Source organism: Shewanella abyssi, assembly GCF_023284025.1.
Lineage (GTDB): Bacteria > Pseudomonadota > Gammaproteobacteria > Enterobacterales > Shewanellaceae > Shewanella > Shewanella abyssi.
In genome coordinates, this window is the sequence record NZ_JAKIKR010000001.1 from 1 (window position 1) to 340,127 (window position 340,127).

286 protein-coding genes, 6 tRNA genes and 2 pseudogenes are annotated in these 340,127 nt (G+C 42.7%); 171 read left to right on the forward strand and 123 right to left on the reverse strand.

Going from position 1 to position 340,127, the window contains the following annotated elements; translation table 11 throughout:
• Window positions 1-142: 142 nt before the first annotated feature.
• From L2755_RS00005 to L2755_RS00120, 24 genes are all read left to right on the forward strand, one after another.
• Window positions 143-364, forward strand: a complete 222-nt coding sequence (locus L2755_RS00005) for a GDCCVxC domain-containing (seleno)protein (protein ID WP_248978699.1) — start codon at window positions 143-145, stop codon at window positions 362-364.
• A 1-nt stretch (window position 365) separates the two neighbouring features.
• The gene (locus tag L2755_RS00010) at window positions 366-761 is read left to right on the forward strand and encodes a hypothetical protein (protein ID WP_248978700.1); all 396 of its coding nucleotides are present in this window, start codon (window positions 366-368) and stop codon (window positions 759-761) included.
• Between the two features lie 14 nt (window positions 762-775).
• Window positions 776-1,078, forward strand: coding sequence for a heavy-metal-associated domain-containing protein (locus tag L2755_RS00015; protein ID WP_248978701.1), 303 nt, complete (start codon window positions 776-778; stop codon window positions 1,076-1,078).
• The gene (locus L2755_RS00020) at window positions 1,059-1,793 is read left to right on the forward strand and encodes a hypothetical protein (protein ID WP_248978702.1); all 735 of its coding nucleotides are present in this window, start codon (window positions 1,059-1,061) and stop codon (window positions 1,791-1,793) included. Before L2755_RS00015 ends, L2755_RS00020 begins: the two co-directional genes overlap by 20 nt.
• A 236-nt stretch (window positions 1,794-2,029) precedes the next feature.
• Window positions 2,030-2,872: a DUF6279 family lipoprotein gene (locus L2755_RS00025; RefSeq protein WP_248978703.1), complete on the forward strand. Its 843-nt coding sequence runs from the start codon at window positions 2,030-2,032 to the stop codon at window positions 2,870-2,872.
• A gap of 100 nt (window positions 2,873-2,972) precedes the next feature.
• On the forward strand, window positions 2,973-3,566 hold the full coding sequence (locus L2755_RS00030; protein WP_248978704.1) for an HvfX family Cu-binding RiPP maturation protein: 594 nt from the start codon (window positions 2,973-2,975) through the stop codon (window positions 3,564-3,566).
• 113 nt (window positions 3,567-3,679) lie between these two features.
• Complete coding sequence (locus L2755_RS00035) at window positions 3,680-4,228, forward strand: NAD(P)H nitroreductase (RefSeq protein WP_248978705.1); 549 nt, start codon at window positions 3,680-3,682, stop codon at window positions 4,226-4,228.
• 365 nt (window positions 4,229-4,593) lie between these two features.
• Window positions 4,594-5,211, forward strand: coding sequence for a GNAT family N-acetyltransferase (locus L2755_RS00040; protein ID WP_248978706.1), 618 nt, complete (start codon window positions 4,594-4,596; stop codon window positions 5,209-5,211).
• A 130-nt stretch (window positions 5,212-5,341) separates the two neighbouring features.
• Window positions 5,342-5,746, forward strand: coding sequence for a hypothetical protein (locus L2755_RS00045; protein WP_248978707.1), 405 nt, complete (start codon window positions 5,342-5,344; stop codon window positions 5,744-5,746).
• Between the two features lie 140 nt (window positions 5,747-5,886).
• Window positions 5,887-6,276 (forward strand): hypothetical protein, encoded by a 390-nt coding sequence (locus tag L2755_RS00050; protein ID WP_248978708.1) that lies wholly within the window; start codon window positions 5,887-5,889, stop codon window positions 6,274-6,276.
• 463 nt (window positions 6,277-6,739) lie between these two features.
• Window positions 6,740-7,426: an ABC transporter ATP-binding protein gene (locus L2755_RS00055; protein ID WP_248978709.1), complete on the forward strand. Its 687-nt coding sequence runs from the start codon at window positions 6,740-6,742 to the stop codon at window positions 7,424-7,426.
• The gene (locus L2755_RS00060; protein WP_248978710.1) at window positions 7,416-8,462 is read left to right on the forward strand and encodes an HlyD family secretion protein; all 1,047 of its coding nucleotides are present in this window, start codon (window positions 7,416-7,418) and stop codon (window positions 8,460-8,462) included. Before L2755_RS00055 ends, L2755_RS00060 begins: the two co-directional genes overlap by 11 nt.
• The gene (locus tag L2755_RS00065) at window positions 8,459-9,625 is read left to right on the forward strand and encodes an efflux RND transporter periplasmic adaptor subunit (protein WP_248978711.1); all 1,167 of its coding nucleotides are present in this window, start codon (window positions 8,459-8,461) and stop codon (window positions 9,623-9,625) included. The genes L2755_RS00060 and L2755_RS00065 overlap by 4 nt, the downstream gene beginning before the upstream one ends.
• 50 nt (window positions 9,626-9,675) lie before the next feature.
• A complete protein-coding gene (locus L2755_RS00070) occupies window positions 9,676-10,863 on the forward strand; it encodes an efflux RND transporter periplasmic adaptor subunit (protein ID WP_248978970.1) in 1,188 nt (395 codons plus the stop codon).
• A 71-nt stretch (window positions 10,864-10,934) separates the two neighbouring features.
• Window positions 10,935-12,173 (forward strand): ABC transporter permease, encoded by a 1,239-nt coding sequence (locus L2755_RS00075; RefSeq protein WP_248978971.1) that lies wholly within the window; start codon window positions 10,935-10,937, stop codon window positions 12,171-12,173.
• A 199-nt stretch (window positions 12,174-12,372) separates the two neighbouring features.
• Window positions 12,373-13,794, forward strand: coding sequence for a serine hydrolase domain-containing protein (locus L2755_RS00080; RefSeq protein WP_248978712.1), 1,422 nt, complete (start codon window positions 12,373-12,375; stop codon window positions 13,792-13,794).
• 533 nt (window positions 13,795-14,327) lie between these two features.
• Entirely contained in the window at window positions 14,328-15,689 is a 1,362-nt protein-coding gene (locus tag L2755_RS00085; protein ID WP_248978713.1) for a Na(+)-translocating NADH-quinone reductase subunit A, read from the forward strand.
• The gene (locus tag L2755_RS00090; protein ID WP_248978714.1) at window positions 15,689-16,903 is read left to right on the forward strand and encodes an NADH:ubiquinone reductase (Na(+)-transporting) subunit B; all 1,215 of its coding nucleotides are present in this window, start codon (window positions 15,689-15,691) and stop codon (window positions 16,901-16,903) included. Before L2755_RS00085 ends, L2755_RS00090 begins: the two co-directional genes overlap by 1 nt.
• The gene (locus tag L2755_RS00095) at window positions 16,893-17,042 is read left to right on the forward strand and encodes a hypothetical protein (protein ID WP_248978715.1); all 150 of its coding nucleotides are present in this window, start codon (window positions 16,893-16,895) and stop codon (window positions 17,040-17,042) included. The genes L2755_RS00090 and L2755_RS00095 overlap by 11 nt, the downstream gene beginning before the upstream one ends.
• Window positions 17,042-17,809, forward strand: coding sequence for a Na(+)-translocating NADH-quinone reductase subunit C (locus L2755_RS00100; protein ID WP_248978716.1), 768 nt, complete (start codon window positions 17,042-17,044; stop codon window positions 17,807-17,809). Before L2755_RS00095 ends, L2755_RS00100 begins: the two co-directional genes overlap by 1 nt.
• A 3-nt stretch (window positions 17,810-17,812) precedes the next feature.
• Window positions 17,813-18,436 carry an NADH:ubiquinone reductase (Na(+)-transporting) subunit D gene (locus L2755_RS00105; RefSeq protein WP_248978717.1) on the forward strand — a complete coding sequence of 208 codons (624 nt, stop codon included), beginning with the start codon at window positions 17,813-17,815 and terminating at the stop codon, window positions 18,434-18,436.
• 8 nt (window positions 18,437-18,444) lie between these two features.
• On the forward strand, window positions 18,445-19,053 hold the full coding sequence (gene nqrE / locus L2755_RS00110; RefSeq protein ID WP_248978718.1) for an NADH:ubiquinone reductase (Na(+)-transporting) subunit E: 609 nt from the start codon (window positions 18,445-18,447) through the stop codon (window positions 19,051-19,053).
• A gap of 55 nt (window positions 19,054-19,108) precedes the next feature.
• Window positions 19,109-20,326, forward strand: coding sequence for an NADH:ubiquinone reductase (Na(+)-transporting) subunit F (gene nqrF / locus L2755_RS00115; protein ID WP_248978719.1), 1,218 nt, complete (start codon window positions 19,109-19,111; stop codon window positions 20,324-20,326).
• A gap of 398 nt (window positions 20,327-20,724) precedes the next feature.
• A complete protein-coding gene (locus L2755_RS00120; RefSeq protein ID WP_248978720.1) occupies window positions 20,725-23,892 on the forward strand; it encodes an NAD(P)-binding protein in 3,168 nt (1,055 codons plus the stop codon).
• An 85-nt stretch (window positions 23,893-23,977) separates the two neighbouring features.
• Here L2755_RS00120 and ggt read toward each other — a convergent pair whose 3' ends face one another.
• Window positions 23,978-25,729 carry a gamma-glutamyltransferase gene (ggt, locus tag L2755_RS00125; RefSeq protein ID WP_248978721.1) on the reverse strand — a complete coding sequence of 584 codons (1,752 nt, stop codon included), beginning with the start codon at window positions 25,727-25,729 and terminating at the stop codon, window positions 23,978-23,980.
• Window positions 25,730-25,939: 210 nt separating this feature from the next.
• Between ggt and L2755_RS00130 the strand changes: the two genes are divergently transcribed.
• Complete coding sequence (locus tag L2755_RS00130; protein ID WP_248978722.1) at window positions 25,940-27,151, forward strand: GNAT family N-acetyltransferase; 1,212 nt, start codon at window positions 25,940-25,942, stop codon at window positions 27,149-27,151.
• Window positions 27,152-27,176: 25 nt separating this feature from the next.
• Here L2755_RS00130 and L2755_RS00135 read toward each other — a convergent pair whose 3' ends face one another.
• The 3 genes from L2755_RS00135 to L2755_RS00145 all read right to left on the reverse strand — a co-directional run bounded on the left by L2755_RS00135 (window position 27,177) and on the right by L2755_RS00145 (window position 30,292).
• Complete coding sequence (locus L2755_RS00135) at window positions 27,177-27,797, reverse strand: LysE family translocator (RefSeq protein WP_248978723.1); 621 nt, start codon at window positions 27,795-27,797, stop codon at window positions 27,177-27,179.
• Between the two features lie 230 nt (window positions 27,798-28,027).
• Complete coding sequence (gene hppD, locus L2755_RS00140) at window positions 28,028-29,068, reverse strand: 4-hydroxyphenylpyruvate dioxygenase (protein WP_248978724.1); 1,041 nt, start codon at window positions 29,066-29,068, stop codon at window positions 28,028-28,030.
• A gap of 63 nt (window positions 29,069-29,131) precedes the next feature.
• Entirely contained in the window at window positions 29,132-30,292 is a 1,161-nt protein-coding gene (locus L2755_RS00145) for a homogentisate 1,2-dioxygenase (protein ID WP_248978725.1), read from the reverse strand.
• Between the two features lie 157 nt (window positions 30,293-30,449).
• Here L2755_RS00145 and L2755_RS00150 point away from each other — a divergent pair, with 157 nt between their 5' ends.
• Window positions 30,450-31,355, forward strand: coding sequence for a LysR family transcriptional regulator (locus L2755_RS00150; RefSeq protein WP_248978726.1), 906 nt, complete (start codon window positions 30,450-30,452; stop codon window positions 31,353-31,355).
• Window positions 31,356-31,389: 34 nt separating this feature from the next.
• Here L2755_RS00150 and L2755_RS00155 read toward each other — a convergent pair whose 3' ends face one another.
• Window positions 31,390-31,743, reverse strand: a complete 354-nt coding sequence (locus L2755_RS00155) for a hypothetical protein (protein ID WP_248978727.1) — start codon at window positions 31,741-31,743, stop codon at window positions 31,390-31,392.
• Between the two features lie 369 nt (window positions 31,744-32,112).
• Between L2755_RS00155 and L2755_RS00160 the strand changes: the two genes are divergently transcribed.
• Window positions 32,113-32,472 carry a DUF6508 domain-containing protein gene (locus L2755_RS00160; protein ID WP_248978728.1) on the forward strand — a complete coding sequence of 120 codons (360 nt, stop codon included), beginning with the start codon at window positions 32,113-32,115 and terminating at the stop codon, window positions 32,470-32,472.
• Window positions 32,473-32,574: 102 nt separating this feature from the next.
• Here the strand turns inward: L2755_RS00160 and L2755_RS00165 are convergent, their stop codons facing one another.
• Both L2755_RS00165 and L2755_RS00170 read right to left on the reverse strand, forming a co-directional pair.
• The gene (locus tag L2755_RS00165) at window positions 32,575-33,567 is read right to left on the reverse strand and encodes a cytochrome-c peroxidase (protein ID WP_248978972.1); all 993 of its coding nucleotides are present in this window, start codon (window positions 33,565-33,567) and stop codon (window positions 32,575-32,577) included.
• Between the two features lie 240 nt (window positions 33,568-33,807).
• Window positions 33,808-34,035 carry a PGPGW domain-containing protein gene (locus L2755_RS00170; protein WP_248978729.1) on the reverse strand — a complete coding sequence of 76 codons (228 nt, stop codon included), beginning with the start codon at window positions 34,033-34,035 and terminating at the stop codon, window positions 33,808-33,810.
• Between the two features lie 373 nt (window positions 34,036-34,408).
• Between L2755_RS00170 and L2755_RS00175 the strand changes: the two genes are divergently transcribed.
• Complete coding sequence (locus tag L2755_RS00175) at window positions 34,409-35,149, forward strand: substrate-binding periplasmic protein (RefSeq protein ID WP_428847765.1); 741 nt, start codon at window positions 34,409-34,411, stop codon at window positions 35,147-35,149.
• Between the two features lie 78 nt (window positions 35,150-35,227).
• Here L2755_RS00175 and L2755_RS00180 read toward each other — a convergent pair whose 3' ends face one another.
• Window positions 35,228-35,635, reverse strand: coding sequence for a YccF domain-containing protein (locus L2755_RS00180; RefSeq protein WP_248978731.1), 408 nt, complete (start codon window positions 35,633-35,635; stop codon window positions 35,228-35,230).
• A 226-nt stretch (window positions 35,636-35,861) separates the two neighbouring features.
• Between L2755_RS00180 and L2755_RS00185 the strand changes: the two genes are divergently transcribed.
• Complete coding sequence (locus L2755_RS00185; protein WP_248978732.1) at window positions 35,862-36,779, forward strand: 1-aminocyclopropane-1-carboxylate deaminase/D-cysteine desulfhydrase; 918 nt, start codon at window positions 35,862-35,864, stop codon at window positions 36,777-36,779.
• Between the two features lie 203 nt (window positions 36,780-36,982).
• On the opposite strand, the gene L2755_RS00190 is transcribed toward L2755_RS00185, so the two are convergent.
• Complete coding sequence (locus L2755_RS00190) at window positions 36,983-37,156, reverse strand: hypothetical protein (RefSeq protein ID WP_020912937.1); 174 nt, start codon at window positions 37,154-37,156, stop codon at window positions 36,983-36,985.
• Between the two features lie 529 nt (window positions 37,157-37,685).
• On the opposite strand from L2755_RS00190, the gene L2755_RS00195 reads away from it, so the two are divergent.
• Window positions 37,686-39,290 (forward strand): mechanosensitive ion channel family protein, encoded by a 1,605-nt coding sequence (locus L2755_RS00195; RefSeq protein ID WP_248978733.1) that lies wholly within the window; start codon window positions 37,686-37,688, stop codon window positions 39,288-39,290.
• A 376-nt stretch (window positions 39,291-39,666) separates the two neighbouring features.
• Window positions 39,667-40,617, forward strand: coding sequence for a chemotaxis protein CheV (locus L2755_RS00200; protein WP_248978734.1), 951 nt, complete (start codon window positions 39,667-39,669; stop codon window positions 40,615-40,617).
• 12 nt (window positions 40,618-40,629) lie between these two features.
• Here the strand turns inward: L2755_RS00200 and L2755_RS00205 are convergent, their stop codons facing one another.
• The gene (locus tag L2755_RS00205) at window positions 40,630-41,274 is read right to left on the reverse strand and encodes a hypothetical protein (protein ID WP_428847762.1); all 645 of its coding nucleotides are present in this window, start codon (window positions 41,272-41,274) and stop codon (window positions 40,630-40,632) included.
• A gap of 111 nt (window positions 41,275-41,385) precedes the next feature.
• Window positions 41,386-41,745, reverse strand: a complete 360-nt coding sequence (locus tag L2755_RS00210) for a DUF2750 domain-containing protein (RefSeq protein ID WP_248978736.1) — start codon at window positions 41,743-41,745, stop codon at window positions 41,386-41,388.
• Between the two features lie 359 nt (window positions 41,746-42,104).
• Here L2755_RS00210 and L2755_RS00215 point away from each other — a divergent pair, with 359 nt between their 5' ends.
• The 4 genes from L2755_RS00215 (at window position 42,105) to L2755_RS00230 (ending at window position 45,137) form a co-directional block, all read left to right on the forward strand.
• Window positions 42,105-43,295: a lytic murein transglycosylase gene (locus L2755_RS00215; protein WP_283102675.1), complete on the forward strand. Its 1,191-nt coding sequence runs from the start codon at window positions 42,105-42,107 to the stop codon at window positions 43,293-43,295.
• Window positions 43,296-43,409: 114 nt separating this feature from the next.
• Window positions 43,410-44,285, forward strand: coding sequence for a WYL domain-containing protein (locus L2755_RS00220; RefSeq protein WP_248978737.1), 876 nt, complete (start codon window positions 43,410-43,412; stop codon window positions 44,283-44,285).
• A gap of 72 nt (window positions 44,286-44,357) precedes the next feature.
• Window positions 44,358-44,840: an FKBP-type peptidyl-prolyl cis-trans isomerase gene (locus L2755_RS00225; protein ID WP_248978738.1), complete on the forward strand. Its 483-nt coding sequence runs from the start codon at window positions 44,358-44,360 to the stop codon at window positions 44,838-44,840.
• 78 nt (window positions 44,841-44,918) lie between these two features.
• Window positions 44,919-45,137, forward strand: coding sequence for a DUF3389 family protein (locus L2755_RS00230; RefSeq protein ID WP_248978739.1), 219 nt, complete (start codon window positions 44,919-44,921; stop codon window positions 45,135-45,137).
• Window positions 45,138-45,182: 45 nt separating this feature from the next.
• On the opposite strand, the gene L2755_RS00235 is transcribed toward L2755_RS00230, so the two are convergent.
• Window positions 45,183-46,190 carry a glutathione S-transferase family protein gene (locus L2755_RS00235; RefSeq protein ID WP_248978974.1) on the reverse strand — a complete coding sequence of 336 codons (1,008 nt, stop codon included), beginning with the start codon at window positions 46,188-46,190 and terminating at the stop codon, window positions 45,183-45,185.
• Between the two features lie 172 nt (window positions 46,191-46,362).
• Here L2755_RS00235 and L2755_RS00240 point away from each other — a divergent pair, with 172 nt between their 5' ends.
• From L2755_RS00240 to L2755_RS00250, 3 genes are all read left to right on the forward strand, one after another.
• Complete coding sequence (locus tag L2755_RS00240; protein ID WP_248978740.1) at window positions 46,363-47,034, forward strand: alpha/beta hydrolase; 672 nt, start codon at window positions 46,363-46,365, stop codon at window positions 47,032-47,034.
• Between the two features lie 385 nt (window positions 47,035-47,419).
• The gene (locus L2755_RS00245; RefSeq protein WP_248978741.1) at window positions 47,420-49,330 is read left to right on the forward strand and encodes a bifunctional metallophosphatase/5'-nucleotidase; all 1,911 of its coding nucleotides are present in this window, start codon (window positions 47,420-47,422) and stop codon (window positions 49,328-49,330) included.
• Between the two features lie 292 nt (window positions 49,331-49,622).
• Entirely contained in the window at window positions 49,623-50,063 is a 441-nt protein-coding gene (locus L2755_RS00250) for an Hsp20 family protein (RefSeq protein WP_248978742.1), read from the forward strand.
• 138 nt (window positions 50,064-50,201) lie between these two features.
• Here L2755_RS00250 and ilvN read toward each other — a convergent pair whose 3' ends face one another.
• The 4 genes from ilvN to L2755_RS00270 all read right to left on the reverse strand — a co-directional run bounded on the left by ilvN (window position 50,202) and on the right by L2755_RS00270 (window position 54,962).
• Window positions 50,202-50,696, reverse strand: a complete 495-nt coding sequence (ilvN, locus tag L2755_RS00255) for an acetolactate synthase small subunit (protein WP_248978743.1) — start codon at window positions 50,694-50,696, stop codon at window positions 50,202-50,204.
• Window positions 50,696-52,417, reverse strand: coding sequence for an acetolactate synthase 3 large subunit (locus tag L2755_RS00260; protein ID WP_248978744.1), 1,722 nt, complete (start codon window positions 52,415-52,417; stop codon window positions 50,696-50,698). Before L2755_RS00260 ends, ilvN begins: the two co-directional genes overlap by 1 nt.
• Window positions 52,418-52,796: 379 nt before the next feature.
• Window positions 52,797-53,942, reverse strand: a complete 1,146-nt coding sequence (locus L2755_RS00265; protein WP_428847766.1) for a multidrug effflux MFS transporter — start codon at window positions 53,940-53,942, stop codon at window positions 52,797-52,799.
• 690 nt (window positions 53,943-54,632) lie between these two features.
• A complete protein-coding gene (locus L2755_RS00270) occupies window positions 54,633-54,962 on the reverse strand; it encodes a hypothetical protein (protein WP_248978746.1) in 330 nt (109 codons plus the stop codon).
• Between the two features lie 292 nt (window positions 54,963-55,254).
• On the opposite strand from L2755_RS00270, the gene L2755_RS00275 reads away from it, so the two are divergent.
• Entirely contained in the window at window positions 55,255-56,007 is a 753-nt protein-coding gene (locus L2755_RS00275; protein ID WP_248978747.1) for a Nif3-like dinuclear metal center hexameric protein, read from the forward strand.
• Between the two features lie 75 nt (window positions 56,008-56,082).
• Here the strand turns inward: L2755_RS00275 and metG are convergent, their stop codons facing one another.
• Entirely contained in the window at window positions 56,083-58,125 is a 2,043-nt protein-coding gene (gene metG / locus L2755_RS00280; protein WP_248978748.1) for a methionine--tRNA ligase, read from the reverse strand.
• Between the two features lie 160 nt (window positions 58,126-58,285).
• Between metG and apbC the strand changes: the two genes are divergently transcribed.
• The 9 genes and pseudogenes from apbC (at window position 58,286) to L2755_RS00325 (ending at window position 64,793) form a co-directional block, all read left to right on the forward strand.
• A complete protein-coding gene (gene apbC / locus L2755_RS00285) occupies window positions 58,286-59,401 on the forward strand; it encodes an iron-sulfur cluster carrier protein ApbC (protein WP_248978749.1) in 1,116 nt (371 codons plus the stop codon).
• A gap of 6 nt (window positions 59,402-59,407) precedes the next feature.
• A complete protein-coding gene (udk, locus tag L2755_RS00290; RefSeq protein ID WP_248978750.1) occupies window positions 59,408-60,046 on the forward strand; it encodes a uridine kinase in 639 nt (212 codons plus the stop codon).
• A gap of 121 nt (window positions 60,047-60,167) precedes the next feature.
• Window positions 60,168-60,248 (forward strand): annotated as a pseudogene (locus L2755_RS00295) (dCTP deaminase); the annotation flags it as partial.
• The gene (pabC, locus tag L2755_RS00300) at window positions 60,248-61,066 is read left to right on the forward strand and encodes an aminodeoxychorismate lyase (protein ID WP_248978751.1); all 819 of its coding nucleotides are present in this window, start codon (window positions 60,248-60,250) and stop codon (window positions 61,064-61,066) included. The pseudogene L2755_RS00295 and the gene pabC, both read left to right, overlap by 1 nt.
• A complete protein-coding gene (gene mltG, locus L2755_RS00305; protein WP_248978752.1) occupies window positions 61,063-62,070 on the forward strand; it encodes an endolytic transglycosylase MltG in 1,008 nt (335 codons plus the stop codon). Before pabC ends, mltG begins: the two co-directional genes overlap by 4 nt.
• Window positions 62,067-62,711, forward strand: a complete 645-nt coding sequence (gene tmk, locus L2755_RS00310; protein ID WP_248978753.1) for a dTMP kinase — start codon at window positions 62,067-62,069, stop codon at window positions 62,709-62,711. The genes mltG and tmk overlap by 4 nt, the downstream gene beginning before the upstream one ends.
• 1 nt (window position 62,712) lies before the next feature.
• Complete coding sequence (gene holB / locus L2755_RS00315; protein WP_248978754.1) at window positions 62,713-63,630, forward strand: DNA polymerase III subunit delta'; 918 nt, start codon at window positions 62,713-62,715, stop codon at window positions 63,628-63,630.
• A 6-nt stretch (window positions 63,631-63,636) separates the two neighbouring features.
• Window positions 63,637-63,963, forward strand: a complete 327-nt coding sequence (locus tag L2755_RS00320) for a PilZ domain-containing protein (protein WP_248978755.1) — start codon at window positions 63,637-63,639, stop codon at window positions 63,961-63,963.
• Window positions 63,964-64,004: 41 nt separating this feature from the next.
• On the forward strand, window positions 64,005-64,793 hold the full coding sequence (locus tag L2755_RS00325) for a TatD family hydrolase (protein ID WP_248978756.1): 789 nt from the start codon (window positions 64,005-64,007) through the stop codon (window positions 64,791-64,793).
• Window positions 64,794-65,043: 250 nt separating this feature from the next.
• Here the strand turns inward: L2755_RS00325 and rsmF are convergent, their stop codons facing one another.
• A complete protein-coding gene (gene rsmF, locus L2755_RS00330) occupies window positions 65,044-66,468 on the reverse strand; it encodes a 16S rRNA (cytosine(1407)-C(5))-methyltransferase RsmF (RefSeq protein WP_248978757.1) in 1,425 nt (474 codons plus the stop codon).
• Between the two features lie 112 nt (window positions 66,469-66,580).
• Here rsmF and L2755_RS00335 point away from each other — a divergent pair, with 112 nt between their 5' ends.
• Window positions 66,581-67,807, forward strand: coding sequence for a nucleoside recognition domain-containing protein (locus L2755_RS00335; protein ID WP_248978758.1), 1,227 nt, complete (start codon window positions 66,581-66,583; stop codon window positions 67,805-67,807).
• Window positions 67,808-67,889: 82 nt separating this feature from the next.
• On the opposite strand, the gene L2755_RS00340 is transcribed toward L2755_RS00335, so the two are convergent.
• From L2755_RS00340 to L2755_RS00350, 3 genes are read right to left on the reverse strand one after another with little or no spacing between them, the layout of a single operon-like run.
• Entirely contained in the window at window positions 67,890-70,514 is a 2,625-nt protein-coding gene (locus L2755_RS00340; RefSeq protein WP_248978759.1) for a PqiB family protein, read from the reverse strand.
• The gene (locus L2755_RS00345) at window positions 70,492-71,136 is read right to left on the reverse strand and encodes a paraquat-inducible protein A (protein WP_428847763.1); all 645 of its coding nucleotides are present in this window, start codon (window positions 71,134-71,136) and stop codon (window positions 70,492-70,494) included. Before L2755_RS00345 ends, L2755_RS00340 begins: the two co-directional genes overlap by 23 nt.
• Window positions 71,126-71,752 carry a paraquat-inducible protein A gene (locus L2755_RS00350; protein WP_248978760.1) on the reverse strand — a complete coding sequence of 209 codons (627 nt, stop codon included), beginning with the start codon at window positions 71,750-71,752 and terminating at the stop codon, window positions 71,126-71,128. The genes L2755_RS00345 and L2755_RS00350 overlap by 11 nt, the downstream gene beginning before the upstream one ends.
• A 196-nt stretch (window positions 71,753-71,948) precedes the next feature.
• Here L2755_RS00350 and L2755_RS00355 point away from each other — a divergent pair, with 196 nt between their 5' ends.
• The 13 genes from L2755_RS00355 (at window position 71,949) to L2755_RS00415 (ending at window position 92,798) form a co-directional block, all read left to right on the forward strand.
• Window positions 71,949-72,230, forward strand: a complete 282-nt coding sequence (locus L2755_RS00355; protein WP_248978761.1) for a YebG family protein — start codon at window positions 71,949-71,951, stop codon at window positions 72,228-72,230.
• 92 nt (window positions 72,231-72,322) lie between these two features.
• Window positions 72,323-72,781: a GAF domain-containing protein gene (locus L2755_RS00360; RefSeq protein WP_248978762.1), complete on the forward strand. Its 459-nt coding sequence runs from the start codon at window positions 72,323-72,325 to the stop codon at window positions 72,779-72,781.
• Window positions 72,782-73,066: 285 nt separating this feature from the next.
• Window positions 73,067-73,705: an RNA chaperone ProQ gene (proQ, locus tag L2755_RS00365; protein ID WP_248978763.1), complete on the forward strand. Its 639-nt coding sequence runs from the start codon at window positions 73,067-73,069 to the stop codon at window positions 73,703-73,705.
• A gap of 33 nt (window positions 73,706-73,738) precedes the next feature.
• A complete protein-coding gene (gene prc, locus L2755_RS00370) occupies window positions 73,739-75,781 on the forward strand; it encodes a carboxy terminal-processing peptidase (RefSeq protein ID WP_248978764.1) in 2,043 nt (680 codons plus the stop codon).
• A 74-nt stretch (window positions 75,782-75,855) separates the two neighbouring features.
• Window positions 75,856-78,417: an aminopeptidase N gene (pepN, locus tag L2755_RS00375; protein ID WP_248978765.1), complete on the forward strand. Its 2,562-nt coding sequence runs from the start codon at window positions 75,856-75,858 to the stop codon at window positions 78,415-78,417.
• Window positions 78,418-78,505: 88 nt separating this feature from the next.
• Complete coding sequence (locus L2755_RS00380; protein WP_248978766.1) at window positions 78,506-78,736, forward strand: DUF2835 domain-containing protein; 231 nt, start codon at window positions 78,506-78,508, stop codon at window positions 78,734-78,736.
• Between the two features lie 318 nt (window positions 78,737-79,054).
• Window positions 79,055-81,136 carry a DUF1302 domain-containing protein gene (locus L2755_RS00385; protein ID WP_248978767.1) on the forward strand — a complete coding sequence of 694 codons (2,082 nt, stop codon included), beginning with the start codon at window positions 79,055-79,057 and terminating at the stop codon, window positions 81,134-81,136.
• 18 nt (window positions 81,137-81,154) lie between these two features.
• Window positions 81,155-82,519, forward strand: a complete 1,365-nt coding sequence (locus tag L2755_RS00390) for a DUF1329 domain-containing protein (protein WP_248978768.1) — start codon at window positions 81,155-81,157, stop codon at window positions 82,517-82,519.
• Between the two features lie 50 nt (window positions 82,520-82,569).
• Window positions 82,570-83,586, forward strand: coding sequence for a WD40/YVTN/BNR-like repeat-containing protein (locus L2755_RS00395; protein WP_248978769.1), 1,017 nt, complete (start codon window positions 82,570-82,572; stop codon window positions 83,584-83,586).
• Between the two features lie 13 nt (window positions 83,587-83,599).
• Window positions 83,600-85,903: an efflux RND transporter permease subunit gene (locus tag L2755_RS00400; RefSeq protein WP_248978770.1), complete on the forward strand. Its 2,304-nt coding sequence runs from the start codon at window positions 83,600-83,602 to the stop codon at window positions 85,901-85,903.
• 261 nt (window positions 85,904-86,164) lie between these two features.
• Window positions 86,165-91,009: an NAD-glutamate dehydrogenase gene (locus L2755_RS00405; RefSeq protein WP_248978771.1), complete on the forward strand. Its 4,845-nt coding sequence runs from the start codon at window positions 86,165-86,167 to the stop codon at window positions 91,007-91,009.
• Between the two features lie 59 nt (window positions 91,010-91,068).
• Entirely contained in the window at window positions 91,069-92,088 is a 1,020-nt protein-coding gene (gene pyrD / locus L2755_RS00410; protein ID WP_248978772.1) for a quinone-dependent dihydroorotate dehydrogenase, read from the forward strand.
• 176 nt (window positions 92,089-92,264) lie between these two features.
• Window positions 92,265-92,798, forward strand: coding sequence for a cell division protein ZapC (locus L2755_RS00415; protein ID WP_248978773.1), 534 nt, complete (start codon window positions 92,265-92,267; stop codon window positions 92,796-92,798).
• 135 nt (window positions 92,799-92,933) lie between these two features.
• Here the strand turns inward: L2755_RS00415 and L2755_RS00420 are convergent, their stop codons facing one another.
• Window positions 92,934-93,530: a peptidylprolyl isomerase gene (locus L2755_RS00420; protein WP_248978774.1), complete on the reverse strand. Its 597-nt coding sequence runs from the start codon at window positions 93,528-93,530 to the stop codon at window positions 92,934-92,936.
• Between the two features lie 436 nt (window positions 93,531-93,966).
• Here L2755_RS00420 and rlmKL point away from each other — a divergent pair, with 436 nt between their 5' ends.
• The 5 genes from rlmKL to rmf all read left to right on the forward strand — a co-directional run bounded on the left by rlmKL (window position 93,967) and on the right by rmf (window position 100,514).
• Window positions 93,967-96,102 (forward strand): bifunctional 23S rRNA (guanine(2069)-N(7))-methyltransferase RlmK/23S rRNA (guanine(2445)-N(2))-methyltransferase RlmL, encoded by a 2,136-nt coding sequence (gene rlmKL / locus L2755_RS00425; protein ID WP_248978775.1) that lies wholly within the window; start codon window positions 93,967-93,969, stop codon window positions 96,100-96,102.
• Complete coding sequence (locus tag L2755_RS00430; protein ID WP_248978776.1) at window positions 96,092-96,331, forward strand: glutaredoxin family protein; 240 nt, start codon at window positions 96,092-96,094, stop codon at window positions 96,329-96,331. Before rlmKL ends, L2755_RS00430 begins: the two co-directional genes overlap by 11 nt.
• 1 nt (window position 96,332) lies before the next feature.
• A complete protein-coding gene (locus L2755_RS00435) occupies window positions 96,333-98,243 on the forward strand; it encodes an ABC transporter ATP-binding protein (protein ID WP_248978777.1) in 1,911 nt (636 codons plus the stop codon).
• 29 nt (window positions 98,244-98,272) lie between these two features.
• Window positions 98,273-100,153: a DUF3466 family protein gene (locus L2755_RS00440; RefSeq protein WP_248978778.1), complete on the forward strand. Its 1,881-nt coding sequence runs from the start codon at window positions 98,273-98,275 to the stop codon at window positions 100,151-100,153.
• A 184-nt stretch (window positions 100,154-100,337) separates the two neighbouring features.
• Entirely contained in the window at window positions 100,338-100,514 is a 177-nt protein-coding gene (gene rmf / locus L2755_RS00445) for a ribosome modulation factor (protein ID WP_248978779.1), read from the forward strand.
• Between the two features lie 73 nt (window positions 100,515-100,587).
• Here the strand turns inward: rmf and fabA are convergent, their stop codons facing one another.
• Window positions 100,588-101,103: a bifunctional 3-hydroxydecanoyl-ACP dehydratase/trans-2-decenoyl-ACP isomerase gene (gene fabA / locus L2755_RS00450; protein ID WP_202289407.1), complete on the reverse strand. Its 516-nt coding sequence runs from the start codon at window positions 101,101-101,103 to the stop codon at window positions 100,588-100,590.
• Window positions 101,104-101,169: 66 nt separating this feature from the next.
• Complete coding sequence (locus L2755_RS00455; RefSeq protein ID WP_248978976.1) at window positions 101,170-102,879, reverse strand: S16 family serine protease; 1,710 nt, start codon at window positions 102,877-102,879, stop codon at window positions 101,170-101,172.
• 228 nt (window positions 102,880-103,107) lie between these two features.
• Between L2755_RS00455 and L2755_RS00460 the strand changes: the two genes are divergently transcribed.
• The 10 genes from L2755_RS00460 (at window position 103,108) to rplY (ending at window position 110,001) form a co-directional block, all read left to right on the forward strand.
• Window positions 103,108-103,198: transfer RNA gene (locus L2755_RS00460), tRNA-Ser, on the forward strand.
• 199 nt (window positions 103,199-103,397) lie between these two features.
• Window positions 103,398-104,042: a UvrY/SirA/GacA family response regulator transcription factor gene (gene uvrY / locus L2755_RS00465; RefSeq protein WP_202289408.1), complete on the forward strand. Its 645-nt coding sequence runs from the start codon at window positions 103,398-103,400 to the stop codon at window positions 104,040-104,042.
• Window positions 104,043-104,069: 27 nt separating this feature from the next.
• On the forward strand, window positions 104,070-105,899 hold the full coding sequence (gene uvrC / locus L2755_RS00470; protein ID WP_248978977.1) for an excinuclease ABC subunit UvrC: 1,830 nt from the start codon (window positions 104,070-104,072) through the stop codon (window positions 105,897-105,899).
• 47 nt (window positions 105,900-105,946) lie between these two features.
• Window positions 105,947-106,495 (forward strand): CDP-diacylglycerol--glycerol-3-phosphate 3-phosphatidyltransferase, encoded by a 549-nt coding sequence (gene pgsA, locus L2755_RS00475; RefSeq protein WP_248978780.1) that lies wholly within the window; start codon window positions 105,947-105,949, stop codon window positions 106,493-106,495.
• Window positions 106,496-106,647: 152 nt separating this feature from the next.
• A tRNA-Gly gene (locus L2755_RS00480) sits at window positions 106,648-106,723 on the forward strand.
• A gap of 10 nt (window positions 106,724-106,733) precedes the next feature.
• A tRNA-Cys gene (locus L2755_RS00485) sits at window positions 106,734-106,807 on the forward strand.
• Between the two features lie 82 nt (window positions 106,808-106,889).
• Window positions 106,890-106,975: transfer RNA gene (locus L2755_RS00490), tRNA-Leu, on the forward strand.
• A gap of 541 nt (window positions 106,976-107,516) precedes the next feature.
• Complete coding sequence (locus tag L2755_RS00495) at window positions 107,517-108,917, forward strand: L,D-transpeptidase family protein (RefSeq protein ID WP_248978781.1); 1,401 nt, start codon at window positions 107,517-107,519, stop codon at window positions 108,915-108,917.
• Between the two features lie 96 nt (window positions 108,918-109,013).
• Window positions 109,014-109,562, forward strand: coding sequence for a peptidoglycan L,D-endopeptidase MepK (gene mepK, locus L2755_RS00500; RefSeq protein ID WP_248978782.1), 549 nt, complete (start codon window positions 109,014-109,016; stop codon window positions 109,560-109,562).
• A 151-nt stretch (window positions 109,563-109,713) separates the two neighbouring features.
• On the forward strand, window positions 109,714-110,001 hold the full coding sequence (gene rplY / locus L2755_RS00505) for a 50S ribosomal protein L25 (RefSeq protein WP_248978783.1): 288 nt from the start codon (window positions 109,714-109,716) through the stop codon (window positions 109,999-110,001).
• A 73-nt stretch (window positions 110,002-110,074) separates the two neighbouring features.
• On the opposite strand, the gene L2755_RS00510 is transcribed toward rplY, so the two are convergent.
• The 5 genes from L2755_RS00510 to nhaB form a co-directional block, all read right to left on the reverse strand.
• Entirely contained in the window at window positions 110,075-111,583 is a 1,509-nt protein-coding gene (locus L2755_RS00510) for a SpoVR family protein (protein WP_248978784.1), read from the reverse strand.
• Between the two features lie 9 nt (window positions 111,584-111,592).
• Entirely contained in the window at window positions 111,593-112,861 is a 1,269-nt protein-coding gene (locus L2755_RS00515; RefSeq protein WP_248978785.1) for a YeaH/YhbH family protein, read from the reverse strand.
• A 52-nt stretch (window positions 112,862-112,913) separates the two neighbouring features.
• A complete protein-coding gene (locus L2755_RS00520) occupies window positions 112,914-114,848 on the reverse strand; it encodes a PrkA family serine protein kinase (protein WP_248978786.1) in 1,935 nt (644 codons plus the stop codon).
• A gap of 435 nt (window positions 114,849-115,283) precedes the next feature.
• Window positions 115,284-115,793, reverse strand: coding sequence for a disulfide bond formation protein DsbB (gene dsbB / locus L2755_RS00525; RefSeq protein ID WP_248978787.1), 510 nt, complete (start codon window positions 115,791-115,793; stop codon window positions 115,284-115,286).
• A gap of 88 nt (window positions 115,794-115,881) precedes the next feature.
• Window positions 115,882-117,468, reverse strand: coding sequence for a sodium/proton antiporter NhaB (nhaB, locus tag L2755_RS00530; RefSeq protein WP_248978788.1), 1,587 nt, complete (start codon window positions 117,466-117,468; stop codon window positions 115,882-115,884).
• Between the two features lie 304 nt (window positions 117,469-117,772).
• Here nhaB and fadR point away from each other — a divergent pair, with 304 nt between their 5' ends.
• Window positions 117,773-118,492, forward strand: coding sequence for a fatty acid metabolism transcriptional regulator FadR (fadR, locus tag L2755_RS00535; RefSeq protein ID WP_248978789.1), 720 nt, complete (start codon window positions 117,773-117,775; stop codon window positions 118,490-118,492).
• Window positions 118,493-118,578: 86 nt separating this feature from the next.
• Here fadR and L2755_RS00540 read toward each other — a convergent pair whose 3' ends face one another.
• The gene (locus L2755_RS00540) at window positions 118,579-122,610 is read right to left on the reverse strand and encodes a translocation/assembly module TamB domain-containing protein (RefSeq protein ID WP_248978790.1); all 4,032 of its coding nucleotides are present in this window, start codon (window positions 122,608-122,610) and stop codon (window positions 118,579-118,581) included.
• Window positions 122,607-124,451: an autotransporter assembly complex protein TamA gene (locus L2755_RS00545; protein WP_428847764.1), complete on the reverse strand. Its 1,845-nt coding sequence runs from the start codon at window positions 124,449-124,451 to the stop codon at window positions 122,607-122,609. The genes L2755_RS00540 and L2755_RS00545 overlap by 4 nt, the downstream gene beginning before the upstream one ends.
• Before the next feature lie 173 nt (window positions 124,452-124,624).
• Here L2755_RS00545 and L2755_RS00550 point away from each other — a divergent pair, with 173 nt between their 5' ends.
• The 9 genes from L2755_RS00550 to L2755_RS00590 all read left to right on the forward strand — a co-directional run bounded on the left by L2755_RS00550 (window position 124,625) and on the right by L2755_RS00590 (window position 135,886).
• The gene (locus tag L2755_RS00550) at window positions 124,625-125,683 is read left to right on the forward strand and encodes an isoaspartyl peptidase/L-asparaginase family protein (RefSeq protein WP_248978791.1); all 1,059 of its coding nucleotides are present in this window, start codon (window positions 124,625-124,627) and stop codon (window positions 125,681-125,683) included.
• Between the two features lie 106 nt (window positions 125,684-125,789).
• Entirely contained in the window at window positions 125,790-126,086 is a 297-nt protein-coding gene (locus L2755_RS00555; RefSeq protein ID WP_248978792.1) for a hypothetical protein, read from the forward strand.
• A gap of 486 nt (window positions 126,087-126,572) precedes the next feature.
• A complete protein-coding gene (locus tag L2755_RS00560; RefSeq protein ID WP_248978793.1) occupies window positions 126,573-126,989 on the forward strand; it encodes a CBS domain-containing protein in 417 nt (138 codons plus the stop codon).
• Window positions 126,990-127,074: 85 nt separating this feature from the next.
• Window positions 127,075-130,956 (forward strand): ATP-dependent RNA helicase HrpA, encoded by a 3,882-nt coding sequence (gene hrpA / locus L2755_RS00565; protein WP_248978794.1) that lies wholly within the window; start codon window positions 127,075-127,077, stop codon window positions 130,954-130,956.
• A 924-nt stretch (window positions 130,957-131,880) separates the two neighbouring features.
• A complete protein-coding gene (locus L2755_RS00570) occupies window positions 131,881-132,186 on the forward strand; it encodes a chaperone NapD (RefSeq protein ID WP_248978795.1) in 306 nt (101 codons plus the stop codon).
• The gene (gene napA / locus L2755_RS00575) at window positions 132,183-134,672 is read left to right on the forward strand and encodes a periplasmic nitrate reductase subunit alpha (protein ID WP_248978796.1); all 2,490 of its coding nucleotides are present in this window, start codon (window positions 132,183-132,185) and stop codon (window positions 134,670-134,672) included. Before L2755_RS00570 ends, napA begins: the two co-directional genes overlap by 4 nt.
• Before the next feature lie 12 nt (window positions 134,673-134,684).
• Window positions 134,685-135,140: a nitrate reductase cytochrome c-type subunit gene (locus tag L2755_RS00580; RefSeq protein WP_248978797.1), complete on the forward strand. Its 456-nt coding sequence runs from the start codon at window positions 134,685-134,687 to the stop codon at window positions 135,138-135,140.
• Window positions 135,141-135,157: 17 nt separating this feature from the next.
• Window positions 135,158-135,748, forward strand: a complete 591-nt coding sequence (locus L2755_RS00585) for a NapC/NirT family cytochrome c (protein WP_248978798.1) — start codon at window positions 135,158-135,160, stop codon at window positions 135,746-135,748.
• A gap of 9 nt (window positions 135,749-135,757) precedes the next feature.
• Window positions 135,758-135,886: a TIGR02808 family protein gene (locus L2755_RS00590; RefSeq protein ID WP_248978799.1), complete on the forward strand. Its 129-nt coding sequence runs from the start codon at window positions 135,758-135,760 to the stop codon at window positions 135,884-135,886.
• A gap of 228 nt (window positions 135,887-136,114) precedes the next feature.
• Here the strand turns inward: L2755_RS00590 and L2755_RS00595 are convergent, their stop codons facing one another.
• The 10 genes from L2755_RS00595 to rmuC form a co-directional block, all read right to left on the reverse strand.
• A complete protein-coding gene (locus L2755_RS00595; RefSeq protein WP_248978800.1) occupies window positions 136,115-137,116 on the reverse strand; it encodes a D-alanine--D-alanine ligase in 1,002 nt (333 codons plus the stop codon).
• 125 nt (window positions 137,117-137,241) lie between these two features.
• Window positions 137,242-139,230 (reverse strand): exodeoxyribonuclease V subunit alpha, encoded by a 1,989-nt coding sequence (recD, locus tag L2755_RS00600; RefSeq protein WP_248978801.1) that lies wholly within the window; start codon window positions 139,228-139,230, stop codon window positions 137,242-137,244.
• The gene (gene recB / locus L2755_RS00605) at window positions 139,227-142,952 is read right to left on the reverse strand and encodes an exodeoxyribonuclease V subunit beta (RefSeq protein ID WP_248978802.1); all 3,726 of its coding nucleotides are present in this window, start codon (window positions 142,950-142,952) and stop codon (window positions 139,227-139,229) included. Before recB ends, recD begins: the two co-directional genes overlap by 4 nt.
• 1 nt (window position 142,953) lies before the next feature.
• The gene (gene recC, locus L2755_RS00610; RefSeq protein WP_248978803.1) at window positions 142,954-146,670 is read right to left on the reverse strand and encodes an exodeoxyribonuclease V subunit gamma; all 3,717 of its coding nucleotides are present in this window, start codon (window positions 146,668-146,670) and stop codon (window positions 142,954-142,956) included.
• 59 nt (window positions 146,671-146,729) lie between these two features.
• Complete coding sequence (locus L2755_RS00615) at window positions 146,730-148,832, reverse strand: transglutaminase TgpA family protein (RefSeq protein ID WP_248978804.1); 2,103 nt, start codon at window positions 148,830-148,832, stop codon at window positions 146,730-146,732.
• Entirely contained in the window at window positions 148,825-149,781 is a 957-nt protein-coding gene (locus L2755_RS00620) for a DUF58 domain-containing protein (RefSeq protein WP_248978805.1), read from the reverse strand. Before L2755_RS00620 ends, L2755_RS00615 begins: the two co-directional genes overlap by 8 nt.
• Window positions 149,782-149,795: 14 nt before the next feature.
• Window positions 149,796-150,701: an AAA family ATPase gene (locus L2755_RS00625; protein WP_248978806.1), complete on the reverse strand. Its 906-nt coding sequence runs from the start codon at window positions 150,699-150,701 to the stop codon at window positions 149,796-149,798.
• Between the two features lie 201 nt (window positions 150,702-150,902).
• Window positions 150,903-151,619 (reverse strand): EAL domain-containing protein, encoded by a 717-nt coding sequence (locus L2755_RS00630; RefSeq protein WP_248978807.1) that lies wholly within the window; start codon window positions 151,617-151,619, stop codon window positions 150,903-150,905.
• A gap of 298 nt (window positions 151,620-151,917) precedes the next feature.
• The gene (locus L2755_RS00635; RefSeq protein ID WP_248978808.1) at window positions 151,918-153,849 is read right to left on the reverse strand and encodes a transglycosylase SLT domain-containing protein; all 1,932 of its coding nucleotides are present in this window, start codon (window positions 153,847-153,849) and stop codon (window positions 151,918-151,920) included.
• A gap of 48 nt (window positions 153,850-153,897) precedes the next feature.
• On the reverse strand, window positions 153,898-155,391 hold the full coding sequence (gene rmuC / locus L2755_RS00640) for a DNA recombination protein RmuC (protein ID WP_248978809.1): 1,494 nt from the start codon (window positions 155,389-155,391) through the stop codon (window positions 153,898-153,900).
• Between the two features lie 213 nt (window positions 155,392-155,604).
• Between rmuC and msrP the strand changes: the two genes are divergently transcribed.
• Window positions 155,605-156,627, forward strand: coding sequence for a protein-methionine-sulfoxide reductase catalytic subunit MsrP (msrP, locus tag L2755_RS00645; RefSeq protein ID WP_248978810.1), 1,023 nt, complete (start codon window positions 155,605-155,607; stop codon window positions 156,625-156,627).
• 11 nt (window positions 156,628-156,638) lie between these two features.
• Complete coding sequence (gene msrQ / locus L2755_RS00650) at window positions 156,639-157,298, forward strand: protein-methionine-sulfoxide reductase heme-binding subunit MsrQ (RefSeq protein ID WP_248978811.1); 660 nt, start codon at window positions 156,639-156,641, stop codon at window positions 157,296-157,298.
• Window positions 157,299-157,616: 318 nt separating this feature from the next.
• On the opposite strand, the gene L2755_RS00655 is transcribed toward msrQ, so the two are convergent.
• Entirely contained in the window at window positions 157,617-157,934 is a 318-nt protein-coding gene (locus L2755_RS00655) for a hypothetical protein (RefSeq protein ID WP_248978812.1), read from the reverse strand.
• A gap of 188 nt (window positions 157,935-158,122) precedes the next feature.
• Here L2755_RS00655 and L2755_RS00660 point away from each other — a divergent pair, with 188 nt between their 5' ends.
• The 6 genes from L2755_RS00660 to L2755_RS00685 all read left to right on the forward strand — a co-directional run bounded on the left by L2755_RS00660 (window position 158,123) and on the right by L2755_RS00685 (window position 165,062).
• Window positions 158,123-158,617 (forward strand): putative 4-hydroxy-4-methyl-2-oxoglutarate aldolase, encoded by a 495-nt coding sequence (locus L2755_RS00660; protein ID WP_248978813.1) that lies wholly within the window; start codon window positions 158,123-158,125, stop codon window positions 158,615-158,617.
• A gap of 36 nt (window positions 158,618-158,653) precedes the next feature.
• On the forward strand, window positions 158,654-160,471 hold the full coding sequence (locus L2755_RS00665) for an AsmA family protein (protein WP_248978814.1): 1,818 nt from the start codon (window positions 158,654-158,656) through the stop codon (window positions 160,469-160,471).
• Window positions 160,471-161,016 (forward strand): BsuPI-related putative proteinase inhibitor, encoded by a 546-nt coding sequence (locus tag L2755_RS00670; protein ID WP_248978815.1) that lies wholly within the window; start codon window positions 160,471-160,473, stop codon window positions 161,014-161,016. Before L2755_RS00665 ends, L2755_RS00670 begins: the two co-directional genes overlap by 1 nt.
• Before the next feature lie 711 nt (window positions 161,017-161,727).
• A complete protein-coding gene (locus L2755_RS00675) occupies window positions 161,728-163,314 on the forward strand; it encodes an ATP-dependent nuclease (protein WP_248978816.1) in 1,587 nt (528 codons plus the stop codon).
• Window positions 163,299-164,330: a DEAD/DEAH box helicase gene (locus tag L2755_RS00680; RefSeq protein ID WP_248978817.1), complete on the forward strand. Its 1,032-nt coding sequence runs from the start codon at window positions 163,299-163,301 to the stop codon at window positions 164,328-164,330. The genes L2755_RS00675 and L2755_RS00680 overlap by 16 nt, the downstream gene beginning before the upstream one ends.
• 156 nt (window positions 164,331-164,486) lie before the next feature.
• Window positions 164,487-165,062, forward strand: coding sequence for a GIY-YIG nuclease family protein (locus L2755_RS00685; RefSeq protein ID WP_248978818.1), 576 nt, complete (start codon window positions 164,487-164,489; stop codon window positions 165,060-165,062).
• Window positions 165,063-165,769: 707 nt separating this feature from the next.
• On the opposite strand, the gene sodB is transcribed toward L2755_RS00685, so the two are convergent.
• Window positions 165,770-166,354 (reverse strand): superoxide dismutase [Fe], encoded by a 585-nt coding sequence (gene sodB / locus L2755_RS00690; RefSeq protein ID WP_248978819.1) that lies wholly within the window; start codon window positions 166,352-166,354, stop codon window positions 165,770-165,772.
• A 234-nt stretch (window positions 166,355-166,588) separates the two neighbouring features.
• Here sodB and grxD point away from each other — a divergent pair, with 234 nt between their 5' ends.
• Entirely contained in the window at window positions 166,589-166,936 is a 348-nt protein-coding gene (gene grxD / locus L2755_RS00695) for a Grx4 family monothiol glutaredoxin (protein WP_283102682.1), read from the forward strand.
• Between the two features lie 93 nt (window positions 166,937-167,029).
• Here grxD and L2755_RS00700 read toward each other — a convergent pair whose 3' ends face one another.
• Window positions 167,030-168,283, reverse strand: coding sequence for a uracil-xanthine permease family protein (locus L2755_RS00700; RefSeq protein ID WP_248978821.1), 1,254 nt, complete (start codon window positions 168,281-168,283; stop codon window positions 167,030-167,032).
• Window positions 168,284-168,457: 174 nt separating this feature from the next.
• Here L2755_RS00700 and L2755_RS00705 point away from each other — a divergent pair, with 174 nt between their 5' ends.
• Entirely contained in the window at window positions 168,458-169,570 is a 1,113-nt protein-coding gene (locus L2755_RS00705) for a DUF2066 domain-containing protein (protein ID WP_248978822.1), read from the forward strand.
• 72 nt (window positions 169,571-169,642) lie between these two features.
• On the forward strand, window positions 169,643-170,353 hold the full coding sequence (gene hda / locus L2755_RS00710) for a DnaA inactivator Hda (RefSeq protein WP_248978823.1): 711 nt from the start codon (window positions 169,643-169,645) through the stop codon (window positions 170,351-170,353).
• A gap of 81 nt (window positions 170,354-170,434) precedes the next feature.
• Here the strand turns inward: hda and L2755_RS00715 are convergent, their stop codons facing one another.
• The 4 genes from L2755_RS00715 to bepA form a co-directional block, all read right to left on the reverse strand.
• Window positions 170,435-172,336 carry a hypothetical protein gene (locus L2755_RS00715; RefSeq protein ID WP_248978824.1) on the reverse strand — a complete coding sequence of 634 codons (1,902 nt, stop codon included), beginning with the start codon at window positions 172,334-172,336 and terminating at the stop codon, window positions 170,435-170,437.
• Window positions 172,337-172,593: 257 nt separating this feature from the next.
• Window positions 172,594-172,962 carry a DUF2069 domain-containing protein gene (locus L2755_RS00720; RefSeq protein WP_248978825.1) on the reverse strand — a complete coding sequence of 123 codons (369 nt, stop codon included), beginning with the start codon at window positions 172,960-172,962 and terminating at the stop codon, window positions 172,594-172,596.
• 12 nt (window positions 172,963-172,974) lie between these two features.
• Window positions 172,975-173,325, reverse strand: coding sequence for an arsenate reductase (glutaredoxin) (gene arsC, locus L2755_RS00725; RefSeq protein WP_248978979.1), 351 nt, complete (start codon window positions 173,323-173,325; stop codon window positions 172,975-172,977).
• 74 nt (window positions 173,326-173,399) lie between these two features.
• Entirely contained in the window at window positions 173,400-174,860 is a 1,461-nt protein-coding gene (gene bepA, locus L2755_RS00730; RefSeq protein ID WP_248978826.1) for a beta-barrel assembly-enhancing protease, read from the reverse strand.
• Window positions 174,861-174,971: 111 nt separating this feature from the next.
• Between bepA and L2755_RS00735 the strand changes: the two genes are divergently transcribed.
• Together L2755_RS00735 and L2755_RS00740 are read left to right on the forward strand one after the other, a co-directional pair.
• A complete protein-coding gene (locus L2755_RS00735) occupies window positions 174,972-175,187 on the forward strand; it encodes a sulfurtransferase TusA family protein (RefSeq protein ID WP_248978827.1) in 216 nt (71 codons plus the stop codon).
• A gap of 96 nt (window positions 175,188-175,283) precedes the next feature.
• Window positions 175,284-176,378 (forward strand): AI-2E family transporter, encoded by a 1,095-nt coding sequence (locus tag L2755_RS00740; protein WP_248978828.1) that lies wholly within the window; start codon window positions 175,284-175,286, stop codon window positions 176,376-176,378.
• A gap of 49 nt (window positions 176,379-176,427) precedes the next feature.
• Here L2755_RS00740 and L2755_RS00745 read toward each other — a convergent pair whose 3' ends face one another.
• Window positions 176,428-177,327, reverse strand: coding sequence for a LysR family transcriptional regulator ArgP (locus L2755_RS00745; protein ID WP_248978829.1), 900 nt, complete (start codon window positions 177,325-177,327; stop codon window positions 176,428-176,430).
• Between the two features lie 121 nt (window positions 177,328-177,448).
• Between L2755_RS00745 and L2755_RS00750 the strand changes: the two genes are divergently transcribed.
• Window positions 177,449-178,075, forward strand: a complete 627-nt coding sequence (locus L2755_RS00750; RefSeq protein WP_248978830.1) for a LysE/ArgO family amino acid transporter — start codon at window positions 177,449-177,451, stop codon at window positions 178,073-178,075.
• A 59-nt stretch (window positions 178,076-178,134) separates the two neighbouring features.
• On the opposite strand, the gene bcp is transcribed toward L2755_RS00750, so the two are convergent.
• Together bcp and L2755_RS00760 are read right to left on the reverse strand one after the other, a co-directional pair.
• A complete protein-coding gene (gene bcp / locus L2755_RS00755) occupies window positions 178,135-178,602 on the reverse strand; it encodes a thioredoxin-dependent thiol peroxidase (RefSeq protein ID WP_248978831.1) in 468 nt (155 codons plus the stop codon).
• A 29-nt stretch (window positions 178,603-178,631) separates the two neighbouring features.
• Window positions 178,632-179,168, reverse strand: coding sequence for a glycine cleavage system transcriptional repressor (locus L2755_RS00760; protein ID WP_248978832.1), 537 nt, complete (start codon window positions 179,166-179,168; stop codon window positions 178,632-178,634).
• 239 nt (window positions 179,169-179,407) lie between these two features.
• Here L2755_RS00760 and dapA point away from each other — a divergent pair, with 239 nt between their 5' ends.
• The 4 genes from dapA to L2755_RS00780 all read left to right on the forward strand — a co-directional run bounded on the left by dapA (window position 179,408) and on the right by L2755_RS00780 (window position 185,898).
• Window positions 179,408-180,289: a 4-hydroxy-tetrahydrodipicolinate synthase gene (dapA, locus tag L2755_RS00765; RefSeq protein ID WP_248978833.1), complete on the forward strand. Its 882-nt coding sequence runs from the start codon at window positions 179,408-179,410 to the stop codon at window positions 180,287-180,289.
• Between the two features lie 6 nt (window positions 180,290-180,295).
• Window positions 180,296-181,396, forward strand: coding sequence for an NlpB/DapX family lipoprotein (bamC, locus tag L2755_RS00770; protein ID WP_248978834.1), 1,101 nt, complete (start codon window positions 180,296-180,298; stop codon window positions 181,394-181,396).
• A 327-nt stretch (window positions 181,397-181,723) separates the two neighbouring features.
• A complete protein-coding gene (locus L2755_RS00775; RefSeq protein ID WP_248978835.1) occupies window positions 181,724-182,809 on the forward strand; it encodes an efflux RND transporter periplasmic adaptor subunit in 1,086 nt (361 codons plus the stop codon).
• The gene (locus L2755_RS00780) at window positions 182,806-185,898 is read left to right on the forward strand and encodes an efflux RND transporter permease subunit (RefSeq protein WP_248978836.1); all 3,093 of its coding nucleotides are present in this window, start codon (window positions 182,806-182,808) and stop codon (window positions 185,896-185,898) included. Before L2755_RS00775 ends, L2755_RS00780 begins: the two co-directional genes overlap by 4 nt.
• A 106-nt stretch (window positions 185,899-186,004) precedes the next feature.
• On the opposite strand, the gene L2755_RS00785 is transcribed toward L2755_RS00780, so the two are convergent.
• The 14 genes from L2755_RS00785 to L2755_RS00850 form a co-directional block, all read right to left on the reverse strand.
• Window positions 186,005-186,226: a DUF2897 family protein gene (locus tag L2755_RS00785; protein WP_248978837.1), complete on the reverse strand. Its 222-nt coding sequence runs from the start codon at window positions 186,224-186,226 to the stop codon at window positions 186,005-186,007.
• Window positions 186,227-186,241: 15 nt separating this feature from the next.
• A complete protein-coding gene (gene kdsB, locus L2755_RS00790) occupies window positions 186,242-186,979 on the reverse strand; it encodes an 8-amino-3,8-dideoxy-manno-octulosonate cytidylyltransferase KdsB (protein WP_248978838.1) in 738 nt (245 codons plus the stop codon).
• Between the two features lie 66 nt (window positions 186,980-187,045).
• On the reverse strand, window positions 187,046-188,116 hold the full coding sequence (kdnB, locus tag L2755_RS00795) for a 3-deoxy-alpha-D-manno-octulosonate 8-oxidase KdnB (RefSeq protein WP_248978839.1): 1,071 nt from the start codon (window positions 188,114-188,116) through the stop codon (window positions 187,046-187,048).
• A gap of 78 nt (window positions 188,117-188,194) precedes the next feature.
• Window positions 188,195-189,379 carry an 8-amino-3,8-dideoxy-alpha-D-manno-octulosonate transaminase KdnA gene (kdnA, locus tag L2755_RS00800; protein WP_248978840.1) on the reverse strand — a complete coding sequence of 395 codons (1,185 nt, stop codon included), beginning with the start codon at window positions 189,377-189,379 and terminating at the stop codon, window positions 188,195-188,197.
• Window positions 189,380-189,710: 331 nt separating this feature from the next.
• Window positions 189,711-190,325: a carbonate dehydratase gene (gene can / locus L2755_RS00805; protein WP_248978841.1), complete on the reverse strand. Its 615-nt coding sequence runs from the start codon at window positions 190,323-190,325 to the stop codon at window positions 189,711-189,713.
• 194 nt (window positions 190,326-190,519) lie between these two features.
• The gene (locus L2755_RS00810) at window positions 190,520-191,350 is read right to left on the reverse strand and encodes an alpha/beta fold hydrolase (protein ID WP_248978842.1); all 831 of its coding nucleotides are present in this window, start codon (window positions 191,348-191,350) and stop codon (window positions 190,520-190,522) included.
• A gap of 52 nt (window positions 191,351-191,402) precedes the next feature.
• A complete protein-coding gene (locus tag L2755_RS00815; RefSeq protein ID WP_248978843.1) occupies window positions 191,403-192,080 on the reverse strand; it encodes a M15 family metallopeptidase in 678 nt (225 codons plus the stop codon).
• Window positions 192,074-193,216, reverse strand: coding sequence for a succinyl-diaminopimelate desuccinylase (gene dapE, locus L2755_RS00820; protein WP_248978844.1), 1,143 nt, complete (start codon window positions 193,214-193,216; stop codon window positions 192,074-192,076). Before dapE ends, L2755_RS00815 begins: the two co-directional genes overlap by 7 nt.
• Window positions 193,213-193,557 carry an arsenate reductase gene (locus L2755_RS00825; protein WP_248978845.1) on the reverse strand — a complete coding sequence of 115 codons (345 nt, stop codon included), beginning with the start codon at window positions 193,555-193,557 and terminating at the stop codon, window positions 193,213-193,215. The genes dapE and L2755_RS00825 overlap by 4 nt, the downstream gene beginning before the upstream one ends.
• 260 nt (window positions 193,558-193,817) lie before the next feature.
• A complete protein-coding gene (gene crr, locus L2755_RS00830; RefSeq protein WP_248978846.1) occupies window positions 193,818-194,327 on the reverse strand; it encodes a PTS glucose transporter subunit IIA in 510 nt (169 codons plus the stop codon).
• 56 nt (window positions 194,328-194,383) lie between these two features.
• On the reverse strand, window positions 194,384-196,090 hold the full coding sequence (gene ptsP, locus L2755_RS00835; protein ID WP_248978847.1) for a phosphoenolpyruvate--protein phosphotransferase: 1,707 nt from the start codon (window positions 196,088-196,090) through the stop codon (window positions 194,384-194,386).
• Window positions 196,091-196,101: 11 nt separating this feature from the next.
• Window positions 196,102-196,359 carry an HPr family phosphocarrier protein gene (locus L2755_RS00840; RefSeq protein ID WP_248978848.1) on the reverse strand — a complete coding sequence of 86 codons (258 nt, stop codon included), beginning with the start codon at window positions 196,357-196,359 and terminating at the stop codon, window positions 196,102-196,104.
• 61 nt (window positions 196,360-196,420) lie between these two features.
• Window positions 196,421-196,813, reverse strand: a complete 393-nt coding sequence (locus L2755_RS00845; protein ID WP_248978849.1) for an ACT domain-containing protein — start codon at window positions 196,811-196,813, stop codon at window positions 196,421-196,423.
• Window positions 196,814-197,135: 322 nt separating this feature from the next.
• Window positions 197,136-198,776: a methyl-accepting chemotaxis protein gene (locus L2755_RS00850; RefSeq protein ID WP_248978850.1), complete on the reverse strand. Its 1,641-nt coding sequence runs from the start codon at window positions 198,774-198,776 to the stop codon at window positions 197,136-197,138.
• A gap of 335 nt (window positions 198,777-199,111) precedes the next feature.
• Between L2755_RS00850 and L2755_RS00855 the strand changes: the two genes are divergently transcribed.
• Entirely contained in the window at window positions 199,112-199,807 is a 696-nt protein-coding gene (locus tag L2755_RS00855; RefSeq protein ID WP_248978851.1) for a DUF3334 family protein, read from the forward strand.
• 192 nt (window positions 199,808-199,999) lie between these two features.
• On the opposite strand, the gene L2755_RS00860 is transcribed toward L2755_RS00855, so the two are convergent.
• Complete coding sequence (locus tag L2755_RS00860) at window positions 200,000-200,668, reverse strand: 3'-5' exonuclease (RefSeq protein ID WP_248978852.1); 669 nt, start codon at window positions 200,666-200,668, stop codon at window positions 200,000-200,002.
• 194 nt (window positions 200,669-200,862) lie between these two features.
• Here L2755_RS00860 and L2755_RS00865 point away from each other — a divergent pair, with 194 nt between their 5' ends.
• The gene (locus tag L2755_RS00865) at window positions 200,863-202,008 is read left to right on the forward strand and encodes a ribosomal protein uL16 3-hydroxylase (protein WP_248978853.1); all 1,146 of its coding nucleotides are present in this window, start codon (window positions 200,863-200,865) and stop codon (window positions 202,006-202,008) included.
• Between the two features lie 130 nt (window positions 202,009-202,138).
• Here the strand turns inward: L2755_RS00865 and L2755_RS00870 are convergent, their stop codons facing one another.
• Window positions 202,139-203,068, reverse strand: coding sequence for a transporter (locus tag L2755_RS00870; RefSeq protein WP_248978854.1), 930 nt, complete (start codon window positions 203,066-203,068; stop codon window positions 202,139-202,141).
• A gap of 196 nt (window positions 203,069-203,264) precedes the next feature.
• On the opposite strand from L2755_RS00870, the gene L2755_RS00875 reads away from it, so the two are divergent.
• The 4 genes from L2755_RS00875 (at window position 203,265) to L2755_RS00890 (ending at window position 205,708) form a co-directional block, all read left to right on the forward strand.
• The gene (locus L2755_RS00875; RefSeq protein WP_248978855.1) at window positions 203,265-203,789 is read left to right on the forward strand and encodes a GreA/GreB family elongation factor; all 525 of its coding nucleotides are present in this window, start codon (window positions 203,265-203,267) and stop codon (window positions 203,787-203,789) included.
• A gap of 78 nt (window positions 203,790-203,867) precedes the next feature.
• Window positions 203,868-204,380, forward strand: coding sequence for a GNAT family N-acetyltransferase (locus L2755_RS00880; RefSeq protein WP_248978856.1), 513 nt, complete (start codon window positions 203,868-203,870; stop codon window positions 204,378-204,380).
• Between the two features lie 22 nt (window positions 204,381-204,402).
• Window positions 204,403-204,936 (forward strand): GNAT family N-acetyltransferase, encoded by a 534-nt coding sequence (locus L2755_RS00885; RefSeq protein ID WP_248978857.1) that lies wholly within the window; start codon window positions 204,403-204,405, stop codon window positions 204,934-204,936.
• 409 nt (window positions 204,937-205,345) lie between these two features.
• Window positions 205,346-205,708: a hypothetical protein gene (locus tag L2755_RS00890; RefSeq protein ID WP_248978858.1), complete on the forward strand. Its 363-nt coding sequence runs from the start codon at window positions 205,346-205,348 to the stop codon at window positions 205,706-205,708.
• A gap of 5 nt (window positions 205,709-205,713) precedes the next feature.
• Here the strand turns inward: L2755_RS00890 and L2755_RS00895 are convergent, their stop codons facing one another.
• Window positions 205,714-207,249, reverse strand: coding sequence for a DUF3612 domain-containing protein (locus L2755_RS00895; protein ID WP_248978859.1), 1,536 nt, complete (start codon window positions 207,247-207,249; stop codon window positions 205,714-205,716).
• Window positions 207,250-207,406: 157 nt separating this feature from the next.
• Here L2755_RS00895 and L2755_RS00900 point away from each other — a divergent pair, with 157 nt between their 5' ends.
• Together L2755_RS00900 and L2755_RS00910 are read left to right on the forward strand one after the other, a co-directional pair.
• Window positions 207,407-207,919: an aldolase/citrate lyase/malate synthase family protein gene (locus L2755_RS00900; RefSeq protein ID WP_248978860.1), complete on the forward strand. Its 513-nt coding sequence runs from the start codon at window positions 207,407-207,409 to the stop codon at window positions 207,917-207,919.
• Between the two features lie 289 nt (window positions 207,920-208,208).
• Window positions 208,209-209,426 carry an RsmB/NOP family class I SAM-dependent RNA methyltransferase gene (locus tag L2755_RS00910; protein WP_248978861.1) on the forward strand — a complete coding sequence of 406 codons (1,218 nt, stop codon included), beginning with the start codon at window positions 208,209-208,211 and terminating at the stop codon, window positions 209,424-209,426.
• 342 nt (window positions 209,427-209,768) lie between these two features.
• Here L2755_RS00910 and L2755_RS00915 read toward each other — a convergent pair whose 3' ends face one another.
• From L2755_RS00915 to L2755_RS00925, 3 genes are read right to left on the reverse strand one after another with little or no spacing between them, the layout of a single operon-like run.
• Window positions 209,769-211,082, reverse strand: coding sequence for an O-antigen ligase family protein (locus tag L2755_RS00915; RefSeq protein ID WP_248978862.1), 1,314 nt, complete (start codon window positions 211,080-211,082; stop codon window positions 209,769-209,771).
• On the reverse strand, window positions 211,075-213,096 hold the full coding sequence (locus L2755_RS00920) for a sulfatase-like hydrolase/transferase (protein WP_248978863.1): 2,022 nt from the start codon (window positions 213,094-213,096) through the stop codon (window positions 211,075-211,077). Before L2755_RS00920 ends, L2755_RS00915 begins: the two co-directional genes overlap by 8 nt.
• Window positions 213,096-213,356, reverse strand: coding sequence for a hypothetical protein (locus L2755_RS00925; RefSeq protein ID WP_248978864.1), 261 nt, complete (start codon window positions 213,354-213,356; stop codon window positions 213,096-213,098). Before L2755_RS00925 ends, L2755_RS00920 begins: the two co-directional genes overlap by 1 nt.
• A 345-nt stretch (window positions 213,357-213,701) precedes the next feature.
• On the opposite strand from L2755_RS00925, the gene L2755_RS00930 reads away from it, so the two are divergent.
• The 16 genes from L2755_RS00930 to L2755_RS01005 all read left to right on the forward strand — a co-directional run bounded on the left by L2755_RS00930 (window position 213,702) and on the right by L2755_RS01005 (window position 229,093).
• Window positions 213,702-215,075, forward strand: a complete 1,374-nt coding sequence (locus tag L2755_RS00930) for a L,D-transpeptidase family protein (protein WP_248978865.1) — start codon at window positions 213,702-213,704, stop codon at window positions 215,073-215,075.
• On the forward strand, window positions 215,075-215,500 hold the full coding sequence (locus L2755_RS00935) for a helix-turn-helix domain-containing protein (RefSeq protein WP_248978866.1): 426 nt from the start codon (window positions 215,075-215,077) through the stop codon (window positions 215,498-215,500). Before L2755_RS00930 ends, L2755_RS00935 begins: the two co-directional genes overlap by 1 nt.
• Window positions 215,501-216,343: 843 nt before the next feature.
• Window positions 216,344-216,535: a Flp family type IVb pilin gene (locus L2755_RS00940; protein ID WP_248978867.1), complete on the forward strand. Its 192-nt coding sequence runs from the start codon at window positions 216,344-216,346 to the stop codon at window positions 216,533-216,535.
• An 83-nt stretch (window positions 216,536-216,618) separates the two neighbouring features.
• Window positions 216,619-217,182 (forward strand): A24 family peptidase, encoded by a 564-nt coding sequence (locus L2755_RS00945; RefSeq protein WP_248978868.1) that lies wholly within the window; start codon window positions 216,619-216,621, stop codon window positions 217,180-217,182.
• Window positions 217,183-217,191: 9 nt separating this feature from the next.
• Window positions 217,192-218,514: an ATP-binding protein gene (locus L2755_RS00950; RefSeq protein ID WP_248978869.1), complete on the forward strand. Its 1,323-nt coding sequence runs from the start codon at window positions 217,192-217,194 to the stop codon at window positions 218,512-218,514.
• A gap of 28 nt (window positions 218,515-218,542) precedes the next feature.
• Complete coding sequence (gene cpaB / locus L2755_RS00955; protein WP_248978870.1) at window positions 218,543-219,346, forward strand: Flp pilus assembly protein CpaB; 804 nt, start codon at window positions 218,543-218,545, stop codon at window positions 219,344-219,346.
• Between the two features lie 46 nt (window positions 219,347-219,392).
• Window positions 219,393-220,832 (forward strand): type II and III secretion system protein family protein, encoded by a 1,440-nt coding sequence (locus L2755_RS00960; protein ID WP_248978871.1) that lies wholly within the window; start codon window positions 219,393-219,395, stop codon window positions 220,830-220,832.
• 17 nt (window positions 220,833-220,849) lie between these two features.
• The gene (locus L2755_RS00965) at window positions 220,850-221,146 is read left to right on the forward strand and encodes a hypothetical protein (RefSeq protein WP_248978872.1); all 297 of its coding nucleotides are present in this window, start codon (window positions 220,850-220,852) and stop codon (window positions 221,144-221,146) included.
• Window positions 221,147-221,160: 14 nt separating this feature from the next.
• Window positions 221,161-222,492: a pilus assembly protein TadG-related protein gene (locus tag L2755_RS00970; RefSeq protein ID WP_248978873.1), complete on the forward strand. Its 1,332-nt coding sequence runs from the start codon at window positions 221,161-221,163 to the stop codon at window positions 222,490-222,492.
• Between the two features lie 9 nt (window positions 222,493-222,501).
• Window positions 222,502-222,981: a TadE/TadG family type IV pilus assembly protein gene (locus L2755_RS00975; protein WP_248978874.1), complete on the forward strand. Its 480-nt coding sequence runs from the start codon at window positions 222,502-222,504 to the stop codon at window positions 222,979-222,981.
• Complete coding sequence (locus tag L2755_RS00980) at window positions 222,978-223,424, forward strand: TadE/TadG family type IV pilus assembly protein (RefSeq protein WP_248978875.1); 447 nt, start codon at window positions 222,978-222,980, stop codon at window positions 223,422-223,424. Before L2755_RS00975 ends, L2755_RS00980 begins: the two co-directional genes overlap by 4 nt.
• A gap of 83 nt (window positions 223,425-223,507) precedes the next feature.
• On the forward strand, window positions 223,508-224,740 hold the full coding sequence (locus tag L2755_RS00985) for a CpaE/TadZ family protein (protein ID WP_248978876.1): 1,233 nt from the start codon (window positions 223,508-223,510) through the stop codon (window positions 224,738-224,740).
• Between the two features lies 1 nt (window position 224,741).
• Window positions 224,742-226,073 carry a TadA family conjugal transfer-associated ATPase gene (locus tag L2755_RS00990; RefSeq protein ID WP_248978877.1) on the forward strand — a complete coding sequence of 444 codons (1,332 nt, stop codon included), beginning with the start codon at window positions 224,742-224,744 and terminating at the stop codon, window positions 226,071-226,073.
• Between the two features lie 10 nt (window positions 226,074-226,083).
• Window positions 226,084-227,061, forward strand: a complete 978-nt coding sequence (locus L2755_RS00995; protein ID WP_248978878.1) for a type II secretion system F family protein — start codon at window positions 226,084-226,086, stop codon at window positions 227,059-227,061.
• 1 nt (window position 227,062) lies between these two features.
• Window positions 227,063-228,028: a type II secretion system F family protein gene (locus L2755_RS01000; RefSeq protein ID WP_248978879.1), complete on the forward strand. Its 966-nt coding sequence runs from the start codon at window positions 227,063-227,065 to the stop codon at window positions 228,026-228,028.
• 45 nt (window positions 228,029-228,073) lie between these two features.
• A complete protein-coding gene (locus tag L2755_RS01005; RefSeq protein ID WP_248978880.1) occupies window positions 228,074-229,093 on the forward strand; it encodes a tetratricopeptide repeat protein in 1,020 nt (339 codons plus the stop codon).
• A gap of 75 nt (window positions 229,094-229,168) precedes the next feature.
• Here L2755_RS01005 and L2755_RS01010 read toward each other — a convergent pair whose 3' ends face one another.
• From L2755_RS01010 to hyaA, 11 genes are all read right to left on the reverse strand, one after another.
• Window positions 229,169-229,516 carry a hydrogenase maturation nickel metallochaperone HypA/HybF gene (locus tag L2755_RS01010; RefSeq protein WP_248978881.1) on the reverse strand — a complete coding sequence of 116 codons (348 nt, stop codon included), beginning with the start codon at window positions 229,514-229,516 and terminating at the stop codon, window positions 229,169-229,171.
• On the reverse strand, window positions 229,516-230,532 hold the full coding sequence (hypE, locus tag L2755_RS01015) for a hydrogenase expression/formation protein HypE (RefSeq protein WP_248978882.1): 1,017 nt from the start codon (window positions 230,530-230,532) through the stop codon (window positions 229,516-229,518). Before hypE ends, L2755_RS01010 begins: the two co-directional genes overlap by 1 nt.
• Complete coding sequence (gene hypD, locus L2755_RS01020; RefSeq protein ID WP_248978883.1) at window positions 230,529-231,650, reverse strand: hydrogenase formation protein HypD; 1,122 nt, start codon at window positions 231,648-231,650, stop codon at window positions 230,529-230,531. Before hypD ends, hypE begins: the two co-directional genes overlap by 4 nt.
• Window positions 231,650-231,898 (reverse strand): HypC/HybG/HupF family hydrogenase formation chaperone, encoded by a 249-nt coding sequence (locus L2755_RS01025; RefSeq protein WP_248978884.1) that lies wholly within the window; start codon window positions 231,896-231,898, stop codon window positions 231,650-231,652. The genes hypD and L2755_RS01025 overlap by 1 nt, the downstream gene beginning before the upstream one ends.
• Entirely contained in the window at window positions 231,898-232,659 is a 762-nt protein-coding gene (hypB, locus tag L2755_RS01030; RefSeq protein ID WP_248978885.1) for a hydrogenase nickel incorporation protein HypB, read from the reverse strand. The genes L2755_RS01025 and hypB overlap by 1 nt, the downstream gene beginning before the upstream one ends.
• A 105-nt stretch (window positions 232,660-232,764) precedes the next feature.
• Window positions 232,765-235,143 carry a carbamoyltransferase HypF gene (gene hypF / locus L2755_RS01035; RefSeq protein ID WP_248978886.1) on the reverse strand — a complete coding sequence of 793 codons (2,379 nt, stop codon included), beginning with the start codon at window positions 235,141-235,143 and terminating at the stop codon, window positions 232,765-232,767.
• Entirely contained in the window at window positions 235,143-236,915 is a 1,773-nt protein-coding gene (locus L2755_RS01040) for a Kae1-like domain-containing protein (protein WP_248978887.1), read from the reverse strand. The genes hypF and L2755_RS01040 overlap by 1 nt, the downstream gene beginning before the upstream one ends.
• The gene (locus L2755_RS01045; RefSeq protein ID WP_248978888.1) at window positions 236,902-237,459 is read right to left on the reverse strand and encodes a HyaD/HybD family hydrogenase maturation endopeptidase; all 558 of its coding nucleotides are present in this window, start codon (window positions 237,457-237,459) and stop codon (window positions 236,902-236,904) included. The genes L2755_RS01040 and L2755_RS01045 overlap by 14 nt, the downstream gene beginning before the upstream one ends.
• Before the next feature lie 9 nt (window positions 237,460-237,468).
• On the reverse strand, window positions 237,469-238,137 hold the full coding sequence (cybH, locus tag L2755_RS01050) for a Ni/Fe-hydrogenase, b-type cytochrome subunit (protein WP_248978889.1): 669 nt from the start codon (window positions 238,135-238,137) through the stop codon (window positions 237,469-237,471).
• Between the two features lie 14 nt (window positions 238,138-238,151).
• Window positions 238,152-239,855, reverse strand: coding sequence for a nickel-dependent hydrogenase large subunit (gene hyaB / locus L2755_RS01055; RefSeq protein ID WP_248978890.1), 1,704 nt, complete (start codon window positions 239,853-239,855; stop codon window positions 238,152-238,154).
• A 2-nt stretch (window positions 239,856-239,857) separates the two neighbouring features.
• The gene (hyaA, locus tag L2755_RS01060) at window positions 239,858-240,994 is read right to left on the reverse strand and encodes a nickel-dependent hydrogenase small subunit (RefSeq protein ID WP_248978891.1); all 1,137 of its coding nucleotides are present in this window, start codon (window positions 240,992-240,994) and stop codon (window positions 239,858-239,860) included.
• Window positions 240,995-241,353: 359 nt separating this feature from the next.
• Here hyaA and L2755_RS01065 point away from each other — a divergent pair, with 359 nt between their 5' ends.
• Window positions 241,354-241,653, forward strand: coding sequence for a hypothetical protein (locus tag L2755_RS01065; protein WP_248978892.1), 300 nt, complete (start codon window positions 241,354-241,356; stop codon window positions 241,651-241,653).
• 162 nt (window positions 241,654-241,815) lie between these two features.
• On the opposite strand, the gene asnS is transcribed toward L2755_RS01065, so the two are convergent.
• On the reverse strand, window positions 241,816-243,216 hold the full coding sequence (gene asnS / locus L2755_RS01070) for an asparagine--tRNA ligase (protein WP_248978893.1): 1,401 nt from the start codon (window positions 243,214-243,216) through the stop codon (window positions 241,816-241,818).
• 149 nt (window positions 243,217-243,365) lie between these two features.
• Between asnS and L2755_RS01075 the strand changes: the two genes are divergently transcribed.
• The gene (locus L2755_RS01075) at window positions 243,366-243,701 is read left to right on the forward strand and encodes a hypothetical protein (RefSeq protein ID WP_248978894.1); all 336 of its coding nucleotides are present in this window, start codon (window positions 243,366-243,368) and stop codon (window positions 243,699-243,701) included.
• A gap of 11 nt (window positions 243,702-243,712) precedes the next feature.
• Here the strand turns inward: L2755_RS01075 and L2755_RS01080 are convergent, their stop codons facing one another.
• Together L2755_RS01080 and pabB are read right to left on the reverse strand one after the other, a co-directional pair.
• The gene (locus L2755_RS01080; protein WP_248978895.1) at window positions 243,713-244,309 is read right to left on the reverse strand and encodes a CoA pyrophosphatase; all 597 of its coding nucleotides are present in this window, start codon (window positions 244,307-244,309) and stop codon (window positions 243,713-243,715) included.
• 4 nt (window positions 244,310-244,313) lie between these two features.
• A complete protein-coding gene (gene pabB, locus L2755_RS01085) occupies window positions 244,314-245,855 on the reverse strand; it encodes an aminodeoxychorismate synthase component I (protein WP_248978896.1) in 1,542 nt (513 codons plus the stop codon).
• Between the two features lie 178 nt (window positions 245,856-246,033).
• On the opposite strand from pabB, the gene L2755_RS01090 reads away from it, so the two are divergent.
• The 3 genes from L2755_RS01090 to L2755_RS01100 all read left to right on the forward strand — a co-directional run bounded on the left by L2755_RS01090 (window position 246,034) and on the right by L2755_RS01100 (window position 250,340).
• Complete coding sequence (locus L2755_RS01090) at window positions 246,034-247,551, forward strand: fumarate hydratase (protein WP_248978897.1); 1,518 nt, start codon at window positions 246,034-246,036, stop codon at window positions 247,549-247,551.
• Between the two features lie 215 nt (window positions 247,552-247,766).
• A complete protein-coding gene (locus L2755_RS01095; RefSeq protein ID WP_248978898.1) occupies window positions 247,767-249,818 on the forward strand; it encodes a dipeptidyl-peptidase 5 in 2,052 nt (683 codons plus the stop codon).
• A gap of 204 nt (window positions 249,819-250,022) precedes the next feature.
• Window positions 250,023-250,340, forward strand: a complete 318-nt coding sequence (locus L2755_RS01100; protein ID WP_248978899.1) for an antibiotic biosynthesis monooxygenase family protein — start codon at window positions 250,023-250,025, stop codon at window positions 250,338-250,340.
• A gap of 395 nt (window positions 250,341-250,735) precedes the next feature.
• On the opposite strand, the gene L2755_RS01105 is transcribed toward L2755_RS01100, so the two are convergent.
• Window positions 250,736-252,316, reverse strand: coding sequence for an isocitrate lyase (locus tag L2755_RS01105; RefSeq protein WP_248978900.1), 1,581 nt, complete (start codon window positions 252,314-252,316; stop codon window positions 250,736-250,738).
• Window positions 252,317-252,426: 110 nt separating this feature from the next.
• On the opposite strand from L2755_RS01105, the gene L2755_RS01110 reads away from it, so the two are divergent.
• Complete coding sequence (locus tag L2755_RS01110) at window positions 252,427-253,377, forward strand: LysR family transcriptional regulator (protein ID WP_248978901.1); 951 nt, start codon at window positions 252,427-252,429, stop codon at window positions 253,375-253,377.
• Between the two features lie 229 nt (window positions 253,378-253,606).
• On the forward strand, window positions 253,607-255,778 hold the full coding sequence (locus L2755_RS01115; protein WP_248978902.1) for a malate synthase G: 2,172 nt from the start codon (window positions 253,607-253,609) through the stop codon (window positions 255,776-255,778).
• A 105-nt stretch (window positions 255,779-255,883) separates the two neighbouring features.
• Here L2755_RS01115 and adhE read toward each other — a convergent pair whose 3' ends face one another.
• Window positions 255,884-258,499, reverse strand: a complete 2,616-nt coding sequence (gene adhE / locus L2755_RS01120) for a bifunctional acetaldehyde-CoA/alcohol dehydrogenase (RefSeq protein WP_248978903.1) — start codon at window positions 258,497-258,499, stop codon at window positions 255,884-255,886.
• Window positions 258,500-258,829: 330 nt separating this feature from the next.
• On the opposite strand from adhE, the gene L2755_RS01125 reads away from it, so the two are divergent.
• A complete protein-coding gene (locus tag L2755_RS01125) occupies window positions 258,830-259,462 on the forward strand; it encodes a YchE family NAAT transporter (protein ID WP_248978904.1) in 633 nt (210 codons plus the stop codon).
• A gap of 159 nt (window positions 259,463-259,621) precedes the next feature.
• Entirely contained in the window at window positions 259,622-260,671 is a 1,050-nt protein-coding gene (locus L2755_RS01130) for an MBL fold metallo-hydrolase (RefSeq protein WP_248978905.1), read from the forward strand.
• 293 nt (window positions 260,672-260,964) lie between these two features.
• Here the strand turns inward: L2755_RS01130 and L2755_RS01135 are convergent, their stop codons facing one another.
• From L2755_RS01135 to L2755_RS01175, 9 genes are all read right to left on the reverse strand, one after another.
• Window positions 260,965-262,299: an anti-phage deoxyguanosine triphosphatase gene (locus L2755_RS01135; RefSeq protein ID WP_248978906.1), complete on the reverse strand. Its 1,335-nt coding sequence runs from the start codon at window positions 262,297-262,299 to the stop codon at window positions 260,965-260,967.
• A gap of 20 nt (window positions 262,300-262,319) precedes the next feature.
• The gene (gene yfbR / locus L2755_RS01140; RefSeq protein ID WP_248978907.1) at window positions 262,320-262,907 is read right to left on the reverse strand and encodes a 5'-deoxynucleotidase; all 588 of its coding nucleotides are present in this window, start codon (window positions 262,905-262,907) and stop codon (window positions 262,320-262,322) included.
• 172 nt (window positions 262,908-263,079) lie between these two features.
• A complete protein-coding gene (locus L2755_RS01145) occupies window positions 263,080-264,294 on the reverse strand; it encodes a pyridoxal phosphate-dependent aminotransferase (RefSeq protein WP_248978908.1) in 1,215 nt (404 codons plus the stop codon).
• 392 nt (window positions 264,295-264,686) lie between these two features.
• Window positions 264,687-265,247 (reverse strand): elongation factor P, encoded by a 561-nt coding sequence (gene efp, locus L2755_RS01150; protein WP_248978909.1) that lies wholly within the window; start codon window positions 265,245-265,247, stop codon window positions 264,687-264,689.
• Between the two features lie 44 nt (window positions 265,248-265,291).
• Window positions 265,292-266,500 carry an elongation factor P maturation arginine rhamnosyltransferase EarP gene (gene earP, locus L2755_RS01155; protein ID WP_248978910.1) on the reverse strand — a complete coding sequence of 403 codons (1,209 nt, stop codon included), beginning with the start codon at window positions 266,498-266,500 and terminating at the stop codon, window positions 265,292-265,294.
• 105 nt (window positions 266,501-266,605) lie between these two features.
• Window positions 266,606-267,133: a flavodoxin FldA gene (gene fldA, locus L2755_RS01160; protein WP_248978911.1), complete on the reverse strand. Its 528-nt coding sequence runs from the start codon at window positions 267,131-267,133 to the stop codon at window positions 266,606-266,608.
• A gap of 53 nt (window positions 267,134-267,186) precedes the next feature.
• Window positions 267,187-267,459: a LexA regulated protein gene (ybfE, locus tag L2755_RS01165; protein ID WP_248978912.1), complete on the reverse strand. Its 273-nt coding sequence runs from the start codon at window positions 267,457-267,459 to the stop codon at window positions 267,187-267,189.
• Between the two features lie 10 nt (window positions 267,460-267,469).
• Window positions 267,470-267,685: a DUF2788 domain-containing protein gene (locus tag L2755_RS01170; protein WP_248978913.1), complete on the reverse strand. Its 216-nt coding sequence runs from the start codon at window positions 267,683-267,685 to the stop codon at window positions 267,470-267,472.
• A 95-nt stretch (window positions 267,686-267,780) separates the two neighbouring features.
• On the reverse strand, window positions 267,781-268,539 hold the full coding sequence (locus L2755_RS01175) for an alpha/beta fold hydrolase (protein ID WP_248978914.1): 759 nt from the start codon (window positions 268,537-268,539) through the stop codon (window positions 267,781-267,783).
• Between the two features lie 246 nt (window positions 268,540-268,785).
• On the opposite strand from L2755_RS01175, the gene seqA reads away from it, so the two are divergent.
• Both seqA and pgm read left to right on the forward strand, forming a co-directional pair.
• Window positions 268,786-269,343: a replication initiation negative regulator SeqA gene (seqA, locus tag L2755_RS01180; RefSeq protein WP_248978915.1), complete on the forward strand. Its 558-nt coding sequence runs from the start codon at window positions 268,786-268,788 to the stop codon at window positions 269,341-269,343.
• 35 nt (window positions 269,344-269,378) lie between these two features.
• Window positions 269,379-271,025, forward strand: a complete 1,647-nt coding sequence (pgm, locus tag L2755_RS01185; RefSeq protein ID WP_248978916.1) for a phosphoglucomutase (alpha-D-glucose-1,6-bisphosphate-dependent) — start codon at window positions 269,379-269,381, stop codon at window positions 271,023-271,025.
• A 69-nt stretch (window positions 271,026-271,094) separates the two neighbouring features.
• Here pgm and msrA read toward each other — a convergent pair whose 3' ends face one another.
• The gene (gene msrA / locus L2755_RS01190) at window positions 271,095-271,574 is read right to left on the reverse strand and encodes a peptide-methionine (S)-S-oxide reductase MsrA (RefSeq protein WP_248978917.1); all 480 of its coding nucleotides are present in this window, start codon (window positions 271,572-271,574) and stop codon (window positions 271,095-271,097) included.
• A gap of 244 nt (window positions 271,575-271,818) precedes the next feature.
• Between msrA and astE the strand changes: the two genes are divergently transcribed.
• From astE to L2755_RS01225, 7 genes are all read left to right on the forward strand, one after another.
• Window positions 271,819-272,856, forward strand: a complete 1,038-nt coding sequence (gene astE, locus L2755_RS01195) for a succinylglutamate desuccinylase (RefSeq protein WP_248978918.1) — start codon at window positions 271,819-271,821, stop codon at window positions 272,854-272,856.
• A 182-nt stretch (window positions 272,857-273,038) separates the two neighbouring features.
• Window positions 273,039-274,217, forward strand: a complete 1,179-nt coding sequence (locus L2755_RS01200) for a thiamine pyrophosphate-dependent dehydrogenase E1 component subunit alpha (RefSeq protein WP_248978919.1) — start codon at window positions 273,039-273,041, stop codon at window positions 274,215-274,217.
• 3 nt (window positions 274,218-274,220) lie between these two features.
• Entirely contained in the window at window positions 274,221-275,198 is a 978-nt protein-coding gene (locus tag L2755_RS01205) for an alpha-ketoacid dehydrogenase subunit beta (RefSeq protein ID WP_248978920.1), read from the forward strand.
• Between the two features lie 9 nt (window positions 275,199-275,207).
• On the forward strand, window positions 275,208-276,782 hold the full coding sequence (locus L2755_RS01210; protein WP_248978921.1) for a dihydrolipoyllysine-residue acetyltransferase: 1,575 nt from the start codon (window positions 275,208-275,210) through the stop codon (window positions 276,780-276,782).
• A gap of 138 nt (window positions 276,783-276,920) precedes the next feature.
• Window positions 276,921-277,988 (forward strand): quinolinate synthase NadA, encoded by a 1,068-nt coding sequence (gene nadA, locus L2755_RS01215; RefSeq protein ID WP_248978922.1) that lies wholly within the window; start codon window positions 276,921-276,923, stop codon window positions 277,986-277,988.
• A 186-nt stretch (window positions 277,989-278,174) separates the two neighbouring features.
• Window positions 278,175-280,169 (forward strand): methyl-accepting chemotaxis protein, encoded by a 1,995-nt coding sequence (locus L2755_RS01220; protein WP_248978923.1) that lies wholly within the window; start codon window positions 278,175-278,177, stop codon window positions 280,167-280,169.
• A 170-nt stretch (window positions 280,170-280,339) separates the two neighbouring features.
• Window positions 280,340-280,429, forward strand: a tRNA-Ser gene (locus L2755_RS01225).
• Window positions 280,430-280,491: 62 nt separating this feature from the next.
• Here L2755_RS01225 and L2755_RS01230 read toward each other — a convergent pair.
• Entirely contained in the window at window positions 280,492-281,124 is a 633-nt protein-coding gene (locus tag L2755_RS01230) for a sulfotransferase (protein ID WP_248978924.1), read from the reverse strand.
• Window positions 281,125-281,175: 51 nt separating this feature from the next.
• Entirely contained in the window at window positions 281,176-282,633 is a 1,458-nt protein-coding gene (gene cls, locus L2755_RS01235) for a cardiolipin synthase (protein ID WP_248978925.1), read from the reverse strand.
• Between the two features lie 164 nt (window positions 282,634-282,797).
• Between cls and L2755_RS01240 the strand changes: the two genes are divergently transcribed.
• The 4 genes from L2755_RS01240 (at window position 282,798) to L2755_RS01255 (ending at window position 288,418) form a co-directional block, all read left to right on the forward strand.
• Window positions 282,798-283,655, forward strand: coding sequence for an endonuclease/exonuclease/phosphatase family protein (locus L2755_RS01240; RefSeq protein WP_248978926.1), 858 nt, complete (start codon window positions 282,798-282,800; stop codon window positions 283,653-283,655).
• Window positions 283,656-283,692: 37 nt separating this feature from the next.
• Window positions 283,693-285,621, forward strand: coding sequence for a RecQ family ATP-dependent DNA helicase (locus tag L2755_RS01245; protein WP_248978927.1), 1,929 nt, complete (start codon window positions 283,693-283,695; stop codon window positions 285,619-285,621).
• A gap of 171 nt (window positions 285,622-285,792) precedes the next feature.
• Window positions 285,793-287,565: a DUF885 domain-containing protein gene (locus L2755_RS01250; RefSeq protein WP_248978928.1), complete on the forward strand. Its 1,773-nt coding sequence runs from the start codon at window positions 285,793-285,795 to the stop codon at window positions 287,563-287,565.
• Between the two features lie 172 nt (window positions 287,566-287,737).
• A complete protein-coding gene (locus L2755_RS01255) occupies window positions 287,738-288,418 on the forward strand; it encodes a response regulator transcription factor (protein ID WP_248978929.1) in 681 nt (226 codons plus the stop codon).
• 73 nt (window positions 288,419-288,491) lie between these two features.
• Here the strand turns inward: L2755_RS01255 and ald are convergent, their stop codons facing one another.
• The gene (ald, locus tag L2755_RS01260) at window positions 288,492-289,607 is read right to left on the reverse strand and encodes an alanine dehydrogenase (protein WP_248978930.1); all 1,116 of its coding nucleotides are present in this window, start codon (window positions 289,605-289,607) and stop codon (window positions 288,492-288,494) included.
• 180 nt (window positions 289,608-289,787) lie between these two features.
• On the opposite strand from ald, the gene lrp reads away from it, so the two are divergent.
• The 7 genes from lrp (at window position 289,788) to L2755_RS01295 (ending at window position 298,184) form a co-directional block, all read left to right on the forward strand.
• Window positions 289,788-290,291, forward strand: coding sequence for a leucine-responsive transcriptional regulator Lrp (gene lrp, locus L2755_RS01265; protein ID WP_248978931.1), 504 nt, complete (start codon window positions 289,788-289,790; stop codon window positions 290,289-290,291).
• A 194-nt stretch (window positions 290,292-290,485) separates the two neighbouring features.
• The gene (locus L2755_RS01270) at window positions 290,486-293,002 is read left to right on the forward strand and encodes a DNA translocase FtsK (protein ID WP_248978932.1); all 2,517 of its coding nucleotides are present in this window, start codon (window positions 290,486-290,488) and stop codon (window positions 293,000-293,002) included.
• An 89-nt stretch (window positions 293,003-293,091) separates the two neighbouring features.
• A complete protein-coding gene (gene lolA / locus L2755_RS01275; RefSeq protein WP_248978933.1) occupies window positions 293,092-293,718 on the forward strand; it encodes an outer membrane lipoprotein periplasmic chaperone LolA in 627 nt (208 codons plus the stop codon).
• Window positions 293,719-293,727: 9 nt separating this feature from the next.
• Window positions 293,728-295,059 (forward strand): replication-associated recombination protein A, encoded by a 1,332-nt coding sequence (locus L2755_RS01280; protein WP_248978934.1) that lies wholly within the window; start codon window positions 293,728-293,730, stop codon window positions 295,057-295,059.
• Window positions 295,052-295,426 (forward strand): fluoride efflux transporter CrcB, encoded by a 375-nt coding sequence (gene crcB / locus L2755_RS01285; RefSeq protein ID WP_248978935.1) that lies wholly within the window; start codon window positions 295,052-295,054, stop codon window positions 295,424-295,426. Before L2755_RS01280 ends, crcB begins: the two co-directional genes overlap by 8 nt.
• Window positions 295,427-295,444: 18 nt before the next feature.
• Window positions 295,445-296,731 (forward strand): serine--tRNA ligase, encoded by a 1,287-nt coding sequence (gene serS, locus L2755_RS01290; RefSeq protein ID WP_248978936.1) that lies wholly within the window; start codon window positions 295,445-295,447, stop codon window positions 296,729-296,731.
• 259 nt (window positions 296,732-296,990) lie between these two features.
• Complete coding sequence (locus L2755_RS01295) at window positions 296,991-298,184, forward strand: amino acid aminotransferase (protein ID WP_248978937.1); 1,194 nt, start codon at window positions 296,991-296,993, stop codon at window positions 298,182-298,184.
• A gap of 54 nt (window positions 298,185-298,238) precedes the next feature.
• On the opposite strand, the gene yvcK is transcribed toward L2755_RS01295, so the two are convergent.
• Window positions 298,239-299,144 (reverse strand): uridine diphosphate-N-acetylglucosamine-binding protein YvcK, encoded by a 906-nt coding sequence (gene yvcK / locus L2755_RS01300; RefSeq protein WP_248978938.1) that lies wholly within the window; start codon window positions 299,142-299,144, stop codon window positions 298,239-298,241.
• A gap of 156 nt (window positions 299,145-299,300) precedes the next feature.
• Here yvcK and L2755_RS01305 point away from each other — a divergent pair, with 156 nt between their 5' ends.
• On the forward strand, window positions 299,301-300,128 hold the full coding sequence (locus L2755_RS01305) for a glucosaminidase domain-containing protein (RefSeq protein ID WP_248978939.1): 828 nt from the start codon (window positions 299,301-299,303) through the stop codon (window positions 300,126-300,128).
• Entirely contained in the window at window positions 300,106-300,726 is a 621-nt protein-coding gene (locus tag L2755_RS01310; protein ID WP_248978940.1) for a DUF2987 domain-containing protein, read from the forward strand. The genes L2755_RS01305 and L2755_RS01310 overlap by 23 nt, the downstream gene beginning before the upstream one ends.
• 62 nt (window positions 300,727-300,788) lie before the next feature.
• On the opposite strand, the gene ttcA is transcribed toward L2755_RS01310, so the two are convergent.
• From ttcA to ccoN, 11 genes are all read right to left on the reverse strand, one after another.
• Entirely contained in the window at window positions 300,789-301,727 is a 939-nt protein-coding gene (ttcA, locus tag L2755_RS01315; RefSeq protein WP_248978941.1) for a tRNA 2-thiocytidine(32) synthetase TtcA, read from the reverse strand.
• A 79-nt stretch (window positions 301,728-301,806) separates the two neighbouring features.
• Complete coding sequence (uspE, locus tag L2755_RS01320; protein ID WP_248978942.1) at window positions 301,807-302,739, reverse strand: universal stress protein UspE; 933 nt, start codon at window positions 302,737-302,739, stop codon at window positions 301,807-301,809.
• 89 nt (window positions 302,740-302,828) lie between these two features.
• Entirely contained in the window at window positions 302,829-303,581 is a 753-nt protein-coding gene (etrA, locus tag L2755_RS01325) for an electron transport transcriptional regulator EtrA (RefSeq protein WP_248978943.1), read from the reverse strand.
• Between the two features lie 55 nt (window positions 303,582-303,636).
• Window positions 303,637-304,329, reverse strand: a complete 693-nt coding sequence (locus L2755_RS01330; RefSeq protein ID WP_248978944.1) for a sulfite exporter TauE/SafE family protein — start codon at window positions 304,327-304,329, stop codon at window positions 303,637-303,639.
• Between the two features lies 1 nt (window position 304,330).
• Entirely contained in the window at window positions 304,331-304,558 is a 228-nt protein-coding gene (gene ccoS, locus L2755_RS01335) for a cbb3-type cytochrome oxidase assembly protein CcoS (RefSeq protein WP_248978945.1), read from the reverse strand.
• Window positions 304,555-306,951, reverse strand: coding sequence for a heavy metal translocating P-type ATPase (locus L2755_RS01340; RefSeq protein ID WP_248978946.1), 2,397 nt, complete (start codon window positions 306,949-306,951; stop codon window positions 304,555-304,557). The genes ccoS and L2755_RS01340 overlap by 4 nt, the downstream gene beginning before the upstream one ends.
• A gap of 45 nt (window positions 306,952-306,996) precedes the next feature.
• Window positions 306,997-307,476 (reverse strand): FixH family protein, encoded by a 480-nt coding sequence (locus L2755_RS01345; protein WP_248978947.1) that lies wholly within the window; start codon window positions 307,474-307,476, stop codon window positions 306,997-306,999.
• Between the two features lie 139 nt (window positions 307,477-307,615).
• Window positions 307,616-308,572: a cytochrome-c oxidase, cbb3-type subunit III gene (gene ccoP / locus L2755_RS01350; RefSeq protein WP_248978948.1), complete on the reverse strand. Its 957-nt coding sequence runs from the start codon at window positions 308,570-308,572 to the stop codon at window positions 307,616-307,618.
• Window positions 308,572-308,748, reverse strand: a complete 177-nt coding sequence (locus L2755_RS01355) for a cbb3-type cytochrome oxidase subunit 3 (protein ID WP_202289598.1) — start codon at window positions 308,746-308,748, stop codon at window positions 308,572-308,574. The genes ccoP and L2755_RS01355 overlap by 1 nt, the downstream gene beginning before the upstream one ends.
• A gap of 11 nt (window positions 308,749-308,759) precedes the next feature.
• Window positions 308,760-309,374 carry a cytochrome-c oxidase, cbb3-type subunit II gene (gene ccoO / locus L2755_RS01360; RefSeq protein WP_248978949.1) on the reverse strand — a complete coding sequence of 205 codons (615 nt, stop codon included), beginning with the start codon at window positions 309,372-309,374 and terminating at the stop codon, window positions 308,760-308,762.
• Between the two features lie 12 nt (window positions 309,375-309,386).
• Window positions 309,387-310,823, reverse strand: coding sequence for a cytochrome-c oxidase, cbb3-type subunit I (ccoN, locus tag L2755_RS01365; RefSeq protein ID WP_248978950.1), 1,437 nt, complete (start codon window positions 310,821-310,823; stop codon window positions 309,387-309,389).
• A 359-nt stretch (window positions 310,824-311,182) separates the two neighbouring features.
• Here ccoN and L2755_RS01370 point away from each other — a divergent pair, with 359 nt between their 5' ends.
• From L2755_RS01370 to L2755_RS01380, 3 genes are all read left to right on the forward strand, one after another.
• Window positions 311,183-311,557 (forward strand): hypothetical protein, encoded by a 375-nt coding sequence (locus L2755_RS01370; protein WP_248978951.1) that lies wholly within the window; start codon window positions 311,183-311,185, stop codon window positions 311,555-311,557.
• Between the two features lie 169 nt (window positions 311,558-311,726).
• Window positions 311,727-311,960, forward strand: coding sequence for a hypothetical protein (locus L2755_RS01375; RefSeq protein WP_283102679.1), 234 nt, complete (start codon window positions 311,727-311,729; stop codon window positions 311,958-311,960).
• Between the two features lie 97 nt (window positions 311,961-312,057).
• Window positions 312,058-313,350: a tyrosine-type recombinase/integrase gene (locus L2755_RS01380; protein WP_248978952.1), complete on the forward strand. Its 1,293-nt coding sequence runs from the start codon at window positions 312,058-312,060 to the stop codon at window positions 313,348-313,350.
• Between the two features lie 1,588 nt (window positions 313,351-314,938).
• On the opposite strand, the gene L2755_RS01385 is transcribed toward L2755_RS01380, so the two are convergent.
• The 3 genes from L2755_RS01385 to L2755_RS01395 all read right to left on the reverse strand — a co-directional run bounded on the left by L2755_RS01385 (window position 314,939) and on the right by L2755_RS01395 (window position 317,727).
• Window positions 314,939-315,208, reverse strand: a complete 270-nt coding sequence (locus L2755_RS01385) for a hypothetical protein (RefSeq protein ID WP_248978953.1) — start codon at window positions 315,206-315,208, stop codon at window positions 314,939-314,941.
• A gap of 310 nt (window positions 315,209-315,518) precedes the next feature.
• Window positions 315,519-316,754, reverse strand: coding sequence for a patatin-like phospholipase family protein (locus L2755_RS01390; protein WP_248978954.1), 1,236 nt, complete (start codon window positions 316,752-316,754; stop codon window positions 315,519-315,521).
• Window positions 316,755-316,776: 22 nt separating this feature from the next.
• Complete coding sequence (locus L2755_RS01395; protein WP_248978955.1) at window positions 316,777-317,727, reverse strand: SphA family protein; 951 nt, start codon at window positions 317,725-317,727, stop codon at window positions 316,777-316,779.
• A gap of 81 nt (window positions 317,728-317,808) precedes the next feature.
• Here L2755_RS01395 and L2755_RS22345 point away from each other — a divergent pair.
• Window positions 317,809-317,921 (forward strand): annotated as a pseudogene (locus L2755_RS22345) (IS6 family transposase); the annotation flags it as partial.
• Window positions 317,922-317,993: 72 nt separating this feature from the next.
• On the opposite strand, the gene L2755_RS01400 reads toward L2755_RS22345, so the two are convergent.
• The gene (locus tag L2755_RS01400) at window positions 317,994-319,019 is read right to left on the reverse strand and encodes a sensor domain-containing diguanylate cyclase (protein WP_248978956.1); all 1,026 of its coding nucleotides are present in this window, start codon (window positions 319,017-319,019) and stop codon (window positions 317,994-317,996) included.
• A 401-nt stretch (window positions 319,020-319,420) separates the two neighbouring features.
• Between L2755_RS01400 and L2755_RS01405 the strand changes: the two genes are divergently transcribed.
• Both L2755_RS01405 and L2755_RS01410 read left to right on the forward strand, forming a co-directional pair.
• A complete protein-coding gene (locus tag L2755_RS01405; RefSeq protein ID WP_248978957.1) occupies window positions 319,421-320,242 on the forward strand; it encodes a GNAT family N-acetyltransferase in 822 nt (273 codons plus the stop codon).
• 148 nt (window positions 320,243-320,390) lie between these two features.
• Window positions 320,391-321,233: a helix-turn-helix domain-containing protein gene (locus L2755_RS01410; RefSeq protein ID WP_248978958.1), complete on the forward strand. Its 843-nt coding sequence runs from the start codon at window positions 320,391-320,393 to the stop codon at window positions 321,231-321,233.
• A 31-nt stretch (window positions 321,234-321,264) separates the two neighbouring features.
• Here L2755_RS01410 and L2755_RS01415 read toward each other — a convergent pair whose 3' ends face one another.
• Window positions 321,265-321,735 carry a GNAT family N-acetyltransferase gene (locus tag L2755_RS01415; protein ID WP_248978959.1) on the reverse strand — a complete coding sequence of 157 codons (471 nt, stop codon included), beginning with the start codon at window positions 321,733-321,735 and terminating at the stop codon, window positions 321,265-321,267.
• Between the two features lie 83 nt (window positions 321,736-321,818).
• Window positions 321,819-322,454, reverse strand: a complete 636-nt coding sequence (locus tag L2755_RS01420) for a protein-disulfide isomerase (protein WP_248978960.1) — start codon at window positions 322,452-322,454, stop codon at window positions 321,819-321,821.
• Window positions 322,455-322,830: 376 nt separating this feature from the next.
• Here L2755_RS01420 and L2755_RS01425 point away from each other — a divergent pair, with 376 nt between their 5' ends.
• Entirely contained in the window at window positions 322,831-325,143 is a 2,313-nt protein-coding gene (locus L2755_RS01425; protein WP_248978961.1) for a peptidase U32 family protein, read from the forward strand.
• Between the two features lie 278 nt (window positions 325,144-325,421).
• A complete protein-coding gene (locus L2755_RS01430) occupies window positions 325,422-327,812 on the forward strand; it encodes a Lon protease family protein (protein ID WP_248978962.1) in 2,391 nt (796 codons plus the stop codon).
• Window positions 327,813-327,871: 59 nt separating this feature from the next.
• Here L2755_RS01430 and L2755_RS01435 read toward each other — a convergent pair whose 3' ends face one another.
• A complete protein-coding gene (locus L2755_RS01435) occupies window positions 327,872-328,792 on the reverse strand; it encodes a manganese-dependent inorganic pyrophosphatase (protein ID WP_248978963.1) in 921 nt (306 codons plus the stop codon).
• 327 nt (window positions 328,793-329,119) lie between these two features.
• Between L2755_RS01435 and L2755_RS01440 the strand changes: the two genes are divergently transcribed.
• The 3 genes from L2755_RS01440 to L2755_RS01450 all read left to right on the forward strand — a co-directional run bounded on the left by L2755_RS01440 (window position 329,120) and on the right by L2755_RS01450 (window position 334,338).
• A complete protein-coding gene (locus L2755_RS01440; protein ID WP_248978964.1) occupies window positions 329,120-329,455 on the forward strand; it encodes a PBPRA1643 family SWIM/SEC-C metal-binding motif protein in 336 nt (111 codons plus the stop codon).
• 498 nt (window positions 329,456-329,953) lie between these two features.
• Window positions 329,954-331,144, forward strand: a complete 1,191-nt coding sequence (locus L2755_RS01445; RefSeq protein WP_248978965.1) for an efflux RND transporter periplasmic adaptor subunit — start codon at window positions 329,954-329,956, stop codon at window positions 331,142-331,144.
• A gap of 2 nt (window positions 331,145-331,146) precedes the next feature.
• Window positions 331,147-334,338, forward strand: a complete 3,192-nt coding sequence (locus tag L2755_RS01450) for an efflux RND transporter permease subunit (protein WP_248978966.1) — start codon at window positions 331,147-331,149, stop codon at window positions 334,336-334,338.
• A gap of 207 nt (window positions 334,339-334,545) precedes the next feature.
• Here the strand turns inward: L2755_RS01450 and L2755_RS01455 are convergent, their stop codons facing one another.
• The 4 genes from L2755_RS01455 to punC form a co-directional block, all read right to left on the reverse strand.
• Window positions 334,546-335,883 (reverse strand): glycosyltransferase, encoded by a 1,338-nt coding sequence (locus tag L2755_RS01455; protein WP_248978967.1) that lies wholly within the window; start codon window positions 335,881-335,883, stop codon window positions 334,546-334,548.
• Window positions 335,884-336,267: 384 nt separating this feature from the next.
• Window positions 336,268-337,905, reverse strand: a complete 1,638-nt coding sequence (locus L2755_RS01460; protein WP_248978968.1) for a BCCT family transporter — start codon at window positions 337,903-337,905, stop codon at window positions 336,268-336,270.
• Window positions 337,906-338,638: 733 nt separating this feature from the next.
• Window positions 338,639-338,729 (reverse strand) — tRNA-Ser (locus tag L2755_RS01465).
• A gap of 89 nt (window positions 338,730-338,818) precedes the next feature.
• The gene (gene punC, locus L2755_RS01470) at window positions 338,819-340,063 is read right to left on the reverse strand and encodes a purine nucleoside transporter PunC (protein ID WP_248978969.1); all 1,245 of its coding nucleotides are present in this window, start codon (window positions 340,061-340,063) and stop codon (window positions 338,819-338,821) included.
• Between the last annotated feature and the right edge of the window lie 64 nt (window positions 340,064-340,127).

Below are 340,127 nucleotides of genomic sequence, written 5' to 3' on the forward strand. Positions count from 1 at the left end.
TTTTTTATGCTTACATTCAGGACATATTAGTTCTGAGTCAGTGATAATTTTAGTCATATTCGATCCCTAGTTTCTTTATGTTAGTATAGAACCTGTAGTTACTATAGGTTCTATACTAACATAAAGAAACTAGGGATCGAATATGACTAAAATTATCACTGACTCAGAACTAATATGTCCTGAATGTAAGCATAAAAAAGTACTTGAAATGCCAACAGATGCTTGCCTGTGGTTTTATGAATGTACTGCTTGCAAAACTCTGCTTAAACCCCTTAAAGGTGATTGTTGCGTCTTTTGCTCCTATGGTTCAGTTCCATGCCCACCAATACAAGAGAGTGGTTCATGTTCAGGATGTGGGGGTTAGAATGTCAGACAATAAGCTTATTGAGAAACCTTACCTAAAATGGATAACACTTTTCATCGCTAGTGGAACTTTACTCTGCTGTGCCTTGCCTATTTTGCTCGTTACATTAGGTTTTGGAGCTGTAGTTGCTAGTTTAAACTACAACATTCCAGGACTTATTTTTCTTGCCGAAAATAAAATTTGGACGCTTACTATAGCCGCTTTACTACTAATGGCTCTGGCGTGGGTTATCTGGCGACCTAATCAGCACTGCCCTTCTGAACCTGCCTTAGCAGCCCTTTGTAAAAAATCAAAACTATGGAATAAGAGAATTTTTTGGATAAGTTCAATGATCTGGTTTATTGGACTTTTTACTAGTTATCTATTATTACCAATTCGAAATATTCTTGACCTATAAATGAGGATTAAACAATGAAGATATTTCTATTATTACCGTTACTTGCAACTTTATTGATTACATTTTCAGTCAATGCAAAAACAATCGAAGTTGAAGTACATGGGATGACCTGCGCTTTATGCGTTGATACATTAAATCGTAAATTCAATAAAATGGATGGTGTATCAAAAGTAGATATAAGCATGAAAATGAAGAAAGTACGATTAGAAACTGATTCAACAGTACCATCTATAGAAATGATCAAACAAGCGATATTAGACGCTGGATTCACTCCAACAAAGGTAACGGTAGTTACTAATGAAAAAGATAAAAAATAGCGTTACAACAGTTGCCAGTATCATACTAATATCATTACTTTATGTGCAAAATGTGAAGAGTATGGGGTTAAGAACATTTGTAGCCTTACCCATTGATAAGCATGGATATGTTGTAAGATTTTCTTATGAACATCTTACAAGTGGTGATAGAGCTGATTTTATTACAAGTATTGCTTACGGCTTCAGTAGTTACCAAGCTTTACTCATTGGGATCCCCTACAAAGTAAAACCCGTAGATAGAGACGGTTTGGGTGATGTTTCAGCCTTATATCGCCACATAATAATACAAAATGACTTTTTTTCAGGGACTTCTAGATTAGCATTATTAGCGGGGGCAATTGTTCCTAGTGACAACGATAGAAATCCAGCTGTACAAACAGGATTGGTTTATACATTTTTTAAAGACAGATACGAGTTTGATATTGATATTCTTTATCAAGCTGGTGTTGATCATCGACTCGATAGTGGTCGATATGATATTTCTTGGCAGTACCGTTTATCACCGTCACTTTACCCTGATTGGGGAATAGAGCCTGAATTAAATGCTGTTACAGAACTTAATGGAAGATGGGAAGAGGGAAATGAAGTAACGCATCAGATCACGATTGGCCTTCAATTGGTGAATCCAACATGGGTTATTGAAGGTGGGTTAGTTAAAAACATAAGTAACAATAATGATCTTAGTGTCATGTTAAGTACACGATTTCATTTTTAATTGAAGATTTTATTTATCATATAAAAGTTATTATCCATTCAATTGCCAGAATCTAATAGGCCAGCCATAATCGTGGGTTGAACGTGGCATTCGGATGGGGCTTTATTTTTGGCTCCTGATTAGGATTTGTGGCGATTTAGCCAGTCTTAAGTAGCCATTTATTAACACTTTGTAACCGTTCATACGATTGCCGATATTCTGTGCTAGGTTGATATTAACCGTTGGGGAGCACATCGATGAAAAAAGTAATCTTGTGGAGTTTGTTATCGATTAGTTTATTAGGATGCTCAACCAAAGTGGGCTACTACTTTTTGGACTGGGCTATCGAATGGGAACTCGAAGAGTACGTTAGCTTAGATGATAAGCAGGACAAACAATTTGAAGTCGCATTAAATGCCTTTCTAGCTTGGCACCGAGCACAAGAGTTACCCCGTTATAAAGATCAATTAGCCCAACTAGCGGCTGAAATTGGCAATGAAAATTTCACTACGCAATCTTGGAATGGCCATGTACGTACAGCCAAATCTCACTGGGTTCGGGTATTTAACTTTATTGAACCATCGCTGACTCCCTTAATTAGCTCCTTCTCGGATGAACAAGTGGAGCAGGTCATTGCTCAACTTAGCGTTGAGGAAAAAGAGCTTAACAAAAAGTACCTTGGTAAGAGTCAGCAGCAATTAATTGAAATGGCTGATGAGCGCATTGAAAAACGAATTAAAAAGTGGATTGGTAAGCTGTTACCGTCTCAAAAAACGGCAATACATAACTACAATGTTGCCCGTGGTGATAGCTTAGATATGTGGCTTGAATACCGTCATGATTGGATCCGTTTATTTTCACAGGCATTAAAAAACAGGCAGAACAAAATTGCACTTTCTCATAGTTTAACCTTGCTAATGACTCAGCCAGAAGCGCTTAAATCAAAGACCTACCAAGCAATATTAGATGACAACACCACCCAGTTTGGTGAGCTTCTGATCCAGTTAAATCGTTTAGCATCGGCAAAACAAAAACAGCGCTTTACCAAAAAGTTGAATACACTCATTAAAGATCTTACTGAAATGAGTGAGGACTTTTAGACGCACATCTATACCGCTTGACAAGTTTAATCGTCCGCACTTGAAAGATTGTGATGCTTGTTAAGGTCTAATGGGATAATAGAATTAAAGAGGGATCGACATGCTACTCGGACAACTATATCAAAAATTCCTAAACATCATTCGATATGCTGAAGGTATTGCACCGTTAGCATTACGACTCTATCTTGCCCCTGTATTGATGCAGGCAGGCTACAATAAGCTTTCCCATTTTAGTGACTCCGCCGCTTGGTTCGGCAATCCTGATTGGGGGCTCGGTCTGCCATTTCCAGAGTTGATGGTGGTGTTAGCGGCTGGCACTGAGTTTGTTGGCGGTGGTCTACTTATCATTGGTTTAGCGACTCGCCTAATCGCCATCCCACTGTCGTTTACCATGTTAGTTGCCGCCTTTGCCGTTCATTGGGATAATGGCTGGTTAGCCATTGCCGATGCCAGTTCATGGTTAGCCAACGATAAAGTATTGGCCTCAACAGAGAAACTTGAACGCGCGAAAGAGCTGTTACAACAAAACGGTGACTATGAGTGGCTAACCAGTTCGGGTAATTTCGTTGTCCTCAATAACGGTATTGAATTTGCTATTACCTATCTCTTTATGTTGCTGGCACTGGTGTTTATGGGCGGCGGGCGCTATACCAGTCTTGATTATTACATCGCGAAGAAAAACGCTATTGCTTAACCATTGAATCATGGCGACGTTATTAAATCCCACCAAATAGGTGGGATTTTTTTTGGCGGCTTGATACTCTCAACTTAAGTCAGCATTAATTGCAGTTTATTAAGGACAATACGTTGGATGCATTAACACTTTTATTGACCAGACAATCCTCCCCACGCCTGATCGCACCAGGCCCGACAGATGAGCAGCTGAAGAATATTTTAGATGCTGCGGCTCGCGTACCCGACCATGCTGGTTTGACCCCCTGGGAGTTTATTATTGCCACAGGCGATGGGCTTAAGACCCTAGGAAATATTTTTGCCAAAACCGCTAGATTGAATGATGCCGAAGAAGGTTTTATCAGTAAAGCCAGCAATATACCATTGCGAGCACCTATGGTCATCACCGTGGTGGCAAAAGTGAAGCAACATCCCAAAGTCCCGGCTTTTGAACAACAGCTCGCTGCAGGTTGCGCCGCTATGGCAATGCAACAAGCGGTGTTTGCACAGGGACTTGGCGGTATATGGCGTACAGGGGCTTTCGCTTTTGATAGACATGTACATCAATTACTCGACCTTGAAGCAACAGATCAAATCGTTGGATTCCTCTATATAGGAACGTCTGCATTACAGGCCCCGACAAAGTCGTTGAAAGAGGGCATGGGCTTCGCTCGTTATCTATAGTGGTTAGCTAACACTGAACTTGAATAATAGTGAACATGTTAGACATATATTTTGCTTTGCTAACCGTGCTAAGTTATACCAGTTCCATTGAATAGTTGTTCATTCAGCGGGAATTAAAATTACTGTAGGCAAGTAAGTGGGTTGTCGCTAATAGTTATTCTATATCGAAAGCCACCTACGCAGCATAGAGTGATTTTAAACCCGCACAAGGTGAGCCTCTCAGCACTTTCACTGCTATGTTGCATTACCTCAAAAGGGAATAACCATTTCTTCAAAAATGCGCCTAACATTGAAAACGCTGAGAGAGCTCTGAATTGACCATATATTTAACGGAATTGGTATTAGCAATCAAATAGGAGGTTGAGTTGAACGCACAAGAAGTGAAAGACAACACGCTGGTGGGCGAACACGTTGTTCTAGAGCCTTTGACGTTGGCGCATGCTCCAGCATTGAGTATTGCGGTTTGCGATGGTGAACTTTGGCAACTGTGGTTTACCAAAGCCCCGCATCCCGACAATATGAATGACTATGTTAGCCAAGCCCTTTTAGATGAACAAAACGGTGAGGCATTGGCATTTGCCGTTCGAGACCGTCACTCTGGCCAAATCGTAGGCTGCACCCGCATTTGTCACTGGCAGCAACATCATCGCCGTCTAGAGATCGGTCATACCTGGTATGCAAAAAGTGTCCAACGTACTGCGGTTAATACCGAGTGTAAATTACTGTTGTTAAGTTATGCCTTTGAAACTTTGGCGGTCATCGCGGTGGAGTTTCGCACTCACATTCAAAATGAAGTGTCACGGCAGGCGATCTGTCGTTTGGGCGCCAACCAAGATGGCATTTTGCGCAATCATCAAATTTTAGATAATGGCACCATAAGAGACACTGTGGTTTACTCGATTATTGACTCTGAATGGGATGAGGTAAAGATGGGCTTACGTAACAAACTCAATGTTCATCGGCTGCACACACATATTAATTAATGGATGTTTGCTAACGAGTTCTACTTGTTTGTATTAGCTTATTTACCTGTTATTTGACGATACGCTTGATATTCAATGAAAGCTAAAGTAGAAATGGTTAAATCGAACGAATATAAAAGGGATTAATTTGATGTCTGGTACCACTTACGCAAGTACGCTAGTGATAGCCGTTGGTTTATTATCTTTTAATGCTACTGCGGGCGATGCTGAAGACGCATTGACTAAAGAGCTAACTGAATGTGCAGCATATTATCAGATAGCGTCGAGTGCGATAGCAGCAATGAATGCACCGCAGATGCAAGCGGTAGGTGACAGGTTAAAACGCTCTGGCGAACAAGCGGTAGCAATAGCTAATAAATATCAAAGCACAGAGGATGTTAATCAAGCGGTTATCGCAGCAACAGAGCAACATAAAGCCTCTATGCCTAACTCAAAGAGTTTAGGGCCCTTGATGGGGAAATATAAAGAAAAGTGCAAAGTGGTGATTAGTCAGCCCGATAAGCGGCTTGATTATTGGACCATGGCGACGATGTAAACTGAGAGAGCGAAAGCTCTCTTTTTGTAAGAGAAGCATGATATTACAGGTCTGATTAACTGGAGTCATATAATGAGCTATCTTTAACATCGGCTATAATTGCTGTATTTGATAGGTTAGATCGTGTTGGAGCATGAGAAATGAATATCTACTTTTTACTGGCTGGGATCATCGCCGCATTAACATGTGTAGGACATTTCACCTATGGCAGAAAGCATTTTTTGCTGCCCATGCTGCAGGCTGAATTCGATCCTATCGCTAAATCTGTTATGCATTGTGTCTTCCACTATATATCGGTTTTTCTACTACTTTCTACGCTTATTCTATTGGCCTGTGCTTTTGAAGTGCTGTCTCAAATGCACAGTTTTGGTATGCTGGTTTTTATTGCACTTAATTTTGGTATATTCGCGATATGGCAACTCTATATTGGTGTGACCGGTGAACTTGAACAGCCATTTAAACACCTATTCCAGTGGGTCTTTTTTATTGCCATAGCGGTATTTACTTTACTCGGCGCTTTGTCGAGATAGTTGAACTGCCGATTCTTATTAAGTCTGCTTAGTATCGTTCGTTATGCGGGATTTATAACTAACTTGATTGAATTTTTTGCATACTAAAAATTGTATTAATGGTTGTGTTTGCATATGTTTATCAGTAGATTACTTGCAGAGTAAAGTATGTTTCAAATGGATTGAAACAGCGCTATCAGGAAGAGAAATGCAAATAACGTTAAGTCGAATCTTACCCTCCCCACATCATAGCCAGTCCGTAGTCCCCAAAGATTGCAAGCCACTCTACCAGCCTATTATTTGCTAGGTTTCAGGGCTGTTTGTCTATACCCAGCGTCTCTGAAACCAGCATCTTCAAGTAGCAGGGGTATATGTCACGATGATTTACAAAATTCTCCCCAAGGGTTGGCTATATCGTTTTGACTTTAGTTGTATGATAGAGCGATTGTTCGGCTAGTTAGTTTGCTAAAAAAGAGCATTTATTATGATAGAAGTCCATGAATTAAAAAAAGAATACCCCATGGGTGATACATGTGTAAAAGCACTCGATGGAGTGAGTTTTAGTATCGCTAAAAATGAATTTGTTGCGATTATGGGGCCTTCTGGCTCAGGCAAGTCAACCTTGATGAATATTATAGGTTGTTTAGATAAACCAACATCAGGGGGCTACAGCCTGAACCAGCAAGAAGTCGCTCATTTAGATGACGATGCATTATCCGCCGTTAGGAATAAACAAATAGGGTTTGTTTTTCAAAGCTTCCATCTCTTACCGCGTTTATCGGCACTGCAGAATGTATTACTGCCGTTACGGTTTTCAGACAATCCCGATCAAGACAGCAGTTATGCCCATGAGTTGTTAGCGCGAGTAGGGTTAGGGACTCGACATGATCACCGCCCCAATCAGCTTTCTGGTGGTCAAAGACAGCGGGTAGCCATCGCACGTTCTCTAGTGAATCGACCCGCTATCTTACTTGCCGACGAGCCAACGGGTGCGCTTGATAGCAAAACCTCAGCTGAAATTATGGCGTTATTCACTGAATTACATCAGGCGGGGCAAACCATTATTTTGGTGACCCACGAAGAGGAGGTTGCCGCATATGCGCAGCGAATTATTCGTATGAGAGATGGCGATATCGTTGAGATAGAAGAGAGGGCGACTAATGCAGCCTAATGCAACTCTAGGATTAGCGAGCGTGTGTTTAATGTTGGCCTTGGTTCCAAGCTCATCTCAAGCGAATGCATCGCTGTTTAAAGCTACTGCTGAAGTTGCCAGTACTGGGCAACTTTCATCTATCCGACAAGCGTTATCTCCTTTGCTGTTAACCGGCAAAGTATCATCTATAGTCTCACAAGCGATAATGGTACCAAAAGCAGGTGATGCATGGCGTTACCAGATCAAATGGATGCTACCTGAAGGGAGTATTGCCAAGGCTGGCGAAGTCGTGGTTATTTTTGATAAAAGTGCGATTGCGAATCGAATTGAGCAGTTGGAAGCGAGCCTGTTACGAGTGACAGCCCAAGAACAAAGTCAGTCTATAGCGCTCGATGCGCAAATATTGCAGGCCGAATTCGATCTGAAACAAGCGCAGTTGGAGCTGGAAAAAGCACAACTAGATGCTGGGATCCCTGCCGATTATATTCCAGCAAAGGATTATGCGGAGAATCAATTTGATGAGCTCAAAGCGATATCCGAACTGTCTAAAAAATCACAGTCACTCGCAGAGATCATTGATAAGCGAACAACCTCTTTAGCACAGTTGCAGATAGATAAAACTCGGGCTGAAAAAGAGCTCGATAAATCCCTCAAAGGTCTTCAACAGTTAGAGATAAGCTCCAATATAGATGGTCCTATTTTATATGCACGGGATCCTTGGTCGGATAAAAAGTTTGCCGTTGGTGACTCGGTGCAAATTGGCCGCCAAGTCGCCACCATTCCCGCCATGAAACAGCTAGAAGTGATTGCCTGGGTTAATGAGGTTGACGCTGATAGATTAACCATTGGAGAGCCGGTAAACCTTCGATTAGATTCTCAATCAAGCATCTCACTCAATGGCTCAATTCAAGCGATTAGTCGTCAAGCAACCAAACAAACAGCTTGGGGCAATAGTCATTGGTTTAGGGTCGAGATCGCTTTTTCAGGTGATGACCGAGTGAAAATAATTCCGGGCATGAGTGTGTTAGTCGAACCTAAAGGGGATGCATCATGAAAACATCATTATTGCGTGTTGCTCTACTTAGCATTGTATTAGTTGGCTGTTCAGATATCGCAGTGACTCACGTTGAGTCGGGTGTATTGAGTCAACAAATTGAGGTGACGGGCGAACTTGTCTCTTCAAATACCGTCAATTTGAAACCGCCAGCGGTGAGACGAGTTTGGCAGTATCAAATTAAAATGTTAGCACCTGAAGGTAGTAATGTGAGCGAAGGCGATCGAGTCGCTCAACTTGATACTTCAGAACTTGGGCAACGACTCTCTGTAAAGACGGCAAATTTAGAGACCACTTTACAAGATCTGGAAACATCAAAGCTTCGCAATGCAAAGAAGTTACAAGAGTTAAAACTTGAGTTAGCAGAAGCGAAAATGAACCAAGAAAAAAGCCAACTTAAAGTTGAGATCTCTGACGAAACCATTTCAGAGATCGATAAAATGAAATATGAACGTGATGCAATTATTGCAACCGACAGAGTGACCTTGACCAACAAAAAAATAGAACTTGAGATCATGAGTGCAGAGCAGAGGGTAAAAATGCTCGAAGGTGATAAACAAAAATTTGAGCTTGAAGTTGCCGCACTAAAACAAGGTATTGCGTCTCTTACGCTGTTCGCACCACGCAGTGGCATGGTCGTTTACGGTTACGATCAAAAAGGGAATAAAGTCGCAGAAGGACAAAATGTTTTCAATGGTGACACTCTATTAACCATTCCAGATCTTCAACATATGCAAGTTAATATGACGATTCCAGAAGTTGAAGCGGGTAGGGTTAAGGTTGGGCAGAAGCTAAAAATCCGCCTAGATGCCAATCCTGAAAAAAGCTTCAATGGTGAAATTAAGGAGCTTGGGGCCGTATTTAGGGTAAAAAATCAAGATGTTCCATTGGTTATCTTTGATGCCGTGGCGAGCATATCTGAGGTAGATACCGAGTTGATGCGACCGGGAATGACTGCAAAAATCAGCATTGATATTGCCAATGATGTGCCTGAACTGTTGTTGTCATTGGACGCCGTGCATTATGAGCAAGGTAGTGCTTACGTCTATACGCCAGGCTTATTTAGCGACAGTAAACAGTTTGTATCATTAGGACTGTTGGGAAAAGAGCAGGTCGTTATTGCAGCTGGTTTAAATGAAGGCGATGAGGTACTGCTACCATGAATAATGTATTAGTAAATCGCAAAGGCTCTGGGTTTGGTATCGCGGCTAGCATGGTGAGTATGTTGTTTTTGGTTGGTGCCGTTGGTTGTAGTCAACAATCTACTGATGGTGTATTAACGCTTGAAATCGCAGTCGCCGATTTTAAGGTCGATATCCCAGCAATAGGGGAGTTAGAAGCCAGTAATTCGACCACGGTATCCGTGCCATCAGGGCTTAGAGGGCCACAATCTCTGGCGTGGATCATGGATAATTTTAGTAATGTAAAAGCGGGCGATGTCGTTGCAACCATGGACTCAAGCCGTGAAAGTTATCGCTTAGACATGGAAAAACTGGATTTTGACCGCTTAGGTTTGGATAGTCAGATCCAGACTCAGAGAGACAAAACCATAGATAAAACGCTATCAACTGACACTAAATTAACCGGGCAGGAGCTTGAGCTCGCCGATCGCTTCTTTAGTGAAGACGAGCGGGTGTACACCAAGATAGACATCATCGACCAGATGCGTAATCAAGACTATTTGGAAGCAAAAATGATGTTTTATGACTGGGGTATTGGTCAACATGGTTCGCAAGCGCAAGCTGAACAAGAGTTGATAAAGCTGAAGCAGAAGGGCCATAAGGCGAAAATGACTCGCTATTCAAATAACCTAAAACAGATGCAGATTATCGCCCCCCATGATGGTGTCTTTGTAGCGCAACCTGGTTGGAGCGGTGTACCGCCGGTGGTAGGCGATATGATGTGGTCAGGTATGACCATCGGCACTTTACCCGATACCTCAAAGATGCAAGCAAAACTGTATGTGCTTGAGTCTGAAGCGCTGGGTTTGGCTATAGGTAAACCAGTGACACTATATCTTGATGCTTACCCAGACATGCCGATAAAGGGCACCGTGTCTCAGTTAGATGCTTTGTCAAAAGCGAAAGAGAAAGACAGTCCAGTTAATTATTTCGAGATGAGCGTGAGCATTGATAAAACCTTGGTTGAAGTGATGCAACCAGGGAGACAAGTTAATGCCAATGTTCATGCGTTAGATCTTAAAAATGTTATTACCGTGCCAAACCAAGCGTTATTCCAGAAATCAGGGGAGTATTGGGTCTACTTAAAAACCTCTGCTGGTTTTATTAAGCAACAGGTACAGCCAGGTAACCGCAGTTTGAATCGTACGGTCATTACAGACGGTCTCACTCAAGGCGATATTATCGCGCTAACAACACCGCCGAAAAGGAATCGAGTATGACGGGCAATAGACCATCGGCCAATATCCGTGTCGACCACAGAGCTGCTGTAGCAACCCATTATAAGGCGAATATGGCTATTTACTGGGACGGAATTAAACAGGCCTTTGATGAGATGCGTCATCATAAGTTACGTACCTTGTTAACCTTATTAGGGATGATTTTTGGTGTCGGTGCTGTCATCGCCATGCTCAGTGTCGGTGAAGGGGCTGAGCGTGAAGCGTTGAAAATGATTGAATCAATGGGGGTGAATAACTTAGTGGTAAACGCTAGAGTCGCCGAGGGTGAAGCACTAAAGTCGATACGTGAACATAGTATTGGCTTAAGCCTAAGGGATATCGAAAGTGCTACCGATACCTTGCCTTTTGTCGAAAACTGGAGCGCTGAAAAGAACGTTAAAGTATTTAGCTTGTTCAGTTTGAAAGGAAGAAGCGATGCTAGAGTCATGGGCGTGACCCCAAGTTATTTTGATTTAAGCGCACTAGACTTAGGAGAAGGTCGCACTCTTAATGGGGCTGATGAATCACATTTTCAACAAGTGACTGTGCTTGGACCTGAAGCAGCTAGAAGTCTGTTTCCACAGGGTAATGCAGTAGGCAGCTTAGTTAAAGTTAACCATCAGTGGTTTACTGTGGTGGGGGTTTTATCTGAGAAAGAGGGCACTACATCAACGATTCAAGGGGTTAAACTAGGCGGCGAGCGTAATCAAGTCTTTATCCCTCTAAGTACAGCATTGAAGAAAATGCAATTTAAACATTTAGAAGACGAGCTGGACTCATTTAAACTTGCACTTGTTGACGGTATAGACCCGACGCTGGCGTCAAAAAGTTTACAACATTTGCTTAATCGTCGTCATGGTGGCGAAAAGGATTTTGATGTGGTGGTGCCAGCGGATCTTTTAGAGCAACACCAAAAAACCCAACAAATATTCAATATCGTTATGGCTTGCGTGGCAGGGATATCATTACTGGTGGGCGGCATTGGTATTATGAATATTATGTTAGCCACCATTTTGGAAAGAACAGGAGAGATAGGCCTATTAAGAGCCTTGGGCGCCAAGCGTAAAGATATTGCGCGTCAGTTTTTGATTGAGAGTATCGTGATATCCGCAACTGGGGGCATTATCGGCATCGGTGTTGGATTGCTATTGGCTTTGGTTATCTCCTCCGCTGCAGGCTGGCCTGTGGCTTGGTCTCCGTTTGCTATTGTGCTCGCCTTAGGGGTATGCATGACCATTGGCGTTGGCTTCGGTCTTTATCCAGCGAAAAAAGCAGCCAAACTGGATCCTATTGTGGCTTTGCAAAGGGACTAGGTATATTGGTTTGTTAAACCGTTGTAGTAAGCACTAAGAGGAGGGGCTATGGAATTGACCCCTTCGTTTTTATATACAGGGCCATTCTTATGCTTTATCACTGACCTTACCTATTAACAGGGCTTTTAGCGGGTGATATTAAAAGAGTCAATTGTACTGATACAAATGGAGTTGTGACTTGAATCAAAGGGACTTTACCATGGGCTATTTTAGTAACCGAATTTTGATATTTTTAGCATTTATGCTTTTCAGCGGTTATGGACATGCCAACACCCTCGTTGAGGGAATATGGCAAGGCGTGATCGTTGACAATGGAGTTGAACAGCGACTCGTTTTTACTATTAAGCGCAATAAGCACTACCAACAAATCGCATATTTAGATGCACCTGATGATGGCTGGATGCGGATCCCAGCATCAATCAGCTACGACGTAAACAATATTCATATCGACTTGCCCTCAATCAATGCGTCACTGAAAGGTAAGCTGGTTTATGGTGGGAAATTCATTGAAGCAGAGTTTGCTTGGCAGGGTGATCTAATCCCTATTAGGTTGAAACCTGTTGTGGAAGCGCCGCGAGCTGCTGCATCTATTTATAACTCAAAATTACCAAATACCGTGCTAGCTGAAGATTTTAACAACATAGTCGTTAGCCACCCTGCTAAATTTAAAGCGGTTATGAATAAGGCCAAGCAACTTCCCCAACTTAACTCCATTCTTATCTATAGCGGCGGTGAGTTGGTGGTTGAAGAGTATTTTAATCAGTTAGATCAAAATACAACGGCCAATATAAAGTCGGTTAATAAGAGCTTATTATCAATCTTAGTTGGTATAGCGATAGATAAGAAATTTATCGCTAATATCGACGAAAAAATTGCGCAATACTTACCAACTCATAAAGAGTTTCGGGAAGATAAACTGAAAAATCAGATCACCATTCGTGATCTCCTCAATATGAGGGCGGGGCTAGAGTTTAACGAGATGGCTGATTATCGCTTTGGATCCCATCCTATTTGGGACTCTATTGACTGGGTACGCGCTATATCTGAATTGCAGATGAGAGGTAAACCCGGAGAGCAATATAATTATGGAACAGTACAAACTCATCTATTGTCCGCCGTGTTGACGAAAGCGACTAGTATGGACACATTAACGTTTGCCAATTTATACCTCTTTCACCCCTTAAATATTAGGGGTGTTGTTTGGTATAAGTCGCAAAAAGGGATCTACATGGGCGGATCCGATATGTTTTTAACGCCTAGGGAGATGATGCAGATAGGGCTACTTTATCTAAACAAAGGGAAATATCGGCAGCAGCAAATAGTCAGTCAACAATGGATAGAACGCTCCATAATTGGCGACTTTCCGGAAGATAAGATCTCCGAGAATGAGCACTACGGATATTTATGGCAAGGCTTTGAAGTTGCTGGTTATGGTGCCTACAGAGCTGCAGGTTATGGAGGGCAATATATCGTTAATATACCCGAACTAGATACTTCAATCGTAACGACGGCAAACCCTAATTACTTGTCAGAGGGGGCGCGAAATTCAGATGAGGTGATGCAGCTGGTTTCTTCTTTAGTAAATCAAATTGCAAATGATAACAGCGTTAAACAGTTATAGGCATTAATCTATTGTGATGGCAGTTTTCCATTGAGCTTAAGTGGGTTTAATTCTCTCTAAAAGTGACGATTAGATCTTCAGGAAGGCGTAATTTTTGCATTGAGGTCATTATTAGTGCCGTTGATAGTTAAACGCCAAATTGAGGTAACTTTGTTAGAGATATATAAATAGGCTTCACTCTGCTCATTAGTTAAATACACTAGTGTTGACTCTTTTGCCAATCATTCGTTCTAAATTGCACCCTTTAATGTTCGCTGCCATGACAGGTAACGCTGCACCTCAAATTGACGGCTGTTTTTGCTAGTCAGAGCAGCTATTCATCTTTGAAGTCCACCGCCTAATTTTGTTATAAACTTACATAAATAGTCGTTCGAGTTAACCAGATATGAATCATTTAGCTTGTATCGACTTTGCTAAACGCATTTTTGTATGTAAGTTACAAGATCCGCGGCGAAGTGTGATGTCAAACGTGGAATATTAGTTAACAAACAACTACTATTAGTCATCCAATTATTTAACGGTTGATGTTTGTGATGACAGGTTATTCAAACCCAGTTATAGCAGTGAAAAAAGGCCTTAATGTGCCTATTGCAGGAGAACCGAAGCAAGTTGTTAGTACTAGCAAATCTTGCTCCCATGTAGCCCTTCTTGGAGAGGAATATGTCGGCTTAAAACCGACTATGTTGGTAGAAGTGGGTGAACTAGTGCAAAAAGGTCAGGTTCTTTTTGAAGATAAGAAGAATATTGGCGTTAAGTACACAGCTCCTGCTAGCGGTAAAGTCATCGCTATCAACCGTGGTGACCGCAGGCTTTTTCAATCTATTGTCATTGAATGTAACCAAGGTGGCGCGATTAATTTTGGTATTAATGACGACATCGCTGGGCTCGAGCGTAGCCAAGTGCAAGCAAAATTAGTGAGTAGTGGTCTATGGACAGCACTGCGTACACGACCTTTTTCCCGAGTCCCTCATTTAGATACAGCGCCTTCTGGTATTTTCGTTAGCGCAATGGACAGTAATCCATTGGCAGCAGACCCGCGTATTGTTATTGCTGAACAAGCAGAATCATTCGCAGCCGGTATAGCGGTGCTGGGGCGACTTACCGATGGCAAAGTCCATTTGTGTCAGGCGCCCGGCGATGAGCTGCCTGGCAGCGATTTAACCTATGTTAGTAATCATTGCTTTACTGGGGTACACCCTGCTGGACTAGTGGGTACACATATTCACTTTATCTTACCTGCTAGCATCGAGCGACCAGTGTGGCACTTGGGTTATCAAGACGTCATCGCTTACGGCAAGTTATTCTTAACCGGTGAAATTTATACCGACCGCGTCGTGTCTCTGGCTGGACCTGATGTAATAGAACCTAGATTAATTCGCGTTCAAACGGGTACTTGTTTATCTCAAGTGGTTGCTGATGAGTTAACTGAGGGACACTCTCGCGTGGTATCTGGTTCTGTTTTATCGGGTCACACTGCATATGGAGCCCACGATTACCTTGGCCGTTTCCATAATCAAATTAGTGTCCTGCAGGAAGACTCACAACATCAGCTTATGCCTTGGGTCAGAGGCGGCTCAGAGAAGTTTTCAATTACCCGAGCAGTAACCTCTCGGTTGAAAGGCGCTAAAAAGCTATTCAACTTGACCACTCACACCGGTGGTTCAGCTCGCGCCATGATGGCGTTTGGTCAACTCGATAGAGTGATGCCACTGGATGTATTGCCGACGCTGTTGGTTCGCGATCTGGTGGTCAGAGATACAGATGAAGCACAAGCATTAGGCGCGCTCGAACTCGATGAAGAAGATCTAGCGCTTTGCACTTTTGTTTGTCCTGGTAAGTACGATTTTGGTAAAGAATTACGTGCTTGCTTAGAAATTATTGAGAGGGAAGGTTGATGAGTCAGCAAGATAAAAAGCCTGATATCCAAGAGGATTATTATGCACCGGGCAGCTCAGTAAAGGGCTACTTACACTCTTTACTCGTGGCACATGGTCGCAGTACTAAGGGTAAAGTCCATGTACGCGATGCCATTGACGTAAAGAGAACCATGACGATTGTGGGCTTGTGTTTACTGCCAGCAATATTATTCGGTATGTATAACATTGGTTTGCAGGCACAAATTGCTGTGGCATCGGGGCTGGCGACTTCTGACATTTGGCAACTGGTCCCATTTAATGTTGTTTTTGGCGGGATGACTGAGCAAACAGGCCTTATTGGCTTATTCGCATACGGTTTAAGCCTTTATGCGCCTATCTATTTGACCGCACTGGTGGTGAGCCTGTTTTGGGAAATGGTGTTTGCTAGAGTACGTGGCCAAGAGTTACACGAAGGCTTCTTTGTTACTGCACTGCTATTTACATTGATTTTACCCGTCGCAACGCCGCTTTGGTTAGTCGCAATGGGGATTACCTTTGGCGTGATAATGGCTAAAGAGGTGTTTGGTGGCATGGGATATAACTTCCTTAATCCTGCGCTTGCTGGCCTCGCTTTTATCTACTTTGCTTATCCGTCGCAAGTTACCGCAGTGACTCAATTAGTCGCGGTAGATGGTTTCTCTGGCGCAACCACGCTAATGCAAACCGCAGCAGGCAAATTGAGTTTTGCCGATTACGCATGGTATGAAGCATTTACCGACCCTAATTGGTGGAATGCCTTCTTTGGCTTTACCGTTGGCGCGATTGGTGAAACCAGCACGCTTGCATTACTCATTGGTGGCGGCTTTTTAATCCTCACCCGCCTTGCAGATTGGCGCATCGTGGCGGGCGTATTAGCCGGCATGATCGTAACGGCAACCCTGTTCAATATTATCGGTTCTGCTAAGAATGAACTATTTGCTATGCCGTGGACGTGGCATTTAGTGACCGGTGGTTTTGCGATTGCGATGATGTTTATGGCAACCGATCCGGTGACAACATCTTATACCCGCAAAGGTAAGGTGGCCTATGGTCTGCTAATTGGTTTTCTGACTGTGCTTATCCGTGTGGTTAACCCGAAAATGCCTGAAGGCATCATGTTGGCAATTTTATTCGCCAACTTATGGGCGCCTATCTTCGATTATCTTGTGGCTAAAGCCAATATCAAACGGAGACTTAAACGCAATGGCCTTTAAATCGGATCAGAAAGCTGAACTACCCGCAGTGGTAATGCCTGCGATGTTGTTAGCAAAACTTTGGGAAACGATATTTGAGTACTTACTTTATCGTATGCCAACACGTGCAAAGCAGGTCAATACGAGGAATAAAGCGTAATGGCGTTTAAGAAAGATTCATTTGTGGGCACCATGATTTTTACGGTGACCCTATGCCTCTTGTGCTCATTTATGATCACTGGCACAGCAGAGTTACTGAAAGAGCGAAAGCTGGTAAAAAAACGCGATGAGTTAAAGCGTAATGTATTAATTGCGGCTGATGTCGATATCGCAGATAAAGACTTTAGAGCCATCTTTGATAAAAACGTTAAACCGACGTTGGTGACGCTTGATACTGGTGAGGAAGATACTGAAGCTAACGTGCTTGATTTTGATGAGCGTATGGCATCAATCAATCCTGAGACATCGCGTAAGCCAAAGAAAGATACCGCCAAGATTAAAAGCCGTGCCGATCAAGCCCGCGTTTTCAAGGTGTTTGACGACAATGGCAAGTTAGCCAGTGTTGTGGTTCCTATCTACGGTAAAGGCTTGTGGTCGATGATATACGGCTATATCGCGGTGCAACCTGATTTCAATACCATCGAAAATGTGGTGTTTTATGAGCACGGCGAAACCCCGGGTATTGGCGATTTTCTTAACGATCCAGATTGGACCGGCAAATGGCATGGTAAACAGATTTACAATGCTAAGGGCAAGGTCTCTTTTAAGGTTGTTAAAGGGGGCGCTAAAGCCGATGACGTTAATGGCGTTGATGCGGTGAGTGGCGCAACAATGACCGGCCGCGGCGTACAGCGTTCAGTGCAATTTTGGTTTGGCGCTGAAGGATTCGAAATGTTCTTTAATAAGCTAAAAGCGTCGGAGGGGTAATTGATGAGTACTCAAACTGCATCGACTCGTGACATTTTAACCAGTCCCATTTTTAATAATAACCCAGTCGCTATGCAAGTGCTTGGCGTCTGTTCAGCACTGGCTGTCAGTAACTCAATGCAAACCGCATTGGTGATGACACTGGCCGTGACGTTTGTACTGGTGTTTTCAAACCTGATTATCTCCAGCATACGTTCACTTATTCCCAATAGCGTGCGTATTATTGCGCAGATGACCATTATTGCGTCATTGGTGATTATCGTTGACATGGTATTGCAAGATATCGCCTATGAACTTTCACGTCAGCTGTCGGTATTTGTGGGACTGATTATTACCAACTGCATCATTATGGGACGCGCTGAAGCGTTTGCCATGAAGAACCCACCGCATTTAGCGGTAGTGGATGCCGTCGGTAATGCAATGGGCTATGGCGTTATTTTGTTAGGCGTCGCGTTTGTACGTGAACTGCTCGGTAGTGGTACCTTGTTTGGACATGAAATTCTAAAGACCGTTGAAAACGGTGGCTGGTATCTCGCTAATGAAATGTTCAAGTTACCGCCAAGTGCGTTTTTCTTAATTGGCTTAATGATCTGGTCAATAAACGTCATTCAGCGTAAGCGAGGGTAGTAAGCGATATGGAACATTATATAAACCTGTTTATTCAGGCTGCGTTTATCGACAACATGGCGCTCTCGTTCTTCATGGGCATGTGTACATTTTTAGCGGTATCTAAAAAAGTATCAACATCTTTTGGACTCGGTGTGGCTGTTATCGTTGTGATGATGTTAGCAGTGCCGCTTAACCAGTTAATCTATGCCAACATCCTCGCGCCTGGTGCTCTTGCATGGGCAGGATATCCGGCATTGGATTTAAGCTATTTACAGTTAATCACCTTTATTGGTGTTATCGCTGCACTGGTGCAAATCTTAGAGATGTTCTTGGATAAGTACATTCCTGCACTTTATGACTCACTAGGTATTTTCTTACCTTTACTTACTGTGAACTGTGCGATCTTTGCTGGGGTTATTTTCATGGCTAACCGAGATTACACTCTGGGTGAGTCAGTGGTATTTGCAGCCGGTTCTGGATTTGGTTGGGCGATGGCGATTGTCATGCTGGCCGGATTACGAGAGCGGATGAAGTTCCACGCGATACCAGAAGGCCTACAGGGTATCGGTATTGTATTTATTACCACAGGCTTGATGGCGCTAGGCTTCATGGCTTTCTCTGGTATTTCTATTTAAGTCCGTTAGCGATAAAACGACTTAATGAAAACGAATTAAACAAAAGGTAGATTCGATGGAAATGGCAATTGGTATCGGTATGTTCACCGTCGTGGTAAGCATATTGGTTATGGTGATTTTGTTCGCCAAAAGTAAACTGGTATCTACGGGTGATGTCAACATCCGTATTAATGATGACGCAGAAAAAAGCATTTCAACTGCAGCAGGTGATAAGTTACTCAGCGCACTTGCGAGTAAGAATATTTTTATTCCATCAGCTTGTGGTGGCGGCGGAACATGCGGTCAATGCCGCGTGACCGTTAAATCGGGTGGTGGTGATATTTTGCCCACCGAGCGCGATCATATTAGCAAGAAAGAAGCGAAGGAAGGTTGCCGTTTAGCTTGCCAAGTCTCTGTTAAAACCGATATGGAACTCGAGGTTGAAGAGGAGATCTTCGGTGTTAAAAAGTGGCAGTGTGAGGTTATTTCTAATAACAACACGGCGACGTTCATCAAAGAGTTACTGCTTAAATTGCCTGAAGGTGAGGATGTACTCTTCAAAGCGGGTGGCTACATTCAAATTGAAGCGCCAGCACATAAAGTTAACTATGCTGATTTTGATATTCCAGCTGAATACCGTGATGATTGGGTTAAGTACGACCTATTTAAGCTAGTGTCAAAAGTCGATGAAGAAGTACTGCGTGCATACTCTATGGCTAACTATCCAGACGAGAAAGGCACTATCATGTTGAACGTGCGTATTGCCACGCCACCGAATGACAAAGTGGCACCGGGTAAGATGTCTTCGTACATCTTTAACCTCAAAGCGGGTGATATGGTGACTATTTCAGGTCCATTTGGTGAGTTCTTTGTCAAAGAGACTGACGCAGAGATGATTTTTGTCGGTGGTGGTGCGGGAATGGCACCGATGCGTTCGCACATCTTCGACCAGCTCAAGAGTAAAAAGACTCAGCGTAAGATGAGTTTTTGGTATGGTGCTCGCTCAACACGGGAAGTGTTCTATCAAGAGGATTTTGATGCGCTTGCAGCTGAAAATGAAAACTTCGTTTGGCATGTGGCGTTATCTGATCCACTGCCGGAAGATAATTGGACGGGTTACACAGGTTTTATTCATAACGTGCTGTTTGAAAATTACCTGCGCGATCATAAGGCGCCAGAAGATTGTGAGTTCTACATGTGTGGCCCTCCGATTATGAACTCATCGGTGATCAACCTGCTTGAAAGCTTGGGCGTAGAACCTGAAAACATCCTACTTGATGATTTCGGTGATTAAGGCCTAGATCCTCAGAATTAGTCCACTATTTTGAACTAGAAAACGCAGCTTTTGAGCTGCGTTTTTGTTTTTTGTTTTTTGTATTAGGGGCAGTTTTATGTGTGGCCCTACATCAACTAATGAACTCATCGGTGATCAACCTGCTTGAAAGCTTGGGCGTAGAACCTGAAAACATCCTACTTGATGATTTCGGTGATTAAGCAAAGTAAAACATCTTGAACTAGAAAAACGCAGCTTTTTAGCTGCGTTTTTTATTGGCTGAAAACTGTATATTAACGTTATATAAGATCGAAATCTAAAGTGAAAAATCATATCTATACAGCGATTGTTTAATAACATTTTTACTGTTTTAATAACAGCTTAACTACTTTTATTCTGGACTCTACAGGAAACTAGCAATGGACGCTCTACGCCCTGATTTTATCTATCCCCCCGGCTCTATGTTAATGCACTCCCCACTTATTTTAAGCAAAGCTGATATGTACGGCTTTTTCTTAAAAGGCAAGATGGCCAACCTGCAAAAATCTATCGATACCAGCCTTAACCAAGTGGCCGGTAGTGCGATGTATTTCAAAGTGCTATCGCCATACGTATTGACTAGTTTTACTCGCGTCGATAAAGCGTATTCAGCTTACCCAAAAGATAGAGAAAAAGGTTGGATCCAAGAAACGGATATTGTGACTTGGGTGATGGTCGGCCGGCAAAATAGCAGTGATAGCGAAGATATTAGCCATGTGTATTTTCATCCGCTACATATTTTTGTCAATGATGCGATGGCACTGATAAATGGCCGTGAGCTGTTTGGTTATCCTAAGTATATGTGTGAATACGAGATGCCAGAGGTGGGTGCCCCGCTGACCAAACTGAGTTTATCGGCGAAGAGTTTTAAGACTTTTTCCCCTGACAGTGAATTAGCATTTCATCCTTTGTTGAGTGTGGATTGTGAGGCCAGCGATGAGCAGCAATTATCACCTCTTGAAGCGATTGCTAAAACATGGGACTTGTTTAAAGCCCAAACTGATTTTATTCCAGATCTTGATAAGCTTGGTGAGAGCCAGCTGTTTAGCTTGTTGTTTAAACCTGCCATAGACCAAGTTTTCCTTAAGCAGTTACCTGATAGCGCGGGTAATAAGGCGGTTTATCAGGCGATAACAGCGGCCCCCGCAAAGGTCAATAAGGTACATTCAATCTCATTATTGGAAAATGACCTGCTCGCGACCATTTTCGATAATGCCTCCTTTTCTTTTAAAGAGTCATTAGGCGTCGAACTTGGCGAGCAACATGTACTGTTGCCGTATCACGTAAATTTTGATTTTGAGGTTCCTCAAGGCGAGGTTCTGGTGGATAACTCTTTTATCAAAAAAGAGAAAATAGCCATTTTAGGGGGTGGCGTTGCGGCAATGACTGCTGCCGTTTGCTTAACCGAGCAACCCGGTTGGCAAAACCGTTATGAGATCGATGTGTATCAGATGGGTTGGCGTATTGGCGGTAAAGGTGCCAGTGGGCGTAATGCTGATAAAGGCCAACGTATTGAAGAGCATGGTTTGCATATTTGGTTTGGCTTTTATCAAAATGCCTTTAGCTTAATGCGTAAAGCTTATGAAGAGCTCGATAGACCGGCAGGTGCGCCACTCGCTACATTCTTAGATGCCTTTAAACCGCATAACTTTATCGTATTACAAGAAGATGTCGGCGGTGACTCTGACAGTTGGCCGATTCAATTTCCTGAGCGTAGTGGCTTGCCGGGTGACGGTACGGAAGTGCTCACACTGTGGAAGGTAGTCAAGGCAGCATTTAGCTGGATCCGCCATTGGTTAACTGAAATGGACGACCTGCTTGATGAGATGGATGAGCAAGCCAAAGAATCTGCAAGGCCGATACACTGGTTTAGTCGTGAATGGTTCGAACAGCTAAACGATAAGATTGAAGACTCTATTGATGACGCGAAAGAGAGCATGTCATCACTTGCCGATAAGTTGGAATGTCATTTTAATCAAATGATAGGCCGCGATTGTGAAGAACACCATCATGATACCGAAGATGAAGGTGGTTTTGTTGAATCTGCGGTGGATGCCTTTAGAGCACGTTTAGAGGAGCGTTTCGTCGATAGGTTGGAGACTAATGATGAACTACGCAGGTTGTATATTGCCGCTGATCTGGGCTTAACGATCCTGAAAGGTATGTTCGTTGATGACGTATTTAAGCATGGCTTTGATGTTATCAACGATTATGACTATCGTGAATGGCTCACTAAGCACGGTGCTAACCAGACGTTTACTGTCGATTCTGCGCCGGTGCGAGGCTTTTACGATCTGGTGTTTGCTTACGAGAAAGGTAACTTTGACAAGCCCAACTTAGAAGCGGGCACGATTATTCGCTCTATGATGCGTATTGCACTCTGTTACCAAGGTGGGGTGATGTGGGAGATGCAGGCAGGCATGGGCGATACCGTCTTTACCCCTTATTATGAAGTGCTTAAGCGCAGAGGGGTTAATTTCCACTTTTTTAACAAGGTCGAAAACCTTGAGTGCCAAGATGGCAGTATTGAAGCGATAGAGATAACCGAGCAGGTGGCGTTAAAAGAGGGGCTACAATCGTACTCACCACTGGTGGATGTTAAAGGGTTAGACTGCTGGCCAAGTCAGCCAAAGTTTGACGAACTCGATCCGGTGCAAGCGCAGTTAATGCAAGATCATGATATTAATCTGGAGCACTTCTGGAGCAACTGGGAGCAGGTGTACCAGGCGTATTACGATAAACCTTTGCCGAAGAAACGTCTGCTTAAAGGTAAAGATTTCGACAAAGTGATATTTGGCCTTTCAATCGGCTCTGTACCGCATGTTGCCAGTGAAGTCATGGCACAAAGTGAAGCATTAACCCTTAGTGTTGAAAAAGTTAAAACCGTGGCGACACAAGCTTATCAGCTGTGGATGGATCAAGACTTAGCCGGGATCGGTTGGCCCTTAACACCAGATAATGGTGAAGAGCCGGTGCTTTCTGGCTTTACTGAACCTTTTGATACCTGGGCATCATTAACTCATCTTATCGATAAAGAAGACTGGCCAGCTGTACAGCCTAAAAATGCCAGTTATTTTTGCTCGGCTCTCGCTGTCGAAAGTTATCCTCCAGCGAGTGATATTGATTTCCAGCAGCACAAAACGGCGCAGGCAAAAGAGGGGGCCATAGGCCAGCTTAATAGTGAGATCTACAAACTGTGGGGTAACGTGCCAGCGCCGACGGCAGAGGAGAATGGTGAAGTGCAAGCTCAATTCCCATGGCAGTGGTTACATGATGACACTGAAGCTACAGGCGTAGCAAGATTCGACAGTCAATACTGGCGAGCCAATGTTGACCCATCTGAGCGCTATGTGATGTCTGTTAAAGGCAGTACCCAGTATCGTATCGCAACGGATGGAACCGGGATCGATAACCTCTTCGTCACTGGTGATTGGATCAAAACCGGCATTAATGCCAGCTGCGTGGAAGCGGCCACAATGGCTGGAATGCAAACCTCCAAAGCCATTAGCGGTTATCCAGAAGTGATAAAAGGTGAGCAAGACTTTTAAACTTTTTTGTATGAAACTACCTTTCGTTAACAATGAAAAAGGCGCTTTACTGCATGTTAAAGCGCCTTTTTTAACTATCTAATCGTTAATAACCGACGGTTTCGCTGCCTACTCTGCGAGGATCTGATGCACCGAAAATACCCTGCTCGGTAACCATAATAGATTGCGTCGACCCCATCGAATTATTGATCTTAATTTTATGCCCTTTAGCTTCTAACAGCTCTTGAGTATCGCGGTTTAAGGTGTGCTCTACTCGTAGCACATCGGGCAACCACTGGTGGTGAATACGGGCCGCATTGGTGGCTTCAGCAATATTAAAATCGTGGTCGATGACGTTCATTATCACCTGTAAGGTGGTGGTAATGATGCGTGAACCGCCAGGACTGCCGGTGACGATGTAAGGTTTACCGTCTTTCATGACGATAGTCGGACTCATTGAACTTAAAGGACGCTTTCTGCCTTCAACCGCATTGGCTTCACCGCCAATCAAGCCAAAACCGTTAGGCACTCCTGGCTTTGCGGAAAAGTCATCCATCTCGTTGTTGAGTAAAATCCCGGTTCCTTTAGCGACCAGACCCGATCCATAACTGAAATTGAGCGTGTAGGTGTTGGACACCGCATTACCCCATTTATCGACCACAGAATAATGGGTGGTTTGATTACTTTCATAAGGCGCGATGTTACCTGGCTTAATCTCGCTGCTTGGTGTTGCCTTATTGATAGCGATTTTTTTGGCTAATGACTTTGCGTAATCTTTGTCAATTAATGCATCGACAGGCACATCGTTGAAATCGGGGTCGCCCAAATACTCACTGCGATCGGCATAGGCTCTTTTCATTGACTCGGTCATTAAGTGCAAGGTAGCTGCGGTATTGTGTCCTAGCTTATCGATGGGGTATTGCTCGAGTATGTTGAGCATTTCAATAATATGCACGCCACCAGAAGATGGCGGCGGCATAGAGACGACCTGGTAGCCTCGATAACTGCCAGATACCGGTTTTCTCTCAATAGCTTGGTAGTTTTTAAGATCCTCAAGGGTCATTATTCCACCGGCTGCCTTAACGGCAGTCACTATCTTTTCAGCCGTTTCACCTTGATAAAATCCCTTGCTGCCTTGCTTTGCGATAAGCGATAGCGAGTGAGCAAGCTCTGGCTGCTTAAGTGTTTCACCGATTTGATAGTCAGAGTTATCTTGCTTGTAAAAGACTTCAGCAGAGCTCGGCCATTGTGCGATACGTCTTTTTAAGCCTGTTAATGATGACGATAGATCTGGCGTGACCACAATGCCATCTTTAGCCATTGCAATGGCCGCTTTGGTGACTTGTGCCATCGTCATGGTGCCGTACTTTTCTAACGCAAGCTCCATTCCCATGACGGTACCTGGCACACCGATTGCTAGTCCATGTTCACGACTGAGTTTGTTGACGGCATTGCCTTTCTCATCAAGGAAAATGTCTTTGTGAGCGCTTGCTGGCGCCATTTCACGGTAATCAATGGCAATCGTTTTGTTTTGCTCAGCAAGATGCACCAACATAAAACCGCCACCACCGATATTACCCGCTCGAGGTAGAGTCACTGCGAGACTGAAACCTACGGCTACGGCTGCATCTACTGCATTACCTCCTTGTTTAAGAATTTCAACTCCTGCTCTTGTTGCCAATGCTTCTTGGCTCGAGACCATACCGTGCTCAGCCCATACCGGGTGAGCTGTTGCCATGTGGCTGTATATGGATGTTTCAGCAGCATTAACCGATAGCGGGGCGCTGGCGGTTAATGTTAGAGTTGTGAGGGGAATTGCCATGGTGATGGCAAATGCTAAGCTCTTAAACATGCGCATTTTCAATCCTTTGTATTTTTTGTAATGTCTATTGCGGTTGGATCTCATGCTCTGCTCGAGGTGAAGCAGCTCTTGAGTTCAACTGTTAATTCGAGTTTAGCAATGTGACGCTTATCGCTATTAAATGCAATAGTGATCAGGCAATGGCGCGCAATTATGCGCTAACTGACTTATTGATAAGCCGTTTGGCTAAAGGAATTGGAATTTAGTTTGGATAATAAGCAGGACGATGGAGTTCAGTCGCAATCGGTGGGATCAAGTTTAAGCTTAGCGTTTGTCGATGCAATAGACGCTGTGGATGCCAGCACTTGGGATGATTTAATGGATGATGGTAATCCGTTTAATCAACACGCCTATTTAGCGGCATTAGAGGCTAGCGGTTGTGTTAGCCAACAAAGCGGATGGACGCCATTACACCTAGTCGTGCGCCAAGCTACGCGAATCGTTGCTGTTATGCCGCTGTATATTAAAAGCCACTCTTATGGCGAGTATATTTTTGACTGGGCGTGGGCCGAAGCTTACGACAAGCATCAAATTCCTTATTATCCAAAGTTAGTTTCTGCGATCCCATTTACCCCGGTTACCGGAGCACGCATCGGCATCGCCACTGATGTCACTGCGCAGCAGGTGTGGGAGTTGATCATACAGGCGCTTGATGGCAGTTTGATCGAGCATGGTTTTTCCAGTTGGCACTGTTTATTCTTGCCCAAAGAGCAGTTCATCGCCATGTCTCAACCAGCAGAAGATAATCCTGCTTGCTTGAAACGACTAAGCACTCAGTTTCATTGGAAAAACAGAGGTTATCAGAGTTTCGATGGTTTTCTAAACTCGCTTACCTCTCGTAAACGCAAAGACATTAACAAAGAGCGCGCCAAGTTAACGCCCCACGAACTGAGCTTTGAGTTTGTTAATGCAGAGCAGGTAACAACCGCAATGTGGCACACATTTTATGCCTGTTACAGGCAAACATATGCCAAACGATCGGGCCATGCTGGTTACCTGAATTTGGCATTTTTTGAATCGATTGCTAATACTATGCCTGACAACGTGTTGCTGTTATTGGTGCGTAACATTGAGGGGCAAGTGGTCGCATCTGCGCTGTATTTTAAGTCTAAAAGCCATCTTTATGGTCGCTACTGGGGGAGTTTGGTTGATATCGACGGATTGCATTTTGAAGCCTGTTATTACCAAGGCATTGAATACTGCATTGAGCACCAATTGGCTGTGTTTGACGCTGGAGCCCAGGGAGAGCATAAAGTGGCCCGCGGCTTCGAGCCAGTAGCAACATACTCTACTCACGAGGTGCTTCACCCCGAATTTCGCAGAGCCATTGAAAGCTTTACCCTTCAAGAGGCTGATAATATAAAAACCTACATGGAGTTATTAACCAGCAAACTGCCTTATCGACAACAGGCTGATTAAGCTGTCGCTAGTCAGCGGAAGTTGACTAGCCTAACGCTAACCAAAAACCGACCGCTATCATTAGCGAACCTGCGATACGGTTCATCCACTTAATGTTGTCGCCGCGGCTTAAAAAGACCCGTAAACTTTTACCACCCGTTGCGTAAGCCATCATACTGGTAAATTCGGTAAACATGATTATCCCGAGTAAAGCCAGTAACTGCGGCGCGACTTCACGCTCTACATTAATAAACGGCGGCAGCAGTGACACCATAAAAGCCCAACCTTTCGGGTTTGCTATTGCCGTCATAAAGCCTTGTGTCATTAGCTCTACCGAGCCAACGCTCGGTGCTGTTTGGCCTTCGACTAATGCCATTTTACCCTTTGAGCGCCACATGTTGACCCCAATATAGGCGAGATAAAGGCCGCCAACCCATTTAAGCACTGCAAACACTTCGGGGTAGTTGAGCATGATGCTGGCAACTCCCATCACTGCTGCGACAGCGACAAGTGCCACGCCGACGAGTTCGCCAAGCATCATCCACATGGTACGGCGTACGCCAATGCTCATGCCGAGTGTCATGGCCAGAGTCATGCACATACCGGGGGTAATAGAGACAAAAAAGAAGGTGGGCAGAAATACGGCGAGTAGTGCGATATCAGGCATGGCGTTGCAAATCTCGGTAGTTAATAAGCATAGGGGATTTTCTGAAGCGTTATTGTAGAGAAGATAGCGGGCTTTGGATATAAAGCGGGATACAAATTTGAATATTATCGGATATAAAAAACCAGCTTAGCCAATCGATAGGGCATAAGCTGGTTTTTTCAAATCGCAGTGGTGTGTTATGAACGTTTTTTTAAAAGCAGTTTATTAGCTACTCTGTAAAATGTTCTTTATTACAGTACGCCACGTCGTTGTTGATCACGCTCAATGGATTCAAATAGTGCTTTAAAGTTACCTTCACCAAATCCTTCATTATTTTTACGTTGAATGATCTCGATGAAAATAGGACCAAAGAGATTTTTGGTGAAAATCTGCAGCAAATAACCATCGTCATCACCATCGACCAAGATCTGATGATGCTTGATACGATCATGATCTTCAGTCACTTGCGGCAACTTCTCAAAAATAGTCTCGTAATATTCAGGAATGATATCCAGCGTTTGGATAGATGAGCCTTCCATCGCATCCAGAGAGCCGATAATATCGCGGCTTCTGAAGGCTAAATGCTGTACACCTGGGCCGTCATATTCACGTAAATACTCATCAATTTGGTTCTTATCGCTGCCTTTACCTTCGTTAATTGGGATGCAAAAGCTGCCATCTGGCGAACGTAACGCATAAGACACAAGTGCTGTTTGCGAGCCTTTAATATCGAAGTAACGAACCTCGGTAAAGCCAAAAATATCTTTATAGAAGTTTGCCCAATGCTCCATCGTGCCTTTGTAGACGTTATTGGTAAGATGATCGACTTCAATAAAGCCTTTCTCTTGCGTAATAACTTGCTGGTCTAAGTCAGCAAAGTCAGTGGCATAGATATTGTCTGACTCACCAAAGGTATCGATAAAGTAAATAAGGCTGTCACCAATACCATAAATGGCTGGGTATGGCATATCTTTAGCGTCTTCATTGGCAGGCTTTGCACCACGGGCGACAGCCCCCTCAAAGGCAAGGTTAGCATCTTCAACACGCCAGCCCATTGAACAGATTGCTGGACCATGGCTCTTAGCAAATTCAGCAGAGAATCCTTTACGCTCAGTATTAAGCAAAAAGTGGATGTCATTTTGCTTGTAGTACAAGATCTCTTTCGACTTTGATTTTTTCAACAAAGAAAAACCGAAATCAATAAATACCTGATGCATGAAATCTTGATCAGGTGTTGCAAACTCAGTGAATTCGATGCCGAGTAGGCCTAGTGGGTTTTTTTCGCTTGCCATTGTCATATCCTTTATCAATTCAGACTAGCCATTACGTTGACGGCCGGTGTTCTTAGGTCATTGTTAACTTTCAATCCAAGAACGGTTGTAGTCGATGCTCATGCAGTTCTTTACATGTTCAGTTAATTTCAGTGGGGCGAAAGTATCGACCATCACTGCGTATTCGTAAGTTTCTGTTTTGCCGATTGAGGCTTCAGTTCGACCGGGTTGAGGCCCATGGGGTACCCCTTTTTGATGCAATGTCATATAGCCGGCTTCAATACCAGTTCGGCTCATAAAGTCGCCATCGACGTAATAAAGCACTTCATCACTGTCGATATTTGAGTGGTAGTACGGCGCTGGTATCGATTGCGGGTGGAAATCATAGGGACGCGGTACAAAGTTACAGATCACAAAGTTGTGCGCTGTAAAGACAAGATGGTCCGATGGTGGCAGATGGATCTTACCGACTTTTGGCGCATATTCTTCAATATTGAACGCCCACGGGTATACGCAACCGTCCCAACCGACAAGATCAAACGGATGCCACTCCAAAGAGGTCTGTTGATATTTATCGCCAAACTTACACACTAATGAAAAGTTACCCTGTTCGACGACTGCATCTTGTAGCACTGGGGTACGAATATCTCGTTCACAATAGGGTGCTGATTCCAGCATCTGTCCATATTCATTACGAAAATGTTTAGGCACTTCAACCATGGTGGAAGATTCGATAACAAACAGTCTTGCTGCACTGTAGTCATCGAATTTGAGCTGATAAGTAGTGCCTCTCGGGATCACGAGATAATCCCACTTCTTTACGGCGAGTGCGCCATATTCACTATAAAGCGTACCTTCACCTTCGTGGACAAACAGCACTTCATCAGCGTAAGCATTGCGATAAAATTCATCGGTATCTTCTGTGACCCTAGCGGTGTACATGGCGACGTCGTTGTTAAAAAATATTTTATTACGAGCGTTGAAGAAGTTACCTTCACAATCGGCTTGTTTAGTATCAAGTTTATAATTCTGTATTAATGAGTCTTGCCACTCTTTACCATGAGATAGATTGTAAGGCGCAACAGCTAATGCCTTAGTCGGCATATTATGGTGATACTTATTTGAGTAGATATTGGAAAATCCATGGGTCGAAAACAGCTCTTCACGATAAAGCTCCCCATTGTCTTTTTTGAATGTGATATGACGCTTTGTGGGAATACTCCCTTGCTTCACATAAAATGGCATTCTTGCTTTCCTTGTAATGTGCTTTTGCACTTATCTAGTCGATAACGTGATCTAGTTATCAATTTAGTTGCTAACTTCAGCAAAAAAAAGAATAATAATTAACCCGTCTCCATCTAAAAAATAGATGGTATGTTTGTGTTTACGCAAGGAGAGCACAATGCGTATTGATGTTGATGCCTTTAAAGTACTGCAAGTGTTGGTCGAAGAGGGCAGTTTTGCTAAGGCTGCAGAGCGATTGCATAAAGCACAGTCTGCGGTGAGCTATCAAGTCAAAAAGCTCGAGCAACACCTAGGTGTAAACCTTTTTTGTCGCGATCAGTACCGTGCAGAATTAACCCCTGAAGGCGAAGTTATCTTGGCCGAGGGGCAAAGGTTGTTGCAATACCTTGCCAATATTGAGCATTTAGCCAGTAGGTTTAGCGAGGGTTGGGAGCCAAAACTAGAGTTAGTGGTTGATGGTGCACTACCAATGAAGCCGATTATGCGGGCACTGAAAAGAATGGTTGAGCAACAAATACCCACCAAAGTACAGTTGAATATGGAATTTTTGGGTGGCGTGCAGGAACGGTTTGAGCGCGACAGTGCCGATTTAATGCTAGTCAAAGATTATCGAACGGGTCCCAATTATCGGCCGCAAGCGTTGCCACAAATTACCAGTATTTTGGTCGTTGCCGATAGTCACTCTTTGGCCTGTGAGCGAAATATTAGCCTGTTTGAACTGCAACGCCATGTTGAGCTTACCATTGAAGATTCTTCACCGGACAAGCAAAACCGAGATGAGCTGCAGTTTGGGGGTGACAAGGTGTTTTATCTTTCTGGCTTTATGATGAAGAAAAATGCCTTGTTAATGGGGTTGGGTTTTGGATGGATGCCGGACTTTTTAATAACAGAGGAGCTTGCCAGCGGTCAGTTAGTTGAAGTTGATTTCAGTGGGGGTAACCGTTACAGCTTCACGCCGCAATTGGTTTCGACCATGGAGCGGCCACTGGGTAAAGCGGGTCGCTTGTTTACCGATTTGATTATGGAAGAGTTTAAAGCAGAAGAAACGCCAGCGATCGTTTAGTTAGCGATTAAGGCTAGCGCTTCATACTTGGATGCTAGTTGTTGTTCATGAGAATATCGATGATCTCTCTGCTCTTGTTATTAACCTTGATAGGGATGTCATCGATATCGATGACAATGTTGCCATCAGTATCAATCGGTGACGTTATCTTTCTTCTTGAAAATAGTTCATCGCTTAACCTATCTCCAGCTTTAAGTTTCTTCTGCCAGCCCGGAGGCAGAGGCTCTGCTCTTTCTAGCTTTTTCTGTAGCCCGTAGGGGAGTGTTTGTTGCTTACTGTTACCTTTTTGCTTGCCATCTTTATCGTGTTTAGCCAATGCATAAGCAGGAGTCGCGCTGATGATAATGGCAAAAAGTAATAACAGGGCATTGCTGATGGAAAATTTCATAACATGCTCATTTTTGCTCAATTAGGCTCAAGTATAGTGAATGCAAATTGCATTGGCATTATGCGACAGCAGTTGTAATGGCACTCTAGCGAGAAGACAAAATAAGACGTTTATGCAAACTATTATCGCTTTCATCAACCATGGCAGCGCACTATTTAAGTAGCAATTTTAAGGGTGTTAGGCTTATTTATGTTTTACAACAGTGGCTTAACTAGGTAGTCCGTCGTTAAGTTTGTGTTCAGTTAGCTTCAATTAGAATGACCTCATTAAAAGCTGGTATGGCTTATGCACTTTAATGTTTAGACATCCTGCATATTTTGTCCTTTAAACACTGAAGCAAAAAAGACCAGTGCTAAACGGAGGTATAGTATGAATAACTCAACAATACAGAGCCACGCTACGGGTTTATATAATGAGTATGCCAAAGATCTTATGATTGGAAACCATTTTGTATCAGACAAACGCCTACAAGATTTTATTGCTGAGCTAGCGAGTGAAGGTTTGCTCCTTGAAAGCTTTAAATGGGATGAATGGTATAACAATAGTTATATGGTCGACCGTCCTGAGTACATTGCCGATGCGACATTATATGAGTGTCAGCTATTGGTCACCGCCATGGCGAGACTAGACAGCTTCAGTCCAGGTGTATTGAGTAATATGCGCAGGCAAGGGGTGCTTAATGCGATAGCTGAGCGATTTAAAGCATTATCCTACGAGCCCTTTATGTAAGCTTTAAGATTCGAGACTGAGTTGAATAGGTTATAGATTTAAAATAAAAAGCCGCATGTAGCGGCTTTTTTGCTGTGTACACGTAAACAAGTGCTAGATTATTTAGTCTGCAAAAGGCACTGGTTTCGGTGTGTTGGGTGTAGAAGGAGGTAAGATCGGCAACACTATCTGTGGTTGCTCCCCGGTAAGCGAATTCAAAAAAGTGACCATTTGTTTAGTTTCTGTTGCTGTTAATGCTTGTCCTAATTGGATATCAGCCATGGTATTAACCGCTTCAGCCAAGTCCCAAACACTGCCATCATGGAAGTAAGGATAGGTTAGCTCAATATTTCTCAACGTTGGTACCTTAAAGACAAATTTGTCAGCTTCTTTACCGGTAACCCCTTTTCGTCCTTCAGCAGGGTTCTTGGTATGGAATGGCTTTACCAGTCCCATCTTCATATACATGGTGCCGCCAACAGCAGGTCCGTTATGACAACGGACACAACCTTTGTCTTTAAAAAGCTGATAGCCAGCAATCGCGTCGGCATTAATGGCACTCTTATCGCCAGTTAAGTATTTGTCGAATGGAGCATTAGGCGTCACCAGTGTTTTTTCAAACTCTGCAATGGCATCCGTTATTGCATCAATGCTGATGCCATTAGTTTTGTATACGCTAGCAAAGCGAGCTTGATACGCTGGCATAGAACGAATAGTGTCTACGGCGAGATCATGGCTAAAGCCCATCTCTTTTGGGTTGGCTATAGGGCCACCCGCTTGCTCTTTCAAGTCTTTAGCTCGGCCATCCCAAAACTGCGCTAAGCCGTATTCTGCGTTTAACACTGTTGGTGAGTTTATAGGGCCTTGTTGCCAGTTATGACCAATAGAGGTGGGCAGTGCGTCAACGCCGCCAAGAGAGAGGTTGTGGCAAGAGTTGCATGAGATAAAACCAGATTTAGACAGTCTAGGCTCGAAAAAGAGCATTTTACCGAGCTCAACTTTTTCAGGGTTGGTGATCACCGCTGCGGGGATAATTTTAATTGGCTCACTTGCCGCAAACGAACAAGCAGAGCAGATTGCTGCAATAGCGATAGTGAGTGTGGTTAGTTTTATCATGGGGGCCATATAAGCTTACTTTAATTGTGGTTATTTGTTGAGACCATAATAAGCAAATATTTTAATAGGAGATAACGCATTGTTTCGATTGAGACTATCGGTAGTTTGGATTGATTTAATGCGACCTTGGTCGCAGAATATCCACGAAAGAGTTAGTAGGGTAAAGCCATTGTAGCTAGTTGCTCTACACTTTCAACCACCTTCCGATATGTTTGCAACCGCTGAGCAACACTTCGCTTGTTAGCGTTTCATTTTACGAAGTAAGATTTTCCGATCAAGCCAATGCGCTGTTTTCTTCATATGATGTTGACTGATTTTAAGCCAGCGACGTGCCCAAGAATATTCAATACTTAATATTGCTAAGCCTATAGGCAGTAGCAACCAAGCCGGACCTGGCAATATGATAAGCGCTGCGCCGGTTAAGGTGAGTAAACCGCCAACGATGGTGATCAGTGCTTTTTTTAACATCTTTGACTCCATGGGTGAAAGTATTCGCGCTTAACACAGTACACAGTGCCTTGCGCACGTTAAATTTTTAGTCTTAAAGAATTTAGTATATGCGCATTTAAGCTTCAGTTCTTAGCCTAACTGTAACAAATCCTTTTCTACTCATTGCAGTCTCATTACGGGTCGCTTTCAAGTAATAGCAGCCCTGCTTTTAAAATAGGGATTCCATTGCTTTGTGTAGTGAACTTGGTGATATTGTCACTATTGACTAAAATTAGTGGTAATGAACGTGGATCATAACAAAAAAGTTTACCCTGAAACGGCGTACTAAATTAAAGGCTGTGAAATATAGATGTGTTTTTATTTAATGGATTATCGACGTCGAACGATTAATATTGTTCAAACGCGTACACGATTAATACTAATTTTGATCGTGGCGTGCTCATCGCCAATAGTGAGTGCAGACACCCTGTACTTAACGTCATTACACTGGCCACCATACTCCGGCAGTACGCTCAAAAATGAGGGAGCGAGCATTGCTATCACCCGTGCGGCGCTGGCTGCAGTGGGCCATAAAGTAGAGGTCGATTTCTTTCCATGGAGTCGAGCCGTGCGGATGGCGTCGAGAGTAGACTCAAAATATTCTGGATACTTGCCTGAATATGCCTATCCAACAGAAAAATTTGTTTTTTCCACATCGATGGGAAGCAGTCCGTTAGGGCTGGTGGAGCAAAAACGTCACCCTATCAGTTGGTCTGAGCAGAGCGATCTGAACCAGTACAATATTGGTGTGGTGCAAGGTTATGTCAATACTGAACACTTGGATAAAATGATTGCACAGGGGCTTCAGCCCGTTGAAGTGGTTGCGTCTGATATGCACAATATTAAAAAAGTCGTATCAGGGCGAATTGATGCAGCAGTGATCGACGCTCATGTGCTGCGTTACCTATTGGCGCAACCTGATATGGAGTCTGTTGCCAGTCGAGTCCAGTTTAATAAGCGGATCTTGACAGAAAAAGAGCTCTATATTGCGTTTAAAAACAATGAAGAAGGGAGAAAATGGCGAGACTTGTTTAATTTGGGGTTAGCTAAAATTGATGTCGAAAAAATATTAAAAGACAATAGGGTCGATTAGCGTTTGCAACGACGGGTCTGGGACCCGTGTCGACAGTTCAGCTGCGCTAATAGCGCAGCGGGGGAAAGGCCATTTTTATTAAGCTTTTGATACAACGGTTTGTCCAATAGGCGTTAAGCTTAAAATCGCAAGTTTTAAATGTTGTAAGGCAAACGGAATACCAATAATAGTAATAGCACATGCAAATGCGTGAACAATATGACCAATCGCAAGCCAAATACCAAATAGTAAAAACCAAATAATATTACCAAGCATACCAAAGGCACCTGTGCCTAAATCTTCTATCCCTGTTACAGAGCGGCGGCTTATAGAGTCCTGACCGAATGGCCAAAACGTCATCTCACCAATAACGAAACACGCTCGTCCGAACGGGATGCCAATAATGCTAATAAAGCACAGTAGGCCCGCAAACCACCATGCTAACCCCATTACAAAACCGCCCAACACAAACCAAGCTATATTAAATACTAAGCGTAAAACTGCCATTTAAGATCCCTCATTATAAAAGCTACTGCCCTGTGGGCGCTAATGCATTGTTTAACTGCGATTATCATGCCACTTCTTATTATGTTGTTTTATATGTGTTTAATGTTTGTTTAGGTGCTGCTGGATAATGAAATAGACTAAAAGTTAGTGATTTTAGACATCGAAGTCTAAATTACACTAAGTAAAGCGTTACAATAGTAACTCATTATATTGAAGAGAATAGCCCGTGTTTACCCACACTCCAGTTGACCATATCGACTTTAACGGTTGCCGCGTTTTTGTAAAAAGAGATGATCTTTTACATAAAGATTTTTCTGGCAATAAGGCACGTAAATTTGCTTATTTTCTGCATAATGATTTCCCCGGTGTTAGCCGATTAGTGGGTTATGGCTCTCCGGTGGCTAATTCGCTTCATTCAATGTCCGCTTTAGCCATCTTAAAAGGATGGCAACTCGATTTTTATACTGATCATATTGCTGCGCAAGTTTTAGTCTCGTCAAAAGGTAATTATGCGGCGGCTATCGAAAATGGCGCTAATGTTATCGATTTGTCTTTGGTCGCAGATAGAGACGGTAGAAGTTGTAAAGAGTATATTGAGCAAGTTGTTCTGCCAAATGACGCTACTGCTTTGTATGTTCCTGAAGGGGGCCGTTGTCTCTATGCTCGGGATGGGGTGCACCAGTTGGCCAAAGAGATTGTTAGCTGGTTCGAGACTCGTCAGCTTAATGAGCTGACTGTTTTTCTACCATCCGGAACAGGCACGACTGCGGTATTCTTAAATGAATATTTTGTGCTCAATAAAGACAGTATCAAAGTGACAACATGTGCCTGTGTTGGAGATGAAGACTACCTTAAGCAGCAGTTTTCAGAGCTAATCAGTGATACTTCATTTCATCCCAAGATAGTAAGCACAGATAAGAAGTACCATTTCGGCAAGCTATATAAAGCGTTTTATGATATCTGGCGCAAAGTCGGTGAACAGGGGATTGAGTTTGAGTTACTTTATGATCCTAAGGGGTGGATGTGTGTTGAGCAGTACTTATTAGATAACCCAGATACAGAGATCCTCTATATTCATCAAGGGGGTTTATTAGGCAATGCGACGATGTTGCCACGCTATCAACGTAAATATGCGGCAGTATAGTGAGTTTAGAGTGGCTGGGGTGTTTCCACTTGGTTAGGCTAGTTACCTGAGCAGAGGTAAAGCCTAAACCAAATGAAGTTGACCAAATAGCTGAATATGTTTCAGTCCTATTCGTTTGTCTATGAAGACAAACTATCGATACGAGTGAGAGGAGATGTATCGAAAAGTCATTTTTACTTAATTGAAAGTTACTTAATTGAAAATTATTTACTTGAAGACAATAACCAGTTCATAAATTTAAGCGCTTCAGTACGCTTTGAAAAAGTCTGTCTGTTTTTACCTTGACTGTCAGTGAAGGCGATTGACGATTTGTTGACTGAAATTGAATCTACTGGGAAGTTGACTGTAATTTCGTGTCCATTTACTAGGTATGACATATGGTCACACTCCTTTAATTAAAGCTACCAAGTTGGTAGTTGTTTATAACAATAAGATATCCTTAGCATTTTTGCGAAAGACGAATTTAAGTTCAATTCGAGATTACTCATCTTTTCATGCTTATACAAGTGGCTTGCTAGCAGTTTTGTTAATAAATGTGTTGTTAGCATCACAAAAACAAAACTAATCTCAAGCTGTAATGAAGTAAAGCATAAAGATATGACAGTAAGATGACTGTCTATTAAGATGATCGAACCTGTTGTGATAACGCTTATGTGGGGATCAAACGACGAATCGTGGATTTTTACAGAAGGCGGTGAAAGTATATCAAAAAAGGGTATATCTCTAAAAACTGTGTGGATTATATCCAGTTAATAAACCTTGTCAATCAATAAAATTAAAAAGCTTGTGTTGAAGAGAGTGTGTAATTAAGTGTTAACAATACGGTAATCGGTGCTAGGTTGACTAATATGTAAGAATATTTTGCCAATGTTATTCAATGTCGATGTATCAAAATGGAGTCTTTCGATGAAAAGGATTATTTTACTGCTGCTTGTAATGCTAATGAGCCATATCCCCGTAGCATATAGCGTTACAGGGCTAGCGAGTGCTGCCACATCAAGTGAAGAGCCTATAGAAGAAGCGCAGCCTACCAGCGTTAAAGCCAGCACCTATGACTACAAAGACAGCCTATTTAGAGATACACCACGAGGCACTATTGAAGGTTTTTTTGAGGCTACTTTTGAACAAAACTTTGAAAAAGCCGCAAAGTACTTAGATTTACGCTATCTGCCAGACGGCATGTCAAAAGAGCTTGGGCCTGAATACGCTAAGCAATTAGTGGCTATTATCGAGCGTAATATTTGGGTTAATCTCGAAGAGATAAGTGATCTGCCTAGCGGTACTAGCAATGATCAACTGCCAAACTACCGAGATGCTTTTGGCCGAGTTGAAGTGCAAGGTAACGAGATAACACTGTTACTGCAAAAAGTACCGGATAAACAGTTAGGTAAAATATGGAAGATATCCAATGCTACCGTGGCTAAAGTACCCATGCTCTATAGTGAGCTTGGTTATGGGCCTATTGTGGAGTGGTACGTACAAAATATTCCGTCAGGTCACCTCTTTAAACTTAACTTGTGGGAATGGGCGCTACTGATTAGTTATCTAGTCTTGGCATTATTGGTGGTCATTCCGTTAACTTGGTTTGCAAAAAAACTAATACTGCGCAGTGAATATCAATACAAAGAGGATGTTGCACACCTTATCGTTGGGCCATCACGTCTTTTACTTGCACTACTACTTGACCGTGCATGGATGGCCAATACCACGCTTTCTGCCAATGTGATGGAAGTCGTTAATAGCGGCTTTTTACTTGTGATTGCAATAATTTGGTTTATTTGGAACTTAGCCGATGTACTGCAAAACAGTTTACGTTTGCGTTGGATTAATCAGGGTAAGAGTCAAACTGCATCTTTATTGCGGCCTTTAGCAAACTTTCTTCGAGTGATTTTAGTTGCGCTAACAATTTTAATTTGGCTGGAGCATCTTGGTTTTGATGCGTCCACTATCTTAGCAGGTTTAGGTATTGGTGGAGTCGCCATAGCATTAGCTTCTAAGCAATCAATCGAGAATTTTATAGGAACTATTACCTTATACTCGTCAGCACCCATTCGGGTCGGAGATGTCGGTCGTTTTGGTACCATAACAGGGACAGTAGAAGAGATTGGTCTGCGTTGTACTCGGATTCGAACAATTGATAGAACAGTGATAAATGTGCCCAACGCGCGTTTGTCGGAGATGGACATAGAGAACATATCGGAGCGCGAAAAAATACGTTTAAAGACAGATATCCGTTTAGATTATAAAACGACGACAGAGCAGCTACATAGCATCATTGAAGATATACGTGCTTTGCTAATAGCGCATGATAAAGTCGACGAGACGCCGCTAAGGGTAACATTCAGAGGTTTTGGCTTACATGGACTGCAACTTAACGTGTTTGCTTATATTGGCACCACAGACTTTGCTGAGTTTCAGTTGGTCTCTGAAGAACTGCATTTTAGTATTATGAATACCGTTGTAAAGCATGGTACTCGAATTGTGCCTGTGGTACCTATTGCCGCAGAGTAAAATGAACTTTCGGGAAGTGTATGCCTAGTTAATCGCTCTTGCTAACTAAGAGGAGATAGCTGCTTAGTTAACATCTAATTGAGAATGTAGTGTACAAAGGTAAGCGACGGCTTCTTCAGGTAAGGTGGGTATATGAAGATGCTGTTGAGTCATTTGCTGCTGTTATTATTATCCTGCTCATAAGGGACTAGATCACAGATATGGAATTTATTTTTATCGTCTTAAACTGCCTTTATCAAGCAAGGCCGTGGGCCTGCTCAATCTGATTGATTAAGTGCATTCAAGTCTACACTGAAAAGTGGGCTTTTAAGCTAGTGATTTTATACTACATATCGTTATAATCGTTGCTCTTATAGTACTTTAGGTGGGAAGTCGTATGGCGGAATTGCTCGCAAGCGTTGATCAGCGCACTAAGCTTGTTGGTGAAAACCGATTAGAACTTTTGTTGTTCAGAATTAGTGTGACGCAACTATTCGCCATCAACGTATTCAAAGTTAAAGAAGTGGTAAAAGTGCCACCTTTAAGTAGATTACCTGGCAGTCACCCAAGTATTATCGGTGTCGCTAATCTGCGTGGAGTGGCAATTCCAGTGATCGATCTTCGAAAGGCTATTGGTTATAGACCCTCGGCAGTGTATGAGAATAGTAACCTCATTATTACCGAATATAATCGTTCGGTGCAGGGATTTTTAGTAGACAAAGTAGAGCACATTGTTAATCTTACCTGGAGCGATATTTTGCCGCCGCCTAAAACGGTAGGGCCTAATAACTATCTGACGGCGATCACGCGAGTCGAGTATCAAGATAAGCAGGAGCTGGTGTCAATTATTGATGTTGAAAAAGTATTGGCAGAAATTATTCAATACGATATTAAGCTATCGGAGGGTGTATTAGATCTGCAATTGTTGCCATTAATGCAAGGCAGAAGAGTGTTGATTGCAGATGACTCGGCAACCGCAAGACGTCAAGTGAGAGAAACATTAGAACAATTGGGTTTAGAGGTGATTGAAGTTTCTGACGGTTTGATGGCATTAAATCAATTAAAACAATGGTGTGATCAAGGAATAGAGGTATCGGAACATATCGTTATGTTAATCACCGATGCCGAAATGCCAGAAATGGATGGCTATAAGTTGACCCATGAGATCCGTCAGGACAAGCGTATGAGCAACCTTTATATCACCTTAAATACGTCATTAAGTGGCAGTTTTAATAATGCGATGGTCGAAAAGGTAGGCTGTGACCGTTTTATCTCTAAATTCCAGCCCGATCTACTGGTTGAAGTCGTTCAAGATAAATTGCGCCAGTCTGTATCGGTCGAGGTGTAGTAGAGCAGTAAATCAGTCTTGATGTTCCTGTCTTAAGTCATTAATGACCTGTCGCTTTAATTCTGCAGCGGCAGCGATATTGATCTGTGCCACTCGAACAGCAAAACTAAAGCGCTGTTTACCGACAATACTAACAATATCCTCTAGAAAACGTTTATCGAGCACAAATTGTTTAGCGTAAAACTTAATCGCTTGTGTGACAGAACTGTAATTAACACCGTCAAAACTAAAGCCAGCGTCATAACCATAATCATCAATGGTGACACCGTTAAGACTCAGTGGCCAAGCTGGATAATTAACTCTATCCCTGGCGATCTCGTACATCATCCATGCGCTTTTTTTAAACCCGCCAAAGACTTTGTCTTCAAATTCAGACTCTTCAAGCTCTTGTTTGGTCCAGTTGATACCAATGGCAAGATGTTTCTCATAGATCCGCATTAGCTCATCCTTGACCGCCATTTTACAATCCCAAATAGAGGTTAGCTTATGCTGTTTAGCAATTTTAAAACACTCTTTGCAGGTTGGCAGCATGAGTGATGGATGCGGTGTGTAATGCTCTTTAATATAACTCAACTGCATGGAACTTGGCTCGCCACAAAACCAACATTGGTGTCTGCGATTAAAGGGTATGTCGATTGATGGGGCAAGTTCAAACAAAATGGCTCACTTAATAGTTCTGTTAAAGTTTTTATTTTACTTAAAAAGAAAGCGCACAATCACTGATGATCGGCGCTTACTTTTAAGATCTTGTTAGCTATATTGGAAAATTTACTCTGCTTCAATGTTAACCAGTGAAGTGGCTAGCACGATGGGATCGATCTCAAGGCAGTCTTGTTCTGCTACCCAATCAACACCGACAAGTACAGCATCATCATTTAGATCCGTAACCCAAAACTCTAAAAATTCGCCAAGTGTAATAGCAACTGCGCTGTAATCTTGCCACTCTTCAGTACAATGGCTTTTTGCTTGTGCTTCTTCCGACCATAGAGGCATCACATCAGTCGCTTCGAATTCAGATGAATCACATACGACCCAACCTTCACCTGTTTCATCTTGCAGGCCCCAAACCACTTGGTGTTGCTTTACGTTGCTAATAAAGCTTTCTAATGCTGGAGTCATCTCAGTCATGATTAATCTCTTTTGGTTATTGGAAGATATCGATTATATCCACTGACAATAGTCTGCAACTGCCTTGTACTTTTAGCAAGTTATTTAATGATGTTTCTAGCGTGATTAGCGGCACTGTTTATTCCCTAGCGTGCGTAAATTAAGCGGTTAAACTTGTAAGTGAAGATAACTGTAATAAGCACATTGAATTAGTCTATATTAATGCTGCAGGATGTTGTTTAGTTCGTATCTCTATATACCGGGGTAGCTAAGCGGTTTTATGAATTAAAGATCATCATTTAACTAAGCTGATTAAGGTAAGCTTAATCTCTAAACATCAAAGTAATACGTTAGTGTCATTCATTTTTGGGAGTCTTCTATTGTTTAAATCAATCCCCCTGGCAGCAACGCTCATATTATCAAGCTCCAGCGCTATCGCATCGGTGGCTTCCCCAGACTGGGGAACTTGTGTTGCAAATCTTCAGCAAACGGCTAAATCTGAAGGTTTATCGCAGCAAACCATTGATACCACTCTCGCCAATGTAAGGTATGTCGCTAGAGTCATCGAACTGGACAACAAACAGCCAGAGTTTAGCTCTTCGTTTGAAAGCTATTTCACTAAACGAGTCACGGATTGGCGGGTTCAACAGGGGCGAAAGCTGTACATAAAGCACAAAGAGCTACTGCAAAGCCTTGCCAAAGAGTACGGTGTTCCGCCGCAGTATTTATTAGCATTTTGGGGGCTTGAGACTAATTTCGGCTCCTATAAAGGCAAGATGTCAGTGCTCAATTCACTGGCGACATTGGCATGTGATCCTCGTCGAAGTCAGTATTTTACCACAGAGCTAATGCAGGCATTAAAGCTGAAAGAGCAGTATGGTTTTGATGAGAAGAAAATGGTCGGTTCCTGGGCTGGAGCCATGGGGCATACTCAGTTTATGCCGTCTGCTTATGCAAAATATGCGGTAGATGGTGATGGCGATGGTAAGGCAGATCTGTGGAACAGTACCGATGATGCGCTTTCATCAGCCGCACATTTTTTGCAAAACTTGGGCTGGAAAAGAGATGAACGCTGGGGACGGGAAGTGACATTGCCAAAGAATTTTTCATACGCGTACCTTGGCAGAGCTGAAGCGCAGACGCTGACTAAGTGGGCTGAACTCGGTTTAACGCTAACTAACGGTCGAGCGCTTAGCACCCCCGATATGACCGCAGCGCTTTATCTGCCTTCAGGACATACAGGCCCCGCCTTTTTAGGTTATGACAACTTCAATGTGATCATGAAATGGAATCGTTCTACTTTCTACGCCATTGCTGTTGGACACCTTGCTGATAGGATTAATGGAGCAGCAGGGCTCAATGTTAAACCGCCTAAAATGCCGAGTTTAAGCAGAGCGCGAGTGAAAGAGTTACAAAATCAATTAAATACGTTAGGTTTTGATGTGGGTAAACCAGATGGGATTTTGGGTTCCAAATCTTTAAAGGGCTTACAAGCATTTCAGAAAGATAATGGCTTGGTCGCCGACGGTTACCCTAGCGAAGTAACGTTTAAGGCTCTTGGGGTAAAGTAACGAGTCGTGGTTAAAGGACTTTATCGTTCTAAATGATGAAGATGCAATCAAAAAGATTGCATCTTTTTTATTGATGAATTAGATTAAATTTCATCAATAAAATGATCGACTGGAATGCTTATCTCTATGGACAATCTTTCTCACGCACAGCGTCAACGTTTAGCTTTTATCGATTTTAGCTTACAGTATTTTGGCCAAGTATCTCGCCAAGATTTAATCAGTAAGTTTGCCACAGGTCTTGCCGCTGCCACTCGTGATTTTCAAAGTTATAGAACCCTGGCGCCAAATAATATGCGCTTGGTGCATCAAACCAAGTGTTATCACCGTTTACCCGAGTTCAAAGCGCTATTTACCCATGAACCTGAAGCGATATTGCATGGGCTTGCCAAAGGGTTTGGTGACGGCTTGTCTCATCCTATAGAGCCAAGTGGGGTGTGTATCGATGCAATTGGGCTTATCCACCCAGATACCGAGACTATTGCGGCGTTAATGCGAGCCATACAAGGCAAACAGGCGCTTGCTATTGAATACGTGTCGGTGTCATCGGGGAAAAAATCACGAGAGATTGTGCCTCATGCTTTAGTCAATAACGGTCAGCGTTGGCATGTGCGTGCTTTTGATAGGGCCAATCAAGTGTTTACTGATTTTGTTGTTACTCGAATTAAGACCACAGCGATATCTGAGACGAGTGTTAAGTTCGTGGAGACCTGCGCTAATGACAAGTATTGGCAGCAAGAGGTGCAGCTTGAGTTAATCCCTCACCCTTCAATGGCTCACCCCGAAGCGATAGAACTCGACTACCAAATGGTGAATAAACGCCTTACCTTAAATTGCAGAGCATCACTAGCAGGTTACCTGCTGCGTCAATGGAGCGTTGATTGCTCTGCGAAGCATAAAATAGGTTCAGGGGTATGCCAATTGGCATTGGCTAACCGAGATGTGCTGCAACATATAGAGCATTTGACGATAGTACCGGGTGCTAAATCGTAGCCAGAGATAACACTAGTGGCTTTGATAGACTTTTGTTAAGCTCACGCAATAAAATTTGAGTTAAGGAATACCATGAGTATTAAAGATGATTCTGTAGTGCAATTTAACTACACACTACGTGACGAGCAGGGCGAAGTATTAGAGAGCAATGAAGGTCTAGATCCAATTGCTTATCTTCATGGTCACAACAACATGATGCCTGGTGTTGAAAAGGCGCTTGTGGGTAAAGAAGCTGGCGCAACCTTTTCAGTCACGCTGCCCGCCAGCGAAACTTACGGTGAGCGCAATGATGATGCTGAGCAGCGTGTTTCAGTTAAGCATCTGCAAGGCGCAAAAGTATGGAAAGCCGGTATGCGTGCTTTGATCAACACCGATGACGGTCAACGTCAGGTGACTATCATCAAAATGGGCAAGTTTATGGCAACAGTGGATGTTAACCATCCTCTGGCTGGTCGTGAGTTGACGTTTGATCTTGAAGTGGCTGATGTTCGTGATGCAACAGCTGAAGAGGTTGCCCATGGCCACGCTCATGGCAAAGGCGGTCACCACCACTAAGCTGAGTTAATCGGCAACAAAAAGCCCAACCTTGTTTGGGCTTTTTTAATTAATGAGTCAATACTTTAGAGACGAAAGATGATCATAGAATTAAGCAGTGGCAAAATGGTACTGAGTCCATTTGAAGTACAAGTCAGACTCAATAATCAGTGTCAGCTCTATGCAATGGTGGAAGATATTAAATTTCACCAAGATGCGCTAATGATGGTTGCCGATGCTGGCGCCGTTCGTTGGAGCCTTAAATTGGATAGCAATGAACAGCTACAAACCATTAAAACTGAGCTAGGTATTGGCTAACTCTCTTGCAACACACCGAATAAGCCAATAGCTTAACTTGGGCCGTCATGTCATGTTTTGTCGACCGTGAGGCTGACTAAAATCAAGTTCTGGTCCATTGGGAACAACCCTTGTTGGGTTAATCATGTCATGACTGAAATAGTAATGCTGTTTAATATGCTCAAAATTAACCGTCTGCGCCACGCCCTTCATTTGGTAGATCTCTTTTACATAACCTGACAGATTAGGGTAGTCCGATATCCGTTTTTTATTGGTTTTAAAGTGTCCGACATAGACGGCATCAAAACGAATTAAGGTCGTAAACAGACGAATGTCAGCCTCTGTGAAGACGTTACCCGTGAGATAGCGCTGAGTTGAAAGTTGCTGTTCTAGTTTATCGAGCGCAGTAAATAGTTGCTCGTATGCATCATGATAGGCAGTTTGGCTGGTGGCAAAACCTGCTTTATAGACGCCATTATTAATGCTGCTATATATCCATTCATTGAGTTCATCGATTTGAGTCCGCAGTTGTAGCGGATAAAAATCACTGCTGCTATCAATCAGATGATCAAATTCACTGTTAAACATACGAATGATTTCAGCGGATTCATTACTGACAATAGTGTTGGTATGGGTGTCCCATAATACAGGCACTGTTACTCGACCATTATAATTGGCATCTGCTTTTTGATAGATTTGATAGAGAAAATCAGCAGCGTTTAAGGTGTCGTGTTGCCCGCCATCGATATGACGTGCTATTTCGCTTTGGTTGACACCAGAAAACTCCCAGCCATTGGCGAGCATGTGTGGTTCAACGACCGTTACGCCAATAATGTGTTGTAGGTTTTTCAATTGTAGATAGATTAATGTTCGGTGCGCCCATGGACACGCTAACGACACATACAGATGATAGCGATTCTTTTCAGCTTTAAAGCCACATTTACCGGCTTGTTTAGGCTTTCCATCTTGGGTGATCCAATCCCTAAAACTAGATTCTGATCGAGTAAATTCGCCCGCCGTTTCTTCTGTTGGATACCATTTATCGACCCATTGACCGTTATGCAGTAAGCCCATTTTGTTTGGTTCCCATATCATCTGTTTTCAATAGTCACAGCTTAGTTGGAGAGCGGCCAGCTTTAAAGCGCATTTAGTCGCTAAAACCTTTCTATTTAATATGTGTATGACTGCTCCGCTACTGATATTATTGCAGCCAGTTAATCAGCTATTGCTACGAAAAAGGAAAGTCATGTTAGATAAACCGTTAGAGAGAATAACTGTAGAACCACGCACAGAGGCAACAGCCTGTGTTATTTGGCTTCATGGTTTGGGCGATTCTGGTGCGGGTTTTGCCCCGGTTGTGCCAGCTTTAGGACTTCCAAGTGAGCACACTATTCGATTTATCTTTCCCCATGCACCAGAACAAGCTGTCACCATCAATGGCGGCTATATCATGCGTTCATGGTATGACATCAAAAGTATGGACCTGCATGACCGCGCAGATATGCAGGGTGTTTTAGACAGCGAGATTCAAATCAAAGCACTTATTAATGAACAAATAGCCTTGGGGATAGATCCTAGTAATATTGTGCTAGCAGGTTTTAGCCAGGGCGGCGTGATGAGTCTGTTTACCGGTTTAAGGCTGCAGCACAAATTGGCTGGAATAATGGCGTTATCGTGCTATTTGCCCACGGCTGATAAGTTGCCAAATGATCTTGCGAGTGCGAATGTTTCGACCCCAATACTGCAGCAACATGGTGTTCAGGATGAGGTCGTTGCGTTAAGTGCGGGGTTAATGGCATTCGAACTTCTTAAACTGCAGGGTTATGACAATCAGTGGCAAACCTATGACATGGGCCACAGTGTGCTACCAGAACAGCTGCGTGACATCTCAAAATGGCTGCAAAAAGTCCTAAAGTAAGATTAGAATAGTCTAATGGCCTATTTTTTGAACGATTGTGCGTTGTGATTTATTACAACGCTTGTTCTCGTTTAAGGATAATGTGCTATGCACAGTTATAATTCATAAACCCATGAAATGCTTTATTTTAGTTCTTTACCTTTATGTTGCTACAGTTTAGAACTAGCTCGCCTCAATCTTAAACTTACCCCCTTCGTTCTGTTTTTGGTACGTCATTTGGAATAAAACACTTTAAAAATAGGTGCTTAGATCATCTTATGTAATGAATGTGACACAAATAAAGCATAATCTTTGCTAAGATGAATGACGGTTGAAATAGGGTTATTTCTACCGAACTAAATAAAATGTTGTAAAAACATAAAAAATAATCAAGGGGTTGATTGTAATGAAAAAGACTTTAATCAAAGGGCTAGTGGCGACGGCTGTTGTGACTGCTTTAACAGCATGTGGTAGTGACAATGATGATACTTCATCTGTAAATAAATTTGACTTAACAATCGCACATATTAACGATACGCACTCTAGCTTCGATCCAACATCTTTCGATTTTACCGCTCAAATAAATTCAGCTGATTTTGCCGTTCGTACATCTGCCGGCGGCTATCCACGCGTCGCGACAGCGTTAAAAACAGCTCGCGCAGCAGCAGATGATGCTGATAAACCATTTCTAGCTTTACATGGTGGTGATGCTTTTCAAGGGTCTTTATATTTCAACGTATTAAAAGGTGCTGGTAATGCCACTTTATTACGTGAAATGGGACTTGATGCAATGGCGATTGGTAACCATGAATTTGATTTGGGTAATGAACCATTAATCGAATTCGCCAATAAAGTTAACTTCCCTATTTTGGCTGCAAACCTCGACACTTCTGCTGATTCTCAAATGGGCGATGTTACTAATATCATGCCTTACATGGTCAAAGAGTTTAATGGCGAGCAAGTGGGTATTTTCGGCTTAGTGTTAGAAGATATGGAAAGTATTTCATCTCCAGGTGAGGATCTTGTTTTCAATAAGGAGATTGAAACGGCTCAAGCTACCGTTGATACATTGAAAGATCTTGGTGTTGATAAAGTCATTATGGTGAGCCACATTGGTTTAGACCGTGACATTTTAATCGCTTCAAACGTAAACGGTGTTGACGTTATCGTTGGTGGTCACTCTCATACTCTACTAGGTGACTTTACCAATATCGGTAATGGTAACGGTTCAGCGACTGCTGGTTACGCTGAAATGTTTACTAACCCAAATGGCACAACTAAAACGTGTATTGTGCAAGCTGGCGATGTTGCTCAAGCGGTAGGTCAAGTTGATGTTAGTTTCGAAAATGGTGAAATAACAGCTTGTGAAGGTAATAACACCCTGCTTATTGATAACGATTTTAAGCATAAGTATGACGGTGATAATAGAGTAGTACTAACTGAAGCCGATCAAGCATCTACTGAAGCATTTGTGAATGAGCAAAACAATATCGCGTTTACAGAAGAAGATGCTTTGCTGCGTAATATTATCGATATTGATTACAAACCGCTTATTGAAGAATATGAAGGCTTGGTTATTGGTCAAGTATTCGATGCTAATGATCCTACTGATAGCGGCAGCCTAGATAATGTTCGTATACCTGGTTTTGCTCGTAGTGGCGCATCGTTGCCTGTTACTGGTTCAGAGGCAGGTGCTCAAGTTGCAGCATCTATGGTATGGAAGCTAAATAAGTTGGGTTATGGCGTAGATATGGCCATTACCAACACTGGTGGGGTGCGTAATAGCATTGTTGCAGGCCCTGAAGGTTTGACTGCTGGTTATGTCGTTGGTTCATTACTGTACTTCAGTAACGAGTTAGCAATTGTTGAATTGACAGGCGCAGATATTACTCAGTTGCTTGAAGATACGATTAACTACTCAATGAGCACCTCTACAGGTTCGTTCCCTACTTTTGCTAATATTGAATTTACATATAATGGTTTGGCAAGCGTTGGTGAACAAATTGAAAGTTTGAATGTTTGTCCTGATGGTGTCGCTGCAGGTAACTGTGCCGCTATTGAAGACGATACCACCTACAAGATAGCGACTAACGCCTATATTGCTGGTGGTAAAGATGGTTATGAAATTTTTGATACTAAGAAGCAATCTGAGGTTGTTCTTTCTGGTTTTATTGATAACGAATCAATGATTGAATATGTAGAAGCGTTAACTGCAGAAGGAAAGCAATTGGTTGAAATCCCAACGGGCTTGACCTTTATCGCGCCTGCTGATTTGAAAATTGATGATCCAATCATTAAACCTGAAGACAATCAATAATCTTTAGCCGTTAATCAGGTTGATTTATTAACTGCTCTAGAATCAAAAGCAGCCTCTATTTAGAGGCTGTTTTTATTTGTCATGCAAAGTACTATTTTATCTTTATTTCTACTAAAAAATGAAAAGTGGGACTTGAAAACTAATTTGACGTCCTCATATCTATTTGTAGAGTCGCTCAACGAGGTCTCTAAACCATAGCTAGCTTTTACGCCTTCGGGGTAGGTGCTAGTCAACACAGCGCGACATATGTCGGCTACATACTTTATATATTGCTTAATACAAGGATATACCCATGAGAAATTACGACCTAACTCCACTTTATCGCAGCGCCATTGGATTTGACCGTTTAGCACAACTTGCTGAACATGCCGCGTCGAACAAAGGCAATTCTGGTTACCCACCTTATAATATTGAACTCATTAACGAACATCGTTACCGCATCACTATGGCCGTTGCTGGCTTTACGATGGATGAGCTTGAGATAACCAGTGAAGGTGAAAAACTGCTGATTAAGGGGACTAAAGCGGAGCAGAGCGAAGAACGTAAATATCTTTATCAAGGTATTGCTGAACGCGGATTTGAACGCACCTTCCAACTGGCTGATTACGTCACCGTTATCGGCGCCGATCTAGAAAATGGTTTACTCAATGTTGATCTTAAAAGAGAGATCCCAGAGGCGTTAAAGCCGAGAAAAATTGAGATAGGTACTTCAAGAATATTGGATGCTAACTAAAATAAGTAAATAAATAATAGCTTCCCTGGCTGATGTATTTACAAAGTAAGCATGTAAAAAGGGAGTCTTTCGACTCCCTTTTTTAGTTTCTGATATTGGTCGTTTCAGCTAGAAACGATAGCAAAAGTGCCTTAAACTTTATGCACGCATTGATTTTTCACCGCGGGCTAGACCCACCACACCTGAGCGTGAAATCTCAATCACCTTCGTGATATCAGCCAATGCAGAGATACAAGCATCCAACTTTTCACTAGTGCCAATTAGCTGCACCGTGTATAAGCTTTGAGTGACATCAACAATTTGCCCGCGGAAAATATCTGCCAGTCTTTTTACCTCTTCCCTAATCTCACCTTGAGCTTTTACTTTTATCAGTGCCACTTCTCTTTCTACATGGGCTGATTCAGTGATATTAGACACTTTAAGTACATCAATGAGCTTATGCAGTTGCTTCTCTATTTGCTCAAGCACCGCTTCATCGGCTTTAACAGCGATGGTTAAGCGAGATAGGGTTTTATCTTCTGTTGGCGCTACGGTTAAGGTTTCAATGTTATAACCGCGCTGAGAGAATAATCCGACAACACGAGAGAGCGCACCAGGTTGGTTTTCAAGTAATACACATATAATTCGACGCATTAGCTTTTCTCCGTTTTGCTCAACCACATTTCATTCATCGCACCACCACGGATCAACATCGGGTATACATGCTCAGTCTCATCAACGTGAATGTCGACAAATACCAATTTGTCTTTCATGGCAAAGGCTTTCTCTAAACCTGCTTCTAACTGAGCAGGATCACTAATGGTTATGCCTACATGGCCATAAGCTTCTGCGATTTTAGCAAAGTCGGGTACTGAATCCATATAAGACTGCGAATGGCGACCGGCATAGATCATGTCTTGCCACTGCTTAACCATGCCCAGGAAGTGATTATTTAGATTGATAATTTTAACGGGAATATCGTATTGCAGTGCGGTTGATAGCTCTTGAATGTTCATTTGAATCGAACCGTCACCCGTTATGCAAACGACCGTATCATCGGGCTTAGCCAGTTTAACCCCTAAAGCAGCAGGCAAACCAAAGCCCATGGTGCCTAAGCCGCCAGAGTTAATCCAACGACGTGGTTTATTAAACGGATAGTACAGCGCCGCAAACATCTGATGCTGACCCACATCGGAGGTGACATAGGCGTCACCGTTGGTCAGTCTATGCACGACTTCGATCACTTGTTGAGGCTTAATCTTCTCTGCTGACTTTTGGTAAGCTAAACTCTTGCGACCACACCATTTGGCAATATCACTCCACCAATGGTCATTGGCCGTTGGATCGCTAATGCCGTAGTCATTGGCTTCAATTTGCTTGAGCATTTCATCCAATACTTTCTCTGCAGAACCCACAATTGGAATATCGACTTTAATGGTTTTTGAGATTGAAGAGGGGTCTATATCAATATGCAAAATAGTGGCATTGGGACAATATTTTTCAACATTGTTGGTGGTTCTGTCATCAAAGCGTACACCGATCCCGAAGATAAGATCACTGTTATGCATGGTCATGTTTGCTTCATAGCAGCCATGCATGCCGAGCATTCCTACGCTGTTAGGGTGGGTGCCCGGAAATGCGCCGAGTCCCATCAATGTGCTTACTACTGGGATCCCAAGTTTTTCAGATAGTGCGAGGATTTGGCTGTCACAGCCTGATATTACCGCGCCGCCTCCCACATATAAAACAGGTTTTTTAGCGGCTAAGAGCGCTTGTAATCCTCTACGAATTTGGCCTTTATGCCCTGATGTGGTTGGGTTATATGAACGCATTGCAATATCTTCTGGATATTGATAATCATGCAAAATTTCAGGGTTCATACAATCTTTTGGCACATCGACGACCACTGGGCCTGGGCGGCCACTCGCAGCAATGAAAAAGGCTTTCTTGATGATTGCGGGAATGTCACGGGGGTCAGTGACTAAAAAACTATGCTTAACAACGGGTCTTGAAATACCGATCATGTCGCATTCTTGGAATGCATCATTACCGATGAGATGGCTATGAACTTGACCTGAAATAACCACTAAAGGGATAGAGTCCATGTATGCAGTAGCAATACCGGTAATGGTATTGGTAGCACCGGGACCTGAGGTGACGAGGACAACGCCAACATCACCTGTCGCGCGGGCATAACCATCAGCCATGTGCACGGCTGCTTGTTCATGTCGCACTAGAATATGTTCAATATTGGATTTTTCGTGCAGAGCATCGTAAATATCTAAAACTGATCCACCTGGATAGCCAAAAATATGTTTAACGCCTTCATCGATTAGAGAACGGACGACCATACTGGCGCCTGATAGCTTCTCCATAATAATTCCTTTTTTAAGTTACCGCTACGGTATGCAGTATCTCACTACAGCGACGGTAATCGCTCTAATAATTAAGCTTGGATGGTGATCCTTGCTCTCGTTTCGCCGATATATCTCAACAGAGATAGACATGTGATAGTAATACCTGTTCGGCTTAGACTCCAAATGGAGTCAGCTTTATAATATAAAAACCTCAAATGATTACAAGGGATGAAAGCAAAAAAATTGTTCTATATGAAGAATTTTCAATATCTCTGGCAGAAAAACAACCTCGCTCAGGGCTGGGTTACCAGTGACTAAAAAGGGGGCGGGGCTTATAGATTAGGGAACGAGCTAAGCCGGCTAATCTCAACGCCCTTAGCTTTTTGCATTTTCAATATTATTGGCTTAGCTGATGTTTACTAAAGAGCTGGCATAAGCCGACAAGGATGACCGCGGTTAACATTAATGCAGAGAAGGGAACTGCGGTTCCGGTATAGAACAACGCGAGTAGAGGCCCTGCAAGGGCACCAAATCCGAATCTAAGTGTTCCTATTACGGCTGTTGCCGTTCCTGTTTCCTGTTGAAATTTCATCAATACAATTGCATCGGCATTGACTGACATCACACCGAGACAAGCCATTAAGGGCAGTAACATAGCAACGGTAAATATGTAGTGTAAGTCGAACATGTTAACCAGTAATAAGCCACAGGCGGCTATTGTCCCGAAGATGGTCGACACTCGCAGCATTCTCTTAGAACCATAACGACCCACAATCTTACTATTAATCACATTTGCGAGCATAAGTGCGCCGACATTGGTGCTAAACAAAACGGCAAACAGTGATTTATCGAGGCCAAACACCTCCATATAGACAAACGGTGACGCCGTTAAATAACAGAAAAATGCAAAGGAGGTGAGCACACCACAGGCGATGTTTAACTTTACACCTGGTCTCGTTAATACAGTGCCATAGGAACCCAGAAAGGACTTATCACTACGGCTACTCGTATCACTGTCACTCGGCATGTTCAGTTTAAAGCAGACGAGGATAAGTAACGAAAACGCATAAAAAGCGAGAATAAAGAAGATTAAATGCCATTCGCCTAGTTCCAAGATTAAGCTACCAATACTCGGCGCAATAAGCGGAGCTAGCATCATAATAAGGCTCACATAGGACATCCCTTTAGCGGTATTTTGTCCGTAAATCTCTTTAATATAACCAGGAACAACAACCGTCGCGGCGGCGCCGATGAAAGCTTGAAAGAATCTTAATGCCAAAAAGGCTTCGATTGATTGAACAAATGCCAGTGCAAAGCTAGTAAGCATAAAGCCTGATAGACCTATAATGACCATTTTACGGCGACCATATCTATCTGCAAGTGGACCGAAGCTGAGCATTCCCAAAGCGTACCCGGCTAGATATAGACTAAGGGATTGTTGAACTAAGGTAATCCCGGTATCAAAACTGCTGGCTAAAGTGGCCATTGCTGGCAGGTACATATCGATGGCTAATGGCGTAATGGCTACAATCGCGGCAAGCATGGGGATGAGTAACGCTAAGTTGGGGATCCCTGTTTGGTTGGTGTTGCTGGACGTGTTCTTCAATACTGCCTCTTTGAGTGTCGCTTGCTGACTTGCTAGTTCGGTGGTAATGCTTGAATTGTGTTACTAGGGAGCCAATTTAAATTTGGCTAGATTTACTGCCGTTAAGACTGGTTAGTTTAGCTGACTTAATATCGAATTGAGATGGTACTAGCGATATGAAAAGTATTTAGCGGCTCTATAGTATCGTTTTAAAAATAGTTAACCAATCATAATTCTATTGTAACCATTCTAAAAAGTGGCTCTATTTGTAAGTATCTATTTCTTGGAAACCGTTGTTTCTATTGCTTAGTTCATTTACATGTCACAGTCAGTAAAGTGTTGTCTTAAAGTCATCTCGCAACTCTTGTTCACTCAAAAGTAAGCGACTTAATCACTCAAACTGCTGCAACTGTGTTTTGCTAGTTAAAAGGAAAGCAATGAACAAAGATTACACAGATGTACCGCTGCTAATGTTTGTAGGATGACTCTGATTAGCCATTAATCACCCGCCGTTGATCAAAATGATTATAGGTTGCAAGCATTAAAATAAAAAACTCCGCTACTGCTACAGTAACGGAGTTTTTTAATACTCAGACAATTGAACCAAGCTCAATGACGAGCAATGCTCTATTTGGCTAAAGTACTTAGTTAAAAGCCGCGAGGAAGTTGCCCTTTACCTGCTAACTTTTCACGCCAAAGTTCTTTTGGTGTTTTGCCACCATTTTTAGCCGCCTTTTTCGGAGCGACTTTTTTTGCTGCAGGTTTCACTGCTGTTTGTTTCACGGCTTTAGCTTCTACTGGTGCACTTTCGCCACCCATGTTAGCTAGCATTGCTTCTAACTCACTGAAGCGTAATGATTTACCACCATCTATTTTGTACCAGCTACCTTTCTGTTCAATTTTAACAGCTTGGCCTTCTTGCTTAGCAAGTTTGGCTTCTAGTGTGCTGATAACCTCTTCTTTGGTCAGTTTTGGCATAATAATAACCTGTTTGTTTTTGTGTTTACATGAAGGTTTGAGGTGATTTTATCGTTTAATGCACCAAAAAGTCCAATTTCCACCACAAATGGCTTCATTTATATGATGTTTTAGACATTTCATGGTCATTAAGTGAGTTAAATTTGCTTATATTTGGGATATGGCAATTACAATCTCTGTGGGCTTTACCTAGCCAGTATAAAGTGTGCAGCTTAAATGGAACTTGAATTGGCTTGTTTGGGCATAAAAAGCGAGAATAGGGCATGCAAAAGAATATTTTATAGGTGAACTCATGACACGGACAGAATTAAGCCAGTATTTGTCACAATACCTACAGATAGCCAATTTTAAAGATTATGCTCCTAACGGACTGCAGGTTGAAGGCAAGCAAGAGATTAAAACCATTGTCACAGGCGTGACAGCTTGCCAAGCATTGATTGATGAAGCGATAGCGTTGAATGCCGATGCGATTATTGTTCATCATGGTTTCTTTTGGAAAAATGAGCCAGAAGTTATCACCGGGATGAAGCAGAAACGCATCAAAGCCTTATTGGTAAATGATATTAATCTCTTTGGTTATCACTTGCCGTTAGATGCCCATACTGACGTTGGCAACAACGCACAACTAGGCAAGGTGCTAGGCATTGACAATGCGCGGGTGATAGAAGGCCATGCGCAAGGCTTAATATGGCGGGGCGAACTCAGTGTGCCAGTGCAAGCCAAAGAGTTAACCAGCGCGATATCACACACGCTATCACGCCAGTGTTTACATCTTGGCGACGAACAGAGTCTTGTCGAGACTATTGCCTGGTGTACCGGTGGCGCGCAGGACTACATAGATATTGCAGCCTCTCTAGGCATTGATGCATTTATCAGTGGTGAAGTATCAGAGCGAACATTTCACTGTGCAATGGAGCAAGATATTCAGTATTACGGCGCTGGTCACCATGCTACTGAATTATATGGCATTCAAGCGTTAGGTAAGCACTTAGCCGATAAATTTGGCTTAAGTCACCAGTTTGTTGATATCAGTAATCCTGTTTAGTATTAGGTTGTTTACGTAAAACAGATACAAAAAAGCCGCTGATTTTAACAGCGGCTTTTTTATAACAAGAAAGTATTACATCACTCGCATACCCGGTTTAGCCCCTGCATGTGGCTCTAAGATCCAGATATCTTTTCCACCTGGGCCTGCCGCAAGTACCATACCCTCAGATTCACCGAATTTCATTTTGCGCGGTGCTAGGTTAGCCACCATTACCGTGTGCTTGCCGACCAAATCTTCAGGAGCATAAGCTGATTTTATACCAGCGAACACTTGTTTGGTTTCGCCACCTAAATCAAGCTCTAAGCGAAGCAGCTTGTTGGCTTTTTCAATATGTTCAGCTTTAGAAATGAGTGCAATGCGCAGATCAATCTTAGCAAAATCATCAAAACTGATCTCTGCTGCTAACGGTTCTTTCTCAAGTTCCGTTTGGACGTCTTCAACTTTAGGCGCTTTAATTGGCGTGACTTGAAGGTTCTCAGTCGATGCTTCTATGATTGCTTCAATGCTCTTCATCTCAATGCGTTGCATTAACGCTTTGAATTTGGCAATTTCATGACCGGCAAGATCAACATCCAAATTATTCCAAGTGAGCTCCATTTGTAAGAAAGCTTCAACATCTGCCGCAAGCTTTGGTAATACTGGCTTAAGATAGGTCACTAGAATGCGGAACAGGTTCAGCGCGTTGCTGCATACTTGATGCGCTTCTTCTTGCTTAGCTTCATCTTTAATCAACTGCCAAGGTGCAGCATCTGCAACGTAGGCATTAGCAACATCCGCTAGCGCCATGATCTCACGCATCGCTTTACCAAATTCACGGGTTTCATACAAGTTGGCGATAGTTTCTTGCTTAGCGATAAAGCTTTCACTCAGGCTCTTATCAGCAATGTTAGCGAGCTTGCCGTCAAAACGTTTTGAGATAAAGCCGGCAGTGCGAGAGGCCAGATTAACCAGTTTGCCGACAAGATCTGAATTTACACGTTGGGCAAAGTCTTCTAGGTTCAGATCTAAATCATCAATTTTGCTACTGAGTTTAGCAGCATAGTAATAACGTAAATATTCAGGGTCTAGATTATCAAGGTAGGTACGCGCCTTAATGAATGTCCCTTTAGATTTTGACATCTTGGCACCGTTGACGGTGACATAACCGTGGGCGTAGACGCTAGTTGGCTTACGCAGTCCAGCACCTTCAAGCATTGCAGGCCAAAATAGACTGTGGAAGTAAACGATATCTTTACCAATGAAGTGATACACCTCAGCGGTGGAATCTTTGCTCCAAAAATCGTCAAAGTTTAGATCATCGCGTTTATTACATAAGTTCTTAAATGACCCCATATACCCGATTGGCGCGTCTAACCAGACATAGAAAAATTTGCCCGGTGCATCAGGGATCTCAAAACCAAAGTAAGGAGAATCACGTGAGATGTCCCATTGCTGCAGACCTTGCTCAAACCATTCGCTTAACTTGTTAGCCATCTCTTGCTGTAAAGAGCCTGAGTTGATCCACTCTTTTAACATGTCTGAGAATGCTGGCAGGTCGAAAAAGAAATGCTCACTATCTTTCATCACTGGTGTAGCGCCAGATACGGCAGAGTAGGGATTGATTAGGTCGGTAGTGCTATAGGTCGCACCGCAATTGTCACAGTTATCGCCGTATTGGTCTTCGCTCTTACATTTTGGGCAAGTGCCTTTAACAAAACGGTCAGGCAAGAACATTGACTTTTCAGGGTCGTATAACTGTGAAATCGTCTTGGTTTTTATATAACCTGCATCACGTAACTTGAGGTAAATTTCACTGGCCAGTTCACGGTTTTCTTCACTATGAGTGCTGTGGAAATTATCAAATTGGATGTTGAAGTCAGCAAAATCTTTTTCATGCTCCTTTTGAACTTGAGCAATCATCTCTTCTGGTGCAATGCCCATCTGCTGTGCTTTAAGCATAATTGGAGTGCCATGAGCATCGTCCGCACAGATATAATGACATTCATGTCCACGTAATTTTTGAAAACGTGACCAAATATCGGTTTGAATATACTCCAGCATATGGCCTAAATGAATGGGACCATTTGCGTATGGAAGTGCACTAGTCACTAAGATTTTACGTTGTGAATTTGCCATCTTTTCTCGAAATCGCTGGGAACCTAAATACAATGGAATAGATACTAACCGATCCAATGCTGAGTTTCATCAAAACCTAGCGTAACTGTGGTAAATCTAGACTAATGTTTGCTTGGAATTCTGCTACAATTGCGCAAATCATATTTAGGGGGTCTACATTTTGTCTTCATCTCACCCAAATTATCATCTCAGCGATGATCTTCTCGTTCCTGTTTTAGCCATTCTTGATGCGTTCCAAGATCCATATTTAAACAAAAGCTTTTTAAGTGCAGGCATGGTGACTAAACTTGCAATTGAAGGCAAACGCTTGCAACTGGGCCTGTGTTATTCATACCCGTGTCAAACGCAATATCAAGATATCGTCATGGCGGTAACAAAAGAGTTAGCGGTATTGGATGCTATTGATGAAGTAGAGTGCGAAATCGATTTTCAGCCAGATACGGTGTCAGCGATTAGTGCGGTGGAGCCTCTGCCAAATATACGCCAAATTATAGCGGTTGCCTCAGGTAAGGGCGGTGTTGGTAAGTCAACCACAGCCGTTAACCTAGCATTAGCATTAGCAGCTGAAGGTGCCCGAGTGGGTATTCTAGATGCTGACATCTATGGTCCCTCTATTCCGATGATGTTGGGTGTTGCAGATTTTAAACCTGCATCTCCAGACGGAAAGATAATGACAGCGGCAACGGCTCATGGCATCGCTGCGCAATCAATCGGTTTTATGCTCGATGGCGACCAGGCAGCGGTATGGCGCGGCCCTATGGCAGCGGGTGCATTGATTCAACTATTAACCGAGACCGAGTGGCCTGAACTGGATTACATGGTCATTGATATGCCACCTGGAACCGGTGATATTCAGCTAACCTTATCGCAAAAAGTACCGGTAAGTGGCGCAGTCATTGTGACCACACCGCAAGACATTGCCCTGGCAGACGCTAAGAAAGGCGTTAACATGTTCCAAAAGGTGAATATCCCAGTGCTGGGTATTGTAGAAAACATGAGTTTCCATTTATGTCCAGAGTGCGGCCATAAAGATCATCCTTTTGGCGCTGATGGCGGCAAAAAAATGGCAACTCGTTACAATGTACCATTATTGGGACAACTGCCACTGCAGCTAAACATTCGTGAAGATGGCGATAAAGGCATACCAACTGTTGTCGCTGATAGCGAGAGTCAGATTGCTAATATATATCGAGAAATAGCCCGCAAAGTGGGCGCTCAACTTGCGTTATGCCAAGCGCAATCTAAAGTGTCAATAAGCATATCGGACGATGAGTAGGTTTAAATGAATTCAAAACAATGTGTTGTAATTGGAATAGCAGGTGCATCGGCCTCAGGTAAGAGTCTTATTGCTAAAACGATTTATGAAGAGTTATGTCGTGATCTAGGCACAGATCAAATCGGTGTTATTGCAGAAGATGCCTACTATCATGACCAAGGTCATTTGTCGATGGACCAGCGTGTATTGACGAATTATGACCACCCGAAAGCGCTAGATCACGAACTGCTATGTGAACACTTAAAGGCGCTAAAAGAGGGGAATTCAGTTGATGTTCCTGTGTATAGCTATAACGAGCATACGCGTACCGATGAGACAGTAACCTTAACCCCTAAGAAAGTGATTATTCTTGAAGGGATCCTATTGCTGACAGACCCTGCATTACGTGAGCAAATGGATGCGAGTGTCTTTATGGACACACCGCTTGATATTTGTTTCATGCGCAGACTCTCACGTGACGTTGCTGAACGGGGCAGAACAATGGAATCGGTGATGTCGCAGTACACCGAGACTGTACGTCCGATGTTTTTACAATTCATTGAACCTTCTAAACAGTATGCAGATATTATTGTCCCCCGCGGCGGTAAAAACCGTATCGCAACCGATATTTTAAAGGCGCGAATACAGCATCTTTTAGTTAAATAGAAGTAGCCTAAAAAAGTGAGTTTAAGGGACCCTAACGATCATGCGCTTAATAGATATTGAGATTGAAGAGTGTTTAGATAAAGGCATTATCGTTATGGAGCCTCGCCCCTGCGCTGAGACGAGACCTTACAATGACCGTAAGAGTGCCAAATACAAAGATCAGCAAAACGCAGTTGCTAGCAGAATTAGTCAGGATAACTAATGGCGCAAGTTTGGGTAAATGGACAACCTGATGCCATGATTAGTCCTCTTGATAGAGGATTAGCCTACGGTGATGGTTTATTTGCAACGATGCGAGTCAACAAAAGTGAGATTCAATTTATTGAATCTCACTTTTTGCGATTAGCGCAAGGTGCACGGCGTTTAGGCTTTGATTGGCAGCCAACGTCCACACTGCGAGAGCTGTTGTTACAGTGTGCTAAAGATAATCCTCAGTCATGCCTCAAACTACTCTTGTCTCGTGGTATTGGTGGACGCGGCTATACACCGCCAAACTCGAGTCTTTCGATTAATGAAATAGTATCGGTTCATCCGTTCCCCGATGTTTATCAACAATGGCAAAAAGAAGGGGTTAGCTTGCAATCTTCAACAGTGTTGTTGGCAAGGCAACCACGTTTAGCGGGGATCAAGCACTGTAATCGACTAGAACAGGTATTAGTGAAGTCTGTTGCTCTTGCAGTGGGTTATGATGACTGGTTAGTGCTTGATAGTAATGGAAATATTATCGAATCATCCATGGCTAACCTGTTCTTTGAAACGGATGCTGGTATTATCACTCCTAAGCTCGCATATGCGGGGGTTGCAGGTATGATGAGAGAACAAGTCATTTATCAACTGCTAGAGATGAAGTTTTCGGTATCTGTTACTGAAATGAATGTTGATATACTCTCGAAAGTGAAACATATTTTTATGACCAATAGTTTACTCGGGGTTGTTGATGTCACTCAAGTTGACCAACAAGCCTTTAATATGGCGCCTTACACATCTTTATTAAGAGAGCGACTTGATCTGACATTATGAAAAAATTCTTAATCGGCATGCTCGGAACCGGGTTTACCTTGCTAACAGTCGTCGCAGTTGGGGGGTATTGGGGCTACCAAACGTTAATGGTATTTGCTCAGTCACAGCTTAATGTTGAACAGGCACAAGAGTTAGAGATAAAGAGAGGTACATCATTTAGTCAGTTCACCCATTTATTAACCCAGAATAAGTTAATTGAAGATGGTAGGAAACTAAAATGGTTAGTGCGCCTACACCCAGAATTAGCGCATATAAAGTCAGGCTTATATGAGATAGAACCACAAGAGACGGTTAACAGTCTTTTAGACAAACTGATTGCAGGAAACGAAAAATCATTTGCACTGACATTACTTGAAGGGCAAACCATAAAGGAGTGGCAGCTACAGCTAGCAGAGCATCAAAAGCTAACGTTTGATGACGCACTTTTTAGCAGCATTCTAGTGAAGAACGGCGATTATTCCGGTTTAGCTGAAGGTAAGTTTTTCCCTGATACTTACCATTATCGGGCGAATAGTTCTGCCAACACATTATTGCAAGAAAGCTATCGAAAGATGCAAGCAGAGCTGGATAAAGCTTGGCAAGATAGGCAAAAAGGCTTACCGCTTAAGTCGTCATATGAACTACTTATACTGGCCTCTATTATTGAAAAAGAGACGGGTAAAGCCAGTGAAAGACCTTGGATAGCGGCAGTCTTCATTAATCGTTTACGCAAAGGGATGCGCTTGCAAACGGATCCTACGGTTATTTATGGCATGGGCGACCGTTACCAAGGGAATATCACTCGCAAAGATCTGCGAGAGCAGACGGCTTTTAATACCTATAGAATTAACGGGCTACCACCAACGCCTATCGCGGCGCCAAGCCTAGCGGCTTTGCATGCGGCAGCAAATCCTGCCGATGTGAATTACCTTTATTTTGTCTCGCGCAATGACGGTAGCCATGTATTTTCAAAAACACTGTTGGAACATAATCGAGCAGTGAACAAATATCAGAGAAATCGATGAATACAGAATCAACCGTGGCTAATAACGCCAAGTTTGTTGTCATAGAAGGACTTGAAGGCGCTGGAAAATCTAGCGCAATCGCATTAGTACGTGATTTTATAGAAAAGCACACCGGCCAAATCCCTGTATGTACCCGCGAGCCTGGTGGTACACCGTTAGCTGAGCAGATGCGTGATTTGGTTAAAATTGCCAACGAATCAGACCCATTATGCGATGAAGCTGAATGTCTCATTTTTTATGCGGCTAGGGCGCAACTGGTTGCGAATGTGATTAAGCCATCTCTTGCTGAGGGGAAGTGGGTTTTGGGCGATAGACACAACCTTTCATCGCTGGCATATCAAGGGGGAGGTCGCGGCCTAATGCCATTGGTTTCAGCCATTAGTGATGCAACGTTAAAAGGTTTTAAACCAGATTTGACACTCTACTTAGACATTGACCCTAAGCTTGGATTGGCTCGTGCTGCTAACCGTGGTGAGTTGGACAGGATAGAGCAACAAGAGATCGCCTTCTTTAATCGAACTCGGGCAACGTTTTTATCCTACGCTGACAACGATGATTCTATTATGATCATTGATGCGAGTCAGAGCATGGCCGCAGTGCATAAAGATATCATTGCAGTACTGCAAGATCAGGCCTGGTAGTATGCAGCACTTACCGTGGTTGCAGGATGCAAATGATGCGTTTAACACCCAGCTAAACCGTCAACAGGTCGCACATGCTTATCTTATTGGCTTAGATGCAGGTTATGGCGGTGAAACGTTAGCATTGACGCTGGCTAAAGCGTCATTATGCAGCCAAGTAGGTGTTTCTGCTGCCTGTGGTTTTTGTAAAGCATGTCAGCTAGTTGAAGCCAATAGTCATCCTGATTTTTATAAAATTGAAGCTGATGGCGCGCAGATCAAAGTTGATCAGATACGCACGTTATGCCAGAAACTAACGACAACCGCGCAACAAGGTAGACGACGAGTTGCTGTCATTCTTAATTGTGAACGTCTCAACCAATCCTCTGCAAACGCTTTGCTTAAAACGCTAGAGGAGCCGGGTAAAGACACGATTCTTTTTCTGCAAGCCAATACGCCGAGTCGGTTAATGGCGACAATTAGCAGTCGCTGCCAAAGGCTCCAAGTTAAACTACCTTCAAGACTTGATGTAAAAAGCTGGCTTAGGGATGAGCTTAAAGCGTCTGATGATTACAGCTGGTGTTTACCTGTCGTTGGTGGACCATTAGCGATTGTCTCTGCAATTGAAAGTGGCCGCTACCAAAGTCTATTAGACTTCAGAAAAGGTTGGATTCAAAGTTTGTCGTCGGCTCAGCTCTGTGCTAGCTTACAAAATGTGAATGAAAAGCAAGTTTCTGACGCAATTAAGGTTTTATACCTAGTTTTGCATCGAAAGCTTGTGAAAGATCAGGCGATGGATCCTTTAATACGCGCATCAATAGCGGTATTTGCAGCCAAGATCATGCAGCAAGAGATACGCTTATCAGTGATGCCAACGGTAAATACATTGGGGTTGTTTGAAGGCATAATCAGAGAATACACTCAGTTATTGGACCACTAAAACACTATGACGAAACTTGTTGTCAATTTTGATACCGTGCATCAACTTTATAGGGCCTATATGCCTTTCATAAAGCCTGCAGGGTTATTTATTGGCAGTACAGAGAGTTATTTTCTTGGACAATCACTGTCAGTGGCGTATCACCTACCGGGCTCTACTGAAAGAATGCAGTTTGAGGGCGTTGTAGTTTGGATCAACCCCTTAGGCGCATCAGGCGGGCGCCCAGCGGGTATTGGAGTGAAAATAATCTCTGAACCAGACATCCACAAACACCATATTGAAAAGCTACTTTCTGCCCAACTGTCATCTGCAGATTTGACCTGCACTATGTAGCTCGGTAGACTTGCTCTCCTTTTATCTCGTTGGACTCTCCAGTGCTTATCGATTCACATTGTCATCTAGACCGCCTCAAAACTGCCCCCGATCAAGATGCTTTAACCAACATTATTAATGCAGCTAAAGCGCGTGATATTGCATACTTCTTGTGTGTGAATGTTAGGCAGCAGGGTTTTATTGAAATGAAGCAGAAAATGGCTTCGTTTGATGAGGTTTTTCTATCTGCAGGTGTTCATCCACTCGATGTACAAGACGGATTAAATGTCGAAGAGATAGAACGGTTCGCCCGCGATGAAAAAGTGGTAGCGATCGGGGAGACGGGATTAGACTATTTCTATGCTAACGAGACAAAAGCGTTACAACAATCTTGTTTTGAACAACAGATAGATCTTGCCGTTAAGGTTAATAAACCACTGATTATTCATACTCGTGATGCAAGAGAAGATACCATCGATTTTCTCAAGCGCGGCAACGCCGATTCCGTTGGTGGCGTATTGCACTGCTTTACGGAAAATTGGGAGATGGCCAAAGCGGCAATTGATATGGGTTTTTACATTTCGGTGTCAGGTATTGTCACTTTTAAGAATGCCGCTGAACTGCGCAGCGTCATTAGAAAAGTGCCGAAAGATAGATTACTCGTAGAGACCGATTCTCCTTATTTAGCCCCGGTACCCCATCGAGGCCAAGAGAATCAACCTGCTTTTGTGCGTGATGTGGCAGAGTTTGTTGCTGAGTTAAGAGGGGAGAAATATGCTGATATTGCTGATTACACAACAGAAAACTTCTTCAACTTATTTAAAGATGCCGCACGCATCGCCGGCAGATAATCATATTCACCATCCTTTCTAGATGATTTTAAACGACAAATTTTAGACAAAAAGAGACCCAAAACTATTCCAATTGTTCTGGGTCTAGGGGAATGGCTCTCAAGGAGCCGTGCGCTACTGTTGATAACCGTTAGGTTAAAATCTGCTATTTACTCAAACTCAGTAAAAACTAATGTATTAGAGTGTAGTAGAGCATTTGTATTTAGGCCTATTTTTTTGATGACACCCTCAGTCTATATGTAACTAAAAATTACAAAGCAGGGTAGCGTGCAATTTTGTCTTTTACTAAGTCTCTGGGAAGGTTGTTTTTTAGCTTATTGCCAAGGTGTTTAACGACACCTAATGAACATCCTGCATAACTGACAATCGTTTCGCCTTGTGGCGTCGTTTTTTCAGTTAACGGGATATCACGACCCATCAGAAACGTTTGTGCCTCTTCATCTGTTAAGGTAACGCTTACCGGTGTCTTTAATGCTGATATTGCTTCGTGCTTAACTTTAAAACCCTTTTTTAATATATCGGCCAGTTTGATACCGATGCGTTGAAAACGCATTTTGCCGATAAGCGCTTTAAACGGTAGCGGGAAAAGCCATATTTCAGCATCACGCACATAAATATCACCGCCATTAGCCAGAGTCACATTGAACGAGGTCTGAAGGTATTCGGCTAGCGGTGCTAGCTGTTTTGTTGAGGCTTTCTCAAATGGGAAGTTTTTTTGCTTTCTAGGCTCCGGCAATAAACGTTCTACACTGGATATCTTTTTTATCTTAGCGACAAAAAAACCCTCGCTATCGTAAATTTGCGGCCATACATGTAAGAAACCTTCTGCAGTACAAGCTTTTTCTGCACCTGGAAATAGTGATGACAAATTAACAAACTCAACCGCGTCGGGATAACGTTCCTTCAAATAGGCGCATACCTCTTGATTCTCTTTTCGACTTAAAGCACAGGTAGAATAGACTAATTCACCTCCGGTTTTAAGCGATTGAAATGCGGAGTCGATTAACTCTTTTTGGGTGTTTACTATCCCTTTAACATCGTTGTTATCCCAATTTTTTAATGCATCGGGATCCTTTCTAATGGTGCCTTCACCGCTACATGGCGCATCAAGTAATATTGAATCAAACACTTCAAACATATACTCGCCAAACACACGAGCGTCAAAATGGGTCAATGCACAGTTGGAAACGCCCATTCGAGCTATATTGGCATGCAACACTTTCACTCGACTAGCAGAGTACTCGTTGGCAACAAGTAACCCCTTGTTGTTCATCAGTGCTGCAATTTGAGTGGTTTTTGACCCTGGGGCTGCGGCCATGTCTAGCACATGTTGTTGGGCGCTGTTTTCGCCTTGAGTTATGAGTGCAGTCGGTGGCAGCATTGAGCTCGCTTCTTGAATATAAAAAAGCCCTTGCAGGTGCTCTATGGTATTGCCGAGCTGAATGTCATGGCCAAGCTCAATCCAATAGCCGTGCTCACACCAAGGGATCTCGGTAAAACTCCAGCCTTTTGGGGTCATCAATGCGATGAAATCCTCTGCTGATATCTTTAGCGTATTGATACGTATAGAGGGGCGCAGTGGCTTGTTGCTAAAACGGATAAAGTCTTCCATGGTGAGGTGAGATGGAAGATCTTGTTCGATGCTACTGATAAAATTCTGATTTAAATGAGCCATATGCTTGAGATAATGCGATAAAGTATTCAGATTATAACCCTAAACAACGATATAGTGGCAGCATATGTATTGAACTGTGTAGCGTTGTACGGGATCTGGAGAGGAAGCCTAGGTGTTAAATAAGATTTGGTTTGGCTTTTTTGCCATAGCTTTGGGCGCGATATTTATCCAGTTGTTGACTGGAAATATTGCTGTACTTAGCCACAGTGTCGAGGCCATTTTTTCAAGTGCAAAACTAGCTGCAGAGATTGCTTTAGGCCTAATCGGCGTGCTTTGTCTTTGGATGGGGTTAATGAGAGTGGGAGAAAAAGCGGGCGTGGTGGCTTTTTTCTCTCGTGCTTTTGAGCCATTGTTATCTAGATTGATGCCAGAAGTACCGCGTGGGCATCCAGCTTATGGCAGTGTCACCATGAACTTAACGGCAAACATGCTCGGGCTCGATAATGCCGCAACACCGTTGGGGTTAAAAGCAATGCAAGACTTGCAGACGTTAAACCCAGTCAAGCATACCGCCACCAACGCACAAATATTGTTTTTAGTGCTCAATACTTCATCTATAACACTCGTGCCTGTAACGGTCTTTTTATATCGTGCCCAGCAGGGGGCGGCTGCTCCCGCGGATATATTTTTACCCATTTTACTCGCGACGAGTGCCTCGACTTTAGCAGGGGTGTTGGCGGTCGCCATGGTGCAGCGTTTATCGATTATCAATACCGTTGTTATCGCTTATGCCGCGGGTATTTTAGCAACATTAACGGCGTTAATATTCTATTTGTCGACACTGACGGTAACGGCTATCGGCAACGTCAGCACCGCAATGGGCAACGGTATTTTACTGTTACTCATTTTTAGTTTTGTGTTGGTAGCGGGCCTTCGGAAAGTTGCGGTATATGATGAATTCATTGAAGGCGCTAAAGAGGGCTTTTCTCAGTCAATAAAGCTTATTCCCTATCTACTCGCTATGTTACTTGCTATCGCATTGCTACGAGCTTCTGGTGCATTAGATTACGCCTTAAATCTCTTGGCTGGGGTTGTTACCTTTGCTGGCGGCGACACCCGTTTTGTTGATGCAATGCCAACGGCGATAATGAAACCATTTAGTGGCTCAGGGGCGAGGGCGATGATGCTAGAGACTATGCAGCATTATGGCGTCGATTCTTTTGCTGGGCGACTCGCAGCTATTTTGCAGGGAAGTACAGAGACAACATTCTATGTGTTGGCTGTCTACTTTGGCGCCGTTGGCATACGTAATGGCAGGCACGCTTTAACATGTGGTCTATTCGCTGATCTCGCTGGGATTTTGGCGGCTATTATTGTCTGTTACCAATTTTATGGCTAACTGGATTACTAATGATAAAATAAAAAGACGATGTTAAAGAGCATCGTCTTTTTTATTTAAGCAGCACTCTGTGCTTCTGACTCTATTTAGCTGTTTGTCTAGGAGCCCACTCAAGCCAAAGCGGATCGAGTGTAGCGCTAAGAGAGAAGCGATCGTTCGATTCAATCATGTTGCCTGTAGTGGTCATGTCTTTAGTCGCTAAGCCTATGCCTCCGGCCAGAATTGCCTCTAAAGACCCCGTCTCAATCTGTGCGCCAGAGAAAAGGCCGATATCGACTTTCACCCCAGATAGATCCCAGAACACACTGGTTTTATTGATAAGGTGGCGATATGAATTCTCAATATGAGCTGTCATCTCAACGCCTGTACCATCTTCTATCAGTCTGTAATTATCAATTTGGCCAACCTTAACACCCCGGAAGAAAATCGCGGTGCCCCTATTGATTGAGCCCAGACTGCTATTGGTGATAACGAAGGTTAATGCGTTATCAATATTGTGAAACGGTTTCTCAATTAAACCGACAAACTCTGATGATGTTTGTGCACTAACGCCTGGGAATACCGAAATGTAGGGCCCTGTAATGATAGTTTCTGGCGCCTCTATACCGGCTAACGACACTTTTACATCGACGATAGAGAAGATTGCATCTTGCTGACTAAAGTTAGCGGCATAATCACCGTACAGGTAAGCATCAACGATTAATTCAGATAGATCTTTACTCAGTACAACAGAGCGGACTTCACCGACTTTGTGACCTAAATATCGAATGGGTGCTTTCTTCGCTAATTTAACGGTGGCGGGGAAGGTTAGTGCGATTGCTGTTGATTGGCTCAAGGCGAGAAACTTAGAATCGTATAGGTGTTTGTCGCTACCCGCCACAGGACTTTCAAGCAGGCCTAATGTGATCCCCCCCTTAATAGCACCAAGAAGTGGTGATACTTCCACTTCGACCCCGCTTAGGCTAGCGTTTATTGATAGTGCGCTATTACGCCAAAATACGGTTTTGTCGGTGAGTAAACTGGCAAATGATTTTTGAATGCTGATATCGATGAGGAAATTATTCTCTCTGCGCTGCCATTCAACCTGTTCTACTTGGCCAATCTGCATTTTTTTATAATATACAGGTGAACCTTTAGCAACATCCGCCCCATCTTGGCTGGTTAGCTGCTTGTTAATTAGTCTCTTACGATTAAAGTAGCTTTCAGCGTCGCTATTGTTGGCAAACACATTGAGTGAAGCTCCGTTAACGATTCGTTGACCATTGCTACTTCTGACTAAGCTTAATGCTCCAAGGGCAAAGGTATTTAAATCTCGGGTTGTAACGGCAATTCCTTCAATATCAGCCTTAACAGAGAGTACCGATTCAGCGATAAAGTAACTGCCTTTAGTGATCAATGAGCTAAAATCGGCATCGACTTCAATATCGTATTCCACTTCGGTTAACGAAGCATTTAACTGGCTTGATAATACAGTACCGATTGTTATCTGTTTAAATCGCAATTCCGCACCGGCAGAAATGCCTGGATTGGTATCGGAATGTAACGTTAACGCCAGTTTTTGGCTGTTTAAAGGCTCTGGTCGTTCTGTTAATAGTGAGTATTGCAGCTGTGGTTCGCCGGAACCTGGGGCAAAGTTAATCACGCTGCCAGTTAATAATCTTTCAGGGTGGTTTATGCCACTGAGAGAAATATCAGCGCCTTCAAGCCAAAATGTTGAACTGCCAGCGAGTAGCTCACTATATTGACTGTCAATTTTAGCCACTAAATTAACGCCGTCATCGGTTAGTGTTTTGCTAGTGACATGACCAATTTCAATGCCTCTAAACATAATAGCGGTGTGTTTCGACACTGATTCAGAGCCCGTTGCAGTTAGCATGAACTCGATACCACCGAATGCTTGTTCTTCACTTTCGTACAAAGAGAACTCATGCTGATTCTGGGCTATGTCCGAACTTTCGCTAGAACTGAAGCTGATCCCGCCGGCTAAAATAGAGGCTAGGCTTTCACTGCGCACTTCGATTCCAGATAACGAGGCATCGATGCTGATCCCTGATACATTCCAAAATTGAGAATCGACTTTGACCAACTTAGCATATTGTTGCTGAACAAAAGCCGTGACAATGATTTTTTTAGTGCCGTCCAAGCGATATCCAACGACTTGCCCTACGGGTATTTGACGATAAAAAAGAGGCGAGCCGACATCTAAAGAACCCAATCTATCGGAAGTGATGTTGACAGTAAGGCCCTCATTGCCTGGCGTAATGACGGGGGCGGTAATTTCAGCTTCATAAAATGAACGTGACTCGCCTTCGCCTGGCAACATTCCAATGTAGTTACCTGAAAATAGCGTATCTAGACCTTCAATGCCGGTGATAGATGCCTTTGGTTTCACTAACCAAAATTTAGTGCCCTGAGTAATAAACGGCGCAGAGCGATAGTCCATTAATACATCGACATTTACACCTTGAAGTAGATCATCAATACTAATATCGACAACTTTACCGACAGTAAGGCCTTGGTATTTAACTAAGGTTTTTCCTATGTCTATCCCCGTAGCGCTTGGGAAATGAATTCTGACCTCAACCCCCGATTCGCGAATGCTTTTAACGCCGAGCCAAGCACCCAACGCAAGCGCAATAATTGGCAATAGCCAAATAGGAGAGAAGAGTTTTTTCTTTACGACTTTAGGTGTTTGTACTTGAGTCATTTTTAGATTCCAGTCGGTCCCAGAGTAGACGCGTATCAATAACTTTTGCTGCCAGTTGCGTTAGCAAGATGACTAAGGCAAATGCAGTTGCCGCTGGTGCGGGCTTTGCGTCTAGCAATTGGCCCATATTGACTACGGCTACGGTTAATGAAATAACAAAAAGGTCTAGCATAGACCAACGACCTATCCATTCAATAATATGAAAACCTATCATTAGGTTCTTTTTAGAAATAGGTAATTTAAAGCTTATAGCGGTTAAGTATATGGTAAGCCCAATTATTTTTAATAAAGGAACCAAAATACTTGCCGTGAATAATATGATTGCAATAGGGATCATATCGGTTTTTACAAGATGTGCGATGCCTGAAAAAATAGTGTCTTGAGTGACTTTCCCTTGATTTGTCAGGGTGGTTATTGGGTAAAGATTTGCCGGTATTAATAAAATGGCTGCAGTAATTAACAAGGCCCAGCTCTTTTGCAGGCTAGCGTAGTCTCTGATGATGAGTTTGGTGTCGCAGCGACTGCAGCATGCCGATTTTGCACAGGTCACCTTATTGCAGGTTGGACAACACGTCAGCCCCACTTGTTTACCTAATGTGGAATCGTTTGGGTTACTTTTCAAGAAAACTCCACATATGCTCTATATCGTACTCTCTCAAAAGGAATAAATGCATAATAAACAGCATCGTAAAGCAGAAAGTGCCAAAACTAAATGAAACGGTTGCAAAATCTGCCAGGTTGAACGCGGCAACTAAAAAGCTAATGACATAAATTTCGAGCATGGTGAGTTGAGTCAGTAATCCTTGTAGCTTTAAAGCCTGCTTCAATATTGACCTTAATAATGAATGCTGTAATCCATATTTTATGATGACAATCTGCACCAGTATGGACACGAGTAGTATACCCGGTGCGATCACAGCAGCTGTCATTACTGCAACAGCGACAACCCAATAGCCCTGTTGATACACAGCTATAGCGCCCTCGAGCACCGTTGTAGTACGCATACTGCCTAAAAATTCTAACTCTAGCACAGGGTAAGTATTGGCCGGGAAGAAAAATATTATCGCGGTAATACATAACGCCAACATGCCATTTATGGAGCAATAAGGAGTGTCATACAGCTGCGTGTGGCAACGCGGGCAAAGCGCCCTCACGCCTGACGGGAGTGCACGCTTTCGGATGACGAGGTCACAAGAGCGACATAAAGTAACACTATTATCTAGCGCGTCCGATGCCATAAAAATAAAAACCTCTATAAAGCGTACTAAGTTAAAGAAAAATTTTTATGCTGAAATAGAACTCAATTCATTCGTAGGCAATTGATTATTACAGAGTCCTTATATAGATAAGACTATCAGATTTTCAAGAAAACTTGCATAAGAACTTCAATGTGTGAGACTCTCCACTGTATATAAAAACAGTGTGGGATTAATTATGGCCGTTATAACCAAATTTGTCGTCGTTAGAGAAGGGGTTGAAAAGATGACTTTTACATCGAAGAAGGAGGCTGATGCCTACGATAAGATGCTTGATGTCGCTGATAACCTGATCCCTTTTTTGGCTAAGTCAGAGCTAGGGCTTGAAGATAATGATATTGAAAAAATTGGTTTTTATTTAGCGCAGCATAAAGATGAGCTGCAATCTTTGCTAAAAGGTAGTGTGCCAGAGAAAAAGAAAGCCGTTAAAAAAGTATCAAAAAAGACGGATCTGGACTGAGAGTAAAAAAAGTCTGTTTGAAGTTGATGGCTTGTTGATAAAATGCGGCATAATTTATTTGTTTCAATCAATGAAACTGTTTGGGGATATTGATGACTGCGTCATTTTACGACACATTAAACCGTCAGGTTACCGCTTTGTTGACGGGTGAAGACGATCAAGTCGCGGCTTTAGCCAATTTTTCAGCTTTGCTAAATGACAACTTAGTTGACCTTAATTGGGTTGGATTCTATCTATTAAAGAATGACCAGTTAGTGCTTGGACCCTTTCAAGGCAAAGTGGCTTGTTCTCGTATTCTAGTCGGTAAGGGCGTGTGTGGCACTGCGGTTGAAACAAACCAAACACAAAGAATTGCAGATGTGCATCAATTTGCGGGTCACATAGCCTGTGATTCGGCGAGTAAATCAGAACTAGTGGTGCCCTTTAGACGTGATGGTATTGTTATCGGAGTACTTGATATTGATAGCCCTTCGTTATCAAGGTTTGATGAAATTGACCAGCTTGGGGTAGAAACTATGGTAAAAAGTCTCGAAATTTGCCTATTTGGTTAATCTACGACCAATTATGGCTAATTGATGGTCGCAATCATTTCATGCTTCTCTATAATAAGCGGTTTGGGCAATGAAATCTCTAATCGTGATTGTTCGCTAAAGCGAATCAATAGCGTTTATGATAGGCTGTTGCTAAGGTAGGTTTGATTTTGTCACTAAAAAAACAGGTTAATCATTATTAATTTGTCTTTTAGGTCATAATCAGACAAATATGAACGACACATAAATCGATGAGAGGTAGAAACTCTTTTGGTGGTGTCCCTTTTTTAAATTGTGGAAGTAAAGATGGAATCAACAGAAAAGTTGACCGATACCAACGCTATTCTTGCGTACTTATATGAAACATTTCCTTTATGCTTTATTGCTGAAGGTGAAACGAAGCCATTAAAAATCGGATTGTTTCAAGATTTAGCGGAAAGGTTAGCTGATGATTCTAAAGTCAGTAAGACTCAACTCAGAATCGCTTTAAGAAGATACACAAGTAGCTGGCGTTACCTTAAGAGTGTGAAAGCCGGTGCACACCGTATCGATTTAGAGGGCAACTCTTGTGGTGAGCTAGAACAAGAGCACGTTGACCATGCTCAAGCTACACTTAAAGAAAGTCAGGAAAAAGCGAAAGCAAAAAGAATAGCGAAGGCTGGTAAATCCCCAGCACCTTCAGCTACTGCTAAAAAGTCAGTTAAAAAACCGGTTGCGAGAAGACCGAAAGCGGCGACAAGCGCAAAACCTGTAAAAGAGAAAGTAGCGGAAGTAATTTTAACGCCTGCGGTGTTGGCTGAGTTGAAGAAAAATCAACGTGTGAATGTCAAGCTAGGTAAGGTGCCAGTAGCTGGTGTTATTTTGGATATCAAAAAAGAAGATGTTCAAATTCAGCTTGATTCAGGCTTAACGATTAAAGTTAAAGCTGAATACATACTACTGTAATGGTTTAAAAGCATGTAAAGGAGTAACTTGTTGATGCGGAAAATGTCTCTGGCTGTATCTATCGCCAGTATTTTTGTAGGATTCTCGGCGTGGGCTGTTAGCCCTACTATTCAATTCAGCGAGTTACCTGCTTTAAAACAGGAACCCCAGCATAAGGTGGCGAGTAAACGCGTCACTGGTTTATTTTCCCGATCACATTACCATCGTTTTGACATGGACGATGCGTTCTCAAAGCAAGTTTTCGAACGTTATCTTAAGCAATTAGATTATCGTAAAAACGTGTTACTGCAATCTGATGTTGATGGCTTTATGGCGTATTCAACACAATTTGACGAAATGTTGAAAAGTGGCAATCTCCAGCAAGCATACTCAATGTTTGAAGTCATTCAAAAGCGTCGCTATGAACGATTTTCCTATGCGCTTTCTCTGCTTGATAAAGAGATGAAATTTGATGTAGCAGGTGATGCTTACGAATTTGATCGTAAAGATGCCTCTTGGCCAAAAAGTGAAGCCGAGTTAAATGAACTCTGGCGTCAGCGAGTCAAATACGATGCGCTTAACCTTTCACTCACGGGCAAAAAGTGGGATGAAATCGTTACTATTTTATCAAAGCGCTACAACAATTCGATTAAGCGTCTTAGTCAAACCCACAGTGAAGATGTTTTCCAAGGGGTGATGAACGCATTTGCAAGAACTGTTGAGCCGCACACTAGTTATTTATCTCCTAGAAATGCCGAACGTTTCCAAATGGAAATGAATCTGAGCTTAGAGGGTATTGGTGCTGTTCTTCAAGTTGATGATGATTATACCGTTATTAAGAGCTTAGTCGCCGGTGGTCCAGCGGCTACAAGCGAGAAGTTATCACCAGAAGACAAAATAGTTGGTGTTGGCCAAGATGGCGAAGAGGTTGTTGATGTCATCGGTTGGCGTTTAGATGACGTTGTTGAATTAATTAAGGGGCCAAAAGGCAGCAAGGTTGTGTTAGAGATCTTGCCAAACAAAGGCGGTTCGAGTGCCAAGTCTTTTGAGATCACCATTGTTCGAGATAAGATTCGACTCGAAGACCGCGCAGCAACATCTAAAGTTGTTGAGCCTACCGATGGGCCTTACGCCAATCGTAAAGTGGGTGTCATCCAAATTCCTGGCTTTTATATGGATCTTTCAAAGGATGTTTCTAAAGAGCTTGCAGAGCTGAAACAAGCGAAAGTTGAAGGGGTCATTATTGATCTTCGAGGCAATGGTGGTGGTGCATTAACAGAAGCCACTTTACTGACGGGTTTGTTCATTGAGCAAGGTCCAGTGGTGCAAATACGTGACGCTAATGGCCGTGTTTCTCAAAATAGGGACAACGATGGACGTGTCACCTATGACGGTCCTTTAACTGTCATGGTCGATCGTTACAGCGCGTCAGCATCAGAGATTTTTGCCGCAGCGCTCCAAGATTATGACCGAGCATTAATTGTCGGTGAATCTACCTTTGGTAAGGGCACTGTGCAGCAGCATAAGAGTCTCGGCCGTATCTACGATATGTATGAGAAGCCCATTGGTCATGTACAGTACACCATCGCCAAATTTTATCGAATCAACGGTGGCAGTACACAGCTTAAAGGCGTGACGCCAGATATTCCTTTTCCTAGTGCGTTAGAGCCAGGGGAGTATGGCGAAGCTGAAGAAGAAAATGCGTTGCCATGGGATAAGGTGCCTGTTGCTCAATACGGTACATTAACTGAGATCTATCCACAGTTAATTCAAAATCTCGATGGTAAGCATCAGCAAAGAATCAAAACTGATGTTGAGTTCAGCTACATCTTCCAAGATATTGCAGAATTTAAGCAGAGTCACAACGACAAGACGGTTTCATTGGTCGAAAGTGAACGACTTGCTGAACGCGACGAAAATGATAAGAAGCAACTTGATCGTGTCAACGAACGTAGAGTTCGAGAAGGTCTAAAGGTTGTTAAATCATTAGACGATATTGAAGATGACACTGAAAAAACAGATGCATTTCTTGATGAGACAGCTTATATCACACTTGATTTAGCCGACGTAGAAAAACTCGCGAAAAATCAGAACTAGTTGTTCTTTATGAATTAGAAAACGCGCTTTAAGCGCGTTTTTTTTAACTTAAAATTAGAATATGTAGGCCTACAATGACACAACCTCAAGCTAAGTACCTCAAAGACTATCAAGCACCGCATTTTCAGATCACTCACCTTGATTTAGATATCTCTTTAGCTGGTGATAAAACAGCAATAATAGCCACAAGCAAAGTTAACCGAGTCGGCACCCATAGTGAGCCTTTGGTTCTTGATGGTGAAGAGATTAATCTTACCTCTGTTAAAATTGATGGCGTTGCAGCGAGCTACAGCGAAAAGCAAGGTCAATTGATAATAGAGACAGAGCTGGATAACTTTACTTTAGAAATTATTTCAGTAACGGACCCTGAGTCAAATACCAGCCTTGAAGGACTTTATATGTCTGATGGGGCGTACTGCACGCAATGCGAAGCAGAAGGGTTCAGGCGTATTACCTATTTCCTTGATAGGCCCGATGTATTGGCTATCTATACCGTTCGAATTGAAGCCAGTAAGGCTTTATTTCCATTCTTACTCAGTAACGGTAATCTCGTTGAAAGTGGCAACCTAGAGGGCGGCCTGCATTACGTTAAATGGCATGACCCTTTCCCAAAGCCAGCCTATCTATTTGCTTTAGTGGCAGGGGACTTCGATCTTTTAGAGGATGAGTACATTACCCGTAGTGATCGAACTGTTAAGTTACAGGTATTTGTCGATAAAGGTAACTTACATAAAGCGCATCATGCGATAGCGTCATTGAAAAAATCAATGAAGTGGGATGAAACACGTTTTAACTTGGAATATGATCTCGATATTTACATGATTGTTGCCGTTGATTTTTTCAATATGGGCGCTATGGAAAATAAAGGGCTTAATGTTTTCAATACTAAATATGTACTTGCTGATAAAGCGTCAGCGACTGATGATGATTATCATGGTATTGAGTCGGTCGTAGGTCATGAGTATTTTCATAACTGGACAGGAAATCGAGTCACTTGTCGTGATTGGTTTCAGTTAAGCTTAAAAGAGGGTTTAACCGTTTTTCGAGATCAGGAGTTTAGTTCTGATATTGGTTCTCGTGCTGTTAACCGCATCCATGCCATTAAGGTGATGAAAAACCAGCAGTTTGCTGAGGATTCTGGCCCTATGGCGCATCCCATCCGTCCAGAGTCAGTGATTGAAATGAATAATTTCTATACGGTTACTGTCTATAACAAGGGCGCAGAAGTGATTCGAATGATCCACACTTTGCTAGGTGAGGATAGATTCCAAGCGGGTATGGCGCTGTATTTTACAAGGCACGATGGACAAGCTGTTACATGTGATGATTTTGTCGCGGCAATGGCAGATGCAAGTAAAGTCGATTTAGGCCAGTTCCGCCGTTGGTATAGCCAAGCAGGTACACCGTTAGTGACGGTAACAGAGTCTTTTGATGAGTCAAATAGCACATACAGCTTAACCTTGACTCAAAATACCCCAGATACTCCTGGTCAAGCTCATAAGTTGCCGCAACATATTCCTTTTGATATTGAGCTTATCGATGCCGAAGGTAATAGTTTAGTTAATCAAGTTCTAGACTTTAAAGAGCAATCTCAGCAGTTCGTTTTTGATAATTTAAAGGCCAAACCTTTTGCGTCATTACTGCAGGATTTTTCTGCTCCAGTAAAGCTAAACTTTGAATACTCCATAGAACAACTACTTCATTTGATGCGTTTTGCCAGTAGCGAAGTTGCCAAGTGGGAGGCCTCTGTATCGCTATTTAGTCAGGCTGTATGGCAATGCGTTGATAGCTTGCAAAGTGGCAAGGCAATGTACATCGATGGCCGACTGGTAGATGGTTTTAAGGGTGTTTTATTATCAGAGAACCTTAATGAAGCGCTAATGGCAGAGATCCTTACGCTCACAAGTGCTGGTTCATTGATTGAGCAAACGGATTCAATTGATTTAGATAGTTTGGCTTTGGCACGCCAGTTTGCAGTGCTGGAGATAGCACAAGGGTGTGAAGATGAGCTGTTAGCAAAAGTAAAACAGTTACAGCGTCTCGATAGTGCAGACGCTCGCGCTTTAAAAAATGTTTGCTTAAGTTTACTTTTAAAAGTAGATGACTCATATCGTGAATTAGCTAAGCAGCAGTTTGAGTCTTCAGACAATATGACTGATACCTTAGGTGCGCTTACCGCACTCAATGGCGAAACTTCGACTTCTAGAAGTCAACTAATGAGCTCATTTGAAACTCGCTGGATAGATACCCCATTAGCGATGGATAAATGGTTGAGCCTGCACGCAACGTTTACCAGTAATGATTGTATCGGCCAATTAGAACAACTTTTACAACATGAAGCTTTTAGTCTGTCTAATCCCAATCGAGTGCGCTCTTTGATTGGTGTATTTGCTGCTGCCAATACATTTGAGTTTCATCGTAAAGACGGGCAGGGTTATGAGTTTCTGACTAAGGCGATTATTAAGCTCAATACCGTTAACCCACAAGTTGCCGCAAGGATCATCACACCGCTCATTCAGTTCAAAAAATTTGACCTAGAAAGGCAAGCATTGATGCGCAGTTCGCTACAAGAAATACTCGCGATTAATGATCTTTCTAAAGATCTATATGAAAAGGTGACGAAAGCACTGTCATAATCATTATAGACTAAGTAAAATCTCAGCTTATTCAGAGGATTACTCTCTGTTTAAGTTGAGCCGTTGACATCAATCTGAGAAAAACCTAGTGCGACAATCTAACCAAGTATTTCAATTCCCTCTTAATATAAGCTATGAAGATTTCCTACCCTATTATCGTGGACAAGTTACCAAAGTTGAAGTCGTCGATACCGCTGGAAGAACGTTATGGATAAGTGCTAGACATTTTCGGCCATTTTTCACTCGCTCTGGGATCCGAGCCTATTTTAAAATGGTGGTTGATGGGCAAGGAAATTTGATCAGCCTCAATAAAAGTTAGAGTAATTACTTAAAACGGTCGATTGCTTTAAACGCACTGCTTTGGACTTGTATATTTTTATATAAGGTATTGTTATTAAATAATATATAACTTGTAATAACTCTCTTCTGAATATTATCTAAATCTGATTTAAATACACCCTGTCAAACACTAGGCTAAATCCCTCTAAAATGGCTGAATCTATTAAAGATTTCCACTATTTCATCCTTGCTCACTTCGTGTAAATGCTGTAACAATGGTGTTACCTGTAAGCTAACAGTATGTTGGCTATCAATTCCAATAACAAAAGAATCCAGCAGGTTACGGAGAGAAGCTAAAATGAAAAAGGTTAAAAACGGCTTTAACAAGTCGACGCTCGCTTTGGGGATAGTTGCGGCGCTCGGTTTTGGCATATCAACAACAGCCAATGCAGTCTCATTTAATTGGGGCGAAGTAGAAGGAACATTCGATTCAACCTGGACTGCTGGTGCAAGTTGGCGAGTAGAAGGGCGAGATTGGAACAATCAGATAGGTAAGGTTAACCAACCACAGTTCGATTGGTCTGGTTACTCTGCATTTCCAGACAGTAATGGGCAACCACGGAATAAATACAGCTCTGCTGAAATTTGGGCGCAGCCAGGTTCCTATTCAAGCAACGGTGATTTAAGCAATTTACTGTACTCGCAAGGCGACACCACTTCCGAGATATTTAAAGGTCTGCATGAATTATCTTTAACATATAAGAACTTTGGTGTTTTTGCGCGCGGTATGTATTTTTATGATCGTAAGCTCAATGATGGTAACTATGACTTTAATGACCCTCTAACGGGTAAAGAGTTTGACCCTTGCGCAGACAGCAAGGCGTCAGAAGTCCAGTGTAAAGACATACGATTGCTTGATGCGTTCGTTTATGGCAATTTCGATTTCAATGATGGTGCTAACCCGTTGACAATTCGTGTCGGTAATCAAGTGGTTTCTTGGGGTGAGAGTACCTTAATTGCCCATGGTATCGGTGTCATTAACGCTGTAGACCTTAATATCTTGAATGCACCCGGGGCAGAGCTTAAAGAAGCTTTTAGGCCACAAGGCATGGTTTGGGCATCTTTCGGATTAACTGATAATTTATCAGTAGAAGGTTTTTATCAGTATGATTGGCAGCCAGTATGGGTACCAACCCCTGGTTCTATCTTCTCTACCAACGATTTTGCAGGTTACGGCGGTTATAACCAAAATGCTCAGCTAGGCTTTAACTCTAACCCTGATATGAATCTTGATTTCCTACTTTCTGAATATAATACGCTTGTGGGCATGGTCGGTTCAGGACTCGTCGACGATAATACTCTGGCAAGCCTTGCATTAGCGTATCCAACCAAGGCTACATTAACTGAAGATGATGCTTCAGCGAGTGATGACGGCCAATGGGGCGTTAAAGTGGGTTATTACGCACCGCAACTGGGTGAAACCGAGTTTGGTTTGTACTACATGAATTATCATAGCCGTCGTCCACTGATCAGTGGTACCACAGCGAATTTCACTGCAGAAGCGATCGGTAGAGACTTACAACGCCTAGGTGGAAAAGCGCAGTCTGGCGAAATGATGACCCGTGAAGATCTATTAGCATTAGAAACCTTCTCAAAAGCACAAATTGTGTACCCTGAAGATATTCAATTAATGGGCTTTAGCTTTAACACATTAGTGGGTGACACCTCTGTTGCCGGTGAAATTGCCCATCGTTTAGATGAGCCATTACAGATTGATGATGTTGAATTGTTGTTTGCCGCAATGCCACAGCAGTTGGCGAATGTTGACCCAAGTCTACCCTATTACAGGGCAGATCTTGATGGGATCTCCCAGATTGAGAACTATGGCCCTGGTCAATATGCAGAAGGCTTTATCCGTTTAGATACGACTCAAGCCCAAACGACATTTACCCATCTATTTGGCCCAACACTGGGTACCGATAACCTTGTGATGCTTGCCGAAATTGGCGGCGTGTGGATCCATGATATGCCGAGCTTTGATGAGCTTCGCTTAAATGGACCAGGCACGGCGCGTTCAGGTGGTAACCCTGATATGCCTGGTATTATTGAGGCAGTGCATAACGGTCCTGAAACGAATCCATTCCCCACCGATTTTGCTTGGGGTTATCGTTTAGTCGCTAAGGCGGATTATAACAACGTATGGGGTGGAATAAATATCGCGCCAAGAGTGATTTTTTCTCACGACGTTGATGGTATTACGCCAGATCCAATGTTCCTGTTTACTGAAGGTAAAAAATCGGTCGCTTTAGGCCTTAACTTTGACTACCAAAGCCGCTGGAGCGCAGATATCTCTTACAACACTTTCTTTGGTGGTGTAGGAACGACAAATACAATGGCTGATCGAGACTATGTGTCGTTCAACGTTAAGTACTCAATCTAAGTCACAAGGACAATAAAAATGAAGAATCTTGCGATATTGTCTGCAGCAGTCATTATGGCCCTAGGTGCATCTAGCGCTTTGGCTAAAGTATCTGACGCAGACGCAGCCAAATTAGGCTCTGAGTTTACACCTCTTGGCGCTGTAAAAGCGGGCAATGCAGATGGGTCTATTCCAGCGTGGAATGGCGGCATTACTGAACCTGTAGCGGGTTATAGTAAAGGCATGCATCACCCAGATCCATTTCCAGGTGATAAAATTGAATTTACCATTAGCAACGCTAATAAAGACCAATACAAAGCATTTTTAACTGACGGTCAAATTAAGCTTTTTGAGCTTTATCCTGATACTTTCAAAATGAATGTTTATCAAACGCGCCGTTCAGCGTCAGTACCACAGTTTGTATACGACGCAACGATGATTAACGCAACACGTGCAGAGTTAATTGATGGTGGCAACGGTATTACGGGGGCATCAATCGGTATACCTTTCCCAATACCAGCAAGTGGTTTGGAAGTGATTTGGAACCATGTACTGCGCTTTCGTGGCGTAGATATTAAAACATCTCGTAGCCAAGCAGCACCAACGGCTGGCGGCAGTTACACGCTCGTTGAGACTGCCGAAGAGATCCGTTTTCAATATTCTCGTCCAGAGATGACATTGGATAAACTAGCCAAAGAAAATACGCTGTTTTTCTTTAAACAAGTGGTGATCCAACCTGCTCGCTTAGCGGGTACGGCGCTGCTCGTAAAAGAAACAATGGATCAAGAAAAGCTTCCTCGCCAAGCGTGGACTTACAACACTGGCCAACGACGCGTACGCAAAGCACCCAATGTTGCATTCGACACCCCTGGTACAGTATCTGATGGTCTAAGAACAACCGATGATTTTGATATGTTTAACGGCTCTCCAGTGCGCTACAACTGGGAGTTAGTCGGTAAGCAAGAGCTTTATATTCCCTATAACGATTATAAGCTGCATTCCGATAAACTTGAGTATGAGCAAATTGTTACGCCAGGTCATATCAATCCAGAGTATGTTCGTTACGAAAAACATCGTGTATGGGTAGTTAAAGCAACGCTGAAAGAGGGCATGCGTCATATCTATAAGGCGCGTACTTTCTATATCGATGAAGATTCATGGCAGGTATCGGTTGCCGATCTATATGACAACCGTGATGAACTTTACCGTGTCGCGATTGCCCACGGCTTGAACTACTACGAAGTGCCCACTCAGTGGAGTACTTTGGAAGTATTCCATGATCTTCAGTCTCGTCGTTATATCGCAATGGGTCTAGATAATGAAGGCCGTATGTATGACTTTGATGCAAAGCTTAGTGAAGGTAACTTCACACCCGCTGCGCTAAGACGTGCTGGTATTCGTTAATCCACATATAGAGGGGCATTTTGCCCCTCTTATATTTAAAGGAAGTCTGTATGTCGTTTAGCATGCTTCGGTTTATCTCATTTTTGAGTGTCGCCAGTATTTTCAATTCTTCTGCTATATTGGCGCAAGAAACAACATTAGAACAACAAATTCAACCTCTTGCTGCGCACTCTTTAGTTCTCGATATTGCTCAATATGGTGAAACTTTGGTTGCGGTTGGAGAGCGTGGTCACGCATTTGTTTTTGATACAAAATGGCAACAAGTCAACACGCCTACCTTAGCTCAGTTAACCAAAGCTTTTTTTATCTCTGAAGATAAAGGCTGGGCTGTCGGCCATGACGCCACTATCATCCATACCCTTGATGGCGGTTTGACTTGGCAGTTACAGATGCAGGCGCCAGAAATCGAAAAACCTTTTTTGGATCTACTCTTTTTTGATGAAGATAATGGCATTGCTATCGGAGCGTATGGCCTTTTTTATCGCACCCTTGATGGTGGTATAAACTGGAAGAGTGAGTACCATCAAGAACTTCTTTTTGAAGAGGATGTGGCTTACCTTGAAGAGTTAAAAGCCGAAGACGAAGCACTGTATTTGTCAGAGCGTAATAGCTTGCTACCGCATTTTAATCGGGTATTACCCATCGCGAACGATCGGCTCATCATGGTGGGGGAATTAGGCCTTGTCGCTGTCTCAAGCGATAGAGGGATCCATTGGCAGAAACAAGACTTCCCCTATGAAGGGTCTCTCTTTAATGCGGTGACTGTCGATAACCGTGTCTATGTTATGGGGCTTAGAGGGCATCTTTTTGAGTCAAATGAAGACCTAGCGCTATGGCAGGAGATTAGTTTGCCTGTCGACTCTACGATTAATGCAGGGATCCCTTTAGAGGGGGCTGTGTTGCGTATTGTTGGTAATGCTGGCGTGATTATCGATGTCACGGAAAAAGGTGACGCGCAGCTAGTAGAACAACGACAGGGCGAAAACCTCGTCGCCATTGCTAAAGACTCCACTGGTGTGTTGTGGATCTCTGGCAATAAAGGTCTCATCAAGTTAGTACAAAAATAATAGGACCTGATTTATGTTAGATAAACTCGTAAATGGCATTGAAACCTATCTTTTCAGGCATCGCGCTTTCGTAATTTTCTTATTTGTTATTACAACGCTATTTTTAGGCTTGCAAGCAAGTAACCTGAAAATGGATGCTGCTTTTGTTAAAAATATTCCACTCAACCATAGTTACATGAAAACCTATTTGAAGCACCAGAAACAGTTTGGTGGTGCAAATAGCATTATGGTGGCGGTTGAAGACACTAGCGGAAATATCTTTAACGCTAATTTTTTTGATTCACTCAAAAATGTGCATGACCAACTGTTTTTTATCCCAGGTGTTGATAGGGCACAGGTAAAATCACTGTTTTCCCCATCGACTCGCTTTACTGAAGTCGTCGAAGATGGTTTTGCCGGTGGCCCAGTTATCCCAGCGGACTTTACCACTACCGACCAAGGCTTATCCATCGTGCGCGGTAATATTGAAAAAGCCGGTATTGTCGGCCGACTGATTGCTGAAGATTACTCCGCTGCGATGGTGAGTGCTCAGTTAATGGATTTCGATCCACAAACCGGAGAGCCTCTCGATACGTTAGCGATTGCAGAGCAGTTGGAACAGGAGCTAAGAGCCCAATACGAAACTGATGATATAAAAATCCATATTATTGGTTTTTCCAAGATGGCTGGCGATGTTGCAGATGGCGCTAAAGGGGTGTTGCTTTTCTTCCTAATAGCCATTCTTGTCACCGCAGTCATGGTGTTCTTTTTCTCTAAATCGATTGTGCTGACTGTTTTACCACTTGTGTGTAGTTTAACTGCTGTTGTCTGGCAACTTGGATTGTTAACCGTAGTAGGGTTTGGCTTAGACCCTATGTCCATTTTGATACCCTTTTTGGTGTTTGCGATAGGTGTCAGTCATAGCGTACAGATGATTAATGCGGTAAAACGCAGAGTGAGTGATGGTCAGAGTACTAAAGCTGCGGCAGCATTAGCATTCAGAAGTTTATTGATCCCAGGTGGTGTGGCGCTGTTATCAGATACGATAGGATTTATGACCCTGCTAGCGATTGATATCGGCATTATTCATGAACTGGCAATTTCTGCCTCACTAGGTGTCGCGGTCATTATTTTAACCAACCTGATTCTGTTGCCACTTGTTATTTCTTATACCAATGTGCCAGCCCCAAAGAACACTGCAGCGGTTAAAGCAAATAATATTTGGGTCAAACTATCAAAGTTCGCAACGCCTAAATATGCAGTATGGGTATTACTCATCACCGCCGGTTTATATGCGGTAGGGTTACAGCAAGCGAACCAAATGAAAATCGGCGACCTGCAAGGAGGGGCACCTGCGCTGCACTTAGATTCTCGATATAATCAGGATACTTTCTTCATTACCGATAAGTTTTCAATTACCACCGATGTAATGACTATTATCGTCGAAGCATTTCCAGAAGCGTGTACTTATCATTCGGTATTAGCTCAAATTGATGAATTTGAGTGGCAAGTGAGTAACACCGCTGGTGTTGAATCGACAGCGAGCTTGGCTTCGGTAGCAAAAAGAGTCAACGCTGGCTTTAATGAAGGTAATCCGAAGTGGCAAGTCTTGCCTAGAAATACGGCTAGTCTAGTACAAGCTGTAGGGCGAGTACCGACAACTTCAGGTTTATTGAACAGTGATTGTTCTGTTATGCCAGTGTATCTTTTCTTAAAGGATCATAAAGCAGAAACCATAGAAGTCGTTATCGCCAAGGTTAATCAGCTGCAAGCGCAGATGAATAATGAACAGCTCACGTTCAAGTTAGCATCTGGCCCTGTTGGCGTCATGGCGGCAACTAACGAAGCCGTTGCTGAAGCGCAACTGCCGATGATGCTTTATGTCTATGGTGCAGTATTTGTATTGTGCTTGATTAGCTTCCGCTCTTTACGTGCCACTATTGCGGTTATTTTGCCTTTGTATGTAGTATCCACTTTAGCGCAAGCATTGATGACACAGCTTGATATCGGTCTTGCGGTGAGCACTTTACCAGTTATTGCTCTAGGCGTTGGTATTGGTGTTGATTACGGGATCTATATTCTGTCGACGATGGCGGTGAGGTTAAGAGAAGGTATGCCGGTACAGCAAGCGTACTACGAAGCATTAGTCGAGCGCGGCAGCGCGGTAATGTTTACCGGCTTAACACTTGCAATAGGCGTGAGTACCTGGTTCTTCTCGGCGCTTAAATTCCAAATGGACATGGGTATTTTGCTAACATTTATGTTTTTAGTGAATATGTTAGGTGCCATCATTATCCTACCAGCAATAGCTGCAGTATTTTGGCGGCAACCCAAATAAAGACTGAAAAAAGAGAAGCGAAAGCTTCTCTTTTTTTTGCATAAAAAAACGCTATCAGCGATTGTTATTTCATCGGACAGCCATAAAAGCCGTGAAGCATTCTTTTAAGGAGGCACTACCACTAAAATAGTTCTCGAATTATGGCAGGTTTAGTAATAGACTTCGCGCTATGACCTAGGTCACAGAAATAGGCTCAGGTCAGATTTTAAGCATCCATAAAAATATAAAAGCGCTGCCATAGCCCCCTAAGGAAACAGCAACATGGCCTTGAAAGATGCAATGCCTTCAGTACTACTGGAAAATGTAGTCAACCTTATTCACTCTAAAGTACCCAATTCACAAGCAAAACAAGTAGAACAGTTCGCGACTTGCCTATACGCGCATATGTCGAAAGACGACCTCAATGCTCGTAATGACAGTGACCTCTATGGTGCTGTCTTGAGTCAGTGGAACGCCCTAAATAGAACATCCGTTGGGGAAGGACACATTCGCGTGTTTAACCCAAGCCAGTCGAAACATGGTTGGGAATCAACTCATTCGATCATTGAGATCATTCAACCCGATATGCCCTTCTTAGTCGATTCTGTCGGTATGGCAATTAATCGACTGGGTATTACGGCACACATGATGCTCCATACTCCCATGGCGATTGAGCGTAAAGATGGCTCAGTAATTCAAGTTAGTTATAGCGCCGATGAAAAAGCTGATGTTGATAAAGTTGCTGTCTTTTTGATTGAAATCGATAGACAAAGTAGCGAAGCGGACATAAAAGCGTTAACCAAAGAGATTGAGTCTATTATTGCCGACGTCGCAGCATCTGTCCAAGATTGGGACCTTATGTCGGCCAAGTTAGGTGAGACGATTAATGAACTGGTGATTCGACCCTACCCAGGTACTAAAGAAGAGTTAAGTGAAGCGACCCAATTTCTTGAGTACCTCAATAACCACCACTTTACCTTATTAGGTTACAGACGTTACGATTTACGTAAAGTGGAAGGTGATTTAGAACTCGTTGCTGACAAGAGTACAAGTTTAGGCTTAATGACAAAGTCCGCAAAAACCAATACCGAAACTGGCTTATTACTGTCTAACTTCTCAGAAAGTGCCCGCAAAGAAGCGCTTGATAGCAGTTTGTTGGTATTGACTAAGAGTAGCGAAAAGAGCCGTGTTCATCGTCCAGCCTATGTTGATTATATTGGTGTTAAGCGTTTTGACGAAGACGGCAATGTCGTTGGTGAAGATCGCTTCATCGGGTTGTACGCGTCTAACTTATATAACCGCAGTCCTCGTGAAATTCCACTGCTTGCTGAAAAAGTGCAGCGCGTGCTTGATCGTTCAGGCCTAACGCCTCGTTCTCACGATTATAAAGCATTAATGCATATTCTTGAGACGTTACCACGCGATGAATTAATCCAAGCAAATGTTAAAGAGCTGGCTCGCATTGCACATGGCGTGCTTGAGATGCAAGATCGAGACAAACTAAAACTGTTTGTCAGAAAAGATGGCTTTGGTCGGTTCCTCTCTTGCTTAGTATATGTGTCTAAAGACCGTTACAACACTAAGCTACGTGAAGATACCCAGCGGATTTTAGCTCAACATTTTAATAGTAGTGAAGATGTTGAGTTTACAACATATTTTTCAGAGTCAACCTTGGCTCGTACTCATTACATTATCAAAGTTGATAACAATAATATGGATGTCGATGTGGCAGCGATAGAAAATAATTTGACTGAAGCAGCTCGTTCTTGGGAAGACAAACTGGGTAGTGCTTTAATTAGTGCTCAAGGTGAAGAAATTGGAACAAGCCTGGTTAAGCGTTACGTAGATGCGTTTCCTCGTAGCTATAAAGAAGATGTATTGCCAAGTTCTTCTGTCGTTGATATTCAACATCTTGAAGCGTTAGATGATGATCATAAGCTAGGCATGTTGTTTTATCAGCCGCAGGAAACAGCGCTTAAAAATAGCAAAGTGCGTTTGAAGCTATTCCATAAAGATGAGCCTATTCATCTTTCTGACGTGTTACCTATGTTGGAAAACTTTGGCTTACGCGTCATTAACGAGCGTCCATATGAAGTGATTACCGCCGACGGTGATATTTATTGGATCCTAGACTTCTTAATGACAACTCAAGCTGTTGCCAGCGACAATTTGGCCGATAGCCAAGAGCGATTTCAAACAGCATTGTCGCAAGTTTGGAGAAAAGAGCTTGAAGATGATGGCTTTAACCGCTTGGTATTATCAACCGGTTTGACTGGGCGAGAAGTCTCCGTACTGCGAGCCTACGCTAAATATATGCGTCAAATTGACTCTACTTTTAGCCAAGCTTACATCGAAGAAACTTTTTCTAGCTACCCTCAAATAGCTGATTTACTGGTTAAAATGTACATTCGTAAATTCAACCCAAAGTTGAAAACACGTACATTAACCAAGTTTATTGAGCAGATTGATCTTCGCCTCGATGACGTTTCGAGCTTAGATGATGACAGAATTATTCGCCGTTACCTTGATTTAATCAATGCGACTAATCGTACTAACTTCTATCAAGTTGCAGCTTCTGGTAAGGCTAAATCATATATCTCTTTCAAGTTCGAACCAGCACTTATCCCTGAGATGCCAAAACCACTGCCTAAGTATGAAATATTCGTTTATTCACCTCGTGTTGAAGGCGTACATCTACGTGGCGGTAAAGTGGCCCGTGGTGGACTGCGTTGGTCTGACAGACGAGAAGATTTCCGCACCGAAGTGCTTGGTCTTGTCAAAGCGCAGCAAGTTAAAAATACGGTCATTGTTCCCGTTGGTGCTAAAGGTGGTTTTGTTTGTAAACAACTGCCGACAGACGGTGGGCGTGAAGCCTTTTTTGCCGAAGGACAAGAGTGCTATCGCTTATTCATTCGTGGCTTGCTCGACATTAGCGATAACATTATTGATGGCGAAGTCGTTGCTCCTGATAATGTCGTTAGACATGACGAAGATGACCCATATTTAGTGGTTGCAGCCGATAAAGGTACCGCTACGTTCTCTGATATCGCTAACGAAATAGCAGAAGAATACAATTTCTGGCTTGGTGATGCATTCGCTTCTGGTGGTAGTAACGGTTATGACCATAAGAAGATGGGGATTACCGCTCGAGGTGCTTGGGAATCGGTTAAACGTCACTTCCGTGAAATGGGCGTTAATTGCCAAACGACAGACTTTAGCTGTGTTGCTGTTGGTGACATGGCGGGTGATGTATTTGGTAATGGTATGTTGTTGTCTAAGCACACACGCTTAGTCGCAGCATTTAACCATATGCATATCTTTATTGACCCAAATCCAGATGCTGCTACTAGCCATGTTGAACGTGAGCGACTATTTGTTTTGCCTCGTTCAAGCTGGGAAGATTACAACGCTGAGTTGATCTCAAAAGGCGGCGGTATATTCCTGCGTTCTGCTAAGTCGATTCCATTATCTGCAGAAATGAAGAAGATGTTAGGCACGCAAAAGGCCTCTATGCCCCCCCTAGAGTTACTCAAAGAACTGCTTAAAATGCAGGTTGATTTGATCTGGAATGGTGGCATTGGAACTTACGTTAAGGCAACAAAAGAAACCCATGCAGAAGTGGGTGACCGCGCTAACGATGCTATCCGGGTAAACGGCAACGAAGTTAGAGCCAAAATTATTGGTGAAGGTGGCAACTTAGGTTGTACTCAATTGGGTCGTATTGAATACTGCGCTAATGGTGGCCGTATGAATACCGATTTTGTTGATAATGTTGGTGGTGTTGATTGTTCTGATAACGAAGTCAATATCAAGATTTTGCTCAATGCGTTAGTCGCTGATGGCGAAATGACCATTAAGCAACGTAACCGTTTGCTGGTTGAGATGACCGACGAAGTCAGTCGTATCGTGCTGCAAGACTGTAAAGATCAGACCCGTACTATCTCAGTGACTCAAGTGCGAGGGGCTGAGCAGTTAAAAGAGCAGATCCGTTTTATCCATTATCTTGAAAAAGCGGGTAAGTTAGACAGAGCACTTGAGTTCTTACCTAATGAAGATGAGCTTGCAGAACGCTTAGTGAATGGTAAGTCGTTGACCCGTCCTGAGCTCTCTGTACTTGTTGCTTACGCTAAAATGGTACTTAAAGAGCAGTTATTGACGACTGAAATTACTGAAGACAGTTTCTTAAGTCAGTTACTGGTTGCCTATTTCCCTAAGCAACTTCAAGAAAAGTACACCGTCAATATGGCTGCACATCCACTGCGCGGCGAAATTATTGCTACTTCGTTAGCCAATGAACTCGTTAATGATATGGGGCTTAATTTTGTACAACGTATGCAAGATGAGACAGGTGCCTCAGTAGCAGAAGCCGCTATTTGCTACACTATGGCTCGCGAAGTGTTTGGTTTAGCAGATTTAACTCGATCTATTACTGATCTAAATGGCATTATTCCAGCAGTTGTACAGTGCGAAATGCTGCATCAGTTACGACGTAATATTCGTCGTGCTAGCCGTTGGTTCTTGCGTCATCGTAACCGCAATTTAAATATTGAACAGACAATTGAGTTCTTTAGACCTGTTTTTGATGAACTTAAAGCGAATGTTCATCAATATATGGTTAACGATGAAGTTGCAGGCATACGCGCAGAGTCTGATGCACTGATTAAAGAGGGTGTACCAGAAGATGTGGCAATGGTGGTCGCTAACGTAAGTACGCTATTCTCTGCGTTAGATATTGCACAAATTTGTGATCTTGAAGCCAAATCAGTTCCGTTGGTTGCTGAAACTTACTTTAAGTTAGGCGCGAGCGTTGATCTGCATTGGTTCCTTGAGCAAATTAGTGCGCAACCAGTATCGAATCACTGGCAAGCACTGGCAAGAGCAGCATTTAGAGAAGAGCTTGATTGGCAGCAGCGTTCACTAAGTTCAGTGGTACTTCGAACTTGTACTGAAAGCTGTGATGCTAGCAAGATCATTTCAGAGTGGATTGAATTGAATCAAGGCTTGTTGGAACGATGGTTCCATATGCTGGCTGATTTCAAGACTTCGCAAAGCCATGAGTTTGCAAAGTTCTCTGTAGCCCTACGTGAACTTAATCTTTTGATCCTTCATTGTGAAGGTCAAAAGTAATCTGATATGAATCGGAGGCCCTGGCAAATGCCGGGGCTTTTTTCGGTCTAGGAGAAAGCATGTTTTATAAAATTGCACAAAAGTTCATGTTTCAGATGGATCCAGAAGTCGCCCATAATTTAGCGATTGGCAGTTTAAAAGCTACGGGTCACTCGCCGCTAAACTGTTTCTACGCCCAAAAGATTAAACCAGCCCCAGTGACTATGATGGGACTGACGTTCCCAAATCCAGTCGGATTAGCTGCGGGAATGGATAAAGATGGCGAATGTATTGATGCTTTTTATGCGATGGGATTTGGTCACATTGAAGTTGGTACGGTGACGCCACGCCCTCAATCTGGTAATGAGCAACCAAGATTGTTTAGAATTAAACCTGCTAAAGCAATTATCAATCGTATGGGCTTTAACAATAAAGGTGTCGATAGTTTAGTCGAGAATCTGAAAACGGTAAAATCAGCTGCGATGGTTGGTGTCAATATAGGCAAGAATAAAGACACACCCGTTGAGCTTGGAAAAGATGATTATCTAATCTGTATGGATAAAGTTTATCCCTATGCAGCCTATATCGCGATAAATATTTCTTCACCAAATACACCCGGTTTACGATCGCTACAATATGGTGATCTGCTAGATGATCTTTTAGGATCACTGAAGCAAAAGCAAAAAGATCTTGCCGAAAAACACGGGAAATATGTACCGATAGCATTAAAAATCGCACCAGATCTTTCAAGGGAAGAGATTGAAAAGATTGCAGATTCACTTATCCGTAATGAATTTGATGCAGCAATTGCAACCAACACCACCTTAACTCGTGATGGTGTCAGTGGATTGCTCAACGCCAATGAAACAGGTGGCTTGAGTGGTAAGCCATTGAATTCATTGTCTACTAAGGTTATAAAGCAGCTTGCAGATAGCCTCAAAGGTCAAATTCCTATTATTGGGGTTGGTGGCATTAACTGTGCTGAGGATGCTTTAGATAAATTGGATGCTGGCGCTCAAATGGTACAAATTTATTCTGGTTTTATTTATCAAGGCCCAGAGTTAATAAAAGATATAGTGGAAGCGTATCGTATAAAATAGCAGCGTTGCGGTCGTAAGTTAATATATCACTCATGAAAACGATCATTTAGATCTGCTGATAGATCTGAATGATCGTTTTTTTGTTTTATATGATCGTAAATTTCGTTTTAAATTTATTTTGATATTGATGAAATTATCATCTATTATCCACTTGTATCTAAATAAAGGTAAACGTTATGTTATTAATGCCAACAAGGGAATGGCAATGGGGATATAATGAAACATACGGTGTATTAACTGTTTCGTTAGGCAGTGATATGGAATTTCTATCACCATATAAGTTAAAATCCCTAATACCTGATGCCAAAATTAAAACTGAGTTTAGCGTTGAACACGCTAAATTCTATATTGCTTTGGTTGATCGTTTATCAAAAACACTCTCACTCAACGATGCACTTATTGTCCAAATAGCATTAAATGCTACCGCTGGACATTTTTTATTAAAACCCCAAATGCCTAAGTCTTGGTTTTTCGAAGTGTCACACGAATGTGTGTATAGCGATATCGGCAAGATTTTCCAGTTGAGAACCTGTGAGCATACTGTACCGGCAATGGTTATTGAATCCGGATTACAAGCATCATTGGTGATGATCTTGTCTCAAGAGTGTCGTTTAACAGATTCCAAAACGTTAACTCAATTTGAAACAATTAAAGTCATGCATAATCGTTTGGCGCCTTTGGCAGTTGAGAGACAAATAAACGTGGCTTAATCAGCATTGAGTTATTTGCGACAACAACCATTCTTCTTTGATATCGAATCAATAAAAAAACCGGGAGCTGATATTAGTCAACTCTCGGTTTTATTATTGTTAAAGCTAAGCAACTTTAAATCGGTTATTCACCTATTAACTTGTCGTGCAGCTAACTTCGGCAACAGTATCAATAGTAATTTCGTCGACCGGAACATCATTTACAAGAGTAGGTACAATACTGATTTGATCCGCGATATCCATACCACTAATGACTTTACCAAATACCGCATAACCTGCAGTTGAATCCGACGCATCTAGGTGTGGGTTATCTAATACATTGATAAAAAATTGCGCTGTGGCTGAGTCAGGGTTATCAGTACGCGCCATTGCAATGGTGCCGCGCTTATTACTGATCCCGACACTCGCTTCGTTAATGATGGGGTCATTGGTCGGTTTAAAAACAAGCCCGGTGGTGAAGCCGCCACCTTGGATCATGAAGTTGTTGATGGTTCGATGGAAAAGAGTGGCATCGTAAAACCCTGAGTCAACATAGTCCTTAAAATTGAGTCCCGTAGCCGGCGTATTGGTTAGATCAATGGCGAGCGTCATATCGCCTTTATTTGTCGACATCAAATAACACACATCAGCTTTTAAGGCGGGTACGACCTTAGGAGGCTCTGGTGTATCTGAACTATCTGAGCCACAAGCGGTAATAGTGAGACAGGCTAATAGTGGGAGCATCTTGTTCATATTTGGACCTTATTATAATGTTGGTAATTCAGATCAACGTTGAGAATTAATTTTGCTGAAATTTTGTAGCGACATTGTAGCGTTAATGTATTTTTAGTGCAGTGTACATGCTGAAAGATTGTGATCAAGAGAGGAGAGGGTAAAGTTACAAAATGTCGCATTTTTAATAACTTAAACTGTGTGATTAACCAGCGTAAACAGGCAGTAGTGCAAACAAATTGAGTACTGACTGATGTTTAGCTAACGTCTTGTCACAAGCAAAATAAACCACTGAGTTGCCGTTAGCCCTAACAAAGTGGATACACAAATTAGATAAAACATCGTACTTTTATTATACCATTTAGAATATATCGACTTTAAGCTAAGATCTTTTTATCATTTAGTGGCGCTTACGGGTATAATCACTAACTAATTTTTATTCAGTGTCTATCTATCGATGTTAAATTTTTTTGCTGCTGCTCCTCGGGGCTACGAATACGCGTTATCGCTTGAATTAGCGGAGCTTGGCGCTTCAGATATCAAAGAAAGTGTTGCGGGGGTTTATTTTACTGCTTCGCTAGAACTTGGTTATCGGATCACCTTGTGGTCGAGACTAGCCAGCAGAATCATTTTAGTGATCTATAAAGGTCCCTGTGAGTCGCCTGAGCAATTATATAATGCTGCTTATGGTATTGATTGGCAGATGCAGTTCTCTAATCGCAGTACTTTCAGTGTTGATTTTCATGGCATGGGTGGTTTTATTAATAACACCCAATTTGGTGCTTTGAAGATTAAAGATGCGATTGTTGACCGCTTTCGAGATGATGACTTTTCTCGGCCGAATGTTGAAAAAATTGATGCAGACTACAAAATTGATGCACATTACCGCCGTGGTGAAATTACCTTAGGGATCAATTTTTCTGGTCCTGCATTGCACAAACGTGGTTACCGTTCAACAACGGGTGAAGCACCGCTGAAAGAGAACTTAGCCGCGAATATGCTGGTTCGTAGTGGCTGGAAAAAGTCACCCGTGACCATTCTTGACCCTTTCTGTGGTAGTGGAACCATACTGATTGAAGCAGCTATGTTAGCTTGTGATATTGCCCCAGGCATACACAGAGAGCGCTTTGGTTTTGAAAAGTGGTTACCCCACAACGACAAAGTATGGCAAGAGCTGTTAGATGAAGCCCATGCTAGAGCATCTCTTGGTAAATCACGCTGTAAAGTTAAGTTTTATGGTTCTGATATTGATTCGAGAATTGTAGCTCTCGCTAAGCGCAACGCCGAAAATGCTGGAGTATTAGAGTTTATTGATTTTAGTGTGGGTGATGCGCTTAATATTACAGTGCCAGCATCGAGCGGTTATCTAATATCTAACCCTCCTTACGGGGAAAGACTCGGTAATGTGACCTCTCTATTGCAGCTGTATTACCAACTCGGTGATAAATTTAAAGCTGAATTTGGCGGTTGGAACTTAGCCATTCTTAATAGTGATGTTGAACTGCTATCTGCATTAAAGCTTAAAGCTGATAAACAGATGAAGATGAATAACGGCGCATTAGAGTGTGCTTTCAATCTTTATACTGTCCACGCAGAGAACACTCGTAGAGTCGATCCTGCCACGATTAAACGCGATGGTGATGTTAGTGACATTGCGGTGCCTTTTGCTAATCGTGTTAAAAAGAACTTCAAGCAGTTACAAAAGTGGGCCAAAAAAGAGGGTATTGATAGTTACCGTCTGTATGATGCCGACATACCTGAATACAATGTGGCTATTGATAAATACCTAGATTACGTAGTGATTTATGAGTACGCAGCGCCTTCTGAAATTCCAGAATCTGTTTCTAAGCGTCGTCTAACGGACGTGCTTATTGCTCTACCACATGCGATAGGTATCGATCCCAATAATATTGTGTTGAAAACCCGTGAGCGTAAAAAGGGCATTTCACAATACGAAAAGATGAACACGAATAAACTTGAGTTGATCACCACCGAGTATGGCGCCAAATTTAAGCTCAATCTGAAAGAGTATCTTGATACCGGCTTATTTTTAGACCACCGCTTAACGCGTAAGCTAGTGGGTGAAAAGTCTAAAGGCCGCAGTGTGTGTAATCTGTTTGCTTACACCGGAACCGCCTCGGTTCATGCCGCAATGGGCGGTGCAACGTCGGTAACCACTGTTGATATGTCAAATACTTATATTAACTGGGCGAAAGAGAACTTTGCGCTTAATGGCTTGAATGATGACAAGTATCAGTTTGTGCAAGCGAACTGTTTGCAGTGGATTAAGCGTACTCACGACCGATTCGACCTTATTTTTGTCGATCCACCTACCTTTTCAAACTCAAAGCGCATGGAAGACTCATTCGATGTGCTGCGTGATCACGTGCCATTATTAAGTAACCTAATTAAGATACTTAATCCTGGTGGGGAGATTGTTTTCTCGAACAATAAGCGCAAATTCAAGATGGAAATTGCGGATTTAGAAGCAGCTGGTATGGTTATTAAAAATATTGATAACCAGACGCTACCGCTTGATTTTAAACGTAATCCTCAAATCCATAATACCTGGCTTATTACGCATGCCGAGTAAGGCCAGTGCCATTATTTTATATCACACCGAGGCTTGCCATCTGTGTGAACTTGCAGCAGGGTTACTTCAACAAATACAAGTAACCTTTGTTGCCCAAGATATTTGCGATAACGAGCAATTAGCTGAAGATTACGGCACTCGCATTCCTGTTATTAAAAAGACAGCGTGCAATAGTGAACTAAGTTGGCCATTTGACCTCGAAGCATTAGAAGAATTTTTAGGAGCGTAAGTTGAGTTTAGTACGTATAAATAACGGCTCTTTAGCCTATGGTTATACCCCGTTATTGCAAAAAGCTGATTTCACGATTGAACCCGGTGAACGTGTTTGTATTGTAGGCCGAAATGGTACTGGTAAATCCAGTCTTATGAAGGTACTTAGTGGCGATGTACTGCTTGACGAAGGTGAATTTAATATTGCTACCGACGTCAAAGTCAGTCGCTTACAGCAAGATCCACCTAAAGCAGAGCAGGGAACTGTTTATGCTTATATAGCCGCAGGCTTGAAAGAGGTGGGTGAAAAACTGGAGCGTTACCACCAGTTATCTCATGATGTTGCTACGGCGTCGATGGATGATATGAACCGCATGCTGAAGCAGATGGAAAGGCTTCAAGGTGATATTGACCATTTAAACGGTTGGCAGTTAGACAGTCGTATTAACCAAAACTGCGAACTATTAGGCTTAGATCCTGATGCTGCATTGTCAGAATTATCCGGTGGTTGGCAACGTAAGGTCGCTTTAGCGCGCTCATTGGTGAGCGATCCGGATCTATTATTACTCGACGAACCCACTAACCATCTCGATATTGATACCATTGAATGGTTGGAGAAGTTTTTACTGAGCTACCGTGGCGCTATCGTTTTCATCAGTCACGATAGAGGCTTTATCGATAGAATGGCGACGCGTATCGTTGATCTTGACCGCGGTATCGCAACATCTTGGCCGGGGAGTTACCAAGCTTACCTAACGGGTAAAGCTGAATGGTTGCGGGTTGAGGCAGAGCAGAATGCGCTCTTTGATAAAAAGTTAGCAGAAGAAGAGGTGTGGATCCGCCAAGGGGTAAAAGCCCGTCGAACTCGAAATGAAGGACGCGTACGCGCACTTAAAGACCTTCGAGTTGAACGTATGGCACGGCTTAACCGCCAAGGTGGCGCAAAGATGGCCGTCGCGGATACCGACCGTTCTGGCAAACTGGTGTTTGACATTGAGAACCTAGAGTACAACCTTCCTGATAAAAATTTGGTTAAGAACTTTAATACCACCGTCATGCGCGGCGATAGAATTGCACTTATCGGTCCTAACGGTTGTGGTAAATCAACCTTAGTTAAACTGCTCATTGGCCAGTTAGAAGCGCAGTCAGGCACGGTGAAAGTGGGTACTAAGCTCGAAATCGCTTATTTTGACCAATATCGTGAAGCACTTGATCCAGAGAAAACAGTTGAAGAGAATGTCGGTGAGGGCAAGAAAACCGTCACTATCAATGGTCAAGACAGACATATTCTGAGCTACTTGCAGGATTTTCTATTTTCACCTATGCGAGCACGTACACCGGTTAAAGCCTTGTCTGGTGGTGAAAAAAATCGCCTATTACTTGCTCGCTTGTTGCTTCGCCCTGCAAATCTTATTATTCTCGATGAACCAACAAACGATCTCGATATCGAAACGTTAGAGTTGCTTGAATCTTTACTGGCTGACTATAAAGGGACCTTGCTACTGGTCAGCCACGATAGAGCATTTATAGATAACACGGTAACGAGCAGTTGGTGGTTTACGGGTAATGGCGGTTGGAGCGAATATGTTGGTGGTTACCAAGATGCCGTATCTCAGGGAGCTAAATTTTATTCTGAGGAACCTCAGGAGATAAAGAATGTCCAACCTGCAGTTGCTGAGAAAAAGCCAGTAGAAGTCGTGAAACCGGTAAAAAAATTATCGTTTAAATTACAACGAGAATTAGCGTCATTACCTGCAATGATGGAACAGTTAGAGCAGGAACTTGAGGCATTACAAAGTATCATTAGTGGCCCTGATTTTTATGCTCAGGAGCAAAAAACGGTAAATGAGAAGCTAAAGACTTTGTCCGATAAGGAAGGTCTACTAGAGAGTTACTTCGAGCGATGGGAAGAGCTCGAATCATTGAAGTAAGCTAAAAATAAAAAATGGGAAGTGAGTTCATGAAGTTTAAGTTGGAAAAAACCCTATCCTTAGTGGCTGTAGGCGTATTAAGCGTACTTCAAGGTGCACAAGCTGCATCCGTATATGAAATCAAAAATTTAGATGCGGATACGTTTAACCTTAATGGCACCATTGCTAATACCCGTAACGGCTATGGCATGTCGGTCAATAATAATGATGAAGCGGTTGGCGCAGCAAAAGGTAAAAAGAAACTCACAGTTGATGAAGACGATGATGGTGTTATCGATATCGAAGATGGTGTTTCCGATGCAGAAACCATAACCTACTCTGTTAATCTGCCAATTTTAGCCAATAACTTTACCTTTACCGCTATTGAGAATGATGCCACTACACCTTGGTTACCCACATTTGAAAGCGTAAATGGCACCACTGCACCGAACTTCGTTGATGAAGATACAGTCAACTCAGTGGATACTTTTTACTACGGTATTAACGATGCAAAGCTAAAAGTCGGCGCAATGACGGCCACTGAACAGCAACTTGCTTATTCCGGTTCAAGCACCACACAAGAATTTTGGTATTACCGTGAGTATGAACAGCGTGGTTTCGTCAAGGATGATAACAATACTGAAATAGCAATAATTCCGCCCTATTTCGAGTATGTATCAGAGCAGGACGATGGCGATGTTACTGTTAATGTTGGTGGCTTCTCTAGCGCAACAGCAGTCAATAGTGCCAATTTGATTACCGGCTATGCCAGTACTGATATTAGTTCAAGCAGTGCAAGTATCATCGATTCATGTGTCTCAAATGACAGTGAAACAGCACCAACCGATATCTGTGTTCAAAATAGGCAGTTCGTCAATACTTACGGTTATAGTGATATTCAATATCAAACACGTGGTTATGTATGGCGTTATGTGAACGGTGCAATTACAGAAGCAAAGATACTGCCCTTAGGGTTAGAGCCAACAAACGAGAGTGTTTATACCAGCCAAGGGTTAGGCATAAACGCTGATGGCGTAGTGGCTGGTCGTTCATATGTTTATCGTGATGGTAATAGCGATAGACTGTACTTTGACGCCGCTTATTGGACTGAAGCTAGTGACGGTTCTTATGATTATAACTGGGTAGATGTTGATACGGTTAAAGATGTACGTTCATCAATAGCCTATGACATCAATGATAACGGTATTTTGATTGGCAGTTATAATAAGTACATCGAAGGTTATACTCGCGATAAGTTTTTCTATATCGATACCAATGATGCAAATGCTGAAGTGGTTACCCCGAATGATTTATATAACTCATTATCGGATTTAAGTAGCCGTGGCCGCAGTATTAATAATAACGGTCAAGTGGTTGGTTATATTGAAACGACTCATGAAAAAGAGAAGCCGCGGCCAAAAGCGGGCTTTCTTTATGATATCGATAAAGAGGAGTTCAGTAACTTAAATGATCTACTGACCTGTAAGTCAAAAGGTTTTGAGAAAGACCCTGAAACAGATAAATGGGTTCGTCACGAAGTTGAAGTTGAAGATGGCTCTGGAAAGATGCTAACTTACAGCAGTGAAATCGTCATTGTTGAAGCCAATAGTATTAATGACAGTGGCACCATCGTCGGTACCGCGTTTATTCGTAAGCCCTCTTATGAATTTGATGCTGACGGTAATATCGTCATCGGTGAAAATGGACTGCCATTTTTCTTACTCGATGGCTATGGCAACCCATTTACTGCCTTTTTACCTCGCATGATGGTTATCCAGACCGATGGCACTGAAGTGACTGACGAATGGAAAGCGGCTAACAACTGTATTGATGAAAGTGGTGAGAGTGAAGACTACGTAAGACAAGGTGCGGCAAGCCTTGGTTGGTTGTTAATGCTACCACTGGTGTGGTTGAGACGTAGACGGAAATAGATGAGTAGACTAAATCGAGGCAATTAGCCTCGATTTTTTTTATATTTATTTTTACCACATAACTCAACAGCTTAATATTTAGGCGCTAATGAGTGAGTTATTTTTGATTGATCTCTGCTGCAAATAGTTTTATTCATAGTACTGAAGCATTAGCTTCTATCATTATGGAAGAGAGGACGCTTGCATGAAGAGACAAAAACGAGATCGATTAGACAGAGCTTTTTCGAAAGGGTTTCAGGCTGGGGTTGGGGGCCGTTCTAAAGAGATTTGTCCATATTCGACACTCGATTCAAAATCGCAATGGCTTGGTGGTTGGCGAGAAGGTATTGATGGTAGGTTAACTGGATTGTTTAACAAGTAACGCTTAAGTAGGTATTACAGAAACGCCCTCTAATTTGAGGGCGTTTTCGATCTCGGCGACTAAAATTAAAAATTTAGAAGCTTGAAGTATCTTTGAAAATACCCACTTTTAAATCCTTTGCGCTGTATATTTCACGGCCATCGACTTCCATAGTGGCGTCTGCAATGCCCATGACCAATTTACGATACACCTTACGCTTAATCGTTAGCTTATAGGTTACTTTTTTAGCTTCTGGCAGCACTTGACCGGTAAACTTAACTTCGCCTACACCCAATGCTCGTCCTTTACCTTCAGCGCCTTCCCAACCCAGGAAGAAACCCACTAGTTGCCACATAGCATCTAAACCTAGACAGCCTGGCATCACTGGATCTGACGCAAAATGGCAGTCGAAAAACCAAAGGTCAGGATTGATATCTAGCTCAGCTACAATTTCACCTTTACCGAACTCACCGCCATCTGCATTAATTTTAAGTACGCGGTCCATCATTAACATATTGTCTTTCGGTAATCTCGGAGAGTTAGGTCCGAAAAGTTTACCTAGTCCACAGGCGACAAGGTCTTCTTTGGTAAAACTGTTTGCGTTACTCATTATTTTTCATTCTCCAGCAATTTGAGAGCCAAGATTAGCGAACACGTGTACGCTAAACAACTCCGATCAGCTAGAAAATGACAATTTTTCGCGCAGTTTCACAAAAAAAGACTTTTCTTCATCTTGATAACCGGCTAAAGCCTCTAATCTTGTCTGTACTAAGCCATAAAGTGAATCATCAGGAAACTGGTTGTCTTGATCTGCATTGCCTGCTGGGGTTTGCATTAATATCTCAGCCGCTTCATCGATGTGTTTAACTTGGTATAAAGTGAATAGTCCTTTTTCTACCGCATCGATAACGGAACGGTGTAAGTTCAGCTGCTGCATATTAGAGCAAGGAATAATGACACCTTGGTGACCCGTTAAACCACGTCGTTGACACAGTTTAAAGAAGCCCTCAATTTTTTCGTTAACACCACCAATAGCCTGTACATTGCCGAATTGATCGATTGCTCCTGTTGCAGCAATACTTTGTTTTATTGGTTTTTCTGAAATAGCGGAGATCAAACTGCAATATTCTGCAAGCGAGGCACTGTCGCCATCGATCTCTTGATAAGACTGTTCGAACACTATATTTGCATTGAGATGTAAAGGCGCATCTTTACCAAAAATACGATACAAACAGGAGGATAAGATCATCATTCCTTTGGCATGAATGTTACCGCCTAGTTCAGATTTTCGCTCAATGTCGGCAACTTCACCATCACCGTAATGTACCGATGCGGTAATTCTTGCGGGTTCCCCATAACTGTATTCGGCATTTTCAATGACGGTTAAGCCATTTATTTGGCCAATCATCTCATCTTGCGTAGGGAGGCTGATAAATAGATCATCAAAATTCTGCTCTGAAAGCTTTTCAGAGGCGTTGTGGCGTTGGTTAAACATGTCAATACTATGTTGGAATGCCTTGACGTCGATATGTGGCTGATGCGCGTATGCGCTAGCTTGAACTAACAGCTGCTGGATGTTAATTGACAGCAAACTTAATCGCTGTTGATGATCTGCTAATCTGGCACTGTATTGAAGCAATGCCAGTCTAACTTCTCTATCCAACGTTAGATTAAGATCATTTAAAATACAGTTTAACCACTGGTTATACTCATCTAGGCTGACTTCATTTCGGTCTATTTCGTTGATGAGTTCCCCTAAAAGAGGGAAATGATTTGAAAAACTAGCTTCACCTAACCAGCACTGCCCGTACTGGTTAATGGAGCCGATGAGTATTACTTTACAGCCAAGCGCAAAAGGCGGAAGGCTAGAGTGGACTTGATACTCTTTTTTATCGAGTACTTCCAGTAGTAGATCCCAAAGCGCATCACGTTTCCAAATTGAATCCGCACAGATAAATAGGTAATAGCAGTTAGCAAAGGCTCCCGCTTTATATTGTTTGGTTTTTTCATCGTAGCGACCAATAAGGTCATGCTTTTTGATGGTGCCGGAAAGGTATTGATATTGAGTCTGTTTACTCGCTAATACGGCGGCTTCACTATCCACTTCAGTTTCATGCCAAGCGGTCGTGTTGTCTTGTAATATAAGGCTTTTACTAGGGAATACGCCTTCTGTATGAACAAGTGCTTTGATGATGTGCTTGCGATCACAGCCTGAGAAGTCGGCTAAGTACATATGTTGGTTGTGAGTGTGCCCTAAAAGTTTGAATGCATCACGAACACGCGACTGACCAATGAGTCGCATCTCAGGTGAACTTTCAGTAACTATATCCGCTGGTAATGTAAATTGCGGTTTAAGTGCGGCAGTGGGAATAATGTTTGAGTTCATATATATCATGTAAGTTTTTCTATTAAGCCGATATTACCATAGTATTGCTGCTAGCCATCAATATGTCAGTGTTAGCTGTTTGCGTAATCATATTCTGAGCATGGGGAGGCATAGAGCATAAAGAAACGTCAATTTGTTGCTAAGATAGCCAGTTGTGCAGTTGGCGGCAAATTTTCAAGCATTTGGTATTTACAATGATAGCTTAAACGCCTAATATCTACGGCGTTCGGAGAGATGGCAGAGTGGTCGAATGCACCGGTCTTGAAAACCGGCATGGGTTTATAGCCCATCTAGGGTTCAAATCCCTATCTCTCCGCCACATTAAAGAAGGCAGCCTAATAGGCTGCCTTTTTGCTTTCTATCTAACTCGTTGTTATAAAGAGTAATATACTATATTGTCTGCTTGGCACTTATATAAATTTATCTTTCTAATTTGAAGTTTATGGGCTAAATTAGACTGAGTAAGATAGCTCGGATCTCGTTTGATTCAAGCCAGATTAATTTAAGGTAGGGCAGCTTTGATATCAGTATATTTGGTCGATGACCATGAGCTTGTACGCACCGGTATTCGACGGATTTTGGAAGACGAACGCGGAATTAAGGTCGTAGGTGAAGCGGGTGATGGAGAGACCGCTGTACAGTGGTGTCGTAAAAACGAAGCTGATGTCATTTTAATGGACATGAATATGCCGGGTATTGGAGGCTTAGAAGCCACACGTAAAATACTCAGGTTTCAAGCGCATGCTAAAATTATCGTACTAACGATACACACTGAAGATCCTTTTCCCACCAAAGTGATGCAAGCAGGTGCTTCTGGTTATTTAACCAAGGGGGCGACCTCTCCAGAGGTGCTGCAGGCTATTAGACAAGTCGCACATGGACAGCGTTACTTATCACCTGAAATCGCGCAGCAAATGGCGCTAAGTCAATTTAATCAATCTGAAGACAACCCATTTAAAACACTTTCTGAAAGAGAGCTGCAGATCATGTTAATGATCACCAATGGTGAAAAGGTCAGCGATATTTCTGAACAGCTTAACTTGAGCCCTAAAACGGTTAACAGCTATCGCTATCGTTTGTTTGCAAAGTTAGGTATTGGTGGAGATGTTGAACTCACTCGATTAGCGATACGCTATAAGATGCTCGATACAGGCCAGTTTTAATTGAGTTAATTGATAGATAAAGAGCGTATGACAGAAGCGTTTAATTCCAATGAGTTTTTGAACACTGTGACCTCATCACCCGGTGTTTACCGAATGTATGATGTTGCAGATATCGTTATCTATGTTGGTAAAGCAAAAGACCTCAAAAAACGGTTATCTTCCTACTTTCGTAAAAACCTAGGCAATGTAAAAACCCAAGCATTGGTATCAAGAATTGCCAATATCGATGTCACTGTAACCCATAGTGAAACCGATGCTCTGATCCTAGAAAATGATTACATTAAGCAGTACATGCCTAAATACAATGTCCTGCTTAGAGATGACAAGTCCTATCCATATATCCTGTTAAGTAACCACAAGCATCCGAGACTCTCATATCATAGAGGTCCCAAGAGAGATAAAGGCCAATATTTTGGACCTTATCCCAATGGAGGCGCTGTCCGTGAGAGCTTACATCTACTGCAAAAAATATTTCCCATTCGTCAATGTGATGACTTGTATTACAAAGCAAGGTCTCGTCCCTGCTTACAGTATCAAATTGGTCGTTGCAGTGCGCCCTGTGTAGACTACGTATCGCTTACAGACTATCAAGAACAAGTGACACTAGCAGCCCTATTTTTAAAGGGCAAAGATCAGCAGGTCACCAAGGCACTTGTTGGCAAGATGGAGCAAGCTGTTGCTGAGCTCCATTATGAGGACGCCGCTCGTTACCGAGATCAGATCACCGCGCTAAGGCGAGTCGCAGAGCAGCAAGAAGTGTCTCATTCTTCAGGTGATATGGATGTAATAGGCGTGCACTTTGCATCAGGAGTCGCTTGTTTTCATCTGTTGTTTATTCGAGAAGGTAAGATCTTCGGTAGCCGCAGTTACTACCCCAAAGTGCCTATTAATACAGAGTTGTCTGAAGTACTGCGCGCCTTCATGTTTCAATTTTATCTGAATTCGGACAGCCAACGAATAACGCCTAAAGAGATCCTGGTCAGTGACGCTTTTGACGAGCAAGAACAGCTTGCTAGTGCCATCAAAGCAGCTCAGGAAAGAAAAGTAGAAATAAAATCCCAAGTTCGTGGGGAGAGAGCACGTTTTTTACGTTTAGCGATAACGAATGCGACGAATGCGGTCAATACCAGGCTTTCTCATAAGAATACTGTTGAACAAAGGTTCTTGTTACTAGAAGAGGCTATTGAAGTCAGTCATAAAATACAACGAATGGAATGTTTTGATATCAGCCATACCATGGGTGAAAGTACGGTAGCTTCATGCGTCGTGTTTAATAGAGAAGGTCCCCATAAAGCCGATTATCGTCGTTATAATATTAATGGTATTACCCCCGGCGATGACTATGCTGCAATGAAGCAAGCCATTAGTCGCCGTTTCGATAAGGTGGTCGCCGGTGCCAAGGTACCCGATATATTGTTTATTGATGGTGGGTTAGGGCAGTTACGCATTGCCCAAAAAATAGTTGATGAGAAATTTGTTTCATTAGATCACGCGCCGACATTGATAGGCATTGCCAAAGGCGAAGGTCGCAAGCCGGGTCTGGAAACATTGATTTATGGCGAAAATGAAGTGTCTTTTTCTTTGCCAGCAGATTCAGGTGCTTTGCATTTGATCCAGCATATACGAGACGAATCCCACCGTTTTGCCATAACAGGACACCGTAATAAGCGTCAGAAAACCCGCAACACCTCTTCACTCGAATCTATTGAAGGAGTCGGACCTAAAAGGCGTAAGGCACTATTGCAACATTTAGGTGGATTACAGGAAGTTAAGGGAGCGAGTGTAGCAGAATTGGCAAAAGTACCCGGTATCAGCTTAGAAATGGCACAAACAATACATGATGCATTGCGAGGGTAGTAAAATTAAGGCAAGATTGGCGCTGCTTTTGAATTTTAGGTTTTATGATGCCATTTAACATCCCTATTGCGTTAACACTGTTCAGACTATTACTGTTACCCGTGTTTGTTGTTCTTTTTTACATGCCTGACAGTTGGGCCCTTTTTGCCGCGGCTTTTGTTTTCTGGTTAGCTGCAGTGACTGATGCGCTCGACGGGTACGCCGCTCGAAAATTAAAACAATCAACTCGATTTGGTGCTTTCCTTGACCCCGTAGCGGACAAAATCATGGTGACTACAGCGTTGGTGTTGCTTGTGGCTCAATATGATAGTGTTTGGTTGACCTTACCGGCATTGTTTATGATTGGTCGGGAGATCGTTATTTCCGCTTTAAGAGAGTGGATGGCTGAAATCGGTAAACGAGGCGCGGTCGCTGTCTCTTGGATAGGTAAATATAAAACAGCTGCACAGATGACTGCTATCACAGGATTAATTTGGCAGCCAAATGATTTTATTATCTATAGTGCATTTGGTTTGTTTTATGTTGCAACAGTTCTGACTTTTTGGTCGATGATGAGCTATATAATGGCCGCTTGGGGTGATTTAACGGCCGAGTAGCTCGTTAAAAAAACAATAAGATTAATTAGTGCGCAAGCAGTTATTTATCTATAAATATAGCGTTGACTCTCAGACACAAATCGGTAGAATGCCATTCCGTAGTCAAGGGGAAGCGAACTAAGCAAGAACTTGATTACAGATTAAATTGAAATGCGACATTAGCTCAGTTGGTAGAGCGATACCTTGCCAAGGTATAGGTCATCGGTTCGAACCCGATATGTCGCTCCAATTTAATAGTGGCGCGATGGCAGAATGGCTATGCTGCGGATTGCAAATCCGCCGATCTCGGTTCGACTCCGGGTCGCGCCTCCACAAATTAAGAGTTTGATGAGTTGTTAAGCAATTAACGGCAGTGTTTCTACCGATAACACGTATCATCAAAACTGACGAGTTTGCCCGAGTGGTGGAATCGGTAGACACAAGGGATTTAAAATCCCTCGCTTAATAGGCGTGCCGGTTCAAGTCCGGCCTCGGGTACCATCATTCAAGCCTCGACACTAGTCGGGGCTTTTTTGTAGCCAGTATTTATTGAACTCAGTTAAGTCCCTGCCAATGGGATTTAAAATCCCTCGCTACTCTTAACAGGGCACGTGCCGGTTCAAGTCCGGCCTCGGGTACCATCATTCAAGCCTCGACACTAGTCGGGGCTTTTTTGTATCCAGTATTTATTGAACTCAGTTAAGTCCCTGCCAATGGAATTTAAAATCCCTCGCTACTCTTAACAGGGCTCGTGCCGGTTCAAGTCCGGCCTCGGTACCATATAATTCTCTTCGGAGAGTTGCAAAAAGGCCTCAACGAAAGTTGGGGCTTTTTTGTTCCCGAAAATTGTTCATCACTCCATTTATTTTTGCTCTTTTATATCCTTCTTGCCTGTAGCATCAACTTAAGTCTGGCGTAAAAGTAAAGTAACAAGTTGGTTATGTTTTGATTTTTAACAACCTCGTTTTTATTCTGAACACTGTCATATGCAAAACATGATTGTTTGCCATACTTAGTTTGTTGTGGCGGGTAAGGTGTGCATATGCGGTTTACTAGTGTTTTATGCTGTTTTATTTTTGTTGTTAGCTTCTTTGCGGAAGGGAATGAGCGAGATAGTAGTGCTCAACGTATGCTATCTCAGCAATTGGCGCTAATGTTCGTTGTGGAGCCTGAGCCTAGGTATGAGCTTGCTAAGCAACGCTTATCTCAGTTAGTTGCTTCTAGAGATGACATTGCCAATATAGAACATGAGATTGTTGAGTTTTGGACTCGTAGGCACATACCTATCCGCAACCCTGCCTACAAGTCAGTTAAAGACTCTTATGTAAGAGCTATGGCGATAGAGCCAAGCTTACCAAGTTACCTACAATTACAGAATCGTTTACGACACCTACAATGGCTATCAATGACAGTGGCATGGACTCCTATTGAGATTGAAGGCCTTCTAAGGCCTAATAAGAATCATTCGGCCACAGCTGAGATAGCTAAGCGTTTATGGTTACTCGGAGATGCTGCGCCTCCGCTGGCGATGCCAAAAACGCCAAATAACTATAATGATGCGCTGGTGAAGTCCATAAAAAGCTTCCAGAGGAGACATGGTCTAAATCCTGATGGGATCATTGGGCCAGAAACATTGAAATGGTTAAACATACTGCCCAGTGAGAGAGTTTCAATACTGGCCAATAACTTTATGTTAAGAGCCGAGTTTATGGCACAGCAATCGCAAAGCTTTCTTGTGGTTAATATTCCCGCTTTTGAATTGGAGTTATTTAATAATGGCCGAGTTGAGTTAGCGTCAAGAGTGATAGTCGGCAAGCCTTACCGTCAAACCCCATTACTCAGTAGCTCAATCTCAAACGTAGTGATTAATCCTAGCTGGAGAGTGCCAAAAACGATTTTATACAATGATCTCTTACCACTAGTGAGGAAAGACGGTAACTATATTGAAAAGCGAGCGTTTGATGTTTTTGATCGCAATGGAAATCAAGTTGTTAAGTCGGCAGAGCAGTGGCGTGATTTAGCGATGGGTCCATTCCCATTCCGGTTCGTTCAACGTCCTGGAGTCAATAATACCTTAGGTCGGTATAAATTCTACTTCCCAAATGACCATAGTATCTATTTACACGATACTGCAGATCAAAAATTATTTCAGCGTAGCAATAGAGCACTTTCATCGGGTTGCATACGGGTAGAAAATGTTGAAGGATTGGCTAACTGGATCGCTGCAAACTTAGTTAAAGATAAGCAGACATGGGTTGACAGGCATGTTGATACGCAAAAAACCCAGTGGTTTGCACTTAATGCGACACTCGATGTACATCTAGTGTATTGGACTGCTTGGATAGACAAAAACAACCTCGCTCAATTTAGAAACGATATCTACCAGAAACAGCTGATGACGGCGGTTTCTGGTTCTACAAAAGAACAAATCAACGACTTATAGAACACATAGCGATATTTTATACTGATTATTTGCATTCCCAAAATAAACAGGTTAATTTGCCTGCCAGTTGTAGGAAAAGTAGTCAGTGGTGAAAGTGTGACCGTAGTATGTTCTGCTCGTAGACAGTTATTATTGGGCCTTGGTGGAGTTGCAATGTTTTCAATGCTTCCAACAAAGGCACAGGCAAGTCGTTCAACCAAAGGGGTTCGCAGTTTAGGTTTTTATAACCGCCATACAGGTGAGCGAGAGCAGGGAAGCTATTGGATTGATGGTGATTATCAGACTGATATTTTAACAGATTTTAGTCAAGTTTTAAGAGATCATCGTCAAAATGAAGCTGCCCCTATGGATAAACGATTATTTGACTTTGCATATCAATTGAAAAAATCACTGAGTTTTGATGATGATTTTCATATTATATCGGGCTACCGTTCGCCAAAAACCAACGAAATGTTAGCTAAAAGAAGTAATGGTGTCGCAAAGAAAAGCTATCATATGAAGGGAATGGCATTAGATATCGCAATCCTTGGTGTGGACCTCGCCGAGGTAAGAAGTGCTGCTATTGCACTTAACTTAGGTGGTGTTGGCTACTACCCAAATTCCGGATTCGTGCATATCGATACCGGGCCTATAAGAAGCTGGTAACAGTGGTCGTCATTATCAATAAGTGAACTCGAACATTTTTTTGTTTAGTTTACGATTGTATGTTAATATCCGCCCGCTTTTAGCCAGTGATGGTTGGTCGAAAATCGTCACTGTAATTTTTATATCTTATTTCTATTAAGTGAGTTTTATTATGTCTTACACTATTGCTGCACAAATCCGCACTGAAATCGGGAAAGGTTCGAGCCGCCGCCTACGTCATGCTAACAAAGTTCCTGCTGTTATCTATGGTCCAGGTAAAGAAGCTATCTCTATCGTTTTTGATCATAAAGATATCATCAACATCCAAGGCAACGACGATTTCTACAATACTGACCTAACTATCGCTTTAGATGGTAAAGATGTATTAGTACGTGTTCAAGACATGCAACGTCATGCGTACAAGACTTTAGTTGAACATATTGACTTCAAATTTGCTTAAGTTTTAAGTGAATTGAAAAAGCGCCTAATTTGGCGCTTTTTTTTGTGATGGCAAAACGTGATTTAAATGTTGTCTAACTGCGTTCAGGGCAGGCGGCTATCACCTTATTCTCTCCATTTTCACCTTGTTCAATCCTTACATCAAACCCCCATAAACGATGGATATGTTTGACGACTTCATGCCGGGTGTCAGCTAACGGGATCCTCGCATTTGGAACATAACGTAATGTTAAAGACCTATCACCTGATACTTCCACATTGTGGACTTGTATATTTGGCTCTAGGTTAGACAAGTTATATTGCTGCGATAGCTTTTCTCTTATCTCTTTGTACCCCTGCTCGTCATGAATAGCTGAAACCTCTAGGTGATTTTTATTGTCATCATCTAGGATTGAAAAAAGCCTAAACTGACGAATGATGCTGGGTGAAAGGTATTGGCTAATAAAACTTTCATCTTTGAAGTTTTCCATCGCAAAGTGCACCGTTGTTAGCCAATCACTCCCTGCAATATCAGGAAACCATTCTTTATCTTCTTCGGTAGGTTTCTCACATATGCGACGAATATCAATAAACATATTGAAGCCAAGGGCGTATGGGTTTATGCCACTATAGTGTGGGCTATTGTAGCTAGGTTGGATGACAACATTGGTATGGTTTTGTAAAAATTCTAGCATAAACCTATCTGTCACCAGCCCTTCATCATATAGATGGTTAAGAATGGTGTAATGCCAAAATGTAGCCCAGCCTTCGTTCATCACTTGAGTTTGTTTTTGTGGGTAGAAGTATTGGCCCATTTTCCTCACTATTCGAACAATTTCCCTTTGCCAAGGCTCTAAAAGTGGGGCATTTTTCTCAATGAAGTACAATATATTTTCTTGCGGCTCTGATGGGAAATGCTGTTTTTTAGCCATTGACTCCTCTTGTGGTGTTTCTGGCACCGTGCGCCAGAGATCGTTAACTTGGCTTTGTAGATAGGCTTCTCTATCTTTTTGACGCATTTGCTCCTCTTTAAAGGAGATCTCACTTGGACGTTTATATCGGTCTACACCAAAACTCATTAGTGCATGGCATGAGTCAATGATACTTTCAACTCTTTCAATACCATGCAACTCTTCACACTCACTGATGTAATTACGGGCAAACACTAAGTAATCTATTATGGAACTTGCATCGGTCCATGTTTTAAATAGATAGTTGCCCTTAAAAAAGCTATTGTGGCCGAAACTGGCATGGGCCATCACTAAGGCTTGCATGGTGATAGTATTTTCTTCCATAAGATAGGCGATGCAGGGATCTGAATTAATGACAATTTCATAAGCTAACCCCATTTGTCCGCGCTTATAACCCTGCTCTGTCTCGATAAAGCGTTTACCGAAGGACCAATGAGTATAGCCAATAGGCATCCCTATTCCAGCGTAGGCATCCATCATCTGTTCTGCAGTAATTACTTCTACTTGATTAGGGTATGAATCTAACCGGTAGTGGTTAGCGACGCGCTCTATTTCGGTCAAATAGCTTTGTAGCAGATCAAAATTCCAATCGGGTCCATCATCTAACGGTTTTCTTTTTTCTGTTTTGTCCATAATGTCCCCTTACACTGCTTGTTTCTTGAATAACTCTCTAAACACGGGATAGATATCTTCGGCTTGTTTTATGTGTTGAACCGCGATGTTGGCGTGTGTTTTCTGTAATGTTTCGTACTCTCGCCACAGTGTTTGATGCGCTCTGTTGGTTATTTCTATATAGCTAAAATACCTGACAACAGGCAGTAACTGTTTTTCGAGGACCTGACGACAAGAAGGTGAGTCATCGGCCCAGTTGTCTCCATCGGAGGCTTGTGCTGCATATATATTCCACTCATTAGCCGGGTAACGTTTTTGTTGGATCTCATGCATTAATTTAAGTGCACTTGAAACAATGGTTCCACCAGTTTCTTGTGAGTAGAAAAATTCGTGTTCATCAACCTCTTTTGCTTGGGTATGGTGGCGGATGTAAACCACTTCCAAGTTTTTATAGGTGCGAGTTAAAAAGAGGTATAGCAAGATATAAAAACGCTTTGCCATGTCTTTTGTTGCTTGGTCCATCGAACCAGAAACGTCCATAAGGCAGAACATAACAGCTTGGCTTGAAGGAACTTCACGTTTAGCATAATTGTTATAACGCAAATCGAAGGTGTCAATAAATGGCACTTTCTTTATTCGGCGCTGAAGATCGTCAATCTCGGCTCTAAGGGCTAATATGCGCTCAGCGTTAGAACCCGCTGTACCTTCAAGCTCCATAAGTTCTTTTTGTAGTTCTTTTACTGTACGTTTTTTTGATGATGTCATTGCCATGCGGCGCGCAATAGAGGACCGTAATGAACGAATGATATTGATATTGGCTGGCACGCCATCATTGGTAAACCCAGCCCGATAAACTTGATACTCCACGAGTTTGTTAAGTCGATTTTTTTGCAGGTTAGGCAGCTCCAAATCTTCAAACAGTAACTCCAAATACTCATCTTTTGAGATCTGAAATACAAAATCGTCATTACCTTCGCCGGAATCAGAGGCTTCACCTTGTCCGGCACCTTGACCTCCACCGGAAGGGGGTCTTTCAATTTGATCTCCACGGCTGAATTTATCATTTCCTGGGTGAACACGCTCTCTGACTCCGCCACTGCCTTGGTGAAATGTAGGTTCGCTTATGTCACGGGTGGGAATGCTTATTTTCTCCCCTTTATCGACATCGGTGACACTGCGGTGTGTAACAGCATCACTCACCGCTTTTTTAATCTGTTTTTTATAGCGATTAAGAAATCGCTGACGATTAACTGTACTCCTGCCTTTTGCATTGAGCCTTCGATCTATGAAATTGGCCATTCGCGCCTCCGAGCCTATGAAGCGAGGGAAAAACCTCCCCCATTTGGCTTTATTAAGAAGATTTTCTGACTCTCAGATACCATTCTGATAGCAATCTAACTTGCTTTTGGGTATAGCCTTTTTCCATCATACGGTTAACAAAATCATCATGTTTTCGTTGATCATCAGTAGATGTTTTGCCATTAAAAGAGATTACGGGAAGCAGATCTTCTGTGTTAGAGAACATCTTCTTCTCAATAACGGTTCTGAGTTTTTCATAACTAGTCCACAGCGGGTTAGTGCCTTCGTTATTGGCTCTTGCCCTAAGTACAAAGTTAACAATCTCATTTCTGAAGTCTTTGGGGTTACTGATCCCAGCGGGCTTTTCTATCTTTTCAAGTTCAGCATTTAGTGCTGATCTATCAAAAAGTTGCCCTGTTTCTGGGTCTCTGTATTCTTGATCTTGGATCCAAAAATCCGCATAGGTGACATAACGGTCAAAAATGTTCTGTCCATATTCGGAATAGGACTCTAGATAAGCTGTTTGGATCTCTTTACCGATGAATTCAACATATTTAGGAATAAGGTAGCCCTTTAGGAACTCTAAATATCGCTCAGCGGTTTCTGCTGGAAACTGCTCTTGCTCAATTTGACGCTCTAATACATAAAAGAGGTGCACTGGATTTGCGGCGATTTCTGTATTGTCGAAATTAAATACTTTTGACAATATTTTGAATGAAAAACGGGTTGATAAGCCCACCATACCTTCATCTACACCGGCATAGTCTCGATACTCTTGATATGATTTTGCTTTAGGGTCGGTATCTTTAAGGCTTTCGCCATTATACACCCGCATTTTGGAGTAAATAGAAGAGTTTTCTGGGGCGATTACACGTGAAAGTACACTGAATTGTGCCAAAGTTTCTAGCGTACCTGGTGCACAAGGGGTATTGGCTAACTCTGAGTTTGTGAGTAGTTTTTCGTAAATCCGTACCTCTTCAGATAAGCGTAAACAATAAGGGACTTTTACGATATAAACACGGTCCAGAAATGCTTCATTGGTTTTATTATTCCTAAAGGCTGTCCACTCTGATTCATTAGAGTGGGCGAGAATAATGCCACCGAAGGGCAGGGCTGAAAGCCCCTCTGTACCGTTATAATTTCCCTCTTGGGTTGCAGTCAATAGTGGGTGAAGCACTTTAATCGGTGCTTTAAACATCTCTACAAACTCCATCATGCCTTGGTTTGCACGACATAAGGCGCCTGAATAAGAATAGGCATCTGCATCATTTTGTGCAAAATGCTCTAACTGTCGAATATCAACTTTACCGACTAGCGATGAGATATCTTGATTGTTTTCATCACCAGGCTCTGTTTTGGCAATAGCGAGCTGATCTAAGATTGAAGGGTAGACTTTGACCACTTTGAACTTTGAAATATCACCGCCAAACTCATGCAGACGTTTAACAGCCCAAGGTGACATAATGCTTTTCAAGTACCGTTTTGGAATATTGTACTCTTGCTTAAGGATTTGACCATCTTCATCTAGGTTAAATAGGCAAAATGGATGGTCATTGACGGGGCTGCGAACACCGTCAGCGGTGAGGACATAAATGGGTACCTTTTGCATTAATGCTTTAAGTTTCTCTGCTAAGGAGGACTTACCACCACCTACTGGCCCTAAGAGGTAAAGGATCTGTTTTGACTCTTCCAGTCCTTGGGCCGAATGTTTCAAATAAGCCACAATTTGTTCAATGGCTGATTCCATTCCATAAAAGTCTTTGAAGGCTGGATATCTGGAAATCAAACGATTAGAAAATAGCCGACTGAGTACTGGCTCTTTTGAAGTATCAATTAATTCTGGTTCACCAATGGCGATTAATAGCCGTTCGGCTGCAGATACAAATGCGCAACGGTCCTCTTTACATATGCTCAAAAACTCCTCTAATGAATACTCTTCATCAAGTTTTTTTTCATAGCGCTGTTGGTAATGCTCGAAAATACCCATAAACCACCCCCTAAACAACCTAAATAGAATTAGAGGCTGATAACTGTGGCCTCCTACTATTAAGGTTAGACCTAATTTGCTAGGGATGAGATGAAAAACCAAATAAAAACAATAAGAAATAGTTGCAATTGCAATAGTTGCAGTTGAGATAAAGCCGCTAATAATGCTTTATTCGTTCAAATTAGAGACTAATAAATAGCCGTTTTTTACGTTTATAGTTTGCAAAAAATTAGCGGAATGATGAGTTATCGTCATTGTCTATTTTTGATTGTCTAAATGTGATTAGGACTAACAGGAGGATATTGAGTAATTGGTCATGAAGCGAGGGCTAATAAAATCCGAGCTTATAGAAAACTCGGATTAGTTACTTGTTGTATATGAAGATAAATATCTTGGCTGACTTGATGTTACCAGACATTAGAAAATGAAGATTAGCTACTTCTTTAACCTTAAAGCGGGTACAAAACAGATTAACAAGGCAACAAGGTAAACTGAAAACGCAACAATCATCCATTGTCCCATCGTTACACCCATCATCTCCCATGGTATATCTGAACACATTCCTGTTGGCATAAACACCGATGGAAACCATTCATGCAGTGGCATCCAAGTTGGAAACTCCGGGAGGAATGAACAGGTTGCAAATGGAGATGGGTTGGTTTGCATATCTACTAATTCTAGTGCAAGTTTTAGTCCCCATGCGGCGCTTACTCCCCATATGATCAACGCTGCCAATCTAGCAATACGAGATTGGTAACCTGCTAAACCTATAACCGCAGCAAACAAAATACCAAAGATAGCTAACCTTTGATAGATGCACATCACACAAGGATCGAGCTTCATGACATATTGGAAAAACAGCGCTGCTAACTCTAACATAACAGCGGTAGCAGTGAGGGTCAGCCAAGCGGCTCGTGATTGGGCAAAACGGGTTAATGCATTCAACGACAAGTCTCCATTGCAAATATAAAACGCCCTAATTAGGGCGTTTTATAGGACTAACTATGATTAAAATAGTTCAGTTATTGCATTATCAATGCGCTGATACTGCACTATTGCCAGCTTCTTGAACACTGTGATGGATCAACATCCCTGTATCGTAGAAATACTGGGTCATCTGTTCTAAAGCGCCAAACTGTATCGTGAGTACACCTACGATAGATAAAACAATTGTATAAGGTAGCGCCATCCAAACCATACGGCCGTATGACAGGCGAATGAGAGGAGCAATAGCGGAAGTGAGCAGGAACAGGAATGCAGCCTGACCATTCGGTGTCGCTACTGACGGTAGGTTAGTACCTGTGTTAATCGCAACAGCGAGAAGATCAAACTGATCGCGGGTGATTTGGCCATCAAGCAATACCGCTTTTACTTCATTGATATAGACAGTACCCACAAACACATTGTCACTCACCATTGAAAGTAGTCCGTTGGCGATATAGAAAATTACCAACTGGGTGTTGCCTTCATAACTTAGCGCCCATTGAATGACTGGAACAAAAAGTTGCTGATCGATAATCACACCGACAATCGCAAAGAAAACGGCTAATAAAGCGGTAAATGGTAAAGCTTCTTCAAACGCTTTACCTAGCGCGTGTTCATTGGTCACACCATTAAATGCGGTGGTTAGAATAATAACGGATAGACCGATTAAACCAACAGATGCCAAGTGAAATGCTAATCCGAAAATGAGCCAAATACCAACCAGTGCTTGCACTACCAGTTTCATCTTGTCGTGCTTAGTTCGATGAGCATCTTCGTGTGCAGAATAGTCAGATAAAATTTTATGAACTGCGTCGGGTAGTTGTTGGCCATAGCCGAAAACTTTGAATTTTTCGACAAGATAACAAGTAAAGATACCGGCAAAGAAAACGGGGATGGTCACAGGAGACATGCGTAATGCGAATTCAGCAAACTGCCAATTTGCTTGAGCTGCAATGATGAGGTTCTGCGGTTCACCTACCATAGTACAAACACCGCCTAGAGCGGTACCTATACCAGCGTGCATTAAGATGTTACGGAGAAATCCACGAAATGCTTCTAACTCCTCTTCACAAAGCTGGTTTTGACCGTCATTGGTATGGTCGTGGTTGTCATTAAAGTTCTTACCTGATGCCACCTTGTGGTAAATCGAGTAAAAACCTACACCTACAGCAATAATTACAGCGATAACCGTTAGTGCATCAAGGAAGGCTGATAAAAAGGCCGACGCGATACAGAACATTAAGGATACGGCTATTTTAGAGCGTATTTTAGTGATGATTTTAGTGAATGCAAACAGCAATAGCTGCTTCATAAAGTAAATGCCAGCAACCATAAAGATTAGCAGCAGCAATACTTCCAAATTAGCTTCTATTTCATGCAATACTTGACTGGGAGAAGTCATGCCGATAATCACGGCTTCGATAGCGAGCAACCCTCCAGGTTGCAACGGGTAGCACTTGAGTGCCATAGCAAGGGTAAAGATAAATTCTAAGACCAGCAGCCAACCCGCAACAAACGGATTAAAATAAAAAACGACCGGGTTGATCACTAGAAACGATAATATTGCGAATTTGAACCACTTTGGCGAATTGCCTAAGAAGTTATCAAGAAACGCCTGACTCATTGTCACAGGCATGGAATCCTCACTCTGGTATTTTTATAGTTTGATAATAACAAAAATTTAACTAAATTTGTTGTTACTAATAAATCAGTTGATGCTAAAGGTAAAACCTTTTGGCTAACTTAAAAAGCATTGTCTGCCTAAACAGCTACCTAAATCAAAAAAAATCATATAAAACTCGTCGTTAGCGTATTTTTTGAACACTTTTGCGGATTTCTCGTCTCAGTATTTATCTAATACTGCTGTTTTGGTTTCCATTTTAACTAGCTCTGGTATGATCAGTGTTAAAATAATACTAACAATTGGATGAAATAGGCTGATGATCATCAATGCCAAAGGCCCTGCAAGTTTTGCAGAGAAATATATTGTACGATCGATTTGGGACAATAAGTTTCCCCCCGGCTCTATTTTGCCAGCTGAACGAGAGTTGTCAGAATTAATCGGTGTCACCCGCACCACTTTAAGAGAAGTGCTGCAACGATTAGCACGTGATGGGTGGTTAACCATTCAGCATGGTAAGCCGACTCAAGTAAATAATTTCTGGGAAACGTCAGGACTTAATATTCTTGAGACGATTGCCGAACTTAATCCAGATGGATTCCCTGAATTAGTCGACCAACTGCTATCAGCGCGTAGCAGTGTTAGCGCGATTTATTTCCGTGGAGCCATTCGTAACAACCCTGAAAAATCGGCTGAAGCATTATCAAAGCTTGATGAGCTTGAAGATACTGCACAGGCTTATGCTGATTTCGATTATGAATTACAGCATACACTAGCATTTTCGTCTGGCAACCCCCTATATGTATTAATCCTTAATGGATTTAAAGGCTTATATAGTCGTGTCGGTCGCTACTACTTTTCTAGTGCAGATGCTCGAGCGTTAGCAATGGATTTTTATAAGCAGTTGCAGCTGTTAGCAATCGATAAAAATTATACTGAGGTGGCCTCATTAATGCGGACCTACGGCATTAATAGCGGCATGATGTGGCAAAGTTTAAGAGATGACATGCCAGTGGGACTGGGTGACTCTAATAAGTAAATAGTGTGCTCATAACAATGTAGTGTCATTATTGTTATCGCAAAAAAGCCATCAAACATGATGGCTTTTTTTGTGTCTCGCATAACTTACAAGTCGAAGCTGTAATAGATATCTAATGATTGCTCGATAGTGCCGGATACTGTCTCAAGATAGAGTTGAGACAATAGGTAGTAGCGCACTGTCATCTCATAACCTGGGTTAAATACACCAATACCATACTTTACCATTAGGTTTTCACCGATAAAGCCACTAATGGCGAATCGACCATCGTCATTGGCGTCAAGCTGGACATTTGAAAATCCAATGTTTTCGATGATCCCAGTTGCGGTATTACCGATATTGCCGAGCGCACCGCCACCAATTTGATTGCTTAGGGTGAGTGCCGCACCCATCATTAGGCCACTATTTTGATCACCATCGTTACTGTTCAGCCCAGTGCCTCTGATAATATAATTTAAAATTTCTGCCTGTTCTTTAGCTGGGGTTGAAAAAAGGTTCACAATGGGTTTCATTGGTGTGCCGGTTATGCGTACACCTGCAACCACGTCCTCCTCTTTTATCTCACGGGCAGCTTCAATATTTAAATTTGGTAGATCCATTGGACCGATGAACTGCATTTCGCCAGCTCTAATTTGTAATGTTTGTCCCATAAACTTATAGGTTGCATCAATGACTTTAATTTCACCGAAGAGCAGAGGAGGTCTAAAAGGACTCTGTTTTAACTCTAACTTTCCTAATAGTTTGCCATTGAGTCCCATACCGTCAATTTTAAGATTATCGCCGATATTCAAATTGACCTCTGCCGAGACCGCTAAGGGGGGCGCTTTTTTCGTCTGCGTAGTGAGGCTATCTTTAAAAACTACATCTTTTGAAACTGCGACGCCTCCCTCTGGGAGCTGAACAATAGTGATGTGGCCAGATGGTACATTGATATCACCTTTTACATCTATAGAGTGGTCAGTAAAGCTGATATTGAGATCTGTACCCACACTTAAAATAGCCAAAGGAGGCTGAATAACGGCTAAGTCATCACCTTTGATATTAAAATTGCCTTTAATCTGCTTATCTAGCCAATTAAGCTGACCATCAATATAGGCTAGCCCATCCCCCATTTTTAGCTCGCCGTCAATTTGCGCTTTCTTGCCCGCAAAAATCAGAGTCAGATCGACACCCTCTACCAAGGTTGGGTTTGCGGTTGCCAATATGGAACCTTGCTTAAGAGATATCTCACCTGAAGCCTGTGGGTCGCTGAGTGTCCCACCGATAGTTAAGTTACTTGAGATAATGCCCTCAAGTATTTCCAATTGAGGTAATAGCTGCGCCAAGGCTTGCAAGTTTATTTGCTGTAGCGATAGGGCGCCATCGATAGCTCTATCAGGTGTTACGTTTATGGTTAAATCAGCATTTAAGCTGGCAATTTCATGGGACTCTACTGCAACAGATGTTTTAAGGTGCTGCTCGTTTAATAGGCTACTCACCTGAACTGAGCGATAGCCGATTGAAACTTCGTTTTTGTTAGTTGCTTTTGCTTTGAAATCGAAGCTCCCTGGTGCGAGATCAAGTTTTAACGAGCCTGTGGGTTTTCCCTCGTTAAACCACTTAAACTCAGATGCCAAGATAGCAGGACCTTGCCAGTTAACGCTGTCAGGTAACCAAGGTTTAATTAACACCCCAACATCGCCGCTATATTCGATTCTGGCTTCGCCGCTAAGACCTAGTTTAATGGGGGTTTTAGAGCATAATTTACCGCTAAGGTGCGATAAACAAAAGAGGCTGACTTCGCCCTCAGCCTGAGTTAGATCGTAAACAGCATTCAGTGGCTTATCTAGATTGATATCGCCAAGTGTCGATGATAGTGATAATTGTCTTATAACAGCGGTAATTAGACTATTTTTATCATCATACTGGCTTTTAAGATCAGTTTTTAGCGCTAACTCCCCTTGAGTTTCTATGCTCAAGGATTGTTGATTAAGATCGCCATCGCTTTCAATGTTAATAGCGTCTAAATCTATATCATTGTAGCTAACGTTTTTAGCATCAAGTGAAGCCGTAAACGACTGATTATCCAGTGGCTTGTATTGGCCTTTTAATGTCAGACCCTCAAGTTCTAGCTGGCTAAATTTAAGATCATTAGCGAGCAGGGATATATTGATATTTGGGTGCTTCGATTCACCCGATACATCAATGTCACTGTTAATTTCTCCGCGAGCATCTGGATGCCATAAGCTCAAGTCTGGCACCTTTAAGTCACCAGTCAAGGCCCAGTGTTTATCAACTTCGCCTTTAATATAGAGTGAGCTTTGCAGTGCTTGAATATTAAGCCCTGGAGAGCTTAGGTACCAATTTTGATTTAGTGTTAAATCTCCCTCTAGCGTTAAAGGATAACCTGCGACATCGCCATTAAGGTTTGCCTCCGTGACGCCAATAGACCATTGAGCATTCTTTAGGGCAAGCTCGCCTGTTGTTGTCATTGAACCATTGATATTACTTTTGGGGAGAGGCTGCTTTAAGCCTAAATTTAACTGGCTTAAATCGAGTTCGGCACTAATAAAATGGGTGTTCCATGACAGTATGTCGCCATAAGTTAAACTGCCATTTAGGGCTACATTTCCCATAAGGCTTTTTACATCAAGTTGATCAAATTCAAATCTATTTTCTTTATGTTCAAATTTGGAATCAATCTTTAACAATGGATGGTAATCGGATCTAAAGAGAGTCTTAAGTTCGACTTGCTGTAGGTTAAGATCACCCTTTGTCTCCAAGTTAATATCTGTGGCAATAAACTCAGGTTTAACTAATGGCCATTGTAGCTTTTTTGACCGCAATGATATTGAGTACGGTATCGTAGGTTTTGACAGTGTAATGCTTGAAGTTAGCTCAAAATCAAATTGTCCCTGACCTTGAATATCAGTGTTAAGTTGGTTAAAACCTTGCTTGACGATGATGTGCAGTCGCTGATCACTTAATCCGGGTAGTTCAGTGACATGGTCAAGATCGATGTCAAGTTCAAAGTCCATCGGATAATCTTTTGCTAGCGACATTTGCCCGTCTAAATCAACGGTGCCATAACGGTGACTTGCTGAAAACTCTTCTATGTTAATAAGAAAGGTTTGATAACTGCCACTTAGGTATAGGTGTTTAAAGTTATCTTTTCTTGGGCCCAAAATCAGATCACCATTTTTTATCTCTAGCGCTTCGACATAGACGGGAATAGGCATAAAGACTTCAGGTAAATTTGCCATCGCCCACTCGACATCCTTTGCATCGGTGCTTAAATTTTTTGCTGCAGCACTTGTCGTTATAGCGCTTGCCTGCTTTGCCACTTGAGTTACAGTATCTGTTTGCTTGTCTGTTAGGGTCTCTCCAAGTGGAATGGAGACTAATAAGTCTTCGGCGTAGAGACTTCTCGCTCTAATGCCGGTGCTTTGCCACTCAGCGCTCAGATTTAGCTTCGCAGCATTAAAGTCCATGTCATTGACACGCACTGTGACTTGGCTCAGTGAGCCTATATCGAGTTTTATTCCAAAGGGCAGGGTGATCTCTTGGTTTTCTTCGATACCACTGAGTATGTTGTCGACTGACTGACTAAGGTTTTTGGCTTGTTCGGCGTCTATACTCGCTATATCTACATTTTTGATCGCCGTATTTTCAATATTAGTGGTAGCAGTATTTGTGCTGTCACTAGAGGATGGTTGGCCAATTAATGCTGTATCAATCTCAACATTGACTTTGCTGGCGTTGAGTTCATTCACACAAAGCTGTTTTTGTACTAAACACATTGGATTCCAATCCAATACCAGATCCGTTGTTTCAACCTTTACACCTGGCATCTGCCAATTACCGACTTCCAACATTAAGCGGCGGTTTATCTTACCTGATTTATAAGTCACGTTGAGACCGGGTACCAGTATATCGGCTAACGTTACCGCGATATGCGTGCCAAAGTGGGTGCCGATAATGATGGCAAACAAGATAAGCAGCGCTAATGGGATATAAAAAATGGTCCGACTAACGCGCTTAAACCAACGCCACAACAATGTTGATATCGTTTGAGGTTTTGGCGTCGTTGACTTAGCCGTTTGCGCTGATGTAGCGCTACTGCTATTAAGTTTACTCATAACTCGGCTCCCATGGTGATATGGATCCGCCAAGGTCTACTGATAGTATCCGTCTCTTTTAAGCCAACACCCACATCAAACTTTACCGGGCCAATGGGTGATATCCAATGCACGCCCGCACCAACAGAGGTTATTGCTTCAATTTGATTGACGTCGAATGCATTACCGGCATCGACAAAGGTGGCGACTCGCCAACTTGGAGTGAGGTAATATTGATATTCGATGCTGCCGACCATTAAATAGCGGCCACCAACCACTTCTCTCACGAGATCTCCATCGTCATTGACAGAATCAATAGACGGGCCCAACTCGTTATAACTGTAACCACGAATACTTTGGTCACCACCAGCAAAATAGCGCAGTGAGGGAGGGATCTCTGCCAAGTTATTCTCGTTGGTAAGGTTCGCAGCTAGATCTAAACGAGAGACAAAGCGATGTTTATCATAGAAGGTTTTGATCCACTTAAATTTTGCTTGAAGGCGTGCCAAGCGGACTTCAGAGCCAAGGCTGGGATCAGCAAACTCAACGCTGTAGTATTGCAAAAAACCAGATTTTGGATCCAGTGAATTATCTCCACGAGATGTTTTAGACACGTTAGCACCGAGTAGAACAAATCGGGGGTCATAATCGATACCAGACTGGGTATAACTCTCCTTCATCACTTCCGCAGAATAGTTCAAAATCCACTGATGTCCTAAGCGTTGTTGGCGGATCACTGCAAAGAGCATTTTTGAAGATTCGAGCTGTCCGGTGTTTTTGAACTTTTTGTCTTCAGTGTTATAAACTTGGGTGACACCATATTTGTCGCGCAACATGCCAACACGCAGTTTAAGTTGGTCATCGAGCGGGTGACTCAAAGGTATAGTATAAGTCGTCAAAAATTTGGGTCTGTCAGGAGCCCATTCTGCCGTTGTTTCCTGGGAGTGGCCATAACGATTAATTTGCGGAGTACGCCAAGTGACTCGTACTCGTGGTTCGATACTATTATCTACTGTATTACCAATATCAGCACCTAAACCCAGTTCAATAGAATGATCTGGTTTAGGGCTTAAGTCGACTCTAATGGGCACCTGTAATCCGTCTACCTGCTCAACTAAGGGTAAGACTTTAATATTTGAAAAGTAGCCTGTATCAAGCAGTTGCCTGTTCAGTTGACCAAGATTGCCCGTACTATAGGGAGCATCAATATCAAACGGGATCAGTTTTTGTAGGATCTCAGGTTGCAGCGTGTGACCCGTAAAGGTGACTTGGCCGATGTGATAGCGTTTACCTGAGTTGTAATGCAGTGCTATTTTTGCACTGTTATAATCTCGGTCTACTTCAATTTCGGCTTTCTCGAATTTGCCGTCAAAATAGCCACGAGCTAGCGACAAGGTAAGCAGTTGCCCTTTTAACTCTTCATAAACACCATGATTAAGCCTATCCCCTGGACGAATTGATAGTTGGGCCAACCATTGTTCGAATACAACGTCATCACGGAGTTCGCCGTCCACCTGTATATCAATCCAACGAACCGTTGTAGGAAGACCAGGTGTGATGAGGTAATTAAGAAGCCAAGGGCCTTTGTCGTTGCTAATAAACTCTTGTTCAACTTTACTGTTGTAGTAGCCCATTGAATGCATCGCTGCAGTGATATTGTCTTCAGCGTTAAAAATAAAGGCGCGCCTTTGCACCTCAGAATCAGGTAAAGCGCCTAGATGTGCTTTTACGTTCCGTGCCAAACTGCCTTTTACGCCCTTAATATTGAGCGTCAGTAAGTCATTTGCGAGAGCGGCAAAAGGAGTCAGTAAGACACTGATCAATATTAACGAATGGGTCGTTGCTCGAATCAAACTTATCAAAAAATATCAGGCTCTTATTATTAACTTTAGGCTTATCCCCATCTTACCTGAAGATGCAGGATGGGTGTTTGTACCTATTGTTACTAGAATCGCGAACTCAAGCAAGTTGCTGATTGTAATTATGGTCGAAAATGGTTACAAAGAGAGCAAATAAATATAAATGGATACCGTTTGTGAATAATTCCTCAATTTTAGCCGCCTGCCTACTGGCGTTCGTCGCTGTTAGCTCAACTTCATCTGCTGCCGAGAAGCCGTTTTCGATTGCGATACATGGCGGCGCGGGCACGATTTCTAAAGCCAAGTTGACCGAGTCGCAACAAAAAGCATATCGCGCCAAATTACAACAAGCCATCGATGCGGGTTATAAAGTATTAGAAGATGGCGGTGATAGTCTTGATGCTGTGCAGGTATCAATTAATGTACTGGAAAATAGCCCTTTGTTTAATGCAGGTGTTGGGGCGGTTTATACTTATGATGGTGCACATGAGATGGACTCCTCAATCATGGATGGTAAAACCATGAATGCGGGCGCAGTAGCGGGTGTTCGACATATTAAAAACCCCATTGATCTGGCCAGAACTGTAATGGAAAAGTCACCCCATGTGATGCTTTCTGGTCAAGGTGCTGAAGAGTTTGCCTTAACCCAAGGTTACCAGCTGGTTCCTGCAAATCACTTTGATACCGATAGCCGCTATAAACAGCTGCAAAGCGCCAAAGATAAAATTAAAATAGCGGAGTCAACCCCCGATTATCAGGTGAGTACTGGCCATAATTATAAGCAAAGTGCACTCGATTATATGGCATTGGATTATAAGTTCGGTACCGTTGGCGCTGTGGCTTTAGACCAACATGGCAACCTTGCAGCCGGCACATCCACCGGTGGAATGACGGCTAAACGATTTGGACGCATTGGTGATTCTCCCGTTATCGGGGCGGGCACCTATGCAGAAAATGGCGTTTGTGCAGTATCTGCCACCGGTCATGGTGAGTTTTTTATTCGTTACCATGTGGCGGGTGATATCTGTGCCAAAGTTAAGTATCAGCAGAAGTCGATAATTCAAGCAGCAGATGAAGTGATAAACCAACGCTTAATTACTGCTGGTGGCACAGGTGGTGTAATCGCAATCGACCAACGAGGCAATATCGCGACGCCGTTTAACACCGAGGGCATGTATCGCGCGACGCGCAAGAAAGGTGAAGAAGCGCAGGTGATGATTTGGTCTGATCTGTAGCTACGTGAATGAATAGTTAAATGTGTACTAGAGCCGATTAATCGGTATTCGTACACATTTTCATTTACACTGATTGTCAATCCAAACTGTAAAACCCAATTGCACTATGGCTCCCAAACCTGATCGTATTACCGCAATGCAGAACATCATCGAGCAAGTCAAACGTGAGTTACCCTTAAAAGATCCTGAAACGTTTGTCTGCGGCCCCGTGGGGAGTTGTATTGGCTGCCCTAAAAAATTACTCGAACTGGTTGATAGTGAGCTGTGCTATTGGGAAAGTGCCATCGCAAATGGAGAAACTCCCCAGCTAGGTGATATTAGTCGTTTCGCCAAACTATGTAACAATGTGAGAAGAGGGTTGATACGTAACGATGCTCTATCTAATACCAATTACATTAAGTAGTTGTTCATTCAGCGGGATTTCAAAGTCCTGTAGGCAAGGCGGATGATTGAAGCTAATAGTTATTCTATATCAAGAGCATCTAACATAGCATACAGGGCTTTGAAACCCGCACCTAGTGAGCTTCTCAGGACTTTCACTGTGGTGTTGCATTGTCTCAAAAGGGAATAACCATTTTTTCAACGATGCGCCTTACATTGAAGAGCCCTGAGAGAGCTCTGAATTGAACACATCTTTAATGTAACTGGTATAAGTATCAAAATTTTAAGCAATAACATTGGCATGCTCCCTTATCATTTCTAAAATGACATAGAGATTCACACTGTTATCGGCTTAATATGCGCTTACTAGTTAACAAACTACTGCTCAAATTTGATATGGCTAATTTAGCGATATCGAGTTTTACGTTTAATGCTATCGCTTTAATCCTCTGCCGTATTGCTCAATATTAGCTAAACTAAAATAGAAACAAACGAATAGGGGAAGATAATGGATTCAATAAATGTAAAAGAACATATGGATCGCCATCCAGTCATGCTTACACCATCGATGTCTATAGCGACGGCCGTAGAAAAGCTACTAGAGAACAAAAAGTTAGGTGCGCCAGTCGTCGACGGCGACGGCAAACTAGTGGGGTTCCTATCTCAACAAGATTGCTTAGCGGTGATGCTTAAAAGTAGTTACCATTGTGATTTAATCGCGATTGTTAACGATTGCATGCGAACTGAGGTTTTGTCGGTAGAGCCCAATAGCAGTGTGTTGGCTTTAGCTGAACAGATGCTAGGCCCAAAACCCAAAGTTTACCCGGTGGTTGATAATGGTAAAGTGGTCGGTACGATTAATCGAACCAATGTATTAGCAGCGATAAATACCTATATGCAACAATGTTATTTGACGCCTGCTTAATAAAAGTATTTTTATGTCAGCTATACCACTGCAGTGCGTTCCTTGTTAGGATCAACCTCTTTGATTTTGGCCATGGAATTAGCACTTGAGTTCGCAACAGCATCACCTATCTAACGCATTTTTAAAACACTGTTATGAAGCCGACGCCGCCCAAATTAGGCGTCGTCTATTTAGGCTGCGTAAAGAGCCTGATTCTGAAAAGAAAACTGCAACGTTAGATTCTCTTGAGCAGCTTGCGCTTGCCTCTCGTAAGAAAGTAGAGCTTCGCCTCGCGAACCGCCCAAAAGTGACCTTTCCTGAAAATTTACCAGTATCGCAAAAACGAGATGAAATCGCCACGGCGATAGCTGGCAATCAAGTGGTCATCATTGCGGGTGAGACAGGTTCGGGCAAAACCACACAGTTGCCAAAGATCTGTTTAGAACTTGGTTTAGGCACCCGTGGTCTAATTGCTCATACTCAGCCACGCCGACTTGCCGCTCGCAGTGTTGCAACGCGCATAGCAGAAGAGCTGAACACACCATTGGGTGAGGCTGTAGGCTTTAAAGTCCGTTTTGCTGATGCAATAAAACCAGAGTCCTACATTAAGTTAATGACTGACGGTATTTTGCTGGCGGAATTAACCTCAGATAAATTACTTAACCAATATGACACGATTATTATCGATGAAGCCCATGAGCGTAGCCTTAATATCGATTTTATTTTGGGTTACCTTAAGAATGTGTTAAAGAAACGCCCCGATCTAAAAGTGATTATTACCTCAGCCACCATTGATGTTGAGCGCTTTTCACAACACTTTAACGGCGCACCGGTTATTGAAGTCTCGGGTCGAACTTATCCGGTTGAAACGCGTTACTGCTCGCTAGTAAAAGACAGTGACGAAGATTTAGATCTCATGGACGGAATTTTTGCTGCCACCGACGAACTGATCAACGAAGGTCTTGGTGACATTCTTATCTTTATGAATGGCGAACGTGAAATTCGTGACGTTGCAGAGCAACTTAATCGGCGTCAATATCGCGATACCGAAATCCTGCCCTTATATGCCAGACTCTCCTATGGTGAGCAGTCAAAAGTGTTTAAAAGTCACGTTGGTAGACGGATCGTTTTAGCAACTAACGTCGCCGAAACCTCGCTTACGGTGCCTGGTATTCATTATGTCATCGATCCCGGCACGGCACGGATTAGTCGCTATAGCTATCGTACTAAGGTGCAGCGTTTACCGATTGAGCCTATTTCTCAGGCGAGTGCCAATCAGCGCCAAGGCCGCTGTGGTCGTGTGGCTCCAGGGATCTGTATTAGGCTTTACAGCGAGGATGATTTTACCTCTCGCCCTGAGTTTACCGATCCCGAAATTTTACGCACCAATCTAGCCTCGGTGATCTTAAAAATGTTGGCGATTGGACTGGGCGATATTGAAGGCTTTCCCTTTATTCAGCCACCGGATGCGCGTTACATTCGCGATGGATTTATGCTGCTTGAAGAGCTACAAGCCGTAAGCCTGAAGAAGGGGCTGGTCAATCTCACGTCTTTAGGCAGACAACTTGCCCATATTCCTGTTGATCCGCGTCTGGCACGCATGGTAATACAAGCACAGAAAAATGGTTGCTTACATGAAGCGTTGGTGATCACCTCGGCTTTATCAATTCAAGACCCTCGTGAACGTCCTATGGACAAGAAACAAGCGGCTGATGAGGCTCATAATCGTTTTAGTGATAAAGACTCTGATTTTGTGTCTTTTTTGAACCTGTGGGATTTTTTAAAACAAAGCCAGAGAGAGCTCTCGAGTAACCAATTTAGAAAGCAATGTAAGGCAGAGTTTTTAGCTTACTTGCGGGTGCGTGAGTGGCAAGATCTCTATGCACAGCTTAGACAGGCGACCCATGAGCTTAAGTGGAAACTAAATGCCAACAACGCTGAAGTTGATTACGAACTATTGCACAAGTCATTGCTCACTGGTTTATTAAGTCATATTGGTTTTAAAGATAAAGACAGAGAATATCTCGGTGCGCGAAATAGTAAATTCTTTGTCTTTCCAGGTTCTCCTCTAGCCAAGAAAGGGCCTAAATGGCTTATGGCGGCAGAGTTGACTGAAACGTCGCGCTTATTCGCCCGTTGCTGCGCTAAAATTGAACCTGAATGGATAGAGCCGCTGGCAGAACATTTGCTGAAAAAAAGCTACATTGAGCCCCATTTTGAATCTAAACAAGGTTCGGTTGTTGCACTAGAGAACCAAGTTCTTTATGGCTTACAAATCGTAAATCGTCGTAAGGTTCAATATGGCCCGATTGAGCCAGTTGAAGCCCGAGACATCTTTATCCGCTCAGCACTTGCTGAAGGGGAGTTAAGAACCAACGAAGCATTTTTTATCAATAATCAAAAATTATTGTTAGATATTGAATCACTTGAACATAAATCGCGTCGCCGCGATATCCTCGTTGATGAGCAAGCCTTGTTTCATTTCTACGAGCCTAAAATACCGGCCGATACCTACAACGCACCTAAGTTTATAAAGTGGTGGAAAAAGGCCAAGCAACAAAATCCACATCTACTCGATTTTGAACGCGAAGCATTAATGCAGCGCAGTAGCGATCATGTGTCGGCGTTGGATTTTCCTGAGAAATGGCATAAAGGCAATTTGACCCTCAAGGTCAGTTACCATTTTGAACCGTCGTCGGCAGACGACGGCGTATCGGTGCATATTCCAGTGGCATTGATCAATCAGGTCGACGATGTTGATTTTGACTGGATAGTCCCAGGCCTGCGCGAAGAAAAGTGTATTGCACTGATTAGGTCTTTACCGAAAACACTGCGTAGAAACTTTGTCCCGGCACCTGATTACGCTAAAGCCTGCTTACAAGCGATTACGCCATTTGAGCTGCCGCTTCTCGATGCCATGTGTAAGCAGTTGCTGAGAATGAGTGGCGTGCGAATATCGCCTGAGGACTTTGATGAGTCCCAGTTAGCACAGCATTTATTGGTTAACTTTCAAATCGAAGCTGATAAAGGCAAATTATTGACCCAAGGGCGTATCCTCGAACCGCTCAAAGCAAGTATGCAGGGACAAGTCGTGCAAGCTATTCGTGAAGTCGCTGACTCGGGGATTGAACAAAAAGGGCTGCAGAGTTGGACATTTGGTGACCTGCCAAGACTGTTTGAACAGAAAAAAGGTAACTTTGAAGTTAAAGCCTTTCCTGCGCTAGTGGATGATAAAATCAGCGTTTCGATCAAATTATTTGATGATGAATATGAAGCGCAGAAACAGCATCGAATTGGCTTGCAGCGCTTGCTGCTTATCAATATTCCATCACCGGTAAAGCATTTGCAAAAATCGTTACCCAATAAAGCCAAACTGGCGATGTACTTTAATCCATTCGGTCAGGTTCAGATCCTCATCGATGATATATTATCTGCAGCAGTACAACAGCTTATTGATGAAGAGGGTATCGATATACGCTCTGAAGCTCAATTTGATCAAGCAAGAGATTTAGTCAGGCAAGAGCTCAACCCTACTGCTGAAAAAATAGCATTGAAGGTAGAAGAAGTATTAACTATCTACAATCGCATTAAAAAGCGTCTTAAAGGCAAGATTAGCTTAGATATCGCTTTTGCGATGAGTGATATTCAAAGCCAACTGGACCAGTTAGTCTTTAAAGGATTTGTGCAGCAGTGTGGATGGCATCGATTAAGCGATATCATTCGTTACTTGAAAGGTATAGAGAACCGTTTAGAAAAGCTGCCTGTTGATCCAAACCGAGACCGCTTGCACATGCACAGTATCAATAAAGTACAAGAGGTACTAAAGGGCCAAATGGTTAAACTGCCTAAATCGATGCCGGTTCCTGATGTGCTGGTAGAAGCACGTTGGATGGTCGAAGAGTATCGAGTGTCTTGTTTTGCTCAAATACTCGGTACTGCTTACCCAATATCTGAAAAGCGTATTCTCAACCAAATCGCACAAATTTAACCTTAGTCATTACATAGCCCAATGATAAAAACGCACGGATTATGCCGTGCGTTTTTGTATCTACCACGTTGACAAATACCACGCACCATCTTGCTTACTAAATAAATCTATTTCTTATCGCTCTGTGTATTGCCTCACCATCGCTCTATCAATTAATGCTGCTAATTTACGCTGAGGTTATATACTTTGTGTTAAATAAACATTGTGCATAACACATCGGCTAGCGGACATTAATGGCATTGAAATTTGATAAGCAGATTAGAGTTCTGCATAGATTGTTACAAACTAGAGACATAAGTGATGCTTTTTTAATTTGAAATAGTGCCCACTGAAAAAAACGTAGTACCTCTTTGTGGATATTTTGTTTGAAAAATAGCATCTGCTGATTGATATTTATCCACTCATAACCCATTGTTTAGAGTGTTCTTAATAGTTTAAGGTCCATTTCGGCTGGGTTTTAATCTATCCGGTTGATTAGGAAGGGTGATCTAGTGATTTTTCATGTAAAAAGCATGATCTAGATCAACCTGCTGCAGGCTTTACCAAAAGTAGGTATGTAACAACTAGATAGTGAGCTGTTATTATTTGTACCAAGTTAAATGCGTGTTAATTCAGACTCTAATAATACTGCCATTTTAATTGTTGGCTATCGTTGTTTAAGTCGCTCTTTATTGGTCACTAACCGCACAACTTTTAATGCAGCAATTTACCAACCATTGCTGATGTTCGCTGGCAAAGCATGAATTCAAAATAGCAGCCAGTGCGTATTAGCGTGTAGCGTCCAATAGCGATCTATTTTGTAAATGGACCTGATGACGATAAAACAATAGCAAGACACGACTGTAATGGATGAGGGGTCGCTTGATGAAGTTACCCAGAGAATGTCATTTCAGCTTTTTACTCAGATAGATAAGGAACGCACCCATGTCGTTACCTGAGGCACATATCTCAAGCTTGCTTGTACAAGTTAGCCCTGAGCACCTAAAGACAACGAAAAAACTGATAGAAGATTTTGAGGAAGCCGAAGTTTATGGCGTCAGTGAAGTCGGCAAAATCGTTGTGGTATTAGAGACTCAATCAGAAGGCTTTATTACTGACGTGATTGAAAAAATAAATGATATGCCAGGTGTACTTGGTGCAACCATGGTTTATCACCAAATTGATATCGAACCGAATAACAACAATCTAATCCACGATACCAGCAATAGTGTTAGCGAGGAACAAGTATGAAAATGTCTAGACGTGAGTTTATCAAAGCAAATGCTGCGGCATCTGCTGCGGCACTTGCAGGGATCACTCTTCCTGCCACTGCTACAAATTTAATTGCATCGAGTGAAGAGTCAAAAATTCATTGGGATAAAGCCCCTTGCCGTTTCTGTGGTACAGGTTGCTCTGTACTTGTTGGTACTCAGGACGGCAAAGTTGTTGCCACCCAAGGCGACCCTGAAGCGCCAGTCAATAAAGGCCTTAATTGTATTAAAGGTTATTTCCTTTCTAAAATTATGTACGGCAACGATCGCTTAACTCAGCCGCTGTTACGTCAAACTAATGGAAAGTTTGATAAAAATGGTGACTTTGCACCAGTAAGCTGGGATCAAGCCTTCGATATCATGGCTGATAAGTGGAAAGCGGCTCTGAAAGAGAAAGGGCCTACCAGTGTGGGCATGTTTGGCTCTGGTCAGTGGACCGTAATGGAAGGCTATGCTGCATCTAAGATGATGAAAGCAGGTTTTCGCTCTAACAACATCGACCCTAATGCGCGTCACTGTATGGCTTCAGCCGTTGGTGGCTTTATGCGTAGCTTTGGTATCGATGAGCCAATGGGTTGTTATGATGATTTCGAAGAAGCCGATGCCTTTGTGTTATGGGGCTCGAATATGGCAGAGATGCACCCCATTTTATGGAGTCGCATCACCGACCGTCGCTTAAGTCATCCCCATGTGAAAGTGAACGTATTATCAACCTATTATCACCGTTCATTTGAACTTGCTGATAAAGGCTATATCTTTAAGCCGCAAACCGATCTTGCGATAGCCAACTTTATTGCTCACTACATCATTGAAAACGATGCAGTCAACTGGGATTTTGTCACTAAGCATACCCATTTCAAGCAAGCCACTACAGACATTGGTTATGGTTTAAGGGATGAGCATCCCCTACAACAAAAGGCAGCTAACCCCAATGTTGGTAAAATACATTCAATCGACTTTGAAGAGTATAAAAAATCAGTAGCGCCATATACGGTTGAAAAAACAGCTGAAATGACCGGTCTAACTGAAGAGAAACTGATCACACTCGCGAAGCAGTTTGCCGATCCAAAGATTAAGGTGATGTCACTTTGGACTATGGGGATGAATCAACATACCCGTGGTGTGTGGATGAACTCTTTGGTTTATAACATTCATCTTTTAGTGGGTAAAATCTCGACTCCTGGTAATGGACCATTCTCGTTAACAGGCCAACCATCAGCGTGCGGTACAGCACGTGAAGTGGGAACTTTCTCACATCGTTTACCCGCAGATATGGTTGTTGCCAACCCTAAGCACCGTGAACGTGCTGAGAAATTATGGAAAATTCCGGCAGGCACGATTCCACCAAAGCCTGGATTCCATGCAGTACAGCAAGACCGTAAATTAAATGACGGTGTGCTTAATGCTTACTGGACTATGTGTAACAACAACATGCAGGCCGGTCCTAACATCAATGGTGAGCGCTTACCTGGCTACCGTAATCCGAAAAACTTTATTGTTTGTTCAGACCCATACCCAACGGCAACAGCACAAGCGGCTGACCTTATCTTACCGACTTCTATGTGGGTAGAAAAAGAGGGGGCTTACGGTAATGCTGAGCGTCGTACTCAGGTTTGGTATCAGCAGGTTAAAGCGCCTGGTGAATCTAAATCAGATCTATGGCAGATTATGGAGTTTGCAAAACGCTTCAAAATTGAAGAAGTGTGGACCGAAGAACTGATCGCTAAGATGCCAGAAGTACGTGGTAAGAATATGTGTGAAGTGTTATTTGAAAACGGCCAAGTAAATAAGTTCCCATTATCAGAAGCGCAAGCGCTCAATGATGATGCACAAGATCAAGGTTACTATGTTCAAAAAGGTCTATTTGAAGAGTACGCAAGCTTTGGACGTGGACATGGCCATGATTTAGCGCCATACGAACGCTACCATAAAGAGCGTGGTTTACGCTGGCCTGTTGTCGATGGCAAAGAGACAAAATGGCGCTTTAAAGAAGGCGATGATCCCTATGTTGGCAAAGGTAAAGGATTTGAATTCTATGGTAAGCCAGATGGCAAAGCATGGATAATCTCAGCGCCTTACGAGGCACCACCAGAGTCTCCAGATGAAGAGTTTCCTCTATGGTTATGTACTGGTCGTGTACTTGAGCATTGGCATACGGGAACCATGACACGTCGTGTACCTGAGCTTTATAAGGCCGTCCCTGATGGACTTTGCTACATGCATCCAGATGATGCTAAGTCTCATGGTGTGCGTCGTGGTGACGAAGTGCTAATGAGTAACAAACGTGGTGATATTCGTGTGCGTGTCGAGACTCGAGGCCGTAACCGTCCACCAAAAGGTTTGGTGTTTGTGCCGTTCTTCGATGCACGTATCTTAATTAATAAACTTATTTTAGATGCAACCGATCCGTTATCGAAACAGACAGACTATAAAAAGTGTCCTGTTAAAATTACTAAAATAGCATAAGGCAGGGTTAGGATGAAAAAATCAATTTTATTGACGTTGAGCATTACCTTAACTCTGATCAGTGGTTTTGCTATCAGTCAGGATCGTGGTATCGGTGGTGTCGAGTCTTTACGCGGCACTGCTGAGTTAGAAGTCACAAGAGCGGCAGATCCTATGAAGAAAGTGCCGCGAGATCAGGTGGATATTGAAAGCAGTTATGTGTTTCAGCCACCACTGATCCCGCATCACATCAGGAGCTATGAAGTCTCTCTTAATGCTAATAAGTGCTTATCATGCCATGGCTGGAAATATGCCAAGCAGATGGGCGCCACTAAAATTAGTGTGACTCACTTTACTAATCGAAACGATGAAGTGTTGGCTGATGTTTCTCCTAGACGATACTTTTGCCTGCAGTGCCACGTGACACAAGCAGATGCTAAACCGTTAGTGGGTAACTCCTTCGAACGTGTTAAATCACTGCAAAAATAAAATAGGCAGGTAATAATATGAAATGGATTATTAACGCCTTAAAAGGCTTCTGGACCATATTGAGGCGGCCCAGTAAAGCCGCCGTAGGTATCGTTCTATTTATGGGATTTGCAGGTGGACTCATGTTCTGGGGTGCATTTAACACAGGTATGGAAGCGACAAATACTGAAGAGTTTTGCTCTGGATGCCACGCCCCAATTGTGGCGGAAATTCGAGAAACTATTCACTACGCTAACCGCTCTGGTGTTCGTGCTATCTGTTCAGATTGTCACGTACCTCATGCTTGGACGGATAAAATCATCCGTAAAGTTCAGGCTTCTAAAGAGCTGTTTGCATATTTTGTGACTAAAACCATTAATACACCAGAGAGGTTCAAAGAGCGACGAGCTCATTTAGCCGAAAGGGAGTGGGCAAGAATGAAAAAGAACGACTCTTTAGAGTGTCGTAACTGTCATAACTTTGAATTTATGGACTTCTCCGAGCAGAGCCCACGCAGTGTAAGGCAGCACTCTACTGCACTTGCCAGTGGTGAAAAGACCTGTGTGGATTGCCATAAAGGTATCGCCCATAGATTGCCAGATATGCACAAAGTTGAAGGTTGGAATTAAGGAGCCATTATGAGTACATTAGAGAATGTTATATGGCATGTCCTTGGTTACAGCGCCATGCCGGTCATTATACTAGGTGGTTTTTCTGTGGTTGCTGTTGCTTCTATTTGGATTTTGTCCAAAACAACCGATAAGTAAATCACTATAATAGGATGCTAAGGTCAGATACTGCTGTACTGACCATTGCAGGACAAGACAAATGGATCAAAAAAGCCTGACTTAAATTAAGTCAGGCTTTTTTATAGCTGCAGTTCCGCGTTGAGGTCTGTTGACACTTAAAAACATTTCCAAGAGTAAGTCATGTCATTGATTTAAGTATCTTGCTTCGACGTACAACCTGACTCTTCCAACATCACGGGTCAGAGTCTAGGATTGATCAACTTTAATGTTACTCGACAGATAGGCTGAGAAGCTATGTCCATGGTTTTGTAGCATCTTGGGAAACATAGAAATAGGGGTTAAACCTGGAAAGGTGTTGATCTCATTTAATAATACTTCACCATCATCAGTTAAGAAAAAGTCTATTCGAGACAAGTGTCTAAGCTTCATCCCTTTGAAGGCACTGATGGCATATGTGCGGATCAAGTCGCTGACATCAGTCGGAACGTCAGCAACGACATGGGTTTGTGCTTGGCTGTTCGCTGCATATTTTTCATCGAAGCTGTAAAAGTTATTACTCGAGCAGACAACTTCACCCGGCACGGTAGCGACCACCTCACCGTCAATTTCATATACTGCGACTTCTAGCTCTCTAGCGTTAATGGTTTTTTCGACAATGACATAATCTGAGAAGTGAAAAGCTTGCGCTAACGTCGATTCAATATCATCAAGACTATCGACACGGTAACAACCTACAGATGACCCTTGTGATGCAGCTTTAACAAAAACACTGCCCCATTGCTTAAACGCCTCTGAGACTTGCTTTACGGTTAGCTCAGAAAGTTCGCTTAAAAATAGGTAGGGTGTATTAGGAATATTTAACGCACTAAACCACATCTTAGCGGTGATTTTATTAAAACAGTTGCGACTAGCTTCAGCTTTACAGCCAAAGTAAGGAAGATTGATTAGTTCAAAATAGGATTGAATGTCACCAGTTTCTCCTGGAAAACCATGAATACAAGGAATAGCATAATCGACATCCCATGGGGTCTTATCTTGGTCTTCAAAACGGATCTGTCTGCGGTTATTTAACTCACAGCTCTCGCCTGCTGCGGTGCGATAATGACCCTTAGCATCGAGCTCAACACGAAGCACATTAAAATGAGGCTGTGTTGCTAACGAAGATTCAAAGTAGTTAGCTGATAATAGTGAAATAGCATGTTCATCACCGCCGCCACCACATAGAAGTAAAATATTCGTTGTACCCATTTATTCCCCGTTTGTTACTCGATAAAAATTAGCAGACTCACTATGGCGGAATCACTTGGTAATGCAACTGTTCAAGGTGTTTTTGCCGCTATTCGCTGTTTTTGTATTCAAAGTTAATCCACTTGCTAACTATGTTCGTTATTAAGCTTATCGACCTTGTTCCATAGCCGCTGGGCTAAGCCTGACGCACGTTGGGTTAACCGTGAACTCGCCTGTTCAAATACACGTTGGCTACCTAGGCAGGTGAAGTGGTGCTTAGCCCTCGTAATCGCCGTATAGACCAGCTCTTTTGACAACAATTGCTGTTGTGCCAAACTGGGCTTTATTGGCAATACTAAAGATACATGGCTAAATTCGCTGCCCTGACTCTTATGCACTGTCATGGCAAAGCAGGTCTCATGGCTAGGCAACCGGGCAGGAAGCACCTTTAACAAACCACCATCGGCTTGAATGAAGTGTGCCATTAACCGTTTTGACTCACTCATGTCATCGGGCAGTATGAGGCCGATATCTCCATTAAACAGTCCGAGGTTGTAGTCATTACTTTGGATAATTACCGGTCTGCCCGCGTAAAACTCCTGCTCTGGATTGATGAGATCTTTGTCGGCAAGACTGCGGGTGACACCTTGGTTAATGCCGTCGACGCCGTATTCTCCGGCGCGCATGGCACACAAAATTCGGTATTGATTAAAGTTCTCGATAATATCAGCGGCGCTAACACCGTTTGTACCAATAGCGCTAAGGTAAGCACTGTATTGTGTGACAGATTGATTGAGTAGCGCCTCTAAGCCATGGTTGGTAATGCCATTATTTATATTCGTGTGTTCTATCCAAAGTAGCTCTTCATAACCTGTCTGCCAGACATCGGCAATGCGTGTTAGGTTCGCTTGATTGACCGCGCTAGCCAGTTGGCCAATACCGGCATCTCCCTGAAAGCGATGGCTATGCATTAGCATACAAAGGCTATCACCAATTTGTGGATTATCACTGACCAAATGGGTTAACGGGTAACCTGTCAATTGACTTAATCGCTGCGCTTGTGGCGCCGAATAGCGCATCTGCCAGCCACTTGCCCCATTGTCTAAGCTGACTTTTAATCCACTACAGATATCGGCAAGTACAGCACCTGCTTCGACTGAGGCCAATTGATCCTGATCGCCCAACAAAATAATGCTGGCATGGGCGGGTAAAGCGGTCAGTAATTTGTGCATCATCGGCAGATCGACCATAGATGCTTCATCGATAATCAATAGGTCGAGTCTTAATGGGTTGTCTTTATGGTGTCTAAACTGGTGAGAATTGGGGATAACCCCGAGTAATCGATGCAGGGTGGCAGCGTCTTCTGGAATGCGCCCCATGGTTCGCTTTATATCATCGGCAGGCAGATGCTGTAACTCACTCGCTAGTCGCTGTTTTGACGCCTTAATGGACTCACTTAAACGCGCAGCAGCTTTTCCGGTGGGAGCCACAAGGCGAATGGTGAGCTCCGTTTGTGAGGTTAACAAATACAATAACTTAGTTACTGTGGTTGTTTTACCTGTGCCGGGACCGCCAGTGATAACGGCAAGTTTTTGGGTTAACGCGGTTGCAGTGGATATTTTTTGCCAATCGTATTGCTGTTCACTCGGAGGAAATAAACTTTCCAGTAACGATTTAGCATGAGTTAGCTGTGCGTCATCTGTTGAGCCATTGAGTGCTGGAGCATGGGCCAATCGTATTAGGTGCTCGGCAACTTCGCACTCAAAGTGGTAATAGCGCTGCAGATACAGGTTGCCTTGGTCCAAAATTAACGGTTTTAATTGATCATCATCGGTAGTGCCGACAGCATCAAAACGTAATAACTCGGCGGTTAAGGCCGCGACACTTAAGTTAATCTGACATTGGCTATTCTTTTCTTTTACTGGATTGCTAAAATCAAGCTGGCTCAGCGGCAAACAGCTATGTTGGCTCGATAGATTTTGACTCAGTAGGGCACAAATGAGCAGGAAAAGGGGCGATTTCTCTTGATGCAGTTGCGCCATCTGTAACGCAAAATGCCTATCAAGAGAGGTCAGTAACCGTTCGTTTTGCCACTGTTTTAATAAGGTATCTATGGATTGAGTCGTGGTTATCATGAGTTAGCCTCCACTGTTACTGTGTGTTGTTGATTGTTATTAGTACCGAATAACAGATCAAGCTTCTCAATCAGCTCTTTAGGTGGCTTATCGTAGAACACCCCCGATTGAGGCTCACTCACAGACATCCCTCGTAAGAACAGGTAGAAACAACCACCGATATGTAGGTCGTAATCGTAATTGGCCATTCTAAGGCCCAAATAGCGGTGCAGCGCTAAGGTATAGATGATGTACTGCAGATCATAACGGTGACTGCGAATAGCACTCTTCATGTTGTTGTAGTGGTAAACATTGAGGCTATCACCCAGATGGTTAGACTTATAATCGGCAATAAAATATTGCTGGTTATGCTCGAAGGTTAAATCGATAAAGCCCTTGAGCATGCCTTGCAGATCATCGAAGACTAAGCCGCCGCTATAGCCAAAATCGGCTAGCAATTGATTCAACTTACTGGCGTTTAGCTGAGTGATCGGTAGGTAAAACTCCATTTCAACTAATTTCTGCTGTTCTGTTAGTTGCGCAAGAGACAATGAGTTATCGGTGGCTAGCGGCGCATGTAGCAGGTCCATGTACCAGTCTTTTAACACCTCCGTCCACTGCTCTTCAATGCCATATTTGCTCATAGCATTGGGTAACTGCTCATCTAAGTCTGGACTGGCGTTAGTGAAATCAATGAGTTCTAGCACTAAGTGCATAAAGCTACCGGCATTAGCGCCGCGTTCGAAAGTAAAACGTGAGGCTTGTGTGTCGACTTCATCGATGATGATATCGACTTCGGGGAACTGTTCATCATCGGCGCCAGGCTGCACCTTTTCATGGGCAAGATGTTTGACTAACCCTGAGTAACTGCCGACTCGCCAAGGCGTTTGCGCTGGGCGTTTAAGCGGCTTGGGGGCTAGTTCTACTGGCTCGTCCGTGTTGTTTGGAAGCTGTAAATAGTCAATCGACAAAGCCGTTGAACCCGCAGGTGTCAGCTCAGTAAGGCTAATGGCGCTGAGATCACTTTGCGCCAGCAGCAGTGCCTTGCTTTTTAACTCGCTGTACTCGCATATTTTTTCTTCGATACCAAGAAGGTAACCAATGGCCGTCTCGTTCAACTGGCTTGTCATGCCTTTGCTTTTTGTTAAACGACTATGGTTGGCAATGTACAGGTAACATTTAAGCACGGGTCTTGTGAGCGCCACGTACAGTAAACGTAAGTCTTCCGCTAAGGTTTCACGTTTTTGCCGCTGCCATCCTTCATCGGATTGTTCGATATCCCAGACTAATTTATTGTGTTCGTGATAGAGCATAGGAGCGGGACGCTTGCTGCTTCCTCGGCTTAAGCTCACAAATGGAATAAAACAGATAGGGTATTCAAGGCCCTTACTCTTATGGATGGTAACAATTTGCACTAGGTTTTGCTCACTGGCGAGCTTCAGTTGTGATTCTTCATTGGCTTGATTACCAATAAGCGCCTGCTCAAACCAGTTGATCAAGGCGCTCATACCATCGAGTTCGGTGGCTTTTTGCTGCAGCAGTTCACCAAGGTGCCTAAAATCGGTCAAACGGCGTTCACCGTCACTGTTTATGAGTAGTCGCTCAATGACTTTGGCTTGGCCAGCAAGATTGAGCAATGCAGGCATAATGCCGCGCTTGAGCCATTGTTGTTGCAGTACAGCAAATTGTTCCAGCAGCACTTGGCGCTTATCTTCATCTTGGTTAAAGGCATGGATCTCTGCTGCGCTATAACCCAGTAGTGAGGTTGCTAGGGCGCTTCGCAGTGCTCGCTCATCTTTAGGATCGGCCATGGCGTACAATATCAGCAGCATTTCACGGGCTTCAATGGTGTCAAAAACGCTGTCACGACTTAAAAATACCGAGCCGACCTGTCGCTGTTCTAGTGCCTGCTTAATCACATTGGCTTCGTGTCGGTCACGCACTAACACGGCAATGTCTCTCGCTTTTAGCGGCATATCTGCAATGGCACACAAGCCTTGCTGCGCTTCGGTAAGCAAGCGGGTGATCTCATCGGCGACATCACTGGCAAGTAGTTGCCTGGCGGTGGTTTTGTTTAAGCCTTTTTCAGGATCTTCACTTAAAATTCTCAGCCTGAGTGCGCTTGTGTCTGTTTTAGACTCTTGCAGTACTTTTTTATCTGCAAAGCTGGCAGCTTTTACCGGTTCAAACGGGATAGAGCTGCTGATAAAAGGGTCGTCTCGATGCTCAAAAATGCAGTTAACGGCGTCGACCATCTGCTTATTGGAACGGTAATTAGTATCGAGATTATAGTGCTTAGCTGTTTGTTCTCTGGCGTGAATGTAGGTGTGGATATCTGCACCACGAAACGCATAAACGGCTTGCTTGGGATCACCAATCATTAGCAAGCTTAACTCATCTTTTTCTTCTTGTGGCAGTTGCTTTGCTGATTGTGGCTCTAGCGCTGTTTGAGACACTGTTGTTGGCTCTGTAGGAAGCACCGCTGTCGGTTGATAGATCTGACTGAAAATTTCAAACTGCAATGGATCGGTGTCTTGGAACTCATCAATAAGCGCCACCGGAAAACGTTTTGCAATTGACGTTGCAAGAAATTGCTGCTGCGAGGTGGTTAACGCCTTTGCCAATGTCAGCAACAGGTCGTCTGGCGTCAGCAAATTACGTTCTGACTTTTGCTGGGCAAAACGCTTAGCGATACCTTCTCTGGCGCTATAGAGAAAGCTCGGGATCAGTTCAGCAATAAGACCCGCTAACCGTTCAATATGGGCCAAAATGGGCGCTTGGTCAGCACTTGGGATCTCACCGCCTTTATTTAATTTAAGGCCATTAAGCGATAGCGCTTCTAGGACTTTTAAGGGTGGTAAGCCAGTGCCGAAAGCGACCCAGTTGTCAAGAGTATCTAGCATCACGGCAAGTTTAGGATAAGCATCGGCTTTTTTACCGAAGCGTACGCCGCTCAGTGGCAAAGCATGTAGTAGCGCTTCTGTTTGCTCTCGCTCTCGTGGCCAAGTGAGTTTTAAACGACTTAAACTTTGTAATAAGTCGGCTTCTACTTTATCAAAGGCTGTAGGTAAGGGATGGGCTATGGCGCTACTCGCACCCAGCAGTGGCCTTAGTTGACGAGAAAGTTCATCTGGGTTGGCGAACTTCTTTTGGATAACGGCGGCTAGGCTTTCATCCAGCGGATAACATTTTTCTCGCCAAAAATCGCGCACTGCATGATGGAGGAATTCACTATCATCTAAGGTGAATTCTGACTCAAACAACAGTGAAGATTCAAACGCCATATCAGCCAAAATACGCTGGCAAAATCCATGAATAGTGTAGATCGCGGCTTCATCAAGTGATTTTAATGCCAAATCTAGCCGTTTTCGGGCAATAGCTTTGTCGTCATCAGATGTTGCAGCATACAACTGGGTGATGAGCTTGTCATCAACGCTCAAACCGATAAAGCATCGATAGGCCAATTGGATTTTTTTGCGTATACGGTCTCTGAGTTCGCCCGTTGCCGCATTGGTGAAGGTCACCACTAGAATTTGCTCACAAGTCAGTGCATGGTCAATACCATGACCGAGTAACAATCGAACGTAAAGACCTGCAATAGTGTAGGTTTTACCGGTACCGGCACTGGCTTCAATCAACCTGCTGCCACCAAAGGGGAGTGTGAGGGTATCAAGTGGCTCAGTGATAATACTTTCGGTAATAATTTGGGCATTAAGAGTAGTCTCTGTTTCATGCTGGTCCATATTATCCCTCCTCACTTAGGTTGGTCTTAGTCTTAGTCTTAGAATTTGAATTTTCACTCTCTATCCCAGCTTCTACGTAAGTGGTTAATTCACTTAACTTACCCTTGTGATATAAGCTGAGTAGTGGCGACAATAATGAATGCGCAATATATGCAAAATTCGTCTCAGTAAAGTCCTCTGGGAATTGATATAAACGCTGAAAATGCGGTTCCATTCCTTCTCCCAATTGGCTTTGTTCATCAAGCCACTGCGATTGCGCTTCGCGTAATTTTTGCAGGTGATCACCCTCGGCTTCAACATAAGCCAATGCGGTGCGTGGCATAAACATCAGTGGCTGCAGTTGACCTTGCTTAAAGTAGCCTAACCATTGAGTTAATTGGCTAGTGGCTTGCGCTGGTGTAATGGGTGTAAAAACATGGAAATGACCAATATCGACTAAGTAACTATTAATGGGCTGGTTTAACCTTGTGATATCGGTTTTACCTTTCATCGCACACAGACAAAGATGACGTAAATACACCCGTATTAAGTCGCGGCCATTGGCAGTTCCAGGCCGATAATTGACTAGGCCTTTGGCACTTAAATCATCTATTCGGCCCACCAGTTTGAGGGGCTGAGCTGCCTGTTGAGATGATTTATTATCCAAATTTGCGCCAGGCTGCAACTCTATGGCAATGTCAACAGACTGACTAAACTCACCTTTTAGATATAAGCTGCGGCCTATAAGTGGGGTGATATCATGTAAATACTGCCCTAAGAGCAGATCATCAAAGGGCTTAAGGGGGATGTTGCCTTGTGCTTTTAAGCGTTCAAGTAACACTTCATCTGGGGTTTCAGTTTGACTCTCAATGGCATGGCTAATTAACGTCGATTGTAATTTGTAGCGCTCTAATGCGTTTAAACTAAAGGGTTCATCGTTATCATCGGCGCGGATCTCAATCGACAGATCTACTTTTAAGGTTCGGTTGAAAAAATACTGCGCGGGATTGCGGAAAAATCGGATCAGGGCTGATAGCTCAATCTCCTCGATATCGTCACTCGTTACCTCCATCGTGCTTACTAGCGGTTGGTTGAAGTTAATAAAACCGTTAGCGCTGCTGTTAAGCTTTTCACTTTTGCCTTCACTGCTCTGTGCGCTATTAGCTTGATTCATCGCCGCGGGGCACCACTGGGCACTATAACTTTGTTGTATAGATTGCGAGCCTAAGTCTTGATTGGGTTGATAGAGGCGTTCATCAAAAGGCTGTAGCGGTTGTTTGCAGATTAACTGCTGTTCGATGGTTTTCTCGATTTGCTCAACCAATTTATCCGCGGCCTGATTGTCTTCATTAAGAATATTGTCGTCATTATGATTAGTGTCCCATCCCTCAGATGCCAACGCCAGTGGCAGATAGACCAACTGACAATACTCAACCAGCTCAGAGACCAACATCGATGGGATCCGCACCGAATCATCTCGCTCACTATTACCGATGTAGCTGATATAGAGCTGCTCTCTGGCGGACAATATGGCTTCCAAGAACAGGTATCTGTCGTCCAATCGACGAGAGCGGTCACCTTTGCGAGGCCCCATTTGTGCCACTAAGTCAAACCCTACCGGATGCTGTACCCGGGGGTACACACCGTCATTCATCCCGAGTAAACAAACGACTTTAAAGGGAATAGATCGCATTGGCATCAAGGTACAAAAGTTGATACTACCTGCAAGGTAGCGCTGACCGACACGAGACTCTGATAGTCGACTGTTAAACCAATTTTGTAATACTTCTATCGGCAGCGGCGTACTGTGTCCCGATTCAGTTAGCTCCTCGTCGAGTTTAACCAGAGCATCACGGATCTCTTGCAACTGCACCTGTTCGTCATCGTCAACCAGATAGAAAGCAGTTAATAACTGTTCTAATTGGCCGATACGCTCAATTAAGCTGCAGCTGCTCGCTAAGTCTGCATGCACATCATCGAGTGCTTCAATAAAATCGAGCAGTTTACCTAGGGCTTGGGCTGTTTGGCCTTCGATGCCGTTGACGGCGAGTGTTTGCTGGTAAAGCGGCGCATCATCGGCAAAGCTGTAGCCCAAAATAAGCCGTTTAATCCCCAGAGACCAGGCATTTTGTTCAAAAGCTGGCAGTTGATGTTCAACCCGGCTGGTTTCATCGCGACCCCAACGCACGCCTGCTTGCTCTAACCAACGCTTGATAATGGTTAAGTCATCGTCATCGAGTTCAAAACGTCTTAGTACGCTAGGGACCTCTAGAATACTGAGAATATCGGTTAGCCCGAAGCGACTTTGATTGATATTGAGCAGATGTAAAAAACTGGCAATGAGCGGTGATTCTTGTACTGCACCGCGATCCGCTATCGCATAGGAAATATAGTGGCCGCCTTTCTTAGCGCTGAACACCGCATCTATATAGGGCGCGTATGCGGCAACATCGGGCATCATAATCACGATATCTTTAGGCGCTAATGGTTTACCATCATGATCCTTTGAGTTGGATAACATCTCCAGCAGATGATCATGCAAGGTTTCAACTTCGCGCAGTGGACTGTGACAGCTGCGGATGGTGATGGACTGATCGTCTTGTTGTAACAGTCTTCTGCCTTCAAGATTGAGATATAACGCAGCATCTGGGCCTAAGATCTGCCCGCGAGTGCTAAGCTCCAAAATATCATGTTGCACGCCATGTAGCATGCAGTCAGTGCCAGGATCTTGGTAGCAGTCTAGATTAAATGCAGTATGTTCCTCAGGTAACTCCAGCATCAGATCTAATAGTTCGCGGCCCATCTTGCCGTTATTGGCAAGCAGTGGATTACCGACTTCCAGTTTATCTTCCCATTCGATATCGAGCTTGTTTTTGCTAGCATATTGTAGTGCCATACGCGCTCTGAGTCTTGGGTCGACAATGTCGCCCCAATAGTGCTGACAAGGACTCAGATTGAGCATGATGACGTCGATGCGCTTGGCCAAATAATGCAGTACATCCAATGTTTGTGGTGCCATTGAAGAGATCCCAAATACAAACAAGCGCCTTGGCAGCTTATCCATTACGGTGCTTGGGTCATCTAATGCATCAAATAATGCCTGATGTAAATTGGCGCGATGATATTGGCTTTTCTGCAATGTATTAGCGTTAAAATCGATGAGTGCGCGCCACAGTATTGGCTGCCACGCTTGAGCTTCAGCAAGTTTGTCACCTTTTGGGGGTAGGGTGGGCTCATTGGCTTCCCACGCTGCTATCCAATCGGGGCGATAAACGAGGTATTGGTCGAAGATATCCGCAATTTGGCCACAAAGCTGATACAGCTTAAGTGGACTGGGTTCTGCCTGGGGGGCTGAGTCATTATCATTGCTAAGGTTTTCGTTACCATTACTGAGGTAGTTAGCTAAGGGAGTGAAGTCATCTTGGTGGATAAGCGACGGTAACAGCTCCATTAACTTCCATGTCATAGCCGCTTTAGTAAAGGCATTCTCTTTTGGCACATCATCGAGCAAGGTATGGCAAAGCTGCCAGATAAAACTTGACGGTAGGGGAAATTCAAGACCCGCGGCAATGTTATTTTGCCGCGCGATTTCTAGTCGTAACCATGTCGACATGCCCGGACTTTGCACCAGTATGTGTTCTGGCATCAGTAATGGACTGTCTGGCAGTGGCTGGGTTAACTCTGCAGCTAATAACTGCGACAGGGCTTCCATTTGGTTGGATTGGACTAGATATAGCATGGCGTTCCTTTGACAAAAATGCGCATATTTAAGCGGATCCTTACTCGAATTTATCCATTCTATGTGTTTGTTTTATTAAGTGCCAATCTCTGTTTGATGATATTAATCCTTAGCCATCTTGATTGATTAATAAGTAACCTAGATATGCGTTTAAGTGCAGCTTTTGATAATGGTTGATATTGAATCGCGACGTAATAGCGTGTGAGTTTGTCAAAGCTCAGTGCAATGGTTGGAAAAGACAGTGCCACGCGCTGATTGTAATGTTCAGGCCCTTCATGGGGTAGCCTAGGCAGTGCTCGCTTAGCGAGTAGATGACACACAGAAAGATAAGCATGGACATGTTTATCTTTAGCGCGAGATAACTTAAATAAACCAGCACTATAAGCAATAGCCAAGCCAATAACCGTCAGGGAGATGAGGATCAGCAGGGCGAGTCTTGTTTGGGTGACTTCTCCTAGCATATCTTGCAATACATCTTGCTGCTTATCGGAATCAAATCCAAGCACCCAGACACTCCAGAGGTAATCGATACCGGCAAACTTAAGCCGCAGCTGATTAAACAGTTCACCAGTGCGGTGGCCTAAATAGCCGAAAGGGCTATCTAATAGGTAACTTTCACTAGGATCAAAGAAGGCATCAAAACCTTGTTCAATTCTATCGGGTGCGATCATGGTGGTAGGGTCATATCGAGTCCAGCCTTTATTGGGTAACCACACTTCTACCCAAGCGTGTGCCATATACTGATAAATACTGTAGTAACCAGCAGCGGCGTTATACTCGCCGCCCTGATAGCCGGAGACTATTCTGGCGGGGATCCCAGTGGCTCTGGCCATGAATGCAAAAGCGCTGGCGTAATGGACGCAAAATCCTGCTTTGTTGTTTAAGAGAAAGTCGTCAATCTGCTCGCGGCCGACGGCGGGAGGCCGTAAGGTGTAGTAATAGGGTTGCTCGGTAAAATAGCGCATCATTGCATCGAGGCGCTCCTGATCCTGAGGGTATTTTTGTTTGAACTGATCAGCAAGTGCAATCGTTTTCGGGTTACTGTCTTTTGGTAGCACTAAGTTAATGGCATGAATCGCTGCAGGCAGTACTGGTTCCATTTTTTGAGCAGGGTAAGATACCAGTTTGTACATTTTTTGCTGTTCTATTGCTTGTCTAGCGTACAGTCTGTGATCCGCGAGCATGACAATACCCCGATCAACACTGGTGGCGACATCAAGGCCAAATAGCCATTGCTGCGAGCTAGGTTCTGCGATAATCGAGTAGGACAGAGAGGGTTGCTTTATGCTCGCTAGGCCCGCTTTAAAATCAACTAAACGCAGGTTTTGTGCAGAGCTTTGCGATAGTGAAGCTGAGCGTTCACTGGCTAGTATTGAACGGCTCTGTGACCACTGCTGACCGTCGTAATCTTCCATTACGATTGCTCGCCAATATAGGTCTCTATTTTCAGGTAAATGTCCATCAGTAAACGTCGCTCTAAAAGCGAGCTCTGCAGAGCGAGTGAGCTCGGTAATATTTGCAAAACTCACGGTATTTGAAAGTCCTGTCTTAGCACCTCCTTGGGTGGGTACCATCCATAATGGAGGCAAACGGGGAATGACTAAAAATAACAAGATGGCTAAGGGAAAGCTTTGCAAGATGATTTTACTGGCTAATTTGGCGGTAAATTGAAAGCGGTCTTCATCATTATAGAGGCTGACAAGTACGCAGGTATTAATCAGTGTCACCAGCATTAAATGTAATGTTGACCACAAAGCTTGCTGCTGAATAAAGGTCAAGGCAATCAGGAAATAGCCTACAAGTACCACGATATGAACATCGCGGCGGTTTCGCATCTCTATGTACTTGAGGGCGTAACCTAATATGAGTAAATTAATGAGCGCAATTAGCGCCCCTATCTGGTTAACGACCATGGTTAAGGTTATTGCTGATGCAATGCCGAGTGATGTGACTAACCAGCGAGGAGGGCGGGCTACTTTGCCAACATAGATCCCCAAACGCCAGATAATGCAGATAATGCAAATAGCCAAAGACCAAAGCGTAATCTGTTGATACAAAGGCGTTATGATGGCAACGTTGGTTATAAGCAGCCACATTAGGGTATGGCGAGATAAGCTAAATTCGCTGGTGGAGTGATTCTTTTTGAGTTTATGCTTACTCATTGGGATTTGCCTGATCTTGACATTTATATAGCGCTAGATGGGTTTGTACATTAACTCTATGCTGCTCACCCAGCGCGGGTTCAATAATCGTTGTCCCTATGCTTAAACCGAATATTTGTTGTTTCTGGCTCAGCTGCTGCGCTTGCCAAGAAAGGTAACTGAGGTTTAGCTCCAGATCGCGACTGTCTGACTCAAGCATTAGCCACAAAGGGGCCCCTTGCGGTTGTTGAAACTCTTTGGTTAACATCCCTCTACCTTGCGCCCATTGTTTCCAAGCAATCTGTTTTAGCGGCTCCCCTCTAACGTACTGTTTAAGCCCCTTGAACTCATCAACACCAGCAACGAATTTACCCAATTCGGAGCTATTATTACTCGATTGTGGGTGACAACTCAGCTGGTGTTGATTCTTAATCGGTTTTGGATAAATCACTTGAGTAATATCCAAGTCAACATGTGACCAAACCCGACACAGGCCCAAAGGGAAGCGAGATTCAACTTTAATTCTGCCAGGTGTTAGAGTGCCGCGCTGTGTTCTGTCCACACACAAATTAGACACCGAGGTGTCGTCAGTGACCTTTTTAACGACCTCACTCCCATGACCGTGGAAATTAAGTTTGATCTCAAAAGCGTTATTGACCGAAGAAAGTAAGATAGGTATATAGCATGGTTGGCCAGCGAAGGTATTAGATTGGGAAACCGTACTGCTTAGGGTGAGTCCAGCAAGGTTTCTATAGCTGTAAATAATGCAGGTATTGAATACACTTACTAGTAAGAAACTGAGGCCCATAACCAAATTGTTTTGATAGTTAGTGCCAAAGATAAACAGCAAAACGATGAGGAGTAACCAGCTGAACCCAAACCCCGTCGGTAGGATGAAAATACTTTTATGGCTTAATGTGACTTTATAGGCCGCAGGGATCCTTCGTGATAACCAGCGGCTAAAACGCATTCGCAGACGCTGCTTTACAGAATTGGATTGACCTTGTTCAATATAATGCTTGATATCACATCACCTTGTAGAGGGTTTGCTTGAGTCATTCGATGTTCAGCAACCAGTGGAAATATGGTTTGCACATCTTCTGGCACCACGTAATTTCGACCGTTGATCATCGCCCATGATTTAGCCGCTTTTAAGATTGCCTTGCTAGCTCGAGGTGATAATCCTGTGCCTTCATTCAATTCACGGGAGACATTAACCAGTGCCAGAATATATTTCAATAAGGAGTCTGAAGCAGTAACAGTATCAACCTTTTGCTGTAGATCAGTTAACGTCATCGCATTTAGGCATTGTGGTAGTACGATGTTATCTGAGTCTTGTCCTTTGAGCATGGCCATCTCGGCATCTGGGCTAGGGTAACCAATAGATAACCGCATCATAAATCGGTCGAGTTGTGATTCTGGTAGCGGAAATGTTCCTGACTGCTCGCTTGGGTTTTGAGTCGCAATCACAAAAAAAGGCGTCGGCAGTGGGTAGGTCTCGCCATCAACGGTGATCTGTTTTTCAGCCATAGCTTCTAAAAGTGAGCTCTGTGTCTTAGGGCTGGCGCGATTTATCTCATCGGCGAGGATCATCTGTTTAAAAATGGGACCGGGATGAAACACAAACTTGGTTTGTTGTTTGTCGAAAATGCTCACCCCGAGAATATCGGCTGGCAGCATGTCACTAGTAAATTGAATACGCTGATAACTCAAGCTCATACTTTGTGCCATAGCCTGTGACAAACTGGTTTTACCCATGCCTGGTTGGTCTTCTATAAGCAGGTGTCCCTTAGCAAAAATGCACGTTAGTGCAAGCATGATTTGCTGCTTTTTACCCAGCAATACTTGCTCGAGTTGATTGACCAAAATAGTCACATTTTCATTGGCCATGAATATCCCTTAATTGATGTTTCAATGAATCGTTGGTACGACATATTCAGCTAGCTAATTGAATTCGATACGCAAGTCATTACTATGGTGGAAAACTGAGCCTCTTTCCACTCTGATAGGATTCGAGGTGTCTAAATTATGACGTTAAAGATAAGTAACTATCTCCAGTTGATGAGGTTTCACGTCTGCTCTAGTCGCCGGCTAACACACCTGAGTTAACATCGGGCTGAGCAAGACGCGCTCCTTGGCATTGATAAATAGTGGCTTGAATAAAAAACCTTGGACTAAATCAACGCCAAGATCCTGTGCAAAGATTAGCTGCTCTTCAGTTTCAACCCCCTCTAAAACAGTCAATTTGTTAGTTTTCTTTGCAAAACTTAAAAGCGCGCTGATGAGGTGATGATACTGAGGGTTTTTTGCCGTTTCTAACCAGTACTTATCAAATTTTAGGCAGCTCACTTGGCTCACTAAATCGATTGAAAGCATGGAGTGGGGCGCACCGACATCATCTAAACCAACGGGAATATCAAATTTTACCAACTGTTTGATAAAATTTGCCGCAAGACGTGCGTCATTGATACAGGTATTCTCAATAATCTCAACGCAGACATTGTCTCTTTGCCGTAGCAAAGACAACATTTCAGTGGCACTAAATTCAATCGCGTGGGGATCAATATTGACGAAGAGCACGCTGTCTTGAGGTGCGTGTGTAAACTGAAACGTTTTAGCGGCCATTTCAACACTGCTGAGTAACTCATGGTGAGCGTGTAACTCTTCGAACACAATATTGGGAGCTATAGCCGTTCCGTCAGGGCAATAAAAACGAGAAAGTGCTTCGTAGCCATAGATCTCTTTTGTGTGAGGATTTAATAGTGGTTGGAACTCAGCGCTTAAAAGTAGTCCTGACAGCTCAAACATAGTCATTTCCTAGCATAGCTCTTTCGTGTGGAATGATAATGATTAACACTATCACATATTGAGTTAAACGAAATAGTTATTACACTTAAGTGACTTATTTATAGGTATTTATGGATTAGTTAAAAGATTATTTAAGCAAGGGCTAATTAATGTTCCGCTAGGTTCCTCAATACTAAAGTACTAGCCTATAAAACCAATAAGTGTGCTCTTTGTCCATGACTGAACCGCTGTGTTTGAAGCATAAGGATCGCCGCTCATATCTAACTAACTAAGCACTCTTGGCAATCAATGACTAAATTTAGTAAGCGTATATTAGCTCATCTTTGGAAAGCAACTCTGGCGTTTTACCCTGCTTAACTTGATAGATAATTCGATAACTTAACACCGCTTGCACATACTCTCTTGTTTCAGTGAACGGCATGGACTCAATAAAACTCATTGCATCGAGCTGTGCATCACTCTTTTTAAGCCAGCTCTTTACCCTATGGGGACCCGCGTTATAGGATGCTGTCGCTAAAACTCTATTATGATCGAACTGTTTAAGTAAACTGGAATAATAAGCACTGCCCAAAGCGATATTGAGTTTTTCATCGTACAGGCTGCGCTTTCCTCGATAGTTAAGCTTGGCTCTTTTGGCGGTTTGTTTAGCCGTCGCTGGCATTAGCTGCATGTAACCTCTAGCACCCACTCCTGAGGTCGCATTGGGGTAATAAGCACTTTCACGCCTTGCAATGGCGCGTATTTCATCAATATCAACGTGATACTTTTTACTGGCACCGGTAAAAGAGGTTTGAGCGGCATAGGGGAAACGCATCTCCATGTCATTCCATAATTTGGCCTGAATACTCGCCTGCACCCCTAAGCTGTGCCATTTTTGTGTCATAGCATATACGGCGTACTCTTTTTGCATGGCTTTATCATATCGATTTAATAACATAACCCATTCGGCGCGTGCATCTGACTGTTTATCTAACGCCAATAACTCAGTGACACGGCCAAGCCCCTTATCTGCGCCGATTTGGCGTTGGCGTTCAGTAACACTAAGCGTTGCTTTATGCTGGATCTGAAAGGGGACATCAATGGCATTAGCGGCTAAAAAGCCGTAAAAGTTACGTTGTTGGCTAAGCGCTGTGAATAACGCTTTTGCTTGCTGCTGGTTTTGCTTATCGTCACTACTTTGTAAAATATTTGCCCGCCAGTATGTCCAGCGGGCAGTATTTTGTTTCTCTTTACTGAGCAAAGGAACGAAATGTTCAAACTGAGCGCGCTCGTTAGTTCGCAGCGCCCAGCGAAGTCGCATCTCTACTAAATCGTCACGATCAAGTAGCGGCAACATAGTATCGACAAAGCTTTTTAACGCTTCAGTTTGGTAAATCAATGCTCTTCGAACGAGGTAGCGGCTTAGTTGCCGTCCTTTATACTCGCTAAAGCGGTCCGCCTTTTGGTATTTAGCAAATAATTTAACGGCTTGTTTCAGATCTTTTTTAGCTAATCGCCTAATGCCACTATCGACAATAGCGCCATTTATCTTGGCTTTACTACTGTATCTTGAGGTATGACGCAGACTACGAGGATCTTTGTATACAGTGACTAACCGTTCAGCGGCTTGTTTATTGGTGGTGATTTTTCTAGATAGATAGCTTAACAGGCCATATTGACCCTGTTCAAAACTTAATAGCATTCTAGACCAGATCATCTCTTGGGTTTGCAAGCCGGATTTTTTCCACTCACTGAACAGTGGGTCACACTCTTTTGGACGTGAACGGCCATAAAGCCACAGTTCGCTTGCCCCCTTGTAAGCGAGCTGTTTATCACCTTTCTGCAGTTGAGCACGAAAGAAATAGCACTGTAATGAGACGTTGTTAGGTCTTAGGGGACTTACCGCGAGAAAATCATTCCAACGCTTTTGTTTTCCGCTGCGGATTAGATAGCGGTAACGCGCAGTGTTATACAAAGGGCTACCGTCAAACTGCTGAAAAGAGCCTGCGGCTTTGCTTCCGGGCTCTGTCAATATAGACTCGATATTGTTGTGAAAATCCAAATAAATTGCTAAAGGGTAATCACCCAATTGAGAACGTAATTTTTGGTAGGTATTTAGATTTTGTTTATCGAGTGCTTGCTTTGCATCGAGGTAAAGTTGCTGCTCTGGTGTTAATGCCGTTGCAGCTGCAATTGGGGATGAGATGAACGTTATTGCCGCTAGTAAAATGCCACGTAACTGCTTGTGCATCTGTTAAACCCTCTTTCAATGTCCCTATTGGCAGATATGTTGTGTTATTTACTGCGAGATGAGTTCATCATCAGATAAGCTTAGCGCTTTATCCAGCAACTGGGTATCGACTTTTTTACTGGTTTCAACTCCGAGTTGCCGCATCTGGTGAGCTTGGCGGATCACGTTGCCTTTGCCGGAGGCTAACTTGTTCATGGCATTGCTATAATTTTTTTCAGCAGACTCAATAGCGCGGCCGATTTTTTCCATGTCTTCTAGGAAGCCACATAGTTTGTCGTATATTTTCCCCGCCTGCTTTGCTATCAACTGAGCATTTTGATTTTGATACTCATATCGCCAAATATTATTTATGGTTCTTAGTGCCACTAATAAATTTGTGGGGCTAACCAGCATGATGTTACTTTCAAGGGCGTAGTTAACTAGGCTTGGATCATGTTCTAATGCCAGTAAAAACGCAGGTTCCAGAGGAATAAACATCAGCACGTAATCTAAGCTAGTTAAGCCATGAAGTTTTTGATAATCCTTGTGGCTTAAGCCCTTAATATGAGCCCTAACGGATACGACGTGCTCTTTAATTGCTTGAGCACGAACAGCATCGTCGTCACTGTTAAAATAGCGCTCATAGGCAAGAAGTGACATCTTGGCGTCGATAACAACGTCTTTGTTTTCTGGCAGGTGGACAACGACATCTGGCTTGAAGCGTTTACCATCGTCATTTTTTAGATCCGCTTGGGTATCGTATTCATGACCTTCGCGTAATCCACTTTCTTGCAATACTCGCTCTAAAATAACCTCGCCCCAGTTGCCCTGTTGCTTGTTATCTCCCTTTAACGCTCTAGTAAGGTTAATGGCGTCTTGGCTCATCTTGAGATTGAGCTCGGTTAAAGAGTCGAGTTGATGCTTTAACGCGCTGCGCTGACTTTGTTCATGAGAATAAGAGGTTTGTACTTGGAGTCTAAATCCTTCTAGCTGCTGCTTAAAGGGAGCGAGTACGCTGTCGAGTTGTTGGTTATTCTGACTCTGTAGTTTCTCACTTCTCGCTTCAAATATTTTGGTTGCTAGATTTTCAAACTGAGCATTAAGTCTAATTTCGCTATCTTCTAGTAATTGAATTTTGTCGTTAAGTGCTCGCTGCTCTGCATCATAACGTGCAGTCATGGTTTGCGTCATAGCGTTTGATTTAGACAGCGCAAGTTGGGTTTCCATCTGTTTACGCTGATTGTCGCTTAACGCGAGTTCAAGCTCATTGGCTCTTTCTGCTTGTGCTTGTGCTTTTCCGAGTTGTTCTATGCGCTGTTCTAGTTTTTCTTGTAACTGATTTAATTGGTAATCTTTTTGGTGAAGTGATTCTTTTAGCGCTAATATTTCGCCATTAAGTTCAACTTTTGTTTGTGCAATGTCATCTGTAAGCTGTTGTCGAACGTATTCCCATTTAACGCGTGTTTTACGTTGGTTAAACAGGGCACCGATTAGGATAGAAAGAAAGGCGATTGCGATAATGATGATAATTTCAGGTGTAGAAAAAGCGATATTCAAAGGCATGTGAGAAGGCTCTTAACATGGTTGATGAGACGGTAGAGTGGCACGGTGCTTTAAACACTGCAAGCTTAAGCACATTAACTATTAAGTAAGTGCTGCAGACGTAATCAACTGTTAATGAAATGTAATTAATTGAGGTTGACGAAATCTTTTACACGATAGCGCGGTCTGAGTATTTAAGAGTTTTAAATCAACAACTGTAGAGGATAGCGGCCAATGACTATAATTAACAAAGCTGCATGGGATAAATTTAAAGATTGTGATGTAACACCAGAAGAGGTTTACCATGACAGAAGGCGTATTCTCAAGCAGATGGGGTTTGTTGGCGCGGGTGCATTACTTTCTTCACGCGCCAATGCTGGCGTGTTTGATCTGTTTTCAAGTGAGGAGGAGAAGGCTGCATTTGCACGAGTCGCTCTGCCACATGCGAAACAGACTGAATACGACCACCTTCTTTACGGTGAGCAAACACCTGAAAATAAAGTGATATCACATAACAACTTCTATGAATTTGGCACCAGTAAGACAGATCCTGTCGATAATGCTCAGGGTTTAACTGTTAACCCTTGGCAGTTAGTTATCGATGGCGAAGTCGATACCCCGTTAACATTGGATTATGACGATATTTTAAAAATGTTGCCATTAGAGGAGCGGATCTACAATTTTCGATGCGTTGAGGCATGGTCCATGGTGATCCCCTGGGTTGGCTTTTCTTTGGCCAAGTTATTGAAAAAAGCTGGCGTCAAAAGTAATGCTACTCATGTGGCCTTTGAAACGCTTTATGATCCTGAGCAAATGCCTGGGCAGAAGAACCGTTATAGCGGTGGTGGCATAAACTATCCCTATGTTGAAGGGCTAACATTAGCGGAGGCGATGACAGATCTGACCTTTATGTCTGTGGGGTTATATGGCAAAACATTGCCCCCCCAAAATGGCGCGCCAATAAGATTAGTGGTGCCCTGGAAGTATGGTTTCAAAAGCATAAAATCTATCGTTCGAATTCATGTTACCGACAAACAACCTCGATCCTCTTGGAATCTATTAGCTCCTAGTGAATACGGATTTTATGCCAATGTAAATCCACAGGTGGATCATCCTAGATGGTCACAAGCGTCAGAGCGACGCATCGCCGCAGGAGGCCTGTTTTCAGCGAAAAGGATCCCAACACTGCCCTTTAACGGCTATGGTGATCTAGTCTCAGGATTATATGATGGCTTAAACTTAAGAAAAAATTTCTAGCCGGAGGTTTAATGAATAAAAAACAATTAAGATTAACCTCTCGATCGTTGTTTTGGCTTAAGGGGCTAATGCATTGTATTGGCTTGTTACCGATTATCTATTTAGTGTTATTGGTGCTGAATGATAAAGCGGGCGGCGATCCAGTACAGTATATTATCCACTATACGGGAACGGGTGCACTAAACGCATTGGTTGCCACCCTATTGATATCGCCGCTGGCAAAAAAGTTCAAACAAGGATTGTTGTTGCAAACGAGGCGGCTAGTAGGGCTTTATGTATTCGCGTATGCAAGCTTGCATATACTCGCTTTTTTCAGCCTCGACCTATTGTTTGCCTGGGGACTCTTCTTTGAAGAAGTTGTAAAACGTCCTTATATTCTAGTGGGAGCAGCGGGTTATCTGTTGCTAACGGCACTAGCGTTAACCTCGTTTAAAGCGGTGATGCGTAAAATGGGCAAGCGTTGGCAGAAATTACATAATGCTATTTATCTAATAGCGCTGCTTATTCCGGTACATTTTTATTGGTCTGTAAAATCTGAGATTATAGAACCCATACTGTATTTTTTAATTATGGGCTTATTACTGGGCTTAAGGTTGAAACAGACTCGATGGTGGAAACAGTTGTCTATTAAAAATAGCCTAAGAGGACGGCAAATAAATTCACAGCCATAAATCCTTAGGTTAAAATGGGGTTAGCTATTGAAAACACCTAACTCCCTTATAAACATAAAAGGGATGAAAGCTTCATTAAATGTTGCTTAAACATCTATTTTACACTCGAACTACAGCGAACGTAATTACAAATATATTGTATTCGATGAGTACTCTTTCGATGGCCATTCACTGGGATCATAAGACGTTTTCGTGTCTCGCTAGCGCCCATCCGTAGGCGTTTTGAGAACATTGATTGTATGGACCTAGCAACCTCTGGGACTCGACATCAGCATTACTGATTTTCTAATGAATTAGCTTAAAGAACATATCGATATTTTATGAGGCTTGTTGTTGCTTCATTATCTGAATGACATCATCGTAAGAGATATTGAATTGACGAGAAAGATTAATTATTTTTGTTTTATACGTTTGAATACTTTCTTGTTGGGCAAGCAATCTTTTCTCATTATCAACAAGTTCAGTTACAGCTTCTTGTAAAATAAGTAAACGTCTTAAATTAAAATCCAGTGAATCGATACATTTTAACATTTGTTGTTTATTACGAGCTTGCTCAAGATTGCTATTGGTTTTTTTATCATAACCGTATTGGTCTAAGGCAGCGATGGCATTTTCTAAATCTAGATTTTCTTTCATAGGAGTCCGAGGTAAGGAAGATTTACGTGCAAAAGTAGACATTGCTAAAGATTATAGTTTGTAATCTAACTCTGTAAAAGGAAAAACGTCTTTTTTAGTATAAAAAGATAACTATTTACTTGGGTTTAGCTGAATGACCTGTCAATCTAGCAAATATGATTTAATGCTTGTAAAGCAAGGAGCCGCTAATGCTTGATCTATTGCCCGATTTATTTGACTCATACGCAGAACATTTATCGTTACTCCCACCCATGTTCAAATCGTTTGGTAACAAAGACTGTTTTTGGGGCGAAGTCGTCACAGTTAAGTGTTTCAAGGATAATTCGTTAGTCAAAGATGTGCTAGCAAAAGACGGCAAAGGCAAGGTGCTTGTTGTCGATGGGCAAGGGATGACCGACAGTGCGTTACTTGGCGACATGATCGCTAAAAATGCCGAAGAAAACGGTTGGCAAGGCATTGTGATTTTTGGCTGCGTTCGAGATGTGGCCGCGCTAAAGACCATGGATATTGGTATACAAGCTATCGGGGTTAGTCCAGTAAAGACCGTTAAAAAAGGTCTCGGGGAGGTTAATGTTGCAGTAGAAATTTATGGCGTCATTATTTCGCCACACTCATTTGTGTATGCTGATCTCAACGGCATCGCAATATCTAACCAAGCTTTAGATTTATCCGTGCTAAATTAGTCGTAATCGCATTTTGTTATTCAGATGGAATCTGTCATGAAATTTTTAAAATGGTTTTTTGTCGCAATCTTAGCTTTAGTTGCAGCGTTGGTGTTATATATCACCCTAATTTTTGACCCAAATGATTTAAAACCGCAGATTGTTGATGTGGTAAAGCAAAATACCGGTCGTAACTTGACGATCAGCAGTGACCTATCATGGACTTTTTTCCCCAGTCTAGGGATTAAATTAGGCGGGATTACACTTTCAAATCCACAAGGGTTTGAAAACCCTGCGATGGTCTCCGTGAATGAAGTTGTCGCCGAAGTGGCGCTAATGCCATTGTTAAACAAAGAGGTTGTGATATCACAACTAAACTTAGATGGTTTAACGCTGGCGCTGGAAACTCAGAAAGATGGCAGAACGAGTTTTGATGGGCTAACTGGCCAAGCTAGCGACACAGTCCCAGCAAAAAACAGCATTGGCGGAGGATCTAGTGCGACTTTATCAAAGTTGGACATTGGTGGTATCTCTATTACTAATACCCAAATTAGTAATGTCGACCACCAAACTAACACCAAGCAATCTTTATCTTTAAAGTCACTAACACTAGGACGTTTTCAGCTTGATGAGTTCGCTAAGTTACAATATGAACTCACAGCGTCATTGCCGGATCTAAAAGTGGGTAGCAGTGGTGAAGGGCAAATCAGAGTGTCTCAAGATCTACAGCGAGTGACGATTAATGATTTTGTTGTGAGCAATGTAATCACTGGAACAAGTATTCCCAACGGTTCGTTAAAAGCTGACCTTAGGACTTCACTGGAGATGGCGTTAGATAAGCAAACAATGAGTTTGATGTTAGCCAGTTTTAGTGCCGCAGATATTAATGCCTCGGGTCAACTGGATATCGCCTACGGCAAGAAAGTGCCTAAGGTTGTCGCAAAACTTGAGTTTGGCGATATTGATTTAGATCGATTATTGCCAAAACAAGAGCAGGGCGCTGCAAACGCGACCCAAGCAAGTCAGTCTAATACCGCTGCAGTCGAACCTGATTTAACCGCGATGAAGTCGGTTGACTTGGATGTCAGTGTAAAGGTTAAATCAGTAAAAGTAGCCAATGTGAAAACTCAAGACTGGGTATTAAAAATGGTCATGCAGCAAGGCATTGCCAATATCAGCCAGTTATCGGCAAATTTGTATGGTGGCAGTATAAAAGTGTCTGCAAAACTGGATGGCCGCAATAAAGTGGCGCAGTACCAGTTTGACAAACGTCTGAGTGGTGTCGATATTCGTGCTTTATTAATGGATGCTGCTGAAGTCGATATGCTAGACGGTACGGCTAACTTTAATGTTACCGGTAAGGGTAAGAGCTTACTGCCGGATAATCTTAAAAAGAACCTACGTGCCAATGGGCAATTTGAAATTGCTGATGGCGCGATTCACGGCGTTAATATTCCGCAAATGATTAGAGACGCCAAAGCGAAACTTAGCGGCGATATGTCATCGAGTAACTCTACTGAGCAGAAGACAGATTTCACCAGTATGACCGGCTCATTCAAGGTGGCCAAAGGGGTTGTCTTAAATCCCGATCTAAACATGGCGTCACCTCTTATACGTCTGACTGGAGCTGGGACTGCCAATGTCATCAACGAAGCGTTAGATTACAAATTAACCACCTCCGTAGTGGGATCTCTTGAAGGTCAGGGCGGTAATGAACGTGACGCGTTATACGGCGTTGAGATCCCATTTGTGATTAGCGGCACAATGTCCGAGCCTAATTTTGCGTTGGATACCAAAGCCTTGTTAGATTCTAAGTTAAAAGATGAAACCAATAAGCTTAAAGACAGCTTGTTTAAGAAATTCGGAGGATTTTGATGTTATATAAAGCAGGATTAGGTCTAGTGGTATTAAGTGCTTTAGGGTGCTCGCAAGGCATCGACACAAGTGCAGTTGAGAACGCTGATATGACAAAATCAAATAACAGTAGTGCTAAAGTAACACCTGTCATTGTTACGCCTGCAGATAAGAGTGATGTAAAGGCTAAACTAAGCCAACAGGGCTTGTTTGATGCTAAATTGATTGTTGAGCAAACAGCAGCGCAGCCAATGAAGGTGACTTTGCAATACACCAACAATCAATCTCATGGCGTACCCTTGATGTTTAACTCTGGTATGACGGCTGATCTATGGCTAATGGATGCCACTGGCAACAAAGTGTGGGCTTGGTCCAATGAAATGATGTTTACCCAAGCCATACGTGAAACAGTAATGCCTGCAGGTAAAACTCAAAACGTCAAATTCAGCATAGCTGCTGATGTGGCGTCCTCAGTAGGTAAAGGTTATTACTTAAAGGCCATATTTGCAGGGCGAGCAACTGAATCAAAAACGCCTGCAATGGCAACGGTACTTTATAAGTTTTAACTGAGTTTGAAACGAAAACCGGGCCAGCAGGCTTAGATTGAACATGCCGATAAACTCTAAGTTTATCGGCATTTTTATACGCTTTAACTCGCTGTTAATCAAGTCTAAAAGAGTACGGTTGTCGGTAGACAATAAAGATTAATAATTGACATTAAAGTTTGTCATTTTTATCGGTCTAAACGCGAGTCGGTAGATGGATACTGGCTCATTACTGCCCCAAAACAACTTAGCGCTAATTCAATTCGTCACTCCAGTAACGCTTCTGGACTGGAGTCTAGCGACCTTTGCTTTGTATTTGGAGTAAGGATCAACGATCTGCAGCCAATGCGCTAGTGTCTTTGCAAGCCGCCGTAAAATCTTCCCTGATGGCTCTGCTAAATCATCCCTGATTTAGAAGCTTGCACGCCACTCAGCGCACAAGCTGCTAGCAAGTTCATCGAAGCGTCAAACTCATTTATGCCCCTTTACCACTTAGAGTAAAAGCTCATTAACATGTAGTGAATACGATATTGCCTTACTAAAACTTATCCGAAAAGGCTTACGGTAAAAGAACGCTAAAATCAGATCGCATTTAGCAATTTCATTCTCGATGTATATCACTAAGTGGCTGATTATATATTGAATAAATAATAGGAAGATGGCATTCTGGTTAGAAGGTAACCAGCTTTTCGCTGTCTAAGTATTCAACCGCACTTCCTAAGAATGAACAGTATGAAAACGATAACTAAAATACAATTACGAAACTTCAAAAAATATCGTGAATTTAATGTCAGCTTTGATCCGGAACTAAACTTACTGATAGGCGATAATGAAGCTGGCAAAAGCACTATTCTAACGGCTATTGAATTAGTGTTAAGTGGCAGTAAAAGTAAAGTTGAGACAATTGGACTAGAAAGTTTTTTTAATACTAGCGTGATACAGGATTTTTTAGCTAGTGGAAAGAAGTTTGAAAATCTACCAGTTCTTATTATCGAACTGTACTTAAATGAGCAAGGCAACCCTTCTCTAAACGGTAAAAACAACCTGGATGGAGTTCCAGGTGATGGACTTAGATTGATCTGCGAACCTAACGAAGAGCTGAGCCATGAAGTAGCTCAGGTGTTAGCTCAAGCCGAGGCCAATTTTCCTTTTGAATATTACTCAATAAGGTTTTCTACCTTTGCTGACGAGGCGTACACTGGCTATCGTAAGTTTTTGAAACACTTGACACTCGATAGTTCCCAGATAAATAACGAATATGCGACTAGAGAGTATATTAAGACTGTTTATGAATCTCATGTAGATCAACCACAAAGGATTGGATTGCAGAACGATTATCGCCAGCAAAAGGCAAACTTTAAAGAAAACAGCTTAAAACCGATTAATGACACTCTGGATAACTATCAATTTTCGGTTAAATCGGGCACAAAATCTAATCTTGAGACTGATTTAACAATTACTGAAGATGATGTTCCACTTGAAAATAAAGGTAAAGGGCGTCAGTGTTTTATCAAAACTGAATTTGCACTACAGCGAAGCAATCCAGACCAAGATCTAGATGTTCTCCTTTTAGAGGAACCTGAAAATCACCTCAGTCATACCAATATGAAAAAATTGGTAGATCGAATTTCTGAATCTGAAGCAAAGCAAATCTTCATTGCTACTCATAGCAGTTTGATCAGTACTAGGTTAGATCTTCGAAAAACAGTTTTCCTGAATAGCAAATCGACAGACCCACTGTTGTTAAAAGACCTGCCTAATGATACCGCCAAGTTCTTTATGAAAGCCCCAGACAATAACGTTCTGGAGTTTGTAATGTCACCCAAGGTCATTCTGGTGGAAGGTGATGCTGAATACATGCTTATTGAGCAGCTTTACATAAACGTCACACAATCCACACCAGAACGTGATGATGTACACATCATTTCGGTCGGTGGAACAAGCTTTAAGCGTTATCTTGATATTGCAAAATTATTAGGTATGAGAGTTGCGGTCATCAGAGACAATGATGGTGATAAGGAAGTAAACTGTGTTGATAGTTTCATTGATTACACAGCCGATAATATGCAGGTATTTTGTGATGACGATGATACTAATTGGACTTTCGAAATATGTATACTGGCTTCAAATCCCAAACTTTGCGAAGAGCTATTTAGTAAAAAGTTAAGAAAGAAACCGAAAAAAGAAGAAAAAATTACACTCCCTGAGTACATGTTAAGTCATAAAGCTGACGTGGCTTTTGAACTGCTTGATAAGAAAGCCGAAGAATTACTTACACCTGATTACATTGCCAGAGCGTTCGCATGGATAAACGAGTAATTTTCGCTGTAGCTGGTTCAGGTAAGACCAGCCATATCATTGATGGTTTAAATGAGGGGTCGCGTACCCTTATCATAACTTATACTGAAAACAATTTTAAAAGCCTAAAGAAGCGCATATCAGCCAAGTTTGGATACATCCCGAGCGGTATCAAAGTGTATACCTATTTCACTTTTATATATTCATTCTGTTTCAAGCCAATTTTGGGTCATGATGTAAAAATCAAGGGCATAAACTGGGACATACCTCCTCAATTTACGCTCCGCCTAAAGAGAAATGATGAACGTTTCTATGTCGATAAAAATAAAAGGTTGTACCATAACCGTATTGCTAAAATGTTGGAACAGTTTGGAGTCATTGATGAACTTATATCAAGGGTGGAAAAGTACTTTGATAGTATTTGCATTGATGAAGTTCAAGATTTTGCCGGACATGATTTCAATCTGCTTCTTCAACTGGCAAGCGCGAGAGTGAACCAACTCTTGGTTGGGGATTACTACCAGCACACATTCGATACCAGTAGAGATGGTACAACTAATAAAACTTTGCATGACTGCTATGAAAAATATAAACAAAAGTTTATCAAATCTGGTTTCACGATTGATACTGATACCCTTTCTCGTAGTTACCGCTGTAGTGCAAACACGTGTGAATTTGTCACTGATAACATTGGGATAAATATTCTTTCACACCGAAAAGATGCAACGAATGTAGAGTTTATCAAATGCAAAGAACGTGCTAATGAGCTTTTTACTTGTCCTGAGACAGTAAAGCTTTTTTATCAAGCAAGCTATAAATACAAGGGACTAACGGAAAATTGGGGAGCAACAAAAGGTGAAGATCACTATGGGCATGTTTGTGTGGTTTTGAATCAAAAGACCCTGACTTATTTAAACCAAGGTAAGCTACACGAGTTACCATCACAGACGAAAAACAAACTTTATGTGGCGTGTACTAGAGCAAAGGGAAACCTTTATTTAGTTCCTGAACGTCACTTATTAGAGTTTAAACAGTGATTAATAAGTTATCTGTTAACCAATTAACTTGGATGTGGCAGCGGCCAAGTCCAATACACGATTTGTGCTCTGCAAACAGCGCAATGCATAAATACTAAGACGTTAGGTTTCTCGGCGGTTCAACCGCATTTATATTTTGAATTTTTAGAGGTGCATATGGCGGGTGGAGCGTTCGGACATGACTACAAAATGGAATGGCTTGAAGATGAAAGACTCAGGCAAGACAACTCCACTACAAACTGGATTTATATTGGAGTTGATACAGAGCGCGAAGGTATGGCAAAAATTGGATTAACGACAGGCTCTCTTGGTACAAGGTCAAGTGGAACTCAGAACCCTTTCTATGCTCTTCTTTGCGCTTTCAAAATAAAAGAAGGTGTTAATCCTGATGGAGTCGCCATCATTGAAGATTCAGTAAAAACATTTCTGAGTAAATCATACAGGTGCATACCTCATAGAATTTCAGGCCGACTTTCTGAATGGTTTTATGTTACTCCTACTGAGATGAGGGAGCGTGTTAACGATTTTTTATACGAAAATTTCAGTTGGGAAATGCACTGCTATCATTGCAATATTCGAGACATCGGTGTCATCTATTCGTGGGAAAACACTGAATTTCGTCAAGGCAGTTCACGTCCTCGATATCAAGTAAATGATTTAAGCTCTCCCCCAGTAGATCCAAATTGTTATATGCCCGGCGGATGCGGTGAAGATTGTGATTGTTGGGATTGATCGTTTAAACAAGTGGGGTCAGAAACAAGTGGGGTCAGTGTAAACTTTATTATCCTCCCTTAATCTGGCAGTCAGCAAATTTCTAGTTCCCCCCAAAACTTGCGCTGTTGGTGCCTGTCAGGTTGTCATACATTCCCTAATGTAAATAGTTACTTTAAGAGCTTTAACTCTAACAAGATTTTGTCCAAAAGCGTGTCAGACGCTACATTGAACTTGCTGACAGAGCATGTGCTGTGGGGCGTGCAAGCTTCTAAATCACGGATGATTTAGCAGAGCCTACATGGACGTACTTGTGGCGGCTTGCTAAGACACAGGGCGCATGGTCTGCAATTTCAATATGGCCTGATAATTTCAGACTTAAAGGCACTGGATCCCGGCCCAGAAGCTTCACTCGGCAATTGCGCCCTGCATTGCTCTGCCTCCTGAATCTGACCTACACGGACGTAGGAAATGCCATTGTTGTTGGAACTATCAACAGCTATTCAGTCGCTCGTTTCTGTCCAAAAACGAGTTGAGCAATACTCAAACTTTACTGTCTTCCGACAACGGCTATGACTACAACAATGGCTAAAAAATAGCTAAAAAATAGCTAAAAAATAGCTAAAAAATAGCTATAAAATAGCTATAAAAAAATCCGAGCTCTATCAGAGTTCGGATTTTGTATTCATGTTCTTTTTCAACTTATAGCGTTGAAAGAGGCTTGGAGATTAACCAGCGAAATTTGCGTTAACAAAATCCCAGTTAATTAGCTGCCAGAAGTGAGCCATGTAGTCAGGACGAACATTGCGGTAATCGATATAGTAAGCATGCTCCCAAACATCAACTGTCATGATCGGTGTAACAGAATCATCAGTGAGTGGTGTCGCTGCATTGCTAGTATTAACGATTGCCACGGTACCATCAGCTTTTTTCACTAACCAAGTCCAAGCGCTACCGAAGTTGTTAACGGCAGAATCTGTAAACTGTGCTTTAAATGCGTCAAACGAACCAAAAGCTGCAATGATTGCGTCAGCTACTGGTCCCGTTGCTTCGCCGCCGCCATTTGGTGATAGGCAGTTCCAGTAAAAAGTGTGGTTCCAGATTTGAGCTGCGTTGTTGAAGATACCACCAGTAGAGGTCTTGATGATCTCTTCTAGGCTCTTCTCTGCAAGGTCAGTTCCATCAACTAGGCCGTTAAGCTTTACAACGTAAGTGTTGTGATGCTTACCGTAATGGTAGTTAATTGTCTCTTCTGAGATATGTGGCTCAAGGGCGTTTTTTGCGTAAGGTAATGCGGGTAATTCGAAAGCCATTAGTTTTCTCCGTTAACTCTTGATTGTTGTTTTATGCGTTCTTGCTCACTTTGGGACATTTTACCTAATAAACTTGTGAAGTGTATCATTGTTTATTCGAAATGGTCGATTACCTCAATCGATTAAATCTATTAGCAAGTATCCTTACTAAAAGTAGGTTTTTGTTCTGCACTATACTGGCGTACAATAACCCTATTGCAATGTTGTATAACTCAGGAATTTAAAATGGAAACAATGGAAACAGTTGAAAAAATCAAGCAGCAAATAGCCGAAAACCCAATTATCGTTTACATGAAAGGCTCACCAAAGTTACCTAGCTGTGGTTTTTCTTCTCAAGTCGCGCAGATCATGATTAATTGTGAAGCGCAATTTGCTTTCGTTGATATTCTTCTGCACCCAGATATTCGTAGCGAACTTCCTAAATATGCTAACTGGCCAACTTTCCCACAATTGTGGATCGAAGGCGAACTCATCGGTGGCTGCGATATTCTTACTGAAATGTTCCAAAAGGGTGAGTTACAGACCCTTATCAAGGAAACGGCTGCAAAATATAAAACGGAAGATGAGCAAGCAAGTAGCTAATCTTTGGTTTTTTAAAGAAAAGCCCTGAATATCTTAGATATTCAGGGCTTTTTTTATGGATGTTTGTATTAGGAATAATACAATGCAAACGAGTTAAATTTGGTCAAGATCTTCACTGACGATTTTACTATGTGCAGCAGCATTATCTGGCAGTACAAGATTCATTAATATCGCGACAATACCGCACAAGCTAATCCCGGTAAGGCTAAATGAGCCGATACCAAACGCCATGCCGCCAATACCAAATACTAAGGTTACACCAACGATACTCAAGTTACGTGGTTCGTTCATATCAACGTGATTCTTGATCAACGAGTTAAGGCCGACCGCAGCGATTGAGCCGAATAGTAAACACATGATCCCGCCCATAACAGGCACGGGGATAGTTTGCATCAACGCGCCCAATTTACCGACAAAGGCCAGAGTAATGGCAGTAATGGCCGTCCAGGTCATGATCACTGGGTTAAATGCTTTAGTCAGTGTCACCGCCCCCGTTACTTCCGAATAGGTGGTGTTAGGTGGGCCGCCGAATGCAGATGAGGCTATGGTCGCAAAACCATCGCCGGCGAGCGTTCTGTGTAGGCCTGGTTTCTTGATGAAATCTTTTCCTGTGACGTTTGATATTGCCAGAATATCACCAATGTGTTCAACCGCTGGTGCAATCGCTACCGGGATCATAAAGAGAATGGCGTGCCAATTAAACTCTGGCGCGACAAAGTTAGGCAGCGCAATCCAACTAGCGTTGGCGACCGCAGAGAAATCCACGATACCAAATGCCAAACTGAGGCCATAGCCGACGGAAATACCGGCCAAAATAGGCATTAGTTTGAGCATGCCTTTAGCAAAGATTGCAACCGCTATGGTGGTGAATAAAGAGGCTAACGAGATGATGAGCGCAGTATTTTGTTCTACGAGTACCAGACTGCCATCACCGCTTTTACCGATTGCCATATTGACTGCAACTGGCGCCAAGCCTAATCCAATAACGATAATTACCGGGCCGACAACGACCGGAGGTAACAAGCGTTTAATAAAACCTGGACCTCTTACTTTAACGACGCTAGCTAATAAAACGTACACTATGCCGGCGGCCATGAGCCCGCCCATGGTCGATGGGATCCCCCACGTTTGTACGCCATACATAATAGGCGCGATAAAGGCGAAAGAGGAGGCAAGGAAAATCGGTATTTGACGTTTGGTGATCAACTGAAAGATTAGGGTGCCTATTCCAGCAGTAAATAATGCAACATTGGTATCTAAGCCTGTTAATAAAGGCATCAATACGAGTGCACCAAAGGCAACAAACAACATTTGTGCCCCCTGTAAAGGCAGTGTAAGGTTTTTCATTATTATTCTCTTATTTTAAATAAACTTAGTAATCATATCTTTATGCAACAAAATATAAAGCGATTTTGTTCAAACTACTGGGATCTTATTGCATTAAGGCCTTGTTTATAAAAATTCCTAATTCTGACTACTGTGGTACAATTTGCTTAATTGTGTCGTTTTTGAAGCCTAAATATGCCGAGATCTATTTGTCGTTACTTGATGATATTTGCGCTATTCGTGAGTATTCCTCCTCTTGCTACTGCCGCCGAGGTTAATAAGCTTGATGAAAGCTTAGTGGCTGTAGAATCGAGAGCCAATAACTTGAGAAGCCAGGCAATTAAACAGGCTTTTAAGGAAGTTGTTCTTAAAAATACGGGCACTCAAAGTGCTTTAACACATCCGGATGTTGTCAAGCAGCTCGCTAAAGCTAGTTCACTGATGACCCAATATGGTTATCAAGAGTTAAACGGTGATCTATTTATCCAAGTAAACTTCGACCACAAACGAGTGATTAGCCTATTACGTCAAGCAGGTTTGCCTATTTGGGGCAAGCAACGTCCATTAACTTTGGTGTGGCTTGTTGAAGATGTAGAGAACGAGAAGAGTATCTTAAGTGATGCCTCTTTGTCGTCTACTCGCGATGCGTTTAATACACAGTCGGCTAATCGTGGTGTGCCGTTAGTGTTTCCTCTAATGGATCTCGATGATGCTATGCAGGTTGGTGTTAACGATATACGGGGCCAGTTCACTGATAATGTTGCCAATGCCTCGTTAAGGTATCAATCAAACTACTTCATTATGGCGACTATAGAGCCGCAAGGGTCTGTATTTCGTTATCAGATGGCACTTTACCCAAGAGAGCGTGCCGATGATGTCAGTCAATTAACCCCCTCAATTAAAACGAATGGCGAAGTCGTGACTGTAGAGCAGGCTGTCACTGCGATAACCGCGGCAGCGAGTGAATATTATGTGGGTCAATATGCTATCGCAGATTCAGGTGAGAAACTGACCACTAAAATAGCATTTACCGATGTTAGCCAAATGAAACAACTGGTTGAAATAGAAAAGTATCTAAATCAGCTTAGCGCCATCAAAACGGTAAATGTTGCTCGCATTGAAGGTATGACGGTTGAGTTTAACCTGGCACTTTTTGGTAATGAAGATGATCTACATCGTTTGATGAAGCTTGATCCGCGGATTGAAGGCATAAAGAGTATTGCTGCGGATGACGTGGAATATGCAGGCTTTGAAACAATGATCAAGGTCGAGAAACAGACACAGATCTACTATTGGAAAGGTCAATAGCTCCCAATTTGTAGGTGCCCGTGGTAACATGTGCACCTAAATTGAAATACTGCGTTGTCGAGATACTCCCGAGTGAAATCAAACTCACCGTTACAATTATCATTACCCGTTCATCTACCGGACGATGAAACCTTTAACAGTTATTATCCTGCTGCAGGCAACGATCAACTCATACAGAGTTTACAATCCTGTGCAGAAGGGCTGGCTGAAGGTGCTGTTTTTATCTGGGGCCCAGAGAAATCCGGCCGCACGCATTTAATGCATGCAGCGTGTGCTCACGCTAATGATCTTGGCCGCAGCAGCTTTTATATCCCATTAGGGATCCATGCCAGTATCTCACCTGCCTTGTTAGAAGGTTTGGAAAAGATTGATTTAGTGTGTATTGATGATGTTAATGCCATCGCTGGTCATCCGGTTTGGGAAGAGGCTATTTTTGATCTTTACAATCGCATCTCCGAACAAAAAACCTGTTCATTAGTATTAAGTGCCAGTGTTTCACCGGTAGATACTGGCTTTTCGTTACCCGATCTCATTTCACGTATGCAGTGGGGTCTAAATTATCAGCTGCAACCTATGGCGGATGATGAAAAGTTAGCAGCGCTGCAGCGTCGTGCTGCAATGCGTGGTTTACAGCTTTCTGACGATGTAGGTCGATTCTTGCTTAATCGATTAGCCAGAGACTTAAGAACCTTATTTGATGTACTAGATCGGCTAGATAAAGCATCTTTGGTTCATCAACGTAAGCTAACGATCCCTTTTATAAAAGAGATGTTGCGACTTTAACCGTTGTTTTTTTTGACTCGTTATTTCAAATATTAAAAGCCCAGCATTAACTGGGCTTTTTGTTATTAGCACTTAATAGGCTTAATCTTCGCGTAACCGGTGTCTGTTGCCGCTTAAGGTAAGAGGCGGCGCAGTGACTTCAGTCTGTGGTGAGACGCGATTAACAGCGCTTGATGTGGTTGGTGAAATAGTTAAATTTTCTGACCAGCTATCTCCTTGAACCATAAAAATGGGCTGCGGTAGGTTACTTACCAGACTCATGCTATCTAATTCAGGTAGTATTTGCTCAATAACGAACGCGGCGCGTGATTGAAGAGCATTATCACCAACTCTGCCTCTTTGACCCCAGTCAACACTAATGGTATCGGCCGTTGTCACTTCAGGCTTATCAGTCACCGCTACATCTCGTTGTATTGATAACCTATAGCTCATCATGGCTTCTTCAAATAACATGGCTGCATCTTCTCTACGTGTTGAATAGGCGTAGTAATCTGATGCGGTATCGTTTGAGAAAAAGCTAGTGATATCACTCGGGCTGTAGGCCTTTTGGGTCTCATTGGCAGCCTCTCCTCTGAAACTCACATCGGCGAGATTGGTCATTATGTCACTGCTTAACGGATACATGGCGGATAATTGATCAGAGATGAGCAGTTGTTGCTTCTCTCTCTTTTGGTAATCGTCTAGTAGTGTCGGGCCTTGAAGGCTTGAATGTATACTGCGAGGAAAAAAGTCATTTGCGTGTGCTAGCTCATGATAGAGCAGGGATGCAAGATCTGGATGCATTTCAGTGGCACTGCGGTTTACTCTAGTACTTCTTGGCGTGACATAGGAAGTATATTGATTATTTTTGACATAGCGCCACGGCATAAGAAAATTCAATTCACTACCAAAACCACTACGATAATCAGGTGCTTCGTTGATGGTATCTCGCTCTTCAGCGAGTAACCATAAATCGTTTGGATCGAGATAAATGGCACCGGTGACGACCCAATAAAACGATGGTCGCACATCGTAGCTAATAACTACTGCGGTGACTGACTGAAGTAACGTAGCAAAGTCACTGTTGGGATCTAAGTTATCAAGAAAATACTCAAAATTTTCACCCATCCACTGATGTGAAACTAACAGTCTATCTAAAATCTGCTGCTTGCTGTTATTGGGCTGCTGGCCAATTAACGGTAATTGTTCAATGGTGCAGCTTTGGTTCAATTGATTCGAATACACACAGTTTTGAAGTACTGAGTTATAAGGTGAACCACTGTGATAAGCAAAGGTCTTTGCAATGGAGGTATCGAAATAGGGCGACGTAATTGCAGCTTCTTTGGTGATCAATAAATGAACCTCATCTGATGCCGCCAGTCCATTGATGGTGGCAGTTGCGCGTAGCGTCGCAAAGGTATCTTCAGTAACGATTGGGGCGCTAAATAGAGGGTTTTCAGAGGTTGAAAGGTCAATAGTAAGATCTGGGCCTGCAACAAGGCACCAACTAATATCTTGAGGACTGTTTGAGATTGGGGTATCTATTCTAAAGCTAACACCGCTGCCCATGGTAACTTGATGATCGCTGCGGATTGCTAATGGATTCGACTGGCCTTCCGTTACCTCTATGGTAACGGTTTCTGTGAAGGTGTTTCCTAGCCCTATGGCGGTTAATTCAAATTGGTAGCTGCCAACTGTTTGCGCCGTAAAAGCCAATAGCGGGCTACGGTTAGACTTTAAAAGCAATGTGTTGCCAGATTTCTGTGTCCATTGAAACGTATAATCTGTGCTGTCTGCACCATTAATGGTGGCCGCAATGACAGCGGGTTGCAGTGCGTTATAGCTTTCTATATGAAAAAGAAGGTTGGAATGGGTAGACACTTCAACGAGTGATGATTGAGTGTCACATCGACTGATTAAGTCGCTATCGATATTTTCACTACTTCCTCCACAGGCCGCGAGAGAAAAGATCCCCAGTAACATCAGTTGATTGTTGTTAATCATTAACCGACCTCAATATTATTTTAATTAGTTGGCTTCGTTATTTATTCAATATAGCATGCAAGATGTTACCGAAAAAGGGCAGTATTGTTTTGCTTGTGTAATGGCAGTAATAGCGTTTTATGTGGCGGGCGAGAGTTATAAATATGAGCCTAAACCGCTATTAATATCGCAGCTTAGCCTTAGAGTAGGCTGTGAGGTAAATGCACTAAATATGGGTATTGCAAAGGCTGGCCTAAACCAGCCCTTGAGGATTCGAGTTATTTTTTCTTCTTAAGACCAAGGCCCAATTCGCGGCCACGGATCCTAGCGTAGAAGGGAAAACCGATTAACAGTGCGCCAATGAGTAGCGATTCTATCAGAGCAAAAATGAAATTAGTGTCAGTAACATAGAACAGTGTTAAGGCGTGCAACATATATAAACAAAGTATAAAGCTTGCCCAAGCATAGGTGTATGGCTTGCCCGTTAGGATCCCTTTAAGAGGGAGTAATAGCGGCACTAACCAGAGCAGGCTAAATAACATTGAATATTCGCCAGACATGCCTTGTTGAATGAACCAAGTGCCAAGCAATATCACTAAAATGACATAGCCAGCGCGGCAAAGTGTAAAGAGGGTAGATGACTCCATTGGCGTGCTCGCTTATAAAATGGTTAATACGTTTTCAGGGGGACGACCAATGGCCGCTTTATTATTTGCTAATACAATCGGTCGTTCAATTAACTTTGGAGTGTCGACCATGGCTTGAATTAGTTGCAGATCGGTTAAGCTTTCATCACTTAAGTTTTGCTGCTTGTACTCGTCTTCTTTTACTCGCATCATCTGTCTTGGCGCCACGCCAAGCTTGGCTCTTATGCTGGTAATTTCATCTACCGATAGCGGTGTTTTCAAGTACTCAATGATCTGAATATCACAGCCTTGCTCTTCCAATAAAGCGAGAGTTTGTCTGCTTTTTGAGCATCTAGGGTTATGGATAATACTTACACTTGTCATAGTCATTTTATTCTTATCTAAAAAATTGCCGATATCATACTGTATTTAGTGACTTGAGTCACAATAAACAGTGTTTACTGCAAGGCTTCCATTGCTCTGTCTGCTTGTCTAAATTGTCTTATTCTGGCTTCAATTCGTGCCAGTTGTAATGGATTATCCTTGGACTGTTTATAGGCAAAATTTAGCTGATCGATAGCCGTCTTATAATCGGCGGCTAGCGCTAATGATTCTGCTTTTACATAATGTTCCATTGCCTTATTACCGTTCTTTTTATAAGCCTGATTCAACAAGATGTAGGCAAGCTGGTCTTGCTTATCAAAAAATATCAGGTCTTCGAGCAACGGGATGGCCTTTTCGGTTTGGCCATCTTCTATGTAAACATTGGCCAAATTGGTGTTGACCACCGTTGAGGTTGGCTTAATTTGTTGCTCTTTAAGCAGTAAGGCTATTGCGCCTTTATAATCTTCTTTTTGAGTCAATAAGTCAGTTTTCGTATCAATGAAAAACAGATTGTTAGGTGCGCTTGCAAGTAGTTCATCAATTATCAATTCAGATTCGTCGAATTTGTCCATTCTAAATAGCGCCAGTGCTTTGCCGTACTCTGCCGCACTTTTAAAGCTATAACGATTATGTTTTAACTGTTGATCAAATATTGATAATACTGCAGCTTCACTGTAGCCAGAAAATCGAACTTGAATCCGCGCCTTCGCCAGTTGAAAGTTCAAGTTGTCTGGTATATGTCTTAATGGATATTGTTGCGCTCTAATTCTTGCTTCTGAGATCCGAGACTCTGGTAATGGGTGAGTCAACAACATTTGTGGTGGCTTAGTGGTGAATCGATAGCGCGAGGCAAGCTTACCAAAGAAATTGGCGGCACCATTAGGGTCAAAGCCTGCATCAACTAAGATCTGCATGCCGATTCTGTCAGCTTCTTTTTCGTGCAAACGGGTGAAGTTAATTTTTGCTTGTGTTGCTAACGCTTGGGTTGTTGCAAGGGCAGCCATACCCGCTTGAGGCGAGGCTACGGTCAATAATATTGCCCCTAACAGCCCGACAATGGTAGCAGTAGAGCTTTTTTCTTGTGCTTCGAGTGAGCGCGCTAAGTGTCGCTGTGTAACGTGAGTAATTTCGTGGCCAAGGACTGAGGCAAGCTCACTTTCGGTATCAGCATTGAGAAATAGCCCGGTGTGTACGCCAACGTGGCCACCAAAAAAGGCAAAAGCATTAATTTCATCGTTACGCAGTAAGAAAAAATAGAACGGCGTTTTCACCCCTGTTGCATGGGCTACCAGCTTATTGCCCAGTTCAGTTAGATACTGGTTAAGCACGGGGTCGTTGAGCATCGGGGCCGATGCCCTGATAACACGCATATACGCATCACCATATTCAGTTTCTTTCTCCAAACTGAATGTGTTGACTGCGGCAGTGCCTAAATCAGGCAGATCGTTATTTGCATAGGCAACAGGTGTCGCTGTACCTAATATAAATGCTAACGTGCCTGCAATAACTGATTTTGAAAAAGTTAGTTTACTCAAGCGGATCCTTAATTTGGGCTATGCTTTTCTTGTTGTAAGGCCACAATGCTTGCTTGTGGTTTGCGCTGCTTATTAGGATAATAGCCTTAGATTGTTTATAGCAAGTTCATTATGAATATTATTGATTTAACAGCCTTTCGTTGTCCATTGCCATTAGTCAAAGTGAAATTGGCTTTAAAGCAGCTTAACTCGGGACAAAAAGTAAGGGTTCTGTTATCAGACCCTGGGTCTAAGCAAGATGTTCCCCGCTTTTTAAAAAAAGTCGGTTATCATCACGAAATATTTAAACTCGATGAGTATATTTTGGCACTTGAGATCACTAAGTAAAGTGACTTTAAACTGTTTTACATCTGTTTAGTGTAAAGCATCATTTTTTAACAGCAGCGGTACAGTATGTATTTTCTGCTGGATTAGGGAACATAAATGTTAACCATTTTGAGTCGTTGGTATAAAGAGCGTTTTAGCGATCCACAAGCTGTTACTTTAGTACTTATTCTAGTTGGATTAGCGCTAGCGATTTACTTCGCCGGTGGCTTACTAGCACCGTTACTCGTCGCGCTAGTACTTGCATTTTTGTTGGAGTGGCCAGTGGCTCAGATGGCGCGAATAGGCATCAACCGTACACCTGCTGCATCCTTGGTATTAATCTTGTTTATCGGGCTAATGCTACTGATCAGTTTCGGTTTAATTCCTAGTCTTTGGCGTCAAGGTGTAAGCTTAATCGGTGATTTGCCTAATATGATCGATAAAGGGTTACATACCGCGCAGCAGTATATTAATAAGTATCCACAATTCGTCAATCCGACCCAATTAGATACCATGGTTGGAGAGCTGAAAAAAATGCTTGATACCCAGCACCTATTGGATATTGGTAAGCAGTTGTTAGGCTATTCTGCATCTCTGCTAGTGTTGATGGTTTATGTTATTTTAGTGCCGTTATTGGTCTTTTTCTTCCTGAAAGATAAAGATGAGTTGCTCCGTGGCAGCAAACGATTTTTCCCTTCAAACCGTGATTTAGCGCGTAAGGTTTGGAATGAGATGCATCAACAAATCTTTAATTATATTCGCGGAAAAGTGATTGAAATTGTGATAATCGGCGTTGTGAGCTATGCCTTTTTTGCTGTTATGGATCTTAGGTATGCCGCATTGTTAGGTGTGTTAACCGGCTTGTCAGTGCTTATTCCTTATGTGGGTGCAACCCTGGTGACTCTACCTATCGCACTGGTGGCTTTCTTCCAGTGGGGGATAAGTACTGAATTTGGTTACCTCATGATAGGTTATGGAATAATCCAAGCCTTAGACGGTAATCTGTTGGTGCCAATATTGTTTTCTGACGCCGTCGATTTACATCCGGTGTTCATCATTGCAGCAGTGTTGGTGTTTGGTGGATTATGGGGAGTATGGGGTGTCTTCTTTGCTATTCCGCTCGCATCCCTGGTTAAAGCGGTTATTAATGCCTGGCCGGTGCATGAACCCCTGTTAACCAGTAATGACGGATCCTCCGAAAAACAAAAGTAACAGTCATCACTTGAGTTTGACGATATAGGGGCTCAATAGCCCCTTTTTGTTAGTCCTGGATTATCAATAGATGGCGAGCCGTCGCCGCCAATGAGCGGTAAACTATGGTTGTTTGCTTGGCTTTAATGTTCCAATGCTGCCAATAGAGTGGCACTTGCATGCGTTTCGCCGGAAATACTTCTACCAGTTCGCCGCTGTCGAGCAAAGGCTTTGCTTGTAAATGAGCGACTAAGCCATAGCCTAACCCCATTTTTATCGCCTCTAAGAAACTTTCTGAAGAGGGGATCTTATGTTCGCGACTACTCCCTTCGTTAATATCAAAATAGACATTAAGAAACTTATCATGCAGCTTATCTTTGGTCGAAAAGACAACCGCGGGTGCTTGCAGTATTGATTGCGGCTGCTCTTTCAAGTCATTAAAGAAATGGTTTATAAAATCAGCAGTGGCGACGCAAATGTATTCCATATTGCCTAAGAACTCACTGCTGCAACCGGCCATAGGTGATTGGCTTGTGGTCACACAGCCTACTGCTTCACCACTTTTTAGTAGGTGATGGGTGTAGGCCTCATCATCGACGACTAACTCCAATAGCCATTTATGTCGTTTAAATACTTCAGTGAGCGCGGGTAAAAACCATGTGGCTAAGCTATCAGCATTAACAGCGATACGAACGATGGTAGGCAAGGACGGGTCATCCACGTCCATCTCACTACGAAGCTCGCTTTCAAGTAACTGCACTTGAGCGTAATGCCTTAGTAACCGTTTACCCATATCGGTGGCATAAACAGGGGATGCCCGAACGAGTAATGCTTGGCCTACTTTATCTTCCAGCTGTTTTATGCGCTGGGATACCGCGGATTGACTGATAAATAGCTGTTTTGCTGCTTTATCGAAACCACCTTGTGACACGACAACGGACAGCGCTTTTAGATGGGCGTAATCAAACATAGGGGATCCAATATCGTAGTATAAGTTTTACTTATGATACATAAAAAAAAGTAGTTGTACTTATTTTTGTTTGACGAATATCCTGCGCACCAAGTCGTCATATTTTTATCAAGGTAAACCCATGCAAACAGCTTTCATTCAAGGAATGGCAATCGGTGGCAGTCTAATTATGGCTGTCGGCGCACAGAATGCTTTCGTGTTAAAGCAAGGACTAAAGCAAGCTCATTCATTGCCTATAGCAGCCTTGTGCTCATTGATCGATGCGATAATGATTACGGCAGGTGTCGCAGGTTTAGGACATCTCATTTTGGCTTTTCCACTCATCAAAGATATCGCCAGTTTTGGTGGAGCCATATTCCTGTTCATTTATGGCTATGGGGCATTAAAATCGTCTTTTTCTGAGCAAAAGATGGAAGATGAGCAAGATTTAGCTGCAGATAGTCTTAAAAAGGCTGTTATTACTACACTAGCAATCAGCTTTCTGAATCCTCACCTGTATCTTGATACCGTGGTGTTACTGGGCAGCATTAGTGTGCAGTTTGAAGGTACGGCAAAGCAGTGGTTCGGTGCCGGTGCGGTGTTGGCGTCATTTGTTTGGTTCTTTAGTTTGAGCATTGGCGCGAGGTATTTAAGTCCGGTGTTTAAAAAGCCAAAAGCATGGTGTTACTTAGACAGGTTTATCTGCTTAACGATGTGGTCTATCGCATTTGCACTAGTTTATCCATATTTAGAACAGCTTTTGAGTTAATAACAGTGGCATACAAAAAAGGAGCCTTAGGCTCCTTTTTACTGCAATAACATCAACGCTTACTGCGCTAAATGCGCTAGCACCACTTCATGGTGATCTTTCGTTTTAAACTTATTGAACACATGATCAATATTGCCATCTTGTCCAACTAAAAAGCTAAGTCGATGAATACCATCGTAAATTTTGCCCATGAACTTTTTTTCACCCCATACACCAAAAGCATCAGCAATGGCATGGTCTTCATCACTTAACAGCGAGAAGTTTAGTGATTGTTTGTCTGAAAATTTTGCAAGCTTAGCAACAGGATCTGGACTAAGGCCAAATACAGTGACTGATAAATCATTGAGCTGCGGTTGGCTATCACGTAGGCCACAGGCTTGCACTGTGCAACCAGGTGTTGACGCTTTAGGGTAAAAGTAGACCAATACTGGACCTGATTTTAACGCATCGCTTAAGCTAACAGTCTCGTTATTTTGATTTTGTAAGGTAAACAGTGGCGCTTTATCGCCTGCAGTTAACGTATTCATATATTTCCTTTTTAACTTTAACTTCCGAGCTAGCTATCAATGCCCTGCATATGTTCCAAGGTGCACTCTAACGACAACTCTTTGGCAAGTTGATGAATACTGATCTCCAGTTTTTCGAGATCTACTTTTTCCGGTACATTGATGGTCAGTGAAATATTTTGTGATGGCTTACCCGCATCATCTTCATCAGCATGGGACTTTACGGCGCCCAAATCTAACGAACGGTCAGCTAAGAATTGGGTTATCTTTTTCATTGTGCCACGTTGGTCATGACCATTGAAGTTGACTTCTAAGCGGGAAATATAATTCTGGGCAGTGTGCTTTGATGTGCGTTTCATTACGGTCATCAATTCGAGCTCAACACTTAAACTTGGCAGGGTAGACTCTATCTTGGTGATAGAAGTCCATGAACCTGACAACATCATAATTAAGGTAAACTCATTACCAAAAAGTGCCATTCGACTGTCGACAATATCACAGTCACACTCACTTGCGAGTCGAGCAAATTTACTCACAATACCTGGACGGTCGGCCCCCATTGCAGTAACGACCAAGTGATTGGACATTCAGTACCCCATTTATTGTATTAGTTAGACCAAAAAAACAGCATTTATATAGTGTGTTTTTTTTGTGGTCAACAATGCTACCACAAGTGAGTTAATTTGCGATCTTTGTCATTGTTGATAGCTAACATATTTAATATGTTTCAAGTTGATAATGAATCTGCCATCAGTTGCGCAGTAGTGCTTGTTTTTAACTGATTCCATCAGTACCATAGCCAGTCCTGAACCCTTGGGGAACACACATGATAAACGGAAGCATCGTAGCCTTAATCACACCAATGAATAGTGATGGCACAGTAGATAATGAAAGTCTTGAAAATTTAGTTGAGTACCATATCGCCCAAGGTACTGATGCAATTGTTGCTGTTGGCACTACTGGTGAGTCGGCGACTCTGCCAGCAAGCGAGCATATTAAAGTCGTTGAACAAACCGTAAAGTTTGCAGCGGGGCGTCTTCCAATTATTGGTGGTAATGGCGCAAATGCAACAGCTGAAGCAATAGAATTGACGAAAGGACTGTCGAAAGTTGGCGTTGTTGCCATGCTCGGCGTGACCCCTTACTATAATAAGCCGTCACCAAAAGGACTGATTGCTCATTATAAAGCAGTTGCACAAAGCACTGACATTCCACAAATTCTTTATAATGTTCCCGGGCGCACAGCTGTTGATATGCTGCCTGAGACTGTTGCTGAGTTATCAAACGTTAGCAACATTATCGGTGTAAAAGAAGCGACTGGCGATTTATCGCGGGTGAGCCTGCTACGTAAATTATGTGGCGATGATTTTCTGCTGTATAGCGGTGATGATGCAACTGCGCGTGAGTTTCTATCTTTAGGTGGTCATGGTGTTATTTCTGTTGCAAACAACATAGTCCCTAAAGCGTTCAAAGCGATGTGTGACGCTGCATTGGCAGGTAACACTGCAGAGGCAATTGCCGCCGAAAAATCTATTCAAAGTTTGTTCAGTGCACTGTTTTGCGAAGCCAATCCTATCCCAGTAAAATGGGCTGCCCACAGAATGGGACTTATCAGCCAAGGTGAAATTCGTTTACCTTTAACTGAACTTTCTACCGAGTTTCATGGTCTGTTGCTAGAAGCAATGAAAAATGCCCGAATTGAGGTTTAATAATAAATGCTAAAGCAAGTATCACCATTACTACTGATTGCAGCTGTTACAGCTTGCAGTACGCCGATTGACAGAAGGCAAGCAAATGACGTGGATCAACAATATAGCGATCTCGTGTCTGCGCCTCCGTTAGTTATTCCTGAAGGCCTAAGTCAACCAACCTACAGCAAGGAATATGATATTCCTCAGTTAGGTTCTAAAGTTGATGCCACATTAGTGGGCAGCACTTTAGACATTCGTCCTCCGCTACAGGTTTTACCTATGGCCGCGGGTACGCGCGTCGAAGAGGGCGACGACAATATCAAGATTATGGTTGAGTCGATTGATAATGATTCTGACCTAAAGCAAGAGATTTTTGATGTCCTAAAAGAGTATTTTGCCAGTAAGTCTATTCAAATCCTTGCGGAAGACTACGAAGCGGGTACGTTTGAAACTGATTGGATTGAAAGCTCAGAAGTGGTTGAATCTAGCTTTTGGAGCAGTGACAAAGTTTATGTGTTACGTCAACGCTACATCTACAATGTCGGTGTTCGACCACATGGTCGCAGCGGTTCCGTGACCATCGATCTTATCGAACATGAAGAATCATATGATGGTGAGCTGCAGCAAATTATACTTAGTGGCGAAGATAAGCGCCGTTATACCATCGACATTCTTAATGACTCGATTAGCTATATGAGTATTAAACGTTCTCAAGCAATGAAAGCTAAGCGTCTTAAACAGAGTTTAGGTATTGACGTCGATCTTGTAGCAGAGCAAGACGAACAAGCATATTGGCTTGCAGATGCTAAGTTTAAGCGTACATGGGATCGTTTACGTATAGTGTTACCAGAAATGGGCTTTGAAATTGTGGATATGGACAGCAACAAAGGGCTGTTATTTATCGATGTTGCCGATGATTCTGGTTTTTGGAGTTCGTTATGGGGTGATAAGAAATTGACACTCGATGAGGGCTCTTACCGTATCGAACTTAAAGACGACGCTGAAGATAATAAAACACAGATCCATCTTCTAGGTGCAGACAATGAGCCATTAGATAGCGAAGTTGTTATTGCCGTTTATGAAGGTTTCTCTGGGTTAATGGAAGAAGATCGTAAAGTGCGCTAACACGGTAGAGTGTATAAGAAAGGAGCCTTAGGCTCCTTTTTTTTTGTCCGTCATTAACTGACTTCATTTTTGTCAATCTCAGCTTAATATTACTTTTCGAGTGCAAAGGGTATATATCCTGCCCGCTGACTAAAATTTAACGTTAAAAGTTGCTATAAGCGTTTCTGCCGAAGAAATGCCCCAATAAAAGATGATTGCTAGATAAAGTTCTGCCACTTAACATGTGATTAAAACGTGTTAATTGTAAGAAAAAGTAAAACGTATTGATGCGTGGTCACAGCTAGGTAAACTACCCCTAATTGAATAAAGCAGTATGTTGGGAAATTCATGAAAAAAATAACAATAATTGTACTAATTGCATTAGCTGCAGGTTTTGGATATCAATATTATCAGCAAGATAAAATGGTTCAGGTTAAAAAAGCGCGGCCAACACCGAATGTTGTCGTTGCTAAAGCATTGATGCAGCCCATTCGTGATGAGGTAGAGGCACTAGGAACCAGTAAAGCCAACGAATCGATTACGGTAACACCTAAAGTGACAGAGGTCGTGACTAAGGTTAACTTTGAAGATGGGGATCTGGTGGAGAAAGGTCGCTTAATCGTGCAGCTACAAGATAGTGAGCAACGAGCGCGAGTGACGGTGGCAAAAGTTAAAGTCCAAGATCATCAGCGTGAATTGGACCGAATTAGCTCGCTAGTCACTAGCCAAACAATTGCAGAACTTGAGCGTGATAGATTACTAACACTCATCGATACCGCCAAAGCAGAATTAGCCCAGTCGCAATCAGCATTAGCCGACCGCCGTATAACGGCACCTTTTTCGGGCGCGCTTGGCTTACGTCAAGTGAGTGTTGGCGCATTAGTCTCTCCTGGTAATCCCATTACTACATTGGATGATATTTCCGTCATTAAGTTGGACTTTTCTGTTCCTGAACGTTTTTTACAATCTTTAGCGATTGGCAAAATAGTTGAGGCAACAGCAGTTGCGTTTGACGGCGAGATGTTTATGGGTGAAGTGATCTCTATTGATAGTCGCATTAACCCCAGAACGCGTACCGTTATTGTACGGGCTGAGATCCCAAATCCTAAACGTCGTTTACTGCCTGGTATGTTGATGAAGGTAAAACTCATTAAACAAAGCCGAGAAGCTCTAATTTTACCCGAGTCAGCGATTATTCCTATTCAAGATAGACACTATGTTTATTTGGTCAATGACGAAGGCGTGGTAGAGCAAAAACAAGTGTCTCTTGGCTTACGTAAACGTGGTTGGGTTGAGATCCTTGATGGTGTTGCGTTAGATCAGCAAGTTGTGATCCGCGGTATTTTGAAAGTCCGCCCAGGTGACACCGTTAAAGTCACCTTTAGCGAGAACTTTAGCTTTCGAAAGCAAGCTAGCGTGGAGCCTGTGGCATGATCTTAACTGACATTTCGGTTAAGCGGCCGGTTTTCGCTTCAGTTATCAGTATTTTGTTAATCATCTTCGGCTTAGTGGCATTTGAAAAACTGCCCCTACGAGAATATCCTAACATCGATCCCCCTGTTGTTTCTATTCAGACTAACTACCGCGGTGCCAGTGCTGCGGTGGTTGAAAGCCGAATTACTCAGCTTATTGAAGATAGAATTAGTGGTGTCGAAGGGATTAAACACATTAATTCATCAAGCAGCGACGGTCGCTCTCGTGTCACTCTGGAATTTGATGTTGGTCGAGACATCGAAGCTGCTGCAAATGATGTCAGAGACCGAGTCTCAGGGCTGTTAAATAACCTTCCTGAAGAAGCCGAACCGCCAGAAGTACAAAAAGCCAATGGTGGTGATGAAGTTATTATGTGGCTCAATTTGGTGTCAGATCAAATGAATACATTGCAGCTGACTGATTATGCAAGGCGCTATCTTGTCGACCGTTTTTCTGTCATTGATGGTGTGGCAAATATGCGTTTAGGCGGGGGTAAAGTCTATGCAATGCGAGTCTGGATCGATAGACAAGCGTTGGCCGCAAGAAACTTAACCGTTGCAGATATTGAATCGGCATTAAGATCGGAAAACGTTGAATTACCCGCAGGCAGTATTGAGTCTAAAGAGCGTCATTTTACCGTAAGACTGGAACGAAGTTATCGCAGTGCAGATGACTTTGCTAATTTGGTCCTTGCCGAGGGCGATGACGGTTACTTAATCAAGCTAGGTGATGTGGCAAAGGTTGAGATCGGCTCAGAAGAGGAGCGTATTACCTTTAGAGGCAACCGTGAGGCGATGATTGGTCTTGGCGTGTCTAAGCAATCTACTGCCAACACCTTAGATGTTGCCCGCGCAGCTAATGCCTTAGTTGATCAAATTAACCCGACGTTACCCGCTGGCATGGAGATAAAGCGCTCCTATGACAGTTCGGTGTTTATCGAAGCATCGGTAAAAGAGGTTTACCAAACACTGTTTATCGCTATGACGTTAGTTATTACGGTGATCTACCTGTTCTTAGGCAGTGTTCGTGCCATGCTTATTCCCGCACTAACGGTACCCGTGTCGCTAATGGCGACTTTTATCGTGCTGTATGCGTTAGGGTACACCATCAACCTACTGACGCTACTGGCGATGATCCTCGCGATTGGTATGGTGGTTGATGACGCGATTGTGGTGCTCGAAAATATCCATAGACGAATAGAGGAGGGTGATACGCCGTTAAAAGCAGCCTATCTAGGCGCTCGTGAAGTGGCCTTTGCGGTTGTAGCCACGACATTAGTACTGGTAGCGGTGTTTATGCCAATTACCTTCCTTGAAGGCGATTTAGGTAAGCTATTTAAAGAGTTTGCGGTCGCCATGAGTGCCGCTGTCATTTTCTCTAGCATTGTGGCGCTGACGTTAAGCCCAATGATGTGCTCTAAAGTGCTCAAGCCTGCCGGTCAGTCATCTTGGCTGGTAAGGAAAATAGATAATGGCATGAACAAGCTATCTGCGGGCTATCGAGCGTGGCTGAGAAAGGCGATGTTGCATCCGTTTATCGTGTCATCATTTATTCTCATCGCCTTAGTGAGTAGTGCCTACCTTGCTACAGAAGTACCGCAAGAGTTTGCTCCAAGAGAGGATAGGGGATCGATGTTCCTTATCGTCAATGGTCCACAGGGTGCGAGCTTTGAATACATCGAATCTTATATGGATGAGATTGAGAACAGGCTGATGCCGTTAGTCGACTCCGGTGAAATAAAACGCTTACTCATTAGAGCGCCTCGCGGCTTTGGCCGTAGCGCTAATTTTTCTAACGGTATGGCGATCATCGTTTTAGAAGATTGGGCCGTGAGACGCAGTGCCTTCGATATTATCGGTGACATTCGCGGACGTTTGTCAGATTTGGCAGGCGTGCGGGCCTTCCCTGTAATGCGTCAGGCATTCGGCCGCGGTGTGGGTAAACCGGTACAATTTGTGCTGGGCGGACCAAGCTATGATGAACTCGCTCGCTGGCGCGATATTATTATCGAAAAAGCGAAAGAGAACCCTAACCTTGTTGGGGTTGATCATGATTATAAAGAGACCAAGCCACAACTTCGGGTGGTGATTGATAAAGATAGAGCCGCTGATCTCGGTGTGTCCATTGCACATATCGGCCGAACACTCGAGTCGATGTTAGGCTCAAGGCTGGTGACAACCTTTATGCGTGATGGCGAAGAGTATGATGTCATTATTGAAGGTAATCGTGACAATCAAAATACGGCAGAAGATCTGGAGAATATCTATGTACGTTCAGAACGTTCAAAAGAGCTGGTGCCGTTATCTAACTTGGTGAGTGTTGAAGAGTTCGCCGATGCAAGCCAACTTAACCGCTATAACCGCATGCGAGCCATCACCATTGAGGCTAACCTCGCCGATGGTTATAGCTTGGGTGAAGCGCTTGATTATCTGAACGATCTCACTCATGAGTATCTCCCCGCCGAAGCCATCGTAAGTTATAAGGGTCAGTCATTGGATTACCAAGATTCTGGTAACTCAATGTACTTTGTCTTTATCTTAGCGTTAGGGATCGTATTCTTAGTGTTAGCGGCGCAGTTTGAAAGCTTTGTTCACCCGGTGGTGATTATGCTGACCGTTCCGCTAGCCACATTAGGTGCGTTAATCGGCCTATGGGCGACCGATCAAAGCCTCAATATTTATAGCCAAATTGGTATCATAATGTTGGTAGGACTAGCGGCTAAGAATGGGATCTTAATCGTTGAATTTGCTAACCAACTTCGCGATAAAGGCGTTGAGTTTCAAAATGCAATTATCCAAGCATCTAGCCAACGTTTACGACCCATCTTAATGACAGGGATCACCACCGCAGCAGGCGCTATCCCCTTGGTAATGGCAGAAGGTGCTGGCGCAGAAACTCGTTTTGTTATTGGCGTGGTGGTGTTATCAGGGATTAGTTTAGCGACCTTCTTTACGCTATTTGTTATTCCAGTGGCTTATTCATTGCTGGCTAAGAATTCAGGCTCGCCAGAGATGGTTGCCCTGCAGCTTGAAAAAGAGTTGGCGGAGTAGGTGATATAACAGAATATGTGAGAAATGGACAATAAAAAAGGCGCTATAAGCGCCTTTTTTATTGTCTGAATGATAAGTAAACTATAATTAAAACAGCAGGATAAACCTACTGCGGTTTATCGCCTTTATCATCTTGCTCTTTTGGTTCATTCTGATCTGTTGAATCTGTTGAATCTGTTGAATCTGTTGAATCTGTTGATTTAGGTTTTTTATGATCTTTACCAAATTGCGGCATCTTGTATTTAGCACTGTATTTAAGCACGGCTAAATTACTGGCGATAACCCCAATGACTAATAAAATAAGTAAGCCAACTTCTAAATCAGACATCATCTTACCCTCTATTTAATCAACGGCTAAACGAGATTCACAAATTCGAATATCTTCAGGTGTATCAACTTCTGGAGAGTCAAATGCACTGATGGCCACTTTGATTTTGTAGCCGTGTTCAAGTGCGCGCAATTGCTCTAACTTTTCTAAATCTTCCAATCGACCGAGTGGCAACTTGGCAAACGTGTGCACAAACTTACGTGTGTAAGCGTAGACGCCTAAGTGCTTATACACTGGGTAATCGTCGGTATCACGGCCAAAAGGAATGCGTGCGCGTGAGAAATACAATGCATTAAACTCATTGTCGAACACCAGTTTTACATGTTTCGGATCGTTGAGCTCTTCCTCTTCGGTAATTTGAAAACCGAGAGTTGCCATTCCGAACTCACCTGGGTGACGTTCAAAAAGGCTAATAATTTGTTCAATAGAGATGGGGTCTATTAGTGGCTGATCGCCTTGGAGGTTAACCACTAAGTCATCTTCTGCAAGACCCAACTGGGTAATCGCATCTTCGATACGGTCGGTACCTGAAGCGGCCTCTATACTTGTCATGATAACCTTACCACCGAAACCTTCGACCGCATCTTTTATACGCTCGTCATCGGTTGCGACGTAGATATCTTTAAGCCCTTTGGCTAGCGATGCACGCTCGTAAACATGCTGGATCATCGGCTTACCGTTAATTGGAGCCAGTGGCTTGCCAGGAAAACGACTTGAGCCGTATCGCGCAGGGATTAACAAGGTTACATTCATTCAATTTACCTAATAATAAAATTAATGGGCTTCTGTATAGAAGCCCATTTAGCATCTAAAGAGGACTTAGATACGACGGAATAGCTTTGTCAGCATTTCGTCTGTTACTTTCTCTTCCCAGCCTGCGCCGTAAACATTGTCCCAAAGTGGGCCCATGCTCTTAGTGACTGCAACCATCTTCGCGATAGTTTCATCTGGCAAGTCTTTACAGATATTCTTTGGTAGGACGATGTTATGTGTATCCATCATCTTACGGAACTCTATAACGCCTTCTGGGTAGAACTCTTCAAGTACGTCAAACGCTAAGCAGTTACCGATCCCGTGATGGTAACCAAGGACATAGCCTAGACCGTAAGAAACCGCGTGACATGCGCCTACTTGGCTATAAGCAATGCTCATTCCGCCCATGTACGATGCCATCATTAGCTTGTCATCTTTCTCTGCATGATCGTCGATGAAGACTTCACGGCAAAGATCCATCGACTTTTCAGCGAAAGCTTTGGCGAATTCGTTGAGGTAGGTACCTTCGAGTGATTCAACGCAGTGGATGAAGCAATCCATACCGGTATAGAACCACTGATCTGTTGGCACCCCCGCAATGAGTTCAGAATCCATAATGATCTGATCAAATACTGTGTAATCTGAATTCAAACCTAGCTTACGCACGGGTCCGCACAGTACTGCAGTACGAGATGCTTCAGCACCGGTACCCGATACTGTTGGTATGCCGATATGGTGGATAGCTGGATTTCTAATTAAATCCCATCCTTGATAGGCAGCACTGCCACCTTCATTAGTTAGCATCAAGGCAACCGCTTTAGCCAAATCAAGGGTAGAACCGCCACCAAGACCGATAACGCTAACCGGAAGCTTAGTGTTAAATGCTTGTACTTGCTCAGTAAGTGCATCAACTTGTACAGTTGATGGCTCATCATCTACATTAACGTAGATAAGTAGATCGTGAGCTTTTACCGGAACACGGCCACTTAGCGGCTTGTCTTGGTGCACATCGTCGACCAGAAAGACCACGAAATCATCTTCGTTTTTGCGTTCTTCAGCGAGAACAGTATCTAGCTGTACAAAAGATCCGCGACCAAAAATCATTTTTGGCACACATTTGAAATTTTTAAAACTCATTACAACATTCTCCGTTGAGATTATTACTGTAAAAAGTGCAGCCGGATTATAATCAATCCGACGGCGAATTAAATGCTATTAAGCGAAGGCGCGCTTAATATTCTCAATACGTTGGCTTATCTCATCTTCAGTCCAAGAAAGCTTGATCAACATAGAGATAGTACGGCTCATAATCGCATCAGATTTAGGCACAGACACTTTAGTATAATCAGGTCTATCTTCGATTAATGTGATCGGCAAAGCTGCAGGAGACTTAAGCTCTTGGATATGCTTCCAGTTGTTTAGGTAATGCCAATTATTGATATACCAGTAGAAACAACCATCAACGCCATTTTCAGCCAGTTTCTTGTTGATCTCGATAGTACGCGCTTCTGTTGGCATAAAGAAGGTTAAGAAACCTGCTGAATCGCCTTCTGGATCGGGTAGTTCACGGAAAGTGACTTCAGCAATATCGGCCATCGCATCTTTGATGACTTTCTTATTGGTACGTTGAATATCAATGATTTTATCAAGCTTACGCAGTTGCGCTAAGCCCATCGCTGAGTTCAATTCTGAGATACGGAAGTTCAACCCCATCATTGGGTGACCTTCAGCGCCGCGATCGCTGCCGACGTGGTCGTGACCATGGTCAGAGAACATGTGCGCGTTGTTGTATATGGTTTCATTGTTAGTGATTACCGCTCCGCCTTCACCACAGGTGATGGTTTTAACAGAATCAAAAGAGTAGCAACCTACATCACCGATGGTACCAAGCGCCTGACCTTTATAGCTGGCGCCAATGGCTTGGCAAGCATCTTCAAGAATAATCAAGTTGTGCTTAGCACAAACAGCCTTAATCTCATCCATCTTACCCATAGAACCACACATTTGAACGAGGTTAATCGCCTTAGTCTTAGGTGTGATAACGGCTTCAATGCCTTCTGGAGATAGACACAATGTTTCGTCGATCTCTGCAAAAATAGGGACTGCACCTGCCATGAAAACAGCTTCAACTGAAGCTACAAAAGTGAATGGCGGCACAATGACTTCGTCGCCGGCACCAATGCCTGCAGCTGCCATCGCAGTTTGTAGAGCGGCGGTACCGCTTGACACTAGGTGAGCATGCTTTGCGTTCATTTTTTCGCAAAGTAGGGCTTCCATCTCACGAGTCTTCCAACGATCATTGCGCATATGATCGAAGTTATAACGGAATGTAAAACCATTATCCATTACATCTGCAACTTCCTGCTTCTCTTCAGGACCAAATAATTCAAAACCAGGCATGGAAATTTCCTTAGAATTCACTGCGCTCATAAGCGCTAAAAATAACTAATGGATTATAACTGTGATATGGGGGTAACTGCGAGATTTCTTAGCAATTTTATACTGATTAATGCCAATTACAGCTAATAATGGCGGATTTATGGCTTATCGATGTGGATGTTTTGTTTGCGAGAGTCACCGTCGCCCGTTTAAGTTTGACTGTAAATCAGTTGTGATAGGCTAGAACCTCAAACAGACCGTGGTTGTCTATTGTTAGTTTGCGGTGTTAAAGAGCATAAAAAAGGCTATCGGCCCAAAAGAGCAGATAGCCTGTATATAAGTGAAAAATGGCTTAGTCTTTATTCATTTCGCTGTCTTGATTTACAGTAACATCTAGATCTGACAGTAGCCCATTTTCAACACTGTATATCCAACCGTGAATCGCGACTTCTTGACCTCGATGCCATGCTTCCTGGACTATGGTGGTACTGCGAACGTTATCGACTTGCTCCATCACGTTGAGCTCGCACAAACGGTCAAAACGTTCAGCATCCCCCATCTCTGATAAAGCTTCTTTATGCAGACGGTGAATATCGCGTATGTGACCTAACCAATTATCAATTAACCCGAGTCTTTCTGTGCCCATCGCTGCCTTAACACCACCGCAGCCGTAATGTCCTACCACCATGATATGTTTTACTTTTAACACATCGACGGCATATTGAAGTACCGACAGGCAGTTAAGATCGGTATGAATAACCATGTTGGCTATATTACGATGAACAAACACTTCGCCAGGCATTAAGTCGATGATTTGATTAGAAGGGACTCTGCTATCGGAGCAACCAATCCATAAATACTCTGGGTTTTGCTGTTTGGCCAATTGTTCAAAAAATTTGGGCTCCTCTTTGAGAATGCGTTCAGCCCAGCGTTTATTATTATCAAAAAGCGGTTTTAGTAATTTCATTCTGCTCTTATTTTCAGTCAGTTAACTAGAATGTTTATGCAAGCCAAGCATACCATCTATTATTGGTCTTGCTGGTCTATTCAGTCATTGTTGTTGGTGTTCTACCATTAATAAAATAGTAGAACACAAACCTTAACTGGTTGTTAAATAATGTTGCGTTACGGTAATGGTTCTATTGATTATGTCATTAAGCGCTAATTTGTCGCCGTCAGAAACTCAATGAGATGCTGATTTACAAACTCAGTCTGCTCTAAAGTCGATATATGGCCAGCATCAGGAATATGGATAAATTTGCTGCCATCAATGGCATCGTGCATCAGATAACTTTCCAAAACAGAACGGGCTTTATCTTGCACGCCAGCCATAATCAAGCAAGGTAAAGTCAAATTTTCAACCTCTTCTAAGGTATCCCGTCGTCCAAAAATCATCTTACCCAAACGGTATAGAGTGTCTATTTGCTCATTGTTGATGCTTGCTAATGTTAATTCAAACTGATCAACGAGCTGGGGGTTAGGTTTGTCTGCAAAAAAGAGCGGGATAATCGTTGCACGCAGCGCCGGAGATAGTCCTTGTTCGTGCTTTATGACATCAAGCATGGCGTAGTATTTGTCACGAGTGATCTCAGGCTCGAAACCAATAAAGCTATTGAGCATCACTAAACGTTTTACCCGTGTTGGTGCAAGTAGCGCAAGTTCCGCTCCCCACATAGCGCCAACAGATAAGCCGATAACCGAAAATTCAGTAACGTCTAAAGCATCCATTAGCGAGAGCATCTGAGCTGATATATCGCGTAAATTACGGGTATTGGTTGGCATCGCATTCGATAAACCATGACCCCAAAGATCAGGTACGATACAGCGGTATTGTTGGCTTAAAAGTTCAATCTGCGGCGCCCACATTTGCGCGTCCCACAGATAACTGTGACCCAATAAAAGCACTGGGCCTTGGCCGATATCAATATAGCTAATGGTTTGTTCATCGATGCTGTATTGCTGTCTATGGCTGGCAAAATCTAGATTTTTCACGGTTTATTCTCTGTTAATTCTGACGTTATTTGCGATTAATGCTGATAGATGATTATAACGGGATTGGCGCAACCCGGAAAACATATTCTTGCGTTAATTCTTTGAGTCTTAATAAGATCTGCTCTTTGTGTAATACCGCCGATCCTTGAAGAACTTCAGACAAAGTATCGACATCGAAGGCATCAACATAATGCTTAGATACAGGGTAATAACTCAAATGCCATGGTTCTGCACTTACGCCACTAAGCCCTTGTTGAAAAGGCAAATAAAAGCCAAAGCGTTGCGCATTTTTAGCTAACCATAAACTAAGGTGATAGCAGGGGCCGTCTAATTGATATTCCTGCGGAATAAGCTGTAAGTCGCGCGTCGATACTTTATGGCTGTCAAAAATATCGAGGTCAGTACCCCAATGGTGTCTTGAAGTTCCCGGCAGTGCCGACCAAAGCAATATAAGTTCTACAATCTGCGCTGCCGTTTTGCCGTTGATATCTACTGGCTGTGAGTCTTTGTTTAGCAGAGCTCTAGTACCACTGGCTTTAGCATTCCAAATTAACTGTTGCCTGTCGAAGTCTCGAAAAGCAGAGCAGATCCCTATCGCTATACCTTCTTGTGCAGCAGCCGCGCGCATCTTTTCAAATGCTGCAGCGGTTTGTTGCTCAAGAAAGTAACCGCAGCGCTCAACCAAATGAGCACTGCTGAGTCCATAAAGATGAGGCGCATCTACTAGCACAACAGGTTTTCCAAAATAGCTTCATAGCACAGGGCGAGCTGTTCAAGATCTGTGACTTTAACGCATTCATTCACTTTGTGAATGGTTGCGTTGACCGGGCCCAATTCAAGCACCTGCGCGCCAGTTGGTGCGATAAAACGGCCATCGGACGTTCCACCAGAGGTCTGAGGATCAGTGTCTAATCCGGTCACTTTTTTAATGGCATCGCGCGTGGCATCAAGCAATGGTCCGTCACCCGTTAAGAAGGGGAGGCCATTGAATATCCAGTTGATATCATAATCTAATCCGTGCGCATCGAGTATGTTAAGCACTCGCTCTATCAATATTTCAGCGGTAACTTCGGTAGAGTATCTAAAATTAAACATCACCTCTAGTGCACCCGGTATGACGTTTGATGCGCCAGTGCCACCATTGATATTCGCTATCTGAAAACTGGTTGGTGGGAAGAACTCATTACCGTTATCCCACTTCATGCGGGCGAGTTCATCAAGCGCAGGAGCTGCTTTGTGAATGGGGTTATCTGCTAGGTGAGGGTAGGCGACATGGCCCTGGATCCCATTGACGGTAAGATTCCCGGTTAAGCTTCCACGACGGCCATTCTTAACGATATCACCCAGTTTATGGGTTGAAGAAGGTTCACCGACTAACGACCAAGTAATCTTCTCGTTACGCGCTTCTAAAGTGTCAATGACACGAGTGGTGCCATTGATAAATGGTCCCTCTTCATCACTGGTGATTAGAAAGGCGATAGAGCCTTTATGATCGGGATGCTTTTTAACAAAGTTCTCTGTCGCGACCACCATTGCTGCGAGGGAACCTTTCATATCGGCTGCGCCGCGGCCATGCAAGTAGTCGTCAATGACGACCGGTTCAAAAGGGGGGGTGTGCCAACGATTAAGGTCTCCAACAGGGACGACATCAGTGTGGCCTGCAAAGCAGAACACCGGTTTTTTGGTGCCTCTTCTAGCCCACATGTTAGTGGTGTCTTCAAACAGCATGTCTTCGATGTTAAAGCCAGCATCGCTGAGCCTCTTGGCCATCAAGGTCTGACAACCTTCATCGAGTGGTGTAACGGATGGGCGAGAGATTAAATCTTTAGCCAATGCCAGTACTGGGGAATCTTGAGACTGGCTCATAGGTTAAACCACGCTTTATATTCAGCTTCTTTAAAGCCGACATTCACTTTACCGCCGCCCACGAGAACTGGACGTTTTATCAATGTTGGATAAAGTACCATTAACGCGATCGCTTTCTTTTCGTTGATGTCATTTTTTTCTGTATCAGTTAAATTTCTAAAGCTGGTGCTACGCTTATTAAATAATGCTTCCCATCCTACGACCGCTACCCACTCCTCGACTTGCTCTACAGTTAGCCCATGTTCACGAAAATTATGAAAATCAACGCTGAGATTATTTTGTTCGAGCCATTTACGCGCTTTACGTACTGTGTCGCAGTTCTTAATGCCGAAAAGTGTCAAAACGGGTGCTCCATTATCTGTTTTATTAGTGAATTGCATTGTGGCATTGGTTTAATAAAGCCTCAAGGACGAAATAGTTCAGTTTAGTATTATTGAGTTTTATTCAACTGATAGGCCGCTAAATGTGAATGACATTGTTAGGGCAGCAACATGAAAGCAACAAGAGTCTGCTGCTTTTCATTCGTTTTTTGATAGATTAAAACGGCAATTGAGCTTATCGCAACCAAAAACTATGACCAGATAGCCAATATGCTCTTTAATTAGAGCATCGCTGAAAAGATAACGTCTTTACCCGCTTCTAAGTTGCCCTGTTTTTTATCCAACCCTTGTACATCTTCCATATTGGCGATAAGTACAGGTGTTAATAAACTATCAGCATGTTCTTTCAGGTACTCGATATCGAACTCTAATATAGGTTCGCCCATTTTGACCTCTTGCCCCTCTGCTGCGAGACGTTTAAAGCCATTACCTCTGAGCTCGACCGTGCCGATCCCAAAGTGAACAAAAATTTCTAGTCCTTGTGGAGACTCAATACTAAAGGCATGGTTTGTCTCAAATATTTTTCCAATAGTGCCATCTATAGGCGCAACAATATGCTGCCCAGTGGGTTCGATGGCTAATCCATCACCGACAATTTTTTCTGAGAAGACGGCGTCGGGTACTTTTTCGATAGCAACAATCTTGCCGGATACGGGTGCATATACATTTACGCTGCCCGCGATGTCTGTTTGTCCGGAAATAAGACGTCTAATGCGGCTTAAAAATCCCATCTATTTGCCCCTTGGAATCATTATTATATTCAAATTAGACTGCAGTTATTATATCTCTATAAACTAAGACCTGTTAGATAAAGATTTAATTCCTCGATTCTTTTTATTTTGCGAGCGCGTTTAGCCATCTCTATACACGCCTTATAACTAATCGCTCTGATCGCAGACTTTACCTCCAACAATGAGGCTAAATTTACACTTAGTTCATCAATCCCCATACCCACGAGTAACGGTGCAACGATAGGATCGCTGGCCAGTTCGCCACAAAGAGAGACTTTTACATCGTGTTGCTTTGCAGTGTCGATACACATTTGAATCAAGGTTAAAATAGCGGGTGAAAGTGAAGGGTAGTCTCGTGTTAGTTGTGGATTAGTTCTGTCCGCTGCCATTGCATATTGTGTTAAGTCATTAGTTCCTATACTGATAAAATCAAGCCTTGGCAGCATTGATTCCAGATTGATCACCGCAGCAGGAGTCTCAACGACAATGCCAATACTTAGCTCACCATAGCCTTTTTCCTCTTCGTTTAAGTGGCTTTTACATTGTTCAATCAATTCAAAGAGTGTGTCTAACTCCTCAACTTGATTGATCATCGGGAACATCAGCCGAATAGGCCCATGATTCGATGCTCGCAAAATAGCTTTTAGTTGGGTGGTGAGTATTTCTGGATGAGCGAAGGTATAACGGATCCCGCGGATCCCTAATGCTGGATTGTCCTCACATGTGGGGTTTAGGCAGGGTAACTCTTTATCTGCACCGACGTCTAGCGTGCGTATGGTGAAGGTTTTCCCATCCATCAGATGCAGTGCGTCGCAATAAAAGTGATACTGTATTTTTTCATTTGGAATGGTGCTGCTATTCATCAACATGAACTCGGTACGAAACAGGCCGATCCCTTCAGCACCCACATCGGTAAGATGACTTATTTCGTTTAAACTGCCTACATTCGCCAGTAATCCGACACTGTGCCCATCAAGGGTTGTGGTTGGAAGATCTTTCAGCAGCAAGAGTTGTTGCTTATGCGCTTCGTCTTGTTGGCGTAGATGGGTCAGTCTTGCGACGGTTTCAGCTGTAGGTTTTAGGTGAAGCTCGCCGTCGATAGCATTGAGTACAACAGCATCACCATCATTAATTTGTGAACGTTCGAAGCGGCAGCTTAACAGCGCTGGGATCCCAGCGCTGCGCGCCAAAATGGCGGTATGGCTTGTTAGCCCGCCAGTGTTAAGTACTAAGCCCGCTATGTGTTGTAGCGGTAGCATTGCAAATTCAGCGGGGGTCAGATCATGGGCCAAAATAATCGTTGCTTCGGTTAACTGGCTGAGATCTAGGTGTTGCGCGCCGCTGAGTCTGGCGATTAAACGGCTTCCGAGGCACATCACATCTTGTGCTCTGTTGGCTAAATAGGGGTCCTCTAGTTGCTCCATTTCAGCAGCCTGATCAGAAAAGACTCTTTCAATGGCTACAGCAGCATTAATTTGTAACTGACTAATTTCATTGACCACCACCTCTAGCAACGACTCATCATCAAGAAACAGTATGTCTGCCTCTATAAGATCGTAATGTTCAGTACCCACTTCAAGCTTTGCTAGCCCCTCTTCTAAATGGCATTTTTGCTTATTGAATGCCTGCTCTAGCTTTCGTTGCTCATTGGGGATTTGCGCTGGGGATACCCGTCGATAGTCAATTTTTTCATGGTGAAGGTTGAGGTGTAGAGCTCGACCAAACGCGATACCTGACGAAACAACAATACCTTTAATCGACATGATGAGGCCTTTTAGCTAAGTGTGATCAGTAGTTCAGAAACTTCTTCAACGGCTTGTTGAGCTAGCTCGCCTTGGGCGATAACTTTGACTTCGATGCCAAAATAAAGCCCCAGTGTTTGTAGCTTAAAAAGGCTCTTGGCACTAGCTTGCTTGCCGTTACATTCAACGATGATATCGCAATCAAACGATTTAGCTTTTTTGACTAATAGCGCCGCAGGGCGAGTGTGTATGCCATGCTTGGCTGTAATGGTAACGGTTTTTTGGTACATGAGATATTCTCGTCAAAAGGCAAAAAGCGAGTCCTTCACGTATACAAGGCTCGGTAAAGGACTAACCCTGATATTCAATGATTTGATAGTTCTTTTTCTTGAGTGCTTTGCTGGCTTCGGCCAAGGTGTCTTTTTTGACTAGAATATAGTCGGTATCGAATGTTGAAATGGCAAAGATACTAATTTTTTGCGCTGCTAACGCGCCAGATACACTTGCTAAAATACCCGTCATGGAAAACCCCAGCGGGCCTATTACCTCGAGGCATCGCCAGTTGTCTTCCTGCTCAAGACTGTCCATTTCGAATGTTGAACTTACGACGACTGACAGCTCTCCACCTGTTTTACCAATAAAGTAGATCTCTTGCTGAAAAATAGCACTTGGCACAACACTGTCTGGGGCGAGACTGTGAATGGTAAAAAGTTGCGGATGAATCGCTAAGGTCATGTGTGCCATAAATCAATTCCGTTTTTATAGAACTTCCGAATTGAATTTAGCTTAACATAGTTTGAATAATGAAAAAGGGGCAAATTATGGCCCTATTTAATCGATACCCATCCTACTTGAAAATGCTCGTTTCAGAGGCGTTGTGCGAGTTCAATTCTAGGCGCGTTAACGTAGAAATGGTCATTCCCTTTTAAGTTAGTGCAACAACGAAGTGTGCTTGCACAACGCCTTCTACGATGGGTTTTAATGGGCTTTACTCTGTGTTATTGATTAAAGCCCATTAAACTCCCACTGAATCATGCATCTTCAGGTAGGATGGGTATATAATCGCTTAGCTAACCTTAAACTGACTTAAGGTTTTAGCCGAGTTTTTACTAATGGATTGTAGTGACATAGCTGCATTTCGGTTACTTTCGTTGGCCTTAACCGAGACTTCGGTAAGCTCTGTGATACTGCAAATATTACGATTAATCTCTTCAGTGACCAGAGATTGCTCCTCTGTTGCACTGACTAACTGTGTGTTCATATCACTAATATGGGCGATTAAGGCTAGAATTTCACCGAGGGAATCTCCCACACCCTTTGCTTGGCTTTGAACCTGCACTGATTGCTGCTGCGTGCGCTCATTACTGGAAACTACTGAGCTAACGCCGGTCTGTATTTCGGTAATGATTTTTTGAATTTCATTAGTCGAGTCTTGAGTTCTATTTGCTAGCGCACGTACTTCATCGGCGACGACTGCAAATCCACGACCATGGGCACCTGCACGTGCAGCTTCAATCGCGGCATTTAGCGCGAGTAGGTTGGTTTGGTCGGCGATACCCCTAATCACATCTAATATGCTGCCAATTTGTTGTGAAGAGGTGCCAAGATCATGGGTTATTCGCTCAGATGTTTTTAGCTCTTCGACTAAGCGCTGGGTGTTGTCTAAGGTGTTATCCATCTTCTCCATGCTAAGTTGAGCCTGCTGCTTTACACTGTTAGCAGCATCTGCAGCTTGACTTGTGTTGGTCGCCATCTCTTGGGTGGTTGATAGCATCTCGTTGATTGCTGTAGCAACACTGCTGGTTTCTTGATGGAGGTGATCAACGCTGCTATTTGACTCCTCTACCGCATTGAGTAAACGGCTTGCGTCGTCATCAAGATTTTTTCCTAGCGGTTGTAGTTGCGCTACCGTATCTGCAATTTTTATCACAAACAGATTAAAAGCCTCTGCCAGCTCTGCCACTTCGTCTTTACCCTTGGTTGGTAATCTTTTAGTGAGGTCACCTTCACCTTGTGCTATATCTTTCATTGCGGCGATAGCCGCTTTTAGCGGAGTGGTAATCGACAGGTTAAGCACAATAAAGAAAGTGAATATTGGGATAGATATCATTAACATAATGACTAGATAATCAATAGCTATTGAATACATCACCGCTGTTATTTCGCTCTTAAAACTGCCGGTAATTAGCGTCCAATTCCACGCAGGGTAATATCTAGCCTCAAGTAATTTATCTTCGATTTGGCGGTTTTCTGGATTGAGAAAGTTTACTTCGCCTTTGGCCAGTCCATTAATTTTTGCGGCAGCAACGATGGCAGATAATGTCGTTTCATTACCTGGTTGGTTAATGCTGGAAACGTTGTTACCGATCGCTTGCTGGCTAGCGCCATGGGCTAAAATAGTTTGCTCTTTATCGAGTAAGATGAAGTAGCCATCATCGCCAAAATGTATCTGGCTAATAAGGTTAGCGCTTTGTGCCTTCGCACTATTTTCCGTGATGTCACCATTACCAACTTGGATCCTATGGGCTTCAATAACACTCATCACTGTGTTTAGCTGCGCATCATTTTGTTGCCATTTCTGTGTGACAAGATTGTTATATTGCTCGTTTATCGAAAAGCTAGCAAAACATACCGTTCCAATCGCTGCTAGCATAAGCATTAATATGAGACGTTGGAGGATGGTCAGTTGTCTTAAAAGGGCAATCATTATAGCGTCGCTCTACTAAAAAAAGAGTAAGTTGAATGTAACTGTTATTAGCAACAAACTGAACCACTAACAGTATGTTTATTTTAAAAATGTTAACTTCATCTAGTCTTTTTCTCATTCAGTTTCTTGTATATTTTAGCCCCTTTGGTATTTACATTTTTTCCACAAGCTGCGACTGGACTCGGTTGGCTGGCTGAACTTTTATTTTAGACTAAATGATTTAGTCTAATGTCTGAGCAAACGCTGCTGAAATAGCCATTTTTGCCATGTTTTTACTTTGATTTGTTATCGGTTTGCGGCACTATGAAACGATTACAATAATAAAGGTTTTAATTATGCTAACAACGCAAGAATCTGTAACGACTGATGACATATTACGCAAGCTGTGTTTGTCAGTCTCTCATGTGCTCTCTAGCACCACTAATAGCCAGATCACGCACGCTGGGATGGTGCAATCCATCACGCGTACTTGTTTAAAACCTGATTTAGGTTGTTTTTCAATATTTGACGGTGGCTTTTCTGGGCTCGTTGTTATCAATTTTTCGGCACCAGCTGCAATTGAAATTTATCGCAAATATATGATTAATATGGGCATGCCTGAGTCTGAATTGGCGTTCTCACATACATCAGATGAAGTTGGTAATGTCATGGGTGAGCTGATGAATCAGATGTTAGGCGATTTCATCAATAAAATTAGTAAAGAACTTCAAACGTCGATTAGTCAAAGTCAGCCAAAAATGTTGACGATTAATAAAGAGCTTACCATTTCGGTAGATACCAATCTTGATGAAGCTGTGGCAAGAAGAGTGTCTTTCAAAACGCAAAATAATCATATTTTTTATCTTGAGTTCGCCATGGATAAAACGGAGTTTATTAAGCTAACCGATTTTGATGCCGATGAAGACTTCGACCTAGACGACCTATTAGCTGAACATGGTCATAGCAGTGTTTCAAAGCCAGCACAAAATAAACAAAAAGATGTTCAAATGAGTGCCAGTGCAGATGATCTGTTTGACGAGCTAGGGATTTAAGAGGGATATTGCCGTCATCGGGCATGACGACATTCCAGTGGCTAGTTTCGCAAATCCACCAATAGCAGTAAAAACCTTGTTGAAAGCGCGCTTTGGCATAGCGCATTCAACGGTAGAGGTAAGCCAGCACAGGCAGCAGTATGAAGCCACTGGTAATGGCTAAAGTTTTAGTTCCCTCTAGCTCTCTGAGAACTAGCGTCCGTAGCTAGAGAGATATCTATTGACGTTGGCTTTGCTTTGTTTGGTGATCATTTGCATTAACGTAAATTCAGGATTTTGAATGCGATGATCTTGTTTAAGATCATCGAGCATCACTAACCATAGATCCGCCGTCATTTCTGAATCCGCTAACGCGCGGTGAAATACACCATCATGTTCAATCTGCTTATAGTGTATTAAGCTGCCAAGTTTATGATTAGGTGCATCTTGATAAAGTCTTCTGGCGATTAGCATCGAGCATGCGAACTCACCGCGATAGTCACGACCTATTGATTTAAGTTCGGCGTCTAAAAAACGTTGGTCGAAAGAGGCATTGTGAGCAACCAGATTATAATCTGCGATAAAGTCGGCAAATTGATCCATCACTTCATCACAAGGCGCTGCCCCACTGAGCATTTGGTTGCTAATGCCGGTATAGCTCTCGATAAAGCCACTAACACGAAACCCTGGGTTCATTAGCTGTTGAAACCGGTCAATAACAATGCCGTCTTTTAACATCACCGCACCAATCTCTATAGCGCGGTCACCTTGATTAGGCGATAAGCCGGTAGTCTCGAAATCCAGCACGATAACCGTATTGGCTTTGCTTGAAATTTCGGTTGTTATTTGCTGAGGATCTGCTGTGGTTGAAAAGTGTGCCAAAGTGCTACGAGCCCTATTAAGTTTGCGGTTATTGTAGTTCCACAGCGAAGTGAGTCAATGCAAATGTTGAGTTTATTGAGTACGCAGGCTTAATCGCGCTATTAAGACCACAGATCTCCAATTTTATGATCTTGACCAAATTACTAAATGCTAATATTTGTTAGACTCGCTGCAAATTATAGTGAGTGATAAATATGCAATTAGATTTAAATGGTATAACGCCAAAACAGTTTCTTGAGCAGTATTGGCAGAAGAAACCACTGGTGATCCGTCAAGGCTTTAAAAACTTTAAGGATCTGCTTTCACCAGAAGAGATGGCGGGGCTTGCTTGCGATGAGATGGTTGAGTCGCGCCGGGTGTTTAAAGCAAATGATGAATGGCAAGCTGAGTTTGGCCCATTTGAATCTTATGAAGAGCTTGGCGAGAAAGACTGGACGTTAATTGTGCAAGCACTTAACAACTGGGTACCTGAAGCAGAAGAGCTTATCCAATGTTTTGATTTCATTCCTCGATGGCGCTTAGATGACGTAATGGTTAGCTATGCCACACCTGGCGGCGGAGTAGGGCCTCATATCGATCTGTACGACGTGTTTATTTGCCAAGGTTCTGGTCGACGTCGTTGGAGAGTGGGTGATCTTGGCCCACATAAAGAGTTTGCGGCGCATCCAGCTTTGCTCCATACAGAAGCTTTCGATCCTATCATTGATGTTGAACTGCTGCCGGGTGATATTTTGTATTTACCGCCAGGATACCCACATGATGGGGTGACTATTGAGCCTTCAATGAGTTTCTCAGTCGGTTACAGAACCGCTTCAGCAAAAGATATGGTTAGCGCGATGGCTGACCATATCATTGATAATGATCTGTGTAATGAACAGATTGCCGATCCAGATCGCGTAATAAGTGAACATTCCGGTGTGGTTAATAACACCGATCTCGAGCGAATTAAGCAACAACTGTTTGCGACGCTTGATGATAAGTTAGTCAGTGAGTTTAGTGGTCGTTACCTAACACAATCCAAGTGTGAACTTGATTTACCAGAACAGCCTCTAGGGTTTCAAAGCTTAGATGTGACTGAGCAGATAAAGCAGCAGCCTTTGATTAAATTGGGTGGTTTACGTTGTCTTTATTTCGAAACAAGCGTTGCTGACGGTGTTTTGTATATCAATGGTGAACAACAGCAGTTAACGGCGGGCAATGAGGCATTTATTGCCATGCTTTGCGATACGCAGCAGCTCACATTAGCAGATTTAACCCCGTGGTTAGACAATAGCGAAGTCATTGAGCAATTAACCGATTGGGTGAATGCTGGCTACTGGTATTTTGACGATATCGACTAACTCGGCTTAGATCCTTTAAAAGGGTTCAGTGACGTTAGTCGTTGAACCCTTTTTTTTAACTGAATTTAAAGGGAGGCGAGCGGATAAAGCGCCTGAACTATTGAGCCAGATCCTAGAGATGGGCTAGCAGTTAAAAAATATATTGCCATACCGCACCCAAGGTATCGAAATCACTGCCTATTTGAGTGATCACTCCGGTACTGGCATACAGCTTAATACTATTACTTCTGTTGATTGGCGCTGAATAGGTAATGCCAAAACGGACGTTTTCTTGGGAGTCGAATGAATCGATACCATTCTTCTGAGTCTCACCGCCAAAGTAAAAATTAGTATTGAGCGACAACCAATGGCCGCGACTAAAGTTATAAATTAAGTGACCCTGTACAGTATATTGTGGTTCCTGCTGTAGTGTCACCCGGTTAAAGTACTCATCGTTATCGCCATAAAATCGTACTGAAGCGATTAAGTCGTAATACCAATCCCCCAGTTTGTGAGACATACCGATCCCAGGCCGAAACACCCAGCGATTAGCGCCTGAATTTATTAGCTTATTTTTCTCATATGATCCTGCCGGAATGGTGATCTGCAAACTGGTACCGACAACGAAGCCTTGTTGCCAAGCGGCAAAGTCTTGTGGTTTGAGAGCGGGGGCACCGTAAAAGTTCCATGAGAGTCGAATGTTTGGATCGCCATAACCGCAACGGTCAGCACTGACACGTTCACCCTGAAAGTCGGCGCTGCCTTTATAACAGATCCGGCTGGCCGTCATGTCAATTTTTGAGGAGCGCCCAGCTAAGGCGAAAGTATGCGCATAACCCACAACGCCCGCATTAATGGTGAGATCAGCATTCTCAATCGGCACCGACGGAGCAGGTGATAGCTCTCCTTCTGAATGGGCGGCACCCACCACCAAGAAATTCATTCCAATAGGGATATTGCTGTAACTTCTCGGTTCTAAATCTTGCGCAAAGCAGTAAGTTCCGCTGCTAGAAAGTATGACAACAGCAAGCATTTTAGCGGGGGCGATAAAACTACACTTATATTGACGGCTAATATTCAATCAGTATCCTTACTTGATCATTAATGAGCGATGCTGTGCTGGTTCTATTCCATAAAAAATAGCAATAATTATTACTCTAAGTTAACCAATTTGTCAGCTTAATCAAGCATGTTATGCTGCTAATCTTTAAAGAGATCTAAACAAGCTGATTTCTAAAATCAGTCAAGATATCGAAGTCAGCTAAATAGGGCGTTAAGTGTTACCAAGAATCACCATTGAACAATCAGTACAACATGCATTAACTATGGCCTATCAAGATGCCGTAGATGCGGCCAAGCGAGCCCATGACACGGCGACTGGGAGCGAAAGTGTTGCTGAAAATAAGTACGACACTTTTGGCTTAGAAGCATCATATCTTGCTCACGGACAATCGGTGAGAGTGGCACAATGCAAAGACGATATGCTGGCTTATGAGCAGTTGTTTGGCGTACTGAAACAAAAGGCCGTTATTGGCGCTTTGCAAGATGTATCCATTAAAGCTGAAAAAAAAGTAGCGTTAGGTGATCTGGTTGAGCTGATTGATGAAAACGATAAACTCAGTCGACTGTTTTTGGGTCCTAGCGGGGGGGGCTTAAAAGTACAGACAGCAGAGGGCAGTTTTATGCTGATAACACCTCAATCACCCATAGGCCAAAAATTGCTGACACGTGAAATAGGCGATGAAATTACCCTCACAATAGCCGGAAAAGCCCAGCATTATGAAATCGACACTATAAGCTAGCTCGAATCTAAAACTAAAACTAAACTTTACGCTTAACCGTGCAGTTAAGCTTTTTCGTTATCATCTAAAAGGATTTATATGGCGTTAATTACCACAGAACGACTGATTTTGAGAGAAGTTACCTCAACCGATGCTGAGTTTATCATGGCGCTTTATAATGAGCCTAGTTTCATCGAAGGGATCGGGGATAAGCAGGTTTATACCGTAGAGCAAGCTATTGAGTATATTGCTAACACCTTTACTAAAAGTTATCACGACAACGGTTACGGTATGTTCCTAGTTGTGCTACGTGAAGTCGGCACGCCTATTGGGATCTGTGGTTTGATCCGCAGAGATTATCGTGATGACTTCGAGCTCGGTTATGGGGTGTCTAAAATGTTTAGGTCGAAAGGTTACGCTGGAGAAGCGGCAACTGCGGTGCTGGAGTACGGCAAGCAACAGTTGAATGCCAAAGAGTTTATTGCGGTCACGTCGATGTCCAATCAAGCATCGATAAAGACACTAGAGCGTTTAGGTTTTTTATTCAGTAAAGTCGAAAAATTAGCGGCATATGATGAAGAGAGTCGTTTATTTAAACTCGCCGTCGATTAAATTAGCCATAGAGTAACTAAAAATGTCCACCTTAATAGAGCTAGACAACCTCATTATTCGCCAGTTTGAACAAAACGACCTGCATATTTTTGCTCGCTACCGCGCCGTACCTGATGTGGCAAAATACCAAAGTTGGAGTGATTATTCCTATGAGAAAGCCACTCACTTATTTGATTCAATGCAAGGTCATGAATTTGGTGCGGTAGGGCAGTGGTTTCAGCTGGCGATTGCAGACAAGCAGAGCAACGCCTTACTTGGTGACTTGGCGATACACTTTATTGATGCAGAGCAGGTAGAGGTTGGTTTTACCTTAGCACCAGAAAACCAAGGCAAGGGTATTGCTGCAAAATCAGTTGCCGCTTTTATTGATTACCTGTTTGATACCATGAATAAATATCGCATTGTTGCCACCACTGATTGCGACAACCATCCATCTTATAGATTGTTAGAGAGGGTTGGTTTTCGCCGCGAAGCTCATTTTGTTAATAACATTTTCTTTAAAGGGCAATGGGGCAGTGAGTATCAATATGCAATGCTGCAATCCGACAGAGCTTAAACTCGTTTTTATCGGCTGAATAATTGCAACTGATGTTAGCTCGTAGTATTAGCAATTGAATCGCAATAGAAAACAAAAGCCCGTTAGCTTGATACTGGCGGGCTCTGTCATTTCAAACCGAATGATATTTAGTTGGCTAGCTAACTTCGCTGTCACGACACTGTCATTAACAAATTCCTAGGCTAACTTTTTTGCCAAGTTTGGTTGATGTTTGTTATAAAAGGGTGAAAGCGAACAACGTGAATTGCTAGAAACGCCCCTACTTTTATTGACCACACCACAAGCCGTGTATGAAAAAAAGTAGGCTTTCATGTTAACCTTGAGCTTAAATTTGGCACAACACAACACATATGTATTCACGCTGTGTATTTAACGCTATTGAAACACCTGATAAACGGAGCTTCTGCAGATGACCCAAATTTTCAAGGCTCAACGGATTGTAATTGTGATGGTTTTAATTTTGTCTGGATGTAATATTGCAAACCATGGTTCATTTACCAGTAAAACCTATCAAGCACCAGCAGATCAAGAATCATTGGTAGAATTAGGGCCTGTGGTTGGGATAAGTTGCCAGACACAGTTTTTGTATTTACTGCCGATTGATGAAAGTGTATCCACTTTGCTTGCGGTTAATAATGCAAAGCAGAAAATTGAGGGTACCGTCGTATTAACTGACATGATTATCGACGATACGCTTTCAATTCAATTTGGTTATTCAGAGCAATGCATTATTGTGCATGCCATTGCTTTTGGCTTACTTAGCAAGCAATAGCAACTTTAAGCATCTTCACATAAAGCTTTGCCTGCTTGATAACAACTAGGCTGTCTTGGACATACTGCACCGCGCGAACAAATAAGCCGTGCATCATTTTGTATGCCGCGTTCCACCCAGTTAATATTGAGAATTTTTGCGACGCTCATGAGGTTTTTCTTTATATGCTTAGGCATCTCTACTGAGCCGCTGTTGGATGCACAGATTTGTTTTAGATCCGCAGCAATAGAAGCAGCATCGCCGCCTTGGGCATCAATAGCAGGGTTAAGGTCGATACCCGCGCAAAGCACATGACTGTTACCAGCCATGTCCTCAACTTTTATCGATTCACAACAATAGATCCGTGGTTCATGTGCGACATCCAAAATGGATATTTGCGCAGATGTACCGATTTTTGGCTCGTTTATCATTCTAAATACAGCCCAATGCTGACACGGATCTTCGACCACCCGCATGTTGCCCCAAGGCAGTGGAATACCATTGCCACGGTATACTGCTTTTAATTTACCCGGTGCATAGGCATCAAAGTAATGCCAATGAGGATAAGGGGATACAACCGTCATCCGCCGCATGGCTACAGATGCAGAAACCCCCACCGTTTTATTGACGTTAATTTCATAACCATGTCGGTCAAGCAGCTGCCGAAACGGCACTTTAGGGCACAGTAATGCGCCGGCAAAGAAGCTAGATTCAAAATCTCGCCAGGCATGTAGAATATCTTGCGCGTTTAGAGTCGATGATGCTGGAGCAGCAATCTCTTCATGGGCAGCTGTGTAGCGTCTACCTGCGGTTAGCACGCATTTTAAGCCATCTTTGTTGTGTAATACACAATGCCCTATATGCACTGACAGGTCGTATTTAAGTCGTGTAGGGTAAGATTTGAGCATCTTGTTCAGATAGATAGTTGAAGGTGGTTCAAAAAAAGAGGTGACGACATGAGCGGTGCTAACCCCCATTTCATCAACGACCTCTTGTGGCGTTCTGTCTATCCATTTAAGTTTTAGCCCTAATGATTTGGCAATGTCTTTTATATCATCTAAGGCGAGTGGTAAGCGCTTGTGGCCGATCTCTTCAGCAGCGCGTTCAAGATCGGGGAAGTGGTTTTGATGGTGTTCTTGGTGGGCACGAATGAGTAAATGTGCAAATTCTCGTCCTGTTGTGCCTGTTTGTGACAGCATTTCTGGGATGGCAATCTGTAAAATATCACTGGAAAACAGAAAACTGGGTTCTAAAGCCATACCACTTATACCACCACGACGACCTTTATCAGGGGTAATAGCGTCGTCTTCAGGTACATCATCGAGAAACCAATCCACCTCTTTTTGAAACACTGTAGCGATGACGGCTAGCATGCCTGCGCTAGGTACGCGTTTACCCCGCTCAATCATCGAAAGGTAAGATACAGAGGGGGCTGACTCAGGATCGACCCGTACACAACGGGCAGATAGATCTTCCATTGTAAGGTGATTTCTTTTACGCAAGTTTCTAATCTTGGTTCCAAGAAAATGTGACTTTCTGATCAGGCTCTGATTACTTTTCATATTGTAAAATTCACATTGTAAAATTTTTATTGTGAAATTGTAATGAAATTTGCACTAGACTACAAATCAAGCAATCAGAAAACGAATAAGTTTTTTGAAAGCAAATGAAGTTAGCAACGATGAACGACCTATTTTAGGATTGAATGAGGACAGGGCTATGGATATATCAACAATCAATAATACTGCAAATAACCACGAGAACAATCTATATATGGGTTCAGAATTTGCTGCTGTGAATGTTGTCACCCAGGCAGCAAACGACACCACAACACCCTGTGCCAAATCCTTCTTGGATGATAAGTTTCCCCTCACTCAAGGTTCACATAAAGAAGCCTGTAGTTATGTCGTTTACTACCAGCAACTGTTAGTGTTTATGAAAGACGGTAGCCAAACAGGGCTGCGTTGTCCAAAACAGTTCGTTGCACTGAACGGCCATAAGAGTGAACCTACTGCTATTTTGCTTAAAGACAATGGCGTTCATGTTGAACTGACTTTTGACAGAATAAGTGAAAAGGGCGTTCAAGATTGCGCCAATATCGAAGATATTTTAGTTGAAGGGCATCAGTACTGGATAAGCTTGGTCAATGTTGAAAACACCGTGGTAGCGTCGTCGGTACTCGACCAAGTCTTTACTGCCAAAGATGGCAGTGATTATGAGCTGAAACGTTAATCATTAGATGCGCTAGCAAGTGTAGGTAGTGCCATTGTGCCTTTATTGCGGACAATATGGGGATCCAGCAAGCATCTGTTCTGCTGGTCATCTGTTACGGCTTTATCCTCTACTACGGTGCGAAAGGCTGCAAATTATAGATTAATTGCTATTAGCCTCACTCAAAGCAGTTATTTTAAAAGCGACTTCAATTAAGTCGCTTTTTTATTGCTGCTTTTCTTAAGTTGACTTGCGTATTGGCCACTTTGCTCCTATGATCGCTGCGATTTCTTTCTACGGTAACTTTTAAATGCTAAATTCGTCTTTATCTCCCAGCTCGACTGAACTTGTGATTAGTATTCTTGACCTTGTATTAAAAGAGGGCAAGCCTCTTGATCGTGCTTATTCACAACATTTCTCAGGGCAACAATTAGAGTCTTCTGAGCTAGGACGTATCACCTTTGTCACCGGTGATATTTTAAGACGTTTAAATTTGTATTGTTATCTATCGGACGTTAAGCCTGAAGAGATGGTTCGAATGGGTTCTCGACTGCTCAATGCCTGGCACCTATTTCATCAATTACCGCTACCTAAAATGCAATATGCATTACAGGTAGATGAAAAGGTTCTCGCTGAGCGAACTGAGATAGCACGCCAACAACCAGCACTTTGGGACGGCTGTCCTGATTGGTTGAATGAAATGGGTGAAGCACAGTTGGGCGACCGTTGGCCTGCCGAACGTGCGGCGCTAACTAAGCCCGCTAAACGTTTTATTCGTGTCAACACACTAAAATCTACTCGCGATGATTTGGCGAAGAAGCTACGTAATGAACGGGTCCAAACCGAAGAGGTAGAAGGTGTAGATACTGCTTTAGAAGTGGTATCTGATTCAGCATTATTTAAAACAGAGAGTTTTAAAAAGGGCTGGTTTGAACAGCAAGATGCAGGCTCACAACTTATCGCTATCGCCCTTGGTGCTAAGCCGGGCATGTGTGTTGTAGATGCTTGTGCGGGTGCTGGTGGTAAAACGCTATCAATATCGGCGCAAATGCAGGGTAAAGGACGATTGCTCGCAATGGATGTTGAGCAGTGGAAACTCGATAACCTCAAGCAGCGAGCTCGTAGAGCGGGAGCTCACAATGTTGAGACACGCATTATTGCTAGCAGCAAGACGATTAAGCGCCTTAAATTGACCGCTGATCGTGTCTTACTCGATGTACCGTGTTCAGGCCTTGGTGTACTAAAACGTAACCCAGATGCAAAATGGCGTGACACACCTGAAAGACTGCCTATATTAGTAGCACTGCAAAAAGAGATTTTACAAAGCTATAGCAGAATGGTGAAAGTGGGCGGCATTTTGGTTTATGCAACGTGCTCAATCATGCCTGAAGAGAACCGCGACCAAGTTGATGCCTTTTTAGCGGCAAACAAACACTTCAGCTTTATCGAAGATGAAAACATCAGCCCAGCAGAAACAGGGTTTGATGGTTTCTACTACGCAAAACTTGAGCGTACTGCGGAAGCTTAAGCGGTTAGTACAACTTGTATAAAAAGAGCGCTTATAGCGCTCTTTTTATTGCCTGGAAATTGTGATGTTGCAGCGTTACCTGCACCTTTCGACTTCCTGCAACATCTCTATGTTGGTAAGGATTGATTCTTGACCATATACCGGGTTTAAAACAGGCATTTTGTATCAGCAAGTACTCGATCCCAATTTTAAAATATTGAAATTGATGAAGATTCTCTCTATCTCACGCGTCATGAGATAAAGTCTAGGTCTATGAGCTTGAAGATTTCCCCATATTGAAAGTTATCATTGTAAATAACGCTATAACGCTATAACGAAATAGAATAATGTTAAAACTAACATTTAGACTATGTCCTTTTTAATTGAAAAACTACCAACAGCAGCAAAAGAGATCATTAAAAAATATAGCGGCTGGGCATGGTAATAGGCACCTGAAAGTGTTCCATAAATTGTTAGCGAGACTAGAATGGCAAAAGCCATATATATACTCTCGTCTTGGTTCATATCTGTGCTTATCCATATTAATGAAATGGCTCTAAATAATGTGCTTAGTAAGATCACCAAAAACACCATTAAACCAAGTACACCGGCTTCTAAAAATACTTGTAAAAAAATATTGTGGGGTTGAACTCCAGCTGTTTTAGTCGGCATGAAACGGTAGGCGTCCGGTCCGTGACCTAGCCACATTTTCTCTAAACCATAAGTGATGCTGTTTTGCCACATCTGCAGCCTATTTGATGAGAGGTCATTGATGTCGGAAACGTTTTGTAATGACTCTTGTACCCTTAAAATACCATTCCAAGGATAGATGGAAAAAACGGTAGAAAGTGCAATGCCTAGACATATTAGAAAGAATAGGTACAGCAAGGTCTTTAGACTCAATTGATGTTTAAACTTTAAAATAACAGTGAGCGTAAGTAATGAGAAAAAATATGAGACAATAGAAGCCCTTCCTCCAAGCCAAAATAAAAATGCGATATTTAACGCAAGCAGCAAAGACCAAAGGCCCATGTGCAAATTTAACTTATATTTTGTTCGATTACTTAACAGGAGTAGTTTAATTGAAGCGACGATAGAGCCAATGGTTGCTATATAGCCAAGGTGTCTTATGTTAGTTGCAAAAGGTATTGTTGTTATGGTGAAGTTTATCTGTGGTGAATCAAACGAAACATATACTAGGAGAATACAGATAATAATAATGATAACGGTAATGGGAACGACTGAAAAAGTATTAGCTATTCTATTGCTTGTGTTTATAAAAAAGCAAAGCAGTACGTAAGTGAAAAATATATGCGAACTTAAAAATAGAAACCTTAAACTCATTGCGACTTTATGGGTTTCAGAATTAACTGCAGTCAAATTGATGAGGTATGAGGTAAGATAGAGGGAATAGAGCAATAGAACCACTATTGTTAATTTATTTTTTAAAATGGTACCTTTAACAATTGTAGATAGTGATGAGTCAAATTTGTGGCATAAAACCATATAGGTAACTATAAATGTTATCTGATATATCGTAACGTAAAGACCTGTTTTAAAAGATGTATTATAACCAATTAATAAAATCGACATTGAGAAAAGAACCAATATTAGAGCCAAAACCCTATCGGCGTCTCGTAGCGATAAAAATCCGTCCTCCGCATTTTTGCTAACCATGATTGTCCTCATCACTTTTATCTGATATGTCATTGCATCGATTTTCGCTATCGAAACCGTAATCAGTTTTATAGAAATTACACAGCTTTAATAGCAACGCCTTAACCTTATCGCTTTTAGGTTCAATATCAGCAGCAATAATGCTCAACTCATTAGAATCAAAATTCAATAAAGTTATCATGTTTTTATCAGGTAACATTGCTAGTTGAAAATCCCCTTGGTAAATAGAGCGTTGTTTACGCGATAGCAAATTCTTGTATTCTTCAGGCTTCATAACTGCTCTGCCTGAAGGCCGGACTTCATAACTACTGGCTGTTTCTGATACAACCTTTTTTTCATCTACAAAGCTTGCATTAATAGACTTTAACGGCAGCGATGATTCGACAAAAATATGCCGATTAGAAGGCTTAACTAGTGTTAAATCAGGCAGAATGATCCCATCGAATTTAACTATGAGGTCTAAATTAAGCTCATCATCTAGGCTAGGTAAGATATCGATCAATGAATAAAGCCCATCGATCTTGATCGGCTTATTAATGACTTTGTCATCTCTATATCTTAACTTGGCTAGGACGACCTTTGCTTGTTGCTGGTCAAGTACATTCGTCCCGTGTCCCCACGACTGTGTATCAGGCCCATTTATTGGTGTTGTAAAACGTTTACTTTGTTTCAGCTTAAATCCTTCTCCATGGTCAGATATTAAGTATACAATTGAATTTTTCAAGAATCCTTTATTCTTCATCTGTTCGAAAAAAGTACGTAATTGATCATCAACTTTTTTCAACATAGATTTATACATGAAATGACTGTAATTCCCTTCCCATTCTTCTGGAGTATGTTCTATAAAATCTATCGAGGTATATGGCCAATGTAATTGACAAAAATGTACAGCAAGGAAATTAGGTTTTTTTGTATTTAATGATTCTATCACTTCATCATTGAATGCTTTCGGGTTATAAGTTTTTCCGTAAGCTCTATTGTTATAAAGATATGGGAATAAATATTTGGAATAAGGGTGTTTTAACATCAAATTTATATAAGGCAAGTCAGAGAAACTTGATATAAAAGCATCCGCAGCTCCAATCATAGGACCAACTTCACTATCAAACCCATAGGCTTTATCTATTTGATTGAAACGGCGTTCATCCATTGCGTATGCAGTGTGATAACCTCTAGACTTCAATTTTTCAACTAAAGGAAGCTTCTTGTTAATTAACTCAGGAGGCGCCAAGTTGAATCTGGCGCCATTATTTTTTGGGTAAAGCCCTGTTAGGATGCTCATCCACGCTACGTAAGTCCTTCCCTGTGGACTATAACTATTTATATAATTCTGAGACTCTGATAATAATGCATTAATAAATGGCGCATAGTCTGATTGAGCACTATCGTAGTTCAAATGGTCTGGTCTTAAACCATCTATACCTATAATTATTATATTGGGTTTGTCATTATAAAAGAACTCATCTGTGTTTTTTGATATTAATGGGTACAGACATAATGATGTCAAAGCTATAGTTGTGATAGAGACTACTGTCTTATGTTTTGACCTTTTTAATCCAATTATAAATAGTGTTAATAGCACTAAAGATTGCAAAGCTATTGAGCTTGGTGAGGATAATATTGTAGCTCTGAAATATGAAGTTAGAGACGTTGGGAAATAATGAGAGTTGAGTGAAACGACCAGCGTAAGATGTAACAGCACTAAAATCAACCAAAACAGGTCATTATTAAGTTCACTTCTATTGCTGTTTTTTATCGCTTGAAAAGAAACTATAATCACAAATGCCCAAAATATATGAATTAGCGTGAGGATCCCGACGAAGTAAGCTAAGTCCTTTACTAAACCTATACTATTGAAATGCCTTGGCTCTATGTGTGTCATCGCATTAGCGATTGAAAAAAAAGAGTATGGCTGAATACTGCTGCGATAATTTATCAGGATGATGGTAAAAAGTAATAATAGGCTAAAAGTTCTAAAAAAGACTCTAACTAGAGAGTGTTCTTTCTTTTTCATTATTTTTTATCCTCTTTAACTCTTTTGTTTATTTCAAATTCAGTAACAAATTCAGCTAAATGATTTTGTCGACTAGCTGGCCAATCACCAAGAACTAGATATCTCTCTGCCAGAGAAGAGCCGGAAGGGTTATCTGTTTTTATGCTGGATACTGTTGCACGAGTATCTAACATTGCCTTCACGTGCGCACTGATAATGAGCAAGATAAACGCTATCAATAGGGCAGATTCAAGTTTAATTTTAGACTTAATTTTAATCATTTTCTCATCTCAAATGTGCTTTAGGAAAGAGATTTAATAATATTTTTAATAGTTTAGTTCTAAGTATAGAAGCTCTATAGCAAAGTGTTGAATAAATAGTGGTTAATTTGAAATTATTGCTAGTACTTTTTGAATACCAGTTAGAGTAAGAGAATTCATTAGTGACTATATGACGGGATGACTTTGTAATTCTCTTCGTTTTATACTAAACCATATAGGTACCAGATGACTAAGTGAACAGACTCACGCACAGTTTGGTGATTAAAGCACATTTCCAATGTTTCAAGGACGAGGCTATTGAAAATTACCTGATTTTCAATCTAACAGATACCTTGGGGCCAAAATTTGAAGCAACATTTTTTGTTTTGCAGTTTATTGATATCAATTATCAGTTGTAATGCATTTGCTGCAAATACGAGTGAAAGCGTGGGAGGAATTGCCACAAAGAGTAGCCTTAAAAGAGGCTTAAGCTTAGCTCAAGACCTAGGGCTAGCTACCTCGAATGTTTTTGGTATAAGTGAGCATGCCACACATCAGGATCTTACTGAAGTTAGAAGAAAAATAACAACCACTTTATTCGATTTGAATACCTCTTCTTATGATGAACACTCCATTAGCATAGAAAGTCATTCTAAGTACGAACAACTATTCCCATTCGTTGATTCTGATGTAGAGATCATGCGTTTGAGGAAAAAAATTAGGCAGTACAAACAGCTATCAAGCTATCGATGGCCGCAATTGGAGCCAATAGCTTTTAGCTTAGGGCAGAAATCTATAGAGATAGCAAAACTTAGATGGATGTTGCTTAAGCTTGAAGACATTAACGATCATAATCTTTCTGCCTATAGAGAGCAGGTTTATGACCCGAGTATCGCAAGCGCTCTTAAAAAATTCCAGATGCGCCATGGGTTAAAGCAAATTGGTAAGCTCACAATAGAAACGGTGGTACAGCTAAACATTTACCCATCGGTTAGAGTGGTTCAGCTACAGCAAGCGCTTAAAGATAAACTTGCGAGTATCCAATATTTACAAAAGACATATGTAGAGATTAATATTGCTGAATTTAAATTGCGGGTAAAGGGTGAAGATACCATCAATTTGGAAATGGCTGTGATTGTTGGGTCTAATATAAATAAAACGCCATTATTACAAACGTATATAAATAAATTAACAGTCAACCCCACTTGGACTCCCCCGAGCAGTATCATCTATAAAGAACTACTAGTTAACTTAGAAAAACAACCAGGATCCTTACAGAATAAACAGTTTGTTTTATTAAAAAGAGGAAGTAGTAAAGAGGTTAAAAGTCTAGAGGGAATGAGCGCTAACCAGCTGAAAAAGGAACTGATAGAATATAAGCTCGTTCAAATGTCTGGTTACAAAAATGCTCTGGGGAAGTATCGTTTTACCATCCCTAATACCAAGATGATTTTTTTACATGATACTCCAAATAAAAAAGACTTTAATAGAAGTGATAGGGCTTTAAGTCATGGCTGTATCCGCTTGGCTAATCCTGAGTTATTTGCAGACTATCTCATTAGCCGGGAAAATGCTAAAAGCCGAAGGGTTTTAACTTCCGCAAAGCGTGGGAAAACTACTGTAGATATTAAACTAACAAACCCACTGCCGATTATCATCACCTATCAAAATATATGGGTAGATGATAATGATTTACTGCAGGTTAGACCGGATATTTATAATCGATGGGGTAGTAAGTAATGGATAATTATTGTTATGATAACCTTGCTTTGAGTCAACTTATCAGAAAAGAGAAAAGCGCCAAAATGAGGCTTAAACTGTTAGCTGTTCTACATTTTCAAGATGGAAAATCTAGATATCAGATAGCGTCTTACCTTAAAGTAAGCAGAACTAGCGTCAATAGATGGATAAGTAACTATTTATCCCATGGTCTCCATGGACTGGAAGAAAAAAAACATCCTGGCCGTCCATCAGGTTTATCTGAATCTCAACAGGTGCAACTTACAAATTACATTGATAACATAACTGAAAATAGCAAGCTTGATAAGTTTAAAGGAACAGACATACAAAACTATATAGATAGGGAATTTGGAATTAAATACGAGATCTCGAATATATATAAGATTCTGGCACGTCTGGGTTATAATTCGCCATCAAATTATTAAGTAAGTGGCCTATCGTTTTGAACCACTGTTTTGAACCACTGTTTTGTAGCTGAAAATGATATTTGTCTGATTCATTTTGAATCTGAACTCCATTATATAGGAGACCTTGACTTGCTTTTATATCATACTATGTAATTACCAGTTGATGTTTATAAATAAATTCCCCGATAAATATTTCCTCATAAGTAAACTTAGGACTCCAGCTCTGCATTTTCGCTAACGATAAGTGCCGTTAAGAAATTGACGACAGCTATAATTGTAGCTTTGCAAAGCTGTCAAAAGATTGGCTGAACAAATCCGTTATAAAATGATGTTCTCTATATTTTGGGCTTTATTCCAGGAGTGCAATAATTGTGCTTCTAATATCTCTAACGAATAGGTTCCAACAAGTTATTTAGAGCTAATGTGGTGAAATCAATACAAAAAATCGTATATTTTATATGCAATAAGCATAAGTTATTTATTCTACTGAATAAATAACTGGTCTAATTTCACAAAAACTTTACTCTTTACATGCTAGTACTCAACCCGCTAAATTGAAGGTATAGCTGTTGAAAGGTTGCTTATTTAGGTAGCTTAGCGCTACTAAAGCGCCCTAAACGCGGACTTTAACGGTGTTTGGTGTCGGTTACTTGTCCTGTTATGACTATTACCCACTCATTATAGAGAGTTTACTAAATACAAAAGTAGACCAGATAATTATTCTTCAACGTGACTCAGTTTAAGCTTTGCTACCTTTATACATAGCATCGTACACCGTTAAACGATGTGGATGAATTAAGCAGTCCATAGGGAATTTGGCTTTAAGCCAAAAATAATTTAATTGGTTTGGTGGAGATAAAAATGAATATTAAAGCTTTGTTAAAAGAATTTGTAGAAGATGAAAGTGGTTTAACCGCAGTTGAGTACGCAATTGCAGGAGGACTGGTTGTAGGAGGGATGATTGGTGCTTTTAATCTCCTAGGTAACAATGCAACGCTTAAGATTAATTGCTTGGCGTCAGCAGTCAATGGGGCAAGTACAGATTGCAGTTAACTTAAAAATAATGACATCAAGAAATCAATGCCCACGTGACATGTGGGCATAATTTTTTCAGACTTTGCTAGTAAAGGCATGTGATGACGGACCTTCAACTTTCTATACAAGTAATCACGGCGGGCATGTTTTTTGTACTTGCTATCACCTTTGATTTGTCTAAAGAGAGAATTCCTAATTGGTTATGTCTTATCGCTATATTTTTTGGATTCGCAGTTAACAGCTACTTTGCGCAGCTAAACGGATTGTTAATATCATTTGTTGGTTTTTCTTTAGCATTTATTATTCTATTTCCGACATTTATGTTTCGAATTCTAGGTGCTGGTGATATTAAGCTCATGATGGGTATCGGCGCTATTATGGGGCCTAGCTTACTTATGTGGAGTATATTATACGCCATTGTTGCAGGAGCACTAACCAGTATTGTACTTATCGCTTGGAAGACAGGGTTATCAGGAATAAAAATCACAGCTAAACGCTACTGGGATTGTTTTTATCTGAGAACCTATTTTAAGCCAGAACAGGGAGAAGCCGCCGGGCAAAAAGTACCTTACGCTCCCGCACTTGCACTTGGTTGGTTATGGGCTTGTAGCTTAAACCCACAGGTAAATCATTTGTATTCTTCAATTAGCCAAAGTCTTTTTTAGAGGTTTGCTATGCAACAGGATAACAGCCTTAAACAAGTTTCTCCCGATACACTTACCACTGCAATTACAAGTCGCTCAGCACAACTTGCCCCAAGACCGACCACTATCGAACAAACTGGTCTATCAGAGTCTCTTTTATTGGATTTGTTACTTAAACATCTAATGAATGGTGGTGTGTTGACTAGGGAGCAAATGGTTAAGTTACTAGGTGTTACCGGCGGTATTGTGCAACATTTGCTCGATTCTGCTAAGACGCTAGCTTGGGTTGAAAATAGACAAACGACAGCAGATGGTCAAATGCGCTATGCATTAAGTATGGGTGGGGAACTACACGCTAAGCTGGCTCTTTCGCGAAACGGATACCTAGGCTTAGCGCCTATACCTTTAGGGCAATATAGTTCGATATGTAAAAAACAGTCTAGCCGTGCCAATCCCATAACTTTTGAGATGCTTGAAAAAGGCTTAGCTGCACTTGTTCTTCCAAAAGATCTATTGTTTAAAATTGGCCCTGCGATGAATTCAAGTCGGCCGGTGTTAATTTATGGACCACCAGGCACAGGAAAAAGTTATTTGTGTCGTCATTTAAATCTAACCTTAGGGGACAATGTACTAATCCCTTATGCACTCGCGATTGGCAATGAAGTTATTCAGGTTTTCGACCCAGAATTACACCATCGAGTCGAGAAGGATGCTATTCCAGCAAGTTTAGATTTAGCGAAAGGCCATGATCCACGCTGGCTTAGATGCGAACGTCCACTGCGCATAACCGGGGGGGAATTATCGGCAGAAATGCTAGAAGTCCAATTTGATAGTCACAGCAGAACTTATATGGCACCTATTCAATTGAAAGCCAATAACGGCATTTTGCTTTTGGATGATTTAGGGCGACAAAAAATAAGCGCAAAACAATTATTTAATCGCTGGATTATTCCAATGGAAGAGCGTAGAGACTTTTTGAGTTTACAATCTGGCGAACATTTTGAGATCCCGTTTGAACAAATATTGCTTTTCTCTACTAACCTTGATCCAAATGAATTAGTTGATGAAGCTTTTTTAAGAAGGTTAGGTTACAAAATTCATTTTGATGCACTTGATGAAGAGTTGTATAGAAAAATTTGGTTTCAGGTATGTGCGGATCTTGAACTAAGCTGTACTGAAGAAGTTTTCCAGTATTTGTTGATTGAATTTCATGAGCGATTCAAGAAGCCTCTAATCCCATGTTACCCACGAGATTTGTTGGGAATAATGTCTGATCAAATTAACTTCATGGAGTTTGAATCTGTGGTCACTCCGTCGTTAGTTGATTCGGCTTGGTCTATTTATTTTGTGTAAGCAATTTGTCTTATTCTAGGAGCGGAGAATGAATAACAAAACTCTCTTATTTGTCGTTTTATCATTGGTATTTGGGGTTACAGCTGTCTACCTTGCTCAAAATTGGTTGAAGTCAAATACTAAAGAGGAAGTAACCAGTAAAACTAAGTCAGTTATAACTATGGCTGTTCAAGTCCCGCTTGGCACGATATTGGAACGGAAGCACCTTGCTATAACGTCAGTTCCAGAAGCGTTCATACCAAAAGGTTCGGTTACCGATATCGCTAAAGCAGAGGGAAAGGTGGTTAAGCAAAGGCTGTATCCAGGAGAAGTGTTAAGAGCTGAAAGGTTAACGGTTAAAGGCGAAGGCAGTACCTTGGCGAGTTTAATTACTCCGACAATGCGTGCCGTGACGATTCGAGTTAATGATGTTGTCGGTGTTGCTGGTTTTCTTCTTCCAGGTAACCGCGTAGATATCATTAATATATTCAAAAGTAACGGCATAAAAACCGACATTGTACTTTCTAATATTAAGATTTTAGCGATTGACCAAAGAGCTTCTAGCGACGAAAACAAGCCGGTTGTCGTAAGGGCCGTCACACTTGAGTTAAGCCTTGAACAAGCAGAAATCTTGATGATTGCAAAAAGTCGAGGATCACTGCAGCTCGCCCTTAGAAATCCCAACGATACAGCTGTTATCGAGCTTGCAGCGATTGAGGAGAAAGAAACGAGAAAAGAGAAAGATCCCCAGCCAGTTGCAATACAAAAAGTTGCAAATGTAAGCGCAAAAAGTTCGGATAAAGTATTTTTGCTAAAGGGAATGAAAGAGCAAGAGATAAAGATCAAGAATTAGATCATCGTTAACAAGCCTAATGCGTAGTGTTTGACAGGAGAACAACATGCCATTTTTTAATAAATATTCCTTAATATGTTTGTTAGCGCTGCTTTTTAGTTCGTTAGCCCACGCAGGTGGTCCGACAGCTGGAGTTCGAAGTGACATTCAAAAAATCCCAATATTCAAGTCTAGAGTTCTGCAGCTGAATGAACCAGTGCATCGGGTTTCGGTTGGTAATCCAAGTATTGCCGATATTAAGCTATTACCTAACGATGAATTGTATATTTTGGGTAAACAGTTAGGTAGTACAAATATTATGATCTGGGATAAAAATGAACAACTTTCCAGTATCATGGACATAGAGGTTACCCATGATCTTAATGGTTTAAAAACAAGGCTTCATGAGTTTTTGCCTACTGAAAAGCTTGGAGTTCAAACCTCGCAAGGCCAATTATTGTTAAGCGGGCAAGCTTCGAATTTGCAAAAGATGAATACAGCAGTGGAATTAGCTCAGGGCTATGCTGAGGCCGCGGCGGGTGGTACAGCGCCTAGTCGAGTTTTGAACATGATGACGATTGGTGGTGATCACCAAGTGATGCTAGAGGTGGTTGTTGCCGAAGTGCAAAGAAATGTTGCTCGTCAATTTGATTCAAAATTTTTAATATTCAATCAAGGAGATAATCTCTCCGGCGGTATTATTGGTGGCGGCGGTGGTGGTTTTGACCCAGGGGGGATAGGCGGAGTTAGTGGAAAGGGGCTTTTTGCTCAATATATTAATGGTGACCTGCTAATGAATTTTGCATTAGATGTTGCTAAGCAAAACGGTTTAGCAAAAGTACTAGCTGAGCCAAATGTCACGGCGATGAGTGGCCAGTCTGCAGAATTTCTTTCCGGTGGTGAATTTCCAATCCCTGTAGCAGGTGAAAATGGTACTACAACAATCCAATACCGTGACTATGGTGTGGGCGTAAAATTTGTTCCAACCGTACTTGATTCTGGTCAAATTAATTTGAATTTGAAGGTTGTTGTTAGTGAAATAAGCACAGCAAATGGTTTTTCTATTTCAGGCAATACATCCACATCACTTATTGTTCCAGCACTAGTTAAGAGAAGTACCTCTACGACGGTGGAACTAGCAGATGGACAAACAATCGCAATCAGTGGGCTGATTAGCGACACGCTTCGAGAAAACATAGACAAATTACCCGGGCTTGGGGACGTACCTATTTTAGGACAGTTATTTACCAGTAAAAGCTTTCAAAATGGTCAGAGTGAGTTAGTTATCCTTGTTACGCCCAGGCTAGTTAGACCATTCAACAGGAAAGATATCTCTCTTCCAACAGATGGGTTCGTGCTCCCTTCAGATGTTGAATTTTACCTTCTCGGTAAGCTATCCCATAAAGAAAAAGGTGAGGGTTCGAGTGAAAGCCTTTATGAACCCGCTGAATCGGAAGCTAAGCTTGATGATACTGGCACCCAACAAAAATACGGGCATTCACTTTAGTCTTAGGAGAAAATACTATGAAATTTATAACGCCAACTTCCTTCTTGACCTCCTTTATGACAATTACTATGGGTTTATTTGCTCTTACAGGATGTACTCAAGTTAATGATTTCCCTATGGGAGAAAGTCATTATCAAATAAAGCAAGTGCAAATTTTAGATCCAGACGCTGCAGAAAGGAATGACGGCATTATACTTAGCCTTGAAGGTAACTATGGTCGTAAGGTTATGCAGGCGTATAGAGGTAGTAGTGTAGCGCCTCAAAGTTCTAAAAATATGGGCTCTGTGACAGCGGGGAGTTCGAGTAGCAATTAATCTAGAGGCGTGTTATGCGTGATTTAAAGCGTTTTCAAAAACCATGTAACCTCGTTAATAAGGGGTTTCAGACAGGAGCTATTCTTGTCATGTTCACCATCGGCATATTTGCAATTGTTGCTGTAGCAGCACTAGCATTAGACGGTGGTCATTTGTTGTTAAGTAAAGGACGCTTACAAAATGCGGTAGATGCTGCGGCATTGAGCGCTGCAAAAGATTTGCAGGGTGGTGCAACGCTTTATGAAGCCAGAGAAGCAGCCTATAACATTTTGCTACAAAATTTGAATTTTGGTGAAAACGCAGAATTAAAATCAGCTGCATCTTTGACCTTACCAGATTTTAATCAAACTCAAGTCACAACGCGTTTACAGGTGGAGTTCTCGGTATTACCAGATCCATTTTCGGCCGTACTTGCCGAGGGAAGTGAATACGTAAGAGTGAGTGTTGAGAATGTTCCTCTATCAAACTTTCTAGCCGATATACTTGATTTCAATAAAGAGGTTAGAGCGTCTGCTGTTGCAGGGCGTAGTCAAGATTTATTATGCATTAATAAAGTTGTACCGCTGTTAGTTTGTGGAGAACCAGGCTCAACCGCTGCTGATAATTATGGATTAGCTCCGGGCTTACATGTCATGAAGGTCGGTTCTGGCGCACCAAGTGCTAATGGTGCTGGTAATTTTCAGCTTATTAGTTTAAATGGCGATCGTGGTGGTGGCGATTTGCGTGATGCCTTTTCTGGCACCTACTCTCCTGACGAATGTGTAGGAGAAGGCTTAATTGCAACGACTAAAACAGGTAATACCGTTGGCCCAGCCGCTCAAGGAATGAACACAAGATTTGGTGTTTGGGGACAAGCAGGTACGAATAGTGTTGATAATCCTCGAGACACTAATATCTGTGAAGGTACACCTGTGACTATTGGCGAGCTTCAGGCTGAATTGGATGGCGTTCCTGTTGTTGATGAACAAGGTCATCCTGTAATGGAGACCGTAATAACTGACTCCATAAACGCATACAGCTGGGCTCAGTACGATAGCGACAATAGATCGCCAGTAGAAGCATGTGCTACAACAGATAACGAACATGCAATAACAGGTAGAAGAGAACTATCAGTTGTGGTTGGTGTATGTGACCCAAATGAAAATGGTTCCTACGATATTGATATCATGGGAACCGCTTGTTTTTTCCTGACTCAACAAGTCGGTGGCAACGGTCAAAGCTCTTACATCGTGGGTGAGTTTTTGAACGTTTGTAAAAATACGGGGACCGCATCGTTGGAACCTAATTTTGTCGGAAATAGTTCGACAATCGTCTTATATTGGGACCCAGATAGCCCGGATTCTTAAGGCCTACATATGAACAAAAAGACACGAAAACTTAAACAAAATGGAGTCGCAGCAGTTGAGTTTACTCTGCTTTTACCTCTGCTTCTGTTGCTGATATTTACTACCGCGGAACTTGGGCGCGGAATATATCAATACAGCCATCTTACGAGAATGATTCGTGACGCGGGTCGGCACCTGTCTCAAACTGTCGAAACTACTGGGTACGGGATCCCGCCGACTCTTAATGATGCCACTTGTAATGGCTGTATCTCAGATACTAAGAACATACTGATTTATGGCGCAAATACCGGCAATAAAGCACTGTTATCTGGGATAACGATTACAGATGTTAGTATTGCAGAGACTCCAGCCGGTAGTGGCATTGTGGTTATCACCGTAGATTATGATTGGACTCCAATATTTTTTGATAAGTTATCTGGATTTGGATTTGGGGATGGAGTGGATTTTAGCTTTAACTTAACCTCAAAATATGCGGTGAGGGCAATATGAAACGTATTCGCGGTGTATACGCTATCGAATTTTCTATCGTAGCGAGCGTTTTTTTTCTTTTGTTGTTTAGTGCAATTGAAGTTGGCCGCTTGCTTTATACCTATAATGTGCTTCATGAAGCTGCACGAAGAGCCGCAAGGATAGCTGTTGTATGTTTAATTACCGATGATACAAGAACTTTAGGCCTTTTCAATGGTGCTTCGTTAGTTCCCAATTTGGGCATTGGTAATCTATATATTAGTTATTTAGATATTGACGGTACTAATTCAACAGACTTTACTTATGGAAGTGATATTAGGCTAGTGAGAGCAGAGATAAAAAATTACCAGCATCAATTTATCGTCCCAGGCCTTTCTCTAACACTTAATTCTCCAACCTTTTCATCTACTCTTCCACGAGAAAGCTTGGGTGTCTTCAAAGGAGGTACGACTACCTGTGAATGAAGTTTTTGTTAAATAAAATAATAACTAAGGAATTAGTGACTATAGTCAATAAAGGTAATTTATTTAGGGTGCAGAGGAGTGAAATGGATAAGTCGCTAGAATTGTGTGTCTCTAATATTGACGATGAGCATGAATTATCCATGCTTATGTCACTGCCTTTCCCTATTAGAGCCGTTATTGCAAGTCAAGGCGATAATACGCTGGAGCGAATGACGACATATCTTAATAAAATAGAAAGGTTTACTTGGACGGCGAACTCCTATTTAGAAACTTATCTGGGCAGAGAACAAGATAATATAAATTTGGTACTTTTACATCTGCCAAATGACGAGTTAGAAGCAAAAAGTGCCCTTATTTACGCATCAAAATTTGCTGCAGATATTATCTTAATTGGTAACGATACTCCACCAAATATCTTACGCTTAGCATTTCAATACAGCGTTAGCGATTTTATTTCTATTGACGCTTCAGCTAAAGAACTTTTTGGCTCGATAGAGAAGGTATCTAACCGCTTGATTGAAGACGCAGATCTTGCGCCTGTACTTGCAGTGGTTAATGGGAAATCCGGTTCCGGTGCGAGTTTTATTGCCGCGAGTTTAGCTGATATTGCTTCGCAGAGAGAAAACTTCGATGTCTGTTTACTTGATACTGATCTCCACCATGGCTCTTTAGCTCATATTTTGGGAATGAATGCTAACTATTCCATATGCGATGCACTTTGGTCGTTAGAAGAGTTGGATGAAATAGCGCTGAAAAGTACCATGACGAAAAAAAATAATTTAAATTTATTGGCATCTAAGCCTTTTGAGCTACTAGGGTTAAACAATGAGTTAGATCTGTCAAAAACGATAGATCTAGTGAGAAAGTGCCGACAGTTTCACAAGCAGGTGATTCTTGATTTTTCTCGTGGTCCAGAGCATTGGAATGGTGAGCTTTTACTCGATGCTAAAGTTTTAGTGGTTACACAACAAAATATTATGCACTTACGACAAACTAAAGATTTGATACGGCAGTTGACTAATAATATGGGGATTACCCAAGATAAAATTAACCTTGTTATAAACCGATATGACAAACAGTCAAATATAAAGTTGGCAGACATTAAACAAACGGTTGGAATTAATTCTGTCTTTACCATTGTTAATGATTACAAATTGTCGAGCGAATGTGTCGAATTAGGCAAGCCTATTACAGCATTGGCTAGAAAACAAAGAATGTTACAGGATTTTGAATCTCTCGTAACTGAATTAATGCCGCTAGAAGAAGTAAATATCAAACGGAAAGCGGGTTTTTGGGGGCGTTTATTAGGGAAGTGATATGGATATTCATCAACAGAATAAAAAAAGTGTCACAGAATTTCAGCCTTTGAGTCAAGAAGAGCAGGATATTAAGATTCAATTATATGACAAATTGCTTAGCGTTATGGATCTGTCACTCATTGAGACCGTTTCAAAGGAGCAAGCAGAAAGTCAAATAAGTCAGATCTGTGAAAAGATACTCTCGGATCTACATTTACCGATTAACCTTTCGTCTAGAAAGCGTTTAGTAAAGTTAATTATTGATGAAGTGCTAGGTTTAGGACCTCTGGAGATCTTACTTGCCGATGCAACGATCTCTGACATATTGGTCAATTCATTCGATAGAGTTTATGTTGAGCGAAAAGGTAAACTACAAGCTGTCAATATTAAGTTTCATAGTAATGCTCACCTGCTAAATATTATCGACAGAATAGTCTCAAGTGTTGGCAGGCGTATTGATGAATCCTCCCCTATGGTTGATGCTCGTTTAGCTGACGGCTCTCGTGTTAATGCCATTATTCCACCACTCGCATTAGATGGGCCATGCCTTTCGATACGACGATTTGCTGTTGATAAATTAAATGCTGAGCAGCTTATTAATGGTGGGTCTGTTACTGAACCTATGATTGAACTGTTAAAAGCGAGTGTAAAAGGCAAACTCAATATCCTTGTTTCCGGAGGAACAGGTAGTGGTAAAACGACGTTACTCAATATGCTGTCTGGGTACATTCCAGCTAATGAGAGAATTGTCACGATTGAAGACTCTGCTGAATTACAACTACAACAGCCTCATACTGTTAGATTGGAAACGCGACCACAAAACATTGAGGGCAAAGGAGAGGTATCTCAACGAGATCTAGTCAAAAACTGTTTAAGAATGCGTCCAGATAGAATTGTGATTGGTGAGGTTCGTGGTGGAGAAGCACTTGATATGTTAACGGCGATGAACACAGGTCACGAAGGTTCACTTACAACGCTACACGCTAACAGTCCGAGAGATGCTTTAGGTCGGCTTGAATATATGGTGTGCATGGCCGGGTTTGATATGCCTGTAAGCAATATTCGCACCCAGGTAGCATCTGCTATTGACCTTGTTGTTCAATTGGAGCGACAAGAAGATGGTGGGCGTCGAATTACTAGTATTCAAGAGATCAATGGTATGGAAGGCGACATTATTACCATGTCAGAGATATTTCGATTCAGTCGTTCGGGTGTCGATGAAGATGGACATATTATTGGTAAATTTGAGGCTACGGGTGTGATACCTGGTTTCTATACTAAATTGAAACAACATGGTATTGAACTACCGTATCACTTATTCAATTGTGGTGACCCATTTGCTGAATTTTGAGGTTTAACTTATGTTTTCAAATGAAGTTATTTTTCTTGGATTGATTTTTATTGCTGTAATTTTTTTATCGCAAGCACTGTTCTTGCCTGTTTACAGTCCGCAAAGGGCAAATACAGCATTAATTAGAAAACGATTGAAAAAACTTTCTCAAGAGTCCGGAGATGTTACTTTCGAAACTTCGCTTTTAAGAAAAAGTCGTTTAGGAAAACTGGGGCCCATTGGCCGTTCTTTAGAAAGTTTTCAATTTATAGAGAGCCTCAGTTACCGTTTGGAACTTGCTGATTATAAATTAATGGGACACCAGTTTATCGCCTTAGCACTTGTTGCGGCTATTACGTTTTCAATTCTTGTGTGGCTATATCTTGGAGAGCCATTAGCGAGTGTTTTTGTATTTGGGTTAACGCTTTACCTATTCAACTTTAAGTTAAATCGGGATACAGCGAAACGTATGGACAAGATTGAAGAGAGCTTTCCCGATGCATTGGATGTATTGAGGCGTGCATTGCAAGCCGGTTACTCGTTTTCTGATGCGATTAAGTTAATTACTGAAGAGATGGAAGGCCCCCTTGCTAAAGAGTTTAGCTTGATGTTTGCCAATATTAATTACAGTAAAGATACTAAAAGAGCAGTCTTAGCCTTTATTGAAAGAGTCCCAAGTGTTTCTGCTATGGCTTTTGCTAGTGCTGTTATGGTGCAGAAAGAAACGGGTGGTAATTTAGCCGAAAATATCCATAACCTTGCTAGAGTTATTCGTCTCAGATTTACCTTTAGGCGACGGGTTCGAACATTATCAGCAGAAGGGCGTTTATCTGCGTGGATACTCATGTTATTGCCATTTGCCTTGTTTGCGGTTATTTACATCCAAACTCCTGGATATGTAGGCGAACTTACCGGTACTGAAGAGGGCCATAAATTATTAATCTGGGGGGCTATTGGTATGTTTATCGGTGGCTTTTGGATCAGTAAAATAATAAGGATAGATATGTGATATGGACTTCCTAATTGGTTTACTCGGACAGTTTTTCGATGATCCTCAACATGTTGAATGGGCGATTTATGCAGTAGCAGGTATCGCAGGGGTTACATTAGCCATCGCCATTTCATACCTCATTAGTGGTGTATATTCTCCTTTTCGAAAGCGTCTAAAATCACTTAACGAAGGGGTATCAGCAAACAACATAAACAAAGATGCTACAGGAACTCTTGAGCATGGTTTGGGGGAAATGGCAAAGAAGCCTTTTTTAAACTTTTCCAATTATGAAACAAGGAGATTGCTAATACATGCTGGCTTTCACTCAGAAAATGCTTTAGCGATTTTTAATGCATCTCGTTTACTATTAATTTTGCTTGGCGGCATTATCTCTATAGTGATGTTAAATCTCTTTCCAAAAATATCAGGAATTTGGGTTGTTTACATATTTTGTTTATTTATTGGAGGAGCGTTTCTTTTACCCTCAATGATTTTACAATCACTGGCTAACAGAAGAATGCGTAGATTACGAGTTGGCTTTCCTGATGCATTGGATCTACTCGTTGTTTGCTGTGAGTCGGGTTTAGGATTGATGGCAGCTTTGCAACGAGTGGCTAGAGAGTTGGCTTTTAGTCATCCCAATTTGGCCAGTGAACTTGATTTAGTCTGCAGTAAGGTGAGGGCCGGTTTGACGATTAAAGTCGCTCTTCAGGAGTTTACTGAAAGAACGGGCTTGGAAGATATTAAAGGTCTTAACTCTGCCATTTCTCAGAGTATGCGCTTAGGTACGGGGATCGCCGAGACCCTTAGAGTGTTCTCCGATGAATATCGTGATAAGCGTTTGCAGGCTGCTGAAGAGCAAGCTGCCAAATTGGCGGTAAAGATGATATTTCCGATGATGTGCTGTATCTGGCCCTCGTTCTTTATTGTGGCTGTAGGGCCCGCAGTATTAAAAGTGATGAAAGTATGGGGACAAGCCTTTTAATCTATTGGCAGCTACAATCAAAAACAAAAAAATAAGGAATGTATGATGCTGACTGTTAAACGTACGCTAAAGCTATTTTTAGCACTATTTTTTTTCGCGGTCTTGAGTGCGTGTTCCTCCACAACCCCAGATGAGCCGTTAGCCATTAAGCCACCTGACAGACAAGATCTGCTTGATGCTGGCGCCTTATCGTCAATAACATCTGATTTTGAAGCGCCTAAAACTGAAGAGGAAGCACTAAAAAAGGCGAGGAATGAGGAGCAATCGGGTAATTTGGAAAAAGCACTCTACGCTTATATTCAAGCTTTGGATTTTAATGCTAAAAATGCGAACACTTTTTATCATATCGGCAGGATCCATACGATGCGAGGGAATCCTGACATCGCTTTTAGAGCCTATAATGAAGCCCTTACACTCGATCCTAATTTAGTGATGGTACATGCCGATCTTGGTGTTGTTAGCATGGATAAGCGTCAGTATAGAGAGGCTAGAGTTCATTTGGAAAAAGCGATAGAGCTTGACCAACAAAGGCTTGCATCGATAACAGCAAGTCGTTTAATTGGAGAGTTGTACGTCCCCGATAGAGAATCTCCTGCAAGAGTATATAATGCGATAGCGATTCTAGATGATGTGCAAAATAATCACCAAAAAGCGCGAGAGTACTTCCGGTTATTAATCGAGCTGCAGCCCCATTCTGCCATTCTTATCTCAAATCTGGGTTACTCCTATTACTTAACGGGTGATCTCACCACCGCTGAAAAATACCTAAGGCAAGCGATTAGGGAAGATCAGACTTTGGATAGAGCTTGGACAAATTTAGGTCTAATTTACGTGAGGAAAGGCTTGTATAAACGTGCTCTAGCAACCTTTGAACAAGCGATGGAACCTGCTGATGCGCTCAATGACCTAGGCTACTTTTTGATGCTTGAGGGGAATTATGAGAAAGCAATCGAGTTGTTTGAAAAAGCTATCGACACCTCACCAAGCTATTTTGAACAAGCGCAAAAAAACTTAAAAAGAGCCAGGGCTGAACTCTCTGACGAGTTTAGGCATGCGACTAATTAAAAAGCCACAGACTTGATTGCCTGTGGCTTTTCTTTGCATTAAACATTAACACGACTAGTGTCCGTCGGTTAATGTTTAAACCTGCTCTAACTCCAGCTGCATTAGCATCATATCTTCACCGTCTAATACCTTAGTATCGCAACTTTGGCAGTGACTGCAGATAATGCTCCTTTCTTTATGTACTGTTTCTTTGTGGCACACAAAACAACTCAACACCAATGGTTGTATGTTCATGTTCAAAGTCGCTTCAGCACAAATACCTTCTAACTTAAATGTCTCAAAAGCAGTTTCGAGTAACGCGGGTTCCACACCACTTAAGATCCCCAGTTTTATATCGACTCGAGTCACCTTATTAGCATCGTTTTGCGCCGCAAATTTTTCGCACTCTTCTATCAATGCAGTAACTATTGAGTATTCGTGCACTAACAGATCCTCGGTAGCAGTTCGCCCTGGGGGACATCTAAAAATCGGCTACTGCCCCATGGAGTATTGAGGATCACTTTACCTGGCTTAATGTCATTTACATGGCCAATAATGGCAGCTTGCTCACAATGACAAAAGGTTTGCATGATCTCTAACGTTGCCTTTGCTACGGCTTGTGGCACTGCAAGAATAAAGGTACCTTCGTTTGCCAAGTCAAAGGGTTCGAACCCATATAACTCACATAAACCAGTAACTTCATTACTGACAGGGATCTCTGACTCGTTAACTTCGATGCCAACATTTGATGCCAATGCCCACTCATTTAGTACAGCCGACAAACCGCCGCGGGTGGCATCTCGCATTGCATGGATTTCAATATTGGCTGCAATCAATTGCTCAACTATAGGCCACAGAGTAGCGCAATCGCTGGTGAGTTCAGATTCAAGCGCAAGACCTTCACGAGCCATTAAAATAGCGGCGCCATGGCGACCAATATCCCTCGATACAATAATGGCATCTCCCTCTTTTAGGTTTTTTACTGAGATCCCATTATTGAGAATACGGCCCACACCCGAGGTATTGATGAATAAGCCGTCTGCACAGCCTCTGGGAACAACTTTAGTATCGCCGCAAACAATACGCGCCCCGGAGCGCTTTAGCTCGTTTGCCATGCTGGTGACAATCGTTTTGAGGTCGGCAATAGGGAAGCCTTCTTCGATAATAAAACTACTGCTTAAAAATTGCGGCTCCGCTCCCATCATCGCTAAATCATTCACGGTACCTGCTATCGCAAGTTTGCCAATATCACCGCCAGCAAAAAACAGCGGTGCCACGGTAAAGGAGTCAGTGGTAAAGGCGGTATTACCGCTCAAATGCAGGCATGCAGCATCCTCTTCACTTCGAAGGATTGGGTTATCGAACGCCTTAAAGAATATATCTTTAATAAGGCGGTTCATCTCTTTACCACCGCCGCCATGACTCAGCTGAACTGTTTTGTTAATGTTTGAATGACTCATTCAGTAACTCCGCTATAACGGTAATATGCGTTACAAGCACCTTCAGAGCTGACCATACAGCTACCTAATGGTGTTTCGGGGGTGCAACCTCGGCCAAAGACCTTACAATCTTTAGGTTTAGATAATCCACGTAAGATATCGCCACATTGGCAAGCTTTATGGTCGTCTATTTCTCGATCAGGTAACTGTTCACGATAGACCTTTTCAGCATCCCGATGGCTATATTCATCGCGGAGCATTAAGGCTGAATCAGGGATGGGGCCAAGGCCGCGCCAACGAAAACTAGGCCGAATAGTCATGTATTTATTCACCAGCGCTTGGGCTGTCAAGTTACCTTCTTCTGATACTGCGCGGCTGTATTGAATTTCAAGTACGGCGATAGATTGTGCTTTCTGCTTGGCGATCATCAAGATCGATTCCATTACATCAACGGGCTCAAATCCTGATACCACCAGAGGGGTGTTATAGGAGTCGACTGCAGAACGATATACTTTAGCACCGCTGATCACGCTTACGTGCGCAGGGCCAATAAAGGCGTTAACCTTCGCTCTTGGGTCGGCCATCACTGCATCTATTGCCGGTGGTACAAGTACATGATTGATATGAAAGAGTAAATTTGAAATGTTGCGCTTTTCTGCTTGATCTAACAACACAGCAGTCATCGGGGTTGATGTCTCAAATCCAATGGCAAAAAAGATCACTGTTTTATCTGGATTGTCTGTGGCGATGGTTAGGCTGTCTAGGGGATCGTAAATAGGCCGAATGTCACAGCCGTTAGCTCTGAACTGCGCTAGATTACCGTTGGAACCGGGCACACGGATCATATCGCCCAGTGTGATCAAGATAATATTAGGTAGGCTTGCTAGGGCTGCTGCGTGGTCAATGCGCTCTTTAGGCATAATACACACAGGGCAGCCAGGCCCGTGAATAAATTCAATGTTATCTGGCAACAGCTGATTGAGGCCGTATTTCATAATGGTATGGGTATGACCACCGCATACTTCCATAATATTAATTTTTCCCGAATATTTTGCCGCTTCTATCGCTATCTCTTTTGCTAACGATTTTATGACTTCGGGATCTCTAAATCCTCGGTAGAGATCGTTTAAAGAAAGCATTAGGATCTGTTCTCCTCTTGTTCTAGTTTTGCTACGATCTCTTGATATAGCGCCAGACTTTCGAGCGCGTCTGCTATATCTATTTTATTCATCACAAAGCCAATGTGAATGAGCACATAGTCGCCTAGAACCAGCGGCTCGGTCATTAAATGGCTACTGACTTTACGTTTTACCCCCATAGTGTCTACGGTGACAGAACCTTCATCTTCATGCACTTCGACGACCTGGGATGGGATTGATAAACACATTAGGCTTTACCTCCAACGTGCTTGGCTATCCAGTCACCAACGTTGCGCAGTGATTGAGTGTCTTGAATTGAAACTTCTAGCAATTCAATATTTGGGTTGAGCTTTCTAAGCTGGGCTTTTGACTCCTCAACACTGAAATCAAAATGGGGTAGTAAGTCAGCTTTGGTGATCAACACGACGTCGGCGCGGCGGAACATCACCGGGTATTTTTCAATCTTGTCATCACCTTCTGGAACGGATAGCAATACGATATTTTTGTGTGTGCCCACATCATAACTGGCAGGGCAGACTAGGTTGCCGACGTTTTCGACAAAACAGATATCGAGTGGTTCCAGATCGATGTGATGCAAAGCACTATGAACCATAAATGCGTCTAAATGACAGGCTGCACCGGTTTGGATCTGGAATGCTTCAATCCCTTTTGCTTTTAATCTATCGGCATCTCTTGATGTCTCAAGATCGCCTTCAATAACGGCATACTTAAGATCCATGTGGAGGTGTAAATGTTCAAGCAGTGTTGTTTTGCCGCTGCCTGGGCTGCTCATTAAATTAAAACCGGTAACAGATTTTGCTTCCAAGTGATCGCGGTTATGTTGTGCTTCAATGTCATTTTTATCGAGAATTTTATGGATCACAGACAAGGTTTTTTTGTCGTTCAACTGAGGGTTAGTTGCTATGTTTTGATCTGTTTTTGAATGCGAATGGCTCGGGCTTAAAGAGTGATCATGACGGGTAATTGAACAGCCACAGTCTTGGCACATAGGTAACTCCGTATTATTAGTTATGTCTTATTGTCTGCCACCTTTTATCGCGCAGCATTGATGTAAATCAGCTTTAGCTTTGTCGGAAGGTGATGCGGCTCACGTTTACTTTGGGTTTTCGCCAGTGCTATCAGAGCTGTTGTCTATTGTGTTGTGAATGGCATGCCAAGTTTGGCCTAAAGCGATACCTGCATCATTAATGGGTACCAGACCACTTGGCATGAGTTTATTTCCTTGTCTTTGCAGTTGACTTTCGCAGCGTTCTGACAGGTAACGATTTTGAAATACGCCGCCTGTTAATACGATGGGCAGCTGTGGATACTGTAAAGCGACTTCGCAGACCATGTTTGCAATGGCGTCCATAAACGCCTTTGCAATGGATGCGATTCGGTCTTGAGTTAGCGGTTGGCTAGAGACTGCATTGAGGACCTGTTCGACAAGCTCTGCTGGATCCCATTGATTGTCGTTTGATAATGGCATTTCGAAACTAATGTTTTTACCATCAGTCGCGTCATTTGAATTATCAGTATTTTCGAATGCAGTAGGCCGTTCAGCGTTGTTTGCAACAGATTCGAGTAAGATCCCAGCTTGTCCTTCGTATAGCACCTTATCAATAAGGTTAAGCAGTACCGCAACGACGTCAAATAGACGCCCGATAGAGCTGGTCATGTTTATAGCGGATGTCTTCTGCCACACCTTATCTAAATTAATTAATGCTATGGCGGATAAATTTTGTATTGCAGGGATGTTTAATTGCACTATTTGTTGCAGTGAATATTTTTCAAGCAGTATTGATAGCAGTAATCTTACCGGTTGCTTAATGGCTTGTTCACCGCCGATCAGCTTGAAAGGCTTTAAGTGAGCAATACGCTGATAGTTATGCACGTCAGCGAGGAGTACTTCTCCACCCCATAGAGTGTTATCGGCGCCGAGTCCCGTTCCATCAAACGCAAACGCTAATACCTGGGCTGTTGTTTTGTTTTCAGCAAGCACACTTAACACGTGGGCATAATGGTGCTGAACAGATCTTTTTTCAACGTCAACTAGGGTCTCCGCCCAACTGCTAGTGAAATAGTCGGGGTGCAAGTCATGCACTAACTGCTTCGCTTCAAAATGATATAAACGAGAGAACGTATTCAGAGTGTCATGAAAATAGCTTTCAGCCTCGATAGAGACAAGATCGCCAATATGCGGACTAATAAACAAATTATGCCCAAAGCCAAAGCAGACGGTATTTTTTTGCTGTGCACCTAACCCTAAAGTCGCTGAGGTGATCTGTTTTGGGCTGTAAATAGACAGCGGCGCATAACCACGTGCAAGTCTAAGGACTTGTAGCCTTTCGCCTATATGCTGCACCACACTGTCATCACAACCATTTAAAATTGGCCGGTCGTGATCCAGAATGTAGTCAACCACATGGCCCAGCTTTAGGGCGATGTCGGCGCTATCAGTAATGATGGGTTCGCCGGTTAGATTGGCGCTAGTCATCACCAGTGGTGAGTCGATGTGTTGTAGCAATAGCTGATGTAAAGGCGTATAGGGTAAAAACACGCCGAGCCTGTCGATATCGGGGGCCACCAGCGAGCTTATATTCAGCTTTGGCTGGGATTTTTTCCTCATCACCACAATAGGGCGTTCATTGCCACACAAGGTCAGCCATTCAGCCTCATTTCCTTGGACTAGCTGTTTAGCGACTTGAATATTTTTCACCATTATTGCTAACGGCTTTGCGGGGCGGTGTTTTCGAGCTCGCAGTGTCTCGACGCTATGATGATTGCTTGCATCACAAACGAGATGGAATCCGCCGAGTCCTTTTATCGCAACAATCATGCCCTTTCTTAGCGCATTAACAGCTTGCGCTAGCGGATCAAGCTGAATGTTGTTTAGGCTTAAGTCAGGATTTTTAAAGCTAAGGCTTGGGCCGCAGTCGGGGCAACTGACGGGTTGAGCATGATAGCGCCTGTTTAACGGATCGAGGTACTCTTTTTGGCAGCTCTCGCACATTGAGAAATCTGCCATAGAGGTGTTTTTACGATCGTAAGGCAATGCATTGATGATTGAGTATCGTGGGCCACAATTAGTACAGTTGGTGAACGGGTATTGAAAATATCGACTTAATGGATCGTTTATATCCGCAATACAGTCAATACAAGTGCACTTATCAGCAGACACAGCGACGACAGCGTCAGTGTTGCTTTCGCTATGGATAATACTAAAGTGTTGCTCGTCTTCAATTGTTGGTTTAGCAACGATGGTGAGGTTATCTATCCGAGCGAGAGGGGGCGGCTCTTGGGCTAACCTTAGTGTAAATTGATTAATGACATCGGTGCTAGCTTGAGCCTCAATGGTTACACCTTCGCCATTATTGAGCACGCTGCCACTGAGGTTTAGCTCATGGGCTAATCGGTAGACAAAGGGGCGAAAACCGACACCTTGAACGATGCCGGATATCTTGATACAAACACGTTGAGTAGATTGTGGCATTAATGTCTACGCTGCTTTAGAAACAACGAGCCTACAGCGATATTGAGACCTTCTAAGTCCATCTGTAGATTTGGGTTAAGGGTAAAATTCTTGCCTAATCGTAATGAGATCCTTTTTCCCAAGAGCTCATTGCTAAATGTACTCCCTGCCAATGCAACTGATTTAATAGTGATGTTTTGATCTAAATGCTCAATCCAGTTGCAGATAAAATCGGCGAGCGAATCGTGCATGCCAAACGCAAGTTTTTCAATATTGCCATCTTCAGCCAATCTAAAGCTGATAATGCTGCCAAGGGTTTTGCACCAGTTTAAACTCCTAAAAGCTTCACCCCGAGTAAGGGGAAAGTCGACTCTAGGTGCATTACTGCCTTTGTGGCGCATCGCATTGGCGATAACAAAGTCATTAAGCTGTACCTTATTGCTGCTAATATTTTTATCTGCCGTGGTGGCGCCAAGTATGATTGCCGCGATTGCCCATAGAGATTGAACATTATTTGTCGGTCCGCTAAGCTTTAACTCTAGTAACGCTAGATAATCTTCAGGGTACTTGAGTTTAAATTTATCGAATAGATTCTTTTGTGGAGACGAATCGATTTGATGAACAATGTCATAACCATTATCAGGTAACGTGGGGAACTCAAAAAACAGTTCTAGTTTTTGTTTAGAATCCATGGTCACGATACGACTTTTATTGCTATCACTTAAATAGAGTACTGCACAATTTTTTGCTTTCTTTACCCCGAGGTTTGCAGCATGGAGGGCACAGGTTGCGGCTTCATGCAGTTGCTGAACCGGTGCTAACTCAGTATTTTTAGAATTTGCTAGGGATAGCGCACTGACTTCAATATGGTCTTTAACCCAATGCACATCGTATTGTCCAAGTTGCGCATCGTCGTGCAACGGCGCCTTATCTGACGGATAGATTAGTGTAGTATTGTTATGCCCTGTTTCTTGTAGCGGAACCCATTGCGCGTTCACTAAAGCGAGTTGCGGGTTGTCGGTGTGATTGATATAGATCCAATCGACACCACGCTGACGCAGGAGCTCGCAAATCACCATCAGTAAGCGAGAATTAGCGAAACACAGTGAATAGAGAGGTTCAGTCAGTCTAGGGTGGTTATCAATGGCTCGGCTACAAATTAGTGGCTTTTCGATACTCGACAATGCAAGGACTTGCTGATCTGACACCACAAAGTGGGCATTAAGGTTATTCGGGTTACAGATCACCAGTTTTTGTCGTTCACTGCCTCCCATGGCATTATTGGGTTTATAACTCAGTTGTATTGCCTGTTTACCCTCGATAGTGGGTAGGTCGACATAGCCCTTACTTTCAAGATTATCGACCAGCTGTTTAACCTCATTTAAGCCAAGCGCCTGATGTTGTTTATTAAGGCGCTTTTCTGCTTGGCAGCATGGGCAGACATAGTCTAATTGGCCAAAATGTCTGGCTTGATTATCACCAAACTGAGGTTGGCAGTGTTGGCAATACTCTTGTACTAGTGGCGTATGCTGTAAAAGTTTGTTGTTGCCAATAGGAGTTACAATAAGTGAGATATTAGGTTTTATTAACCATGATGAGATCAAAAAATCTTCAGCTATGGCATCGGCAAGTTGCTCTAGTGCGGGTTGCTCACCTTTGGCTTCAATAAAGTAATTATTGCCTGTTTGTCCGATAGTGACATCGTATTGGTCGTTTAATAAGTATTGGTTGCAGAGGTGGCCATAGAAGGGCACCTCACGCTGACAGTCAAATTCAAATCTAATATTCTTCATCTGATATTAAGCCACGTTTGTAAGAGTCAGGAATGAGTGCATTGATATCGATGTTTGCTAAACGGGAGTGAGAGAAACCTAATTGTTCAAAGTGGTTGAATAACGTGCGCTCCATTAAAGGCACAGCGGCTTGAATTTGTGGCGTAAGGCCAAGAGTCATAGGTTCAAGCACGGTTGGAGTAACACCGAGAACAAAGGTTTTTGGTCTATCACCGACCATTTCCATCATGATTAAGGTTTGTAGCATTTCTACTTCGTGAGCACTGCCTTGCCAATCAATTTCTGGCGGTGCTTTATCGAAATCAAAGAAGTAAACCTCGCCAGGTTCAACTCCGTTGGCATTAACCGTATCAACAACAATTAAATAGTCATACTGACATAAAGTAGGGATTAGGCCTTGGGCCAAAGTGCCACCATCGAGTAGATCAAGCTGATGCTCAGGATGGTGGAAATCGAAGTTTTCTTGGATGTAATTGACGAAATGTACGCCGATACCTTCATCGGCGTACAGGACATTGCCAATACCAAGTAGCAATATCTTCATGTTTTCCTTTTATTTTTTCTTATGATAGTCGTAACCAGAGACAATCGAGTCAACAGAGTTATGCTTAAAGCGGATCCCACTCCAAACAGCCATATACACATGGATGACCACAAAGATGATAAACACCCATGTTAAGTAGTGATGCCATATTCTGACCGGTGCAAGACCGCCCATCATCATGGTGACCCAGTTTGCGACGCCGCTAAGTGCTCCACCTAATCCTTGATGATACACATTGGCATATAACACTAAGCCAGTAACGCAGATCAGAAAGGCAACGAGAGAAATTGCAAGGTAAGTCACAAATTGTAGTGGCCCGTAGACGCCTGCTTTATCTAAATGTCCCATCCATAGGTAAGACTTGAGTTGTGTTATCCAACTCTTAGGGTTTAGTACGTCTTTAAACGAACGTCTTTCGTTGTCACTTTTACCAAAAAAGAACAGATACGCTCGGACCAAAGTAATGGCTACCAGAAGAAAACCAAATACTTGATGACCTCCTCGAATAAAACCTTGTACCAATACATCTGAGTTCTCAGGTGCCACTAAAAATGGCCAGGAGATATAAAACCCGGTAATGACAAGGACCAGGATGGCTAAAGCTCTTAACCAGTGAAATATCCTTGTCGCTGCACCAAAAACAAGTTCTCTTTGGTGGGTTGCAGATTGATTTGCCATGCTAACCCCCTTAACTAAAATCCGTTGGGATCGATTTTAAACTCACCCAGATTGGTTCCTTTGAAATCCATGACGTGAACAGCACATGCCATGCAAGGGTCAAAAGAGTGAATTATACGAATAACTTCTAATGGTTTAGTTGGATCTTCAAGCTTAAGACCAATAAGGGATGCCTCATAAGGCCCCATATTGCCTGCGGCATCGACAGGTCCTGCATTCCACGTTGTCGGTACCACTGCTTGATAGTTCTCTACCTTGCCACCCTTAATACGGATCCAATGGCTTAGCATGCCTCGTGGCGCTTCAATCATTGAATGACCGACATACTCTTTATTGGGATCAATTTCAGGCTTGGTATAAGTAGACTCATCTGACTGTAAATTAGTGAGTAATGCATCAAAGGTTTTAAGGCCCTCTTCTGCGACAATCACTGTCTGCAGCATACGAGCAGCTGTTCTACCTAAAGTGGTAAATAGCGCTTCAATAGGTAGACCCGTTGCACTAAGCAGTCCATTTACAGCGTCAACGACGACTTGATTACCGCGAGCGTAGCTCACCAATAAGCAGGCTAGAGGCCCAACTTCAACAGGCTCACCTTGGTAGCGAGGTGATTTAACCCAGCTGTATTTGCCGTCACCATCAACTGTTGGCAGCTTGCCGTAGACGGTGTCTCTTTCTACAAAACCAGTGTAATCCGGTATGGTAGTGCCATCAAAAGGGTGTTGTGGACCATCCGCTTTGTACCAAGCATGAGTCACATCTTCTTTGATCCAATCTGGATTTAAATCGCTCACCCCAGCTAAATCGCCATTCATGATCACGCCTTGGTTGAACATGTACTGTCCATCACCGAGTAAGAAATCTTCTGTGGCTAAGAAGTTTTTCACGTTAACGCCGCCGAGTACGCTTGGCTCCGTGCCAAATGCTTCGGCTGCCATCACGATGTCGGCCTTATAAGCGCGGATGATAAAGTCATTTACGATGGCGTGTTTTTGTTTCCACTCTTGCAATCTAGCAGGGCTCAACATGTCACGTACTGAGGTTACACCACCCACAACAATCGACTGTGGGTGCGGTGACTTACCCCCGAAGATAGCAAGCATTTCTGCAGCAACGCGTTGCACTTCAAGTGCTTTAAGGTAATGAGATAGCGCAATAAGGTTTTGCTCAGGAGTAAACTTGTAAGTGCCATTGCCCCAATATGCATTAGCAAATGGACCTAGCTTACCTGTCTCCACTAAACCTTTAACACGCTCTTGTACCGCTCTTAAGTCACCCTCACCAGCACTAATAGGCTTATCAGTGTATTTAAGCGCGACTTGAGCTGCTAGTGCGGGATCTGCACTTAACGCGGATACTACATCAACCCAATCTAAGCCGTGAAGATGGTAAAAATGCACAATATGATCATGCATATAAAGCGAGGTTTGCATCAAGCTACGTAGATACTTAGCATTTAGCGGAATTTTAACGCCCAAAGCATTCTCTACCGCTTCTGTACCACAGCGGTAATGAGAGTAGGTACAAACACCACAAATACGCTGTACAATCAAGCCGACATCCATAGGTGTACGGCCTTTAAGAATGACTTCAATGCCGCGCCAAAGGGTAGAAGATGACCATGCTTTTTGAATCACATTATTTTCGTCAACTTCGACCTCTACTCGTAGATGGCCTTCAATACGAGTGATAGGATCGATTACTACACGTTTACTCATGATTATTCCTCTTCAGATTTGGCAAAGACACTCGCCACTGCATGTGCACCAATACCGACAGCGGTTGCACCTAAAATTACCGTACCTATGGTATCGGTGGTGGCGTCCAATCCGTGTAGTAGCTGTCTACCTAATGGTTTTTCAAAATCAGCCATATCGTCCCAGAAGTTTGGCTCAGAGCAACCCATACAGCCGTGGCCTGCGAGTACTGGCCAGCTGGTATGGTGATTAAATCGTTCTGTTGGGCAGTTGTTATAGGTATAAGGACCCTTGCAACCGACTTTATATAAGCAGTAACCCTCTTTAGCGCCTTGGTCGCCAAACTCTTCGACGAATTCGCCAGCATCAAAACGTCCGCGTCGTTCACAGTTGTCATGTACTCGTGCGCCATAGGCCCACTTTGGACGGTTAAACATATCAAGCGCAGGAAGTTTGCCGAACATGATGAAATACATCAGTGTGCCAACAATGTTTTTCTCACTTGGCGGACAACCACCTAAGTTTATTACCGGCTTGTCGACAACTTCATATACGCCTTTGGCACCCGTAGGATTCGGTGAAGCAGCTTGTATGCCACCAAATGCGGCACAGGTTCCTACCGAGATAATGGCTGCAGCACCGGCTGCGGCTTGCTTCACGATATGCAAACCAGTATGGCCTTTACAGCCAACGGTAAGGTAGGCACCATTATTGGCTGTCGGAACTGCACCTTCTACCGCAAGTAAATAGTTACCCTTATAGGTCTCTAACGCATGCTCTAAGTTCTCTTCAGCTTGCCAGCCTGATGCGGCCATTAGTGTCTCGTGGTATTCGAGAGAAACGTGGTCAAATATCAGTGAATCTAGGTTAGGGGTATCGGTACGAATAAGTGATTCAGAACACCCGGTACACTCCGCCATATGCAGCCAAATAAGCGGCACGCGATTGGCAAGTTCGGCAGCTTCTGCCACTAACGTGCTGAACGGTAGGGGAAGGGCCAACATTGCAGTAACAGATGCTGTCCACTTCATAAAATCACGACGGCTAATGCCATTCTGTAACATTTTATCTTGCAGCGTTTCACCGTGACGAGGTTTCAAGTGACGCAATTGTTCCATTCGCGCCACACCTTGCTGATAAAGGGCTTCGTGTGTTTCCATGGTTAAACCTTATTATTATTGGTAAGGAGTTTGCTCTACGAAGTTAGTCTAGGCGTCAAAAAGCATCATAATATTGATATGCGTCAAGGTTTATGGGGGTTTGGGAGGTAGGTTAAGAGGAAGATTATATTGGCTTGAGCTAGATCATTTAATTATTGTGGCAAAGGACAAAATGTCTACGCTGTAACGCATGTGTGATGTACATCACTATATGAGTTCGTTTTATTATTAAGGTATCGTTAATTCAGACGACGCTGATAAATGCTTGATTTACACTGTGTTCTACTCATTACACGCTGATAGCGTTAGATTGTTGTAACATCAATAAAGTGTAAATAGTCATATTAAAGGGAATTATTATGGGTGAAAGAATATTTTTAGCGGTTGTCTCAGGATTGGTACTGTCATTTAAGTGGCTTGCACTCGTGTTAGCACCTATGTTCGCGATGGGAATGGTGGCATTAATCATAAGTGATATCAGAGATGAGATAGTTGTGTCTGTTATTGTGAGTTGCTTGAGTTTAGGTTTAGTGATGGGCATTGTGCTAGCTGAGTACATTCGACGTCGCTTTGGTCTCATTAAGTTTGACGGCAAACTCTATGGCCATAGAGAGATTGATGGTCAGCAAGCAATGGCACGCAAAGCGGGCGAATACTGATAACAACTCAACGGTTAACAGTTGCTATAAAATAGACTGATATCGTTAGGTTATCTATTTGAAGAATTATTTAGCTGTTTACAGATACAAAAAAGCCTCTAACTTTCGTTAGAGGCTTTTTTAGTTAAGCTGTCTAAAATTGGCTCTATCTAAGGCGGCTTTTTAGAAGCTAGCGGACTTAGGTGCTCTTGGGAATGGAATGACGTCACGAATGTTAGATACGCCAGTTACATAAGAGACTAAACGCTCAAAACCTAATCCAAAACCAGCGTGAGGGACTGTGCCATAACGACGCAGATCACGATACCACCAGTAATCTTCTTGGCTTAATTCCATCTCAGCAAGACGAGCATCAAGAACGTCTAAACGCTCTTCACGCTGAGCTCCACCGATGATCTCACCAATACCTGGTGCTAATACATCCATAGCAGCAACGGTTTTACCATCGTCATTCAAACGCATATAGAATGCTTTGATATCTTTTGGATAGTTTTTAACAACAACAGGTGCTTTAAAGTGTTCTTCAGCTAGGTAGCGTTCGTGCTCTGAATGCAGATCGATTCCCCACTCAACGTCATACTCAAACTTTTTATCACAAGCTTTAAGAATTTCGATTGCATCAGTGTAATCAATTTGAGCAAAATCACTGCTTACAAAGGCTTCTAAACGCTCGATAGCGGTTTTTTCTACACGTTGTGCAAAGAACTCAAGATCATCTCTTCGCTCAGCCAATACTGCTTTAAAGCAGTATTTCAACATATCTTCAGCCAGTTTTGCAGCATCATCTAGATCGGCAAACGCAATTTCGGGTTCAACCATCCAAAATTCAGCAAGGTGACGACTCGTATTTGAGTTTTCAGCGCGGAAGGTTGGACCAAAGGTATAAACCTTAGAAAGTGCACAGGCATAAGTTTCAGCATTCAACTGACCAGATACGGTTAAGAATGATTCCTTACCGAAAAAGTCTTCGCTGTAATCAACTGCGCCTTTATCATCACGAGGCAGGTTTTCGAGATCCAGTGTCGATACGCGGAACATCTCACCAGCACCTTCGGCGTCTGAAGCGGTAATGAGGGGAGTCGAAACCCAAATATAACCTTGCTCGTTATAAAAGCGGTGAATCGCTTGGGATAAACAGTTACGCACACGCGCCACTGCACCAATGATATTGGTACGCGGACGTAAATGGGCTAATTCACGGAGATGCTCAATAGAGTGACGTTTAGCTGCCATAGGGTAAGTGTCTGGATCTTCAACCCAGCCAGCAACCTCAACGTTGGTCACTTGCATTTCGTAGGCTTGGCCCTTACCTGGAGATTCAACAACCTCACCCGTCATAATGACAGAACAACCCGCAGTAAGCTTTAACACTTCGTTGTCGTAATTCTCTAAATTATTCGGTACTACGCCTTGAATAGGGTCAAAACATGAACCGTCATAAATAGCGAGGAATGAGATCCCAGCTTTAGAATCGCGGCGGGATCTAACCCAGCCACGTACTGTGATTTGCGAACCAATCGCAAATTCACCTTTAAACACAGAAGCGACAGATGTAATGCTCATTGTTGCTTAGTTCTCCAACGAAACGTTTGAATAAAAATTTGGGGGTTTATATTACCTTGATACAAGCATTTCTCAAGTGGAAAGTAAGGTAAGTTGGTCTGGATCTTGGTATTGTTTCAAAAAGATGGCTAAAACTAAGGATGGTATCGATGAAAAGGCTCAGAGCATTCCAATATTTGCTAACAACGTTGTCAGTCATAGGGTGGTCATTAGCGGTTTATGCATTGATGCTGTTCGATCAAGCGAGACCCGATACCGCTGTGGGTTATCTTAAAAGTAAGGGTGCTGAAATTCAGCTTGAGTGGGATCCCGTGCAAACAGTATTGCTTGCTGATATCGTTTGGTGGTGTGCATTAGTGAGCTTTATAAACTTAGGTTTTAACTATTATATTGCCAAACACAGTCGTCTTGGCTGGTGGATTAACATTCCTCTGCTATTTCTATGCTCTTTATCAGCGGGGCTGTATATACGTTATGTGGTTTGAGGCTGGACTCATTAAGCATCGCGCTGAGTGATAAGCCGACACAGTTGATCAATCATTGCCGCGGTGGCGCCCCAAATAAAGTAGGACTTGTAGGGGATAAAGTGAACCGGGTATTCAATTCCATTACGACTAAAATACTGCGTATGTCTATTATCTTTATCCAATAGAAATGATAGCGGGATGGTAAAAAGCTCATCTACCTCGCCAGGATCGATAATCGGGGTAAAAGGTTGCTTAACGATACTGACCACTGGAGTGATATCAAAACCGGTAAACGTCTTATGATCGTGCAATATACCAAGCACATCAACATTGCTAGTCAATAAACCAATCTCTTCTTGCGCTTCACGCAGGGCTGTTGCTTCAAGGTTGATATCAAACTCTTCAACCTTGCCCCCTGGGAAACTGATTTGCCCAGGGTGCGAACGTAGATGAGTCGGCCGACGGGTAAGTAAAAGCTCGAGTTCGCCGTTATTAAGACTCAGCGCAATCAGCACCGCAGCTTTTCGCAAAGGTTTAGATAGATCAAATTGATGGGATGCGGGTAAATGATGCGGCTGATGCAACGAGTGGAGATTAAATTTAAGCCTAAACTCCACTAAATCCATATCATTAAGCCTCTTGATTAACGCGGGATAGCACCGGTAAAATTTTACTCACCTTATCAAACGTTTCTTGATACTCAGCATCAACCTTAGAGTCAGCAACGATTCCGCCTCCCGCCCAGCAATACAGCACGTTAGTCTGTTTTGAATCGAACGGACTATTATGCTTTTGCGCGACTAGGGTACGAATAGTGATACTGGTATCCATATTGCCGTTTTGGCTAATATAACCAATAGATCCACAGTAAAGACTTCTTCGTGATGGTTCAAGCTCTTCAATGATGGCCATCGCACGGATTTTTGGTGCTCCAGTGATGGACCCACCGGGAAAGCAGGCTTTCAAAAGATCGCTAGCGTCTAACGTTGGTTTTAACGTAGCCGTTACAGTACTCACCAGATGATGCACTGCAGGAAAGCTTTCTATATCAAAAAGTGTCGGCACACTGACCGAGCCAGCGGTGGCAACCTTACCTATATCATTCCTCAACAAGTCGACAATCATTAGATTTTCAGCGCGATCCTTTTCAGATGTGGCTAATAGCGAAGCCATCTGTTCATCTATGCGTGGATCACTATCTCTAGGCATGGTGCCTTTTATTGGCTTGGTCTGTATTTGATCCGCTTGTAAAGAGACAAACCGTTCCGGTGATATTGATAATACAGCGTGCTGAGGGAGCCTAATAAAGGCAGAAAATGGCGCTGCATTACTCTCTCTTAGCGCTAAGTAGGCTTGCCATTCATCGCCTTCATACTGGCTACTAAATCGTTGTGTTAGGTTTATCTGGTAGCAATCGCCGTTCTGGAGGTACTGCTGTATTCGACTGAATTTGTCGCTGTAGGCGGCGGCATCGGTTTGATTTTGCCAACCGCTGGTTAATCTAAAAGGTTTTTTGCTAGCATACTTTAACGCATTAGCCCTAGTTGCAAGATTTTCTGATGGTTCGAGATTTGATTGTATACTCTTTGACTCGGAAATTAGCGAATCAAGCGCCGCTTTTGTTTTCTCTAAATCATACTGGCTTTGATAATGCACCAGCGTCCATACCTGCAACTGATAATCAAACACCAGCGCCCAATCATATAGCCCTACATTCATCACTGGCAGTGAAATATCGTCTTTTGCGATAACCGGCAGTTTTTCGATGTTACGCGCTAAATCATAACTAAAACAGCCCATAGCTCCCCCCGAAAAGGGTAACGAGCTGTCCTTGAGAATGGGGAAGAGTTCAGACAAGGTCCGTTTTAACAGACTAAAAGGATCCTCCGTGTATTGCTCAATGTAATGGCATGATGATAGTTGGTTGCTTGCAAGCGAGAATAACGGTTCTCTATTGGTTGTTTTTGTTATTTGAGTTGAGCTTTCACTGCTGACCAATGTCGCAATTGGACTTACGCAGATCACATCGCACTTTGCATCAACATGATCGGCATCCGCAGAATCGAGTAAAATGGCCCAAGGGGAATCAGAAAATAGGCCAAAAAGTGTTTTAGTGTCTAAATTCCAATCAAGACGCATCGAAAATACGGATTTAGGCGCCGATTTGTTCATCTATTAACCCTATCTAAAATGTGATGTTTAACTCAAAGTCGCGAAAGAGTATCATATTGCTAACACAAGTTATAAAAACAAAACACACAAGCCGATAAGGCTGCTGGAGCGTACATCTCAGTCTTTTAATGGGATGTATCAGTCATTAAAATAAGTGTCTGTTAAAAAGGAAGTGTCTGTGAGCAAAATACCTGTAATCAAGCAAGCCGATTTAATCGAAAGCGTTGCTGATGCCCTGCAATATATCTCCTATTATCACCCAAAAGATTTCGTCGACTCAATGGCTGATGCCTATGAGCGTGAAGAAAGTGCCGCTGCAAAAGATGCGATAGCACAGATCTTGATCAATTCACGCATGTCAGCCGAAGGAAAACGTCCTCTTTGCCAAGATACAGGTATCGTGACCAGTTTCGTTAAAATTGGTATGGGCGTGCAGTGGGATAAAACCGATATGACGGTTCAAGAGATGGTAGATGAAGGCGTACGCCGCGCTTACACCAATCCTGATAACCCTCTTCGAGCCTCTATTGTTGCCGATCCTGCTGGTGGCCGTAAGAATACCAAAGACAATACGCCATCTGTAGTGCACGTCGAAATGGTGCCGGGCAATCATATCGATGTGGCAATCGCAGCTAAAGGCGGTGGCTCTGAAAACAAATCCAAGATGGTGATGCTTAATCCATCAGATGACATTGCCGCCTGGGTTGAAAAAACATTGCCGACAATGGGCGCCGGTTGGTGTCCTCCTGGAATGCTCGGCATTGGTATAGGTGGTACCGCTGAGAAAGCCGCAGTGATGGCGAAAGAATCGTTAATGGATCCGGTCGATATTCATGAGTTACAAGCGCGCGGCGCTGAAACGACTGAGGAAAAACTGCGTTTAGAGATTTTTGAACGTGCTAATAAATTAGGTATTGGCGCTCAAGGGCTCGGCGGCGTTACCACTGTATTGGATGTTAAGATCAAATCTGCCCCGACACACGCCGCATCTAAGCCTGTAGTGATGATCCCCAACTGCGCCGCAACTCGTCACGTACACTTTCATTTAGATGGCAGTGGCCCGGCTGAACTCACACCACCATCGCTTGACGACTGGCCAAAAATCACTTGGGAAGTGGGCGAGAACGTGCGCCGCGTAAATCTGGATACCCTTACCCAAGCAGAGATGGAGCAGTGGCAGAGCGGTGATACCGTGTTACTCAGCGGCAAGATGTTGACTGGACGAGATGCGGCTCATAAGCGCATTCAAACTTTAATTGAAAGTGGTGAAGGCTTACCTGAAGGCGTCGACTTTAAGGGCAAGTTTATCTACTACGTCGGTCCAGTTGATCCAGTGGGTGATGAAGTTGTAGGTCCTGCGGGGCCGACGACGGCCACCCGCATGGATAAGTTTACCGATCTGATGTTAGATAAAACAGGCCTGATGGGCATGATCGGTAAAGCGGAGCGTGGACCGGCTACGGTTGCATCCATTAAGAAGCATAAGTCTTGCTATCTAATGGCGGTTGGCGGCGCTGCGTACTTGGTGTCTAAAGCGATTAAAAAGTCTCGAGTCGTCGCTTTTGAAGACTTAGGAATGGAAGCTATCTATGAATTTGATGTAAAAGATATGCCAGTAACCGTTGCCGTTGATTCCGAGGGGGTTAATGCCCACGATACTGGACCTGCTATCTGGAAAGTAAAGTTAAACGGATAGTCATTAACCGGTATTAATCAATTGTCGTTATAGGGTTAACGTATCGCTAACCCAGCTGTTGATGATATCGTTTGCTAAGTCACCGTCACCCTTTGAATGGCTTAAACGTATTGCTTAAGCCATTTAATTTGGATAATGTGCTGTATTCGCTTCAGTGATTATTTTGTCGCCCATCGTGGTAACACACCTTTAAACATAACAATAAGACTAAAACGATGAAAAAAACTGCAATCATTATGGCGTTAGCCTCTGTTGGCGCTGCTTTTAGCGTTCAAGCTGCATCTCCCACGCCTTTTACCGTTCAACAACTCGTTAAAATTAATAAACTCCATTCGGCTGTATTATCCAATGATGGCACTAAAGTGGTCTATGCTGTCAAAAATGTTGATACCAATGGAAAGGGCAGTTCAGACCTTTATATTCAAGATGTAAACTCAAGCACAGCCAATGCAAAACAGCTCACACAGTTTGCAGGGACAGAGCACAGCGTGGCATTTGGCCCAAATGACAACAGCATCTATTTTATTGCCGCGCGCGATGGTTCAAGCCAAATTTACCAACTGCCTTTAGAGGGTGGTGAAGCGAAGCAAGTCTCAGATTTTCCACTCGACGTTGAAGGCTTTAAGCTTGCAAATGACGGTACTCAAGTCGTGGTCAACATGCGTGTTTTCCCTGACTGCACAGACTTAGCATGCTCAAAAGATAAATTTGATGCAGAAGCTGCGCGTACATCAACAGGCCGCGAGTATAAACAGTTGATGGTGAGACATTGGGATACCTGGAATGACCATTCTAGAAGCCACCTATTTGTCGCACAGCTTAATGGAAAGACAGTCACTACGGCAGTTGATGTTACTGCTGGCCTTGATACTGAAACACCACCCAAGCCGTTCTCAGGAATGGAAGAGGTGACTTTCACACCTGATGGTAAGTTTGTCGTTTATAGCGCTAAAGCACCTAGTAAAGACCAAGCTTGGACGACAAACTATGATTTGTGGCAGGTGAGCGTGGATGGCGGTGATGTCAAAAACTTAACGGAGTCCAATAAAGCGTGGGATGCTCATCCAATATTTTCTGCCGATGGACGTTATTTGGCATATTTAGCCATGACAAAAGCGGGCTTTGAGGCTGATCGTTATCGCATCATGTTACGCGATACCGTCACCGGCCAAGAAAAAGAAATTGCGCCGCTGTGGGATCGTAGCCCAAGTTCATTGGCATTTGGTAAAGACAACAAAACACTTTACGTGACAGCGCAAGATATTGGCCAAGTGTCTATCTTCGAAGTGAACACCCAATTTGGCGATATTAAAACGATTTATAACGAAGGTAGTAACAGTGTCGTTGGCATCAGTGCTGACAAGATAGTCTTTAGTCATAAATCACTTGTAGAACCAGGCGATCTTTACTCTATTAATTTAGATGGCCAAAACCTAAGCCGCTTAACAGAGATAAACAAAGACAAACTCGCTGAAATTAAGTTTGGTGAATATCAACAGTTTAGTTTTAAAGGATGGAATAACGAAGAGGTTTATGGTTACTGGATAAAGCCTTCAAACTATAAAGCCGGCGAACAATACCCAATCGCCTTCTTAGTTCATGGTGGACCACAAGGTTCATTTGGTAACTCGTTTAGTAGTCGTTGGAATGCACAATTATGGGCTGGTGCGGGTTATGGCGTGGTGATGATTGATTTCCACGGTTCGACGGGTTACGGTCAAGCATTTACCGATTCAATCACTCAAGATTGGGGCGGAAAGCCACTAGAAGATCTTCAAAAAGGCCTAGCGGCAGTGACGAAACAGCAAAAGTGGCTCGATGGCGATCGTGCCTGTGCACTTGGTGGTTCTTACGGTGGCTACATGATGAACTGGATCCAAGGTAACTGGAACGATGGTTTCAAGTGTCTGATTAATCATGCCGGTCTGTTTGACATGCGCTCTATGTATTACGTCACTGAAGAGCTTTGGTTCCCAGAGTATGAGTTTGGTGGCACTTATGATGCTAACAAAGCGCTGTACGAGAAGTTTAACCCAGTCAACTACGTTGAGAACTGGCAGACACCTATGATGGTTATCCACGGTGAGAAAGATTTCCGTGTTCCTTATGGTCAAGGACTTGCTGCCTACACCTTTATGCAGCGTAAAGGGATCCCGTCTGAGCTACTCATATACCCGGATGAAAACCACTGGATCTTAAACCCGGATAACTTAGAGCAATGGTACGACAATGTTTTAGGTTGGATGGACCGTTGGACTGAGAAGTAAATTCAATTTAGCAAAGCCAGAACATATGTTCTGGCTTTTTTTTGTCGATTAGTTGCTGTGCCGAGTAAAACGGATAACGGGTTACTCTGAAGCGATTTGGTAGAGCTAAATATTGCAATAGCTAATCAAGTTGGCTTGGTAACAAGCACGAGCAAAGATCTGGCCTATAACACTTATCTGAACTGCTTTTAATAAAGGACCTATATGACAGCATTAGCCGATACACCCAAACCACCCTATTACTGTGTGGTGTTTACTTCGATTTTATCTAATGATACAGAAGGCTACTCTGCCATGGGAGCGCGCATGGTTGAATTAGCGCAAAACCAACCAGGGTTTTTAGGCATAGAATCGGCACGAGAAGAGCTTGGTATTACCGTCTCCTACTGGCAAACACTCGATGCCATTAAGGCGTGGAAACAACATGCTGAACATCAAGCAGCGCAGACGATGGGCAGGGGAAAATGGTACAGCCATTTTGCGTTAAGGATTGCTAAAGTTGAGCGTGATTATCTAATATAAAGCTGTTCCTTTGACAATGTAGGCCCTATTAGGGCTAGGCGAGCTATAAACGACGGGCAATAATAAGTGTCAGCTTCGATCTCATTGAGCTTGTCTGCGGACGCTACAGGCTCGATAGCGGTTGCATAACCGTTTGCACGTGCAACCGAGTACCACTAGCATCAATAAAAAGCGTGCATCCCAATTCGGATGGTTACCATATTGAAATGTACAGCTTGCAAGAGCTTTAATCTTGGCAAGGGTACTTTCAGCAAAAGTTAACTGACTTTGTGATTGGCTGTCCTCCTTTGGGCATAGATGTAAAAAGGCCTGCTATAGAGCAGGCCTTTTAGGGTTAGCTTACTTTGGGGCTAAGTCCACTTCAAAAAACTTAGCAAATCCAAAGACGACATTAGCTAAAATTGGTTCATGGTGTTGTCTTTACCCGATGCTTTTAGTGCTTGGTCACCAGAGAAGTACTCTTTATGAGCATCACCCATATCAGAACCTGCCATATTCTGATGCTTAACACAGGCGATACCTTGACGGATCTCTTTACGTTGAACGTTGGCGACATAACCGAGCATACCTTGGTCACCGAAGTACTCTTTGGCGAGGTTATCGGTAGATAACGCAGCAGTATGATACGTTGGCAATGTAATGAGATGATGGAAAATACCGGCTTCACGAGCAGAGTCTGATTGGAAGGTACGGATTTTTTCATCTGCTTGAATAGCAAGTTCTGTACTATCGTAATCAACACTCATTAGCTGCTCACGGTTATAAGCTGATACATCTTCACCAGCCTCAGCCATAGCATCAAACACCTGCTGACGGAAGTTCAGTGTCCAGTTAAACGACGGTGAGTTGTTATACACCAGCTTGGCATTTGGAATCGTTTTACGGATCTCGTTAACCATAGCGCCTATTTGCGATACATGAGGCTTCTCGGTTTCAATCCAAAGCAGGTCTGCACCGTTTTGTAGCGAAGTGATGCAATCTAATATACAACGTTCTTCACCCGTACCGGCACGGAACTTAAACAGTCCATTAGGTAAACGAGAAGGCTTAACCAATTGTCCGCCTTGTTGGAATACGACGTCACCGTTGGCAAGGTTGGCAGCATCAATTGCTTCAACCTCAAGGAATGCGTTGTATTGGTCGCCCAAATCACCAGCTTCGTTAGTTACAGCAATCTTTTGAGTCAACCCAGCACCCAAAGAGTCGGTACGCGCAACAATCACACCGTCATCAATTCCGAGTTCTAAGAATGCATAACGTACCGCGTTAATTTTGGCTAAAAACTCAACATGCGGCACGGTGACTTTACCGTCTTGGTGGCCACATTGTTTAACATCTGACACTTGGTTTTCCAATTGAATACAGCATGCGCCAGCTTCGATCATCTGCTTAGCCATGAGGTAAGTGGCTTCTTCATTACCAAAACCAGCATCAATATCGGCGATAATCGGCACTACGTGAGTTTCAAAGTTATCAATCTTATCTTGAATAGCACTTTTTTCAGTTTTGCTAGCACCATCTAGCTGGCGGAATAAACCGCCTAATTCACGAGCGTCGGCTTGACGTAGGAAGGTGTACAATTCTTTAATGAGCGCCGCTACAGATGTCTTCTCATGCATTGATTGGTCAGGAAGGGGACCGAATTCACTGCGAAGCGCTGCAACCATCCAACCAGAAAGGTATAAGTAACGACGCTTTGTGGTTAGAAGGTGCTTTTTAATCGAAATCATTTTTTGCTGGGCAATAAAACCATGCCAACAACCGAGAGACTGGGTGTACTGCGAAGAATCCTTATCGTAGTTGTCCATATCTTCACGCATAATCTTGGCAGTATACTTAGCGATGTCTAATCCAGTCTGAAAACGGTTCTGTAAACGCATACGCGCTACTGACTCTGGATTGATTGCATTCCATGCACTACCTTCTGCATTAATCAAGGTAGCGGCTGCATCGATGTTATTTCTGTAAGTTGTCATGTGTATATTCCTTTAACAATATGATTAGCGGCGATTGATTACGTTGAAAATATTAGTTAGATTTGGTTAAATAAGTCTAATTTATAGTTTCTATTCTCGGTATTTATCTCATGAATATATCTCGTATTGACCTGAATTTATTGGTTTATTTAGATGTTTTACTACGTGAACGAAATGTTACAAAAGCGGCGGATCAGCTCGGGATCAGCCAACCTGCGATGAGTAACGGCCTAAAAAGATTGCGGACTTTGTTTGATGATCCCCTGTTAATTAGGACTAGCCAGGGGATGACGCCCACAGAAAGAGCGCAAGAGTTGCAGCCAACAATAAGCGAGTTAATGATTGGTTTGGAAAAAGCCGTCCAGCCACGCGCCAATTTTAATGCAGCAGAAAGTGACAAAGTCTTCCGTGTGATGGCAAGTGATTATGCTGAAGCGACATTGATCCCACCGCTTATTGCAAAGCTCCGTACTGAAGCGCCAAATGTTATTCTCGATATCATGACCCCAAGCGATGTCAATTTCCCTGATGTAGAACAAGGAAGAGTCGATATGGTGATCAATCGATTTGATACTATTCCTCAATCGTTCCATCAAAAGGTGCTGTGGAGTGATGACTTTAGTTGTTTGATTAATAAGGATAACCCTGTATTAGAGAAGTTTTCACTTGAGAGTTATCTTGAAGCAAAACATGTATGGGTGAGTAAAACCGGCATGGGTGTAGGTGTCGGTATGGATCCTGATGATGTACAGCGTTTAGGATGGGTAGATGAAGCTTTAACGCGAATAGGTGTTAAACGACGTATTACCGTATTTACCCGCCATTACCAAGCAGCTTGTTTGTTGGCAGAACAACAAGGTTTGATCGCAACCATACCAAGTAAGATGGCTAGGCTGCATGAGCATAACAGTCGGGTTAGCATCGTCGCGCCGCCGTTCATCATCCAACCTATAGCACTTACCATGGCTTGGAGCCCATTACTACAGCACAATCCGGCCCATAAATGGATGCGGAAACTAATAACACAAACCGCAGATAGCTTTAGCCGTAACAATCGCTAACGAGTGATCCCCCTACAATTGTGATGTTTTTTTACACGAAAAGACCATTTCGCATAAGTTTGGTGAATAGTGAGAATCACAGCTATAAATTGGCAGAATGTACATTGCTTGATATAGGGTAAAGAAAATTACCCCTAATGGGTGTAACTAATAGTCGGTGTGATCAGTAGATGGATGACAAGTGTTCAAGAAACATAAGAGCAGTGTAAAGGATGAACAGGGGCAAAAAATGACAACATATATCCAATTAGGTGGTCTACAAGTCGCCACCGAGTTATCAGATCTAGTCGCAAATGAAATGTGTCCAGGGACAGGCATCAATGCAGAGCAGCTTTGGGCAAAATTTGAAGAGATTGTTACCGAGTTTGCTCCGATAAACCGCCAACTGTTGGAAAAACGCCAGCAACTGCAACGTCAGTTAGACCAATGGCATATTAGTCATCAAGGCAAGAGTTTCGACGTGGACGCCTATAAAGCTTTTCTCTACGACATTGGTTATTTGGTACCTGAAGGTGAACCATTTTCAATTAGCACTGAAAATGTCGACACTGAAATTACCGAGCAAGCAGGACCACAACTGGTTGTGCCGGTTAAAAATGCCCGGTTTGCGCTAAATGCGGCAAATGCACGTTGGGGCAGCTTATATGATGCTCTATACGGCACCGATGCGATTTCAGAGCAAGATGGAGCAGAATTAACCAAAAGCTACAATCCAGTGCGTGGCTCAAAGGTGATAGCGTTCGCCAAACAACATCTTGATATAGCAGCTCCATTGCTAAAGGGTCATCATGCTGATGTAACCGAATACTTTATTGCAGCAGGCTTGCTAAAGGCAAGGCAAAAAGGTGGCGCGGTTACTGGACTTAAACAACCTGAACGGTTTGTGGGTTACCAGGGCGAACAGCAAAGCCCTAGTGCCATTTTACTAAAGAATAATGGTCTGCATATCGAGATCCAGATTGATGCCACTAGTGTTATTGGCAAGTGCGATCCAGCTGGTGTCAGCGATTTGCTAGTAGAAGCCGCAGTCACCACTATTATGGATTGTGAAGACTCAGTTGCTGCAGTCGATGCGGAAGATAAAGTTGAGATCTATCGTAATTGGCTTGGGCTAATGCAAGGTAACTTGTCAGCGTCATTGTTTAAACATGGCAAAGAGATCATCCGTGAGCTTAACGAAGACAGAATTTACCTCAATCCTAAAGGGGAAAAGTTAACTCTTGCTGGTCGAAGCTTATTGTTTGTACGAAATGTTGGCCATCTAATGACCATCAATGCGGTACTGGATAAAGAGGGACGTGAGGTTCCAGAGGGGATCTTGGATGGTATGCTGACCGTCCTTGCCGCGATGCACGACCTGCAAGGAAATAATAACAATCGCAGTAATAGTCGCAAAGGCTCAATTAATATTGTTAAGCCCAAGATGCATGGTCCCGAAGAGGTTAAATTCACCTGTGATCTGTTTACTAAAATTGAAGACGCATTAAAGCTTGCTCGTAACACGATTAAAGTTGGCATTATGGATGAGGAGCGTCGTACTACGGTAAATTTGAAGGAGTGTATACGGGTTGCATCTGAGCGTGTGGTGTTTATTAACACAGGCTTTTTAGATAGAACCGGTGATGAGATCCACACCTCAATGCAAGCGGGTCCATTTGTAGCAAAGTCTCTGATGAAACAACAGAAATGGATAGCTGCTTATGAAGATTGGAATGTTGATATTGGTTTAGCATGTGGCCTACAAGGCCGTTCGCAAATAGGTAAGGGCATGTGGCCAATGCCAGATGAAATGGCAGCCATGCTCGAGCAAAAAATCGGTCATCCCAAAGCCGGTGCTAATACTGCTTGGGTACCGTCCCCTAATGGTGCCGTTCTGCATTCGACCCATTATCATCAGGTGAACGTGACCGAAGTTCAAAATCACCTAAAACAGCGCTGCCGTGCTAGCTTAGATGATTTGTTAACGATACCGCTAATGCAGCTCCCTGAGAAGCTGACAGCTGAGCTAAAGACTTTTGAGCTAGAGAATAATGCACAAGGTATTTTAGGTTATGTGGTGCGCTGGATTGATCAAGGTGTCGGTTGTTCTAAAGTACCCGATATTAACAACGTTGGTCTTATGGAAGATAGGGCAACATTAAGGATCTCTTCGCAACACTTGGCTAATTGGTTAGTTCACGGAATATGCACAAAAGATGAAGTGATGACAGCACTGAAAAAGATGGCAGCGGTGGTTGATAGTCAAAATCAAGGTGATAGCTGTTACCAGAACATGGCACCTGATTTTGATGGCATTGCGTTTAAAGCAGCATGTGATCTGGTGTTCAAAGGGGTAGAGCAACCATCGGGTTATACCGAACCTCTGTTGCATGCTTATCGCATTCAAGCTAAAACGAATTGATTTTATTTAGTTGACTGAAAAAATGAGTAAAATAAAAGCCTTAACAGTGCACTGTTAAGGCTTTTTAATATTGAACAAATTTTCTTTTACTGCAAAGGTTAAAGGCTATTGATCGCTATAGTCATTACCGTAATAGCTGGCCAATAAAACCTGTTTCAGCTCTGCAATGAGCGGGTAGCGTGGATTGGCTCCAGTACATTGATCATCAAAAGCATCTTCGGCAAGTTCATCTAACTTTGCGATGAAATCAGCTTCGTTGACGCCTGCTGCTTGGATTGAGCTTGGAATGCCAATCTTCTCCTTGAGAGCATCGATTTCTTTAAGTAGAGCCTCGACTTTTTCTTCATCTGTAATGCCTTCTCCTAGGGTGCCTTCAAGTTTTAAGTATTCTGCAATTTTAGCATAACGACACAACGCCTTCGGTCTATCATATTGGCTAAAGGCAGCCTGTTTGGTAGGCATGTCCGTCGCGTTAAATCGAATTACATTGCTGATCAGTAACGCATTTGCGAGTCCATGAGCTAAGTGAAACTCAGCGCCGAGTTTATGGGCCATAGAGTGGCAGATCCCGAGAAACGCGTTGGCAAATGCGATACCGGCTATTGTAGCGCCATTATGTACTTTTTCACGGGCTAGTGGCGCTTTGGCACCATGTTCGTAAGATGCAGGTAAGTGAGTAAACAATAAGTCGAGTGCTTGCAGTGCTTGGCCGTCACTGTATTCGTTCGCCATAACACTTACGTACGCCTCAAGTGCATGGGTTATAGCGTCAATACCGCCAAAAGCCGTTAAAGACTTTGGCATATCCATAACGAGGTTAGGATCTACAATTGCCATATTAGGGGTTAACTCGTAGTCGGCAATCGGGTATTTCATGCCCGTTTTTTCATCTGTGACGACTGCAAATGGAGTGACTTCAGAGCCAGTACCTGAGGTTGTTGGTATCGCTACCATCATGGCTTTTTTGCCAAGTTTTGGAAATTTATAGATACGTTTACGGATATCCATAAAACGCAGCGCCAGATCGGCAAAATTGACATCTGGATGTTCATACATTACCCAGATGATTTTAGCTGCATCCATAGGAGAGCCGCCACCCAGTGCAATGATGACATCTGGTTGAAAACTGTGAGCCACTTTTGTGCCCTGATTAACAATTTCCATTGTAGGATCAGCTTCAACGTCATAGAACACTTCTGTTTCAACACCTTGGCTCTTCAGTATTTTAATGGTTTCGTTGCAATAACCATTATTAAACAGATATTTATCGGTAACGATAAGGGCTCTTTTTTTATCTGATAACTCTTCTAGTGCAATAGGTAGGCAGCCGCGACGGAAATAAATCGAGGAAGGTAGTTTGTGCCACAACATATTCTCAGCCCTCTTAGCGACCATTTTTTTATTGATAAGGTGGCTAGGACCAACATTTTCAGATATTGAGTTTCCCCCCCATGAACCGCAACCTAAGGTTAATGATGGCGCCAACTTGAAGTTGTAAAGATCGCCAATGCCACCTTGTGATGCAGGAGTGTTGATGAGAATACGCGCCGTTTTCATTCTAAAGCCAAACGCTTTAACGCGATCAGTTTGGGTATCTTGATCTGTATAAAGCCCAGAGGTGTGGCCAATACCGCCCAACGTGACTAGGGCTTCAGCTTTATCCATCGCATCTTCGAAGTTATCAGCTCGGTACATAGCAAGTAGTGGCGACAATTTTTCATGGGCGAAGGCTTCGGCTTCATCAATGTTAGTGACTTCGCCAATTAGCACTTTTGTACTGTGATGCACATCAATCCCTGCCATTTTGGCAATTTTGGCTGCACTTTGGCCAACGATATCGGCATTCAAGCCACCATTCTTAAGAATGACATCTTGCATCAAAGCGGTTTCGTCAACGTTTAACAGGTAACCACCATGGCTAGCAAAACGCTCTTTTACGACATCATAGATCTCATCGACAATAACCACTGCTTGTTCAGAAGCACAGACAACCCCGTTATCAAATGTTTTCGACATTAAGATAGAACTCACGGCTCGTTTAATATCGGCTGTTTCATCGATGACGATAGGTGTATTACCCGCGCCAACACCAATTGCTGGCTTTCCTGAAGAGTAGGCAGCTTTAACCATTCCAGGGCCGCCAGTGGCTAAAATGAGGTTGATATCTGGGTGGGTCATTAATTGATTTGATAGTGCAACTGAAGGCTCATCAATCCAGCCGATAATATCCTTAGGTGCGCCTGCAGCAACAGCGGCTTCCAGTACAATGCGTGCTGCTGTTGTTGTCGAGCTCTTTGCTCTAGGATGCGGCGAGAAGATAATGCCATTACGGGTTTTTAGGCTAATCAGTGCTTTGAATATCGCCGTTGAAGTGGGGTTGGTTGTGGGCACTATGCCACAGATAATACCGACGGGTTCAGCGATAGTGATGGTACCGAAAGTGGGGTCTTCAGAAATGATCCCACAGGTCTTCTCGTCCTTATATTTGTTATAGATATACTCAGAGGCAAAGTGGTTTTTAATCACTTTATCTTCAAGCACCCCCATCCTTGTTTCGGTTGCTGCCATCTTGGCTAACGATATGCGAGCATCTGCCGCTGCGAGGGCTGCTGCTCGAAAGATAACATCGACTTGCTCTTGTGAGTAATCGGCAAATTGTCGTTGCGCTTCAACGACCTTACTCACCAGATTATTGAGTTCTTGTTCATTAGTAACAGTCATAGTGTGTATCCTAAAAAAATTTAGCAAAATTATATTTTGCTAACTTTTCTTTAACTATATTTAAACTCAATGAAGAAAAATTACACTCAAATGACTTGATTGACCGTGATCTGCGCCACAGAATTATTGATATATGTAATAAAATAACTATTTTAACGACAGAGTGTTACCTTTCGACTGAAACCTGCACTACAAATAGATTAATAAAATTTATCCAAAGTTGTGATTTCGGTTAGAAAAACTCATTTTTCGATTTTGGACACATGAGTTAGAGTAGCGCCAATATTTTAATTGCCCTAATCAATGCATCAAGGTGCAGAGGATAAAACGTTGGATTTAACTTTTTATGTAAAGTTTTTTTTAGGGTTAATAGCCATCATCAATCCATTTGGATTGTTGCCCGTTTTTGTGGGTTTAACTAGCCACCAAACAGAAGCTGAGCGCAACCAAACAGGTAAAATCGCTAACTTTGCCGTCGTTATTATTTTGTTGGTGACTATTTTTGCTGGGCAACACATTTTAAATTTGTTTAGTATTTCACTCTCAGCCTTTAGGATCGCCGGCGGGTCGCTTATTTGCATCATTGCAATGTCTATGCTGCAAGGCAAACTTGGTGAAGTTAAGCGAAACAAAGAGGAAGATCGTGAAGCCTCGGGTATGGAGTCGGTCGCCGTTGTGCCGCTGGCGTTGCCTTTGATGGCAGGACCAGGTGCAATTAGTTCCGTTATCGTCTCTGCAGCTGAGAATAATACCTTTGAGAATCATATAGGCATGTCTATAACCGTTATCCTTTTCGGCTTATTGAGTTTCATGCTGTTTAGAATGGCGCCAGTGATCTTTAAAGTACTGGGCAACACCGGTATTAACGTAATTACCCGTCTTATGGGGCTATTGATGCTTTCTATCGGTATAGAAGTTATCGCGGCCGGCGTTAAAGGGCTATTTCCCAGCTTTATGAGTTAATGATTTTTACCGTAACGCAAAGGCACCTATTAAGGTGCCTTTTTTGTGCCGAAAGCAGATGACAGAGTCTAAGGGTGACATACTGGTACTTATTAACATTAATACTAAAGACGCTAGCTATACTTTCAAGAACGAATACATGAGTACGGGTAAATCACAATGCTAATCACAAGCTGCCAGCGTCCTTTATATGTAAAGCAACTGTTTGATAGAGATAGCTGTACGTACACCTACCTGCTGGCAGACCCAAAAACCCATGAAGGGGTGATTATTGATGCGGTTAAAGAGCATCTGCAACGAGACCTGCAATATATTGAAGAGCTTGGTATCGAGCTTCTTTATATCATTGAAACGCATATTCATGCCGACCATATCACCTCGGCTGGTTTAATCCGGCAAAAAACCGGTGCGCAGATTGTTTACAGTCAAACGGCAGCCGTCAAATCAATAGATATAGAACTGAAAGAGGGTGATGAACTTCCTATAGGGGGGCATCACATCAGGGCAATAAATACACCGGGCCATACCCATGGCTGTATGAGCTTTTATGTGGATGGTATGGTTTTTACCGGTGACTGCTTATTAATCCGGGGCTGTGGCCGTACAGACTTTCAAGAGGGTGACTCAGGCGATTTGTACAATAGCATCACCAAAAAACTGTTTAGTTTGGCGGATGAAACGGTCATTTATCCAGGGCATGATTATAATGGTAAAACAAGCTCAACGATTGCTGAAGAGAAACAATGGAATCCCCGGGTGGGTCAAAAAAAATCACTCGATGATTTTTTGCAGATCATGAGTAACCTGAACCTAGACCTACCTAAAAAAATCAATGAAGCCGTACCCGCCAATACTAACTGCGGTATTAACTTTAATCCGGATGCTTATATTCATAACGACTTTTCGATGAATGCACTTTATAACGTTTGGCTAAAAGAAAACAGCAACACATTAATCATCGATAATCGCACAAAAGAAGAATATTCAAAAGGGCATATCCCTCGTAGTCAAAACATACCATTTGGGACTGAGTCACAACACCAGGAAGAATTGAAAGGCTTTAATCATATTTACATCTACTGCCACTCTGGACGTAGAGCCCAAACCGCATTAACCAATCTGTCTATTATGGGGCTGGATAATATTACCTGCGTTAGCCATTCAGGTTTACCTGAATGGATTGCAATGAACTACCCAATAGAGCGCTAAGTTTATACATACTTTATAAACACTCGTTTTAGCATTCTGAATACGGCTAACTTAACGCTATAGCGCTTCGGTTGATGCTTAAATTGTGCTATGAAAAGGTAATGCCCATTGATGAGATTTTCGTAACAGGTACATGCGTAAACAAGGTATTGAAATTCATCGTTATAAAACAGGATCATTGTCTAGCTTACTGCCTAACTCACTTTTTAGATAAATAAAAAGTGATAGACAGTATTGTAAATGAGTCGATTTCATTGCCAATCGATATCTATCACCGCAGTGCAGTTTGGGTATTAAAGCTCTCGGTTTAGTTCGATCATTGAGCCTGATTTAGGACTGAAAAGGTGTTGATGTAACCTTGCGGCAAATTCGTCCGTCATGCCTGATATATAATCCGCAATCACGCGATGGCAGTTGAGCCCTTGCTCCTTTGCTTCAGTCCAACGTGCTTGGGTATTGGTTGGCAGCAGCCGCTCTGGATCTGAAATGAACGCCTCAAATAACTCCATCACAATTTGCTGACCTTTATATTCGAGCATCTGGATCTCTGGCTTTCTAATCACGTACTGATATACGAACTGTTTTAATATCTCTAACGCTTCGTCAAAATCGCTCTCAAGTGCGGCGTTAAATTTTAGCAGGGGCTCACTAAACCCATCAACATCGGTAATCGATATCGCGGTGACAAAGCCATTGACTAAAGTACCGATGGCATCTTTTCTTAGATGATGTTTACTGGAAAATAATCGCTCCCCAATAGATGAAAATTCATTTTTAATCCAATCATCGTCACTTTGTTTAAGTTTAGTTTCGACATCGAGTGTCCATTGTTCCCGGCTGACTATCCCCATCACAATTGCATCTTCTAAGTCATGAACTGCGTAGGCTATATCATCAGCGAGCTCCATGATTGAGCAGTCAAATGACTTGTATTGGGTTCGTCGATGTTTTGATTCATCCACTTTATAGTGAGAAAGAAACAGGGCTCTATCTGCTATAGATAATGGTTCGAGTACCCAGTTAAGCACTTCTAAGTCATCATCAAATAATCCTTTAACGGGTGGCCATTCGGATGGTTTTAACTGCCGAAAATGACTCACTTCACTAAATGGCAATTGACGGTGTAACAGACTATAAGGAGCGGGGTACTTAAGTATGCCTAATAACGTTCGTCGACATAGATTCATTCCATAATATTCGGTATAGGGTTCCAGGCGAGCTAGGATCCTAAACGTTTGACCGTTACCTTCAAAACCGCCATGTTTGCGCATCATATAGTTAAGTGCAACTTCACCTCCATGGCCAAAAGGTGGATGACCTATATCATGGGCAAGACAGATAGATTCAATCAGACTCATAGAATCAAGCAATTGGTCTTGCTCAGGGTGTTTCTGCTTAAGCTGAGCACGAATACCGGAGCCGATCTGACTGACTTCTAACGAATGAGTTAATCGTGTCCGATAAAAATCATTTAGGCCTATGCCCAGAACTTGAGTTTTTGCCTGTAATCGCCTAAATGCCGCAGAATGAAGAATACGGGCACGGTCACGTTGGTAGGGGCTACGATGATCGTTACGTCTTTGCTTGTTTTCTGTCAAACGCCTTTCATGCCAGGGGCTTTTGTCCATGGAGGTTCCTGCCTATTTACTTATAGCAATTTATTAATATCATCGAGATCAAGGGTAAAGCTTGGAATAAAACACTCTATAAAATAGCTTACAGCGGGATTAGGATTATCTTTAAGACTCTGCTCTAAACGTTTTTGTGCAGTTTTAAACTCAGTGTTGCCAGCGCGGCGCTCCTCCAAGCACTTTAAATAAGCACAAAGTGTGTCCGCAGCTTTAACCAGTGCCTTGTATTGTGGATCGGCGTACTCACTGGTAAGCAGTGGGCGATAGTCCTCTTTGAACTCTTCTGCCACCATCTCAAGTAATCGATGTTCAGCAATGGCTTCGATTTTTTTATACTCAGCTTCAATCTCTTTATTGAAATACTTTACCGGAGTGGGGAGATCGCCGGTAAGGATCTCACTGGCGTCATGGAATATTGCGATGGTAGCCGCTTGGTTAGGATCGTAGTTGCCATCAAATTTTTTGTTGCTAATTATGGCGAGGGAGTGAGCAACCATAGCGACTTGCAGGGAGTGTTCTTGAACATTCTCTGTTCTAACATTGTACATTAGCGGCCAGCGTTGAATTAATTTCATTCTAGCTAAGTGGGCAAATAAGTGACTCATTGCATTCCTTACACAAAGGGAGGGCTGGTTGAGACTACCATAATCTAAACATTAAAAAACGACCCGTAGGTCGTTTAATGTATATTGCTCAGTACGATGTGCTTTAAAAATCAATTTCGAATCCGCGTCTTATTTGCGCTGCTTTAAAAGACTATTCGCTAAATGAGTTAAGTTATTGCTGGTATCCATCTAAGAATTCGCCAACGTCAGCGAGTGCTTTGGTTAGCTCGTCTTTATAGGGTAAGAAGACGACCCTAAAATGATCAGGTTCAGGCCAATTAAAGGCAGTACCTTGCACTAAGAGTATTTTCTTCTCTTTTAACAGATCCAGTACTAGGCGCTCGTCATCGCGTAAATTAAACTTCTTTTGATCTAGCTTGGCAAATGCATATAGCGCACCTTTCGGCTTAACCACACTGACGCCAGGGATCTGATTGAGCATTTCTACACATGCATCTCGTTGGACACACAAACGGCCACCAGGTTGTACCAGTTCCTGTATGCTTTGGTAACCACCTAACGCTGTTTGAATAGCATGTTGATTGGGGACATTAGCGCACAGGCGCATAGATGCCAGCATATCTAAGCCCTCTATATAGCTTTTAGCGGACTTTAAGTTGCCGGTAAGCATCATCCAGCCAACACGGAATCCCGCTGCTCGATAAACCTTCGATAGGCCATTAAAGGTGACGGTTAAAATATCACTCGACAGACTTGCAGATGGAATATGCTTAGCGTCGTCATACAGAATTTTGTCATAGATCTCGTCGCTAAATAGGATCATATCGTGCTGGCGACATAACTCGATGACTTCAAGAATGAGTTGTTTGGAATATACCGCGCCAGTGGGGTTATTGGGGTTAATAAGCACAATCCCGCGTGTACGTGGGGTTATTTTGCTTTTTATGTCGTCAATATCAGGAAACCACTCAGACTGCTCATCACAGCGATAATGCTGGGCTTTGCCTCCCGATAGATGCACGGCGGCAGTCCATAGGGGATAATCGGGTGAGGGAATAAGCACCTCATCATCGCTATTAAGTAGCCCCTGCATGGCCATTACGATGAGCTCTGATACGCCGTTACCAATGTAGATATCTTCGATATCAACGCCAAAGATCCCTTGAGATTGATAATGCTGAACAATGGCTTTTCGGGCCGAAAACAGTCCTTTAGACTCGCAATAACCCTGAGCACTTGGCAGGTTTAAAATAACATCACGTACGATCTCTTCTGGTGCTTCAAATCCAAAAGGAGCAGGATTACCGATGTTGAGTTTTAAGATCCTATGACCTTCATCCTCTAGTCTGCGCGCTTCTTTATGAACCGGGCCACGAATATCGTAGCAAACAGAGTCCAATTTGGTGGATTTGATAATTGGCCGCATCTAAACCTCGAAAATGCTTTAAAAATGAGTCTATTGTAGTTAAGACGTTAGTTGATTGAACAATAGCTAAAAATAAATGACAAAGATAGCCTTTAATTTTCAATGAAATGGTCAAATCTACCATTCTGGCACGTGCCAATATGTTTGGCTGGAGTCATATGCCGTCACTAGCTCCGTGGTCAGCATGTATGACTACTGCAGTTTGTAGTTCACTAGGTTATTCGCTAGTTGATCAAAATCAATAAAAGGCTAATTGATCCACTAGCTGCTCAGTAAGTCATCTAAAACGTATTTGATGAAGGATTAAAGTTGAATTATGTAGTGATTCATTGCGGTTTAAAGCAATAAAAAAGCCAACCGTATAGGTTGGCTTTTTTGGAAACGATTAAAGACTAAACGCGTTTCTTAAATTCGTTAGTGCGAGTATCGATTTCGATCATATCGCCAGTCTTAACGAAATCAGCAACACTTAGCGTGCTACCACCAGCGATAGTCGCAGGCTTCATTACTTTACCTGAAGTATCACCACGAGCTGAAGGCTCGGTATAGGTCACTTCACGAGCCACTGTAATAGGTAGCTCAACCGAAATAGCTTTCTCTTCGTAGAAAGTCACTTGGCAAATGTCTTCCATACCGTCAACAATGTACGCTGCAGCGTCACCTAGGTTTTCAGCTTCTACATCATACTGGTTGTATTCAGCATCCATAAATACATACATAGGATCGGCGTAGTATGAGTAAGTACAGTCAAGACGCTCAAGAATGATGTCATCTAACTTATCATCGCCTTTAAACGTTGTTTCAGTTGTAGAATCAAGTAAAACGTTTTTAAGCTTTAACTTTACGATAGCAGCATTACGGCCAGATCGAGTTGTTTCAGTCTTTAGTACAACCCATGGGCTGCCATCTAACATGATCACGTTACCAGGACGGATTTCATGAGCAGTTTTCATTACACTATTTCCTATTTTTGGATTTTCTATTTCAACGCAGTATCTTAGCTATTTTTGACGAATTGAACTAGTCGAGAAGCAAGATCTGCATCATTTAATATGTTAATTGGCCATTGTTGTGCGTGAAGTGACATCTCTGGCTGGATAAAATCGAGTTTTTGCCACTCTTCAGCAGTCGCACCAGCTTGCTCGGTATTAAAAGCCATATTGAGTGAACGGCAGATCTTGCTCGCTTGTGGGCTGAGATTATCACAATAGCTTTGCAGAAATGCGGCTAATTTTTCAAGATGATAATCATCGTCTTGAGGATAAATATGCCAAATAAACGGTTTAGCGGCCCATTGTGCGCGTAAAAAAGAGTCTTCACCGCGAACAATATTAACGTCACAACTCCACAGCAGTTGATCGTAACCTTGCTGATCGGTCATCGGCAAAATATGCAGAGTAAGATTGCCATGGACGATCTGCTGACCAGCACTCAGTTCAGCGATAGCACAGGGCAGCAGTGATGTTAGACTGTTTAAACTGCGGCCTTGGGGGATAAGCGCATGGATCCGTTTAGTTGACTGCATCCATAATTGGCATAAACCAAGTAAGGAAGCAGTCTCGTAACTGAAAACACTGATCACTGTATCGTTATCATCAATATTACTCAGGCCAAGCTTACTGAACAACTGACGACGATTATGACGATTAGACTGCCACACAGTACGCTTGTCTAGTGTGTCTTTTTCGCAAATTAAACCACCGGTTTGAGGCGTAAAACCTGGAAAGTAAAAGTGTTTTTTAAGGCCGTTATTTTGCATCGAGGGCAGGCCATGGCAACCTTCAACCCAAGATTCAGCGCTTAAGTACTCCAAATTCAACCACACTGGAGCTGCCGGGGTGCTGTTATCTCGCTTATGAGCCTGATGTTGCGCATGCATTGCTTCCACAACACTGCCGGGCAGATCACAGGCAAACGCTTCGATAACGACGTCAGCAGCCTGATAGCGCACAGGTAAAGGGTCTGCCCAGAGATTGATGTGAACACCGCTATGTTGCTGGCTGTTTAGACTTGGGTCCAGTTGCGGCAAAATATGGCAGAAGCTTTTCAGGTCATCAACCCATAAGGTGATATTAAATTGGTATTCATTTGTCAGTTGTTTCGCAAGTCTCCACGTGACCCCTATGTCACCATAGTTATCGACCACACAGCAAAATATATCCCAGTGATTCGTGGCTTTTAGCGGTTTAACCTCACAATGAGTCAATGTATTACTACCTTACGTTAGCGCATTTGTCATTTTGTCTTTAAATACAAAAAACGGCATAAATGCCGTTTTTTGATGCTAGAGATGATTAAAATGACGCGTTTATTAATCTTCTAGTTCAGCTAAACACATCTCTTCATAGATCTGCTTAACCCAAGCGTCTACACGCTCTTCGGTAAGTTCGGGTTGACGGTCTTCGTCAATACCTAAACCGACAAAGTGCTTGTCATCAACTAAACCCTTTGACGCTTCAAAATCGTAGCCTGCAGTTGGCCAATGACCAATCACAATACCGCCACGACCTTCAACGATTTCGTTAACCATGCCCATGGCATCGAGGAAATACTCAGCGTAATCCTCTTGGTCACCACAACCAAATATGGCAACTAATTTATCTTCAAAATTGACTTGCTCAAGTTCTGGGAAAAAGTCATCCCAATCACATTGTGCTTCACCGTAATACCAAGTTGGGATCCCGAAAAGAAGCAGATCATAATCTGCAATCTGTTCTTTGGTACTTTTGGCGATATCTTTCACCTCAACCATTTTTTTACCCAGTTTTTTCTGGATCATTTTGGCGACGGCTTCGGTGTTGCCTGTATCAGACCCGAAAAAAAGACCTACTGTAGCCATTGTTGTTCCTTTAATATCTAGTTCACTTTAAGGTATGCGTGCTGTAAAAGCGTTTAATCACTTACTTGCTTTTGCAGTATTAATTCAATTAACTGACTGCGGCTGATTTTACTGGCCATTGCCTGTTCATTCAAGGCGTCATACAAATCTTGTGACACCTTTAACTCTATTCGCTTTAATCCGTTCGCTCGGTCGCGTTGGATCTGATTTCTTTTATTAATTTTTAGCTGCTGGTCCCGCGGCAATGGATTGCTACGAGGACGACCACGTCGTTTTTCTGTTGCGAACAGATCAATGGTGGTTCTATCTGATGTTTCTTTTGCCATTGAGTCTAATTTAACCGATGCCTTCCCAGGTCATCTGTATAATCCCTTTTGCTATAAACCCGGCACAGCCGAGAAATAAAACTAACCACACTATAAATCGACCAAACTTAGGCACTTGGCCCTGCTTTAGTACATCGTGAATGGCCATACCAATAAAAAAGAAAATGGCTGCAAAAAACAGGTTTAAGCCTAAGGCTTCAATCTGTTCCATATGTTGCATCAACATCTACCATTCCTTCTGGCCAAAAAAAGTGGCGCGAATATACCATATAAGTTTTAAAGCGGCTATACGCTTTACATCATATTAGCCGTAAACCTAAGTCAATTACTGATGAGGAAATCTCTTACTACACGGTTAAAAATGTTTGATTTTTGTGCATGCAACCAATGGCCGGTACCTTCAATAGTCTTGCCTTTTATTGCTGGGAATTGCTCAATTATAGCGCTTCGATGGGCTGATGTGACGTAGTCTGAGTCGCCGCCACGGATCAATAAACATGGACCCGTATATTGAGTGGTAAATTTGGGCCAACTGATGATGTCATCATAGCTTTGCTTTAGCCCTGCTAGATTCATCTTCCATTCAAAGCCAGTGTCAGTTCGTTTAAGCGATTTAATCAAGAACATCGCTGTACCATCATCAATATCTAAACTCTGCATATGCGTAAGCGCATCACGTCTACCACTAATGGAGCTTAATGGCATAGTTTCAAGTGCATTGAATACTTTGTCATGACGGCCGTTATAGGCAACGGGTGCTATATCGGCAATAACCAGCTTACTGACACATTGTGGATAGATGAGCGCGGTTGCCATGGCTATTTTGCCGCCCATCGAATGTCCCACCATGATGGCATCGGTTATGTTGAGCGTGCTTAGTAACTGTTTTACGTCATTCGCTAATGATGGGTAGGTCATCGAAGAGACGTGTTTGCTACTGCCATGGTTGGCAACATCGACTCGCACCACAGTAAAGCAATCTTCTAAGGCTTTCCCAAGAGACTTTAGGTTATCGAGGTCGCCAAATAGCCCGTGGATTAGAATGACAACAGGTCCGCTGCCATGGGTCGTATAGTGCATTTTATGCCCGCCTAAAAGATCGAATGGTGCAAGATTGTGCCTGTATCCTGTTTATAATCCAAGTAAGCCTATAAAAATATCATCTCTTTGGCGCATTATTAACCGCTTAGTTCGCTAACAAGGCTCTCTTTCTAATTTGGATCGCAGTTTTCAATTATTGATGCTTTATCAAGGCCCTAAACCTCGCTACACTGGGAGCAATATATAACACCGATCCCAGTTTTCTACGTAAGGAAGATAACCGTTATGAAATATATCGAGGTTGATGAAGAGCTTTATCGCCACATTGCCAGCAAAACTGAACAGATTGGTGAAAGTGCTTCAGATATTTTACGTCGAATATTAGGCCTGCGTGTCGATGCCGTTACGCAAGCTCAACCTGAAACGATCAGTCACCCAAGTTTAGAAAGTGACGATAACGCTGTAAAAGTTATTAAACAAACAAGTGCAGTCAAAACGAGTACGGTTACAGACTTTGCTGAATTAATCGATGCCGATCAGTTAGCGACGCAAAAAGGCGCTGTAGGACGATTCCTGTTTATTCTAGACACGGTATATCAGACATCAAAGAGCCAGTTTGAACAAGTTTTGCAGATCCAAGGACGTGACAGATTGTATTTTGCAACGTCAAAGGATGCGCTGCTAAAAGCAAGTAAGTCTGCTAATCCAAAAGAGATCGGCAATAGTGGCTTTTGGGTGACCACCAACAATAACACCGCTAAGAAACGCACAATTTTGTCTGAAGTATTAACCCAATTTGGTACCGACGATGAACAAGTTGTCGCTATCACCGACAAAGTATAATAGCGATTATTAACGCTAACTAAAGGAGCTAGTTTTTGGCTATTCATGAAAGAGCGGGACAGATTGCTGAACAAAGGGATTTGGTCAATATATCTAAATTGGTGAGTTTGTATTATCGGTTAAGCCCTAATGTCAAAGAGGTGACAGAGCAGGTCACCTTTGGCACATCGGGCCATCGTGGTAGTGCCATTAAGCGTAGTTTTAACGAAGCCCATATTTTAGCAATTTCTCAGGCGGTAGCAGATTATCGTATCGATGCTGGAATAACAGGCAAGTTAATATTGGGTATTGATACCCATGCACTATCACAACCCGCAGCCATCTCAGTTATTGAGGTTTTAGTCGCCAACAAAGTGACTGTGGCTGTTCATGAAAATGACGGTTTTACTCCGACTCCAGTCGTCTCCCACGCTATTGTCTGTGCTAATAGACAGCAGGGTGATAAAAGTTTGGTCGATGGTCTCATCGTAACGCCTTCACATAATCCACCTCAAGATGGTGGGATTAAATACAATCCTCCCCATGGCGGACCCGCTGAAGGGGATATCACCAACTGGATCCAAAATAGAGCAAACCAATATTTAGACCATGACTTAGTGGGCGTTAAACGGATTGATTACAATAAAGCGTTGCAAACTGAGTACGTCATTGCTGAAGATTTGATCACGCCCTATGTCAACGACCTTGCAAGCGTTATTAATATGTCGGCCATTGCCGATGCGAAACTGCATCTAGGCATCGATCCTCTTGGCGGCTCCGGTATTCATTACTGGCAGCCAATTGCGGACAGATATGGTCTCGATATTACGATAGTCAACAACAAGGTCGACCCGAGCTTTAGCTTCATGCCATTGGATAAAGATGGCAAGATCAGAATGGATTGCTCCTCTCCTTATGCTATGGCGGGTCTACTGGCGCATAAAGAGCAATACGATCTATGTTTTGCTAATGATCCTGATTTTGATCGACACGGTATCGTATGTCCTGGCAGTGGCTTGATGAATCCAAACCATTTTCTCGCCGTTGCAATCGATTACCTTGTGACTCATCGTCCCAATTGGACCGACAATATGGTCATTGGTAAAACATTAGTCTCAAGTGCGATGATAGATAAAGTCTGTGCTATGCATGATAAACACATGTCTGAAGTGCCTGTCGGCTTTAAATGGTTTGTCGATGGTCTGGCCAACAGTACGTTTGCCTTTGGCGGCGAAGAAAGTGCTGGAGCGGCATTTCTAAGACTCGATGGTAGTACATGGTGTACCGATAAAGATGGCTTTATCTTGTGCTTATTAGCCGCAGAGATCTTAGCCGTTACCGGCAAAACACCGCAACAGCGTTATCTGGAACTAGAAGGTGAGTTTGGTCAGAGTTTTTATCAGCGCATAGACAGCCCCATTAGCTTAGAAAACAAAGCTAAGTTTGCTAAAATAACGGTTGATTCAATAGCAGCGATGACACTTGCAAGCGATGTGATTACCCAGAAGCTAACACATGCTCCGGGTAATGGGGCTGCAATAGGCGGCATAAAAGTCGTTACCGACAATGGTTGGTTTGCGGCGCGCCCATCGGGTACTGAAGCATTGTTTAAGCTTTATGGTGAGAGTTTCGTCAGCCAAGAACACTTACAACAGTTGCTCAAAGATGCTGAAGTTATTGTTGAGCAAGCATTAGCGAACTAAATTTACATCACAAACAATAATTAAGGCGCGTAATTGGCGCCTTTTTTTATAGCGATATTTAAGCAATATTTAGAAGCTGATGTGACAACTCGGTAAGTTGTTCTTAGCCAAGTAATCTTGATGATAAGTTTCGGCCTCATGAAACTGTTGCGTTGGGACTATTTCAGTCACTATCTGCTTATCTCCCCACTTGCTACTTTCTATTAGCGCAAGCTTTGCGCTTATCGCTTGGGTTTGTTGGCTGACATCATGGAAAAATACACAGCTTCTATATTGGCTGCCTGTATCTTCGCCTTGGCGATTGTGCGTCGTGGGATTATGATTTGACCAAAAAATATCGAGTAACGTTTCATAAGATACTTTGCTGGAGTCAAACTCAACTTGGACCACTTCAGCATGGCCTGTCATCCCACCTTTGACTTCAGTATAAGAGGAATATTGGTCATCGCCGCCCATGTAGCCACTCGTACAGTCGGTTACGCCGTCAACTTGTTTGAAAAAATACTCAACACCCCAAAAACAACCCGCACCGAATGTAGCGTAAGCCATGTTGACTCCTTAATACTTGTTAGCCGTTTGGATGGCTAGATGTCCTCATTGTGTTTTATCTTTTTGATCATTGCAAGCACAATTTTAACTAGCTGACTATTTGTTGAACTAAGCGGTCAAATTCGTTGCCTTAACAGACTGTGTTTTATGCTAGTATTCAATGCAATATCGCCTAGGGGGATAGGTTCTGTAAGGCATACAGGCAATCACTGAGCGAACTGACAAGCATAATAAGGAGTAGTTTGTGTTTCACGAATTGAAGCAGTCCAAGGATTTTTTAGCGCTAACGCTGGCGCACCCACAATATCTTCCTGAGAGTTTTGAATTTGATTTAGGATCGCACACTCACGTTGAAGTTTGGGACACTGGCGTTATTGTATTTGAGCCTATGCACGCTAAGCACAGTAAAGATATTGTGTTGTCTTGTGCTGTACACGGCAATGAAACCGCCCCTATTGAGCTGTGTAATTCACTTATAACGCAAATCCTGTCAGAAGAGTTAACGTTGCAGCATCGGGTGATGTTTTTAATCGGTAACCCCGCAGCGATTCATAATGGCACTCGGTTCATCGATGAGAACCTGAATCGGCTATTTAATGGTGCGCATTCCCGTGGTGAAGGGCTTTGTAACCCTGAACGCGTTAGAGCGCATAAGTTAGAACAATACGTCGATAGATTTTATGCCTCTCAGTCAGGCAAAAGACAACGTACTCATTATGATTTACATACGGCTATTCGCGGCTCTAAACACGAAAAATTTGCTATTTATCCCTACCGTCCGGGCCGTAAATACAGCCGAGAACAGATCATGTTCCTCGAGTCTTGCGGTGTAAACACCATTTTATTCCATCATGAACCGACGACGACCTTTAGCTATTTTTCGTCTGAGAACTATCGCGCGGATGCCTTTACCATAGAATTAGGCAAAGTATTCCCGATGGGTCAAAATGACATGACCCGTTTTATCGCCTTGAAGGAGATGTTGACGCTATTGATGACGGGTCGTGATTTACAACTGCCAGAATTTGATCTTAAGCGTCTTAATCTTTATCAAGTATGCCGCTCCGTGAATAAACACTTCGATGATTTCGAATTTAACTTTACTAACGATGTTGAAAACTTTACTGCATTTCCAAGAGGTTACACTCTGGCGCAAGAGGGCGGTAAAGCCGTTAAAATTGAACATGAGTTTGAATCGATTGTTTTTCCAAATGCCAAAGTGCCAGTCGGACAACGAACAGTGCTGATGTTAAAGACGGCAGATGATAGTAATTTGGACTAAATTCAAACTGAATAATTTTGCATGTAAACCAATATATACATGCAGAGAGGCGCTTAGTTGTCTTTTGAATGATGGGAAGTATTGAGAGTTAGTTTACGTTAACGTAATGTTCTTCCCGCGTATTAGAATAGATAGATGCTTCTTTTGACATTTGCAAGCATCATAAATAACAAGAGCACATTATGAGCAACGCAACAACAAATGCTGAGACTGTCCATCGTGTGAGTTTTTTAGATAAGAACTCCATCGCGATCCCCATCCTTAAAGTATTACAAGCTGATGGCACGACATACGAAAGTGCGGTATTACCCGTTATAGATGAAGCGCTGGCTAAAAAAATCCACGATACCTGTGTGTTTACCCGAGTATTAGACGAGCGTATGTTGGGAGCGCAGCGTCAAGGGCGGATCAGCTTTTACATGACCTGCACCGGTGAAGAGGCCTCAATCATCGGCAGCACGGCGGCACTTGATGACGGCGATGTTATTTTAGCCCAGTACCGTGAACACGCCGCTATTCGCTACCGTGGTTTTACCACTGAACAGTTTATGAACCAAATGTTTAGTAATGAGAAAGATTTAGGCAAAGGCCGTCAAATGCCAATCCATTACGGCAGCCAAGCATTAAATTACCAGACCATATCATCGCCGCTAGCAACCCAAATTCCCCAAGCGACTGGCGTTGCGTATAGTTTGAAGATGCAAAAAAAGCGTAATATCGCTATTTGTTACTTCGGTGAAGGTGCAGCGTCAGAAGGTGACTTTCACGCCGGCCTCAATATGGCGGCGGTATTAAGTTCTCCGGTTATCTTCTTCTGTCGTAATAATGGTTACGCCATTTCGACGCCAACGGAAGAGCAGTTTTCTGGTAACGGTATTGCAAGCCGCGGCCCGGGTTACGGGATGCACACCATTCGCGTTGACGGCAATGACATGTTGGCGGTATTGGCCGCAACGCAGCAAGCCCGCGCCTATGCACTCGATAATAACAAGCCAGTATTGATTGAAGCGATGACCTATCGTCTCGGCGCTCACTCATCCTCAGATGATCCATCCAGTTATCGCTCTAAAGATGAAGAAGCTAAATGGCAGCTGCACGATCCAGTAAAACGATTCAAATTGTGGATGATTAACAAAGGCTGGCTAAACGAGAAACAAGATGCCGATCTTTATGGAAAATATCGTGAAGAGATCTTAGCAGAACTTAAAGTGGCAGAGAAGATCCCGTTACCGCATTTAGACGAACTTATCCAAGATGTGTATGACAAGCCAACGCCAATATTAGAAAAACAGCTGGCTGACTTAAAAACACATATCAAGAAATATCCAGAAGCCTATCCAAAAAGTGCAGGGAGAATATAAGCTGTGGCAGAGATGAATATGTTGCAAGCCATTAACGAAGCCCTGAGCTCGGAAATGGAAGCTGATAAAAAAATGATGGTTTTTGGTGAAGATGTTGGCCATTTTGGCGGCGTTTTTCGAGCAACCTCAGGGCTACAAGAAAAATTTGGCCGTGATCGCTGCTTCAATACACCGTTAACAGAGCAGGGCATTGCTGGCTTTGCTAATGGACTCGCCTCTAATGGCATGACCGCAGTTGCTGAGATCCAATTTGCCGATTATATCTTTCCCGCCATTGATCAAATCGTCAATGAAAGCGCCAAGTTCCGCTACCGTAGTGGTAATGAGTTTAATGTAGGCGGTTTAACGTTTAGAACGCCTTATGGTGGTGGTATTGCGGGTGGTCATTATCATTCACAATCGCCAGAAGCCTATTTTACTCAAACGCCAGGCCTTAAAGTGGTTATCCCGCGTAATGCTGAACAAGCTAAAGGCTTGCTGATTGCGTCAATCAGAGATAAAAACCCGGTTATATTCTTTGAGCCTAAACGTCTTTACCGTGCATCTGTTGGTGAGGTTAGAGACGGTGACTTTGTCATCGAGTTGGGTAAGGCTGAAGTGATCCGCCAAGGCACCGACATTACGTTGTTAGGCTGGGGCGCTCAGATGGAAATACTTGAAAACGCGGCTGACATGGCGGCAAAGAAAGGCATTTCATGCGAAGTTATCGATCTGCGTACCCTGTCCCCTTGGGATGTTGATACAATCGCAGCTTCGGTTAAGAAAACCGGCAGATTACTCATTAACCACGAAGCACCGTTAACCGGTGGTTTTGCGGGTGAAATAGCGGCAACGATCCAGGAAGAGTGCTTCTTATACCTAGAATCACCTATTGCGCGCGTTTGTGGTTTGGATACACCTTACCCACTTATCCATGAAAAAGAATATATGCCTGATGCTTTAAAAACATTTGAAGCCATTAAAGCATCGGTTAAATTTTAGGAGCACGCCATGATTAAAGAGTTTATCCTGCCGGATATCGGTGAAGGCGTTGTTGAATGCGAGCTGGTTGAATGGTTAGTGAAGGAGGGTGATGTTGTCACTGAAGATCAGCCAATAGCCGATGTGATGACAGACAAAGCGCTAGTGCAGATCCCAGCGCCTTATCCCGGAACTATCGCTAAATTGTATTATGCCAAAGGCGAAATCGCTAAAGTGCATGCTCCGCTATACGCCGTTGATGTTATTGATGAAGGCGGCGCTCAAGCTGCCGTCATTGATGAGCCTGCTGTTGTAGAAGCGGTCAGCAGTCATCAGCGTCAAAACGACACCACGATAGCCAACGTCACCATTGAAGAGTTTTTGCTGCCTGATATTGGCGAAGGCATCGTTGAGTGTGAACTGGTTGAATGGCTGGTTAGCGAAGGTGATAATGTGGTTGAAGATCAACCCATTGCTGATGTGATGACAGACAAAGCACTGGTGCAAATTCCAGCGATGAAAGATGGCAAAATTACCAAGCTGCATTACCGTAAAGGGCAACTTGCCCAGGTACATGCGCCGTTATTTGCTATCGAAGTTGCCGCTGAAGCACCAGCGGTAGCGACGACGGTAAATACATCAGTAGAGCAAAAAGCTAGCACTGTTAATAGTGTTGAACCCGCTCCGCAAGGTAAAGCGTTAGCCAGTCCAGCGGTACGCCGTATGGCACGCACGTTAGACATTGATATATCCAAAGTTAAAGGTACGGGCAAAAATGGCCGTGTGTTTAAAGAGGATATTGAGCGCCATCAATCTGCACCGGTGACTACAAGCATCAATGCACCATCGGTTGCTGCACCAATGAGTGGCAATGTTTCTGAAACGCAGACTGTTGCAACAGGCGATCGCATCGAACCGATTAAAGGCGTACGCGCTGTGATGGCGAGAATGATGACCGAATCGGTGTCTACTATTCCCCACTTTACCTATTGTGAAGAGTTTGACTTAACTGAACTCGTTGCTCTGCGTGAGAGCATGAAGAAAAAGTATTCTACTGATGAGCTAAAGCTCACTATGATGCCTTTCTTTATGAAATCGATGTCGCTAGCACTGGCTCAGTTTCCTGACATGAATAGCCGTGTCAATGCCGACTGTACAGAGCAAACATTGTTATCGAGCCATAACATCGGGATGGCGGTTGATTCTAAAGTGGGTTTGCTGGTGCCGAATGTGAAAGATGTGCAAAATAAAACTATTTTGCAAGTGGCAGCAGAGATCACCCGTTTAACCACTGCCGCGCGCAGCGGTAGAGTGTCTCCCGCGGATCTTAAAGGCGGCAGTATCTCAATTTCAAATATCGGTGCCTTGGGTGGGACGGTTGCAACGCCTATCATCAATAAACCTGAAGTCGCCATTGTGGCACTGGGTAAATTACAAGTGTTACCAAGATTTAATGCTGCCGGCGAAGTTGAGGCTCGTAAGATTATGCAAGTGAGCTGGTCTGGCGACCACCGAGTGATAGATGGCGGTACTATTGCGCGCTTCTGTAACTTATGGAAGCTGTACTTAGAGCAACCACAAGAGATGTTGCTTGCAATGCAGTAAACATTGCATTGATTACGAATAGATAAAAAAAAGGTGCTTAATAAAGCACCTTTTTTGTACTGGATTTCCCTTAAGAGTTTTAAAACGGTTAACTATTCCGTATAATTCCGCGAATCAGTTATTGTCTTTGGTTGTAGTATGAGCGCATTTGTCCCTAGTATCGAAAGTATTGATTATCCATTTCCAGCGAAGCCTCTTCCTTTGTCTGACATAGAAAAGGAACAATCTAAAGACCGCATTAAACAGTTATTGAAACAGCGTAACGCCGTTCTAGTTGCCCACTATTATACCGATCCTGAAATTCAAGCATTGGCCGAAGAAACTGGCGGATGTGTCTCAGATTCCTTAGAGATGGCGCGTTTTGGTCGTGATCATCCAGCAAAAACGCTGATTGTTGCAGGCGTGAAGTTTATGGGGGAAACCTCTAAGATCCTAAGTCCTGAAAAAACGGTGCTAATGCCGACACTTGAAGCGACTTGCTCGCTTGATATTGGTTGTCCGATTGAAACATTCAGTGAATTTTGCGATGCCCATCCAGATCATACCGTCGTTGTTTATGCCAATACATCAGCAGCGGTCAAGGCGCGGGCAGATTGGGTCGTGACCTCGAGCATTGCGTTGGAAATCGTTGAGCATCTAGACAGTGAAGGCAAGAAAATCATTTGGGGCCCCGATCGTCATCTTGGCAGTTACATTGCAAAAGAGACTGGCGCCGAGATGTTAATGTGGCAAGGTGACTGCATTGTCCATGACGAATTTAAAGCCAAAGCGTTAATTGAGTTAAAAAAATTGCATCCAACTGCCGCGGTGTTGGTTCACCCTGAATCGCCGGCCAGTGTTGTTGAAATTGCTGATGCGGTAGGTTCAACAAGCCAACTGATTAAATCTGCTCAAACAATGGCTAACGATAAGTTTATAGTTGCCACTGACAGAGGTATTTTTTATAAGATGCAGCAAGCTGCACCAAATAAAATATTAATTGAGGCCCCTACCGGTGGTAATGGTGCCACCTGTAAAAGTTGTGCTCACTGTCCTTGGATGGCTATGAATGGCTTAAAGGCTATCGAGAGTTCTCTGGAAAGTGATGCCCAACAGCAGCATGAGATTTTTGTCGATGAAACATTAAGATTGGCTGCATTAAAGCCCCTAGACCGAATGCTAGATTTTGCAAAAAACCTCAATATGAGGGTGAAAGGTAATGCTTAGTCCTTGGTTACTCTTTGTCACATATTCGGCGAATAGTTGATCTAGATCACGCATTGAGTGTTCCTGTATAAAAAGCCTGCAATCGCAGGCTTTTTTTGTGCCAATGACTTCAAACGCCTATTTACCTAAAATCGGTTTCGTTTATGCTATGCAACAAATTGATTTAAATTAAAATAAGGCTTACGAATGAGATGGAATTGGATCGGCAACCTTACGTTAAAACAGAAATTTGTGATTGTAATTGCGCCCTCTTTATTGGCCTCAATCATTTTTGGTGGGCTGTATGCCAATGACCAATACAAGTTAACGAAAGAGCTCGAACAAGTACTCATTTTGAGCCAGCTAGCCGTTGCAAATAGTAGTTTGGTGCATGAAATACAAAAAGAGCGGGGCATGAGCGCCGGCTTTATTGGCTCCAATGGTTCAGCATTTAAAAGTAAGTTACCCGCCCAACATAAAAACACCGATAAGCTTATAAACTCCTTTGAATCATTCCTTAGCAGCCAGCCGCTGCCTGCTACTTTTAAAACTGAGATAAACAACAGCAAAAATTTAATCAATGATATTGCTGCTATACGCAGACAAGTCATGGCGGTGACGATTAGTGTTGCCGAAGAGGTCGCATTTTATACTGAGTTGAACAAAGAGCTACTCAGTATTGTCGACCTAACAGCAAGAAATGGCGCCAACCAACAGATAGCGATCAAGGCCGCCGCATTTGCAGCGTTTCTGCAGCTGAAAGAGCGTGCGGGAATTGAGCGAGCGGTGCTGAGCTCAACCTTTGGTAATGAAAATTTTAAAGCAGGCGCTTATCGCCGTTTCATTACGCTAGTGTCCGAGCAGGGGGCTTATCAAGAACGTTTCTTGGCGTTAACCGATCCGCAAAACTACTCGAGTTTTCAGCAGTTAACTACAAATTCTGCATTTAAAGAGGTTGAAGCGTACCGCGCTATCGGTTTTGCGCAAAACAATCTGCAATTATCGCAACAACAGCCTGAGTTGTGGTTTCAAACAGCCACTAAACGGATAGAGCTGCTAAGCCAATTTGAACAGCAGTTATCGAGTGATTTAATCAACGAGACACAGCTAATGTTAGCCGTTGCGAATAAATATCTCTATCTAACCTTAGTGGTGTTGGTATTGGCTGCCGGTATGGTGTTGCTGCTGTCGATTTCTGTCATGCGGTTTATCCATGACAGTGTTTCCAATGTACAGAGTTCAGTGACTTTAGCGCGGGATAATTTCGACCTTAGTGTCAGAATAGTACAAACCAGTGATGATGAATTTGGTCAATTAGCCACAGCATTTAACGGCATGATGGCTGATTTTGAACAAGTCATTGCGCACGTTACCGACAATTCGACGGTTTTATTTCAAGCCGTAGAGAAGTTAGAGCAACATGCAACCCAGTTAAAAAGTGATGTCGAGCTTGGCCACAGTGAAGTGGAGCAAGTCGCTTCCGCAATGACGGAGATGAGCGCTACTGTTGCAGAGATAGCTATTAATGCCGAAAATGCGTCAGAGGCATCTGCAAAGGCTAACATTGAAGCGCAAGAAGGTAACGCTGAAGTTGGTCGTTCAAGTGCAGCCATTAACTTACTTGCAAGTGACATGAACAAGTCTGCACAGGCGCTGCAAGCACTTGAACTTGATATTCAAGGCATTGTGACTGTGTCTAATATTATTAGCGGTATTGCAGAGCAAACTAACTTATTGGCTCTTAATGCTGCCATTGAAGCTGCCAGAGCTGGTGAAATGGGGCGCGGCTTTGCGGTTGTAGCCGATGAAGTACGTAGCCTTGCACAGCGCGCTCAGAGTGCAACCGGTGATATAAAAGCCATGACAGAGCGACTAAGCTCAGGGGCTAGTATTGCAGTACTTGCAATGGAACGAGGCACGAAACAAGCAAGTCAAAGCGTTGAAGAAGCAGAGAAGGTCAGTGCCGATCTCAAAAAGATTGTGGACCATGTGGGTGTTATCGATGGCATGAATGAACAGATAGCCGCATCGACACATGAACAGAGTGCAGTAGCGGAAGAGGTTAACCAAAACGCACTGAGGATAAGTGAGATCTATATACAAACTCACTCTATCGCTAATGAGCTTCAATCTGTTACCAATGAGCTAGTTAAAGGCTCAAGTAACGTTACTAAAGAGGTCAGCAAATTCAAGCTAAGTTGAGTAAAAACGCGATGGATCCCGCTATTTTGGTTAGCAAGTATGCAAACACCACTGTTGGCCACAATTACGCTTGACGCAATTGCAGCTTTTGCGTAAAGTAGCGCTCCGTTGGCAACGTAAGCTACGTTGTTAGCTATTGTGATGATTAGACACAAAAAAATTGATCAATTGGTGAGCTGGCTGAGTGGCTGAAGGCGCACGCCTGGAAAGTGTGTTTAGGTTTATCCCTAACGAGAGTTCGAATCTCTCGCTCACCGCCATATATAGAGAAGCCCGTTATCGCAAGATAACGGGCTTTTTGCTGTCTGAATGGAAATGAGTGCTAGTAGTCAAAGAACTTGCGATGCTCTATTCCCGCCGCATTCGAATTAACTTTATTTGGATGCTTATGCTCTTTCCAGCACGCGACTTTCCGACCAATATTTAGATGAGGGAAGTTCTGCTTTGAGTCTAAAGCTGTACTTACCCCAATAAAGTTTAGTAACTCACTTAAGCTATTTGGCTTACTCACATCGATACAAATGAGATCATCTCTGTTTGCAAAATAGCTTAGTACACCTTGTTTGTGTCGCAGGTAACATTTTTCTAAGTGTTCTCTATCGTCTGGGATAGCTGTTGTTGAAAGCTTAAAAACGTCATTAAAAGTGCGTTTTAGTATTGGATTGAAAATGCCTCTTTTGAGATCTAAATTCACTCGCATTTTACTGATTAACATTTGCATAGAAGGTAGCCAAAGCGAAAGGTCTCTCTCTAAATACACAAATTTAGAACCGGGGAAAAGCGTATCCAATTGGGCATAATCACAAAAGCATGGCGAGTCAGAAATAACGTCAGCTAGTTCAAATGCTCTTTTTGTATAGGCGGTGTGGGCAACGTTAAACCCATAGTCGAGTAGCGCAACACTGATACTCGTGGTGCCAGTCCTTGGTAATCCGATGATAAAGATTTTGTTCATGTTTTTAGTAAGCCACAATAGGGGGAGAGGTCGTTATTGCATAGTCATTATCTACAGTAACGGGCTGAACAGGTAAAAAATACGTTCCATTATGCGATTCCCTAATGAGCGTTTTACCCAATCTTTTGGGCAAACCATATCAGAGTCAGCTAAATAACTTTGTTGAACACGCTCTAACTCCTGAGTAAAGATGAGGTTGTCGACAGCTAAGGTCACTTCAAAGTTGAGCCATAAGCTGCGCATATCAAGATTTACTGTCCCTATCAGGCAGTGGTTTCCATCGATAACAACCGACTTAGTATGTAATAATCCACCTTTAAAACGATGGATATTCACGCCAGCATCGAGAAGTTCTGAGAAAAAGGCTCGGCTCGCCCATTCAACCATTAGCGAGTCATTCTTATCTGGCACTATGATATCAACTTGCACGTCACGCTGAGCTGCGATGACTAACGCCAGTTGCAGGTTCTCACTTGGGACAAAATAGGGCGTCGTAATAACAATACTCTTTTGCGCTTGGTAGATACTTTGCAGTAACACCTGATGGATTATCTCATCGCGCATACCAGGCCCTGAAGGAATAACTTGAACCAAATCTGTGATGTCATTGTTTTCATGCGCTAAACATTGTGGCAGTTCCGGCAGAAATCGCTCACTGGTTTCGACTTCCCAGTCCCACGCATGGATACTGTTTAGTATGGGAACCGTCGTCCCTGTGATCCTAACCATAACGTCGATCCATTCACCAACTCCTGCATCTTGATTGAAATACTTTGGATCAACGAGGTTCATGGAACCGGTATAGGCTATTTTATTATCTAAGACGACTATCTTTCTATGTAGCCTTAAATCGAGTCGTCTAAAGAACATTCTTAACGGTGAAACTTCGAGTGCATTGACAACGGCTATCCCAACTTTTTTAAACGTTGCTGGCCAGTGACTTTTAAAAAAGGCACGACTACCCGCGGCATCCAGCAGCAATTTAATGGTAACGCCCCGAGCAGCCGATTTAATCAAGGCTTGCGCGACGTCATCGGCTTTACCACCTGGTTGCCAAATATAGAACTCAAGGTGGATTGATTCACTTGCTTGGTCTATGTCCTTGATCAACATATCAAGGATCTCATTGGTCTGGTTTAATAGCGTAAGTTGATTATCTGCAAGCGCTGGAATACCAATTTGCTTTTCGCATATAGCACTAATTGATTGCCCATAAAGACTGGACACATGAGGGGTATATTGGCGCACATTATAGAGATGTGAAAACCATTGCTCATAGGGGGAATACATCTGCTGTGCCCGTTCAGCCCGCTTTTTCCCCAGATTTAGCTCGCCAAACAGTAGGTAGGCGAATGCGCCGCCTAAGGGCACGATATAGATTATCATTAACCACGCTAAAGAGACGCCAATGGCGCGCCTTTTTACAACGACTCGTACGCTGATCCCTGCGATCACTAACCAGTAGACAAACACGGCCGCGATGGTGAGTAATTGATAAAATTGGTACATGTTTTCTTTGATAATAGAAGCCTTAGGGGATTGAGAATAGCGCTGTCACTGCAGTTTAATCTACATTACTGTCGTCAACGACTAATGTTTATGCCACATAGCAGTAAAAGCTATTATAATGAAAAGATTACCGTAAATGTAAGTAACAAGCAGAATAACTCATCATGTTTAGAATTCTACGTAAGCTCATTTTGTTTTCACTACTGCTAGTGACATTGATAGCCCTTTTTATTTATCAAAGTACAGTAATTCCGCTACAAGATACATTGTTATCAAGGGATACTAATGCAGCAGATGTTGCTCAATGTGTCACACATAGTTCTACGTCACCGCTAGATAGACATGGCAATCTCAATATTGCAACTTGGAACATCTATAAGCATCAAAATGATGGCTGGCAGAACGTGCTTAAACAGCTAGCAGATAGAACTGACTTGCTATTGCTGCAAGAAGCAACACTATCTGACGATTTAAAATCCTTAGTTAATGAGCTGAAAGAAGATTGGGTGTTAGCCAGGGCGTTCACTTTTGGCGGTGAAGCGGTGGGAGTGATGAACTTGTCGAAAGACTATCCCCTCAGTACATGTGCCTTTAGGCATGCTGAACCTTTGATTTACTATCCTAAATCGTTACTGGTATCGTATTATAAATTGTCAGATAGCAGCCAGCTATTGGTCGTCAACATTCACAGTATCAATTTCACCTTAGGCCTTCAGGATTACCAAGCTCAGCTCAATGTTGTCGCTGCAGCGATGTTAGAACACCATGGGCCTATTATTTTTGCAGGAGATCTTAATACATGGAGCGATGACAGAGAAAAATATGTATTAACTATGGTTCAAAAAGCAGGACTAATAGAAGCTGTTCCTAGGGATGACTCGCGCACCACCGTATTTTCTCATTCAGTGGATCATATATTTTATAGAGACTTGGAATTGGTAAATACCGAATCTATTGTTACCGATAGCTCTGATCATAATCCGTTAAAAGCCTATTTTAGATTACTCAAAAAAATTCCTTAGCAACTAAACACTCGTAGATAAATCGACAGGACAAAGCATGGATAACGCCCGCGCGTTACTTAAACAGTATTTTGGTTTCAGTGAGTTTAGAACTGGACAGCAGGAAGTGGTAAATAACATATTAAATGGCCAAAGCGCCGCAGCTATTTTTCCTACAGGTTCAGGTAAGTCTTTATGTTATCAATTACCTGCCGTAGCGCTGCCGAATCTTACATTGGTAGTGTCCCCTTTATTGGCATTGATGCAAGACCAATTAGCCTATTTGGAAGCTCGAGGTATTTCAGCTGCATCAATTGATTCCACCCAAACACCAGAGCAAGCAGCCGCAGTGCTCGATGGTGTGAGCAAAGGTAGGATCAAAATATTGATGATCTCAGTAGAGCGGTTAAATAACGAACGATTCAGGCGTTTTATTGCTGGCATAGCTATCTCTTTACTGGTGATAGATGAAGCCCACTGTATCTCTGAGTGGGGGCATAATTTTCGACCGGATTACCTAAAGCTGCCCAGTTACCAACGAGCATTAAATATCCCGCAAGTACTGTTGTTAACGGCGACAGCAACGTCAAAAGTGATTGCAGATATGAGCAGTAAATTTGCAATAGCGCCGGAAAATATTACCTTAACCGGCTTTTATCGATCCAATTTACATCTTAATGCTGTCGGTATAAAAGAGTCAGACAAACCCCGTTTTTTGGCTAACTGGTTAAATGAAAGGCAGCAAACAAGCGGCATTATTTATGTAACTTTGCAAAAAAGCGCTGAAATAGTGGCAAAGTATCTGCAAGCTAATGGCTACAACGCGTTGGCTTATCATGCTGGAATGGACAGTGGTGTACGGAAATCAATTCAGACTCGCTTTATGTCTGGCGAAGTCCCCATCATTGTTGCCACTATCGCTTTTGGAATGGGTATCGATAAAAGTGATATACGCTTTGTGGTTCACTATGATCTGCCTAAATCAATTGAAAACTACGCACAAGAGATTGGACGTGCCGGACGAGATGGTTACGATTCTGATTGTATGGTATTGGCAAACAAAGATAATCTCAATGTATTAGAGAATTTCGTATTTGGTGACACCCCAGAGCTTAACGCGATAGTCAGTGTTATAGATGAGATAAAGTCAGTGACCAAGCAGCGCAATGATTGGGAGTTAATGCTTAATCAGCTGTCTACATCATCAAACATTCGCCCTCTTAGCTTAAAAACACTGTTAGTTTATCTAGAGATGCAGGGGGCGATTAAGCCCAAGTATAGTTACTTCGCTGAATACAAATATAAATTACTAGCTCCTTTAGAAGAGGTGTTAAGCCGCTTTGATCCGGAGCGGCAGCACTTCGTTAAAGCGATTGTGGATACTTCTGTCAAAGCCAAAATCTGGTATAGCGCCGATCTTAGTCAGCTTGAATCTATCTACCCCAATAGTCGTGGCCGAGCGATAAAAGCATTAGATTATCTAGATCAAAAACAACTTATCGAATTGCAAAGTAAACAATTAACCCAGGTTTACCAAGTATTTCCGCCAGAGTTAAACATTGATGGGTTGGCTGAACGTCTTTATCAACAATTTAGCCTTAAAGAGAGCAGTGAGATTGAGCGAATCAATTTCTTAGTGTCATTCTTTGGCAGTAGCCGTTGCCTGAGCTTACAACTGGCGCAGTATTTCTCTGATCCCAACGCCCACACTGCTTGTGGACATTGTTCAGTTTGTCTTAATCACATCGCAGTATTACCCGAACCCGCGTACTTAACACCATTGAATGAATATGATTTTCATTTGACCTGTGGTGATGCCATCTCAACGTTAAAATCCCATACATCAGCAGTGTTACTCGCTCGTTTCTTGTGTGGACTGACAACCCCTTTATTTACCAAACTTAAAATGAGACCTGTTAAAGGATTTGCGCAGTTTGAGCGCTATCGCTTTACAGATGTGCTGAATTGGATTGAACAACAGCTATAAAACAGCGTGGTCTGTATTAGCAATATGCATAATACGTATCGCTTTATGCATGTTATGTAACAAAGATTTTCCAACTAGCGTTAAATAATGTAATAAAACAAAGAACATGCTTTACTGATGACAAATTTATCGCGACATAGATCGCGAATAATGATAATTAAGGGATTTAACATGAAAAAAGCTGCGTTAACGCTTGCTATTGCATTATCACTCACTGGGCTTACGGCTTGTCAAAATCAAACATCTATAGAACAAAATACAATAGAGATGGCAGATCAAAGTACTGCATTTCAACAGTTTAGTCAGAGTTTTATCGATGCCTTATGGGTTGAGTCACCCACTTGGGCTTTGTACAGTGGTTTCCATAAATATGACTCTGTGCTTAAGGTGCCTAATGAGCAAGCACGTCAAGCAAGTTTAAACTTTGTGTCGAAGCAAGCAGCATTATTAGCCAGTTTTGACAAGGACAGTCTATCGCCTGCATTGTTAACTGATTATCGCCTGATAGAAAACTTAATTGCTGAGATGCGTTGGGACATCGAAACATTCAAGTCTTGGCAGTGGAACCCAACAAACTATAATGTTTCAGGTGGCTTTGCGCAGATTATCAATGAAAACTTCGCGCCTTTAGATCAACGCCTATTGTCAGTGCTTTCGAGAATGGAAAATGTTCCCGCTTATTACGCAGCGGCTCGCGACAATATCAGTAACCCTACACTAGAACATACTCAGCTTGCGATTATGCAAAATGAAGGTGCTTTTTCGGTCTTTAATAATGACCTTTTAGATCAAGTCATAGCGTCGGAATTATCCAATAAGCAGAAGGCGCTGTTTGTCACTCGCTTCAATAAAGCAACCATAGCCATAAACGAACACATTGATTGGCTAAAAGCACTCGAAGTTAAGTTAGCCAAAGAGGGTGCCCGTAGTTTCAGAATTGGCGAAGAGATGTACGAACAGAAATTTGCCTTTGACATTCAAGCGGGAATGACAGCAAAAGTTTTGTATGAAAAAGCGATAAGAGACAAGAATCGCGTACAAGCAGAGATGAGCAAAATCACTAAGAAGCTTTGGCCAACAAATTTTGATACGCCAATGCCGAAAGACAGTAAAGTGGCCATAAAGCAGCTTATCGATAAATTGTCAGCTAAGCACGTTAAGCGTGATGATTTTGTTGATGAAGTTAGAGCACAGATCCCAGAGCTTATTGCTTTTGTGAATGAAAAAGACTTAATCACTCTCGATCCAAACAAGCCGCTAGTGGTGCGTGAAACCCCTGCTTATATGCGTGGTTATGCCGGTGCATCAATTAGTGCTCCTGGTCCCTATGAGAAGTCAGGAAACACCTATTACAATGTGTCTCCACTTGATGGCATGAGTGATGGTTCAGCAGAAAGCTACCTAAGAGAGTACAACCATTGGATTTTACAGGTGTTAAATATCCATGAAGCAATACCAGGTCATTACACACAGCTTGTTTACTCCAATGAATCACCAAGCTTAATTAAGAGCTTGTTTGGTAATGGCGCAATGGTTGAAGGTTGGGCTGTTTATACAGAACGTATGATGCTCGAAGAGGGCTATGGCAACTTTGAGCCTGAAATGTGGTTGATGTATTACAAATGGAACTTGCGTGTCATCTGCAACACAATACTCGATTACGGTATTCAGGTTAACGGTATGACAGAAGCTGAAGCCCTTGACCTTATGATGAATGAAGCATTCCAACAACAAGCCGAAGCTCAAGGAAAATGGCGCCGAGCAACGCTGAGTCAAGTACAACTGACCAGCTACTATTCAGGATATCGTGAGATCTATGACTTTAGAGAAGAGTATAAGGCGCTGAAAGGTGAAGACTTTGACCTTAAGGCATTCCATGAAGAGTTTTTAAGTTACGGCAGTGCTCCGGTTAAGTACATTAGAGAGCTGATGCTCCATAAATAGTACGTTTTGAGTATGCATAGAATTAAACCAGCAGTTAACATAATTGCTGGTTTTTTGTTTTCTATTTGCCTTGATTTAACAAAGTTGTGATCTATTCCTTGATTATGGACTAGCTAATTTCATGGGCATAATGTAGTCTTAATGATAATTGTTCGTATTTAGATTGCGTAAAATGAAAAATATACTGTTGGTTGATGATGATCTTGTTTTACAAAGTCTTTTAAAGAGTTATTTGGAGGCTGAAAATTTTATTGTAACGCTCGCCTCTAATGGCGAAGAGGCGCTTGAAAAGTTACAGCGTATTACCCCCGATATTATCCTCCTCGATATTAGTATGCCAAAATTAAATGGCATTGAAATGTTAAAACGACGCAATGATAAAACCCCCGTTATCGTTATCTCATCACTGGATACTGAACATGAACGGGTTAATGTATTTGAACTTGGCGCTGATGACTTTCTTGGTAAACCCTTTAGCCAGCGTGAGCTGATCGTACGGATCAAAGCCATTCAACGACGAATAGAATTAGTGAGAAATGAATCTGAAATAGCTGATGATTTAGCCACTGACGTGTCTTTTGACGATAGTACTTATAGCGTGTCTATTGCTTCAAAAGTGGTCTGTTTTACCCAAACAGAATTTAAGTTGTTCAAATATCTATTCGAACGCAAGGGCAGGGTTATCGCTAAGCAGGAACTACAGCTAAGAGTACTGCAAAAAGAGTTAGGCCAGTTTGATAGAAATTTGGATATGCATATCAGTAATACCCGTAGAAAATTGGCGGCCACACAATTGCCTAAATCTTTAATCAATACGGTTAGAGGCAAAGGCTATAGTTTTGCAGAGATGTAGCGAATAGGCTTAGTCATAGGTAATAAAAAAGGGAGCTATTTGCTCCCTTTTTAAATCTTGATAAACTAATCCATTATTTTAATAAGATCATCGGATCAACAAACTCAAGATTTAATGCTTCAGCTACTTCTGCACATGTGATCTTACCGTGCATAACATTAAGACCATTTAATAGGTGTTTGTCTTGCAACAAAGCTTCTCGGTAACCAAGCTGAGCAAGCTTGATAATGTAAGGTAGCGTTGCATTATTAAGGGCAAATGTAGAAGTGCGAGCAACAGCACCTGGCATATTTGCTACACAATAGTGAACAACATCATCAACAATATAGGTAGGGTCTTGGTGAGTTGTTGCATGTGACGTTTCAATACAACCGCCCTGATCAATTGCGACATCTACAATAGCAGAACCTGGCTTCATTGCTGCGATGTGTGCTCTAGTCACAAGTTTTGGTGCCGCTGCACCTGGGACTAATACTCCGCCAATAACAAGGTCAGCTTCTAAAACATGTTTCTCAATTGCATCAGCAGTTGAATAGATAGCTTTAACCTTATTATCAAACTGTGCGTTTAAACGGCGTAATGCATCGATGCTACGATCAAGAATAACAACATCTGCACCAAGGCCTACAGCCATTTGTGCAGCGTTAGTACCGACCATACCGCCACCAATAATAACGACTTTAGCCGGTTCAACACCTGGCACACCGCCAAGTAACATGCCGCGTCCACCCATAGACTTTTCAAGTGCCATCGCGCCAGCTTGAATAGACATACGGCCAGCAACTTCAGACATTGGCGCTAGTAGGGGAAGTGCACCACGGTCGTCTGTTACAGTTTCATAAGCAATACAAACAGAACCGCTTTTAACAAGGTCTTCTGTCTGTGGTAAATCTGGAGCTAAATGTAAGTAGGTAAATAGAAGTTGGTCTTCTCTTAACATTGCACGTTCTACTGCTTGTGGCTCTTTTACCTTCACAATCATTTCTGATTGAGCAAAAATCTCAGCTGCAGTTGCTAGGATTTTTGCGCCGACATTGACGTAATCTTCATCGGAAAAACCAATGCCAGAGCCAGCACTTGTTTCAATAAAAACCTCATGACCACGTAGTGTCAATTCACGAACACTAGAAGGTACCATGCCTACACGATATTCGTGGTTTTTGATTTCTTTTGGAACACCTATAATCATCTTGAAGCCTCAATTTCGCATAAAAACCCATTTTCTATGGGTGTAATTGTTATTTTGATATGCCTGAACGTGAATGTTTCAGGGAAATCTAGTATAGTATTCCTTCGGTAGTTTATGCTGCTGAAGTTAATCTAAACACGGTGTTTTATTTTGTTATAGATGTCATTCAAGGTTATAAATATGGTTAATAATAAAAAGAGTCCTATAAAAGACTTAGATCGCATAGATCGAAACATACTCAACGAGTTACAAATTGATGGACGAATTTCCAATGTTGAGCTATCGAAGCGTGTAGGACTGAGTCCCACCCCTTGTTTAGAGCGCGTAAAAAGGCTTGAAAAACAAGGGTATATCAAAGGGTACACGGCATTAGTCAATCCCCATTTTTTGGGTGCTTCTTTACTTGTGTTTGTTGAAATTACGCTAAACCGTGATACTGCTGAAGTTTTCGATAAGTTCAACGATGCAGTGCAACTGCTTGATGATATTCAAGAATGTCATTTGGTGTCAGGTGATTTTGATTACTTATTGAAGACTAGAGTCTCTGATATGTCCGCTTATCGTCGTTTATTAGGGGAAACCCTGCTTAAACTGCCATCAGTTTCTGACACACGCACTTATGTGGTGATGGAAGAGGTTAAGCAGACTAATCGTGTCGCTATCAATACGACCTCTGAAATGTAACTTTGTTGTTTTATTGTACAAGAAGGGAGTCGCTCGACTCCCTTCTTTTTATACAAAATACAATTGATACAAAATGATGCAAAGAATTCAGGTGAATACTTATTCATTTTATTTGGCGCAAGTCAAACGCTGCAAAATAAACTCATTTCTGCTATCTTACTGACATTATCGTCTTTTTTATTGTAGGTTTGCGATTGTCTAAGGCAACTAGTGTAAAAACCCTTTCCGGCGTTCAAAGACTATTAGAAGGTAGTCTGATCATCTGTTGCATGATTGCAACTTATATCCTCATAGCACTCAGTAGTTTTAACGCTTCCGATCCTGGGTGGAGTCAATCACATTTTGATGGGAACATCCAAAATCTCACCGGTGCAGTTGGTGCATGGTTAGCTGATGTATTGTTTTATATTTTTGGTTACACCGCTTATATCATCCCGGTTATTATTGCGCTAACAGGCTGGCTGCTTTTTAAACGTACCCATAAATTACTAGAAATAGACTACTTTTCTGTTGGCTTAAGGTTGATAGGGTTTCTTCTTATCGTGTTTAGTCTAGCAGCCTTGGGAAGCATGAATGCTAACGGCTTGTATGAGTTTTCTGCCGGTGGAGTTGCAGGCGATGTCATTGGTCAAGCAATGCTGCCCTATTTCAATCAGTTAGGTACTACACTGCTGCTACTCTGTTTCGTTGGCGCTGGTTTTACGTTACTGACTGGTATTAGCTGGCTCACTATTATAGATCTAACGGGTTACGCGACACTGTGGTTTTTCAAGTCATTACGACAGTTACCGGAAAAGCTTTCATCTAAAAAAGAAGAAACTGAAGATACACGTGGGTTCTTATCTGTTGTTGAACGATTCCGAGAAAAGCGCAACACAGAATTGGAAGAGCGAGAAACTGACGCGACTCCTTTCGATGATGACTCGGCTAAGACTATAGATTCAACGGGACAGCAAACTGCTAATATTCGTCTTGACCCTAAAATCGAACCGTTATTAGAGACTGAAACTCAGACTGAAGCAAAGGAACCCACCATTCAAGCCCCTTGGGTCTCGACTGCTCAAGCTGAAATTGAGACGATTAACTTTGACTCAAAAGAATCAACAGGCGCGGTTAACGCGAGCAAACGTGTAAAAGATGAAAAAGCCAAGATTGTAGATGGTATCGTTATTTTACCAGGCCAAGACGAGACTGTTAATACTGCTCCAATGGCACCACTACCAAGTATTTCATTACTGGATGTACCCAATAGGCAAGCCAACCCCATAAGCCAAGAAGAGTTAGCGCAAGTGGGGAGATTAGTCGAAGTAAAACTTGCAGACTTCAATATTACGGCAAAGGTCGTAGGAGTCTATCCCGGCCCGGTTATTACTCGATTTGAGCTTGAGTTAGCGCCAGGCATTAAAGCGTCAAAAATTACTAATTTATCTAAAGATTTGGCCCGTTCATTACTGGCTGAAAGTGTCCGTGTCGTTGAGGTTATTCCTGGCAAAGCATTTGTCGGTCTAGAACTACCGAACAAGTTTCGTGAAACCGTGTTTATGCGTGACGTACTAGATTGCGATGAATTTAGAGACAACCCGTCTCATTTGAGTATGGTATTAGGCGCTGATATTGGTGGGAAACCTGTCATTGTGGATCTAGCCAAAATGCCGCACCTTTTAGTTGCTGGTACCACGGGTTCTGGTAAGTCAGTTGGTGTAAATGTAATGATCACCAGTTTGCTTTATAAATCTGGTCCTGATGATGTTCGCTTCATCATGATTGATCCAAAGATGTTGGAACTTTCGGTCTATGAAGGGATCCCCCATCTTTTGTGTGAAGTCGTCACCGATATGAAAGAAGCGGCAAATTCATTACGCTGGTGCGTTGGAGAGATGGAACGCCGTTATAAGCTGATGTCAGCGCTGGGTGTGCGTAACCTTAAAGGTTATAACGCTAAAATTAAAAATGCCAAAGAGGCTGGCGAACCCATCCTCGATCCACTGTGGAAATCATCCGACAGCATGGAACCTGAAGCCCCAGAACTTGGTAAATTGCCCTCTATTGTGGTCGTAGTTGATGAGTTTGCTGACATGATGATGATTGTGGGTAAAAAGGTGGAAGAGCTTATTGCCCGTATCGCCCAAAAAGCACGAGCGGCAGGAATACATTTAATATTGGCTACCCAAAGACCGTCAGTTGATGTTATTACTGGTTTGATTAAAGCGAACATTCCCACCCGTATGGCTTTCCAAGTCTCTTCTCGAATCGATTCAAGAACGATTTTAGATCAACAGGGTGCAGAGACCTTGCTAGGCATGGGTGATATGCTTTATCTCCCACCAGGCACTAGCGTTCCGAGTCGTATTCATGGCGCATTTATTGATGATCATGAAGTCCATAAGGTTGTGGCTGACTGGCATGCGCGTGGTAAACCACAATACATTGAGGATATCTTGCAAGGCTCTGCAGAAGGGGAGCAGGTATTGCTTCCTGGTGAAGCAAGTGATTCAGAAGAAGAAATCGATGCGTTATATGACGAAGCTGTCGCGTTCGTCACCCAAACTCGTCGTGGTTCAATCTCGAGTGTGCAACGCAAATTTAAAATTGGTTATAATCGCGCAGCTCGAATAATAGAAATGATGGAGCTTCAAGGCGTTGTTAGTTCCCAAGGGCATAATGGTAACCGTGAAGTATTGGCACCGCCGCCACCAAAAGATTTTAACTAATCTTAGCCAATTTGCTGGCGTATAGATTGCGATAAATTGAGACACTCAATATCAGTGTTGTGCTTGAGGCATGACCCGGAGACATAAACATGAAAAGACTTATCGCATTAGCGATTGCAGGCTTACCTCTTTTAGCCCATTTTCCAGCTCAAGCGGATGCGTCAGAGCAACTAAAAGCCAAGCTCACTGAAATAGATAACTTAAAAGCTAATTTTAGCCAGACTGTTACAGACATAAACGACAAAGTCATTCAGACAGGTGAAGGTATTTTTGCACTGGCACAGCCCAATCAGTTTTATTGGCACTTAACAGCACCGGATGAATCCTTGATTGTTGCCGATGGCACTGATGTATGGATCTACAACCCTTTTGCTGAAGAGGTGTCTGTTATGGACGTTAACCAAGCAATAAGTGCCTCCCCCATCGCTCTACTCGTCCATTCAGATCCTGATACTTGGTCGCAATACCAAGTAAAAAGCAATGGTCAGTGCTTTGAAATAAGCCCACTCGATAAAGACGCTGGCGTAGCGGAAGTTGAAGTTTGTTTTAACGATATAACCTTGACTAAAATGGTGCTTAGAGATCAGCAAGGCAATACCAGTAACTTTACTTTATCAGATCAAACAAAGGTCAAAGAGAGTGAAGGTGATTTGTTCAAATTTATCGTGCCTGAAGATGTTGATATCGATGACCAACGTTTAAAGTCTATTAATTAAGAGTATTACGTGAGTAGTTTAAGTTTTGATTTTGCACCAGACTTTCGGCCTTTAGCGGCTAGAATGCGCCCAGAAACATTAGCGCAATATGTTGGACAACAACATTTATTGGGTGAAGGGCAGCCGTTGCGGCAAGCACTTGAAGCTGGAAGGGCTCACTCCATGATGTTTTGGGGTCCCCCTGGTACAGGTAAAACAACTCTGGCTGAGCTTGTAGCCAGTCACGTTAATGCCCATGTTGAGCGCATTTCAGCGGTCACTTCCGGTGTTAAAGAGATTAGAAGCGCGATAGAGCATGCAAAAAGTGTTGCGCAATCTCGTGGCCAACGGACTTTGCTTTTTGTCGATGAAGTTCATCGTTTTAATAAAAGCCAACAGGATGCCTTTTTACCGTTTATTGAAGATGGTACGGTTATTTTTGTTGGCGCAACAACTGAAAATCCCTCTTTCGAAATCAACAACGCACTGTTATCCCGAGCGCGTGTGTATCTTATTAAGCAACTGACTACCGAAGAGATCTGTCAGATAACGCAGCAAGCGTTAGCAGATGAAGAGCGCGGACTCGGCAAACGTAAGTTAATTCTACCTCCTGATGTGGCGCTTAAATTAGCACAGGTGAGCGACGGTGATGCGCGTAAGGCGTTAAACCTTATCGAATTGATTAGCGATATGCTTAAAGACGGTGAAGTCTTTACCGAAGAGATGATCATTCAAGTGGCAGGGCAGCAACTTGCTGGCTTTGATAAGAATGGCGATCAATACTACGACCTAATTTCAGCGGTACATAAATCAATACGCGGTTCAGATCCTGATGCTGCGCTATATTGGTACTGCCGCATGCTAGAAGGTGGCTGCGACCCTCTTTATATTGCCAGACGGTTACTTGCCATTGCGTCAGAGGATATTGGTAATGCCGATCCTAATGCCATGTCGGTTGCCGTTAACGCTTGGGAATGTTTCCATAGAGTGGGCCCCTCTGAAGGGGAAAGGGCGATTGCCCAAGCTGTTTTATATTTAGCCAGTGCGCCCAAAAGTAACGCTGTCTACACGGCATTTAAAGCCGCCCGTCAGCTCGCCAGAGAAACAGGCAATGAACGCGTACCTGAGCATTTAAGAAATGCACCGACTCAACTGATGCAGGATATAGGTTACGGTGAAGGGTATCGCTACGCCCATGATGAACCTAATGCCTACGCAGAAGGTGAGGTTTATCTCCCCAAGTCTATTGCTAATAGCCGTTTTTATTATCCGACAGAACGCGGATTTGAGAAGCGCATAAAGGAAAAGCTTGAGCACTTAGCCACTCTCAATCAGCGCAGTGAGCTAAAAAGATATGACTAATGTACTTTTTGTTGCGCTAGGCGGGTCAATTGGTGCCGTTTTACGCTATCTTATTTCATTATTGATGCTTCAGGTGTTTGGTAGTGGATTTCCTTTTGGTACACTTGTGGTCAATATACTGGGATCATTTTTAATGGGTGTTGTTTACGCCCTTGGTCAAGTCAGTGAAGTGAGCCCAGAAATAAAAGCATTTATTGGTGTGGGTATGTTAGGCGCCCTCACTACGTTTTCTACTTTTTCCAATGAGTCTTTATTGCTAATGCAACAGGGATATTTGGTTAAAGCGATTTTGAATGTTGTTGTCAATGTTGGCGTGTGTATATTCGTCGTGTATCTAGGACAGCAATTGGTATTTTCTCGTTATTAACTATTAAGATAATAAGACATGTTAGATCCAAAATTTTTGCGTAATGAATTAGAAGTAACCGCTGAACGTTTAGCGACTCGTGGTTTCATTTTAGATGTCGAACGTCTCGGTAAATTGGAACAGAAGCGCAAGTCGCTGCAGGTCAGTACTGAAGAGTTACAAGCATCACGCAATGCTATCTCTAAATCGATAGGCCAGGCTAAAGCCAAAGGTGAAGATGTTGCGCCTATTATGGCTAAAGTGGGCACGCTCGGTACTGAACTAGATGCTAAGAAGCTTGAATTATCAGCACTGCTAGATGAGCTTAATGCGATTGCGATGAGCGTACCTAACTTACCTGATGAGTCTGCACCTATCGGCGCAGATGAATCTGAAAACGTTGAAGTGCGTCGCTGGGGAACCCCAAGAGAGTTCAGTTTTGAAGTTAAAGATCATGTAGAACTGGGTGAAAACCTCGGCGGACTTGATTTTAAGAGTGCGGTTAAACTAACGGGTACACGCTTTATCATCATGAAAGGCCAAATTGCCCGCATGCACCGTGCCTTAGCGCAATTCATGCTTGACCTTCATACGACTGAACACGGCTATACCGAAGCTTACGTTCCGCTACTGGTAAACGAAGATAGTTTGCTTGGTACTGGCCAGTTACCTAAGTTTGGTGAAGACCTGTTTCATACCAAACCTGCAACGGAAGAGGGCCAAGGTCTTAGCCTTATCCCAACCGCAGAAGTGCCACTGACTAACATGGCTCGCGATACTATTATCGATGAAGATGATTTACCAGTAATGCTAACGGCTCATACACCATGTTTCAGAAGTGAAGCCGGCTCTTATGGCCGTGATACTCGTGGTTTAATTCGTCAACACCAATTTGATAAGGTTGAGCTAGTACAGCTAGTGAAACCAGAAACTTCAATGCAAGCGCTTGAAGAGCTTACTGGCCATGCTGAAACTGTGCTACAAAAACTACAACTACCGTACCGCACAGTCGTTTTATGTACTGGTGATATGGGTTTCGGTGCGAGTAAGACATTTGATATCGAAGTCTGGTTACCGGCGCAAAACACATTTAGAGAGATCTCATCGTGCAGTAACATGCAAGATTTCCAGTCTCGTCGTATGCAAGCCCGTTTCAAAGCTAAATCAGCGAAAAAACCAAGCTTGTTACATACACTAAATGGATCTGGCCTTGCTGTTGGTCGTACGTTAGTGGCGGTGCTTGAAAACTATCAAAATGAAGATGGTTCAATTACGGTACCTGAAGTGTTACGCGGTTACATGGGTGGTTTGGAAAAAATAGGTTAACCCATACTCAGTTTGAAAGGCCTCTACTTGGTAGGGGCTTTTTTATGCCAGCTTTAGCGAAGTTATATCCTCACTCTAATAATCTTAAGTTTTGGCTCGATAAAATGCTGATTATTAATTAAATAGGCACTCAAACTGCTAAAACACCTCAGTATTAGTATTTTTCCCTTTTAGTCGTTAAAACTGGCTTTATACCGCATTGCTTCAATGGTATAACTACAGCCGAACCCTCCTACACACCCTATTTAGGAAAGCAGTCATGATATTTTCCCAGATTGAACTTGCCCCAGCCGATCCAATCCTAGGCCTTACCGATGCATTCAAAGCTGATCCTCGTGAGGATAAAGTCAATTTAGGTGTTGGTATTTATAAAGATGAATCTGGAAAAACACCCATTCTTAAAGCCGTCAAATTAGCAGAAGAACAGTTACTGAAAACTGAAGAAAGTAAAAGCTATTTGGGCATGGAGGGTGTTCAGGCATACAACCGTGCGGTGCAAACATTATTGTTTGGTGCAGATCATACCGTAGTCAATAACGCTCGTGCGTTAACAGCACAAGCCCCCGGTGGAACTGGCTCACTCCGAGTCGCCGTAGAGTTTTTAGTACGTCATACAAATGCTGACACCATTTGGGTCAGTAACCCTACATGGGCGAACCATCAAAATATTTTCCAAAGTGCTGGATTGAAAATCAAATCTTACGGCTACTACAAAGCGGAGACCCATGGTCTCGATTTCGATGCCATGTTAAGTGATTTGGCAGGGGCGAAAGAGGGCGATCTTGTTTTGCTACATGGCTGTTGCCATAACCCTACCGGTATCGATCTGAATGAAGCACAATGGCAACAAGTGGCTGAGGTCTGTGTCGCTAAATCATTGGTACCGCTTTTCGACTTTGCCTATCAAGGTTTTGGCACCGGCGTCGAAGAAGATGCAGCTGGACTTCGCATCGTGGCCAACACTGTTCCTGAGCTTATTATTGCCAATTCATTCTCGAAAAATTTTGGTCTTTATAATGAGCGCATCGGTGCGGTAACTGTCGTTGCCGCCAATGATGCTGCAGCGATCAATGCGTTTAGCCAAATCAAAAGCACCATTCGTGCTTCTTACTCTAATCCTCCAGCCCACGGTGCGCTTATCGTGAGCACGATTTTGGAAGATGAGTCGTTAAAGCAACTTTGGCATGATGAACTTCAAGGGATGAGAGAGCGCATCGCTGAAATGCGTTCATTGTTTGTAGCATCATTAAAAGAACATGGCGTCAGTCAAGACTTTGGATTTATCTCTAGTCAAAATGGCATGTTCAGCTTTTCTGGCCTGAATAAAGCACAAGTAAAACGGCTAAAAGATGAGTTTGGTGTATATATTGTTGGCTCAGGACGCATCAGCGTTGCGGGGATGACAAAATCAAATATGCCCATTATATGTAAAGCGATAGCCGCCGTTTTATAAAGCCGTTTATAAAATTTAAAAGGACCTTGTTAGGTCCTTTTTTGTGTCTAATGTTTAATCAATATTGAGTTTCTCTGGCAGCATCTCCGCGAGAGCATTGGCTAATGCACGCTTATCATGTAGCCCTCTATGATGTGAACTTCTCAAGGGATAGTAACTCGTTTGTCCGTCTTGATAAGCGGCCTCAGTATGGCTTAATACCTTATCAATGATTTTAAGGCCAAGTACTTGATGACACCAATCTATCTTTTGCGCGAGACCACAGTTTGCGATAGGTGATGGTTCACTCGTTAGATTATCAATTAAAATAACTTCGGCTGAAGATTCAGCAAGTGCTTTTGCGATCTTCGGTAACAATAACGGTGGCATAATACTGGTTAAAAAACTGCCAGGGCCGATGATGATTAAATCTGCCTCACGTATAGCATCACAGGCTTCACACGTTGCTTGTACTATCGGCTCAAGTGACAGTGCGATAGGGGTGTCTGTCATTTTATCTACGTTTATTTCGCCAAAAACACTTTTGCCGCACGCTTCTAACGCGACGAGGTGGGTTGGCTCCTCAGACATAGGGATGAGTCGAGTTTCAATATTTAGAAATTGCCGTACTAAATTGATCGCTTCCAACGGTCTAACGCATAGCTCATCTAATGCGGTGAGCATTAAATTGCCTAAATTATGACCGCTGAGTTCACTTTCACCGTTGAAGCGATACTCAAACATGAGCGTACCGATAGAGGGTTTTTTAGCCAGCTGTGTCAAGCAATTACGTAAGTCGCCCCAAGCAATACAGTCTTTTTCGGCTCTTAGACGGCCGGTGGAACCACCGTTGTCGGTTGTCGCAACGATCCCTGTGAGCTTTGGACCTAGAAATGACAGTGCAGAGAGAACCCGGCCTAAGCCGTGCCCACCGCCAATTGCGACGACTTGCTGATATTGATTAAGTCCATTGTTTTTCATGGGGTCTCCTTCCTGAATACCCAAAGGTTTTATTCATCACCGACAGTATAACGATTTAATCGGAATTTTTCGCGATGTAATCTCAATCTAGCTAGCATATAATACAAAAATCGCAGGTTAAGCAAAGACATATTTTGTATATTATAAGGATGTGCAGTGAAGACAGGTAAAGTGGGGTTGTTTACCATTGCTTTCGGAGTCGTTATTGGTGGTTTCTTACTTATTAGGCTGACAATGATCCCTTCGCTTACGAGCGATTCGGCACAGCTGGGTAAAGCCATAAGAAATAATGAACTCGTTAGCAAAGTCCCTAAATTTAGTGACATAACAGATGTGAAAGCAAAGAAACGTGCCTTTTTTAATTTTTTGCGACCGTCAGTGAAACACCAGAACGCGATTATTGAAGATGAACGTCAGTTCTTGATTGGTATTAGAACCCAGCTTGAAAATGAGAATAAACTCACCGATGCCGATGAGTTTCGCTTGCAGCAAATTGCAGAAAAATACCAATATACTTCAAGACGAATAAATACGGATACTATCAACAAACTGCTGGTAAGAGTCGATGTAGTGCCTGAGCAAATGGTGTTAATTCAGGCTGCCAATGAGACTGGTTGGGGAAGCTCTCGTTTTGCGAGAGAAGGCCTTAACTTTTTTGGTCAATGGTGCTTCAGAAAAGGCTGTGGTTTAGTACCACAATCTCGCAGTGATGGACTATCACATGAGGTCGCTGTTTTTAAAACCGTCGAGGATTCTGTAGCCTCCTATATGCGTAACCTCAACTCGAATGCAGCATATTCATTATTGAGGTCCATTCGCGCAGATATGAGAGCTGAAAACCAAGAGCCTAGTGCCAATAAACTTGTCTACGGCCTGGTTAATTATTCAGAAAGACAAGAAGCTTATATCGATGAGTTACTTGAAATGTTACGTCAAAATCAACCCTATTTAGTGGAAACAAATGAAAAAATCCCTGCTGTTTAGCTTAATCATATTTAGTTGTGCCACGGTAAATGCTGAACCTATCTCATTAGAGTACGCCGGTTTCTACCAGCGACTTAAACAAGTCAATAAAGGTAATTATCAATTAGTCGAGGTGGCTTTTTCTGTATCAAAAGCCAATGGCTGTAAGCTGAAAGACGGCACCATAACGACTGAAAAAGAGTCCTATCCATTGACGTTCACAGCAGATCAAAGAATATTTCTTCCTTATGACGCGCAGTTAAAGTCTGATCGAGCACTGATTAATTTAAATGTTGAAGGTGATGCGAAGTCTTGCGCAATTGCGATGCAGGTTAGATCAAAGAACACTAAGCTCGCATATGAACGCTCTGAGCTATTACAGATCGAAACAGAAATGGACCAGTTGCTAAGCATGATGCAAGGGTTCCCGATGCGTTATTTTTCTTCTGAAATTGCCGGGCTGAATTTGGAGTTTGGTACAGAGACTGTAATGACGCTTAATGGTAAAAAAATCCCCGTGAGTGGCACTTACCGCTTGAGCAGAGAGGTGATTAAAAATCTTGATTCGATTGAGTTTAGCCAGCCACCTAAGGTGATTAGTCCGTGGACTGCAAAATAGCCTCTGAGCAGATATAAAAAAGCCCTCTAATGAGAGGGCTTTTTTAAAAACTCATAATCTGACTATTGATTAGGGCTATAAGTGCTGACGACATCAATACGGGCCGCTTTATCTAAATCGATATGACCATTGTTAGCGATATCAACAAAATCAAAGGCGGGTAGATCAGACTCTGCAACGTCGCCTTTCAAAGGCGCATCCGCATTACGCTCTAACGCAAGAAAATCAAACTTCGCTCTGTCGACACCTTGTGAAGGAGCAGTATTTTGCATCGCGGTAAATATCGTTTCTATACGACCAGGGAAATCTCTATCCCATTGCACCAACATCTCTTTGACCGCTGCGCGTTTTAGGTTCTCTTGCGAGCCACAGAGGTTACAAGGGATGATCGGAAACTTTTTAAGCTCTGCATATTCAGCAATATCTTTTTCTTTGCTATAAGCGAGTGGGCGAATAACCATATTGGCGCCGTCATCCGATAATAGCTTTGGTGGCATCGCTTTTAACTTTCCAGCAAAAAACATGTTCAAGAACATGGTTTCGATAATGTCATCTCTATGGTGTCCCAGGGCAATTTTAGTGGCACCAATCTTTTGAGCAAATCCATAAAGGGTGCCGCGACGCAGTCGAGAACACAGTGAGCAGGTCGTTTTACCTTCGGGAATTTTATCCTTCACGATAGAGTAGGTATCTTTTTCTAAGATATGATATGCCACGCCAAGAGTGTCTAAGTATGCGGGTAATATCTCTTGTGGAAAACCAGGCTGCTTTTGATCAAGGTTCACTGCAACAATCTCAAACTTAATTGGTGCTCGTTGCTGCAGGTTTATCAAAATATCCAGCATGGCATAGCTATCTTTGCCACCAGATAAACAGCACATCACACGATCACCTTCTTCAATCATGTTGTAGTCGCTAATGGCCTTGCCAACTTCAGAGCGCAAGCGCTTCTGTAATTTGCTACGACGGGAGATCTGTTCTGTAGATAATTCTTCGGACATAAAAAAACGCGCCTAGTACACAATTGTTCAGGGCGCGTATTATTCCAGCTTAACCGCTTCGGGTAAAGCCTGTTAAGCGTTAAGCTTCCTCTAGAGGTGATTTATATCCGTCAGGCTTTACGGCGAGTAGATCGCAATTAATACTGTCGATGACATGTTCAGCTGTGTTTCCGATAAGCGCAGCTGAAAGTCCTGTTCTGCCAATGGTGCCTAAAATCACTAATTCAGCATCTAGCTTTTGAGCGAGTTCCGGGATGACATCTTCTGGTAAACCCTCTCTTACATGACAAAAATCAGGCGAAATATCATAAGCATTTGCTAGATAGGTGATGCGTTCTTCATGCTGGTTACGGATAGTTTCACTGTAGGAGTGAGAGTCAAAGTCGGGTAACTCTATTGCCAGATTAACAGGGGTTCCTGGGTAGCCGTTAACGAGATGGATTTGTGCGTCAAACTGTTTTGCTAGTTTCTGAGCATGCTCGATTATTTTGACATTTAAAGACTGATTGGTTTCATCTTCAGAGCTTACGTTTATCGCACAGAGGATTTTCCCCGCCACAGGCCAATCATGATCTTTTACCAATAACACGGGCACCGGAGCTTTTCTCAATAGATGCCAATCAGTGGGGGTAAAGATGACTGACTTTAGCTTGTCGTGCTCATGGGTGCCTTTTACGATGACATCGTATTTGCCGTCAATGACACGTTTAATGATGCTTTCGAAGGGGCGGTTATGCCAGACAACTTCAGTTTCAATGCTGATGTTTCCAGTCTGAAATTCGCTAACAATATCATCTAACCACGCCTTACGCTGTGCCACTACGCCTTTGCGCATAGCTTCACGTTCATGACCAGATAAAATGGAGGTCATCTCATAAGAGAAATCAAAGATAGATAAAAAGACGGTAATACTGGCATTATTAGCCGATGCAAGCTTAACAGCTCTGGCTAATGCGGCTTGTTTATCGGTGGTTGGGTCGACCACTACAAGGAGTTTTTGATAGTCCATCATAACTTTATCCTTATCTAATATCGTATTACCATCTTGCACCATAAAGATGGCTTTGTATTGTTATAGATCAACAGAAATGTCGATAATGCTTATCGGGCAATATTACTGTTTCCTGATAACTCACTTAGCGTATCGATGTCGAGAATTGTAATATATTTACCTTTGACTTCAATAAGTTCAGCTTTCTGGAAACGTCCTAAGAGGCGACTAATAGTTTCAACGGTTAACCCCAAATAATTACCAATATCGCCACGGGTCATGGTTAAACGGAACTCTCTAGGAGAGAAACCTCGGCTACCAAATCGTTTAGCAAGGTTACTGATAAATGCGGCTAATCTTTCTTCAGCATTTTTCTTACTCAGTAGCAAAATCATCTCTTGATCGGTTTGAATTTCATTACTCATCAGGCGCATAATTTGTTGTCTAAGCTTAGGCATCCGACCGATGAGGTCGTCGAGAGTCGTATAAGGGATCTCACATACCATTGAGGTTTCGAGTGCCTGTGCGAAGCTCTGATGGAATTGTGAATGAATTCCATCAAATCCTATAACGTCACCCGCTAGATGAAAACCAGTGATCTGCTCATCACCTTGCTCCGTTATGGTGTAACTTTTTATGGTTCCGGAGCGGATTGCAAAAAGAGACTTAAGAGGATCGCCAGACTTGAAAATAGCCTCGCCTTTTTGAATCGGTTTTTTACGCTCAATGATCTCGTCTAATTGATCTAATTCATTAGTGTTAAGCGTAAAAGGAATGCACAGTGTGGCCATGCTACAGTCATGACAGTGAATCGCACAGCCTGATGTCATTTGACGACGATGTTTGTTGTTATCTACGCTCATTATCTATCTCAGTTTTGTGTTCACACGCTATGTTAAACTAATTTGATAATTGGGGCTAGTTTAGCTGCCCAATTGCTATGTATAGTGTTTGTATTCCAAAGGCGATTAACACGATGCCACTGACTTTTCTTACCGATGCTTTTTGTACCCAACGGCTGAATGTACTTGCAGCAACGCCAGCACTTAATAATGCGGGAAGGGTACCCAAGCCAAATGCTATCATCACAAGAGCACCATCAAGCGGATCACCAGCAGCAACAGCCCAAGTCAGCATGCTATAGACTAAGCCACAAGGTAACCAACCCCATAAACCGCCGGCAATAAACGCTTGTCGTTTATTTTTAATCGGAATAAAGCGATTTGCTAGGGGTGAGATCAGTTTCCAAAGCCATTTTCCTGCACGCTCTATCTGTACGACTCCGGACCATATTTGGCCAATATACAGACCGGTAATGATCATCATGACACCCGCGAGTACTCGCAGTACTAATAAGTATAGGTCAACGTCAAACAGGAGTCCTAGCGCACTGGTACTGGCGCCCACTAAAGCACCTGCTATGGCGTAGCTAATGATACGGCCGCTGTTATAACTAAAAAGGTAACCCAATTGATTAACGAGTCGGTTGCTAGCATCATTTTGAGGTAGATTAGCGGATAAAGCACCGACCAAACCACCGCACATACTAATACAGTGCCCAGCGCCCATCATACCCACAAGAAAGGCGCCATATATGCTGTAATCATTCACTTTATTTGTTTATTTCCCTAGCGTTGAGTCCGTTTGTTGCTGTGGTTTTGTCATTGGTATCATTCTCGGCATGGTTCTGTTGTAGATGATTGTCTTCTTCAAACAAAATGGAAACACTTTGCTTTTCAAGATCATCAAATTGATCAGATTTAACCGCCCAAAAAAAGATACCGACTGCGACCAGAACAAATAACATAGCGATGGGGATCAGGACATAAATAATGCTCATACACGTACCTTGAGTAGTCTTAAACTATTACTAACAACAATAAGCGAACTGGCGGACATACCAATGGCGGCTATATAAGGCGCAACATGGCCGCTAACCGCTAATGGGATTATAAACAGGTTATAACCTAGCGCCCAGAACAAATTCTGTTTGATGATCCGCGCGGTCGATTTTGCCACTGTTACTGCATCGGCGAAGCGCGAGAGATCATCGCCTAATAAGATAATATCAGCACTGTTTTTACTGATTGCCGCGCCGCTTCCCATGGCAACGGAAAGATTTGCACCGGCAAGCACCGGGGCATCATTAATGCCATCGCCAAACATAGCGACTTGGGCGTTTTTCTGTAGCTTGCTAACGAGTGTTAACTTATCGTCCGGAGACAATCCTTTATGAAAATCGTCAATACCGAGCCGCTTAGCTAGGTTTTCAACTTCACCAGAGTTATCACCACTAGCAATACTGATGTTGCACCCTAATTGCTTTAATGACTGTATTGCCGCTGTTGTATTGGGCCTGATCTCGTCACTTAAGGTAAATTTTGCTAGCACAATACCTTCGATACTCAGCCAAACGATGACGTCTGATTCATCGTAATTGGTGTTATTGACGAAGCTCTGACTGCCAATTTTTAGTCGTTTGCCATCAATTTCACCTTGAAGGCCGCATCCGACAAAGCTTTGTTTGTTGGATACGGTAATGCCAGGAGTTAGGTAAGCTTGGAACGCATGAGCGATAGGGTGAAGTGAGCTAGATTCCAGCGCTGCAGCATACGCTAGCAGCTGTTTTTCTGTCACAGACTCAGTAGTACTTGGCACTCGTTCTATATTGGTAATAGACAAGGATCCAAGTGTAAGCGTCCCTGTTTTGTCAAAAACGATATGGTTAAGCTTAGGTAGCTTCTCAAATACACCACTTCTACGAGTAATAATGCCAAGTTTCGTCAGTATTGCTGTTCCGCAGGTAACCGCTGTTGGCGTTGCAAGCGCTAAGGCGCAAGGGCAGGTAGCAACTAATACAGATAAGGTGACCCAAAAGGCATCTTCTGGTGAATAGAATGACCAAAAGAGATAGGTCGCAGTTGCTATCAACAATATTGCTGCAGTAAAATAATTTGAAAATCTATCGGCATAGAGCGCAATTTTTGGTTTGCTGTTTGAAGCTATCTCTTGCAGCCTAATAATTTCAGCAACCAGTTGATCTTGCCCCAAAGCCGTCACTCTTACGGTTATTGGTTGCTCTATGTTAATGGTTCCCGCAAACACCTGTGAGTCGACAGATTTTGCGACGGGCATTTGCTCACCTGTTAACATGGCTTCGTTTACCGAAGAGCCGCCCTCTATAATAACCCCGTCTGCAGCTATCACGTCACCAGGCTTTATCAAAATAACATTACCGATCACAAGACGTTTGGCAGGAACTTCTTCAATGCTGTTATCATTTTTAAGAAACGCAGTAAGCGGCACCAGCTTATGTAAATTACTGGAGCTCACAGAGGCTTTTTGACGCGCATTCTGTTCAAAGTATCGACCTAGTAATAGGAAGAAGGTAAACATCGAGACGGATTCAAAATACACTTCGCCAGTACCGTTGACTGTTTCTATACAACTCGCGATATAAGCGCCGCAAATGGCAATACTGACTGAGACATCCATATTTAACCGGCCCATTAAAATAGAACGTATGGCGCTAAAATAGAATGGTTGAGCGGAATAGAAAACGACCGGGGCTGCAAAAAGCATACTGACCCAGCGAAAGTAATCTCTAAACTCAGTATCAAGCTCAGTAAAATAGCCTGCATATAGGGCGAGGGCGAACATCATCACCTGCATGGTGGCAAAGCCAGCGAGACCCAAGCGCAGTAAAAACTTTCGGCTGTCTATCTTACTTTTTGTTTCTTGCTCGTCAATCTGAAACGGTGCAGCGTGGTAACCGATAGCACTAATGGTATTGAGAATACCGCTAAGTTTTAGCTGCTCGGCGTGCCAACTGATAAGCGCACGCTGAGTTGTGGAGTTAACTTGAATGCTGGCAATACCACTAAGTTTTTTGACTTTGTGCTCTATAAGCCAAGCACAAGCAGCGCAAGTGATGCCATCTATTGATAACGATATTTCATTTAAATCATCGCGTTGATGAATAAAATCCTGCTGCACCTCAGGCAGGTCATAGGCGCTGACACTGTTTAGTGCTTCAGGCACCAGCGCTGTCTGTTTGTTACCTGGTTCAGTTCTAAATTTATAATAATTGGTTAAACCCGCATCAATAATCGCTTGTGATACTGCCTGACAACCAGGGCAACACATAGGTTGGTCAATATTTTGTATACGAGTAGTGAACTGGCTAGCGGTTAATACCTGCTCACTACAATGGTAACAACTGATTTGGCTCATAGACTCGGGTTCATCGGTTTATGTTGCAAACAAAGAGATTGAAAACTAGTTGAGCCAGTACTGCTGATCATCAACGAGCGTAATGCGTTGTTGCACCCGCCATGTTTGATCATAGCCTTCAATGCGAACTTCCCAAGGTCCTGAAATAGCTTGGTGGATCTCAATGCGATACACACCGTTAGCATCTGCTGTGACAATCTGATCAAAGTCTTTTTCTGCCATTGTTGGATGGAAAAAGCTAATACTCAATGCGGCTCCGTATTGCTCGCCACCTTGTTGTGATAGTTCAACGTACTCATCATCAAACTCGAGTAGGTAGTTCATACCCAACTGTTTTGCATGTTTAATTTTTCGAAGGTCCATATTAATGGCTTTGCCTTCTTTATAATAATCCTCAGAAACAAGTGAGTCTTTATTACTGATCGCAAGATATAATAAATTGACACTAGCAACGACGGCACAAAGCGGAAGTATGATAAGAAACCAGGGCCAGAACTGTTTATACCAAGGCTGAGGAGTAGACATGTTTTACACCTATAATTTGCTGAGAAACGACGTTTTTAAGAGCCGCTATTTTACCGTTAAAAGTGTGATTTAGCACTTGAAAAAAAGGCCTCGTTTGTGACGAGGCCTTAATATTACGTTTTATGTTACGGTAGCGTAACTACTTGTTTGACAAGCTGTAAACGTATGCTGAGATTACATGAACTTTTTCTTCACCTAATACATCTTTCCATGCTGGCATTACGCCACTACGACCGTTCTTAACTGACTGTTGAATAGCACCACGACTTCCGCCGTATAGCCACGCATTATCCGTTAGGTTAGGTGCGCCCATGAATTTGTTACCCGTGCCGTCCATTCCATGGCAGGCAAAACAGCCCTTCATGAAAGAACCTTGACCTTGAGCAGCAAGTGCTTCGTCATGTTCACGGCCAGACAACTTAACAACATATTCAGCAAGCCCTGGTAGTTCACTGTCTTCGATCGGTAGACCGCCTTTAGGTGGCATCATACCGTGACGGCCATTCATAATGGATGTCTTAATCGTTTCAAGTTCACCGCCATATAACCAAGCACCGTCGGTGAGGTTAGGGAAGCCTTTGCTACCGCGAGCATCACTACCATGACACATTGCACAGTTTTGTAAGAACAAGCGGCCGCCCACTTTAAGCGCCTCTTTATTCTTAACTAACTCTTCCAATGGTGTATCGGCGTAAGCTTTAAAGATAGGACCAAATTTTTCGTCAGCATGCTTTACTTCTTGATCATACTGAACCCAACGTCCTTCCGCCTGAGCATCTATAACAGCCTGCTTAGATTCGGCGAGAGTGCGTACACTTTGGTTAGAGCTAGTCCAGCCTAAAAGGCCTTTATAGCTCCCAAGCCCCGGGTAAAGTGCAAGATAGATAACACTAAACACGATAGTAATGTAAAACATATAACTCCACCATTTTGGTAGTGGGTTATTGAGCTCTTCAATACCGTCGAAGCTATGGCCCATTGATTCGCCTTCTTTTACGCCAGTGTTGTTCTTAGAACAAGCGCGTAGTAGAAAGATACAACCAATGATGACCACAGACGAGAGTACGATAATCCATATACTCCAGAAGTTTGTCATTACTTTTGCTCTCCTGAGTCCTTCGAAACCAAGTTTTGCTCATCATCTGAGAAAACAAGATTAGCTGCTTCGTCGAATTGCTTTTTGCGACTAGAGCTATATGCCCAAGCAAATATACCGATGAAGGTCACCATTACTACGATGGTTATTATTCCTCGTAATGTGCCGTAATCCATAATTTGCCTCCTTATTTAAGCGCGTGGCCAAGTGATTGAAGATAAGCGATCAATGCCTGCATTTCCGTCTTATCTTTCACAGCGTCTTTCGCAGCCGCAATCTCTTCATCTGTATATAGTTTATGTGTTGGATGAAGGTTGCGTAGGATATCCATCTTCTTGCCCGTCAACTCGCCGTCAAGCTTGTTTTCTGACAACCAAGGGAAACCTGGCATATTTGACTGAGGTACAACAGCGCGAGGATCAATTAAATGAACTTCATGCCACTTATCACTGTAACGACCGCCAACACGGGCTAGATCTGGACCTGTACGCTTAGAACCCCACTGGAATGGGTGATCCCATACAGACTCACCCGCAACCGAGTAGTGTCCGTAACGTTCTGTTTCAGCACGTAGAGGGCGGATCATCTGACTGTGACAGTTATAACAACCCTCACGGACATAGATGTCACGACCTTCAATCTGCAAAGCAGTGTAAGGGATCTGACCTTCTAGCGGTTCAGTTGTGTCTTTTTGGAAAAGTAGGGGAGTGATCTCAACCAAGCTACCGAAGCTGATTGCGATGACAGTCAATATCCCTAATAGACCGATGTTTTTCTCGACTAACTCATGATTAAATTTCATCGAATCTACTCCTTAAGCTGCTTTTGCATCAGCAATAGCTGGCAAAGAATCTTTAGGGGCCCTAACAGTGCGGATCACGTTGTACGCCATGATGAACATACCTGTAAGGAAGAAAACACCACCAATGAAACGAACAAAGTAGAACGGGTAAGATGCTTCTAAGCTTTCTACAAAGCTATAAGTCAATGTACCGTCAGAGTTAACTGCGCGCCACATAAGACCCTGCATGACACCAGAGATCCACATTGAAACGATATAAAGAACAGTACCAATTGTTGCCAACCAGAAGTGAACGTTAATCAGGTTTGTGCTGTACATACGGCCTTGGTTAAACAGTACTGGTATCAAATGATACAAAGAACCGATAGAAACCATAGCAACCCAACCCAATGCACCAGAATGAACGTGTCCAATAGTCCAGTCAGTGTAGTGAGACAGAGCGTTAACCGTCTTAATTGCCATCATTGGACCTTCGAAGGTAGACATACCATAGAAAGACAATGAAACAACAAGGAAACGCAAAATAGGGTCCGTACGAAGTTTGTGCCAAGCACCTGATAACGTCATGATCCCGTTAATCATACCACCCCAAGAAGGAGCGAACAGAATAAGCGACATCACCATACCAAGTGATTGAGTCCAATCTGGTAGAGCAGTGTAATGTAGGTGGTGAGGACCAGCCCAAATGTACAAAGCAATCAGTGCCCAGAAGTGAACAATGGATAAACGGTACGAATAAACAGGACGACCAGCTTGTTTAGGGACGAAGTAATACATCATACCCAAGAAGCCCGCTGTCAGAAGGAAACCAACTGCGTTGTGACCATACCACCACTGTACCATTGCATCGACAGCACCACTGTAAAGTGAGTACGACTTGGTTAGTGATAACGGCACTGCCATAGAGTTAACTATATGCAACACGGCTACGGTGATAATAAAGGCACCAAAGAACCAGTTCGCCACATAAATGTGGGACGTCGTTCGTTTAACGATGGTACCGAAGAACACCACTGCGTACGCAATCCAAATAATGGTAATTGCGATATCAATAGGCCATTCAAGTTCAGCGTATTCTTTTCCTTGGGTGAAACCCATAGGCAGACTAATTGCTGCTGATATAATGACGGCTTGCCAACCCCAGAACGTAAATGCAGCTAACTTAGGTGCAAATAGTCGAGTTTGACAGGTGCGTTGGACGATATAATAGGATGTGGCGAAAAGGGCTGAAGTACCAAACGCGAAAATCACGGCATTGGTGTGTAGAGGTCGAAGACGACTATACGTTAACCATGGAGTATCGAAGTTTAGCTGCGGCCAGATTAACTGGGCTGCGATTAATACACCTACTGACATTCCTACAATTCCCCAAAACACGGTCGTTAAGGCAAATTGGCGAACAATAGTGTAGTTGTAATCAGCGCCTTGAGGCTGGGAATGGTTCATCATTTTGCTTCCACTGCTTATTACTTATACTTATTATTAAGTAGAGTGTGACTCTACTCGGTAAAATGACACACAAAAGCAAATTACCTATCGGAAATTAGCCGTCTGTGTCAATGTGTAACCTTGCATTTCAACAAGTAAATGCGAGGCAATGCAATGATACTTGAGCTATATCAAAAAAGATAGGAATTCGCCCTATAGAAAAGTTGATCTAGATCAAGCTACTCCATAGAATGTTAATAGATTTGATTGAAAGGTTAATTATTGTGCAAGTTACTCACAAATCAGTAGTATTGCGAGTTTTATATACGTTTTTCATGGCGGTTATTATCAGTGGGTGCGAACCTGATAACAGCAAAAACATGATATCTTTTAAGCAAGATGCGGGACTTTGCAATTTTCAAAAAGGTGCCTGTAGCAACACCGTCGATGATACTGAACTTAGTTTACGTATCACACCCTGGAATAGCCCAAGCGAAAAGCCACTGGCGTTAAGTTTGAACAGCTCAGTAGCGCTCGAAAATGTAAAAATGCGAATTGAAGGCCGAGACATGTTTATGGGCATTATCCCAGTGAATTTGTCTCAAGAGACTGAAACTAGCTATAAGGCGCCGCTAATCTACGGATCTTGTAGTAGCGGCTACATGGTTTGGCAAGCCATTGTGAGTTACGAGCAGGGCGGTGTTGAAAAGTTCACCATCTTTGAGTTTCTCGCCGACAGCGAAAAAGCACGCTGAAGTTAAGCCGCTTTTATAATGATGAAATAAGAGTAGAAAAGAGTGAAACCTTTGCAAGTTGCCTTACTATGAATGTGGTCTAAATCTCATTATTGCAATATCACTATTGATAATCATTCTCATTGCGTTATATTGAGACTAATAATAGGGTATGCAACAAGAGAACGTCATGGGATCCATAACTAAAAAACTTAACATCAGTATCTCACAACAGAAGATGGCGCAATTAATACAGCAAGGGCACTTATGTGCAGCCGATTTTAAATGTTTAGACGCAGAGTCAAAGCAGACCGTGTGGCAACTTTGCCTTTGGTGCTGTGAAAAGCGAATTCACTGTGAAAAAGCTTGTTCAAGCGACTGTACAGCCCAATACACGAGTAAAATTACGCTAACAACTGGCTAAATCGACTTAATTGCTGTCACTGGGCAATATAAGGCTACTTTGATACTGCCTAACTGATTATTATGCAGTGATAGCCAGTGACCTTAGTAGTAATAAAATGCACCTACCCAACGTTATGCCACTGTTTGATTCTGTCGAATTCATTCAAAGTGGCAACCCCATCGTTAATCAACACATTACCCAACTGGCACTTTGCGGAATTGAAGATGCAAGTTTAGTATTTGAGCACGCAACTGACTGGCTCTGTGAACAGAAATACAGCGAGAACAATTATAAGGCGTATCGAAGCGAGTTAACTACGTTCTTGCATTGGTGTTTTGATGTTGCGCAAACGGACGTCTCACTAGTCGGTCGTAAAGAGATCAGCCTCTACGTTGAATATTGTCAGGCGCCGCCACAAACACTCATTGGCTTTTATAATGTTGCTCAGTTTAAAGAGCAAAAGGGCAGTGCACTCAGAACCCCAAACCCCCAATGGCTGCCATTTAGAGGTAAAAAAATCGATGGCGTTATTCAGATATATAGCCTAAGTGAAAGTGCGCTTAAAACCAAAATGGCCATTTTATCCTCATTCTATGCATATCTTATGAGTGAAGATTTTGTAGAAAAAAACCCTGCACAAATGTGGCTCAATAAAAGCCGGTTCTCATCGAAGAGAAAATATCGCCTCGATAATGACGGCGATAATCAACTCGCATTCACCGAGTTGCAGTGGTCCTATGTTATGTCGACCGTTACAAAGCTAGCAGCTGAGCAGCCCGAATTACACCAACGCAGTTTGTTTCTTATAAAGCTGATTTACTCCTGCTACTTAAGAGTGTCCGAGGTGGCTGCAAGGGCTGGTTACTCGCCCATCATGGATCAGTTTAAGCGCAATCCTCAAACGGGGATATGGAGTTTTCATATCCCTTCAAGCAAAGGTGGCAAGCGCCGTACGGTATCAATGTCCGACGCCTTACTCGCCGCGTTAGTCGACTATCGATGTTATCTAAACTTACCTGACTATCCAAAGATCAATGAAGGCCATCCACTTATTATTAGGCAAAAAGCCGCCGGGCGAGGCAGGGAGGTCGGTTTGATCAATGCAAACTTGGGGATCCGTCAAATAAGAGAGGAGGTCGATAAAATCATCATACTTGCAGCGATTGCCGCCGAAAATGACGGCTTCGTCGAGGATGGGGCGCAAATGCGCCAGCTCAGCATCCACAATATTCGCCATACTGGGATCACTCATGACATCAATATTCATGGCAGACCTTTGTCACATGTGCAAGCCGATGCGGGGCACGAAAGCATCGATACGACATCGCAATACTTGCATACCACGCAAATAGAGCGCCATCAAAGTGGCCAAAACAGACCGCTAGATAACCTGCAAGGGATTGGTTGAAGGTGTAACTAGCGAGTGAAAAATTCCAATTAGACATCGAGTTTTTCACTAAGCTGCTAATGGATGCTTAAAAAATCTTGAAGAGTTAATGCCGATAAGTGACATTATCGGCATCTCATCAAAAAGTGCAAATAACTGCATTATAGCGACTCCAACAGAGAAATATTTTGGCTGGCTTTAAGTTCTATAGTGTTAAGTCGCCTTCGTATCTTATGGAATGAATGCACCCACAATGGCGTGAATCAAATCAATTTAAGAAAGCATTTTCAGCCGTTTCAATCAAATGCTCGAGTGCCAAAGTCGCAACGTTTGGTCGTACTATTTGTACGGCTTTGTGTCGCCATTATCGGTAATCATCTATTAATGAAATGCTGGGTTTTCGCTGATTTAAGAGTGCTCTAAATACAGATGACTAGAGGGAAATACGGTTGATCTCTTTAATGCATTGAGGACAACAAGCAGCAAATTAACTTGTGAATTTGAATTGTCCCTCCAATATAAGTGCTGATGTTGGTTTCAGTATTGAGCAGCTTTAATCAAACTCGGATTTCATATAAGCCTTAAGCAAGGCCGTGCAAAGTTAAGATTAAGCCACACAGATCCATACATAGCTGCTCATTATATTTGGCTATTGTTATAGTGAGTAAGTCTCAACGCAGCTGTTTGCTGTAATGGCTTTGGTCGTCGATGTCATAACATCTGAGTTAACTTCAATATAATGCTGTATAAAATAACTCTCTAAGAATTTGCCATCACAACGATGTTAGATCCTGATGATTGAAAATTTCACTATCGTTTACTATTGTTGATTCGCGATACAGATATAGCGCAAAAAAAGAAGTGTGCGCTGTGTGGCTGCTTTTTAAGTTTGGCAGGCTTACACTGCAGAATCGACACAGCATCACGTAGGTATTGAGGTAATGCTCAGTTAAACATGCTGTTAGCACCGTAACTAACGGATATCTGCAAATAAACTAATGACTGAAACATTACACGACAATGTCCTTTTGTTAGCCCATCTTAATCTTATTACAGTTATGCGCACAATGTATATTATGTTAAATAGGGTTTGTAGGGATATGGACTAGTGTATTTTTGATCCATGGTCACTTAAGCACCTATTCTATCTAAAAGATTTTCTGGTTAACTCGAATAGATGAACTCTAAGACTAAGATGGTTGTTTTAACTGAGCCCTTTTGTAGACTTTATCGCTATTAGTTTTTCAATCGGTAACGTCCGCAAGTAAGTCTTTAACCCAGTATTTTTCTATATTGTCTTACCGTCAATTCTAAATACGCAGCGTTGTGGAATATTTCTAGACACACACTAGCTGTAACAAGGAAGATTTCTGAAGTTGATGTTCTACTTGCGGATAGTTTTTACCAACTCAGTATTTGTACGTCGTTAGTGTTAATCCGCTTCACATACGATGTTCATTGGAGTTTTTCTTAATCATTAACTAGCTTTAAACAAATTTCAAATGGTCGTTATAGCGAATATATTCCTCAACATCTTCTTTAGAATTTCAATAAAACCCCGATAATGTCACTTATCGGGGTCTCATTGATAGGAGTTATTAGGTTGCTATTACTCTTCCATCCAATCCATATTCGGTAGTGCATCCAAATGCTGGGCATAACGTATTTCGTTAAAAGAGGCACCATTTTTCATGACATCGAATACTTCGATAGCCAGCGCGCACGCCATCCATTGAATCGCTTCTTCACGCGGTGTACCTGTCATGACTAAACGCATCAAGGTTTCTTTTACCTTTTTGGGTTCACTGTCAGCGATTTGATTTTCGACTGTTTCAATGAGTGTTTCTTCAGTCATGTAGCTGTCTTGCTGGTTGTTCATTATAATGACTCTGTTAAGTACTTAACGCCATTATGTCGCAACTGTGGTGCAAGCAATAGAACAAATTTTTAATTATTTGAGCGTTGCACTCAATAACGTAAATTTAGCAAAAGTAAAATTTAACTGTGCGCATAATCTGCTTGGATTTTGTACGCCTTAATGACATGCGGGTAAAGTAAGTTAAGCCCCCTAACCCACTTCTGAAAGGCAACGTGTTGACGAACAATATCAACAACACCTAACTATTGAAACACTGCTTAACCTTTAGGCCAAGCCTATCATCCATAATCTGACTAGTTTGTTAACAGCTTCACTTAGGTAGTTCAGCTGCTTTTAAGAGCTTAAGTTTTTTAGAGTCGACACCAGGTAGATTAGCTTTCCACAGGTCTCCTGATTGAAACTTTGCATAACCGTAATCGAACAGCGCTTGCATATATTCTTTATCAAATGAATCACTGCTAAGGCCTTCACGCTCAAAGTCATCATCAATGTAGGCCATATTGAACCCCATATTTGCCTCGCGAGCCTTGTTGTATAAGCGCATTACATCACTACGTCCTTGATATTTGAGTAATGTCGATATAGATCTGCCTGTGATGCTCAATAGCTTGAGTTCCGTCTGTTTATAGCTAGCCTTGAATTCACCATTACGTATAACAAATAAATTGCGCTCTCTGTCGGGATTAGGTAACAGCGCTGGTGTTATGGATATTTCATCTGGCAGTAAAAAAATTTGTCGCACAACGCCACCGTCAACATGAATTTCTTGATATCGCTCCCCTTCATACTCAACATTCACAAGCACCGCTGGGAACATACCAGGAATAGACGCAGACGCTAACACTATATCTTCAAAAAGCTTTTCTGAATCTGGTGTTCCCAGTGATGCAATATATCCCATATCCCAAATAGCCATGCGCTGAACATCAAGATTAGTTGTACCGATTAATAGAGCGCGCCCCTGTCCATACATCTCGGCAGTTTTTGCGAGTAGCTCAGGATTAATGGTGTCTCGTACCTTGGATTCAAATTGTGTTGTATCGAATAAAGATAGGCTTGTGATCGCAGAGAGAAAGCTTTTTTTAACATATAAATCTTTAGCATCGGTTGAAGTATAAAAGCTGGTTAATTGATCATCATAGTCTGATCCTAAAAAAGCGAAAACAGATATAATCGCGCCGGTGCTGATCCCTGTAACGACTGAAAAATCAGGTCGTGCTCCTGAATCACTCCAAGCCTTGAGGATCCCAGCGCCAAAAGCACCATTCTCTCCGCCCCCTGATAGAGTCAACATATTGGCTGGTTTTAAATATCCGTCCTCATTTAACAAGAGTCCAGCAGCCTCCTGTCTTGCAAGCATTGTCTCGCCATAAGTCCCTATGACATAGTCATTAACATCGCCCCATGCTCTAATTTCAGGAATACCCAAAGGTTCAACTTTATTTATAAGGTGTTCAGGAACTGGGGTGTACTCTGGCTTTGTAGAGCAGCCAGAAATTAAAAGCAGAGACAACAATAAAAACAAGAGCTGCTGATTTAGCGGCATAACCTAATCCTTTTTTATAAATTCAATTCATCATATAAGTGATGTTGATTGAATACATTTCACCTTCAAATCGAGACACTGCGCCGTATTCTTTGCTGTAGTTAAACGCAAGGTTCCATTGTTCATTGAACCAGTACGCAGCCTGTATGCCCACAGCATGTACTTCTGATTTATTCCCGATATCAGTACCTAAGAGTTGATTCAAGTTAATCAGGCTGGTCGGCAGATCATCTCTTTGCATTTGCCACTGACTGTAACCACGGATACCAACTTCAAATTGCGCGGTCAGATATTGGCTCCATCCATACTCAATGGTGAGGTGGTCACCGGGAGTCACATCGGTGCCGTCAACTTCGCTGTGAATTTCATAGGTGGCAGCAAGCATTAACGCTGTCGCCTGGTCCATCAAGTAGTAATAGCCTGCCAGTTGGAACTGAGTTGTCCACATATCTAGAGTGACGTCCTCATTACCCACTGGAGCGTATAAGCCGATCCCCAGAGTCACGTCGTAGTTGTTATTCAGCCAGCTAAGCCAAAGTGGTTGAATGTACAGGTCACCCAGCCCTTGGTCTTGTTCGCCTTCGAAGTCGTTAGACAGGTAAACTGGGTTGAAGTAAAAACTGTAACGTGATCCCAACACTTGCAAATCCGTTACCCACAAAAACAGAGGAGCGATACCGGCAGAGCTCAGTTCAGCATCGATCTCCTTACCTGAGCTTGTCGTGAGAGTGTCACTTGTGTAATAAAAGTTGTATTGCTCATATACAAAGCCGGCTTGGTCCGGCACCGTGAAGTCGCGGATATTGGCTATTGCCGGTGCATAATGGCCAGCGCCGACGATGCCATCGGCAAATATTGGACAGGCAAAACCTGCCGTAGCGATGGCGAGCAGTAGTTTTAATTTATTAATTTGAGCAGCTCGAAGTTCAACCTTAGCTTCCATTTCTACAAACAGCATGCTAATTAAGTTCATACCTTTCTCTCTGCGAACTCAGTTTAATTTAGTTTAAACCATAATGAGAATAGTACTCAAAAATTGAACCTCTAAAAATAATATGAAAATAGGCAATTATACTTATCACACCAACCGATTCGCATGAAAGGCAGATGCGTAAATTTAAATCTCAGGGCCTATTTCTTAGTTGCCATGGGGTGGTAAATACGTTGACTGCACCGCTTTATGGTATTTAACAAAGTAGAATGAGCCAAACTATTTTCCAAACCAAACCTGATTGCTTTCTAAGCAGTAATGTAAATTTGTGAGTTATTTCGACCTGCATTCTTTGCGGTATAAAGTGCTTTGTCTGCCTGTTTGACTATATCGGTGGCATTAAGCTCATCATGTATTAAAGATGCGACGCCAATACTGACAGTTATGTTGCCGATAATATCGTTGTTACCATAGCTAATCTTTAATCGCTCAACATTGCGGCGAACTTTTTCTGCCATTGAAAAAGCTGATTCGGCATCCACACCTGGCAATATAATGGCGAACTCTTCGCCGCCATAGCGTACTGCTATATCCATATTTCTAACTAATGTATTCGCTATTGCTGCAGCGATTTTTTTCAAAACGACATCACCAATGTCATGGCCATATTTGTCGTTATAGGTTTTAAATTCGTCAACATCTACCATTAACAATGAGAGACTCTGCTTGTCTCGTTTTGCTAGTGCTATGTTCTCGCTAATGTATCTGTCAAAGGCAAGACGATTAGGTAAATCGGTTAGAAAATCTGTTTCAGCTTGATGATGTAAAAGCTGGTTTGTTCTTTCAAGCTCAAGTGTACGCCGATAGACGGTGCGCTCTAGCTCATCATTGAGTTGTTCTAGTTTCCTTCTTCCAATATGTTGTCTGGTAACGTCGATTGAAACGACCATCAGGTACTCGATACTCTCGTCACCATTTTCGCCAACTTCTTTGACTGGAGAAATAGTTGATTGGAACCACACTTCATTTCCATGGGTATCTACGACGGCAGCTTCTTGCTTTACAACTTTCCCTGTGTCTCTCGATTTTCTTAGGTTTTTAGACATTTCGTCACGAAAAGACGGCGGGTAAAAGTCAAAAGGATATGGCTTTCCGTAATACTCAGACACATCTTTAATGGCAAGGGCTTTGACACCTGAGGAGCTCATAAACTGCAGATTGAAATCAAGGTCGACAACCTTGGTGCAGACCGGCGAATGTTCAATCCACACATAGCTTTGCTCTTTAGAGAATCGTAGCTGATCTTTGTTAGTTCGAAATTTAGAAAATGGCATTTTATGTCGACTCTCATCCATGAGTTATATCGCTCTACAGCTGGACTCGCGGCCTCGAACGGTATAGGGAAGACTTCGATACTGAAGTCATTTGCAGGTCTCTTTCTATGCTAGATTTACTATCTTCTACTAAGGACTGATTGTTGTCAGAATAGAGAGATAAATATGCACTTACATCAGTATAGTAAGTCTGTACTACGCCATAAGTGTAGTTGCTGGTTTAAATCCTGATAGATAAAAAGTTGTCGTATTTGTTCAATCTTATAACCGCCCTCTCCTCTACTCTTTAACTCATAGTTCCTCATCGCAATGCTTGAGTATTCACATCAAGGCAATTTTGACCGACATCTTTAAACAACGTTTTAGCAATCGAGTTCAAACACTTAAGTAGGTCATTAACCATGTTAGAGATAAAAAAAGTTGAATCACTGGTAAGCATCAGCGAGTTAAAAGGTCAGTTCTTTGCACTCGCTACAGCACCTCTTGACGGAATGTGGCACTTTGGTTTTGTACCCATGTCAGACCATTTCGGCTTTTATGAGGATCAAGCTTTGGTTGGCTATTGCTGTATCAACGCTGACCGCTATATGTTGCAGTACTATCTTTCACCTTTAGCTAAAACCCGTTCTCGAGAACTATTTACCCTTATTGCACAGCAAAACAGTGCGGTAATTGGCACAGTAAAAGGCGCATTTGTCAGCACTACAGAGCCTGAGTATCTATCATTATGTCTCGATAATTCTACTAAGTTTGTAGTGAACTCATTGATGTATCAACTAAGTACTGCGTCAATTACAAATTCTGATGTTGAAATTAATATGGCGCTAGCAACTCCAGAAATGTTAGTTCCGCTGGTCGCGTTTGCTGTTGAAAGTATTGGCGCACCTGAGCAGTGGCTTACTGGTTACTATTCAAATCTGATCCAAAGGCAAGAACTTTGGGTCTCTCTAAAAGGCGAGCACATTATTGCGACTGGCGAATGCCGAAAGTTTGATGACTATCAAACCGACTTTGTTGATTTGGGCATGATAGTGGCTAAAAATGAGCGTGGCCAAGGTATTGCGACCAAGGTACTTGGTTATCTTATCAATGTAGCAACACGGCAAGGGCTCAAGCCTATTTGCTCTACAGAGAGTGATAATGTAGGCGCGCAAAAAGCAATGGTTCGAGCAGGTTTAGTGTCAAATAACCGCCTTATACAAATTGAATTTATTCAAGATTGATTGTGGTTTATTTTGCAGTGAGTATAGGTTCACCATTGTTATGAATTATGGTCTTTGATTAAGCACTTTAATTAAGGACTCTGCAGGTTGCAGCCATTTACCTTATACTGGCTAAAACAATGTTTGATATAGCACCTCAGGTTTAACCATGCAGAGTTGGATACATTACCCAAAGAATGTAAAAGTGGCTAAATACATCAGTTGTTACTGGCTGATAGAGAAAACCACACTGCAAGACATTAATAACTTTCCAAAACTCAATCCTGATCCGGCAACTCAGCTGATCATTTGCCCGCAAAAGCAAGGTTACCATTATGACACCGCGCCCCAAGTATCAAGTGGCAGGGGGAGTCATTGGCTATTTCCTCAGCAGCAAACACTGCAGATAGATCATACTGAACGTTTTATATACCTAGGGGTAAAATTTCATGTAGGTGCACTCTACTCTCTCGATATTCCCGATTACAATCACCCTACCCTTAATCAGGCGGCAAGCGTCGATATGGCACAATTGCTTTCAGTCAGCAGTTTTCCTGCAGAGTCACTTTTACAAATTGGACGTCGCGATCCGTTAGTGTGTTGTGACAAGCTAGATGAGCTGTTTTTACCATGGTTAATTCATGCTAAAGAAGATCACCATAGTGACATCACGCATAAAGTGCTGCAGCTATTAGATTCAACACCAGTTTCAGAGCTCGGCGGCAAGCTGTTTTGCTCCCAAAGAACCTTAGAGCGCAGCTTTAACAGAGTGACTGGGTTAACGATGAAACAATGCCAGTCGATGAACAAACTGGAAGCGATGTTGGAGTACTTGTATCAGCGCGATGCGAGTGATATTGACTGGGTAGATGTGGCGTTTAAATTCGGCTTTAGCGACCAACCTCATCTCATTAGACAGCTTAAAAAACAAATTGGTTTAACGCCGAAACACTATGTTGAAGAAAGAGGCTTAACTATCGATATCTATGGTGGAGTGAGTTCTCGCGACTAGAAGCCTACGACGCTCTTAGATGACAAATGTGTCACTTAATCATATACAAGCAATCTTTTCGCGCTATAGCTTCGGGGTAGTCGCTTTTAACAAAGCCCAGCTTTTGATAGGTGTATATTGCTTGATGGTTGTGGGATAGCACGAACAATGAGCTTTGTTTCACATTCAGCGTTTTAAGCCCTTTGGCATTGAGTTGCTCGATAAGCATTTTGGCTAAGCCTTTACCTCGCCATTTTGGGCTAATGACAATTCTCGCCAAATGGCACCGATCCAGTCGCCTGTAATATTGACCAAAACCGATAAGTTGCTGTGCGTCTGATACTAATGCAAATGACGCCAATTTACTCAGTGATAAATCTTCGCTGAAAGATGTCAGACTATATGGGTACCTAAAGTTAGGGCCTGCCCAATCAAATACAGCTTGTTTGTCATGAAACCAAGTGAGCATCTCTTCAAGGTGCTGTTCCTTAGGGCACGTTAGCTGGGCGTTTATCGCTTGCATTATGGTTGCAGTCCTACTCATTTCACAATATTAGGCTTGTCTCAAAGTTTCGATGAGTGAGTCACAAGCCTTTCTATAGTGGGTTAGTCTAAGTTTTCAGCTTCTTGTCGCACTGTTTCAACAACCGTTTCAGGAGCTGACAAATGCTTCGAATGGTCAATGAAAATACCCTGATCATTAACGGTTATCAGTAGGACTGGAAATGATGTGGTACCGATAACTTCATATATTTCAGCAATCCCCGCAAGAGTTTGCTCTGCATCACCGATCAAGCCTTCTCTAAACACCTTATTTGAAGGTGATAATTTATGGCTATCAAAAATGGTACTGAAATCATGTTTATTGGTTAGCGGATTACCTTCAACAAAGTGGGCATGCTGCAACGCATTTAACACTGTCAGCATTTTCTCGGGTTGTTTGGTTTCTAACCAAGCCATTAGATTAGCGACTTTAGTTGCATCTTTGGGGCTGTTTGCATAACGAATATGCTCCCGACCAAACTTAACCTTCGAGAGTTTTTTTATGCTATCAACCTGATCAAGACCCGCACTATCGGTTCCATCAAAGTGACAGCAGTGTAAAAGGTGCAAATCCATTTTCGGGAAAGCTTCACTCAGCGCGTTGACGAGAGGAGTTGCTGCATAGCTCCAAGGGCAATGACTGTCATAAATAAAATACAGAGCAAGTTGGGCGTCGTTTAGTTTTGTATCGTTGTTCATTTACTTCAATCTTGATATTGATAAGTGAATGTTGATCCTAAGAGGTTTTTAACTTTATATCAATTGACCAAGCGCTTTAAAAGCCAATATTAGCCATTTTATTACCTAATATTGATTGATGAACTCGCTAGTCATCGACCGCAGGCCAATACCTAGCACTATCCCATCATCGATAGCAGCCACAAGATGGTGTCAAATCTATACCAAGGCGGACCAAAGGCGATCCACGTCATAGTTTAGCGATAAGTTAATCATGTTCCGTAGCCACGGGATTATGCAGCCTCTAAAATTGCGTATTTACACCGCTACTTCAAAATTGTGCATTGATTGCCAATTTGAATATCCTAGTCGTACATGTTTTAGGTTGAACTATATTGTGAGAAAAATTGAGTTGTTGGCACCGGGTGGTGATATTGAATCGATAAAAGCGGCTATCGTTGCTGGGGCTGACGCCGTTTATTGCGGTCTTGATAATTTTAATGCTCGAAAGCGCGCTGAAAACCTAAATTTTGAACAGCTGTGTGGATTATTGAGAGTCGCTCATCAGCATAACTGCGAACTATTTTTAACGCTGAATATTATTGTCTTAGAGCATGAACTCCCCGCGCTGTTTAAACTACTCAACCAACTGGTCAATACCGACATTGATGGCGTCATTGTACAAGATCTTGGTGTTTTTGAGATTATTTCTCGCTTTTACCCAAGTTTACCGGTTCATGCCTCGACCCAGTTAACGACGCATAATAGTGGACAGCTTGAATTTCTAAAGAAGATGGCAGCGACTAGAGCAAATTTGTCTAGAGAGTTGAACCTTAAAGAGATCACTGAGTTGTCGAGCACGGCTCATCAACTAGAGATGCTAACAGAAGTGTTTGTCCATGGTTCTAATTGCATTGGTTTTTCAGGGGTTTGCTATTTCAGTTCTGCCCATGGTGGAAATTCGGGCAACCGTGGTCGTTGCAGTCAGCCTTGCAGAGATCAATATCAACGCACCGATGTTGGCGCTGATTACCCGCTCAACATGAAAGACAATTCTGCTTTTGATGATCTTGAAGCCCTCATTAATGCCGGTGTTGATTCGTTAAAGGTTGAAGGCCGGATCAAGAAGTCTCATTACGTGCATAGTGTTATTAGCACCTGGCGTCAGCAACTGACCAAATTGCAACAGCAGCAAGCTTTATCAAAGGACAAAACTGCGCTATACACTGTGTTTAACCGCGATTTTACTAACGGTTATCTAACGGGAACCGTCGGTAAAGAGATGTATATCGATAACCCTAGAGATAACGCAGTCCAGCACTTTAGCGCATTAGAGTCCAATGGTGAAACTCCTGACGTTGACGTCATTAAAGTGGTAAAGCAACGTCTTTATGATGAGAAAACACTGATCATTGATTCGGTCACTGAGCAGATCAAAACGCTCGATATTAGCAAGCCTGAAATCGCACTAGACATTAGCGGCAGTATTGGTACACCGCTTATGATTAATGTCTTTATTGCGGTAAGTGACACCCCTGTTTTCAGTGTGTTATCAACTAGTTGCTTAACTACAGCAGATAAATATCATTTATCTGCTGAGGAGCTAACGAGTCGATTCGCGAGTCTAAATTCTTTCAAATACAGGTTAAAGGCGGTTAACTGCACTGATCTAGCGAGTGATATCCATCTTTCATTTAAGGAACTTACTCAGATGAAAACGGCCATAGTTGCCTTTTTAAACGGCAATAAAGCGCTGCCTAAGCCAATTGAGTTCAGTGAGATCCGTAAACAACGGCTCGCGATTAGAACCCAGCAAATACAAGATAAGGCTGCTAAATCAACTACATTATCTGTTTTGATTGGTAACCGAAAAGATCTCGCCTTATATCAACAACTAAAGCAGCAAAGTGAGACTGAAAACATTAGCTTCTATTATGCAGTACCCGACTCAATTGCCGCAGAACAACAGAAGTTAACGGCGCTGTTTAACGCAAACCCTGAACTGACGCCTTGGTTTGGTGCAATTGTACTGCAAAATGATTTTGTAGCAGTAGAGCTGCTGCTTAAGGATATTCCGCAAACGCTTATAGCCACCAACAATAGCGGTGTCGGACATACGGCACATAAGCTTGGGATCTCCTGGATTGCAGGACCCCACCTCAACACCAGTAACTCATTTAGTTTAGACAGTTTGAAAAAGGTCGGTTGCGTTGGGGCATTTATCTCTAATGAACTGAATGCCAAACAGATAAAGGCGATTAATCCGCCGAAGAATTTTAGTCTGCATTACAGTGCATTGCATCCGATATTACTGATGACGAGTCGCCAATGTTTGTTCTTACAATCATCAGGTTGCGATAAATCGATTATGGACAGTGAGTGCTTATCGGTTTGTAAAAAACATACAAGCATTACTAATGTCAAAAACATCGACTTTATCGTTGATAAAAAGAGGCGCGAGCACAATAACTTGTTCGGTGCCGAGCACTTTTTCAACCCGGAGATTATTGAGGCATTACCGAATAAATTTGCCCATATCTTGTTAGATCTGCGCACTATAGCAACACAGAGTCAATTTATTTGGCCAAAAGCAGATCTCGTTAGTGCTGTTAATCAATTACTGAACTCAGGTGCTACTCCAGAAAAAGTAAACGTTCTTTACCAGGCGCTTTCGGCTTCTACACGGGCTCAATATTTGAAAGGTTTATAAGGTCATTTTCAGCCTCTTTACTTTAGCCCCTGACACCTGGTTAATGTTTTGCGGCGAGTATCAATATAATCGTCTACTTTTTACACATGCTTAGACTGAATTACTCCAGAATAGAACATCAACTTTTGATTTTAAAAAATCATTAGGCCAATTTTGGCTACTTAAACAGCACTTGAGTCTGTATAGAGGGGATTTTACTCATTCTTATCAATTTTTTACGGATAAAAGCTATCTAACTGTATAGAGTGGAATTATTAACCGTCATAAGAGGAACGACTATGCCAATAACACCTCTCTGCAGTGACCAGCTATATAGAACCTCAAGACTTAATCAGCTTGCACCTACCTGTAAATCAACTAAGCATTTAGAGCCGCTAGACAAAATTGTCGGCCAAGAAAGAGCTCAGCAAGCTGTTGAATTCGCGCTGTCCATGAAAGAAAAAGGCTACAACATCTACGCATTAGGCCGTAATGGACTAGGCAAACGTACTATGGTGTTACGCCATCTTAGCCGTCAAAAAGAAAACTCAAATGGACGTACGCTTTTTGATTGGTGCTATGTCGTTAATTTTGACGATACCCGCAATCCTAAAGTGCTCAAGCTTCCTGCGGGGAGTGGACTCGAATTTAAAAAGCAGATCGAAAAACTGATGCTCAAATTGTCCAAGGGCCTGCCTTTGGCTTTTGATAATGAAATGTATTTTTCTCGTGCTGATAAACTGAAGAATCAGTTAGCGTCAAAGCAAGAAGAAGCGTTAGTGTCGCTGACAGAAGAAGCCAAAAAACAAAGCATTAGTTTATCTATTTCGCCCCAAGGTAATTATGAGTTAGTCGCCCTTGACGGTGAAGAGCCACATACAGAGGAAAGCTACTTAATGCTTTCGTCGAAAAAGCGAGACACACTGCAAACTGCCATTAGCTCACTAGAATCAAAACTTCGCACCATCGTAAGACAAATTACAGTATGGGAAGATGAGTACTCTGAAAAACAGCAAAAGCATGATGAACAAGTCGCCGAAGAAGTCTTGTCACTGGCCTTTACTAAGCTAAAAGAGAGTTATAAAGATCAAGCGAATGTGAAAGCTTATATAAAAGCGATGCATAAAGACATTTTGGACAACCTCGATATCTTTCTTGAAGAAAGTGAAGAGCAAGCTGCCCTCGCTTATGCATCTATGAGTAAGAAGATGCCAAGGCGTTACCAAATTAACGTGCTGGTTGCACAGGAGTCGCCCAATCAGCCGATAATTGTTGAAGAGACCCCCAATTACCACACTATTTTTGGTTACGTGGAAACAGCGACTTACAAGGGAACCGTTTTTACTGATTTCTCTTTGATCCGCCCTGGTAGTTTGCACAAAGCCAATGGCGGCGTATTGATGATAGATGCGGTTAAAGTGCTTGAACATCCCTATGTTTGGGATGGTCTTAAACGTGCATTGCGCTCTCGCAAGCTGAGTTTAACCTCTCTCGAGCGGGAAGTGACATTGTCTGGTGCAATTTCACTTGATCCTGAAGCGATACCGTTAGATGTAAAAATCATATTGTTTGGCGACTTCTCTACATACAAGCTATTGCAACAATATGACGCCGAGTTTACCGAGCTATTTAGAGTGACTGCGGACTTTGAAGATAGCATGCCGCGAACAGATGAATCTGAGAGCCACTATGCGCAGTTTATCTCTAGTATTGTCCACAGCAATAAGATGCTGCACTGCGACCGTAAAGCGATAGCCAGGATCATTGAGTTTAGCTCTCGTCAAGCCGACGATCAGAACTTACTCTCTTTGCACTCGGTTGATATTGCTAATTTGCTCAGAGAGGCAAATTACTGCGCGCGCAACGTCAATTCAAATATGATCCGCACCAGCCATGTTGAGCAGGCATTGATTAACAAAGAGCAGCGTATGTGTCGTGCTAAAGACGATTATATGCAAAGTTTCATTAACGGCACCACACTAATAACGACTGAAGGTAAGAAAACCGGCCAAGTAAATGCGCTATCAGTCATGTCGACCACTGATTATCAATTTGGCTCGCCGAGTCGTATTACCGCAACTACCTCTTTTGGTGAGGGACGTGTTTTTGATATCGAGCGCAAGGTTGAACTCAGCGGTAGTATTCACTCTAAAGGGGTGATGATTTTGACCGCGTATATTGCATCAATCTTGGGAAAAACAGACAAAATCCCCTTGTCGACTCATCTTACTTTTGAGCAATCCTATGGTGGCGTTGATGGTGATAGCGCCACGATGGCAGAGCTGTGTGCGATGTTGTCCTCTTTTGCTGACCAGCCACTTCGGCAGGATATTGCTATTACGGGTTCAATGAACCAGTTTGGTGAATCGCAGCCCATAGGCGGTGTAAATGAGAAAATCGAAGGTTTCTTTGATGTTTGTAAAATTAAAGGTCGCAAGAATAGCCAAGGTGTCATCATCCCAGCTGCCAATATTCATAATTTGATGTTGAGAGCCGACATTGTTGCTGCTGTTAAGAAAGGTAAGTTTCATATCTGGGCCATCGATCATGTAGATCAAGCCATTGAACTACTTACCGGGATTGAAGTGGGTAAAGCAGATAAGCAAGGCAACTATCACCCTAAAAGCTTACTGGGTAAGTCTCAGCTAAGGTTAAAGTCGCTTTACAAAAAAAATCGTAAATCTGAGTAATTGATTTACGATCAAAAAAGGCCGAACATTTGTTCGGCCTTTTTGCTTAACTTTTGAAGTTAAGCAAATACAGCTTGTAGTGGCGGTACCACTTGCTTCTTACGGCTAAGCACGCCATCAAGCCACACTTTACCGTCGCTTGATTGCTTATCAAAAGCAGATTCTATTATGGTTAAATCGTCACTGACGATAAGCACTTCTGAACCCTCTTTCATGATGTCGGTTAGCAGCAATAACACGCTATGGCGATTTCCTTCGGTTTTTAATGCTGCAATGTCAGCAGCTAAACCGGCTTTGATATCGTCAAATACTGCTAAGTCAATCACTTCAAGCTGGCCAATACCGACTAAGTTACCATTCATATTGAAGTCTTTAAAATCACGTAGTACAAGATCACGTGCTGGCGTGCCTTCGACTGCAGACTTAACCCTAAACATATCCATGCCAAGTTCTTTAAAGTCTTCAATACCGGCTATTTCAGCGAGCGCTTCAACACACTTAATATCGGCGGTAGTACAGGTTGGTGATTTAAAGATGACGGTATCACTTAGGATGGCACACATCATAATGCCAGCAATCCCTTTTGGGATCTCGACATTATAAAAATCATACATCATTTTAATAATGGTGTTGCTGCAGCCTACTGGGCGGATCCAACATTCAAGCGGTGTCGATGTGGTGAGATCACCCAATTTATGGTGATCAACAATACCGACAATCGTCGCTTCGGCAATATCATCTGGTGCTTGGGTCAGCTCTGAATGATCGACAATATACACCTCTTCGCCAGCGTAGCTCATCTTAAGTTCTGGTGCATCAAACCCAAATTTGTCTAAAATAAACGCCGTTTCAGGTGATAGTTGACCTAAACGAGAAGCAATAGAGGCTTCTCCAATTTGGTTTCTTAGATGTGCTAGTGCGATTGCACCACAAATTGAATCTGAATCTGGGATTTTGTGGCCCACGACATAAACTGGCATAAATTACGCTCTCCTTTAATTTTCGGCGATTTTAACAAACTTTTTGCTAATGCGGAATTAGCAAAAAGGTCGAATACGTCGTCCATACCCCAATATACTCCTTTTTAAGCCAATCTACCTAGCCGAGCGCTTGGTGTAAGAGTTTTACGGGTGCAGTTGAACTGCGCAACATCAGAACGAAAGTTTGCGGTAATTGCGATACATTGCTCAAAATAGACCTTAAAATACCGAATTTAGCTGCAGTTAAGCGCTGTATCTATCAAAAAGCACTGTTTTGCTGTATAAGCATGCGTCCTATTACACTTTTTACATTAGAGCTTGGTAACGATGTCAGACAAATTTTTTTTTAAAGGTCGCAAAAACCCTAAACCGAAACATGAAAGTTACGGATTCAACACTAAACGTGTAGCCAAGCTTGGTACCGACGTAAACCCTCTTGTTTTATCGGTTCAAAGTGAACAGCGCCTTGAAGAGATAAACCTGTTACTGTCTGATAATCAACTTGTTGGTAAGGTCACAATTGACACTTCAATAGAAGAAAACGTCATCGATTTGATGGGCATTCTTAATAAACCGGTAACGACCCGTATTGAAAAACAGCCTAATCGAAATGAACCTTGTCCATGCGGTAGTGGTAAAAAATATAAGAAGTGCTGTGTCTAATCCAAGCAACGAAGCTATTTAGTGACGCTCTTTTTAACGATAAATAGTGTTATTGGTGAAGGATGTAACGTCCTTCGCTCTCTTTATTGTTTATCACGACGATAGAACCAATCCCCGCTACAACGCTTGTTTTAACCGCCGTCAGTCTTGCTACCATTTTGTGTGTTACATTTTTGAGCATTTAAAACTGCCATTGACACAGTTGCCATGCCGCATAAAAAACCACATAGAGCCTAAGCGCAAGCTCAGCACTTTTCTGTATGTGCCTGTAATGATTGGCTATTGTATATCATCTGTTTTAATTAAAGCAAAGGTAAGTCAAAATCGCTCTATTAATAGTGTGGATCCTCGAAACACAAGTTTACATAATCCCCCTGTTACATTTCTCTACATCTATTAACATACAGTCAAACTAATAGTTAGATTTTGTTTAACCATTTGAGTTGTCGGTTAGAAAAGTGATGAGTGTTGGGCTCGCTTCAACAAGAGGATGTGTTCGTGGCTACAAAAAAACAGATAATTTTACCCGTGGTAGTAATAGCAATTGGTGTTGCAGGATTCTTTGGCATGGCAGCACTTAAAAAACCACCAGAAGAGAAAGCAGAAATAGATACAACACCTTTAGTTTCTGTACAGACCGTCGAAATTAAACCAATGGATTTTTCAGTCAACTCTTATGGTGTCGTTGCCGCTAAGTATGAAACTGAACTTGTGTCTCAGGTTAATGGCGAAATTGTATTCCTATCCGAAAAGTTTGTTCGCGGTGGATTCGTTAAAAAAGGCGATGTATTAGCTAAAATAGACCCTAGTGATTATGACGCTGCTCTAATTGATGCACAGGCCAGTATGGCATCAGCACGAGCCACTCTAGTGCAAGAAAAAGCCTTCGGTAAAGTTGCTGAAGCTGAATGGAAACGCATTAAAGATGGTGTTCCGACTGAACTCAGCCTGCGTAAACCACAATTAGCCCAAGAGATTGCCAAACTAAACTCCTCTGAAGCAGGCCTTAAACGTGCCAAACGTAATGTAGAGCGCACGGTGATTAAGGCGCCCTATGATGCGCTTATTGAAGCGCGCAATATCGGTCTGGGTTCCTATGTCAGCATGGGTAGCAAAGTTGGTAAGGTGTTAAGCACTGATGATGCTGAGATAAGACTGCCTATCGCAGACAAAGAGCTGCAGTTTTTGCATGATAAAGGCAAATACGCAGAAGTTTTGCTTAAAGGCCAGTTCGCCGGAAAGCCTCAAGTCTGGAAAGCGAAAATAGTTCGCAGCGAAGGGGTTATTGATAGCCGTAGTCGCATGACCTATCTGGTTGCCGAGGTTTCAGATCCATACGGGCTAAATTCAGATACCAATGAACTTCGATATGGAACGTATGTTACCGCCAGTATTGAAGGGCTGCATGCTGGTCAAGTTACTGAAGTCGCGCGTCATCTAGTGATTAATAATCAAGTCGCTGTTTTGGATGATGACAACAAGCTGAGATATAAAGATGTCAACATTGTTCGCCAAATCGGCTCGAAAGTCATCATCACAGATGGTTTAGATGCTGGAATGAATCTGATTACTTCAGCGCTTGATTATCCGATTGAGGGGATGCAGCTAGCACTGCCTAAGGAAAAGTCACTAGACAATGACGATTCTGATCCACAACCGACGCAGATAGCGATGGGCGAAAAGGAATAGTCATGATTGATACCAATAAAGGCATTATTGCCTGGTTTGCTCGCAACAGTGTTGCCGCAAACCTGCTAATGATCATTATTTTGTTAGGTGGTTTGCTCACCGCAAATACCATCCGCAAACAGTTTTTCCCCGCAGTAGAGATTAATTGGCTTGAATTTAATGCGGTCTACCCTGGCGCCGCTCCGCAAGAAGTAGAGGAAGGGATAACCATTAAGATTGAGGAAGCGCTTGAGAGCGTTCAAGGTCTTAAACGTGTCATAACCTACTCAAACCGTAATGCGTCATCTGGTTATTTCCGCATTGAAGATTCATACGATCCGCAAGTGGTACTTGAAGAGGTAAAATCAGAGATTGATTCAATTTCGAGTTTTCCCGACGGCATGGAACGACCGAAAGTCGAACGTATTAAGCTTCGACAAGAGGTGATGTACGTCAGCCTCTATGGCGACTTGAATAAACGCCAACTTAAAGATCTGGGCGAGAAAATCCATGATGAGTTAATGCAACTTCCCAAAGTTAACATTACTGAATTTTATGGTGGATTGGGTTATGAAATAGCCATCGAAGTCAGTAAGGACAGGCTTCGAGAGTTTGGACTTAGCTTTAATGATGTGGCTGCGGCGGTACGTGGATATTCTCGTAATATGTCTGCTGGGCAAATTCGAGCTGAGAACGGTTATATTAACCTGCGTGTACAAAACCAAGCGTATGTTGGCTATGAGTTTGAAAGCTTACCGTTAATTACCTTAGAAGATGGCTCAACGCTCCTATTAGGTGATGTGGCCACTGTCATAGATGGTTTTCAGGAAGGGATCCAATACTCTAAGTTTAACGGTAAAAACTCAGTAACCTTCTTTATCGGCGCAGCTAACGATCAAAGCTTGACTGACGTTGCAGATGTGGTGAAAGGTTATATCGCAGAAAAGAAGTTAGAGTTACCACAAGGCGTAAAGTTAGAGCCTTGGGTCGATATGACCTATTATCTTGAAGGTCGTTTGAATTTGATGCTAGACAGCATGAAAAGTGGTGCTGTGTTGGTATTTATTCTACTGGCGTTATTCTTAAGGGTTAGGTTAGCGTTTTGGGTGATGATGGGTTTACCTGTTTGTTTCCTTGGCACGCTACTCTTTATGCCTATGGGCATGATTGATGTCACCATTAACGTTATTAGTCTATTTGCCTTTATTCTGGTGCTGGGTATTGTCGTCGATGACGCCATTGTCATGGGAGAAAGTGCCCACGCAGAATGCGAAGAAAAAGGGCAAAGCCTCGATAATGTAATTCGAGGCGTTAAACGTGTCGCAATGCCAGCGACTTTTGGTGTGTTAACCACCATTGCCGCTTTCTTGCCTATCACCCTCGATGATGGTCCCTCCTCTGCTTTTGGGCAAGCCATTGGTTTTGTGGTGATTTTGTGCCTAATATTTTCATTAGTAGAGTCAAAACTGATTTTGCCGGCGCATTTAGCCCGCATGAAACCGCCAAAAGTGATTCAGCCAGGGTCCAAAAATCCATTAGATTGGCTGCGTATTGTGGTCAACTTTCTGCAGAAGAAAGTCGATACAGGTCTTAAGATCCTAATCACACAATACTACCGCCCCTCTTTAGAACTTGCGGTTAAGTATCGCTACACAGTGATTATGATCTTTATCAGCTTAATCATGATCTGTGCTGGTTTATATGCTGGTGGATTGGTGCGCTTTATTGGTCAGCCTAAGATCCCCCATGACTTTCCTCGCATCACGTTTGAGATGAACATTGATGCATCAGAGAGTGCGACACTAAGTGCCGCCCTTGAAATTGAAAAAGCACTACGCAGCGTCGATAAGGATTTAGAAGAGCAGTACGGTCAGAAAATGATCTCTGACATGCAGGTAGAGCTTAGAGGGCGTACATCAGCCCAAGTGATGACTAAGCTTGTTGATCCAGAAATTCGCCCAATGGATACTTTTGCAGTCGCAGAACTTTGGCGACAAAGTATGCCGTTAATCCCGGGTATGAAGTCATTTACGATTCGAGATAACCTATTTGGTGGTGGTCGAGATGATGGTGATATTAGCTTTAGGCTCGAAGGTAAGGATGATGTTCAGCTCATTGCTGCCGCTAAGGAGCTAAAAGCTAAACTCAATAGCCTAAAAGGCGTTGGTGATGTTAACGACAGTCGCCAATCAAGTGCTAAAGAGGTTCAATTTGAACTTAAGCCATTAGCAAATAGCTTAGGCTTAACCTTAGCGGATATCGCCAGCCAAGTAGCTAACGGCTTCTATGGTCTCGAAGCCCAGCGTATTTTACGTAACGGCGAAGAGATTAAAGTGATGCTTCGTTATCCTGAAGAGCAACGTAATTCTATTGCTCAGGTATCTGATGTATTGATTAAGACGCCACAAGGCGCTGAAATACCCTTATCGGAAGTGGCGAACATCATCATCACCGATGGCGTTAACAGTATTCGCCGTGAGAATGGTAATCGTACCATCAACGTTTGGGGTTCTGTTGATGCAGACCAAGCTGAACCATTTAAGTTAGCCAAAGATGTTCGTGATAACTTCTTGCCTGAGTTACTGGCTAAGTATCCTAGGGTTAAAAGTGAGGTGTCAGGCAACATTCAGGAGCAACTTGATAGCGCCGATACGCAGTTAAGAGATTTCCTTATCTCTATGCTAGTGATCTATAGCCTACTTGCAGTGCCTTTAAAGTCATATGCACAGCCTATCATGATCATGTCAGTGATCCCGTTTGGTGTAATAGGTTCGGTATTAGGCCACATGTTGTTGGGGCTCGATCTCAGTGCCCTTTCGGTGTTCGGTATTATTGCCGCTGCGGGTGTGGTGGTGAACGACTCCTTGGTGATGGTGGATTACATCAATAAATCGAGAGAGTCCGGAACGGCGATGAAGCGTGCTGTCCTTGAAGCGGGTTGTCGACGCTTTCGAGCGATTATGCTGACATCACTAACGACCTTTATCGGCCTAGTACCGATCATGGCTGAAACCAGCATGCAGGCGCAGATGGTCATTCCGATGGCAGTATCACTTGCCTTTGGTGTCTTGTTCGCGACGGTCGTTACCTTGGTGCTTATCCCTTGCCTTTACGTGACTATCGAAGATATCAAACGCTTGGTTGGCAGTAAGTCACGGGTTGAAGAGCCCATTGAAGAACAGGATTTCACCCAACCTGTACTTCAAAACAGTTAACTGTCAGAGCAAAGACAATAGTATTGATCAGGCGTTAGCCTATCTAAAAAGCCCGCTAGCTTTCGTTAGCGGGCTTTTTAATGTTAGAGCAGTATAGTGATGACCGTCCTCTCGACTAACTATCGCCGCTCGTTCTGTCTGCACCCCATTTAATCGCTTTACTTAAGCCTGGACTCTGACTATGGCAGACATCATTATTATCTTTTCTTAAAATTTGCCGATGTCTTGTAATAAATTGTCACACTGGCTATAAATACTAAATTTCGACGTGGCATAATCATATGCAAGCTGCCCTTTCGTTTTTTTCCAATCTTCGGAAAATGCCTTTTTAATTTCACGATATAACGCATCTTCAAGTTCCACCCCTTCACACTCTGGAATTAAACTTCCAACTTCAGCTGTCACAAAGTCTTTTGGACCGCCAGATCTAACACCAATCACAGGAGTACCACACCCTAGGCATTCAATTAAAACCAAACCAAAGGGCTCATTTCTGGAAGGATATACACCAATATCTGCAATTGAATTTATTGCAGCTATCTGAGATTGCGGTAGAGGACCTAGAAAATAGGTCTGCTTAAGCGCTAACTTTTCATAGGCCATTTGATGATAAGTCTTAATAGAGGCAGCTGGACCCGATCCAATAATCAATGTGGTTACATCAAACTCCTCTTCGTATCTTTTGGCAGCCCCAAGAACAGTCTCTAGTCTTTTCCAGTCGGCAAATTTTCCACAAAATACAACAACTTTATCTGCAGTGGTTTTAATTGAATCAGGACATCCTTTACTGACTATATTGGTAAGCTTAAGGGTGGATAAAAAGCTCGCTCGATTGCTAAATAGTGACTTGTCCTGCTTAAAAATATCACTTGAATAACCATTTTGAGACAACACTAGTCTCTCTCTTGGGTACTCCTCATAGAGTTCTAAGAACTTCTCTAATTGTTCATTTGATATTGTGGCACAAACATCTATTTTACTTGCCTTACCAAAAATGCCTTCGTTTATCATAAAACTAAAAAATCTTAATGGATACTCGGGGTCGATACCTTTTTTCTCATGGGAAAACATCTTTAAAGCGGTGCCATGAACGAAACATACTAGCTTAAAAGGGGCCTTTCCCTGTTCCATCCATTTCTCTTTTATTCTAGTCATAACCAATGGATTTAAAAAACTATGGTGAGCAATAACAGTAGTGATAGCTATGCCTTCTCGTTGCTCTGCCGCAAGCATTGCCTTCTCTGTTGAATCCATCAAGTAAACGATGTACTTATCAAATACCTCTTCCGTCATAGAGTGAAAGCGATAAGAACTAACGGGAGAGATGGATTCACAGATCGGCACTTCATGATCAAGCTTAAGGATTGACACCAGTGGATCATCACTCGTTTGATGAGAGGACGGGTATACCGAATAGCACACCGTATCTTTCATATTGTTATAAACATTATGATGAGACTCATGCAAAATCCCAGAACCTGGTGCAAATTCACCTTCCCGCTGCCAGTTGTTTGTACCTAACTGAAAAATAAAGTTTTTAGACATCTCAAATCCTTGTGATAAATCACTTAAATATCCTTTATGCCATTATAGCTCTAAATTTTGATGATGAACTTAAGTCGTCATTATTAGCGTTTTCGACTGTGGTGCAGGGATAGTTGGTTCTAATCGAAAGGAACCCGAGGGCTTTTATTCGGACATACGAAAAGCCCCTGGAAAGTAAAGATAGGCTAGGTGTTGGCACCGGACGGATACGTTGTCCTCACTATGGCTGGCCAGATTTAATGTTGAAATGTAGCGAACTAAGCTAAAAATATCGCGCGGTTAATGCGGTTTAAATAGGGTAACAAGCAATGAAAAGCTCGGTATCAGTTGACCTGATACCGAGCTTTTTTAGATACTTAAAAAATTTTGAAAAAATCTTATCGATTAAGGCGCATCTACCGATAAGTTTTGAGCAGAGTTTTTATTGGACTCCACCGTTGTTTCAGTTGCTGATCCATTCGTTGTTTCGAGGTTATCCGCCGTGCTAGCAAGTTCTTGATGCAGGGATTTATACAAACCCCATGTCGTTAATATCAGCACCACCGAATAAGGTAACGCGGCAACAATCGAGGCAGTTTGCAGGGCTTTTAGGCCGCCGGCTAGCAATAAGACTCCAGCAACAGCGCCAATTGATATGCCCCAGAAAATACGATAGCGTGTTGGTGGATGCTCTTCACCCATGGACAACAAAGTACAGATAACCAAGGTAGCAGAATCAGCCGAGGTCACAAAATAAGTCACCAATAACAAGGTACAAATAGACGCACCTAGTAATGTTAAAACCGTGCCTAAGTCCATTAATTCAATCGTGGTAAATAAAGCGATGGTAATATCTTTGTTTACCGCCTCTACCACACCGCCGCCACCAAATAGCTCAAGGAAAATAGCGGTGTTGCCGAATGTAGAAATCCAGAAGGTTGCTAATAACGTCGGTGCCAGTAACACCCCTAATACAAACTCTTTAATGGTGCGGCCTTTAGAGATACGAGCGATAAACATGCCAACAAACGGTGCCCATGCAATCCACCACCCCCAGTAAAAGATTGTCCACCATCCTTGCCATTGACCTTTAGGATCTGGGTCAACCCAAAAACCTAATGCAATGGTATTTTCGAGATAATCGCCGATGTTGGTGACAAATGATCCTAATAAGTATGCCGTTGGACCGAAGATTAAGAAGAAAGCCAAAATCACACCCGTCAGCTTCATGTTGAATTCACTGAGTAACTTAATGCCTTTGTTAACGCCACTGAGCACAGATAAGGTCGCCAAAACTGAGATGGCAGCGATCAAAACAACCTGATTAGTGGTAGAAATGCCCATGCCAAACAAGTAATTCAGTCCGGCGTTCATTTGCTGCGCCCCAAGCCCTAACGATGTCGCGATGCCAAAAACAGTACCGAATACCGCCAATAAGTCAGCAGTATGGCCGATTGGACCATAAATACGATCACCAAAAATAGGGTATAAACCTGAGCGAACCGACAGCGGCAGACCTTTGCGGTAACTGAAATAAGCTAATGCCAGACCCGAAATCGCAAACAAGCCCCAGCCGTGCAGTCCCCAGTGAAAGAAGCTAATGCGCATCGCCACTTGTGCCGATTCGACCGATAAGGCCTGACCTTCAGTAATAAATGGGTTGCTTTGAAAATGATAAATCGGTTCGGCGATGCTCCAAAACAAAATGCCGATGCCAATACCAGCGCCAAACAGCATTGAGAACCAAGAGAAAAAGCTATATTCAGGCTTTTCATTATCTTTACCGAGTCGGATATTACCGTAACGACTAAAAATAGTGTAAATGGCCAGAAACAGAAATACGTTAACTAGCCCAACATAATACCACGCTAGATCAGTGGCGATAAAAGACTTTGCGGCGCTATAAATTGAGTCCGCATATGCAGGATCTATGATGGTAAATAGCACAAAAGCGAAAACCAGCAAGGCCGAGCCAATGGCCATGACCGGGTTAACACCGGAAAATAATCCGCTGCTGTTGTTCATATTAGGGATATTATTCATGAGGGGTTCCTGTAGCAGCCAATACAGTCGGCGACGAATGCTCATCGACAAAAGATATCAGAGTTAAAACATTATTATTTTCTATTTTCATTCTCCTTCGGTTAGGTTATAGAGCATCAGCTATCGAGTGACTAAATTCTGAAATAAAGTTAAACAATGACCAAAAATCGATACCAGTGCATATTGTGCAAGAGTGTAAATGATCACAACCAATAAAAATCATCCCATAGAGGCATTGTGCCTAATTAAACTGAACCTTTGCCCATAAAGACGATTAGATCACTCTAATGAACGCTCATCTTGGGTGTCCATGGGAAAACTAACATAACATTGTCGACAGGAACCAATAGGCGCTGGTCAATCCTTGTTCGGTGACGTTTTGGATCGACGAAGGAGCTATTTCAAACCGGTACAGTAAAACACGCCACGGCGGTCGCGATAGAGGACATAGCTACAGCTATCATGGGATTCAAATTTTTGGATTGACTCTAGGAGCCTGTGAGGGCTTTTCTAATGTGGCGCAGTGATAGCTGGCTTTAATCGAAAGGAACTCTGGGGTTCTATCGCTCACGTACGAAAAAGCCCCTGCATTTCTGCTGGGGCTTCATCTTAATGTGGCGGAGGGATTGCTGGCTTTAAATAATAGGAACCTAGGGTTCAGTCCGGCCATTTTTATACACAAAAAATAGAAAGCAAAAAGCCCGATATCTTTCGATATCGGGCTTTTCTAATGTGGCGGAGAGATAGGGATTTGAACCCTAGATGGGCTACAAACCCATGCCGGTTTTCAAGACCGGTGCATTCGACCACTCTGCCATCTCTCCGAACGCCGCGAATAATATAGCGCTCGATTAATCTTGTAAAGGCTTAATTATAGATTTTTGTGTACTTGGTCAATTACACTGCAGATTGCTTACTTTTGCTCTTGATCCACACCGATTCTAGCGGGATCAGGGAAAACAAAGTTTTTATTAACCTCTGTCCAAGTCTTGTAGTTACGAAGCTTAAAGCCAGCAAAGACAATAAATGAACAAAGCATTATTCCCCAGCCTATCGCCAGTTCGCCTTTACTAGCCCAAATAGCCACTATGCTTGATGCACCAAATGATAAGCTAATTTGGATGAAGTTTTGTAGCCCGGCGGCTTTTGCTGCATTTTTAGAAAATTGCTGCAACGCACCATTCACTACTATCGGATAGATAGCACCGTTACATGCCGCTAATATTGAAAATGCTGCAAGTAATGGGAAAATCGATAACCCTTTAATTAGAATAGTAACTAACACGATGGTAAATACACTTAGGCCAAATACACTTAGCAGTACTTTTAACGCCGTTTCAGAGCCAGACTTACGAATTAGAGTCTTACTCCCATAGCCGCCTAAAATAAACATTAACGTTTGTGGAATAAAGCTAAGACCGATGGCTGTGGCATCGAACCCATGTTGCTCCATTACCATTGGCCAAACGGTAAGGTAGGAGAAAAATGCGCCAGAACACGCACCAAATATAATAACGTTACCCAAATATTTGGTATTTTTTAAAATAGAAAGGTAGCTGATCTCACTCTTATGCTCCACTAAAGCTTTAGTTTCGCTTGGCACGAAGCAAACTGTTAAAGCAATCATGGCAACAGCTAAACAAGTTAACGTAACAAAGATACTTTCCCAACCGAATGATTGCAGTATGAATGCACCAGCTATCGGCGCTAACGCAGGTGAAAGTGCAACCAAAGGCATGATATTGGAGAAAACATTTTGTGCTTTCGTCGAGTCATATTTCTCAATCACAATGGCTTGCCAGATAACCCCAGCGGAGCAAGCGCCGATGGCTTGTACAAAGCGTGAGATATTAAACACCAACATCGACTCACTCGTCGCCAGTGAAAGACTGGCGAGCGTGAATACCACTAAGCCAAAAATAAGTGCATTTCGCTTACCGAAGCGTTCTACTATCGGGCCATAAATAAGTTGGCCCAATGCGAGTCCGGCTAAGAAAAATGTTAATGACATAGCCACTTGTGATGGTGATGTTGCCATTGTGTCTTCAATTGCTTTGAAAGCAGGCAAATACATATCGGTGGCGATGAATCCAAGCATGCTTAGTAGCGCGAGATAGGATAGAAATATATAGTATTTAGCGTTCATTAGAGATTTCATAAGTTAAAAATTAGAATTTGATTAATTAGGCTGCGCAGTGTAAACACTTGCTAAATCGCTGTGA

What these genes read in the sequence shown, in the direction of transcription:
- L2755_RS00005 (WP_248978699.1), top strand. Translation starts at nt 143, where the DNA reads ATGACTAAAATTATCACTGACTCAGAACTAATATGTCCTGAATGTAAG.
- L2755_RS00010 (WP_248978700.1), top strand. Translation starts at nt 366, where the DNA reads ATGTCAGACAATAAGCTTATTGAGAAACCTTACCTAAAATGGATAACA.
- L2755_RS00015 (WP_248978701.1), top strand. Translation starts at nt 776, where the DNA reads ATGAAGATATTTCTATTATTACCGTTACTTGCAACTTTATTGATTACA.
- L2755_RS00020 (WP_248978702.1), top strand. Translation starts at nt 1,059, where the DNA reads ATGAAAAAGATAAAAAATAGCGTTACAACAGTTGCCAGTATCATACTA.
- L2755_RS00025 (WP_248978703.1), top strand. Translation starts at nt 2,030, where the DNA reads ATGAAAAAAGTAATCTTGTGGAGTTTGTTATCGATTAGTTTATTAGGA.
- L2755_RS00030 (WP_248978704.1), top strand. Translation starts at nt 2,973, where the DNA reads ATGCTACTCGGACAACTATATCAAAAATTCCTAAACATCATTCGATAT.
- L2755_RS00045 (WP_248978707.1), top strand. Translation starts at nt 5,342, where the DNA reads ATGTCTGGTACCACTTACGCAAGTACGCTAGTGATAGCCGTTGGTTTA.
- L2755_RS00050 (WP_248978708.1), top strand. Translation starts at nt 5,887, where the DNA reads ATGAATATCTACTTTTTACTGGCTGGGATCATCGCCGCATTAACATGT.
- L2755_RS00055 (WP_248978709.1), top strand. Translation starts at nt 6,740, where the DNA reads ATGATAGAAGTCCATGAATTAAAAAAAGAATACCCCATGGGTGATACA.
- L2755_RS00060 (WP_248978710.1), top strand. Translation starts at nt 7,416, where the DNA reads ATGCAGCCTAATGCAACTCTAGGATTAGCGAGCGTGTGTTTAATGTTG.
- L2755_RS00065 (WP_248978711.1), top strand. Translation starts at nt 8,459, where the DNA reads ATGAAAACATCATTATTGCGTGTTGCTCTACTTAGCATTGTATTAGTT.
- L2755_RS00070 (WP_248978970.1), top strand. Translation starts at nt 9,676, where the DNA reads ATGGTGAGTATGTTGTTTTTGGTTGGTGCCGTTGGTTGTAGTCAACAA.
- L2755_RS00075 (WP_248978971.1), top strand. Translation starts at nt 10,935, where the DNA reads ATGGCTATTTACTGGGACGGAATTAAACAGGCCTTTGATGAGATGCGT.
- L2755_RS00080 (WP_248978712.1), top strand. Translation starts at nt 12,373, where the DNA reads ATGGGCTATTTTAGTAACCGAATTTTGATATTTTTAGCATTTATGCTT.
- L2755_RS00085 (WP_248978713.1), top strand. Translation starts at nt 14,328, where the DNA reads ATGACAGGTTATTCAAACCCAGTTATAGCAGTGAAAAAAGGCCTTAAT.
- L2755_RS00090 (WP_248978714.1), top strand. Translation starts at nt 15,689, where the DNA reads ATGAGTCAGCAAGATAAAAAGCCTGATATCCAAGAGGATTATTATGCA.
- L2755_RS00095 (WP_248978715.1), top strand. Translation starts at nt 16,893, where the DNA reads ATGGCCTTTAAATCGGATCAGAAAGCTGAACTACCCGCAGTGGTAATG.
- L2755_RS00100 (WP_248978716.1), top strand. Translation starts at nt 17,042, where the DNA reads ATGGCGTTTAAGAAAGATTCATTTGTGGGCACCATGATTTTTACGGTG.
- L2755_RS00105 (WP_248978717.1), top strand. Translation starts at nt 17,813, where the DNA reads ATGAGTACTCAAACTGCATCGACTCGTGACATTTTAACCAGTCCCATT.
- nqrE (WP_248978718.1), top strand. Translation starts at nt 18,445, where the DNA reads ATGGAACATTATATAAACCTGTTTATTCAGGCTGCGTTTATCGACAAC.
- nqrF (WP_248978719.1), top strand. Translation starts at nt 19,109, where the DNA reads ATGGAAATGGCAATTGGTATCGGTATGTTCACCGTCGTGGTAAGCATA.
- L2755_RS00120 (WP_248978720.1), top strand. Translation starts at nt 20,725, where the DNA reads ATGGACGCTCTACGCCCTGATTTTATCTATCCCCCCGGCTCTATGTTA.
- ggt (WP_248978721.1), bottom strand. Translation starts at nt 25,729, where the DNA reads ATGCGCATGTTTAAGAGCTTAGCATTTGCCATCACCATGGCAATTCCC.
- L2755_RS00135 (WP_248978723.1), bottom strand. Translation starts at nt 27,797, where the DNA reads ATGCCTGATATCGCACTACTCGCCGTATTTCTGCCCACCTTCTTTTTT.
- hppD (WP_248978724.1), bottom strand. Translation starts at nt 29,068, where the DNA reads ATGGCAAGCGAAAAAAACCCACTAGGCCTACTCGGCATCGAATTCACT.
- L2755_RS00145 (WP_248978725.1), bottom strand. Translation starts at nt 30,292, where the DNA reads ATGCCATTTTATGTGAAGCAAGGGAGTATTCCCACAAAGCGTCATATC.
- L2755_RS00150 (WP_248978726.1), top strand. Translation starts at nt 30,450, where the DNA reads ATGCGTATTGATGTTGATGCCTTTAAAGTACTGCAAGTGTTGGTCGAA.
- L2755_RS00155 (WP_248978727.1), bottom strand. Translation starts at nt 31,743, where the DNA reads ATGAAATTTTCCATCAGCAATGCCCTGTTATTACTTTTTGCCATTATC.
- L2755_RS00160 (WP_248978728.1), top strand. Translation starts at nt 32,113, where the DNA reads ATGAATAACTCAACAATACAGAGCCACGCTACGGGTTTATATAATGAG.
- L2755_RS00165 (WP_248978972.1), bottom strand. Translation starts at nt 33,567, where the DNA reads ATGATAAAACTAACCACACTCACTATCGCTATTGCAGCAATCTGCTCT.
- L2755_RS00170 (WP_248978729.1), bottom strand. Translation starts at nt 34,035, where the DNA reads ATGTTAAAAAAAGCACTGATCACCATCGTTGGCGGTTTACTCACCTTA.
- L2755_RS00180 (WP_248978731.1), bottom strand. Translation starts at nt 35,635, where the DNA reads ATGGCAGTTTTACGCTTAGTATTTAATATAGCTTGGTTTGTGTTGGGC.
- L2755_RS00190 (WP_020912937.1), bottom strand. Translation starts at nt 37,156, where the DNA reads ATGTCATACCTAGTAAATGGACACGAAATTACAGTCAACTTCCCAGTA.
- L2755_RS00195 (WP_248978733.1), top strand. Translation starts at nt 37,686, where the DNA reads ATGAAAAGGATTATTTTACTGCTGCTTGTAATGCTAATGAGCCATATC.
- L2755_RS00200 (WP_248978734.1), top strand. Translation starts at nt 39,667, where the DNA reads ATGGCGGAATTGCTCGCAAGCGTTGATCAGCGCACTAAGCTTGTTGGT.
- L2755_RS00210 (WP_248978736.1), bottom strand. Translation starts at nt 41,745, where the DNA reads ATGACTGAGATGACTCCAGCATTAGAAAGCTTTATTAGCAACGTAAAG.
- L2755_RS00220 (WP_248978737.1), top strand. Translation starts at nt 43,410, where the DNA reads ATGCTTATCTCTATGGACAATCTTTCTCACGCACAGCGTCAACGTTTA.
- L2755_RS00225 (WP_248978738.1), top strand. Translation starts at nt 44,358, where the DNA reads ATGAGTATTAAAGATGATTCTGTAGTGCAATTTAACTACACACTACGT.
- L2755_RS00230 (WP_248978739.1), top strand. Translation starts at nt 44,919, where the DNA reads ATGATCATAGAATTAAGCAGTGGCAAAATGGTACTGAGTCCATTTGAA.
- L2755_RS00235 (WP_248978974.1), bottom strand. Translation starts at nt 46,190, where the DNA reads ATGGGCTTACTGCATAACGGTCAATGGGTCGATAAATGGTATCCAACA.
- L2755_RS00240 (WP_248978740.1), top strand. Translation starts at nt 46,363, where the DNA reads ATGTTAGATAAACCGTTAGAGAGAATAACTGTAGAACCACGCACAGAG.
- L2755_RS00245 (WP_248978741.1), top strand. Translation starts at nt 47,420, where the DNA reads ATGAAAAAGACTTTAATCAAAGGGCTAGTGGCGACGGCTGTTGTGACT.
- L2755_RS00250 (WP_248978742.1), top strand. Translation starts at nt 49,623, where the DNA reads ATGAGAAATTACGACCTAACTCCACTTTATCGCAGCGCCATTGGATTT.
- ilvN (WP_248978743.1), bottom strand. Translation starts at nt 50,696, where the DNA reads ATGCGTCGAATTATATGTGTATTACTTGAAAACCAACCTGGTGCGCTC.
- L2755_RS00260 (WP_248978744.1), bottom strand. Translation starts at nt 52,417, where the DNA reads ATGGAGAAGCTATCAGGCGCCAGTATGGTCGTCCGTTCTCTAATCGAT.
- L2755_RS00265 (WP_428847766.1), bottom strand. Translation starts at nt 53,942, where the DNA reads ATGCTTGCCGCGATTGTAGCCATTACGCCATTAGCCATCGATATGTAC.
- L2755_RS00270 (WP_248978746.1), bottom strand. Translation starts at nt 54,962, where the DNA reads ATGCCAAAACTGACCAAAGAAGAGGTTATCAGCACACTAGAAGCCAAA.
- L2755_RS00275 (WP_248978747.1), top strand. Translation starts at nt 55,255, where the DNA reads ATGACACGGACAGAATTAAGCCAGTATTTGTCACAATACCTACAGATA.
- metG (WP_248978748.1), bottom strand. Translation starts at nt 58,125, where the DNA reads ATGGCAAATTCACAACGTAAAATCTTAGTGACTAGTGCACTTCCATAC.
- udk (WP_248978750.1), top strand. Translation starts at nt 59,408, where the DNA reads ATGAATTCAAAACAATGTGTTGTAATTGGAATAGCAGGTGCATCGGCC.
- pabC (WP_248978751.1), top strand. Translation starts at nt 60,248, where the DNA reads ATGGCGCAAGTTTGGGTAAATGGACAACCTGATGCCATGATTAGTCCT.
- mltG (WP_248978752.1), top strand. Translation starts at nt 61,063, where the DNA reads ATGAAAAAATTCTTAATCGGCATGCTCGGAACCGGGTTTACCTTGCTA.
- tmk (WP_248978753.1), top strand. Translation starts at nt 62,067, where the DNA reads ATGAATACAGAATCAACCGTGGCTAATAACGCCAAGTTTGTTGTCATA.
- holB (WP_248978754.1), top strand. Translation starts at nt 62,713, where the DNA reads ATGCAGCACTTACCGTGGTTGCAGGATGCAAATGATGCGTTTAACACC.
- L2755_RS00320 (WP_248978755.1), top strand. Translation starts at nt 63,637, where the DNA reads ATGACGAAACTTGTTGTCAATTTTGATACCGTGCATCAACTTTATAGG.
- rsmF (WP_248978757.1), bottom strand. Translation starts at nt 66,468, where the DNA reads ATGGCTCATTTAAATCAGAATTTTATCAGTAGCATCGAACAAGATCTT.
- L2755_RS00340 (WP_248978759.1), bottom strand. Translation starts at nt 70,514, where the DNA reads ATGACTCAAGTACAAACACCTAAAGTCGTAAAGAAAAAACTCTTCTCT.
- L2755_RS00350 (WP_248978760.1), bottom strand. Translation starts at nt 71,752, where the DNA reads ATGGCATCGGACGCGCTAGATAATAGTGTTACTTTATGTCGCTCTTGT.
- L2755_RS00355 (WP_248978761.1), top strand. Translation starts at nt 71,949, where the DNA reads ATGGCCGTTATAACCAAATTTGTCGTCGTTAGAGAAGGGGTTGAAAAG.
- L2755_RS00360 (WP_248978762.1), top strand. Translation starts at nt 72,323, where the DNA reads ATGACTGCGTCATTTTACGACACATTAAACCGTCAGGTTACCGCTTTG.
- proQ (WP_248978763.1), top strand. Translation starts at nt 73,067, where the DNA reads ATGGAATCAACAGAAAAGTTGACCGATACCAACGCTATTCTTGCGTAC.
- prc (WP_248978764.1), top strand. Translation starts at nt 73,739, where the DNA reads ATGCGGAAAATGTCTCTGGCTGTATCTATCGCCAGTATTTTTGTAGGA.
- pepN (WP_248978765.1), top strand. Translation starts at nt 75,856, where the DNA reads ATGACACAACCTCAAGCTAAGTACCTCAAAGACTATCAAGCACCGCAT.
- L2755_RS00385 (WP_248978767.1), top strand. Translation starts at nt 79,055, where the DNA reads ATGAAAAAGGTTAAAAACGGCTTTAACAAGTCGACGCTCGCTTTGGGG.
- L2755_RS00390 (WP_248978768.1), top strand. Translation starts at nt 81,155, where the DNA reads ATGAAGAATCTTGCGATATTGTCTGCAGCAGTCATTATGGCCCTAGGT.
- L2755_RS00395 (WP_248978769.1), top strand. Translation starts at nt 82,570, where the DNA reads ATGTCGTTTAGCATGCTTCGGTTTATCTCATTTTTGAGTGTCGCCAGT.
- L2755_RS00400 (WP_248978770.1), top strand. Translation starts at nt 83,600, where the DNA reads ATGTTAGATAAACTCGTAAATGGCATTGAAACCTATCTTTTCAGGCAT.
- L2755_RS00405 (WP_248978771.1), top strand. Translation starts at nt 86,165, where the DNA reads ATGGCCTTGAAAGATGCAATGCCTTCAGTACTACTGGAAAATGTAGTC.
- pyrD (WP_248978772.1), top strand. Translation starts at nt 91,069, where the DNA reads ATGTTTTATAAAATTGCACAAAAGTTCATGTTTCAGATGGATCCAGAA.
- L2755_RS00415 (WP_248978773.1), top strand. Translation starts at nt 92,265, where the DNA reads ATGTTATTAATGCCAACAAGGGAATGGCAATGGGGATATAATGAAACA.
- L2755_RS00420 (WP_248978774.1), bottom strand. Translation starts at nt 93,530, where the DNA reads ATGAACAAGATGCTCCCACTATTAGCCTGTCTCACTATTACCGCTTGT.
- rlmKL (WP_248978775.1), top strand. Translation starts at nt 93,967, where the DNA reads ATGTTAAATTTTTTTGCTGCTGCTCCTCGGGGCTACGAATACGCGTTA.
- L2755_RS00430 (WP_248978776.1), top strand. Translation starts at nt 96,092, where the DNA reads ATGCCGAGTAAGGCCAGTGCCATTATTTTATATCACACCGAGGCTTGC.
- L2755_RS00440 (WP_248978778.1), top strand. Translation starts at nt 98,273, where the DNA reads ATGAAGTTTAAGTTGGAAAAAACCCTATCCTTAGTGGCTGTAGGCGTA.
- rmf (WP_248978779.1), top strand. Translation starts at nt 100,338, where the DNA reads ATGAAGAGACAAAAACGAGATCGATTAGACAGAGCTTTTTCGAAAGGG.
- fabA (WP_202289407.1), bottom strand. Translation starts at nt 101,103, where the DNA reads ATGAGTAACGCAAACAGTTTTACCAAAGAAGACCTTGTCGCCTGTGGA.
- L2755_RS00455 (WP_248978976.1), bottom strand. Translation starts at nt 102,879, where the DNA reads ATGAACTCAAACATTATTCCCACTGCCGCACTTAAACCGCAATTTACA.
- uvrC (WP_248978977.1), top strand. Translation starts at nt 104,070, where the DNA reads ATGACAGAAGCGTTTAATTCCAATGAGTTTTTGAACACTGTGACCTCA.
- pgsA (WP_248978780.1), top strand. Translation starts at nt 105,947, where the DNA reads ATGCCATTTAACATCCCTATTGCGTTAACACTGTTCAGACTATTACTG.
- L2755_RS00495 (WP_248978781.1), top strand. Translation starts at nt 107,517, where the DNA reads ATGCGGTTTACTAGTGTTTTATGCTGTTTTATTTTTGTTGTTAGCTTC.
- rplY (WP_248978783.1), top strand. Translation starts at nt 109,714, where the DNA reads ATGTCTTACACTATTGCTGCACAAATCCGCACTGAAATCGGGAAAGGT.
- L2755_RS00510 (WP_248978784.1), bottom strand. Translation starts at nt 111,583, where the DNA reads ATGGACAAAACAGAAAAAAGAAAACCGTTAGATGATGGACCCGATTGG.
- L2755_RS00515 (WP_248978785.1), bottom strand. Translation starts at nt 112,861, where the DNA reads ATGGCCAATTTCATAGATCGAAGGCTCAATGCAAAAGGCAGGAGTACA.
- L2755_RS00520 (WP_248978786.1), bottom strand. Translation starts at nt 114,848, where the DNA reads ATGGGTATTTTCGAGCATTACCAACAGCGCTATGAAAAAAAACTTGAT.
- nhaB (WP_248978788.1), bottom strand. Translation starts at nt 117,468, where the DNA reads ATGCCTGTGACAATGAGTCAGGCGTTTCTTGATAACTTCTTAGGCAAT.
- fadR (WP_248978789.1), top strand. Translation starts at nt 117,773, where the DNA reads ATGATCATCAATGCCAAAGGCCCTGCAAGTTTTGCAGAGAAATATATT.
- L2755_RS00540 (WP_248978790.1), bottom strand. Translation starts at nt 122,610, where the DNA reads ATGAGTAAACTTAATAGCAGTAGCGCTACATCAGCGCAAACGGCTAAG.
- L2755_RS00555 (WP_248978792.1), top strand. Translation starts at nt 125,790, where the DNA reads ATGGCTCCCAAACCTGATCGTATTACCGCAATGCAGAACATCATCGAG.
- L2755_RS00560 (WP_248978793.1), top strand. Translation starts at nt 126,573, where the DNA reads ATGGATTCAATAAATGTAAAAGAACATATGGATCGCCATCCAGTCATG.
- L2755_RS00570 (WP_248978795.1), top strand. Translation starts at nt 131,881, where the DNA reads ATGTCGTTACCTGAGGCACATATCTCAAGCTTGCTTGTACAAGTTAGC.
- napA (WP_248978796.1), top strand. Translation starts at nt 132,183, where the DNA reads ATGAAAATGTCTAGACGTGAGTTTATCAAAGCAAATGCTGCGGCATCT.
- L2755_RS00580 (WP_248978797.1), top strand. Translation starts at nt 134,685, where the DNA reads ATGAAAAAATCAATTTTATTGACGTTGAGCATTACCTTAACTCTGATC.
- L2755_RS00585 (WP_248978798.1), top strand. Translation starts at nt 135,158, where the DNA reads ATGAAATGGATTATTAACGCCTTAAAAGGCTTCTGGACCATATTGAGG.
- L2755_RS00590 (WP_248978799.1), top strand. Translation starts at nt 135,758, where the DNA reads ATGAGTACATTAGAGAATGTTATATGGCATGTCCTTGGTTACAGCGCC.
- L2755_RS00595 (WP_248978800.1), bottom strand. Translation starts at nt 137,116, where the DNA reads ATGGGTACAACGAATATTTTACTTCTATGTGGTGGCGGCGGTGATGAA.
- recD (WP_248978801.1), bottom strand. Translation starts at nt 139,230, where the DNA reads ATGATAACCACGACTCAATCCATAGATACCTTATTAAAACAGTGGCAA.
- recB (WP_248978802.1), bottom strand. Translation starts at nt 142,952, where the DNA reads ATGGACCAGCATGAAACAGAGACTACTCTTAATGCCCAAATTATTACC.
- recC (WP_248978803.1), bottom strand. Translation starts at nt 146,670, where the DNA reads ATGCTATATCTAGTCCAATCCAACCAAATGGAAGCCCTGTCGCAGTTA.
- L2755_RS00615 (WP_248978804.1), bottom strand. Translation starts at nt 148,832, where the DNA reads ATGAGTAAGCATAAACTCAAAAAGAATCACTCCACCAGCGAATTTAGC.
- L2755_RS00620 (WP_248978805.1), bottom strand. Translation starts at nt 149,781, where the DNA reads ATGCGTTTTAGCCGCTGGTTATCACGAAGGATCCCTGCGGCCTATAAA.
- L2755_RS00625 (WP_248978806.1), bottom strand. Translation starts at nt 150,701, where the DNA reads ATGGCCAATGAAAATGTGACTATTTTGGTCAATCAACTCGAGCAAGTA.
- L2755_RS00630 (WP_248978807.1), bottom strand. Translation starts at nt 151,619, where the DNA reads ATGTTTGAGCTGTCAGGACTACTTTTAAGCGCTGAGTTCCAACCACTA.
- L2755_RS00635 (WP_248978808.1), bottom strand. Translation starts at nt 153,849, where the DNA reads ATGCACAAGCAGTTACGTGGCATTTTACTAGCGGCAATAACGTTCATC.
- rmuC (WP_248978809.1), bottom strand. Translation starts at nt 155,391, where the DNA reads ATGCCTTTGAATATCGCTTTTTCTACACCTGAAATTATCATCATTATC.
- msrP (WP_248978810.1), top strand. Translation starts at nt 155,605, where the DNA reads ATGACTATAATTAACAAAGCTGCATGGGATAAATTTAAAGATTGTGAT.
- msrQ (WP_248978811.1), top strand. Translation starts at nt 156,639, where the DNA reads ATGAATAAAAAACAATTAAGATTAACCTCTCGATCGTTGTTTTGGCTT.
- L2755_RS00655 (WP_248978812.1), bottom strand. Translation starts at nt 157,934, where the DNA reads ATGAAAGAAAATCTAGATTTAGAAAATGCCATCGCTGCCTTAGACCAA.
- L2755_RS00660 (WP_248978813.1), top strand. Translation starts at nt 158,123, where the DNA reads ATGCTTGATCTATTGCCCGATTTATTTGACTCATACGCAGAACATTTA.
- L2755_RS00665 (WP_248978814.1), top strand. Translation starts at nt 158,654, where the DNA reads ATGAAATTTTTAAAATGGTTTTTTGTCGCAATCTTAGCTTTAGTTGCA.
- L2755_RS00670 (WP_248978815.1), top strand. Translation starts at nt 160,471, where the DNA reads ATGTTATATAAAGCAGGATTAGGTCTAGTGGTATTAAGTGCTTTAGGG.
- L2755_RS00675 (WP_248978816.1), top strand. Translation starts at nt 161,728, where the DNA reads ATGAAAACGATAACTAAAATACAATTACGAAACTTCAAAAAATATCGT.
- L2755_RS00680 (WP_248978817.1), top strand. Translation starts at nt 163,299, where the DNA reads ATGGATAAACGAGTAATTTTCGCTGTAGCTGGTTCAGGTAAGACCAGC.
- L2755_RS00685 (WP_248978818.1), top strand. Translation starts at nt 164,487, where the DNA reads ATGGCGGGTGGAGCGTTCGGACATGACTACAAAATGGAATGGCTTGAA.
- sodB (WP_248978819.1), bottom strand. Translation starts at nt 166,354, where the DNA reads ATGGCTTTCGAATTACCCGCATTACCTTACGCAAAAAACGCCCTTGAG.
- grxD (WP_283102682.1), top strand. Translation starts at nt 166,589, where the DNA reads ATGGAAACAGTTGAAAAAATCAAGCAGCAAATAGCCGAAAACCCAATT.
- L2755_RS00700 (WP_248978821.1), bottom strand. Translation starts at nt 168,283, where the DNA reads ATGAAAAACCTTACACTGCCTTTACAGGGGGCACAAATGTTGTTTGTT.
- L2755_RS00705 (WP_248978822.1), top strand. Translation starts at nt 168,458, where the DNA reads ATGCCGAGATCTATTTGTCGTTACTTGATGATATTTGCGCTATTCGTG.
- L2755_RS00715 (WP_248978824.1), bottom strand. Translation starts at nt 172,336, where the DNA reads ATGATTAACAACAATCAACTGATGTTACTGGGGATCTTTTCTCTCGCG.
- L2755_RS00720 (WP_248978825.1), bottom strand. Translation starts at nt 172,962, where the DNA reads ATGGAGTCATCTACCCTCTTTACACTTTGCCGCGCTGGCTATGTCATT.
- arsC (WP_248978979.1), bottom strand. Translation starts at nt 173,325, where the DNA reads ATGACAAGTGTAAGTATTATCCATAACCCTAGATGCTCAAAAAGCAGA.
- L2755_RS00735 (WP_248978827.1), top strand. Translation starts at nt 174,972, where the DNA reads ATGAATATTATTGATTTAACAGCCTTTCGTTGTCCATTGCCATTAGTC.
- L2755_RS00740 (WP_248978828.1), top strand. Translation starts at nt 175,284, where the DNA reads ATGTTAACCATTTTGAGTCGTTGGTATAAAGAGCGTTTTAGCGATCCA.
- L2755_RS00745 (WP_248978829.1), bottom strand. Translation starts at nt 177,327, where the DNA reads ATGTTTGATTACGCCCATCTAAAAGCGCTGTCCGTTGTCGTGTCACAA.
- L2755_RS00750 (WP_248978830.1), top strand. Translation starts at nt 177,449, where the DNA reads ATGCAAACAGCTTTCATTCAAGGAATGGCAATCGGTGGCAGTCTAATT.
- bcp (WP_248978831.1), bottom strand. Translation starts at nt 178,602, where the DNA reads ATGAATACGTTAACTGCAGGCGATAAAGCGCCACTGTTTACCTTACAA.
- L2755_RS00760 (WP_248978832.1), bottom strand. Translation starts at nt 179,168, where the DNA reads ATGTCCAATCACTTGGTCGTTACTGCAATGGGGGCCGACCGTCCAGGT.
- dapA (WP_248978833.1), top strand. Translation starts at nt 179,408, where the DNA reads ATGATAAACGGAAGCATCGTAGCCTTAATCACACCAATGAATAGTGAT.
- bamC (WP_248978834.1), top strand. Translation starts at nt 180,296, where the DNA reads ATGCTAAAGCAAGTATCACCATTACTACTGATTGCAGCTGTTACAGCT.
- L2755_RS00775 (WP_248978835.1), top strand. Translation starts at nt 181,724, where the DNA reads ATGAAAAAAATAACAATAATTGTACTAATTGCATTAGCTGCAGGTTTT.
- L2755_RS00780 (WP_248978836.1), top strand. Translation starts at nt 182,806, where the DNA reads ATGATCTTAACTGACATTTCGGTTAAGCGGCCGGTTTTCGCTTCAGTT.
- L2755_RS00785 (WP_248978837.1), bottom strand. Translation starts at nt 186,226, where the DNA reads ATGTCTGATTTAGAAGTTGGCTTACTTATTTTATTAGTCATTGGGGTT.
- kdsB (WP_248978838.1), bottom strand. Translation starts at nt 186,979, where the DNA reads ATGAATGTAACCTTGTTAATCCCTGCGCGATACGGCTCAAGTCGTTTT.
- kdnB (WP_248978839.1), bottom strand. Translation starts at nt 188,116, where the DNA reads ATGAGTTTTAAAAATTTCAAATGTGTGCCAAAAATGATTTTTGGTCGC.
- kdnA (WP_248978840.1), bottom strand. Translation starts at nt 189,379, where the DNA reads ATGCCTGGTTTTGAATTATTTGGTCCTGAAGAGAAGCAGGAAGTTGCA.
- can (WP_248978841.1), bottom strand. Translation starts at nt 190,325, where the DNA reads ATGAAATTACTAAAACCGCTTTTTGATAATAATAAACGCTGGGCTGAA.
- dapE (WP_248978844.1), bottom strand. Translation starts at nt 193,216, where the DNA reads ATGAGCCAGTCTCAAGATTCCCCAGTACTGGCATTGGCTAAAGATTTA.
- crr (WP_248978846.1), bottom strand. Translation starts at nt 194,327, where the DNA reads ATGGGATTTTTAAGCCGCATTAGACGTCTTATTTCCGGACAAACAGAC.
- ptsP (WP_248978847.1), bottom strand. Translation starts at nt 196,090, where the DNA reads ATGTCGATTAAAGGTATTGTTGTTTCGTCAGGTATCGCGTTTGGTCGA.
- L2755_RS00840 (WP_248978848.1), bottom strand. Translation starts at nt 196,359, where the DNA reads ATGTACCAAAAAACCGTTACCATTACAGCCAAGCATGGCATACACACT.
- L2755_RS00845 (WP_248978849.1), bottom strand. Translation starts at nt 196,813, where the DNA reads ATGGCACACATGACCTTAGCGATTCATCCGCAACTTTTTACCATTCAC.
- L2755_RS00850 (WP_248978850.1), bottom strand. Translation starts at nt 198,776, where the DNA reads ATGATTGCCCTTTTAAGACAACTGACCATCCTCCAACGTCTCATATTA.
- L2755_RS00855 (WP_248978851.1), top strand. Translation starts at nt 199,112, where the DNA reads ATGCTAACAACGCAAGAATCTGTAACGACTGATGACATATTACGCAAG.
- L2755_RS00865 (WP_248978853.1), top strand. Translation starts at nt 200,863, where the DNA reads ATGCAATTAGATTTAAATGGTATAACGCCAAAACAGTTTCTTGAGCAG.
- L2755_RS00880 (WP_248978856.1), top strand. Translation starts at nt 203,868, where the DNA reads ATGGCGTTAATTACCACAGAACGACTGATTTTGAGAGAAGTTACCTCA.
- L2755_RS00885 (WP_248978857.1), top strand. Translation starts at nt 204,403, where the DNA reads ATGTCCACCTTAATAGAGCTAGACAACCTCATTATTCGCCAGTTTGAA.
- L2755_RS00890 (WP_248978858.1), top strand. Translation starts at nt 205,346, where the DNA reads ATGACCCAAATTTTCAAGGCTCAACGGATTGTAATTGTGATGGTTTTA.
- L2755_RS00895 (WP_248978859.1), bottom strand. Translation starts at nt 207,249, where the DNA reads ATGAAAAGTAATCAGAGCCTGATCAGAAAGTCACATTTTCTTGGAACC.
- L2755_RS00900 (WP_248978860.1), top strand. Translation starts at nt 207,407, where the DNA reads ATGGATATATCAACAATCAATAATACTGCAAATAACCACGAGAACAAT.
- L2755_RS00910 (WP_248978861.1), top strand. Translation starts at nt 208,209, where the DNA reads ATGCTAAATTCGTCTTTATCTCCCAGCTCGACTGAACTTGTGATTAGT.
- L2755_RS00915 (WP_248978862.1), bottom strand. Translation starts at nt 211,082, where the DNA reads ATGGTTAGCAAAAATGCGGAGGACGGATTTTTATCGCTACGAGACGCC.
- L2755_RS00920 (WP_248978863.1), bottom strand. Translation starts at nt 213,096, where the DNA reads ATGAAAAAGAAAGAACACTCTCTAGTTAGAGTCTTTTTTAGAACTTTT.
- L2755_RS00925 (WP_248978864.1), bottom strand. Translation starts at nt 213,356, where the DNA reads ATGATTAAAATTAAGTCTAAAATTAAACTTGAATCTGCCCTATTGATA.
- L2755_RS00935 (WP_248978866.1), top strand. Translation starts at nt 215,075, where the DNA reads ATGGATAATTATTGTTATGATAACCTTGCTTTGAGTCAACTTATCAGA.
- L2755_RS00940 (WP_248978867.1), top strand. Translation starts at nt 216,344, where the DNA reads ATGAATATTAAAGCTTTGTTAAAAGAATTTGTAGAAGATGAAAGTGGT.
- L2755_RS00945 (WP_248978868.1), top strand. Translation starts at nt 216,619, where the DNA reads ATGACGGACCTTCAACTTTCTATACAAGTAATCACGGCGGGCATGTTT.
- L2755_RS00950 (WP_248978869.1), top strand. Translation starts at nt 217,192, where the DNA reads ATGCAACAGGATAACAGCCTTAAACAAGTTTCTCCCGATACACTTACC.
- cpaB (WP_248978870.1), top strand. Translation starts at nt 218,543, where the DNA reads ATGAATAACAAAACTCTCTTATTTGTCGTTTTATCATTGGTATTTGGG.
- L2755_RS00960 (WP_248978871.1), top strand. Translation starts at nt 219,393, where the DNA reads ATGCCATTTTTTAATAAATATTCCTTAATATGTTTGTTAGCGCTGCTT.
- L2755_RS00965 (WP_248978872.1), top strand. Translation starts at nt 220,850, where the DNA reads ATGAAATTTATAACGCCAACTTCCTTCTTGACCTCCTTTATGACAATT.
- L2755_RS00970 (WP_248978873.1), top strand. Translation starts at nt 221,161, where the DNA reads ATGCGTGATTTAAAGCGTTTTCAAAAACCATGTAACCTCGTTAATAAG.
- L2755_RS00975 (WP_248978874.1), top strand. Translation starts at nt 222,502, where the DNA reads ATGAACAAAAAGACACGAAAACTTAAACAAAATGGAGTCGCAGCAGTT.
- L2755_RS00980 (WP_248978875.1), top strand. Translation starts at nt 222,978, where the DNA reads ATGAAACGTATTCGCGGTGTATACGCTATCGAATTTTCTATCGTAGCG.
- L2755_RS00985 (WP_248978876.1), top strand. Translation starts at nt 223,508, where the DNA reads ATGGATAAGTCGCTAGAATTGTGTGTCTCTAATATTGACGATGAGCAT.
- L2755_RS00990 (WP_248978877.1), top strand. Translation starts at nt 224,742, where the DNA reads ATGGATATTCATCAACAGAATAAAAAAAGTGTCACAGAATTTCAGCCT.
- L2755_RS00995 (WP_248978878.1), top strand. Translation starts at nt 226,084, where the DNA reads ATGTTTTCAAATGAAGTTATTTTTCTTGGATTGATTTTTATTGCTGTA.
- L2755_RS01000 (WP_248978879.1), top strand. Translation starts at nt 227,063, where the DNA reads ATGGACTTCCTAATTGGTTTACTCGGACAGTTTTTCGATGATCCTCAA.
- L2755_RS01005 (WP_248978880.1), top strand. Translation starts at nt 228,074, where the DNA reads ATGCTGACTGTTAAACGTACGCTAAAGCTATTTTTAGCACTATTTTTT.
- hypE (WP_248978882.1), bottom strand. Translation starts at nt 230,532, where the DNA reads ATGAGTCATTCAAACATTAACAAAACAGTTCAGCTGAGTCATGGCGGC.
- hypD (WP_248978883.1), bottom strand. Translation starts at nt 231,650, where the DNA reads ATGCTTTCTTTAAACGATCTCTACCGAGGATTTAGAGATCCCGAAGTC.
- L2755_RS01025 (WP_248978884.1), bottom strand. Translation starts at nt 231,898, where the DNA reads ATGTGTTTATCAATCCCATCCCAGGTCGTCGAAGTGCATGAAGATGAA.
- hypB (WP_248978885.1), bottom strand. Translation starts at nt 232,659, where the DNA reads ATGTGCCAAGACTGTGGCTGTTCAATTACCCGTCATGATCACTCTTTA.
- hypF (WP_248978886.1), bottom strand. Translation starts at nt 235,143, where the DNA reads ATGCCACAATCTACTCAACGTGTTTGTATCAAGATATCCGGCATCGTT.
- L2755_RS01040 (WP_248978887.1), bottom strand. Translation starts at nt 236,915, where the DNA reads ATGAAGAATATTAGATTTGAATTTGACTGTCAGCGTGAGGTGCCCTTC.
- L2755_RS01045 (WP_248978888.1), bottom strand. Translation starts at nt 237,459, where the DNA reads ATGAAGATATTGCTACTTGGTATTGGCAATGTCCTGTACGCCGATGAA.
- cybH (WP_248978889.1), bottom strand. Translation starts at nt 238,137, where the DNA reads ATGGCAAATCAATCTGCAACCCACCAAAGAGAACTTGTTTTTGGTGCA.
- hyaB (WP_248978890.1), bottom strand. Translation starts at nt 239,855, where the DNA reads ATGAGTAAACGTGTAGTAATCGATCCTATCACTCGTATTGAAGGCCAT.
- hyaA (WP_248978891.1), bottom strand. Translation starts at nt 240,994, where the DNA reads ATGGAAACACACGAAGCCCTTTATCAGCAAGGTGTGGCGCGAATGGAA.
- L2755_RS01065 (WP_248978892.1), top strand. Translation starts at nt 241,354, where the DNA reads ATGGGTGAAAGAATATTTTTAGCGGTTGTCTCAGGATTGGTACTGTCA.
- asnS (WP_248978893.1), bottom strand. Translation starts at nt 243,216, where the DNA reads ATGAGCATTACATCTGTCGCTTCTGTGTTTAAAGGTGAATTTGCGATT.
- L2755_RS01075 (WP_248978894.1), top strand. Translation starts at nt 243,366, where the DNA reads ATGAAAAGGCTCAGAGCATTCCAATATTTGCTAACAACGTTGTCAGTC.
- L2755_RS01080 (WP_248978895.1), bottom strand. Translation starts at nt 244,309, where the DNA reads ATGGATTTAGTGGAGTTTAGGCTTAAATTTAATCTCCACTCGTTGCAT.
- pabB (WP_248978896.1), bottom strand. Translation starts at nt 245,855, where the DNA reads ATGAACAAATCGGCGCCTAAATCCGTATTTTCGATGCGTCTTGATTGG.
- L2755_RS01095 (WP_248978898.1), top strand. Translation starts at nt 247,767, where the DNA reads ATGAAAAAAACTGCAATCATTATGGCGTTAGCCTCTGTTGGCGCTGCT.
- L2755_RS01100 (WP_248978899.1), top strand. Translation starts at nt 250,023, where the DNA reads ATGACAGCATTAGCCGATACACCCAAACCACCCTATTACTGTGTGGTG.
- L2755_RS01105 (WP_248978900.1), bottom strand. Translation starts at nt 252,316, where the DNA reads ATGACAACTTACAGAAATAACATCGATGCAGCCGCTACCTTGATTAAT.
- L2755_RS01110 (WP_248978901.1), top strand. Translation starts at nt 252,427, where the DNA reads ATGAATATATCTCGTATTGACCTGAATTTATTGGTTTATTTAGATGTT.
- L2755_RS01115 (WP_248978902.1), top strand. Translation starts at nt 253,607, where the DNA reads ATGACAACATATATCCAATTAGGTGGTCTACAAGTCGCCACCGAGTTA.
- adhE (WP_248978903.1), bottom strand. Translation starts at nt 258,499, where the DNA reads ATGACTGTTACTAATGAACAAGAACTCAATAATCTGGTGAGTAAGGTC.
- L2755_RS01130 (WP_248978905.1), top strand. Translation starts at nt 259,622, where the DNA reads ATGCTAATCACAAGCTGCCAGCGTCCTTTATATGTAAAGCAACTGTTT.
- L2755_RS01135 (WP_248978906.1), bottom strand. Translation starts at nt 262,299, where the DNA reads ATGGACAAAAGCCCCTGGCATGAAAGGCGTTTGACAGAAAACAAGCAA.
- yfbR (WP_248978907.1), bottom strand. Translation starts at nt 262,907, where the DNA reads ATGAGTCACTTATTTGCCCACTTAGCTAGAATGAAATTAATTCAACGC.
- L2755_RS01145 (WP_248978908.1), bottom strand. Translation starts at nt 264,294, where the DNA reads ATGCGGCCAATTATCAAATCCACCAAATTGGACTCTGTTTGCTACGAT.
- efp (WP_248978909.1), bottom strand. Translation starts at nt 265,247, where the DNA reads ATGAAAACTGCTCATGAAATCCGTCCTGGTAACGTGATCATGTTAGAT.
- fldA (WP_248978911.1), bottom strand. Translation starts at nt 267,133, where the DNA reads ATGGCTACAGTAGGTCTTTTTTTCGGGTCTGATACAGGCAACACCGAA.
- ybfE (WP_248978912.1), bottom strand. Translation starts at nt 267,459, where the DNA reads ATGGCAAAAGAAACATCAGATAGAACCACCATTGATCTGTTCGCAACA.
- L2755_RS01170 (WP_248978913.1), bottom strand. Translation starts at nt 267,685, where the DNA reads ATGTTGATGCAACATATGGAACAGATTGAAGCCTTAGGCTTAAACCTG.
- L2755_RS01175 (WP_248978914.1), bottom strand. Translation starts at nt 268,539, where the DNA reads ATGCACTATACGACCCATGGCAGCGGACCTGTTGTCATTCTAATCCAC.
- seqA (WP_248978915.1), top strand. Translation starts at nt 268,786, where the DNA reads ATGAAATATATCGAGGTTGATGAAGAGCTTTATCGCCACATTGCCAGC.
- msrA (WP_248978917.1), bottom strand. Translation starts at nt 271,574, where the DNA reads ATGGCTTACGCTACATTCGGTGCGGGTTGTTTTTGGGGTGTTGAGTAT.
- L2755_RS01200 (WP_248978919.1), top strand. Translation starts at nt 273,039, where the DNA reads ATGAGCAACGCAACAACAAATGCTGAGACTGTCCATCGTGTGAGTTTT.
- L2755_RS01210 (WP_248978921.1), top strand. Translation starts at nt 275,208, where the DNA reads ATGATTAAAGAGTTTATCCTGCCGGATATCGGTGAAGGCGTTGTTGAA.
- nadA (WP_248978922.1), top strand. Translation starts at nt 276,921, where the DNA reads ATGAGCGCATTTGTCCCTAGTATCGAAAGTATTGATTATCCATTTCCA.
- L2755_RS01220 (WP_248978923.1), top strand. Translation starts at nt 278,175, where the DNA reads ATGAGATGGAATTGGATCGGCAACCTTACGTTAAAACAGAAATTTGTG.
- L2755_RS01230 (WP_248978924.1), bottom strand. Translation starts at nt 281,124, where the DNA reads ATGAACAAAATCTTTATCATCGGATTACCAAGGACTGGCACCACGAGT.
- cls (WP_248978925.1), bottom strand. Translation starts at nt 282,633, where the DNA reads ATGTACCAATTTTATCAATTACTCACCATCGCGGCCGTGTTTGTCTAC.
- L2755_RS01240 (WP_248978926.1), top strand. Translation starts at nt 282,798, where the DNA reads ATGTTTAGAATTCTACGTAAGCTCATTTTGTTTTCACTACTGCTAGTG.
- L2755_RS01245 (WP_248978927.1), top strand. Translation starts at nt 283,693, where the DNA reads ATGGATAACGCCCGCGCGTTACTTAAACAGTATTTTGGTTTCAGTGAG.
- L2755_RS01250 (WP_248978928.1), top strand. Translation starts at nt 285,793, where the DNA reads ATGAAAAAAGCTGCGTTAACGCTTGCTATTGCATTATCACTCACTGGG.
- L2755_RS01255 (WP_248978929.1), top strand. Translation starts at nt 287,738, where the DNA reads ATGAAAAATATACTGTTGGTTGATGATGATCTTGTTTTACAAAGTCTT.
- ald (WP_248978930.1), bottom strand. Translation starts at nt 289,607, where the DNA reads ATGATTATAGGTGTTCCAAAAGAAATCAAAAACCACGAATATCGTGTA.
- lrp (WP_248978931.1), top strand. Translation starts at nt 289,788, where the DNA reads ATGGTTAATAATAAAAAGAGTCCTATAAAAGACTTAGATCGCATAGAT.
- lolA (WP_248978933.1), top strand. Translation starts at nt 293,092, where the DNA reads ATGAAAAGACTTATCGCATTAGCGATTGCAGGCTTACCTCTTTTAGCC.
- crcB (WP_248978935.1), top strand. Translation starts at nt 295,052, where the DNA reads ATGACTAATGTACTTTTTGTTGCGCTAGGCGGGTCAATTGGTGCCGTT.
- serS (WP_248978936.1), top strand. Translation starts at nt 295,445, where the DNA reads ATGTTAGATCCAAAATTTTTGCGTAATGAATTAGAAGTAACCGCTGAA.
- L2755_RS01295 (WP_248978937.1), top strand. Translation starts at nt 296,991, where the DNA reads ATGATATTTTCCCAGATTGAACTTGCCCCAGCCGATCCAATCCTAGGC.
- yvcK (WP_248978938.1), bottom strand. Translation starts at nt 299,144, where the DNA reads ATGAAAAACAATGGACTTAATCAATATCAGCAAGTCGTCGCAATTGGC.
- L2755_RS01310 (WP_248978940.1), top strand. Translation starts at nt 300,106, where the DNA reads ATGAAAAAATCCCTGCTGTTTAGCTTAATCATATTTAGTTGTGCCACG.
- ttcA (WP_248978941.1), bottom strand. Translation starts at nt 301,727, where the DNA reads ATGTCCGAAGAATTATCTACAGAACAGATCTCCCGTCGTAGCAAATTA.
- uspE (WP_248978942.1), bottom strand. Translation starts at nt 302,739, where the DNA reads ATGATGGACTATCAAAAACTCCTTGTAGTGGTCGACCCAACCACCGAT.
- etrA (WP_248978943.1), bottom strand. Translation starts at nt 303,581, where the DNA reads ATGAGCGTAGATAACAACAAACATCGTCGTCAAATGACATCAGGCTGT.
- ccoS (WP_248978945.1), bottom strand. Translation starts at nt 304,558, where the DNA reads ATGAGCATTATTTATGTCCTGATCCCCATCGCTATGTTATTTGTTCTG.
- L2755_RS01340 (WP_248978946.1), bottom strand. Translation starts at nt 306,951, where the DNA reads ATGAGCCAAATCAGTTGTTACCATTGTAGTGAGCAGGTATTAACCGCT.
- L2755_RS01345 (WP_248978947.1), bottom strand. Translation starts at nt 307,476, where the DNA reads ATGTCTACTCCTCAGCCTTGGTATAAACAGTTCTGGCCCTGGTTTCTT.
- ccoP (WP_248978948.1), bottom strand. Translation starts at nt 308,572, where the DNA reads ATGACAAACTTCTGGAGTATATGGATTATCGTACTCTCGTCTGTGGTC.
- L2755_RS01355 (WP_202289598.1), bottom strand. Translation starts at nt 308,748, where the DNA reads ATGGATTACGGCACATTACGAGGAATAATAACCATCGTAGTAATGGTG.
- ccoO (WP_248978949.1), bottom strand. Translation starts at nt 309,374, where the DNA reads ATGAAATTTAATCATGAGTTAGTCGAGAAAAACATCGGTCTATTAGGG.
- ccoN (WP_248978950.1), bottom strand. Translation starts at nt 310,823, where the DNA reads ATGATGAACCATTCCCAGCCTCAAGGCGCTGATTACAACTACACTATT.
- L2755_RS01370 (WP_248978951.1), top strand. Translation starts at nt 311,183, where the DNA reads ATGATATCTTTTAAGCAAGATGCGGGACTTTGCAATTTTCAAAAAGGT.
- L2755_RS01375 (WP_283102679.1), top strand. Translation starts at nt 311,727, where the DNA reads ATGGGATCCATAACTAAAAAACTTAACATCAGTATCTCACAACAGAAG.
- L2755_RS01380 (WP_248978952.1), top strand. Translation starts at nt 312,058, where the DNA reads ATGCACCTACCCAACGTTATGCCACTGTTTGATTCTGTCGAATTCATT.
- L2755_RS01385 (WP_248978953.1), bottom strand. Translation starts at nt 315,208, where the DNA reads ATGAACAACCAGCAAGACAGCTACATGACTGAAGAAACACTCATTGAA.
- L2755_RS01390 (WP_248978954.1), bottom strand. Translation starts at nt 316,754, where the DNA reads ATGCCGCTAAATCAGCAGCTCTTGTTTTTATTGTTGTCTCTGCTTTTA.
- L2755_RS01395 (WP_248978955.1), bottom strand. Translation starts at nt 317,727, where the DNA reads ATGAACTTAATTAGCATGCTGTTTGTAGAAATGGAAGCTAAGGTTGAA.
- L2755_RS01400 (WP_248978956.1), bottom strand. Translation starts at nt 319,019, where the DNA reads ATGCCATTTTCTAAATTTCGAACTAACAAAGATCAGCTACGATTCTCT.
- L2755_RS01405 (WP_248978957.1), top strand. Translation starts at nt 319,421, where the DNA reads ATGTTAGAGATAAAAAAAGTTGAATCACTGGTAAGCATCAGCGAGTTA.
- L2755_RS01410 (WP_248978958.1), top strand. Translation starts at nt 320,391, where the DNA reads ATGCAGAGTTGGATACATTACCCAAAGAATGTAAAAGTGGCTAAATAC.
- L2755_RS01415 (WP_248978959.1), bottom strand. Translation starts at nt 321,735, where the DNA reads ATGCAAGCGATAAACGCCCAGCTAACGTGCCCTAAGGAACAGCACCTT.
- L2755_RS01420 (WP_248978960.1), bottom strand. Translation starts at nt 322,454, where the DNA reads ATGAACAACGATACAAAACTAAACGACGCCCAACTTGCTCTGTATTTT.
- L2755_RS01430 (WP_248978962.1), top strand. Translation starts at nt 325,422, where the DNA reads ATGCCAATAACACCTCTCTGCAGTGACCAGCTATATAGAACCTCAAGA.
- L2755_RS01435 (WP_248978963.1), bottom strand. Translation starts at nt 328,792, where the DNA reads ATGCCAGTTTATGTCGTGGGCCACAAAATCCCAGATTCAGATTCAATT.
- L2755_RS01440 (WP_248978964.1), top strand. Translation starts at nt 329,120, where the DNA reads ATGTCAGACAAATTTTTTTTTAAAGGTCGCAAAAACCCTAAACCGAAA.
- L2755_RS01450 (WP_248978966.1), top strand. Translation starts at nt 331,147, where the DNA reads ATGATTGATACCAATAAAGGCATTATTGCCTGGTTTGCTCGCAACAGT.
- L2755_RS01455 (WP_248978967.1), bottom strand. Translation starts at nt 335,883, where the DNA reads ATGTCTAAAAACTTTATTTTTCAGTTAGGTACAAACAACTGGCAGCGG.
- L2755_RS01460 (WP_248978968.1), bottom strand. Translation starts at nt 337,905, where the DNA reads ATGAATAATATCCCTAATATGAACAACAGCAGCGGATTATTTTCCGGT.
- punC (WP_248978969.1), bottom strand. Translation starts at nt 340,063, where the DNA reads ATGAAATCTCTAATGAACGCTAAATACTATATATTTCTATCCTATCTC.